This is a genomic window from Pseudomonas sp. NY8896, assembly GCF_039634505.1.
In genome coordinates this window covers 56,509-456,648 of record NZ_CP132351.1, presented here as the reverse complement: position 1 = coordinate 456,648, position 400,140 = coordinate 56,509, and the positions used below count along the sequence as shown (strand labels likewise).

Sequence of the window (400,140 nt, the reverse complement as noted above, 5' to 3'; positions counted from 1 at the left end):
AGCGGCATGCCATTTACTACAACAGGAAGGGGTACAGAATGGTTTCGAAAGTCCAGCAGGTTGCAGCGATTGAAGCTCAGATCCAGGATCTTCAAAAGCAACGAGAAGAGATCATCAACAGCCCTGGATACCAAACCGAGGCCGAGTTCAACGGGAAGCTGAATGAGCTCCTTGGCTCCTACGGAAAAGGCCTGAAGGATGTCATCGCCATCCTTGATCCAGACCGGCGAGCGCCTGAGAATGTCGATCGCAAAGGTGCTCGTCGCGCTCGCACGCTGAAGCGCTTCAAGAATCCTCACACCGGGGAAGTGGTTGAAACCAAAGGTGGTAACCACAAAACCCTGAAGGAGTGGAAGGAGAAGTGGGGCGCCGATACTGTCAAGGGCTGGGCACAGTAAGCTGCCAGTGACCGAGGGGCCAATTGAGGCCCCTTTTTCATTTCCTTTCACGGGGTTGCTCGATCGATCAGCGTCAGCACCCTGAAGGTGCAATCAGATACGCCATCCGGTGCACTTAATGCGAGATCAACCGCTTTTTTGAACTCGACGGCATGGGAGCGCTGTGTGTCCAGCATGCGCGAGATGTCGATGTACTGATCCGCCGTTATCTCGTCCTTAGGAGAGCAAATGTGATAGCCCTCCTCGATGGTGACGTCCGACAGCCTTTTCGCCGCCGTGGTGAGGTCGAACTTGGCGGGGGCCTTCAGAAAATCCTCCTGAATTGAAGCCTTCACGATCTCATCGCTGGACTCTGTGGAGGTGGTAGCCGGCATCGCGCCTGGCGTTGTGTGGCTGTACTGAATCGCACCAATCGTAGCCGCGATAGAGGCTGCGAAACTCACGATGAGTATCAGTCGTTTGTGGGGGCTTACCTGCTTCACATGCTGATCCGGCAAATGATGACTGGCCGAGATTAACCAGTGGGCGGATGAATCCAAGTCAAAATGCAGTGCTGAAATCCGCCCCCTCTCTTCGCTGGTACCAGGACTATTCAGTCGTTAAGGTGATTCATGGATCAACCACCAAAGAAGGTGCCCTATGCTCATCCTGACCCGTACCGTCGGCGAAACCATCAACATCGGTGATGACATCACAGTAACCGTGGTGGCGAACAATCAAGGTCACATTCGCTTGGGAATCAATGCCCCGAAAGATGTGCCAGTCCATCGCGAAGAGATCTATCAGCGTATCCAGGAAGAAAATGTTGCTCCGTAATCCGATGCGTTCTTCTCTCATCATCTGGGCAGTTCTGGTGTCTGGGTGCGCCGCGGGGTGGATTCAGAACCCGAGCTCAACCACACGTAACCTGGTCGAGGACCTCAAATTAGAGGGGTACGTCTGCAAGGCGAAGTGGTCAGCGATAGAGTGCCGCCAGGAAAAGCCATACGAGAAGAAGGCCCCCAAGATATGCACATCGGAAAAAGGGTGTGTAGAGCAGCCAGGTGAGCTGATTACCAACGTCTACTCGATTGAACAAGACGCCTATGGCATCCCAGCGGTAAGGCAGTGGGTGGAATCTGAGCCCGCACCAAATTGAAGAAATACGACAAAAAAGCCCGGCTCACTGCCGGGCTTTTTCCATCATGCAAGACGCCATATCAGCGATACGGGTATCTGAGGAGAGGTGTTCCTCGTGCCACCGGCCATGCTCATCACATACGGCCCGAATGATCGAGAGCCTAAGCGGCGCACCCTCCGGCTGCATCGTGATTGTGAGAGCCCGGGGGCCAATCATCTGATCAGTATCAGGGGCCAGGCGGAAGCTGATTCGCAACGAATCTGCTGTGTCCCCGGCAAGGATGGTTCCGCGGTAGTACCGACCCAGTTGCTTTGACAGGATGTTGAATAAAGGTACCGCGACTGTCGTTTTCCAGTCAGCTGCAGCACGATGCTCTCGATCAAGGTTGTCCCTTCGATGACGAGCAAGGCTTAGCCTGGTTTCCAGCCGACCACCTGAACGACGGGTGGATGATTCCAACCGTCGAATCTGGGTGTCGAGCTGGAGTGCATGTGACTGACGGCGCTCAACGCTATCGTTATAGCGATGAAGGAGTGCAGAGACTTTCAATTTCCCCTCGCAGCCGCGCGGATAGAAGGCGCGGCAGTAAATGTGCGGACCCGTCAAATGATCAAGTACGCATCGATTTTCAGTTGCTATTTGTCGGCAGTATTCACCGCCTTGTTGATGTAGGCGGTCAGCCCTGGCAGGTCCTCCGACATTGCATACACGTCACGGTTAAGCCCCTTCATGTTGAACCGACCGTAGACTTTGCCGCCGGCGGGCATTTTGAGTGGGTTCGTCAGTGTGGCCATAGCCGTCACCTTGACCTTCTGCGGTTCCTTTTCCAGAACACATTCGCCAGCTTTCTCCAGAGCCGTGGCGGAGGCTTGGAAGTAGGACTGGAACGCATTCTGTCCGCCTCCCTTCATCGCAAGCGTGCTCCCTTCGTACAGCAGGAAAAGCGACTCTGGAGATTTGCAGAGAATAGCCTCTACACGCAGTTCCGAAGAAATCGGGTTCTTGAACTCAAGCAGATCCGCCGCGACGGCTGCCATGGGACTAAGAGTCAGAAGTGCGGCAATGGCCGCGCGCATGTTCATAGGAAATCGAATCCGCTGGTGGGTAGAAATGGGACGATGCAACCGCTGTGGCAGCGGTAGACGGTTGGGGAGTGGCCAAGCTGCTTCGCTTGCTCTGCAGCTGAAAACGGGCTGTTGGTAGGCTCTAGATCAAGGAGTTCTACTGAGTTTTCGGTTTGATGCCAGAGCTTGAAGTAGACCGACCCACGCTGATCCCCCTTCGTGCTGCTGTCCATCAGCATGACGAGGGCACACCGAGGGAAGCGCTCGATGGGAGCGGACATATCGTATGCAGCTGAGAAGTTCTGGACTGACTCGATCCACGGGTAGGTGACCTCGCCGAAAGCGATATCGATCAGATCCTGTGCCGTGCATTCCCAAGGTAAGTAGAAGTAGGTGATCTCACAGTCGTCGTGCGGCGTGGCGGACGGTTTGCATGCCATGAACTTGGCACCCACCATCACAGGGAAAACCGGCATGTCGGTGACACCCCTTTCCAGGGGTTTGAACCAAATAATCGAGGATTGATCGCCACGCTCAAGCCTCAGTTCGAGCATGTCCGGTTCAGCCTCTTTCCACTCGGTGACATCGATACCGGCGAAATTGAATAAGACCTTCAGTCCTTGAACCACCTGATACCAGGTGGTGGTTTCCGTGCGACCTTTGGAAATGATCTCAAGCGCAGGCCGAGCGCACAGATTTCTGGTGACGTCTTGAGTCATGGACTCTTAATCCTCATCGTTGGTAAGGGCCCGCATTGCCACTAGAGCAGAGACCGGGTCCTTGGTCGCGCTTTCGATGTCAGCCAGTGCCTTGCGCAGATCCCTGATTCGAGTCTCGTCGAGGTCAGAACGCTGATCACCTGCTGCGGTATGGGCAGCTAGCAGAAGGTCCAGTACCTGCTCCATCGCTAGGGTGTCAGGTAGCTCGTCGGTACCGAGATGGTCCATTGCGAACTGCTTGGGGCTGAACATTCAGTGCTCCTGGAGAAATGCCCATCGATCGATGGGCACTTTAGGTTAGACGCCTTGTGGAACCTCGATACCACCTAGTGCCTCGAAGAGCGCCGGTAGGAACTCGGCGAAAGTCAGCATCATCAAGGTGAAGCTGGCATCAAATTGGGCCAAGGCATCCTCGCCCCCGTCTTGTTCTGCTTGATCCTGCAGGAGATCTTCAAACCGCAGACGCTTGATGGCCAACTTGTCGTCGAGGATGAAAGACAGCTTATCCGACCAGGCCAGCGCCAGCTGGGTGACCAGCTTACCCGCAGACAGGTGAAGTTGAATTTCCTCGCTGGTCAAATCCTGAGCTTTGCATTTGACTGAGCCACCGTCTTCGTTGGTATCACGAAGCTCGCAATCACTCAGGACATAGAAGTCACCGGCGGCCTTCTGTGTTTTGACCCAGTCAGTGAGGGTAGCGCTTGGGGCGACCTTGACGCTGACCGGGCGCACCGGGAGGGACCCCAGGACCTCGCGGAGTGTGGAAAGGAGATCCTCCGCCTTTTTTGCGCTGGAGGTATCAACCAGGATCAGCCCCAGACTTGGAGCAATTGCAGCGAACGTGGTGGAGCGGCGCACAAACGCGCGTGGCAAGAAAGCCTGGATGATCTCGTCTTTCAGCTGATCACGTTCTTTCTTGTAGACCTTCCGGCACTGCGCAGTCTCGATTTCCTCGACCTTTTCTTTGACCGCATCGTTTACCACGCTGCCGGGAAGGATGCGTTCTTCCTTCTTCGCCGCTACTAGGAAAAAGCCCTGACTCGCGTGCACGAGCGGCGCATCAGGCCCTTTTCCCAGAGGGGCAGTAAATCCGTAGGTAGTGAGTTCCTGACTCTCACAGGGGCGAGCAGGCTTGCCTTTCAATGCCTGTTCGAGAACCTCCGCGGTGAGTTGCAGGTCCTGGGTAAGGGAGTACGCAAGCAGATGCTTAAACCACATGGGGTTGCCTCATTATCAGGGGAGGCAGCCAGAGTAACGATGGAACTGATCAGTTCAACTCAACCAACGTGGCTGGAATTCTCATCAGTGTCCCCAAGAAGCCATCGACAGGCTAGATCTTGGCTGCGTCGAGTTTCGCTTCTGCAAGGGAGGGGTGCCGATCGACTCTTCCTGATAAATGCTTCAGGACCCAATGAGGCCGGTTAAGCCCGCCGCCATTTTCATTGAGAGCAGCCTTGTCGACGTAGTAGATGGTGGCTACACACGGGCCATCCTTAGTCACGTGGTAGCTTTTCTTTCCATTGATCACTCGATCAGTCATGAAAGTGATGCGAGCCATGTGGACTCCTGGTCAGGTAAGAAGGGTCAATTCAGCGAGTACACCATTTGCGGCTTGCGGGCCGATGGTCTGTGACAGCCACTGCACCCGCTCGAATACCGTACGATTGCAGATAGTGGCTCCGGTCTGACTGACCAGGTCCAGGATCACATCAGTCAAAAGGCTATCGATGTCGACATCATCATTTCGTGTAGCCAACTGAGTTTTCTGATACTCATCAATGGTGGCCTGGCTCCAGATCAACGACAGAGGTCGATTGTCCTCGAGCATTACCCAAAGAGAGACCTCGCGAATCATCGCTTTGCCGAAACTGCTTACTGCATGATTCGTGGCCATCTCGAGCTCACCGAGAATGTCCAGCGCAGCGTCGGGGCCCCAATGTGTCAGCACCCAACTGATCTGGCTCAACACCCCCTCATTGAGGGAGCTAGTTACCGACCGCTTGAGTTGGGTAAGGATCGTCTCGTCCAGCCGGTCGGCATCGACCTGCAGGCCAAAGAAGGACGGATCACTGCCGTGCTCAGCGCAGCTGAGCAAGGTCTCAGCGACACCCAGTTCCCGGGTACTGACTTCGTTGACCTTGATGGAAGAGTCAGCCAGAAACTGCATCAAGGCATGGTGAATCAGATCACAAGGCACCTTTTGGTTCCCCAGGACCTCAACCGTAAACGTCGAGCTGGTGGTTTTTGCCATTGTCATATCGACGTCCTTCAGTGCACGGTAATGGGGGTTGAGGTAAGTTCGTTGTTGATTTGGATTGCTTCGAAGCGCATGCCGAACTTGGCCTCTGGATCTTCGATCGCCTGGACCAGGTAGCCAGTCATGTGTGTCCGCGCGAAGTCCATCATCGCCACAGCAATATCAGTGCTGGCGTATTGAACGGTTGGGCCATTTGGGGTGCTGAGGGTGATCATGCTCATCAATTCCTATTCGCTGTACCGCTGGCGGAGTGCCTTTGGGTTGTGTTCATTTTGTCGCGATGCGGGCGTGCCAGAAGGGGGCCTGTAACTGCAGAGAAAGGCCTATGAGCGCAATCGGTAACCAGGTGGGGGGAGTTTTGCTCTCCCAGGTTCGGACCGTCCGGACGTGAACACCCAGGTGACATGCCAGCTCGTTCTGCTCGAGGTTCAAGTAACCGCGGGCTGAAATGAGGTCCTCGGCAGTGAGTAACGGTACTGCGTTGCGAAGCACCAGCGTTGTAGGAATCCCCAGGCAGGCCAGGTGCAGCCAGTTGGGTTGGTTCCCTTTCTCCCAGTCAATTACCGTGGTTCGATGAACCCCCAGAATCTCGGCTACCTGTTGCTGGCTCAGCCGAAAAGTCTCACGAAGTGCAGCCAGGTCAATAGGCGTTACTAAGGGGCGACTCGGAGTGCTCATGCTGCAGCCCTCAAGCTCTGGCCAGGGGACTTGCGTAGGTACTCAACCAGGTCTGATGGTCTAGCAGCATCATTCAGCGGCATGAACCAAACCCGCCGTACTCGTATTGCTGGATCGAATAGACCATCCGGCCCGGGAGGCATATCAGCAGAGGGTGGGGCTACCCTGAGCATCACCTTCAGGGTTGGAGATCCCTTGCATTCAAATATTCCGATTGAGAGCCCAACGTCTGGAATGTAAGCGCCGGAACGTGGCTCGTAGTAGTTCTGGACTACAGCCAACCCATCTTGAAAAGCCGAATGGAGACGAAATCCGAAATCAAGGAGTTGACCTGCAACCTCCTCGGCCGCGATCGCGACCAGACCGGCGGTTACTCCGCCATACTTCAGATCTGGGTGACCACTCCCCAAGAGATGCTGGATCACCTGGTGATTGACAGTGGATGTGGTCATTTCGATACCTCGATGTTCTTGAGGATCGATTCCACAGCACGAATGACTGCTTTGCTGATCAGTCGAGCGTCTCCGCCAGCGATACGGCCCTCTCGCTGAATGCGCTTGATCCTTTTGGCGACGAATGCCAGCTGTGCTTCCTCATCGTCGGCCTGCAGTCCTGGTGTTCTCGGCAGATCCATAAGCTTGAACGACCAGGTCGAATCAAGCTTTCGTCCTTCGAAGATCGAGATCTGGAAGGTTGAGCTTTCCAACACCACCTGGGCCTTGAAGGTATCGTCCGCGGCAACCCTCGCCGATGTCAGCTGCAGCTTCTTCTGCTCCAAGTAGGATGCGAGCCGGCCCGTGAGCACGTCTTTCACATACTCCGGCGCGCGTTCCGGCAGCCGGGAAATTGGGGCATACCGGAAACCCGGCCGACGGAGACCTTGTCGTCCATCCTCGCTTTCATAGAGTTCGGTGTGTCCGGTACGGATTGCGAAATCGATCAGACTTCGCCAGGTCGTGATCCCCTGGGAGAGCACGCGGTCGTCAACCACCATGTCACCAAGTTCTGCGCCGGCGCTGCGTTTACTTGGCGCGTGGACCTGGTCGTCCTCTTCAGCGCGAACCAGCGCTGGAGATCGGCTGTTGATGGAAACGTGAGTAGGTAGCTGAAAGCTGAAATCCAGGGCCATCTGTGGGGCCCGGACGATAGAGCGTGTGTTTTTCATGCTGGTGCACTCCTCTGAAGATGGCTCCATTGGAAGTGCAGGTTTCGAGTGGCAGAAGCGGCGTGCCTCAAAAATCTACGAATTCTTGGTACGCCGCCCAGGGAGTGTCATTCGATCAGTGGTGGATTTCGGAGTGGACGGGTGTGATCCGACCACGCGAACGCATATACGGCAGCCAGACCCGCACAATGCCAAGCAGGTTCGTCAAGACGAAGCAAAGGTTGAGTAGGAGAATCCCGTAAGCGCCTACGATTAGGCCGTAGCTGCACAAGGCCAGGCTTGAGATCAAAAACAACCACCATCCCCAAGGGGATAAGCGAACGTTACTAGCGATCAATGCCGCCCCGGTGATTCCGCAAATCGTACCCACCCACTCGAAGATTTCGTTCATGGCTTCATGCTCGTCTGCAGTTGATTGACTCGCGGGACTGAGATCCATAGGAGCCAGCTTGAGTGTCCCGCTCCCGAGTTGTAGGAGCAGGATGTGGTCCTAAGAGGTGTGCCAGAACCTGTTAGTTGGAGGCTGGAACTGGCACAGTTTTGAGCTCTTCGAGGCGCTTCAGGATGGCGATTGCCTCATCAGAGGTAGCGGGATTGGCATATGCGGACATGAAGCTGTCGAGCAAGGAGCGCAGCATCCCGCCGGTGCCCTCATTTCGAATTACGGACATGAGGCAAAACTGCTCCAAAGGGACCGAGTCGACATTGCTGAGGAAGTCTTCACCGACGGTGTTCCCGACGTCATTCATCAGGATGCGGAGGATGTGATCAGGACCCTCTACGTTGCCTTCACTGTCGCCGGGAACATCCACGAATGATAGGAAGCGGCCTGAGGTGTGGCCGTGAGGGGTGTTGCGTAGCGCATTCAGATGCTGATCGATGCGCTCATTGAGGGTCGAGCCTCTGTTGGTCATGGTGTATCTCTCATTCACGATACGCCAAGGCTATCAGCCGAAATGCTGCGGTAGTAGCGAAAGCAGTGGGGCGCGCAGTTGCGAAGCCCAACTACAACCAAAGACGCATTGGATCGATTTCAACGGCCCGAACTGGTAAGGCCTTGAGCTGGTCAAGTCGTTGTTGCCTTGCTGCTTGATCCGCAGCAGCCATCTCTGACTTGAGTTGAATTTTTTCTGCTGGGGCGTCCATAGCGGTACCCACGAGCACGTAACCGCGTGCAAGCCTTTTCTTGCAAGCTGCCTCGAATGCCTCAAGAGCCGCGAAGTAGGAGCTCTGGGACTTTACAACCCGTTGTGTTCCCGCTGTCCCAGCACGGCCATAATGCGAGAGGACCACCCAACCACCCGAGGTGGAATTGAGCATCAAGGTGTAGAACTTATTGGAGCTACCTTGCTGACAAAGGTAGTTGTGGGTCTGATTCAGGCTCATGCGGGCTCCCGTTGCATGGGAGTGATGATCCTTCGTTCAGTGAGGTGCCAGAAGCTCGGCTTGGAATGGTGACTCCCGGCTGAGTAATCCCAGGAGGGCCCTGGTGCACTCAGCCGGAGATGGAGGGGAATTACACCGCTGGGGCCAGATCCGGAGCCGGGTGGCCTTTACGGTGGGCACGGTGGAGATGAGTGGCCCAAGCGACCAGGAGCGCGAAAAGGATGAATGCCATCCAAAGGCTGCCGATGCAGAACCAAGCGATCGGATTGAGGGTAGTGCCCTCACCGAACATGAGCGTGGTGGTGAGAGCGCAGGCCACGACAAACAGGGTCATGGCCATGAATGCAACGCGGAGGAAAGACTCGGTGATCATGTGGTAGCTCCTTAGCTAAACCGACATTTCTGATTTGGGCTTTCGCCGGGCCAACCTGTCCGGCATGAGCAGAGGTATAACCAGGCTGAGTCTTGTTTCAAGGTGCAGCCTGAAAATGCGAACCCCGCCGAAGCGGGGTCACTGTGACTATGGAGTTAGCCGGTCCACGTCGAGTATCGCGTTCAACTGCCCTTGCAGCTGTTTCAAAGCGCCCTCGATGTCACCTTGCTGCAGATTATGGAGTGCACACGATGCCGCAACATGAAGATCCACGTATGCATGCATGAGCGTGTTGTTAGTGGGGTAGGTGGACGCCGGGCCAGGCAGGGTGACCTCGATGTGCTGTGTGTCCTGCTCACTCCAGATGGCCTCACTCTTCAGGCAGGTATCTCCACCTTCAGTCACCAGGACCAACTGGTTGTTGATCTGCAGGAGCTCTTGGCCATTCCAGTTCACTAGGGTTTCGCTACCGTCCTCAAGAGTAATGGTGTCGCCTGTCTTGTGGATTTCACGGGGTACCCAAGCTGGGATCACTTCAAATGTGCCGGCCAGACGATCACCCGAGATCGGGTGGTAGGGATATAGACGCGAGTTGCTCGACATTCCGTTTTGGCTCCGTATTGATGAACAATGGAGCCATTCTTGAATGCGTTAGGGGGTGCCACCAGCTGAGTGGTGTCAAATCGCAGGTTCAAATTGCGGGCAGTGCTTCCTTACCGCGGAGAGCAGATCGTCCTGGGTAAACGGTTTGGTGATGTAGTCGGTTGCGCCGTGTTTTTTGCCCAAGGCGATGTCAAACAGGCCATCCTTCGACGAAAGCATCACCACAGGAACTGACTTGAAACTATCCCGGCTTCGAATCAGCTGGCAGGTCTGGTAACCATTGAGCCGCGGCATGAGGACGTCGATGAAAATGAGGTCTGGTTTAAAGTCCAGAGCTCGACCGAGACATTCGAACCCGTCGACAACGCAAAGCACCTCGCATCCTGCCTTAGCGAGCATGACTTCGCCCGTTTTTCGGATAGTTCGGGAGTCATCGACAAGCATGACTCGCAAGGGGGATAGATTACTCATAGGGGTCCTCGGGATTACGTGCCATCAATGGCAAGACCGACGAATGTTCGCCGGTCTGTTGTTGAGAATCCAGTGAAGTCAGTTTGCTACTTTTCACCGCATCAGAAACGCCGCATTTCCGGGTCGATTTGCTGAGCAAGACGCATGGCGTCACTCATCGATTTGAAGCCCGATTGCCGCGAGCCATCAGAAAGACGTACTTCCCACTGCAGGGCCTGATTATCGGCTTTGGAGGGCGCGGTATGGCTCTAGATCCGCGCTCCTGTCTCGTGCTGATAGATGCCTGGTCGGCTTCGGTACCACCCTTGAACTGCCTTGCTCACGCCTCGCCTCCGGATTTCAGCGGGTTTCCAGTGGCAGCATGCATTAGCACCTTTTGCTTTGCCCCGCGCTCCATGCGGTAAATCTCCACTTGGCCTGCAGATATCGCATCTCGCAGGTCTTGCTCATCATGGGGCGTGGCTTCAACTGTCGAGATCGTGTCGACAACCTTGTGCATCTTTCCGTCGGACAGAATTGTGAACGTCGGGCCTGGACAGATCGTTGCGAAGGTACTGGAACTGGGACTCTGGCCAGCCTGGTGCTTCCAGCCATAGAGCACACCTTCTACGGTGTCCGAAAGTTGAGGGGTGTGATTGCGATTCATCAAATAGCCTCGTCAGCCAGGAAAATTAGGGGCTATTTAAACGTTCCGAGAGCTGTACCAGAACCACTCGGAAAGCAGACCAGCATTTCGAGTTGAATCAGTAACTTTCTTCGATAAAGTCGGGAGTGTCCGTAGCAAAGTGCCTTCAGCATGACTCCTCTCACTCAGATCAAGATCGCACGTGGCTTGTTCAAGGCCCCCGCAACCCTCACCGAGGTGGATCGAAACGCTCTTGCCGTCATCCAGAACCTAGGTGGTGAGATCACGGACGCCGGTAAGTTAGGCACACTGGTTTCGACCAAAGTCGCTTCAGCAAGAAATCAAAGGTTGCTGGGGGGCCGATTAATCAAGCGATTGGAGGGGATGGGGCTGCTGGAACGCCGGCGCAGTGAAGAAAGTGTCTCCATGTTCGCACTTACAGAATCCGGAGCCGAGCAGGCACGGGCTTCGAAGCTCCCAAACACTGCACAAATTCTGGCCTGACGGGGGGAGCCTTTGCATAAGGTGCCCCAGGCGGAGAGCCCCTCTACTGGTTCGAAGAGCTCAGAACATTCGCGATAACTGCCAGGCCAAGTGCAGTGAACTTGACGTCGAAACAACGATCATCAGAGTCGAGCCGGTCCGGCATCTCAGCGACGATGCCCTTCTTCATGCAGGAGAGCGCAACGCGATGCTCTTCTCGATCGCACTCCACTGATTCCGTTTCAGTCAGGTCGTTATCAAAGGACCGCACGAACCACAGCTGTGGCTCAGTGAGCTTTCCCGCAAGTTTGTCAGCGCGAAGCCCGATCAGGTGCGTATGGACCTGGTCTGCAGGGATTTCCAGTTTCGCCCAGGCGGCAAAAGAGGTACGGGTGCTGTTGCTCTCCTGTCCGATGTCGGTGGAGGACTTGGCGTTCAGGCAGCGAAAGCGCAGGCAGTCTTCATCTTCGACGCCGGCGTAGAGCTTGTATTGAGGCCCCTCATCGAGCACTTCCCGTAGTCCAACCTTGCCATCGCTGTAGAACCGACCTTTTCCGATTTCTGCTTTTTTCATCTGCAGATCCTTGTTTGAGTGGATGTGTTGCAGTCGAGACTGCTCGTGGAACAGGGTCATCATCCGCCCATCTGTTCTGTGCCAGCAGCCGGAGTGATTAGCCCTGGTCGACTGCTTCGTTCGTTTCCTGGATGCACTGATCCAGCTTGCCCGGGCTTTTTCGCTCCGAAAGGGTCTTCACTCCGGCCAGCGCGGATAGCTCAGCTGCTGCCTCTGCGTGTCCATGATTTGCGGCTACGGCATACCAGCAATACGCTTCGAACTGGCCATCAATTGAAGGGTACTTTCCGAGGCTTAGCCCCAGGGCAAACCGATACATCGCCTCTATGTCGCCGCTGTACGCCTTCTGCTTGAGGGACTCCGCTCGTACATCCGCGGGGTCTCCCTCCGTACGAGGCTGCACTACCAGGGCAGCTGGCGCGCCCCGCGTGCGCGGTACGCTGAGGCCAGAATTCAACATGTTGAGAGCTCTAGCCGATTCAGAGTCTCCGGCTGCTGCAGCTTGACTCAAGAGATCTTTTGCTCGGGATGGATCGTTGAGGTTGGGTTGGTAAGTGTTATTGAGCAGCAAGGCGAATTCCCGTTTGGCCCTGATGCTGGTCTCTGCAGCTTTCTCCATCAGAGTGGTCCCATATGGGATGTCCTTGGTTACCCCTTTCCCAAGTAGATAGTCCCAGGCCAGCACCCGGGTAGACTCGACATGGCCAAGTCCGGATGCAGTGGTTAGATAAGCCACTGCGAGCTCAGGGTTAGCTGGCACTCCTTCTCCGTTCTGGTAGACCTTGGCCAGCCGGTACAGGGCATCCATGTTCCCCCTGAAGGCGCTTTGCTCCAGCAGTTCGATCATTGCCGGCGTGTCACCGGTGGTAGCTACCTTTTCCGCCTCCGCCAGCGCCTCACGGCCGGAGTCAGGTGCCGGTGTCTCTGCAACTGGAACGTTCGGCGTAGAGGAAATCAGGGTCGGAACTGCACCAGCAGGGTAGACCTGAACGTCGGGTTCGATGTCAGCCGTCTGCCTGATCTGAGCGTCGGGCAAATCGGCAGAGACTTTCCGCGGTGAGGCTTTGAGGATGCGACCAGGTTCCGCGACGGGTGCTTGGAGTGGTTCTCGCGCAAGAGGCTCGTCGAAGGGGTTTCCCTCCCGTGTGACTTGGGAGGTACAGCCAGATGCGATGAGCGTTAACAGGAAGGTGGTGGGGATGTTCAAGCGTCTCATGCAGAAGGTTTCCTAGCCATAGGCTGGCAAGGATTACAGAATCAGCAGAGAGGCCCAACCGAAAGCCAGGCCCGCATTTTCGAAGCAATGAACTGACCCTTCCAGGTCGGGATATTCATCTGGAACGTAGAGAATTTCGAAGTTTCGCTCGAAGTTCAGAAGAAGCATGATGTCTGTCCCCATGGGGATCATCAGCCCGATCGGTAGATGTGCCCGATACGGTTAAGTTAGATTTTACACTTCATCTGGGTCCATAAGACCCTGTGTAACGCGAAGAAAAGTCGTCCTTACGCGAAGGTAGTCAGGGACTGTCTCACATCGCGGGTAGTGCATATCTGCCAGGTGATGGGAACAACCGCAGAAGAGCACAAAGACGTCTACAAGGCGATAGGTCGGACTTGACAGCTCGTCATCCACTACTGACCAACAAGCCTCGAAGTGCGGGAGCAACTTGGCAAAATCGTTCCAGGATATGTGCGTGTATTCTGGGATAGGGGTCCCGTAATCATCAATCTCACAGCCCAAGTGTTCAAATGAGGTCGAGTAATAGAGCCTAGGCTTCTGGCCTTGGCCACGTAGTTCCAGGATATCTGAACGAGCGGTACCGAGGTCGGGGTAACAGTGCTGAATGTCTCCAGCAAGTGTGATGCTGTACGGCATGGCGAGATCCTTAGTCCGGCTCAAAGCCAGGACGGGTAGTAGCTGAAGTTCAGTGGAAGTTAGGCGTTGAGCAATTCGAGGTCAGCTTCGGTGTGCGGGGTGCCACTGAAGTTCAGTCGACGATACAGCTCCTTCAGGACCTTCTCGTCATCGGTGTAGTCCATCTCGATGCAGGGGAAGATTAGGTTGTTGAAGCGGCGGCGCTTGTCACCCAGGCTCAAGTCCTGGAAGAAGATCCCCCCGAAGATGCTGATCTCCCCGTGAAAGAAGCGGGCGATCGCAGTGATTCGCTGTTGACCATCAATCAACCAACCAGACATGGGCTTGTCATGGCCCTGGTCGTCATAGTCGCGCCCATTGATAACGTAGTACCCGGTACCCAGGCCCAAGAAAATCCCCTCAATGAATTGGACCTGTTGGTCGAGGCTCCAGCTGGGCGGACGCTGCCACGGCGGAAGCACCAAGTTCAATAGCTGACGCTCCTGATCAACGTTAGTGCGGGCCGGGGTCCCCTCCCACAGTGCGCTTATTGAATACGAGCGCTGGTTCCCAGCAAGGATTGGAGCAGGTAGGGAGAGAGAGGACATGTCGATCTCCAGTTGTTGAGCGACCAGGAAAAAGTGGATGCGCACATAATCTGGCAGGTAGGGGTGTGCCAGAAGCCCATGCGAGGAACTGTTGTAGATCGTCAGGTCCAGGCCTTAAGCGTCTCGGCCGGAACCTCGGAGCGGAGAGTCAAGATACATTGCTGGTAGGCCACATCGTAAAGAATGACCGCCTCGCCGATTTTCAGCGCCCTCATCACTCGTTCGATCTTCACGGCCTCAGGAGTGTCGTCACCACCATCAGTTCCGTCCCTACTCACGAAATCGGCCATGAGGTTGTGAAGCGTTTCAGGCTGTAGCTGGTCGTAGGGAATGAGCATGGGATCACCTCTAGTTTGCCTTGAAGGGTGAGGTGATCCTCTGCTGTTGAACGGTGTGCCAGAACCCGCAGTATTATCAGTCCCGACTCTGGCAGTGCTGCACAAAACTTCTGATCAGATCCCGTTCGGACCTGGCGTCAATCAGGAAGCCGTAGAAGGAGTCAGAGCCTGTGGGGTGAAAGCCAAATCCAAGTTGTTCAGCGGACTGCATATCCCAAATCATGCTGGAGTCAGGGGTGAAGGTCGCCGTCAGATAATCACCACTGATCTTGGGAGCGGATTGCAGATGAGGGATGGGGAGAAACTGGCTGTTCACCCTCAGGGTGTAATTCCGCGCATTCCGCAAAATCTCTTGGTTGTTGGTGCCTGCATCGTATAGAGCGGAAATCTTGACGCCGTTGTGACTCGCGCAGGTGACGATCAGCTTGCCGGTACCGTTCCAGGTTTCCTGTTCCCCCTTGAGGTACACAGTTCCTTGCTTGCCTTCGATCCCCCACTGGGGCGATAGAATCCCGTTGTTCACCAATGACAGGCCAGAGGCTTCAGAAATTGGTAAAAGCTGCATCTTGCCGCCACCGACCTGGGCCATCTTTTCGAACAGCAAAGGGCTGACCCCCATACGGATCAGGTAGCTGGTGATGGCAGCGCTGACTACCTGCCCGACATCCAGGTCTGACGTCGAGGTGGTCCGGCGATAAAACCTGTGGATGCCAATACGGGCGTTCTGGTCTGCAAACCGGAAGTGGCCTCCACTGAATGTAAGGACGCAAGCGCTGTAGCAGATCCCGGGCAGAGGCTTGCCATAGTTACCACTGCTTTTGCCGATCGAAGTGTTGATGCCTCTGCGCCGGATCGCTTCACCCAGCTCCATTCCTGCGACCAGGTCCCCACCTGCAGAGTCCAGGTAGAGCATCGGCACCTTCCTGCCTATCTGGTCGAGGGCGGCCAGCATCTCCTGTTTGGTCGAGGTGGTTATTTCGCCTGAAAGGTACAGTTCTGCGGGCGCGGCGGTTCCATCAGGATATGTGCTTTGGAGCACTTTGATCGATGCGCCAGCGGTAGCAGGACTGAACATCAGACCGAGGCTAAAGGCTGCGCCAAGAGCCTTCCCGGCCAAGTTTCTGATCTTCATCTGGCGCACTACAGGTCGAACCGTTTGAAGGTCAGCTTTCCTGCCGGAGTGTCTTGGGTCAGGTCTCCATTCTCCAGGATTTCGAAGCGAACGATGCGGTTGCCTTCTTGATCGAGGGCGGTAATTGATCCAGATTCTCTGCTCCAGCTGGACACCTTTACGTCCTGACCATCGGCGCTGATATTCCCTTCTTGGATCACCGCAATACCAACCGTCCTGGCCTGGCCTCCTTCGGATTCCATCGTTGCCTTGTAGGCACCGACAATTGACTTGTCGCAGCCGGCGATCAGTGTGAGGGACATCGCCAAGGCTATTCGTATAAGAGATTGCATGGAGGGCATCTTTGCTTTCCGAGAATAGGGTTTCTACAAAAAGCTAACGGGTTCCCCCGGCCATTCCAGTGAAAATGTATCCCGGAAATTCAGGGCCTACATTTCTGACGCGATCGTGCGGGTAGCGGCTTCGGAATGTCCTGTAGGCCTGCTTTCACCATCCTGCGGTACTGGTCACGTCGGGGAGGGGGAGCAAGGGGTATTTGCTCCGGGGGCGGAATTCCCTCGCGCTGGGCCAGACGAAGCACCGTTTCCTCGTAAGCATCTTGGTAGTTTCGAACGCCAATGCTGACCCTGATTTTAGGGGCGCCGTCGGCGGTTTGATTGGTTGCCCAGTGCGCGCGATAGGGTGGTGACTGGGAAACGATCAAGGAAATACTCGCGATTGGTTTGGAAGAACACGCGGCGCTATGGCTGCCTGGATCGATGCCTAGCTTCTTCTCTGTCAAATCACGCCAATCCATAGCTGCGCGTAGAGCTTCGCTGAGGGAGACCTCGGGGGTGATCTTGAAGGTCTGGTAATAGTCTCGACGATGCTCCTTCGTGCCTTGCTGGATCGTTGGCCTGTATCCAACAATCTCGCCGTCCTGGTTCTTCAGAATCACGATCCGACGCATCTGGAACCGTTTGTCATCTCGCCAGCGGCGTTGTCGCATAAGGCGAGGGGCGGTCAGGCGGAGGGTGTCAGCGGACGTAGAAGGTATAGGGGCAGGGGAGGCAGAGAGGGGCACTGGCAATGTTCCTTATCCATTGGCCCCACCCATATTGGGTAGGGCCATCCGAAGTTCGATATGTTCGCAAACATCGAGGGGGATTCAATGCCATTTGTCGGTCCGGAATTTCGGACACTGAGGCTCACCAAAGGAACGATGGCGGGCAAGCATTCTCCTTAAAGTGGAGCGAGATGCCGAGGCTACACGTCTATCTCAATGGTTTGCGCCTGGATAACGCCAATCAGTTGGTGAAGGCGATTAGCCAGGTCACGACGCGCATCAGAAGTGACAATTCGACCATCGCCGTATAGGCCCTGCATGATGGATTGAAGGCAGCGGAGCTGCTCACCTTCGAGAAAGAACCCCTTCATGCTTTCAAAGCTCGGTGGAAAGAGGTCTCGCCAGTGAGTGATCTGCTCGGTCACATCCCAAGCTGACGAGCAGGTGGTTTTCCATCGGCCGGAGCACTCATCTTCATCTGGGGATACCACCTGACGACTGCCTGGGTTCCATCCTTGAATAGCCCCTGAAGTGCTTCAGATCGGGTCGTGTAGTGATCGGTGTTTGTGGCCGCTGGCGCGATGAGTACGCTGATCCAAGGCATGCTGCCTCTCCCGTGTATTAGGCCCGGCGTTTTGTCGTCGGAGATAGTTGTTCGAGGGCGTTCAGCAATCGCTGCGCATCATTCGTGCGGATCTGAACCACCTCTGCGCCACCGGCAATGCCGGCGCGGAGTTGGCTCGGTACTTTCGCTTTGAGCAGCGTACGGACTACTGCTTTTGCCGCGGCGACAGGGCGATCCTTGCGGGGCTTCCTTTGTCTGTCTTCCTCCTGAGCCGCTACCTGAATCACAGTCATAACGTCCTGGCCTGTGGCCTCAGCAACACGCATTGCCTTGTGTGCTGAGGCAATGGACGCTTTTCGGTTGGCCACCATTTCGACCAGCCCAGTCGGTGCTTTTGAAAACTCAAGTAAGGTTTTCACATGCCGCAATGATCGGCCTGCGATCGCTGCGATCTCGATGTCCATACAACCAGCCTGGCTAAGGTTCATATACACCTGCGCAGCCAGGTGCGGGCGAAGGCCCGCAAGAGCTATCCGGAACGCCTGCACTACTGCTGCAGGAATCGACTCGCCGGAGGTCAGAGAGGTCTTGACCTCTTCATATGGCAGATCTTTCATGCCTCACCCTCCCGCGAAATGATATCGACCTTCGTGCCTGCGCAATCGACTACGTAGGTGTAGTCCTCACTGGTATCGGCGGAGGTATCAAAAGTGCCCTTGAAGTCCTCGTCGCCGTAGCTACGAGAGCGCGGAACGAGCACCGGGTAGTAGTCGGTGGAATGACGGGTATCGCGGACACCGATCATCAGTCGCTGATCCAGGGTGATGAGCTTCTGCCTTTCCTCGTTGACCTTCACGAGCACGGCCTTCAGGTCGGCGGGCAGAATCTCCAGGTCGAACTGTTGGAGAGCTTCCAGTTGATCGAATAGGGCTTGGAGCTGGTTGGTATGGAACATGGGATTCTCCTTCTGGGAACGTGGAGTAATCCTCACGCCTGCGGGGCTGTGCCAGAACCCCCCTTATGGAATGACACAAGATGTTCTTTTTTCTGGAATTCAGGTCGTTAACTTCCTTAAGGCGAACTGTAATCGCGAAGGAGAGATCAGACTTTGAAGTGGACCTTGGTAGTGGTCACCTTTCTACAAGGTGGTTATGGCACTCCAGCAGGAGTGCAGTACCCCATCGTTTCCGTTACCCCGTACCAAAGCCAGGCCGAATGCGTAACGGTCCTCAACGCCATCTTGGATATGTCGGGCTATCAATCTCGGGCGAAGTGCGTCCCGCCGCCGGCAAAGATTCCGGCGAAAGAGGCGGCCGTTAAGTAGATCGGAGTGCGAAAGGGGCCGCCCTTTGGGCGGTCCCTACATTTTCGTGATGTGAGACTGTCTCAGTCTAGTGGAGAGTGGCTGGCGCTCTCAGGATCGGTGCGTAGGGGCTCTCTGCGAGGGGTAGGCGGCGGCGTGTTTTCTTCGCTCTTCTGCTCTCGAGAAGTGCTGGCGTGCGCCGCTGATATTTCTTTGGCGACGATACGAACCATTACGCTATCGGTAATGAGTCCATAGAAGGTGCCGTGCAACTCCAGAGGATGTGCAATTCGATTCAAGAACTGGCTCCGTGTTTCTGATCTCCACAGGGACGAACATACAGCATTGGTGCATGGTCGCCCCTTCAAAAACGGCCACTCAAGGTAGCCCCGTTTCATCATGCTGCTTGGGTTTGGTTCTCAGTGGCACTGCCCTTGACTTTGGCCAGTTTGTCCATGAAACCAGCCAGGGGCATGTCCTGCAGATCGGAAATTCGATCGCGCAGAATCGACCAGCGTTCTTCTTCCTCCATGGCCATGTACTGGCTGCGATAGCGGCATCCATCCAGGATGAGTTCAGTCGCGGTCGCGCGGTCGACTACGAAGACGACCTTGCCATCAAGCTTCAGGTTCTCCCTTGCAAAAACCTCAGAGATGCTGTCTTCCGGGTCTAGCGTGGCGTAGAAGCGGCCGCGGAGAAAGTCACCTTGGAACGTGGTCTGGCCCAGTAGTGGGCGAGCTGCATTCATCAAAATGTGCCCTGAGGGTGTCTCGGTTCCGTGATCCAGGTTGGTAGTAACCGCAACCGGAGCATGGGCCAGGAAGGAAAGCAGGTTGGATTGAGCGTATTGCATGGGGAGGTCCTCTGTCTGGGATAGGCCCAGTATCAGCAGGGAAGGGCTGTGCCAGAACCGCTGTCAGAATTTCACAGGGTCAACTTGACGTGCATCGCTCAAACGCTTCTGTACCTTGGACGCATCACTGGTGACGCCAGATCCTGGCAAAGAGAGGCCCCCTTGATACGTCGACTTGCCGTAATGGCAACCCTTACCATCGCTGCCGGTTGCAGCTCCCACGCTACGTCGGAAACTCCCACGTCCTTGAATGGCCAGGTATCTGCGCAGCCCACCCCCTTGACTGCAAGCCAAGCCCGTTCGTTGGCATTCGATGACTGCAATTACATCGTCGACCACCTGGCTAGCACCCACAAAGATTCCGCACGGGCTCGAGCGTTGAATTACTGCATGGGCGTGGACGTCGCTAAGTTCGGCATGAACTGATCTGGTAGATCAGCCAAGAAAAGAAAACCCCGCACCTGTGAAGGTAGCGGGGTTTTTGTTGGCTCCAACTTTGAAATCCAGCAAACCGAAAGGCCAGCTGGTGACATTCAAGCAGCGGATGCGTACTTGGCGTCGATGTTTTGGAACTGATCCAGCATTTCCCGGTAGCTGATCTCGCCGCAATTGTGCCGCGTGATGAACTCCAGGCGCTCGCACCCTTTCTTCCACTCGACCGTAGATGCAACCCGATCGAGGGTATCTGGAGATGCCACCATACGAAAACCGGCGCAGAAGGCGTCTGATACGACTTCGTCCAGAGTTGTGCAGGTGTGATGGGTAATCCAGCCGTGCAGACCGAAAGCCTGGTAGCGGAATTTACCGGGTTCTGAGGCATCAGGAAGAACCAGCGCCCATTGGTTCCCGGACCAATGTTTGAGGATCAACCCTACGCCAACCCGATCCAGTTCGTTGTACAAGGCGGTCAGGGCTTCGTGCCGCTCCATACTTTCCCGGAGCATTTGGCGGACCGAAGGCGATAGACCAGCTTGATCGGCATGGAGGTCTTCGCCATCCCCGAAGGTTTGGCGGACCGCCCTTGCCTGCTCGATGAAGCGATTTCGAAGGTCTTTATCCATGAGAACTCCAAGGGAGCACTCAAGCCCAGGGCATGATGTGCCCCGGGTAGGGTTAGAGGACGCGCCGGCGGATGCCAGGGCGCTCGAACCACGCTATGCGCGGTGTGCTGCTCCTGGCCAACCAGGTTGTCTTCATCCACAGATTGACTTCACGACATGGCCGGCCGGAAAGGCGCACGTCATCAGGCGAGCAGCTTGAGAGTTGCCCGACAGGTCTCACTTCGAGGATTTGAGTAAGTCGACTGTAGTCGAGTCACTCGGTGTGCACGAATGTGCAGTGGTTGGAGCCAGCGGTGACTCCCCGATTGAAAACTGAAACTCAGGTCTCAGCCGGGGCCAGATGAACACCCTAGAGTTCTAGCGCGTACATCTGGTGCTTAAAGTCCAAGGACTCAAGCAGGAAGCATGTTTTTTGTATCACCACGCCCTACCCATCGCAAGTCAAACTGAGGCCTAATTTCTTACTCTAACGCGGTCGAGCCCGGTTTAGAGGTATGTACTGCGAGTGTTCGTCTCTCAGTACCCGGCCGAGGCTCCATCCTTCCTCAAGCGAAGCCAGGTCATCCCAGGCGATCGGGGTCAGACTGGCATTCCACCCTGCCTTAACGTCGCTGGTGTAATGGAGCGATCCATCGGGATGAAGCCGGACTATCAGTGCGTCTGGCGGTGATTGGATGTTGTGTCGACGAGTGAATCGGAAGCAAGCCGAGCATTCACCGCCGCCGGAGCACACATCGAAATGACTACCCCACTGAGCAATGGCCGTATTCATCGATTCCCGAAGCCCTGCAAATGTCCGCGGCCGGAGTGCGCAGCGGGGTTGAGGGTCAATCGAATCGATGCGTAAGCGATTCCTTCCGTCGCCATCAGGGCCACGCGGATCGCAGCTTGGGCCTTCCAGGTATATTGGCACTGTGGTCTCCTCAGGCAGCTGTGGCAATGGTGCTGGTTGGGCAGGAGCGCTCTGCCAGGCGCAGCTTGCGTGCTAGATCCTTGTCCGCTCGCCAATCGCTTGGCGTGTACGAGGCGAACACCGGAGGGCAGCCTGGCCGGCTGAAACGTAAGTGTGTTCCCCGGGTGATGGAGATTTCCCAGAGAGGATGTGCTTTCTGTAGTTCTCGGAGACGTTTCATGTGATGGGATTCCAGTTTGAGTACGCCCATCGTGATGCTCGAGGATCTGTGCCACCAGCTGATAAAAATCAGGCCCCGAAGGGCCTGACATTCAGAAGTCGATCGGTGATTCTTGGGGGCAGCGCGCCAGATGCAAGCCGAGTTGAATCGAAGCGATCTCGGCCAGGTCCTCTTTCGTTAGGGGGGCGTCGCCAATCGCCAGGCCAGAACGAAGTACGTGTGCACCATTCTTTGCCTGCCAATCGATCGCGACAAAATGAAGCCCTGGAACTTCGTTGAGCGGAGGAGCAAGGCCCCAGGTCTGCGTGGTCCGCGCGAAGCTGGCCAGGCAAGCGATTACCGTATTTCTCTTGCCTAGATCTCGCTGAGATGCCTCCGGAAGGGAGTCGAATTCGGCGACTGTGCCGAGATACTGCTCGAACGGCTTGTGTTTCGGATCTTGTCGAAGCAGTTCCGCGATGATCCCATCACCACTCACTACAGAGCGATAGAGATCCTGGGAAACCATTGCGGCCACTCGAGGACCGCGGTGAATGTTCACAGAGTAAAACCAGCATCGAACTGCAGAAATGGCAGGGGTCTCCGGGTCCATCTCCCAGCCTGATTTCTCCATAGCGGCTGCGACACGCTTCCGCATCGCTTCATTAAGTTGGTGCATCGAGGTACCTATCATCTGCTTGGGAGCACCGATCTTGGCATTATCCAAGTGTGCCACCAGCTCGGGAAAAGCCGCGGTCGTTTTGAGTTGAATGACGAGATGCGCCAGCTATCGTGGGCTCCGACTTTCGGAGTTCATCGGATACAGGCGTTGAAACCATCGACCATTACCCGACGGCAACTGCTTGCAGCATTCCTCGCCGCGCCAGCCGCACTCACACTGGGCCAAGCCCTCGGCAGTGTCCCCTCAGGACGTAAGTACGATTGGCGCGTAGTAGCGCTCAACCGAGATCGTTGGCTTGATCTTGAAAGGCCAGATAGCGGTGAGAAGGCCTCTTTCTGCTACTTCCGCGGAGGGAAAGGCTGGGACGTTGGTGGATACCAGAAAGCCTGCAGCATCCTGCGAGACGTGAAATTCAAATCAACCGTTCGCATGAGCCCGAAGCTACTTGATCTGCTTTACCTCATCCAGGTCTGGTTGAGGATCAACCGACTGCCCTACAAGATCCTTGTGAACAGTGGGTACCGCACCCCACAGCACAACTCCAAATTGGAGGGCGCAGCCAAGCAATCACTTCATATCAAGGCGATGGCCGCGGATATTCGCATACCGGGCTTGTCCGTCGACAACCTGGGAAAGCTGGCCCAGGCTATTGGCGTCGGAGGTGTGGGCTTCTATCCCACGAAGGGATTCATCCATGTCGACGTCGGCAAGGTTCGAACCTGGCGCGTGGCCGAATCGACCGTCCTGGAGCCAGAACACTGGATTGTGGAGCTACTCGATCCTTCGACCGATGCTCAGTGGCTGGCCAACCTTGCGCCTGATTGGCCAGAACTTGAAATGCTCGCTTGACCTTCAGCAGCCGCCCTAGATTGCGCTTATTCGCAACTCCACCCGGCGATTGGCTTGGCGACCGGCGGGTGTTTCATTTCCTGCGACCGGCATCGTATCGGCCACCCCGCGAATTGCAATCCGGTCAGCCTGGATTCCACCTGCGTAAAGGAACTGTCCAACCGCCTGCGCTCGGTTGTAGCTGAGGCGAAGGTTATTTTGGAACGGACCGGTGTTGTCCGTATGGCCGGTGATTTCAATGCGAAGGTTACCTTGGTTCCGCAGCGATTCGGCCAGTCGCGCCAGGGACGGGAAAGACTGACTTTGCAGATCTGCCGATCCAGTGCTGAACGTAATGTCCGCGGGCGCGCTCACCACGAGTGCCTGGGTGGTGTTCGCATCATCCACCTGCTTTTCAACGGTGAGGCCTGTCCCTTTCAGCTTTGCCTCTAGTTCGCCATGCTTACGGTCGAGGATGAGCCCGGTGCCACCGCCGATACCAGCACCAATTGCCGCACCAATGAGGGCTGCACGACTATCGCCGATCGCCGCGCCAATTAGGCCGCCTGCAACACTCCCTACTACGGCCCCGACGGCGGTCCGGTTAATTTCACGCTCACCGGTCATGGGGTTGGTCGCACAGCCGGCCAGGCAAGCGAGCATTACGAGGACGCTGAAGGGTTTGAGCAGTTTGTTCATGCTGGAGCTCCTTGAGATGGAGCTCCATGTTGATGGTAGGCAAGGTGTGCCAGAAGCAGCCCCTTGCAATACCCCTCAGCAGCCGATTCCTTGCGCCAGGCGATTGCAGCGCAATGCCAGCTTGTGCTGGTAGTCGGTCCCGGTGCAGGTACTCTCAAGTCGAATGAGTTGCTCCAGAGTGACGGCCTGGTTACCCGCTTTGTGGACCGCTTCGGTCAGGCTGGTGCACATCCTCACCACGTAGTTTGGCGCGCTGTACTGGGGATGGCGCGAAAAGTCGTCCGCATCGTGGCCTCGTTTGGTCAACGCTTGCTGGATAATGCTCGAGTACGGTTCGTTTACGGATTGAGTGCTCATGGATTGAGAGTCCTGGAATCAGCCAGCAAAGTGAGAGTGGGCCGTAGTATCCACCACACGGTAGGCCACGATTTGAGCGTGTGGGTTGTAACCACTGTGGTTCCAACCGAAGGCCTGTGCACTGCCGGTGTGCCGCTGGCCGTTGCGGAAGATCACTTCGACTTGGCTCGCTTCACTGAGCCCGTGTGGAAGGTGAGGACCTGTGACAGGCGATCCACCCCAGGTTAGGTATCCATCCTGCAGCGCAGCTTGCAGTGCTTGCTCGGCGATTATGTTCTGCACCAGGTCGAACTCGGCGCGTGCTGCTGCATCTCGAGTCTCAAAGATGAAGTCGCCTTCCTTGCCCAAGTCGGTGCGGCGGCGGTCACAGACAATACGCCACTTACCGTCCGGATAGTTGTTGCTGACGCAGCCGCAAGCCCCGCTTGGGTAACGAAGATTGGATACGTACCAGCCTCCATGACGCCACTTCGAATAAAACGGTGTCCAGCTTTGGTCTTGGGTTTGGTCTCGTTGAATCGGTTGCATTATCTACCTCAGATGAAGGCCTTGTTGGATGGAGTAATCCTGAGGGTGACGGTTGTGTGCCAGTATCCTCAGCACAACCAGAGCGTCTATCGGGTTAGCTTAAAGGGCCACCCGCAGTCGAAATTTGTCTCACCCATTGGCTTCGCCTGAGGTGAAAAGAAATCCACCTGCCGTTCTGCATGATCCAGGGCGGCATCAAGTCTGGGCAACGTTTTGGAGAAACGGGTAGCACTGGTGCCATCGAACGAATGCGCGCCCGCGGCTGCGCAGAGGTGGATTCGTTTCGCGCTGTTCACCCGGCCAATGTGGTAGTAGCAGTTCCTTCGTCTAGCCAGGACACCCCATGCGTTGGCCGTTGCCAACTTCCATTAGGGCCCCAGATCGAAGCATACTATTCACAGGGCTTAGTCCTCGTAGGATGGCCCTACGATACAAACGCTCCAGATCATCTTCGGTTGGCTTCGTCGTAGATCAAAGCAGAAGCTACCTAGCTTCGGTGCGATTACGCCGGCTTAGCGGCCGCCGTGGGTTGGAGCCGATCAGTACGGCCCCCTCTGTTTTTGGACCGTAAGCAGCCAATTTGTAAGCCCCTTACCTCGGCGTCCGCCTGGGGTTAAACCGCACGATGAACTCGGCCTTGGAATGCAGGTGGTTGCCCTGCTGATGCTCACGGTACCAGCAGCCTCGCTGACGGTGCCATGGGTGACGGCCACCCAGGCGCTCTCCGGCATCGCCAAGGACCTGAACAAGATGAGCGCCAAGAGCTCCATCAAGCTCTTGGTGCCGGACAGCCAGCAAGGCACCCTCTACAAATGGGTAGCCATCCTGACGGGCTCGAAAAACGCGCTCAAAGGCGTGGGCTTCTTCCTCGGGGGAGCACTGCTTGCGCTGCTCGGTTTTACCCAGGCGGTATTGGCCATGGCGGCGGTGCTGGCCCTGATATGGATCGGCAGTCTGATCCTGCTGAAAAAGGACTTGGGCAAGGCCAAGGCCAAGCCGAAGTTCCGCGACATGCTGTCCAGGGATTTCTGGCTGGTCGGGGGCTTCTTGGCCGCGTGGGTAATCGGCTACGGCATTGTCCAGTCGTTTGCCCCCCATATCACCGGCAAGAAGCGTGGTCATGTACCCGACGGCCGAGCAGCCTTCATCTGGGCAATCGCCCTGGCCGGGCTACCTGCGCTCATCGCCGTGGGCCTGTCGGCAGGCTGGTCAGCTCAAGTAGTGCTGCTGGGTGGGTTGATGCTGTTTGGTGTGCTATTCGCGGTGAACTCATCGCTGCACAGCTACCTGATCGTCAGCTATGCCAAGGAAGATGGGGTCTCGCTGGATGTGGGCTTTTACTACATGTCCAACGCCCTGGGTCGCCTGGTTGGTACGCTGCTCTCGGGCTGGGTATTCCAAGCCTACGGGCTGGGAGCTTGTTTATGGATTTCCTCGGCCTTCGTGCTACTCGCAGCCCTGATCTCTATTGCTTTACCCAAGCACGTTGAGGTGATTGCAACGTCGCAGTAGTAAACAGAAGTAATTGCGTTTTTCTTAAGAAAGGCGCAGTTAATGCTGCGCTAACCAATATCACCTACACTCGCCCCTATGATCCGCATCCTGCGACTGTTCACTATCCTGATGCTCGTACTTTCGCTTCCTCTCAACGGGATGGCGGGAGTCGACTCAGCCATCGAGCCTTGCCCCATGCAAACCATGGGCATGCAGATGATGGCAGGGATGGAGCACGACTGCTGTCAGGACCAGGATCAGGGGAAAACCTCTCAGCACGCCAACAAGGCCTGCAAAATCGGCCAGGAATGCAGTACTGCAAGCACATTGCAGGTCAGCATGCTCGAGCCCGCGCTCACCTTCTCGACTCCCCGCCCCGTCGATACCTATGGCGAAGGCCTTCTGACCAGGGCTCCCCCCGATCATTGGCGTCCTCCCCGCACCTGATTCCTTCGTAAACCTCACACCATCGTTCTGCCTCGGCGGCTGAACGATGACATGCGCCTGTGCGCTGGTTTTTTCGAGGAATCATCTTCATGACTCCCCTATGTTCCCATTCAGGGCGGATGCTTTCTGCCGCCCTGGCACTCCTGCTGCCGGTGCTATCGGCGCAGGCGAATTCGCTCACGCTGGACGATGCGCTGCAACTTGCCGAGCGCAACGCACCTTCGCTTCAAGCACGCCAGGAACAGGCTTCCGCTGCACGTCACTCCGTTGTGCCAGCGGGTGAACTACCCGATCCACGACTGAATCTTGGCGTGCAGAACCTGCCGGTGGACGGCAGCGATCGATGGAGTACCAATCGAGACTTCATGACCATGCAGGTAGTCGGTTTTTCTCAGGAGGTGCCCAATCGCGACAAACGAAAAGCGCGGGTCGAAACCGCTCAGGCCACGGTCGAGCGGGCGGGTGCCGAAGCGCTGTTCGAGCGTCTGAAAGTGCGTGCAGCCACGGCACAAGCTTGGATTACCGCGTACACCCTGCAACGCAAACTGCAGCAGTTCGACAATCTGTTCAACGAAAACCGCCTGCTGGCAGCGGCGGTACGTGCACGCCTGGCCGCAGGGGGCGGCGCTTCCGCCGATGCCCTGGCCCCGGGCCAGGAGGCCGCGCAGCTGGAAGAGCGGAAGGACCAACTACTGACCCAAGCCACCCAGGCCCGCGCCGCACTTAAACGCTGGATCGGACAGGATGCCGACGCATTACAAGCGCCGACGTTTCCGCAGTGGCCGGTACGCGCACCTGACTACCTGCACACCCTGCACGCCCATCCGGAGTTGGCCGCCTATGGGGCCATGACCCGTGAGGCCCAAGCTCAGGTGCAGCAGGCCATCGCCGAGAAAAAGTCGGATTGGGGCTGGCAGGTTGACTACCAACGCCGCGGGCCCGAATTCAGCAACATGGTCAGCGTGCAGGTCAGTTTCCAGCTGCCACTGTTCAGCGGGTCGCGGCAAGACCCGATGATTGCCGCTCGCCAGGCCCAGGTAAGGCAACTGGAGGACGAACAGCAAGCAGCACTGCGTGAGCACACCGCGCAGCTCGAAGCTGACCTGGCGGAGTACCAACGCCTGCAAAGGGCGGTGACGCGCAGCCGCGAAACCTTGCTGCCGCTGGCCGAACAACGCGTCAGCCTGGCCTTGGCCGCCTACCGGGCAGGCAAGTCGGCGCTGGAAGAGGTAGTCACAGCGCGGCGTCAACGCATCGAAGCACGGTTACAGGATATCGACCTGCAAGGGCAGCTGGCGGCGACCGCCGCTCGCCTGCACTTCGTATATGGAGAGGTGCGTGCATGAACAACACGTCTATCGGTTTGATCACAGCACTCGCCCTGGCCATTGGCACCGGGACAGGCTATTGGCTGGGGCATCCTGGGCAACCTGCACAAGCACCCGCAGCAACAGCGGAACAGAAGCCATTGTATTGGTACGACCCGATGTACCCGCAGCAACACTTCCCAGCGCCCGGCAAGTCGCCGTTCATGGACATGCAACTGGAAGCGAAATACGCCGAAGAAGGCACAGATCCCGTGCAGCCTACGGTGCAAATCAGCCAAGGCGTACAACAGAACCTTGGGGTACGCCTGGCGACGGTGAGCCGTGGCCGGCTGCAGCGCAGCCTGCAGGTCAGCGGCGTACTGGCCTTCGATGAGCGGGATTTCAGTGTGCTCCAGGCACGCACCGCAGGCTTCGTTGAGCGCACCTATGGCCGAGCCACGGGGGATGTGGTGGCCAAAGGCGCGCCTCTGGCGGATGTACTGGCTCCGGAATGGGCTGGGCTGCAGGAAGAGTTTCTCGCGCTGCGCCACTTGGGTGATGTGCAGTTGCTAGCTGCAGCACGCCAGCGGCTGCTGCTGGCCGGTATGCCGGGTGAACTGGTCGACCGGGTCGCACGCAGCGGCAAGGTGCAGAACCTGGTAACACTGGTAGCACCGAGCGCCGGGGTCATCCAGGCGCTGGACCTGCGTCCAGGAATGACCGTGGCACCTGGCGCAACCCTGGTCCGCATCAATGGCATAGCGAATGTGTGGCTCGAAGCCGCTGTGCCGGAAGCTCAGGCAAGTGGCCTGCGCGAGGGGCAAGCAGTAGAGGCCCACTTGCCGGCTTATCCCGGCGAGACCGTTCTAGGCAAACTGACAGCTCTGCTCGCGGATGCAGACCTGCAAAGCCGTACCTTGCGCCTGCGCATTGAGCTACCCAACAAAGATGGTCGGCTACGGCCGGGAATGACCGCGCAGGTTGCGCTGCGCTCAGGCGAGAACGCCGATGACCTGCTGCTACCCGCCGAGGCCGTAATCCGCACGGGCAAACGTGATCTGGTGATGGTGGCCGAAGACCAAGGCCGTTTCCGCCCAGTGGAGGTGGTGCTAGGCCAGGAGAACGGCGGCCAGGTTGCCATCTTGAAAGGCCTGCAGGCCGGGCAAAAAGTCGTGGCATCCGGACAGTTCTTGATCGACTCCGAAGCCAGCCTAAAAGGTATCGAGGCGACCACCGCCTCGGACTCATCGGCCGCCTCGCAAATGCCCGAGTTGCATGAAGCAGACGGTCAAATTGTACAAATTGAAGGTAATCAGCTGACCATCGCCCATGGGCCTTTTGTCACCTTGGGAATGCCTGGGATGACCATGACTTTTCCAGTGGCCGACCCCACGCTGATTACCGGGCTCAAGGTGGGTGAGCGTATCCACTTTGGTATTCGGGAGCGCGACGATGGCATGGTCATCGAGCAGATCAATGCGCTGGAGAACCAGCCATGATCGAAAAACTGATTCGTTGGTCAGTGAGCAATCGCATACTGGTTCTGCTCTCCACTTTGTTCCTGGTGGCCTGGGGGATATTTTCGCTACGCAGCCTGCCGATCGATGCCTTGCCCGATCTGTCAGACGCCCAAGTGATCATCCGCACCTCCTACCCAGGACAAGCACCCCAGATCGTCGAAAACCAGGTCACCTACCCGCTGACCACCACCATGCTCTCGGTACCGGGAGCCAAGACCGTGCGCGGTTTTTCCGCCTTCGGCGACAGCTTCGTATACGTGCTGTTCGAGGATGGCACCGATCTGTATTGGGCGCGCTCTCGCGTTTTGGAGTACCTGAGTCAGGTTCAGTCGCGCCTGCCGGCCTCAGCCAAGCCAGCACTTGGGCCTGACGCCACAGGCGTTGGCTGGATCTACCAGTACGCTTTGGTCGACCGCAGTGGCAGGCATGATCTGGCACAGCTGCGCAGCCTGCAGGATTGGTTCCTGCGCTTTGAGCTCAAGACCGTACCGGATGTCGCTGAAGTGGCAAGCATTGGCGGCATGGTCAAGCAGTACCAGGTGGTACTCGACCCGCTGCGTATGGCCAGTCTCGGCATCACCCAGGGCGAGGTCGCAAACGCCATCGGCAAGGCCAATCAGGAAACGGGCGGTGGCGTGCTGGAACAGGGTGAGGCGGAATTCATGGTGCGGGCCTCAGGCTACCTGAAGACGCTGGACGACTTTCGCGCCATCCCCCTGCGCTTGGCTGCCAACAGTGCGCCGGTGACGCTGGGCGACGTTGCCAGAGTACAACTCGGGCCGGAAGCCCGGCGGGGCATTGGGGAGCTGGACGGCGAAGGCGAAGCCGTGGGCGGCGTGGTGATCCTGCGCAGCGGCAAGAATGCCCGGGAAGCCATCACCCGTGTGAAGGAAAAGCTCGAAACACTGAAGAAAAGCCTGCCCGCCGGCGTCGAGCTGGTGACTACCTATGACCGCAGCCAATTGATCGACCGCGCCGTGGACAACCTCAGTCATAAGTTGATCGAGGAGTTCATCGTGGTCGCACTGGTGTGTGCGGCCTTCCTGTGGCACCTGCGCTCGTCGCTGGTTGCGATCGTGTCATTGCCGGTGGGGGTGCTGATCGCGCTGATCATCATGCGGCACCAAGGCATCAACGCCAACATCATGTCTCTGGGCGGCATTGCCATCGCCATTGGCGCAATGGTCGATGCCGCTGTGGTGATGATCGAAAACGCGCACAAACGGGTCGAGGCCTGGCATGCCCGTCATCCGGGGCAGGTGCTGAGAGGAGCCGAGCACTGGCGGGTCATGACAGATGCCGCCGTGGAGGTCGGGCCGGCGCTGTTCTTCAGCCTGATGATCATCACCCTGTCTTTCGTGCCGGTGTTCACCTTGCAGGCCCAAGAGGGACGGCTGTTCGCGCCCCTGGCGTTCACCAAGACCTACGCCATGGCGGCCGCAGCGGGGCTGGCCGTGACATTGGTGCCGGTGCTGATGGGCTACTGGATCCGTGGGCCATTGCCTGCCGAGCAGCGTAATCCACTCAACCGTGGGCTGATTCGCGTGTACCGGCCGGCGCTGGAGGTCGTACTGCGTAGGCCGTGGTTGACGCTGTTGGGCGCGCTGGCGATCTTGCTCAGCAGCCTGTGGCCATTGAGCCACTTGGGTGGAGAATTCCTGCCGCCGCTGGACGAAGGTGACCTGCTGTACATGCCCTCGGCCCTGCCAGGCCTGTCGGCGCAAAAGGCCTCGGAGCTTCTTCAGCGCACCGATAGACTGATCCGCACGGTGCCGGAAGTCGTCAGTGTGTTCGGCAAGGCCGGTCGCGCAGAGTCGGCCACCGACCCTGCACCGTTGGAGATGTTCGAGACCATCGTGCGGCTCAAGCCCAAGGATCAGTGGCGGCCAGGAATGACCAGCGAGAAACTGGTCGAGGAACTCGACCGCACCGTACGCGTACCGGGCCTGACCAATATCTGGATTCCGCCGATCCGCAACCGTATCGACATGCTCGCCACCGGCATCAAGAGTCCGATTGGCGTAAAGGTGGCCGGCAGCGACCTGGCGCAGATCGACCGCACGACCCTGGCCGTCGAACGGGTAGCGAAGACTGTACCTGGCGTGACCTCGGCACTGGCCGAGCGGTTGACCGGCGGACGGTACGTCGATCTCGACATCGATCGCCAGGCTGCTGCCCGTTACGGCCTGAACATCGCCGACGTGCAAGCCATTGTCGCCGGCGCCATTGGTGGCGAAACCATCGGGGAGACGGTGGAAGGCCTGGCGCGTTACCCGATCAGCGTCCGCTACCCCCGCGAATGGCGCGATTCAGTCGAGGCACTGCGTCAGCTACCAATCTACACCGCTCAAGGTGGCCAGATAACCCTCGGCACCTTGGCCCGTGTGCGAATTGCCGAAGGCCCGCCGATGCTCAAGAGCGAGAACGCCCGCCCCTCTGGCTGGGTGTACATCGACGTTCGCGGCCGTGATCTGTCGTCTGTGGTCGCCGACCTGCGTCAGGCAGTTGACCGCGAAGTGAAGCTCGATCCAGGCGTCAGTCTGAGCTATTCAGGCCAGTTCGAGTATCTGGAGCGCGCCAACGCTCGGTTGGCCTGGGTGGTGCCGGCGACATTGGCCATCATCTTCGTCCTGCTGTATCTGACCTTTGGGCGCCTAGGTGAGGCGCTGCTGATCATGGGCACTCTGCCTTTCGCCCTCACCGGCGGTGTGTGGTTGCTGTACCTGATGGGTTTCAACCTGTCGGTAGCCACCGGCGTTGGCTTCATTGCCTTGGCCGGGGTCGCGGCGGAGTTCGGGGTGATCATGCTGATCTACCTGAATAACGCTTGGGCCGAGCGACAGGCCAATGGTGAGCCCACTCAGCCAGCTCTGCTTAAAGCCATTCGCGAGGGCGCGGTACAGCGCATCCGGCCGAAGGCGATGACCGTGGCAGTGATCGTTGCAGGCTTGCTGCCCATTCTCTGGAGCAGCGGGACCGGCAGCGAAGTGATGAGCCGCATCGCCGTACCCATGGTAGGCGGAATGCTGACCGCCCCCTTGCTCTCTCTCTTCGTTATTCCCGCAGCGTATTGGCTGATCCAGCGCCGCGCTCTTGTAGTCACTCACGATTCCACACCAGGAGAAATCCGATGAAGAAGCTCTACCTCAGTGTTGCACTGCTCGTCGCCTTTGCATCAGGCGCACAAGCTCAAGACCCCATGGCCGGGATGAACATGGATGGTATGGATATGAAGGAAGTCCAATCATCACCTGCCGCTCACGCTGAAGGGACGGTAAAGGCCATAAACGCCCAGGGCGGCAAAGTGACCCTAATGCATGGGCCGGTGGCGGCGCTGAAATGGCCAGCCATGACCATGGGCTTCAAGGCCACCGCGCAGCAGCTGGAAAAGTTGAAGGTGGGAGATAAGGTAGCGTTTGACTTCAGGATGGACGGCAGCAGCGCGACGATTGTTGATATCCGTAAGGAGTAAATCGTCTAGCCCATAACTATCAGCGAGAAACCGCCCACAGCACTGATCGCCATAGGCAATTCCCGAGCAATGCTCGGGAGTTGGGCAGCAGATGACCACCTATCCCAACAAAACTCCCAGCTTTCCAGATGATCACATTGGAAAAATGGGGGAGCTCAGGCCTCCACCTTCACCAAAAAACGCTCGATCTCAGCAGCGGTGCTGCGGGCTGTACGGGTCACTCCGATCAAGGTCGCCGAGGCAGAACCAGTCCACTCGCCATAGCCGACCAGCCACAGTCTAGGCTCACTCACAGATTGGGTCCCTTCGACTTCTACACGCCCTTGCTCAGTAACAACCCAAAGGCTGGAGGTGTCCCAAGGCGGGTTTGAACCCGGTGCACCAGATCACCGCATCGACTGCGGTCTCCGAGCCGTCTGCCCAGACCACACCGTCAGGGGTGAAACGAGCGAAGGGTCTCACCGCGTGCAGAACGCCTCGCTCTCGCGCCTCCACTACAGGCGGGACCATCACCACATCGCCCAAACCGCCGACCGGCTGCTCAATAACACGTCCCTCCATCTGCGCTTTCCAGCGCTCCGTAGCCCGCTCGAACAGCACTCGGCCATCCACATCGTCAGGTAGGAAGAGTGGATCGGTGGGTGTTACCCAGGTCGCATCCGCTACTTTTGAAACCTCTGCGAGAATCTGCGCGCCGGAGTTGCCACCGCCGACGACCAGCACGCGTTTACCAGAGAAGGCCTGCGGTTCAACGTAGTCAGCCGAATGCAGCTGTTGGCCACGGAACAGCTCAGCGCCTGGGTAGGAAGGTATGTTCGGATTGCTCCAAGTACCTGTGGCACTGACCACAGCTTTGGCATCCCAATGGCTAGACTCTGAATGGACACGTAACGCGCCGGTAACGCGCTCGATTGAGGTGACGCGCACTGGCCGTTCGATTGGAAACTGATAGCGCGCCTCATACTGGGTCAGGTAGTCGATGACATGCTCGCGAGACGGATAGCCATCCTGGACAGCTGGCATCATCCAACCGGGAATGGAGCTCCACGTGGCCGGCGAGAACAGCCGCAGGGAATTCCAACCGTGTCGCCAAGCCCCGCCGGCCGCCTCCTCGGCATCGAGCACGATGAACGAAAGCTCCGTGCGGCGAAGGAAATAGGCAGTTGCCAAAGCCGCTTGCCCCCGCCAATGATGACTACATCCCACACCCGCTCTCCATAAGCCGTCATTCCAACCCCCTTCGAAACAGTGATGGGGAACATCATTTCAGAAAGCGGAGCTGAATTCTAACCAAAGCCATACCCAGCTCAGGCACACTAAGTGGCACTGTTCGCAACCGACTGATCAAGCCGAATGCAATTGGGTGGTCGAGTCGAATGCAAACAGATGGTCGAATGATCGCAACTACCCTCCGGCCCTCCTCCCGCATGTAGGTGGCCAGCTCGCGGCAAATCGGCAGCGCTCAACGCGCCTTGCCGGCAGGGCAAGATAGTTTGTAGCCTACGGGTTCCCTCAACGGAGAAACCTGATGTCCTCCAGCAACGAAAGCAACACCCCTGACAAAAAAGACGACTCGCTCCCGACGCCTGGGTTGACGGTGATCAACCCCAACTTCTCTTTTGACTCCAAGGAGCGGGATGTCGCGGCGGCCCTCAAACGTCTCCCAAAACTACGCTCCGACCTGCACACTGACCTCGTTCAACTGATCAATGAGGGCAAGTCGGTCGATGAGGCAGTGCGGATCATCAAGCGCAAGATAGATAGCGAACCCAAAGGGCCAGGCGAGGATTGATACACACAGCCCCGCATGACTGCTCCTGCGGGGCTACGCGGAGCCAGCTCGCCTAAAACGGTCCTTGGATTTCTTCCGGGTAGGGCTTCAGAGTCAACATCCACGCATTAATACGCTGGTGGCTGATCAGGAGAACCAAAATTGTTGCGGCCGGACCATCACGCGCTCAAACGAGCGATCATCTATGTCATTGCTAAGCCTGCAAAATCGCTGCATTCGACTTTTTGGGAAAGTGGGAGAGTGGCTTGGGAGTGACTTGCACCCTCCACCCCTGCGATCCAAAAAGCTTCCATCCGCTCAGCATCCGAGATGATCCAGCCATGCTAGCCCATCCATGACACTGCTGGCCGCTTGCATCGCCTGACATAAGGCAAGCAGGTTTTCTAAATCCAGCCCCTCGCATTGGACGCTCAGCCCCTGCTGACTATTGACAATGCCCTCACAGAGAGTGATACAAGCAAAAAGCTAGCAATGGCCATGTGCCACTCGAAATGATAGCTTGACGCTGCTATTAGGCAGGGACGTCTATTGAGGCTGAAGGCGACCGTGCTTTACATCAACCGTGCAGGCAGCGCACATGGAGCAGGAATTGTCAGATGGTCGACTTCAATTCGAAGCTTTTGAATATCTCACAAGAGAGCAAAATTGACCCGCTCGAGCTTTATGAAACGTTGGACAGAGCTAGCGACAAAGGTCCTCTGAGAGAGGCACAGCAAGAAGTTCTTACCGAATGGCACACAAACCATCGCACTCAACGAGACACAATTGTTAAGCTGCATACTGGCCAAGGCAAAACATTAATAGGACTGCTGATGCTGCAGTCTTTGATAAATGAAAAAAAAGGCCCCGCACTCTACATATGCCCTGACAACTTACTTATAAGCCAGACAAAAGAGCAAGCGAAGTTATTCGGCATTAAAGTATGCGATGACTCCGACGACATACCTGACGAATTTACAAGCGGCGAAAAAATTTACGTCACATCTGTCCAAAAGCTTTTCAATGGCGTCACAAAATTCTCACTTGGAGCTAGATCCCTCAAAGTTGAATCCATCTTAATGGATGATGCCCATGCCTGCGCCGACAGAATCCGAAGCGCATGCTCCCTTAAAATACCTCAAGACGAGCACGCTTACAGCGAGTTGTTATCTTTATTCGCTCATCATTTAACAAGACAGGGTGAAGGGACTTTTGCAGACATCGAAAACAAGAGGTACGGCTCATACCTTCCCGTTCCATATTGGGCATGGTTAGACAACATTGAAGAAATCGCAAGAATACTGTCTCGACACCAGGATAAAAAAAGCATTCGATATACTTGGCCACTTATTAAAGACCGACTAAATCAGTGCCAGTGTATAATTTCCGGCTCCAGCATTGAAATTGAGCCATATATAGCACCACTCGAAATGTTTGGATCCTACTGGAAGGCCAACCACCGAATTTTCATGTCGGCTACAGTTACTGATGACGCTTTTCTTGTTAAGGGGCTAAGGCTCACTCCAGGGACAATTACATCACCGCTAACCTATGCCAAAGAAAAATGGTCCGGGGAAAAAATGGTCCTTATCCCGTCCCTCATGGACGAGTCTTTGGATAGAGAGACTCTGGTGAAATATTTTGGCAACGCCTGGCCCAAGACAGACTTTGGCCGAGTTGCATTAGTCAACAGCTTTAATAATAGTAGAGACTGGAGTAGCTACGGGGCATTAATTGCGGATGCGGAAAGCATCCAGTTACGATTGGCTGAGCTCAAAAATAAGAATTATGAGAAAGCCTTGGTGCTAGTCAATAGGTACGATGGAATTGACCTACCAGATAATGACTGTCGGATCTTGATTTTTGATGGGAAGCCGTACTCCCAAAACCTTGTTGATTTGTACGAAGAAGATTGTCGCCCAGATGCTGAGGCCACAATGATGCGAGCGGTACGATCTGTCGAGCAGGGTCTCGGTAGATGCGTACGGGGGGAAAAAGATTACGCTGCCGCAGTCCTAACTGGACCCGAGCTAATACGACTCATCCGAGATAAAAACTCTAGAAAATACCTCTCGTCTCAGGTTGCTACGCAACTAGAAATCGGCATCGAAATTTCGATGATGGCTCGAGAGGATGTCAGCGCTTCAGACCCTCGAAAAGCATTTATCGGAATGCTCAGTCAAAGCTTACAAAGAGATAGCGGCTGGAAAAATTATTACGTTCAACGAATGCAGTCAGTAAAAGAACGAGGCGCAAACCAGCTGCTGCTCAAAATCTATAAAGACGAGCTGGACGCGGAGCTACTCTACCAGCAAGGTAAACATACCGAAGCCGTTGCTGCCATCCAAGCGATCGTTGACTCCAATATTTTGGGACAGGAAGACCGGGGCTGGTATCTCCAGCTCATGGCTCGGTATAGCTATTTGCATCAGCGCGATCAATCGAATAAGTACCAAGTCGTCGCTCACCGTTCAAATCCTTTATTACTTGCACCGATATCTGGAGTCTCATTCAGCAAGCTCACAACGTCAAGCCAAGGCAGGCTGGAGCGCATTAAGTCCTGGACTGCCAACTTTGGCTCCTACGAGCAATTAAACCTACACCTAACAGAAATCTTGGACACATTAAGCTTTGGTAAGAAAGCAGACAAATTCGAAGATGCGCTAGACAAACTCAGCTTTGCATTAGGCTTCAAAGGTGAGCGCCCCGACAAGATTTGGAAAGAAGGTCCCGACAACCTTTGGGCAGTTAACGACACTGATTATTTGCTATGGGAGTGCAAGAACGATGCACTCCCTAACAAAGCGAAAATCGACAAGCGCGAATCAGAACAAATGAACAGATCTTGCGCCTGGTTCACTAAGCATTATAACGGCGGCAAGTCCCTGAATATCATCGTCCACCCAAGCAACAACCTTGAGAGTGCAGGTGCGTTTCTAAATGAAGTGGTAGTCCTGAAAGAAAAACCACTGAATAAACTCAAGATCCAGATCTCTAACTTCTTTAAAACTTTTGAGCACCAGGACTTTAAAGACCTGTCTGAACGGCAAATTAATGAAAACTTAAATGCCTATGGCCTTACCGCCACAAAAATTATTGAAGACTTTACTGTAGCTGTACGGGACCATAAAGACTAAGCAGAGAGCGTCAGCTAGGGCTAAAGCTTAAGTAGCCCTAGCCTCTCGCACAAATTTGTATTTTCGAGTACTGGCAATATGGATATCCATAAGCATTTCAAGACACTGTGGTGGCTAGCTTTGCTAGCGCTAATCGGCTACTACTTATTCAGCCGGCTAGACAAACTCCAATCAGGGACACCCTCATGGTTCGACGCTCTTGCTTTCGTGGTTTGGGTAGCGCTGAGTATCGGGCCGTTTTACTCCGAAATTGAGCTACCAGGAGTAAAACTCAAAAAAGAAGTAACACAATTAAAAGAAAACATGTCAGCAGAGATTGCATCCATTAAATCGTCCATACAACAAAGCAACGATCAACGCCAGATAACCAATATTGGATTCCCTTTGACTCCCGCACCAGATTCTAAGCTACACGATATAGGTGAAGCGGTTAAACGGGCGGTATCTGAATACATGTCAGAATCTGGAGAACCCCCTAAGAAAAATCCAACCGAAAAGCATTCTCGCGACAACGAAGACATCCCCGATGATGCTAAAACCCTGTTCGCTGGCAGATATGCACTGGAAAGTCGAATCAGGGAGATTTACAGACCGTATGCTCAGAACATTACAAATCGCAAAGAACCGATAAACCGAATCATTCGAGAATTGGCCGGACTTGGAATATTGCCCCAAGAGCTCGTATCACCAATTATGGAAATATATGCAATATGTTCCGCAGCCATACACGGCGAGGATACGACACCAGCAAAGGTCAGATTCGTACAAGAAACCATACCTGAACTAACAACCGCTCTAGACGCCATATCTGCCAACTTAGAGCTAAAGCGTTACTGGTCATCCCCTAAAATACGAGCAGGAATTGATGCAACCGCACTAAACTGCACACCTTAGCACTGCACCACCAACATACAAACTTGACAAAATCAAAGCCGTCAACCTGAATTATCAGGTCAATCAGAGCAAGAGCAGGTTAGTAGTGAGATGTTGTTCGAAAACTTCAAGGAGACAGATCGATGATTCTGTATAAATACTACGATGCACGCGGCGGTCGCGAGGCGTTGAAAAGCCGCAGACTGGGATTTCGTACCCCTTCGAACTTCAATGATCCTTTTGAACTAACCGCTCTATCCAACGGCGATGGGCCGCTATCGAAGATGCACACCTTGCGCGATCAGATTGAGCAATTGAAGAACCAGATCGTGATCCTCAGCTTGACCCGTAGCCCGTTTAACCCCCTGATGTGGGCTCACTATGGCAAAGAACATACCGGCGTGGTCATCGCCTATGACGTTAGCGGTCAGTTCCTGAATTCGCAGGAGTACAACCTAATCCCTGCGGATACGGGAGACGTCATTTACACGCACACAAAATCGCCATTCAAAATGACACCCGAAACCATGGATACACTGCAGCGCGTCTACCAGCAAGGCTTTGGAGCACCGGCTACCCAGACCTACGAGCAGCAAGCACTGGCTCGGCGTTTGTTCCTGACAAAGCATGCCAGTTGGGTTTACGAGGAAGAAGTACGCGTCGTAAAGATCGCGGACAACCTGCTCGAAGAAAACGAGGTTTTTCTAGGAGACCCACTTCGTGCTTACGTTTCAGGTGAAGGCTTGCCCCTTGGCTTGCACTTGTATCGGCAAAAAGTTCCCATCAAGGCCGTTTACCTAGGTGCAAAAAATTCGTTAGCCAGCGACCCTGTTGCACGTCTTGAACTCCAAATTCTTAACTGCCCGGTTCATCAGCTCGAAGTCGATGACACCTCATGGGACCTTGCTCCAAAGCAGTTGGTTTTTTGAGGCGTTCGTAATCCTCGAAGCTACTGCGACTAAGTGGTTTGTACGCGTGGAACCAAGGGGTGAAATCAATGCGTAAGCGAATCGCGGAATGGAAGCGAGTTTTTGAGACCGAAGAGAACGCCATCACTAAGGCGTTGAATCAAATGGCGTGGGACATCGCGACGTATTCATGTGTCGTAGAAATGGTGCGCCAGGCCCCCACGGTCTGCGGTGAAAAACAGCTGAACGTTTTGATCATGGACATGCTAGCTAGCGGATTCTGGGCAGGAACTATGCAGGGTATCCGCAGACTCGTAGAGGTCGAGCCTATTCGCGGCCCGAGGAGCGTGTGCTCATTAGGTAGCTTAATCGCCGACATCCGCGCCTCGCGTGGAAAGCTCACGCGCCTGGTATACGTCAGGGATATCGCTGAGCTGAATTACAATTACCGCAGCACACACGCCGCTTATGACAAATTTGCCACTGAGCAACTCCAGCAGGGAAACCCCACCTACAAATGCCCCACAGCACCGTCGATGCTGAGCCCCCATTTCTCGCTGGAGCTCACCACCATGATGCGTCCCGACGCCAAGGTGCAGAAGGTCTACCTCTATCCCAAGCCCGTCGACTTCCGCAAATCCATCAACGGTCTGGCCGCGCTGGTCGAGCTGGACATCAAGGTCGAAGTGTTCAACCCGGTGCTGTTCGTGTTCCTCAGGCTTCGGCACGCAACGTCCTTTGATCTGGATCCTCACTACCGCCGGCCAATTTGGAGGCACCGTCATGTCAGTGAAAGTCGAGCATCTGACCAGCCAGAGTGAAGAGAGCTGGACGGTCCGCTTTGGTATCCGCCGGGTGCAGTTTCGCCACGAGCGTTGCGCCAGGGAGTTCGCGGCCAAACTGAAGGAACGGATTGAGGCGCCGCATAGCTATCCGCGCATGGTGAACACCGGCACGGGTTGGTCCATCAAGTGAGCTGTACGACCAGCCGCAAGATCGACCAGTTGCGTCGACAGATCCCGGCATTCGCCTGCGAGCCCGGCTGCCACGATTGCTGCGGCCCAGTGACCGTGTCGTCCGAGGAAATGTCGCGACTACCCGCAAAAAGTGACGCTGAGCATGACGCAGCTTTAGCGCAATGGAACTGCGTGCATCTCGGTACGCAAGGCTGCGAAGCCTACGAGCAGCGCCCGTTGATCTGTCGCCTATTCGGGACTACCCCGAGCTTGCCCTGCCCACGCGGTCGTGGGCCGGAAACGCCGACGGAGGCGCATGTTGTACGCCAGGTGCATGAACTGATTGCCAGCACCCGCCAAGTACTGGTTTAGCCGGCCAGCGCGAGGAGCCTTGGGTGGTAGAAGCCACTGCACAGACACCTTCAGCATCTCCCGTGGCGAGATCGCTGCGCGACAGAATGTTCACCACGTCTCGCCTGCAAACCAGACTACCTCTCCATCGGCATCGCTTGCACTCCGTGCTGGTGAATCCGCTTTTCGCCAATTAGCTCTATACGCCCAGATCGGCAACGGCAACGGCAGCGGGAACGGCCCGGTCCGGCCCTACAGCCACCTGCGACCCCGCGCTTGATAGGTCATTAAGTCCTTTCCAAACAGGGACGCCAGTGCGCGTTCTTCCGGAATGATCTGGAAGCGATTCATTCCCATCCAATTTGACCCCAGGACAGTTGCTCGTGGGTCTGCATGTCTGACAGCGCGCCGTTGTTAGACAAGAACTGAACGAGCTCTGCTCAGACGGATGGCCTGCTCAGCATTTAACACCTCATCAAGACTACCCACCGAAAGCGAAGTGAATTACTCGCCCTTGCGTGCCTGACTGCGCCATTGTCCCGGCGTCATCCCCATCCTGTCGGTGAACACACGCCGGAATGCCGATACGGATTGGTATCCGACAGACTCGGCCACCGCCTCGGTGGTTATCGCAGGCTTCTTCAGCTCGTTTGCGGCCAGGCTCATTCGGATATCGGTCAACAGTTCGACGGCCGAGCGCCCCAGCGCGTCCTGAAAGTGCCGCATGAAGGTGGCGCGTGACATGCTGCACAAGTCGGCCAGATCAGGCAGATTCCACGCCCGGGCCGGATCGGCGAACATGGCTGAAATGGCCGGGGCCAGCCGTGGATGGCCGGCCAGCGCCAACAAGCCTGCCGAGGCTTGCGCGGATTCGCTCGCCGCGCGCAGTACCAGGGTGAACAGCGCCGAGCTAAGCGCGTTGAGGATGGCGCGTCCGCCTGGTTTGTCGCCTGTGGACTCCATGCGCATCAGCCCGACGAGACTGGCCAGGTGATTCGAAGCGGACACGATGCCCTCTTCACTCTGGCTGTCCATGGCCCGTACCACCAGATTGGTGGGGAGATAATTGCGAATCAGCCGATCATGGGGTGGTCCGATGAAAAATCGCCCACACAACAGGTCCAGATGCTCGCCCTGGCCATCATTCTCGCTGAGTATCCATCCTGCAGAACCTTGGCGATTGCGGGTAAGCCCTGGCGGATGGCCGCTGCCATCGTGCAGTACGTGCGCCGACCCGTGAGGCAACAGCACGATATCTCCGCTCACCAGCTCCCTGGCCGTCTCCCTCTCCGGATGTTCGATAATGGCCCGGCCCTTGAGCACGACGTGGTAGGGAATCTCGTGCGCCGCGGACTGAGCCCACTCCACGCGCCATGGGGCACCGTAGGCACAGCGCACCTCCAGCCGACCGGTGATGGTGATCATTTGCAGGAGATTGCTCAGCCAGTCGATTTGGGACATAAGACCTCGGGGAACTTGAAACGCTAAAGCATCTTATTGCAGTTGCACACCGGTTGTACGCCCCAGGTCCGAGTGCGTGCGCTGATTAGACCAACGGCGCGCGAACTTTGCGGAAACTGGTCGGCGCCGGGTTCTTTCTCGCGGGCGGCGCCGTCATGAAAGTTGCGCGCCAACCTAGCAACTTTCTATTGCGAAATAGCCGGGATCGCAGAGGGTAGCGATGCACCGAACAGATCCTCGGACGGACAGGCATCAACGTGTCAGGCAAATAGTTTTCGGTACTGGATGAAACCCGAGCGAGCAGCGATGCGGTCGTAAAGCTGCATGCCGTTATGGTTGGATTCGTGTGTCAGCCAGTGCACACGGGACGCCCCACGACGTTTCGCATCATCATAGACATGCTCAATTAGCGCCCGGCCGATACCCTTGCCGCGTGCATCGGCAGCAACAAACAGGTCCTGAAGATAGCAATAGTCTTCTGTTGTCCAGGAAGATCGATGGTAGATCGAATGCACCAGCCCCAACGCTTGATCGTCGACCATGGCAAGTGCCGCATGCATCGGTTCGACCGGGTCCAAGAAGCGGGCCCAAGTATTCAATGTCACGAACTCGGGGATATCCACTTCGTAAAATCGCTGATAGCCCTTCCACAGCGGAAGCCAAATATCAAAATCGCTGTTATCAACGGCTTTTATCTCGACTGATTGCATTAAATGCTCCTGAAAATTGGAAAGCTGCCCTCTGCTGTATAGAGACAGTTGAGCGGACATGGCCGAACACCTCCAGCGGGCAATCGAAGCAATCTGCACCGACAATCCGTCCGGCGCCGATTCGTCGGCCGAAAAGAGGGGTGACGCAGCTGCCTCATCGCCCTACTCACCCAGTGCTCACAAGTCTTTCACCGTGCGAGCCCCGCAACCCTTTACTTAGCTGCTACGCGTGGCGGCCGTCGCTGCCACCTAGATTGTGGTAACATCGCCCATTTCCGCATTGATCACTGGCGAGAAAAGAGGGCTCATCGTGACGCCTTGTTAGGCATGGCCGCATTGCCATTGGTGTCGACGACGAAGAGTGCAGTCTGCTGTGCCGGCTCGGTCTTGTGCACGTAACGGGAGATCGAATGGATCGCGTCTAGTTGTTCGGACCAACACTTATTCGCCCCGATAGATACGAGTCTCTGCGTCATTCACCGCGTCTGATGGGGGTCACACCGTACTTGTGGTAGTAGGTGCTCCTGATCTCGTCCTGACTTCGAAGAGGGTGGGCATAGACATGGGCCGGCGAAAGCAATGCCGTAATCGAAGTGGTTTCGATTTTGGCAACGTGATTGACAGGATACTCTACGCCATTTGTCGCACGAACCCAGTCCGCGATCATCAAATACTCGTCATTGCCTGGCGGTAGTATCAACGCACGGCCCCTGAATCGATAACCACGCCTCTGGAAGATGTCGACTACGTTAATTTCTACGGCGGGATTGCGCCTCAAGTTCCGTATCGTCCCGGGCGATGCGATATCGGCGAAGTAGAGAGCGCCGTTCCTGACCGTCAAGGACGCCTTCGGCGAAAGATTAGGCGTTCCGTCCGGGTTGACTGTCGCGACGAACGATAATATTGCCTGTTTGATGATCGACTCTATGTCGGCATTGATCTCGGTCATATACCCTCGCTTGAAAAGAATTTGAGCATGCTCCATGCCTTGCTCACCAGAACTGACTAATTGTTAATCCCAAGGTGAGCTTCTCGATCGACTCGTCTGTCTTCGTGACATCGTGAGTATGCTTGTCGAGCCAATAAACGAAGTTCTTGATCTGTGAGACACGAAGCTAGACTAGCTATACCAGTTATGCAGGCAGCCGCCTGCAGGACATGGCCATTAACTCCGCCAGTTCGGGGCACTTGGTTATATCCAGTCGTTTGGTCCGTATAGGTCTTTCCTTGATAACCATGTGAACCCTTCGCAAAGTTTGCCAAACCCCACAGCAATGCACAAAGCCAATACACCATAGTTCGTCCTCCGATTTGAAGGTTGACCAGACACGATTTCGCGCCTCCTCCAGTGCGCCAGACATCCTGAATTCGCCTCAAGCACCCTGCCCGGCCACCGGAAGTCGCTTCTCGACATATCCCGACGCGAGTGCCTGGAGTCCGAACGGAATGCGCTCTATCTCCGTGCCGGTTGCCGCATCCCGTCTGACCAGCTCGGTCGTATCGAAGTCGTACTCCCAGTGACCTGGCTCGTTCCACTTGTGCAGGAAGTGGGTGTAGAGCGGCACGAACAGGCCCTGGTTCGGTTCCGTGTGTTGCAGACCGAACACGTATTCAGGTTGTTCCTAGATCTTTCCTTGATAACCACGTGAACCTTCGCAAGGTTTGCGTTCTTGACGTTATTTAACCGGTGTGGTCAACGGATTGTCATTGGTGTCGAGGACGAAGACGGCGAGAAGCTTTGCCGGCTTGGTCTTGCTCGCGTTGCGGCTGATCGAATGGATCGCACCCGGCTGTTCGGACCAGGTGTCGCCTGCCCGATAGATGATCGTCTCGCCATCATTCACCTTCGACTCGATCGCCCCCGAGATCACGTATGCGTAGATAAAGGCCGACCTCGCATGGGTGTGGGACGGGGAGGCCGCCCCGGGTGCGTAATCGACTTCCACGGCAATCAGCGACTTGCCCGGGATATTAGGAATGGCCGCTTCGAAGTTCTTCTTGACGGTCTCCGCTTGGTCATCATGGGCCAAAACGGGGACTGCAATCGAAGTGGCGAGGGTCGCACAGGTGGCGGCGATGAAGTTTCGGATCGTCATGGACTGAGTCTCTCTGAGTATCGGTTTGTCTTTGTCCTTCATTGCTTCCAGCTGGCCTTGCTTTAGGCCGCTGTCACTGCCAGTCCGCGCTGCACCGCCGGACGCGCGAGGCCACGGTTAAGCCACGCCTGCACATGACGAAAGCGGTCGAAGCCGACAAGCTCGCGCGCTTCGTAAAAGCCGATCAGGTTACGTACCCAGCCAAGCAGCGAAATATCGGCGATGCTATAGGCAGCGCCCATAATCCAGTCGCGGCCCGCAAGCCGTTCGTCGAGGACACCGAGCAGCCGAACTGACTCGGTTACGTAGCGGTCGAGCGGACGCTTGTCCTCATAGGCTTTGCCTGCGAATTTGTTGAAGAAGCCGACTTGGCCGAACATCGGCCCGACACCGCCCATCTGCCACATCAACCACTGGATCGTTTCGTAGCGCGTGTTGGGATCGAGGGAGAGGAACTGCCCTGTCTTGTCGGCGAGATAGATCAGGATTGCTCCCGATTCGAACAACGCCACCGGCCGTCCGCCCGGACCGGCAGGATCGTAGATCGCTGGAATCTTACCGTTGGGGTTGAGCGCGAGGAACGCCGAATGGTGGTTCTCGTTCGCCATGATGTCGACGCGGTGCGGCTCATAGGCAAGGCCCGTCTCCTCCAGCATGATGCTGACCTTCACTCCGTTGGGCGTCGGTAAGGAAAAGAGCTGGAGCCGATCGGGGTACTGCGCAGGCCAGCGCGTAAAAACTGGATGATGGAGTGTCACTTTCTTCCTCCTAGACCTGTTGGGTCATACGTAAAGCCCGGATGCGTTTCCAAGATTCGCTCCTGGGTGCCTCCGGGCTTTGGTTTTACGCTCGCATGAGATGACACCTTCCACGACTCGCGGAGATGGTCGATGCGAGCGTATAGAGGTCAGATCGCCCCTGCCGGAGTAACGACGGGGAAGTCCTTCTCGGGGTCGAACACGTTATTGAAAAAGTTCGTCAGGGAGTACATGGCAACCAATGCGACGATCTCCATGACATTCGCATCTGTGTAGCCGGCCTCGCGGACTGCTCCGAGATCGGCGTCGGTGACTTTGCCGCGGGCCTCGAGAACTTTGCTCGCAAACTGGATCGCGGCGTCGCGCTTCAGGTCGCGAGCATGGCCCTGACGAGCGAGAATGACTTCATCGGCCGGCATTTTGGCCATGTGCTCGGCCGTAAAGCTGTGAACCCCCAGGCAGTAGTTGCAGCCATTCGCCTCGGATACAGCAAGCCCGATGCTGTCACGGGTCTTCACGTCAAGCGCCTTGCTCAAGGAACCGAGCAGGGTGGCCCACGCGTTGAAGGCGATCGGACTCTTGGCGAAGATCGCCATCATATTTGGGGTGAATCCGATGTTCTTGGTGAACATATCGAGAGTCGCTTTCGAATCAGCCGGAACCTGTTCCGGTTTCAGAGCAGTAGATCTTTGCATCGTTGTCTTCCTTTCAGTTACTGGTTTCACTAATTGAGGAAAGTTCACGTAGGAACTATCCATTGGGTTACTTCGTGCCCAAGTCTTGGGTCGAAGTTGGTTAGGCTTTCAAGTGGAAGTTCCCTTAAGGTTACTTCCCACTTAAAGACCGAATAGTTGTTAGGCGCGATCACGGTCGCCGCGAGTATCTAGATCAGATCCAACACCTCATCCAGCGGACGGCGCGGCTTCTGTGCCCAGTTACCTGGACGCTCGGCGCCTATGGACAACAGCATGACCGGCACTTCGTCCTCGGCCAGGCCGAACTCGCGGTGCACCGCTTCTGCGTCGAAACCGATCAGGGTGGCTGCAGGGTCGTAATACTTGGCGGCGCTGCGGCTTAGGATGCATTCGATGACGGCATTTGACATTGGTGACTCCTTCATCAGGTGATTAGGTGTCTCCACTTTAGGTCTGCCGGATGCTGATATCGAGACGCGATTTGCTCAATAAAATGCTCAAAAGGATCAAGAGAACGTGTCAAGCCATCGCTAAACCGCGGAACTGCAGAGCGTCGTTCACGGCGCGCTTCCCACCGGAATGGTTTTTGGAATGGGCGGCACACCTCGAACAGCTAGTGCGCCGGTGCCTCCCTGGAATTAATGCGAGATTCGCCGTCTCTCAGAAGTCGAAGCCCGCTACCCGCAGCTACGTAAGGCGCAAATCGGGGAATGGATAACACCGATATCAAGCACAGCTATCAAACGATTCAGGATCGAGTCCCCGGAAAAGGACTATCTGAAGATATGGGCGACTAGCGCCTCGTCCGGGCTACACACCGAAAGTGGAGGGAATTACTCGACTTCGTTTACTAGACTGCGCCATTGCCCCGGTGTCATCCCCATCCTGTCGGTGAACACACGCCGGAATGCCGATACGGATTGGTATCCGACAGACTCGGCCACCGCCTCGGTGGTCATCGCAGGCTTCTTCAACTCGTTCGCGGCCAGGCTCATCCGGATATCGGTCAACAGTTCGACGGCCGAGCGCCCCAGCGCGTCCTGAAAGTGCCGCATGAAGGTGGCGCGAGACATGCTGCACAAGTCAGCCAGATCAGGCAGGTTCCATGGTCGCGCCGGATCGGCGAACATGGCCGAAATTGCCGGGGTCAACCGTGGGCGGCTGGTCAGCGCCAAGCCCGTCGAGACTTGCGCGGATTCACTTGCCGCACGCAGTACTAGGGTAAACAGCGCCGAGCTAAGCGCATTGAGGATGGCATATCTACCGGGTTTGTCGCCTGTGGACTCCATGCGCAACAGCCCCAAGAGACTAGCCAGATGATTCGAAGCGGGCTCGATGTCCTCTTCACCATGGCTGTCCATGACCCGTACCACCAGACTCGAGGGTAGAAAATTCCGAATCAGCCGATCATGGGGCGGTCCGATAAAGAATCGTCCACACAACAGGTCCAGATGCTCGCCCTGGCCATCATTCTCGCAGTGCCTCGATCTAGCTGAACCTTGGCGATTGCAGGTAAGCCCTGGCGCATGTCCGCTGCCATCGTGCAGCACGTGCGCCGACCCGCGCGGCAACAGCACGATATCTCCACTCCCCAGCTCCCTGGCCGTCTCCTTTTCCGGAACTTCGATAATGGCCCGGCCCTTGAGCACGACGTGGTAGGGAATCTCGTGCGCCGAGGACTGAGCCCAAACCATTCGCCATGGCGAACCGTAGACACAGCGCACTTCCAACTGACCGGTGATGGTGATCATTTGCAGGAGATGGCTCAACCAGTCGATATGGGGCATAGGACCTCTGGAATTTGAAGTGCTTGCTCACTATGCAGAGCTGCCGTAACTCAAGGCTCTGGAACTAGGTAACGGCCGATCAAAGTCGATCTAATCGCAGCGGCACCGTTCGTATCGACGCAGCGCGACAGCAAGTGGTCAATGTTGTCCGTAGAAATGAAACTCTTGCGGTGCTTCGCAACTATGAAAGTGCGCGCACCATTCTTGATACCCGCCATCAAATTCAGCAGCGCAGGCAAGACCTCTAAAGGAATTCGCGGAAAGCTGCTTACCGCTCGTTTGCCCCTTCGAAGGAAACCTCGGTGGGACAGAAGAGCCATTCAGCATCACGCTTTGCAAAGGAGCAACATGAGCTCATCTGCCGAATTACTGAGTGTAGAGCCTCTGCACAACGAGGCTCTTTTCGTTTATTGGCTTAGAGGTGGATAGCCGTGGGTATAAATCCAGTCAGATGCTTGGGCCGGTACGTGGCAGCCCTGACAGTCCAGCTTGTGGTCCGTTGAGCTAGTATTCTTGGGATCAGTTGCCTCGAACCAAGCCCAACCCCATCCGTCACCCCAAAGTTTGTTATTCGGGTATCGGCCGACGTCGTCTTTCACCATGACGAACCAGCCAGCTAGGGTGCCAGCACTGCTTACTGTTCCGGTTGTCATAGGTTTAGTTGTCGTCTTGAACACCTCCTTCACGAGGACAGTGCCATCGGGAAAGTGCCCAGCCTTACGGTATGCGGCGATGGTTCCAGGAGATGCATAGACCACGTGCATCTCCTTTGAGCCTGGACTACCGTCCGCAGCAACTGCCCAAGTGCCCAATACCTGATAGGTGGTCCGGTAGTTGGAGGGAACTTGCATATTTCCTTTGTCGTCGACTATGGCTGCGGTGCTTTCTCCGTACGGTGAGCGCATATCAGACTGCCCGTAGACATTGACGACAACTATCATGAATAGTCCTGCCAGTACGGCAAGCAAGGGCCTGACGACTCTCATGGTACTGTTCCTCGTGTTGGTGAACTGAAGACGTTTGTTGACGATTTCACTTGTCCAGCAGCGGGTAGAATTGTGTCCAGACGTCGTCTTTTTTGGCGCTCGCCATGTGGCAGGAAGCACATTCAGCCTTAGGCTTCGCCTTGGCTGTTGCAGCCTTCGGTTCATGGTGGTTGAAGTTAAAGTAACCCCAGCCTCCAGTGTCGGCATATCGCTTAGAGTCTTTTACGGTCACGTCGGCGCCATTCAACTTCCCGGGAAAGTAACCCCGCCCGGAGGCCTCGGTGCGTGATCCATCCGGGTTATCACCCGGGATAGTCAACTGCAGCTCTTTGAAAAAAATTGTTCCTTCCGGAAACTCACCGGTCCTCTTGTATATCTCGTATGACCCCGGCTCTATATAGACGTTGTGATACTCTGGAAAATTTGCCTTCCCGCCGTTAAGCCCATTGGGAGTAAGGGGAGAGCCAACAAATATCCATTCATTGAAATTTTTCGGAAGTATCAACTCACCCGACATCGTATATTCGGGGAGGTATCGCTTTCTAGCCTGCATACTCCCGTCCTCAGATGAGGACTGGGAGAGTGCGGCGGTCATGACAAGAGAACTGGAAACCGCGACAGCAATTAGCAAGGGAATACGCATAGGTAACTCCTTCTAGTCGACGAACGGTAGGGGGTGTGACGCTAACCCTACAGACGTGCCGATTGGTCTCGAATAGGTTCCGATTCGTCTTTAACTTCAGATTTTATTCATTTAGTTGCATTAACATTCAAATTGGTCTTAAATTTCGGTCATCCCCTAGCAGCACTAGTATTTACCCAGATGCTCGAATCGTTCTTATCGGCGCACGTGATCCTGGATCATTTGCTAGCAGTACTTGATATCGGTGTTACCCATTTCACCGTTTGCGACATACGCAGCGGCTGGGGAATACGCTTCGATTCCTGTGAGAAAGCAAGTCTGCATTATTGCCTGGAAGGGGCTGGCATATTGGCTGTTCGTGGAGGGCCATCCATTCAACTTGAGCCGCACAGCTTCGTACTCTTGCCACCGGGAGTTGCGTACCATCTTGAAAGCGCGTCACCAAAACCGGTGCAGCTTGAATGGAGGGCGCGCATGCACGGGGTGCCAGTACAGGAATCCGTCCCGACAGTAACCGCCGGAGAAGGTCAGCAGGGTGTCACTACGGCGTGCGGAGAGCTCCGCGTCGGATTGGCTGATGGAGCGGACCTTTTCGCCACTTTGGGAAAGCCACTGGTTGTCCACTTTGGTGATACAGGCGGGTTGCGGGACCAATTTGTGATGCTGTTGGCGGAGTCGGCTCGTCCGGGAGTCGGTTCACGTGTATTGACTGAGGCATTGCTTAAGCAATGTCTAATATTGGCCTTGCGGCGCTGGATCGAAAATGATTCCTCGCCATTACCCTGGTTGGCCGCTATGGCTGATACGCGACTAAGTCGAGCTTTGCTCGCTATTTTTGAGCAGCCCGCCGTCGCATACACGGTAGACAGTCTCGCGCAAATCGCAGGCATGAGCCGTTCGGCTTTTGCTTCCGCATTCCGGACCGCTTTTGGTCAATCGCCGATGAGCTTGGTCAAGTTGGTGCGATTACGTCGCGCCAGTGAACTATTGATCACTACTTCACTTCCAGTAACTGAGATCACGAGGCGAGTTGGTTTCTCCAGTAGGAGTAATTTTTCACAAGCATTTAGCCAACTTTACGGCATGGACCCTAGTCTCTATCGCCGGACGTACTCCGTGAGTAGAAAAGTGTAGCATCTTCTAAAGCAGCACCGAAGAGTGCAATCTTCATTGCTGAATGCAACGGAGTCTACTTGCCAGATGAGAGGACAAACTTCAAAGAAATCATTGCCAGTCGATGCCGTTTGGGATTTCTGAAACTGCCAGTAGGAGGTATTGCAAATGATCCAGTTCTATTATCACCCGACGCCTAATCCGGCCAAGATTGCGCTCTTTCTCGAAGAAGCTGGGTTGGATTACAAGGTCGTGCCGGTGGATACCAGCAAGGGACAGCAGCACGACCCGGAATTTCGCAAGATCAACCCGAACGGCAAGGTCCCAGCGATTGTAGATCCGGATGGTCCAGACGGGCGTCCTGCAACACTCTTCGACTCCACGGCGATCTTGATATACCTCGCCGAGAAGACGGGGTGCTTCCTCGGTCAAGCGCACGATCGCCCACAGCTCCTGTCATGGTTGCTATTTCTAGGAAGTGGCCTAGGTCCGTTCTCGGGACAAGCCGTACATTTCCAGTATGCGGCACCTGCAGGCTTGGACTACGCCGTCAATCGTTATCGTCGCGAGGCTGAACGTCATTACAAGGTCTTGGACGATCATTTGACAGATCGGGAGTTCATAGTCGGCAGTGAATACACTATAGCCGATATGTCTGCCTGGGGCTGGCTAGACAGAGCATCCCGAGTTATGAAAGGCACCGAGAACCCGTTAGCGCCCTACCCGAACATTATACGTTGGTTCCAACAGATTGATGCCAGGCCGGCTGTCAAGCGCGCGCGGATGGTCGCGTCCGGTGTCGAATTTAAGACGGTAAATGATGAGGAGACCCGGCGCGCACTTTTTCCCTCGAACTTCCCATCGGTCCCATAAATGGCCGGCGGCATGAATCATACCTTTCGAGATTCCTGAGGCTGTAATCGAACTCGAAATTACCGAGGCTTTTTCCTCCTATACCGCAAGCTTGGATCAAATTAATCGACGTATCGGTCAGGTGCGTCGCGAGGTTATTTTGCGGATAGCCCTCGAAACTGAAACTAAGCGGTCTCCGCACAGGGCCCGCCATGGCGAGCGCTGCTTGGTAGGGCGCGCGCAATGAATCTCGGGCGGCGAAGTAGCTAGCATTCAAGACAATGCCCCGTCAATCTAATTGTTTAAGAAACTCATTCTTAAATATTGACTTCCTATCTATATATCAGCCCGGCGCTGAAAGACATGGGTCACAATTAGCAATGTCAATGTCATTGATATATAGGCAACTATTGCGTGGATCGCCAATGATGGGCCACCACTGAACATCATTGATTCATTTCCGCCAGGAATCATGCAAGCCGCCAACCCCATAAGCGCACCACCTATTAATCGTTGAGCAATTAACCTGATATCCAGAGCGTACAGTTTTATTTCGCCACTGTATCTTGCCGCCAACAGGGCGCCGAGAAATGTGGCGATTGAATAAATCAGGACTGATGATTGTGGTTTGCTCGAATTTGTTACCAAACCTTCAGCTATTCGAATAAGGATTGCCAGGTAAGTCCATTCTCCATTCAACGCGTGAAGGATCGCGCAGCACGCTCCTACTACTATGATCATGGGTAGAAGGTAATAAGAATCTAGGCGAGTGGGTTTTGTTGTGTCAGTCACCCGATGATTGCGAAAGTACCTCCAAACGTCCAGCAATAAAACGAGCGCATAAACACTGACAATGCTCACGGCCAACGACGTGGGCATCTGCAGAGGCGAAACGTTGGTGGACAACGCCGGCTTATACGTGAACTGGCCGATGAGCGCACCGATAAACATACCAAATAGTGTGCCTACATAGTTTAGATCGCCCTTGGATAAAAATACGATGGTACCCAAGACGCAGGCCCTATTTAACCAAGCTCCAACACCGAAGAGTGCGCCCCCCACTACGGTGACTAGTGTCGCCGCGTACTCGGCGGACATACCGCCGGCGCCTGGAAAGAGCCAGGCAATGGCCACAAGCATGAGCCCAGAACAACACATGCCGGTAATAAACGCTCTTAGATGAAATGCATTACGGTGTACCACCCATTGATGCACCGCTGCCACGGCACAAATATTTCCCCGCTTGATCGCGAAACCCGTTACGAATGCCAGGATAGTGCTCAAGACCAACATGCCCATCAGGAATGCGCTCCGCTAATTAGTTACCAGACGCAACAAATCACACCTGCAAACAGAAATGCTATGCACACCTTCAAACACCACTTGCGAAGCTAACTGCCTTAAGTATTTCCGCCACGCACCATGGATCTTTACAATCTTTCCCACTTAAAACTTGGCTTGACGCTGGTATAGATCCCTATGTTTTTTTGCAGTCTGATCTTCTGAGATATCGCTTAAAAAGCATTGAACAAAAAAGGCCTTCTAGTAAAACTAGAAGGCCTTTTTTAAGCGTTTACCGCTTTCGCCCTAACCGATTTCCTGTTCAAGCGCAGTAATCGAGGTGCCGGCAATAAAAATAGAAGCCGCAAGAAGACCCAAATCCTTCAGCAAGAACTGGCCTGGAACCACTGAAATCGCCGGGAAGCCGAGAGTAGGTTCGAATACACCTGGAGTGGTCAACATGAATGACAGCGTTGTAATGAACAGACCGGCGGACAGGATACCACCCAAAATCGACAACTTGGGTGAGAAGATTCGAGCTGCGATTAGCACGCCGATGGAAATCTCCAGAACGCCGAGAAAGTTCGAGAAGCCCTGAATACTCATGAAGCTGTACATCCAGGAAAGAAGCGGGCTATTGCTGACAAACCCGTGAATGCCGTTCGCTTCATACCCGGAAAATTTCATTCCGCCGAACCACAGGTAAATAATGGTCATGGCAAAATAAACCCCCCCCACTCCGAAGCGGGTTACTTGTGCACCTATACCTTTTTTGAAGGGGCTGAGTGCATTAACGTGGCTGATGGTAGAGGTTGTCATAATGTATCTCCGGAATATTAATGGATGTTTTGCCGATTATTTCGGTGTATCGTGCACCTTTTGCACGACCTTTCCGAAATGTGCCCTTTAGTGCAGCAATGAATCGAACTCATGAGCAAGTGAGTGACAGGAAGTGCCTTATAAAACATCAGCAAAAGCGTGAACCCTGATGTTTTCTTGGCTCCAACTGCTGCATCGTTTGACGTATGAATCGAGCAGCTTTTTCAAAGCGAGTGCAGGATTACGTAACACCGTCGTCCTCCAGTGACGATGCGCATTGCACGTTGAGTACGGTGCCATAATGCAACGGAAAACAATCATTTTGGATGCAGTCAGTCCATGATATGCTGCAGATCGTCCACACTGAGGTGAGCCATGGATCGTTTATCCACGCTATTGACGCTATTCGGTGTCCGCGCCGACCTATTTTACAGCGGTGGGTTTTGTGGGGTGAGCTCGTTCGACGGAGCGAATCGGAGAGGGCACATTCATCTGCTGCAGGAGGGCGAGTTGGGGTTGGCCATTGCGGGGCGGCCGCTTTTGCTTCTGACCGAGCCGAGCCTGATTTTCTTTCCCCGGCCGAGTCAGCACCAGTTGGTTGGCACTGAGTCCGGCGGTGCTCGCTTGCAATGTGCATCTCTGGAGTTCGCAGGCGGCGCGAACAATCCATTGGCAGCGTCGCTGCCTGATCTGATCGTGCAGCCTCTGAGCGAACTTCCGATGCTTTCAGACACGGTTAAATGGTTGTTCGCTGAGGCTGCCGGTGATCATTGCGGTCGCCACGCGACACTGGATCGACTGTTCGAGCTTACAGTCATCCAATTGTTGCGACATCTGCTTGATCATCAGCAGCTCAAAACCGGGATGATGGCGGGCTTGTCGGATGTTCGTCTTGCCCGATCGCTGGTAAGAATTCACGAAGAGCCGCATTATCCATGGTCGATCTCGGAACTGGCCGGCGAGTCGAATATGTCGCGGGCCAGCTATGCAGCGCATTTCAAGGATGTCGTAGGACAGACCCCGGCCGAGTATCTGTTGAGCTGGAGGATCAGTCTTGCTCAGAAGCTGTTGCGAGAAGGCCGCCCTATGGCCTTAATTTCCGAGCAGGTGGGATATGAAAGCCCTTCTGCCTTGGCTCGTGCATTCCGGCGCAGAACTGGCTTGAATCCTCGTGACTGGATGAAGTCCGTCAGAGCGAATGGCGCCTCCCTGAACGAGGGCGCTCGCCGCTGAAGTGCGGAACTTTCGCGGGGGGGGCTGAACGGTTCAATGGGGAAAATGGACAACCTGAGTCACCTCATCAGCTCGCTGGCGCCCCAGGGCAAGCAGCTATTGCCAGCCTTGGGGTAGAACGGTTCGATCAGCATCAACAGCCCGGCCCAAGGCACCACTTACTCCATCTCTGCCAGAAAGCGCTCGCGCCAGGTCTGTTTACGTTTGCCGGCGTACTCGGTATCGGAAAGGCTCATCTGGGTCATGCGGCAGGGCTCGGACTCATCGACGGCACGATTTCGGCAAATCGGGTGGGACTCGTTCGGCGTTTCCTCAGCTCCTCACTCACTTCAAATCAGGTTTGGACGATCAGTCGCATATTAGAGAGCTTCTGCGCTCGATTGATCGATTTCATTGGGTAAATTGGCCCCGTGTCCAAGTCGCGGCACTTTGTTAGCCCGGAGATACTTGATGTCCTGCATCGCTGCCCTTACCCCCCTCCAGACTCCCGCCGCCGCCCTCCCCTTACTCGCGGGCGTGCAGAAAACGGTGGGTTTCGTGCCCAAATTTTTCAAGACCCTCGCCAACGCCCCCGCCGCGCTGGCCGGCTACCTGCGGTTATCCCAGGCCCTGGCAAAAGGCTCCCTGAGCGCCGTAGAGCGTGAGTACATCGCGCTGGCCGTGTCCGAGTCCAACGGCTGCGATTACTGCCCGGCCGCGCATACCTTCTGCGAGAAGACCGGCCTGACGCCCGAAGAGATCCGACGAGCGCGCAAAGGCAGCCTGAATGCCCTGACCGTCCTGGCCCGTCAGCTAGCCCAAGGGCGCGGTCACCTGAACGACGAACAGATCGCCGTTGCGCGCGCCGCCGGTTTTTCCGACACGAAGCTGATTGCCGTGGCGGCCGAAGTTGGCGTCATGACCCAGAGCAACTACGTCAACAACATCGCTGTCACCGACATCGACTTCCCCCCGGCAGCCCGATAACGCAAAACCTGCCGGCAGCTCTACTGCCCGCAGACTCGGAGAACCAACCATGAGCGACGTGATTATTTACAGCACCAGTACCTGCCCCTACTGCGTTCGCGCCAAGGCGTTACTGCGCAGCAAGGGCATCGAGCCGCAAGAGTTCAATGTCGAATCGAGTCCATCACGCTTTGCCGAAATGCTCGCGCGCAGCGGCGGCCGCCGTAGCGTGCCGCAGATTTTCATTGACGGGCGCCACGTGGGCGGCTTCGACGACCTGGCAGCGCTGGATCGCAAGGGGGAATTGCTGCCCCTCCTGAGCGCTGGCTGAACTGGAACGCGACCTTGCCTGCCGGCGTACCCGGCGTCGGTGAAGGTCATCTGCTGCATCGGCCAAACTCGCGCAACGGGAACGGCGTACTTCACTCGACAGTAGGGGTAGTGTAGAACCAGCATCGCGTCTAGATCGTGAGTTGGATGTCGCCCCTTACTCCTCGAGGATTGGGGGCTCTTCCTGCTTCATCCAACGATTGATATGACCTATTAACTTCGCAACCCACACGCTTCGATTCTTCGGGTGTATTAGTTTGGAGATAATGATCGTCCGGCTGACGTCTGCCGAAAGACTCCGATGACGCTTCTTATCCCACTTGTCCGTAATCAGGTTTGGCCAACGTCCCAGATAGCAGGTGAGCTTCAGTAGTTTGTTAATCTCAGTCGAGGTCAATTGCTGATAGTTTCTGTCTCTGATTATCGCCGTGCACTGTCCAGTCTCCTCATCTTTAAGTTCAATCTCTAAGATATAGAAGAGTCTACCACTCCTCACGCTTGAGGAGACCTCAATGCAGGCGAGCTGTCGAGCTCGAACCCCGTCCTTTGATGTTACAAGATTCCACTTTCGCCTCTTATCCATGGGTGGAAAAGAAGTGATCTTCTCCTTGGCGTTACCGGCGTCGCCTTCTTCGTGTGGATCGGATTTTTTGCGCTTAACTTTTATGGGGATTTCGCCATTTATCTCAATAGATGTGGCGATCCATCCTTGAGGCCGGGTTTTGTTCCTAAACTCTTCTATCATCTCAAGAAATTCTAATAACTTAGAAGAGGTCAAAGGTTCTGGGGTTTTAAATTCATCGACGCAGAGAATCCCCTTTGACGACGATTTATAGTCTCCGTCTCCCATGCCCAGGCCATTGCCGGGTGTATCGGTCGGAGACGAAGAGCCGCTCCCAGAGCGCTCCTTGTTGGCGCGGTCATAGTCGATGTTTACTTCGGAGCTTCCAGCGAATGGCGAGGCGCTTTGTGCTAACTCGCGGTGCTGTAATGTCGCGTCCGTATCGGTGTCGTCGATCTCGTCATCTTCATCATCCGGATCATGATCAGACACGACATAGTGCTGGTGGGTATTCTGTGTACCAGCTTCGCCACCCTCAGCCTTCGTGCTGCCAGCTCCATGTACGGTTAGTGATGAAAACTCCAAAGGGAATGTGCAGTGATGTATCTCCATGGCGAAGATTGCTTGATCATTAGCCAGCTGCATGGGCTGACCGGAAACACTTAGATTCGTCACGCCTTTAAATGGAAAATTTACGTCAATGGCCAATGCAGATTGCGGACCACCCAGAGAGTTGGTCGCCCTGATTTTTGTGATTCGCTTGTTTACCGCAAAAATTTCCTCTTTAAAGGCTGAGCTTGCAAGTGCTCGCCCTAGCACTTCAATCTCTAGTCTTTTGAGCTGTTTGATTTCGTATAGATTAATCTTGCCACGATTAGATTGGTTCGCCCCCCGAGCGGCCACTTTAAAAACTCACCCATCTCACCTCTCAAGACGGCTGTTAAAAGTCTTCCTGAGACCCCCATGTAGAATCGTAGAAGCTCAGAAGCTCAGAAGCAGGAACTACCATCCACTTGTAAACGGGGTGGCCAACGATCCGAATCAAGGCGTATAGCGTGGCGTAAAGGTCTTCGTAGTTATCCTTGGGCAGAAAATCGGCCGCCGCTATTCCAGCCTTGGTCCAGGCGTCATTAAGCTTTACTGCTCTTTGATATGGGTAATTGCAGCCCTGTGTTGTTTCAACGGTCAGAAGCTCATTCAGTGGCTCAGGCTTGCTATGGAATTTGCCCGAGTGCCAGACGGACCCAATGGTGAGGATGCAAAGCCATTTGGAATGAAGGGTGAGGGTCTTGGGCGGCGTGCCAAGGCGGGCATCAATTCTATAAGGATCAGCAAAGTCATCTTTCAGGCGAGAAAGCACCATTCTCACCTTTAATCCTTTCTCAGATTCAGCAACCTGTGAAACGCCGTCTACACGCCAGAAACCCTTGAGTTTCTTGAGGGGGCCTGCTTTGTACTGATCCATCCAGTCATAGCTAATTTCCATTTACCAATGGAATATTCCACTTGGCGATGTTTTTCGCAAATTCCTTTAGAGCTGACATTGTAGGTGGGTTTACCTTTGTCTCGCTGCTCAATCACCTGCTTGAGCCTGACTATCTCCTCTTGCGCCAATGCTAATTTCATCTTCACTTCCCCAGACTCAAGCTTCGCATCAGCCAAGGCGCTGTGAAGATCCGCCAGTATCATTTTGAAGTCCGCATCTTCGAGCTTTTTCGAGAGGTCTCGCAGCTTCCCTGACGCTTCAAGCGCCTGCTGAATCAGTACCATCAAATCCATGGAAATACACCGCCTTGCTTAGTGGTATCGGTTAAGCGCATACAGTTGACAGATTGTAGGTGTGAAAGCGAAAAGGGTCGGACTTTTAGCCGCTCAGCCAGTCTGTCCTGGAGGCCTCACCTGATCGCGATCTTGACCACCATCACCGTACCGGCGGAAACTCATCGGCGACTTCAACCTTGGAGCTGATTATGGATGAGCATCGCGACCCGCCTGTACGACTCGACTATTTCCGCTTAGTCAAACGCCTCAACGAACATCTAGCCAGCCTTGGTCAGGAGCGCATAGATGAGGACATGCAGGAAGCATGGGCCGGGTACTTCCAGGAAATGGCCATCACTCAGGACGAAATCGACATTATCGGTCCTTGGTACATTAAGCATTACTCCATAGGTCTCTCGATTCCTTCGCTACGTCAGTACGTGGAGCATCTTCGTAGACACTCCACCTTGCCAGACCAGCGTATCACTGGAGGAACCGAAAGCGATGCGGTCACCATCCTCGAAGCATGCGCAGCACTGGGACTCGATCGATACCGACTTTCCGACGCGCTTTTCCAGGCTGCCGCATTGGTTCATCACGCGGCCTATCGTGTGGATCTTCCAAACATTGATCCAGAAGATATCCGGCAGGAGATAGAGAGCCGCGCACGGCTCGCAGACTACTTCTCTCGTGACATTCTTAATGAGGCCCAGAACGGTGTCGGGGCCGCAGCCAAGCTGGGAAGAACTCTTTTTCCACGTCATTGAGCATCATTCGATGCCCCCATGGTGATGCGCCAAGGCAGGAGGAACAACTTGAGTACCACTCGCGATTTAAGCAAGCCCCTACTAGCGATCGATGGTCCCGACCAGGCGACTGGCGCGCTTGGCCGAAAGACTATTTTGTTTCTGTGACGGTGTGGGATAGCAAACGAGTCAGCGAGCAGCCACCGCCGGTCACTTACCGTCTGCGTCACCATGCCTGCCAAGGTCTGGTGTGGGCCAGTGAAGATGCGCAGGACCTGAGCGATCCGGCTCAATCTTGAGTGCTAGCAATAACCGGAGTGATGCGTAGTCAGAAACGGTAATCGACCCCAAGGCTAGCGCTGCGGGGAGCCCCTGGGAAGTTGGAGTTGTCGCTGCTAGCTTTGGCAGATACGAAGTACTCTCGATTCCACGGGTTGTCGCCGCTCACATCGTAATCCTGACCGCTGTATCCACCTGCCAAAGCGGCTGTCGTATTCGAACCGGTCGATACCTTCGAAACTCGTCGTAGGGAGGCTCGCCTATGGGACCTTCATCTGTCGCCGGAGGCAGTGGGATGCGGCATCCGAGCCAAAACACTCGCGGTTGATCGGAAAAACAAGCATCTTAAGCTGAGTGCCGCATACTGCTATCTGCGCTTTGAAAATCCCTGATGGATTCCAGCCCTCTTTGATGCTGCGGTCTGTAGCCCCTTAGCTGGAGGTGCTTATGAGCACTCCCTTTGCGCGCATCCAATCTAAGTGCGAGCCTGCTACTGCATCGGACACGACTGAGAACAAGGTAGCCTTGATTGCCACCTTGGCGATTGAGGCCAATTCAGACTGTAGTGGTCTAATGAAACCGGACACCCATTTAGGCGAGAATGCTCGCCACAGAGAGGTGTCTGATGACCAAGCAACGTCGTACCTTTACCCCTGAGTTCAAGCGCGAAGCTGCCTGCCTGGTGCTCGACCAAGGCTACAGCCATGCTGAAGCAGCCCGCTCGCTCGGTTTGGTCGAGTCGGCCCTGCGCCGTTGGGTCAACCAGCTTCAGCAGGAGCGTGGCGGCATCACGCCGACCAGCCAAGCGTTGACGCCAGAGCAGCAAAAAATCCAAGAGTTGGAAGCTCGGATCACGCGCCTGGAGCGCGAGAAATCGATACTAAAAAAGGCTACCGCGCTCTTGATGTCGGAAGATCTCGAGCGCATACGCTGATCCGTCAGCTTAGCGCCCATGAACCCGTTGATTTCCTGTGCGAAGTGTTTGAAATCACTCGCTCAACTTATTACGCGCATCGCCACAAAAGGCGGACGCCTGACGTTGAGCGCCTGAAGTTGCGCAGTCGAGTGAATGAGCTATTCACACAAGGTCGAGGTGCACCCGGCAGCCGCAGCATCAAGTTAATGCTGCAAGATGAAGGCGAGAAAATCGGACGATTCAAGGTGCGCAGCCTGATGCGTGAGCTGTCGCTGGTCAGCAAGCAGCCAGGGTCACACGCTTACAAGAAAGCAACGGTGGAGCGGCCGGACATTCCGAATGTGTTGAACCGAGCGTTTGATGTCGACGCGCCAAATCAGGTCTGGTGTGGCGACATCACTTACATTTGGGCGCAGGGTAAATGGCACTATCTGGCGGTTGTCCTCGATCTCTATGCGCGGCGCGTGGTGGGCTGGGCTTTGTCAGAAAGACCGGATGCAGAGTTGGTCATCAGGGCGCTGGACGTGGCGTACGAACAACGTGGAAAGCCCCAAGGGCTGCTGTTTCACTCCGATCAGGGATCGCAATATGGTAGCCGTCAGTTCCGCCAGCGATTGTGGCGCTACCGCATGCGCCAGAGCATGAGCCGCCGAGGCAACTGCTGGGATAATGCGCCGATGGAGCGGGTGTTTCGCAGCTTGAAAACAGAGTGGATACCGGTCACGGGCTACCTGACCGGACAGCAAGCTCAGCGAGACATTAGCCAGTACCTGATGGATCATTACAACTGGATAAGACCCCATCAGTTCAACGATGGGCTGGCTCCGGCCAAAGCTGAGGAAAAACTCAAAACTGTGTCCGGGATTAGTTGACCACTACAGACCGTACGATCGATGCGTACCTCGGCGGGCTGCAGATGTACAACGACCTTTTCGAGTGGAGGCTGAACGTATATCCCAAAAAAGCGCTCGACCTCATTATCGACTGCTTCCTCCCCGCAGAATCGGTACCCCAATCGATTTTGGAGAAAGGCGTTTCTGCAGGCAGAATCCGCTCTAAGCTTTTCCAAACCGGAGACTGGATATCAGCCAAGCAGTGGATTTATCTAGCATCGTCCTCCAACCCTGGCGTCGAGATAGACCCTGATGAGTTGTTGGCCAATGGGAAGATTTTTTCTCTAAGACCGGGTAAGGTTGATTTTTCCCTACATACGGCTTAGACGGTCGCAATGGATACCAACCGATCCACATCCTTTGCGATGTGTTGTCGGTGCTATCTGCCAGGATGAACGCCTGGTCAATCGCAGTAAGGTTCCAGTCCGAAAATATTTCTCTCGGCGGTGTCGCGCCGAAAGTATTGCTGGCGTTCGCACCAGACAAGGTCCTGGCGGCGGCAAAGGGCAAACCTAGACGGAATCGTGTGAGCAGATAATTGTATTCAGATCCCGTGTAAGGGTTTAAGACGTGTCTCGACCCGGTGTCCGTGGCCGACGATGTTTTTGAGGGCGCTCTGCCATATGCGTATGCGACGCTCGGCGCCTGAAGCACCATACAGCTGCCGAATGGCACTTGAAGGAATGTAAGATGAGCAGCAAACAAGCACCTCCGAGGCACCACATTCAACGACCTCTCTTCCGCGATTGCTATTCGACAGTGATCAGGGCAGTTGACGCCCGCTATGACGTACGCGGCTATTTGCTGGCGGAACTTGTGAAGCTATGCTTAAAGAATCGAGCGACAATCCCGCCTGCCAGACGCCGTTACTACGAATGCAATGTTCAGGAGCAAGCTATAACTTATTTGGAGCAATGTACGAGTCGTCTACTATTTGGCCCTAATGGACGATTCTCGCCCGACGAGTACCGATACAGCCAATGTTGATGTTCTTGAGGGTTCCGCTCAAGCGTGATTATTGACCCAATAGCAATTTAACCATCAAAAAAATCACTACCGGAACCGCCGCGTCTGGATTGAGAACATAACACATCCAGTTACCAGTACACGCCATATTCGATTCGTAGTAAAAAATCCACTACTTGTTCGAACCCAGAATGACTAACAAGCAACGTACAAGGTGAACTCCAGCCAAGGCCTAACGCCCGATCAGAGATCCAACGCGTCGCAATGGCTCGCCGTCCGAACACTCGTTGCGCCACAGATAAAATCCAAGCTTTTCGCCATTCGTAATAGCGCTGATCAGCGGCCCAACATCCCAATTGAGCAGCCTCGTTAGGGCCGATGAGGCGAGTCGGTACCATTGTCAAAGCTCCTCTAGGTCAGGCCAAAAAACCATAGGAGCAGCATGTTAACTCAGATAAGTCTGGAGCCAGAAGCCTGGAGCGAATGTCACCTTGAGGGTATTTTTCAAGAGGTCAAGCAGGCGGAGGATTACATCAACCGATCGATTTACCCTGACCAGCTTGCATCCTAGCCGCACAGGTCTGTGGGCAGAAGCGATTGCGGGGTACATCTCAGCTCGGTCGCTATCCGATAGAGCTTCTCAATAGTCAGATTTACCTCCCCTCTCTCTATCCGCCCTATGTAGCTCCGATCCATCTGGCAGGCGAAAGCTAAAGCGTCTTGCGAAATCCCAACCATCACTCTCTGCTCTCGGACTTTGCGTCCTAGAGCCCTCGCCAACTTTTGCATATCCGCCTCGGTGTACATAAGGCGGGACTATCAGCGTTTGCGGGTTGATCGGCGACGGATTATAATCCGCATTTGATGTATTTCTGCTAGCTAGGTGCCTGTATGAAACCGGCTTCATTCGCTCTCGACAGGCACGTCTATGAGCTTCTACAAAGCGGCGAGCTAGACAGCTTCACCTGTCGCGGCCTTCGAGACGCCTATGCCCGGTCATATGGCGTAGCGCGCGAGCATACTTCTGATCTCCGGCGCTATATTTTTAGGCAGATCCTCCGCCTCGAAAGGATCGAATGGGTCGTACGAGACCCAGAAAAGCGCGGCCGCGACCAGCTCTATCACCTCCAGGATCTACCACCTTCAGTCAACCTCCGCTTGATTGACGAGGGGTATCAATTCTTCGCCCCTCGTGCCGAGCTACCTGCGGAGGACACCGAAAAAGGTGCCTCGACCAACGAGCACACAGCTCGACGTCTCCAGGCAATGGTCAAAGAAACCCGATTGGACTTCCTCACCTCAATGGGCGAAGCGGAAAGGTACAAGCAACTGTTGGAAGACCTGCCACACCTCCACTCGAAGCTGGAAAGCGACTACGTGGAAGCGAGAGATCGTAGCTCCCGCCTGCTAGGTCACCTTAAAGCGGTTGAAAAAACCCTAAAAATACTAGGTATTGAATGAGCAGAGTTCTAAGAGAGTGGCAGACCTCATGTATCGAGAAAGCACTACGACACTTTCAGGTAAATAGGCATTTCTTTTGCCAAGCAACGCCAGGAGCAGGCAAGACGAGAATGGCTGGCGAATTGGCAAAAGAGCTGCTCAAAAAAAATGTTATCGATCTTGTGTTGTGCTTCGCGCCGTCCTGCCAAGTAGTCGATGGCTTCAGGGCTACGTTCTCAAAAATACTTGGGCGTCGAATGGACGGATATGTGGGAGCAATTGGTGACGCTTCTACTTACCAAGGCATGGATGCGAAAGGTGAGGAATTTTGGGAGCTATTTGAACAGTATCGGATATTAGCGATATTTGACGAAATTCACCACTGCGCGGGATATGACCTTCAATCCGGCAACACTTGGGGAGCGACAATTATATCCAAAATACAAAATCAAGCGACATTCACTTTGTCTTTATCAGGCACGCCTTGGAGAACAGATGATAAAGCCATTGCACTTGGACGCTACTCAGCGCCTGCTGGAGCGTTGGCCCGTGATTATCACTATGGACTTCAACAGGCTATTGACGACAAGATTTGTAGATCCCCGAGAATAACCTTAGTTGACAACCACAACCTACAGTTAACCCAAAAAAACCAACAGAGCCGACTAACATCTAATTACGACAGCTTCGCCCATTTACTTGAAAGCTCACCGCTTTGCTTTGAAGACATTCTATGGAATGAAGACGTAATAGATCACATTCTCGACCTAGGCTGTCGAAAACTATCTAAAATCAGGAAAGGAAACCCATCTGCTGCTGGACTTATCGTTGCATCTGACACTAATCACGCTAAGTTAATCGAGAGCAAGCTCAAACGCCGCGGCGAAAACTGTCGCGTGGCTACGTCGAAAACTGGTAGCGCTCAAGATAAAATCAACGAGTTTAGATCTGGGATTGGTTGCTGGATTGTTGCGGTAGGCATGATTAGCGAGGGCACTGACATTCCTCGCTTACAAGTATGCTGTTACCTGAGTCGCATTCGCACAGAACTGCACTATCGTCAGGTCTTGGGCAGAATTCTCAGACGAACAGGGGTCAACGATGATCAAGCTTGGTTATTTGTGGTAGCCGAACCTTCACTTATAGAATACTCGCGACGGCTCTCTGATGATCTGCCTCAAGACCTGGCTGTTATCAGCATGCAGACTGTACCGCGACCCCAGGAGAAAGAAGCTTTAACAGGCGGAGAAAACAAAGGTATCGACACCTGGCCGATCCTCACAGCCGATACTGGCCGCCCCTCCAAAGTGGATTACCTTGAATCTGCTCCAAATTCGCACTCATCAACGAGCTACGAATTGAGCGTATCGTCACAGTTTCGAGCCGAGCTGTTAGAAATCTCATAGACTTAGATTAGAGCGAGCCTTAAAACTAGCCAGACTACACAATTGCGCATACCAAGAACTAGTCTAGACTATGAGTGCAGCTCTGCGAACATCGGTTTGCAATAAGCTTTTGAAAACCTAGATACAAACCTGCTTACGATCCTAACGATACTTGTCAGGTAATTGCGATGGCTTACATCATAAAGATTAAAGCACGCTACCAAAACGATCAAACCGGCCGTACCATTAAGCTCCCTGCTTTATGGACCGAAAGCGGCGTATTAGTATCACACCTTCGCTACCTGGCTGACAACAGCAAGAAGAGCTCATCCTGGAAAGAGAAGTCCACACAAGCCGTTAAGCTACTAATAGAGTATATTAATGCCAATGTAGGATTATTTAAGAAAACAACAAAACTTCTCGCATCATTTGCAAGAGCTTTAGAAGAGGGCACCGTAGATCCAAGAACATTAAAAGACCCCTCGCAACTCTTTTGGCTACCAAAATCTAGCGAACACTGCTCAGACCTCCTGTTCCTAATAACAGACTATACCGACTGGATAACCCGTCAAAGTGACTTTAAAATAAAGCTTGCCAATCCTTTCAGACAAGCTACCTCTACGGAGCAGCGGATGAACTGGTGCGCCTTCCACAATAAACGAAACAGAGTCTTTTTGAATCACATTGTGGACCCGGACAAACACGTCGAAGCGTTAAGCACCATTCGCGAAGTAACAGGACCACAGCGCCCCACCGAAAACATTGCACCCGCGAAAAGATTTCCTGAAGACAAAATTGATCTCTTGATGAAAGCAGGATTTATTATTCTGAACACCAAAAAGTCCGACATACCGCGCCCTGACTACAAGGGCCAGGCATTAACGCTGCTCATGCACTACGGAGGCTTGCGCAAATCTGAAGCACTGCACCTTTACTTGTCAGATATCATTCTAGACGAGAAAAAAAACGAGGCCATTGTAAGGGTCTATCATCCGTCTAACGGAAAGTCACCTGACGAGCAATACCCTACCAGAAAGCAATTTTTAGCAATACATTACGGGCTATTGCCCCGAACTGAATACCTGAAAACAGAACGGCTGCATTTAGGGTGGAAAAACCCAGTACTTGACAACAAAGATGGTTACTTTTCAGTTCAGTTCTTCCCACCCCATAAAGCCGCAGAGTTCTTGAGTGTATGGATTAAGTATCTTAAAGAACAGCGCACCGACCCAGATTCATCACACGACCACCCTTATGCATTCACCAATTCAAAGGGAGAGCCTGAAACTCTAAAAAACGCCCAACGCCTACATAAGTCGGCCGTGGAGCGAATTGGCCTACTGCACCGAAAATTAGTTGGCACAAGCGAGCACGGGCATCGGCACAGCTATGGATACAGGCTTCGAGAAAATGGATTCAATCAAATTGAAATCCAAAAGTGCATGCACCATAGAAGCCCCGATTCATGCTTAGTTTATATTCAGCCGACACATGAAGAGATACGACAAAAAATGTCAATAATCGATAAAAGCAGCCTACACTGAATCATTATTTCTGCGGACTCAAGGTGAGGCTCCATGCCAGAAAAAACAAAATACGCAACCTTACTCGAAGTTAAAGCCGCAGTTAGAAAGCTTGGTATAAAAAATAGCAGAGCCTACAGACTTCGCTGGCAAGAAGATCCTAGGCTACCGGCCAACCCTTATATTGATTACGCCAGCGAATGGCTCTCATGGTACGACCTCTGTGGTAGTGAAAGGCCAATTGAGAAATATCTGACGCTCGCAGAGGCACGTGAGGCCGTAGCTCGCCTAGGTATATGGACAGTGGCCCACTATTCAACTGATCACCATAAAGACCCAAAGCTCCCAGGCGACTTGCGCTTTTACCCGAACTTTAAAGGGTGGCCAGAGTTTATTGGCAAAAGCATATATAAAGATTTCTATAAAACACTCAGCGAAGCTAGTAGAGCAGCGCTTGCGCTCGGCATCAATAGCTACTACCAATACACTACGCTAAAAAGATACAAAGCAGACCCAAAACTGCCTGCAAACCCTAGCACCATCTATCCAGACTGGCAGAACTGGAAGCATTTTTTCGGAACAAATCATTTAGTCCCAGTTTATGAAAGTTATGAACTGGCCTCTGCAGCCGCTATATCCTTAGGAATCCAACACTCAAGTGAGTATTTCACTCGCCGAGAGGAAGACCCGAAATTACCTATTCACCCCCAGACCCGCTACAAAGAGCGATGGGAGGGCTGGGTAAATTTCCTCCATCCTGGTAAAACTAGGAAAGTTTACGAGACCTTTGAACAGGCTAGAGCTGCAGCCCGCAACCTGAATTGCAAGTCACGAACAGATTACTACACAAAATTTAAAGAAGACTGGCGTCTGCGCAGAGATCCAACGAGTGTTTATACGGATCAATGGACGTCATGGAAGGACTATTTAGACCTAACAGTACAATATGAAACGCTACATGAAGTGCGCATAGCTGCACAGAGATTAGGCATCAGCACAAAGCGACAGTATGAATTAAATTACCATAACGACCCGCGCCTTCCAAGCAACCCGGAACAATTCAAAAATGAATGGAAGTCGTGGATTCACTTTTTCTTGCCCGTTGCTTACGACTGCCTTGACGACATTAGAATAGCAGTAACTCGGCTCGACATAAAAGACAGTCAGGATTACCGCAACCGCTATAAACTCTACCCTCCATTACCCGCCCACCCTGAACGGGCATTCCGAGACGAATGGAAAAGCTGGTATGATTTATGCTCTATCAGAACGTTTTACACTTTCGATGAAACAGTAAAACTAATTCAGCCTCTTAATCTTAACTCCTTACGAGAATATAGAGAACATGTGAAGTCCTCAGGAGACAATAGATTACCGTACACTCCGGACAAAGTATATTACAGAGACTGGACCACCTCGTATGCGTTCCTCGGAAAGACGGAGCCATTTTCAGAAAGCTCGATAGATGCTGACCATTCGAAGTGGCTGGAGGATTTAAATAGCTTCATGAAAGAAGCTCGTGGCGGACGGGGAAAACAGCTAGCAATCTGCCGTTTTTTGGCAACTTATGTGCAGCCAAACGCATACGGAACCACACCAGGAAAATTCCTCTCAAACAAGTCTATAGAATTACAACATTTCAAAAACTATGTAACCTCCACAACCCCAGAATATCTTAGACGAAGCTTCGTCATGGCCATAAACGAATTCATGCGATTCATTATCCGCGAGCAATTCACGCTTGAGGATGACGAGACTGGTGAATTGATAATCGCAGACGGAATAAGCAACCCATTACGCGGCAGCGAAACAGAATACTCAGGCACGACAAGCAGTAGCGGCCCTGGCGAAACATCTAAACCAGCTTTGGCCTATCAATATGTTGCAGCCCTGCAAAAATGGATAGTTCCAGATACTGCAACCAGCTTCTCTGACTTAACCCACCTCCATAATTTCGACGCTGACTGGGTAGAGATCGATCTAAATAATTTCAAATTGGATAACAGCGATCCTGATCTCATTACACGTTGGATTGGAGGAAAGTTTAAGGCATGGTTTCCAATGTATTGGATGCAGGTACTCACCCTAGTTTCAGTCCCCTCCAGAGGTAGACAAATTGCATACTGCGACTCAGGGGAAGGCGATGAGTACATCCCAATTCATAATGACTGCAAGGTTGTCTGGGCTAAAAATGAAGGCCCGCTTTCAGGCATAACAAAAAATCAAGGCTTCATAAAACGATATCCTGGCGATCAATGCGGAATGTTTGTTACTAGCAACAAGACCAGTATTGGGTATAGCGGTTACAGTGTGCCATGGATACCCCCTCATTTGCTCCCATGGATCATTAAGCTCCGTCAGTGGCAGGCAAAATATAACCCAATAATTCGCCCTATGCCATGGATTGAATGTATTCGCACCAACCTGAATGAAAGCCAGCGTCATGCCAAAGGTGCTAATTGCTTCTTGTTTCGTCTCTTCGGGGCTGAAGAACCTGGATCCCCAACAAATATACTAACCCCTCGACTCGCAGCCGCACTTTATTACTCACAACCTCGGGACTTACCATTAGCCACGCTGACAGGCCCCAGAGAGAAACTAAGTTGCTATTCGTCTATTTATACTCCACACAGTATGAGGGTAAGTCTTATCACGGCATACGTCCATGAGTTCGGGCTACCCATTGAAATCACCATGAAGATTGCTGGACACAGTTCAATCGTGATGAATTTGTACTATGTAAAAATCGGAGGCATTGAATTACAACGTCGATTTTCAGAAGGTGAGAAGCGTGCGCTTCAGAATCAAGTATTTGTTGCACAGAGCATGATCGAACAGGGCAGAATCGATCAAATCCAAGGGCAATTAGTCGCAAACAACCAAGATGCCCTCGAGCTGATATATAGGCAAAAATCTCCAGGCAGCTATTTATTTCGAGACTACGGCTTTTGCCCATATGCAGGTGCTAGGTGTGATGACGGAGGATCGCTCGGTAAAGGTGATATTTGGTTGCCGGTGCCAGGCGGGTATCTAGGCAGTCAGAACTGCATAAGATGTCGCCACTTCGTAACCGGCCCTGCATTCATAGGTGGCCTGCTAGCTCTAGGTAATGAAATATCGTTAGAAGTAAATCTTCAATTTACAAAATACGACGAACTCCAAGCCAAAGCTGAAGAGTTAAGATCCGAAATTGACAGTCGGGATGAGCGAGAGTATGAATTAAGCAAATACGGAAAAGACATTGAAGCCCGAGACCTAAGTCTAGAGGCTAAGCATCGAAAACTGCTAGCCGAAGCTGAGAGTGCAGCTAAAAAACTTGATGTATTGATTTGTGATGTGCAGGCTAGCGCAAGCCTAATAAAGCAAATCGAGCAGGCAACCCTTACAAAATCCAAGTCCGAGCCTCAAGACTCACTCATGCTTATTGTACAAGAGGGTCATGAGCTTAGGCTCGCGCTAGAAGAAACCACTCACTTTCATCAGTTAAGCGAGGTATGTGAAAATGCCGAGATATATGAATGCGCTTCTGCCCACTCTGCCTTGGCCGCAAGATCCCAGCTATTGGACAAAATGCTTGAAGACAATAATTCCCCGCAGCGAATGTTCAGGCTAAATAAGGAGCAGCAGCTTTTAGTTGGCAATCAGATCGCAAGACTCTTGATATCACGACTCAGAAGCTGGGAACGTATCGACTCACTAATTGAAGGGAAATTCAGGCTGGCCGAACTGGTTGGACTTGAGAGCATCTCTCTTAAAGAAATCAGCGATGTCTTTATAAATAACGCAAGAAACTTTCCTCAGGTTTAAAACCATGACGCCATCTGAAACTCTGAGTAAACTAAAGCAAAATTGCAGCTTAAAAAAACAGCATACTCTGGACGCAGTGTACGAGGTATGCAATGAGATGCTATCGAACGGCGAAAAGAACTTTTCATTTTCAGCCATTGCACGCCTAGGCATTGATTGTGGAGTACCAAACGCTCAAAGCATGCGAAATAGTTCGGGCCAAGCATATCGCGTGCTAATACAGGCATTCAAAGAGGCGGCAGGTCCGGCCCACCATGACCGAGCACCGTCAGATTGGATAGACGCGATAAAAGATGGTAAGGCTAAATTTTTGGCGCGAGCCCAAGAGGCTGAGAATCATCGCCTCCGAAGACTGCTGAGAGAAATTACGCCGCCCAATCTCGAAATCCGGGTTGATGATCGCACTCCGTTTTCATCCGAGAATAAATTATCAGAAATAGAACGCAGAGCTCTTTTGTATTTAATGTCAGAAGAGTTCAGGCTACAATGGGGCTGTACACTGGGCAAGCACGGCGATTTGATTGACAAGAAGGGAGCAAAGGTGTTTCGCCCAGGAACCTTTGATGCAATACAGAAGGCTCTCAGAGCATTGTGACCGCTCTTTGAATTAGCAAACAGGCATAAAATGGCTACCAATCTCATTACTGAAGCTGGCTATCAGTCCTTGAAAGATGAACTAGATTGGCTCTGGCGCGAAGAGCGACCGGAGATTACCAGAAAAGTCACTTGGGCTGCGTCTTTGGGTGACAGAAGTGAAAATGCTGACTACCAGTACAATAAAAAGAGGCTAAGGGAAATAGATCGGCGCGTAAGATACCTCCGTAAGCGTATCGAAGACCTTCGGGTAGTCCCTTATTCCCCAACTCAGGAAGGCAAGGTATTTTTTGGGGCTTGGGTAACTATTGCCAACGGGGATGATACAAGCAAGAAATTCCGCATTGTAGGTGCTGATGAAATTTACGATAGGAAAGACTTCATCTCAATTGATTCCCCGATGGCACGCGCATGCATTGGCAAGTGTGCAGGTGATGAGATTGTTGTTCGGACTCCAGCTGGCGATGCCTACTGGGAAGTCACCGAAATTGAGTACAGGGAGGCGGAAGACGCACCCCGGTTCATTAAACCCTGAGGTGCCTCCAAATCGGCCACCACTATGTCAAAACCAGCTACAGTGATGGCCGACAATGAATAGTACGACGCAAAAGTACAGTACTATTCCGAAAAACCAGCAAAATCAATGTATAAGACCAAATAGTACACGAGCTTGGGGTTCTTCCTGATACTCCGTCGACCCACCAAGGAAGATTCCGCATGCCGGGTTGAGATACTCTCGTACATCGTCGGGCTCCATGCCATCTTGCACCGCTAGCAAAGTCAGGGTGGGAATCCCTGAAAGTCGTTCCTTCCATTTGAGGCTGAACTCCAGTGATCTCATCCCACCGGCCACAATGTCAGGCAGGATGAAAAAGTCGCTTCCCTCGCCAAGCAGGTCGATTGCTCGCCCAAATGCGCGCTCATCAAATGGACGTCCTTGCTGAAATGCTGTCCAAGCGCCGTTGTCCAGGCAGTACCGGAAATTTTCCGTCCGTAATACGCCAGTTGGACTCACCAGCAGTCGCCAGCCAGCCTCACGCATGGCGGCAAGATTCTGCTTGGTACCAGTTCTGCTTGCGTAGGAGACCATCTCGCGGCGATGTACGGGTAGCCGCTCCTCACATTCCGGTTCCAGATCAGCACTGCCATCGAGGTTGTAGTAGTCGGCATAGGCCATGACAGCCTGGGAGTACCCGACTCGGCTTCCCTCCTTGTAGGGGGTCATCCAGCTTGGCGGGGTGAAGGCGGCGTCTTGCATGTTGAGCTCCATGAGCAGAATTCATGCAAATGGTGACTTGCCCTGAGTGTGCCACCAGCCGGTTATGATCAGGATTCGTATGGTTTTGAGGCTGCAAATATGCGCTACCCGAATTCCTTCATGACAACCTATTTCAACGGCTGCGCCGGCGGGCAATCTGAGCCATGCGTCGTTATTTTTCGCGACGAAGAGGTGGTAATCGAATACACCCGCAAGGGGCAACCCTCCACATATCGGGGACACCTGAAGGACGGCATCTACTCTTTGCGGTACTGGCCAGAAGCAGATGGATTTGTTGGGGAGGCCACCCTATGCGCACCAGAGGGGAACCTCATGGACGGAGACTGGTGCGAGCAGGAAGGCGGCAGCAAGGATGTGGGCACCTGGGAAATCGAACTCAGAAGGTAGGGCCGCCGATCAGCGGCCCGGGTGGTGCCTCCGGTTCCACTCTTTGATGATTCCTTCCGGAACCTGAGCACACTCAGCAAGATCGTCGATTCCGAGGCGTTGGGCGAATCGTTTGATCCGCCAGGACTCGCTCGGGTAGCTTGCTGCCGTGTACTGGGGTTTGAGCCAGTTCAGGGCCTGGGCGGCATTCTGAAAACAACGCCGCCCGCTATAGCCCAATGCCGGGCCGATCACCACGGCTGTGATGGCCAGTCTGTCACGTGGATTGATCGACTCCAGTAGCGTGATGAGAGGGCTTTCCGGCTTCTTGAACTCAGGTACACGTCCTGTCCGAACATACTGGGCGTGAAGCCTGGGATTCCGTGCCATCAGGTGCAGCGCTTTTCGATCAACCATGATGGTCCCCTTCGATCAGATCCTGGGTCGGCAAAACGGTATTCAGGTTCACCCAGCGCACCATCTGAGCGTCGGGAGATTCCCCACCGTAGACTCGCTTCCTCCAGGCCGGGAAAAGGAAATCGCCGCTCTCCTGATCTTCCTTCTCCTCCGCCTGGAGCCGATCAACCTCTGTGTTGGCGATGTACACGATTGTGTTGCCATCTTTCAGGGGCCGGCCGCGGAGCGCCTCGATACCCTGCTGTGCAATCAGTTCAGCTGCGGAGCCTGGACCTGGGGTCCTCTTAACCATTGAAGTGCCCCTCGACTACATCAAAGCATCCTTCATGGGAGTAAACGTTCACGCTGTTGCCGTTGGGGAATGGCTCGCCCTGGAGGACGATTGCGCATCGCCAGTTTCCCGCGGAGGTGCGCAGAGTGTTCATTACTCGTCCACGAATTGTCGGTTTCAGCATGGACTTGTCGTGAGGTGTGAAGATCACGTGGTCCATAGGCTGGACTGGACATTCAAGTGCTGGAACAACGCCGGAGGATTTCAAATCCCTGGGGAGGGTGAGGCTGATTTGCTGCATGTCATGGCTCCTGTTTGGTCTAGCCATGATCCGATTGATTTGGGAGTGGCAGAAGCGAGGAGTGGTACTCCGCATTCGTGTCCCCGAAGGGAAGTGGGGGCTAACGCCCCACTTACACTTGGCCGCTTACCCTTTCTTGCGCTTGCGCGCGGCCTGATCATCCAAGGCAGACAGTCCTCCGGCGAAGAACGCGCAGATCAGGGCAGCAATGGAGATGCCGACGATAATGTTGGACTCTGCCCAGTGTCCGTACTTCACAACGAAGAATTGGAGGCCGGAAGCGAGCAGGATAAAGGCGATGACAGCGATAGCGCGCAAAATCATGGGGTGTACCTCTGTAGGATTTGACGAAATTCTCAAGCCGCCACCGGTGTGCCAGGAGCACTCTCGTCATCATTTTTCACCGCCTGCCTGACCGTTCCTTCGTAGAAGCGCAAAGCGTCGCCTAGCGCCTGGATTCGAGCAGCCACCCGGGCTTCCCATCCGCCACATCCCTCTGGTTTGGTCTTGAGGAGGTTCAACGTTTGGTCAACGAGTTCGCTGGACGACAAGTGGTCTGAATTTTCATAGGAGAAAATCATCTTGTTGCTGAGCAGCAGCGCATCCATTCGGTCATCGCTCACCTCAAGAGGAACTATCGGACCTCGAAAAGCAGGGTCAGGTCGGTAGAACGAAGCAATCCCGGCTACAGGCACAGCAGGAGTGCTCGTTACGCGCACAGTTGGGAAAATGCTTTCTGCGTAGACCAGCAGCGACTCCGGTGATGCTTTCGGTCCAGAGATATCAGTGCCCAAGCAAACCAGTCCGTTGCCGTCATAGGTTGCGACCTGAAGCACCTCTTGGCCGTAGTCCATCCAAACGAAACCGGAGGTTTTCTGCCGCGCCGCGATAGCGATTACCCGCGCAGGGATCGTGTTGATCTCGACAATTGGCTGGGCATAGGAAGGGCCAACAACGAAGTTTCGACGGAGGGCAAGAGCAGCGCGTTGAATACGGGGGCAGTTCGAGCGGGAGGATGACATGAGGTGGCTCCAGTGAGTGACTGGAGCCATTACCCCATGAGGTCAGGCGTGGCAGAACCTAGGCAGCGGATCGAGCTGGTTGATCGAGCAGTTGAGCTTGGAGTGCTCCTCCTTGGTCTACGATCGCTTCAAGCAATGCGTTCACCTGGCGCGAGACATTCACCCACCACGCCAAGGCTGTGAGCAGCATGCTGTGGACGCTCACCTCATGGGTTTTGGCTTGCTCTGCTATTCGGTCCCGAATGTAAGGGGTGTAGCGCAGCATGGTCGAAATCTTGTCCGAAGCCAGGCCGGGCTCTTCGGTGACGACAGGCAGTTTTGCCAGAAGCACCGCGACGTCCGCTTCATCAAGTTGAGAGATCAGCATCTTGCGGATCAATGCGCAGCGTTTCTGGTGGTCAAGCCAAGAGATCAGGCCCATGACGCATTCTGCATTCATGCTCCTCCCATGCTGTAGGGCGAGGTCGGTGAGGCCTTTATGGCACTGGCTGTTGAGGCGGACCATGACTTTGGGGGCGGTACGGGAGTTGCTGTCCTTGTTCTTCATCGCTTCGTCCATACTCCTACTTCTTTGGTACCACGGCCAAGGGTGGCCGTGGTACGCATTGTGCCGGTCGAGCTGGCGTAGTGCCCGCCAAACATCGGAGCTGTAATCCAGGCTGAACCTAGCTCTGGTCGTAAATGGCGAGTCCTTCCACGGTATCGAACTGCTCGTCCAGGCGCACCCATCCGAGACGTTTGCGCAGCCTCGACCAAGTCGCAGATGGCTTGTCCTTTTGATCGTGCGGACTCCCCGTCATGAAGGTCTATGCACCGCGTGTAGTATTCAAACACCTGGTTGCTGGTGGACATGGAGATGCTCCCTTATTGGTGGGAGACATCTTCAAGCGCGTCAGGGCGTGCCAGAACCCCAGGCGGCTGAGCCGGGGATTCAAAGTTGAGTGATCCTCTGGTTCTCCACCTTAAGCCTTCCGGCGACGTTACCTCGACCGGAAATCCGGATTAGCTCCCAAACTTCGGAATGACTCGAGCTACTGGCATCGTCATCCAGCCTGTCGCAACGACCTAGGTAGAGGTTTCGGCTACCCAGGAACTCGGCGGTAACGGACTCGGCCGTGCGCTGTATGAAATTGCGAACCTGGATGCGTTCGCCGGCGAAGTCCAGGGATGAACCATGCTGTGCCACATAGGTTTCGAGTTGTGTGGAAGGCATTGAAGCTCCGGGTAACAGTACGTACTGGCGGAGGCCAGTGTTCCGATTGTGGAAAGGGATTCAAGTGAAGTGAGGGTGCTGAAATTCAAGGCGGCCCTTATCCCGATGAAAATCAAGGGTGTGATTCAGGAGAGTTGGCCAGGTTTGGTGCAGAACCCGGCCATCAGGGGAGGGGGAAATGCAGGGGCAACAGCAAGCGCTTGCTGCCCAAATGCATGTCAACACGCCAGTGTTAGTCCCAGCCGGCGTGCTCCACAGCCTTGTTGAAAGTATCCGCGACCAGGTGGGCCAGCTCCTCGTGCGTGTCTGCCTTCGGATGCTGCAGTCCGTCGGTAACGATGGCCTTGTGTTGCCAGGCCCAGGCCTTGCCCTTGTCGGCGAAGATGATTGCGCGAGCTTCGGCGATCCAGAATCGGAACTCAGCTCGCACTTGCTTGGGATCGTCATTGTCCGGAACCTTTGGAACCACCCAGGCGGAGAATTGGCGACTCCGGATGGAATCTACCCAGCGGAGATCGTCCTCGATGTCCATTCGGAACAGGTAGGTATCAGGCAGGGCGAGCTTCTGTTCCAAGATCGATTTGATCTTGCCGGCAACATAGCGCCCATGATCCTTGATGTTGCCCTTGAGTGCGTCACGAAGCTCCTGCTTCGAAAAGCGGCCTGCCATGTGCGCAACGCACTGGCCATCCCGCATGACCGTAGTAAACCGACCGTCTTTGTTGAAGACGATGCGCGCTTTCTCATAGCTGTCGTGGAAATGGTCGCCGCAGATTGCTTCTAAGGCTGCGTAGGTGGCCTGCATGCTGGCCAGGCCGATCATGTCTGCTTCCTTCTCGGTGATAGGTGCAGGTACGTTCATTTTCAGGTTCCCCGTGGTGTGTAATTGGAACCATCTTCCCCGCCGGTTGAGTGTGCCAGAAGCACTGTAATGGCCCGATTTTCCAACCCCTGTCCATCGAGGCAGTCGGTTGAAGATTGCACGTGCGCAGAGCGGGGATGTTCTAGTCCCAAATGGGGAAGTGAACGGCAGGTGCTAATTCAGGCCCCCATAGCAGGGACCGGAATGGCACGGGAGCCGCCAGGAAAACATCGCGGAGTCGAGAATGGTTCAACCTCAAACAAGCCGACTCATTGAACCCGCTTGGTCACTTCTGATTGAACTGGTGTAGAAGGGCGCGGAGTTTGGGAGCCGCCTGTTGCTTCAGTGCCGAGAATTTGCATCGAAGGATCTGCAGCGGCAGATCGCCGGTCAGACCGTGAATGAAAGGCAAAATCCAGTAGCGAATGTTGTCACACAGGGTCGGTGGCGGGTCGTTCTAGTGGCTATGGACTTCGGGGACTACAGCAACGGCGTGAGCTGCATTGTAGAGAGCAAGGTGTAGCTTCTTGCAGATTTTCATGGCGGCACCAGTAGTGCGGCCTCAGAGAGGCCGCATAGGACTTAAGCCAGCTTTTGCTCTTGCTCGGAAAGGCTGGCGATGAAGCTAGGGCGGTTGAATATGCGCTGGCAATATTCTGAGATTCCGCGAACCTTGGTCAGGTTTATCCCAAGGGACTTAACCCGCCATAGGAGAGGGGCGAGGGTGCAATCAGCGACCGAAAGTTCGTCGCTCATGAAGTATTTCTTCTGCTCAAAGAGCGGTGCCAGCGCCAGCAGAGTGCTTGCCAGTTCCTTGCGCGAATCGGAACAACCATCTTGGGTTTTGTCCAAGAGCGGATAGAGTTCCCGGTGGATACGGCGAGCCAGCATACGAGTATGGGCGCGGGCAACGGTGGTGCTGGGTAAGAGCGCCGGATGCGGGTAGCGCTCCTCCAGATACTCGACAACCATGTCCACCTCATGAAGTGCGAGGTCGCGCTCAGCCAGCGCGGGTGCCTGCATCGTGGAACCGAACTGAGCCATCAATCGTGCATTGGCCGGTACTGCGACATCTAAGATGCGAGCGTCGATTCCCTTTTCTGCCAGCACCAAGCGAACAATATGGGAGAGGTAGCAGGTGCTGTTGGAGAAGAAGGTTAGGGTGTTCAATTTGCTCATGGCTGTTCCCCGAGGTGTTGTTTGCGATGGGGAAATTTTCAGCTTGGTTGGTGTGTGCCAGAACCATCCGCGAAAAATAATTCAATCAAAGCCGGGCAGCCAGTCGTAACCTTTTCCCTTGGCAGAGCTGAATAAAGCTACCGATCATGGCCGATGCGCCATCCACCTCAACGTCGAATCCCGTCCGAAGATCAGTCCCGGATTTGCCGTACCGGAACCCAACAGTTCTGGCTCGTGAAATTGCGATCAATTGCTCTGCGGAAGGTTCTGTTGTGAATGTCAGGAATCCGTTCCGAAGCTCAGGACTCAATTCGGCCAAGGCTTGGCCAGTCGGAGCCCCATCGACAGTGAGTGTGATGGTATCCATTTCCCGGAGCAGCGAAGGGGAGTACCAGGACTTGAAAAGGGCAGCTAGTTCGACACTGTCATCTTGACCGCAGGCCAAGGCGATCTTACCTGTACCCTGCACCTTCTCCTGAGTCCCCACCAGTACGATGGCTCCCTGGACCTCTTCGAAACCCCACCGCGCCGGCAGTTCACCCGCATTGATCAGGCCCAGGTCATAAGCTTCCTGCGGAGTCAGATATCGCATGCTCTCACTACCAGCCGAGACCATACGGTCCATTAGACTCAGGCTAACTCCCATTGCGCTGAGGTGAGTTGCGATCAGTGTCGACGCGACCTGCGCCAATGACAGGTCGTTTGCTTGCTGCCCGGCAGCCCGATAGAAACGGTGTACGCCCATCTTCGAATCCTCATCCAGGAAGCGAAAGCGCCCCCCAGCGAATGCAAATGGGCAACCGCTCTCACAGCGACCAGGTTGTGGAGTGCCCTCAGAGCCTCGTCGGCCTACTCTTGTTGAAAAGCCTCGTTCTCGAATGAGTTGGCCGAGTTCAATTGCGGCAACCAGGTCCCCGCCGAGCGAGTTGATGTAGACCATTCCCAGGCCTGCCCCATTGAGATTGCCGACGCGCTTGAATGCTTCCACCGTTGGCTGATGGATATAGCCGTCGATGTAGATTTCAGGGAATCCGCCATCCTCAGACGGGTTGAGGAACGTCACTGCTGCAGGCTGAAGGCGCGGATCGTCCGCCGGCACCGGAGCGGGGGAGGCAGCCAAGTTGATGGAGATGCCGGCTAGAAGAATGGCGATGATGCTTTTCATGTTGTGGCCATAGTAATTGATCGCATTCAGCATGAGTGCTTAGGGCCAGTGCCAGAAGCAAAGCGATCCTGCCATTCAATCCCCGGAAGCCCAAACCAAAGCCGCAATCTGGAATCCATGCCCTAGTTACCGTTGCCGACCGACATTCGGGTAGGAGTTGTCGGTGTCTGGAGCCTTGATATGAGCTTGCATTCCCTATGGCTGTGAGATGATCGGTATATGGAGTGGGGACTGGGCGAACTTCCGTTATCCTGGCTCCTAGTTCCGAGGAAACCGCCGAATACTGACCCTCCAAGTCGTTGCCGAGCATGTTCAGCGAAATGCCTGGAGCGAGGCTTCTGGCAGATCGAGGTGGCACACTCTCGGCGATCTCATCACATAGGAAAAAGCCAATGAGAATCGAGCGTGAAGAAGTAGATGGTTTTGAGCTCGCTTACAGCGTACAGGTCGACAACAGTCGGATGCTTGAATTGTTAGTTGACGAGATTGAAACAGGTGATTGCTTCTGGCAGATCACTAATTCCTGCGGACAGGTTCTGGACCGATCCGATCGTTATGAAGATCAGGCGCGCTGCCTGCGTGACGGCCTGAACAAAGCGTTGAATTAAGAAAAGTTCATGAGCAAGCAAATTGCCAAAAGCGGGAACGCACGCGCCGGCCGACGCGGCCAAGGCTGAGCGTACCCCAGGCTCCGCAAGAACTCCCGTGAACGGCAAGGGGCCTGGCCTCAGAACGGCCAGGCGTGTTCTTGTGCATCGATCTGCTGAACAGGAATCAGCAGGCCTGAGGCTTGCTGCTCGAAAGTAGGGGGGATGCCCTTACCCTTCGCCGCGCCCTTGGCCATCAGATCCTGGTACCGGACGATGATGCTTTGTGCATCTCGATAGTTGATGGCCAAGCCAAGTTCATCGGCAACAGTGCATCGCACCTCGGCAAGCAGCTCAGCCTCCCCGTGGGTAGGTACCGCAACAGGCCACCCCTTCACATACAGCAAGTGCTTCGGAAGGCGAGCCTCCGCATTTTGGCGGATGATGGACTTACGCTTTGCATCCTCCAGAGCCAGGCGCATGTCTAGCGTCAAGAGATCAGGCCTCACGTCTCCCAGCCATTTCCCGGATTGGAACGAGAAGGTTGATGCGATTTCGAGCCCGACCATTTCCCGGTAAATGTCGTGGTTCCCTTCATACCCAGTCGACGACTTCAGGTCCCCTGCCGAAGCAAGCACACAAAATGCGCAGCTAATCCTGGTCATGTTGTAGGTGGTGTAGCCGACGTGCCTAGCCAGTCCGTATGAATCGATGAAGTCGATCACCTCGTCCCGCTTCATGTCGATGATCGCGTTCCAGGTCGCCCCCTCCTTACCCCGGGTGACCAGCGTGCTATCTGGTCTGCTTACGGGTTGCTTTGCCCGGTTCGCGCTTTCTTCGCGTCGCACACCTACCACGTTGATTACGTCCTGGCCGGGAAATCGTTTCTTGAGGGCGCTCGCAATCGGTTTTGCTTTCTTTTCGGAAGTGCAAAAACGCATCGAGGCGGTAGACCAGGGCAGGATCATCTGAACGCACTCGAGGTCGATGTAGCGCCTCAGGTTGTTCTCAAAGCGCGTCAACCAGCGATCCATCATGTCTCCGCTGCCGGTGCGCACGACCAGCAGCTCCCATCCCAGGAACTCTGCCATCTCCTGGCACTTCGGAAGGCTCTGATCCCATTCAACACGGCCCAAGTCCGCATGCACGGCAATGCGGGGGCCGGTATGGCCGATCGAATTGAGATGTTCGTGTACGGCCAGTTGGCAAGCCTGACTGTCTTGGCCACCGCTGACGCCGACAGCAACTGCAGCATTCGCTGCCAGCAATCTGTCGATGTCAGGGGTGGTACTGATGAAGCTACGCTGGAAGGACATTTCGTTGATCCGGTGATGAAAGTGATGGTCACAGGATCAAGGGAGTAGAAGTGTGCCAGAAGCAGCCCTGGGTTCAGACTGGTGCTTCTTCCTCGCCAGGTACCGGGATCGCGTCGATGTCCCTCGCAGCAAGAATCTGTCCCGATTCATCCATGAGAATTACTTGCGTGGGGGTCACCACAAGGCTGCCTTGTGGAACGGGCCGGTACCACAGCGTATCGTCGGGCGAAATCTTCATGAACCCGTAATGTCTGGGCTCAACCTTAAAGCGCCCACACTCGCTGAGCGTTGGGTTGCGGATCTCGAAGTCTTCATGTTCGAAGTACAGGTCGCTGACCTCCCCGTAGGGTCTTAGGCGAATGTCGATGAGCTCAGGTTTGTTCAACTGCCGAACAACCCATTCCTCCCCTTCAAAGTCCCATCCCCGGGGATCAAGGCATCCAATCTCGTCAGCGTCGATCAGACCATCTTCATGGAGTGGTGCCGAGTAGACTTCACTCCCCACCATAAAGTTTACCTCTCTGAAGTGAGGGCTTTCTGGGCACTGCAGAATGAGCCCGCGCCCTGGGCGGGCAATCAGAATGGATTCGTTGGCCTTACAGTAGGAGCGGAAATCCATGGAATCAATGGTTAGAGGCGGGGCAGATTGTGTTTCGGAGGAATTGGAGGTTCTGTAGAAGGGCATGGCTTAGACCTTTTGGAAAGAGACCAATAGAATGCCTCGCAGTCGAATGTGCCAGAAGCGGCTAGATCAGTTGCTAGAATGATTGCTTAGATTAAATCCAAGATTAATTCATATGTGCGGAGCGCCTGGTTTGTGGTCTATAATATGATTCCTGCTTAACAGCTTTTATAAGTGTGTGATCATGAAGCATAAGCCATCTAGGTTGGAACTGTTCATTTTTGTGATTCTGTCGCTGCCAATTTTGTCTTTAGTTTTTTTCGTTATTTACGGAGTGGTGGCCTCAGAGGTTAGGTTTTGGAGTGCTATGTAAATCTAGACGCCGCAAGATTTCTCATCTGCCTTGGCCTTGATTGGAGATACCATGGAACACTCAACACCATACCCTACCTTCGAGGAGGTTATAGCTAAAGAAAGACTGGCTAGTCGCAAAACCCGACTAAAAATAATTTTCTTGTCTAGCCATGTGATTATATTTCTCATTGGTGTAGTTATGGGTAGAGCCTTCAACCTCTCTTGATAAAGTAGGTTGAGTGATGTGGGGCGAATGCTTTACACATCCTGCAGCGGATTTTCGCAAAGATGAATAGACGATACCCGTTCTGGGAACAACTCTCGAACCTTTTTGGTAATGCGCACTGCGTCTAGGGCTGTAACACATCCTTGGAACATTTCTATTTCAGTGAGGTGATAAGCCACTCGCTCTATGCGGTCCTTCTTGCTGGGAGCGCAGGTTCGAATCAGATCGGCGTCATATCTTGCGGAAAGGATGTCGTACCAATCCACCAGCTGGAATTCGAAAGCGACATCGACTGCCCTACCGGTGGGTAGTGCCTCATCCCACGCATCTCTCCTGGTGTCCCACTCAGCTTCGCTGATTGTCTCAGGCCTGTCGGTTGAGTTCTGGTAGTGGTAATCAGTGAAACCCGCGTCTTCTATCAGGTGAGCGAACGGCGCATGGTTGCGCCAATACGTCAGCATCAGTACATCACCGTGGAATGGCAACACCGATACCGAACCAATGAAGTCCCAATTCATGGTTTTGATCGCATTGTCCTGATTGCGGTAAGCGTCCTCAATCTGGCCTAACACATGGTTTCGGGACCAACGATTGCGGTCCTCATCGACAAGGCAATAGTTCTCCGCCAGGTCCCGGCCGAATGCGAGCTTTCGAGCAATGACGGTAGCCACCGCCTTGCGAGCCTCCTGGATGAAAGCGGGGCGTATCCGGACAAGCTCGGCAAGAGCTTGCTCCAGGGTTGCGCGGCGTTTGATCCGGCCGTGATTGATCTTGGTACTCATGAGGTGGCTCCTTCAATCGAAGGCCAATGGTGAGGCTGGCCGGTGTGTGCCACCAGCCAAGTGGGGGGCCTAGATTTCGTGGGCCATCGTCGGCTCAGTTCAGCAGGTGCAGCAGCAGCGAGAACGCCGGCACTCCAAGAACGATCATGAGGATCGTGGTGTACATGGAGGTAAGCCTCCAGATACGGCGGCCGTCCATTGTTGCCAACGCATCACTGCGCTTTCGAAGCCGTGGGGATCGAGCATCCAAGGTGTCGGCTCTCACCAACAGAGCCAGCATTAGCAACACCACGTTGTGCATGGCCAACAACACAACACCAAGGATGGGGCTTTGAGCTGCCAGGCCGGCCGCGGCGACGAACGCAAGTAGATGAGGCACGTTGTCGATCAGCTTTGCCAGACCTTTGGCTGGGGTGAATCCGAATCCTCGCTGAGCCGATCGTTCGGTGCATACCCAACAAGCCAGCGATGCAGACGCCATGAAGATGGTCACCATGAGCATTTCCTCTTGTCACACCAGTACCAGGACGCGGCCCTGATCGATCGCGAAGTCAACAATCTTGCTCCCTCGGTTACGAAGGGACATCACACTCCAGGCTTCGGCGTTGGGACGCCCGATGACACGGGCGGGGATGTTCATCGCAATGAACTCCGCGCGTTTGGTTTTGAACGTGGCATACAGACCAAGATCGCCCTCGCGGCGGATGTTTGAAACAGCAAATTCACGCCGGCCAACAGTGAGGTTCTGAGAATCGCCGATCAGCTCTTCGAGCTGGGATTTGGGCGGAATCGTAGAAGTCATTCGAACGTCCTCGTATTTGATCAGGTCTATGCTCGAGAGACCGAGCGCGTGCCGGAAGCCGTGAGCTATTCGGCCAGGGCCAGCACGTTGGCTGGCATGGTCTTGAGCAACGACTGCCCACCCTGGTTCTTGCCGTAGTTACAGCGGACAAAGACGCCTTTTGGGGTATCCCAGAAGCGAATGACCTTTGCCTTGTTCCCAGGAATGCTGTCAGCGAAGAAAATCCGGGTTTGCACGGCCAGCCCCCGGCGCAAACGAGCTACATCAAGAGCGGGGAGGTCGAGCGCTGGGTAGAGCGGGATCATTGCTCAGCACCATTTGCGCCGCAGATGAAGTCCTTCCAGGTTGCCCGGGTCAGGCGCTTGAGGTTTGCCGGATGCCCCTCACGGGAGAAAGGGTAACGACGATCCTCTGTCAGGCGATAACGACTGAGGGTAATCGTGTCTTTACTGGTACTGAGACTGGTGCACCACCACACCTGCAGGTCCTGGAATCGAGGCATCATCAGGTCGGTGTCATCGCCGGGCACCAGCAGTGCGACACCCGGTGCAACCCGATTGTCTTTCAGGACTTCGGAGGTCGATATCGCAACCAGCGGGGCTTTGAAGGGTTTGAAGTCGAAGGCCTTTTCCCACAGCCGGCAAAACGTTCCCCCTGCCAGGCATGCGGTGAAGTAGTTGTGGTCCGAGAAGGGGCGGAAAACGCCGACCGAAGTGGTCATCTGCAGACGATTCATCGGCTCAACGTCATCCAGATCAAAGGCCATCTTGCCCTTGATCGCGATTTCCATCGCTTCATGGAGAAGTTTGGAGCGCTCCCGATCTCCGACCGATTTGCCTATACCGTTGAAAGCAGCACGCATAAAGCCGAGGCCGGCGCTGACGGGTGTGCTGTTCATGTGACTTCCTCAGTTGAGTGGACTGAGGAAATCTTCAGGGGGCTGACGGTGTGCCAGAACCGGCGCGAGAGAGATTGATCACTGATCCTGCAAGAAATCGATTTGCCGGGTGTTGAGGTCAGTCTTGTGGGTGTTAAGCGGGTGCCCGAGCTGGCGCTTGACCTCAGAGAGCCATGCTTTGTAAGGCCTGTTTGCGCGGTTTCCCCAGGGGTATGCCTCGGTGAGAGCCTTGCGCAATGCAGTCATGTCTTTCCGGCCAACGCGGTTGATGACTTCTGCGACTATCGGTGCCGCTCGATCTGCCCAGGACATGCTCTCCTCACAATGCCGTTTTGTCCGCTGGGCTTGCCGCGGACAACTGGATACGGATGTCATCTGCAAGGCTGATGAGACGGTTCCCTTCACCCTCAAGTTTCTGGGCTACTGCCTGGACCTGCTCAGCGGTGGCCACCTCATCCCTGCAGAATCCCTCATCCAGAAGCCACTGCTGGACCTTGGCGAACCCCTCTATTGAGAGGCTCATGCTACTTTTCCGCCGGCGGCGATGATCGCCTCCTTGATCGCATCCAGCTTGTCCTTCGGTGCCTGGACCGACAGGAAAGCCGTGTCTTGTTTCTTCTTCCAGCGCTTGAAGTAGGTTTCGAAGGAAACATCGACAGAGCCGTCATTGGACTGCACCCACCCACCCATGATTCGAACCTGGTCCTCTGGCTTGAGGTCTTCGCCGATGGAGAAGGAGTCATCCATGACCTGGCCGTTAACTTCAAGCTCAAGTTCTTCATGCCAGACATCATCTTCACCATTCGGCTTCCAGAACCCGTCGTCGTTGTAGAAGGCCTTGAGTTCCGAGCCAGTCGTTTTGGTCGGCATTGTGGTTACTCCGTTACGGACTGGATCGCGCCCAGTCGCTTTTCAATGGAAATTGCTTGCTGCTGGAGATCCAGGCCCTCGAGGCCGAGCAGTCCGTTCTTCGCTGAGCCGAGCTTGGTCAGGGCCTCAACCAGCTCTGCAGCCTGGGCCTTGGCTTTCTCTAGGGTCGCCCGGTCCTGGGCGTTCAGCTTGCACATAGTTCACCTCTTGAATGAGCTAGTTGGACTGCGGGCCTTCCAGCTCCAACAGTTCAGATTCGATGTTCGACCTTGCAATCGCTTCCCATGCGGCCGAGATTTCAGGGTGGCCGTACAGCGGGTGACAGCTCAGCAGTCCCCGTAGGACGTCTGCACGTCCGGCACGGAAAAGGTCATCCGGTACCCAGGCAAATTCCTGTTGAACTGCCTGTTGGTAGGATTTGTACGCCTGTGGTGGCTGTGCCAGAACCGCCAAATCAATGTCGAGCACCAGGCCGCAATCATCGGCCTGGGAGCCCGTCTGGTGGTTGGTCGCCATGATCATCGCTTCCACAGCTGGGATGTACTCGGGAACGCCGGCAGCTGTGAGCAGGGTGATGGCGTACTGAGCGCTGCAAGCTTCATTGTCCACTCGGTGAGTGTCGTAGATCACGTCGTGAAGCCACAGCGCCAGTTCAACCAGGTGAGGTTTGTCGGCCAGATGACGCCAAGAGTCGAAGTGTTCAAGGCACGCGGCTATGTGTTCAAGGGTGTGGTAGTGCCGTCCTGGCTCGCTGTATTGCATACGGAGGTAGTTGAAGGCACCTGCAGCAGGTGCTGCGCCAAGCGCGCGCCAGAGCCGATGCCAACGATCTTCTAGCTCGGTGTGATTCAAAGGCATTTCCCTGCTACTCCAGGCGTTGTATTGGCATTGACGGATCATAACCTTGGGCATGGTAGGGATCTTGCCGTACCGCACACTGTGAATTCTCCACGCCATGGCTAGTGACACCAGCCACGAACGAATTTCACAAGCCTACTTTGGCGTGAGCCGCGGGGGCGGTGTTGTTACGGTTGACGTGCCCCTGCGGATGCTTTGAGTTTTAAGGGGCCAATAAGATCGGGCCGCCATTAGGCGGCCCCTTTCGCGTCTGAGATTAGGCAGCCATTCCCAGGGCAGCCATGCGGATAGCGCTTTCGAACTGCTCCTCGATCCGCACCAGGTCGTCCGCGACCGACTTGTCCAATCGCTCTTCGACGAATCGGGGGAGGAAGAGACTGTAGGGTTTGCCTGGCTTCTTCGGACGCATGATCTGGTTGGACCGTACAGTGATGATCATCCCGCGCCACGTATCCCGATTGAGATGGATCTCCTCTCGCTTCTTCTTCTTGAAGCCGCTCACTCCTACCACCAGCTGGCCGCAGGCGCTCTTGCAGAGCAGTGACCCGAAGGTCTTTGCGTTTGCTCCTTTACCAGGAAGGAAATCAACCACTTCAAGCTCGCATGGGGCTTCGAGCTTCAGCTTGATCTGATCCTTGCTGGTACCGTCAAACCAGATAGCCTCCGGCTTTTTGATGATCGTGCCTTCCAGTCCGAGCTCAAGCTGCTCCACATAGTGGTCAATAGCCTCCTGGAAGGAGTACACGATGCGCGTCTCGATCATCGAGATCGCAGAGTGAGCGAGCGCCGTCACGAGAGCGGTCAGCTGACCGAAGCGGTCCTTGTATGGGGTCTCGCAGCGTCCGCCTTTCTTGACCGAGGTCAGCGGGATCAGATCCCACAGTTTGATGATCGGCCGGCAGCCAAGGTCGAACTGGCCGCCCTGAATCACGGAGTTCAGCATGCCGTTGCCGACCTCACGGGGGAGAATCTTGCCGTCGCATTCGACGAGCAGCTCACCATGCGCTTGCCCGTTCGGAAGCCGACGGAGCCCATCAAGCAGTTCTTGGAACGGTGCCGCAGGGAGAAGGGTGCCGGCGCGCGAAGTGAGGCTTACCTCATTGGCTTCGACCGTCACGTTGACGAACATGCCGTCGGCTTTGACCTGCGAGTAGATACCAGCGGCCCAGTTCCACTCCGAAAGATTGGTGTGGTGAGGGAGGCTGCAGCGCATGTAGCTGAACTCAGGAATCAGCCCGGAGCAGACTTTGTTGACGCTGGTTTCGCTGAAGCCGGCGCGCGGGTCCTTGGAAAGGATGCGCCAGAGCAATTCAGAGGACTCTGGGTTCAAGGACGTCAATGCCCGAGTAACCGCCTCTTCAGCGCGGTGTCCGGTGAGCCCTCGGGCGGCCAATTGGTCGAGCATCGACCAGGTTTCCTGGTTGAACTCCTCGGCCCCGAACTGGCTTGCCCGGGCCGGTCGGATGCCATAAGTGATGAATGGGTTGAGCATGTAGATCAGGACGCGCTGGAAGGCTTCGCTGTCGACGTGGGTCTTCAGGAGCGCCAGCTTGTCGTTGGTGCCAGGGGTATTCGCGATCTGCTCGAGGGCATGATAGACGGTGGTGCTCAACACGGGCTGCTTCTCCAGAGTGGTCTGACTTGATTGTCCGGATGCTTGGGTTTCATTCCAGCGAAGTCCGGGGGCTGATGACCATTCTTGAGCCGCAGGGGGTGTGCCAGAAGCGGCCGGAAAAGCCCTCTACGCTGCATCGAAAAGGGAAAGCTGGGCAAAGGACTGCGGGTTAGCAGAACCTGTGTCTGGCTTCCTTGAGGCTTTCATTCGGACCGGTGCAGTTGGTGCTAGCTCTACAGCACGATCGGGCACGGCCGCCAGCGAGGGTTCGCTCAACGCTGGAGCCGGTGGCGGGGTTAGTGCAGGAGGCGCGACTACAGACCTGGACGCTGGATTCCGCTCTGCCTCTGCCGGAGCGGCTGGGATGTCGGCAGGGTCTTGGGTGAAGTCGCACAAGACGATCTCGCAGATCGGACTGACGCCGTGCCATTCGTTCTTGTAGGCGGACGTGTCCAGGCCGCAATTATGGTCGAGCACGATACCGGTCTGACTCATGAACTTCTCACACTCCCGCGTAATCTCGACGCTATAGGAGCGTTGGCCCGAGTACCGGAATGGGGCGGATGTCTGCGGGATGATGAACACGCCGTGGTCAGCGATCTTGGATGCGGCTTCTATCAGCTTGTACTCGAAACTTGCCCCTGTGTAGCGACCGTCGAACGCCTGGCCAGTCTTCACAGATCCAAAGGGTGGATTCGAAATCGCTGTACTGAAACGCCCCATATCCGGGATCGAAAACACATCGCTAACGATCCACTCCGCTTCTGGGAGCACTCGCTTCCCGACTTCAGCGTATTCCGGGTTAATCTCGACACACACGATACGCTTTGCACGCTCGCGACAGGCGAAAGCTAGCCTCCCGATGCCTGCGCAAAGGTCAATCAAGGACTCACACTCCGGGACTTCGATGGAGAAATCGTTGGCCAGTCCCTCTGGCGTGAAGAATGCGCCGGCTAGACCATTCATGTTGGTCGCGGACTCATGGAAATGTTCCAAGATGAAGTAGCGGTCCTCGAGACGCAGGCTCTTGTCCGAGTAAACCAGGTCGAGCGCCTGCTTGTGACGCTTCGCCGCTTCTTTGGATAACTTAGCCATTTCATCTCCTCATCGGCTCAGACGGTATGTGTCTGATTCGGGTGTGTATTTGATGAGGGAATTTTCTGACCAGATAGGTCGTGCCACCATCACCCAGCCAGCAGAAGGTCTCTATTGAGCAAGCTAGAAGCTCGGGTGATGGCGGGTGAGGAGTCAGGGCGCGGTCATGCAGCCACTGACAAGCCAGGGTTCTTCCACTGAACGGCCTTGGGGATCAGGACCTGAAACTCGAAACCAGGATCGACGGAGAATTTGATAGTGTCCCCGCGGTTTGCTGCCACCTGACGTGCGTACTCCAGGGCTTGATCGAACTCCAAAATGGAGAAGTAGGAGGAATCCTTGATGTTGGCGTTCAAGAAGTCCGTGCAATGGAGGGACGTACCGCCGTGGTTGTTTGACAGGCCGAAGGTCATCACCACATACATGGGTTCTCCGACCGGCAGGAACAGTTGGCCATCGATGATGATCCGATCGCGTGCCCACCTCTCCAGATATTCGTCAATCCCGGCCTTTCCCTGATAGGCGCCGATGTAGATTCCCTGTTCCCAATGGCTCAGCGTGACGCTTTCCGTCACCAGAGAGATCTCAGGCTCCGGCATGCGATGGGTCGCGTTCGGGCCTCCTTCCACTTTGTTGTCCCGCGCGCCGGCGAAGAGCTTGCAGTTCGTCCAGAGGCAACCCTCGAAAGTGCGGTATTCCACCGGATCGTGGCCCTGGTCGCTGGTGTTTCGGCTGATGATCGCCACCGGGGCTTGCTCCGGCGGGATTTCCCGAATTTCGACGGTGATCAGTCCGTCGTGCTCGCGGACTGTACGAGGCACCCGGCAGCGAGGGGGCACGATGCTGTGGTTGTAGCTGTAGGTGAAGGTTACGTTCATCACATGGCTCCTTATGAGATGGAGCCATGATCAGGGCTGTGCGGGTGTGCCAGAAGCCAGGCCCCGGTCAGGAATAGTTGTTCCTGCAGGGCTTCAAAATCGGATCTTCGGGGTCGACGCCGTTGGCGATGGCCATTTCTGCATAGCTGTCGAACAGATCGACTCCGCCGTCCGAAACCTGGTTCAGGTCCAGTTCACCATTGATGAGATTTAACCGAACCGAGAGATTGTGATCGGCCCCCCTGAGGAGGAAGCCCGCGCAGGTAGTTGGCTTCTCTTTCCCGGTGGTATGGCAGCCAAAGGTTCGGTCGCTCATGTCATAGGCGGTAGCGGCGGAAAGTCGGAATGCCTCGGCCGGGAAGACTCCGACGGCATCACGCCTCCATGGGCAATCTTTGCAAGGGACCTTGCAGGCATGCTTGCGCCCACTCTTGATGGTGACCACCTGGTGGTTCCAATCAGCCCAGCTAGCATCGAGGACTTCAGGTTTGCTGTTCTTGGTAGTCATTGGAGGTACCGGTTCGGACGGCATGCAGTGATCAGGAGGGCAAGCGCGAACAGTGCCAGGATAGCTGCCACACCTTGAATTTCAGTGGCAAAGGCTACTGGATGAGTGTTGGCCAGCCAAGTCAAGGCCAGCGCTGCGCAGATGAAGGATGCGAAGAGAGCGATTGGTAGAAGCATGGGCGACTCCCTGTTGGAAAGTCGCCAGTCTCAGGGGGACGGCTGCGTGCCAGAATCCGCCCGGACAAAAGTCAGGCAGTAATCTCTGCCTGGCTCTGCTAAGGGAGCTCCCGATCTGCATATTCCTCTTTGATCTTGTTCCTCATGTCCTGGACGTGAGCGTCAACAGTCGCCTGGTCGCCGGCCACGTAATCAGCAGAAATGCTGTCTTTCGGGGCAAACACCATGGCGTCGAGGCCAAACTGGTCCGCAGTGATGTCTACGACGTGGATTCCGCCCTGATATTCGACTTCAACCCAGTAGTGGCCGTGCGGAACCCCATCAATCACCAGGCCCCCATCCTCCTTACCGTCACCACCTCGAATAATCGGGTCCAGCGCGGCGAATTTCCGTAGCAGTGCCTCACAGAGGATGGCGGCGTAGAGGCAGGTGCCGTTCGTACGCTCATGTCCGAGTGAGGAGTGCAGCATCGACTCGTACATTGTTCTGACGCCTTTGAGGATCTGGTCCGGTTGCAGACTGGTCACCCACTTCTCCTGTAATGCTATGTTCACACGGTAAGAGTGGTCGGGGCCGCCTAGGCCCCTTGAGAGTCCTTCCGCTTCGCGAGTTGGTCTTTGAGCTGGCGCGGAATGTTGCGGATGATCAGCATATCGCGATCTTCATCGTACTCAACCGTTGATCCCAAATGATGGGCTTCGAAGGTGATAGCCAGGCCTTCAGCACGTCCGGTAAAGCGCTGGAACTGCTTCAAAGTCCGCTTGTCCGCCGGAATTTCCGGGGCCAGACCATAGTCCTTGTTCCGGATGTAGTCGTAGAAGGCTTTCGGTCGGTCTTCGTCGATCAGGCTCGAAAGTTCGTCCAGGGTTATCGGTTGCCCGAGTCGCGCTTGGGCGTTGGCGTAATCAACCAGCGTGTCGGTTTTCTCCCTGGCAGCTGCTTCTGGCAGGTCTTCGCTTTCAACGAAGTCGGAGAATGCATTCAGCAGAGTTCGCGTCTCGCTTGGGGCATCGTGGCCTTCCTCACAACCGATGAAGTCGCGGAAGTAGTCGAAAGCCTTGCGGCCACCTTTCTTGAGGAAGGAAATGTACTGGCGCGACTTGGGGTTGTTACGCCACTCAGACAGATTGATCCTTGCGGCAAGGTGGAGTTGCCCCACATCGAGATGCTTGATGGCGGCTACCTCGAGGCCTTCGGTCAGCGCGACGCCGTCGCGGTGATGGAGCATTGCGAGCATGAGGTAGTCAGTCATCCCTTGCTGGTAATGCGCCAGCAGGAAATGGCCCCCGACAGTCAGGCTCGATTCTTCCATCAGCCTCACCAAGTGCTCGGCTGCCTGGCGGCTGAAGCTCACGAAATCCTGTCCGCCATCCAGGTACTCGCTCAGCCACCCACTCAGTGGATAGGCCCCCGACTGACCATGGAAAAGCCCCCAACCTTTAGTTGCCTTGGCGTTGTAGGCATCGTTGAGATCGGCAAGCAGGTTATCTGCGGCCTCGTTGTGTTCCAGTTCGGCATCCCGGGAGTGGAGTGCCGCCGGGTTCCCGTCGGGTTTCTTGTCGATAAAATGGACAATGCAATGGCGAATGGGCATGGGACCTCAGGTCAGACTGATAAGCAGAAAGCGGTTGCCGGCGAGATCCTAACGAGTGAGATCCTGCCGGCAACGGAGGAGGGCGATTAAGCGCAAGCGTCGAACCGGAACTCGCAAACTCGCTTGCGAGTGGTGCGTGCGCTGGGTCGATCGGTGACGAAAGATTCCGTTGGGATGCTGAACAGGCGGAGTTGGTCCCGTTGTTCGTGAACGGTACAGATACTGCACTGCTCCAGCAGCACGTTGGTCGGCTCGGAATCCCGGTTGAAAACCAGCATGAGCCCCGAGGAGAGAGTAGGGATGTCCGGCGATAGTGAGCAGATGCCTTCCTCGAGCTCCAGCATCAGGTCATGGATTACAGGGGACCGCAGATCGGGGTGAACGATCAGCTGGGTGAAAAGCGTGAAGGTGCCATTACGGCGTGGCCATCCTTGACTGAAGAGTTCCCCGGCTAGGTAAACGTCCTGGCTGATACTGTCCATCGCGATGACTAGATCCAGGCCTTTGCAGGTCGTGGCGATGAAATAGCCCTCGGCGCAGAGGAGAGCATTGGCAGCAGTCTGTCCGGTATCGGTTACCAGAATTTTGAATGCTACTGCTCGGGCGTCTGCGCCGAACTGGTTGTATCCGACACTGATGTAGGCATGCAGGTCCCGGGTGGTACCAGGATTCAGCTTGATCAGCCTGCGTTCCGCGGAATCGAAGATTGCCTGCGGAGAAAATGCCTCCTTCAACTCCTGAACGGCAGTGTCCACCGTACGATCGCCATCCAGCATGTAGGTGTAACCGTCGAGGAGTTCGGGGGTGAATTTGACCATTTGCCTGATTCCTTTTGGCTGGGGGTGAGAAGAGGTTGCGCGATTTGACGGGTGGCACAAAGCCAAAATGGCACGCTGAAATCCCGACTCGCCAAGCCGATAATCTGCCACCTGCTGGCGTGCCTGAACCCCCTGAATTCAGAGTGTGAACTCCACGATTCCTTGTAGGAGACGTCAAGCTGCGCGGCTATCCAGTCGACGAACATTCAGGACCTGTGCAGGGGAAAAGGCCACTACCTCGTAACTGCCGTCCGGGTAGGTGGCTACAAGTCCGTCATGACCGAGCTGCTCAAGTCTCTGCTGAATCTCAACTCCAAAATAGCCGTCGGTTTCAATAGCCCTGGTTATCAGCTCAATTGCAGTCTCGACCGAGAAAATCTGCTCGATGAGGGGAACGGCCGGACTGTCCAGGTCATAGTCATGCTCAAGGCTGGCCAGGCAGTGGAGAGGGTTGCTCATGTTGAGCTTGACCTCCCAGACAGAGCCGCCAGGTCCTGCGTACTCATCGGCACAGGCTTGATCCCCGAAATACAGGCCGGAACCAAAAGTTCCGCGACTTGCGGGCTGGAAGTTAGTGGTTCGGGCTTTGGTCCCTCGGTAGAAGTTATTTTGCTTCGGGAACATGGTTCTCTCCTGATCGAGTGCTCATGTTCCATGAAGAGGGGAGGTGCCAGAACCGAGGGGAAAATGCCGTCCATCAAAAAATTCGCCGGAAAGCTTCTGGCACATGAAGGACGGCTTGATAGTGACTCCATCGCGGGGCAAGGGGCCCCAGCTACAGGAGCCAGCATCATGCAGAACGCCAACAACATTTCCGCATTCGAACAGCGCTACAACGAAAAGCTCGAGGAGCTCGCAACCGAGCTGGATGTGGCCCTGCCTTCCTATCGTGAGCTGATGACCCAGGTATCAGGCCTGCTGGCAGAAGACGGTCATCCTATTGATGTGATCATCGGATATGACGACTTCGAGGCGTTCTTCACCTGGCTCGACACGCTGACGGCCTACGACCAGATGGATGAGGATGGTTCGCTCGAAGACCATAAGCCTCTCTTGGCAGTCATCTACGAAGCCATCCGCGCAGGCGAGGCCTGACATTCGGGATAAACCCCGACACGCCTCTTTGAGTGTGTGTCGGATTATTGATTTTCAGTCTTTGGCCGGTAGCGGTTCGCTGGGCTGATTGGGCTCCAACCCTTAATCGGCGGCGGGTGATTCTGCCGGCGGGAGCAGCTCCCCGGCCGAGTCGAAGCTCAGTCCATCCGACGTCTCAGAGCTGTTGATCACAGAGTGGTACAGCCCCTCGCCCATCTTCCAACCGGGATATGCAGTCATGCCGCCGACAAAGGCGATTACCAGCGCTGTCAGCACGATTCCGATCCACTCGATTGAGCGCTTGATCACTTTGACGGTGGTCGAGTCAGGCTCATGTCGGTAATTCTCCTTCTGCTTTGCCCTTATCTCCAGAAACACCTCACGAAGGCGTGCTAGGAGCTTGTTGGCTTCTTCCTCGCTGGTGAACCACGCAAGTGTGTTGTAGCCCTCCTTCACCTGCACCAGGGGCTTTTGGGAATCGAAGGGATTGTCCTCTTGAATGGCCGTGAAGGACGTATGGCCTCCGAAACCGCAACGTACAGCTGTGAACTGCCCCAGGGCGCTCAGATGGATGTCGTCCTGCTGGACTTCGATTTGGACTTCGTCCGCGGATTCGAAAACCTTCTTGTCTCGAATGCTGATCATGTTGGCTCCCTGGGTGAGAAAGGCCCTAGTGTCCTGGCCGTGGACGCGCGCGCAAGCGAAATGCCAGGGCTGAAATTCGGCCTAGGCCACACCCAGGAACAGAGAACCCCGCCGAAGCGGGGTTCATAGAGTTGGGATTGAGATCAACTCACTTTCTTGGACAGATCCGAGAAGGTGAAGCCTTTAACCTGTTGGAGCTGGCGCTCCAAGTGACCGATCAACTCAGCTTTCGCCCGGCTGAATTGCTCCACTCGCGTTTCCTGCGGTTTTGACTTAGAAGTGACCATGTAGCCGCCGATGAGGTTTTTGACGTTTTCATGATCATAGCGATTCAGCTTCGAGGGAGCCGCCCCGGTTTGACTTTGCGCCCATTCTTCCTGAGCAGCTACGACCTTGAATGCGTTGTCCGCAGGCACGCATTGCCGGAATACCGAGTTCTTCAGCCAGTTTTCCATCGTGACCCGGTGTTCGTCCAGATCCTCGGCGGCAAGGCCCTGGTAGTCATTCAGGAAGAACCAGTTGACATCACCCCAGCGGCAGTTGTCATGCCAGTCCGGGGTAGAGAAAACCTCGATTCGGCCGGCATACGGGGCTACGAACAGGCACTCGCCTTGGCCCAGATCAGCCATGGTCCCGAGAGGCATCTCTATAAGGATGTCAGCAATCTTGAAGCCGACCTCCTGCATGCGCTGATATGCCAGGCGCTCCGCCTCGTCACTGGAATAGGTGTTGATGGCGCGATTGAGGTCGAGAGCGTTGGGGTTATTGGTGCTCATGGAGTAGATCCTTCGTTGATGAATTCGATGGACCTATGGTGAGGCTGCGCCGGTTGTGCCAGAACCGGTGCAGCAGACCGAACTAGAAATACTCAGGCAGAACCGTGATCCAGTTTTACCAGCGCTTCCGGGAACGCGATGATGTGACCCTCTGCATAGCTTTCGACGCGGATCTTGCCGAAATCAGCTCCCAGAGTCCTCCCAAGCTCGAACACCTCGATGGCGTTGGTCGCCCGAACGCCGATGCAGTAACTGCCGATTCCGTCGAGGCCGGGGGTAGCTCTCTCCCACAGGCCAGCTGCTTCGAGGCGAAGTAGCAGATTTCTCGCAGTTTCATTGCAGGGTTGGAGCACAGTTCAGTCCTCCAGGCTCACTTGCGGTTGGCTAGCCGGTGCGCCAGGCAAATAGTGTTCAGGCCCGAGTTTCTCTGGCGAGATTCGCTGCAACGCCCAGCCGTCTACATACAGCCAGCCATCTTGTTCCTGGAATGAACCCTCAAGGAGGTTTATCCGGTAGCGCTGCGCGTAGGCTTCGACCTCCGCATCAGACGGCACCGCAGGCAGGCCTCTCTCCGCTCGTGTCTGTGCATCCCTTACTGCCCGGTCAAGCCGCATTTGAGCCGCGGCCCTGTTCATTCGCCCTCTTAGGGTATCTTCTGCATCCCTAAGATCGGGGTCGATCCCCATCAGTTTGACCTCATTGCTGAAGGAGGAAACGGCAATTTCGAGGTGCGCCTTCCAATGCTCGGCTTGGTACCGGCACTCTAGATCGAGCTGAGCACTGGTGGTGATGCGGCCAACAGATCGATCATAGTGGGCGATCATGCATGCTTCGGATTGATCAGCGCGGGTTGGTTTATGCCAGTAGCGCCACCGGAACCCGAGATCCAGCCAGCCAAGTTGCGAGACGATCATTTCCGAATTGCTGATCCGTTCGACCACAAGCCAGGGTGTTTGGTCGATCCATACCGCATCGACGAGCGGTTCGTCCTCCGTCAGCGGCTCGTAAGCGACTGGCCCATCTAATGGGGCGAAAACCTTTTCGGACTCCACAACGTCGTACCAGGGGTAAGAATGGGACAAGGGAGGCGGCAGCACCAGTGGCTGCTTGCCGGCGCGGAGCCGATGATAGAGCGAGCTCTTGTCAGGAAGGTGGTTGGGCATTGCGCCGGCCGCGGCAACGACCTCGAGATAGCGCTGCCACACCGGGCAGCTTTCCAACGGCGTGTTCATTGTGATCCTCCAGGAGTTCCTGAGGTTCATGATGGTAACGGCCGACTCAAGCTTGGATACGTCAAAACGTAACGGTGAATTTCCCGGTTATCCTCGTCCATCGGTGCCGATTTTGATTGGCGGCTATTCATTAATTAGAGGCTCAGGAGAAATAGCATGAGCACGACGGATGATGGATTCCCTCCGCGGGTAAAAGAAGATCTACGGCGGGATGTTGGGGGTTACTGTTCAGCCCCATTTTGTGGGATTCAGACCTTTGTCTACGACCGGGCCCGGCGCAAAGACAAGCTGACGGGCGATGCTGCGCATATCTGCGGAGCGCGCCCACACGCGGCCCGATATTACGATCTGCCGATGGATGTGGATCGTCACGGCTATGAAAATGGGATTTGGCTGTGCGCAGTGTGCCATCGCATGATCGATCACAGTGCGTGCCTTTACCCTGTTGACATGCTGCTCCATTGGAAGCACCTGGCAATAGACGCTCACCAAGCCGGAGGACGCCGCCGTCAAGCTCTGATGGTTGGCAGTGATCTCACCCGTGATCATCAAAACGCAGCGCAATTTCTCAGCGACGTATGGCAGGTCAGAGTGAAGTTCCGGGAGGCGAAGTTCTACGTATCGCCCGGGGATCGGTTCAACTTCACTGTAAAGTTCGACACTGAGTTTGCTCGACTGATTCGGAACCGGGCCGGCCTGTACATGGCCAAGCCCTGGAACGCCTACCATCCACACTGGACTTTCACTCCGGAAATTCAGGTTTGGGAAAGCGAGATCGTTCGGATGGCTGGGCGTCTGGCCGAAATACCCGCCCTGGCCTTGATGGGCGAGGGAGTGTTCGATTTCTACCACCAGGTGGACGAGGAGGGGAATTTGTTGTTCCGCGACGAATCAACGAGGTCTCTGCACATCTTTGTGCAGATGCTGGAGCGCTTCGACGAGTTCCTGACGGATTACAAGGGGCCTCAACAGAGCCTCTATGGCTCATCACCCTATGGGTTCTAGCAGGGCGCAACTGTACCAAGTCGATGAGTTGGCCCGGGTCGGTTAGTTGATGGAGGTTGAATGAACGAGAATGATGAAATTGACAATCTCCGCAGGAAATGGCGCGCAGGCGAAGCTTCTGGTGATGAGATCCGTCGATGTCGCGCACTAATGCTCAAGAAGGATCAAGCATTCCATAAGCCTAGCTTGGGGCTCCTTTGTAGCTTGGGAGTGGTCTGCGCCGGAGCCCTGTATTTTCTGGGGTGGATTGTTGCTATAGGCCTAGCCGTGGTGGGTGTTTGTGCCGTAATAGGCTTACTGACAAGCTCCAAGGTCGGTGGTAATTCCGACATCGACGATTGAGGTGTTTGCAAGAGTCTTTCAGCCCGGAATCATGGGCCAGATGACTGGCCCACATGATTTCAACTGATCTCCGCATGCTTTCTCTTCTGTGCTCGAAAGTCGATTGGTTCCAGGGCCTTATATACGACTTCGCCGCCAATGGTCTCGTGCGCCAGCAGTTGCTCGACGATGAAATCCAACTCTGGGCGGTAATTCTCGATCAGTGCCAACGCCTTTTCATACCCAGCGTTCAACAGCGCATCCACCTTTTCCATGATGGTCCGGGCATCGATCTCAATGCCAAGCTCTCGCATGGTCGCCAAGCTGGTGAGGCTTTCGTCACTGGACATCCCGTAACTGGTCACCATCGAGAGGGCTATCCTGGTGGCTTCTTGCAGGTCCCCAGCAGCGCCAGTGGATACTTCCTGAAAGACGTTAGCTTCCGCAGCGCGACCGGCCAGAACCATAGCGAGCTGCGCCTGAATCTCGGACTGCAAATGCAGTCGCTTGTCCTCGAGCGGAAGAATCAGGGTGACGCCTTGCGCAGGCCCGCGGGGGAGAATGGTGACTTTTTCCACCCGTCCGGTGTTGAGAAGCGCGCCAACCAGTGCATGACCAGCTTCATGAACTGCCACTCTACGACGGTCCTCAGGGCTTGCCAGTTTCTGGTTCTCATCCGCTTCACCCATGCGCTGGATCTCGATTGCTTCCAGGATGTGGTGCATTCCAACTTCGGTATCGCTGCTGCGAGCGGCAAGAAGCGCTGCGTTGTTCGCAACGAAGGCGATAGCTGCTGGCGTCAGCCCCATGCAGTTCTTGGCAAGGCGGTCAAAGTTCAGGTCTTCTGCCGGCTTGGTCTTGCCTAGGTACAGCTGCAGTAAGCGTACCCGGTCCTCGAGCGTCGGTAGGGGGACATGAACGGTCCGGTCGAATCGACCTTCCCGGCGAAGAGCTTTGTCCAGGGCATCGACATGGTTGGTTGCGGCGATCAGCATCACCCCAGCATTTTCGCTAAACCCATCCAGCTCGGTGAGGAACTGATTGACGATGCGGTTCCCTTCACCATCGGCAAGGCGCCCTTGGTCGACGCGCCGGCCAATCCCGTCTATTTCGTCGATGAACAGGATGCACGGCGCTTTGCGGCGTGCCTCTCGGAACAGGCCCTTTACCTTCTGGATGCCAACGCCATAGAACATGCTGCTGAAGCTGCTGCCATTCGCTTCGATGAAGTTCACGCCACACTCATTTGCCAGCGCCTTGGCCAAGAGCGTTTTGCCTACGCCTGGGTCGCCGGTGAACAGAACCCCTCTCGGTGGTCGCGCGTTCAGCAGGGCGAAATTCTCTGGGGTCCGCAGCCATGCGGTCATGTCCATCAGGGTTCGCTTTGCCTCATCGCACCCGATCACGTCCTTGAAGGTGACCTTGGATGTCGCTTTTTTCCTACGGATCGTGAGGTAGGGGCTCAACATGGGCCAGAGCATGCACCCGAAGAAGAGGACCATCATCAGTTGAACCGCTACGTCCAGCGAACGGGCTGCGCTGATCTGAGGGCCGATCTTCAGTTCCTGAATGGTGAACAACGGAGTCTTTTCGTTGTAGATCAAGTTGAGCAACTGCCGGGCTACTTGGCCGAACTGGTCGCTCACGACATAGGCCCGTTCGTCCTTGGTCGTGATGTAGATGTCTTCCTTCCCGATGTCAGCTTCGATGACGTTCCCTAGACGGACGTCTTCCATGAGGTTGTCCAGCGTTTTCCTGTTATCGGTCCACCGGGAGGGGTTCTTGCTGATCTGATCCATGATCGTTGCCTGGTGCTGACCAGCAGACGTATCAGGCCCCTGGGGTTGCAGGAATTGGTTGTACGCCCAGTATCCGCCGAACAGCACCAAGGTGAGTGCGCACCCGATCATTGACTGCACATACTTGTTGCGCAGGGACCGGCGGATGCGCGTGAGGAGCGAGTCTTTCATGGAGTTCCCTTTAGGCCGGGCCCAAGGCTGGCCCGCTGGTGATGAAAAGATCATGAGCAGGTGGAGTGTTCAAGCCATCTCCACCTTCTGAAAAGCTGGCGCTTGGTTAAAAGCCCATGCCGAGCTGCTCTGTCAGCTGGGTGGCCGGAGCAGGCTTGGGCGCTGGCGAATGGTTGCCTGCAGGCGCGTCTGCAGGCACGTACACCGGCTCCTTCTGCAGGCCCAGTTCAACTTTGATCTTTTGGACAGCAAGGTAGGCCTCGATGTAGGGACGGGTGTGTTCACCGTGAAGCCCACGAGTGCTCAGGTTGAGCCCTACCTTTCCACTTGCATCAGCCATGAGGTAGCGACGACCATCCTTGATCACCTGAACGAAGCCCTGTGCGTATCCGCTCTCCGCGAAGCGGGTGAGGCGGTCTACTTCAGAGAAACGTGAGCACAGGCTTGTGTGCAGAACCTGCAGGTGATGCTCGGCTTTCTTGAGGTCGTCTTGCTTCGGATCTACGCCGGCCCATTCGAGGATAGTGGCCCAGGTGCCGGATTGAGTGCGCGGCAGCTGGACTCCGGTAACCGCGGTGAACACTGCCTTGCCGACATTGTTCAATCCGTTTGCCAGGAAATTGAGCGCATACGCATCGCGTGCCAGGAGAGCTTCGGCGAAATGCAGGTGATAGTCCCGCACCTGGATTTCTCGACCGGCGCGCCCGCCCAGCTCGTGAGCGTACATGGCTGCTATCCCTTCGACCGTATGGGTCTCAGGTGACGGTTGGAGTTTGCGTACTGCAGTCATCGTGTATCCCCTGGCTGTGTTCAGAATGGACACAGTTTCAGGGCAGACGATGCGTGCCAGAACCGCAGTGAATTGCCCTGCGGCCCTGGTAGAAGGCCTTACAGGCGCTGAACCTTTACCTTCAGCTTGATCTCATCAGCACCTATTCCGTTAGCAATTTCCACCTCGGAATTAGCCATGACGACCATGCTGCTGTTTAGACTTTGGATACGGAAGGATGCAGATTCGAGTTCGGTGTCTCCGAGTTTGAGTTTTTGCTCTTCGAGGACCTGAACGTAGCTACCGTCGACAGAGACGGCAAATTTGTCGTCGGACGCTTCTCGAGCCGTAATATCGGCCATGAACCCAACGGGCACCTTTTCCTTCTCTCGAGTCGGTTTGTCACAGGCGGGTTTGAAGGGATTCAACCAGCGGCTGATGCCTTCCCGGCACGTCACCGTCACGTTGGTATCGATTTCCTTGAAACGCCCATCGTTGAAATGGGCGGTAGCCCCTTTCGAGATTTCCTGGGTACCGCTGCTGAGCACAACGCCGCCCTTGGTGACTTCGGTCTGGATCGTGATGCGATCGCCGGCGGATGCAGGCACCGAAATTACAGCGGCCGCGACTGCGGCAAGAGCAAGCATGGGGAGTTTTGGCATTCGTTCTCCAAAGGGTATTTAAACCCTGGATTGAGGGGTGAAGCACCTTTTCAGGTGCTTCGTTCAATGAGGCGGATCATTGCCTTGGCAGCTTGAGAGAGCCTACTGTTCTTGGTCGACGGCGCTCCGCTGACCGACAGCCATGCAGCCGGCAACGAACATAAGGATGAGAAGGCAAAGGGCACCGGCCCCCATGGTCGTCAGCAGACCGAAGATTCGATCCGGGTCAGCGGTCATGTCCTGGTCGAACAAGGCGTACAGCCAGTCACTCTTGAAGCGGCCGAGATAGTAGGTCAGAGCGAACACCGCAAAAATGATCAAACGAAGCATCATGAGCTCCTACAGGACTGCTTCGAGATAGTCGATTGCGGGGTCAAGTTGCTGGACGGGATTGACCTGGTGGTCATCCATGAAGCCGATCAGCAACTGGACATCGGAACTGAAGGCTCCCGAAGTCAACAGGGCCTGCGCCAGCGAGCTGCCAACTTCGTATTTGGAAGCTGCAGCCTCCCAGTTACCAACTGGACCGACCTTAGCGATTTGCGAAATGCATCGTTGGGCGGTGAACCCGCTGGTGAGTCCACCGCGGATAGACAGGAGGATTGCCAGTTGCGTCTGAGACGAAACCTCGGTGTCCTGGGGCTTGGTAGCGTCAGTGTTCTGGTTCATATGGATAGGAGTCCAATGGTGGAGACTCCTATCCTATGAAGTGGTGGCGACCCGTACGAGCCAAGTTGAGGGGCTGAAATCCGTTATGGACCGGGACGGCGGACTCACTTCTTCGAGATGATCTCCAGTACCCGCACGAACAGGTTGATGATGTCCAGGTAGAGCGATGCCGCGCTGTCCACCGCGTTGTCGACGGTCCGCTCGATCTGGTTGGCCCGCCCCCAATCCACACCTACGTATCCACAAAAAATGGCTGCGACGATCCAGTCCATTACGCCCAGTTTTACGTCGAACACGAAGATCTGCAGCAGCTCAACCACGATCGTGATGCACAACGCCCAGAAAAGCGCAGCCTCGATCCGTTTGAAGAAGGCCGGGAACAGCGTTCCCAGAACCATCATGGATACCGTGAGGAGGGTGGTGACACGGACTGCCGCGATGATGTTTTCCTGCGAGTGGCCGGGAATGAACATGACCAATACCAGGCCGATCGGAACCACGATCATGTTGTAGCCGAAGAAGCTAATGATCGGGTTCTTCGAGCTGAAGATAATGATGCAGCCGACGATCGCACTGGCGAAGTATCCGATGATGAACACCAACGGGTTGATCGCTTTGATGGTTTCGGTCGGGATGGTTGCTACCATCCACCAGTTCAGGGCGAAGCCCCAGAGAAGTACCGCTCCGAGGATCAGGTTGTAAACCGACGCGGATATCTGGTGATAGCTGCCGATGCGGCTGAAGGTATCGTTCTTGAACATGATGGTTCCTTTCGCTCGACGAGCCCCCCATGGACATCGTCAGGTCCTACATTCAATTACCTGGTCGCGTGTGCCACCAGCTGGTTCATAGCAACTTAGAGATGCTCAACTACATCCCCGCTCTGAGAGTAAAAGACGGTTTTGTTGACGACGTTGAACTCTCTATCTTGGTATGCAGCTCGCCACATAGACTCCGGGACGTCGCAGCCCAGTTCACGGACCACCCCCTTGAAATAGCCAAGCTCCTGGGCATGAGAACGTGGGTCGTCGAGGTTGGAGTAAATGATCCGTTCATCGCTGTATTGCTGGCCCGCAGGCGGCTCCGCGAAAACGACTAGGTAGAACTCTGCCATTGGCTTGTCCCACCCAAGTTGAACCCGGACCAAGCCATTGGACTTCGCGCACGGCACGCAAACAATGTGTTGGCTCATCCGAAATCCCTAGAAGTTGATGAATGTTGGCGCATCGGCCAGCTTGAAACGGTACGAAATGATAGGGCCGCGCTTGATTCCTCCCCAAAACGTGATCGCATGCGAGGTCTGATCTGGCACCACCAATGTGCGCGTAAGAAGCGTGAGCTCCTTAGCTTGGTCGAGCAGCCACACTGGCTCATAAATCGGTTCAGGGCGATCGGCACCGATGAATAGCAGATATACCCGCTGAAGCTCGGTGCTGTATGCAACCCCAACATTCTGTTCGTCCATGAAATTCGGATAACAAATCAACTCATAACGATCACTGTCCGCGCCGACACCATCGTTGAGGGCGTGACGATACTCGGCCAACATCCTTTCTGCTTCCGCATATGCGTCAGCAATGGGGGTTTTCCCCTTTCCACTGAATGGTAACGAGTCGCTGAGAGTGAATTTTCCTGTGGGCGTATCAGTCATTTGTCATTTCCTGCATTATCGCCGGCGCAAATACCACGCCTCTTTTACGGTCCAAGCCCCACACTTGGTGGGGCTTGGGATTCAACAGACGGGCTTAACTGATCAGGATGCTTTGGCGAGGTGAGGAGCCTGGGCCACTGGTGTGAGGAGTTCGACCAGCGCGGACTGCTGTTTCACGTCGAGCTTCCTGAAACGGGCAATTAGGCGAAGTTCATCGGCGGACAGGCCTTCGCCGTTCGCTGCAGGAAGGTTTTCATTCCCTTCCTCAGATTCGACCTCGAGGCTCGCTTCGAGCCGGGCAAGGATTTCTGAGTTCATGCTGCGGAAGTTCCCCCGGGCAACGTCCGCGATTTTGTTGCGCATTCCGTCCGGGAAGCGAACCACGAATTTGTCTGCGATTCGTGAGGCATAGAGTGGGAATTGACTGTTGCTCACTTTCTTTCCTTCATTCTGTCCACGTTCATGCGACTGAGGACCTCTCAGGGCAGTCCATGGGGTTGGTAGTCTATCGGCCCGCTGGCGTTATTCGAGCCAAACCGAGGCTCGGGTTTTCAGGCTGTACTTCTGAAGCGCCTGGTCGTCGTCGGCCGGCGCTAGTCTGGGATCGGGTTGGTTTCGTTCTCTTCGCGGATAGCGCGGCACAGGTTCAACAGCGCTTCACGGACTTTCGGGGAGCGGCCGCCGCCGGAGAAGGGCACACAGAACTCCACGTCCGCCATTTCACCCTCGTCGCTGATCACTGCTACGCAAACATCAGAGTCGCCGTCCAGGATCAACCGCAAGCGTCCTTTGCCCATATCCTCCCTGCGTTCGAAGAATTCACCCAGGGGAAGCGGCAGCCCTTGATCATCGGTCTGCTGCTTGAGCAGTGCGCGGGCAGCCTCAATGACCTGACCGCCGAAGAGTGTGTCGCCGAAGCGGCCTCCGTCCTCGGTCAGCGTTTCTGCGGCTTCTTCGATTGCCAGGCTGGTGATCAGGACCATGGTTTCATCCTCGTAGTTCGGGTTTAAAGAAACAGCGCCAGCTGCCCGATTAGGGCATTACGCTTGTCTTCTTCCTTTTTCTGGAACTTTGCTTGCAGGGTTTCGACCAGCGCATGCGGGTCATTGATGATCGGCATCAGACCGTGGAACCACGCCTGGTTGCCCACGCGCATCATCCGATCCCACTCTCCCAGGCTGCCCTTGTAGAGGGTTACAGTTCCGAGACCGACCAGGTAATGGACAACGCCCGAGGGGTTATCCAGCACCGAGATTCGGTTCAGGGCATAGTCGAGGTCGAACTCCCAGAACAATGCCGCACCTTCCTCGTCGATCTCGAACTCGTCACCGACGTTCGCGTTCTGAACGATCTTGCCGTTCGGAAGAACGGTGGTGTCTTCCCAATCCACGGCAGCAGCTTCCACGTTGCGGAATCCACGCCACGCGGCGAAATATTCCTCATCCGCGAAGGGAACCTCTGCACGGAAGGACACGTCCTTCTCGGTGTACTTCGGAATCGAGGCAAGATCGGGAATGTCGTAACGCTTGCCTTGCTCGTAGATCTCTTTCCAGGTGCGCAGGGCCATGAAGCTGCGTTGGTACTGGTACCGGCCCCAGAGGCAGTCCAGAGCGATCAGCTGGCGGTGGTCGAGCAGGTGGAAGCGCGGAGCAATACCCAGCTTGCGTGCAGCGATCTGCTCCCGGACTTGGATCGTCAGAATCAGGCGCAGCAGCTCCAGGGTATATTCCGGGGCGTAGGCGTTGGGAACGATCTTGATGGTCCCGGTTTCTTCGTTGATGGTGCGCGCCAGCCAGCAGCGCGCAGACGGATCGAAGTGTCGCGCCAGCATGTAGTTCCGCAGGTCGAGCAGGGGCTTCATCCAAGCGTGCTTTCCGCCCTCAGCCGAAATCATGTTTTCGGCGCTGGTGTCCTTCGAGATACGTCCGCAGGCCCAGCAACCTGTCCTGGCGGAGCAGGGTGGGCGGTTCTGCTCCCGGCCCGAGATGTACTGGTTGACCATGCAGTCCCCGCCGTTGGCGTCCCGGTAGATATCAACCAACTCTTCGAAGTCGGAGTAGGCCTCTATCTTCTCGGAGCGGACGTGCCCGATGTAGGTGAAGATTTCGAACGCATCCCATTCGGCGATCGGGCTCAACACGAGTTGACCATCTTCCATCGCATCGACAGCTTCCGTAGAACTCTCACCTCGAGCCTTCATCCGTGCAGCGCGCTGCGCGCTTTCCTCGAAGCGTGTGCCGATCAGGCTTACCAGATTTGCGTCTTTCGCTTTGACTCCATCCTTTTCGGCTATCCAGGCACGCACTTGGCGCTTGATTCGGTCCAATGCTGACTTCTTCATCATCTGTTGGCACTTGGTGTTGTTGCCCACCGACATGATCGTGCGGCCGGACAGCAGGCCAACGAGATAGTCGTTGGACAGATTTGGGGAGGCCACCCAAACACGAGTCTCGATACCGGCAGTTTTGGCGTAAGCCTTGATCGCCCTGATCTGGCCTTTGTTGTAGATCTCAATCACTGGATTTTCGAGACCTGTGTTCGAATGGATTACGTGCAGTGCCGGTACACTGTGGCCTTTAGCGATCAGATCGCGCAGGGCGGTAAACGCCAAATTCAGTGTCACGCTGCTGTCCTTGCCTCCCGACCAGGCCACCACTAGGCGACGACCTTCGCGCACCTGCTGCTTGATGGCCTCAACCGCGGCTTTCACCTTCTCGTCGAAGGTCAGGTCCACCACCTGCAGAAGAACCGGGGCAGGCTCTGCGGCGTCGAATAGGCCGGCTTGAATCGACTGGGTCAGTTTGGTTTGCGCGGAGGTCATGGTGCTGGGCTCACTGCGATGAATATCGGAATGAGCCCAGTTTCAGGGGCACCCGGTTGTGCCAGAACCGGCGTAGAGGAAAAGTTTCGAGTTGCTGCTCAGGGGAGATATGGGGGCCGCTGGATGCAACTCAGGGGCAAAGTTCAGTGCCAATAGCTGGAGTTGAACCAGGGATAGGGGGCAGGCGCCCCCTCAGTTTACGGAAGGGCTGATCAGGAGCCGAGAATTCGGTTCAAGCCGGTTGGACCAGCACTTTCGGGACTCGCACTACGGGGCCCATCTCTTTGGCGACGATTGCGCGGCAGGTGGCCACCTTGATGCCCTTGTAGGTTTCAAAGCTGGTGCCGGAGTCGAAGCAATGGGCGCTCCCCCAAAACTCACCTTGGCGGCTCGGGTCTCCCGATTCGTGGTTGCCCAGGACGATGTGGCGCTTCTCAATCAACGGGCCAAGCTGGCTCCAGTTGTTCGAGGGGCTGTACTTGTCACCGATCTTGGCCATCATGCCGCCAGGCGCTTTATCCCAGATCCAGTAGCCACCATTCGCGGTATTTCCGAAGGCCATCGGGTCGTACTGTATCGGCAGGCCTTCAATCGTTGCGATCGCCCAGTCCAGAGCCGCGTCGATCAGCTCGTCAGTTTGTACTTCAACCATATTCATCGTTGTGATCCTTCTTCCAGAGATGCGCCCTTGGGGTGTTGGTTATGCGATGACGCGATTCAAGAGGATCGCCGGGGCGGTGAGCTGGGGAGTTTGCTTGGCCGCTGTGATGGCCAGGATGCCCTTGCTGCAGCTGATCTGCAGAACGGCACCCTGATCGTCACGCGCCAGGATGGACACGCCCATCGACATAGCGACGTCGAAGCGCATGGCTCCAGATGCCACTGTGTAGCCGAGGGCGGTGAGTTGCTGGATTGGGGAGAGATGTTGGTTCATGGCTCATTACTCGCTTGTGCGTGGATGTAGCCATGTTCGGGCGGCTCAGCCTGTGCCACCACCATCGGCTGAGGTTTCTTTCAAGCTCCTCACTCAGTCGATGAACCGGCGGAACTGAGCGCTTTCCGGGTGCTTTGTCATCGGCAGAAGGCGATCCGCTTCTGTGGGTTCCTGCAGCTTTCCTTCCCGCAGCACGCACGTCATGAGGCCATCTACCGCATCGCGCAGTACGTCGTTGAGATTTCGCAGGTGCAGTGCTTCTTCCTCATCACCATGAAAGGCCGCTTGTTCGCAAAGGCCTACGAGAAGCATGGAATTCGCGATGAGGGACAGGGCCTCCAGGGACATCTCCAGATTGCACTGGCAAGCCTGCGATGCGACCACCACACGGTCTGCTTGCGGCAGAACCATGGCAACTGCACCGTTGTTGTACTCGCGGAGCTCCCAGAGACCGCCAGAAAACTTGCCCTCCATCAGCGAATTCATGACCGAATACAGGTTGTTTGCGAAGTTCGAGCTTTGGCGACCGATCTTCAGTTCCAAATGCTGTACAGCATGTGCATTGGGGATTACGCGGTAGGACACGTGGAAGACTCCAGGACGATGAGCCCCGGTCAGCCCGGGGCGAAGGGGTTAGATGGTGCTCGCGACCGGGGTGGCGACCAATTGGGAGGTGATGATGTAGTGCTGACGATGACCTTCAGCAGTGGGGTCCGGGCTAGAGCCCGCCTCTTCGTAGAGGTTGCGGATTGCCACTTCCTGGGCGGTTCCCTCATCCGCACAGCGCACGTGATAGACAGAATCATCATCATCATCTGCGAGTCTGCAGGTCACGGCATACAGGCTGCCATTCGGGTCCACCTCATGAACGACACTGCGCAGAGGGACGAGTACCGAAGTGGAGGGCTGGATCGAATCATTGAGGGCAGTTGCCAGACGCTCGATGTGCTCGCGGCAGCCGCTTGAAAGTACCTCGATCGGTGAGTCCGGGTTGTCGGTGTTTACGCAGAGCTCCCAGGCAATCCCAAGCCAGGTGCTGGCGCTACTGGCAGCGCAATAGAAATTCTGGTGCTCACTTGGAAGGAGGTTGACCTCCTCTTGGTCATAGATGAGGACATGCTCGTCGTCATAGAGCAGGGCAAGCCCGGGAGCCAGGCCCACGTCGTGCTGAATGCTGCTCAGCAGATCTTGGTCCTGGGCAGGATGGATCGACCTGAACAGGATCGGGGTGGCTGGATCATCAGTGTTCTCCAGCTGGCCAACCTGGCGGGTGAATGCGTTCGTAATCTTCATAGGTGGACACCTGTGGCCGTTGTGTTGATGAGGTCATTACACGGTGGTCAGGGGTGTGCCAGAAGCGGTTCGTGAATTGGAGACGGGTACTTTGGTTGGTACCAGCTATACAGGCGGAATAGCCTCATGGATGCAAGGTCGTCGCGCCTTGCCAATCCATAATAGGAGGCCTGAATGGCAAAGCCGGAAATCGACTGGTTGGTTTATGTGAATGGCGTGGAGGTAGGGCAGGTCCCCCACGAGGAAATGGAGCAGATCACCGCGACGGTGAAGCGCGACTGGGTGGTGTATGTCTCCCAGGGTGTGGAAATCCTGAAAACGGCGCTTCGGATGCTGAAGCTCGCAGTGATGTGTGCCCCGGCGGTTGCGTTGCTTCTACTGGTGTTCGACGCTCTTAGCTCGCCAGTTGAATTCGATCGTGACTTCCAGCTGCGATCTCCTCACGAGCTGGTTCTGGCATATGCTGCGTTCGGATACCTGATCGCGGGCGGCACCACGCTGGTCATGCTGGCTATGGGGTGCAGGTTTGGCTTCCAAAACCAGTTTACGGCCCGCGTCGTGCGCTCTACCAGGAGATTCCTGGCGGTACCAGCGGACGGTGAGGTGCAAATAGAAGGGATTCACCGCCATCCACAACCGCCCGTGATGAGTTGGTGGCGGATTCTCCGTGCAGCACTCAAACCGCTGTGCAAGAAAGGGGAGGTGCAACCACCGGCGCAAGGATGATCAAGGCAAAGACACGAAGGCCGGCTTTGCCGGCCTTTTAGATGGGGCTATCTGAGTCGCACCAGGAAGCCTGCGAGGGCGTTATCGATGCAGCTCCTGGCATCTAAGCCGACAGCCATGAACATGCCCGAGAGCCCATCAGGTGCTGCTGCAGCCTCCAGTCGAACACGAAGGAAACCGTCAGAGAACTCAGGTCGATACTTCAGAACCCAATCCAGACGTTCAGTCTCTGACCGTTCGACGCCCAGCGAATGATCAGAACAGCATTTCACCGCGCTCACCTTTTCTTCGGGCTTTCTCTCGAGCCTCTTTCAGCAATTCGTCGGGCCACGGAACCATGCCCGTGACGGTGCATTCTTCTATGGGGGCGATTGCGCCGGCGATACCGGTCAAGGTCACATGCGTTGCCTGCTCGCGAAGGCAGTAACGCATCTTGCCGCCCTGGAAGTCCCTGCAAGAGTCGAAGAGGATCTCGCCAAGGAAGTCGTCACCGAAATCAGGTTTCGATTCCACGCGGCACATGTAGCCGGTTACCCGGTACCGACCTGGTTCCTTGCCGAAACTGTCGGTGCCGTAATTGACAAGAGCCCCTACTTCTGGGGCCAGGATTTCTGCGGGGATAAGGTTCGACATGACAGTAGCTCAATGGTGAATTTGAGCCATGCTCACCCACTCTGCGCGGTGCCACTATCCCCGCCGGCGAGCCCATTCATTAGTCGCTCAAGCGCCTCACGGGTGGCGTCTTCAGCTTGCTCGAGAGCATCCTTGTGGCCCTGCTGATATGCGGTGCGAAGATTCTTTGCACTGAACTCCGGGTCACACCGTAGCTCACGAATGGCTCTACAGAGTTGCTCCACAAAGCCCTGAACATGGTCCAAGGTCACGGCGGGGAGTGCTGGCGTCTGACGGTGATTCTCGCTTTCCATGGCTTGCCTCTTGGGAGCACGGTAGGAAACAGACGTTGATAGGGCCAGTTGCCCTTGCTCCTATTTCATTCCGTGTTTGGGGCCATGAAAAGCGAAAATGGGGTGCGGAAATTCCCAGAATTGGCTGAATCACGCAACTCGGGTCGGGCGGTGTTGGGTAGGGGTGGGCACAGTATTGATGCTCTGGCCTTTTTTCGGCGTCAGCGCTCGGATGGTGTTCGACATTCCGTCAGCCATGTCGATCAGGTAGGTTGTCGAAAAGACACTCACGATCATTCCAACCAATCCCAGATGGCGAGCTACAGCGGAGGGGGCATGGTACCCGATGAACCCCAGCGCGATCACAGTTACGCCCAGCGCAACAGCATACCTGTCGATTTTGGTACGACGTGCGATCAGTTCATCCAGACTCCTGGTGCATGTTTGGGAGCGGGTACGGCCAACAGTATCCATACGGTGGTTCATTTCCTGGTTTGGGGATTGGGGAAATAGTGCCGAACATCTTCCATCGGCGATACGTGCATCACGGACATGTATCCGAACCAAAAGTCATTGAGGTTCAGATTGATCGCCGTCGAGTCGACAGGGGCGATGCGCGTATCGCACATGGCATTGGTGCCCGAAATGGAGAAGTGAAGCCTGCACGCCATGGGCCTGGAGTTGTAGATAGAGCAGGCATTCTGCTTCAGGAAGGGACAGGGTTGTCGGAAGTAACGGTTGGCAAGCTCACCGTCCGGCTCCCCGGAGGCAGACCGGGTGCGCTTCCTGCCAGTCGCCTCGGCGATGATGTCGGCCTCAACTTCATGGATGGCCACCGCAATATGGCAGCAGTGGCTGCAGGTCTTCTGGCAGGCCGAGTGAGGGACGATGGCCTCTGCAATCCGATCGCCAAGCTTCCGAAGGCGCATGTATTTTGCCTTGAGGCTACCCTTCTGGTCACCGATTTCGGCCGCCATCTCGCCTGCATTTACTATCCAGGGGGCGTCCCGCGCGATGCGGAAGGCATTTTCCTGGGCAGCCGCCTCCAGTGCCTCTCGCTTCGGCAAGCTGGTAATGTCGATGGTTGAGATCAGTTCATTCATAGGTTCGGATCGGGGAGTTAGATGGCCGACATCATAACGCCAAAGCCCCGCAATCCGAGGGGCCTGATCAGCTTTCCGCTCGGTACTGCTGCGGTGAGAGCCCTGTCAGCGCGGTGAATTTGGAGTCGATGCTCACGAGTTGGCGACGCCAGTTCGTCAGGGATAGCTCCAGCGCTTGAATTCCGGGAGTGCGCTCTAGGGCTCGTTGGTCGAGGTCAATGTAAGCGAGGATGAGTTCTCTGGCGCGAAAAAGTTTTTCGATTTGAACAGGGTCTTGCATGTGGGTGGTGCGTTCCTTCGTGGGGAAACTCCATTTGATGGAGATGAGTGAGGCATGGAACGGGCCAGCAGTTCATTCCGTACTTGAGGCCCGGGCCATTGAATCGGATGCTCGTCAGGATTGTTGAACGTGGTGCCGTGCGAGATCCCGCTGCGTCCGTACCTGATCGAGCAACTCCGGGCAAACCAAACGCCAGATCGGTGCAACAGCATGACCTGCTGAAAAGACGAGCCCGGTGTCCTCGAATCGGCTGGTGGCCAGGAGCTGCTGGGCCAGGTCTTCGTCGACATCCCAATTGACGCAGAACTCATCCGTCTTCAACAGCGCCTCCGGCACATTCACAGAGAGTGTGCAGTATGGAAGACTTTCCTCATCCCACACCTGCAGTGCGATGCCGAAATTCTTGTAGAGGTGTGCGGTGAAGGTGAACGTTTCCATCAGCCGAACACCTCTTCTGGTTTCCCGTGGATGATGGGAAGGGCGCTGCCTTCCATCCTGACGGCGGACATAGCCTCGTCCTCATAGCCCCAGATATTGGACTTGTCGGACTGTCGCTGGAAACCGAGCCAGAAAAGTGGGATCTGACGGCCGTTACGAATGTAGTCACGCATCGCTTCAACCAGATTCCGCATAGTTCCGCCGTGAGTGAAGCCGTGCCATTCATTGCCGAATGTTGCTGGGTGGGTATACACCCGTGCCTTGGAATAGTGATCGTGAAACCACACCCTGCCGCGGTGATCAAGTTCTAGCCGGGCAGTGGTGTTGGTCCGATCATCGAAGAAAAATCGCCGGCCATGCCTGGCGATGATTTGAATTAGCTGGTTGGCGTGCACCAGACGTTCTTGCTTGCTCATCTGTTTTCCTCCATGGGATAGAGCCACTGGAGCCGTCATCCTCAGGCATAACTGGAGGTGCCAACAGCATCCGGTAAGAGCGAGGCTATACCTGCCATCGAGAGGTTCAAGTCAAGTGGCGGGGTTCAAGTTCACTTAAGGGAGTGGGGCCGGTACCGCCCCACCTAAATAACGGGGTTTTGAGAATTTAGGTGTGACTGTTGCTATTCAGCAGAAGGCATCACAGCATGTCGCGGTGTTCTGCCTTAAGGCGATCCAGGTCGGCGTACATGTGATCGAATGCCCTCAACTCATGCTTCCAGAAGCCAAGCTCATCGCGATCGGGTTGATGGCTTTCAGGTTCCAGCTCAATCAGGCGCTCGAACGCTGCACGCCAGCTTTGTCGGTGACTGAGCAGATTGTCGGGGATTAGCAGGACACCGTTCTTAACTTGGGCCGCAAGGTAGAGAGAATGCCGCCCCTCGGGCAGCACTTGGCGACCATAGTCCGTCAGGTGGCAGAAAGAGGCCACTGGGCCGCGGCCGCACTTTGCAACCGGTTCAACGCCTTGAGCTGCGTCCGTTGCGATCTCGGCCAGCTGGTGTTGGAGCTGACTGAGCGAGCTGCGGAGCTCATCGATGGTCATTTCCATGCCGCCACACTGCAAGCGTAGATCTTGGTTCTCCTGCTCCAACCCCACCCGTACAGCGTCTTCAGGGAGGCAGTACATGGTACGAACCTCCAGGCCCTCTGCGCGCGCTTTCTCAGCGTCTTCAGTAGTGCAATCTTCCCAAAGCGGGTTGTGCCTTTCTCGACACTGGTGAATTGGTGTAGTGGTCGGGGAGCCTAGTAGCGCCAGCAGTTCGGCTTCCCGGAGTTGCCAGGCCGCCCGATCGCTGTCGTAGTTGAAGTCAGCCTGGGCGACCTTGAGTTCCAATGCGCGAACGAGTTGTGCCGCATGTTCATAGCGGATGAAAGCGCCTTCACCAGACAAGCGAGCAGTTTCACTTTGCTCGCAAAACTGGTCGAAGCGTGGGAGTGTGGCCAGATCGTAGGAGGCGTCTTCAGCAACCAGATCCTGGGGGCGCTCTGCGAAAATCATCAGGTGCTCTAGGGCACGATTGAACTCGTGGTCGACGTCGGCTTCCTCGCACTGAGTGGCGGAGTTGAACCATTCCTGGAGCATTTCCTGCATTTCTGCTCGGACCCGAGCAGACCAGGCGCGGGAGTCAGCACCAAGCCGGTTGGGAGTGGTCTGGGAGGGAATGTAGGTGTTCACGCCTTGGTCTCCATGGCCTTATCGATGTCTTCCTGGGTAAGAACATGCTCCTGGACGTTCTCGACAAGGCCGAAGTCGGGACGGCAATGCAGGCGCGCCCAAGCTTTGATCGGTTCAAGCAGTGCCTTCAGCTCGGCTTTCGCTTCATCAGAAGGCTCCGGGTAGTCCTCCACCCATTCGCCGCAGTCACTTCCCTCGGCCTCTTCTTGCATGTGAATGAGGACGTCATCAACCTCGGGGACGTATCCTGCAGGATCGGGGTACTGCATTTCGCCGCGGAAGACGGTGGAACCCACCATCAGGTGGTCGTTTCGCAAGAGGACTTTGGCCAGGCATTCGTTGCGCCAGTCCTCTCCATTGATGCTCCAGATAACTTTCCCATCGCGGGGATCGCAGTAGGACTGGGTGGTTGCCATGAGGGCTTGTTCGGTCATATCCGTTCAACTCCGCAAATTCACAAGGTCTAGCGAGTAAACCATCCGGGCTGCCGGGGATCACTCCAAGTCAGTGCGCTGAAAAATCACCCTGCAGATTGCAGGAACTGGATCTCGTCAGAGGCCAATTCGATGAGGCGATTTTGAAGGGCAGATGCACTGGCATTGCCCAGTTCGTCTTTGTTGAACAGCACTACGGCGTAGCCCTGTTCACGAAGCATGGAGATGGTCTGCTGGGAGGTATGAAGCACCTCGGCGACGCAGATGCTGATCGATTTGCTGTTGACGACGGCCGGAGTGTCCCCGGTCAGGCCACCATTGCCGATCATGGTGTTGATGGAATCGCTGATCTGGCGACCGAGTTCGCTCTCGGTGGCGCTCGGGCTACCTGGTTCGCCGTCGTTCACGCCCACTGTGCCATGGATGGTTGCTACGAAGCGCAGCTGGCGGATGCCTTTCTCGTCAGCCACCAGGCCCTTTGGGGGTTCTACCACCCTGCTGGCGCTGGGCTCGAGCAGGGAGTCATCAAGGAGCGACTGGATCTGGCCATTTACCCAGGACCAGTAGCCGCTGGTGGTGTCGTCTGTTGCGACGGCGTTGCGCCAGTCTTCACGGGTGAACGTCGGGTGTTGGCCGCCGCCGGCGAGACTGTATTTCTCCTCGAGCTGAACGGCGGACAGATGGATGTCTTGGTCGGTGCTGTTGCGCAGTTGCATGATGAAAACCTCATTCGTGGTTGATGAGGCATATCGTCAGCGGGTGAGGGATGTGGCAGAAGCGACGGAGGGTAAGATTTTCGTTACCCCTGTTTCGGATTGAAGCTGGCAGGTGAAGAAAAAATCGGCATACTCGCCAGAACTAAAGATTTTCTTGGCCGAGTGAAAAAAAACTTGGGAACCAGGGTGGAAATGTAAGGAATTCCAGAATGCAGGCAGCAGGATACGCACTTCTTCACGAGCGGCTGGCGCTCTCGGCGGTACCACTACGTCTTCCAGCCATTGTACAGCCTGTGACTCGTCTTGAGCGCATCGGCCAAACCCTGGCGGTACCGCCAGCCATCGCGCCAGCCACAGATGACCTACTGGGGAATGTACTGTTTGCCCTCAAGCATGAGGGCATCAATCTTTCGATTCTCGCGCAAACGCTCCCCCTGATTCCGGTTGAAGAGTTTGAGCGGGCGCTACAGGCCGCACCCAATGGGATCTATATCAGAAAGGCCAGTTTCTTGAGAGAAGCCTTCACTGGGGAGCAACTAGCCCAGCATGCCCCAGTCCGCGGGCCCTTCGTCCACTTGTTCGATCCGGAGCGCTACATCACAAGGCCTGGCAACCGGAACTCGAAGTGGCGAGTTGAATTTAATGGCCTTGGCGATCTCACCTACTGTGCCACCGTGGAGCGGACACCTGCCATAACCGAGCTGCTCGAGCACGATATTCTTGGCCGCGCGAAAGCTTTCATGGAGTCTCTCCCGCCGGGAATGATGGATCGCGCCATCAACTGGGCCTACCTGAGCGAGACGAAGGACAGTTTCGCGATCGAGCGTGAGGCTCCAACGGAAGACAAGTCACGGCGCTTTATCCAACTGCTGCGCCAGGCCCATGAGCGCCAACCGCTGACTGAGGAATACCTGGTTGGGCTCCAAAACGCGACAGTCGCAAATCCTTACGATCTTGCCGCTGCCTTCCGGCATGAACAGAACCACCTCGCTGGCGCTCTTCAAGGTGCTGCAGGGGTGACATATGTGCCGCCGCCACCTGAGCTCTGCAGGGAACTGATGGAGAGCCTGATGGGGTTTGCCAACGAGGCCCCCATGCAGATCGATCCACTTGTTGCCGCGGGAATCATCTCCTTCGGTTTCGTATTCCTGCATCCATTCATGGACGGCAATGGCCGGCTTTCTCGTTTCCTCATCCACCAAGCGCTTTGCCGTGCCGGCGCGCTGGAGAATGGTCTACTGCTGCCTGTGTCCGTGGCCATGAAGCGAGAAGAGCGCATGTACCTGGAAGCGCTACAGACGTTCTCGCGCCCGGTACGAGACTTCTGGGATGTGCAGTGGATCGACTATGGCCAACTAGCCTTCCAGTTCCGCGGGCACCCGGCGGTATACCGCTTCTGGGATGCTACGCCTTGCGTGACCTTCACTATGGTAATGGCCAGACATGCATTGGAGGTTGAGCTAAGGGAGGAAACTGCGTTCTTGGAGTGCTTTGACGCTGTCTATAGGGCCGTAGACGAGCGATTTGATGTTCGCGGCAGTGAGTTGGCACAGCTGGTAATGATGTGCCTGACCAACCAGGGGATCGTTTCGAAAAACCGGCGAAAGCAGTTCCAGTACACGGTGCCTGAGGAGGTGTTCGAGTTCATCGAGCAGGTCGCCCAGCAGGTACTGGGCGACCAACGCAACGAGGGCAACGTTGGGGAAGGCGAGTAGGGTTAACCCTTCCGGAGACCATGCTCCGGGTGCCGGCTGCATTTGCAATTGTCCATGTAGAGCTTCACTGCGTCTTCGTTGGACATTTCGGCTGGCGCTTTCTGCAGGGTCTTGTCCTTCAGGATGCAGAGGCAACCACTTTCGAAGTAGTCGCGCATCTGTGCGTCATTCTCATCCCATGCCGTGATGTAAACGCCAGCCAGCTTCACCAGGTAGGTCAACTGCCGGTTAGCTGATCCTGCACGGCCAGCATGAGCCTCCGCCGGTTCATCTCCACGGCGAGGAGTGATGGTGGCCAGCGAGTATTCGAAGGTGTTGTCGCAGCGGCTCAGGAAGTCGTAAGCCTCTTCCGGAGCGTCTTCACTCACTTTGCGCTTCAATTCGCGCACCTCGCGCAAGGCTTGCTCCATCGCGGAGTGCGCTTGCAGGGCCTCATCGTCGACCAGCGCCAGCCAATCGCCGGCACGGGGTTTGGCCAGTGCCTCCGACAGCACCTTGGCTGCATGCGTGGAAACGGTGCTGACGAGACGGACAACTTCGTGGAATTCCATTTGATGATCCTGATCTAGTAGTTCGGACAAGACATATCGTCAGGCTACCAGAGGTGTGCCAGCATCCCTGCGGCGACGATAGACCTTCTTTTTCGGGTCAGGTATCGACCACCCCCCAGGGATCAGCGCGCGAAGGTCATAGCCCATCATGAAGAGCCCTGCTTCGAAGGCATGGCACCGGTGAGCCAGGGAACTGTCCTCACCTTTGAACAAGGTAGTCCGCTCGAGCACGGCTCGCATGATCCAGCCCAGGATCAGCTGGCGCTGCGCCCAAATGTGAGGGCTTTGGTAGAGGAGCTGGGGAGTCCCGTTGTAACCGCGCCCGAGCATTGCGGGATTGCGGATCTGTCGAATCCTGTCAGATTCTGGATCGTCGAGCCCCGGTCCCCAGCCGAACATCCGGTGCGAAGCCTGGCCGGCGGCCCGAGCCTCTGACGAACCCCTATACAGGTGGTAGAGCATAGCGATCGCCGCCCCGACTCTTCCGTCATAGATGGGGGAACCATCCGTATCCAAAAGCGCATGGACTTTAGTCAGGCCCGAGTTGAATCTGCTGAACCGTTGTTTGGTGAGATCTGAAAGCTTCTGAGTGCCTGCAGGGCTCAAAAGGGGTTGCCGGTCGGTCAGGTACTTGACCAATTGGCCATTCTGGCTGAGTTCCAGGAGAAAGCCCTTCGAAGACGGCACATTCCCCCAATCGAGAATGGCGGCACAGGCGCTGAACGTATCGTCCTGGTCTTCGGCCTGTACTGCCGATCTGAGGTCTTCCCGAAGAGCATCCAGCCGGACTTTGACTGTTGCCCATTTGCCCTTCCATTGGTATTGGCCCTGTACGGCTTCGATGCCTTGAACTTGCACATCTAGCCCCCTGGGAACGAACTGACTGGGAAGGCACTTGAGGTGTACTTGGAGAGTGGGTAGGTGGTTGGTCAGCCAGCGGACAAATTGTTCGACATCTGGCTGGGCGAGGAAGTGTTCCCTTTCCATGATGGCTCCTGAGGGATGGAGCCATCGAGGATACGACCACCACTACCTAACTGCGAGTGGCTAACGTACGCCGGCGGCAATGAAAGATGTCATGGCTGGGTAAGCCTGGCTTCAAGTACATCGGCCGCGACCAACATCGCCGTCTTGGCATCCCCCATATTCCGATGGGCCAAGCTGCCGAGGGCCAGGTGGAGAGGTCTGCCTTTGAAGTCTGCCGGCGGGCGATTCTGGATTGCGTCGGCGGCCAGGACCATGACGGTCTGACAGTCGCCGATGCTTTTCCTGGCCAACCGGCGTAGCTCGTCGGTCAATGGCCGACCGTTGAACTCTTCCATCATGCTCAACTCCTTCCTGCAGTCTGCCGCTACTTGAAATCTCCGCGGTAAGGTTGTTTTTGGGTCGGGAAGGGAAGGCCCTTCTTCTTCAGCCGGGAGCGAACTGCCTGAGCCTTCTTGGTGGCCTTCTCCCGGCTCTCCGCCGGGATCTGGTACACCTCGCTGAATTCGTAGTCAGAATCCTCTGGCCTTCCACCTGTGGTCCAACTTCCAACAGGGAAGCGGGCAACAGTCCAGAGCCTGGTTTCCATGTGAGTCTCCTTGTGATTTTTTGTTTTGACAGCGGATTGGAACGCTGCGCCCATGATCTTGCTGGTCGAACGGTGCCACAACCATCGTTCTTAGTAGAACTCGACCTTCCCGTCAGCGCTCCGGCGCTCTCCAGAATGAGTCTCTCGATGCCAACCTTCGGGCCTGGTCTCGTAGTCATCCCAGTCCTCTAGGGCGCAGAGGGTAGCCATCAGGTCGGAATAGCACCAACGCCTTGAATAGCTCGTTACGGTGACGTCGGCCACGATGGCGTAGGTGAACATGAATTTGATGACGCCGGCGACGCGCCCGCAAGGGAATCTCTTGGTGTCCAGGAAGTAGCCGCTGGCCTTCATGTCGGCCAGTTCGTCATCACTGGGTGGCGGCAGGCTGGTCGGGTGGCTTCCCAGGACAGTTTTCTGTTGAGGACGCATGATGCAGCTGATCCTTTGGTCAAAGCTCGAGGGCGCGGCGCGCATTCTGAAGGCTGCACCCCGTCTCAGCACGGAAAGCCTTGATAGCGTCAATCGCCTTTCCGTTGGCAATAAGCGCCTTGCACTGTTCCATCAGGCTTTTGGGAACGGTGATCCCTGCATAGGTGGTTTCGTTGATCATCGTTAGACCTCTGTTCTGGAAGGTAGCTATGCCGCGGTAGTGTTGTCGAATTTGTACTGCCGGCCAGACTGTGCCACCAGGTGCGAGGATCAGAAGCTCGCCAGTACGCTGCGAGCTCGAGGCTCATCAGCACCTGTGCGGCGCATGTAGGCATGCAGCGCGCGCTCATGGCCTTCCTCTTCAACCAGTCGTTTCGCAAGCCGCCGCGCGAGCGGCTCTGTCGCCGCGGTGCGCAGGTCAGCAAGCCAGGGGCGCTTGTCCCAGCTGGCAGCGTATCCAGAATGCGCATCGATCATGGTCAAGGCTGCAGCTTCGATTGCCTGGCTGTCATCAGCCGCGAACGCTTGGCTTGCAGCCTGAATCCAGCCTTCAGGCAAGGCGGGTACTGTGGCGCGCTGGGTCTCGGCCGTCTTGAGGGCGACCGCCAGGGCCGCTTTGAGATTGAGGTTCGCATCCATGAGTTCAGTTTCCAAAATGAGATCAGAGGGCTTCTGCGTCCGCCACTGCTTTGCACTTACGTGCGGCAGGGGCGAGGACCTTCTCTATGATGCGGCCAGAACCGTCCTGCCAGTCCCTGAAATTCAGGTCTGGGTCGAGACGAGTCAGGATCTTTGCCGCCGCGGCACAAGCCTTTACCACCTTGTCGTAGTCCGAGGCTTTCACACACTCCAGGTCGTCTTGTCCAGGACGGAACACTTTCAGACGCGCAGCACACCGAGAGCTGGTTTCTCCTTCACGCTCCGTGACTACACGGCAGCGTCGAGCAGCATCAGCGAGCGCCCGCTCAATGCTGTATCCGGTGGTGCCTTCCTCCCAATCCTTGAATGCCAGGGTGGGATCAATTCTCTTGAATGCCGCGAGGGTTTCTGCGCAGGCCTTCACGTTGAAATCGAAATTGTCGGCGGGAACACAAACCATTTCTGCCGAGCCTGCACACACCTCGATCCGGCGCGCTTTCTCTATCTTCCGAGCCATCAATTACTCCTCGGTGTCCGTCCATGTGGATGCCAGTTCATCATCCTGGGCATCAAGTGCTTCTTCGTCAGCGTCGATTTCCAGAGGGTTGTCGTCCATCCGGTCAAGCGCCAGATCATCGTCAACGTGCATTGAGGGCCTCTACGCTTTACCGAGCTGACCGGGCAAACTTCAACGCTTCGATTTCAACGAGGCGCTCGGCTTCCTGGTACTCAGAGCCACTACTGGTATATTCCGCGCAGATGCGGGCCAAATCTCTGAACTTGCCGCTCTCAGGGAGGCAGCCAAGCTGTAGCCAGTGCAGCACCTCGCCTGCGAGAACTGCGAGATTGATGTGCGCTACACCCTGTGCGCGCTTCTTCGACTCAGCTTTCAAGGCTGTCTGCAACTCGTCGACGATCGCTTGGTTGTCCAGCAAGGTGAATTGCCGGCCAACGTATGCCTTGACGATGTCCTCGGAACTGGGCATCTGGCCCTTGTTGATGTTCACGTTGCACCGGCCAGCAATCTGGGCGGTACCGTTGAAGAACACGACCTTGGCGATCACGTCGTCGCCCTGGTAGTCCTCTGCCAGGGTTCCATAGGCGAATCGGTGGCCATCCAGGGGTGCCTTTACCGAATGGAAAATGCTGATGTGCATGCTTTGTCTCCGAATGCTGGCTTGGCCCAGGCCGGTTCTAGACCGGTTTACTTTTGGCTGCGCGCCAGCAGGCGCAGCATGACCGCCGGCACATTCGACTTCTTGGCGACATGAGCCGGAGGCACGCTCATCGCACCTTCGCTGTCGCAGGGTTGCCGATCGTTGCGGCGTACAATCATGGCGGGTACGGTCAGCCCTTGTTTTCCGGCGGCAGCGCTCACAACCAGCTTGCCTTCGTTGCTGCTGATCTGCAGGTCATTGCCATTTTCGTCACGGACAATGATCGAGGTGCCCATCGACATCGCGGCCTCAAAGCGCATGGCACCATTGACCAGGTCGTAGCCGAGATTGGCCAGTTGTTCGACAGGGGAAGGCAGGGTGTTCATGGGGCTCTCCTAAGCGCGTATTTGGTTGATGAAGCGATCTTCACAGTGATGAGAGTGTGCCGCCACCCCTTATCCTGAGAAATATCGAGCCTGCCAGGCAACTGCTTATCGCCTTGAATGGCCTGCTCTCCAGGGCAGCGTTTCGACGTGGTCAGAGCTGAGTCACCCGTTATATTGAGGTCGATCCCCAAATTCGGTCAGGAAAGGCAATGGTCAAGATCTTTGTGGACGCCCGGGAAGTCCCTTCACGTATTCCCGATGCCCTGCGCGAGATGGGCGCAGAGGTTGAAATCGTGAACCTGGAGGTTGGGGACTACGTCCTGAGCGCCGATCTAGTGCTGGAGCGGAAAACCGCCATAGACTTCTGCATGAGCGTTACCGATGGCAGATTCATCAACCAATCCAGCAAGATGATGATGAATTTCAAGCGCCGAATCTGGCTGATTGAAGGCGACGTCTATTCCACCAGGGCCCAGATTCATCCTGACGCACTGGATGGAGCACTGAGTTACCTGGCAGTCGTGCTCCAACAGACAGTGCTCTGGTACAAGGCCCCCAGGCGTGCGGCCGGAATGATCTACCGGCTAGCCAAGCACGAGCAGGAAGGACTCGACTACGTGCCTGCCACTCGCAAAGGTAAGGTGCCCGCCGGCGTTGGCCAGTCTTTATTCACCCTGGAGGGTTTGAATGGTTGTGGCCCAGTTGCCGCGCGCAAACTCCTCGAGCACTTCCGTTCCGTACATGCGGTGATCAATGCGTCGGTGGAGCAGCTGTGCGCGGTGAAGGGGATAGGTCCGAAGAAGGCTCAGGCTATCTACGACGGGATTCACTTCCAAGTTTCGGAAGGCATGTCTGTTGAAGAGCAGCCCAGTCTCTTTGCTGATCCGCCGGCATCAGATCCGTTGGTTTGAATCCTAGTAACGGCGAAGAAAGCCCCTGCAAAGCAGGGGCTTTTTGCTGGCGTAGGTCTTTGCAGTTGAGACCAGTGTCCTAGTCTTGCCCGTACTCGAAGTACACCGCATGGAAGGCGTGGTGAGAGGCGGCTTCTGCAGCAATACCAGCAGCGGTGAGAGCTGAAGCCAGGATCTGACTATCAGCCCTGTTGCCCACCTGGATCGACCAGCGACGCCCAGGCTCCTGGGGTTTGATCTGGACAACTTGGACTCCGAGGAAGAAAGCGGCTTGCATCAGCGGGCCGGCCTGGCTGGCATCAAGGGGCGATGTGCGCAGTATCTCCGCTGCTTTCTGAACCTGCAGAGGCTGCACAACCCCGTCAAAGTCCACCGAGGTGTCGAGCGGAACATTGTAGTGCTCCAGAGGGACACAGCCTGCCCATGACGACTCAAATACGTCCGGAACCTCGGGACCGAACTGATTCCAAACGATGGCCAGGCAGTAACCGTGAATAGGGTCTGCGACGCGGAAAGCTTGGGGTTCACCGGCCGGTTGATCAGCAGCCCCGATCGCGGAAGGGGACTGCCCAGGTAAGGATATTGACCAGAGCCCATCATGGTCGCAGTGAGTCGAAAGTCGGAGACGCAGTACCTCTGGCCAAATTGTGGCGATGTCGGTGAGGGGACTGAAATCCTGATCCCGATATCGGATTGTGCCTTCCCAATAGTCGAAGGGTGCCCAGCTGCCAGAGGACTCGTCGAAGCCGCCCATTGCCAGGGCCACGTACAGGTTGAGCAGATTGCCTTGAAGATCCAGCGTTTTCATGTGGTGTGTTCCATGGCAGAAGATGCTGCCATAGTCACGGCCCAGAGGGAGTGCCACTATCCCTGCTCTTGATATTTGGAGTGAAATTGAGGCCTCGGAGCCCTGCTGGCAGTTTCGCATGCGAAATTTGAAAGGGAGCATGGCTTCATAACGCAAAGGCCCCTCAATTTTGAGGGGCCTTTTACTAAGCGGTCGCCACGAATTACTGCTGGCGCTTTGATGTCTCTGCCTTCGCGCATTCGTAGCCGTCGACATAATCTTCGTACTGGGCACTGCCGATGCGCAGTTTGCGGAGTGCGCTCTGCTCAAGCGGTACCCCGCAGTGGTAGGCCTGGCGGCCTGCTTCGAAAGCGATCGACTTCTCTTGCTTGGCGGCCATAGGTCAGTCCTGGATTTCTACTTCGACATTGAACCCGGGCAGATCGGGTTGCGCGTCATCCAAGGCTGCCACTACGTGGTCATGAAACTGTTGCTCAGTCATGTCCATGTCAGCGAGTTCGTCGGCGGTGAGGGATACCTTCACGATCATTTTCTATTCCATCCAATGGTTGAGTTGATGGGGCTATCCTACCGGAGCTGTCGAGTGCCACCAGTAGCTGCCGGAATATGCCTAACTACGATCCCTGGTGGCATGGTCCACCAGAAACTCCAGCCATAGCCCTTCGTTGTTGTCGTCGAGAACAAGCGGGAAGTGCTCCGGGTTTTCCGCGTGGGACTTGCGGTATTCCGAGGCGAAGGACTCCAGGTCCTTCTTCATCTCTTCGATGAATTCGTCGAGGCTTTGTGCCATATATTGGGCCCTGATTGCATGAAATGAACTGTCGCCAGGATGGGGCTGGCTGTAGGGGGAGGATTGGAGAGCAGCCTGCTGACACCTGCCAGCGCTCTCTGCCGCCGCTGCGAGGGCGCATCTTGCGCTATCCCAGCCTCATCCCTGGGGCCGTGTCCGCGGACGGTGCTACTGGGTTCCGGTCAGGCCGCTCTCCAATCCTCCCTATTCCAACCATACCGGTTAGGGCGGGTGCCACAAGGGCATCAATGCAGAGGCAGATTCAACTGCCAGTTTGCATGTGCCTCTTCGAGGATCTGCGCTGCCTCTTCATCATCGGAATCGCAGCCTCGCCCAGCGCCGAGGCCCTCGGCGTTCATTTTCTTCAGCGCCTCCTCGCCAGCATTGCTCCCGCTCATCTCATCGATGATCCGCCAGGGCTTAACGGCATCAGCGTCCAAGTAGCGGTAAGGGTCGAGCACCAGGCCGCAAGAAAAGGTGTTGTCCGCATTCTGGATCAATGCACGGCAGTTCCGATCATCACCAAGCGCGATACCGAGGTCACAGACCTGAGCGATACAGCAAAGGCCGCAACCGTTGCATGGATCGCCCTCGGCTGGCTTGTCCAAGACTACTGCTTCAATTAGCTGCCAGCGCAAGGCGATTACCTCCAGAACTTCAGAGTAAAGACCGACAGAACAGAGGCCATGCCGAAGATGCAGGAGCCAAACATCACCTTGTTGAGAGCTGATCGGATGATCGGCTCCCTGTTGACAGACATCCCGTTGAGCCTGGCCCCACTAAGGAATAGGGCCGAGTAGAGTTTGTGCAGAAAATAGACAACGACCAGATTGAAAACTGCACCGAACACCATCTGGAGCTGGATTCGTTCAACCAATGCCGTATCTCCCTTTTTGAGGGCGAGGAGATAGAACTCTTCGAACAGGTTGGCGCAGATGTACATGCTGCCTGAGGCAAGCGCAGCAATGACGATGCCGGCAACTACAAGCTCGAAGATTGGGTTTGAGAATATGCTGCGCATGATTCGTCTCTAATTATTTGAACTGACGTGGCAGCTTTCAGCAGCTTCCAAGCGCACGGGTCACCGATTTTACCTCATCAGTGGAAGCGCGGATGAACGTCTGTCCGTCGTGCTTCCAGACCTCACCCGTCTCCAGGTCCACGAAGGCCCACTTTCTAGGGCAGGTCGTATGGATGGAGACGTCGATCGGTGCGTCCAGGACAGGAACAACTTCGGAAGTTCGCAGTGCACGGGTTTGACCGCCGGGGCCGTCTACCACCAGTTCCCGTTTCGCAGACCTTCGGAAATAATGCACCCACTGGGAACCGCCGTGCTTACCCTGGCGTTTCTGACCATCGGCGTACTCCCACTCCACGTTGAACCCGGTACCGAGCGGTGGGGAAAGCTTCACGACACGGCGTGCGCCGCCAGGGAATTCGAAGACGCGGCCAACCTGAATAGAGTTAATCGGCACAGCCATGGATCTGCTCCTGAACAGCCTGGTTTAGGTGAGGGGTATTGGAGAGTGGCCGGCTTACGCTGGTTATCGCACTCTCCGATACCCCCGAGGGGGTAGCGGGCCTGCGGCGGGGACCCGGCAGGCGCGGGCGATGGAACAGGTAAGATCAGCTGGCGCTGGCCAGCAGTTCGTTGAGTTTGGCCATTTCCTTTTCGATCGACTTGCCGTTCTTCTTCCGCCAAGCGATCTTCATTTTGTAGAGGTCGATCAGGCCGGCCCTGGTGCAGCGGTAGTAGTCCCCCGAGTCGTCCGAGCCGCATTTTTCCAAATGGCCGGCGGCGAGTCGCTCCTCGACGATTCCGTCTAGGTCACTGAAGCATGCGGCTTCCTTAGGGGATACATGCAGGGGCTTCTCTTGGGCTGCGAGCCACAATACCTTTTCGGCATTGAACAGTTTGCTCATAGGTTCCTTACCGCTTCTCGACCAGTTCACCGCCTTCTGCGATTCGCCAGGTGTATCGCTGGCCGTGGTTCACATGGTCAGGAGGGCAGCTGTAGGTGACGCTGCCATCCTTGTTCAGGCTCCGCGGCTTTGTCAGTCGCTCGCACAGTGGGCACTCCAGTGAGGGATAGTCCCGATGGGTTTCGGTGGTCATGACCGGCTCCTTACTCGGTACCGGCCAGCCAGCCAGGTTCCTTGGCCTCGGCCAGCCATTGACGAAGCGTACCGACAGCGACACCTGGTTTGTCTTCTTCCTGCCATGGTTTGTCGAGCAGATCGCCGACAACCTCGGTGCAACTGTCGACTTCCTCACAGTCAATGCCCGTCAGGTCGGAGTGCAGTCGGAGGGCTTCGGCCTCGTCGGCGGCGGCGTAGTAGTCATGGTCGTCCACTCGGAAACAACGAAGGTTGATTGTCTTTTCGACCGGGTTTCCATCGATAGTCAGCTGTTCCATATCGGGTCTCTCTGGTTGCTCCTGAACAGAGCGGTTCGTTATTCGGCTCCGGCGATGATCGCCTGTGCCCAAGCACGTGCTGCGTGGAATGCGTAGCCTCGGGTCGGCTCATCGGCGCAACCGCCGGAGCGCCAGCCAGTCACGTGGTGGAGTAAGGTCTTTGCTGCATCACTCATGCACATGTCCTCTGATTGGCGCCCGGTACTCAGCTTTCGCCCCGGAGAAGTCCGTCTTCGTCGTAATCCGATGCACCGTCACCACCATTAAACGATCCATCCAGGCGTGCCAGAATCAGTCCGGCGCGTCGGGCATCTGCCTCGGTACGAAGGTCACCGGTTCCTGAACCGCCGAAGATCTCCAAACCCAGGGCTGCAGCCTCGCGGGCATAACGGCTCAGTCCGGCAGCTATCCTGCGGACCTCCTTCGGATCAAGCCCTGCAGCCTCGCATTCGCGCGCGTTGACTTGCATGATCAGGCCAGCCGGGCTTTGAAGCCGAACATCGCAGTTGCGTCCTCGAAACAGTCATCCAGTTCCTGGTACGCCTTGTATTTGGCCTGGGCGTGGTTGGCAGCCCAAACTTGCATGGTTTGCCGTGCAGAATCCCACCAATTCCTCCCCCAGATCAGGACTTCAAACTGGCGGAGGGGGAGGTCACTCGTAACTTCCCCGTACACCATCTCGTCCGTGGGGTGGTAATTCCGAATCCGCTTCTTCGGGTCGCTATCCAAAACCACGCCGATGTAATGGCCGTGGTCCGCCATGATCGTGCCTGGTTCACCGTAAGCGGTAACGCGCCGGCCAACGCATGCTGGGACTTGATAGTGCTGGCGCACGTACTCGAATGCCATAGGGGCTCCATTACGCCCTGCGGGGCGAACTAATTTTCCGGGCTGCATGGGAGAACGAGCTGGTACCGCGATTCAACTCTCTCTCCGATGCCCCCTGGCAGAGCCGTGACGAACTGCCAAGGGTATCGGGCCTGTTTTACCTGGCAGGCTCAGGCGGGGAAGGCGTTAGTCCAGGCACTTCAACTCATATCCGGCCGGGGTATGGGATAGCACCCACCGGCGTTCATCGATGTCCGTCAGGTTGGCATTCCCCCTGGCGCGTGCGAAATACAGCAAGTTCGACGGGGTAGGCTTGTGCAGGTCCGAATACCAGGTCTGCTCGTCGATCCATGCCAGCACTTGGGACTCCGTCATGGCCGTGAGGGGGGCGGTTTCAGGGGTTTGATGCACTGTCGGGGTTCTCCTGGAGTGTTATGACTTCAGCCCATCTTCTATTTGATCAGTGCGTGCCAGAAGCCACCGGTAGGCTTTGTCTAGTCAGCCAAACTGTCGATCAGGGTCTCGATTTCGCTCTGGGCCTCTTCAAGACCTTCGCGGGTGGCCTCGCGACTGCGGCTGGTATCGCCGTAGTAAGCGCGGATCGCGTCAAGCAGTTGAACAAGATCCATGGTGCTTCTCCTGGTGGGGTGTGCTGGACAATAACGCCCAGGATGTGGATTTGGAGGTCGGGGTTACGGTTGCTGGAGACGAAGGAGCCGCTTCAACTCTTCAAAGTCGGCTAGATCGGACATGCCTTCATCGTCGTGTGCAATGCGCTCCAGCAGATCCCGCGGTAGGACCACATGATTCGCAGGAAGGACGTAAAGCTCCTGCACCTCATAATCAGGCCATTCCTTTGGGTTGGCCTTGACCATGTCATGGTGCTCCTTGCTGCATGGCCCCCAGTGCTGGGGAGCGCTCAAGAAGAACGCACGATGACAAACCGGCTTCAGCTTCTCAGGCATGGACGGACTCCGCGCCCTTCAGCACAGCGTTCAGCTCTGCAATGACCTCCGCAGGGGCCGGCACCGCTTCTTCGCTGAACATCCTGCAGTCGCCGAAGCATTGCCAAGCGATGACCTGTCCAAGTCGACGCAGAAGCTGTTCATTACCCGCCCGGGCCTGGCCGCTTTTCACCATGACGCTCTTGTGAGAGCTGGTGCCATCGACGGCCATGGCGGTGATGAAATAGTGGTTTTTCCCACGGTTGTAGACGATTTCTTCGCGGCCGGTTCCCTCGTGAAGTACCAGTTGCGCTGGCGCTTCGATCCCGCTGTCTCCGACCTTAAAGCGAAGCATGTCCCCTTGTTTGACCTGCCCCGGGCCAGTGAGGGCCATCCACTCCGGTGCCAACCCCAGCATGGCGCGGAGAGTGGCAATCTCTTTCCGTGCCGCTGCGAGCGCATTGGCGTTTGCCTGGGATTCGGCGGCTACCTTGTCGAACTCTTCGACGTAGACGACCTCACCCATACCCTGGCCGGTCAGGAAGCCTTGTGGGTGCAGATGCCTTGCATCCACGCTGTAGCGTTGCACCTTATTCATGCTGGTCTCCCTGTGCCTTGGGGCACTTACACGGACCGATTTCCGCGGACCAGGTGCCGGCGAAGCGCGGTTCGACGGTGCAACCGTCGTACAGCCATTTGCCGAGCAGCCTGCCCGCATCCGCTCGCTCAGTGCGATTGATGTCCATCGCACCAATGGCAACGCCGCACTGGCAGGTCGCAACGAACCCAGTTGGACGGCGCTTCATGCCTCGTCCTCCTGGGCGACAACGCCATCACCAACCAGGTCGGAAGCGAGGAGGAACAGTACCGCCTCGGCAATGCCGGATTCACCCGCACGGGAGGCGGCATAGCCGGCACCGTTGTGCAGGTGCTGGACGATGATGCGCTCGCCGGTACGCTCGATCTTCCAGTTTGCCGGGATCACGCGGACTTGAGCCGCCTGGCTGGCCAGTGCAGTGTCCCGTTCAGCTTGGAACGAGTCGGCAAGGGCCTTGTTAGCGACCGCCAGCCGGTCGAAGAGATCCACACGTGCTTGCAGACCAGCGACGTCGCGCTTGTACTGGTCGGCAGTTACCAGCTCGACCACTACATCGTCTTCGGTGGTTACACGTTCGGCCTGGAGCCGCTCGACGACCTTGGAATCAACCTGAATGTCGTTGTCGCCGTACTCCGAGCCGCTGATTCCTCCCAGCAGCAGAGCACCCACAACGTCAGGTTTGAGTTCCGGAATCAGCCAGGCCGGACGTGTCATGTCTACAGTCGGGATGGATTTGTCGAGCAGGACCTCCTGGGATTCCCCCCAGGTGTATTCGATAACACCATCGGCCGTCGTCTTGCACCCGATCATCCCGAAACAAACGATAGGATTCCGAGTGTTCCGACTCAGCGGGATACCGGCAGTAATCAACTGCTGGCGCGTCGGTTCGTGGTAGTTGAGCAGGCTGCTGCAACCGCTGGGTTCGCTGTCGGGATGCTTCAGTCGGACAACGATCTTCTTCGGCCTGCCTTCTTTGGCGACGGACTCCAGTTCGCTCATTCGGGAGAGAATATCGTCGCGGGGTGCCAGGGGCTGTGCTTTGGAAAGTGCGCCGGCCAGCATGTGGATGCATTTCTCGTCATCCGCAATGAGTGCCATTTCTTCGAACAGCTTGCGTGCCAGTTCGATATCGCCAACAGGCACCGGGCTGGTATTGTCGTCCTCGTCCAGGCGCAGATATTCCGCGTACTCCGCGGCATTGCATTTGGGGCACGGAATATCACCGCCGTTGAGCAGCGGCCCCCCTGGCTCATCGCAGCTATCTTCGTCCCAGAGGTAGCCATTCTGGCATTGAGCATCCAGGTACGGCGCTCCGAAATGTTTGCCTCGGTAGTCACACCCAAGCACAGGGCTAGGGGAGGCTTGCCCGGCTTCGACAGGGCGAGTGGCGTACTCCAACATTTTCCCGATGAGGTCAGCATCGAAGGTGCTGCTCTCGCGCAGATACTCAATGACGAACGTTGGATCGAAGCACGACCAATCAGAAGGTCGTTGATCCTGAACTGCCTCATGCGCGCCAGCTTGCTCAACTGCCGTTTTGATCGAGGACAGGACGTGTGAGCCCACTCTTTTTTTGATTGCGGCAAGCAGATAGGACCAAGCAAAACCACGATCTTCCGAAGGGATGAGCCCCAACGCGCGACCGACATCATCCCGGCACTGCTTGTCGAGCGCCAGCAACTGGTCGGAGTGGGCGAGCGGGAGGCTCTTCCCGATTGCGCGCAGTTTGTCACGCAAGTCGTCCAACTTCTCCCACCATTTCTCGCCATAGTGGTGCCGCAGATTCGCGCTGCTGTCGTGCCCGGTGAAAACCTGGATGGCATCTGCAGCCTGTTTCACCAGCTCGAGGGTGTTCGCAATCTTGGTCTCGTAGGTCTCTTCTTGACCACCTCCGGCCAGCACTCCTTCCTGGTGCTCGAGCAGCAGTATTGCCCCTTCCTCAGGGCACTCCTCGTGGTATGCGTATAAGCCTGCCACAGGGAAGTCCTCGTCCTGGTCATGCAGTTCGATCACCAACGTCTGCTCGAGCTGCTCAGTTGTGTTGTCCGGGGCCAGGAACTCGATGGCGTTCAGCAACTGATAGCCGTTCAGCACGAGGCTGGGCACATGTTGGGGTTGATCGTCAGCATCGAGATCGTCCTTGTCGTACGGCGCTATACCCTGGGTGGGCAGGACCTGGGCGGGCTCATGGTCAACCAGGTAGATGGCGATGTCGTCTGGGAGTCTCTCGTGGCGCGCGTAAAGGCCGGACTCAGGACAGCGGATCTCCTGAGCTGCGGAGTGCAGTTCGATCACCAGTCGATGACTCATCTGCTCAGGGGTGCGCTCCGGGGCTAGGAACTCCAGAGCATTTCGGATCTCATAGCCGTTCATCGCAAGGCCCATAGCTTGCGGTGTTACGTCGGCTTCGGTTCGGCCGCCGGATTTCGACGGGGAAGGGATGAAAGACATGTTAGCTCCACGAGATTGGGAATGAAGAGATGCTGGCGCCTCTGTCACTGTGCAGAGAGCGAGGTGTCACCCATGCCGGCGTTCGATTCGGAAGTGATCTTGAGGATCTTCTGCACGTCCTGATTTCGGCGGGCGAGGATCTTGCTGTTCATTTCGTGGGCGGTGTGGTTCTTGCCCTTGAAAACCCACCCGCCAGAAGAAAAGAGGGACTGTTTTTCGTCGTACTTCCATTCCTTCAGGTAGGCGTGATACGAGTCCATCACCTTGGCGATCTTGTCTTCGGCAGTTTGTTTCCGGCTCATCTGGCTAGTCCTCCTGCATTTGCTTGTCGAGGATCAGCCCCGTAGCCTCCTTGAGGCCCCGGGAATAGCCCTGCTCTTCAGCACGGCGAAGCTCGATCTGATGTTGGGTTCGCTGGCGCGCCATTGCTCGGTGGATTTCGGCATCCTCGTCGTTGTAGCTGCGCATACGTGCTTCCATCTCGCGGTACTCCGCCACGTCGATAAGGCAGGCCGGCGATTGCATCTCATGAGTGCCGAAATGAAGGGCGGCAGCGGCCTCGTCGAGGAAGTGCTCGCCACAGTGGAAGCAACGCCAACCTGCCGTCCGATCCGCGCGCAGCGCCTGCAGCTCCGCGCGCATGTTGTCGGTTTCGGCCTGCTCTTTTGTCAGGTGCTGGGACAAAATGCAGGCGAAATCAGCAGCCAGGCGATCGCGGATGTATCGGGTGAAGTCGTAGCGTCCGAGTTTGGTCTGGAAGTAATCCACCAGGTAGCCGCGGCCGCCGGCCGATGTGCTCAGGTTGTGCTGTGTCTCACTCATGGGCGTTCTGCTCCGGTTGGGCCAGGCTGGCGAGCAGGGCCATGGCTTTGTGAGCTGCCCCGCTTGGGTTGTACTTCGCGCAGTTGCTGGTCCTTGAGTCCTGCTTCCCATCCTCGTAGCCGGACACGTAGGTGTTCCAGAAGGCGGTGTAGGTGACCAAACCGACATGCCCTTTCACGTCGGTGGGTGCAGGTATGGGCCGGGGCACCTTGGACAGTGCGTTCCACAGCTGGACGAGGCCGGGCTCGGTGAAGGTCGATACCGAATGCTTGCAGGCCGGGCATGCAGCTTTCCAGAAAGGTCCCAGGGAGTTGCGTTCCAGGGTCACGGCCGGAAGACGTTGATCGCCGCAGCGGCACAGGTTGAAGGTGGGCGTGGCAGTAAGCGTCTTGATCTGCGAGAGAGCCCCGTCATACAACCCTGCGAGCTTCGCATGGGCCTCATTCATCCCAGCAATGGTGACCTTGTTACGCTGCAGCTCGGCTTGAGCCGTAGCCAGGTCCTGCAAAGCTATGTCCAGCTGGGCCGTCAGGGCATCCACACTCTGGTGGTACTGCTCAACCGCCATCAACTGCTTGCACCGCCCTGAAAGCGGCGAGAAGGAAAGGCCGGCGACGTCCTGCTTGTGGTAGTTGAGGTACGCGAGAACCTCCGGCTGCTGGGGGAGGGTCGCCGGCATGGTGCTTTCCGTTTCGTTACTCATCGCTTGCAGTTCCTGAAGAGGTGGAGGAATGGGATTTCACGGAAGCAATCATCGGCGTCCTCGGGGTGTGCCAGAACCAGGCCCCTGCTCAGACAGGCTGGGCTTCGGCCTGCGAAATCGTGGCAAGCAATGCAGTCAGTTCTTCGCTTGAGCGTTCAAGCCGGTTCATGTCCGGGCGGGCCTGGATTCTCCGTACACGCCTTCCCATCCTGGTTCGCTGGGTTTGTGGCGGCAGGCATCCATACGAAGACGGCCATCGGACCCCCTGAACATGAATGCGACAGGTGCCTGATCTTTAAGCCGCTCAAGCTCGGCTTTGAATTGATCGCGCTCCGCTTCAGCGGACTGCATGGCCAGGACGGTACGCTCGTAGTCTTCCGCAAGTACCACTTCTGCGAAGGCCCCGTTCCCGTCGGTGTCGATCGAATAGCGGCGTACTTCAGGTACATGATCCTTGGAATCGAGGATCGTGGTCAGCCGGGCCAGGAGCCCCTGTTGCAGAATCTTGAAGTGGCGGAAGTTCCACGCGCCATCCGTATCTTCTTTCCAATGTTGAAGACAGGAGCGAACCCATTCAAATGCGCCTGTAAAGTCACTGGGCACGGGTTCCGCTGCTTCGACCAGCACCAGCATCTTCTCCAGATCGCTGAGGATGGATACGAGGTCCTTCAGGCTCACCTTGTCTTGACGGGTTTGCAGCGTGAGAGTGATAGCTGCAGCGACCAGGGAGTAATGCGCTACGTTGGCCCAGAAATCGTTTTTGCTTACAGGCTCTGGTGAGACCCCTGCCGGAATGAAGACCTCGAGTAGGCCCTGTCCGTTGTAACGTCCGGTGATCCCTTGCTCATCGAAGCTCAAAGGGGTGCCTCCCTGAGGTCCAGTTTTGGTTTTGCTCATGATTCGGTTCCTATTCGCGGGAGTTACTTGAATTTGATCTTGCCGGAGCCGGCGACACGGTGATCGCGTTGGGCAGGGTTCCCGTACACCAAGATTTCACCCGATCCGGCAACGCTCAGGTCCACTGTTGCCGCAGTAAGTTCATTGAGGTGTGCCACTACCCCAGCAGGAGCTGATCACTCCCGCCACTGTCGCCAGGATCAAGAACACGCCGAGGTGTTTTCGGTGTCGTCTGACCACGGGTTTTCTCTAGAGATGGTCCCCGGATTGTCCCGCGACCGAAATTTGGCTACCAACGAAAGCGACCGGCTGAAATTCGCTTGATGAGAGTTTTGAGGGGGAAAGCGAGTGTCCTAATCCACTCGCTCGAAATGCTTGTCCTGCGGAGTGTTATGGGGGTGAGAGTTAACCCAACCCATTCGATTCAATGAAAGCGATCACCGATTCAGTCGTCGGTTCCGACAGCAAGTGATACGCCACAAAGTGGAAGCAGCTGTCTTCACTCTCAAGCATGGAGAGTTCATCTCGGTTGAATGACCAGCGCTGGCCAGCATGGTCAAACTCTATGTACTTCTCAGGAAGAGGATCGACTGTCACCGGCACGAATTCAGGCTCGGTAATCCATTTGCGTGTCTGGCGGTAATCCTCATCCATCCAGCCCCCAACGCAGGTATTGAACGCGCTGCTATCGAAGTCGTAAGGCTCAGCCTCGTCGATCGTGCTATTGCGGTTCACCGTCAAGCCAATTAGCTCCCCGCTGGCGCTGAGGTAGGCATAATGGCAATCGCCAATTCTCATTGCTATGTCTGGTTTTCCCGTCAGTAGGCGGCGGTACTCATCGAGGCAGCCCTGGAAGGTGTAGACCTCAACCCGAAGCTGACAGTAGAGGTCGATTTTCTGGTCGTGGGTCAGGCCGAGATCACCAGAACCGTACTGTTCCCACCAGGTCATGAACGCTGGTGCGTCGTGAAACTCGTGGATAGACCGGCTCGCGTTGTCGAGACAGCTCAGAACTTCGGTTTTGGCTTCGTCCATGATCGTTGGATTGAGGCTCATGATGGGGCTCCATGGCGTGTTAGCGATGAGACCAGTCTGAGGTCAATCGGAGTGTGTCAGAAGCGGGAGGTCAGCAATCGGAGCTGGCGCTTGATCCGCGCCCACATCGTCTGGTCCTGGGTGTATTGCTGCCAAACGCCTTCATCGCTGATCGATTCCAGGACCACAGGGCTTTCCCCTCGGACTCGGATGAGAAATGCTGTGATGCAACGGCAGGACCGGCACACTCCGTGGCCATCGATCACCACGACATCCGGCAGTACCTGGTTCCAGATCCCCCTAAAGTCTTGCTTTCTGATTTCACTCCCGCACAGCTTGCATTGCGGGACCACCTCAGTGAGCTTAAAGCCCGAGGGGAATGTGAAGGGTAGCCGGGACGCAATCACTTCTCCGGCCTGGTACTGGGCGATCATGGCTTGCAGTTCTTCGGGGCTGACCTTCTTAGGTTGCTTCCGTTGAACCGCCCGCTGTTGATTGGTTGTGGTCATGCGGTGTCTCTCCAGATGTTCGATCAGCTATGCGGCCAGCATGTCCAGCTGGTCCGGCTTCGCATATCGCCCGGGGCCCACTCGGCGCGCAGTCTGCTGGCAGACCTTACGGACCTGCTCCTTCCAGTTCGGGTTTGCCGTCGGCCGGCGTTCAGCAACGTATTCGTAGATTTGGCTCAGGTGGGCCTCACCCTCGAACAGATCGAGGGCCTGCCCGACGACCTCGCGCTAGGTGGCTGGGCCCTGACTCATGGCCTCCTGCACATCTTTCGGCAAGCCCTGCAGGTACGCCAGTTCGTGGTAAAGGCTGAGGCCGATCATCAGGCGCTCTTGGTCTTTGGTGAACGTCACGAAAGTCAGGGGATGCTTCAGCCCGGCGTATAGGTTTCTGGGCAGCATCTCCTGCTGGATGGCCCAGCGTTCGTTGTACCGACACACTCTCGCCGCTGTCTGGAGGAAGTAGCAGGGTAGGACGAATGCCACCTGGCCATTGTCGACCAGCAGGCCGTGTACACGATCCAGCAATCGTTCGATGAATTTGGTTTCGAATGGCGGATTACCGAGGACCAGGGTTGGACGCTCTTCGAGCTCCACCTGGAAGAAGTCGCCGGTAATGACCGGCCTGCCTGTCAGGTCACGTGCTTGCTGAGCGAGATGCGGATCGATCTCTATCCCCAGCGCGGGCACATATTGGGGAACCGCTTGCAGAAAGCGCCCTAGGCCGCACGTTGGCTCAAGGACGAAATCCTTGGCGCTGAGGTGGCTGAAGTTCTTTCGTACGATCGCGGCTGCAGCCCAGGCCGGGGTTGGGTACTGGCCGAGTTCGATCTGTGTGTTTTGTGTGCTCATCGCCTCAAGTGGCTGTTCGTTGATCAATTGAGGCAAGAATCGGGCTGGTCCTCCCGTGCCACCATCTGCGATCCGGAAATGAGCCGTAGCCTTTGAGCATGTACCTCCCCACGAGTGCAGTAGCCTCGGGGAATCAATAGGGGAGATTTCCTATGCCGTGGATTGATCTGAAATCAGCACTGAAAAGCGAGGCCGGATTCCTGGAGTTCATCAGGAGCAGCTATAGGCACGGCACCGTCGTGGCCCTGTGCGCTGGCGCGATTGGAATCCTGAACCGCAGGTTGGAAGCCGCGGTGGCTCGCAAAGACCGTGACGGTCAGCGTTACCTCTATACGCAGATCGAAGTGTTGCGAAGCGAGATGCATGTACGGCTGGAAATCCGAACCGACCAGGCGCTTGCCCGTGGCGTTCTACATCTCGCCGGCGAGGCCGCCCTGGCGCGCGTGCACGACTACCAACGAGAGCGATATCTCTCCGAGTTCTCGAAGCTGTACCCGGAGATCGTGGGCGCTGTGGGAGTGACCCGAGCAAAGTTCTGGGAAGCGGGTGTATATGGTCAAGATTTTCCGCTCTGGGCCCAGCAGAACGGTTTCACCGATACACAACTCCTGCAAGCCATCCAGGTATCGAAACTCAGGGCCTATGACGCCCTGGTCGAACTGAACCGTGAGCTGGAGGAGAACGGGAAAGGCGCCCGGAGTTGGAAACTGAAAACCGAGTGGGACCGCCGGCGGAAGGAGATCAAGTTACTCTCTGATCTGCAATTCAGGTCTGCAATCTACAAGTGCATACGCGATGTGCTTGGCGAAGGCTTTATGCCCGAGCTTGAAAAATGGATGACCCTGAATACTCGGATACCCCACTTTCGGAAGCTTCGAGACCGATCTCGGGACTCGAAACCGAACCTCAAGCTCCAACTGCTCCCGGGCCGGAAATTTCGGCCTGAACGCACTCCTCCTCGAAGCACGGTGAGTTCGGAACCTCGGGCATGAATCCGAGCCTCACTACGGCTAGTGCGTAGCTTCAGGCCCAACCGTAGGGCCCGACCTTCCCTGCAGGAACGAGAAGCCCGCCAAATCGGCGGGCCTTGATCGGGGAGGGTGGGTCAGTTCGGGAACCAACGCTCGGCCAGCTCGCGGAACTTCGGCTCAACGGCCTTGGCCTGCTCGATGCCGGCACAGACATATCCATGGTGCCCGCCGGCCTGCCCTCGCTCCCAGTAACTGCCCGCGGCGGCCACCATCTCATCTACTGAACCGCCTTCAGCTCCAATACTCAAGCAGCGCACCGCGGCACCGACGTGGTCCCCGGCTCCAGGGATGCGGCTATCGCTCAGGGCGGCGCACCAGCCATGTTTTGTAGGCGCATTGGCCGTCGGAAAGTCGGAGTAGAACTCCATGATCGCAGTTGCCAGTACCAGGGGATGGCCCGGGTAAACGGGGTAATTCCCGGTCACGCTCTTGATGAACTGTCTTCCTTCCATCAAAAACCTACCTTCAGTCAGGAGTTGCTGCCTTATGGATTCGCTTGACGTATTCGTGCATGGGTTGGCAATCGCTGTCCTGGTAGCCGAATCGGTTCACGAACGTCGAGAACGAATCCCCACACTCTTCATCCTGTTGCAGCCAGGCTTCGTACTCAGCGGCCACCTTGAGGGCTTTCAAGCGGAATGCCAATGCCGCGGCACGCTGGGCCTTCTCGTCGCGATGCCGACGGATCATTTCTTCTTCTTCGGGGCTCAAAGGGCCTAGGGAATCGGTCATGATTTAGTTACTGGATGCTGGCAGGAGTAAGTGACCTTGACGCCTTCAACAGCTATCTCAGCCTTTTGAACATTTGAACTCTCTTGAATGACCTTCAACAAATCGTGTTTCGTCATTCGATAGTCGTCCTCGTCACTGTAGGGGTATATGACCTCGACAGACTCTCCGGTGAAGCTTGCAGTCCAGGGCGAGCCGTTCGCTGTTTGCTTAGGCGCTCCCCTCTTCATTAGCTCTTCAGAAGTGATTGGGATAGTGGCACAGGGGCCGCGACGGGCCTCAAGCAAAATCAAGGCATTGGGAATTTCATAAGTCAGATGCTTCGCAGCCAGTTTACCCATGCCTTGAGTAGCAGTGGCCATAATATGTTGGCCATAAAACAACATGCCAATCACGGCACATATAATTAATAGCGCAACTGCTAAAGCGTTGGATGCAAAGCATTTGTTTTTTGAATTTTGTTTGTCTTGTTGCATAGCTAACCTTGGATTTGATATCGCTTTATTGCGTGAGCGCAATGAAATAGTTCGTTTTGGCTTGGTTCATTTTACTAGGTTTAATGTGTTTAATCCCAACCATCAGTTCTCTGTCTAGCTTAACGAGGCAGTTGCGTCGATTCTCAGGGGTAATGATCTTCCAGAGTTTTGAGAACTGCTGGCTTGATTGTCCAGCCCGTCGCTCGCTTATACCGCTCGGCGAAGTCTTTGACCGTTCCACCATGGAAGTCCCTGTCGCGATTTCGACGCTCGATGATTCCTGCGCAGTCCTCGCCGACATGTCCAATCTCAACGATGAAGCCTTTTACGATTCGCAAGCCGCAGCAGGCGCAAAGGCGGCGCTCATTCATGGGCGGGCTGATCTTCTTGCCCGAGTGAAAACAGGTTGCTCGATCGTCAAAGCGTTTCATCGTACTTTCCTTCGTGGTGCTGGGTGGAAGAGGTGGATCAGCTGATACCTGCGGTTTCCAGCGTTCCGGCCTCTTGCAGCTCGGCCCAGGTTTGAGCAAAAGCCTGTTCCATGCTCCACTCGTCACGCCAAGCACTACTTGCGCGATCGTAGGTGTCACGGGCCTTGTTGATTGCTTCAGCCTGAGTGCGTGCGCTCACGTTGTAGAGGCGGCCAATTTTTCCTGTCTCGCGGCTGTGCCCGAAGACGGCCCATTTGACAGCCCTGGGCTTGGGCTTGGTTTTCTGCTTTCCGCTGCCGCCGCATTGAAAGCAGACACCACCGAGAACTGCAGTGAACAGCCAGATTTTCCCAGCGCCATCACAGCGGCTGCATTTGTAGAGTTTGTCTGCCATGTCCGTTCCTCGGTCATGCGCCGGCGAACCGGAAGCTTGTTCAGGGGTAGTAGGCCTTCTGGCGTTCAATTTCTGCGCGGATCTCCTTGGCAATCCGCCATTCACCCTGTTGCTCCGCTTCGTGCTCGGTCTCCTCGAGCTCTTCGGCGCACCATTGGCTCAGGTCGTAATACTTGCGTTCGCGCATGCGGCGAATCAGGTCTTCGTGATCATTGACAACAGCCATTGTCTTGCCCTCCTCGGGCATTGTGGTTGCCCAGCGACTTCCGTGGATCGTTCAACTCAGAATGTGCCCAGTCTGTGCCTCATACAGCTTCACACAGTTCGGACACAGCATGCCTTTCTTGCCCTGGGCAAGCTTGGCTGCCTTCCAGCCCTTACGGGTGGCCAGGTCCTGAAGGTACTTGTAGGCCCGGATCAGATCGGCCTGAGTATCGTCAGCAGTTTCGAACACACCCTGCTCGTTCATGCTGTAGCAGTCGTCGGTGCTCGGGTCTTCCTGGTTGATGCACTGCAGTTCCAGGCGAATGCTCATCGTGTATCTCTCTCAAACTGACGGAGCTGATTGCCGGACATGGTCTAGCCTGACCATCACCGCAGAGGCCAGATGCCCCCACTGCGCTGGACTCACATCCAGATATCCAGCATTAAATTGCTGATCGATCTGGTCGATCAGGGTGGTGATGGATGCTTCCGTAATGGCAGACCTCAAAACATCTAGCGCGTCTTCGAAGTCACAGAAAGCAAATGTGGCCATTCCGTTTGTCTCTCCGTAAGTCCCTACCGCCCATAGCCCCCAGTGGGTGGGGGCGGTAGTTGGCAGGGGGCTTGGATTAGCCGACGTTCGCCGCCGGCTCGGTACCGCTCTGGGCAGATTTAACAGCCGCGCGGATGTTGGCCAGCGCCTTGGCCAGGTCCTGCAGGTTCAGGTCGGCACCGCTGAGGGTCAGTTCGACCTTCACACTCTCCGGGGTAGCCATGAAGGGCAGAGCTTTCTCCAGTTGGTCGGCCAGCTGGACCAGCACCGGGGCGGCAACGTCCAGGTCCTTGCGACCGTACAGGGCGGACGGCGCACCAACGGACTTCGCGGTGATCTTCGCGGAACCGTTGCGCTGGGCCTTGGCGAGCTGCTCCTGCATATGCACCACAGTGTCTTCGCCGTTTGCCTTGCACTGCTTGTCTGCGGCCAGGGCAGTAGAGACGGACGCTTGGCCCTTCTCGACCATCTCCTTAACCTCAGGGGCCACGTTTACCAGCGCCAGCATCTTGCGAACGTGGCTGACCTTGCGGTGCACCGCGGCCGCGACACCGGCGACGGTGAACTTGTGGTCGTCGATCAGCTCGCGGTAGGCCTCGGCCAGGTCAAGAGGGGAAACCGGCACCTGCTGGTTGCTCACGCACTGACGCACGATCTCAACGGCGCGGCCACCTTCCACCTGGCTCACCCACACGCGCTTGATGTCGGCGCCTTCGGCGATTGCCAGCATCAGGCCGGCGTGGCGGGTGAAACCGGTCACTACGCGCAATTTGCCGTTTTCGGCGACAACGCCCAGCGGTTCTACGGGCTCGCCGGCCTTGTAGGAATCGGCGAAGCCGCGGATGGCATCCTGGTCGAATTCGCTGCGGATTGCCTCTTCGACATTGCAGACGAGGAGGGCGGTGGGCATTTCGAAGGCGTTCTGGCGCTTCGGATCGAAGTCTAAGCCCAGCTGTTTGCCGGTGATCAGCTTCTTGGCGGTGTCGTGGATGCTGCGCAGGGAGTTGCAGCCAGCCAGAGCAGCTTGAGCGGTTTCGGTGATCAGGTTGGCAGCGATGTTCTTGGTGGTCATGGGTGGTGCTCCTGTGTCGTTGATGGAGCCATCTTCAGGGGAGGTCGTGTGTGCCAGAACCGGCGCCGAGAAAATTTCGAAGTTTTTTCGACCCCCTAGCGCCTGAATTTAAAGCCCGATGTTCGGTCCCTAAAAATGCGCAGAGCCCGCTCTATGGCGGGCCCTGGTGGAGAGTGGAGACTACTGCGATCAGAGCAGGAACAAGCGGCGGGCGTAGCTACGGTTGACCTCGCGGTCGACCTTCTCCAGGAATTCCGGCACTTTCTCGACGATCTGTTCCGAGGTCATGCCGCTGGGGATGTTCAGCCAGGTGGTACTCAGAACGTTGTTGCCCTCACTCTGGTAGTTGCCTACCAGCTGGAAGCCTTCCGATCGCGGCTCGAGGCTGAGCGTGGCGGTCTTGATGCCAACGGCGGTCTCGTAGTCCTGGGAGGCCACCAGGCAGCAGATGTCCATATCGAGCTGGCTGGCGGCGGTCCAGCCATGCGTCACCAGGTTGACGGCGATTACTTGCTTGACTGCCTTGTACTCAGGGGCCTGGATGGCGATGTGTGCTGGAATGTGTTTCATGGCGGAATTCTCTTTGCTCGGTGGCTTGGATTCGATGTGGCTATCTTCCCCCGATCTCATGTGTGCCAGAACCGGGGATTTCATTGATGCCAGAAAGCACGAAGCCCGCACTGTGGCGGGCTCCGGTGTGACTGCTGCCTACTGATCAAGCCCAACTGGCCAACTCCCGCCAGAAGAATGCCCTGACCAGGAAATGCGCCACAAAGTGGGCGGTGAAAACGACCAACACAGCGCCGATGAGGCTGACATCGAAGTCACTGAGCGAGGTAACGTCGAACGCAAGCGCTACATCCCCCTTGAGGCCAGCGGCGACCACGATAAACACCGCAGAAAAGACAATGCCGGAGACGATGGCCATGAAGGACATCAAGGGGGTGCCGTATGCAGCTTTCAGGGTTTTTCGTCCAGAACCGACCAGCATTACCAGGACCAGCGCGAAGCAATTCGACATAGTGCTGCCCACCGGGCCCGAGATCAGCCATGCGGCTAGTAGAGACAGCCCCACCAGAATCGCGGAGTAGGTCAATACGCCAATCACGGCCAAAGATCGGGCCGGAGCGCTGCCAGCTTCAGTAATGGGCATCCTTCAAATCCTATGTCTGTCAGGGAAAGGCCTAGCTTACCGCCCAAGTGCCCTGAAACCTGGCCAAATGCTCCGTCGCACCAGTAACTCGGCCAAGATGCCGAGAGAGATGACGATCAACGCCGCGGCGAAAGGGCGTAGATCGAGGAAGTTGACGTCCTCGGGCAACGGCTGCACCCCGAACACGCTCCAGAGAAGGGTGAAGCCGATCACCAGGCCGGCGACCAGCAACGCGCCAACTCCCCGACCGATGTCCTTGAACTGCCTGCCTTTGGCGATGACAGGCAATGCCAGCAAGCACCAAACAACAGCATGGCAGTGCGTGATGTAGGTGCCGATGTCCCATGGGATGGTCATCCCGGCCACCAGCACTGTGGTGCAGAGGATGAATGCGTAGATGAGGACTGCGAACACGGGCGTGTAGCGCGATCTCTTTTCGGTTGGGCTAGTGTGGCTCATGGATCTCTTCAAGACGCTGGGTTGGTTTCGAGCTGGGAGCCTTATCTGCAAGGTCATGTAGCGTTGCGCAGTTGCCGCAGGAGAGGTAAACCGCCGGGAACAGTTCGCCGTCGATGTCGGTACCCTGCGGCTCAATGCGGTGCGTCCACATATCGGCGCACCCGCAATTTCCGCAGATCAGGTGGAGTCGGGCACGTGCCACTGGTATCTCCTAGGCGTCCTGGTGATGTTTGACTACGGCGCTACGCTCGGGCAGCGCCGGTTTGAGATCCTCGTACGACTGCTTGAGTAGGAGAGCCCGGGCAACACCGTGATCACCAACGGTATCCAGAGTGAGTTGGCTGCGCGCACCGGTGAACGAGTCCTTGACCTCGTTCAGAGCTTTGATCCCCTCCCGGCGCAGCAGTCCTTCGGTTTGGAGACTGCTGAGCTTCGCCAGAGAGTCGTTGACGATGTCCACCTCAATCCACTCGGTCAGATCCGACAGTTGGGTTTCGATTTCGCTGTAGGCGTCCCGGACGCGGATCAGGCGGCTTCCGCCGTTCTTCGCAATGGTGTCCAGGACGAGGATGCACCCGTCCCCTAGGATCTGGTCAGAGTAGGCGGTGATGGTGCGAATGCTGGCCTCGGCGACGGCGATCCTGCCACCTTCGACAACCGGCAGCCGGGCGTCCGAGTCTGCGAGAAGTTCCAGTTCAATCCATTTTTTAGTCATAAGCGTTCCTTGAAGAGGTGATTGGGCCTACCACTCAGCACCAAGTGGAGAAAAGGCAACAATGTCATTAGGGATGGTGTTGGGAATTTGTTTCACTGCCAGGCGATGGACTTACGCTGATCAACCCCAATTCCAGGCTCTCAACTTGAACATCATGCCATAGCTCCTGCTCGATCAAAGCGTAGGTATCTGCAAGCTCCTGGGCGTGCTGGCGCTCGTTCGCGGCGCGCTCCTCCTCGGCCACGATAAAGTCAATCAAGCCGAGCTCGTAAAGGTCGTAGGCACGTTGCCAGCGGCCGGCAATCGCAGGGAAACCCGGTTCTACGCTCAGCAGCGCATGCGCCTCAGATGCGATGGGAGCAAGGTGACTCTGTTCGGCGGGAAGAGCTGGCAGATCAATTGACCGCGCAACCTGTTGGAGGACCTTCTCACCCTCCGAGCACTGGAAACGTAGGAGGAGACTTATCGGCAGGACGCCCCGCGCGAAGGCCAGGCATGCCTGGAGTGCTGACTCTTCTTCCTGTTCGGCTGCCTGAAGCGCCTCCAGCTCTGGAATGACCATGTATCGTCCTCTGGTGAATGTCTGATGAGCACATGGTTCACGCTGGCGCGGTGTGCCACCAGCTCAGGCTGCGAGGATAGGCGCGAGCAGATCCCGGTACAGGCGGGCTTCTTCGACAGACTCCAGAATGTCGTCAAGCGCCCGGTGGCTCTGGCGTTTGACTGGTTCGAATGCTGGGCTGATCGTCTTGAGGAATTCCTTCACCGCGCTGATATCCAAATTGCGGTAGTGAAGGTGTGCATTGAGCGCCGGCATCTGGGCCTCAAGGAACATCCGGTCGAAGTGGATACCACTGCCGCACAACGGTGAGGCCTTGGCTTGCACGCCGTGCTCTACCAGGAACTCGATGATTTGCTGTTCTGCGCTGGCCAAGTCGGTAGAAGAGGCCGACACATCGTCAAAGAGGCCATTGCGAGTGTGCATGCTCCGGACGATGTCGTCGCACAAAGGAAGGACGTCAGCCGGGTCGTGATGGACAACTACGACGTGCTGGGCAAGGACGTTGAATTGGTCATCGGTTACCAGAACCCCGACTTCCAAGATTCGGTGCCGGTACACCATCTGCTTATGCAGTTCAGTGAATCCAGTTGACTCAAGATCAAGCCAGGCCAACCGGCGATCGTTATTCATCATGGGGAGGGCTCCTGTGGTGGCACTACATGGGAATTCTCCATGCCAGGGCATGTGCCACCAGCCCGGACAGAGTGACCTATCCGTTCGCCTCCCCGCGCCCCGCTGCACGTTTTGCTCGGCGTGCTTGAATTCGCCAGCTGATCAGCGGGCCGAGGAGCGTGAGCAGCGCTGTCACCACAACCAAGGCAATGGAGACCGGCTTGCCGCCGCGGATGTGGTAATCATCAGGACTGTAGGAATAAGGTAACGATCCTTCAGGCAGGCGGATGTATATACCACCAGCATCCTTCGGCTGAAGCCACCAGGTCCCGTCGAGGTTCGCCTCCATCCGACCAACCACACGGCAAGTGGTGTCGTAGGGAATCTGCAAGGCTTCGCAGGCCGCCTTGTCGCGCACGATGACCTTGGCAGTATCGATCACCTGGAGAGAGTGACCGACCTGTAACGCGGCCCAGATGACGAGCATTGGCCAGGCGAAGGCCATGAGTAACCTGAACAAGGGATAGATTTCCAAAGTAACGAGGCCAAGGCAGGGTATCCAACAGGCTGGCGCAATGCCATCCAAAGTCAGTCTGCTAATTTCCGGGCCGAGGATCTGATGCGTTGCGCTGCCTTGAACGGGGTATCTGCAACAGTGCTCCAGTCATGATGCCACCAGGCGATGACCATGCTGGCCTCCTTAGCCGTCGGCGCCGATATTACGGCTCGAACTTCAGCCCCTACAGCCTCCCACCAGTCCATGCCCTCTGAATCCCGGGCGTTGGGATCGATTGCCGACCGATACACGGTCTTGATTTGTTCGTGCGTCAGCTCGTTCATTGCCGGGTGTCCAGTTGCGCCTGCAGGTATTTGGCCATCGGTAATTCGTGCTTGCCATACCGATCGTAGTCAGCCAGGCGGGCCGAGATATAGGCCGCCAGCGGCTGCTGCCACTCCGCACTGCTCACCGAGTAAGCGTACTCCTCGTAGAAGCGGACGATATCCCTGCTCATCGAGTGGCGATAGGTCACGGCAATCTCTTGGGCGAGGGCCGGTGCGGTACCGAGGGCAACCAGATCACGCTCCAGATCCTCGGGGAACGTGGTCTGCCGAACCCAAGACAGGGCGTTGAAGAAGTGAGGCCCGAGATTCAGGTGCGGTTGGACTTTGCTGGCGCTGGGAGTGTTCATGGTCATCGTTCAGTTCCTGTTCTCGGATATCAACTAGGCGGATGCTGGGGTGCGGGCTGCCCGGCGCGCCGCAATGCGCTTCTGGATGCGCTCGCGCGCGGCCAATGCTTCTTCGCCTGAGCTGGGGAGCGACAGCTTGATCTGGTTCACCCGGCGCAGTTCGTGTTCGTGCATCCAGTCCATAACCGATTCCGCGGTCCCCACGTCCTGGTAGCTGCGCGGGCCGCCCAAGCCCATTTCAGCCCGGGAGCCGTATTGCTGGCGCTGCTCTGCCACATGGCTGATAGCTCTCATCTCTGCGAGCATCTCGTCGAAGCTGAAGCGAGCGCGCATGTGGTCGCGAATGTCCATGTCGCTGATCTGGAGCATGGGATCATCCAGGGCAACTACTGCGCCCGGTAGGAGGTGTGCCGGGCAGAAGGCTAGAGCAGAGCTTGCTGGGGGCGTTAGCGCCGAAAAGGTCAAGCTGAACTGAGTAGGAGCGTGGGTGTGTTGCATGGGATGGCCTCCTGAAGTGATGAGGCTATCTTCAGGGCAGGCTCACTGTGCCAGAACCGCTGTGCGCACACTTCGCGCACAGGATGGTCACGTCGATTGTTTGAACGATGATTCGGGACCATGCCTGAACAGGGATTGGAAACCGGTATTGTGGCGTGGCGGGAAGCCCCCCTTAGGAACCAAGAGTAAGGTTCCAACCTGGTCCCCCCGCCATCCTGTTGATCAAAAGAGGCCTTGTTGGTGTGAGAGCCTGGCCATGATCCGGGCATCCATCTGCTGGCGCTCCTCTCGCATTGCGGCTTCACGCTGGGCCCCGACGCCGTTGTACTTCTCCACCAGGTAAATCAGGTTGGTGGGAGTCCATGCGTTGCGCCAAATGGTGTTCCAATCGCGGATGACCGAAGCCCTGTCGTCGCTCGGTAGGGCGAAAAACATGCTCCTGGCTTTGCGCCAGACACGCGCTTCCCGAGCTCGCCAGTTGATCAAGGTTGCATCATCCCTTCGCTGGCGAATCTCCTTCTCGGTTTCCCAGTCATGCTGTTCCGCTCGGATCATTTCAGCAAAGAGCGGCAAAGCGTCCGCCTCACGTTGCTGCTTACGCTCGAACAAGGAAGCCTTGCGCGGGTTGAAATCGAGTCGGCGCAAGCGATGAGGAAACGGTTTGAACTTCATTGTTGAACCCCACACGTTGGTATTGGAGAGCCCAGATAGCCTGGGGCCAGGATTGATTAGCAGGCCAGAAGATCCAGTTGCCCGGCCGGTGCGTTGTCGGTGAAGACGTAGCGGGAGAACTTCTCGCTGAGGTTCGCCACGCGGTGCAAGGCGGTGTAGTCGTTGGGTAGTTCGACGTGGATCTCATCGCCATGTTTGGTGTGCGGGGTATTGGACAGCACCCAATCCACCGACTCCTGGTGGCAGCGGTCGGTTACGGCGTTGGTGTCGATGACTAGCTTCGTGCTGCTAGGCATGACCGGGGCATTCTTGATTGCATCACGATAGGCCTTGATCTTACCGCGGTAGGTCAGAGGCTCGGCCAGTTCCTCCTTCCATAGGTTGGTGATGTAAGAATTCATGAAGCTGTGCGAAGCATCGCCACGCCAGTCACCGTTGGCGTCCTGTGTTGCGTGGTGGAAGTGGCCATCGCGAACGCGCATGAAGCGAGGGGTGTTCATGCTCACCACCTTCGACTTGCCCGGGCAATAGCCGAGGCTTGGATTGCGAGGTGCGAGCAATGCGCTGGTTGCGGACTTCATGATTCGACTAGCGCCGAACCGAATGCCGTCGTAGATCGCGCCCAGCAGCTCCGCGTCGTCGTACAGTGAAACGATCAGGTGTTCCCCGCTCTCCAGCTTCACTGCGTCAGCTTCGCGCCCGACGGCCACCATGGCAGCCCTGGCCCATGCGAAGTTCTCGGTCGGGATCGGTGCCATGTAGTTGTTCACTGCATACAGATCGAACTTTCGGTCAGCAATTTCGACCGGGTTCTCCAATTCTTTCATCCAGCCAGCGATGTAACCTTCCGGGGTAATGTCGCGACCTCCAGCACCTTTGAGCATTCCACCTTCACAACTGGCTGCGGCGCGGAAAATATGGCGCATGGCGGAAGGCAGTTCGCCAATCATGTAGCTGCTCCAGCGTGGGGTACGTGGGTAGCAGTTCGATTCGTAGGTTTCCTCGAAGAGGACGTACATGACTTTCCCGCTGGTAGCTTTGAAAGCAGCGGCCAGTTTGCCAGTCGATACAGTAGAACCCATGGTATTTCCCCTTGCCTGGTCGGGCTGAACGCCCTTAGCTTCAATGTGACCTGCACATCATCGGGGCGATGCATGCGTGCCAGAACCCATGCGAACCCACTCCGCGATAAGGTCCTCGCACAGGACAATCACATCGAAGGTGGGGTTGATGAAGCTGGGTATGTTGGCGCTGACCTTGGAGGCCGGCATTTGGGTCTGGCAAGCGCCAGCATCGGGAACCAATAATCGGACTTCAACGTGGTGTTCCCACCATTCGCCGTCGATGTAGAAGGCTGGGTCATCGTGCTCGAACAACCAGGGCGTGCTGTCGAGAGGTGCAACGGAAGGTGCCCCCGTGGCTAGGGTCACTTCGAAGGCGTGCCCCTTGTAGCCCACCCGGACGATATGCGGCTCGTCTGGCCGTTTCATTTGCAGCGCCCGGGCCGCGGCGTTGGTAGTCAGCTGAATCATGGTCACCCCCTCTCTTTGAACAGCCTGCTTTCCGGTAGCAGTGTTGGCGTTAGTCGACCAGGCCCAATTCCACGCACTCTTCGCGCCAGCCAGCCCAGAGGTCTGCCTCGATGGAGGCGTATGTGTCCTGGATGTCTTCCCAGTGCGCCTGGCGCTCTTCCTCCTCCGCTAACTCCCTCTCGTACTCACGTTCGATGTGCGCCTGAACTACGGCCTCCGCAGCCTCGTCTGCATCCATCCCCCGGCTCCAGGCCAGCAATAAGGTCTTGGCTTGCCCCTGGGTAGCCTCAGCTACTTGCGAGTAGGGAATCTCCATCAAGGCCGCTACCTGCTTGTCCACCGCCACCAGCCATTTCGTGTAAGGCTGATCTAGGGGCGAGGCCGGTTTCAGCCACCCAGCCGAGAGCTGACCAATCGAGCCGTTGCGGTAGTTCTCGTAGTACAGCTCCGTGTACAGCTCGTGTGCCAGGTTGTACTGCTCAGCCAACTCAGGCACGTCCAGAAGGAGCAGCGGGGCCCGGGGTCCATAGTGGCGGTGAATCAGTACGTCATCGCTCGCCAGCTGGTGGACGGCGTCATATGCCTCTTGCAACGCCTCCTCGGCCTGGGAATCACACCCTTCGATGCTGGAGAGGACAGCTACGTTGATCCACAGTGAGCGGGCGGCTAGGGCTTGTGCGAATGCGGGGTTCATGAGGGGGCTCCGTGACTGGGGTAGGTCAGATGGAGCCATCTTCGGCCCTGACTGGCTGTGCCAGAACCTCCTGCGGATGTTGGCCGATGCCGGGCAAGGCGATCACACCCGAATCAGTCAGAACCGAAGATTGGTAGCCAATCGGCATACCAGGCAGGCGCGATCTGCGCCGAGGATGAGGAGCAATATGCGGAGCTGCACCGCAAATATGCGCAGGACCGGGCGAAATATTCGGAGCACCTTCGAATGTATGCGGACCTCCTCCGCACATTACGGCCGCCGGCGGAACCTAGAACGGGTTCTCCTTCATCAGCTGCCGGCAGTCCTCGAGCACCAGGTCGTAGTGATCATCGGAAGAAACTAGTCGTTCATGTCGGATAATCGAGAGTGGATCTCTCTCGTTCGGCTCCTCCGTTAGGTTCAGGAAGGTTACGACCATGCGGTGGTACCACCACTCTACGTTTTCCCCCGCGGCGGGCTGCACCAACGCATTGGTTTCCGATGTTTCGGGCTGAACGCATTGCTTCGGGTCTTCGGGGATGAAGGTGACTTTGAAGTCCACCCACCAGCCTTCGCCGCGATGTCGGAGTTCGACAGTATGTTCCTGGTCCTGACGCGGCATGCGCAGCGCCTGGCGTGCGGCCGGGTCGTCGAGGTTCAGCATCGTTCGGAGTCTCCTTCGGGTCAGGTTGCAGGAGCCCCGGCGCTATTCAGCGCCGAGGAATGAGGTTCAATTGCGGCAGGGTATCAGGGGGCAGGAGGGGTTCAAGCGAAGCGCCCACACCCGAATCTCGGGGACGATTGTGGAGGCTGTGGGAGATCAGAAGGGTTGTTCTTTCAGGAGGTCATCACAGAGGCGAACGATGATGTCGTAGGGTTCGGCGAAGCTGGGCAGGCGGCTGTAGCTGTCACAGGTGGCCTTCACATCGTCGATCTCCGAGCCGTCATGGTTGCGGATATGAACCATGATGTGGTGATACCACCACTCTCCGCGCAGCCATCCTTTCGCCTGCTCGTCGGTTACCGGGCGATCGTTGGGGTCGGTGGGTTGGGTGCCATCCTCGTCAGGGAGGAACGTGATGTCGACGATTCGGCCTTGATATCGCACCTGAACTTCCATTTCCTCATCAGGTTGCTGCATGCGCAGGGCCTGACGTGCACCGGCGGTGTTGAGATCGAACATGAAGGCTACAACGGAGTGTAGTGGTTACAGCAAGCCAATCACCTTGTTCTTGAAAGGCCTGCTTTTGCTCTTGAGCCTCGCACTCTCCCAACCCCGCCCTGTGCACCAGCTGTTGTCAGGCTGGCGCTTGGGATGCCAGCTGAGTGCCCGCTACCTGATCGCGATGATGCTCCAACCTCGCCAGCTGCTCGAACTCAGCCAGGGTGACGTGCCCGCCGGCGGCAGCTCTCGCCATCACGCGATGGCCGACCATGCCAGCCAGATCGGTTGAATCCGCCAGTTGGTCGGCGGAGCGCCTGAAAATCGCTTGGGTAAGACGCTGCACCAGGACAACCTTCTGGGCTTCTGGCAGATCCGAAGCCATGAAGTGCTCCATTGCAAGTATGAACTGGCTGCGGGTTTGCACCGCTTCGGGTGGCACGCGAAGATGGGCGCAAAGCTCCCGTATCGCTGCGTCAACCTCAGGCAGACCTAGGATGCGAATACCACAGGTGTCTTGGAAGGGACGGCCCTCAACGATCAGCCGAAGCGTATTGAAATCGCCATCTCCTTTCCCGTCGAAATATTCCATTTGGCCTCCTATGTCGAGCTAACTGTTGATCCCAAAGATGGGGTCCAAGTGTTGGATGGAGACTTAGGGTCTACTTCGAGAGTCAGCAATGACTGCCCAGCCTCTGCGAGTTCAACCTGCGCCTGAGCATGGTCATAGCGGACAACGGCGATCGCGCCGGTAGGGATCATCCTGGCTTTGTTGAAACAGGTGACAGCTACATCGGCATCGGTTAGGAGTGCCTCCACTGCCTCGGTACTGAGGAAGCCGAGCACCTGCAGGTCGCCGGTGGAGTTAGAGCGCGATTCGTCTACCCCATTCCAGGCGGCATAGGCTTCTGCCTCGGAGTCCTTGATTGGGCCGCGCGCTCCACAGCACTGGCACTGGATGAAATGGCCCGCCAGACTCTGATCGGCGAGCAAGTTGATGGTCTTGCAGTACGGGCAACGAGCGTTCTGTTGGCTCATCCGTCGCTCCTTTTGCGAGTTGATTCCGATGTTAGGCGGCAGGTGAAGGTTTCTGGATGGCACTGGCTGCTTGAGCCTTGGCCATCGACAGCTTGATGTGTGGTGCTACGCGCTCAGCCGGCAGATCCATACAGATGACCTCATCGGGAAGGTTCACCAAGTGGTGGATGATGTAACGGCACGGCGTCTTGTGGTTGATCACATCAAAGAGCGATTGCCTGTCCCGGCGCTCTACTCGCTTGAGTAAACGCTTCGCCGTTGCTACGACGGCAGCGTCGGTCCGATGGTAAGTGGCTGCCAACGCGAGGCAGAGAATTACGTCTAATGGGCGCATAGGGTTCCTCACGATAGGAAGGCCGGAGCCCCGGATACTACCGGGGGGCCGGTGTCAGTAAGAGCCAAAGTGGTGGACTGTAATTCACCGCTGGCGCGGGGTTACCCGGTCACGGTGGAGTTACCCACGCTTGCGGTGCTAGCAAAGAACTTCTCGATAGATTCCTTGCACTCGATGTAGAAGGGGCCTTGCCAGTCGCGTACCCACTCAGGTGCGAGCCGAGCGTGGATGAAACCGTCAGACTCGTGAGTGTTGTCCCTGATAGCTAATGCATAGGGCCGGTCCATCGCAAGGACCTCGGGCGTTACGTCAATCTCTGTAGGGCCAGGGTCTATGCCTACTGCGTTTTCGTTCTGCCAGGCCTGGGGATGGAAAGTTGCGTATACCCGGGGCCCATCTTCCGAGGTGTCATCGTTGGCCAGGTATTGTGGGGGCGGAGCAGTTACCGGTGGGAATGAGGGTTGCCTTGCGGGTGGCACAGCCGCGAGCAGGAAAATTACCTCTCGACCTTCAGACGTCCCGTCCCGGCTGTAGCCGGCGCAGATTCCCTCCAGGATCTCCAGTTCGACCGTCTCTGCAAGACGGAGCAACTCCCCGCTGGTGTCGGCGACCAGGGTTTTTGGCACCATGCCCAGATCGCTCAAGGCATCCAGGTACTCTCCTATGCCACCTTCCTGCTCCAGTCGTGGGGATAGGTACTTCAGGTATTCGATCAGCGCTTCTCGTTTGCTGCTGAAGAAGAGCGGCCCCTGGATTGCGTCCATGGCGGGCTCACCCAGTGGATAGTCTGCAAACACCAAGCACCACTGTTCGGGTATCGGATACGTGATGTGGGGCTGTTGCGTCATGATGTACTCCGCGTCTGTGTCGATGGAGTCCATGTTCATGTCTGGCGGAGGGTGCCAGAAGCCGGGCATTGCGAGTATCTGGGCCAGGCGGGTCGCCAATACTGGTCTTCGGTGCCCAACAATCGTATTGGAGGCCCGCCCAGCCCACACTACAGCGTGATCCCCTTCAACTGGTTGTTCAGGACAGCCTCAAGCTGATCGCCGAACCGCGATTGGAGGGCGTGCTCCGTCTTCTCGTTGTACAACGCGAGGATCAGACGGAACGTTCCTTCCTCGTCACCTCGGATGCGGAACAAGGTGTTGGACTTCAAGAGCGGCTTCGCCTTGTTGAACCACTCCACCTCGTCAGCCATTTGCGGTAGAGCCTGCTCCAGGAATTCGTGGGTATCGCTGGCGTCGATCCGAGAAGCAGCCTCGAGGTTGAGCTGATACCCGTGCTCCTTCAACGTCTTTACCATTGCCACTTGCTGGATGGAGTCGATCTCGATCGACAGGGGCTTTTCTTCTCCCGGGTCCTGAACGCTCCCCAACCGCTTCCCCTTGAGGAATACGATGCAGGACCAAGCCAGATTTTCGCCCTCACCATCTTCGTGAGTGTGCAGGTCCTTCAGCCGTATGCGGGCAGCAGAGATGGCTTTGAGGTTGTTGATGGTTGTTTCCATGTGAGATGCCTTTGTGGTTTATGGCATCTACATCCTCAATGGCGTCTCTGCGTGCCAGAATCACCCTCTGTGTAGATCCATCTCCCCCCACAACCTAGGGAACCATGCACCCGTGCTGGAGCAAGAAATCAACTCATGGCCGGCAGTCAGCCGTCACCCGCGAGTCAGTTCTACTGTCTTGGTCATCGGCAGCAGAAATGCGCCGGAGTGTGAGGTCGCAAAGGTCTTCGTGACCTGTACTGAAGTGATCACCCCGCACGAGGCAGGTTTCCGAATCGAGTACACAGCCTCAGGCAGCAGCCATGCCTTGACTGGTAAGGGGAGCCTGGCTGCAGGTGTGAACAGGAGCATGAACACGGTGTCGATCGGAGCCAGCGACGGTTTCAACCGTGGGTTCATCACGGTAACGCCTGATGCCCTCCAAGGGCACCGTTTGGGGACCTATCTCATGTGGCGAGTGGTGCAGTTCCTGCACCAATTTCCAGATGCACAGGTTAACCCCATCAGGTTGAGCGATGCCCAAGCATACGAGTCCAATCACGTGCGCAGAAACCGGTTCTACGAGCAGATCGGTCTCCAGTTCGATTATTACGATGGGAAGCATGAGAACGGTAGATCGCGACCGGTGCGCGCCGGTGACCTCATCCTTGTCGAGACCTGGAAACAGAACATTCAAGAACTGGGAATGGCCGACTATCTCAAGCACCAAGACAGCCACGTACGTGGTCTGTGCCACGAGATCAGCACGCTGGCGAATCGCTGCAGTAGCCTTCAAAACGCTCTTGATGATGCGCGTCGACGTCCCATCCGGTGGGGAGTTGTCACCTTCATCGCTAAGCATCTGCACATCATCGGGCCGGCGGTCCTTGTCATGATGGCGGCTTTGGCCGCCTATAGGGCCCTTAACGGCGATTCCAGCTGAGACGATTGGTTCGACCTGAAAACGTCTCCTAGGCCCCGCGGCGGGCCTTCCTGGGCCATCTCCTCCCTCATTCGCTCGACTTGGGCAAATGCGCTGTGTTCGCCTAGGTGATACGAGTCCCAGCACGGTTCCGCCCGTTCGAGGGCCTGGTCCAGGGCCAAAACGAAGTTCACCAACTCGAAACCATCAAGCAGCTGGTGCCTCGCACCGACCTCATGAAGGTCACCGAGATCAATTACCAAGATTCCCTGCCCACGTTTCGCCCTGAATCTCCAATCCACCGACTGGAGACGCCGGGTAATAGTCGCCTGGTGATAAGACTGAAGGCCCTCCAGAACCGAAGCCAGGGTGCGAATTTGTGCGAATCGCTTTCTCCAAGACTCACGGACGTGGTCGGTATGTTCCTGGTCTCGTCTCGCGATCCTGTCCAGATATTCGGTAACGGTAAGATTCCCAACCTGGACCTGCCAAAGCCATCCTTGTTGCTCCCTGGGGAGGTAGCTGGGGCTGGTAGCAACCAGAATCGGTATCAGGAGGTGGACGCACCTAGCCCGGTTCAGGTGCTCAACAAGGGCGCCCACGTCCACGGATTCAGCCAAGACCCAATCCGGCTCAAGACCTTGCATTTCGTCTTGAATCCGCAAGCACACCCTCTGGGTATCCTCAAGGCATGAAACCAGAAGTTCGGGGCCGAATGCGCCGGCCTCGAAGCTTAGCGGTAGTCGCGCGACCCGATGGGGGAGGGCAAGTGCCTGGGTGAGGGGAGAAGTAAGCTTCCGTCCACCTGAAAACAGACGTTCAAATCTGGAACCGAGGCGGGCCCGCAACCTTTCGTCAAACTCCCCAGCCTCATGTTGGATCTGCTTCACCCAGGGGGCCGCGGCGAAGCACTTATCAAAGGCCTCAAACTGCCGTTTGGTGTAGTTACCCTCACGGCCAGATGGGATCAGAAACCAGCCAGCCTCTAGGGCACGTACTACGTCATTGGTCGCTTCGTCAGAATCCTTCCACATCCCTTTGAGGCGCAGCCGGGCGGTACGAAGGTGCGTCGGGCAGACCAGTGCATCACGGTTGATTGGGTACATGCTGTTGTCTCCTATGTAACCTCCATATTCCAGGGGCGGGCGCTGTGCCAGAACCTGTCTCTGACCTTGAACAGCCATCAGGACGGATTCCGACCTGCGACGCCGGGATGGTGTAGGGATTCGTCTGCAGAGGAAATTCCTTCCCACGTGAATTCGCGGGCAGCGGAAAAGGGGCACCAAAAGGACACTATTAGGGTGAGGAGATCCTCCCCAATGATCAGTTCCGTAAACCACGCTTTGCAAACAACCTGGTGGCTACAGGTGCGGCCGATGCCAAGCCTGCGTCACCGCGATGCGTTTATCCAGCTCCTAGCTTCCGCAACCCACATTCTGAGAGATGTCGATGGCAGCTATGTCATTGGAGTACAAGACGTCCTCACCGCAATCCGTAAGGCGTCCTCGTTGACTGAGGCCGTATTTTCAGAGGTCGATCGCATGATGGAAGAGCTTCAATCCGCAAGCCGGCGAGTGAATGACGCAGCCGCTGACACGTCAGGGCCTGTGGCGCTATTCGTCCCTGGCTTTGGGGTCAGGGCGCAAGAATTAGCCCGTGGCCTCCAAGGTATGGGGGCGAAGGTCATCACGCTCTGCCACCAGATCCCTTTCAACCCCGAAGATGAGGCCGGAATTCGCCGCTCCAGTATGCTCATCGTCGGTGACGGAGTGCTCAACGATCCAGAGGCCATCCCCTTCATCTCCAAGGTCGTGATGACCTCTGAGTCTGAGGCCCTGGTCGTGCTTGTCGTGGAGTCATGCCCCCTGACATTCGAACAACGTCGGACAGCCACGGAGCTCGGCCAAGTTCGTATCCTGGGACTCGATGATGACATCCGCAGCTTGCGCTCCCTATTCCGGAGCCGAAATCGTGACATCGAGATCGAAGGGTATCGAGTGCTGCTTCTAGATGACTCAAGGACCGATGCCTACCTAGCCCGGAAATTCCTCACCGAGGAAGGCCTGATCGTTGAGCACATCCAGCATCCAAGCCAAGTGCTGGAAGCTCTATCCCGGTTCCGCCCTGATGTTTTGGTGACTGACTTCCACATGCCGGAGGCGAACGGGGACATCGTTGCCTCGATCATCAGGCAGGACAGGGACGCCACCATCCCTATTATATTCCTGAGCCGGGAGTCCAACGCTGAGAAGCAACTGCTCGCCTTGTCCCGAGGGGCGGACGGCTTCGTCCAGAAACCTCTGAAGCGAGGAGCCTTCATCAAGGCATTGAAGTCGATAATCAGCAGGTCCAAGGGATTGGAGTCCAGGATGAGAAGAGACCCCCTGACGAACCTCCTGAATCACGGACAATTTATGGCGTCCGCCGCGACTGTTCTTGTCGAAGGGCCGCCAAGTTCGTTGGTTCTTATCGACATCGATCATTTCAAGTCGGTCAACGATACCTTTGGCCATCCAGTGGGGGATAGGGTGCTGGTTGGCCTGGCCGAGGTGCTCACTGATTCGCTGCGGACGGATGACTATGTCGGGCGGCTTGGGGGAGAGGAGTTCGGCATTGTCATGGTAGGTGCCAATCCAAGCCAGGCGAAGATGGTTGTGGATCGGCTGCGGTCCATCTTTACCGCGATTCAGTTCCAGTCCGAAGATGGGGCCTCGTTCAGTTGCTCGTTCAGTGCCGGTGTTGCGATTCTGAATGTAAGCGTCAAGGAAGCGCACCGTGCCGCGGATGAAGCGCTCTACAGTGCGAAACGGAGTGGGCGAGATCGTGTTGAGATTGCCCTGCTTGGGTAACTGATCCGCAAAATGAAAGCCCCGCGGTCTGCGGGGCTTTTGGTTTCCAGTCTTCAGGCCTGGAGTGTGGTGTTGCGCGGCTGAAACTCCCGCACATTGTCCGGCCGGGTGCTTGGCGGTTGTTCATCCAGGGACGATGTTTGGGAGTGATCATCCTCTTCCACAGGTTCGGCTTCATGGACGAGCCCGAGCAGCGCGCGCTCCATCATCTCGTCGGTATCGAACTCCGCTATGGGGAAATCAAGCGGCATCTCGACCTTCTCAAGCAGGTGTTTGATGTCTCCATGGGTGAGGCAAGGCTGAATACGCATCAGGCGTACGAGTTGGATAATGGCCTCTTTGTTCATCTCAACGGCAGCCATGCAACGCGACCATACGTTCTTGCGGATCATCGCCAGGCGTGAAGCCTTCAGCGTTGCTTCGGCATCATTTGCTGGCCTGTAGAACGCATGGCGGCCGTCGCCCAACATCAAGAACTTCGAAGCAAGGTCGTCGAACGACTGCAGGTCATCGAAGGCTGCTTCGCTTGCGGTGCCGCGGATGACCTGTTCTGCTGCGCTACCAATCAGAAGCATGTGCATGCGCCAATTGATGAATTGGCCAGTAGCAATCAGGTTCATGTCCGAGAAGATCTTGGCGGTACGGGCATTGAGATCGAGGTCTGCGTAGAAACTGCCATCGATCAGGCAATTGCTGCCTTTGTAAGCGATGATCCGTGCGGCTTGGTGTATGGTCAAGCGTGTTGTATCAGCCATTGTCACCTGAAAGGCCGGCCGTTGGGCTGGCGTCTGCGCGAACGTTTCAGGGAGAGCAAGTGCTTTAGACATCCCGGAAATCGGGTCCGTGGTTTCTGGCTTGGTCTCTTTCTTGGAGGACGTAGCCCAATAGGCGCCTCCCAGCAGAGCAGCAACCAGGAGGGCAGAGATGCTGAAACCCAGGTTGTCTGTCACCGCTCTGTAAATGCCAGCTGCGCCTACGTAGGTTGCCAGGCCTGCGGATGCTGTTGCCCAAACGAAGTGAAGGCCGCGAGCGAAACCATCGCTCATCGACTTCCCCAGCTTCCCGGGATCGGCTTTAACAATCGCCGACACCAGGAAAGCGAAAGCAATCACGATGGAGAGGACGATGGCAGCCGTCGTTGCCGTCTCTACGAGATCACTCGGTCTGTCCTTGTAAGTGAACACGGCCAGTACATATAGACCAACTACCAGGCACGACAAAAAGAACGGAGGTACCCAGCCCGGCAGTAGCCGGGTTGCCTCCTTTAAATTGCTGAGACTGCTCATCATCCCTCCTTTCTATGCCTGGGCTTCAGCGGCTGCTTTCGGTGCCGGAGTAGCGTCCTTCACCGCTGGCGCAGTAGGTTTTTGAGGCTTGGAAGCCGCGCCCGCTGGCTGTTGAGGTTTGCTATTGGTTTTTTGGCCGGCATTCTGCGGTTGCTGACCCTGAGGTTTGGCGCTGCTGGTTTGCTTCTGCTGACCGGTTTGAGTTGCCTTGGCGGTGCCCTGGGCTTGAGCCTGTTGCTCTCCGCCCTTTTTCGCTTTCTGCAGAACAGGTTTAGGGGCTTGCTTCGATCGGCCAGGCTGTTGCGCGGATCGAGCGGACTGCCCGCCGCCGTTCCGGTTGAGGTTCAGGTCTTTGTTCACCTCGCGCATTTCAGCATCGAATGCGTTCAAGGCGCGCTCGAATCGGTCTGCAGCTTCATTTGCTCGGCGGCGAGTCTCAGGTGAGCCGGCCATTTTCATCTGGAGGATCGTGGTATCAACGCGGGAGGCTTGGATTGCCATGCCCACCAGGGTTGCAGATCGTTCGCCAGTGATCCGAACCTCTTTGGTCGGGTGTAGAGCTTCATTGCTGCGTTCATCAGCCATTGTTGTCACCTTGGTTGCTTGGGCCAAAAGACCGGAGCCAGGTCCAGTGCGCAGTGCGCTGGACGCAGGAGTTGAAGAATTCCTCAAGGTCGCGTGAGTGCTTGAGATATGAAGCGGTGTCGTCAGGCACCAAAGCGCCCCACACATCAACCCAGAAGAGATGGGCAGCTTTGTGGGGCAGGTAGCAGACCTCGACGTGTCGATACTCAGGGGTGCGGAGATAGATCTTGCCGATGTAAAGAGCCAGCGTGACCGAGAGGATCAACGTGAGGATTTGACGAACAGGGCTGCTTGCTTTTCCTTCAGCCATTGACGGTTTCCTGTGTGAGCGTGATGCGGAAGCCTGTGCGCTTGAGGACCAAGGCAAGAGCCTCGTCGAGATCAAAGCCACCATCGACCAGTGAGGAGAGGAGGCGCACCGAGGCGACGTCCTTAGGTTCACTGACTCCTAAGGTTTGGCTCCAGTCCTTCCAGTGCTTTGTTGAAACTGGGGTAAGCATGGGAACGATCGCGTGGATCTTTCGAATGCCGGAAATGTTCGGGGGAGACTCCGATGCATAGGTGTGGCACATGCGAGCCAGGAACTCGCCTGCGTTCATCCTGGACGCAATGAGCTTCTCGAACTCGGCGGTGCGTCCAGCTTTTCGGAGTGCATCAGGGTCATCCATGCCTTGGCCCAGCGGGACGATGGCCGTGACGATGCCTGCAGGTTCGCAGTTTCTGATCGAGACGATTCCGCCTTCATACCCCGCGATGTCGCCGTCCACCATATGTGCCACCTCGGTGACACCTTCACCTGCGAGGAAGGCCGCCTGCCCAGCATTGATGGAAGCCTGCCCAATAGCGGTACCCCAGAACCCCATGAACTGGATCGACCAGCCATCGAAAGTACCCTCAACAGCAATTAGGGGGCCGGGCTTTCTCATGCTGAATAGATACGGGGTGTCCTTCTTGAGCGAGTCGGCGAACATATACTTCTTGTTCCATCGATCGCCTTTACCGAAAGGCAGGCGTCCCCATAGCCGAACGTCCCCATCAGGATGCGGCCAGTAACCGATGACACGATTGTTCATCGTCCGCCGGTACTTCGAAGGGTTGTTCTCCTCGACCAAGATGTATCCTTTGGCGATGGCTACTTCCCGGGAGATACCGCGTTCCTCGAGTAAAGCCAGAACCTCTTCGGGGGACGAATAGACGCCAAGTCGCATCGTCGCCATCTGCTCATTGTTGTAACCACGATCCGTCTGCAGCTGCTGAAGAAGGTCCGGGTACTTGCGGGCCAGGATTTGGGTCGCTTGGATAATGGCGCGCCCTGGGGAGAGGGGGGCAGGGGAGCCATTGATACGACCTTCAGGATTTTTGTTCGAAGGGGGGGCAACTCGGGCAAGCTCGCATAGGCGCTCTACGATCTCCTTCCTCGAGTAGCCCGATTTCTCCATAACGTCCCACAGCGACGTCGATTCGCCACAGTTCTTCTTACGCGGACAATGGATCAAGTGGGTTCCAGGATGATGGAAGGCCTCATGCATTCCGCAGGCCGGGCATAGCATCCGGTATGTCCCTGAGGTCTGAAGCTTCGTCGGCTTCAGGTGGTCGAGCAAGCCTGCCGAGACTGCATCTATTTCGGGATACACCTTTTCATGGAGGAATTCGGTTATTGACTGGCGCTGCATTCGGCTGCTCCTGTCGAAACCGCTCGAATGAATTCCTTCGAGGCGCCGGCCTCACTGGCAATCTCAGCCAGCTTCCGCTTCAGGCCGCGACGTACCTTCCATGTCTGCTTTCTTGAGATCTTCAGTATCTCAGCAATCGCGCCGGACTCCTGATTCTCAATAACAGCCAGCCTCAGGATGTGGTGCTCACGGGCAGAAAGAAGGTGGCGGATCTGTTCGATGTATTGGTGGCAGGTTTGGCCGGTCTCGTCCGGTAGAAGGACCCCATCAGCCAGGAACTGAGGTGCGTATTCCAACGCCTCAGAAAACTGTGCAGACGCGAGCATGTAATCGGACTGAAGCGAATGTGAGCGAGGACCAAGTTCGGTTACCAGGTCACCCATATTGATAGCCGAGCTGCCAGGAACTTCAGCAAGCACATCCCCGCGTCCGTCCCAACGAATGTAGTTGAGAGCCGCGCCGATGATATGGGCAGCACGTTGATGAGGCTCGACATCTTGATAAAGCTCGATCGCGGAAGCGACGGCCTTGTAGAGCCCGATCTGAAGGATGGACAGGATCTCGTCGTCCGTCAGGCTGACACGCAGCTTTGAACGAACCTCAGCGATCCACTGTGGTCTTGACTCGGGATGGCAGACGACTTCCCACGGATTGAGCTGCGCGAACTCCTCGCGTGACAATCCCGTCAGCCAATTATTGCGCTGTGAGCGCATGGCCCCTCCTCCGGCAAGAACAGCCGGTCCTAAGCGTCGCGGTGTCGGAAGCCGACACCGCAACAATCTCCAATCGGCTGATTGCCAATTGGCCCCCCCCTCAAACAGTGAGTGCAGCTTTTTCAGCTGTCACTGCACCAACTCCATTGGCCATCCGCAGATTGTCCGCTGGTAGTTCGCGGCGATTTTATGGGGCAAGAAAAGGACAGGCAACCCAAAAAAGGTGGCTGAAATCCCGCGAAATAGGCGGGTCCGAGGCGGATTTGGTGACATCCGCGCCTAGTTTGTGTGGGCTGGGTCAAAGCCTTGGTATGGCGCAACGCCAGTATCTATCAGGGTTTTGGCGCCTGGAAAGCGTCAGTGCGTGACACGTTGGTTTTATCTGGTTGCTGGAAATTGCACCGATCGTCGTTAAGGTCGGGAATGTGTAAATGGGAGTACAAAACTGATGATCGGTGTACACAGCGATGCAATGAAGGCTGTAGCGGGGCATCACGCCTTCGGCGCGCAGAGAGTGAGGGGTTGGTTGGTGGAAAGCGTGGAAGGTGTCCCGTCAATAATCGCTCTGGTCTATCAGGACAATGGCGACGTGTGCGCAGAGGTGGTCTGGATGGACCACACCCATGCAGCAGATCTCGACCTCATTGTTGCCTATCTGAATGAAAGAGCTGGCGGGGGAGAGCACCTAGTTGGTGCCCTTCGCAACATTTACTGCGGTGCGCGGCCAATTGATGCTGGTACGAAACTGGGCTTTAACGGCAGCACTAAGCACTGAGTGAGCCCTTGGTCTGCTTCCTATCGAGGGGAGCTTGGGCGCTACCCTGATGACAGCGCCAAGTCGATAAGAACGTCCCCCTTAACAGGCTGACCAGCAGGGCAGGCAGCAATCCTTCTGCGCCGGTTAACCGAACAAGCCATCGTGCCTGTGATCGCCATGGCATCAAGACCTCGGCCATCATCAATGGGCTACACGAAGTAGCCCACTGCGTGCGCCCGTAAGCGGCATCAGGCCTTCCCTTGCAGTACGACGGCAATCCCGAGGTCGTAACACAGATCAGTGACCACCGCGGCGGCGGGAGTCAGCACCCGCTGAAATGGGAGGACCACCGCGGCTGGTTTAACCCTCTGGATCTCATTGAGGACCTCGATCAACTGCTCTGTCCTGGTTCCAGATGCGGGCCGGTACTCCCTTAAGTGGACGTCTTTCAATAGCGCCATGGTTGTCACGTCACCGCCAAGTCCAATCCCGTCAACAACGCACGTGATGTACAGGGCAATGGCTTTCTGCGTATCCAAGCCAGCTCGGTAGTTATCGAGTGTGCTTCGGTACCAATAGGGCCTGCCACTGCCTGACACCTCGTCTGGAGGGAGAACGGTGTTGCGCAGTTTCCGCATGGTGGGCCGAGAAATGTGGAGGTGGTTAGCAGCCTGGACGGTGGAGAGTCGTTCCATATTGGGGAAATTGGGCAAGTGCCTTGAAGAAGCAAAATCCTAAGAAATCCGTACTATTATATTAGACGGGGTTTTAACCAAAAACAGGGGAACGCAGTCTGGCCGCGTCCTGCCGTTTCGATGGTGAATTGCTTGCCTAATTTACCCAAAAAACCTACTGAAGAGGTCATTTTGCGAAAATCTGGCTCTCGAAGGGGTTCGTGTTGGGCCATAAGTGTCGTAATGGGGCGGGATAAGGGATTTAAGGGCCGGTGTTTGCCTAGAGATGCCTAGAAAGGACGGCTAAGGGCATTTATGGGTGATTTTCAGACTCATTGCGGCAACGGAGTTTAGATCGGATTCCGGGCGTGAAAGGGCGTGAAATGGGCCTTACGGGGCGATATGGGGGAGTTCTAGGACGGGAAAAGGATGGTTGCGCCGGTTAAGGCCGATTAGAGGCGAATAAGGGGAGAAGAAAATGCCCAGAATTTCCGAAAATTACAGAAAACATTCAGTAGGGTGACTTTTGAAGAAGGAAATCCGTGATGCCCTGGCTAAAGGGTATGTTGATGAGTACGAGCACTCGGTAAGGCGCCGGTCAGAGACATTTCTGGCGCTCCTCAATTCCCTGCGTACCGCAGCCCGGTCTGCTACCGAAAAGCTCATGCAGCTTGAAATCGCTCTTTCACGTTTTCCAATTGAGCAAGACGGGAGAACCATCTCCACATTCTGGAAATGGAGAGCCTCCCGAAAATCGTCTGGCTCTCTCCGGCTCTACCTTAAGTGCAACGAGCGGATTGAGGGGCGGCTGCAGAGCTACCGAAAGGCTATCCTTCCTGATGCCGAGCCTGACGTAATCGATCTGCTAACTTCGCTCCTGGGGAAACGGCTTACCACTGAATTTCTCAACGACCTGGGTGACCTTCTCCACTTTTCAGAACGTGTGAGTCGATGGGCGCATACGTTGGGAATGCCTCTAGACATCGACGTCGTTCGCTTTGGCTCGGTGATCAGCGCTTGGGTTGGTGCGATTGAACGGCTGGGGGGCAGCGCTCCAATGAAGCTTGAAACCTTGATTGGCCGTTTCGAGTTGGTCGACTCAGAACTTCAGGAGGCCTTAATCGAGTTCAACCAGGCCAGGCAGCCTGTACGATATAGGTCGATCATCTGCCGCCAGGATGTCGATCAAAGTGATCCGCTGGGCCCATCGCAGCCGATCTTCAGGGTGGTCAGAATTTTTAATCGGGTCACTGGGGCCCGGAAAACTGAGCCGATCGAAGAGTTCAAGCGGAGCATGCTCCGCGCGGAGATGAAAGCGAGCTTGGCTAAAGAGTTGGGTCGAAACCCGACACCTGGTGAGGTAGCTGAAGCAATAGGGCGTCAGAAGAGGAGGCCGCCAACGCAGTGGATCACGAGTGATGTCATCTCTCACTGCTACCTGGGTAAGCATTCAGGCAGCATCCTTAGGCAACAAAAAACTATCGCAGCGTCTATGGATGAATGGCTCGCACTACGCGGCCTTTTTCAAGCGTTGCTTTGACCATGAGGGGATTTAATGTCTATGAAGCTTGAGCAATTGGTTGCCATAGATCTGGGCAACGGCTCGACGAGCTACAAGGCCGGTAACGGTGCCAGCGGGGAATATCCATCCTTGGTTGCACCCTATGCCGGCAGCAGTCTTGGTGGAGCCCTCAGTCGGGAAGTCTTCACCACGAAGAACGGTCGTCGCTACCTGGTGGGTGATGATTGCAGGGAAGAGGGTGCGCGCTCTCGTAGCACAGACTCGAGCTTCTACAAATCCGACGAGATTCGAGTGCTCTTTCTGAAGGTGCTGAAGGATGCGAATATCAAGAACCCGGTCATCGCTACAGGATTGCCAACCGAATTCTTCGCCACCCACGCGGCTGAGTTCGAGGCCGATCTGAAAAAGTGGGCACGAGAAGACGGCTACCATCCAGAGCTGGTCAAGATCCTTCCCCAGTTCGCTGGCCCATGGTTCGATCCAGAGCTCGAGGACGAAGAGGGTAACCCGCTTGATCCCAACGAAATGGTCAAAGGTAAGTACGGCATCATCGATATCGGCTACGGCACGATCGACGGTGGGCAGTTCAATAATGGTCGTGTCAGTGATATCCGATACGGTGAATCCAGTGGCGTCTCTGACATCCACAAAGCGATCTACACCTCTCTGAGTAACCCTGAGCAGTTGAACGAGCTCATCACGAAGAAGGGAGCGAAGCTTCCGAAAAACTTCGCATTAGACAACCAGATCAACGAGTACACGATGGATGTCTGGCTGAGGGAAGGCCACTTCATCTGGCGTGGAACCAAGATCGATATGGAACCGATCAGCTTTCCCGCGCGCCAGGCTTTCACCGATCAGACCATTCCTCGCTTCATCAAGCAGTTGTGGGGCTCAACTGATTTCCTGAAAGGGATGGTAGCCGCCGGCGGTGGAACTACCGTTCTTGGCCGCCCTCTCTTGAAGCGCCACATCACCTGCCCGATCTACAGCGCAAAAGACCCTGACAAGTCGATTGTCCGCGGGTACTACCGCTTCATGGTCAGTCAGTTTTTCAAAGAGCATGCTTTGATCCGCCAGGGGTAACGCACAGATGAGCAAAGTCGTGATCCGAGCGGAGCTCATCCCTGGCCACCACGATGCGTTGATCGAAGCCCTGGGCCAACATGGGCCCAGAGCCGGAAATCAGATGGTGTTCAGCATTTCAGCTGCCTGCCAGAAACAGTGGCCTGTCACGTTGAGTGACTTCACCCCGCCGGCGCATTCTGACGAGCGCGCAGTCGAGGTGAAGATGACTCTGAGAGAGGATTACTACCCCGAACTCTTCCGCCTCTACAAAGGCTTGGGGCATGGCAATCGACAAACTGTCTTCCTCAACATGCTCAACCGCCACGTGTCGTTGAGCTTTGGTGCTCCAGAAGCGGTGATGCAGGCAATGACAGATTATGCTCTTGCCAGATCGTGCCCCGAATCTACACGGACGGTGCTGAGTCAAGATGCTGCCGCTGGGGTGGCTGAGCCGTCCGGGAATCCCAGGCCTGACGAGCCAGTAGGGCATGCGAACTCAGTCGCCAGCGCGATCTCGGCTGCTCCACAAGACGTGACGCCTGAACCTCCGACTCCTTTATTCGTGCCTGACCCCATGGCATCAGTGGACATAGGCCTCTGAGAAGGGCAATAAAAAAGGCTATCTGGAGCTTCCGATAGCCTTTTTTGATCTGAAATTACCCGGGCAGGTGAACCCAGAAAAGGCCGTCAGCTCGAGCAGAGAGCTTGATCTTCGGACGCTCTTTTGCAAACCAGCGAAGGGCGTACTTAAAGAAGCCAGCGTTGTCCGCGGAGATCGGGGGATTCGTGCCGGCGATCGAGGTGATGGCAACGTCGACGAGCAGGGTGTCCCTATCACGAAGGTGAACCTCGTATGTGACAGTCTCACGCGGTCGAGCGACGGCCGTAGAGCCAACCAGGTCCATGAAGTCCTGCAGGCGTAGAGCTTCGAAATACGCACCCTGGCCCAAAGTGTTGGCCAGGCGTTTAACAAACGCATTCTTGGTCGTAGGCCATTCCGAGAGCATTTCGTTCACAGAAAATGCATCGTCTTGCTGAAGGTAGCTGGTGTCCGTATCGAAATCGAAGTCGTTGTTCATCTGAATGCTGCGCATTGGATTCACCAAAAAAATTCAGGTGTTGGGCTGGTGGCACACGTTCGGACCTGTAACCTAAGCAGAACGAACCAGTGCTTTCCGGTACACCTTCATGTTTGAAAACCAGCCATCTGCGACCTTCACGACCTCCCCAACGCAAATCTCGCCGGCGCGGGCCTGATGAAGATTCTCGTTGTAGTTACCTCTCACAGGGATTGGGTGGATACCGTGGATCGCAAGAGTCTCTCTTACCGCCTTGGCCGACTCTTCATCCAACCCAGGCAGCATGTCGATAGCCTGAATTATCGATTCATCAGACTCATCCGTTTCTACCTGAGGTGCGAACGGCATGAGGATCTGTTCAACCGAATTTCGTGGGTACGCAAGGCCGACCTCAGGCAACAGAGGAGCAACCTTCGTGACACGGGACATTACCGTTTCAGGCGTGATCGACCAGGGGCGTGGGGCAATCACTTCAGCCGCCGGAGTCACCAACTCAATGGCGTAGGGGATCAGCGTAAGTGGAGAACCTACGGCCGCGCGGCGAATCAGGTTCCCAGCCATGTCAAGGACATAGCAGGGAACCGACTCTTCGTTGATTTGAAAGTGAAGCGATCCAATCATCCCGAAATGTCCTCAAGGATCTTGGCGATATCCTGGATCGCTTTGTCTTCCATGCTGGTGCCAAAGTAGGCATGGTTGGGGAAGGTGGTGTACTGGGCTGGGCGAGCCCCGGTCAATGAGACTGTCCTCGGGTCCACGTCCATTTCCTCCACTACAGCGCGAAGAATGGTATGTGGGGTTGCGGCGTTACCGGTTTGTGGAAGCCAAGCACGTACGACTTCATTGTCGGGGTTGACCAGAAAGACCATCGTTGGCCACCAGTCGTAGAACGCCGACGATTCGTCTGCACCAAATCCCTGTGCCAGCATCGTACGTTGATTCATCTGGCCCCACTCGTTGTCAGGGAAGTAGCTGTAAGGAGCGAGCCACTCTTTGAACGATACCTTACCGCGCTCTTTCAGCCGTAGGGCCGGCGAGTAGTAGTAGTGGTCGACACACTCCCGGAATCCAGTACCACATTCGTCTCCGAAGAATGTCATCCCAACGCCATGGTCACGTTGAGCTGTTCGTACAGTGGACATAGGCATCTGGCCATAAGACAGGTAATTGATGGACACCGGAAGCCCTGCATTTTTTAGGAGCAGCTTCAGATCCCACATAGCCCGTCCTTCACGGCGAGCTCGTACATGGCTTTGCTCGGCTTGGCCGGCATTATTGAGCTGTGCCTTTGCATCGGAGTAGGTGTTGGAAGCAACCCAAACTGTCCACCCTTCCGATTCCCAGTCCTTGGTACGTTTGGCACGGAATTCATAGCCATACGTAGCCTTTTTGTTTGGACTGTTCACTATCTCGTAGACGATTGAGTTAGGCATTTTCCAGTCTGGGTGCCCATCCACCTGGCCTGTGGAGGCAACCCCGGCCGCATTGTTCTCGACTTCCCCATTCCCGCATGCGCTTACCAGAAGGCATGCCAGCAACATCATTTTTCCCTTCATCGTTCATTCTCCATCTTCGGATGGCGATCGTTATACCGCCCGGTGTTCGGATTTCAAGCAAAAAAAAGGGCCCAATATGGGCCCTGAGCAGGATTAGGTCTATCAGATGAGATCATCCAGGCTCGATCGTTGGCCTTTGGAAGACTGAGAAGCCTGCGGAGTTGGAATTTTCACTCCCAAACGTACGTTGGCACCCGATGAACCTGGGCCAGCGCCATTTTGGCCACCTCCACCCGGCCCCCCGGCGAATCCACCCGCAACCTGGGCTGCCATTTGTACTTTCTGCTGCGCTGGTCCACCCCCGCCCCCACCGCCCCCACCACCAGGTGATGGATTACCTCCAGAAGGGGCACCTGCAGCACTGGCGCCGCCACTGGCGAGAGCCCCAGCCGCACCTGCCATTCCGGTAGCGGCCCCCGCAAGTCGAATGGCTGCTCCTACTACGGCCATACCGGTTGCCGCCAATCCGGTAGTGGCTCCGGCAGGGTTGAAGCCTCCAAGACTCTTAACATCGTCCCAGAGCAAAAGTTTAGCGAAGATGATTTCAATTACGGTCAGCGCCACAAAGATAATGTACTGACCAGTTCCGGCCGATATTAACAGAGTGGAATTTTGAGCATAGTTGCCCATGTTGTAGCCTTGCATGGTCTCAGCATTAACTGCAAGCATTGTGGAGGCCATCGTTAAGCAAAGATCATTCACAAATGCAACAATAAAACAAAAAGCAATAATCTTAACAGAGGTGAAAATTACTCTCGTCGACCAGAATATGCCGAAAACTGCAAAGATGGGGAATGTAATTCCCATTAGTGCGGCGAGCATGGCAGCGCCGTTTATCATCATAGGAATTTTTACAGTAAGCATCCATTCGCGGAAGGTTTTGCCTATGTCCATGAACTTTGTTGTTCCGCTTTCGAACAGCATGGTCATAGGGTCGCGGACGTCGGAATCTTGGTAGTACATACCACCATAGGTGAGTAGCTCCGACTGTCCCTTTTTCCGCTGGGCGGCTTCATTTCGTATGTGATTGAGCATTATTGCCGCCGCATCATCACCATCCCGCCTGAATGAGTTTTCCTGATAAGCAGGAGCATGTTTTTGCACGGCAGAGTTAAAGTTTCTCTGAGCCATATCGATCATCAAGAACATGTCTTTGCAGGTCTTGGGATAGAAATTCTGCTTTCCGCCAGTAGTTGGTGCTTCCTTGAAGCCAGAGTTCAAGTATTTTTTGTACTTCGAGTCGTTAGCATCAAGAGACAATGCTTGGTCAGCAACTTCCCCAGCTTTTTCAGGAAAGAGCTTCTGGACCCAATAAGCTTCGGTTGGGATCTCGAAGCCTTGGGGCGGGTTCGTGCCGTCATAAGGATTGCTATCACCCTCGATCTTGTCGAGCATAGCCATACCCTTCTTTGTACCTTCTACTACTGCATTGCCACCATCACGCTTCAGCCAGGTGGAGTTGGTAGGGTTATCATAATTGGCCTCGCCATTGCCCGTGATTTTGTCCAGAAAGCCTCTGCTGTCTTCGAACTCAATCTCGTTTGCACCGATTCCGGTAGACCCGAAGAATCCAACATATCGTCCTGCACTTAACGCTTCGGGGGACTTCCCATTAGCAGCGATGAATGCAGGCTCGCACTTATTTAAATAATCCGAATAAAGTGGATACACAGGGCTGTCAGCAAAACGTTTTAGTGTGTTTTGGTTAGTTACGTGGTAGGCCCTGCTGAATGCATCTTCCGTAATCTTTCCTTCATTGACCTTGTCAAGTGCAGACTTAAAGATTGCGTAGATGTTACCGACTATAGTCAGCGACCATCCCCCCCCTCGCGCCATTTGAACAGAGCTACCTGTGCCGGGGAATGTGAATGTAGAGACTGAAAGAAGCAAAAACATTAGGCAGGTGCCCGTGAGGCCGGTGAAAACCGACCTCAGTTTATCCTCAGGGCTCCTCATCATAAGGATGGAGGTCCAGGCAAGACCTAGACCCCCGATAATAACTCCGGCGGAGTTAACCAGAAGAGTGTGGTAGTCCTGCCAAAGACCAAGGTAGTAACCGACCAAGTCAGCAAAGTTAGAATCTACGAGCTTGAGGAAGTCGTAGTCCTTTACGGAGTTATCGACATCAACATCAGCCATTTATTACCGCCTTAGCTGTTTGCTCGATTAGTTTGTTTCGCTCCATGTCATGCTTAATCTTGTTTTGGAGCATTTCATATTCTTTGCGAAGCGAGGACAGTGCATTTGAATACCGAGCCTGATCATTGGAGCTTATTGCTTGGTCATCAACTTGGTTCGCCAGCCCGGTCATTACCCCCACTTCAAGCTTAGAAATTACCTCGTCTAGCTCTTTCATCATGGCCAGCGTGGCGAGATTTTGTTGGGCTTTGGCAAACAGTGCGGGATTTGTAGTGCCCAGTTTGCGCATGAATTTAAATTCAGTTTCGGTGATGACGATCCCGCCGCGATTCACCAACTCCTTATAAGCGTCACTTTGTTCGAAGGTTGCTGGGTCTGCTTGATATACGTTCGCGTAGAGGCTTTGATACTCCTGAGTCAGCTTCTTCGATTCATCTTCGAGCGAAATGGTCCGAGGAGTGACCGTATGCGCGTCCTCTTCGGTGCTGTAATTTGGCAGCAGGCCCGAATATTTCTTGATGTCTTCACAGCCGAGCTCAGATGCAGCCAGCACAAGGGAGGTTTTGCCATCCTCTGGCTTGGCACCGCAATTCTTCGTGGGCAGCGGAGGAGAGCCCGCACCAGAGCCTGTGCCATTTCCAGCGCTCCCGCCACTTGATCCCGACGCCCCCCCATTTGAAGAACCTCCCCCTTTGACACCAACCAGGCCACCAGTCATCCCCGACACGCCATTCATCAAGGATGAGGCTCGGCTGCTAATCGTGTTTTTGGTGTCTTTCATGCGGGTAATGAGACTGCTGGTGATTCCGTCTCCAGACATGCATTTCGCAGATTTGTAACCTTCTTCGACAGTACAGTCGGCTTCAGCCATCACCTGCATGTTTTCTTCGTATGCCTTGTCGGCTCGCTGGCGTACACCACTGCAGGTGAGGTTCGAAAGATCAAGGCCAAACTGGCCTACCCCGTTCAACTCATCGATCACCGATTTCACGGTTGGCTGGCTGTAAGCTAGGTACATGATTGCGAGCGCCGGCGCGTTCTGGATGAACTGCTCGACCATGTCGCCGTACTGACCAATCTGGCCGTCAAGCACTGTCCCCAAATTCAGACCATCACAACCTACTCCGACTTGGGTAGCTCCGTACGCCCCTACGATGAATTGTTGCTTATCTTGAAATGGAGTAAAGGTGTCAAAGCTTCCGCTTCCGCCTCGCCCGGCCTTGTTTACGGCACTTCCAGAGAGTTTGGCGCCGAACAGACCGGTTACATCGTCCATCCGCCGGGACCAGGGAGAATCTGAACCATCGGTGTTCGCCGATTCATCGGCGGCATTAGCGGTGGTGAAAGCTGCGGCCAGGGAAAGACCGAGAAAGAAGGTGGTGAGTTTGTTGAGTTTCATTTGGAGTCCTTCTTCGCAACGGTGTTATTTTTCACGTAGGTCATAGCCATCAGCCGGCCCTCCAGCTGGTTCATGGTTCTGTTGCCAACCAAAGTTTCTCTTCGGCTCACTTTCATGTTGTCGATCCAGGTGATGGGCCAGGCTGTGATGCCCATCTTCGTGACGTTGTCTCTTTCAGCCTGGCTGAGCATCCGCCCGGTCAAGCCACGCGCGGTCACTTTCTCTGCGAAGACCTTTGCATCGCGATCGAGTTGGAAGACTCGCACCTTCAGCTTCGGATATTTCTGAACCAGCCTGCCGAGAGTGGCTAACTGACGGTCGCAGACAGGGCAAGTGGATTCAGTGAATACCGAAATGCTCAACGAGTCAGTGTCGATGGGCTTCTTCGCTGCAGACTCTTCCATGGCCGCGTCAAGCCCCTTGATGTGTTGGAGGTCGCCGCGTTGCCACATCGCCATCTGGTAGAGATTCGCTGCTTGCTTGTACTGGCCCCAAGTCTGGTCCATGTAACTGACCAGCTCGTTGGCAGCTTCGGGGGACTGCTCGAGCTGTAGGCGAATGACTGCACTTGGAGTTCCCGGTTGAAAGTTGAATTCGAGCCCTTTGTTGTTGGTAATTCGCAAAGGCGCGTTCGGGTTTTTCTTCGCGTTTCTATTGAGTTCTGTGCAGTTTTTCATCCACTGCATGTTTTGGCAGTCGAGGATGTTCGGGAGTTTGTCGAGCTCTTCATTCTCACGATCCCGAGCCGTCCGATTCACCTTATCCAGCGCCGAAGACAAGGCATCCGCCAGGACATCCTGGCCGTTGGGCACATTGGACATGACAGTGCCTGCGTTGGAAATCAGTGCGCCGGCGACGAAGGCGAGCCCGATTTTGAGCTTGTGGTTCATAGGGTGACCTCAGTTCAGGAACGATGTGAGATCGGCAACCAATGAGGCAGGGTTGTTGACCACCCTGGGTTGTCCGTTCTTGGGAATGAGGACCAGTGCCGGCGTGCTTCGCACACCGTACTGGCTGGCAATCCGCCCACCCATGTCAGGGGTGAAACCCAACATTGGCAGTTGGCCGGATTGCTGATTAAAAACTCGCTTGGGGTCCCATGTGGCCTGATCGATTACTACGTAGAACTGGGCGTCTACTCGATCACCAAAACGGGCCCGGACTTCGTCGATCGTAGAGCGAATCTTTTCGACCGCATCCGAGTTGTCGGACACGAACGACATGATCGTCACTTCTGCAGCGGCTTCACGTAGCGGGTCTATGAAACGGCCAACCTGTTGCCTCATGCGTTCTGCTTGCCGTTTAGCTCCTTCCAGATCTGCCGGTACCGGGAGGCCGCTTTTCCCGGCAATCGAGGGGAGGGTGCCTGGCGTGGCTGCAGCTAAGGATTTCTGTACCTGCAGGAGCATTGCCTCACTGCCCTTATGGCCACGCTTGGCAGCTGCCTCGAAGAAGGTCTTTGCCCTCTGCAAATGATCCGGGGTATTTGTTGCCCGCATCATCATCATCCCGAGGTGGTACATCGCCGTTACGTTGCCTGCTTTGGCTTCGGGGAAAAGAAGGTCCCAGGCCTTCTGATTTTCCCCTTTGAGCATGAGTACCAGGCCTTCGCCGACGCGCTGATCCTCTGAAGGACCTTTCTCCGCTGCGTTCAGTGAGGTACTGATCAGCAGGCTACTTAGCAGCAATAGAAATACCCGCACGGGCTCTCTCCTCGTGATAGATCGGCATGAACTCTTTCATGTAAATGTCGCGGTACTTTTTGGTCTTGGAGTGGTAGTAGCCGACCGCCTGAAGATCTGATCCGTACCGCTTTTTCAGGTCCGTGAGATGGCGGGCTGCGTAGTCAAGATTGAAAGCAGGATCGAGCCACTGCTGGACAGAGGCCTTGCCCTTGCCGTGAAAGCGGTAGTTGATTTGCGCGATTCCGAGATCGGTATTGAGTAGCCAGACTTTGCGCACGCGCAGCTGCCCATCGAGGACTTCTTTCGCGTCATCCATTCGTTGAAGGAGAGCGGGGAAGCCCTGGGCCTGTCTGCTGCGCTGATAGCTATTGGCGAAACTCATTGCAGCTCGTTCAGATGGGAAGAACCGCCGTATTGCTTTGGAGTTTTTGTCCGGGATGATCTTTACAAGCCAGGGTGCGGAGGTGAGCGCCCACAGGGCATTGACGGCCTGGTCTTTGGTTTGGAACCAAAAACCTTCGCCGTCTACGTTGAATACCCACGGCTGTTTTCTGGATTCCTTCTGCACCATTGCCCGGAACACGAGTCGATCATTTCCGTATCTGGCTGCCGTAGCGTCGATGAGGTAGTCATAGTCCTGAGCCGAGACAGTGGCCGAGGTGATCATCAGGAGTGCAATCAAAATCCATCTCATCGGGACGAATCCTCGATCGTTGTGAAATGGTTCTTGCGCAACCACTGCAAAGCGCGTGAACGATCACGTGCGCAGGCATCAAGACGTCGAAAAGCTTCCGGGTGAGGGTCTGTAGAGGAGGTACCAAGGAACTTGTGAACCATCTCGTGATGGATGATGTACCGGATGACGAAAATCGGTGCTCCATTGCCGGCCGATCTTGAGAGGATCGGATGAACCAGAAGCGACTCCTCGCCGCTGACCATTTCGATGCTGCCCGGGGCGACGTAGATCGTGTCGTCGCAAACTCTGTTCACCGATTTGGCCACATCCGGCCAGGTTGGATCTTTCAGCAGGGTGAGCACTCGTACGTACAGCAGTGCTGCGTCTCTTGGGCCGTTAGGTGAAAACTGCTCCAGGAGTCTTTTGGCTTGTTGAAGATCTTTTTTGTGGTAGGCCTCAACACCCGCCTGCAAATCCTTCAGCTCCTGTGGAGAGAGATGATTGATCTCAGTCTTAGGCTCTGGGGACTCGCAGGCGCTGGGGATGCCCCAGCGCGGGCGAATGTTGATGGAATTTCCGAAGTAGCTGCGATTCACCTCGTCGGCCAGGCGCTCCAGATTGAGTTGCTCATCCGGTGAGACCTGACGGAGGACGTTAGATCGCGCTACAGCCATTTGGTGAACTCCAGAACTTGTGGGCCACTTGACCGTTTTTGTCTTGCAGGTCCAAGCGATCGCCCACGATTGAAACGCGGTACCCATCAAGGAAATCGCCTTGGCCAACCATGTCCTCTGCTCCCGCGTGCACGATGAAGGCGTGTGCAACACAGGTGCTGCAGTTCCTGGCCGCCTCTGCTACTGCTTTCACACAAATCCGCGGACGAGCCTTGCTTATCGCGACTGGCGACGACTTCGCCACTGGGGTTCTTGTCGGCGCTTTGGTGATGCGTTGCTGAACAGCCGGTTTGGTTTGCTTGGCCTTTTCAGCTTTGAGTTGGGCTTCCATCTTGCTGAGCTTCTGCTCGAGGGCTGAGATCTTTTCAGCCTGAGCGGCAATGTCAGCGTTAGCCTTTGTCAAAGCCTCATTGCTTTTCGGCGCTTCCTTTACGGGAGCACTATCCGGGTTGACGCTGGGGGTTCCAGCGAAAACGGGGGGCTGCTTTTCCGCGCCAATCGAAGAGGTAATTGCGGCCCCAGATTGGCTTGCTATTGGTGCTTGAGCACCGAAAGGATTTGCCGGCGAATCCTCATGCGGCGAGAAAGGCTCCGCGGCAGGAGCAAGAGCAGGAGCAGGAGCAGGAGCAGGAGCAGGGACACCCAGGTCAGGGGATGCGGTGGTGTGGGGTGCCGCCTCGCTCAATGGCTGGTCCAGCCCACCGAATGCTGGAGGAGCCGAACTGATTTCATTTGGTTTTTGGAATGGCTCTGGTTCCGAACTGAGACTGCTCGAAGTTTGACCGGGACCATCAATAGGCAGAGACAGATCATCCTGGGCGCCAGGTTCTGCTTGGGTGTGATCGGCGGGTTCTGTGCCAAAGGCCATTCCTTCCTCGCTGGAGGTAGGGGCCTCCTGGGCTGCTTCATTCTCAGAAGGCGTTTGGCTTGTACTGGAACCCTCCATCTGACCTTTGGCGAAGAGGACAAGCCCCACGACCAGGATCGCTGCAATCAGCTTTTGCCCCATCGTGAGTTGGGAAAGCTTGTTGGTCTTCTTGGGTTTCTGATCATCATTTTCCGCAATGATCGGTTCCAAGGGCTCCAGTTCGTCGCCGTGTGCGTCGGCTTGAGGCGACTCTTTCGCGGCCGCCGAACCAAGGTCAATGGTGGGCTCTGTGCTTTGGCTGGCGCTGTCCTGTCCTGGCTTTTTACGTGCGAGGTTGCCAACCCCCGAGCTGATCTTATTGACGAGGTCCTTCAGGGAAGGTTTTTCTTCGTTGTTGCTCATGGCTTAATTTCCCAATACCGGCAGATAGGTTGGTGCTTCTTCGGTCCAGCGACCTGGAGCGATCTGGACGCATTCCTTGTGGCCCGGGACCAGCATTCCGTTTTGCACCCGTGCAGGAATGTCAACACCGCACTGAATGATCGGCGGGTCCCAGGTGAACCGATCGCGTGCACGCATCTTTCCCTTCAGATCTGTGAGAACCTGTGTGACGCCTTCCTCGTACGCGCGGCGCTCGAGTTCGGTTTTGGGGGCGTAGAGGGGCTTAATAGGCTTGGCCTGCTCCTCGATGATCGTTTCGCGCGGTTCGTACTTCGACGAACAAGCTGCGAGCGAGGCGAGTGCGGCTACCGCCGCGAGGGTTTTAAGCAGCTTGATTGACATGGTATCGAGCACCATACGGGTGAGATTTTGCGAGCTCGGAGATTGCCTTCTGGCGAGCTTTTGATTCGGAGATGGAGTGCTTCTGCACAAGCTCCTGGGTCTTGCGCTCGCGCATTTGGTAGTCGTCCGGATGGGACGAGGCGATCCAAAGCGCCATGGGGCTGGCGAAGAGCCGGAAGACACCGCTGTAGTATTCGGATTTGGTTGTCCGCATCCGGTAGAAGACTTCGCTGTACAGCGGGGGCAGAGATGCAAGCGATCGCCAAAGCTCAATCTCCTCGGCAGTAAATGCGAGGAATTCCTTCGCGATGTCGTAGTCCGACTGCGAGCAGGCCAGGAAGAAGTAATGGCTTGTGTTCTCGAGGATGCCGTCCTGTGACTCGCCATTCCCACCGGACTCAGCACGGATCAGGTTGACGAAGTCCTTCACGGTCTGAGAAATCAGCAAGCAGCCGGCACCATAGCGGCGGAGTTCTCGATAGAAGCTGGAGAGCGCCGATGCGGCAGTCGGGTCAGAAAGGGTTGCCCACGCTTCGTCGACAGCCACGATCTTCTTGCGGCTACGTTCAAGCTTGAACTTGCAGTACAAGTCGATCTGGCGGAACAGGGCCAGAGTGACTACGGGTAGGGCTGGAGACTTTGCCATCCGCTGGGTTTCGAGAACGGTAAAGTCGTTCTCCCATTGGACCTGCAGGAAACCGTCAAAGAGAGCTGCAAATGGCCCGGCCCCGTAATAGAGGGTGAGCGCCTGGACGAGCGATCTGCCCGACTGTTCAGTGAACTCAGTTTTGTCGAGGTAAGGGATGAAGTCCCTGAAACGAGGTTCGTCCTTCGGCTTGGTAGCTACCCAGTCGGTATAGAACTCGTTGAGTGCCTGATACAGCAGAGGCACTGTCACTGGGGTAATGACCGATGTTTTGGACTGCTCTGCAGCGCTGGAGGTGATCATCATCACCAGCATGCGAGCAATGAAGAACATGTCTTCCAACGTCGGCATTTCGTTGTTGCCGTCGTCGTTTTTACCGATCCAGAACGGGTTGATACAGATGGGGTTGATGGTCCGCCCGGTGATCGGCTCTTTGAACGGCTCGGTCGCAAGGCGAATGTAGTTGCCATCGAGAACCAGGCAGAGGCTCTCGTAGGAGTCGCCCTTGTCGATGATCCAGACTTTCGGTCGGTACTTCACCCTCAAGGCCATCAACAGGTTGTTGAAGGTGAACGACTTACCGGTACCGGTACTACCGCAAATCAGGCTATGCGCGGTGTTCGTCATCTGGCCCCACAGGTCCAGATAGATCGGCTGTCCCGCCCTGTTGTTCATCAGGATTGCAGGGTCGGAACAGCCTTGGTATTCAACAAAGAACGGACACAGATGGGACAAGCTTTCCGTGAGGTGAGGGGTGTCACGACGGAAGAGCTTCATGCTGCTCTTGCGGAAGTTCAACGGCATGCTGTTCCTGACAGCAGCGTCGCCGCGAAGGGATTCTTTGTGCCCCACACGCCAAAGCATGTTCTCCAACTGCATGGCTTGATCATCGACCTGGGACTCGACGAACCCCATCAGGTTGATGTGAAGCGACACGTCAAAAAACTGCTCGCGGTTGTTGGCGTTTTCCGCACTGATCTTGGATTTAACCTTCTCCAGGTCATTGCGCTGCTGAGCCAGCAGATCCTTGTCGCCAATTTTCATGGCTTCTTTCCCGGATTGCATGCGCCCACGAGTCCATAGGCGGCTCATCATCGCTATTGGGGAGGGCACGCTCCAGTTGATGGTGATCAGCGATTCGCTCTCGATGCCCGACATGGCCACCTGCAGCATGCCCGGGAAGCTCGAGGTTGGTTTACCCAATACCGAGACTGGGCGGATGAAGTAGGGGACGCCGGAATCGTGAATGGTCCAGCCTTTCTCCTCGGTTTCGACAGAGGCGAACATCGGGGCATTGTTGAGAGTTTCCCGGTACGCGACTTGGCTCGGGTTCTTCAAGCAATCCAGGATGGGCAAGTCAGGCCGGTACTTGGGCGGGTCGACCTTGAAGCAGCGAACGGGGTTGAAAAGCTGGTACTGAAGGTTGATGAGGCCTTGGCCGTTAAGCGAGCCCGGCTGGAACCCGAACGTGGCCAGAGCCTGGCCGATCTCATGACAGAGTTGGCCAAAGCGTCTTGCGTGCTTCGTGTATTCCTTATGAGCCAGCTTGTTGGCGTCGATAAGCCCCATCGAAGCCAGTGCGTTCTTCGCTGTGTTGTCGATGAATTTGCCGAAGAGATAATCCGGACTCCAGAGCAAGACCAGGTAGAAGTCCGTTACAAAGGGATAGCGACCTTGGCTTACTTCGCGCTCAATCTGCTCGGTGACATTGGCCCGGACGTCATCCTCTCCCTCTTCCGCCCAGGGGTCACCGCCCATGAGAAGAGTCCGAACATTATTTCGAAGCTTCTCATCCTCGATCTCGGCCAGAGAGTCCTCACGCATGCGCTCAAGGACCTCGGTGGAGAGCTTTGTGAAGAAACCTTCAGGCGAGCTTGCCGCAACGATCTGTCGTTCGACGATCGAGTTCGCGATTTCGAGAGCGAACTCATCTTCTCCGCCTTCAATACCTGCACGGTAGATCCCAAGAACTTCGCGAATATCTCGATGGGTGTGACGAATGAATTGACCGGCCGATCCAGATGGATACTTGTTCAGTACATCACCAAGACCTTTACTGAGGGACCACAGGTCATCGTTGTTCAGGAGCGAGGCATCCATACCTCGTAGCTTCCAGATTTTGGCGAAGCGACCATCGATGGTGTGGAAATAGCTGCCATGCTTCTCGTACAGGAATGCATCGGAAAGCAACTGGATGGGCATGCCGCCCTGATACCCGCGGCGAGCCAGGCCAGCCAACTCAGTGTCGTAGAGATGCAGGTCGTCAATTTTTACCTTGGCCATCAACCCTGCCCCTTGAGTGTTGCTGTAACCACGCGCCCTTCCGGGTAAACGGTCACACGAGCGCCACTGACTCGGGTGAGGTATTCCGCAAGGTCGCGCAGCGAGTTGGGATGCGAGTTGAGCTTGATCACTTGGTCTTGGTTGACTTGCGGATCGAAGCGAGAGTCGTAGCCGGACGCTGCGGCCGAGAGTCGGACGATTTCACCAAGGGTGAGGTCTTGGTTCTTGAAGAGTTGTGCCCACGGGATTTCGTCTGCCTGAATCAGCTCGCGGTGATCGGTTGTGTTTTCCTTTTGGAAAATTTTCCGATAGAGAACGACGTCAGGTTGAAGAACAGTCAGGTCTTGGCCTGATCCCAGGATCATCTTTGTGTGGTGTTCGCGAATGGCATCCTTGTACATCTGGGGAACACCCTCAGCCAAAGCCGTGGATGCCGCTGCCAGGAGACAGAAGCCGATGGTCAGTTTGCCCAATCTGCTTCCTCCACGATGATGTAATCCCAGCGGCCGCCATGCTTCACGCCGGTTTTAGCGTCGGCGTATGGCACCACCCATACCGGCGCTACAACGTCCGGGTTTCGGATCGGAAAGTACGGTTCTGATGAGCCAAGCTCTGGCCGCGCGCGCAGGCCTTGGCGCAGGAGCGAGACCGTGTCTCTGCTGGCGCTGCCATGGACCGCATCGTAGATCTGGTCCATCGAAGCACTGTTTTTGAAAGGCTCCTCACTGGCACAACCGCTGAGAAGCAATGCGGTGGACAAGGCCAAGAATGGGCGGATGTTCATGGCTGGTTCCTAGATCAGGGTGTCGTACATGCCGGGGTCAATGTCGAACGCCTCAGCTGGTTTCAAAACACGGAAGGTTTGGTCTGTTACGAAGCGCAGCTTGATGCCCGGCTCGACGATGACGGTGTCTACCGCAGCGTTTGCTTCTCGCTCGAATCGCTCCGAGATCTTCTTGAACATCCCGGCGATGCCCTCGTTGACCGCCGCCTTCGTGGCGTTCCCGGTTAACTGGCTGGTGGTTGAGCTGGTTCCGTTTTCCATCGCGCTATTCGTAGTGAACTCGGCCTGGCTCAGGGTGGAGGCATAGGCCGCTGCGGCTGCTGCAGCTGACTGGAGTGCGAGGGTGCGGCCTGAGGCCTTGTCCAGGCGGCCGTAGACGTCTTGCTCGTTGTCTCGCGTATCGACGATGTACCCGGTTGCAGGGACCGTCTGGGCACCACCGGTCTCGTCCCAGTAGGAGAGTTGCTCGATGCGAATGGTCGCGCGGCCCGTATTCGAGCTGGAGTTGCGGTTGCCAGAGCAGAGGCCCATCAGGTGGATAGTGCCGAGATCTCGTTCGGCGCCGTTGGGACCCTTGAAGATGCCGCGCACCGGAAGGACTACCGGTCGAGCGGGAATTTTCCCTTCTTCGGATGCCCCAGGAGCGTTGGCGCCGATCGGGCACGCAACCCCGTGAAGCGTGGTGACTTCCACAAAAGAGAAGGCGGGTACTTCATACGTTTCGCGCGGACTCTGGGTTGGCAGGGAGGCGTTGAGAGACTGGGCTGCCGGCATCGGGTCCGGGTTCGGCTGGCGGCCGTTCAGCTTTGCCAGGGTCGCGTCGGCCTCGTTGTAGGTATTCACGCCAGCGCGCTGAATGCCATTCGACTCAGGAGCTGACATGTTGGCAAACAGCTGTTGCTCGGTCTCAGCAGTTGAGCCCGCGCCGCCTCCGCTTTTTCCGTTGAATTGCTGACCGCCCGCGTCCCCGCCATTGAGCAGGAAATAGTTCGGACCGTAACGGTTGGAGTTCGATGGGTTTGCAGAAACTGCCGGCATTGGCGGCTCGAGTGAAAAGTCCTCGAGGTTTAGTCCTTCAGAAGAGGAGGGTGGCAATGGCATGCTGGAGCCTTTGTCCAGCTTGTTGATACCACCGTAAACACCGTCAACCTGATCTTTTCGTAGTTGTGCAACTTCTTCACTGAGAGCTCGAATCTCAGTGTTCGATTTCTGCTCTGCTTTGCGTTGGTCCTCAAGCATCTTCGCCTTGAGAGCCTCGCGATCCTCCTCGCCTCGCTTGATTTTGTCCTCAAGGGTTTCGATCTTCTTGGCGAACTGAGTCAGTGCAGCATCTTTATCCTGGATGGTGATCGAGTTGACTTTGTCACTGCCAACTTCAACTGCCTTGGGTGCGTCAACCGAAGTCGCACCTGTGGTTTCGCTGTTGCCGCCCATGAAGTTCATGGCAACACCAAGCGCACCAACTGCAGCGACGATATATAGGCCGCGTTGCTTCGTTATTACGTTCTTCTTCTGATCGTTATCGGCGCTCACTGTACTTTCTCCGATACGATGAATAGCAACCCGCGATGTGACTCTCCGTAGACCTCGGTAATGTATTCGGGGGAGGGGCCTAGTATCCGAGAGGAAGGGAGCATGGAAACTTGTCTGGCAATTCCAAGGGACTCGCGTACGGCCTTGTTGCCATAGTCGATTTGATCAATGGCGACTTTTGTTGAAGTGCGACCGTTGTTGATGACTTCGTAAGTAGTGCCGATGTACTTCGGACCCACAACTTGGGAGCGAAGTTTGAATTCCAGCGAGCCCTGCCGAAACACAACACGATCAGTCTCTGAAAGTCGGGAAAAATCCTGTTCGCGATATCCCGAAGGCAGTTTCCCATCGTAGAGATAGTTCATCAGACCTTTAATTCTTCCGCGGGAGTCTCGCGCCATGGCGGACCTATCAGCGATCGGCTGGCCCGAAATAGTGACTTGGCTGTCTGCGCAACCAGGCCGGGTTATAAGTTTGAGAATGTACGTTTGCTTGGACGGCGCATCGACATAAACAAGGCCCGTATACAGCGGATCTGTCGCTTGAAATGCGAGCTTGTTTTTGATAGGGGACGGGTAGAAGTCCATGCCCTGAGTTACCTCTACATAAATACCGTCGAGGTATGGCTCGGGGAACAAAACCTCTGCACGCTGGGTGTCGTTTGAAATGTAAATGTCAACTGGCGAGTTGTTGTAAACAACAGTGCGCGGATTCCGGTTGCACTCGTCGCTCGCAAATATCGTGGTTGACATGGCTGCGCAAAGGCCGGCAGCTATCAGTCGCTTCTTCAACCCTAAATCTCCTGGATGTCGAAGTCATCAGCCACAACCGCCCACTCGTAGAACTTCGAAGGCTTGACTGGCTTGATTAGAATTTTCACATTGTACTTAGCCTTGTTGAAAACCCTATTCAAAGTGGCCCTGTGGCGTTCAGCAGTGAAGGACACCACATAACCCTGTGGGGTAACTTCGACTTGATATGGAGAAGATTTTGTGAATACCTGTGTGATCTGCTGCTCAACCGACTGGTTTGCAACGATCTTCAAACTATCTTCCTTCAGCGCGCGGAGACGTGGCGACATCATTCTCAATGCTTCTTCGGCATTGGTTCGAGCAGACAGAGGAGTGAAGTTGTAGTAGTTGTCAAGGAAGACAGCCACGAATGCAATGATGTGTCTCTGTGGAATCTGCCGCTCGCTGATAAAGATCCCCTCAGAGTTTGGGAATCCATACATGATTCGCTCGCTTTGCAATCTCCGGTTTGTTTCCTGCAGTTCCCTATTCATGCCAACCAGCACGGCGATAACGACTGCAAAAACCGCTGAGATGGCGATCAGCGTAATGATGGCTCTGCCCGCACGAAGATCACTTGCGCCGAGCAAATTGAAATACTTCAACGGTGCGCCGTATTGCTCACTCATGTCAGGGCTCGTATCGGTTGCAGTAAGACGGTGAGGGAATCAGCCCGATCTCGAGCCAGATCCGCGCAGTGAAGCGACCGAACTTCCCGACTGCCTTTTGAAGGGCAGGGAACTCGCTCGTCATTACGTAGAGGTCGCCTACGAAAGTTGAGGCCATCAGGGCTAGGAAGCCCTGAGGTTTATTTCTCGTGGAACGCTTGAAGAGCCACAGGCAGAAAAATGCAACGGCAAAGGCCCAAAGGTTTTCGCCTGTGGTTTTGCTGACGATCACCAAGGGAACGATGAAGAACAGAAGGTCCTCTTGGGTGAGGCCTCCGAAGTTCACCGGGCTCGTCGCGAAGGCATAAGTCGGTGCTTCAGTTGTGACTCTCAAGCGCATGGTTACTTGGTCCCCGAAGAACTGGAACCAGTACCACCGGCCATGTTGAAGCCGGCCAGGTTACCGGCCTTGACCACTACGGTTTCACCGAAGAGGGAAATCAGAACCACGAGCACGAATACCCACCAGCCGCGTGCGCCTGCGAAAAGCACCGACAGCAGCAGAAGTGCCAACCCGGCCCAGAGACCGTAACTGGCAATCAGACGCCACCAGTAGAGGAAGCTGTTGTTGGAGTTCTTCGCGATCGTCTCGTCCGGCGCGAAATCGCCGTCAAACGCAGCCATTGCGATATCGGGCATGGCGACGATGAAGATGGTCACCGCCAGTGCGAGAATCCCCAACGCAAAGCGTTTGAGGTCCTCCGTTTTCAGTTGCGGCGCGAGGCCAGTCATTTGCATGGGTCAATCTCCGACTCGAGTTGGGGTGAAAAACAGGCCATCGGGGGTAACGGTCTGGTAACGGAGCCGCTTTTGCTCCGGTTGCAGAACTACGTTGATGGTCTCTTCCACGGGCCGGACCTGTGCGAGCATCCTTACGAGATCCAGCCCTGGAAGTGGGGCGCTGGCTTCGGCCTTCTTGAGTTCGTCCTGAGCCATGCGAAGGTTTTGAGCAGCGAGAGACAGGTGCTCAATGGCACGCTGATACCGGGGATCGCGCTGATCGATTACGTACGGGTCGGATTCAGCAAATGCTGGCTGAACGGCAATGGCCGCCAGATATCCGATCCCTAAAGCCCATGCGTGAAAGTTCATAAAGGGCCCTCCTTTCCCAAATAGTGGAAAGTGAGTGCCCCTTTTTTGAGGGTCGGTAGTGACAGGCCGGCTTTGGGCCGGCCCGAGGGGAGGGGAGCAGAGAGTTAAGAGGTTTTTTTCTCGTCGAACAGCTGGCCAACCCAGCGCCTGGTTCGATGGAATTGTGCAAGCAGCACCTTGCCCAGGAATCCAAACAACTGCACGGTTACCAACGACAGCACGATCTGCACGTAGGTGAAAATCATGCGGACGAAGGCGTTAATCAGCAGAGAGGTCAGGCCGCGAGTAGGCTGGAAAGCAAGCCCGAGGCAGATGATCACGGCAGCGATGGCCAAGTAAGCGGGCCAACCGATTCGCTGCACATGGAACTGGGTAATATCGAGAAACCAGTCCCATACAACCCCGAAGTCCCAATCCCACTGCCGCAGTTTGTCTTGCCAATTCATGGTGTCTCCTCAATGCTCGAGTTTCGCATGCTAAATTCAGCCCTGAGTCAGCTTTTCCAGCATTGCCTTGTTCTTCTCGTGGAATCGTTGCCAGGCGTTGACGCCCGAGCGCGCTCGACGTGGCCTGCGGACCAGTCGCATGTCCTTGAAGTGGACATTCGGGAAGCTGTTCCTCACCAACGGCATGCGGACACGATAGGTTCCCGACTTCGCGACAATGATCCCGTCGCCTTGGTCGAGCGACGCAAAGTCTTCGGGTTGCAGGATGTCCTCCCGCGTCGCCTTGTATCCGGTACTTGAGCTGGCGCCTTCCGAGTCGTTTGTGTAGAGACCTGATTGCTCGGATGCGTAACTCTGTCCCGTGCTGCTGCCAGAGGACTCTTGGACGAACCTTTTGATCATCGTCCCCGCAAGCTTGACGGCGAACTCCCGCGTCTGGGCATCCCGGATGTCGCAGTACAGGTGTGTCCAGCAGTTGCCCAGCACCATCTCGACGAAGGCAGGGGAAATGTTCTGGAGGAAGCCAACGCCCTGGAAAGCAATGATGATGGGCACATTCGCCGATCGCGCCAGCTGGAACAGGGATACCTGGCTCTCGTCCATGAATGATGGGTACTCGTCGAAAATGGCCGGGCACATCATCAGCGGTTTGGCTTTCGAGAGCTGGATTTCGCCGATCGCTCGAGCAAGATCAGAGATGAACAATTTGCCGAATAGCTCCACACCGTCTTTGTCGGCAAGCGACGACATGGACAACACAACAACCTTGTTCTGGAGGATCGCCTCTTTGAGGTCGACATCCGGGCTGTAGGTATTGACGATGCTGGAGTATTCGGAGTGGGCGAACGCCGAAAGTTTTGACACAAGTCCTTGGAGCAACTGCTTGTACCCGCGCAGGTTCCACACCTGTTTTTCTTCGTCGAACCAGAAGCGAAGGTATGAGTGCAGCCACTCGACACCATCGCTGTGATAGATGGAGTCGGATACCCGTATGTTGCGGATAAAGCTCAGCAGCAGGTCGAAGTCGGACAGCACTGCAATGATGTCCTTGATGTGGAACACTGGCTCCCCGGGCTGCAGCTTCAGCGACAGCACCGCGGCAGTCAGGGAGTAGCGAGCAATGTCCGTCCAGAACTCCTCTTTGGAGTTGGCTTGGAGCTTCATTGCAGTGGAAATGGTTGCGCGGACCCCGCCCGAGAAGAACGGATTGTAGGTATGCGACATTTCCGGGAACTCGAAGTTGATGATCAGCAGCTCATCGAGCCGGCCGGCCGCTTCCATCATTCCGTAAATCGAGCCGGAGAAATCAGAGTCTGACTTCGCTTCGATTAGCAGAAGGCCGGCCCCTTTTTTTATCTGTTGTTGGATGATTGCCAGAAGCAGTTCGGTCTTGCCGGTCCCGGTTGCAGCGAGCAGCGCTACATGGCGAGTCATGATGTCGTCGGACAGCATGAATGGGATCATTGATGGATAGGTGTCGATCAACTCCCGGCGGATATCGTCAGCGGTGGCGATGCCCTTCGTACTCGTGATCGCGTCAACGCGATCCTTCCACTCTGTCCAAGGAATGGCCTTGCCCAGAAAAGTGGAGCGGCGGAAGTCGCAATCCGGAATCGGGGCTTCGATGTAACCGGCGTCCCAGATATCCGTGGTAGACGCTTCAGCTTCTTTCCGATCAAGCAGCAGGGACCATATAGCACAGCCTGCAGCGATGGCCACCGTCAAGGGGAGCGGCACAAATGGAATTGCTGCCCCTACCAACGGAAGGCTGATTGCGATATTTCGCTGTCGCTGAATTTCCGCATGCTCGGCGGCAAGCGCCTCAAGGCGCGCTGATTTGATCGACATCTGGATTTATCCGTTTAGGGAGAAGAGACCGGGCAACAGTCGGTTCGCGCAGGGAATATCCCGTCAGCAATCCGTCGAGTGCGCCAACCACCAGCAAGGTGGTCTTCGCACTGTTCAGGAGAGTCGAGATGAGGGTGGTGTTGATGAGGTCCTGCTGGCCCTCGCCGACCACCAAGACGACAACGTCGTAGACTCGCCCCCGGATGAGCTTCGGCGTCATGACAGCGCCCTGGAACACATCGAGGCGCTCTGCCAGGCTGAGCAAGTAATTGTTACCAGCTCGGTCTACAGCGTTCAGGCGCTCTGGATTGATTTCAGCGGCGGTGAACACGGAAAAGGGTGGATGGTTTGTGCTGGCGACGGATTGCCTAACTACGAAAGGCAATCCTTTGAACAGCCCTTTTCCATGGAACTCAACCAGGTGCTCCTCGCCAGTGAACTCCCGAGCGATCGCTGCAGACAGCGGGCCCACCATGTCCTCACCTCGAGGCCCCTTGGCGGCTGGGACTACAACCCTAATATCGAGCAGCGGGTCTACCTGTAGCTGCTGGGCGAACTCCCTAACCACAACAGGTAAGGTCTCGATGAGCAGCTCGGATGGCACCGACAGCCAAGATATCGCTTGGGTTGGGTCGAAGGTTTCGTCGTTCGCTTTGAGCGTCCCGCTCCAGATACGCCGCGATGCTTCGCGTTGCGGTGATCTGGGTGGCAACCAAAAGCTCGCCTGGAAAACTCGCGCCGGCCCGCCTTGGGTGAGCTCCGCGAACGGTTGGCCAATGGAGTGAGCTGGTAGGTCCTTTGCTGCCCCAAGCAGGAAAACCCTGCTCGAATCTGGTACGGCGCGCAGGACGTTCACCATTTCCTCTATCCCAAGCGAGTCCGCCCCGGCAAGAATCAACACATCCGCGTTGATCGGTCTTTTGCCATGCTGTGAAGGCACCCCTGTCTTTGGATCAATGCCTATCAAGGCCGAGTACGTGACGACGACACTGTCGTCATCGAGCAGTCGGTTGACCTCGTCAGCCATCTCGTTTGTATAAGCGGAATAGATGGCGTCTGCGCCGAAGGCTTTCAGGAAGAGTTGAAGGCCCTTGATAACCAGCATTTGGTCTGAGAGGGTTTCGCACTGGATCAGCGCAAAACGTTCTCCCAAGAGCGAGCGGAGTCCTGCTGAGAACGTCTTCGCAGTCCCGTTTTCAAGGCCCAGTGGCTTCAAGAGCTTGGTGGCCATCTTTTCGGTGGGCACCAGGTCCTCGGCGTCTTTGCAGTCCAGTGCTGCCCATTTCCGCACGAGGCCGGCCAGTTTGTTTTCTGCTTCGTGCAGGCTCAGGAGTTGTAGCTGTCCGCCGCTGGCATGGACAACCTTGGCCATGGCGAGGTCGGTTACGGCCTGAGCAATGAGGGGCTTGATCTCATCTTTGGTGAGTCGAAGCATCTTCATGACCGACTCGATGAGCGGCCTCCCTTCAACGTAGCTGTGCCCGAGCCAAGCCTCCCGGCGGAGCACGCCGACCACCGCGCCTTTAACTGCAGAGACTGTGTTGTTGGTCACTCCAAACCTTTTCGCGAGGTTCAGCGCGGAAGTGAAGAGAATGTCCTCGAAATGGACGTAGAGCAGATAAGGGTCTTCTTTCAGAACCTCACTGAGGTTCGCGGCATAGCCTAAGCGACGTTGCAGGGTTGCCAGCTTCGCCGGCGGAATACCCTCGACGTCGATCTGTGCGAGTGCGAGTTGCTCACTTCGTTGATCAGCCCAAACCTGGCCTAAGACCTGGGCTTCTTGCGGGGAGATTCCAGCTTCCACGAGTCTATCTGGTGATTGGTCCAGAATTGGAATCAGACTTTCGCCGAAGTGCTGGACTGCCTTGCTCGTAACGCTGCGTGGGACGCCAGTGAGGACGCTGAGATATCCAACCAGTGACTCAACCTTCGCTGGTGGCATCGAGGTGAACTGGCTGACATCGAAATCAGCGCCGTCGATATCCGGTACGCGCTTGCCGTACAGGATGTAGTCCTCATAGAGGATTGCGTTGCCGAAATTGCCGGTACCGGTGAAGGAGGTGTTGTCTTCCCGCCGGAAGGTACAAACCGACCAAGGACCGGCGGGATCACGGAAAACAATATCGACTAGGGTACCGCGTTCGCGGGTGAGGGCTTCAGCCCCGTCAGGAATTCGATCAGTCATGCTCATCCGCTTGGGTGCGCGCGGCCGCTATTCACGTTCCGTACGCTCTTGTGGACGCCGTTGTAGCTACGGGCAATCTGGTTGGCGAGTTCGGCTCTCACGGCCGCAGCATCGTTCACCAAGGCCGGATACAGACGGGTCAGCCCAACGAAAATGTCGAAGTCCTCAAGCAGATCAACAGCCACCAGGACCTGGTCTGCGACGATCAGCGACTTATCGTATGCAGCAACCGGCTCCATGCCGTTGAACAGCCCTGTCGGGTCGACAAACAGGAATGGGCGGAGCTGGCGTAGTACCAGACTGCGCGCATGCTCAATTTTGGGTAGAACTTGACCTTCAGCCAGGCGGATCTCCTGGCTGCTCTTGCCGCCAAAGAGCATGCCGGATGCCTTGGCGAGGAAATGGGGGAGCGAAGTGTTTATGGTGGCCGGCCAAGTGCTGCCGTCGACCAGGAATGCCTTCGCTTCAGGAGTGTAGATGTATTTCATGTCTTGAAATCCTTGTTCAATCCAATAATGGAAAGGGAGTGCCCCTTTTTTGGGGGATATCAAAAAAAACCCCGCCGAAGGGCGGGGTTGTCTTGCGATGGAGCGATCAGTTGATCGCGTCCTTGAGCGCCTTGCCCGGCTTGAAGCCAGGAATCTTCGCAGCAGCAATCTGGACAGGATTCCCGGTTTGAGGATTGCGACCCTCGCGCGCAGCGCGCTCCTTTACCAAAAATGAGCCAAAGCCCACCAGCGTCACAGTGTCACCGGCCTTCAGCGCGGAAGTCACGGACTCGATCACCGCATCCAGTGCTTTCCCAGCGACAGCCTTGGTGATGTCCGCGGACTCGGCGATTTGGTTGATAAGTTCTTGTTTATTCACGCATTTCTCCATGTAAATCAGGGGGTGAAGTAAGCAGTATAACGGCGGCCTGGTGGCCTCCAAGTGAATCTGGTCTTCTGCAGCGATTGGATTCCATGGACGCGCCGCACAAAAAGAAAACGGCTCGGCAATGCCGAGCCTAAGGGGAAATCAGATCAAGCTTGCGCCCAGCGCGCCGGCCAAGAAGCCTGCTCCAATAAGGGGGAGCATTCCGGCAAGGGCCTTAGAGCCGGCTCTGTGGCACAGGAAACCGCCCACACTGGTGATTGGTACGATCAGGTAGGCAGCGATCATCTGCACTGACAGCATGCGTGTGCCCAAGGTGGCATCGCTCGTGGGGTGACTCCCGAGCATCGATGCCAACGCCAGCGCTCCGATGGCCAGGCAAAGCAAGGTAGCTAGGAAGGCTCGTTCGGTATAGCGGAATGGGCCGACTTCGATTTCTGCAGCGCTTTTGACGGTGGTTTGCATAGCGCGTTCCTCTTGACTCTCACGACAAGGGTAGCAGCCTCTTTCAGCGCTAAACAGCGGAAATCAACTCCTGAATTTGCCCCTCTGCCGCTGTTAGCAAACAGAGCACCTCATCGGAGCAACCATGCGCGCTCAGAGCTTCCATCGCTCTGGAGAAAGCTCTGGCATGCGCGGCACAGAGATCCACTTTGTCGAATGCCTCCTGGATAGCCGTGTCAGTAGCCACTGGCGCCATTGCTACCAGGCCGTTCTCATAGATACGGCTTTCCCAATGGCTCGGCTCGATGCCGGTTGAGCGAAAGTAAATGAAACCGAGCTGATCGCCCAGGGAATAGGCTGCCGCCCCGTAGTGCTCATCGAATGTGGAACGGCCAGTGCCCAACGCTTTGAATTCCATGAATGTCCTCCTGCTGGTGTGGACGGTGACCATAACGGTGCAGTCCTGTGGTTCAAGACTGCGTAGCCGGGGATTTAGCGGAGGCATTTGAGTTGAAGAGGGGAGAGGCCTCGTTAAGCTCGGGCCATCCACCTCTTCACAAGGAATCGCCTATGTCCACCTTACTCACTCAGCAGCAACTGCTTTCCGCGCCGGAGTCGGATTACATGTCCGACCAGCAACTGGCTTTCTTCAAGGAACTTCTTCTCAATCGAAAACTGCACCTACAGGGCCTGCTCGCTCAACGAGCAGAGGCGTTCCGCGATGACTCCGAGGCGCGTCTCCCGGATGCGGCGGATACTGCCTCCGCGGAAGAGCAGCGCGCGATGGAAATGCGGATGCTGAAGCGGGACCAGGCAGAGTTGCTGGACGTGGAGGCTGCACTGAAAAGGATCGAAGAAGGAGATTATGGCTACTGCGCTGAGTTTGGGCAGCCGATTGGGCTCAAGCGCCTTTTGGTCGCGCCGACTGCAAGCCTTTGCATCGATGCTCAAGAGATTCAGGAACGTCGTGCGCAGCGCCAGCGTGTAGCATGACCTCCAGCGAGGGGGCATGCCCCCTCGACTCTCCTTTCGATCTTCCTACTTCCTCACTCCTCAGGTTCTATGATCAGTCAAAATGCAGGCTGAACATCTCTTACCTAGGAGCTGCATCATGGAAGTCGGTCCCCGCATGTACTTTCTCGTTTCAGGGTTGCTTTACCCGGCAGCGCTGGGAGCCGCTCTTGTCTGGACGGTTAGTGCCTTGCATTCCAGGGTATTTCTCGAGAGCGCGTCCCCAAACGGCTGGTCTCTGTGTATGGCTGCCTGGTTCATTGGCTACCACTGCCTGCAATTCAGCAGGCTGATGGTCAGGCACTATGATCTTGGGAAGGGCTACACCAGGCGCGCCTTCGTCTCTGACCTGGTGGACTGCTTGACGCTGCTACTGGGTTTCGCTGGTCTTCGCTTCTTAAACGAGCCGATCCCTTCGGAGCAGGTCTGGGTTGTCTATTTGGCACTGCTTGGAGTTCCCCTCTCTGCTGTTATTGCCCATCCACTTCGCATGATGAAGGGGCCCAGGGGGCTATTGGTCCTTGGCATGCTATTGGTATGCCTTCTTGGAATCGACTACTTCAAACTGGGTTTCCTCTTGCCATTGTTCAAGCCAGAGGTAACCCACTGGGTATTGCTGGTCGCGATGTTTTCCATGCTTTGGGCCTTCTACCACCGCGTATACCGCTTCGAACCTTGACAGCAGGGGTGCCGACCATGCGAGGGCTATCGATCGTACTGGGATTGAGTTTGCTGGTCGGCTGTACTCATGAGCCGCTTTCAGAAGGGTTACCGGTTCAGAATCACCATTGGGGCGATGAGCCGAAGATTCAGTTTCTTGGCGTAGGTGGCTGGCTCATACATTGGCGTGGGGAGGGGCTATTGCTGGCGCCTTCGTACACCAACCCGGCCAGCCTCGGCATTCCTGGGATACCCCCGGCCCGAGTGGTAGCCGACAACGAGAAGGTCGACAGACACATGCCGCCTGCAGCAGACGTGACGATGCTTCTGGTGGGTCATGCGCACTACGATCATCTTCTCGATGTGCCGCGGGTCGTAGATAAGCACTCTCCGAAAGCGGTCGTATACGGGTCTGAAACGGTTAAGCACATTCTTCATGCAGCAAAGAACAGCTCAGGACAGCGGATCTTTGGCGCTGGCGCGGTGGTGGTGCCAAGTCAGCAGCAGATAACCGACCATCGTGATCCCTCCCGACCTGGTACATGGTTTTACTCCGACGGGAAGGTCATCACTGATGGGGACGTAAACGGAGCAAATTCCGTGGGTTCGATCCGTGTGATGCCTATTAGAAGCATGCATGCCGGGCACCTCTTCGGCCATAACTTCATCCCAGGTGAGTACGACTGGGAACTCGACGATTTGCCGACTGGTCTGCTGGACTGGAGACTTGGTGAAGTAACTCTGGCCTGGATGATTGACCTCCTCGGGGAGGATGGTCGGCCGGTTTACCGCATTCACTATCAAGACAGCGCCGCTGAACCTCCATGGGGCTTTCCACCCATAATCTCTGACTCAAAGCGCGTCGACGTCGAGATCCTTTGCGGGGGAGGGTGGAATCAAGTCAGTTACTACCCCACAGGGCTCCTCAGGGTGACCAAACCGCGTCTTGTGCTGTTGGGGCACTGGGAAAACTTCTTTGGCAACGACCTTGGTGAACCTGCTCGAACCATTCCGTTGCTCGGCTACAAAGGGCTCCTCGAACAGCTGAAACCCTACAATGTGGTGGTGCCTGAGCCCTTCTCTGACATCCTGCTCCCCCCGCCGATGGAGTGATTCTGCCCCAGCGGAGGCCTTCAGTTTCATGCGGACTCCTGCAGAGCAGACAGCAAGGGACAAAGCCCCATCGTAGGCCGTGTAAGCAAGGGCACTTTGCACGAAATGTGGGATTTCGCCCTGGTGCCGGCCCTATTTTCCGCCTTCCGCAAGGCGTTGCATCAATGCGCGTGCTTCGCTGTACCCATAAGCCCGCAGGAACCCGTCATAAGTATCAGGAAATGACATGACGCGCCCGGCGTAATACTCCAAGGGCACAGCAATGTCGGCTTCGTGCAGGTAGTCCTGATCAAGGAAGTGCTCGAGCACCAGCATGTGATCGAAGAAGGCCTCAAAGCAGTCACGAATGAACTCCTGCTGCTTGCTGAACCCCATCCCCTTCTCATGCACGACAAGGGCTGGTTTGAGGTCCCTCCAGTGAACGACGTAGGTCTGGCCTTCATGGGTGAAGGTCCGGCCTGACCAGTCCATCATTCGCATCGCAGAGCGGGCGAGTGGATCTGTGAAAATCTCCTTCATCATGTCCCGTGCAGCGGCAAGCTGCTTCTGACGGTGTTCCTTTCGCTTCTCTTGGATCGCATTTCGGGCTGACCTCAAGCCGCTCCAGATACCCCAAATCGCCAGGGCCATGGTGATCAGGGTGCTGATGACTGATACCCAGTCCTTGAGTGTGGTTGGTGAGAATGGGTCGCCCTGGGTAGGGTTCTCTGCCGCCATTGCAGCGGTAGTCATCAGCATCCAAGCCGTAGAGATCAACCAGGCAGCGCTGTGCCTCTTCCTTGTGGCTGTCATCTGGAGGTCCTCTGAGGGATGGTTAACCTCAAAGTAGCTTGATCCGTTTCTACCCGCACGTGACCACTCGGGGAATTCGCCTTTGAATTTGCCCGGCGGTCGTTAGACTGCCTGTTCCCCAAACAGCCGCGACACGAGAGGTAGCTTTTGACCGGCAAGCTTTCCAGTGATCAGTTGCAGCGGATCTACAAACTGCTGACGGAGAAGCGCCCCCGGCTTGATGATCGGATGGGATTAACTCCGGCTGAGCGTGCACTGTTGGAGTGTGGCGGTATTTCGAGATCCGACTTTGATGATTTGATTATCGCGACTGAGTACCGCGGGTTTGCCGCGGCCGGCCGATACGCAGAGGCACTGGCTGCCTACTTCAGAATCCCTAAAGTCAGCTTGTGCCGGAAGCCCAGGCGCCTCGACGACGATGTGTTGTGGTTGGATGGCTATGCCGTTGCCGATGCCGTTGCTCTGCTGATCTTCATGGAACGCCTGGGCTTCGCTGTCTCACCTGGTCAGCTGGTGCAGGCGATAAAGGGCAACCTGGCAGGCAAGCCCATGCTGACGGAATCGGAGTACCTCATTCTCACCTATGAGGTTTCCCGCGGCTGTACTACGACAGTCCTCCGATCAGATGTGGAGCGCCAGCCGGCATTTCCAACGACCAAGCGCCACCGGGATGAGTTAGGAAACCGCTTCACATTGGTGCTCCAAGGGGAGGATGTGTTGTCGCTGGAAGTAGCCGGGCCCCGATATCGTGACGTCAACTCGGCACTTAAAACCTGTGCCTACTGCGGTACGACCTACCTGCCCAGCAGTCGTAATGAGCGTGAAGCACATCGTCAGGTTCATAGAGAAACACAGCGGTTACTGGACCCGGGCCCGAACAAGCGGTTTGCGGCCAGACTAAAGTGTGTCGCTGGCGCCGATCGGGTAGACGCATCTGTGCCCATGTGGATGCATCAGGAGGTATTGAAGCGCGCCCAGCGTTTCCGCGCGGATTTTGGCTACGACTTTGTCCAGTGGACTGGAACGATGTCGACTAAAGCAACGGTTGACTGGCACGGCTACCTGATTCCAGCTGGTGCTGACGGCACGATTGCAGGCGCTTGTGCATTCCTTTACGAGACTGAAACGAACCCATCAGGCAGCCCCTGGACTTTATCCTGGATCTGGCTGGCGCCTAAATACAGGCGCGGCGGGCTGTTGCGAGAACGGTGGGGGAGATTCCTTGAGGCCTATGGAGACTTCAGGATCGAGAGTCCGCTGTCTCCTGAAATGGAGGCCTTTGTACGAATTCACGGCACGGACTGGCAGAAGAGCTGCTTGTCGAATCATGGCGAGTGAGCAGAGTGCTCACCGCCTCTAGGAGTTTTTGTGATCAAGACCAATACATCTGCCCCCCAGCTGGACAAGCCGATGATCTTCCCTGCGGAGGACTATGCTCGTGCGTGGGTCGGGTGTCTGGCCGGATTCCTTCCAGGCCTGAAAGATCGAAGTCGTGAAGTGTTCCTGAGGCTGTCAGGGTGGCATCACTGGAACGCAATGGTCGAGGCCTGCAACCCAGAACAGAACTGCGTGTTCATGACTGAGGATTTGAGTCCGGAACTTCGGCTTTCGACTCTTGCAGAACATCGCTCAATCCTGATCCATGAGTTCGGTGTGAAGCCGGCCACCGCCAATTTCTTCCTATGGGCAAATCCCCTGGGCTCATTTGAACTCGTGCCGCTTCGCGCGGCCGTCAAAGAGGCCCTTTATCAGGAGGGTGAGTCGCCTTCCTCGAGGTTGGACAAAATCCTCATCGCTCTGGATCAAGAAAATCGAGCGCTTGTTCCTGGTACTGAAGAAAACTTCCGCCGCGGCTGCCACTTCACCAATGAGCGGGTGTACATGGCGATGTTCCAGCATCTCGGCTGGAACCTGGAGCTCAGCGACGGGCGTGACTACGACGTACCATTTGGACTACCTGTCGCACGGTTGGGCTATTTCAGCGACTCCGAACTCGGCTCGGTCCCTGTGTTCATGACTGGCTTGGCGCCTGACCCTGAGCTGAACCCTGATCAGACCAGCTGTGCGATTTATGAATGGATCACTTCACCGCAGGGAGCGAAGGCACAAACGGCAGTGGTCTTTTTCAGGGAGCCACAGCTTCGAGTGCTCGATGACGTCGAGACCTCGATCTTCGGCAGCTTCCTTGAAGGGCAGAGCGCATGGCATCTCACCTTGTCGTCTAACTCCAAATCGTTGGGGAGTGTAGTGGTCGACATTGTCTCGGGCCAGACTCTTCCTGTGCCCGAGCAGCGCGACAATGGCTTCGAGTTGGCCATGCGATTTGCCCGTGCAATGGAGCGCTACTGCGACTTTCCTGAATTGCACCTTCCCAACATTGACCGGCCAGTGGTCCTCGCCGGCGGCAGTGGGTGGGGAGTAGTGAAGCTGCCCCAGGCTTGAGGCTCTGCAGAACGAGTGCCTCCCATCAGGTCAGAATGGGAGTCATGCACCATAAACGTCACATGACAGCTGGTGCTAAGGGGAAGCTCTGCTCGACCTGCAACCATTCGCCTTTCGGTTGAAATGCCTCAAAGATGGTGCAGAGGGTGTCCATTGGCGGTTGAATGAACCCCGGCCATTCTCGGTGCGGATCGAAGACTGCGATTTCAAACTCGGGGTGTCGAAACGCCACCGCCCAGTGCCATCGTTCCCTTTCTCCGGGACGTATGTCGCGCAATTTGACTATCGCCAGGCCGTGAAGATCGGCCCATCCCCGCCACCGGCGAGTCACTGTCAGAAGTCCTGCCGTGGCCACCGCCATCCTCATCTCGCCCGAACTCGTAGAGAAGGGCGGTCGGCCATGCCTCCTTTTGCCAAGCCCCTGGCTTACGAAATGCTCCCGAGCTCGTTGATATGTCCAGCCGGTAACCATCGCTAAACACGCTACCCCGCAACCATAACGGTCGGTTTGCACGATCTTCTGTACACCGCATCGGGCTTGCCAGTCGTCTTCAGTCGCTGCCGGCGGATGATGTATGTCTAGGTGATCCATGGATTCAGTCCTCATCCAGTTCAGGACTGATCGTACTGTGAAAGGGCGCTGGCCCAGGCTGGTTTCGCGGTCCGCTTTCCAGCCTCTCCTTCACCAAGGTGGGAAGGATTATCAATAGGTTAAGTTGCAAACCCTACCTGGGGCGCAGGGGGCGGCAGCCATGAAGCTCTACCTTGCCTCTAGCTCGCTGTAGAAGCTCTCTGACCTGGTCTTCCGTCGCTGAGCGGTCATCGTCTAGCCACCAGCCATCTTCATCCCTTGATCCAAATATCACCGACCATCCAGGTACAGGCCCCAAGTATTCAGAAAGACTGCACCACACGAAGTCTGCATGCAGTCCGGAAAGTCGATCATCCATAGGCGCTTCGCTGGAAATGTACTGGAGTTGGGTTAGTATCGCTGTGGAGCGCTGGCCAGCGCTCGCACGCCCACCTTGGGCGAAGGCCGGATTAGGCCATGGCTTCAAGACTTCACTTCATCCAAGCATTGCCCCTCGGCAATGTGTCTAGTGGGCGTGACACAAGATTGCCGCCAAGGAGCATGCTTTGACCATTTCTGACCGTTTCCCCTCTGGAGCATCCCTCGATCAGGTGAAGAAGGATGCCAAAAAGCTGGCCAAGTCTGGGGGGCTCAGTCTCCATGAAGCTCTGGACCAAGCTGCCGCCGCGCATGGCGCTCAGGTCCCCTGGCATCGCATCCAGGAGTTCCTCGCCGGCGATGATGACGAGACTTTGCTGGCCAGGTTTGCTCTCCCGCTGTTCGCCGGCGGCGTCTTCACTGTTTCTCTAACAGAGACACGCCCCATGATATCGGTAACGGGGCGACCTGGAGCAGGAAAGTCGACCACAGCATTGCTGATTGCTGAGCGATACCTGGCCGCCTGCCGCGGCCGGGTTCACCTGGTGAGCCCTCTTCACGTTCAACCGACAGCAATTGCCGAAGAGGTCTCGGAGGGGTGTTGGATGGATGTCTGGGACCGGATTTCGTTGAAGTATCCTGGGCGTTGCGTCCGTGTCGTTTGCCCTGAGCGTACGGCGGAAATGTATATGGTAGGGCCTCTTGATTTGAGTCCTTCGCAACCTGAAAGGGGAGACCTAGTCGTGCTTGATGAGCGCTACCACTGCGCTAAAGGGCAAAGTCTGATCGACGTGGCAGAGATTGCCCGCATGTGGCGAGTTGGCCTGATCCTATGTAAACAGCCGAGGCCATGGGAACACGAAACCATTCCCGATGAACCAGTTGGCGATCCATTCTCCCTGCACATCAAATGCAGCCGCGATCTGCGTTTGGAGAAGTGCCGGCTCCAGCTGGAAGAAATGGAGAGTGGACGTTGGGGCCAATGCCTGATCGTGCCAAGCGCTCCCTACGGATCTTCGAAACGGAATTTCAGGTTCCAACGAAGTGCGCTGGGAGCCCTCAAGAGCCATTTTGCTCGTAAGTGAGGGTGTCTAATACGCAAACCCGACATCCACCCTCATTTGGTTGTCGGGTTTGATCTGCAGGCCGAAGGCGGCGGCGACTACAACGGCGCGAAAGCTTGGGTCGCGGTTGACCCTGACCCACAGTAGGAAACCCGCTCAGTTGCACCTCATGCCCTGGCCAGTTGCCGGGGCGGGCCGAGGACGTAGAGGACACCGCGTTGGAGTTCACATCATCGAAAATAGGGATAGGTAACATGATTCCAGTAAGCGTAATCAGCGGTCTGCGATTTACCCAGGAACATCCATTCGTGACTGGCGTTGTCATCGCTGTACTTCTTGCCCTGGCCACTCTCGCAGCCAGCCGTAGCCGGCGTAGCCCACAGCGGAAGAAAGCCCTGCGTGCGGTGTCGGTTGCTTTGGTGATCGGCGCCGTAGGGTTCTACTCGTGGGCCTACAACACTCGTACCCCAGGCTTGGCCGATCAAGTGGCGAAACTTGCCAAGCATGCAGCTGCTGAGCAGGCAGCAAAATCGGATACGGTTGAAGCCAAGTAGCGCAGGGAAAACGATATGAAGAACACCATCACGGCCCTGCTTGCGGTGTCCATCCTTGCTGGTTGCGATGCCGTGGCTGAGAAGGCTCCTACTCAACAGGCTGCGAAGTCGGACGAGGCTCACAACTGCACAACTACCGGGCCTAACTCGCCAATCGTCACCGGGGAAAACAGCGCGGTAGTCATCAATGGCAAGACCTACGCACCAGGGCAAAGCACTGGCTGCGCTCCGTCGTCTACCAATGTCTCAACGCATGGTGTCGGAAGCCCGATTGTCACGGGGGCGGGTGCGAAAGTCGTTATCCATACGGATCGATAGGAAAACACGAATAGGATACCAGGTGGTCACCTGGTGCTGTAGTTGCACCACATCACGATGGCTGTATTGGCCGGCGCACTAGGACTCACTCATAGATTTCTGTTTGCCTCGGCCGCGAATCCACATCCGTGCCATTGCCGTTGTCTCTGTAATAGATCACGCCGAGAGGACGTCCGTATTGGACGAATACAGGAGCTACGCTGACCACAGTCGCCACACCCTTGCCCAGGACCTCGTCAATAAAGTCTTGGGACGATACGGCAGGTAGGGTTCCGTCCTTATACTGACAATCCCCTTTGACTATCGTGTTCTTCGAACGTAACCAGGATGCTGCTTTAACGAACCCGACTGAAGCCGGGCAGTACACCATTTTGCCCCCGGAATAGCCCACCCCGTCCACGAACAAGTACCCGGTTGCTCCGTATGAATTACCGGCATTTGGGAGGCCTGAGTCGGAAGCGGCGGCCGCCGCAGCTGTGGTCACTGTAACAGCCGCAGCGCCGCCAGCCTGGGCCAGTAGCGGCAGGGTCAGAATCGCGGCAGTGAAAGCGGCGCGGAACGTTTGAAAGTGGGGCATGCAGCTTGAACCTCCTGACTGTGTATGCCTGGCCACGGGATTCTAACGGAAGGGCTTGCCGATACCAGCAGATTGCACTCTGCGGAATACGCTCCTTACGAATGGAGAAGGCGTCGAGAGTTAATCCGACCAGGACTGGAGCCGATTCAGCTCCTGATCGAGCTTGAGTCTGACCTGAGCCATCGATTGCAGAAGATCCACGGTGGCCAGCACATCTCCAATTGCGGAGTGTGCTTGACCACGCCAGGTTACGCCGGCCAACGACATTGCTGCCGCAAGAGAGATGGTCCCATATCTGTTGGCTGCCCCATACATGGCCACCGCCAGGCCCATAGCGCAATGCACCTGACACGTCGCAAGCCAGCTAAGGTCATCCTGGAATGCGTTCGCGGTTTGAATCAGCAGTCGCCGATCGAACGCTGAATTGAAGGTCACAATGGGACGACCGGTAAGGAGCGCCTTGACTCTGCCGACAACCTCGAGCCAGGTCGGAGAATGCTGGAGCTCTTCAGCTCGGATTCGGTGTACATCGGCAGCACCTGGTTCGATTGGAACAGTGGGCCGAATCCTGGAGTTGAAAAGCAAATTCCCGTCGACGTCGGCGATCGCCAGTTCGATAATCTGGGCCTCGGTACCAAGCCCTGTGGTTTCGGCATCCAGCACGAGAGGTGCATTGGCAAGCCATTGCACCGCGACATGAGAGGCCCTGGCCACCTTGCTTTGCATCCGGCCCTTTAGCGCAAGTATGGCCGCCGCCCGAACTTGCTTCGGGGAGGGGGCAGCAGCCTTGCGGTCCTGCATTGGGAGGCAGTCCGCGATCCGGTACACGCCGAAGGTCCCACCATAACCATTCTTGTAATGCGCCACCGGCGTCGCATCAGGTTTCGGCTTCATCCGGAACTCGTCCCGAAGCCGACCTTTCGAAAAGGACCTGTCGGCCGCTATTGCTTGTGCTCTGAGTACCTCGAGCTGGACTTGATCCATGGCCTCACCTCGTCGGATCTGGGTTACCGACCACGCACATCCGACTCGAGTAAGTCTCTCAGGCCAGTGCGCTCTAGCGTCGAATCATTCACCAGGTCCTCATGGTAACCGGCGAGGACAACGGTTTCTCGTACCTGGTAGAGGTGGACTATGGAATAGGGTTGCTGGGCGGTTACCTTCTCGTAGCCTTAAAGCGCCGATAGCGCCTCAGCTACTCCTCGGGTGCTCACGGCCCAGATAGGGAAGGTCATGGCCATCTGCAGGTGCCTACGACCGCCCCCCACGGTTCCGTCGATGAAGCCTCACCAGGTAGCGGGGTTACCGTAACCAACGGGCTTCCGCGCCGCCTCTATAACAACATAACGCGCAACGCTACGACCGCCACCCTGAACCTCCTCTGTAAAACCTCACCCTTTAAGGCGGCTTCCCTCGATAGAAAGCCGCTACCTGATCGCCTGCTATAACAACATAACCTAGGAGGTTCCGACCATTTCTGCGTTCCTCCTGCACCATTTCCTCCCGCCTGGATCTCCGCATCCCATAACCCACCCCCATACCTGTCTAACCCTTTCCCTTTTTACTTCCTTTCTTTTCTTTCCTTTTCCCCATTTCTTTCCACCCGCGGCGCAGGCAACCCGGCACCGGCAGGTGGGCCCTTGAAAGGGTTGGACAGGGTAAGGGGTATCAGAAGGGGCGCCGCCCTCAGGCACACCGCAGGTTATGTTGTTATAGATGTCTCCGGATTCGGGCGACCTGCCAAGGGCGAGGGTAGTAGGCCAGGTTGGGCTTTTGCAGAGGTGCGCCGGCATGGAAGGAAAAGGGAGCACCGCCGGGCCGGAGAGCGCCGACGGCTATGTTGTTATAAGTTGGCCTCAATGCGGCCAGCTTAGCGCTCACTTCCCGCCAACATAGGGCGAGGAGGGCGGTGCGACCGGCTTACGGCCGGGGAGCAGGAGCAGGATGGCCAGGATTGCTAGGCCAACGAAGGGAATGAACCACAGCAGAAGCACCCAAGGGGTGACGCCGGCGTCTTTCAGGCGCTGAATGGCATTTCCGGCGATGACCAGAAGCGCGAGGAGGATCAGAAGTCTGCCGAGCAACCCGAAGGGGCTCAAAGCGACCAAAACGGAGACCAGGAATACGTCGGCAAGCAGGCAGAGCCAGAAGAAAGTCCGACCCTGTCGGTTCTTGAACTTGAAGGCGCCGGTGAAATGCCGGCAGTAGTGGGAGAGAAGATTCACGCGGGCTCCTTTGGACATGTCGAGCAGCTTCTCTGCAACTCGGACACTCATCCTATCTCAGAGTCCGCATGCTCCCCCGGCAAAACACAGGATGTAACGCCAGGCACCATCTACCAGGGTTTCTGCCACCACCTTTGGGATGAGCAGATGCCCTAGCATGATGAGGCTGAAGAACAGGGTGAATTTCAAGAACAGTTGGCGTAGGAACACCTGGTCGACCTCGATGTGCTGAGACGTGGGAGTATACCGTCCCGATCGCGCCCACCTAGAAAGTCGACCTCGATCTTTGAGTTACCTGTGATCCGCCGGCCGATCAGCTTCGCGCCATGCGGCGATAGTCGCCAGCATGCTCTCAACCATACCCAGAAGGAGCAGGCTCTGGTTCCATGAGTGCCCCTGGATGAGGTTCTCTAACCAGTAGTTGATGGCGGCCAGGCCCGGGGCTCCAACATCGATTTCGCCCAGCGTCTGATGCAGGCATTCAGCCAAGCCTGGCGTGTCTGCCGGCGATCCTCGGGGTATGGCCAAGAGGTTCAGCCAGACATCATCGTCCAGGGCGAAGACGCGAAACGATCCGTGGTACGGTCCACCGACCAGCTCAGCACAGCAGCGCTCATCACCCCCCCACCAAGCAGGTTCAGCGAATCACAGAACGCATCCTCGCTTTCCGGAAAAAGCACCAAACCCTTTCGCTCCAAGCTGCGCTCCAGCAAGGATTCCAGTCGATCCGCGGTCGCGCCATTGATGGCCAGGCGTCTGTTCAGAAAAGGGGGCCATTTCCCTAGCTCCAGAACAGAGCCAAACAGTTCTTGAGGCGGGAAGGGCAACCCCCGGACCAGTGATCTGAACCAGAGGAGATCGTCTACGTCGTAGAGCCCTGCAGGCTCACGGTTACCGGTCATCATCACGGTGCGAACTGCCTTACGGAGCATCACAGTTGGAAAGGGTTTCTTGGTCACGGAAACCATCCATCCCGTCTGGTATATAATTTTGAGCTCCTCATGAGGGGCCATCGGTGGTACCGATCGCGCCTGGCGCTTCATCCAATCGGCAATATCCAGCCCCACCAGGTGGTGCGGCCAGTGCGGAAGGTGCACCGGTCTCAGGCGGTGGTTCTGGAAAGTATCCTCTGCATGTCCAGGCCTCGGCGAGTTTTCCCAGACCCGGTGATAACCCTCCAAGCCCTGGTTCAGTCGAGCCAATACCGCCTCTTGGCTTTCCAGCCGATGCTCCGTCAACTCCTCCAGGGAAACGATACTGTGCTTGACCAGGTTCTGTGATTGCCTCCTGGTTGATCCAAATGGGTGCCCATGGCCGATGGCCACTTTCTTGATGACTTTCTCCTTATCCATCTGCCCCAGGACCCGCCGCAACGGGTAATCGTCCAGCAATTCCGATTCCACAAGAAGGTGGCCAGGCATGCCCCCGAGGGTGTGGAACTCTGTCCATGCCAAGTACAAAAAAGACTCGAGTGGGATGGGTTCATCACCGAAGTACAAGCGCTGCCAGTAAATTCCAAGCCCCTCAACGCTGAGCGTTGCGACCACAAGCGGACGTAGTTCGTGCCGCTCCAGATCTTGCGGATTCAATCCATCGGTGCACCGGTACGCCATGCAGTCCTTGCCGATGAATAAATACTTGCTCTGCGCAACTGTTAAGTGTTGGGTAAGCATCGCGATGCTTCGGGCAGTTTTTCGAAAGTGTAGGCCTGTTCCTGGCATGTCGCGGCAATCCGACATCAACAAGGAATCCGCGCCATCAACTTGACTGGGATTTGCCATTTTCGCTCGATACCGTTGGCCTCGATCGCTCCCCATAGACCCGAGGTAACAATGGTCAAACGCTCATTTGCCACTCTCACTGCCCTGGCGGCCGCACTGACGCTGGCCGGCTGCTCTTCCACCTGCTTCAAAGAAACGCCCGCCCAACAGGTGGCCACGTTCGAGTTCGTGATCAAGGAAATCGATGCCAACAAGCATGAGCGCGTGCTGCAGCGGCCCCGTATTGCCGCGCAGATCGATTCTCAAGCGGAATGGCGTCAGCTGCATATCGTGAAAGAGGGCGCGCTCGAAAAATCACGCTCGGGATACATCGTGGCCATCCACCCCTATGCCGTCCCAGGGAAGCGGCAGTCCGAAAAGGCGGTGACCTTCGACCTGGTCGTCGACCAGTTCATTCCTGAAATCGGCGCAACTCAAGTAGCCACTTCGGGTACTGGGGCGGCCGTAAACGGCGGCGAGTCGACGATCTTCTGGACTGCGGCCGGGAAGAAGTACACCGTCGAAACGCGGCTGGTCAGCCTGGACTAGCAGGCGAACCGCCGGCCCGGTCACAGAGTCGCCAAAATGCAAAAAAACGGGTTTCAAGCCCGGTTTCTGCATTTCTTTTGGTTCAAAGTCCGCCAGCGTTTGAGAGTCACAGACCTCGCAGTTACCACCTGGCTCAATCGCGAAGTTTGATCCCGTCGCTCCGATGCAGACTATGGCGCCTACGGCGCTCACCCTGCATCTTTTTGGCCATCTTAGGATCGGCCTGGCCGCCCGGCTTAGCACCGGCGTTGACCATCCTGTCGCGCTCCTTGTTGAAGCGGTATCGGTCGATCAGGCGCTGTATCACTGCGCTCTGCTGACGCATGCCGGCGACGGCGCCGTCCAGACTCACCAGACTCATTGCCGCACCTTGGGGCCAGAGGTTGTCGATGAAATCGTCAACCGATCGGCACTTATAGGCGACATGATAGGAGTTATAGCCCAAGGCGCGCGCCACCATGCCTTGTACCTCAGTCAGCCTGATCTCAGCCCCATTCCTTCGTGCGAGCTTCAGCAAGCGCGTACTGTACCGCTTGAACTGCCCGATATAGAGGCCGGTTACCTGGGTCAACAGCAAAAGCTGATCGGCCAGACGGTCGTCCCGCAAGACATACTCCTCCTCAGCTTTCCACCCCTGCAGGTTGTTCGCAGCCAGGAAGGCTTCAAGGTGCTGCCCAAGACTTCGGGTAACATGCCTAGCGGTGATCTGCTTCGGGAGCTCCTCGGGAGGAAGTTCCTGGATTTCTGGCATGCTTGTCTCGCTGAACCTGGTCAATAGTTTGAACATGATACCGCCCTCGCGACACATGATCAGTGTCGGCCTCGGCACGACCAGCGAGATGGGGTGGCAGTCACCACCAGGTTGCCCGGATTATCTTCAGAGGTTAAAACGCAAACCCGGCTTGCTGTGGTGTGTTGAGGAAGCGCTCGAGGTCGCCGTTGAATATTTCACTGGCTTCGCGGCTGCGGGCTACGATCTGGCCGCGCACCTTCAGGTGCTCGATGTGGACTCGGCCACAGGGGATACGTTATCTATAACGGCGCCGAATACTCAATCGGTAAATTAAGGCAGAGCACATGCTTTGGTAAGAATTGCACGAGCAGCCGCGCTGACGAGGTCTGTAGCGTGCCCTGATGACGGCAGAACCGCCGGCAGGAGTCACTGACAGTCCTGTCGGTGGACTTGAACGGATGTGATCAGCCGGCCATCCCTTCCAACGTAGTTGTATCGATAGATTCCCCCCATATCCATAAATGGGCTCACCATGCTTGGTGTCGAGCACACTTTCGAGATAACCCCAGGTGCAAGCGCCTTCTTGACCTGGGCCGGGTCCAGGTCTTTCGAGGAGTAACTCCGAAATCTGTACCAGTATCCCCATTCTCTACCGCTTCCAGTGACGTCATATAACTGCGTCTCCGGGTCAATCATTTTGGGGAGACCCTGCTTGGCGCGAGGAATACCCCGGGTGAACAGCATGCGGAAGAAGTCATCCTCTGTCATGCCCTTGGCTGCAAGGGCTTGTCGGGTTGCCTCAGCGCTTACACCTCCAACCGCAGCGCCTCCGACGCTGCCAGCAGCAGAGCCCAGTGCCTGTCCTAGCTTCCCAGCAATGGCGGCTTCCGGCACGAGGACCGCCACGCCCGCCATGAGTATGAAACCCATCCAGCCTGCTCCGAAGATTCCATTTCTTTCGCCCATCATGCCCACGCTCCCTGTCCAACAGATAATGAGGTTTGCTCCACGTTTCGCAGCAATCGATGCACGCTGACTCGAACTGACCGGCGGTTCCCGCAGTCGCGCCTGGGACATTTAACGGCCGTATACTGCACGGTAGAGCCCATGGATAGCCCCCCTTCAGCAAAATCCTCCCCACTGACAGTGACATGTCCTGTGCACGCACCTTGACGCCAACCCTGGGCTGCCCAATACTGTACACATATACAGTTATGAGACGACCGCCCAGATGGACTGCTTTACGTCTCCCGGCCGGCGGCTGTCCAGTCTCGCCCTGGCGCAGCAGCGCCTGAAGATCACTGGTTTCCAGAGCCCGGCTGAGGATCACTCGCTATTTGGGGCGAATAGAGAAAACGGAAAAAATCGTACGCTAAGGTTTTCCGGGCAGCCTTAGCGGCCGAAACTTCCCGTCCTCCAGCCTGCGGCTCTGCCGCCAGACATAATCGCCGGTCAGATTGATGTGCTCCCACCCCAGCGGCGACAGGTATTGCAGCAGCTCACCATCCACCGACTTCCCCGCATCGCCCATCGCCTGGGTGGCGCGCTCCAAGTACACCGTGTTCCACAACACGATGGCGGCCGTCACCAGGTTGAGGCCACTGGCCCGGTAGCGCTGCTGCTCGAAGCTCCGATCCCTGATCTCGCCGAGGCGGTTGAAGAACACCGCCCTGGCCAGGGAGTTGCGGGCTTCGCCCTTGTTCAGTCCAGCATGCACGCGCCGGCGCAGCTCGACGCTTTGCAACCAATCGAGGATGAAAAGCGTGCGCTCGATCCGGCCCAGCTCGCGCAGGGCCACGGCCAGGCCGTTCTGGCGCGGATAGCTGCCGAGCTTGCGCAGCATCAGCGAGGCGGTGACCGTGCCCTGCTTGATCGAGCTGGCCAGGCGCAGGATGTCGTCCCAATGGGCGCGGACGTGCTTGATGTTCAGGGTGCCGCCAACCATTGGGCGCAATGTCGGGTAGTCCTGGACGCTATTCGGAACATACAGCTTGGTTTCTCCGAGGTCGCGGATGCGCGGTGCGAAGCGGAAGCCCAGCAGGTGCATCAGGGCGAAGACATGATCGGTGAAGCCAGCCGTGTCAGTGTAGTGCTCCTCGATCCGCAAGTCGGACTCGTGGTACAGCAGACCGTCGAGCACATAGGTAGAGTCGCGCACGCCGACATTCACCACGCGGGTGCTGAACGGTGCGTACTGGTCGGAGATGTGGGTGTAGAACAGCCGCCCCGGCTCGCTGCCGTACTTCGGGTTGACGTGGCCGGTGCTTTCGCCTCGACCACCCGCCCGGAAGCGCTGGCCATCGGAAGAAGAGGTCGTGCCGTCGCCCCAGTGAGCGGCGAAGGTATGACGGTACTGGTGGTTGACCAGCTCGGCCAGGGCCGCCGAGTAGGTTTCGTCTCGGATGTGCCAGGCTTGCAGCCAGGACAGCTTGGCGTAGGTCAGGCCGGGGCTCGACTCGGCCATCTTGGTCAGCCCGAGGTTGATTGCATCGCCCAGGATCGCTGACAGCAGCAATGTCCGGTCTTTGGCCTCGGCACCGTCCTTCAGGTGTGTGAAGTGGCGGCTGAAGCCCGTCCAGTCGTCCACGTCCATCAGCAGTTCGGTGATCTTGATGCGCGGCAGCAAATGGCTGGTCTGGTCGATCAGCGCCTGCGCGGTATTGGGCACCGCGGAATCCAGCGGGGTGATCTTCAGCCCGGACTCGGTGAGGATGGCATCGGGCAGCTCGTTGTCCTTGGCCAGGCGGGTGACGGTGGCCAGCTGCTCGTCCAGCAGCTGCAAGCGCTCTTCCAGGTACTGGTTGCTGTTCGGGTTGATCGCCAGGGGCAGAGCCTGCGCATGCTTGAGCGCGGCGAACCTCTCTGCCGGCAGCAGGTAGTCGTCGAAGTCGCGGAACTGCCGCGAGCCCTTGACCCAGATGTCACCGGAGCGCAGCGCGTTCTTCAGCTCGGACAGGGCGCAGATTTCGTAGAAGCGCCGGTCGAGGCCTTCCGGGGTTATCACTAGCGGCTTCCAGCGCGGCTTGATGAAGGCGGTGGGCGCATCGGCCGGCACCTTGCGCAGGTTGTAGGCGTTCATCTCGCTCAGGGTCTGCACGGCTGCCAGCACGCCTTGCGCAGCCGGGGCAGCGCGCAGTTCCAGCACCTCCAGCAAGGCCGGCGTGTAACGGCGCAGAGTGGCGAAGTTCTCGCCGACCAGGTGCAGATGGTCGAAGCCTTCCGGCCGGGCCAGCAGCTCGGCCTCGCTGACGCTCTCGGTGAACTCGTCCCAGGGAATCACCGCCTCAATGGCGGCATAGGGATCGCTACCGCTTTCCTTGGCTTCCAGCAGAGCCTGGCCGATCTTCGAGTACAGGCGCACCTTGTCGTTGATCGCCTTGCCCTGCTTCTGGAACTGCTGCTGATGCTTGTGCTTCGCGCTGCTGAACAGCTTGACCAGGATACGGTCGTGCAGATCGACCAACTCATCAATCACCGTCGCGGTGCTCTCCAGCACCACGGCGGCCAGGGTCGCGTAGCGTCGCTGCGGCTCGAACTTGCCGAGGTCTTTGGGCGTCATCTGCCCACCCTCGCGGGCCAGCTTGAGCAGGCGGTTCTGGTGGATGTGTCGGCCCAGGCCTTCGGGCAAGTCCACCAGCTGAAATGTCTTCAGCCGCTCGATGTGTTCGAGCATGTGGCGGGAGTTCGGTTTCAGCGGTGCCTGTCGCAGCCAGGTCAACCAGGTGATGCTGCTGCCGGCCTTGAGCTTCAACAGCTCGTCCAGCTTGGCCCGATGCGAGTCCGTGAGTGGTTCGACCAGGGCGCGGTAGACTCGGCGATTGGCCCGCGCAATGGCCTCCGAACAAGCTCGATCAATTACGCTCAACGCCGGCAGAATGCGCCGCTTCTGTCGCAGGCTCTCCAGGGCCTGACCGGCCAGCAGTAAGCCCTTGTCGGTCTGCTGGGCCAACTCGGTCAGCTCGCGCACCAGGGCGCGGAAGTCGGACAGGCCGAACGGGGCCAGTTGTAGGTAGGTGCGCAGTTCCTGGGCGTGCTCGCGGCGAGTCACGTCGCGTTCGCCGTACTTCAACCAACTCGCCGGGTCGTCCTGAACTTGCTTGGCCACCCACTGGATGACCGGCTCGGGCGGCTCGCTGTCGGTGCCCAACGCATAGCCGGGGTAGCGCAGCAGGCTGAGCTGCACCGCGAAGCCCAGGCGGTTGGCGTCGCCGCGCCGCTGGCGGATCAGCGACAGGTCGGAGTCGTTGAAGGTGTAGTAGCGGATCAGGTCATCCTGGCTTTCCGGCAACGCAAGCAAGGTGTCGCGCTCCGTAGCCGAGAGAATCGAGCGACGCGGCATGGTTCAGTCGTCCTTGCGAAGGTACTGATAGAGGGTTTCTCGGCTGATGCCGAACTCGCGGGCGAGCTGCGCCTTCGGCTCGCCCGCAGCGGCCCGCTGCCGCAGCGTGATGGCTTGCTCGTCGGAGAGGGCTTTCTTGCGGCCCCGGTAGGCACCGCGCTGCTTGGCCAGGGCGATGCCCTCGCGCTGCCGCTCGCGAATCAGGGCGCGCTCAAACTCGGCAAAGGCCCCCATGACCGACAACATGAGGTTGGCCATCGGCGAGTCCTCGCCGGTGAACACCAGGCCTTCCTTCAAGAACTCGATGCGCACACCGCGCTTGGTCAGCTTCTGCACCAGGCGGCGCAAATCATCGAGGTTTCGTGCCAGGCGATCCATGCTGTGCACCACCACGGTATCGCCTTCGCGGACGAAACCGAGCATGGCCTCCAGCTGTGGACGCTGGGTGTCCTTGCCCGAGGCTTTGTCGGTGAACAGCTTGCCGATCTCGACCTGCTCAAGTTGGCGTTCCGGGTTCTGGTCGTAACTGCTGACCCGGACGTAACCGATGCGTTGTCCCTGCAAGATGCCTCCATGGGCTGGATGGGCGGCAGGGCTTACGTTGGTTTTTGGTTCCATTGCGCCCTAAGCCTTGAATTTGTCAGGCTGAAATCTGTGACCTTGGCAAGCAGGTGTCAAAGAATATGAAAGTAGACTCTATTCTGACGGTGCGGCGCGGCCTTTGTCGTTTTCAGAAGACGGCTGCACTGAACGTCAGAAGCCGACTGCACTATAGCAGCGGAGGGGTTGGATCCATCAGGCAACGACGGGCTGCTGCCGGCCATCAGCGGACGCAGGGAGGACTTTCCGCAACCGGCCGTTCGATGCGGCACCGATGGCCTTCGCGCAGGGGTAGTGAATCCGCCAGGATTGACTTGCGCTGCCCTACCTCTCACTAGTGAGGGGCGGCAGCGCATCAAGCGGTGAGCGCACTCCGGCACCGCCAACTTTCAGCACATGCGTGTAAATCATCGTCGTAGAGACGTCGGAATGGCCGAGCAGATCCTGCACGGTTCGAATGTCGTAACCGCTGCGGAGCAAGGCCGTCGCGAACGAGTGGCGGAGGGTGTGCGGTGTGGCGGGCTTCGTGATGCCTGCTTGTTCTACGGCACGTTTGAAGGCGCGCTGAAAGGTCTGGTCATACATGTGATGGCGACGCACGACACCGCTCCGTGGATCGGTCGAATGCGTGTGCTGCGCAAAAACCCAGAACCACGGCCAGGAATGCCCGGCGCGCGGATACTTCCGCTCAAGGGCGTCGGGAAGCGCAACGCCGCTGCGGCCCTCGGCCTGGTCCTTCAGCCACCATGCCCGTGCACGCGACAGCTGCTCGCGCAGGCTGGGTGCCAAGCTCTCGGGTAACATCAAGGCCCGATCCTTGGAGCCCTTGCCCTCCCGCACGATGATCGTGCCGTGATCGAAATCCAGATCCTTGACCCGCAGTTGCAAACCCTCACTGATCCGCATGCCCGTTCCATACAGAAGCTGGGCGAACAAACGATGCTCGCCTTCCAGAAAACCGAGGATGCGAACCACTTCATCCGGGGTCAGCACCACCGGCAAGCGCCGCGACGGCCGAGGTCTTCCGATCTCCTGAAGCCAGGGCAGATCCGTGCACAGCACCTTGCCGTAGAAGAACAGCAAGGCCGCCAATGCCTGACGATGCGTGGAGACCGAAACCTTGCGCTCGTTCGCCAGCCAGGACAGAAATGCCTCGACTTCGCTGCTGCCCAAGGTTGCCGGGTGACGCACACCGTGGAAACGGATGAAGGCACGAACCCAGTGGACATAAGCCTGTTCGGTTCGTAAACTGTAATGCAAGTAGCGTATGCGCTCACGCAACTGGTCCAGAACCTTGACCGAACGCAGCGGTGGTAACGGCGCAGTGGCGGTTTTCATGGCTTGTTATGACTGTTTTTTTGTACAGTCTATGCCTCGGGCATCCAAGCAGCAAGCGCGTTACGCCGTGGGTCGATGTTTGATGTTATGGAGCAGCAACGATGTTACGCAGCAGGGCAGTCGCCCTAAAACAAAGTTATGTGCTTTCTCTAAAACTCACCAGGTTCACCAAAACTTTTTTCTAGCTGGCCGCATCGCTTATTTTGAATTAGCACCCTTTAAAATGCCATTTTGATGCCTTATCTTGGCTAAAACGGGGTGTTTTAAGTGTCTGTTTTTATTGGTTTTGTTTTTGTTGAGAACTTTCAGGTAAAATGGTAGTCTTCAAATCAAATGTTTTTTGGAGCTACAGCATGGAAAAATCAAAGCAATTATATAATCAAGTGAACTTCTCACATCAGGACTTGCAAGAACATATCTTTAGCAATTGTACTTTTATACATTGTAATTTTAAGCGCTCAAACCTTCGAGATACACAGTTCATTAACTGTACTTTCATAGAGCAGGGGGCACTGGAAGGGTGCGATTTTTCTTATGCTGATCTTCGAGATGCTTCATTTAAAGATTGTCAGCTTTCAATGTCCCATTTTAAGGGGGCAAATTGCTTTGGTATTGAACTGAGAGATTGTGATCTTAAAGGGGCAAATTTTAGCCAAGTTAGTTTTGTAAATCAGGTTTCGAATAAAATGTACTTTTGCTCTGCATACATAACAGGTTGTAACTTATCCTATGCCAATTTTGAGCAGCAGCTTATTGAAAAATGTGACCTGTTCGAAAATAGATGGATTGGTGCAAATCTTCGAGGCGCTTCATTTAAAGAATCAGATTTAAGTCGTGGCGTTTTTTCAGAAGACTGCTGGGAACAGTTTAGAGTACAAGGCTGTGATTTAAGTCATTCAGAGCTTTATGGTTTAGATCCTCGAAAGATTGATCTTACAGGTGTAAAAATATGCTCGTGGCAACAGGAGCAGTTACTGGAGCAATTAGGGGTAATCATTGTTCCTGACTAAGCGCAAGATTCGGCTACGCACATAACAAAGCGTTTAAGACAGATTCGCAACGCTGGGCATTTTCGGTTTGCTTTGAATTTAGTGTTTACGGCACAATGGTTTAGGTTGGGTGGCATGTTGCTCACTACTTAACGCGGCGTTAGGCAGCACAGAGCGACCATTTCATGTCCGCGAGCACCCCCCCCATAACTCTTCGCCTCATGACCGAGCGCGACCTGCCGATGCTCCATGATTGGCTCAACCGGCCGCACATCGTTGAGTGGTGGGGTGGTGACGAAGAGCGACCGACTCTTGATGAAGTGCTGGAACACTACCTGCCCAGAGCGATGGCGGAAGAGTCCGTAACACCGTACATCGCAATGCTGGGCGAGGAACCGATCGGCTATGCTCAGTCGTACGTCGCGCTCGGAAGCGGTGATGGCTGGTGGGAAGATGAAACTGATCCAGGAGTGCGAGGAATAGACCAGTCTCTGGCTGACCCGACACAGTTGAACAAAGGCCTAGGAACAAGGCTTGTCCGCGCTCTCGTTGAACTACTGTTCTCGGACCCCACCGTGACGAAGATTCAGACCGACCCGACTCCGAACAACCATCGAGCCATACGCTGCTATGAGAAGGCAGGATTCGTGCGGGAGAAGATCATCACCACGCCTGACGGGCCGGCGGTTTACATGGTTCAAACACGACAAGCCTTCGAGAGAAAGCGCGGTGTTGCCTAACAACTCATATATGGACTCTCCCCACAAGTAGTGAGCAAAGCTTTTCTTTTGCACTTGTCGTCAGCGCGGTTGCATTCGTATATCCGGCCTGTTTTGGGCTCTACCGCCCTGGCCATTCTGTAGTTCGCGCAGCGGGGGCCAAGCGTTCAATCGATCACGAAGATCATGATTGTTATCGGCCTTATTCCGCTGCAGGACTCGCCTGTTCCGACAGTGCTGCTACTCACCACAACCACAAGAAAACCATCACGCCTTCTTGATTACCTCCGCCGTCAGGCGGGCTTTACGCTTTGCCAGTCACCACTAAATCGCCGCTCATGACACCACACCGCCCAGCAAATCCTAACCAGCTTGTTGGCCAAGGCCACGGCCGCTTTGTTGTGGCCAACACGTGCCGCCGTCTCGACGGCCCAGCGCTGTAACTGGGTCAGTTTCTCGGGTGTCCGGGCCTGACAGCGCTGCGCTGCCAACAAGGCCGCGCGCGAGCCGTGGATCAACAGGGTGCGCACGTATACATTGCCTTGCCGGCTAATGTGGCCCAGTTTGCGCCGCTCACCACTGCTGAACTCTCGCGGCGTCATGCCCAGCCAAGCGCTGAGCTGGCGACCATTGGCAAAGCGCTCGGGCTTGCCGACTGCGGTTTTCAGGGCGCTGGCGGTCAACAGGCCAATACCGCTGACTTCATCGAGTTTGCGCACGACTTCATCGTCGGCATGCCAGCGTTTGAGTTGCTGCTCGCACTCGACCATGCACTGTTCGTGCAGGTTTATTTCCGCCAGGACGATATGCAGTTGATGGCTCAAGGGCGCGATTTCTGGGCGCTCAACTAACTCATGGGCGGCACGGATAAAAGCGGCGGTAGAGGCTGGAGCTTCGATGCCCGCTTCGCGCAGGATGCCGCGCAGTAGGTTGATCCGCTGAGTACGGCTTTTCTTCCAGGTTTCGCGCAGCCCATGCAGTTGCTGCACCTGTTGCTGCTCATGGGTTTTCACAGGCACGGGATGGATATCCTTGCAGCGCGCGGCTTCTAGCATCGCATCGCAGTCGTTGCGGTCGGTCTTGTTGCGGCGGCGATACGGGCGCACATAGCGCGGGTGGATCAGCTTTACCGAATGGCCCAGTGCCTGCGCCACGCGCCCCCAGTAATGGGCCGTACCGCAGGCCTCCATCACCCACTCGACCGGCTCGGCTTGCTCCTGTATATATCGCCTAAACGCCTCTCGGTTCAGCCGCTTGCGCTGCACCACTTGGCCGGAACGGACACTCTCGGCAACTTGGTAAACGGACTTGGCCAGATCAACCGCAATTCGCTTCATCACAACACTCCCAATTTCAGCCACCACCGTTCTCGGTATAGAACTGTGGCGCAGGGAGAGTCCATTACAGCATTCAAGCCGACGCCGCTTCGCGGCGCGGCTTAATTCAGGTGTTAGGCAACGGTGTTGTTGCAGATTTTTGGTGCGGAATTATATGAAGAACTATTTTGAGAGCCCGTTTAAGGGAAAACCTCTCGTCGAACAGGTAAAGAACCCAAATATCAAGGTAGGCCGTTATAGCTATTATTCAGGCTATTACCACGGGCATTCATTTGATGATTGCGCTCGCTACCTCCTGCCTGATCGTGATGACGTTGATAAATTGATAATTGGAAGCTTTTGCTCCATAGGGACGGGTGCATCTTTTATCATGGCTGGAAATCAAGGTCACCGATATGATTGGGTTACATCATTCCCTTTTTTCTATATGAATGAGGAACCGGCATTTTCGGAATCAGTTGATGCTTTCCAGGCGGCAGGTGATACCGTCATAGGAAGCGACGTGTGGATTGGCTCTGAAGCAATGATTATGCCTGGAGTAAAGGTTGGCCATGGAGCGGTAATTGGCAGCCGGGCTTTGGTTACCAAAGATATAGAGCCATACACAATAGTTGGTGGCAACCCTGCAAAAGAGATAAAGAAGCGCTTTTCAGAACAGGAAATTTCAATGTTGCTAGATATGAAGTGGTGGGATTGGCCGTTGGAGCAAATTAAAGAAGCAATGCCTCTTTTGTGCTCGTCTGATATTGCAGGCTTGTACCATTTTTGGCAGCGTTCAAGTGCCTAACAAACGGCTGTTGTCGCCCCTTCGGGGCTGGGACGGCCTTTCCGCCGCTTTGCGGCTACAAGTCCGCCCCAAAGCCGGGCGTTAGCAGGTTTTCGGGTTTTAACGGTTTTAGTCAGTAGCTTTTTTCGGCATTGCTCGCGTTTGGTTTTCCTAGCGGCAGCGCCAAAAGGTTTAGTTCGCCAGTTTGTGGGTTTGCTGCAAACGGTTGTGGCGGTAGCGTTGTTCTTCTTGGCTTCGCTTAACAGTTTTACAGGTTCCGGTCGGCTCGCCGTATCGCAGTTAACCGGTTTAGTTTTAAATTAAAAGCAGCTTGCCGTTGTTCGGGTTTGCCAGTGCGGCAAGCCGCGAAAGTTAGGTGCAGGCTGCTAACAAGGCCAGTCAAGCGACGCCAAACAGCGTCGCGCTTGCTGGCAGCGTTATGTTTTAAAAAGGTTTAACTATGGAATTTAGTGACAAAGAACTGGCAGTGATAGCCGGTGCTAGGAAAAAGATTAAAGCTGCAACATTCTTCAGAGTTTTGCTCATTGTTGTCATGCTATGCGGTATTACCTTGATGGCAACAGGCGTGGTTGTTGCTGAGTTTATCGTTTATTTAGCATTCGGCGCTGTTGTTCTGGCTATCGGATTACCTCAGTTTGGTTCTGGGCCTAAGTACGAAGAGTTATTAAATATTTTAGATAGTAAAGCTAATGCGCAGCGTTCAAAAACATAACAAGGCGCATCACTCGTGGCCTGCGGCCACTGGGACGTCAAACGCTAACGCGTTTTTCCGCCCGTGTGCTTTGCGTTAACCTCTGAGGAAGAATTGTGAAACTATCACTAATGGTAGCTATATCGAAGAATGGAGTTATCGGGAATGGCCCTGATATTCCATGGAGTGCCAAAGGTGAACAGCTCCTGTTTAAAGCTATTACCTATAACCAATGGCTGTTGGTTGGACGCAAGACTTTTGAATCAATGGGAGCATTACCCAACCGAAAGTATGCGGTCGTAACACGTTCAAGTTTTACATCTGACAATGAGAACGTATTGATCTTTCCATCAATTAAAGATGCTTTAACCAACCTAAAGAAAATAACGGATCATGTCATTGTTTCAGGTGGTGGGGAGATATACAAAAGCCTGATCGATCAAGTAGATACACTACATATATCTACAATAGACATCGAGCCGGAAGGTGATGTTTACTTTCCTGAAATCCCCAGCAATTTTAGGCCAGTTTTTACTCAAGACTTCGCCTCTAACATAAATTATAGGTACCAAATCTGGCAAAAGGGTTAACAAGTGGCAGCAACGGATTCGCAAACCTGTCACGCCTTTTGTACCAAAAGCCGCGCCAGGTTTGCGATCCGCTGTGCCAGGCGTTAGCTGCCAAGAAACGGAGTAGTTATGGCAAGAGGATTTTATAAAAAGCGTCACAACGTAGGCCAGAGTATCCCTTCGAATCAGCTTCGTGTCGGAATGCTTATCCATTTGAGTTATACGAATTTTGGTTGCGTTTGGCGAATTTCATCCATAGAGCCAGTGAACTCGAAAGGCGAAATATGGCTCAATCTTGTAGCTCCCGAGTCAGGAAAAACAAAGCGCACAAATGCGAGATATGCTGTATACATACGAAGAGATCAGCGGTAAGCATGCAGCTAACAAGTTGCTCAAATACGTTCCGGGCCTACGGCCCTCCACCGGACAGCCAAAGCTGCGCTTTGCCTGCCGTTTAGCAAGGCGTTAGATGCACTAAGCACATAATTGCTCACAGCCAAACTATCAGGTCAAGTCTGCTTTTATTATTTTTAAGCGTGCATAATAAGCCCTACACAAATTGGGAGATATATCATGAAAGGCTGGCTTTTTCTTGTTATCGCAATAGTTGGCGAAGTAATCGCAACATCCGCATTAAAATCTAGCGAGGGCTTTACTAAGCTTGCCCCTTCCGCCGTTGTCATAATCGGTTATGGCATCGCATTTTATTTTCTTTCTCTGGTTCTGAAATCCATCCCTGTCGGTGTTGCTTATGCAGTCTGGTCGGGACTCGGCGTCGTCATAATTACAGCCATTGCCTGGTTGCTTCATGGGCAAAAGCTTGATGCGTGGGGCTTTGTAGGTATGGGGCTCATAATTGCTGCCTTTTTGCTCGCCCGATCCCCATCGTGGAAGTCGCTGCGGAGGCCGACGCCATGGTGACGGTGTTCGGCATTCTGAATCTCACCGAGGACTCCTTCTTCGATGAGAGCCGGCGGCTAGACCCCGCCGGCGCTGTCACCGCGGCGATCGAAATGCTGCGAGTCGGATCAGACGTCGTGGATGTCGGACCGGCCGCCAGCCATCCGGACGCGAGGCCTGTATCGCCGGCCGATGAGATCAGACGTATTGCGCCGCTCTTAGACGCCCTGTCCGATCAGATGCACCGTGTTTCAATCGACAGCTTCCAACCGGAAACCCAGCGCTATGCGCTCAAGCGCGGCGTGGGCTACCTGAACGATATCCAAGGATTTCCTGACCCTGCGCTCTATCCCGATATTGCTGAGGCGGACTGCAGGCTGGTGGTTATGCACTCAGCGCAGCGGGATGGCATCGCCACCCGCACCGGTCACCTTCGACCCGAAGACGCGCTCGACGAGATTGTGCGGTTCTTCGAGGCGCGGGTTTCCGCCTTGCGACGGAGCGGGGTCGCTGCCGACCGGCTCATCCTCGATCCGGGGATGGGATTTTTCTTGAGCCCCGCACCGGAAACATCGCTGCACGTGCTGTCGAACCTTCAAAAGCTGAAGTCGGCGTTGGGGCTTCCGCTATTGGTCTCGGTGTCGCGGAAATCCTTCTTGGGCGCCACCGTTGGCCTTCCTGTAAAGGATCTGGGTCCAGCGAGCCTTGCGGCGGAACTTCACGCGATCGGCAATGGCGCTGACTACGTCCGCACCCACGCGCCTGGAGATCTGCGAAGCGCAATCACCTTCTCGGAAACCCTCGCGAAATTTCGCAGTCGCGACGCCAGAGACCGAGGGTTAGATCATGCCTAGCATTCACCTTCCGGCCGCCCGCTAAATATCTCCTTTTGGGTTGTTAATAAAACATCCAATAAGTTGACTGTGCGTGAAAAAGAAAGTTTTGTGTGATGGCGTTGAAGATCGCACCGTTAAGCTCTTATGTGGGATGGTGCAGAGCTCGACGACTACCGATAAAACGCAACCGCCGCAAACAGACAAGAAAAAGCCCCAACTGATAACAGTTGGGGCTTCAGTATTGTGATTGGTGGAGCAATAGCACCCTGAACCCAAAACCTTCTCGCTCAACCGGTAGTGGCTGATAACAACTCGTGAGGGCTATTGCGGGTTAAGCATTTAGCGATGTCTAGGGCCAGACTGGACGTCTGAACGCAAGCCGCTGATACTGTACATAACCACAGTATCAGCGGAGGATACCCATGTCGCTGGCAAGGAACGCCACGGCGAGTCAATCGCCCACTCAAACAAACGGTTACGAACGCCACCAACCCGACCAGACGCTGCTCTACCAGCTGGTTGAGCAGCACTACCCAGCCTTCAAAGCCTCACTCGAAGCCCAAGGTCAACACCTGCCTCGCTACATCCAACAAGAATTCAACGACCTCCTCCAATGTGGCCGTCTGGAGTATGGTTTCATGCGGGTTCGCTGCGAGGATTGTCATCACGAGCGTCTGGTCGCCTTCAGCTGTAAACGACGCGGCTTTTGCCCTAGCTGCGGTGCCCGCCGGATGGCCGAGAGTGCGGCGCTGCTGATAGACGAAGTCTTCCCCAAGGAGCCCATTCGCCAGTGGGTGCTCAGCTTTCCTTTCCAGCTACGCTTTTTGCTGGCTCGCCATCCCCAGCTGATGGGCCAGGTCTTGAGTATCGTCTATCGTACACTCTCAACTCATCTGATCAAAAAAGCCGGTTACACCAAAGCCTCTGCACAAACTGGCTCAGTGACTCTTATCCAACGCTTTGGCTCCGCGCTAAATCTCAATGTCCACTACCACATGCTGTTTCTCGATGGTGTCTATGCCGAAGATGACTATGGCAAGCAACGCTTCCATCGTGTCAAGGCACCCACTTACGATGAGCTGAATACGCTCGCTCACACCCTCAGCCATCGCATCGCTCGCTGCATGGAAAAGCGTGGGATTTTGGAGCGTGATGCCGAGAATACGTGGTTGACACTGGAAGAGGGCGAAGACGATACGCTGACTCAATTACATGGTGCTTCGGTTACGTATCGCATTGCCGTCGGCCCCCAGCAAGGGCGCAAAGTCTTCACCCTGCAAACCTTGCCAGGGCGTGAGGATAAAGCCGACTCAAGCAGTCGAGTAGCCAACCATGCTGGTTTCTCGCTACACGCCGGTGTGATGGCCGAAGCGCATCAGCGGGATAAGCTTGAGCGCTTGTGTCGCTACATTAGTCGGCCAGCGGTTTCAGAAAAACGTCTGGCATTAACCGCCAATGGGCAGGTGCGTTACGAGCTCAAAACTCCGTACCGCAATGGCACCACCCATGTGATCTTCGAGCCGCTGGACTTCATCGCCAAACTCGCTGCGTTGGTACCTAAGCCGCGAGTCAACCTCACACGCTTCCACGGCGTCTTTGCACCGAACAGCAAACACCGAGTTCAAGTAACACCCGCCAAGCGGGGCAAGAAGCCCGACAAATCGGAAGGTCTCGATACTAACTGGCGTGACAAGAGTCCTGCAGAGCGCCACCGCGCCATGACCTGGATGCAACGCCTCAAGCGAGTCTTCAATATTGATATTGAAGTCTGCGAACACTGCGGCGGTCACGTCAAAGTGATTGCCAGCATCGAAGATCCGAAGGTCATTGAGCAGATTCTCAAGCATCTGAAACAGAAAACAGCCAAGGCGAATGCCGCCAAGCAGCGTGAGCTGCCACCAGAACGAGCGCCGCCACTGACTCCCAGCCTGTTCGATCCATCACAGAGTCGTCTCTTTGACTGACGACCCCAAATCCAACACTGCTCAACACTGCCAACTTTTAAACGGGGCGGTGGGGCAGTTTGTATCTCTCGAGCTATCAGGCTAGAGATTTTACCGCCAAATCGAACCTTATTAGAGCGGTTTAGGCTGGACCGGCAGTTAAAATTGGGGCTTGAGCGGTAAACGAGTGAGGGAATTTCAGGTAAGATACTTCGGATGAGGAGCAAAAAGGTGGTTTATACTTCCTATACCCGACACCGTGAAGACAATGCCGACCGCGACAACCCACATCGGCAGGATGAAGCTGAAAAATGACGGCGATCCGAAAAGTTGGCCGATCCCCAACAGGATCGCGCCGGAAACGAGCAACGCCATCCCGCGCGCTACGCATCCCGCGATACCCCATTTGGCAACGAAGGACTTTGCGAAGCGGGTTGTCGTGACCATGACCAGCGCGACAGTCGCGAAGGCCAAGCTAAATCCGATCTCGGAATAGCCGGCTTGGCCTATGAGAACACGGGGGGCTGTCGAGAAGAAAACGAAGAATGTGCCCATGCCGGCACTAAATCCGACCGTGTAAACCCAAAAGGCCGGACTCGCGAAGATCGGCAAAACAGATCGTTGCGTTCTGGCCTGATCCAACGGTCGGGTTTCATGCCACCTGAAACTGGCGTTTAAGAGTGCGAGCGAAGCCAGTGCAGCCAGTGTGATGAAGATCGCCTGCCATCCCCAAAACTCGCCGATCAGCGCACCGGCTATAGGGCCGAGCGCAGGCACGAACGCCAGCATCGAACTGAAAAGGCCGTAGATGACGGCACCTTCGGGACGATTGGCATATACGTCGCGCACGGTCGCGAAGGTGGCCACCAGCATGGCCGATGCTCCAACAGCCTGAACCAGACGAAACGCAACAAAGGCTAATGCAGTTGAAGAACAAGCCGCTCCCAGAGACGCAGCAACGAAAGCCGTTGCGCCTACAAGCAGGATCGGCCGTCGCCCGACGCGATCGGAGAGTGGCCCAAAGATCACTTGGCCCACACCGAGCATCACCATGTAGAGGCTCAACGTGAGTTGGATTATGGATGGAGTCGTGTTCAGGACGCCCGGCATCGCCGGAACGACTGGAAGATAAATATCCATCGCCAGCGAGGCGAGGATGTCGAAGGGAGCCATAAGCAGCAAGGCTGCCGGCAGCGTATAGGCCCACGCGGGGCGTGTGGTGGTCATGACGAATCAACCGCTCGATTAAGGATACCGGGCAGCGTCTGCTCGTCAGCAATCAGATGGGATTGGTCTTACAGAGCGCCGCAACAACAATTCTGATGTTGCGGCTTACTTGTCTGCTGACTTGGAATTTCCCATGCTGATGGCTCCACGATTACGAAATTGAATAGCAGCTCTTATCGAATTAGTTGTTGCGTTGCAATGCGGTATCGTTGGCTCCTATAGCCCCAACCCCCGCTGCCGCCCTAACTGCCACGACACCGAACCGCCCTGCATGATACCCGCGACCTCGCGGCCGAGCTGGCGGTCGATGATCGGCCGCCACGGGACAAGGGTGAACTCGTGGCTCTTTTCCACGATGGCGAACTTGCCGCTCGTTAGCTGGACAGTCCCGGTGAACTTGCCGCTGACACTCTCACCATCCTTGGCGGCGCGGAACGGCAGCGCCTTGCCCTCGGCCATCTCCGCACCGGCGCGCGCAACTTCCCGCTCGCGCAGGGTGGCGAGAAGATTGCGCCGGTAGAAGATTCGGCCGTCCCTGTTGCGCGTGGCGTCGCGCTGTTCGATATGATGCTCGCGGCGCTGGTCCATGGCTTCGCGGACCTGTTGCCCGAAGCCGGTCGGCGCAAGGTCGGCCGTTTCGCCATGGACCAATCGCCGGTCCATCCCCGGATCGAGGATGAGCCGGTCGGCAGCGACCCCGCTCCGTCGCAAGGCGGAAACCCGCGCCTCGAAGAACCGCACAATCTCGTCGAGCGCGTCTTCGGGTCGAAGGTGACCGGTGCGGGTGGCGATGCCATCCCGCTGCGCTGAGTGCATAACCACCAGCCTGCAGTCCGCCTCAGCAATATCGGGATAGAGCGCAGGGTCAGGAAATCCTTGGATATCGTTCAGGTAGCCCACGCCGCGCTTGAGCGCATAGCGCTGGGTTTCCGGTTGGAAGCTGTCGATTGAAACACGGTGCATCTGATCGGACAGGGCGTCTAAGAGCGGCGCAATACGTCTGATCTCATCGGCCGGCGATACAGGCCTCGCGTCCGGATGGCTGGCGGCCGGTCCGACATCCACGACGTCTGATCCGACTCGCAGCATTTCGATCGCCGCGGTGACAGCGCCGGCGGGGTCTAGCCGCCGGCTCTCATCGAAGAAGGAGTCCTCGGTGAGATTCAGAATGCCGAACACCGTCACCATGGCGTCGGCCTCCGCAGCGACTTCCACGATGGGGATCGGGCGAGCAAAAAGGCAGCAATTATGAGCCCCATACCTACAAAGCCCCACGCATCAAGCTTTTGCCCATGAAGCAACCAGGCAATGGCTGTAATTATGACGACGCCGAGTCCCGACCAGACTGCATAAGCAACACCGACAGGGATGGATTTCAGAACCAGAGAAAGAAAATAAAATGCGATGCCATAACCGATTATGACAACGGCGGAAGGGGCAAGCTTAGTAAAGCCCTCGCTAGATTTTAATGCGGATGTTGCGATTACTTCGCCAACTATTGCGATAACAAGAAAAAGCCAGCCTTTCATGATATATCTCCCAATTTGTGTAGGGCTTATTATGCACGCTTAAAAATAATAAAAGCAGACTTGACCTGATAGTTTGGCTGTGAGCAATTATGTGCTTAGTGCATCTAACGTTTGGTTAAGGGGCCGGCTTTAGCCGGTCCCGAGTGAGCGAAGCGAGCGACTTGAACCAATTGTTATGTGGCATCACGCGATTTAGATTCGCGATGTGCAACACACGCTCCAAGGTATGTAATTAGAAGCCCAAAAATAACCGTGAACCAAATGTTAAATAATCCGGCTAGCTCAACTTTTTTGTGCGCCTCTGGTGGGATTTTTTTTACGAGTTCGTAAATTCGGTTGTCTGGCACTGCGGGTGTTAGTGGTCCTTGTTTTATTATATTTTCGTAATCTTCAAGAAGCTGGCCCTCGAAGTGGGTATTCTTGACGTATTCTTTGTATGCTTTTGAGGTTAGGTCGCTGACGACTGAAAAAACAAAACCAATACTTATAAAAAGTACTGTGGTGGAAATTTTTCTTCTGGTTGGCCTTAGGAGGTGCATAGATATTATTCTGCTACATAACGCCCGGCTTTGGGGCGGACTTGTAGCCGCAAAGCGGCGGAAAGGCCGTCCCAGCCCCGAAGGGGCGACAACAGCCGTTTGTTAGGCACTTGAACGCTGCCAAAAATGGTACAAGCCTGCAATATCAGACGAGCACAAAAGAGGCATTGCTTCTTTAATTTGCTCCAACGGCCAATCCCACCACTTCATATCTAGCAACATTGAAATTTCCTGTTCTGAAAAGCGCTTCTTTATCTCTTTTGCAGGGTTGCCACCAACTATTGTGTATGGCTCTATATCTTTGGTAACCAAAGCCCGGCTGCCAATTACCGCTCCATGGCCAACCTTTACTCCAGGCATAATCATTGCTTCAGAGCCAATCCACACGTCGCTTCCTATGACGGTATCACCTGCCGCCTGGAAAGCATCAACTGATTCCGAAAATGCCGGTTCCTCATTCATATAGAAAAAAGGGAATGATGTAACCCAATCATATCGGTGACCTTGATTTCCAGCCATGATAAAAGATGCACCCGTCCCTATGGAGCAAAAGCTTCCAATTATCAATTTATCAACGTCATCACGATCAGGCAGGAGGTAGCGAGCGCAATCATCAAATGAATGCCCGTGGTAATAGCCTGAATAATAGCTATAACGGCCTACCTTGATATTTGGGTTCTTTACCTGTTCGACGAGAGGTTTTCCCTTAAACGGGCTCTCAAAATAGTTCTTCATATAATTCCGCACCAAAAATCTGCAACAACACCGTTGCCTAACACCTGAATTAAGCCGCGCCGCGAAGCGGCGTCGGCTTGAATGCTGTAATGGACTCTCCCCGCGCCACGGTTCTATACCTAGAACTGCGGTGGCTTATCATTGGGAGAGACGTTATGAAGCGAATTGCGGTTGATCTGGCCAAGTCCGTTTACCAAGTTGCCGAGAGTGTCCGTTCCGGCCAGGTGGTGCAGCGCAAGCGGCTGAACCGAGAGGCGTTTAGGCGATATATACAGGAGCAAGCCGAGCCGGTCGAGTGGGTGATGGAAGCCTGTGGCACGGCTCACTACTGGGGGCGTGTCGCGCAAGCGCTGGGCCACCGGGTAAAACTGATCCATCCTCGCTATGTACGGCCCTATCGTCGTCGCAACAAAACCGACCGTAACGACTGCGATGCCATGCTAGAAGCCTCGCGTTGCAACGATATTCATCCAGTCCCGGTGAAAACCCAGGAGCAACAGCTGTTACAGCAACTTCACGGTATGCGCGAAACCTGGAAGAAGAGCCGTACCCAGCGCATCAACCTGCTGCGCGGTATTTTGCGCGAGGCGGGTATCGAAGCCCCAACCGCCACTGCCGCGTTTATCCGTGCCGCCCATGAATTAGTTGATCGCCCAGAGATCGCGCCCTTGAGTCATCAACTGCATATCGTCCTGGCGGAAATCAACCTGCACGAACAGTGCATGGTCGAGTGCGAACAGCAACTCAAGCGCTGGCATGCCGACGATGAAGTGGTACGTAAACTCGATGAGGTCAGCGGTATTGGTCTGCTGACCGCCAGCGCCCTGAAAACCGCAGTAGGCAAGCCCGAGCGTTTTACTAATGGCCGCCAACTCAGCGCTTGGTTGGGCATGACACCGCGTGAATTCAGCAGCGGCGACCGACGTAAACTGGGCCACATCAGCCGACAGGGCAACGTCTATGTGCGCACCTTATTGATCCACGGTTCGCGAGCGGCCTTGCTGGCGGCACAGCGATGTCAGGCCCGCACGCCGGAGAAACTGACCCAGTTACAACGCTGGGCCGTCGAGACAGCGGCACGTATCGGCCACAACAAAGCAGCTGTGGCGCTGGCCAATAAATTGGTAAGGATTTGCTGGGCTGTGTGGTGCAACGAGCGGCGTTTCAGTGGTGACTGGCAAAGCGTAAAGCCCGCCTGACGGCGGAGCAATCAGCAAGATGTGATGATTTTCTTGTGGTTGTGGTGAGCAGCAACACTGTCGAAACAGGCGAGTCCTGCAACGGAATAAGGCCGATAACAATCATGATCTTCGTGATCGATTGAACGCTTGGCCCCCGCTGCGCGAACTACAGAGTGGCCAGGGCAGTAAAGCCCAAAATAGGCCGGATATACGAATGCAACCGCGCTGACGACAGGGTTAGGAAAGCTTTGCTCACTACTTGTGGGGAGAGTCCATATATGAGTTGTTAGGCAACACCGCGCTTTCTCTCGAAGGCTTGTCGTGTTTGAACCATGTAAACCGCCGGCCCGTCAGGCGTGGTGATGATCTTCTCCCGCACGAATCCTGCCTTCTCATAGCAGCGTATGGCTCGATGGTTGTTCGGAGTCGGGTCGGTCTGAATCTTCGTCACGGTGGGGTCCGAGAACAGTAGTTCAACGAGAGCGCGGACAAGCCTTGTTCCTAGGCCTTTGTTCAACTGTGTCGGGTCAGCCAGAGACTGGTCTATTCCTCGCACTCCTGGATCAGTTTCATCTTCCCACCAGCCATCACCGCTTCCGAGCGCGACGTACGACTGAGCATAGCCGATCGGTTCCTCGCCCAGCATTGCGATGTACGGTGTTACGGACTCTTCCGCCATCGCTCTGGGCAGGTAGTGTTCCAGCACTTCATCAAGAGTCGGTCGCTCTTCGTCACCACCCCACCACTCAACGATGTGCGGCCGGTTGAGCCAATCATGGAGCATCGGCAGGTCGCGCTCGGTCATGAGGCGAAGAGTTATGGGGGGGGTGCTCGCGGACATGAAATGGTCGCTCTGTGCTGCCTAACTTTGTTTTAGGGCGACTGCCCTGCTGCGTAACATCGTTGCTGCTCCATAACATCAAACATCGACCCACGGCGTAACGCGCTTGCTGCTTGGATGCCCGAGGCATAGACTGTACAAAAAAACAGTCATAACAAGCCATGAAAACCGCCACTGCGCCGTTACCACCGCTGCGTTCGGTCAAGGTTCTGGACCAGTTGCGTGAGCGCATACGCTACTTGCATTACAGTTTACGAACCGAACAGGCTTATGTCCACTGGGTTCGTGCCTTCATCCGTTTCCACGGTGTGCGTCACCCGGCAACCTTGGGCAGCAGCGAAGTCGAGGCATTTCTGTCCTGGCTGGCGAACGAGCGCAAGGTTTCGGTCTCCACGCATCGTCAGGCATTGGCGGCCTTGCTGTTCTTCTACGGCAAGGTGCTGTGCACGGATCTGCCCTGGCTTCAGGAGATCGGAAGACCTCGGCCGTCGCGGCGCTTGCCGGTGGTGCTGACCCCGGATGAAGTGGTTCGCATCCTCGGTTTTCTGGAAGGCGAGCATCGTTTGTTCGCCCAGCTTCTGTATGGAACGGGCATGCGGATCAGTGAGGGTTTGCAACTGCGGGTCAAGGATCTGGATTTCGATCACGGCACGATCATCGTGCGGGAGGGCAAGGGCTCCAAGGATCGGGCCTTGATGTTACCCGAGAGCTTGGCACCCAGCCTGCGCGAGCAGCTGTCGCGTGCACGGGCATGGTGGCTGAAGGACCAGGCCGAGGGCCGCAGCGGCGTTGCGCTTCCCGACGCCCTTGAGCGGAAGTATCCGCGCGCCGGGCATTCCTGGCCGTGGTTCTGGGTTTTTGCGCAGCACACGCATTCGACCGATCCACGGAGCGGTGTCGTGCGTCGCCATCACATGTATGACCAGACCTTTCAGCGCGCCTTCAAACGTGCCGTAGAAGGCACTGTTGCAAAGTTAGCGATGAGGCAGCCTTTTGTCTTATTCAAAGGCCTTACATTTCAAAAACTCTGCTTACCAGGCGCATTTCGCCCAGGGGATCACCATAATAAAATGCTGAGGCCTGGCCTTTGCGTAGTGCACGCATCACCTCAATACCTTTGATGGTGGCGTAAGCCGTCTTCATGGATTTAAATCCCAGCGTGGCGCCGATTATCCGTTTCAGTTTGCCATGATCGCATTCAATCACGTTGTTCCGGTACTTAATCTGTCGGTGTTCAACGTCAGACGGGCACCGGCCTTCGCGTTTGAGCAGAGCAAGCGCGCGACCATAGGCGGGCGCTTTATCCGTGTTGATGAATCGCGGGATCTGCCACTTCTTCACGTTGTTGAGGATTTTACCCAGAAACCGGTATGCAGCTTTGCTGTTACGACGGGAGGAGAGATAAAAATCGACAGTGCGGCCCCGGCTGTCGACGGCCCGGTACAGATACGCCCAGCGGCCATTGACCTTCACGTAGGTTTCATCCATGTGCCACGGGCAAAGATCGGAAGGGTTACGCCAGTACCAGCGCAGCCGTTTTTCCATTTCAGGCGCATAACGCTGAACCCAGCGGTAAATCGTGGAGTGATCGACATTCACTCCGCGTTCAGCCAGCATCTCCTGCAGCTCACGGTAACTGATGCCGTATTTGCAGTACCAGCGTACGGCCCACAGAATGATGTCACGCTGAAAATGCCGGCCTTTGAATGGGTTCATGTGCAGCTCCATCAGCAAAAGGGGATGATAAGTTTATCACCACCGACTATTTGCAACAGTGCCCTCGTGTGCGCTTGCCGACTACTTTGCTCCATGACTGTAACAGCGGATTGCGCTCGCTCTTGTAGAGCGCTGATCATGCTTTGAATATCCGTTGTCGATTGCTGTGTGCGAGCAGCAAGACTGCGAACCTCATCGGCGACAACAGCAAAACCACGCCCCTGCTCACCAGCACGCGCGGCCTCAATTGCTGCGTTGAGTGCCAACAAATTCGTTTGCTCGGCGATCCCTCGTATAACGTCAGAACTTTTGATATCTCGTTACTTTGACCTTCAAGCTCATGAATAACCTGAGTGGCTTGCCTAATTTCACCTTCAAGGGCAGTGATTGACTGGCTTGTGTGGGCTACCAGACGCTGGCCAGATGCCGTCTCAGTGTCTGCTCTTCCGGCCGCATCTGCAGCATGCTGTGCATTGCTCGCAACCTCTTGAATGCTTGCCACCATTTGGTTTACTGCCGTTGCTATTTGATCTGTCTCTGCCTGCTGCTCAACTGTAAGTACATTGCTTGACTCAATATCCTTTAGTAGGCCTCGGGTGTGTTCGCTAAGCCGATTTGATGCATCACCTATGCGACCTACTATGGCGCCTGTTTCAGCTTGCATCATTCGTAAAGCAAACTCTATTTGGCCAAACTCATCGGTGCGCCCAGTGTAGAGGGATTGACTTAATGGGTTATTGGAAATATTCCTGGCTCTTTCAACCAGTCTTCCAAGAGGAGAGAGAATAGCCAAAACACTAACAGAGCTTAAGCTTCCTGACATTAAAGTGGCTAACAATAAGCTGCTTATTGATGTATCAGTAAGCATGCCGGCAGCCATTGCGCTTGATATAATACTACCCCATATGAGCAAGAGTATTTTCACGGAAAAGCTAGCAGCCAATTTCGGCCTCGCGGCCTTCCCGCTTCTCAATTGAGCATATAATTTTTCCGCAGCCAAAACCTGCTCAGGTTCAGGCTTGGTCCTTACAGACTGGTATTCAACAATCGAACCATTCTTAGCTATTGGCGTTACATAAGCACTTACCCAATAGTGGTCGCCATTTTTACAGCGATTTTTTACTAGCCCCATCCATGAGCGGCCAGATTTTAATGTACTCCACATATGCTCAAATGCAGCAGGCGGCATATCTGGGTGTCTTACGATGTTGTGAGGCTGGCCTAATAGTTCTTCCTCAGTGAAACCACTGATTTTAATGAAGTCAGGATTAACGTACGTGATATGGCTTTGAGGGGAGGTAGTCGAAAGAATATTGGCATCTTTTGGGAGTTCTAAGTTTCGACCCGTCACTGGTAAATTCTGGCGCATAAGAACCTCAAGGGTTGGCTGTTTTATTTTATTGTTTTCGGCATTAAGCCCAATTTCTTGAGCGTTACGATAAAGCTAGCATGGAAACGATAGGTGCAAGCAAGTTAAGGGTTGCATCGCGCATGTCAATCTAGGCTATGCCTCAACCTGGCGTCAGACCGGACGACCGAAGTACGTCAAGATAGGGGCTATTTCGGCTTTTCCTGACGTTTCCCTACAAACCTCTATGACTTCAACCTGACAGGCCACGGCTTCAGGCTGCTTGGTTGTCATTGGGTTTATCAAAACTTGAAGAAGTGGCGGGCTGCCGCTATTAGTTAAGATTCACTCAACACAAGGACGCGACGATGATTCAGAGATTTGTTGTTGTTCCTGCGATCCCCATCGAAACAGGATCGATTCGTAATGGAACTCGCTTTCACTCCACTACAGTTCCTGGCGGGTTTGATATTTATGACAATCAAGATAAGCAGCGATTGCAGTTCACCTACCCGACACAGATAGAAGCAGATGCTGAATGCGAAAGACTGAACATGGAGCACTATCAAACCTCTATGACAACACCTACCGGCATCAGCTCACCATGATCTAGTCGTTCTCTGCTCAACGGTGTGGACTGAAAACAAAAGCCCCGGCATCTTGACGGGGCTTTTGTTGAGGGGATCTGATCCTTCAGCTCCCACGATTGTAGTCAAGAAATGAAAGGCAAACCGAGCAAGTGCAAACACTCTGACAGAGACATGCCCGAACTTTGCGGGTCACAGGGCCTATCGTACGATTTTTTCCGTTTTCTCTATGCACCCCTACTACGCCAAGGAAACACCCGGCGAGTGGCAAGGCGAAGGTGCCGAACGGCTCGGCCTGGTCGGCCCCGTCGATCAGCTGCAACTGGCCAAACTGCTTGATGGCAAGTTGCCGAACGGCGAGCGGATCCACACCACGTTCAATGCCGAAACCAACAAGCGGCGCATGGGCTTGGACATGACATTCTCGGCGCCGAAATCGGTGTCGATGCAAGCACTCGTCGCCGGCGACAAAAATGTCACCCTGGCTCACGACCGGGCGGTGGCCAAGGCCATGCACCACGTCGAAAAGCTCGCCCAGGCACGGCGCAAGGTACAGGGCAAGTTCCTGCGCGAACGCACGGGGAACATGGTCATTGGCAAGTTTCGCCACGAAATGAGTCGCGGCAAGGATCCCCAACTGCACACCCATGCGGTGATCATGAACATGACGCAGCGCGCCGATGGTAAATGGCGTGCCTTGTTCAACGACGATATTTTCAAGGTTCAGCATGAAGTTGACGCCATGTACAAGGGCCAACTGGCCTTGGAGCTGCGCGAGCTGGGCTACGAGATCCGCGTACTCGATGGCAAAGGCAACTTCGAGCTGAATCACATTTCACGGGAACAGATCGAAGCATTCTCCAGCCGCAGCAAAGTCATTGAAGAAGCGTTGGCCAAGGACGGGAAAACCCGGGCCGACGCGACCACTCTGGAAAAACAAGTTATCTCAATGGCCACCAGGCCGCACAAAGACGAGCGCGACCACGATCTGGTGAAACAGTATTGGGTGACGAAAAGCCGCGAGTTAGGGATCGACTACGGCCCACAAAGCCGATTGGATGGCCGCGAGTATGGTGAATCAGGCCCAGCGTCAGGCGCTGGCCGCGTTCCATCTGATCCCAATCTACCCGCAGGGCTGACACCGGCCCAAGCCGTTGTGCAATACGCAATCAATCACCTGACCGAGCGTGAACAGGTTGTTACCCAGTTGGACCTGTTGACCGTGGCGCTCCAGCGTTCGGTAGGGTTGGCCGGGCCTGACCAGGTACGGGCCGAAATAGCCCGGCTGGTACAACAAGGTACGCTCATAGAGTCAGCACCGGCCTACTCAATGGCACAGCCCACGGAAAACGCGCCCGTGTTGTCGCCTGCAGGTTGGCAAGCTCACCTGCAGGAGTTGAAAGGCTGGACGGACAAGCAGGCAAAACAGTACGTGGCCACCGCCATCGAGCGCGGTTCATTGGTGCCAACCGAGAAGCGCTACACCACACAGAAAGGCTTGAAGCGCGAGAAAGCCATCCTTGCCATTGAGCGCACTGGCCGGGGCCAGGTGACGCCGCTCATGTCCCAGGAGCAGGTCGCTAAAGCACTTGAAGGATCAACCCTCACCGCTGGCCAACGGCAAGCCGTCGAGACCATCGTCAGCACGGAGAATCGGTTTGTCGGCATTCAGGGTGATGCTGGTACGGGCAAAACCTACTCCGTTGAGCGGGCCGTGCAACTGCTCACATCCGTCAACGAGGCAATGAGTTACGGCAAGACAGAGGATCAACTCGGCTATCGAATCCTCGCATTGGCGCCGTATGGGAACCAAGTTGCCGCACTCAAAAACGAGGGGATGGACGCTCATACCCTGGCCAGCTTTTTCAACACCAAAGACAAGACCCTGGACGAAAGTGTCGTTTTCAGAAGACGACCGCACCATCTGACTGGATGTAACGCCTGGTGTGCATACGGCTCCTGACAGCCCAATATCAGGAGTCGTCTGCACCAATCTCGACTATGCTCAATACTCGTGTGCACCAAAGCGAGGTTTGGGCATGACATCAGACACTCCACCGATTGCCGCGCAAGGCGTGGCCACCCTGCCCGACGAGGCATGGGCGCAAGCCCGGCACCGGACGGAAATCATCGGGCCACTGGCAGCGCTTGAGGTGGTCGGGCATGAAGCCGCCGATGAGGCAGCCCAAGCGCTGGGCCTGTCCCGGCGACAGGTATATGTCCTGATCCGTCGCGCCCGGCAGGGTACTGGCCTGGTAACAGACCTGACGCCCGGCCGATCCGGCGGCGGCAAAGGCAAGGGGCGCTTGCCGGAACCGGTCGAGCGCATCATCCGCGAGCTGCTGCAAAAGCGCTTCCTGACCAAGCAGAAACGCAGCCTGGCGGCGTTCCACCGCGAAGTCGCGCAGGCGTGCAAAACCCAGAAGCTGCCGGTGCCGGCGCGCAACACCGTGGCCCAGCGGATTGCCGGACTACACCCGGCGAAAATAGCCCGCAGCCGGGGCGGGCAGGACGCTGCCCGTCCCTTGCAAGGCGCGGGTGGCATTCCGCCCGAAGTCACCATGCCGCTGGAACAGGTGCAGATCGACCACACCGTCATCGACCTGATCGTGGTCGACGAGCGCGACCGGCAACCGATTGGCCGCCCATATTTGACCCTCGCCATCGACGTGTTCACGCGCTGCGTACTCGGCATGGTGGTCACGCTGGAAGCGCCGTCCGCCGTCTCGGTCGGCCTATGCCTCGCGCATGCCGCCTGCGACAAGCGGCCCTGGCTGGAAGGGCTGAATGTGGAAATGGACTGGCCGATGAGCGGCAAGCCCAGGCTGCTCTATCTGGACAACGCGGCCGAGTTCAAAAGCGAAGCGCTGCGCCGTGGCTGCGAACAGCATGGCATCCGGCTGGACTATCGCCCACCAGGCCAGCCGCACTACGGCGGCATCGTGGAACGGATCATCGGCACGGCGATGCAGATGATCCACGACGAATTACCGGGGACGACCTTCTCCAATCCCGGCCAGCGCGGCGAGTACGATTCCGAGAAGATGGCCACCCTGACGCTGCGCGAGCTGGAGCGCTGGCTCGCGTTGGCGGTAGGCACCTATCACGGCTCCGTGCACAACGGCCTGCTCCAGCCGCCGGCCGCGCGCTGGGCCGAGGCCGTGGAGCGCGTTGGCGTCCCGGCCGTCGTTACCCGCCCCACCGCGTTTTTGGTCGATTTCCTGCCGGTGATCCGCCGCACCCTGACCCGCACCGGCTTTGTCATCGACCACATCCACTACTACGCCGACGCCCTCAAGCCGTGGATTGCCCGGCGCGAGCGCTTGCCCGCCTTCCTGATCCGGCGCGATCCGCGCGACATCAGCCGCATCTGGGTACTGGAACCGGAAGGTCAGCACTATCTGGAGATCCACTACCGCACCTTGTCCCATCCGGCCGTCACCCTCTGGGAACAACGCCAGGCGCTGGCCAAATTGCGTCAGCTCGGGCGCGAGCAGGTGGACGAGTCGGCGCTGTTCCGCATGATCGGGCAGATGCGCGAGATCGTGACCACCGCCCAGAAGGCCACGCGCAAGGCGCGGCGCGACGCTGATCGCCGCCAGCACCTCAAGACGTCGGAGCCACCGGCCAAGCCCATACCGCCGGATGTGGACATGGCTGACCCGCAGGCAGACAACCTGCCGCCGGCCAAACCGTTCGATCAGATCGAGGAGTGGTAGCCGTGGACGAATATCCCGTCATTGACCTGTCCCACCTGCTGCCAGCGGCACAGGGTTTGGCCAGGCTGCCGGCAGACGAGCGCATCCAGCGCATTCGCGCCGACCGCTGGATCGGCTACCCGCGCGCGGTCGAGGCGCTGAACCGGCTGGAAACTCTGTATGCGTGGCCGAACAAGCAACGCATGCCAAACCTGCTGCTGGTCGGCCCCACCAACAACGGCAAGTCGATGATCGTCGAGAAATTCCGGCGGGCGCACCCGGTCGGCACCGACGCTGACCAAGAACATATCCCGGTGCTGGTCGTGCAGATGCCGTCAGAGCCATCGGTGATCCGCTTCTATGTCGCGCTGCTGGCTGCGATGGGCGCGCCGCTGCGCCCGCGCCCACGGCTGCCGGAAATGGAGCAACTGGCGCTGGCCCTGCTGCGCAAGGTCGGCGTGCGCATGCTGGTGATCGACGAACTGCACAATGTACTGGCTGGCAACAGCGTTAACCGGCGCGAGTTCCTCAACCTGCTGCGCTTCCTCGGCAACGAGCTGCGTATCCCCCTGGTCGGGGTCGGCACGCGCGAGGCGTACCTGGCCATCCGTTCGGACGATCAGTTGGAAAACCGCTTCGAGCCGATGCTGCTGCCGCCGTGGGAGGCCAATGAGGACTGCTGCTCGCTGCTGGCCAGCTTCGCGGCGTCACTCCCGCTACGGCGGCCATCCCCGATTGCCACGCTGGACATGGCCCGCTACCTGCTCACCCGGAGCGAAGGCACCATCGGCGAGCTTGCACATCTGCTGGTGGCGGCGGCCGTCGCCGCCGTGGAGAGTGGCGAGGAAGCGATCAACCACCGCACGCTCAGCATGGCCGACTACATCGGCCCCAGTGAGCGGCGGCGACAGTTCGAGCGGGAACTGATGTGAAGTCCGCGCCGCGCTGGCCGCTGCATCCGGCACCCAAGGAAGGCGAAGCCCTGTCCTCATGGCTCAACCGGGTCGCCGCCTGCTACCAGATGGACGTGCACGAGCTGCTGGCCCACGATCTTGGTCACAGCCAACTTGATGACCTGGATACCGCACCATCCTTGTCGTTGCTGACGGCGCTCTGCCAGCGCAGTGGCGTCGAGCTGGAGCGGTTGCGCAGCATGAGTCTTGCAGGCTGGGTGCCGTGGCTGCTCGACAGTCTCGACGATTCGGTACCAGCAGCCTTGGAAACCTATACATTCCAATGCGCGGTGCTCCTGCCCAAGCGCACCCGCAAGGTGCGGTCCATCACTCGCTGGCGTGCCTGGCTACCGAGCCAGACGATTCGCCGGGCGTGTCCGCAGTGTCTGAACGATCCAACGAATCAAGCTGTGCTACTCGTCTGGCAGCTCCCCTTGATGCTGAGCTGCCCGCAGCATGGCTGCTGGCTGGAGTCCTACTGGGGCATGCCCGGCCGGTATCTTCAGTGGGAAATCGCCGATGCTGCGCCGCGCCCTGCCGATGACGCAATCGCCTGCATGGACCGGCGCACCTGGCAGGCGCTGACGACGGGTTTTGTGGAGCTGCCGCGTCGGCGTGTCCACGCCGGCTTGTGGTTCCGGCTGCTGCGCACCCTGCTTGATGAGCTGAACACGCCGCTCTCGCACTGCGGCAGTTGCTCGGCGAGCATCCGCCATGTCTGGGAGCGCTGCGGCCATCCGCTGCGCGCCGGGCAGAGTCTGTGGCGTCCCTACGAGATTCTGGCCCCGGCGGTGCAGTGGCAGATGCTGGAGGCGGCGGCCACCGCCATCACGCTGATCGAGTCAAAGGCGCTGATCCCGCGCGGGGAACAGGCCGCGCTGTTTCAGACGGAGCCGCACACTGGTTTCACCAACGGCCTGCCGGCGAAGGTGCCGAAGCCGGAACCCATCAACCACTGGCAACGAGCAGCCCAGGCCATCGATGAGGCCATCATTGAAGCGCGACACAACCCGGAGACGGCCCGCTTGCTGTTCACACTGGCGTCCTACGGGCGACGCGACCCCGAATCCCTGGAACGTTTGCGCACCACGTTCACCAAGGAGGGCATCCCGCCGGAGTTTTTGTCACATTACGAGCCTGAATGGCCGTTTGCAGGTCTTAGACTAAATGACGGGTTAAGTGACAGTTTTTGACGGCGAGAACTTTCTGGCTCACACTGTCACATAATCGAACGTTTGTGATACATGCTGATCGGATATGCCCGCGTCTCCAAAGCCGATGGCTCGCAGTCTCTCGACCTGCAGCACGACGCCTTGCGCGCCGCAGGTGTCGAACGGGACAATATCTATGATGATCTTGCTTCCGGCGGTCGTGATGATCGCCCTGGCTTGACTGCCTGCCTCAAGTCATTGCGTGACGGCGATGTGCTGGTGGTCTGGAAGCTCGATCGCCTCGGACGATCGCTTGCCCATCTGGTCAACACGGTGAAGGAGCTGTCAGACCGCAAGATCGGCCTGCGGGTTCTGACTGGAAAGGGCGCTCAGATCGACACCACGACTGCGTCCGGTCGCATGGTGTTCGGAATCTTCGCCACCTTGGCCGAGTTCGAGCGGGATCTGATCCGAGAGCGCACCATGGCGGGTCTCGCCTCCGCGAGAGCGCGCGGTCGCAAGGGCGGACGAAAATTCGCGCTCACCAAAGCTCAGGTGCGTCTCGCGCAAGCCGCCATGGCCCAGCGCGATACTTCAGTTTCCGATCTCTGCAAGGAACTCGGCATCGAGCGCGTCACTCTCTACCGATATGTCGGTCCCAAAGGCGAGCTCAGAGACCATGGAAAGCATGTTCTCGGACTTACGTAGCAACTCGTTTCTTTTCGCAGGTTGAGCCACCTCCGCGCTTCATCAGAAAACTGAAGGAACCTCCATTGAATCGAACTAATATTTTTTTTGGTGAATCGCATTCTGACTGGTTGCCTGTCAGAGGCGGAGAATCTGGTGATTTTGTTTTTCGACGTGGTGACGGGCATGCCTTCGCGAAAATCGCACCTGCTTCCCGCCGCGGTGAGCTCGCTGGAGAGCGTGACCGCCTCATTTGGCTCAAAGGTCGAGGTGTGGCTTGCCCCGAGGTGATCAACTGGCAGGAGGAACAGGAGGGTGCATGCTTGGTGATAACGGCAATTCCGGGAGTACCGGCGGCTGATCTGTCTGGAGCGGATTTGCTCAAAGCGTGGCCGTCAATGGGGCAGCAACTTGGCGCTGTTCACAGCCTATCGGTTGATCAATGTCCGTTTGAGCGCAGGCTGTCGCGAATGTTCGGACGCGCCGTTGATGTGGTGTCCCGCAATGCCGTCAATCCCGACTTCTTACCGGACGAGGACAAGAGTACGCCGCAGCTCGATCTTTTGGCTCGTGTCGAACGAGAGCTACCGGTGCGGCTCGACCAAGAGCGCACCGATATGGTTGTTTGCCATGGTGATCCCTGCATGCCGAACTTCATGGTGGACCCTAAAACTCTTCAATGCACGGGTCTGATCGACCTTGGGCGGCTCGGAACAGCAGATCGCTATGCCGATTTGGCACTCATGATTGCTAACGCCGAAGAGAACTGGGCAGCGCCAGATGAAGCAGAGCGCGCCTTCGCTGTCCTATTCAATGTATTGGGGATCGAAGCCCCCGACCGCGAACGCCTTGCCTTCTATCTGCGATTGGACCCTCTGACTTGGGGTTGATGTTCATGCCGCCTGTTTTTCCTGCTCATTGGCACGTTTCGCAACCTGTTCTCATTGCGGACACCTTTTCCAGCCTCGTTTGGAAAGTTTCATTGCCAGACGGGACTCCTGCAATCGTCAAGGGATTGAAACCTATAGAAGACATTGCTGATGAACTGCGCGGGGCCGACTATCTGGTATGGCGCAATGGGAGGGGAGCAGTCCGGTTGCTCGGTCGTGAGAACAATCTGATGTTGCTCGAATATGCCGGGGAGCGAATGCTCTCTCACATCGTTGCCGAGCACGGCGACTACCAGGCGACCGAAATTGCAGCGGAACTAATGGCGAAGCTGTATGCCGCATCTGAGGAACCCCTGCCTTCTGCCCTTCTCCCGATCCGGGATCGCTTTGCAGCTTTGTTTCAGCGGGCGCGCGATGATCAAAACGCAGGTTGTCAAACTGACTACGTCCACGCGGCGATTATAGCCGATCAAATGATGAGCAATGCCTCGGAACTGCGTGGGCTACATGGCGATCTGCATCATGAAAACATCATGTTCTCCAGTCGCGGCTGGCTGGTGATAGATCCCGTCGGTCTGGTCGGTGAAGTGGGCTTTGGCGCCGCCAATATGTTCTACGATCCGGCTGACAGAGACGACCTTTGTCTCGATCCTAGACGCATTGCACAGATGGCGGACGCATTCTCTCGTGCGCTGGACGTCGATCCGCGTCGCCTGCTCGACCAGGCGTACGCTTATGGGTGCCTTTCCGCAGCTTGGAACGCGGATGGAGAAGAGGAGCAACGCGATCTAGCTATCGCGGCCGCGATCAAGCAGGTGCGACAGACGTCATACTAGATATCAAGCGACTTCTCCTATCCCCTGGGAACACATCAATCTTACCGGAGAATATCGTTGGCCAAAGCCTTAGCGTAGGATTTCGCCCTCTCCCGCAAACGACCCCCAAAAGCTCAACCAGCAGTGCTCAACGAAGCGTCAAAAAAGAAAAGCTGGCCGCTTAGGTTAGTTTGGAAGCTCGACCGCTTTAGCAGCGAGTAGTTCACCAGGTGCGGCTCAGTCCGGCGTCCAGTCCTGCGGGTCGAACAAATCTGGTTCTTGCATTGGCGGCTGGCTCATGAGGTCGTGGTATTCGCTGGGGCGCATGTCGTGCTCACCCTCAAGGAACGGCAGTTCCTTGGGACGACTTACCAGCACAAGCCCGCTGCTGGTCTGGTCGATGGCCCATCCCATACCGCCTTGCAGTCCGCGTGTGCGGTCTGAGATTTCGTCTAAAGCATCGCGTAGTTGACCCCGCCTGACTGATCGAACCTTCGTTGATGCTTCTTCCCACGCCGCCTTGCCCCATACGTGGGGCGCTAGCGTGTCGATGTGCGCCCCGTTGCCATTGCCAAGCGAACGGCCAAGCCGGATGTTTGAGCACAGCCAACAGTGCAGCAGCTTGGCGGCTTCACTCTCCAGCTCGTTGCGCTCGAAAAGCGAAACCTTGACGTGTTGCTCTCGAAAAACCGCCCCGGTCAGGCGCGGATTGACGGCAACAAAGATTTCCCCAGTCTTGTGATTGAACCGACTCGAAAGGAGATTGCAGCGGTAATCCCAGCCGGTAGCGTGATTGATTTCCCGTATCTGCGCGTTACCCATTCGGTTCAGGCTTTCCTTGATTCTGGCAAGTGCCGCCCCGCTTTCTGGGTCGTCATATCCAGCATCAATCAGCAGGCTGCGCAAACTGGTTTTCTTGGTTTTCAGCGGCCTTCCATCATCGTTGTCAAAGTCCAAAGCAAGGCGCAATTGCTGGCCTATTTCGCCGGGTGGTTTTGCCTCGATCATCAAGCCGTCAATGCCAAGCTGGGCGCTTACTGCAAGCAAGATTGATTGGTCATCAGCTCCAAGCTGCTCGAACCCTTGAAAGCTGATTTCACTATCGCCGAAGCGGCGCGGCGGCACATACAGTCGCCCGCGCTTCTTCCCCTTCGTGGGGACGAAAAGCCCGTCAAACACATGAGCGGGATCGAATTTGGCATAGGCCGGTTTAATACGCTGCTGAGTCATAGCCCTTGCCCCCCTTGTTGCCGCTCTCACGCTTGATCTCCTGTAGCTCTACCGGCAGCAACACCCCGCCGGTGTGTCGCTGATACCAGCGGTCTAGCGGGGTCGCGTCGTAGTTCTGCTTACTCACGCCAAAGCGGACAAAAAGGCCGCGCCGCTCGTTGCCGATGGGCGCACGATCAAAGCCCCGGTCGCTCAGGCGCTCGGCTTCCTGCTCCGTCATCTTGGCGACATAGCCGCACCATCTGGCGTTGTCGATCAGGGCAGACGCGCCCCGCGCTGCCTGCTGCTGGTCGGTCTGGCCGTCGCGGGCGCTGCCCTTGTTGACGTGGTGCAGGTACAGGACAGCCGCCCCGGTGGTTGCCGCGATGTGTTCCAACACGGAAACAAGGTGGGCCATGTCGCCGTTGCTGTTCTCGTCGAGGCTGTGAATGCGGCTCAATGTGTCCAGCACAATCAGCCGCGCCCCTGCGCTGTAGTCGATGACGCGGCGCAAGTGCGCCTCGTCCATCACGTTCAACCGCTTGCCCATGATCGGCTCAAGCATCAGGTTCTCAGCGATGGCTTCGCGGGCCGACTGGTTGAGGTGCTGGCCGATGGCGTGGACACGCCGCACAAGGGCGGGCTGTGGATCTTCGCCAGCGAGATAGACCACGCGCCCGGTGTGCGCCGGGGCCAGTCCTACAAGGTCGCCGCCTGCCACACTGCAAGCGATTGACATGGCCGCTTCAAGAGCAAAAAAGCTCTTGCCAGTTGCGCCAGGTGCAACAAGTGCGCCCACGGTTCCGGCCAAGAATCCGGGCCAGATGAAATCAAGTTCTGGCGGCTCATTGGTGAAGGCCGCCATAATGTCTAAAGCCATGCTGTTCTCCTGTGTAGAACGGTTATGGTTAGGCGCTGCCGGGTGTTCCCGCACCCTGCCGCGCCGCTTCTGCCTTCGCCTTGGCGGCATAGCCCGCTTCCAGACTGGCGGCATCGGTCGGCGTGTCGCCGTCGATGGGCAGGCCAGAAGCGAACATGAGCGCATCACGTAGGGCAATCTCTGCTTGCCCGTACTGGCGTCCCTGAAAGGCGCTGTGGCCTTCCGTGCCGGTGTCCCGCACGGTGCGCCCGCCGTCGATGATGCGCCACTCGTACCAAGCGTTTTCCGGCTCGCCGTAGACCTCGATCATCGCGCCCAAGGAATCCGGGGCGGGAATGGTGTAGATCGTTTTCATTTCGCAATCCCCAAGAACACGGCCAAGCAACGCTCAACCTCAAGCAGTGCGTCCGCGTCGATGCGCCCGAAAGCTGGCCCTACCTTGCTGCGCAGCACCGTCATCGCCTTGTCGACCATCACCTGCGATGGCTTCTGCAAACCGTTCTCTGCGCTCGGCTGAACCGTGACGCGCAGCAACGGCGCGGCATTAAGTGTGCTGGTGACAGGCAGCACGGTAACGCTGCCGTGCTCGCTGAACTGGTTGGCCTGAACCACAAGCGCAGGCCGTGGCTTGCCAAAGTCGCCCTGCATGGCGATGGTCACAAGGTCGCCGCGCATCATTCCGTCCAGCCGTCCACGTCTGCCAAGGCTTCATCCATGAACTGCTGCATGGCGGTGTCGGCGCTGTCGGCCTGAGCCACAAGCAGGCATTGGCGGCGGCACTCCTCCGCGAAGTCGGGGCGGCGCGTATCCGGCACCCAGATTTGAACCGGACGAAGCCCCGCCATGCGTAATGCATCGCGATGCTTCTGAACCCGCTGATTAACGTGTGCTGTTGCCATTTCCAAGCCTCCAATTAAGTTACATGCAACATTGTACGCACCTCGCAAGTTACATGCAACAGGTATTTAAAGACTCATCCCCGGCGAGTTATCGCGCTCGATCTTCTGCGCCTTGGCCTGCTCCTGCTGGCGTACAGGCTCGCGCCCTTCCAGCTTCTCCCACTGCTGGCGGTACTTCCCAAGCTCGGCGGCTTGGCGGTCGCCTGCGGCGCTGTAGGCATAGCGGGCGGTGCGCTGCGCGTAGTCGTTCCAGTCGCGGCCCTCGTCCTTCTGCCGGGTGGCCGGGGCGCACTGGCGGATAGCGCCCTCGATGGCGGCTTGATCGTGGCCGGTGACGCGCATACGCACGGCAATCATGGAATCCAAGCGGGACAAGTCCACCTCGCCGCCACGCTGCCGCTTGAGCACGTCGCGATAATGCCGCTGGTAGGCGTCGATCGCGCTGCCGCTGGCCGCTGCAAGCTCCAAGGCGGGCTTGGCTTTGCTGCGCTCGGGCTGCTGCGCCTTCAAGGCCGCTTGCCGCTGATACTCGGCGTCGATCTGGCTGGACAAGGCCAGCGCCTTGATGCACTCCCGGCGCTCGGCCTTGAGGGGGAGCCCGCAGAATTCGGAAAAAATCGTACGCTAAGGTTTTCCGGGCATTCGTAGCGGGCGGAACTTACCGTCTTCCAGCCTGCGGCTCTGCCGCCAGACGTAATCGCCAGTCAGGTTGATGTGCTCCCAGCCCAGCGGCGACAGGTATTGCAGCAGCTCGCCGTCTACCGGCTTGCCCGTGTCGCCCATCGCCTGGGTGGCGCGCTCCAGGTACACCGTGTTCCACAGCACGATGGCCGCCGTCACCAGGTTGAGGCCGCTGGCCCGATAGCGCTGCTGCTCGAAGCTCCGATCCCTGATCTCACCGAGGCGGTTGAAGAACACCGCCCTGGCCAGGGAGTTGCGCGCTTCCCCCTTGTTCAATCCGGCATGCACGCGGCGGCGCAGCTCGACGCTCTGCAACCAGTCGAGGATGAACAGCGTGCGCTCGATCCGGCCCAGCTCGCGCAGGGCCACGGCCAGGCCGTTCTGGCGCGGATAGCTGCCGAGCTTGCGCAGCATCAGCGAGGCGGTGACCGTGCCCTGCTTGATCGAGCTGGCCAGGCGCAGGATGTCGTCCCAATGGGCGCGGACGTGCTTGATGTTCAGGGTGCCGCCGATCAGCGGGCGCAGCGTCGGGTAGGCCTGCACGACCTGCGGCACGTACAGTTTGGTTTCGCCGAGGTCGCGGATGCGTGGCGCGAAGCGGAAGCCCAGCAGGTGCATCAGGGCAAAGACGTGATCGGTGAAGCCGGCCGTGTCGGTGTAGTGCTCCTCGATCCGTAGATCGGACTCGTGGTACAGCAAGCCGTCGAGCACATAGGTGGAATCGCGCACGCCGACATTCACCACGCGGGTGCTGAACGGCGCGTACTGGTCGGAGATGTGGGTGTAGAACAGCCGTCCCGGCTCGCTGCCGTACTTCGGGTTGACGTGCCCGGTGCTTTCGCCCCGGCCGCCTGCGCGGAAGCGCTGGCCATCGGAGGATGAGGTGGTGCCGTCGCCCCAGTGGGCGGCGAAGGCATGGTGGTACTGGTGGTTGACCAGCTCGGCCAGGGCCGCCGAGTAGGTTTCGTCGCGGATGTGCCAGGCTTGCAGCCAGGACAGCTTGGCGTAGGTCAGGCCGGGGCTCGACTCGGCCATCTTGGTCAGCCCGAGGTTGATCGCATCACCGAGGATTGCGGACAGCAGCAACGTCCGGTCTTTGGTCTCGGCACCGTCCTTCAGGTGGGTGAAGTGGCGGCTGAAGCCCGTCCAGTCGTCCACGTCCATCAGCAGTTCGGTGATCTTGATGCGCGGCAGCAACTGGCTGGTCTGGTCGATCAGCGCCTGCGCCCGATCCGGCACCGCAGAATCCAGTGGGGTGATCTTCAGCCCGGACTCGGTGAGGATGGCATCGGGCAACTCGTTGTCCTTGGCCAGGCGGGTGACGATGGCCAACTGCTCGTCCAGCAGCTGTAAACGCTCTTCCAGGTACTGGTCGCTGTTCGGGTTGATCGCCAGGGGCAGGGCCTGCTCGTGCTTGAGCGCGGCGAACTTCTCTGCCGGCAGCAGATAGTCGTCGAAGTCGCGGAACTGCCGCGAGCCTTTGACCCAGATGTCGCCGGAGCGCAGGGCATTTTTCAGTTCGGACAGGGCGCAGATTTCGTAGAAGCGCCGGTCGAGGCCTTCCGGGGTGATCACCAGCGGCTTCCAGCGCGGCTTGATGAAGTCTGTGAGCGCATCGGCCGGCACCTTGCGCAAGTTGTCGGCGTTCATCTCGCGCAGGGTCTGCACGGCTGCCAGCACGCCTTGCGCGGCCGGTGCGGCGCGCAGTTCCAGTACCTCCAGCAGGGCCGGCGTGTAGCGGCGCAGGGTGGCGAAGTTCTCGCCGACCAGGTGCAGATGATCGAAGCCCTCCGGCCGGGCCAGCAGCTCGGCCTCGCTGACGCTCTCGGTGAACTCATCCCAGGGAATCACCGCCTCGATGGCCGCGTAGGGATCGCTGCCGCTTTCCTTGGCTTCCAGCAGAGCCTGGCCGATTTTTGAGTACAGGCGCACCTTGTCGTTGATCGCCTTGCCCTGCTTCTGGAACTGCTGCTGATGCTTGTGCTTCGCGCTGCTGAACAGCTTGACCAGGATACGGTCATGCAAATCGACCAGTTCATCAATCACGGTCGCGGTGCTCTCCAGCACCACGGCGGCCAGGGTCGCGTAACGTCGCTGCGGCTCGAACTTGCCGAGGTCTTTGGGCGTCATCTGCCCACCCTCGCGGGCCAGCTTGAGCAGGCGGTTCTGGTGGATGTGCCGGCCCAGGCCTTCGGGCAAGTCCACCAGCTGAAATGTCTTCAGCCGCTCGATGTGTTCAAGCATGTGCCGGGAGTTGGGTTTCAGCGGTGCCTGTCGCAGCCAGGTCAACCAGGTGATGCTGCTGCCGGCCTTGAGCTTCAACAGCTCGTCCAGCTTGGCCCGATGCGAGTCCGTGAGTGGTTCGACCAGGGCGCGGTAGACCCGCCGATTGGCCCGCGCAATGGCCTCCGAGCAGGCCCGGTCGATCACGCTCAGCGCCGGCAGGATGCGCCGCTTCTGCCGCAGGCTCTCCAGCGCCTGACCGGCCAGCAGCAAGCTCTTGTCGGTTTGCTGGGCCAGCTCGGTCAATTCGCGCACCAGGACGCGGAAGTCCGACAGGCCGAATGGAGCCAGTTGCAGGTAGGTGCGCAGTTCCTGGGCGTGCTCGCGGCGAGTCACGTCCCGCTCGCCGTACTTCGCCCAGCTCGCCGGCTCGGCCTGAACCTGCTTGGCCACCCACAGGATGACCGGCTCGGGCAGCTCGCTGTCGGTGCCCAGCGCATAGCCGGGGTAGCGCAGCAGGCAGAGCTGCACCGCGAAGCCCAGGCGGTTGGCGTCGCCGCGCCGCTGACGGATCAGCGACAGGTCGGAATCGTTGAAGGTGTAGTAGCGGATCAGGTCATCCTGGCTTTCCGGCAACGCAAGCAGGGTGTCCCGCTCCGTGGCCGAGAGGATCAAGCGACGCGGCATGTATCAGTCGTCCGTGCGGAGGTACTGGTAGAGGGTTTCCCGGCTGATGTTGAACTCGCGGGCAAGCTGCGCCTTGGGCTCGCCGGCAGCCGCCCGCTGCCGCAGGGTAGCAGCCTGCTCGTCGGACAGGGCCTTCTTGCGGCCCCGGTACGCGCCGCGCTGCTTGGCCAGGGCGATGCCTTCGCGCTGCCGCTCACGGATCAGGGCGCGCTCGAACTCGGCGAAGGCCCCCATGACCGACAACATGAGGTTGGCCATCGGCGAGTCCTCGCCGGTGAACACCAGGCCTTCCTTCAAGAACTCGATGCGCACACCGCGCTTGGTCAGCTTCTGCACCAGGCGGCGCAAATCATCGAGGTTTCGTGCCAGGCGATCCATGCTGTGCACCACCACGGTATCGCCTTCGCGGACGAAACCGAGCATGGCCTCCAGCTGTGGACGCTGGGTGTCCTTGCCCGAGGCTTTGTCGGTGAACAGCTTGCCGATCTCGACCTGCTCAAGTTGGCGTTCCGGGTTCTGGTCGTAACTGCTGACCCGGACGTAACCGATGCGTTGTCCCTGCAAGATGCCTCCATGGGCTGGATGGGCGGCAGGGCTTACGTTGGTTTTTGGTTCCATTGCGCCCTAAGCCTTGAATTTGTCAGGCTGAAATCTGTGACCTTGGCAAGCAGGTGTCAAAGAATATGAAAGTAGACTCTATTCTGACGGTGCGGCGCGGCCTTTGTCGTTTTCAGAAGACGGCTGCACTGAACGTCAGAAGCCGACTGCACTATAGCAGCGGAGGGGTTGGATCCATCAGGCAACGACGGGCTGCTGCCGGCCATCAGCGGACGCAGGGAGGACTTTCCGCAACCGGCCGTTCGATGCGGCACCGATGGCCTTCGCGCAGGGGTAGTGAATCCGCCAGGATTGACTTGCGCTGCCCTACCTCTCACTAGTGAGGGGCGGCAGCGCATCAAGCGGTGAGCGCACTCCGGCACCGCCAACTTTCAGCACATGCGTGTAAATCATCGTCGTAGAGACGTCGGAATGGCCGAGCAGATCCTGCACGGTTCGAATGTCGTAACCGCTGCGGAGCAAGGCCGTCGCGAACGAGTGGCGGAGGGTGTGCGGTGTGGCGGGCTTCGTGATGCCTGCTTGTTCTACGGCACGTTTGAAGGCGCGCTGAAAGGTCTGGTCATACATGTGATGGCGACGCACGACACCGCTCCGTGGATCGGTCGAATGCGTGTGCTGCGCAAAAACCCAGAACCACGGCCAGGAATGCCCGGCGCGCGGATACTTCCGCTCAAGGGCGTCGGGAAGCGCAACGCCGCTGCGGCCCTCGGCCTGGTCCTTCAGCCACCATGCCCGTGCACGCGACAGCTGCTCGCGCAGGCTGGGTGCCAAGCTCTCGGGTAACATCAAGGCCCGATCCTTGGAGCCCTTGCCCTCCCGCACGATGATCGTGCCGTGATCGAAATCCAGATCCTTGACCCGCAGTTGCAAACCCTCACTGATCCGCATGCCCGTTCCATACAGAAGCTGGGCGAACAAACGATGCTCGCCTTCCAGAAAACCGAGGATGCGAACCACTTCATCCGGGGTCAGCACCACCGGCAAGCGCCGCGACGGCCGAGGTCTTCCGATCTCCTGAAGCCAGGGCAGATCCGTGCACAGCACCTTGCCGTAGAAGAACAGCAAGGCCGCCAATGCCTGACGATGCGTGGAGACCGAAACCTTGCGCTCGTTCGCCAGCCAGGACAGAAATGCCTCGACTTCGCTGCTGCCCAAGGTTGCCGGGTGACGCACACCGTGGAAACGGATGAAGGCACGAACCCAGTGGACATAAGCCTGTTCGGTTCGTAAACTGTAATGCAAGTAGCGTATGCGCTCACGCAACTGGTCCAGAACCTTGACCGAACGCAGCGGTGGTAACGGCGCAGTGGCGGTTTTCATGGCTTGTTATGACTGTTTTTTTGTACAGTCTATGCCTCGGGCATCCAAGCAGCAAGCGCGTTACGCCGTGGGTCGATGTTTGATGTTATGGAGCAGCAACGATGTTACGCAGCAGGGCAGTCGCCCTAAAACAAAGTTAGAGGGAAAAATCGAATGAGAACACATTTTACAGCGTTATTACTTCTATTCAGCTTGTCTTCGCTTGCTAACGACGAGGTACCTGAGCTAAGAATCGAGAAAGTAAAAGAGAACATCTTTTTGCACACATCATACAGTCGTGTGAATGGGTTTGGTTTGGTCAGTTCAAACGGCCTTGTTGTCATAGATAAGGGTAATGCTTTCATTGTTGATACACCTTGGTCAGACCGAGATACAGAAACGCTCGTACATTGGATTCGTAAAAATGGTTATGAGCTACTGGGGAGTGTTTCTACTCATTGGCATGAGGATAGAACCGCAGGAATTAAATGGCTTAATGACCAATCAATTTCTACGTATGCCACGACTTTAACCAACCATCTCTTGAAAGAAAATAAAAAAGAGCCAGCGAAATACACCTTGAAAGGAAATGAGTCCACATTGGTTGACGGCCTTATCGAAGTATTTTATCCAGGAGGTGGTCATACAATAGACAACGTAGTGGTGTGGTTGCCAAAGTCGAAAATCTTATTTGGCGGCTGTTTTGTGCGTAGCCTTGATTCCGAGGGGTTAGGCTACACTGGTGAAGCCCATATTGATCAATGGTCCCGATCAGCTCAGAATGCTCTGTCTAGGTACCCAGAAGCCCAGATAGTAATTCCTGGCCATGGGAAAATCGGGGATATAGCGCTGTTAAAACACACCAAAAGTCTGGCTGAGACAGCCTCTAACAAATCAATCCAGCCGAACGCTAACGCGTCGGCTGATTGAGGCGTTAGGCCTCACAGGAGACCACGGTGACAGTCCACCGACTGAAGACCAAAGCCGGAGACCTCGCTGGCTAACGTGTTGCGAAGAGGATCAAGCCAAGTCAACGCGGGGCGATCAAGCTCGCCCGGGCATTCACAAGAAAGGTTAGGTATGGATCAAAGTAGCAATGAAGTCAGCACTCCAGTTGCTGGCCAGTTTGCGCTCCCATTGCGCGCCACGTTTGGCCTGGGAGATCGCGTACGCAAGAAATCTGGCGCCGCTTGGCAAGGTCAAGTTGTCGGCTGGTACTGCACAAAACTGACCCCTGAAGGCTATGCAGTCGAGTCCGAGTCTCACCCAGGCTCAGTACAGATTTATCCTGTGGCTGCGCTTGAACGCGTGGCCTAACCCCTCAATCGAGAGGACGTCGCCCGACTGTCAGGGTCGATGTCGGGCCAGGCAAGGTCACTCGCTTTCAGCTGCTGTGCAAAGAGGTAGAGCGTGCTGCGCTATCACCCGACATCACGCCCAAGCTCAGCATCGTGTGGGTGTATCCGAGTCGCGACGCGTTAGGCCTAACCCTTCCATCGAGGGGATGCCCAAAAGGCTGCGCCTTTTAGTCACCCCTCATGTCAACCGTTAGGCATCACAAAGTACAGCATCGTGACCAACAGCACCGATTCCGTCACACTGCGCCTCATGACTGAGCATGACCTTGCGATGCTCTATGAGTGGCTAAATCGATCTCATATCGTCGAGTGGTGGGGCGGAGAAGAAGCACGCCCGACACTTGCTGACGTACAGGAACAGTACTTGCCAAGCGTTTTAGCGCAAGAGTCCGTCACTCCATACATTGCAATGCTGAATGGAGAGCCGATTGGGTATGCCCAGTCGTACGTTGCTCTTGGAAGCGGGGACGGATGGTGGGAAGAAGAAACCGATCCAGGAGTACGCGGAATAGACCAGTCACTGGCGAATGCATCACAACTGGGCAAAGGCTTGGGAACCAAGCTGGTTCGAGCTCTGGTTGAGTTGCTGTTCAATGATCCCGAGGTCACCAAGATCCAAACGGACCCGTCGCCGAGCAACTTGCGAGCGATCCGATGCTACGAGAAAGCGGGGTTTGAGAGGCAAGGTACCGTAACCACCCCAGATGGTCCAGCCGTGTACATGGTTCAAACACGCCAGGCATTCGAGCGAACACGCAGTGATGCCTAACCCTTCCATCGAGGGGGACGTCCAAGGGCTGGCGCCCTTGGCCGCCCCTCATGTCAAACGTTGGGCGAACCCGGAGCCTCATTAATTGTTAGCCGTTAAAATTAAGCCCTTTACCAAACCAATACTTATTATGAAAAACACAATACATATCAACTTCGCTATTTTTTTAATAATTGCAAATATTATCTACAGCAGCGCCAGTGCATCAACAGATATCTCTACTGTTGCATCTCCATTATTTGAAGGAACTGAAGGTTGTTTTTTACTTTACGATGTATCCACAAACGCTGAAATTGCTCAATTCAATAAAGCAAAGTGTGCAACGCAAATGGCACCAGATTCAACTTTCAAGATCGCATTATCACTTATGGCATTTGATGCGGAAATAATAGATCAGAAAACCATATTCAAATGGGATAAAACCCCCAAAGGAATGGAGATCTGGAACAGCAATCATACACCAAAGACGTGGATGCAATTTTCTGTTGTTTGGGTTTCGCAAGAAATAACCCAAAAAATTGGATTAAATAAAATCAAGAATTATCTCAAAGATTTTGATTATGGAAATCAAGACTTCTCTGGAGATAAAGAAAGAAACAACGGATTAACAGAAGCATGGCTCGAAAGTAGCTTAAAAATTTCACCAGAAGAACAAATTCAATTCCTGCGTAAAATTATTAATCACAATCTCCCAGTTAAAAACTCAGCCATAGAAAACACCATAGAGAACATGTATCTACAAGATCTGGAGAATAGTACAAAACTGTATGGGAAAACTGGTGCAGGATTCACAGCAAATAGAACCTTACAAAACGGATGGTTTGAAGGGTTTATTATAAGCAAATCAGGACATAAATATGTTTTTGTGTCCGCACTTACAGGAAACTTGGGGTCGAATTTAACATCAAGCATAAAAGCCAAGAAAAATGCGATCACCATTCTAAACACACTAAATTTATAAAAAATCTAATGGCAAAATCGCCCAACCCTTCAATCAAGTCGGGACGGCCAAAAGCAAGCTTTTGGCTCCCCTCGCTGGCGCTCGGCGCCCCTTATTTCAAACGTTAAACATCATGAGGGAAGCGGTGATCGCCGAAGTATCGACTCAACTATCAGAGGTAGTTGGCGTCATCGAGCGCCATCTCGAACCGACGTTGCTGGCCGTACATTTGTACGGCTCCGCAGTGGATGGCGGCCTGAAGCCACACAGTGATATTGATTTGCTGGTTACGGTGACCGTAAGGCTTGATGAAACAACGCGGCGAGCTTTGATCAACGACCTTTTGGAAACTTCGGCTTCCCCTGGAGAGAGCGAGATTCTCCGCGCTGTAGAAGTCACCATTGTTGTGCACGACGACATCATTCCGTGGCGTTATCCAGCTAAGCGCGAACTGCAATTTGGAGAATGGCAGCGCAATGACATTCTTGCAGGTATCTTCGAGCCAGCCACGATCGACATTGATCTGGCTATCTTGCTGACAAAAGCAAGAGAACATAGCGTTGCCTTGGTAGGTCCAGCGGCGGAGGAACTCTTTGATCCGGTTCCTGAACAGGATCTATTTGAGGCGCTAAATGAAACCTTAACGCTATGGAACTCGCCGCCCGACTGGGCTGGCGATGAGCGAAATGTAGTGCTTACGTTGTCCCGCATTTGGTACAGCGCAGTAACCGGCAAAATCGCGCCGAAGGATGTCGCTGCCGACTGGGCAATGGAGCGCCTGCCGGCCCAGTATCAGCCCGTCATACTTGAAGCTAGACAGGCTTATCTTGGACAAGAAGAAGATCGCTTGGCCTCCCGCGCAGATCAGTTGGAAGAATTTGTTCACTACGTGAAAGGCGAGATCACCAAGGTAGTCGGCAAATAATGTCTAAGCGTTAGATGCACTAAGCACATAATTGCTCACAGCCAAACTATCAGGTCAAGTCTGCTTTTATTATTTTTAAGCGTGGGCGGCGGCAAAAACTGAGTGCAACACCTGACCTTTCCGGTACGGTGCTGCCCCTATGTCTTATTCCGAACTCAGCGTTGAAGAACGCGCCACCATTCAAATCGGCCGTGCCCAAGGGTTCAGCCTGCGCAAGATTGCTTGCTTGATCACCCGATCCCCTTCGACCATCAGCCGGGAGCTGCGCCGCAATCGAGATGTCTGTGGCGGCTACTCGGCCCGCATGGCCCAGCAGCAGATGCAGGCCCGCCGCCAACGCTGTCGACCGAAACGAAAGCTCTTGCCGAGTAGTGAGCGCTTCCAGTTGGTGGCCCATATGCTGCGCGAGCGTTTGTCTCCCGAGCAGATTGCCGGCAAGCTGCGCAGCATGAACATTCCCAGCCTCAGAGAAGCCTACGTCTGTCGCGAGACGATCTATAACGCCATCTACGCCTTGCCGGTCGGCGAGCTGCGTAAAGAGCTGATCATCTGCCTGCGCCAAAGTAAGACGACGCGACGGCCGCGCTCTGGCGGCGTGGATCGACGCGGCCAGATCCCCGAGATGGTCAGCATCCATGTGCGCCCACCGGAGATCGAAGACCGGCTGATGCCAGGGCATTGGGAAGGCGATCTGATCAAGGGCAAGGCCAACGCCTCGTCTGTAGGCACGCTGGTGGAACGTACCAGTGGCTACCTGATGCTGGTAAAGATGAACGACGCGACGGCGACCTCGGCGATGGAAGGCTTCAGTGCAGCGCTCAATGGCATGCCGCTGGCGATGCGCAAGAGCATGACCTACGACCAGGGCCGAGAAATGGCGCGGCATGCTGAAATCACCCAGCAGACCGGGGTGGCAATTTACTTCTGCGACCCGCATAGCCCTTGGCAACGCGGCAGCAACGAAAACATAAATGGCCTGATCCGCCAGTATCTGCCCAAGGGCACGGACTTGTCGGTACACAGCCAAGAAGAACTCGACGCTATTGCACTGCAACTGAACATGCGACCGCGTAAGCGCTTCGACTTCAAGTGCCCCATCGAAGTTATGGGTGAGGTGATGCAGAAGGCCATGACTATGCGGCATGATGCTCCAGCTTCAATTCAATGACCGTGTTGCACTCAGCTCCTGCAACCGCCTACGAAACTTTGGGTAGGCAGCTGCAACAGCTGACGAGCAACCGATTCGTCAGCCCCCACGGCGAGAAGCGAAAATCTGAGATTGTCCGCCTAATCTCAGCCTCTGATGCTAAGAAAGCGATCAATCTGGCTAAGAAGGGGACGGTCACTCATCGACCGATTTTGCTGGGCATCTGCACGAGCCGTACCCCCTGTCCCTATGGGGGCATCGACAATATCGCTCGCTGCGGAGGGGGCGACTCCCCCGGAGAAACCAAACCATGTGCGGACGTTCTCTATGACCCCGAGCAACTCGACGAAGTCGAAGTGTTGGAGGCGGTATTGGATGAGCGCCTGGCCGCTGCCGAGGTAGACAGTCCGCTAAGGACTTCGTTGGAAGCCCAGAAACGTAGTGTGGAGAATTATCGCCATGTCATCCGGCAAACATGAATCCGCTGACCCGGCTAAGCGAATGAGTGCCGGCGAGCAGTATCGCGCAGCGTTCGAGCGGCTGAAGAGCAACAAGCCCGAACGACTGCCGAAGGGGACGCCCGTAAGTCAGAACAACGTTGCCAAGGAGGCCGGCAGCGACCCCTCTGCACTGAAAAAAGCTCGTTTCCCCCTACTGATCGCTGAGATCCAAAAGTACGTGGAAGGACACGCTGAGCAACGTCCGCCATCAGTGCGCCAAGTCAGCTTATTAGCCCGCAGAAAAAATCGTGGACTTCGAGAACGGATCGAGGAAATCACGCAGCAGCGTGACCACCTAGCCAGCCTACTCAGTGAGGCCGACGCCACCATTCTTGAGCTGTACGACCGTATTGCGGACTTGGAGCGCCAACTGCCGGCCTCCAATGTGCTTCCTCTTGATCCGCGAGGCCACAAAAAACTTTGAAACGGAGAGCTCGCAATATTCGAAAGAAACACAGCCATGCCCGACCAGCCCGGCATGAAACGTCGGGCTAGCCGCCGAAGAGCTTCTTGCGTTGCGCGGTCCGCTCCCGGCGTAGATTCTCGTAGGCAGTTCGGCGTTTAGTCGCGTTTTTGATTAATTCCAGGACCTGGGCGATATCGCCGAGCAACTCCTCACGCGCGGGAAGCGGTAGTTGGCGCTCGCCTGGGGTGTCGTGGGCCTCGGTAGCTTCGCAGGCCCGCGCATACACTGCCAGCAACTGCTCCCACTCCTCTGCGGGGTGGCCAATGACAGCACCAAATGCTTCTACGCTCACCACATCGCTGAACGGCTGGACGGTATTGTTCAAAAAAACCTCGCGTATGGCGCGCTCGACAGTGCCTCGGAGGCTTGAGTATCCCGATGCGATTTGCCGCTCAAGCTCATCATCCGGGTCGCTGCCGACCGGAACGTTCAGCGCTTTCGCACGACTTTCGAGATCGGCCAGGCGGGCCTTGGTGTCCATCGTCGTCCACGTCAGCCCCTCGCTCACTAGTCCCGGCGACTCGTCCCAACCGATGGTCTTGTAGCTGGCCGAGCGATCAGCGCGCTGAAGCGCCATCGCGAGCTCGGTCAGGAACACCGCATCATGGGTGAACACCAGCACTTGGCGGGTCTCAGCCAGCGCTACCAAACGCCGAGCTATGGCCCGACGATATACGTGATCCAGCGACGTAGACGGATCGTCGAAAATAACGGTCGAAGTATGTGGCAGGGATTCGAGCTCGGCGAGGAACATAGCCATCCCCAACGCGCGCTGCTCGCCCTCTGACAGCACCTTGGAGGCTTTCGCCGTGATTTCCTGCAGGCGCAGCGTGACCTTGGTCACCCCCAGCTCTGTGCGCCCGCTCAGGTCGGGTTGCACCCGTCGCTTATAGCCCAGGGCTTTCAACTCAGCATTCATAGAAGCGGCCAGAGCCTCGGTCACATGCGTCGCCGCCAGGGACGTCAGTTTGCGTGACACTGCCGCTGGGTTGAGGGCGGCATGGCAGCGGCTCAATGTGGCATGGACCTGACTGTCCTGAACAAAGCGCTCCACCGCGCCAAGCTGGTTGGCGAGGCGTTGTCGGGCTTCTAGCTCTGCCAGTTCTTGGGTCAGCGCCAAGCGTAGAGCGGGATCGGCAGAGGTCCGCAGGGTATTGGCGTCGACTCGGAGCGAAGCAGCTTTGGCGGCGAAGAGACTATCGAGGTTTGCTTCGATAGGAAGCGGTTCTGACTCGGGGGACCAGTTTCCAGTTTGCAGGGCTTGGCTAACCCAAGTATGCCGGGCGGTCCAGACCGATGCCGCTGCGGTGATGGCAGCGTGTAGGTCGGGCAGTCGCTCCTCCACGTCAGCCCGTGTTGGCACATCCAGAACGTTTAGATCGACAGCCTGCACCTTCCCTAGAGCGTTCATGCGCGCAAGCGTGGCGGCTTGCGCATCCGCCGTGGCGCTGTCGGCGACAAATGCCGCGAAACGCCGCATGCGCTCCGAGGCATCCGTTGAATAAGGTTGCTGGCAGAGTACGCAGTAAGCGTCCGGTTCCAGGTGCGGGAAGGGATGTTCAGGGTATGCCGTCTGCTGAGAGAAAGCCTCAGCGGCTCGGTACATCGTTTGCCAGAGTTCAGCTCCTGTGCCTTCCAGCAGCGTGGCGGTGGGTGAGGACGTTACCGGCAACTCCATGGCGTTCAGTGTGTCTCGATCCTGAAGACGCGCTTGCGCCAGTTGCATGGCGAGATGCGCGGTTTTTTCCGTTGTAATCAGTTCCTTTGCCCGTGCTATGGCACGATCATTCACCCAGCGCTGGACTTCCTCGGCTCGACGCTGCGCCTGGTCCAAGCGTGTCGCCAAACGTTCCAAGGCCAGCGCCTGCGGCACAGGATCGCTTTCCAGTAATGTCCGCTTCAGAAACTCCAGTCGCCGGAGTTCATCGTCACCGACCGTCCCTAATCGAGCAAGCACGGCGCGGTCCGAGTCCCCACCTAATTTGGCGATGTAGCGGCCGACTTCGGTGTCACCCTTCAGCGGTTCGAATTGCCGGGTATCCAGAGCCAAGGCATTGCGTTCGGTCCCAATCCGTGCCTGTAAATCACGCTGAAGTAGGACCAGGCGCGTCAGATGAGTGAGTCCGTAGGGCTGAAATGCAGGGGTCCCTTCCGCGTCGATGTAGTCATTGGCACAGGCCGCGTCGTAGACCGAGACCGAACTCAAATGCAAATGGGCCGGCCCGTTCTGGACCCAACGTGCGGTTTCCGGAGTGCCATCCACCAAAATGGCGAAATCTGCTGATGGCAGTCTAGCTGGGGTTGCCGCCCCAAAAGCGTCGGGCAGGACCTCCACCCGATGCCGAGCGTTGCAGGCATTCTTGAAGACGCGGGCGTAGCCGGATTTGCCGGCGCCGTTATGACCAAAGAAAATGGTCATGCCCTCCGGTGCGAGGTCAAAGGCACGACCGGACGGGAAGCCGTTTACCTGGTCTAGCCCCGAGACACCCACCAACCGCACGGTTGCGCCACTTCCGGCGCCTGGTACGTCGTCCAGCGTGAATGGCCGTGCTCCCCCCGTGGTTGCGTCTTCCCGTTCTTGCTCGCGAACCATTCGCAGAATGGTCTCGATGTCATCTTGGGTTAGTTCGGCCCGGGCAAATATCCGGCGCAGTGCTTCCTGCTGCCAGGGTCTGAGTCCGCCGGCCCACCCAATAATCTCGTCCAACAATGGCATATCCGTCTCCTTTCCAGATCCGCCGATTAAAGGCCGCGCCCAGTTGGATGGCAAGTGGCCAGCGCCTTCGAGGTGCTTCGCCGTGTTCCGTTTGCCTGCCTTCCTGACCGCCACCCTAGTGGCTTGTCCGGTCGTGACGCTACACGGGCAGAATTTCTGCATGCTGGCCAGTATCAAGCCGCTCTAAAGTCCGCTACCGGAAAGCGCTGTTTAGCGGTGAGAGACGGGGAAAGTGCGGAAGCTACTACCGACGCAAGCGATGTGGTGAGCAGTCCTCAGGTATGTGCGAAATTGCACTCCTCTTGACCACCAATTTGGGTTGGCGTTGACCACGGATTGCGTTCAACTTGACCAGGGCGTGTCACTGTCACGACCGTCAGAGAACGGCCAAAAACGGACACCGCCAACCCGTTGGAAAAAAACTGAGCGTTGCTTTCCGTTAAGTTTGGTAGTTGCAAGCCCCGTTCAGGAAGAATTGCTCGATCAACGCCGCCATACCTGCGCGTGCGATACGGCCGCGGCGCTCGGCGTCTACCAGGCCGAAGATCAAGGAGGAGAAGATTTCGGTAAGCGCCGGGGCACCGATATCGATACGGAATACGCCCAGTTTTTGCCCGCGTAGAAAGAACTCGTCCAGCGTTTCTGAGTAAGGCAGCCATCGGCAGCCGCCTGCATCTAAATCAAACGTGTCCGGGCGCCACTGAAATGAGAGGAAAACCAACAACTCCCTGTGAGTCAAATGGCCTTCGATCAGGCGATGCAATGCGTCCAAGGGCGCCGACTCAAGATCGGCATCGGCAATGACCCGATAAATAACCACCGAACCATGATCCAGAAGCATCTCGATCAGGTTGTCGCGGGTGCCGCAAAACCTGTTTAGCGTCGCCTTGCTGACTCCCGCTGCCTGGGCTATTTCTTTGAACGTGGCTCGCGGGTGGTCAACGATGGCGATCGCCAGGGCCTTCAGCAATTTCTCATCGGCAGCAGTTAAATCCATCGGTCACTCTTTATCTATCGCAGGCAGATGCGGGTATTTTGCCTAGAACACTCATTTTTCTCAAAGAGGATACTAGCTTTGTTCACATCAAAATCAAATGAGTCAATATTGACTCATTTGATTTTGGTGTGCATTATGCGCGGCTTCGACTACGTACTGGCTTCGTGCTTGGGTGAGATATGAACAAATTTCGCGAGTGGATCACTTTTTCCGTGATCTCCTGTTTGGTCGCCGTGACCCTGGTTGGCTGCGACAAGCCCGAAGAGCAAGGGGAGGAGGCGCCGGCGCGTGAAGTCGATGTGCTCAGCGTGCAGACCGAGCCCTTCACCGTGGTTGCCGAGCTACCAGGACGCATCGAGCCGGTGCGTGTCGCCGAGGTGCGCGCGCGGGTGGCGGGGATCGTGCTCAAGCGCACCTTTGAGGAAGGGGCCGACGTGAAGGCCGGCGACGTGCTGTTCCAGATCGACCCTGCGCCGTTCAAAGCGGCCCTGTCGCGGGCGCAGGGTGAACTGGCCCGCGCCGAGGCGCAGTTGTTCCAGGCTCAGGCGATGGTTCGCCGTTACGAACCACTGGTGAAGATCGACGCCGTCAGCCAGCAGGATTTCGACAACGCCATGGCCGCTCTGCAGAGCGCCCAGGCCGACAAGCGCTCGGCCCAGGCCAATGTCGAAACTGCCCGCCTGGACCTGGGTTATGCCGAGGTTCGCGCCCCCATCGCCGGGCGTATCGGTCGCGCCCAGGTCACCGAAGGGGCTCTGGTAGGCCAGGGCGAAGCCACGCTGCTGGCACGTATCCAGCAACTCGATCCGGTGTACGCCGACTTCACCCAGCCTGCTGCCGATGCCCTGCGCCTGCGCGCGGCAATCGCCGAGGGCAAGGTTGCCGGTGCGAGCGACCAGCCGCTGTCGCTGCGTGTCGACGGTACCGATATCGAGCGCAAGGGCACGCTGCTGTTCACCGATATCTCGGTGGATCGCAGCACCGGGCAGATCGCCCTGCGAGGCCAGTTCGACAACCCCGAGGGCGTGCTGCTGCCGGGTATGTACGTGCGTGTGCGCACACCGCAAGGGCTCGACCAGAACGCCATCCTGGTGCCGCAACGTGCCGTGCAGCGTTCGGCTGACGGCCAGGCCAGCGTGATGCTGCTGGGGGAGGGCGATACCGTCGAGGCGCGCCAGGTCACCACCGGTGCCATGCAGGGCTCGCGCTGGCAAATCAGCGAGGGCCTGCAGGTCGGCGACAAGGTGATCACCAGCTCGCTGGCGGCTATCCGTCCGGGCGCCAAGGTCATCCCCCGCGAGCAAGATGCCGCCGAAGCCGCTCCACAGTCCCAGGTGCAGTAAGCCGGAGAACCTCTCATGTCCCTGTTTTTCATCCGGCGCCCCAATTTCGCCTGGGTAGTCGCCCTGTTCATCTCGCTGGGTGGCCTGCTGGCCATCCCGTTCCTGCCGGTGGCGCAGTACCCCAACGTGGCGCCGCCGCAGATCACCGTGACCGCCACCTATCCCGGCGCTTCGGCGCAGGTGCTCACCGACTCGGTGACCAGCGTCATCGAGGAAGAACTCAACGGCGCCAAGAACCTGCTGTACTTCGAGTCCACCAGCAACGCCAACGGCATCGCCGAGATCACCGTCACCTTCCAGCCAGGGACCGACCCCGAACTGGCCCAGGTTGACGTGCAGAACCGTCTGAAGAAGGCCGAGGCACGCATGCCGCAGGCCGTGCTGACGCTCGGCATCCAGACCGAGCAGGCCACCGCCGGCTTCCTGCTGATCTATGCGCTGAGCTACACCGATGGCGACAAGGACGCCAACGTCACGGCGCTGGCCGATTACGCCGCGCGCAACATCAACAACGAAATCCGTCGCGTGAACGGCGTCGGCAAGCTGCAGTTCTTCGCCTCCGAGGCGGCCATGCGCGTGTGGATCGATCCGCAGAAGCTGGTCGGCTACGGCCTATCCATCGATGACGTGAACAACGCCATCCGCGCGCAGAACGTGCAGGTGCCGGCCGGTGCCTTCGGCAGCACGCCGGGTTCCAGCGAGCAGGAGCTGACGGCGACCCTGGCGGTCAAGGGTACCCTGGACAACCCGCAGGAATTCGCCGCCATCGTGCTGCGTGCCAACCAGGACGGCTCGCGCCTGACCCTGGGCGACGTGGCGCGCATCGAGGTCGGCAGCCAGGACTACAACTTCGGCTCGCGCCAGGACGGCAAGCCCGCCGTTGCCGCCGCCGTGCAGCTGTCGCCCGGTGCCAACGCGATCCAGACCGCCGAGGCGGTCAAGCAGCGTCTGACCGAGCTGTCGGCCAACTTCCCGGACAACGTCGAGTTCTCCGTGCCGTACGACACCTCGCGCTTCGTCGACGTGGCGATCGACAAGGTCATCATGACCCTCATCGAGGCCATGGTGCTGGTGTTCCTGGTGATGTTCCTGTTCCTGCAGAACGTGCGCTACACCCTGATCCCGTCCATCGTCGTGCCGGTGTGTCTGCTCGGTACGCTGACCTTCATGTACCTGCTTGGCTTCTCGGTGAACATGATGACCATGTTCGGCATGGTGCTGGCCATCGGCATCCTGGTGGACGACGCCATCGTGGTGGTGGAGAACGTCGAGCGGATCATGGCCGAGGAAGGCCTGGCGCCGGTGCCGGCGACCATCAAGGCGATGGGGCAGGTGTCCGGGGCGATCATCGGTATCACCCTGGTGCTGTCGGCGGTGTTCCTGCCGCTGGCCTTCATGGCCGGCTCGGTGGGGGTGATCTACCAGCAGTTCTCGCTGTCGCTGGCGGTGTCGATCCTGTTCTCGGGCTTCCTCGCGCTGACCTTCACCCCGGCGCTGTGCGCCACGCTGCTCAAACCGATCCCCGAAGGCCATCACGAGAAGACCGGTTTCTTCGGCTGGTTCAACCGCAAGTTCACCGCCCTGACCGGCCGCTACACCAAACTCAACGGCAAGCTGGTGCCGCGCGCCGGGCGGGTGATGTTCATCTACCTGGGCGTGGTGGTGCTGATGGGTTTCTTCTACCTGCGCCTGCCGGAATCCTTCGTGCCGGTGGAAGACCAGGGCTACATGATCGTCGACATCCAGTTGCCGCCAGGCGCCACCCGTGAGCGCACCTCGGCCACGGGTGAGGAGCTGGAAGAGTTTCTGATGGCCCGCGAGGCCGTGCAGACGTCCTTCCTGGTCCTCGGCTTCAGCTTCTCCGGCATGGGTGAGAACGCGGCCATTGCCTTCCCGCTGCTCAAGGACTGGTCCGAGCGAGATTCTTCGCAGTCGCCGGAAGCCGAGTCGGCTGCGGTCAACCAGCACTTCGCCAACCTCGATGACGGCGCGATCATGGCGGTGCCGCCACCGCCGGTCGAAGGCCTGGGCAACTCGGGTGGTTTCGCCCTGCGCCTGCAGGACCGCGCCGGCCTTGGCCGCGATGCCCTGTTGGCAGCGCGCGATGAAGTGCTGGGCAAGGTCAACGGCAATCCGAAGTTCCTCTACGCCATGATGGAAGGTCTGGCCGAGGCGCCGCAGCTGCGCCTGGTGATCGACCGTGAGCAGGCGCGCACGCTGGGAGTCAGCTTCGAAGCGATCAGCAGCGCGCTGTCCACTGCGTTCGGCTCGTCGGTGATCAACGACTTCGCCAACGCCGGCCGCCAGCAGCGCGTGGTGGTACAGGCCGAACAGGCCGAGCGCATGACACCGGAAAGCGTCCTGCGCCTGCATGTGCCCAACGACAGCGGCAGCCTGGTACCGCTGAGTGCTTTCGTCACCACGAGCTGGGAAGAAGGCCCGGTGCAGGTCGCGCGTTACAACGGTTACCCGTCGATCCGCATTGCCGGTGACGCCGCGCCCGGCGTGAGCACTGGCGAGGCGATGCTCGAACTGGAGCGCATCGCTGCCGAGCTGCCCGAAGGTATCGGTTACGAGTGGACCGGGCTGTCGTATCAGGAGCGGGTCGCCAGCGGGCAGGCGACGATGCTGTTCGCCCTGGCCATCACCGTGGTGTTCCTGCTGCTGGTGGCGCTCTACGAGAGCTGGGCGATCCCGCTGACGGTGATGCTGATCGTGCCGGTCGGCGCACTCGGCGCGGTACTGGCGGTGACTGCTATCGGCCTGCCCAACGACGTGTACTTCAAGGTCGGCCTGATCACCGTGATCGGCCTGGCGGCGAAGAACGCCATTCTCATCGTCGAGTTCGCCAAGGACCTGTGGGAAGACGGCTACTCGCTGCGCGATGCTGCTGTCGAAGCCGCGCGCCTGCGTTTCCGCCCGATCATCATGACCTCCATGGCGTTCATGCTCGGCGTGGTGCCGCTGGCCATCGCCACTGGCGCCGGCGCTGCGAGCCAGCGCGCACTGGGCACCGGGGTGCTGGGCGGGATGCTCAGCGCGACCATGCTCGGGGTGATCTTCGTGCCGATCTTCTTCGTCTGGGTGCTGTCGCTGCTGCGCACCAAACCTCAGCAAACCGACAACCATCCCCTGCATAAAGCGGAGTAATGCGATGACCTCTCACTTCATGCTCCGTCGCGCTCTGCTGCCCCTGGCCATCGCCGCCCTGGCGGGTTGTTCGCTGGCCCCGACCTACGAGCGCCCGCAGGCACCGGTCGCGTCGCACTGGCAAGCCGCCGACGCGGAGGGCACCCGTGCCCAGGCGCTGGACTGGCAGACCTTCATCGTCGATGCCGACTTGCGCCGCGCGGTGGATACGGCGCTGAGCAACAACCGCAGCCTGCGCCAGGCGCTGCTGGATATCGAAGCTGCGCGTGCCCAGTACCGCATCCAGCGTGCTGATCGCCTGCCTTCGATCAACGCCAATGCCAGCGGCAACCGCCAGCGCCTGCCTGCCGATCCGTCGCAGACCGGGCGCTCGGAAGTGACCAGCAACTATCAGGTCGGCCTCGGCCTCGCGGAGTACGAAGTCGACCTGTTCGGCCGCGTGCGCAACCTCTCCGAGGCCGCGCTGGAGACCTACCTGGCGACCGAGGAGGCGACCCGTGCCACGCAGATCAGCCTGGTTGCCGAGGTCATCCAGGCCTACCTGACCCGCGATGGTGCGCTACGCCGCATGGCCCTGGTCGAACAAACCCTGGACAGCCGCATGGCCTCGCTGGAGCTGGTCAGCCAGCGCCGTGCAGCGGGGGCCGCCACCGCCCTGGATTACCAGGAAGCGGTCGGCCTTGCCGAACAGGCTAGGGCCGAGCGCGAGAGCACCGAACGCCAGTTACGCCAGGCGGACAACGCCCTGGTCCTGTTGCTCGGCACGCCAGATGCCGCTCGCCTGCTGCCCGCGACGCCCCGCGACGACCTGATGGTGCTGCAGGACATCGCCCCCGGCACCAGCTCGGAACTGATCGAACGGCGCCCGGACATTCTCGCCAGCGAGCACCGCCTCAAGGCGCGCAATGCCGATATCGGTGCAGCTCGCGCCGCGTTCTTTCCCCGGATCAGCCTGACCGGTTCGGTGGGCAGCTCCAGTGCCGAGTTGTCCGGATTGTTCGATGGCGGCTCGCGGGCCTGGAGCTTTGCCCCGACGCTGTCGCTGCCGATCTTCGCCGGTGGCCGCAACCGCGCCAACCTGGACCTCGCCGAAGTGCGCCAGGACGCGGCGGTGGCCGACTACGAAGGCACCATCCAGACCGCCTTCCGCGAAGTGGCCGATGCCCTGGCCGCCACCGACACCCTGCGCCGCGAGGAGGCTGCCCGCCAGGCTCTGGCCGGTTCCAGCGAGGCTGCGATGGCCCTGGCTAAGGCGCGTTACGAGGGCGGCGTGGACGACTACCTGCGTTATCTTGACGCCCAGCGCAGCACCTTTAGCAACCAGACCACACTAATTCAAATCAGCACGGAACGGCAGATTGCGCTGGTTGACCTGTTCAGGTCTCTGGGCGGTGGCTGGGGCCAAACTGAACCGATGGCCGGGATCGGCGCTGAGTGAGCAAAGCCAGGAGTCCTGCATCCGAAGACCGGACTCTGGCTCCATCACCGGTGAGCTACTGGTCATCGACGGGGCAATCGTCTGATCGAGAATAAGACTGTCTGACGACTGGCAGGCCTATGGATTATTGGTGGCAGCAGCTAACGGCTCTATAAAGAGCTGCAAAAAATCACTGTAACGCATGATTGACTGACTGCTTCTGGCCGGTTTCTGCCTGTTGCGTCTCTGCTGCCCACTGGCCAAGTCGGATGCACGCGGTGGTCAGTACCAATGCAATTGACTGGTCAAATGGGTGCAATTGCGCAGGTATGGACTTCAAGCCCCAATTTCCTGGAAAAGAGGTTCTTTCTATGGACATCCGACATCAGAGATTGAGTAGCGGAATGTCTGAGCTGAAGTCATGTCCATGGCTGTTCTTCTTTCCTTTACATCGACGAATGTTGGTGTGATCTTACTGGCATGCCCGACGACCTGGAGCAATTGGGCAGGGATATACAGGCAAGAGTTCGACAGTGGGTGAATATCCCAGTTGGTGTGGGAATCGGGCCGACAAAGACGTTGGCCAAGCTCGCACAGTGGGCAGGGAAGAACTGGCCAGCAACCGGCGGCGTGGTGAACCTGATGGACCGTCAGCGCCAGCAGAAGCTCTTGAGACTCACGCCGGTAGGGGAGGTCTGGGGTGTTGGCCGCAAACTCTCCAGTCAACTCGAAACTCTAGGGATCAAGACCGCATTCGACCTGGCCAGCGCGGACCCGAGGCGAATAGGAGGGATGTTCTCCAAGGTTCTGGAACGAACCGCTCGTGAACTCCGCGGCGAGCAGTGGCTGAAAATTCACGATGATCCAGATCCGAAGAAGGAGATCGTGTCTTCTAAAATGTTCGGTCGGCGCGTATACCGACTTGAGGAACTACGCCAGGCAGCAGCCGCATACACCACTCGCGCAGCGGAGAAACTTAGGGGACAAGGCTCCGTCTGCAGCGAGTTGCTTGTCTCGGTTCAAACCGGACAGTTTGCTGATCCAGCAGACCGTTACTGGAACGGGGCCAGGATGCCTCTACCAACACCAACCGCAGACACCCGCGAACTGATCATGGCCGCAAGCCAAGGCCTTCTGGAAATCTATAGGCCCGGCTTCGCTTACTCCAAATGCACCATCCAACTGTGTAGGCTAAGCCAGATGGAGGGGCTAACGGGCGATATGTTTGCACCGCAGCCCCGCAGAAATGCCGATCAGCTGATGGCGACTATGGATATGATCAATGAAAGGTTTGGACGAGGCGCGCTTCGTGTGGCGACAATTCCGTCTGCGCCAGGTTGGATGATGCGCAGGGAGCTGCTTTCGCCTTCATACACTACTCGTTGGCAAGATTTGCCCCGTGCAAGATGAGGCAAGGGGTCGTCACTGCCCAAGCGCGGCATCATGATTCAGATCATCCAATCAGCAAGAAAAATGTAGAAGATTCTCCCGAACGGACTGGTTAAGACCTTTGCTCAGTCCTGAAACGGCTGGAAAAAATAGGAATGTTGCTGCGAAAAATCCGTCCGAAGGTTTAACAGAGGGGGGAAAATCCGATGGCAATCCGATAGTATCCGGGATGAAAAATGCTCAAAAGCCGCTCCCTACGATGTGGCGCGGCTTTATGCTGCCTGACGAAAACCATAGTGAAGGGCACAAGGACGGTATGCCCCAGCAGACGCCAAAGCCAATGATCGATCGCTCTCAAGTTGAGCAAAATCGCTACCTCGACTACTGCCTGAAGCACAAGGTAGAGATTTCCATCATTCTCATTTCAGGAACCCATTTTATAGGCTTTGTACTGCAGCATGATCGCAAGGGCTTGCTGCTTGGAGGGAAGCGAGAGGATAAGCCCGTACGCTTCATTTCAAAAGGGTACATCGCTCTCGTGCGACCGAACAAGGACCAAGATCTCGAGCTATTTTTGGAATATCGCGGGATGGGCACGTTCCTGCAACGGAAACGACAAAAACAGGCCTTGAGGAAGCTGGAGAAAAAAAAAGCTGATAAGCCTCTCCCCCCTTCAGGGCCTGCTAGGAAAAAAATGACCCTCCGGCCGGCCGTCGATTGATCGCCGGCCAGATGTGTCAATTCGTACTCGCGATATCCAGGTGCTCGCCTGCATAAGCGATGACGATCTTCGACTCGATGATTTGGAAGTAAATTCGCATACAAACCTGGTTACCGATGCCAGAACCAACCCGCAGATGCCGCTCGAAATACGTACGCTGCCCCCGGTAGCTGAACTCACGCTGAGCACGTAGCTTTCCACAATTGCTCGTCGCATCAGACTCCTTAGCGACATAGGACCCGCCAAGGAGTTCGCGTGCGACCGAATCAGGTTTACCCGCGGCCAGGGAGTCGAAGTAGGGGTTCACCAAAATATCCAGCAGATCCAACATGCGTTCGGAGTAGGCAAACTTGTCCGAAGCCTTCGCCGATTTCCATGCTGACTCCAAAATCTCCACACGATCACCCGAAACCACCTGCAGGTATGCGAGGACGTCAACCGGAGTGATGCCTTTGCGAGTGGCAATACGGCGCAGGAGAGATGGGTCAATCACCGGGGCGAACTGTTGAACTGGAAGCGGGCGAGCATCCGCAACCTGGCGAAGGCGATGTGCCTCGCTCTTCGCATCCCTCAGTTCTTGCTCGAGATGCTGGTTACGGTGCTCTGCATCCGCGAGCTCGCTACGCAACCCCTTTACTACCTGCGATTCGGGAGGCAGCTCCGCTACCTCAACAGGCAACTCCTTCACCTTAGGCTTAGCCTTCTCCTTGAGTTGCTCCCCAGGAGCCGCCAGACGCTGCCAATCCTCAAAAAAACCGCGCCAATGCTGGACCTCGGCCGCGTAGGTCTTGATCTCCGCTTCAAACCACTCTCGACTTGCCAGAATTTGAACGCGGCCCTGCTCTGCAAGATCTGCCAGTTTGAGCATGTTCGCCGCGGTCAGGTTGTCACCCAGATCTTTGATCTGCGACTGAACCTTCTGGACAGCGTCCATCTGCTTCTCTGCACGCCGTCGGAACGCTAGAGGCTCTTCCTGCAGAACACTGGTACAGATGGCCTTGCGTAAGATTTGTACGGCCTCCAGGGTTGGAGACGGCATATTTTGAATAGGCCTGCTAAACAGATCACGGGCAAAAACTCTTGCGTCCAACGGGACCTCGGTCGTGGCCGAGTAGAGTTCAAGAGAGTCGAGCAAGGCGTCCCAGTTGGGCGAGCCGGTATTACTGACAAAGTTGGAGTAGAGCTCGTGTAGCACCTGGGAGTCCGGGCGCACCGCCAATAGCGTTCGCTCCAGTTCGAAAGCTCTCAGCTCCGAAGGTGAACCGCGAGTGAGGCCTGACTCAATAGTGGGTGCCCGCCGTTTGACCTCATCGACACAGGATTTGAAGGTTTCGTAACCTACCGCCTGCCAATATTCAACAACACTGGCGTCATCCGCCACTTCCACTCCCGCCAGGCCCGCGAATCCAATCTGCCGAACCCGTGAGGAAGAAGTGGCGATTAGGCGATCCAGAGGGTTAGGGAGGAGCGACAGAAGTGTCGTAACGGACATATCAATGCGGAAAGCGTCCGTGGACGTGAGATTAGGCCAATGAAGTCCCTTCAGCAGTGCCCCAATAGTTAGCAGGGTAACGCAATTGTGCCGAGAAAAGCCGCCATGGTCATGGAGCCGGGATATCCAAGGCCAGATCGACTCTACGGCCCGGGCCACCTCTGCGGCCGTACCTAAATTACAAAGTGATCGAATCTCTCCCACCTCAGCACCGAGCAGGTGCTTGAGGTTCGCCTCCAAGCGGCTAACGGGGAGTAAATTAATGGCTTCGTCAGGCGGGAATGCGTTCACTATCGCGGAGTAGCATTGCGGAGATATCAACCACGAGGTCAGAACCGCGTGGGGCGGTACACGCATCAGCATCCGCGTATCGCCGAGAGCGGAGATCTTCGCTTTGCAGATTTGCTCAGTTACGCTGGCCACCGTTTTTGCTGACCCATACCAGGCTGTCCAGGCTGCGCTCTGGGTCCGCTGATTCACAAATGACGCCGGCAATGGAAGGTTACTCAATGGCGGCTCACCCTTCGCGTTTGGAGAGGCCATGAGGGCGGGCGCTGATGTCTCTTGAGGCTCATCGACCAGACTTTGAGGGATTGCAAGGATGTTCAAGTCGGTTTCACTCCGGGATGCTGGAGCTTGCGGACTATAACGATCGGACTCTGACTTCCCAGCCTCCCCCTGGTCCAGAACGGCGTCGACGTGCGATTCAGTGGCTACCGCAATCTGGCTCGATTCGGGATTGGCGGCAGTTAAAACAATCGTGTGACTGATAGCCTGCTCGGCGTTTGGGGCCTCTTTACTATCAGTGGGCTCGTCCTCACAGATTTCGGTCGCGCGAGGCATAGGACGAGACAGGAACTGAATCAACTGGGGGCTTGGCGGCTCTTCGGCGATGAAGACAGGGGACAGCGCCTCATTAACCGGCCGTGCTTTAGAACCCACGTACTCAATGTCGTGTTCGTAGGAAAAGTTCTTGAGGAACCGAAGACTGACACCTACCCGTTTGCTGACCTCTTTCATGGTCAAGGTCTTTGCCAGTTCCTGGACGCGCTCCAAAAATTTGTTTTGGCGCTCCCAGTGCGCTTTCTTGGAAAGCAGGTCGAGTTGCGGTGGTAGCTGGAGTTCGTCAGCCTTGAGCAACGGCTTACGTGGTTCAACGCGCTTGGGTTCCTTGGACAAGCGGATCTCCTCGTATTGCCTGAAGATCGACTTGCTCTCCTCTTTGGTTCGAAGATCAGGATTTGAGAACTCGATGCTATTCCGGGCCGCATAATTGCGTAAGAACCCAGCGCTAACCCCTAAAAGTCGACTGGCTTCCTTCAGAGCGAACCTGTAATCGTTAGCGTACGATAGAACCTTGTTTCGAAACTCCTGCTTTGCAGCCTCGTCCGCAGCCAGCGCCCTGGCTTGAAGATCATCGACAGAAATCGTCGCACTCGACAGCATGGTACCCCCTCCAATGGATCAGGGGGGAATACCCAAGATGGTGCGCTCTACAAAAGCAGAGACCTACCGCTCGCACCAGGCGAACGGAGTCGAAGGAACCAGACACAAGGCTGGCACCGGCTTTGGTAGAGGGCACTGCTCCCCCCCTCATTTCAACGGACTCCTCGGTTGCGTAATCGCATACTCGCGGAGCTTTATGTGTCTGCGATGAGACATCGGCGGTGATATTACTAGGCCATGCCATCTGTGAAAAGGTTCACAACCAAATATCGGTCGCCAAATTACCGGCGGAAAACCCTCGGCAAGGACCTGAAATACCGATAAGCCACTGATTTTTCTTGATCAAACCAGCAGGTTCGTTCCCGAATATGGGGGATGAATGTGATTGCAAAATGACGTCAAAAAAAGCGCGGATTTGCTTGAATCCATTGCTCGCCTCGTTATGCTGGCAATTCACCTCCACTGCCCCAATGCCCGAAGTAGAGACTTCAACAGGCGCAAGGAGGCTGAAACCATCAGACAAGGAATGAAGTACCTGTGAACAAGAGCACCCTGCGCAAGACTCTGCTGGCGGCATCGATCGCAGCAAGCACTCACGTATACGCTGTCTCGGGCGTTACCGACCTGACACGGGATGTCAGCGGTGATTCCGAAGTTGCCCTGTCGCTCACCGAGCACGGCAACGTCACCCTGACTGGCAATGCTCAACGCATTGAAGGCCAGGATGGAGTCGGCTTTGAAGGCGTGAAAATCAACGGAAACCTGGTCAACAATGCCAACATCTCAGCTCACGGTGCCGCTGTCGATGGGCTGGACTTGGACATCAGTGACGACCAGAACGCTACTCGGACCGAAATCACCGGCGACATCATCAACAACGGCAACATCGACCTGACCGGCGCCGGCGCGGTCGGAATCGTAATGGACGGCGTCCGTGCCAAAAGCCTGATCAACAACGGCAATATCGCCGTGCTGGATGACCCAAACGGCGTAGAGACCGACAAAGCCCGTGGTATCGAGATCGGCAACACCAAACTGGCAGGCGATGTCATCAACAGCGGCAACATCGTCGCCACCGGCGAAAGCGCTAAGGGCATCACCGCCTTCTCCAACGGAGCCGACCTGAACAACCAAACCCAAATCGGGGCCGACGTTGAAAACAAGGGCAACATCTCGGTGTCCGGCGATAATTCCATCGGCATCGAACTCGATGATGTTCAGTTTGGTCATGACATCGTGAACCGAGGCGGCATTACTGCCACCGGCACCAATGCCAGCGGCATTACTGTCGATGACACCAACTACAACGCCATCGTCAACAACGGCCTCATCATCGCTCGCGGGGCCGATTCGCGTGGCATCCTGGTGATGGACTCTACCGGCCCCAACTCCGACCTGGGCAACAACGGCATCGTGAACAGTGGCAACATCGTTGCGGACGGCATCGCTATCCAGATCGGCAATCGGCCGGGCAATGGCAGTGGTACCGACCACTTCATCATCACCCAAAACGGTGGCCTGATTCAGGGGGGCGAAAAGTCCATCGACGGCAACATGCAGACTGTCCTGCGCTTCAACGGCGGCACCATCGCCGGCGACATCGAAGGTCTGGACTCCATGCAGGTCAATGGCAACGCCAACTTCATCGGTGGCGAAATCGAGGCCGATGATGTTCAGATCAAGGGCGGCCAACTGAACCTGTCGAACCTGCACACCGACCTGACCGGCAACCTGAGCATCGCCTCCGGCGCAGCTCTGCAGGTCCGCCTGAGCGACAGCACCAACGTGAACACTCCGGTGGTCAGTGTCGACGGCACCGCCAGTTTCGCTGCCGGCAGCAAGCTGAATGTCACCGCCAACCCTGGCGACTTCACCGGTACCCGCCAGGGCACTGCCTACACCCTGGTATCTGCGGACGACATTCAAAACGCCGGGCTCGAAGTAAAAAGCAGCTCCGCTCTGCTACAGGTCAAGTCCTACGAAATCGGCGAGCAGCTGGTCACCGCCGTGGTTACCGGCAAAACCGGTGACGCCGCCCAGGACATCCTGAAAGGCCATGGCTCCAGCCGTAACGCGCTGAACGCCATCACTCCTTTCGTGGACTCGGTCATGGGCAACATGAGCAGCGACGACCAGGTCTTCCAGGCCTTCGCCAACGCCTCCGAGGCTGAGCTCGCCAAACTGGCCGAGCAGCTGGCTCCCCAAGTGAACGGCGGCGCTACCCAAGCTGCGATGGGTACCCAATCACTGGTTTCCAACGCCATCAACTCCCGTCTGGGCTCCTCATCTGGCATGTCCTCCGGCGACGTTCTTCAAGAAACCGGTGTGTGGATCAAGGCCCTTCATAGCGACGCCGACCAGAACCGTCGCAATCAGATCGAGGGCTTCAACGCCGATACGGATGGCATCATCATCGGTGCCGACGGCAAACTGAACGAGCAGACCACCCTGGGTCTGGCCTACAGCTACGCCACCAGCGATGTCGACTCCGACGACGGCAACAGCACCGATGTGAAGAGCCAGGCTCTGATCGCCTACGGCAGCTGGAAACAAGGTCCGGTCTTCGTCGACGCCAGCCTGACCTTCGGTAAGAACGACAACGAATCCAAGCGTCACATCGCTGGCACCACCGCGAAGGGCGACTACGACTCCGATCTGTTCGGCCTGAACGTCCTGGGCGGCTACGGCTTCAACGTGGGTGACGGCTACATCGTCGAACCTCGTGCAGCCCTGCGCTACAGCAATCTGAAGATCGACGGCTACACCGAGAAGGGCTCCTCCGCAGCACTGTCGGTAGATGGCCAGCGCATCGAAATTGCCGAGCTGGGCGCTGGTGTGCGCTTCGCCAAGGACTTCAACGTCGGCAACGGCACTCTGAAGCCGGAAGTCACCTTGATGACCTACCACGACTTCGCCGCCGACCAGGCTGACACCTCCAGCGCATTCGTACTGGGTGGCAACGCCTTCGTCAGCAACGCCGCCAAGCCGACTCGCAACAGCTACGAGGCTGGCGTAGGCGCGGAGTACAGCGTCGGTGCCATGACCTTCGGTGCCTCGTACAACTACCTGCGCAAAGCCGATTTCAACGCCGACACCTTCTCGCTGAAAGCTCGCTACGACTTCTAAGCGATACCAGGACGTCGTTCCGCAAATCACAATGGCCCGCCTCGTGCGGGCCATTGTCCATATGACCGAGGAAAGCCGATGTACAGCGCCCTTAACCGCATTATCCTCGCCGCCAGCGCGCTCCTATCCCTCTCAGGCTGCGCCAACAACGTCAACCTCAAGGAAATCTCGAGCGGGTCCAGTCTGCACCCTGAGGTATTGCTTTCATCCCCCTACAATATCCAGGCCTTAGTGCCCGCCGGTACCAGATACCGCACACTTCGGGTGTACATCGAGGGCGATGGCCATGCCTGGGCCACACGAACACAACCGAGCACAGATCCTACACCTCACACATCTCTGATGGCTCAATTCGCGGCTGAAGATCCCACGCCAGCAGCTTACTTGGCCCGGCCTTGCCAGTTCGTCGTCACTGGTGCATGCAAACCAGCGCTCTGGACGTCCGAACGCTTTGGGCGGGCGTCTGTTGATGCCATGAACTCCGCCTTGAACAACCTGAAATCCCGGTACCGGACTCAGTCTTTTGAACTGGTTGGATATTCCGGCGGCGCTGCCATAGCTTTGATCCTCGCCGGCGAGCGTGATGACGTTGGACAAGTACAAACCATCGCAGGGAATGTCGATCCTGTGACCTGGACGAAGCTCAAGAACATCACCCCTCTGCTCGGATCACTCTCGCCACTGGAATACTCGGCTCGCCTCGCCGGCATCCCCCAGCGGCATTTGATCGGTCAAAACGATGAGCTGGTGCCTGCTGAAGTCGTACGAGCGTATAGCCTGCAGGTCCAGGCCAAATGCCTGTCCACCGTCGTGGTGCCAAATGCGTCTCACGACCGCGGCTACGCCGACGCATGGCGTGCGGTAAGGGATCAGCCTTTCAACTGCGACATGAGCGGCAGCCCCCAATCATCCCAGGCTGAATAGCCCTAATTTCAAGGACGCGGTCATGCAACAGCAGATCATCATCCAGCCAGAAGGCAGCGAACTGATCTACGAGGTTCTCGTCAGCCATGACGGCGGTACCGTCTGGGTCAACTGTTCGGACGGCAACAGCGTTGGTCGCTTTTCCAAGCATGCCGGCATTGACCTTCATCGGACGATCGCAGAGCAGATGACGGGGGAGGGCCAATGCCTGGACTGCACTCACGAACCGGCCGGGCCCGAAGAATGGGAGCGATTCTGTGGTGGGTTGGCACAACACTTCAACGTCACCCTTCCGTCGGATCTCATTCGATTCCCATAACTCCATCGCTCTCAGAAAGGACACTACTGATGTTGAAGAAACTAAAGGATCAAATCGCCGCCCAGTGGGGGCAGTTCACCGATTGGCTCGACGTACTCGAGCGCCGTTGGAAATCGTACTGGTTGAAGAGGGTCGCATCCGCAACAACATTCGCAATGGTCGCTGGCTTCACCTTGCTGGCCCTATACGGCCCGGCTGTATCCGTGAGCTACCTGGTGACTGCGGCCGGCCTATTACTGGTAGCGCTAAGCCTGCTCGTGCGGTTCAAATTCTTGCAGGACCTGGCGACGTTGTCAGGCGTTGCCTTAGCCGCCTGGTGGTATATTCACTCCCTGCCTGGCGTCTTCAACCCGGTCCAGCACGTGAGGTTCGACGCAGAACCTCAGACGTCTGGTTTTTTCGTCTTGCCGAAGACCAGGCCGCTAGGAAGGTCGCAAATTGATGACTGTGATTTCGACTCAGCAAGCTCGACGCTTACATGCTCGGTGAGGGTTGTGCCAGTTCCACCTGAGAAGGCGGTGGAAGCTACGGATGACAGGTTGTCGCTGCAACCGTGAAAGAGAAAACCGCCACAGGGCGGTTTTTTTTCGCAACCTGATCTTCAAGCCAAGGATTACCAGTTTCCAACCAACGATCATCACATCAGCCATCCGCCGGGCGCGGGCCATGGCGCCTTTCTCTCCAGGTCAGATGGGGACCGCCGAGCGGAACAGATCCAGGTGATCTTCGCCGGCAGTAGTGGCTTGATTAGCTGAGTTCATCTGAAGTGCTTGGAATATCTTGGTTGAAGCGAGGTGTAGCAATTTATCGCGACGTTACTCGTCGCCTTCCAAACGCTCCACGATGCCTGGAAAGACCTCACCATGGCCAGGTTCCCAGCGCGGCGCGCTGAGCGAGGCCGGCTGTCCGATGGCGAGCTTGCCAAAATTGAACTTGGGCTGAACGTACCCTTGGGCATTCTGCACACTCTTCCAGCCAACGTACCTCATCATGCTGATGAGGTCCCAGCCCTCGTCGATCGCCCAATTGGCAAAGCCATGTCGGAAGGAGTGGCTGGTGTAGCGCTGCTCTACGCCGGCGGCTTCAGCAACTCGCCGCAAGATGGGACCGATAGCGGAACTCGACAGCCCCTCATCCGCCATCCGCCCCCAGCGAGTGATAGGTCGGAAGACGGGCCCATAGTGGATACCAGAGTCTTCGAGCCAATGCGTGTATGCCCTGACGGGGCAAAGCTCGATTAGGGCCGGCACGATGAATTCCTGGCCAAGTGCATCACGGTCATGCTTGGTCTTTCTGAGGAAAATCCGCATATCCCGGTCTGGAATCACCGTGATGTTGTGTGCCTCGATCCGACTCAATTCGTCGCTCCGGAAGGCACGCCAGAAGCCGATAAGCACCAGCGCCCGATTGCGTGAAGCGGCCAGTTGCTTGGCGAAATCGCCGGCAGAAATTGCGGCGCGCTCAGCCGTGTCCAGGTAGTCGATCATCTTGCGCAGATTCTCGATCGCGATGGGGAGGGCCTTCTTGGGCGCTTTATTGAACAACGCCCGGATGCCCTTCATGGTCCGCTTCACCTTACCCTTGGTTGGGTCAGGAAAGCCGAACTCTTGATGCCACTTTGCGATGGCTGCAACTCGCAACTGCAGGGTGTTAACAGAGAGCTCTCCAGCGAAAGTTCGGACGTAGCGATCCACCATCTCCTCAGTGGCAGGAAGCAGCCCCCCATTGCTTTTGAAATGCTCACGAGCCTGCCGGTAGGCCTTGTCGGTGTTCGGGCTACCTGCGGCGCTATCGATGAGGGCTGACTTCAACTCGAAGTCCATGGCCATCATCTTGGTGCCGGCATAGTCGCTGTCGGGTCGCTTACTCATAGTCAAAGTCGCTGGAAGGGTCTAAGCATCCTAACGCAGACCTGCCCATTTTGAACGCTGCCAGTGGTCCTGGCAGCGCCCTCGCGTGACGAATGTGATTATTGCTTGCTCTGGCCCCACATCCGCTCAACTACATCGTCTTCGAGCTTATAGCGCCCCTTCGGACACTCAACGATCCATGGCGACTTTCTGGCCCGGGAGTTGAAACCCACCAGCTTGCAGGGGCCCAGGCTGGTATGCGGTTTAGTTTGGGACACGTCGTACCCGTAGAGGTTGGCTGCTTGTTCGAGTTCAGTTTGGGCTTTGGACTTTGCGCCCTTGACCATGGCCTCGACCTTGATCGTGCAGGTCCCCTGCGGGTCGTAGGTGATTTTTCCAGCCTCAAGGCTGATTTCGGGATGGAGGTTGGCCAGTGCGTTGTTGATCAAGCCACGAAGAACCTTGAGGTTGGTGGTGTTGAAGCCGGAGGTGAAGCCAGTCATTTGGAGCTCCTTCTGAGGTGCTATTGAACGGTGACGACCATTCTCCGGCCCCCTCACCGTGCCAGAAGCCAAACCTGGAAGAATCCCAACATCAGTCCACGCACTCCTGTAGGAGATCACCCAGGCCGCCATTTCCCCGAGAAATCTTCACGTCGGCCGTTATCATCACCGGCACCACCAATACTGAGTTCGACTATGAAACCTTCCATCGTTTTGTCACTCGTACTTGCATCGGTAGCCGGCTGTGATGCCGTAACCGAAAAGGCTGCCAATGTCAGCCAGGCGTTTATCGCCCAGTACCCGGACCTGCAAAAGCCGATCAGCCTAGTGTTCTTTCCGGGTTACAAAGTCATGATCGACGGCAAGGCCACACCGATCATCGGCGAAGACGCTTGCCCACCGCAGGACGGCGTTATGGCCAAGTTATTCGGTCCCACTCCCGATGAGGACCGCAAGGAATGCGTTGAGGTTTCGCCGACAGCGACCGAGGTGCACGTAAAGTTTCCCGACGTAGCTGCAGGCGGGAGCCTGAAGAAGGAGGAATGGAGCGTCCTGCGCGATGGGAGTCGTGTGGCGCTTCGCCGGCCGAATGGTGACTTTGTGCTTCCGGAGAAGCCCTGAAGTGCGGCATGGTGACAAGCTGAAAAGCTTCAAGACCGAGGTGGTGATTCCGCTGTTGATCCTTGGCTTGATCGCCATCTGGAACATGGACCGGCTTGCGGCAATGTTCTTCGAAGCTGAAAACGCCACAGTCAGATTGAGAAACTGCGCCAGCGCCGAGTGCGAGTTGCACGGCACTCTCCGAATTGAGCCAATGTCCGGTGACTACCTCCTGACCAGCGCTGAGGGAAGGGTCACCCGCTTCCCTCAGTCCTCCCTGGCCAGCGCTCGCTGGCCGGCCCAGATCGTCGCCGAGTAGTCCCGCCTACTGATTCACAACGACAGGCTGGAGCACTGTAGGCAGGACGACTGGATCGATCACCTGGGTCAGCAGGTGATCATGCCCCTCCACGTGCCAATTGGCCCAGATTCGTCCCTTCCCATCAGGCTCCAGGCTGAGCCAGTTCCGTTCCGGTACCAAGTAATGGCCTTTGAAGCCGATCGGCAGCATGCGGGCCTTCACTCCGTACTCGATGACCTCTTCACCTGCCCCGAACTTCTCCATGAAGTACACGGCCACCGCTGGAGGCGGGGTGTGCACGATCCCGGTAGATACCAGTTGGAAGATAGCTCCTGCACCATTCCCATGTTGCGGAAGGCTCGACTCGATTACGGCAGCCGCAGCGACATGGACGTCACCGCTCACAATGGTCACCCGAGTGCCTTTGGCCGAGAAATTCAGCAAGCGCTTGATCAATCGCTGCCTTTCGTCACGGTGTGGTTTGCTCCGCCAATGATCACGAAGATCATCCTCAAGCTCCCATTGCCCGGGCAAGGCATTGAGTGCTACCTCGGCGGCATTCAAGTCCAGGTAGGCAACAGGCAAGCTGGAGTAAACGATCAAGTGCTTGTGCTGGGAGGTATCGAGCTGATCCAGCCAAGCGAAGATGGCGTCCCAAGTGTACTCCGAAGCGATTTGCGTCGGGCTGAAGCCGCTAGCTATCTGTAGATCCGGGTGGCGTTCACTGCGCAGATCTGGAACCAAGAATGCGACCTCGCCGAGACCAGAGTAGGCAAGGCTGAATCCTTTTGCCTGTGGACTCTGGTTGGGTACCGCAGAGGGATGGATCTCGTCCTCTGCCAGCTGCTGCTGAAAGAGTCTGTAGTACCGCGTCGCCAGCCGGAAGAGGTTCTGGTAGACGTCGCACTCATGCAGGTCCTGAGGATATGAGCCCCACCCATCGGTGATGTCGTGGTCGTCCCACATGGCCACGTAGGGGATCGACTGCAGCATCTCGCGCGGGCCGGCCTGATTCCAGCGCTGGACATAAAGTTGGGTGAAGTATTCGTCGACCTGCTTTTCCAGCTTTCGTGACCATTTCGCAGCTACCTGCTTGCTATGCCACAGATCAGCCCAGTCCTTCATCTCTCCGGGTATAACCATCAAGTCATCGGTGTAAACCTGGTCTCCACCCATGACCAGGATATGGAATTCTTTACCCTTGATCTTGTGACGTGCAGCCATGTCGAACCAGCGTTCGTTCTGCCTGTCCTTCACCTTCTTGCGGTACTTATCAGCAGAGAATCCGTTGCACGAGCCATAGGCAACCCTCGGAGACTCCCCAAGGGCAGGAACGAAGAAGCTCGCCCTGCCTCCTGACACACTGCAGGAGCACTGCTGAGACCTGGCAGCTTTCTGAGACGTTGATAGGTCTACCCTCCAGACATCCTGGGTTGGACTTCCGAATGGGATCGAAGCGATACGGGTGACCTTATCGACCGCGCAGTTTGTGGGCTCAGGCTTTGGTTTGGGGTCACCTTTGTCCAGGACAACGAGAGCAGAGACTTGGTACAGATCGTTGTGGATGCCGCGGAAATGAAGGATGGGACCGAGTAACAGGCTCATGCGCTGTCCTCCTTGACGTAAAGGTATGAGCCCCGTCCTCGCTGACTTTCAGTCACCCCACAGCGCCGGCCGCGGCTTTCTCGATGGTTGCAATGTGATACTAGCCGGTGCCAGAGAAAATGCTCGATCGCCCGAAGTCTCTATGTGGCGAGGACGTCAAACCCGAGAAACCGCAGCGACTTGGCCATGCGTCCGTTGATTGGGGGCACCTGTTCTGGCTTCAGCGTTCCGACCAACTCCAATGCACAGAATCGGCCGAAGGAAGCGAGTTTGTACTTCGGATCGTAAAGTACGGAGCCAATGCGTGCGGCAAACTCCTCGTGGCCATGAATCAGGTAAATCAGGGTGTCATGAACACGACCGAGGTCCTCCCGGTTCCCTTCCCAAAACTTGGCCGGCAGAGCTTCAGCGCCACCCAATGTGAAACGGAGCTGCTCGGAGAATGCGTGGACACACATCAGCGCTGCAGCGATCTGCTCCTTGCTGCTGGCACGGATCGACTCCGGGCTCTCCATCACAGCGTGGAGCGTTTCAAGCATTTCGAAGTAATCCTCTGGAATCCGAGGTGTAGCGGTTGAAAACCATTCCAGGGCCAAGGTTTGGATTTGGGGCTTTCGATCTTGCGGCCGGCGGATCGGTGCATCCTGCCACGCGGCATCTCCTGGGGCGTGCTCGAGTCGCACCCAGTTCAAGAAGCGGTTCACCTCCGGTCCCCATGCAAGGGCGTTGAATTCAGGTCGGCGAGTGCCTTGCTCACGAAGGATTGCGGCGACCTCCTCAAACGCCGGCAGGTATTGCTCATAGATAGTCTTCCTCAGATCACTGAGGTAATGCTGCTGAGCGGTCTTATGTCCGCTGCCGGCAAGGACAGTTGGAGGCTCTACATCAGCGAGGCTTTGGAAAGGGGCGTCCCGACTGTCCATCCGACTGGCCTTCTCCCAGGCATCCTTGAATTTCAGATAAACCTGCCTGGTTAAAACCTCGGCACTGTCCCAAAGCACAGCGAACAGCGCCTCGAGGTCTCTGATCCGCTCTTCATCGCCAGGCTGGTCGAGCAGAACGACTGCTTCTCGGTTGCTGACCAGGCCGCCATCCGTGAGGTTTGCTGAGCCCAACATGGCCACGCCATCGAAAAGGAAGATCTTGGCGTGAAAGCCATCCGTGAAGTACCGGATGGAGCAGTTGTCGGCTTCGAGTGCTTGGCGCAGGGCGGCGGGATTCGTCGCTGGATTGAGCCCCACCAGGAGATCGATCTTCGCGCCACGTTCCGCAGCCTCCAATATCTCGCCCGGACGAGTGAAGTAGGGCGCTGCAAGCCGGATATGCGACGCTGTAGAGATGAGCCGCTGGAAAGGCCTGAGGACTTGGTCCTGGCCGGGGCTGTTGGTGAAGATGCTGCTGTCCGCCATGCTGACAACCTGTTCCGTGATCTTCAGGACAGGCTGGCAGCAAGGAGCGGGGACTTCAACTGAGCCGGCGTGCGATTGAGAAGAGGGCGGCCCGTTCCGCATCGAGGTCGGGGCGGTGGAGGAAGGGGAGCCACTCAGCCGCCAGGTCCTCCTCGAGCGCGTTACGGGGGACGCCTGGCCAAAGGTTACCAGGGGGGCTAACCACTGGCACAACAGATCTTCCTTTTGCGTACAGCAAGCCCCAACGGACAGGAAGGTCTTCCGGCCGTATCAACCCCTCCGGGCAAAGGTAGAAACGGTAATTGCCCAAGCCTCCGGAAACCCGCTCCGGCTTCAAGCGATCGGCCCGGAAGTCACTGAGGCTGACCTTAACCTCAATCACTCCGGAACACATGGAACGGAATCCCAGAACATCGGGCCGCTCACGGCTCCCTGCTGCCCATATTTCGGTAGTAACCACAGGGAACCCGTTCTTCTTGAACCACTTGGCCCCCATGGCTGTCAGCTTGTCATGCTCAGGACTCGGCATATGCCCCCTCTCTTTTTTTGATCTGATCAATGGGTTCAGGCGTCAACGTCTTGGGTCTTTGGCGGCGGCACGGGGAAGGTTAGGATTTGCGCGAGGTCATAGACGTACACCTCGATGCTGACCAGCTTGGAAGCGTGGTCGCCTTCACGGCTGACGAATTGGGCGATCTTGTGCGTCCCCGGGAAGCGCTCAGAAAACAGCGCCCGAAGTGCATCGCGGGATTCCGGGCAGTCGTTCGCGCCTCAGTGTCGACGCCGAGCGAACGGCCTAGAGTGGCCAGCTCAAATTCGGTTGTTTCCATCGCCATCCGCGCCTGGGCACGGTGCTCTGTTCAAGAAGGAACGGCAAAATGGCGAGACTCTGCTGCGCCTTCATGACTGTGGCCTTGATGGCGACCCGCTGGTCCTCCCTCAGATCCAGAGGCACCTGTTCGGCGGGGTCGTCAGTATGTTGGGTAAGGCGGTGCACCGGTCGAAACTCCTTCTGCCGCAGCGGTGGCCGAACTGGGCTTAGGCTGTACCGCGATCATTTCCCAAGACTTTCGGGGGTGAAGAGCACTTTTCTGTTCTTGTAGAGGCTCTGGTACACGTCGGTGGGAAGGGAGGCTATTTCCGGGATTGCCTTGACGTCCTGGATTGCTTTGACCGCGGAGGTGTCAAAGGCCTTATTGCCGCTCGACTGATGAACACGGACTTGCTTGATCACGCCCTTCCGGTTCATTTCGATTTCGATGGTGACCTGCATGCCATCCTTTGCACTAGCCGGACGGTGCCAGTTGCTGCTAATTCGCTCCACCAGCAGGCTATCGACTTTGTCAGGAGTGACCGGCCCATCGACTTTCTGTTCATTGCCTAACAGCTCGGCCAGAGCCTTGGTCTTGCGGCCGCTGACTCCGGTACCGACGCCTGGGGTAATAGTCGATCCTGGATCAGACTTGGCCTCGCCAGTTGTAGCTCCCAGCGGGCTGGCGTGATCAGCCGAGGAAGGCTTTCCGTTACCATCTTTGCCGGCTGCCGCAGGGCTGCGAGCAAACTCGACTACTTCCTTCACCAGACTAACCACACCCTTGATCTTGGCATCAGCCTCGCCGGCACGCCCCTGTAGATCTGCAATCTCTTGCTTCAGCTGTTCGACTTCTCTTACGTACTGGTCGGCCGATTTCTTCGCGTCCAGAGCAATGAAAAAGCCGCCCGCGGCAAACGCGAGCACCACGGCAGCAACTGCAACTGCCATCAGCGCATTCTGTTTCTCGTTCACACCGATCCCCCTGGGTTTACATCAAAGAAGGGAGGATAACGGGCGCTTCCGATGCTCCAAAGTCAAAGGGTCACGCGGAAATACCCATCCGTTGGGTGACGCTGAACAAGAGAGCTGATCAGCCGATCGCCATGGCCATCCTCCGCTCATGCAGAAAGTCGGCGTCCTCTTGACCAGATTGATTGTCAAGCAACTCCCGCCCCCTTGCACTATCCAAGCTGAACCCCCGGCGCAGTTTGATACCAAAGAGTCCCATAGCGTGGGCCAGGGTGTACCAACTGCTGTGCTGCTTGAGGGTCAACGTGTCTCCGTGCACCACCACAGCCGGAATATGCAAAAGACTCAGTTGCAGATACGCCATGTGGACGGCCCTGCAGTCGATATCGACCAGGGTGGCGTGCAGGTGCTGCTGGTAGTTGATGCCCATTTCTCGCAGGCGAAGTGCAAACGCGATGACCATCGCACCAGCCCCACAAGAGGGTTCCGAAAGGGTGATGAACCCTCGCTCCTCGATAAGATTAAGAACATGCCCTGTATCAGCAAGCGTCAGGTCCGTAAGGACCTGGCTGATCGATTCTGGGGTGAAAAACTGTCCACTCCGAGAATTCGAGCCGCCTACCTCCATGAACAGCCTTCCCAAGATATCGCTGGGTTTTTTTTCCAGGGCCTGCTGTAACTCATCGAGCATTGCACGGAATAGGTGTTGATCCTTCGGCTTGTACTTTTGGATCAGCCGCATGTACTGGGCTTCCCGTGCATCCCGGTGGAGCACGTCTACTGCGTTTGAGACCGCCAAGGCTGCCATCTCGCAGAAGTCTTGAAAGACCTCGCGGGGTGGGTGATAGCCCACCGAATGAATAAGTTTGGCCAGGTTGTCGGTGTGCTGCTTTGCGGGTGACATACTGCGCTCCATCAGTTTCTAGATGGGCGCAGTATTCGGTGGGATAGGTTGTGCCAGAACCGGTGCCGCTTGGTATGGTTGGTCAGCTCTTACGGCGGGGCAAAGCCCGAACCTCCGGGCCAATTACGAAATCGTGACCAGGTGGGGCCTGGACATAGTCCGCATCCGGTTGGATAAGCAAGGGGGCAATGTCGCAGCCCAGCTGCTCGACGTTTCCGAGCTTCTCTAGCTCTTCCTTCAACCAAAGAACCTTCGCATCTATCTCGTGATAGGCGACTTCCCACTGCAGGCCGATGTAGCCATTACGTCGCTCCTGCAGTCCTTCCGCGATCCGGTTCAATTGCTTATCGCTCGGCTGCAGCCAGTGAAGGGCCAGAGGGTTGGTCAGAAAAATGGTCCCCGGCCTCACATCTAGCGTCAGGTACTGATTGTCGGGCCCAACCTGGGAGAACATGTGATCAGCCTGAATCGCCAGGTTGATGAAATACAGCCCCTCCCAGTCTGGATCGGCATGAGGCCATGACTCACAGCATGCTACCCAAAGCGTGGCGGTGGACAGAGGGTAGGGAAGGTCGTTGAGGCCAGCGGTGTGAATCTCGATGATGGGGCTCAATGAGGAGGTGACAACCTGCTCGGGGATGGCAACCGCAAATAGGGACTCTGCATCTACGGCGAAGGTACTCATGCGTCTTCTCGAGCTTGAGGCCGGTAAGGCGAAGTCGGCCAGGTAGAGTTAGGATCAATGGGCCAGGTGCGGTCGGTATACGCCATCGCAGCTTCACGGGAGCGGAATCGACGGCGCATCACCTTCAAGGGATGACCAATATCTGACTTGTCACCGGTAATGTACGGCGGCCACGCCAGCCAATAGTCGGCTTCTGGCTGATCGTTTTCATCATGCGGCTGGGCCGCACCCGCCATATCCCGGCGCGTCCAGCTGCTCGGCCTGAACTCTCTCCAAGTCGGGGTCTGGCTATCCATAGGTTACTCAGCAGGCTCCATCTGCCGGCGAGCAGAGGCAATGCGCGGGAGACGTACTGGCCTGGCAGATAGTTCCTGGAGGTGCGCTCCCAGATCGAAGTGGCCCGCCGCGCGCATCAAGGGAACTATCCTCATTGCCCTTGCATCCCCTCGAGGGAGAAATACCGCCCGTCCGTCGAGGTGGCGAGGCAACGGTGTCCAAAGGAAACCGGCCCGGTAATCCCTCATTGCATCGAAGAATCGTTGGAAAGCCTCTGAATCATCACTCAGGGCAAACACCTCATACTCGCCAGCCAGCCGAGACACCGCGGCCTGAGAAAGGCGGTGGACGCGCAGAAGGCCTTTCAGAGGAACGGGAACTCCCAACCGGGCAGCCAGGTAGCGGCCAGCCACGAAATGATGGGAACCCCCAGAGTTCATCAAGAAAACCCGGCCGTCCCACTGGTGACATGCAAAGAAGTCGTCGGTGGAGTCGCGATGAAGGATGCGGATCTCGTACCACCCCAGGCTCTTTTCGAGATTCGCGTGAGTGATTTCCCCTACGAGATACTGCGTCCTGGCCACAGCCATAGCATCAAGGCTCTCGAAATCTCGAAGCTCCGACTTGGAGGCACAAAGCCCCTGGATATCCTGGATCTCACACTCCCAGGACTCGACGATTTCTGTGTAGCCAACGTTGGCCAGCGCATCGATGGTGTGGTGGTAGCTGCAGAATTCGGTTCCAACAGCCTTCCAACCTAGCAGTTCGCCCGGCGCTCGCCAATTTCCGGTCATGTAGCTCCCCTTGCCCCAATCCTGCCAGCGGACGACCTCAGATGAGGCAACCGAATATGGCTGTCCAGGTATATCGAACCTCAGATCGAGGTTTTGCTCCAGCATATGGCTGAGGGAGGCTGGTTGCCCAAGGCAGTCCAACCCGAGGCGAAGGATCTTTGCCCATGTGTCATGCATAACGCCTTTCTCCGTTGTGTTGAATCCCAGTCATTGTCGGGACTTAGGAGGCTGCATAGCTGTCAATTCGCCCCAGTTGGAGGGCCAGCCCCACGGCACGCCATCACTGGTGAGGATAACGGGAAGGGGGGGTAGTCGTCGTACCTTCGTGTGATTCAGCGGCCAAAAGCAGCAGCGATCTGTGGATTGAGCCAGAACCCTGGCCGTCCACGGAACAATTCAGCACCAGTGCGGATGTGCTGCAGCATCAGTTCGCCCGACATCCAGGTGCGTCCGAGCAACTCGGCTGCCAGGGAGGTCATGTTGCGACCAGCCCAAGCGTCCACTACAAGATCGCCTTCCTCAGTCAAAAACTGGATCAGGAACTCTGGGATTGAGAACGGCATCGGGGCACCGTGGGTCGGCAGGCCAAGGGCCTCTGCGGCTTTGCGGTGTTGAGTGCCGTAGGCGCAACGGTGTCCACGGGTGATCACGTTTTTCGGAATTGATCCGGCTGTCACGTTGCTGAAGCTGCCCGGGCGTAGGCGATATGCGCCATCACCGTAGTTCGTGTGGCGTTTCTCGCCACCATTCTGGATCAACCGCAGATGCCGTTCGGAATGCGGCTGGAGGACACGATTGTTGTTCGATTTGCATTTCAGCGGGTTCTTTGCGAACCAGAGTACAGGCTCATACCCAACATTGAGTTGCTGACGGGATTTCGAAGCCCACTGTACCGGCCCCGGAGCCTTCGCGGGGTTTTCCCAGATGAGCCGGTCCATCAGGTAGAGTCCAAATCGATCACAGACTTCCAGCACCAGACGCTCCACATAGGTCGAGCGCGCCGGTAGTCCTGGGAGGAAGCAGTCCTGCGATACGTTCAAGACGAGACTGCCTTCTTCTGCCAGCGCCTCGACAACAGGCTCGAGCGTGGCGCAGATGAAGTCGACGATTTCCCGCTCATCAGGGTTGCCGTAAGCCCTTTCCTTCCTCAACGGGTACGGCGGAGATTGGAGCGCAAGCACGACCGGTACAGTGAGCCTTTTGAAGATATCCGCGCTTGGCCCCCAGATCGCAAGGCCCAGGTCAGTACGAAAGCCGAGCACCTTCACACCAGACTTCGCTGGATTAAGGTCGCGTTTGGCATCTTCGGTCAAGCGCCACACGCCGCGCTCTCCGTTGACGCGCTCGATAATACCCATCTGTTTCAGAGATTGCTGAGTCCACCGGATAGCGCGGCGAACCAGGCTGTGTTTCTGCCCACTCTCCCCAACAGGCGCAAGCTCGTTCAAGGCTTCCGTAGAAACGCCTAGGTGGCTGGTGACGATCTCGTACAGCGCGGTGTTCGTCAGGGGCTTATCGGGGTTGGCCTTGTAGATGCCCGCAATTTGGTCGACAGCGAACAGTTCGCCCTGGCCCGGAGCGCTGACTTTGTGTTTGAGTCGGGTGGTACGCATCGTTTCATTCTCACTCGCGGCCGCAGACTTATCGCGGCGGTTCGATGGAGCTGGCCAACTGGCCAATTGATCACCCGGAGATGATCAGGGCGCTCCGGCTGTGCCAGAACCCGTGCGAATGTGATTCAGGTTCGATGATGTCCTTGAATGGCCTTCATTCGTTCGTAGGTGCGCAGGGCACTGTTCCCCTTACTCCAGTCGATCCCCACCTCATCGTCCATCAGCTGATGGAGTTCCTCCCAGTGCGAAACGAGATCAGCCCATTCGCGTCCGTGGATGGCCATCTCCGAGATTCGCGCCTTCCACTCGGGTACCAGTTCCAGCAGGCGCAGGCATCGACCCAGGTCAGAAGGATCGGACGGTGTGCAGAAGCCATCCTCGGGCTTGACTCCCATCATGCTCGACCAAATCGCAATCGCTGAAAGCCCCGTATCTTCTCCTACGATCCACTGAGAAACGCGCTTGAGATAATCGTTGTTCATTGCAGCTCCAAGACAAAAAGAACAGAGCTGCAGATTACTTGGTGGGGAGGTCTGTCTCTGCTGAAAGGGGGGTGATGAAATTCAAGTCGGGGGATGCAAAGCCGATCTTGTGAAGACATCCATACGAGAAGCGGTCAGGGCAAAATAGGGGCGAATTCCGTTTATAAGCGGAAGACGACTATAGTCGGAATCCCGAAAAATCCAGCTTTTCGAGTGTCGAGCTGGGACAGCCTTATCCATTTTCGTAATCACAACGTGGCTTTTGGCCGCGCACTTAGAAACCTGCGAAAAACTGCCAAACTCACTCAAGAGCACCTTGGGTTCGAAGCTGGTCTAGATCGCACCTACATTTCGGTCCTCGAGCGCGGGGAGCGCTCGCCCACGCTCGACACTATGGTTTCCCTTAGCGAAGTGTTCGGCTTGAGCATTTCAGAGCTTGCCAGTCACATCCAGAGCCAGTTGGACGAAATGCGTGACAATCAAGATTCTTCTGGAGCCCTCGATCAGTAAGGTTTTGTTGCGAGGAGATGCCCCCACAGAAAAAGCCACTGCCTTGCGACTACTGACCTGCTTCGAAGTTCTGTAAGCGCCTCCAGGCCTGATGATATTTCGACACACGACGCAGATCCGGCTCCCCGAGGCTAGCCAGCCTCAGCACGTTTAGATTGTCTTCGATATCAGCCAGCTTGATCTTACGCGCCAGCGGGTGCGGGCAGATTCGCTCGATGAATACCTCGTAGCTCTCCCCACGGCGCCGGCTCAGGAGGACCACGGCCTCGACTACATTCTCCGGGAAGCCTTCGTTGAGTAGATCCTCCGCGGTGGTGTCACTGTCTTCAATCACATCGTGGAGAAGTGAAACCGCTTGCTCGAACGGGTCAGTGAATCTGGCCATCAAACGCAGTGGGTGCAATATATAAGGCATGCCAGCTTTATCGACCTTGCCCATATATGCGCTCAGCGCACGCTGGAGCGCCATCTCAATCAAAACCATCTTAGTCCTCTCCCTTCCTACCTAGGGCAAGCCTGAGGGCTAGGCCGCCCGCCCGCCCGCCAGACGTCTGTAGATGATGATTCTACTGGCTGACATCAACTTCATTCATGCTCGCCAGGGCCTGCTGGATCACGGGCTCAAATCCCCAAGACTTGGTGTAATCAACGACCATCCTTGAAGGCGATTCGCCCAAATCCAGGTGAATCAGCGCAGTGTTGCTACCGTTCTGCAACAGCCGAATCACCGGTGGGTCGCAGCAAAGAATCTTTTCTTGGACCTTCGTTACGTCGGGGGTGTACAGCCACTCGCTTCCTCGCAGGACCTCATGCGGAAGCCAGCCAAATTCCGCCAAATGCTTGAGGAGCACAGTCAACGCGGAGGTGTTCTGCAGGGATGCGGACATACCCATGAAACTGTCAGCTACCATCTTTCATTCCTAAGGTCTCTCGTCTGGTGGCCATCATTCACGCGGTCAACCTGTGCCACTAGGGGGATTCACTTAGTCAGGAGCTTCTTGTCGAGCGCATCGCGGGTGTAGGCGAAGGCACCATTTAGGGTTTGAAAGCATCCAGCGGAGCGGTTCCGACTGAGAATGCTCATGCCCTAGCTTCGGCTTGGAGTCGGTCAGCAGGGTACTGCCGCATGAAATCCATACTTCGCTCCGCCGGCGCGCGCAGCCAATCCTGGATCAGCCCGTTTGGCAGGATGACGACCATGCGTTTTTCTGAACCTGGCTTATGAAAATTTTGCATTAGTGCGTGGTCGTCCGCATTGACCGTCAGCATCGTGTAGGAGTGCAGCTCGCCATCAGGCGTCTTCCACCGTTCCCATAACCCGGCGATCGACATGATTCCGCCATCCGTTCTACTGATGCGTGTAGGGACCGATTTCCCTGTTCGCCAATCAGGTTCATAAATCGCCGCGGCCGGGATGATGCAATGCTTCGCCTCTCGCCAAGCAATTCGATAGGTAGGCTTGGTCGCCACAGTCTCGGTGCGAGCGTTGTAGGTGTTACGCCCTAACGATCGTGCTTTGGCCCAAAAGGGTAAGAGTCCAAATTGGCCGACTACCGCCTCCAATTCAGGCACTTCCTCCTCAGCAGATTCATCGTTACGCAGGCGAATAAATGGGCCTTCGTAGCAGGGCCAGAGATTGATCTTGAATTGCCCCTCTGGGGCCACACCATAACCAGCGATCAACCGCTCAGTTTCCGGCGCCTCATAGTGACTGCACATGCTTGAGTTCCTTCGGGTCGGACTGAAAGCATAGCTTTTGACCCGCCGGAATAGGCACCTATTCGAAAACTGTAAAGGGTAAAGGCTCAGTCAAGAGATCGAGCAAACCCTTCAGATTGGAGAATGTTTATGTACGAAGACCACCAACTCATATGCCGAAAATGCAGCGAACCTTTCACCATCCGTGAATTCTGTCCCAATGCGCTGGGTGACCTGGACCGCTGGCCGCTTGAATGTCCGCACTGCGGGGAAACCACCGTGGAGAAATCGGCGGGCTACCTCGAGGTGATCCAAGAGCAATAAGCGAAAGGCGGGCCTCATGCCCGCCTATTACTCACGCTCAGTCTCTAGATTGCGACGACGGAGCCTCAAAGGAATCCTGCAGGAGGCGCCGGTATGCAGCAGGAAAGTTGTTAGAAAATTCGGCAAGTGCTGCCAGGCAGTAGTAGGCCTCGTCATACTCGCCCCTGGCCATTTGCTCACGGGTTGCTTCGACCTCTACCCACTCGGAACCATCCAAGCATCGCACATCGAGGAAGCCATCTGGGAACTCGCTGTGTTTCACGGAAGCCATGAAGTGAAGCAGGACCGTATCACCACAGGTAGCGCATGAACTGGAAACGCAGTTCATGCCCTCAATGGTGCTGTTGGGCGTCTCTCGGTACCCACACCAGTAGGAGTTATCATTCTGAACCCTGATGTAGGGCATGACCATCGCCGCAGGCAACACTCCAGCAACCGGAATCCGGTGAGCGTTCCACCAGTCGGAAAGCAACTGTAGAGCAGGGTGCGATTCCAATTGCCCAAGGCAATCCTCGGAACTTCCAGGGGTCGCGGAAGGTACCTCGGGGCGCTTGTATGGAACCTTTGCTGCAAGTGTTGGCGCTGATGGAAAATTGACCCACCCTGCCGATTGAAATTTGACCCAGGGCGGATTGCTGATTTTGTTACCAGCAACTGTGGATAAGTCTACCAGCGCAGCTGCTGTTGCCCCCACTCCTTCGTTAGCCCAGTTCAGTTGTTTAAGACCTGCCACATGCAGCCATGTAGCAGGCCGTCGTCGCCATGAAATCAGAACGGCTCATCGTCCTCCGGTTCTTGGCCGCCCTTACGCTTTCGCTCCCGTGATTTGATCTTGGCCTGGGCCGCCAAGCTACTGTGTTGCAGTCGATAGGACTCGTTACCGGTTTCGACGATGTGGCAGTGGTGGGTCAGCCGATCCAGCAGGGCGGTGGTCATCTTGGCGTCGCCGAACACGCTCGACCATTCGGCGAAGCTCAGGTTGGTGGTGATCACCACGCTGGTGTGTTCGTACAGCTTGGACAGCAGGTGAAACAGCAACGCACCGCCAGCCTGGCTGAAGGGCAGATAACCCAGTTCGTCGAGGATGACCAGATCCATGCGCAGCAGAGCTTGGGCGATCCGCCCGGCTTTGCCGTCGTGCTTTTCGCGCTCCAGCAGATTGACCAGATCGACCGTGGAGTAGAAGCGCACGCGCTTGCCGTGCCGGGTGATGCCGGACACGGCCAGCGCAGTGGCCAGGTGGGTTTTACCGGTGCCAGGCCCACCGATCAGCACCACGTTCTGCGCGGTGTCGGTAAAGGCCAGACTGGCCAGTTCGCTGATCAAACGAGCGTCTGCGCTGGAGGCGCTGAAGTCGAAGCCGGCCAGGTCGCGGTGCATCGGCAGCTTGGCCATGTTCATCTGGTGGCTCACCGAGCGCATGGCGCGATCTGTGTGCTCTTGTTCCAGCAGGTGTTCGAGCAGCCACTTGGACGAGGCTGTGTTCGACTCACCCTGCGCAGTCAACTCCGCCCAGGCCGTGGCCATGCCGTGCAGGCGCAGCTCCTTGAGTTCCGCCATCAAATCACGCATGACCGATCTCCTCGGTCTGGCCACGCAGGCGGTCGTAGCGCGCCGTGTTAGCGACGGGGGCTTCCTTGAGCGACAAGTGGGTTTCGACGCTGGGTGGTGGTTCGGTCGCGGCCAGGCGCGCCACGACATTGAGGATGTGTTCGGCGCTCAGGCTGCCGCTTTCCAGTACCAGCTCAACAGCCACCAGCACCGCATCGAGCCCGGCGACCGGTACGGCAGCCAGAACTTGCGCCATGATCCGGTCACCGCCGGCATGACGCCCCAGACCGTGCTTAAGCTGACGCAGCGGCGCCGGCAGATCAGCAAAGGGCGCGCCGTTGCGCAGCGCACCGGGCTTGCGTTCGATCAGCGGGAGGTAGTGCTGCCAGTCATAGCTGACCTGGTCGCGATCCAGCAAGCGGACATGGCTGGCGATCAGCGCGTCGTCAGCCACCACCTCGATTCGCGTCGGATACAAACGGCTGCTGACCCACTTACCCGCATACTCACACGGCACCGAGTAGCGGTTGCGCCCGACGCTGACCAGGCAGGTGCTGGAGACCCGCGCAGGCCGCTCGACGTAACCGTCGAATGGCGCTGGCACAGGCATCAGTTCAGCGCGCTCCAACTCCAGCACTTCGGCCACACTCAGCCCGCTGTATTGAGGGTGCGTCAGCTCGTTCCAAAGCGCGCGGCAGCGCTGGCCCAGCCAGGCATTGAGTTCCTCGAAGGAGTGAAACTGACAGTCCTGGGCGTCTAGCCAGATACGCCTGCGGCTGTCTTGCACGTTCTTTTCAACGATGCCCTTTTCCCAACCAGCGGCGACGTTGCAGAAGTCCGGATCGAACAGGTAATGCGCGCACATCACCGCAAAGCGCGCATTCACCGCCCGGCCTTTGCCCTTATTGACCTTGTCGACGGCGGTCTTCATGTTGTCGTAGATGCCCCGGCGCGGCACGCCGCCCAAGGAGCCGAACGAGCGTGTATGGGCGTCAAATAACATCTCATGGCCCTGGCTCGGATACGCCACAAGCCAGAACGCACGGCTGGCACACAGCTTCAGATGTGCCACCTGCATACGCCGGTAAATGCCGCCGACCAGCAAGCCTTCCTCGCTCCAGTCAAACTGAAACGCCTCGCCAAGAGCAAAGGTCAGCGGCACAAAGGCCTGCGACGCCTTGCCCTGTCCCCCTCGCCAGGCACGGATAAACGCGGTGAGCTGGCTGTAGCCACCGTCATAACCTTCGGCTTTGATTTGCGCCAACAGCGCCTTGGCACTGCGCCGCTGTTGCTTGGGCCGCAGCGAATCGGCTTTTAGCGCCTGCTCCAGCGTGGCGTGAAAAGGGCTGAGTTTGTTGAAGATCGCGCGGCGTTGGTAGACCGGCGGCTTGGCCTCAGGTGCTCTGACCCACTTGCGAATCGTGTTGCGCGCCAACCCGGTGCGCTTGGCTATCTCATGCAGCGACAGCTTGTCGCGGAAATACATCCGGCGGATTTTGCCCATCATTTCCATACTGATCACCCTGTGTTCTCCTGCTCAAAAATTGAGCAGAAGCAGTTGAACACCTGGGTCAGTTTTCAGTCGGCAGAACAGCCTCTACTGGGTCAGTTTTCGGTCAGCGGCAACACTGCAAGAGAGATCGCATCCAGAAGCACCCTTGCTGGTATCTCCAGAGCACCATTTGCTTTGTGCTCATCATTCAGCACCGAGAAGTCCGTCAGTTGGACCACTTCATGAAGCTGCTGTTTCTGGTAAAGGTGAATGCTGGTTGCCTGTTCGTAGGGGATTGGGGGAATCCGCATCTCCTCCCGGAAAGTCACGCCGAGCATGCCATCACGTAAGACGCCGACATTCAGCGTCGGCCTTCCTTTTCTGTGCTGCTCCAGCACCTGGGAAGACTTCAAAAATGCCGTGGCATAGCGGTACATGTTCGGGACCGAGGCACGGCCATTTGGCCAGTTGGACACCGCCATGGTGTACGTCCGAAATGGGCCTTGCTCCAGCTCCAGTTGGATGAAATGACGAACCACCCAATCACTTCCGTCACTGAGCAGTGACACGAAGGTCCAGCGGAACTCTACTTTGAAGCGCTCAGGGAGATTGGCCGCCGGTACGCACCAACCATTGCGATTACGCACCGAGCCACCGACCAGGTAGGAGGAATTGGGGTACGGCTGCCGGATCACCACGCCTTCGGCCGGGAGCAAACCGTCGACGTCGGAGATGACCTCCAGCACCACTCGGTCCAGGGATACGGCCTCAGTTAGAGGGTCATCCAAAAGCAGCTTGGGAAGTAGATGTAGCAGCTTCTGGTCACTGTCGGTTGTACCAACCTCAGTGCCATCAGATCGCAGCTGGACCGTTGATCCATCAGGACGGGTCGCGTGGACAATTTCCATTGAGGCCTCCCGGGCTTGTTGTTGATCGGGAGGATAACGGTGAGTTGGCAATGGTACGAATGAAGAAGGCGGGCTGAAAGCTTGCCCGCCGTGCTCATTATTGGAGTTCACCGTGAAATGGCCCACCTAAATGGGGCGGGCCTTGAAGGAGGAACTCGGTCAGTTCTTGGAGCCCAGTACCAGCGTATGTTCAAATTTGCTGAGGCAGATGGCCCATGCCTTGAGGTTGAGGTCGATTTGACCTGCGCTCAACCTACACCTGGTACTTAGTCCCGAAAGAGCGATCCCATCGATGAGCAGTCACGCCACCAACTACCTGGCCCTTGAAGCTTTCGCTGCAGCGAATGCGAGATCTATGGGGGCTAGATCTCGCTTCCAGTTTGGCGACCTGATGGTCTATGCCCGGATCGCGGCACGCTGGATTGACGGGGAAGGCCGCTGGACGCTTGACTTGGCTGATCTTGAAATCACGAATGAAGGCGAGCGAGGGAAGGGGCAATTCACACTCTTCCTTAGCAATGCAGAACGTATTGCGGACAGCAATGGGTTGATCGTGTACGTGCAATCGATCGTCAATCAGCGACTGTTGAACAGCCTCGTATCCAAAGGCTATTTCCTGCAGGGATACGATGCCTACCGCTTGCGCCAGGCCTAATCATCAGTCGATGGATTCTCAACTCCAAGCAACAATGCCCAGGTCCGAATTTCAGCTTCAAGCTCTGTTGCAGTACGACGCACATCAGCGTTGTCCTCCGCTCTTTGGAGGAAGTGCTTCGGAAAAAGGCCAAGACAATCAATCCCCAGCGCATGCGCACTAACCAAACCTGCAACGTCAGCTCCTGTCTGGCCGCCAGATCGGATGAACTCGATTGGCCAGTGCTGGTGGACCTTGCCAATGACTTGGTACACCCAGGCATTGATGCTCTCCTGCGTCCAGCCATGCTTATACAGTGTGTAGATACCGTTCCCGGCGACATTCAAGGTGCGCGCATTTGCAGCTGACATCGCCTTATAGAGGCGCCGGGCTGCGGCGACTGGCTCGATTGAAACGGGGATGGCCACATAGGCTTCACCAGCCGCCCGCAGTGTCAATTGCTCACCCCGGGTTGTGAAATCCGAGGCAAAGGCAACGGTAATATCAGCGCTCTTGGCATTCTCCCAAGTCCGAGAGGCGTAGCGGCCTGAGTCATGCTGTTCGATCCGAAGCAAGGGCTGCTTCGGTGTGGGAAGGCTGAACTCGGCATGGTGAACGTACCGGATTTCTGCGAGCGGGGAATTCTGACAGGCCCATTCGAACAGTGCGATGAGCCACCCCAAGCTGACATCGGGTGAGCGATCTTCAGTGTTTGGCTGACCAGCAGGTTGCTGGCCGCGCTGGCTCCGTTGTCGTTTCAACAGATTACCTAGGGGGACCATTGCATCTTTGCCAAGCACCGGTGCCCCGTCTCCTCCTACAAGCAGCAAATGACAACCTTCATCAACACCAGCCTGGAGCAGCTCCATAGAGACCGCGTGACTGAAAACGCATCGGCCCTTTTCCCAGAGCTCGACTGTCGCGACCGGCCCTTTCATTCCGTTTCCTGTGAGTTCAGTTAGAGCAAGGACGACAGAATACACTCGCGCTCGGCTCACCACCTCATCGCGTATTGGAAGGCTGTATGTCTTCCTGCATTCCCAGCTTGCGGCCGCCTCTCAGTAACAGCTCCGACGATTAGTAGCTAAATCAGCCCCGCATCCAAATTCATCCGTACGCGCAAAGTACGCCCTATACCCCACATGAAACCGTCAGAAATCACGTACAGGGCCATTTTTAGGCTATGACCAAGGATTACAGTTTTTATCTGATGTGATTTTTAAACAAATTCTCCCGCGACTGACCTATACTATTACCGTAATTACTTGTTACGTAATACGGGTAACAAAAGTTCGCCGGTAAAATGGCGCCAAATCATAGTTTTCGGGTACTGTCAATAGATACGGAGGGCAGCCATGAGCCGCGTTGGGATCACGAAAGAGGAGGTTCGCCAGGCGATTGCGCAACTCCGGAACCAGGGTTCCCCGGTTACAGTGCGTTCCATACAGGCCATCACAGGCGGCTCCTACTCGACGGTGCAGAGGTTCTGGAAGGATCTTCGCGACGAGGAAATCGAAATGCTGGGCGATGGCGGGCGTATCCAGACCGAGCTGCAGGCCCTGGTACACGCGCTTCACGACAAGATGAAAGAGAACTCCGAGCGGATCGTTCGTGAGGGCGAGCAGCGCTGCGAGACGCAAATCAAGGAAATGGAGGAGGTCCTTGATGGCGAGCGAGTGGTGCACCAAGCCACCGTCGATCAGCTTGCGAAGACTGAGGGCACCCTTGCCGATCGCGAACGGCTGCTGGGCGAACTGACTGAGCGCTTGAACTCGGCCAACATTGAGTTGGGCCGCATGGCTCAGGAGCTGACTGACACGCAACGTAACCTGGAGGTGGAGAAGCGCTCGACCAGCAAGCTAACCCACGACCTACAAGCAGAGCGGGATGCTCATGAGCACTATCTCGCAGCCCTGAACGAGCAACGTCGGCAGGAGCAGGCGACTTTCGATAACGCGCTGACCGCTCTGCGCGAGGACAACCGCACCCTCTCGGCGGACAACATTCAACTGAGAGGGGAAATCCTGAGCCTGAATAAGCAACTGTCTGGCATGACCTCCCAGTTGACCGACCTGCAAGCCCAGAACAGGAAGTTGACGCTTGAGGCTGACAGCGCGAAGGACAAGCTGCAGGTCACAGAGCAGTCACTCATGAACTTGAGGATCGAACTCGCCACAGTAAAAACTCAGCATTCGGAGGCCGAAAGGCAGCTTGAAAGCGCCATCAAGGAGAGACGAGAGACCGAGGAGAGGCTGGTGGAAGCAAAAACCTCTGCTCGAACTCAGAACAGCGAGGTGAGACGCCTTTCCGCCCAGTTGGAGGGCATGAAAGCAGAGCTTTCCTCCCGCGCCAAATCCGCGGAAGAACGTGGTGCGGAAGGAAACACCTGAGGGCCTGGCAGATAGCCATCAGTAGGACTGACTGGCATCATTCGGCTCGGGCGTTATGGTCAACGGGGGCTCATAAACCGCCGTGGGCCGCCGATAACGCAGACAGGCGATCAACAAGTAAAGGATGATCTTGATGCAACTTCGTGCAGCAGCCTCCGGTCTGCTTCTGGCCCTCCTGGCCGGCCAAACTGCGGCAGCAAGCTTTGACTGCTCCAAGGCCAGCAGCTTCCCCGAAAAAGAAATCTGCCGTGATGGCTACCTTTCCGGGTTGGACGATTGGTTAGCCAAATCCTATAAGGCCGCCCTGGAGGTAAATCCTGCCCAGCATGAGGCGGTCCGTCAGTCGCAGCGTGAATGGCTCGCGACAAGGGATGCGTGTACTGACCAGAAGTGCCTCGACAAGACCATTGGCGCCCGCATCCAGGCGCTTGATCAATATGCGACGGCAGAGAAGGGGAAAGCGGCATCGGCTTTAGCCCAGGCCCAGCTGATCAAGCTCCAGGAAGAGGAGGCTATGAGGCAGCGACAAACTGCGGAGCGCCTGGCGGCTGAAGAAGCAGCTCGACAGTCGCAGATCGAGTATCAGCGCCAGCAGGCGATCATCGAACTCCAGCAGCGCACTCAGGCCGCACAAGCGGTCGAAACTCAACGTGCTATCGCGCACCAGCAAGCACCAGCCCAAATCCCGCAGTACCAACCACCTCAACAGGTTGAGCAAGCTTCAGGCGCAACCTCGTCCTCGCCGTCATACCGCGCGCCCGAGAAATCTCTGTGGCAGCAGTTCAAATCAAGCCCGGCCTGGAAGTACATGCTTCTGGCGGGTGCACTTCTGACAGCTTGGGCGATGTGGAGGCACCATCAGGGGCAGGCAACCATCTACAACGACTACACGGATGCCGCTATTACGAACCTCTTGCCAGCTGCAGGCGTGGTATTGGCCTTCTTGATGAACTGGCTCGAGCTTCCCCGTCAACTCGCAATGGTCGCAGGCCTAACGGGTTTCATGCTTGCATTGATGTTCGCCGTGTATGCGTCAGTGCGAACCAATCAGGGATGGCTGAGCATCAGCCTGTCGCTCATTGCCAAAATGACACTGGTATCAGTGTTCTATGCGGTGATCGGCGCACTGGTGGCATCGCTATTCGTAAGCACCAAGTACAAAGGGGAGTCCCAGGCGAGAGCGAATGCAAGGAATCGAAGGGCGAAGAAAGAAACGATGGCCATGATCGCCGCGCTCACTACAGCCTACACCTTCCTTTCTGCTTGGCTGTGCCGGCGGCAAGAGTTCATCCCAGTTTCTGAATGCCTAGCTTTTGACTCGACCGCAAGCGTTGCTTAAGTCATCCCCCATGAGGCGCGGTCACCGCGCCTCATGCTGATTCAGCCTCGGCGACATCAATGTCTTCCGCATCTTCTAAGTCATCCCCTACAGCCGTAAGGATTTCCAGCTCAGAACGGATGCGCACCTTCGCTCCGATCTTCAACCCTCGGACTATTTCGTCCCCGTCATCGTTCCTGGAGATGTCCCAACCAGGTTCAATCCAGGCCTTCGCCTGCCAGTCTTCGAATCGCTTTTTGAGATCCGACTTCACCCGCCGCTTGACCTTCTGATACTCGGATTTTGAACCACTGAACTCGTGGTACTTCTCAAGCCCGATAGGCCATACCCCATCTCTATGAGATGCGATGAAGGGCAAAAGCTTGGTCCCAAATCGATCCAATTGATCCATGATCTCAAAGGGCACCAGGGTGGTATTCACACCATCGAAGAAAATTGCAGCGATCGGGTCAAGGTTAAGCAGAAGTCGCCCTGTCTTGTGGTTCTTTGCCTGGTTGGTCAAGAACCGCATGCTGATATCGACCACCGTATCATCTGACTCAATTGCCGCCGCAATTTCCTTGATCTGGTCGCCGTACCGATTCTTGATGTACTCGAGAAAGAAGTCCCTATCAGGCAGCCCGAGCGGCGGCCGCGTGAGCAGGTTGTAGAGTCTCTTCAGAGCAGGCTTGCTTGATATCCGCAGTTCGCCGCCGGCAAGGTCATCAAGAATCCTTCGGGCCTTTTTGAAGTTCGCACCGGAGTCGTCGAGCTTGAGCCAACGACAGACATCAGCCTGTTTGACTTTGACGGACTGTGTCAGTGACCTGCCGCGGGCCAGCACCATGATTCGGGCCAGGACGAGTTCGTGATCTGTAGACAGCGCCGGACCGCGGTACCAGATTGAGCCCGATCCCAAGGAGAAGATCTCTGTCCATTCCTGGAAGAAGAGGCCTTTGGGAATCTTGCCCGCTGAGAAGAGGGCTGAACGGACGATGGGGTTGCTTTGCTCAAAGAAACGCTCATTCGTGAAAGGGAGAACGCCCTGACCTGATTCCAGATCGAACTTTGTTTGCAGCTTGAATCGCCTGTCATCTACAGCAACCTGCCGTACTTCTTCAGGTGTCAGCTTCAACTCGGTCATGGCCTATCTCTCTTACTTTTCGCGTTTCGTCCGTCTCGACAAACCTGATGCAAAGCATATATTCCCTCATCTTGATTTTTTAGTCCAAATCAAGACCGTTTTCGCATAAGCCGTTCTGAGATCCGCTTTGGCGGTTCGGATCGCCGGAATCCTGTGAGCGCTCAGAGCATTCCGGCTCGAAGAAGATCACCCCACCTGTACGGCATCTCTCATACCGTACACAGGATTCCGGTCGCTAAAACCGAGCAAGGCTTTTCTGTATCCCATGAAAAAAGGGGCGCTCACAAGAATCCGGTTACCGTGGCAATAGGTTCGGAGCTTGAGCGCTCACAAGATTCCGGCCGGGAGAATTAGCGCTCTTTGACGCACCGCTCAGGAAATTCCGGTCCATTCTACGGAGTGTCGATCACCGACCATGCCTCCAGGGCAGGAAATACGGGCCGCTCACCAAATTCCGGCCGGAATATCGGTCCTGGTCTTCCACTGAAAGCCCTGCCCCGTACATCCGCGGAACGCGCTGATGTGGTCTTCCCCGGCTGGATCGATGCCCCACGAGGAGAAGACCAGGCGGGCAGTCCGTACACAGAATTCCGGTCACCCTCTGCCTCTCTAGCCGGCGCGCTGCCGGGCGCTCACCAGAATCCGGTGTTGAACGGTGTAGCGTCCAGCGGGACGCTGCGCTCATGAAATTCCGGTGTTCAGACCTCTAACTCTCAATCGCACTCCAGCTCTTGCCCCTATGCTTTACACAGCTGCAAAGCCCCGGGGGAGTAGGTGTACACCGGATTCCGGTTCACCCTCGAGCAGTCATTGAGCCTTGCGCTCACGATATTCCGGCCTATCCGCCGCGAAGTTTGGCATGCGCTGGGAACCGCTCACGAGAATCCGGTCTTGCTGAAGGGTAACCACCGTCAAGCCAGTTTCCGCTCAAAGGAATCCGGTACCAGAAAAGCAAGCCCTGGAGACAGACGTCATCTCAAGGCCGCCCCTCTGCGCGTTTCCCTGCTCACGGAATTCCGGCAAATCCAGCATACGGGCCTGGTCGTGATCGTAATCGCTTCTTCCTGGTCACCGGCGGCCATGATGGGGCTGGGCTATTGCGCCAGCCGCGCGCCCCATGATTCTGGCGTCGACGCTGGAGAATGTGGCATCAAGTAGCAGTTGCGGCGAAGGGGTGTGGGCAAGGCCCATCCGCTGTTGCTAGCCCCCGTACCACTCAAGACGCTGCCAAGCTTGGCCGGCTCGAGCAGCCCCGAGACCGATCCAATCTTGTGCGAGTGCCTAGTTGTGACCGCTCACCAAAATCCGGTCGATCTGCGCATCGCCAAGTCCGACTGGCAGAGCCTGCGTCTGACTTGGCGTACACGAAATTCCGGTTGGTCTCGATGAGCATTTTGCCGCAGGCCGGCTAGATTCCCGGGCGCACGCAAGATTCCGGTCCCCGTTCCACCCTCATTGCCTCCCTTGGCGCTCAGGAGATTCCGGTTCGAGGTGCCAAGAGCCGCGGGTAGGGGTGCTTGAGGGAAGCGCTCAGAGAAATCCGGTCTCGTATTAGCCGCATTCCAGACCTGAACGCGCTGCCGCTCAACAAATTCCGGTTCAGAAGGGGCTTTACCCGTACGCTCACAGCATTCCGGTCGTTAGCCAGGCGGGACGCAAGCTGTCAGCAAAAGGTAACCGCATGCATTTGTAAGCCACTGTATTTAAAGCCGATTTACTGATGCTCCGGTAAAGTAAAGCTGTTCAATGCACAGGTTGCACACAGCTTAAGCACAGGTTATCCAGTAATTTAAAGGCAGTTATCAACAGGAGACCGGATTCCGGTGTACGCCACCGGAATCCCCTGAGCGCGACCGGAATCTTGCGTGCATCAACCGGAGTCCTCTGAGCGCTGACCGGAGCCTCGTGTACGGCTACCGGATCAGGCTGTACGGGTCCCGGAATCCGGTGTACAGCGTCAAAGCAGCCTACGATAGACAGGGCTTGGGGTGCAGCCATCTGTCCACACCCTATAACCCCAATCGGTAACCCCAAGAAAGATAACCCTGTTCTCTAACCCGGAAGGTAAGCCGATCGCAGGCTAATCCCTATTGTTGCTTGCGCTAACCCGCCCGCTGGATCAGCGCTTGACCGTCAGGCCTTCAACTTCAGCCGCACGCTGATCGTCCAGCGAGTTGTAGTAGATGTCCTGAGTCGTGCTCATCGACTTGTGCCGGAGATCGGCCTGAAGGTTTTTTGCATCACGATGAGGAGCATCAAAGGTCGCCCCTGTGTGACGAAGCCAATGCAGGGTGGCAACCCGGAGGTCGTCAACTTCACAATCCGATCGTCCCTCCTCGTGCATTCGCTTCAGAGCCCGATCAAAGACCTCCTGGACAATGTTCCGCACCTGGCGATCACTCAATCCTGGGGCACCATTCAACTTTGTGAGGAGAGGGGCCTGCTCTCCCTTCAGTGGCAGGGGCGTGAGATTACGGCTCTGACGGTACCGCTTCAGGTACTTGAGGTAGTCAGGCTTCACTGCAATGCGCGCTTCTACGTTCCCTTTACCAACCACCTCGTACCACCAAGTTTCATCCTCCTTGACGAACGAACCCATCGTTGGAGTCCAGAGCTGATTACCTACCAGGTCCGAGACTCGTAGGTACATAGAGAACAGAGAAGAGACAATGAACAACGTGCGCTCATGAGATTCCGGTGCTTCGTTAGCCATGAGCTCCGCGGTCTCGATCACAAAGTCCCACTGCAGCTGGGTAAGGGATTTCCCACCACTTCGTTTGGCTGTGGTCCTAATCCAACGACTTTTGCCCTTGATCGCCTTGAAGGGGTTTCCTTGAGCCAGGTCCTCCTGGGTCAAAAATTCGAAGAACGAACTACAGATGGAAAAGACCTGCCGGATACTGCCCTGAGCCATTTTGTAACCAGACACCCCCAACTCCTCGCCGGCTTCCTTGGCTCTCTTTCGATCGCTTTTCGAAATTTTGATGCCGAAGGGGCGCCAGCCAGGGTTCGGTTCGTAGACGCCTCCCCTTGGAAGGAACCTCTGGCGCACAGCATCTCCAATCCAGCTCGCAGGCGGAGCCACGTTGAAATCCATGAATCTCTCAGCGTCAGACCGGCGCAAGTCCAGAATCGATTTCCCTGCGATGATCCAGGACCACAACAGGATGCGCTCTACCTGCGTGCGATAGGCCTTAAACGTGGTTGCTTGGCCGCTATAGGACTTCAAAAACGCCCGAGCATGGGCGAGGTCGTTTGCTGCCGGAATATGGGGAGCGAAAACCTTTAGGAACTCCTCAATCGCTGGCCGCTCTGCAACGTACTCAGCAGCCGACGACGAGAGAAAGGTTTCGTAGGTATCAAACAGTGGGGAAGGGCGGACGCCTCTGTTCGGTGTTTTTGCTGGAGCTGGCAAGCGGACCTCGGAGCAATAGAAAACGAATACCCCAAGGTTAACCGCGTTGCCTCGTAGCACAAGCCAAGATTACCCTTGAAGCGCCCAGCTCATGCGGCGCTCAGGAAATTCCGGTCCCGGTTTTCAGCGTTTACCGGTACAGAAGCCAGTGATTGATTTCACTGCCGAAGACTAGGGAGATCACCCCTCCCACGATCAGACCAGGGCCAAACGGCAGATAGCGGTCCTTTCGGACGAGTCTGATCGCCATACCGACAGCAGCAGTGGTCAAGCTGGCGATCAGCAAAGTCGCGGGCAGCACTTGCCATCCTCCCCAGGCACCAAATAGTGCAAACAGCTTGCAATCACCCTGGCCCAGGCCCTCGACACCACGGACGATGTGGAAGAGCTTTCCTATCGCCCAGAATGTCATATATCCCACCACCACCCCTGCAACCGCGTCGTGCAAGGACGCGAGGACTCCGAAATAGTTGGCGGCAAGACCGATCCAAAGGGCGGGAAGTGTAATCGCGTCAGGGAGCAGCATGACCTTCAGGTCGATCAGGCAAAGGGCTATGAGCATCCACAGCAGCACTATTGCGGCACAAGCAGCAGGAGTTACACCGTAGTGCCAGGCAAGCGACGCGGAGAGGAGGGCGGTCGCCAACTCAACGGCAGGATAAGTGATGCTGATCTTGGTGCCACAGCCTGAGCATTTGCCGCATAACGCGATGTAGCTCACCACTGGGAGGTTTTCCCAGGGGCGGATCTTGTGCCCGCAATAGGGACAAGCAGAGGAGGGCGACGACAGGGAGAACCGGCCAACTGGTTCGCTTGTGGGTAGGCCCAGGCATTCCTGAGCCTCAATTGTCCAGGCGCGTTCCAGCATGATCGGCAGCCGGTAGGCCACGACGTTGAGGAAACTCCCAACCATGAGGCTCACAAGCGCAACGATGCCAATGAAGAGTTCTTGGTCTGCTTGGAGTATTTCAATCACGCTATGACAGACTCCCAGCCTTTGGGGATGAAGCCAGGGACATAGCGGCGAAGGGACTCCCGCATGTTGTCGAGAGTTGCCGGCTTGACGATGTAGCCGGCCGCGCCAGCTTCGACTGCCAGACGCTTATCTTCCTCAGCGGCCTTGCTCGAGAGAACGATGATCGGCGTGATACTTAGTTCGCCATGGCCCGAGCGGAGCTCACGAATATGGGAAAGGCCGTTGTGCCATTCGCCCAGGTACAAATCCATGAAAATGACGTCGGGATTGAACGACGGCACCACCTGCAGGAGCTCCTGCAAGGTGCCCACCACTTTGACTTCATCGAACAGCTGATCGGCGCATTTCCGGGATACGTAGGCGTCGGTGCGAGAGTCGTCGACAATCAGGGCCTTGGACATAGTGACCTTCCGTTTGTTGTGAATGCTGGAAACCCATATCGAGCACGATCCAGCGGGCAACGTCAGCCTATCGACGTCCTTGGCCAGGTCAAACCAAAACAGGGGGCCGGAATACGCCGGCCGGGGTAGGCGGCAATGTGCACCAGCAGTCAAACCAGAATTACGCTTCCAGTTGCTGGCGGGTTAGCTGCAAGCAACAGCGGGGTGCAATGCTCGGTTTAAGTCTTGGGGTTAGAAGTAATGGGGTTATTTAACGTGGGATTATCAACTGGGGTTATAGGGTGTGGATAGATGGCTACAACACGCATCGAGCTTGTGTTTGCAGTGCACCTTGACGCGCACAGCTTTCCGGTGTGCGTACACATTATTCCGGTGGCCGCTCATGGATTTCCGGTGGCCGTACATGCTAATCCGGCCACCGCGCATAGAAATCCGGTAGGCGCTCAATAAATTCCGGTCCCGCACATCGAATTCCGGTAGCCTGTTGATAACAAGGCCATTTTCTGTTTGCAACCTGTCTATAAGATGTACTTAACTCCGCATTTCCGCTTAACTTATTAAGCGGAAATGCTGTGGTTCACACATCTTATGCAGAGCGAGGAGGTATGAGTCGCTATCTAATTAAGGACAGTCTTGATGAACTTCTCAGGTATCTCGTAAGCCCTTATAGCAACCGATTTACAAGCTTCGTAGTCAGCGTCTTCATGGGCAAGGGATACATCATCGTATTCATAAACGCGTGTACATTCTACTGCATATGGACTCAGGTCCGGGCCTAGTTGAACCATGACCTTCATGCTTCTTTCAGCTTTTTTCAGAATATCCCTGATTTGAATTACTTTATCATACCCTTCAGGCTCTTTGCGGTTGTAATATTCTGCATCGTCAAGCGCCTTAGCAGATAAATACTGCAAACCATTCACCTGTATTTCATACGCCCTAATATATACCACGTCGGTGCCATCAGAAGTATTGGGCTCCTTTCCGACCCGGATTGATTGAATTCCCACACAATACGGTTTCAAATCACTCCCAAGTTCAACGAATATGTAAGATTCTGGATTGAGTTTCTGAAGTATTTCTATTATTTCGTCTACAATCATTACTGCCTATCCCATAAGATCGATGAGGTCGGGAGCACGCTAGAGTAACGAGTCCCCTACATATTTCAAGATTAATTGGGGGGGTGAAATGATTGAATCCGGTTCAGCTGGCCTTGATCCGAGCCAGGAAGGCTAGCGACTCCACGCAACTCCTACACGCGCAGCCAAGATAGGATTCCTTCTGAGGCGACCAATCGACTCCGCTTGGCTTCCACCGTGAGATTGTGAAACTCTAGCCGTTCAATACAGGAGAACATCTCGGCCGCGGTTGTGGCCATGCTTTGGTAGGTTCTAAACGAGCTATAAATGCCTATTCCTAGCATTTCCGATTATAACAATAATCGGAAATGGCAGGCCCGTGGACACTATTAATGGAGGCCTTCGACATCCGCCCTAACCCCGGAACGACATGAGTTTCAGTTGTCCTGATGGATTTTAGGCCTATGACTTGGCTCGCACTGCGTCTGAAATCTCTTCATATTTCAGACTCCCTAAAAACGGAGTGCTCAAAATGGAGCGATCTAAATTGCGGTTCAAAAAATCCCTGGCATTTGTTGCCGGCATTGCGTGCGGAGGCGTTGTCGTTGCGCTGCCAGTGTTGGCTGTGAAAGCTTCCTCGCTCGATCCGAGCCTGCACGCAAGCGTGGCCACTGTCGCGTCTGGAGTGATGATGGTCGGACTGTATCTGCTCATTCGCAAAGCCCAGTCCCGTGTTCTCTGCACCTGCTCCCGCACGGCTGGTTAAAGGCCATTTGGAAGCCTGCGCTGCATGGGATCAGGCGCCCGTTTGATCCCATGTACTCCTCACATTTGGCTGGTTCACTCTTTGGCTGGATTCCACCTTCGTTGTCGTTACACTCACTTCCAGAATCTAGTTCAAGTACGTCCCGGGTGATCTACGCGCTGGGTGCTGTGTGCTTAAGGTGCCCAAGGTATGCCACGAACACGTTTGTTCCTCCCTCTCTCCCGTCCTCAGGCGAATGCCTTGGAAGATCGCGACTGCTCATCCGCAGCGCTGCTTGCGCAGTGGTCTATCCCATCCTTGGCCGCCGTGATCGCTATCCAGTCCTTACCTACGCTGGCCCAGACAACAGATCCCAGTGCTCGGCTGGAGCGCGCTTTAGCCGGCCTTATTGATGCCGGCTTTGACCTGGAAACCGCTGGCCAGGGTGATTCCTTCTCCTCTCTGGTGTTCAGCCGCTTCAACCCTCAGTTGTTCAGCGCCGGGCTAAATCAGCTGCGGTCACTGTCTGTCCGTCTTCTCGAACCCGAAGATCTGGATGCAGAGGGTTACCTCACAGAAGACCGAAAATGGGATTTCGAATTCACCTCACGCCATGCAGAGGCCTTGAATCCATTTACCGAGAGGTTTGTTGACGCAGCTGGAAAGTCCTTCACCCTCGCCCCCCAACAGGCCCGGGCATTCCGCGTCTTTAAGTCGGAACTGGATGAGGACTTTCACCTTCAGGCTCTCGCCGGAACGGGAAAGACGTTCATGATCGAGCGTCTCATCGATTGCCTCACCTCTTACCGCCCTCTCGTCCTGGCCATGACCAAGGTGCAACTTGATGCCCTGCAGCAGAGGGTCGGGACTGGCCGGGTAACTGGTATGACTTTCTCGGAGCTTGCAGTCCGCTCGCTTCAACTGGATGTAGGACGGCATGGTTCTAGATCCTTCCGCTTATCGATGAGACGAGCACGTGTAGAGATGAGCCAGATTGCCAACCACTTGGAATTCAAGCCCGTTGGTAACCTCACTCCCAGTCAAGTCGCCTCAGTGGCCAACAGGACTGTCTTCCGGTACTGCACAAGCCGTGACGCTGAGATTGGAGTTCATCATCTTCCATCATTGGGCGGGTCGTACTCGGTGCCCCAGAAAGAGCTTCTGGTTCAATGCGCAAATCGACTCTGGCAAGAGACCATTTTCCCGTCGTCTTCATCACTGGAGCTACCTGTCCGTGGCTACCACAGGATCAAAGAGGTTTCGCTCAGCAGTACAGCGGCCGTCGAGCCAGGCTTCACTCACGTGATCGTCGATGAGGCCCATGACCTCCCTGCCCCAATGGCTCAATTCCTGGATAGGTGCTCTATCCCGGTGATCACCTTGGGGGATTCCTGCCAGCGCCTGGACGGGGCCGCTGTGGAGCGTGCACCACACGTTCGCCGGCGTGAAATATTTCACTCTCTCCGTTCAGGCCGAGAGATGGAAGCTGCGGTGAACACCCTGATTGAGCAGAACCCAGTGGTCGACGTGCACCCGCTCGAGGGGAACCGCGAACAAGACACAAGGGTCGTGTTCTATAGCCGTCCCTTCATTCCCGAGCAGCCTACTACCATCTTGGTGTGGTCTGAGTGGGGAATGTTTGAGTGGTTCCAGCGCCTGGCCAACGCGAAGGCACAGTTCAGCCTTCTGCCAGGGTGCGAGGGAGGTTTCAGGTGGTTTGTCCTCGACTGCATAGGGCTCTACCGCGAAGGAATCAGACCGACACACGGCGCCCTGTTCAAGTACACCTCCTGGGACGCGCTGCGAAAGGATGTCTCGAAGCGGGAGAGCGCCTTTGATCGTATAGACCGGATGCTTGAAAAGGGATATTCCACAATGGACTTCGAGCGCAGCCTCATGAAGTTGGACCAGGCTGGCAAGGCGCCCTACAAACTGGGAACGGTCGTTGCGGCCAAGAACTCGGAAGTCAATTCGGTGATGCTGGCCCCTGAGCTATTGGATAGCAGCGGTTCCGATCGTCTGGATGCTGCCCGGGCTTTTGCTGCGGTCTACACAGGAGGTACCCGCGCCCGTCATCAGCTTTATGTCCCTGGGCATCTACAGGATTGGGCTTCCGACACTGCGGCCAGGGCGAGGTGCTCCTAGCCCGCGAGGTGGCCCCCTCCTCCGCTTGCTGGCGGCTAGTCCGCGGACAAAGGCCGGCGGCCAAGACCCAAGTCGTCGCGTATCCTGAAACTCAAGTCTGACGTTTGATCTTTGTTTTTGAAATCATGGTGTTAGCCTCTCTTCGTCAGACGCTACGCCCAATTACCAATGATGAAGTCAGCCGCGCTCCCTAAATACCGGCAACCACAGCTCGACGAGAACCGCACCTCGCCGAGCTAGCAGCCTCCTACCCTTCATCCATTCGTTCAACAGCCCTGCCCAACGAAAAGGCAAGGTCCTACCGCTCACGTCTCCTCTGGACAAAGCCCAGCCTGGGTTCTGGGAGGCTGTGCCTGGTCGAAATGTAGAAACGTTTCTTGCCTTGTTCTGCGCGGTGGCCCTAGGCGTTGCAATGGGCATCCCAATAGGAGCGTGGATTTTCGTCAGCGGTTACCGGTTGTGGTGAGTTTGCTCAACCGGGGAAGGCTTGGTTCTGGGGGCCGAGCGTCGCGGCAGCTTGAAAGATGCGCATATTGTGCGAGAATTGTGCATAGTAAGTGCAATCCTAAAGGAGGCAACCCATGGCCAGCAAAGCTGTATTAGAGCTTCGCCCCACCAACTTCGCGGGATTGATGGACGCTCTCAAAGAGGTGAACCGTGTGATGTTCTCTCCTGAGCGCTTCCTCAAGGTTTTTTCGATGGACCAGCAGACCTTGGCGCTCCGGGCCCATGTCCATCGCAACACTGTGCGCAATGCGCCTGAATCGGAAAAGGTCCAGGCCTACATTCGTGATTCAGTGAAGGTTCTGCGCGCAGTGACCGACATGGGCACGGACGTGACGAATGCCATCTTCTGGTTTAAGAACGAGCCTCTTTCCACGTTCGGCTATAAAACCGCGGAGGAAGTGGTCAGCGAAGGAAAAACCGAGCAGCTGATCGCTTTCCTTCAATCCTGGGAAGCTGGTGCCCAAGGATGAAAATCATCGGAGTGCAGGACCTCCCCTGCTACCGAATGCACACTCCCAAGTGGTCCGTTGCGCCTACATCTGGAGCTGGAGCTGCAACTCAGGGTGGCCGGGTTAACCGAAAGGGGCTAGAGGCTCTATACCTCTCGCTTGAGTCGGCAACGGCCATTGCTGAGTTTCAGCAAGCAAGTGCATTCCTTCCACCTGGTCTGCTGGTCAGCTATTCCCTCAGTATGGATCGAGTGATCGACTTCACCGGCGGCTATAACGATACCTGGGCCCCGATCTGGCAAGACTTTTTCTGCGACTGGAGAAAGATTCGCTTCAACGACGGCGTTGAACCGCCAAGCTGGATTATCGGGGATCTGGCTATCGAGGCTGACTGCGCTGGGATTCTGTTCGAGTCCGTTGCGAACCCTGGAGGTCGGAACCTGGTGCTTTTCACCGATCAGTTGCCGGTGCATGGGAAACTTGTGGTCAACGATCCTCGCGGGGATCTCCCTACCGACCAGTCATCTTGGACGCGCCCGTAGTGCAAGCCCGGTACCAGGCTCACGCCTGGCTACCGGGGTAGCGCCTTACACGTACTGTTTGCTTCCTTTCCGCTCGAGCGGACGGCCTTTGAACACGTGCGGGCCGTCCATCGTCAGTTCGACTTTGTCTCCCTTGCGGGTCAGCCAGGGAGTGGCTTCAGAACCGGTTTTGGAGGTCACTCCGCTGGGGCTGATCCGAATTTCATCGCCGTCGATTTCGATCGTCCCCAAGACGTAGGTGTAAATCAGACTGCTGAAGAACCCGCTTTTAAATTCGAAGGCACACTCTACTACCTGGTCCCCATACTCCATCCGCATTCTCGGCTTGAGGGAGGCAACTGAAACGGCGCCATTGTCTACCGCGGAATAGACACTGCAGACCAGCGCAACCTTGCCACCCATGCGATGGGAGATGGCCGGGTTGATCTCGACGGTTTCGATCCCTGGAGCGGAGGCGCTGGCACTCACTACGTCACCGGCATGGAACACAAAAGGATCAGAATCGAAGGAGCCTCGCTTGTCAGGCGCCTGGATTATGGACATTCGACCGTCTGGGCGAAGGATGCCGATGCGCAGGTCTAGGTCATCGTTGTCCCGACCGTCGCCGTTGTCCACCCAGGTAGCGCTGACCTTGATCGCCTTCGGCGCGGCCGCACCTTTCTCCAGCGAGACTTTGTGTGAGGTACCTGGCTTGTCCAAGGTGACAACTGACTTGGTGATGTTCACCGACTTTGCAGGAGGCGCGGCCGGGGTTGGAGCAGCTGCCGGCGCTTCGTCGACCTCTACACCGTACATGCCACAGAGCCCGGCCAAGCCAGAGGCGAAACCCTGCCAGACTGATCGCGCCTTTGCCTGGCCATTTCGAATGTAGAGTTCGAGCACGATGATCCCCGTCTCCCGGTCGAAGGCCCCGGGCGCAAGATCCAGTACCTGTGCGCCAGCGATGACTCGAGCAGTGAGGTTGGGCACTTCGGCGAAGCCTCCACCGCTGCCGTCCTGGGTCAAGGTGATGGCGATCTTCGAAATTGTGGGTGGAAGACGGCTCAGGTCAAAGCTGATGCTGTGGCTGACCGTTCCGGCTTGGTTGATGGGAGGAGAGAATGCGGCTGCGCCGGAGGCATGCTCTGGTGCATTGAAGAAGACCATTCCGCTGTCATCGATCACTTTGCCTGTGTCAGTGACGAGGAAGGCCGTCAGGTTCACGTCGAGATTTGCGCCGGCGGAATGCGCTACCAGGACCTGGCCTTTGGGCTGGTTGATCGTTGTGTTCTCGCCGGGTTTCAGGGATTGACTCAATTTGGGTCGCCTATTCCTTGGTTGATGTGCAGGCGATCTCGCCTGGATTGCATTACTTGAGATCAGCACTCACCCACTCAGGGCCAAATCTCATTGTTGAAGTGTAACGGGCCCAGCCAAAGGTAGGAGTCCATAAGCCACTGACTGCCGTAGCGATTTGGCTTCCTTCGTGTGCGTCGGTACACATCGATACACCTCAGTACACCTCGCAACAGTACACATCGTGGTCAGAGTATCCGCTGCCGTAGCCGTTATAGTTCAAGCCTGTGGCTACCATATTTGCAGGGCAAATCTTTGTCGCAAACGGTGCGTCAATGGGATTTGACCGATTATGTCCACCAGAGGCTTCTGGCACACTCCAACGGTTGTTACGGTGGATGCTCAAATCCTGAAGGAGGATCAGCCTGATGTCTGTCGCACTTTCTAATCCAAACCCCCGTAAGCAGCGAATCATTGAGATAGCCTCGGAGATCGTGGATACGAAGGTTGAGCGCGGTGAACTCGACCCCAATGATGAGGGTGCAATGGACGCCGCTTGCAGGGAAGCCGTCCTCGATGCAAAGACGCTCTACGATGCTGCCGTTGAATACGTCAGCTGAGGCAGGGGACCAGAGCCGCGTGAGGGCCGCCTCGGCGACCGAACATGTCATTCGAGCAGGCCTTCGCTTGGCTATGAAGGAGACCTATTTCCCATGAGAGAACCAATCATTCCCCCTGAAGACAACGCCCGATACGCGCTGCTTTTGGCCGACTATGTTCAGCCGATAAATGCGTCCAGAGGCGAGCCGGTGCCCACGTGCCACTTCACGGCGATGGAGTTCCACGAGTGCGACTCTGACCCCAGTGGCCGCAATGATGGGTATCAATGCCGGCATTGCGGCCACACTGAGTCAAGCTTCGAAGCCTGGGCGAAAGTCGAGGCGCGCAACCAAGGGCAGACCACCTTGGGGCCAGGCCCTATTTAGGCCTTGCCCCTCCTGCCCGCTACCATCCCAATTCGCGGCTTCCACACCAGAATTAGGCCTTGGGACTGAGGAGGGGTCCATCAGGACACCCCTACTCTGGCTACCTTCCACAGTTGCACCACGTCCGCAGCTCGATGACGTAGCAGCATCGCTGCGTCAGCGCACGCGGACTCCAGAGTCATTGGGCCAGGAGTGATGGAGAAGGCTGCAACAATTCCAATGTTGCGCAGCCGCTGATACCCGGCTCCCAACGTGCCGGCGATCGCTACAGTCGGAACTCCTGCAGCAGCTGCGATAGCAGCTACCCCAGCAGGGGTTTTCCCATATAGCGTTTGCTCGTCCAGTTTGCCTTCGCCCGTGATCACCAAGTCAGCTCCTTGAACTGCCAGGCTCAGCCCAGACAGATCTGCGATCAGCTGAACGCCGGGCCTGAATTCTGCCTGGAGAAATGCCTTTGCAGCGAAGCCTATACCTCCAGCAGCGCCAGCCCCGGGGAAGTCACGAACGTCTTCCTGGAGCTGCTCTGCCACGATGTCGGCATACGCGGCCAATGCTTCATCCAGAGCCAGGACCTGATCAGGTGATGCACCTTTCTGTGGGCCGAAAACGTGAGAGGCCCCTTTCGGCCCGGTGAGTGGGTTGTCGACATCACAGGCAACATCTATCCGGACTTTATGTAGCCTTTCATCCAAGCTACTGAGGTCGATCCGCCGAAGGGCATTGAGCGCCAGTCCACCCTCCTCGAGCTCATCGCCGGCTGAGTCCAGAAACTTGGCTCCAAGCGCTCGCAACATTCCGGTACCGCCATCATTGGTCGCGCTACCTCCGAACCCCATGATGATCCGTTGCGCGCCGGCGTTCAGAGCCTGCAGGACCAGTTGACCTGTGCCGAAGGTGGATGCGAGCGTCACGTCGCGGGCGGCGGGCGCGACCAGGTGGATGCCACTGGCAGCCGCCATTTCGATCACCGCCGTGCGGGATTCGCTCAACCACCCCCAGGCTGCCTGGACCTCTGCCCCAAGTGGTCCACGGACGCGGCTGAACCGGCGTTCACCCCTGGTGGCAGCCAGGACCGCGTCGACGGTGCCCTCCCCTCCGTCTGCCATCGGCACGCATACGATTTCAGCGTCAGGAGCCGAATCTCGTACTCCCAGGGCAATGGCTTCCGCCACGAGCTCTGCTGACAGGCTTTCTTTAAACGAATCCGGTGCGATCACGACTTTCATGCAGTTCCCCTCGGGCCAAGCTGTTGTTTGAGGGGATTGTTCCTGCTTCAGGTGCGCGGCAGGTAGGTGGGAATCACAGACTTTATGACGGTCTTTTGTGCAATTTCACAAGGCCCACGAAGCCCTACTCCGCAGCCAGGATCATGGCCAGATAGAGTTCAGTGATGCCCTTGGGGGATGCGAGGTCGAATCCGGTGATATCGGCGATTCTCTCCAGTCTGTAACGTAGGCTGTTCCGATGGATATTCAGTGCCTCTGCACAGGCTTGGCCATCACTTCCGTGCTCCACCCAGCACTTCAATGTCTTACGTAGCTGGCCATTACCATCCTCTTGCTGCAGGGAGAGGTAAGGCTCAGCCAGCTGCCGAAATCCATCCTCGGAACGATGCCGCCACACTGCGACCGGAATTCTGTGAGCGGCCAGATCAAGCCACTGGATATCTGGGATCTTCGCTTGGGCGTAGGCCATCAAGTCAGATAGCTGCTCAACCTCAGAGCGCAGAGATCCGGTTTCGATGTTTGGGGTGCCGATCGCCACCCTGCTGAGTGAAATGCCGGCGCGAGTTACCCGCTCACGAAAATCCGGTGGAACAGTGCGAGGTGGGCACCAGACCAGGCCTGATGCATGCAACGGAACGCACCAGGCGTCGGCTACCTGGTGCTGAATCCATCTGGTGACCTGCTCAATGTCGGATGGGTTGGCCAGCTCGAGGAGGATTGCCGTCCGACGAAGATCAGGTTTCAGACCCAATCGCTGGGCCTCAACGATGGCACGTTGAGCAGACTGGCCGGAAAGGAGGATGGCAGACAGAACATCTTCAGTCCGTTTCTGGAGCCAAATCTGGTGCTGCTGGTCGTTGCGCTGGGCCACCAACATTTCAGCGGTCATTCGTACCATCTCAGCGAACGTGCGGACCTCCTCGGGCTCCCCGGACACGCCGATGACGCCGATCAGCTGGCCATCCAGGCACAGTGGAAGGTTCACCCCTTCCTGAACGCCTCTGAGAGCGCTAGCAGCTGCGCTGTCGATTTCCACAGCCCTATTGTTGGCGAGGACCAGTTGGGCCCCTTCGTGGCGGGTATAGAGGCGCTCAGCCTCCCCTGTCCCAATGATCAAGCCCTGGCTGTCCATCACATTCACGTTGCGCGGAAGGATGGCCATCGCTCGGTCGGCGATTTCCTGGGCGAGGGAGTGGTCAAGATCGAACATTGCCGGAGGCCTGTGTTTTATTTCTGGCCAGTGTACCGAGGCCGGCGGTTGCCACCAGCTTTTCGGAAAATCATTGCTCGGGGCCCAGAGTCCCTGAGGAAGTCGCAATACTTCCACCGCGGCTGATGGGAGCGCTCATGCTTTTCCGTGAACACCTCGCCGGGCCTGCTGATATGCTGATCAGGAGGCCCGCTTCCCACTCTCTCAGGATCGACCTCGATCCCCAGCCAATCCTGACAGAGAGTCCCGCATGGCCACCGGCCGAGCTGCATCCTTTCGCCCTGGTCAATTCCGTCATCTGATCCGCGTTACATCCGTCACCGGGCGCATGCCCGAGCGGCTGCAAGCTGCTGGAGTGTGGGAAAATGTCGGAACTGAGTTGGGATTTCTACTATGGCCGTTATCCTATGAACATATTTCGCTGAGCCACCTGGTGGCACGCTGATTTAGGCCAGATCATGGCCTTGCGTTTCCTGCTACCCGTGAGACTTTGACCCCATAACGAGTACCGAGGAATACGCCAATGACCAACAAGCTCAGTGAACCGATGCAGGACGTGTTGCGGAAGCTCGGCAAGGGTTGGGGTTGGGATGACTTTGGCGTACATGGCCCGTTGTCCCACGCCGCACGGGTTCGCACGTGTGAGGCGCTGTTGAAGCGCGGGCTAGTGGCTTACGCGTGCGGTGATTACGACCTGACCCAGGCCGGTGAGGCCCTGGCAAAACAGCTCAACGACCAGGCCGCAGCTGCCAGCCTGGCTACTTAGGAAATAACGACAGGCTACTTCACTACTAAAAAGCTTGGACGTGGGTAGGAAAAATGCGGCTGATCTGCCGCCCAGGTGCACCCCAAGCCCAGCCGTCAAACGTTGGGCCGAGGTCGTAGGAAGGGACGCTCCTTCGCGTCCGAGCAATCAAAGAGGTGCGTGTCATGGTTCAGTGGATCGCAGGGGTTGCTTTCACTTGTCTGGTTGTTTTCAGTGGGGCGAGCGCTAATTTTGGTGATCCGATTGGCGAGTCATTGATAAATGACCCAGGGCTTGCCGCTGTCTGCGGCTCATCTGACAAATCTTGGAAGAAGGATAAAAGCTGGCGATTTAGATGCCAGCAGTGGTCCGAGGCGATGAATGCAGCGCACTTGAACAGTGTTTATGAGACAGCCCATGAATCGAGGATTTGAGATGAGGTTTCGTCCCCAACACTGTCATTTGACGGTGGCAGTCTGCGCAATGCTTGGCGCCGTGAAAGCCCTTTTTATCGCTGAGTATTTTCTCTCTTTTATTCTGCTGTCCGGTGGAGTTGTCGCATTGATTCACTGGAAGGCAATCAAGTCCGGTCTGATTGACCTCTGAAATATCACGTTTTAATCACGGAAAACGCCCATGAACACTGACCTTACGAGCATTGCTCAAATCGCCGCGAATCGCTGGAACGCTGAGGCTGATGAGTTCAATCAGTGGGATGCTTTGGGCCAGGATGAAAAAGATGAACTTATCGCTGCTGAGCAAGAGCTCTTGGTCGGGCCCTCGCTGGCAGTAAAGCCACCATTTGCAGCGACTGAATAGCAGGCCAACCTCATCGAAGGGCAGTTCGACACGCTGAAGGACCGGTTGCTTCCTGCCCGATGGCGCGTCGCAGTGCACCCAGTTCTTTTGGTGCAATCAGGCGGTACTTTGCGACCAGGCCACGAAGCTGGTTGGCCTTTGCAGGGCGTTGCTAAATCAACCCTATTCGAATGCGATGTGCCATGCGCGGAGGGATGGCCATCGCTTGGTCGGCGAATTCCTGGGCTAGGGAGTGGGCAAGATCGAACATTGCCGGAGGCCTGTGTTTTATTTCAGGCCAGTGTACCGAGGCCGGCGGTTGTCACCAGTTCCACTGCGGCTGATGGGAGCGCTCATGAAATTCCGGTCCACTCTCTTAAACCGTCTGCCCCCCTCGGCCGCTCCTCTGCCCTGTTTCCAGGATGCTTAATAAAATCGCGTCGGCCGGAGATCACCAACAGTCATCCAATGCGTTGGGGCGTAGCCTTGGGATATCGTCATTCGCCGGGCCTCGCGCGGGGTCACAGCGTTATCGAGGTCGACATGCTCGATCCCTGCTTCCACCTTGATCCTGAGGAAGAAGGCTTTGCCGGGATGCCTTTTCGCTTAGTCCTTGTCCATCATGATGACTTGTTCCGGGAAGTCGTCCGGAGGTGTAGCGTCTATTGCGTTCATACGGTGACCTGATTAGAGGTGGTTGGTCAGCGCGCCAGCACCCAAGGCAAACGCGGAAAGCGCTAAAGCTGCCCAGAGGAGCTTCATGAGGGCCGGGGCCAAGCTGATTGTCAAACTTCTTTGCAGCTGGGTGTCAGATTCCGCCCGGGCCTCCAACGAATCCCCGACGGAGTGCCGTGCAGGGTTCAGGGTTGTAACCCGATCTTCGATCTGGCTGTGCATCTTCTGGATTTCTTCAATCTGCCTACGCAGGCCTTGAGTTTCTTCTGCCTGCTTCTCCAGTAACTCGCGAATGAACGCTGCGTGTTGTTCTTCTTGCGAACTCACCGTTCCTTCCAGTTGCTCAATCTTAGATTCGAGAGATGCGACCTCTTCAGCATGCGCGTTTTGAAGTTCGGAGGCATGCAGGTGGGCGCCTTCAACAATGCGCTGTGCCGCCTCGACGGCTTTCTCAGACTGGTTTTTCTCTCGTTGCCACCTCGCGGCCAACTCCACGAAACTGGGGAAGGACAAGAAACTGACTTTCTGTTGGTTCCACCAAGGGCGGAGGTCTTGGGCACGCCGCACCCCAATCACCTTCTGTCCAGCAGCTGGTGAGACGTAGAACCCAACCCGAGTCAGGAATGTCTCGATCCGCGCGTCGTTAGCCCGTGCATCCTCTGGTTTGACCTTGCTCTGTGCCCCGATGGGAAGGTGTACCGCCTGGACCTGGTAGTTGCCACGCATCTCCGACTGCTGGATTAGGCGGATGAGTTGCGCCATGAGGTAGGAGCCAATGCCCAGCCCCGGCTGTCTGATCTCAATGCCTTCGGTGGGGCCAAATACGATCTGGCAGTCTTTGTGGTCGATGACACACCACACGGTGTTCTGATCGAGGTGGTACTGGCAGTCCGGATCTGAATCATCCCCTACGAATCGAAACGAAACGCGGAAGAATTCTGCCCCTCTGTGCAGTGATCCTTGCTGCTTGGAGGTTACAAGCTGGATCAATGCTAAGCGTTCTGTCCCATCGCTCTGGCGAACAAGACAGGCGCGGTCCTGTCCGGTTTGAGGGGAGGCATGGAGTTGCTTACCTACCGAGATGAGAGTGGTCCTGCTCCGAGTTTCCGTAGTCATGGCATCGATCATTTGATGAATTACAGGGGCACAGCATAACAGCACCTTGACTTATCCCAGCTTCAGGCAAGCTGAAGGGAATGACAGGGCTGTGCTTTGCCAGTGGCAGTTCGGCGATGATGCCGGCGGGGTGATTGTGCCGTAAGCACGTCGAGAGAAGAGATCGCAGCCCGGTTCCTCCGGGCTGCTTGCAGGAGGATCAGTTGGCGTCGAGTTCGTAGGACCGGCCCACGAAGAGAGAGGCGTAGAGGGGCTTTCCTTCGCTGAACTTGTAGTGCTCTTCGAACTTACCTTCTTCGACTAGCTTGCGTGCGATTGCGCATTCGCTGTCGCTGTGTTCTCTCGCTTTGGCCCCGAAGTCACTTTGCCAAGTCGATAGGCCAGCTGCTTGGCAGAACGCATCGAACTGCGATTTGCCGGCGTTTGCCTGGTAGGAATCAAAGGCGTCCTTGATCGAAGAGAAGCCCTTAAAGGTCACCGAGTAGTCTTCGACCTTGGTATGGAGCGCAAACTTGCTGACTGCGTCCAACAGGACGGACTGACCGGTCAAAGAGCTGTAGGCCCCAATGATGAAGCTGCTCAGGGTATTCCTGAGCAAAGTCTGCACCTCGTCGAGCTCAGGAAGGAAAGCAAACTCCGCCTCACGAACGATCTGCCCAACCTCGCTGCCGTCATTGCGGTGGGTCACCACGAACCTCATGGAGCCCGCCCCATCGTCGCTACGCTGGATGTAGAAGTCGAGGTCGACCTTGGTGCCAAAGTCTCCGGTTGCACCAACGATGAAGGCACCTGTGACCGGGCTACGCACTGCCATGTTGGTGCCCCAGGAATAAGGCAACTTGACTTCGCTGCTGGCAGTCTCTGCAGGTGCCCATTCGTTGTCGGCAGCCAGGTCGCTCACCAGAACGACTTCGGCCCCTCTGCGGGAGATGAAGGGGTTTGCCATTTCCATTCCCAGCAATTGGACGTGAATCTCACCGTCCTTGCTGTCGCCGGAGTGGTTGATCTTCAGCGCATCCGCCTTTAGGTAGACGCCCGCGGCGTTGCGGCCGGTAGTGGACAGCATCTGGTACTTGGTCCACCCCATCAGGCCTTCTTCGCTCGACCGGCCAATCGCCGTTTCAAAAAGGCCGCGCAAGCCCTGAAGGAACTGCTCAGCACCGTTGGTTTGGACCGCTGCGAGGCGGACTTCTGGATTTTTAACGGTCAAGTTGCCGGAGAAGACGGAGTATGAAATCTCGCCTTCGGAAAGGACGTCCTGCAGGTAGTAACGCTCTTTGAAGCTGTCGTAGTAGCTAAGTGCCGTCTTCTTCCCTGAACTGGAGAGGATGGCAGTAACACCACCGACAGCCACCACTGCAGCTGCGATGGAAGCCATGAGAAGGTGCTTCTTCTTGATCGATTTCATCATGGTGGTCCCTTATTGGAGCTGGGCGGAAGCGTTTTTCCAGGTGTTTACGTACTGCTGTGAAACGTCTGGAGTCCAGTTGAAGTCGATCCCTGAGTCAGGACCATATTCACGTGCCAGGACTGCGCCGAACGAGACCTTGTCGGCGCAATGGTCCTGCTTACAGGCTTCAGGTGCGGCCGGCAGGTTGCCGCGGAACGTGGGAAGAGCCCGTCCGTCAACCAGCGGCATGAAAGGAGTGAGGTTTGCCACTGGCACCACATACCACTCCTTCTCGAAGGTTTGGTTCGATAGCAGCCGCCCTTTGGCTGGGAAGTCGATGTCATAGCTGCCGTCTGTCTTTCCAACGACGTGGATCATCATCAAGCCCACACTCTTGGAAGAATTTGGGTCCTGCAGCGCCAGCGGTGATCCGAAGCGGACCTGGATGCCTGCCATTTGAGCAAGCGCCTCGACCTCTCTGCCTTCGTAGTCCTTCATGCCCGCCTTCAGCTGCTCATAGCGATCAAGCACCCGAGAGTGGAGTTCTGCCATGTGCTGCTGCACGCGCCGCTCTTCGAGCAAGCGTTGCTGTTCGCGCTGAAGGGCCCAGTTGGAGCCATCCTTCACGTCAAAGTAGAACTGGCCGCGGCTCTCCCCGATGCGGTTACGTATGATTTTCTGCGCGTCATCTCCCCAACCTGATTTAGGGAAAAGAGCGGCGAAACTTTTCGCCACGTAGAAGTTCTGTACCGAGACGGTTGAAGGGGAGCTGTTCCTGATCAGCTGAAATACCTCTTTGCCCGCCCTCTTGTAGTCGACCGGATCAAGCGCGAACGACTCATCGGGTGTGATCGCAACGTAATAGGGATCGCTATTGAACGGCCCCAGTACCCGGTAGTTGCCTCTCTGGAATGCCAGATAGACCTTCATTTGCCTGCTAGGAATCTCGCCCAGGAGGAATAGCGCTTGATCGGCATCCGGACTCAGGTAGGAGAGCTCTTTGCCCTTAACCACACTCTCCAGGTCCTTGTTGAACATCAAACCGCTGGCGTGGACAAACACTCGGCTCCAGTTGTCTCCACGGTAGGTGTTCGGAACTGTCCAAGACAGCTTCTCGAATGAGCCCTGAGCAAATCCTGTGGAGGGACATGGCATCGCTGGCGTCGAACTGAAAGCAAGACTGCCATCGCCATCGTTGAAGACAGATTTGCTCATCACCCATTTACAACCACCTGAGTCCGTGATTTGGGTGAGTTTGCTATGTTCAAGCACCAGTGCCCTGCCAAAGTCAGACGCCGGCGTGACTGTAATAGCCGCAGGTACGGATGAGCGTTGAGGGTCGGAATGAATCTGCTCGATTTGGGCTGAGGGGGCTGCGGCGATCGTCGTTTGGGGAGGCAGCTGCTGGACGGTTTGATCCTGCTGCTCAGGCAGCTGATCATGCGCCTGCACCGTGTTTGTCACGGGAGCCACAACGTTTGTTGGTGGAGCCGTCTGGTCGACCAATGCAGATGCTTCGACAGACGAGTTGCTGGGGAGAACCGCTGGCGAAGATATCTTCTTGGCGGAAGCCAGCGTGACAATGCCTAAATTGGCCGCTGTACCAGATCCGCTGGCGTATAGGTTGCCGCTTGCATCGACAGCCCTCCAGGTCACCCTCGCGGCTGGGCAATCATTGGCGAGTACAGTTGGTAGTTTGCCGACCAGGCCAGTCAGGAGCGCTTGGTTGTCCCAAACTGGCCGTCGAATGGTCAGCTCAATTTCGGGTTTGCACCAGTTTGAGGCTTCGCCTGGGACATCTACCTTGATGTGATCTTTTTTCGAGACGGCCAGCTCGTGAGCGAATGCTTGCGGCAGTAGGCCGCAAGCTCCAACCACTGCCAGCGCGAGCGCGCGCTTCTTCATGGTCATCCTCAGATCAGTTCCCAGGTACCGTTGGCCTGTTTGCAGAAGGTGTTTTGCTGCTGCTCCGCCTGCCCACTGGCCGATTTGAGACTCACAGTCACCGGCCGGCAGGCAGTTTCGGCCACGACTTGCTCGGTGGGGAGGGACGGGATGGAATCGAGGTCGAACGCCTGGGTTTCTTTGCTGGCGGAGACATTCATTTCATCGAGGTTCACGGCAGGTGCAGCAGTCTTGGCAACGGCCTGTGCCTTCGGCTCGACGTAGTCCTTGTGAACATAGCCAACCGTAACACCCTTGCGGCCCACCAAGATCCAGTCACCGGTGGAGCCTACGGCGGTAAATTCAGTGTTGGTTGGCAGTCCACCGACTTTGTCTGCCTTCAGGTTCGGAGCTGCTCGGACATTCAGGCTGGACTTGGTCACATACGCTTCGTTGATCAGCTTCATCGAAGGGACTGCCTGGATCTTCGGCGCGCGCTTGACCTCAACTGTCTTGGTCTTGCTGTACTCCTGCCCCTGGGTGATTTGGGCAGTTGCACCGGAGTGATCTGAGGTCCAGGTGACCGGCTGGGTAGCAACGGTAGGCTGACTCAGGACCTCTTGGGTTCGCAGGGCCAGCGCCTGTTGGTCTTTCTCGTCGAGCATGTGTCCGATTCGGTTGCCAAGGTACCCGCCAATGCCTGCCGCGATGATCGTTGCGGCAATTTTGCCGTTTCCTTTGCCCATGGTCGCCCCGATTGCTGCGCCAGCGAGGCCGCCGAGGACGGTACCGGCCTGTTCTTTACTGATGCCCATTTCTGCACAACCGGAGGTTGCTGCAATCGCTACTGCCAGGATCGACGCGACGAACTTCTTACGCACAGTGTTTCTCTCCCTTTTGTTGATACTCACTCTGCTTTCAGCAGAGGTTTGGTGAGGTCGTAGAGCATCGCTTCTGCCGACATTGCCCAGTGGAAAATGCCGGCCATGATGGTTGGCCCCTTCTCGATGCTCCGAAATGCGGTTCGGTACCCAGCTGACTGGATGATGGAGTTCCCATAGATCAGCGGGACGATGATGATCACGACGACTGCCCCAAGCCGAACCAAACGTCTCCGGCCCTGAATAAGCCCGCGCTGTTCCACGGCCGAGAGCACCAGTCCTACGAGATTGAGGGCGCCCATGAAGAGGCCGCTGATCAATGTCCAAGGGACGAACCACATATTCTTCAGGACGTTCAGGCCCTGCTCACCGTGGATGTCGGTGTGAGCCACATCGAACGCCATATTCTTGGCTATCCCTGGCAGGTACTTGTCGAACTGCTGTCGGCTGGCCAGAACATCCATGCCATTGACGTAGAGCGGGCCCATTTCTTCCCTGGCGAAATAACGGACCTCGGCGCTGTTCAAGATGGACTGGCGAGATCGCAGGCCAGGTTTGATGGACCGGGCAAAGTCATCGAGGGTAGGCTCGTAACCGAGCTCTTCCCCTGCCTTTGGCCAGGCAATGGGTTTCCACTCATTGCCTGGAAGCCCCGCCGCGCGGAATGCCTCGAGCTTGGCGTATGTCCTGGCGATATCCTCTATCTGAGGAACGACCTCATCTTGGATGCGTCCATATAGCCAATCGCCGTTTCGCCTTGTGTAGCCGGTGAAAACTGCTGCTGCGAACCCGAAGAAGTTTTGGTCGATCTTTTCTACGTAGGAGCCCTGCACGCTCATCAACACCCCAAGATTCGCAATGAATGCCTTGCCATCGCCCGTATCGCGATGCTCTTGGTAAGGGACGCCTGGGATCTGGAGTGAGTCGTAGAGCAACCCTTTCTTCGTCACGTAGGCATAGAGGCTGTATACGCGCAGGTTGGCCGGAAACTTCTCGGCGATCAGGTCCGGGGCTTCACCCTGAATCCACCAGGTTGCTGGAGCTGCAACTATGGTACTGAGCGCAATGCTGAGACCGATGTATTGACCTCCTCCCCATCGGCGGTGAGCCCAAATGCACATCCGCCAGGCGAACAGGCACACGCTGGCCGATGCCAAAATTTGACTGTAGATCTCGAGGGTTTGGAGCTGCTTGAGGGGAATGTCTGCCCCTGCCATGTTCAGCAACTCGGCGTTGAAGAGCAGGCCGCTGATCAAGCAGACGGCATTCAGCACAACGAGTGCGATGAGAAGCATCCAACGGGTCCTTGTCAGAGAACGGAACCAGCGGCCACAGAGCCTGTTATCTGAGAGGCGGCCGTTGGGATGGATGGCATTTTGCCATCCGCTTCGGAGGCAGGCTACCAATTTGACGCCAGAAAAACGTACCCCGGGGGCCGCACCAGCTGGATTTGAATCTAACGGGGTTGCTGTTCGGTTCAAGCCAAAGCGTGCCGCTACGAGCACGGTTGAGGGAACACCGGAGAGATAGGGGCTTGGTTGTTCAATCTTCGGCGTTATGGTCTTACAGGTGCAAAAGCATACGGCTGCACATCCAAGCCACTCGCGTTCCCGGGCGAGGCACTATCCCGTCCAACACCTGGTGCACTTTAGACCTTTCAAGGAAGCACTCAATGCAGATCAGCCAAGGGCAACGAATCCAGTTGTCTAACCTCATTCAGGGACGGACCCTTTCCGTCGCGATCCAGATCAAATCATCCCCTACAGTCGACCTTGCCTGTTTCGCACTGGATGCTTTCGGGAAGCTGTCAGACGCTCGCAACTTGATCTTCTACAACCAACGCATCTCACCTTGCGGCAGCTTGAGACAGGTTGGTGCACAGTTCAGCCTGAAACTTTCAGGATTACCGTCATCCATAGAACGGTTGGTATTCACCGCTTCAATCGACGGTGAAGGCGCCATGGGCAATATTCGTCCCTCCACCTTTGTAATCAAGGACCGGACGGGTGAAGTCGTTGCCACATGCCCTTTTGCCGGCAATATCTTCGGGGCGGAGAAATCCATCATGGTCGCGGATCTCTACCGCGAGGATGGCCACTGGCATTTGGCGTCGAATCTTCAAGGTTTCAACGAAGACCTCACCGCCTTGGTGAGGCATTACGGTGGGCGGTGTTGAAGAGGTATCACCGGCAATTACCCTGTGTCAGCCCAGTTCAACCACCCTGGCTAGCTAGGGGCTTGGTTGTTCAATCTCCGGCGTTATCGTTCGGCATGCGCAGTAACTCAAGGCTGCACATTCGAGCCACTCGCGCTCCCTGGGCGCGGTACTATCCCTCCAGCACCTGGTGCACGTTAGAACTCTCAAGGAAGCACTAAATGCAGATCAGCCAAGGGCAACGTATCCCTCTATCGAACCTCATTCAGGGCCAGTCTCTATCCCTCGCGATCCAGATCAACTCCCCCCATACAGTCGACCTCGCCTGTTTCGGCCTGGATGCTGCGGGGAAGCTTTCGGACGATCGCTACATGATCTTCTTCAACCAGCCGATCTCCCCTTGCGGCAGCTTGAAGCAAGCTGGAGCAGAGTTCAGTCTGAGCCTGGCTGGACTTCCCCCCTCCATCGATCGCTTGGTGTTTACCGCGGCAATCGACGGGGCCGGTGCCATGCGCGATATCCAGTCCTCATCTTTTGTAATCAAGGACCCGGCCGGTCAAGTTGTTGCCACCTGCCCCTTCGCTGGCAACACCTTCGCCGCGGAGAAGGCCATCATGGTAGCAGACGTCTACCGCAAGGATGGCCAGTGGCGTTTGGCGTCGAATCTCCAAGGCTTCAACGAAGGGCTCAGCGCCCTGGTAAAGCATTTCGGGGGCGAGGTTGCTGATGATGCACCTCCCGCAAGTTCCCCTGCGCCAGCCCCCGTTCAAGCCACCATTTCGCTGGAAAAGAAGGTGGCGGCCGCGGCTCCGCAACTGATCAGCCTGGCCAAAAAGGCCCAGGTAAGCCTCGAGAAAGCGAAGCTGACTCATGTGAAGGCGCGTGTTGCGCTGGTTCTCGATGCGTCGGGCTCCATGAACTCCCAGTATTCCAAGGGGCGTGTCCAAGAGGTGGTCAACAGACTGCTGCCCCTGGCCGTCCACTTTGATGATGATGGCTCAATTGACTGCTGGGCCTTTGCAGCAAAGCCGCAAAAGCTCTCCGAGATCACCCTGAGCAACTACCAAGACTTCATCAACACCGACAATTACGGTTGGCGTGACTGGAACGTTGGTAGCCGGATCAACGACGAGCCCAGGGTGATGGAGCAGGTGATCAGCTATTACCTCAACGACGGTGACCGGTCGCCCGTTTATGTTCTCTTCATCAGCGACGGTGGGGTACACGAGAACAGGAAGATCACCAAGCTCATGACCGAGGCTGCGAAGCTGCCCCTCTACTGGCAGTTCGTTGGCCTTGGGGGGCAGGGCTATGGCATCCTGGAAAAGCTTGATGACATGAAGGGGCGAGTGGTCGACAACTGCGGATTCTTCGCTCTGGATGACCTACACCAGGTAAGCGAGGAGCAGCTCTACGACCAGCTCATGGAGGAATTCCCGAGCTGGATCAAGGAAGCTTCTGCGAAGGGGATCATCGCCTAGCGCGCCCCAGAACCCACCGGTGTCTTAGCTGGGACGCCACTTCAAAAAAAAACCCGCCTAGATGGCGGGTTTTCTGTTTTAGGAGCGATGACCTCGGACACATGGTTCAGCCTAGGGTGGCTAAATCCATTGGGCTGATTTCACGGAACCGCGATGCTCTGTCGAGGCTCACCACTGCCCCGAATGCCGTCAATGTCGCACATGGATCGATCGCTTCCAGCCGGTTGAAGTCCAAGGTTTCCCATTGATCACGAGAGATCAGCGCCGAGATTACGTATTGATCCTCGATACGCCCCGTAGCCGGATTTGTGCGCTGAATGTACCCGGAAGCAAGGCACTGTTGGATGCCTGGGAGCAAGGCAAATACCTCCCCAACCACACGAAAAACGGTGCCGTAACAGAGGGAGACGAAGTCCTTTCGAGTCTGAGCTTCGGACCTGGTCTTGAAGCTGAGCTTGCCATTGCCTTTGGCTTCAGCGGTTCTGTTTGGCACATCACCTTCTTCGGGCAGGTCGATGTCCAGGGCTATTCCAGTAACGTCGTGGGAGAACTCGTACTCGAGGAGTGTTTCTTTCGGCCAGGCGATGCCGGAAAGCACATAGTCCAGCGCGCGCTCCATTTGAGCGCTATATCCCTTTGCAGCCAGCCGGATGGCCTTCTCGATTTCGGCACGTGCCTTCTCGTGGGCGTCGCGGGCGGAGTTCCACTCAGCCAGATCCTGTTGGTACTGGGCCTCCAGTGCCTGAGTCTCCCTTTCCATCCTGGCACTTCGCAAGAGCATCTTGTCGAGTAGCCCGGGCGCGTCAATGGATGGTCGGCGCGGTTCTTCAAGGTTGAACGCAGGAGGAAGCGCCGGCAGAGAACCTGGCCTGGGAGTCATCATGTGCACCGAAAGGCACTCTTCGAGCCCTTCGTTGATTTTTGCTGCAGCTTTTTCGAGAAGCGCCTGGATCTCCTCACACTTCTCCACCTTAACGCGCTTAACGATCTCGGGCGGAAGCAGGTTGTCTTCCAGATCTGTGATGATCAACGAGCCATCATCGTCGACTTTGACCTTTATGGGCCCGGAATAGGCCGCTGTCTCTCCAGATGGACCAGGTGCGCGCCTCTGGCCAGATCGATCCAGCCGTTCACGATAGGAAAGGCCAGTCCCTGGCAGGCCCGCGTTAATGTAGGTGCCACGTTTGCCCATGGTTAGGCTCAATCCGCGTGGACCAACAGAGGTACTGATTCCCGAACCGCTGATGTTGAGCCGAACGCCGGGAACGATCGTAATACGTTTGCTGAAGCGGAACCCCATATCTTCCTCCGAGATTCACTGGGGACGCCGGCCTGCCCACTTGCAGGTCGATGTCGATGCCAAGCTATGTCCGGCCGGCGAGGTAGTCGTCAATGTGTGAAAACTGCCGGTTACGGCACATCCAGGCGGTAAAGAAGGCAAACAATGCGCTTGCAGCAATTGCCCATCCACGCCGCCGGCGACGGTCCGCCTTTGTTGTCCCGCCAAGCAGCAAAAGGCCCATTAGGAGCAGGTAGAGCGTGAACAGGACAACCTTCGCGTAGAGCGAGAGCAGGAAATACAGGGATGGGCCGTTGCTGCGGTAGGTCTGAATGAGGATCTGGACACTCATCAACGCCAGCAAAAGCAAGGCTGACCAAGCGGCGATCTCTGAGGAGAACTCCAGCCACTTCACGAGGAAATAAGCCCCTACACCGAGGATTGGGGTCATCGTTGTCCAGAGGGCGTCGGTATAGTCCTGGTAGATGGTCATCGAGCCCCTGGAGTGCAGCCAAATGCAGATGAGCAATACCAGTACCATGGCCACCACCCCAATCTTAAAAGCCTGCGAGCTCGTAGTGAGCTCAGGCTTGGCGGTTGGCGTAGTCGATTGGGAATGCACAGTGGTTGCTTCTCGGTGCACCAGCTTCTGTGGCAAAACAGCCTGGTGGTCTCCCCCGATGCCAGTCTTTTGAGACTGGGCTGTGAGCTTTGGAGAGATTCCCGTTACATTCGGCACTGTTCCCCAGAGTGCCAGTGCTCGGATCTGGTCTGTAATGGCTACTGAAACACAGCTGGGTGTTTGGCAAGAATCCCTGCGCTTAAGCCACTCTCTCTGTGCCTGACGCACCTGACCCTTGGTCATTTCCGTCACCCGCCCGAGAGTCTTCACATACTCAGAATTCAGGTCCTCATCCAAACGCTGAAGAGGCTCAGATGAGCAGATTGTCGCTTCCGCAAAGGTCTTTGCTTTTGCACAGTCAAAGCTCGTTGCCTGGGCCGATCCTAGCCCGGCTGCAGTCAGAGTGGCGTACAGGACGATACTCTTTAGGATGCTTCGCATTGCCTACTTCCATGAGTCCAAGGTAACGATGAGCAGGGCCAGGATTTGTCCTGGCCCAATGGAGGTTCAGCCAGCGCTCTGGCTAGCGGCGGTCAATTCAGCGAAGGCTGTTCCGGTCCACTTGTACCTAACGACGCTTTCGAGGCTCGGGCAGCACATTGGATCGTCGTCGCCGTGGGTCAAGACCTTCAAACCGAAAATGTTCTGGCCCAGGACCTGGATGTCTGTTGCGCCACCTACGACAAGCTTCTGCTTGAGGGCCCAGCCGTCCGGCTCCTTGTAAAGGGCAGCCAGGGTTTGGTACGAGCCGTTCCCACCGCCCTGCCCTTCGATGGTGAAAAGGACAACAGCATCCTCTGCACCGTCGCCATTCAGATCCACTTGAACAACCTTGCGACCTTCTTCGTACTCACTTCCGCCGTCAGAGGAAACTTCGGCAGCGACAAGGCTATCGATGGCTGCCGGCAAGGTCAGTGCATGTCCGCCGGCGGGAAGTCCATGCGATTGAAGCTGCGATTGCTGCGACACTTCACTTACCGGTCGAACAGAGTGCTCTGCGGAGCCCAGGGTAGCTGGAGCTTCTTGCTGTTGAGGGGGCTGTTTCTCATCGTTGTATTTCGCAGCTGCTTCAGCATTAGGTTTCAGCCCTGCTGCCTTCAGCTTGCTGACAAACACTGCCTTGGCACGATCCTGGAACGGCTTCAGGTCACTCGGCGCAAGCTCCATTACCCCTTTCTCATCGAATGGCTGGGCGTCACCCAGGAACCATCGGGAGAAGAAACCAGGGCGTCTTGATTCGAGGATCTCGATCACCTGGTCCTTCACTTCTTCCTCGGACTCCTCCCAGAGATCCCACCCTTCGTCTCCGAACATCGCAATGATGCCCTTCTTGTCTTCCGGCCCAGAAAGGGGCACTGACTCAAGCACTTTGATATTGAAGTCGATGGTTTTGCTCACGCAGGTGTTCGTAAAGCTACCGAAGCATTCCTCGCGCAATTCCCGCTGCGCCATACCCAGCTTGAAATCAGTGACAGCATCACAGCCCACTAGCCCCAGCACGCCACCTACAGCCAAAAGCAACCTGAGTTTCATCTCGCGATTTTCCTTGTCCAGACACACAGCTTGTACGGCGCAGCAACTGGAGATTTGCCGGTCGTGACATTCGTTCCCTTCCTACAGATGTGAAAAAGCCCCGGCCATGCCGGGGCTTTTTCCTGCCTTTCTGCTTAGCCGATGCTCACGCCGTGAGCTTCAGCCAGAGGCTTCAGGCCGCCGGCGAAACCTTGGCCGATCGCCTTGAACTTGAACTCGTCGTTGTGACGGTACAGCTCGCCGAAGATCATGGCGGTCTCGGTGGAGGCGTCTTCGGACAGGTCGTAGCGAGCGATTTCCTTGCCGTCGGCCTTGTTCAGGACGCGGATGTAGGCGTTGCCCACTTGACCGAAGGACTGCTTGCGAGCTTCGGCGTCATGGATGGTGACGGCGAAAACCAGCTTCTTCACGTCCGCGCCCAGGCCGGTCAGCTTGACGTTGACTTGCTCGTCGTCGCCTTCGCCCTGGCCGGAGCGGTTGTCGCCCAGGTGCTCGACGGAGCCATCGGTGGACTTCTTGTTGTTGTAGAAGATGAAGCTGGAGTCGTTCAGAACTTTGCCGTTTTCACCGGTGATGAAGATCGAGGCGTCCAGGTCGAACTCGGTGCCATCGGTAACGCGCGGGTCCCAGCCCAGGCCTACGACGACTTCGCTCAGGCCAGGTGCTTCTTTGGACAGGCTGACGTTGCCACCCTTCGAGAGAGATACTGCCATGGTGTGATTCCTTGATTCAGTTGGGGTGAGGGATCAGTTGACGGTCAGACCGTAACCGTTGGCCAGGGCCTTCAGGCCACCAGCGTAGCCTTGGCCGACAGCGCGGAACTTCCATTCGCTGTTGTGACGGTACAGCTCGGCGAAGATCATCGCGGTTTCGGTCGAAGCGTCTTCGGCCAGATCGTAGCGAACGATCTCGGAGCCGTTGGCCTCGTTGACGATGCGGATGAAGGAGTTGCTGACCTGGCCGAAGTTCTGGCGACGGTTTTCGGCGTCGTGGATGGTCACGGTGAAGGCGATCTTGTCGACGTCGGCCGGAACACGGCTCAGGTCGACCTTGATAGCTTCGTCGTCACCGTCGCCGGCGCCGTCGCGGTTGTCACCGGTGTGCTCTACGGAACCGTCCGGGCTCTTCAACTGGTTGTAGAAGATGAAGTCGGCATCGCCGCGGACTTTGCCGGTGGCGTTCAGCAGGAAAGCGCTGGCGTCGAGGTCGAACTGGGTGCCATCGGTGGAGCGCGGGTCCCAGCCCAGACCGACCAGGATCTTGGTCAGCCCAGGTGCTTCTTTGGACAGGGAGAGGTTGCCACCTTTTTGAAGAGACAGTGCCATGTATACAGCTCCTTGTGGTTGCTACTGATTACTGGTTTTCGGCTTGCGCTTCTTCCTTTTCGGGGAAGATCACGCTTGCCAGGATGCCGACTGCCAGAACTGCCAGGACGATAAGCAGGCTGGTGTTCGGATCGATGCTGATGCCGTGGTGGAACAGGTGGTCGGTGGCGTTCAGGCCGAGCTTGGCGGCGATGAAGAACAGCAGCACGACGACCGCTTTCTCGAGGTGCACCAGGTAACGCTTCAGCGCTTCGAGGACGAAGTAGAGGGTACGCAGGCCCAGGATTGCGAACAACATTGCCGAGTAGACGATCAGGGGCTCACGGCTCACCGCGATTACCGCCGGTACCGAGTCGAAGGCGAACAGTACGTCAGACACCTCGACTACGACCAGGCAGAGGAACAGCGGGGTGGCGAACAAACCGCCCTTCGCAGCCAGGCTCATGCCTTTGTTCTCGGTCTTCTGGACTTCGACTTCGAGCTTTTTCCGGCTCACGAAGAAGTTGTGGCCGTATAGTTTCGGCCATACAGGGAAGAGCTTTTTGGCGAAACGGTAGGCGAGATGTTGGGAGTAATCTTCCTCAGCATCATCATCGTCTCCGCCTTTGAGCATCATCACCGCCGTCCAAGCCACGATCAGCGCGAAGACGATCTCAACCCAGGGACCGAAGGCCAGCAAGCCGGTACCGATCGCCACGAACACGCCACGGAAAACGATTGCACCGATGATGCCCCAGTACAAAACGCGGTGGCGCAGACCATCCGGCACCTTGAACCAGGCGAAGATGGCCATGAAGACGAACAGGTTGTCGACCGACAGCACTTTCTCCAGGGCGTAACCGGTAACGAACAGGCTTGCGACTTCAGCGCCGTGTTGCACGTAGAGGAAACCTGCGAACGCGAGGGAAATCGCCACCCAGAACACGGACCAGATAGAGGCGCGCGCCAGAGTGATCGGCTTGTCATCGCGGTGTGTGACCATGTCCAGCAGCAGGGCGGCAAGCGCCAGGCCGACAAATACCGCCATGGTCAGCGGTGGGAAGCCAATGTGAGATGTTTCCACGTTTCAGTTCCTTACAGTTCGAAGTCTGCGGGGTTCAAGCCCAGCTCTAGGCAGATCAGGCGAGCAACTGCCTTTTCCTTGTTATCAAAGTCGCCATCCGAGGCGCCGACGGCGCACACCACACGGACCAGCAAGCGCGACTGCCCCTCATTGCTCTTGATCTTGCTGATCACTTTCAGAGCTTCCGCTTGGCCGATCTGGAAATCGAATTCGAACTTGCCGCAGGCGTCGTTGAAGACACCGATGACGTCATTCAGATTGAAGACTTTCAGCTCCGGCGAGTTATTGATGAAGCCGGTCATCTTCATCTTTTCTTCGGATTTAATCTCGCCGTCCGCGGCGGACATCAATGCACAGCCGTTAGCGATGGCGGCCATGAAGTCCCGGTTCTTATATTTACCTACCTCGGTAGTCAGCGTTTCGCGGGCTTTGGCCGCGTTGGTTTTCAGCCATTCGAGCATGTGTTCCCCCTCAATGAGCGGGGCACTAGGTCCCCGCCGGATAAGTTTTACTTGGAGCCCGCTTTCCAGCGCATCCCCCAGCCGTAGGCTCGATCCATCTCTTCGTGCCCGGGATGGAAGTCGACTCGGCGAGAGACCTTAACGGCCCCATTCACGTTTTCAAGAAGAGCAATCGCACACATGCCGTGGCGACCTCCCTCCTCGTTCATGCGTACCTCGATCTCCGGTTGCCCGGGAACGAAGATGGTCACCACCCCGTCGGTTGCTTTCCAATTGGGAGCGCCGTCATAGATGAAGGCGAACACCAGAATCCGTTTAACCTCGCTCCAGTGTTGCCCGTTGATGTGAAGCCATTCACCACCAGCGACAGAGCCAGTACGGTCATCCCCCATCAGTTGGATGTACGGCTCTCCGCGCAGATCACCGAACCGCTTACCGAGCGCCTGTACAGCACCTTTGTAGCCGTCCTGCATTTCGAACAGGCAACCCAGGTCCAGATCGATGGCGTTGCGTTTTCCCAGAAGGCCGCCAAGCAGGCCAGTGCCGCCCTGGTTCCAGTTCAGGTTGACCTTTATCTCACCGAAGCCAGCAGACGTTTTTTCCAGGCTGATGCTAGAGCGAGACTTGTCGAGGGTCACCTTGCTGAGGCTGATCGTCGATTTCGGCGCGGACGGCGGTACCGGCGCAGGAGCGGGTGTCGGCTGCGCCGTGTTCTGGGCCGGATTCCCCGATGGCGCGGCAATATCGACACCGAAATGCTTAGCCAGCGGCTCCAGTCCACCCGCGAAGCCCTGTGCGACACAGCGGAACTTCCACGCTCCCTGGCGCAGGTAGAACTCGCCAAGAATGAGCGCCGTTTCGTTCATCCCGCGTGTTGGGATCTGAGCTTCAATCCCTCCAGTAAGGGCCAGCGCCAGCGTCGAAACGCGATCGAAGGTCGCCTTGTTCTCATAAATGGTCGCGGTGAGCGCAACTTTCTCCACGGCAGGATCAACACGACTGAGATCGACTGTGAATTCAGCGCGACCGGCCGAGCTGGCCGTCAGCTGGACTGCGCCGCTCAGAATGCTGGTTTGGCCGTAGAAGCACATGTCACCATCGCCGCGGACTTTCCCCGTGTTTGTCAGGGCGAACGCGGAGATATCAAGGTCTGCGCCTGGGATCGGCGTATAGCTGATGTCCACGCGCAGTTGGCCGGTGGCAACCGGCGCATTACCGCCAGGTACCAGTGTTGTCATGCGCGTACCGCCTGAATGGCCAGGTTGACGAGGTCATCCGCAGTGCGGCCGTTGGTGGATTGGCCGATCGCCTTGAAGTCCCAGTCGTTACCCTTGCGGCTGAGGCTGGCCATCACCACACCGGTATGCTGGCCTTTCTCCGCGAGATTGAAGCGCGCCAGCTCCTGGTTCTTGGAGTTGTTCACGATGCGGCAGTAGGCGTTTTCTACTTGGTCGAATTTTTGCCCGCGGAAACTGTTAACAGTGAATACCAGGTGCTGGACGGAGGCCGGCAGGCGCTGCAGATCGACGTTGATGGTTTCATCGTCGCCATCACCTTCACCGGTGAGGTTATCGCCGGAGTGCTTGATGGAGCCGTCCTTCGAGCTGAGCTGACGGAACCAAACCAGGTCCACCGGCTTCATGTTACCGTCCAGCAGAATGCAGGAGGCGTCGAGGTCGATCGAGTCGTTGCCGCCCCCGAGGAGTTTGGAGAGGAATCCACCGGACTTCACCGGGTCCCAACCCAGTCCCAGGCTGACCGAGGTGAGACTGCTGCCGGCAGTTTTCTCCAGCGAGATGCTCTGATTTTTGCTCAGGGTGAGTGCCATGTTTACGCTCCTTGTTGATCTTCAGAGTTCGAGTGGGAGGCTCGCGGAGGAACACTCCCCGGGCTCCCTGCTTTGCTAAACCGCAGGCGGGAACGCCGCCATACGGGGTGAAAATGACGCCAATGCGCATCTTGCGCGGCAGCCAGTAATTCATGATCGCCGCGGGTATCGCCCCAGGCCCTCAACCGGTATTGGGTCAGCGGACCATAGATGGCTTCCAGGCGGAGCACCTTGTTCTCGCAACGACAATTGTTTCCGCTGATCCTACCGGTCAGGCGGCCATCGACCACTTCCAATTCTGTCCCGATGAGCTTGATCCCGAGCCGGTCGGCGAATGGACGCAAAACCAGGGCCGGCGAGGCCGAGCAAAGTGTCACTTCTGCTCCGGACGCCATTTCGGCCGCGACGGATCGTAACCCTGATGGGCGCATGAGCTTGGGCCAAACCGACTGGCAGAAATCTTCTGCTTTCTGGCCTACCCATTTGGCTTCCACGCCGGCGAGAAATGTGCTCACCAACTGGGCCTTTAGCTCATCTCGTGACATGCCCCGCGAGAGGTACTTCAGGCTGGGCAGCACCAGCCTGAGGATACGAAGGGTGAACTCACGAGTGCCGAAGGCAAACCGAAGGAACGGCACGAAACTGTCGTGCCGGGTGAGGGTTCCATCGAAGTCAAACACCGAGAGCACTTTCGCTCCTTTCGGCCCTGCCTCCAGCATTTCGATGCTCATCAGTTAGCCTCGGCCAGGCGGACACTGAGTTCGCCATTACCCATTTCGGCGGGCTTCACTCCGTGCCACTTGGCGCGCTCGAGGATGTTTACTGCCCACTTGTAATGAGTAGCCGGCTCGCACATTGCGTCGTTGTGCTTGAAGACGGCGGGGGCCACATCGTTGACGATCAGCTTGGCGCAGTTGAGGTCCTCCAGGCTCACGCGGAGCGTGTCCTGAATGATGCTGATCTGGCTTGGATGAATTGCCGTCTTGCCTACCAGGCCATGCGCGATATCGAGCTTCAACTCCTCCCGAAGAAGATGGGGGGTGGCCAGCTGTTCGAATACAGGGGCCGTCAGGGCAAAGCCCTGTGCTCCCATTACGCCGGCGAGCATGGGAATCACGTAGCTCATCGGTGTGTTGTAGAGCGTGGTGGCAGGGTTCCGGCGCAGGCCGAGGCAGCCCATTAGGTCGTTCCCGCCAATCCGGAGGGCGATGATGCGTTGGTTCAGGTTGGCTTTCAGAGCCTGACCGAGCTCCACCATGGCACCCGGATCGTAAACATCGCTCGTTTCCAGAGTTGGCATGAGATAGAGATTAGGGTTGCTGACCGCGGCCTCCCAGAAAGCGAGAGACTTCAGCGTTAGCTTGGGAACGACGAATCCGTTGACGTGCTTCATCAGCGGCCATTCGTTCAACACTGCTGCCATCTCTGCATCGCGAGGACGGACGAATAGCAACGGCCCCTGTTCCGGGCGGCCGCCACGGGCGTCGATGCCCATGAGGAGCGCCTGCAGATTTGCGAGCGCACTTTCGACGTCGATCGCCGCCACTGCGTCTTCCAGGCATACCACCAGTGAGCGAAGCTCAGGAATCCTCATCCCGAACACCACATCCAGGATGTCATCGCGAGTTGCCGGCATGTACAGAGTCGCCCCGAGAGCGAATGGAGAAATCGCCTTCATCAGTTCGTACTCCGGATGATGGTTACCGCACGGTACGGCCCCAGTGCCTCGCCGGCCTCCTCCACCGTTACCCCAGCGCGCTCAGTGAGATGCAGCAGGAGTTGCACGTCGCCGTCGTTACGATCCCGGACCAGCACGTGATCGGGTACTCGGCGCAGGACTGCTCGGGTTGCCTCGGCAATACCCGGTTTGACGCGGTTCAGGTTGCTGATGCCGAAGCGGGTAGCGAGGGAGGTGACCACGTTTTCAGCTGCGGCCTGGAGCTTCAGGCGCTGCTCGTGCGTCCAGGGCGATGCAGTTTGAACACTGTTCAGCGCTTGGCGCTCAGCCTCGATCTTGTCGATGAACTCACGTGTAACGTCGTGTTCATGCAGGTGGTCGTAAACCACGCAACCATGAAGCCCACCTTGAGTCGGCCAGATGGATCGAGATACCAAGCCTGAAACGGTTGCGCCCAGGATTCCGGACGGGATTACCCAGTCCTCTGCGGAGGCTGCGAGCCATGCGCGGCCGCAGGGGTCGGCAAGTACAACGAGACGTGGTTCTTCCGGGAAACGCTTGTCGGCTCCCAGCGTCCGCTTGAGCTCGCCAGAAATTGCTCCCTTGCCGGTCCAGCCATCCACGAAGACGATGTTCTCCGCACCGTGCAACTGGATGATTGCTTGGAGGGCCACCGTATCGATCCCGCGATCACGGATAATGCTTACGCCATAATGGTGGGCGTCACGGCCCATCTCGACCAGTGCCCGACGGAGCAGGACGCCAAGTGGAAGACCGGCGCGCACGAAGGAAACCAGGGCGATACTGGAGCCGGTGTAGGCGGCATTCAACGCCAAAGCCAGAGATTGAACATCTTCAGCCATGCGCGCCCCGTTCTGCACAAGCGCACGGGCGTACAGGGACTTGTGCACGTCGGTAGGCGCGTGTTCTTGGCTGATCATCTCCGAATAGTGCTTCTGATTGCTTTGAATCAGGCGCTCCTTCTCCTCGACATCGGTGACATTCATTTCCACCGACTGCAGAAGGAAATGGACGTCTTCCGGCGCGTAGCTACCGCTGCCGACGGTGTTCAGGGTGGCGAGGAGATTACTCATTGATCATCTCCTCCACGGCCTTGGCCAATTGGCTGCGAGCGGGTGTAGCCCACATGTGGCAAAGGTCCATGAATCCCAGGTCAGTGATGCTGTCGCCGAAGCCGAGGACCGGGCGTTCGCCGTTGATTTTGGCGTCACGGCGCAGCCATTCTTGAACGGCCAGGCGCTTAGCCAGCCCCTTGGGCAGGAACGCGAGGTTGTTGCCGTTGGCATGGATGTGCATGCCTTCCAGCATGCCTCGAGCCTGAACCTCGTTCAGGACCTTGGAGAGGACAGCGTCATCGGATTCATTGTGTTTGGTCACCACGTAGTGGCGCAGGCCCTCTTCTTCCACAACCCAACCGCGGAGCGAATAACCCATGTCCTTCCCGATCTGCAGGGTTGCTTCGCTCAACGCCGGCAGTCGATCCTGGAAGGTCCAAAGGGACTCGGCCATCTGTCCATGCCAGTCCTGATCCAGTGTGCCATCAGGCCGGAGCATCACCCCCCCATGCGAGCAAATAGCCCCCTCGGTGAAGGGGAGCTTGACGCGGCTGTAAGCCTCTACGCTGCGCGCGGTGACAGGCACTACATCGGCCGAAGCCAGCAGCCAGTTGACGAAGGAGTGCTGGACCGGGTTCATGTACCCATTGGGTTGGCCGTGTACATCCAGCGTCGCGGTAGTGCGCGGCGCACCTTCGACCATCTTGCGAGCGGTCTGGAACAAGGTGTCGTCGAGGTCGACAAATACCAGGGGACGATTACTGCTCATCGAAAATCACCTCTGCATTCAGGGCCGCAACCAGCTCTGCAGGGACTGCCTGCGCGGGGGTTTCGGTGCAGATCAGGACTCGGTCAAACTGCCCCGGCTTCACGTTGTAGAGGAAGTTCGGGATGCCAAGACCGTAGTTGTCAGAGAACGACAGGGCATGCTCAATGGAGTGGCCCAAGGCGATTGGAGAGCGACTGGTGGAACTGAAGTGAACATCAGCGCCTGCACGTTCCAGACGCTCGGCCAGCAGGAAGGGACGCCAGACGAACTCACTGGTGCCCAACACGATGATCTTTTCGCCGGGTTGGACCTGGATCTCGGGAGCAAGCGTGTCTTCCACATGACGGACGCCCAGGCGGCCCCAGTCTTTATCTGCCGAAAGTGGCCACTCTCCGATGGATACGGCCCCTACGTCTGGCATTTCGGGCAGCGGCGCTGCCTGGTCTTCATGGAACTGATAGGAGCCCTGCATCAGCGACACCGCTGTCGCCTGCTCGCCGATGGCATGGCGTACAGCGCCAGCAGACCAGTCCGTGAGGACACACGTGACGACACGCTCGATCTTGCTCAGGCCTGCATCTACCAGGGCGCGATGCAAGTTGACGAAGGTCTTCCCGGTGGAAGCCTCATCGTCCACCAGTACCAGCGATCGAGCCTGTAGCATCATTTCCCGGACCTCTGGGTCGACGGGCATGTGGATCAGGTGAGCGCTGGCGTGGCTGTGTTCTTCCTCGAAACGAGCGAAGAGCTCGGTGCCGAGGGGGTGGCGAGTGCTGATGAGGTATACGCTGTCAGGGCGAGTTGCGCTGAAGGCGCGGTGCACGCCGGCACCGAGGCCTACGGCAGTTTCGGCCATGCCAATGACCAGCACTGGTCCAGGGAGATCAGGCGGGATTTCAGCAGCCAGGCTCTCGAAGCTGGCAGCCATGACCGATGGGCGCACTGGTATATGGCGGCCCAGCACTTTGGAAACGAATAGGAATGCCCGCTTGGGATTCCGGCGCTCTGCAAAACCGAACAGGTTTGCGGGAGGGAGGACGGCGTCGTCGACTTTGACCTCAAGAAGCCCCCGCTTGAGTTGGGCGCGTAGGGACGTTGGTACTACGTTGTTTTCCATGATTGCTTCCTTGATTGGCGCGAGGGGTGACCCTAACGCCTTGTCCCTTGCTTTCAACCCGAATAGGGCTTACGGATTCCGCGCCTCGATTTTCCAAAGCGATTGTTGGGCTTCACGGGCCATCTGGGATGTCGTGAAGGTCATTCCTGTCGGGGCACGATTGGGCTCTACACCACAGGCGTCGAGAAACGCCAGGGCAAGTCCAGCCTTGACTGCGAAGTTCATGTTCTGCGCATCAGGAACAGTGGAGGTCACCATCCCCACAACCGATCCAGAACCATCGAACAGAGGGCTTCCGCTTGATCCCGGCTGAATCGGAGCAGTGAACTGGAGCAGGCTGGCGTCATTGTGTAGGCCAAAGAGTGCAGATACGCCCCCCTGAGTAACGTGTATTCCTCCACCGGCCAACCCAGCGAGTGGGTATCCGAGGGCAACTACTGTTTCCCCCAGGTCACAGCCAATCCCATCGCGGAAAGCCACTGGTTTGAAGGCAGGTGCGCCTTGCACCCGGAGGAGCGCCAGATCATTCCGCTGGTCAACAACTACGGCCTCGGCACGATGCCGACCCTCGAACGAAGCAATGTGGATCTCTTGCATGCCCTCGATCACATGCGCACACGTGAGAATATGAGTGGATGTCACAGCAAAGCCGGTACCGGTCGCGCCGGCTGCCGATCGGTTCTGATCTGAGGAACCGAAGCGGCGATGAGGATGGGCATCGTCGATATTCAGCCCGATCCGACGTCCAAGCGCTGTGAGACCGTATGCCGACCCTTCAGCGAGAGCGCGGAATTTCCACTGTTGATTGCGGCAGTAGAACTCGCCGACGATGATGGCTGATTCGCCATTGTCGGACAGGTCCAAGCTGACTTCGATCTGAGAGTCGACTTGCAGGCGAAGGGACCGGAGTTCGCTGACTGGTCCCATTGCCGAGAAGGTGTAAACCACCAGGAGCAGACGGTCGGCGCCGGTCGGCAGTTGGGCGAGATTCAAGCTGCAGCTGACTTTCTCCTGCGCGCCACTCCACTGCATCCAGGGCTGGGTGACCTGGAACAGTGCTGCCTCCCCTTGGGGGTGACGTTTATCGTCTAGTGGAAGCAGAGCAACAGCTGCGTATTCCCCGAATGCCGAGGAATTTCCGCACTCCAGCGTCCAGGAGCATTGCGCAGCTCCCAAAGCGGTGTTTGCGCCAGGCGCCAGCACCATCATCCCTGCTTCGCTCCTTGAGTCCCGTACCTTATAAAAAGCGGCAAAATAGTATCAAACTTGAGGCTTGATTACATATCAGGTCGCCACTGGCACCGCAACGGTAATGGCTTTCACCCTGATATTTGGTATCCACTGACTCACCGGCTCGGGCAGTCCGAGCCTTCTGGTGGCGAAGATACCTGGCAGGTTGATTCCCGTATGCCGGGTGTAACCGATGCCGCCCGAGTACCGCGGATTGATCTCGAGGAGATGCGGGACACCATCTGCATCATCCCGCGTCTGGACGTTGACCAGTCCATCGCACTGAAAGTGAGCAGCGGCTTTCAGTGCGAGTTCAACCGCTGGCGAATCGTTCTCGAATGTCTGGTGAAGGCCCTGCTTCCGGCGTCCAACGTATGCCACCGGACGGCCGGACTCGCAAACCATGTCGATCGAGCACTCGCTCCCCGCCATGTACGGCATCACCAGCATGGCGGGACGCTCCCCGCCGGCGCGATAGGCTTGCAGGTAAGTTTCGAACTGGACTTCCCGAGAGTCGGGGTTGGCGAAGCAACGGAACGGGTCCGCTTCAGACTTGAATCGCCAGAATCCTTGGCCGTAAATGCCCACAGCCGGCTTCACACAAACGTCTCCGTGAGCGCGAAGGGTTTCGTAGGCGTCGATGAGTTCCTCGGCGTTGGTTGCCGTAATCGCGGGGACACAGGCAAGTCCAGCGCGCTCTGCTTCAGCAGTGAACTTGCTTTTGTCGTCTACCAGCTCGAACGTGCTCATGGTCGAACCACCGGTAACCAGCACCAGCCCTGCAGCCTCGAATCGGCGACGCTGGGCCTCGAAAACACTCCCCACTCGGCCGGCCAGGATAACTTTGATCTTATGGGTCAAGGCTGTCTCGATTACCCAGTCGATTCGTTCTTGGTTGTCCTTCGGCTCAATGAAGCTCACGTCGGCGTGACCGGTGATTTCAGGCCTTTCTTGGCGATGGGAGGCAAAAATCTTTACCTCCGGTGGTAGGGCCTCACGCGCTCCTAGAAGAATGTCGCGCTGGCTGGATTGTCCCTCAAGAAACCAGATCAAGATGTGTGTCCTCATGGAGGCCGCGCCCGTGCAGAACGAGCGGTCAGCTGTGTTTATGGTGGAAGGGACGATAACGGGGGCTCGGCGCGTATCAACCGGGCGGGGGCATTCTACTGGAGGGTATCGGCAAGAGCTGGCCAAAAGACAAGTCACTTTGCCACTAGATATGGCAAACGCTGGCTACACTCTGGGCAAGTCCACCGTAAAGGTCGCTCTGAAATGGATGCAGAACGGATGACTCAGGTCGTGGCGGTCCTCGAGAAACAGGAATCTCGGTACCGTTGTTCAGCTATACGATGGAAGATCGGATACAGACTGCTGCTGATCCTTTCAGCAGTCCTATCCGCATCCGCTGCCATCGTTGCAAAGCTGTCATTCGTCCCTGAGGGGCTAGGATCTGACTTATCAGCCATTCTTGCGGGTGGAGCAGCCATAATGACTACGGTCATGGCTGCCCTGGATTTTGAGACCAATTTCCGCTTGAACAGGCGCTCTCGGCATCAGATGCAGATATTGGTAATCGAAGCGATGAAGGAAGGGGCTGATCCTGAAGCCCTCCTCTCCTCCGCCCAGAAAGTCATTGATGAACGTACCAAGGAGTTGGACAAGCTGGACTAGCTACTCACCTGGCCCACGGAAAAGGCCCAGCGGCGCTTAAAGTCCTCCAGCTTCCGCAGGTTTTCCTCTTCACTCCACTGCGTCGACCAGACGATCTCCTTACCCAATTCTTCGCGCTCCGGCTGAGGGTAGATCGTGTGCCCGTCACTCTGCCGCTCATAGCGCCAGCCATCTGGAATGTAGCTGTAGTGATCCCGATAGTCCGCAGGTTTCGTCCTGTTGTGCTCCTTGTTCTCATTCGACTCGTGCACAGGTATCAGGAAAACGGTAGTGACCAGCTGGATATCCAGGGTGCTTTGCTGATCAACGCTGAAGTGATCTGCAAGGTTCAGAGCGCCAAGCTCTTGCGGATTGAGAGAGGTGAGGTACCCGTAGTAGTCGTTGTGACACGGCCCCTTAGTGAGGATCTTGCCTCCGTGAACGTACAGGAGCTGCGTCTCAGACTCCTGAAGCCAGATAACCTCCCGCTGAAATTCAACTCTCTGACGCTCGCCGCCAATGTTGACGTGGTCAACGAAGGTCTCGGTTGTTCTCTTCGCTATTGGGGAGCAAGTGCGGATCGGGCTCATAGACACCTCTCGAATTGTTCTGCGCCAGCTTACCGGTAGCTGTTTAGGGTTCAAGTCGAAGGATAAGTCGGCCTTTACGGGCCAATCGCGCTTATAGGCCTGCCCCAATCGCCTGGCGTTTTAGCCATAAATGATCCGGCGATCTGGGTTGGGTTTTGATGAATGAACCTTTTCTACCTGCTGGGCACTCCACAGTTAAAGACTCTGGAGAGGCTCAATGCGATGGCGTCCAAGAAGGGGGCGACTCCCCGCCGCATTCAACCGCAATTGGTCACCCTGGTAGGTAGGCCTCCATCGGGTGATTGGTTATTCGAGACGAAATTTGACGGATACAGACTGATGGCACGCCTCGATGCTGGTGTGACCTTGATTACCAAGAATGGCTATGACTGGACCAATCGTATGCCCAGTTTGGCCCAGGAACTTTCAGGCCTCCCGGTACGCGGTGTCTGGCTCGATGGCGAGATCGTAGCCCTTGACGTAGAGGGTCGCCCCGCTTTCCAACCCCTGCAATTGGCATTCAGCCAGAGACAGACAGATGATCTGATCTACTTCGCCTTTGATTTGCTCTACATGGACGGTACCGATCTGCGGCCCTGGCCGGTTGAACAACGCCGCGAGCTGCTGCAGATTCTGCTACAACAGTGCGACCTGGAGCATGTGCGCTTCTCGCCAACGCTAGAGGCCGATCCGGCCTCATTGTTGGCCAGCGCATGCCAGCTGGGCCTGGAGGGGCTAGTGGGCAAGCGTCGAGGCAGCGCCTATAGCGGCCAGCGCAACGGCGATTGGGTCAAGCTCAAATGCAACAACCGCCAGGAGTTCGTGGTGCTAGGCTACACCCGTGCCGGCGCGGGGATTGGCTCGTTATTGATCGGGCTACATGATGACGATGGCCAACTGCAGTACGCGGGCCGAGTCCACTCAGGTTTTGGCGGTCGCCAAGCCGATCAGCTGCATGCCCGGCTGCGCCACCTGCAGCGAGACGGCGCACCGGTAACGGCTCCGCCGTCACTCAAAGGCGCTTCGGTGGTGTGGGTGACTCCGGAACTGGTGGCCGAGGTGAAATTTCTGGAAATCACCCCCAGCGGCAAGGTCCGGCACGCAGTGTTCCTGGGACTTCGAGAGGACAAGCCGGCAGCGGGCATCAGCCTTGAAAGTAATACGGATCTGTAATGAGCAGACCGGGAGGACATCGTGTATGAGGTCGCGATCGAGGCGGAAGCCTGCGTGCTTCAATGCGAAATCAACGACCTGGTGATCGAGCAGCCGCGGCCAGTCCTATGGACCAGCGATTGGGATGCCAAGGGTTACTGCGAGTTAGAGTTTCGCGTTGTCTCGGGCACGGTCTATGACGAGCAGGGGCGTGCCGAAGATTTAGGCCGCAACGGCTGCGCGATCCTGGCAGAACGATATAGCGAGTACATAGAAGAGCAGATTTTACGGCAATACCAGGAAACGCAGGCAGAGGTGCCGCTGTAAGCGGCGGGAACTCTAGCCGCCAGCTGACCACCAAACCTGTATTAACTCATGTTCAAGGAGATCCCGATGGACAACTATCACGTGGTGGCCGAGGGTTCCGGCTGGAAACTGCATCTTCAAGGCGATAGCCGGGCGCTGCTGCATACATCAACCAAGGCCCAGCTGCTAGAGCAGTTGCCAGCGTACATGGAGGGCCGCACAGGCTCGGTGAAGATCCATACGGCCAATGGGCAGATCGAGGAAGAGCGCACTTATCCCCGCAGCGCTGATCCGCGCATTAGCAAAGGGTAGGACTCTGCCATCAGCCATCTATCAATAGTCGCCCTCCCGCCAGTCCGGCGGGGCGTTTTTCTTGCGCTACCACCGCTTGAGTGCGACCGCGGCCAAGAACGCTAATATGAGCACTCCAGCAGCTTTTAAAACATTAAGGTATTAGTCATCATCGTAGTCACTTGCGCACGCCCTGATTCTGTCTGGTATCCCCAAATGCATTCATTAAAAATAGTCTTTACCGAAGAAGACAAAGGCTTCGGTCAGGTGGGTGGCAGCGTCTGCATGGACGACCCAGGCATGTGGCCTCTGGCGCCCGACACCCAAGAGCCGATGACGCCTCTGTGTACAGTCACGGAAAACTTCCTGCCGGCTAAAGTCTTTCCGTCCGGCATGGCTGCCACGGTATTCATCACCGCTCGAAAGCAGCGCGCCGGCGGCTTCAAGCACTCTGTTGTCAACCGCTACTCACTTCATGAGCAAGCGGAGCTACCCGGTATCCAGAATGGTTACGCACGGTTCATTCTCCACCGGCTGTGTGAGGAGGAGTTACCCGCCCCGCCTGGAACGCTCCTGCTGGAGCGTCGTTATATCGGCTTCGAGCCAATGACCGAAGAGGAATTCGCCGAAGAGCACGCTGACGAAGACTCCGGACTGAGCATTAGCAAGCAACTCGGGCGAGCGGCCTGGATGCAAGATCCCATCTATGTTCCAGACCGGTACTTACTCCTTTTGCAACTGACCGACTATGAAATCAGCCGCTGGGCTACCGAGCAGGAAGGGATCTTTCTGGATGGCAACGGTTACATCTATCTGGACAAGCAAGCCCGGCGGAAAAACCAAGGCGACGAAGCCGGGTTCTTTTTCGTTCAGTACGCCTGAACGTCCTGCCAGGATCAGCAACCAGCTATGAACATCTACCACTTGGACAATCTGCAAGCACCTTGGGGAGACTGGGGCACGGTACTGCTCCAGGGCTTGATCGCCTGGGATGAAGATACCGATGTAGACAGTATCAAGCGCGCCGGCCCGTACACCCCGCCTGCCTATATACGCTCGGGCTCACTCGTGCTTACCCAGCCTGTCAAGGAAGCCCTGGAAAAAAGCGGCCTGAAAGGGATCGGTTGTTATGAGCATCTGGAGAAAACCCATGTCGTGCATATTGACTGGCTGCACTGGGATACCAGCAAGCCCATTACCGAATACCTCGATCTGGACGGCGGGCCGACCTCGATCATCGATTCCCTTCCGCATGACCCTGGGCTTGCCAAACGTATGCCGGAATACTGGCAAGCGTTCGTCGTGGGCAAGCTCAACCTGCTCAAGGACCCACAGCATGAACCCTCTGACCTCGGCCAATACCTCAAGGTACTCAAGGCCGACGAGCAGGCCGATTTCTTCAAAGGCGATGTTTATCGCGGGTACTTCCTGAGCGAAAGAGCCAAGGCTTGGCTGGAAGTAAAATGTCCTGGGTGTTTCACCTTCACCCTGCTTTCCAGCGCGCCATGAAGAAAATCGTGTTGTACCGACACGACCGCGGCTTCGGCCAGATCGGCGGTGCGCCTTTGCTCAAGGAGCTTTCCTTGTGGCCGGTCAACCCGCAAACCGGTGGGCTGATGACGCCCATCCTGACCCTGACCGAACAGTTCCGACCCGCCCGGTTCGTCCCACCAGGCATGGCTATCACGGTTTTTCTCGCCGTCGAGCAACAAAAGGACGGCGGCTTCAGCCGCCCGCTCCAGCGTCGCTATACAGTCAATCAGCAGTCGGAACTGCAGAACGTCATCAGCGCTGGCTTTACCCGGGTTATCCTGCATGAACTTGCCAACCAGCCACTGGAGCCCAGGAATCCCCCCTTACTGCTGGGGCAAGCGTTCATCGATTTCGAAGAAATGACCAACGAAGAGCATGACGAGGAGCATGAGGACGAGGACAGCGGGATCGGCCTGAGCAAGCCCAGCGGCCGGCCCTGCTGGCTGCAGGACCCGATCTACGAACCACCGCGCTACATGTTCATGCTGCAGCTGGTGGACGCCGACGTGGCCGAAGCCAGCCCGCAGCATGCTGGGCTGTTCGGCGAAGGCATCGGCTATCTGTTCGTGGACATGCAGGCACGCCGTGGGAAGGAAGGCGAAGACGCCGGTTTCTTCTTCATTCAGTTCACCTGAGCCATGAAGATCATAAGCTGGTTTGAGCCTACCTCGTCGAACAGCAGGGTTAGTTAGCCAGGATCGCTGTGCTGGCTCCAAAGGCCGCTGACTTAATAGCAAACTGTGGGACGCTACCCCCTTGAGAGTTTGGTCGAGCCTACCTTTCGAGAAAAATCGCTCAAGGCTAGCGTTTATCGACCATGGCGTTGCTCAGTGCAGGCATTACTCCAACCGCGGATTGTGGAGCGCATGAGTCAACCTGGGGGAGCAGCCAGAAGCAGCGGGTCCGTGCTCTGGAGATACCTATGTGGATCAAACGCTGAATCTCTTGATCCAATAGTGTGTCGTAGTGGTTCGTTCCGCTTTCGGCCCACCTCCCCGCCAGGTTGAATAGTTGATTGCGAAAGTCGGATCGAGGTCGAGTGGTGAAGTTACCCGCGAGGATGACCGTTTCTGCCACCGCAGGCCGAGCACGTTGGAAAGGTCGGATCTTGATCTTGCCCTTATGTCTCGCTCCATCGATCTGGCCCACCAGGTAGGCCACTGCGGCTTCTGCCATCTGGTACGACGCAATCGAGTCCACCAAGACCAACACATCCCCTCCTCCTTCTACGGCCTCCTGCAGTAGCCGGCTCAGGACATGAGAGTCGAAGCTATGAATTTCCACAGGTGACTGTTTGGTTGGGGCGATGAGGGCAGTTGACTGCCTTCCGACGTCCACCTGATTCCGCACCACGCTGAACGCTGCATCGATGAGGTGCTGGTGCCCTCTGAAGCCATCCTGGAGGATGACGCGCGTAGGGTTTGAAACCCTGAATTCAGTGTCGAAATGGCGAAGCCCTTGGCTTGAACTCCCCTGGGTTGCGAATGATGCCTGGACGGGATCGCCGGCGAGAGTGAATGTTGAGGGCAGAAGATTGGAATCTCTGTGCGAGATCGATCGACGTTTGAACTCCGAAAGGATGCCCCGTAGGAAGTCTGCAGTGGGGGCGCTCGTATCCTGTGCATCGTCAAGCAGGAGATGTCGGAATCGGTTCAGCGCGGCCGCAGGAAGCCGCTTCAAGTTCGCCCCGTGCCGCTCAGAGAAAAGGTCCAGGAGTCGATTGATTGTCATTAGGGGCGGGTCGTTCGCGAGCAGGTCGCCTTCAAAACCCAACCAGAAGTGCCCAAGACCTTCGAAGAACAGCGCATCCGGGTCGTTCTGAAGGAAGTTGAGTTTACCTACGGCCTGGGGGACACCCATCCCGAGGTTCTCCACCAGCGTTGCTATTTGGTAGAACGCTTCCACCAGTGGAACATGTGCTGGTTCGCCGCGGAGTCTGTATCCGAAGTCGGGAGCAGTAGTGGGCAAGGCTTTTAGCGTCGCAACCATCTGCTTGGCGTCCTGATAGCTGTCCAGATGGATCACGGGCTTGTCGAGGTAGGCCTGGAGTAGTGTTTTCTTGATCTCACACTCCTTGTATACCTCGAGCTTGATTCCCTGCCCACGGGTCAGATAACGATCCTCGGTGCGATCGAAACCAAGCAGAACAAAAGCATCTAGCCGCGGGACGAAGCCATGAAGATTGAATTCGCAGCCGCGTACCACCACCTTGTGACGACCGGGCTTTATCCCGTCCAAGGGCCAAGCACCAGCTTCCTTCCATAACGTCTCGACTTTCTCGCAAAGGTCTTGATCGTGCTGGCTCAACTTCCACCCTATCGCTGCACGCTTAACCACGTCGGGGTGATCAACTTCCAACGGCTCCAAGAGCATGGACTGGCGAAACAACCCCACAACCAGTTCGGCGTATCGGGGATTACTGCGATAGAGCTTGCTATGCGTGGCCCGAAGGAGAGACGTCTGGGCCGATGACAGCCTAGTGTCGAATGGCCTGATTTCGAAGACATCGGAATTTACCCTCACTTCGAATGGCCGTACGTTCTCCCAACCTACAAGGGAGTTCACAAGTTCCAGGGCTGCAGCTGCTGGAGTAGTGATGCATCCCTGAATATCTGCTTCCGAGCATTCGATGCTCCATCGCCGAAACAGCCAATGGAGTCGTTTAGCGAATTCCTCTTTCACCTCTTTGCAATCCACAACAACCCTGATCGAGGAAAGTGGCTGCATCAGGTACTTGTGCAGATAGAGCGCCCGCATCGCCAAGGTGAACGATTTCCCGGTACCGCCCTGGCCGGACACCAACAGAGCTCGAGAACTGGTAGCGATGGCTTTCCACTGCCCGGGTGTCGGCTGCAGATCCGCCGGCAGGAGGGATGCAGCATCTCGCTGCATTGTCTCCAAAAGGCCTGTGGAAACGACCAGCCTGTCGTCATCTATGAGTACCTGGTCAATTCGCGGAGCAGTAATGGAACGCTCTCTTAGGTCGCGAATCTCAAGCGGTCCGGTAGTAGTGCTTACAGCGTGGGATTGGCTTCGGGATTTGGCTTTCTGTTCACTGCCATACGCTTCACCTGCACGATAGCCCTCATCCCAAGAGGAGTCGTGCCGAGCGTTGAGGAGGTCCATGCCAAGAGCCAGCACCCCACCCAGTGTCTTTTTCCATCCGGGCAATGCGTCGACCGGTGTGAGATCGTCTGTGTTGTGTGAATACTGGGACGGCAAGGGATCATCCTCGAAGCTGTAGTGCTAATCGCCCAATAGGCGGGTCGAGAAAATGGTGCCGTTCCAACTTGATGGACTCCACTCAAACCGACCTGGTGAAATCCTGAATATGAGGCCGGAATTACAGAGGACCGTCTTGGCTAACGCTTCCCATTGAAGGGCTCTATCGTGTGTGTCTGATTGAGCCAACGGAGACGGACATGTTGTCCACCCCCTCGTCCCTGAACAGCCATGCTCGACTCTTTGTGTCGAAGTCGGAGTCTCGAAGCTTCAAGGCTAAGTCCTATATCCTCCAACCCGGCCACCCCGAAGCGGGTTCTCACCTTTTGGTCAAAGGCAGTGCGCAATTGGTGATCGAGAACGATGGTCGCGAGATGATTTTGGGGCTACTCAAACCAGGCGACTACTTTGGTGACCTGCCTTTCCCGGTTGTAGTTGATGGCCATCTAGTGACCGTCCAGGCGCGCTCTCAATGCCAGGTCGCCTTCATGCCCAGCTCCGATTTCCAGCAGCTGGTCCTCACTACACCTGAGATGCTGATGGACGTTTGTGGTCAGCTGAATGAGAGGCTGAGCGCGGCAACACGAAAAGTGGGGGATCTTGCTTTCCTCGATATAACCGGCCGCATCGTCAGCGTGATCCAAGACCTGGTGCATGCGAGCTTTGCAGTAAAGGCCAGCGAGGGGACTGTGATTCCAATCACCCGACAGGATCTCGGTCGGTTGGCGAGCTGCTCTCGTGAAACGGCGGGGCGAGTGCTGAAGCTGCTCGAGGAACAGGGCCTGATCATCTGCTCAGGCCGCAATATCACTGTGCTGAAGGCATAAGCCCATACCTGTGGATGAGAGCAGGATTACCTTCGATGCGTTGATCAGGTGATACGGCCCGACTGGATGGCGGAGAAGAGATCATTGCGATATTGGTCCGTCTCGATCACTTCATCTTGGCCAGTCCGGCGCAACTCCCACTGGCCCCGCTCCTGAACCCAATTAAGGGTAAACCGGTGCTGATCGTTGAAGCGAACCTGAATGCTTCCATCAGGTTGCTCGTGGTCACTCCAAGGGGCAAGCATGGGCATGTTTTGGCTCCTGTTTCGGAAAAGGGCAGCTTCCGCTGCCCAAGTCATTATGATGTTCCTGGCTACCACCCCTTGGATTCGCTTGAGGCACCATGCCCATTCGCGAACTGCCGGGCACATCAATGGCAGTTCCCAGCCAACCGGTAACCTGCGGCTTCTGCTTCCTGGGCACCACTGAACTCGACTCGGTTTTTAGGCGACACTTTGTCGTAGCTTGGGCAGCCAGGCAGGTGGAAGATGTGGGAATTTGCATTCCCTCGGACAGCGCCGGCACCAGCGCTGACGTTGGAGGCGATAGTTGCAGATCCCTTCTGAGATTGGGCTGCGAATATCTGCTTCGTTGCATCCCCCGCCACTCGGTTCCTAGCAGCATCCGGCCGCACCATCACAACTCCCTGGGGAAGCTTCTCGTTGCCGAGTGTGACGAATACAGGAGCGTGATCGCTCACGTGCTTTCGGCTTTTCTCATTGCTCCAACCGATCATCCGGGGATAGTCCATGATCCCTGCAGCTGTCAGCTTCAGGTGGAGCTTCCTGGAAACCCAGATATTGTCGTACAAGTTGGCGTAGAGCCCATCGCGTGCGGAAAGCGTCGTTGCCCCCTTTGTGATTAGGGGGGCTGCATGCTGCGATAGCCCGGAGAATGCTGCATCGTTGGGAGGCGTATTGAAATCACCTACCAGCATCACAGGTGTGTCTGGATAGATGCTTTCCAGCCAGGTCCAGTAGCTCTCGAGCTCCCGAATCTCCGGCTCACGGTCTTGTGGGCCTTTCCCGTAGAGCACATGGATGCTGGCGACGGCAAAAATAGTCCCGTCTCTTTTCGACTTGAATCGGGCAGAAAATGGCTCCCGAATGAATCGATCTTTGCGATCCATGTAGACCACCGCGCCGTCTTCATAGGCCACCGCACTGTCTCGCATCAGGAAACCGTACAGTTCTTTGTATGATCGAGAGCCAACCGCATGGCTGGCCAGCGACGACCACTGCTCCCCAGTTCGTTTCTCGAGTTCGGCCTCCAATCTCGAAAGCCCCTCCTCGTTCATGACCTCTTGTACGGCTACCAGGTCTGCCTTTCCTGCTACCTCGGCGAGAGCCGGGAAGCTCTTTTCTCCACCTTGTCCCAACCTCATGGAGTTCCAGGACATGAGCGTCAGATCAGCTGCCGAGGTCAGCGAGCTGGCCAGAACCGCGGCGGCCACAAGCGCGCCTCTGAAAAATCCTTTCAACCGTTTACTCCTTCTGTAGGGCCGTCAACGTACACGGAGGTCAAGGAGTGCCCCCTGAGTCGCGCCATGGTTTGTTTGCTGATCGAGTTGGGAGTCGTACTCCCCGAGTTTCTTGATGAGCGCCTGTCCGGCCTGGCTCACGACAACGCTTAACCTTTCGCACGGCAGTTCCGTGCGTACTCCGCTCAACCGTGAAAGGAGTGTCTGGGCCGTACGCTTTCCATTTGCGGCATGAAGTAACTCGTGAGCGCGAAGCGCGATGTAGAACCTGTTCCACTCTCGAATTACGCCCGGCGAACGCGGAACATCGTCTCGTAATGCGGGGAGGGAAATCGTGATATTGACGGTGACACGGGGGTTGGAGATCGCACACCCACCGCTGGCGAGCGGGACGTAGTCATAGCTCGAGTCCAAGTTCCAAACCGTAGCCCCAGCGTAGAAAGTGTCACCATTTCTGGTTGGGGCGTTCTCACTGATGGACGCCTGGATTTCCTGGACACTCCTCCCCGTCACCCAGTAGTGCTCGACTTTAAAGTTGACCACGGGTTCGCCGGTGGGGTCAGCCAGTACGGTTGCAGGGGCTAGGCCTACCGCCATTACCAATAGCATGGCTGAGGGGCCCCTGCGGAAACTATCAAACTCCGCCATAGGTGAGGGTGACACCCACCTTCTTGGCTTGGTTCTCGATGTCCCGGAGTTCCTGTTTTAGCTTGTGGCGGTTTCCCAGCTTCTGCCCTTGCATGAAGGTCGCCAGGTTGAACGCGAAATTGAGTGCTTCCTTGTGACCGATCTGCCATGCCTGACGGAGGTATTCGAGAGAGGGCTGTAGCCTTTCTGCCTTCAGTTCCCGTTCGGCCAGATACACATTTGCGTCCGGATCGCCAAGCTGTGCAGCTTGAGCAAGCAAGGCCCAGGGGTCGATCCCTTGGATGTTCATCTGCTGGACGAACACGGCAAGGTCCGACATTGCCAGCGGATAACCGGCTTCGGCGGCCGCGCCAAAGCAACGCAAGGCCGTAGCTTGTTCCCCGGAGGACACCGCACCGTGCGCAAGAGCATATGCGCTCAAGGGATGCGCGGTATCGATACGTCGATACAGCTGAAGAGCTTTTTCTCGGCTCTCCTCATGCCCCGTTGCTTCGTATCCTCGTGCCAACGCAATCCCTGCATCCAATGCACCCTGATCGAAGGCGTGCTCAAGAGCAGATATGGCAGATTTACGCTTTTCAGTTTCTTTCGGGAGCGCCTGGCCGAATGAGAGCTTCACCCCTGCCGCCCAGATGAGAAGTTCTTCTCCTCCAGAAGGCATGGCTTTTCGCTTTTCGTTCCAGAGGTGGCCGAGAATTGCCAGACGATTGGATTCGTCATCATGCGCCAGCAGATGACCAGTTGTTGGCTCAACCGCCATATTGCCGAGGAGCCCTATGGGGATGATCCGGTTGAAGGCCACGCCGTTGATTCGCTGGCCGAGTGCCCATGAACTGGCAATGCCGCCCTCAAGGCGAAGTAGCGACAGAGCTGCCTTGACCAGGGCAACCTCGTTGTCAGCGCGCCGCACCTCGGAATCAGTCAGGTGACAGAGAACTGCTCCCCACCCTCCTTCCAGGCCCACGTTTCGGCTTGAAATGCCAAAGCGGTTGATCGCTTTGCTCCCCCTCTTCAGACCCTCCCCGAGCGGGACGAGATGGAGGCCTGAGCTGCTCAAGATAATGTTCTGTCCATGAAGGTCAGTCTCATTGAACACGCAGGCAGCGACGGGCACTGCTTTCTTCTGAAGATGCACTGCGATTTGGAGATAGTTCTGCTCATCGGGAGAATCGACTTCTGCGGCGGGGTGTACCCAGATCGCCAGATCAATCTCCGGTCGATCCGCAGCGAGGATTTCCTCATTGAGCATTACGCCGCAGTGCGGAAGCCGTAGGGCCTGAGCCACGGGATACATACTGGTAATGGCTTGCTCAGCCTGGGTTAGGAAAATTTCGACCTCTCCGGGGCGCCCGAGCATCTCGCCGGCAAGGCTCGCCCAGACCGAATGGTCCAGTCGAATCATGGGATCACGTCCAATGAGAAGAACACGCAAAGGCGTTTTCTCATCCGCAAGCCCGGTCTTCAGAATAACTTCCGCCACCAGAGCGGCAGGAGCGACGAGAGAGGCGGTATCTCCGACAGTAAGCTTCACCGTGGAAACCACGTTTTCAGCCTTAGTGCGGGCGGTTATCTCTCGTATCCATGCTTGGGTGAGGTCGCCCAGGTTCTTACTGGACTGCAACGCTTTTTGAAGAACCACCGAGGAGAGCTCCATTCATCGAATAGAGAGCATGGTAACGACTTCGGTGACGGTTCCAACTGAAAGGACGGTGCGGAGATCCCCCGGGGGACAGCGATGGCTAATCCTTACTCGGCCAGGGCTCCAACGTCGAAGTTGTTCGCCGCGTAAGTCATGTTGCAAGACCAGACCTTCTTGCCCTCGTGATAGAAATAAGCCGTATCGCCTTTGATGACCATTCTGGCCTCTGGCCAGATGATGGAATGCCCGTTCGAAGCTGCGGCCAATAGGCTCGACTCGCGACACCGCGCCAAGTACACCCCGTCTTTCAAGGTCTTGAACGTATTCCTCTTTGCCATTCCTTGTCTCCGTGGCGTGCCGATTGATCAACTATCCCTCGTTATGAAACGGGCCAGCAGCCCCAGGACTCCTGTCTTTCGGCTCGACAGCTACGTTGATCGCAAACACTTCCACATGATGCGGGCCAAAGTGGCGGTGGATGATTGTTTCCCTTTGGACCCCTTTCCAAGGCAGTGTCAGCCGGTTCTCGGTATCACCCCGTTTAGGATATCCCCGCGCCAGCTCGATACAGTCGTAGGAGCGCCCTACCAGCCGCTTTTCCCAGTATGGGGTGACCAGTCTGTATTCCTTGGGCTTGCGGCCAGCCTTGATTTCATCGAAATACTCCCCTTTCAGGTGGAGGATCAGCTTTCGCATGGACGTATTCCTAGCTCTAGTGCCTGCGGGATGATGGTTTTCTTCATTCCCCTCAAAATAACGCTTGGTCCTCAATTTCCCACCTGGTTCCCGCAAGCTTTGATACTACAGAGATAGCCACGATGCCTTCACTTCCCTTTCTCGGCCGTTAAAGTGTCGATATCAAACTAAACGGTGTATGCGAATGAGCTTCCCCCGGACCATCGAAGAAGAATGCAGGGAGCTGATACCAACCCTGGACAAGTCACTCAAGGAACTGGCCTTCTTGCTGGAGAAATCGAAAGCACATATCCGGATCGACGCCCTTTTCCAGGTGCCTCTCAGGAAGTCTCCTACGGTTGACAAGAATGCTGGGATCGAAATCGCCACGCCAGATGGCGAGACGGGCATTTCCCTTGCCATTGAAACCCTGACAACCATTTGGCTGGGTGAGGGGCAAAGTGCCAAGGAAACTCTTCGCTCTCCTGGTGCCATAGGTCTGCCCGCATTGGCTTTGGATCGAATCCGCGAAACCAATAGGCTTCGAATGCATCTGTTCGACCTGATCGAGAAGGCCAAGCCTGCTGAGCGGAAGCGGATCTGGAAAGCGAAAGATCACTACGGCATATCCAGCCTGCAGGCTATGCGGGTAACCCCGATTCTGCATGACCCCCAGCTGATTCGCTTCTACTGGGATACGGGCTCGATAACGAAGCGATGGTTGGTGCGAGACCTGATCAAGGTCTGTGAAGACGAGCTTCATGCCACCTTTGGCCACCGGCCATCTCGCGACGAGGTAGTTCAAGGCTCGGTGGAAAGCAGCGTGCTGCTTTCGCTTGAACAGCTTGAGGAATTGCCTCTTGATGAACAGGTAGCGGTTCATCGACTAGGTACTCCCCATGTACGGGCAAGGGTGACCGATGGAGACATTGAGCCGTACATCTGCTCTGCACCGGTGCCGTTCGTTTATGACGTTTCCTGTGCCCGGCCGCTCATAAAGCCTTTAAAGAACTACTGCCCAATGGAAGAAAAAAAGAAGCGCTCGATCCGAGCGCTTTTGGAACCAGAGCCTCGCGTACCGGGAATGAACGTTCACCAGTACGACGTGAAGCACAGGGCTTTTGGGGCGTTTGAATCACGTAGCCGTGGGCGCAACAAGCGAGCAGCGCAAGAATGATAGGGAACACGAATTTGAGCCGTGCAGTAGACACCAAGAGCCGAGAAACCCTCCTGCGGCTTGCCAGCCTCACCAGAGATCTCTCATCCAATGATGATCGCTGCCGAGGGAATGCGTACCGCGACTTGCTGGAGCTTGCCGAGGAGGGAAGCAGCGATGCGATGTTCCAGGTTGCCCGGTGCTTGAATCAGGGGATTGGCGTGGAAGTCGATCAGGTCAAGAGCGATCACTGGCTCAGATTGGCGTGTGTGACCAATCCCCCCTCGAAGGTCGCCCTCTACTCATTCGGCATGCAGAACCTTCTTCGTAAACGACCCGATGCGGACCCCATGCTCGGTCTCAATCTCATCGAACGTGCTGCCACTGCGGGATACGTGACGGCGATCCTCGAGCTGGTAAAGCTCCTGGAGAACGGTACAGCTGACATCGTTCCTGATCTCCGCAGGGCATACCGCCTGCTAGCAGGCGCGATTACTGACCATTCCGATATGAAGCTGCACGAAGCCTATCTCAGCTTTGTCGAGCGCAACCAACCACTCTCTACGCTTTTGGACTCCTGATTCATGTACCAAATTCAGTGCAAACGCCTTGTCGACCAACTGGCCTTCGGCCTGTCGTTGTCCCAGGCTGAAGCCATAGTCGCCCGGGCCTATGGACGCGAGAGTTACAGCAGCACCTCTGACACCTTCGGTCCAGAAATCCCTGGGCTCCAGGCGATTCGCACTCCCGCGGAGATTCTTCAGCTTGAACGACCTCAACAAATGGTCGAGTTCATGCGCATGGTCTTGAACCTCACCCTGCCTGGCCCTGAGCCCGTTCACCAGCAGATCCCGCCGAAGAACTTGGTGGCAACCATGTACAACTTTGGCAACTTCGACGCCCTGGTGACGTATGTGAAGAACGATCCGATCGATCCAAACGATGACAAGCCCGAAACTCTTCTGAAGTTCAAGAACCGTTATGGCTACATGGCGAACTCTCAGGTGATCATGGGTCGGGGATATCATGGGCATACCTTGGTAGCCCAACCCGATGCCAAGTTGGCCAGCCGCTACATCGATCAAGAGGCGATCCTGAACAAGCTGAATGGGCTGCAGGTGATCATCGTTCGAGATCGGGTGGACGGTGACAGCTACATCAATCACTACAGCCGCAACCACCTGGTGATGCGACACGCTGCATCTGAAGACCTGAGTTCGCTGATACTCGGCTCTCGTGCAAAGGATGCCTGTCTCACTGTCTCGATCGTTCCTGCAGAACGGTATTCGCTTGAAGCGATCATTGCGCCTCATGTCGCAGCGTTGACGAAGAATTCACCGGCCGGCCGCTCTATTATCCTGGACGGCTTGAATATCGATGAGGATTCAGCGAGCTTCCAGGCAGGCCTGCGTTTAGCAAGCAGCCAGGGCATCAACGTTGTGCTCATGGCCCCGGTCCTCAAGGCATCGCAGTGGGACCATTTCGAAACCCGACTGATCTTCGGGTTCGATCTGCAAATGGCTCAGACTGCGAATGCTGAGATGAACCGGGCTATCGTCCAGGCGGCGCCTTACGTAGGGCTCAAAGGGGACAGAATGCAGTTCCTCTACTACTCGGCTGCATCCGGGGCGCGCTATGGGGCTATCCCGCTGATTCCCGAAGAGGAGAAGCGGGCCCCGCTTCTCAAGCGAATCTTCGGCAGTCCAGCCCGAGCTTAGCCCCTAACGCCCTCCCTGAGGGCGTTTTCAGTTTCGCATGCGAAACTCGGCTCATGGAACTTTTTCAGGCCACGACGGTCGTAGGTCATGCCCGGGCAGAGTGAATCGCCGACGAAATGGTGTGTTTAGTCGGTTGCGTCTGATGTCATCTGTTGATCTCGAATGCTCAGTCTGAGACAGAACCTCAATTTCTGCTAAATTGATTCTGAAATGAAGGCTATTGGCCTTCTCACAGGCTTCCGCTTCGGTGAAAATGTGGGCACAGGGGCAAATGTGTCGCTTAACGCTACGCCTTGTCCCTTCTGCCATGGCAGAGGTACTGAATTTTGCTTTTTGGGGAAACGCATTAGGTCCCTATCCTAAGACACCCCCCCCCTCAACATCGTCTGTGGTGCGCGCGTTTCCCCGACTTATAAATGCCCGACTCCATGAGTCGGGCATTTTATTCATCTAGGCCACTGGTCGGTACCGATCCTGCAGCTGCAGCAGGAACCCTTTTTCGCGACGGTCCGCCTCGGGCTCACTTAGGGCTACCCCAACTCGGAACTGGTGGGTGATCGGGTCCTTAGAGCAGTTGGCAACGGTGCCTTCGAAATCCATCACCCCGCCATCCTTTTCGGTCAGGCGCAACAGCACCTGATCACCGATCCCGATTTTCTTGTCCGTCAGAACCAGCGCGCCGGCGTAGGAGATGTCGCGCACCCGGCAATCTCCCCACCCCGCAAGGAAACCGAGCACCCCCTTGGTCTTGATCTGTTGTTTTTGCAGTGAGTTCTCTGGAATCGCGTACCGCGTATAACGACGATTGGCTGCCGTCATTCAAACGTCCTCATTTCGTACTTCTTGGGTGCATCAGCGACCGAAAATCCCGAGGGCAATTTGGCTGGTAGCTGTACAGGAACTCCATAGTATCAATGGCTTCCAACGTTTCGAGCCAAAAGCTATGCCCGCGATTTCCTCTTTCCTCACTTGGCCCAGGACCTGGTCTACCCGCTCTCACATCATCCCTTGGCAGCTCCATGCCCCACTATTCCTGGTCGTGTTTGCTCTTGTTTCGGCGCTGAACTCGATTCCCAGTGATGGGAGCTGGCGTGACCTGACGCTGAATCAGGTGCTGGAAGACTTTGGGGTTTTCATCTTCTTCACGGCGTTGTGGTGTGGGATCTACTGTCATTTCCGCAGGACTGTCGACTTGACTTGGCTGCTGATCATTTTCGTGCTTGCGATCTGTCAAGAGGAGTTCAACCTTTGGAACAAGCTGTGGCAACAGATCTGCCTTCTATTTGGGCATGAGATTTCTTCCAGCGAGCGCCAGCGCGGAGACGTGTTCATGATGGCTCTCGTGTTCGGATCATTGTTGGTCAGGTTTGTATTAGGGGGATTCAAGTCCTTCTTTCGTATCCACATCACCTTTTTCATCTGCGTTTTCGTCACATTTCAGGGGTGGATTCATTTCATCTTCCCCTACTACATCCAGCAGCACTTGCTGAACGAACGGTTGACTTACCAGAAGGAACTCACTGCTACCTACGAAGGCCGTTTCCGCTTTCAGTGCGATCATCTCCCCATCACTTGTTTCGAGTGGGTGGGTGATGCGGTTCCGGTCAGCTCGATCGCCAAACACGTTTCGACTGAGTCCATCACCCAAGTGCTGCAGTCGGTGGGCAATGCAACAACGAGTCTGACCGGCTGGCTGAGTGTGGTTGACCGAGGTGACGTAGAGGTTTTCCGAGGAGTTGACGCCAACCAGAAAGTGCTGGTTACGTTGTACAAGAATCACGAGCTCTACCGCGTTGTCGTCGACGACGAATACCCAACAGAGGCCCACAATGTGATCAGCTCAGCCTTACTCTCTTTCGCAACGCCTTTTGCGCTGGTCTGGTTTTTCGGCGGACTGGGGGTGGTTTTCATGCACCAGGCCCGGGTGTACCGGATAAAGTACGGCAAGCAATTCAGAGCAATGGAGAATCACCAGTGAAGCTGTTGGAGTCCTGGAAAAAGGCTGCGATCGAAACGGCGCTCGACCGGCACAAGAAAACCCTCACCGCTGTGCTCGAACTGGATGATCGAGCTCTACTCGATAGCTATGACCTGGTGTTGGGGATGCTGGCTGGGCCCAAAAGCATCCAGGTCAGGCGAAACCCGCGGGTACTGGATGTGCTGCGCATCCGTGGAAGCCAACGCTCCTTTGAAAAAGCCGTCTATCACGCGCGCAAGGCGCTGACCTACCAACAATAATTTTCACGAAACCCTGAAATAGGGGCAGTCAGTTTCCACTATTAGGGAAACTGACTGCCTCGAGGGGCTCGTTGAATGCTTGTGGAAGCAAAAACCCATGTTGCTTGGGACCTGGCCTCGCCCCGAGCGAAGCGAAGCCAATTTCGCGCCGACAGCTTCTACGTCGTTATCGACGGCTTGCACATCCAGACCGTTCGACAAGCTGCAACTCTGATCAAGAATGCCCTCCTCTCCATTGAGGGCGTACAGGTCAGGGGACCCCTGGCGCTGAAAACTGAGCGCCGGCGCTATGTCTTCCTTCGAGAAATGGTGAGTAAGGGCCAGAAGGGGCTCCGCATTCCTGAAGCGAAGCGACTCAGAAATGTCCTTCTGGTAATGAACCCCACGTCCATCGCTGTAGCGTCTCTGATCGCCTTACCCGTTCCATCAGGGGTGAACCTGCGGATAGAGACGTACCAAGCGCAATACGAACTGAAGGACCCTGCCAAATGCCAAACAGCACAGCCAAGCGACAAGTGACTGTGTCGGTACTCTCCACGCCAGAACCCAGCTGGTTCAAGAGTTCCTCGCTGACCGCGGGTAGCTGGGCTAGCTGGTTAATGATGGCGCACCAATACGGCCGAGTGGTCGACCACCCAGCCGGCATTGAAATCGACGCAAATCACGGTGACTTCTACATCCTCCTCAACGGGACGATGGTTGTTTCGACCGTCCCGCCGGACCCGAACTTGAAACCGCTATTCATTGACACACTGCGGCGCGGCGACATCATCGTTCCTTCCCGACATACCGACCTGAAATTCACCTATGTGGTCCGAGGGAGCGCTTCGCTCCTGAAAGTATCGAAGGACAAGTTCAACGCCTTCATGAACGACATGAAGAACAGTGAGGTCGTGCTGATGGCGGCCGAGCTGAACCTTCTGACCAAGCACGCAACCGCTGCTTCGACGGTGCAAATGAAGGACCAGGACAAGATCTGGCGTGTAGTCGTGAATCTGGCTTCCCACCCCGATGTCGCGCACCGGCCGGGTGGTGTAGAGGTGAAGGCCACGAGGGAAGAAATCCGCCGCCTCGCGGGCGTGGAACGCCGCTCAGCTTCTCGTGCCTTCCACCTGTTCCAGGAAAAGGGACTGGTTGTCTTCAGCGGCTACAAACGTTTCTTCTTTGCACATGGCAAGGAGGGCCTCAATGCCGACTGAAGCCAATATTGCGGTAAGCAAAATCGCTGCATACGCTGAGTCACCGGACGATTACATCAGGGCTGGCGGTAAAGCCTACAACGCAAAAGCTACCCGCTACGGTAATCGCGCTCATGAGACTATCGGCAAGGCACCGAGCAAACTCGCCTTCCTCATAGGTGCCGGCCTGCTCATCGCTGCTCTGATCTACTTCGAGGTTCTACCTCAATGAACCTAATCATAGTCATTTCTGTACTGTTAGCCGCATTTTTCCTCTACCTCGCCGTCAAAGGAAAATCCAAGGACGATATTTTCCGGGCTTTCGGTCTTGATCCGGCAGCTTACGAGTTAATCAGCTCCGATCTTGGGAAAGGGCATGCAAGGAAGAGAATTCGCTGGCGTGGTGTCGGTGGGGAGCCTGACGCAATCTTCCGCCATAAGCGTAGCGGTAGGATCATCGTCGGCGAGTTCAAGAGTCGGCGATGGGCCAGGCGTGTCCGGCCGAGGGAGTATTTTCAGATCGTGCTCTACATCGGTATCGCCCGGGCCGAATTCACCTCCAACAATGTGCTTGGAATCCTCGCTTTCAAGGACAAGATTCTGGAGATCGAGCACCACCCCGAGTTGTTCTCCAACCTGATTCAACTCCGAGCTGAGGTTCTTGCCTCGATGAAAAAGAAGAAGGCGCTTAATTCGCGCCCTCTCCTTTCCAGATTCCGGTTCTCGCTACCATTCAAACTGGAGCGCTTCTGACCTCAGGTCTCAGGCCACCTCAACCAGGCGGTCTACTGCCGGCAGGAAGAGCGCCAGCTTCACTGGCAGGGTGACCCCGGCATCCTGGACCGCCTGCTTGTATTCCCGCATTTTGGGCGCATAGCGATTCACTTCCCGGCTGAGGAACTGCTCAACAGGCATTCCTTCCGGGCAGTCCGGTGTTTTCCAGTCAATGATCCAGTACACCCCATCATCAACGAAGGGACGGTCCAGGTATCGATGCACCCACCGCGAGTTTCGGTAGGAGCTGACCTGGACTTCTTGGCCACCACTCTCCCGCTTTTTGAGAATCCACCGACCATGGGTGCTGCTGATAGTCCGCTCCACCAGGTGGTGGATTCGCGCAACACCAGCAGGGACTTCAGCGGCGGGATAACCTTCACGACGCAGAAGTGCGGCGATCGCCTGTTTCTTGGTTTGCAACCGCTCGATGCTCCAGGCCTCGATCCCTTCTTTGGAAATCAACTCGACGACTCGGTGATAAACAACCCCGATGGTCTTCGCTCGGTAGTCATTACCCTCCTCTTCCCTCAACTCGTCTGCCAGTTCGTTCTCGGTCGGGATCTGATCGTTACTCGCCGCAGGGATGAAGATGCCGCGCGGTAGTTCGACGGTGAACGATGCGCTCAGTCGCGCCTTCGAGGGAACCTCTACTGACACGTCAGCAGTAATGGGTACACCCGGTTCAGCCTCGTAGAAGTCCTCCTCAAGCTCAGGCCAGAGGCAGCTCAGCAGCGAACCGGAAGCTACTCGGATCGGCTTGTCCTCGTCGAATTTGTCGACAGCCGCCAGCAGGTAGCAATCGCATTTGGCGCGGGTAGTACCCACGTACGCCAGGCGCGACACCTCATCCAAGATGTCCTTCTTGACTTGTCGACCGATGAACTTGAAAAGCCGGCTCTCTGGAGAGGATTCGTCTTGGTCACCAACATTCGGGGCCAGGGCAAAGGTGCCGGCCAGGTTGCGCCAGTAGAACAGCGGTGTGTCGTCGGTTGCACCGGTGCGATTAAGGCCTGGCAGGATGACGCTATCGTATTCGAGGCCCTTGGCATTGTGGATTGTCATGACCTGGACAACCCCTGCTTTGGGGGATGCGTAGAGGTTATCCAGGGCACGGAAGAACGCTTGCGGGTCCTGCAGGGCCCCGTTGCTCGTGTGCTGAGCGAGCACGCGGAAGACGGTCTCCACATCAGCCATTTCGACGGAATCAACGGTAGCAGGGCCGCCCAGGGCAACCCAGGCGGCTTTCGCGGCCCAAACCAACTCAGTGCCGCGCGCGGAGCGTTCGATACGCTCCATTACCTTGTTCAGGCGCTCAACACGCACTTGGCCATCTGGGCTCAGAGTGGCAATCAGCTGATCATCTTTCAGGGCACCACGGATCACCTTGCCGCCCTGAGCAATGATCCGGCAATCGTCCCACGAAAGGCCTACGAACGCCGAACGGAGCATTGCCAACCACGAGGTACGATCAGCTGCGTGCCAGAGGGCGCGGATCAACGCGATTACTTCAGACACAGGGGCAGATTCGGCGATCGGATCGATATTCTGGCCAGCCGTAGGAATTCCGGCTTCCTTCAGGGCTGGCAGGATGTGCTTCAGGTGAGACCGGCCACGTACCAGGATAGCAATGGTCTGCTCCGGGTTCTTGGCCAGGGCCTCCTTGATGATATTCACCACCTCCTGAGCTTCACCAATGGGGCCAGTGGTGATGGGCCGAATATGCACGCCCCCGTCCACGGTTCGAAACGGAATCGACGGCACGAAAGGAAAGTCCGACTTGGCGAACACTTTTCCGTAGGCTCGGTTATTCCACTCCACCACACCCGGCGCAGAGCGGAAATTGACAGTGAGGCGGTGAATCTCCAGAGACTTCGGGCCGAACACCTTGCTCATCACCATGTTGATGAACAGCTCCACGGTTGCTGCTCGGAACAGGTAGATGGATTGGAAACCATCACCACAGAAAAATACCGATCGCGAGTCATCGTCTTCCCAGTGTGCGACCAGGCGCTGCAGGAGCTCGAACTGAGAGGGCGAAGTATCCTGAAACTCGTCCACCATCAGGTGGTTGATACGGTCCTCGTCCAACAGAGCGTCGCCGACTTCGTCACCGAAGCCCAAGGACTGAATTGCGCGCTGAGCGACTTCCTGGAAGTCGATCGTGGCGGTGCCATCGAAGGTGAGGGTTAGGTTCGCGAGCAGGTAGCGCAGAATCACTGTGAAGTGCTGACACATCGCGGCGCTGCCCTGGGGGTACTGCAGGTCTGGGAGAGTCTTGAGGGTGACCAAGGCTTCGCTGTAGAGCTCCACCTTTGGATCGTCCTTCAGCCCCTTGAGCAGGGCGTTCATGTCCTTGGTGAGCGGCTCGCCTGCGGGGAAGCCATTCTTCACGTTGACGGACTTGCGAAGAGTGTTTTCGCTTGTAAGAGCAAACCCGGCAAACCCGCGCAGATAGTCCAGGGAGGTCTGGTTGATGGCCAAAACGGGACGCTGGGCTGCCCACGCGAAACCATCGTATACCCCGGAAGCGTGCTGCAGGATGTCCATCGCCTGAGTCAACGGAGAGCCGCCCAGTACCGTGATGGCCTCGGCGGCATGCTTGGCAACCATTTCAGCGATCGCCAGCTCCATGCCTGGGATGTCCAAGGTCATGATCTCGCCGGCCCACTGATCGCGCTTGGAGAGCAGCGCCGAGAACATCGGCACCAGCAGTTCGAAACGGTTGCGGGCAAAGGTGAGCACTGCTTCCAGCGCTTCACGGAGCTCTTCAGGGATGTCATCCGAGTTCACGCTGCCAAGGGTGTCAAGAATCGCGCTGCGGTAGATCAACGCAGGGTCCTCGACGGTTTTACCGCCACCCAGTCCACTCATGATCGGAGTTTTGCCGGCCAGGTAGGCGCAGAAGGCATCGAACGTCATGATGCGCAGGCGAGACGGGTTCAGGATCAGGTTCCAGCCCAGCAGCCGATCACGTTCGAGAACCAGGCGGCCGAGCTGGTACAACGGCTTATCGTGAGCTTGGACCGGTTCCACTCCTGCGGCAGCCAGGGCCAGGGCACTGGTCACGCGCTCCAGAATCTCGCCGGCAGCCTTCGTAGTGAACGTAATAGCCAGAATCTCTTCCGGGCGCTCTACTACCGTGAGGCAGGCCAGCATGCGGAAGAGGAGCTGAGTGGTTTTTCCTGATCCTGCGGGGGCGAGGAGTGCCAGCGAGCGACGGGGGTCGATGGAGTCCGCCCGGGCTTGGCCGTCATGAGGATTAGCAGCTGCAATGGCTGCAAAGATCGGCTCAAGGTGCGGGATCGCAGGTAGGGATTGGAAAGCGGTCATCAGTGTGGCTCCGTTCGATTGATGGAGCCAGATTAACGACCGCTTTGTGTGCCACCACCCCTTACGGCTGAAGCCAAAAAGCGAGCTCAGGATACTGCGGTAGCGCTCTATACGGAGTCTTACGCCGTACACAGAAGCCACCATGGGAAAGGCCGTTGATGCCTATGTAGGAGTTGGCCTGTAACAGAATCCTGATGTTCCGACCTGAACCGTCGTACTCGTCGTCCTGGATTATTACCTCTGGCGGGATTCCCAGGAATCGCCCTGCCGCCCAGGCCCAGGCTGTAACCTCAGGGTCAGTTGCCTGGATCACTGCACGGTAGAGAGGGCTGTCCGGCTCCTGCGCCAGAAACTCAGGATCTTTGAGCATTCGGTTGAAGCTTGCATAGAGGTTCCCAGACATCCAGTGGCGGTAGCGTTTTGGGACCACCGCCAAGTGCCCAGCCTCATGTAGGAGCCCAGATGCAGGGCAGCGCGGATCTATCTGGAGGCCGCCATCCTTGATCCTGACGTGATCGATAAACCCGGCAGCCCCAGGGACGACTTCCACTGAAAGGCCAATGTCGCGAAGAAAGGAAAGAGCCATCTCCGCAAACTGACAGAGCATTTCTGGTGATGAGGTTTGTTCCACGATTTGGTTCTCAAGGGAGGTTCCCCTGGTCCTATGGACCAGGGGACGGGATTAGCGGGTCAGGATACCGAGATACTCATATCCCATGGGAAGCGGTGCTCCATTCTGCAGCCAGGCTTCCCCGTCGGTGAAGCCCTGACTCATTTCATCCAACGCATTCGTCCACGCCTCGCACTGGCCATCCCATGCGCCCTCGGTATCCACACCACTATGCTTGCCGGTCCTTGGTGCCAGCTCACCCGTGAAATTGGATCGGGTATGGAACCCCAGGCTCTTGCTGTTGACCTGTGCCAGCGCGATACCGTCGATGCGCTTTCCGCCATTCTGTTGGAAGTCAATCTTGGTCGCGTAGATGGGCAGTTGAGGCTCCGTAAGAGTGTCAGCGTTCAGGCTGGTCATCCTCATCGAAGCTCCAGACTTGTAGTCAATCACCACGTCCCTGAACTCAGTTTCATCCTCGGTCAGGAAAATCCGGTCACGCCGGTCGACCTTGACGGTAATGTTTACCAGCCCAACTGCAATGTCATGTGGTTCCTCGAAGCCGAGGACCTCGAAGTCGTGGGTGCGCTTCGACTCCAGATAGAGCCAGTCATTGATCAGTGATTCCAGGCGCAGTCGCTCAAGCGCGATAACACGCTTTCCGTAGCGCCAGACCAGTTTGTTTAGCAACTGCTCCGATGCTTTCGCAACCGTATCGCGTATCTTGTCCAGCAGTTGGTCGTGACTCATCGCCTTCAACGCTTTCGAGGTCCGAACGTCAGTCCAGAACAATTCGAGCACCAGGTGCACCATGGTTCCCTGAATGCGTGGGTCGAGACCGATAACAGGCTCCGGGAACATTTCGGCGCGCAGTCGATTTCGAGCGAAGGACAGGAAGGGGGCTTCTGCATAGTCCTTGAAGATTCTCACCCCGCCTTTGATCCAGGCGAGCTCATCAGCGGATACGGGGGCGACCGTTTCAGGGACCACCTGGCTGCGATCGAGGATTCCCAACAGCTGGTCGACAAACAGCCCATGAGTGTGGACGGAAGGGGCTGCTGCTGGCCAGGAGCCGAACAGTTCGCTACAAGACACCGAGGCGCCTTTGTCGTTATGACTGGGGCAGGAAACTGTTACATCAGCACTCGTGCTCAGCAGTGCTGCGACCACCTTCTCTGCCCGAGCCAAGGCGCCCTCACTGGAGGCGCCTGGAATCCCAGCCGCCACCTGGAGCTCCAGCGGCAGGAAGGGGGAAGGCTCCACTCTGGCGGGCAACACAGTGCTCGATGCCCCCAGTACCCACACTGCGTCGAAGTGCAAGCCGATTGCATCCTCATACCCCAGGATCGAAACCGGGGCCACGTGCGAGATACGCGGTTGGAACTGTCGGGTATCGATGATTTCCCGCAGCCACATGTACGCCCGTGGATATTCCACACGACCAAGCTGTGTGTCGAGGGTGCGGAACAGGGTCAGTGCCTCGTCCCAGGCCTTCAGTGTCTGGAAGTTGGCTGAGTCCAGTTCTTTGCTTCCCGGCCAGCCCATCCCTACCAACGCCTGGCTGAACTGCTCCGCCCATTCCGACGGATAACGCTTCGTCTCTCCATTGACCTGGCCAGCCAGATAGCCTGCGAAGCGTTCCCGGAAGTCAGGTACTGCATCACCTTTGTATACGCCGATTGCTCGGAGGAAGTCCTCACCCCCCATGGAAAGGCCCATGTTGTCGCGCAGCCAGATATCCAGCAATGCACGCGCGCGGCCTTCAGAAGCTTCACCGCCGATCCACGGCGAGCGCAGAACACGACTGAAGGCCTCGGAGTCCGCCTCTTGAGGAGTGATGGACAGAAGGTCCATAGCGGCACGGACCAGAGGGCGACTGCCCAAGGTCGCGCCACTGGAGATATCCCATGGAGTCCGCATATCAGAATCGGACTCGCCAGGAATCAGCGTTGCCGGGCTGCAGTGCAGTGAAAGTGCCTCAATCAGCGGCGCTTGGAAGTTCCGGATATCCGGTACCAGGATCGCAAGTTGGGGCGCAGCGAGCGGAGTGTCAACGTAAGGTGAGAGGTGATTATTCACCCATTCTGCAACGAGCGTGAACTCATCGCCCTGGTTCGTTGCACGGATCAGTCGGGGTGTGGAGCGGTCACCGGCGACATCCACTTCTTCCACTTCGACACCACGAGCAGCAATTGCCTGGAAGAGCACTTTCTCTGCAGGGTTCATGTCGAGGATACCGACAATGACAATTTTGTTTGGAAGCTCAACCAGCCCTTCTTGAACCGCATTCAGCAGCAAGCCTGGGAGCTGAGCTCGGAAGACAACGCCCTGGGAGGAACACTCCCGACGAAGCATTTCTTGCAGTTGCCAGAAGACTTCCAGCTCGCGCTTGAACCGGAACCGCTCTTGATCCATCGGGATCTGGTATTTGAGGGCTTCGGAGTACGCGCTACCAATACGGCGAGAGGTCGCAGTAGAGGAAATCAGAGTTGCTGGCATCAGGCCGGAGCTATCTGCGAGGCCCTTCACCACTGCCAGTTCCTGTACCGGATACAGTAGTTGCTCTGCCGGCATCAGTTCGAGCCACGCATTTTCAATCCAGGACGTGACGGTTTGAATTCGCCCTTTGTTGAACCAGGCTTTTTTGCCGGACATGGACTGCAGCAATGCCGACTGTAGCCTCAGGTGACGGGCAACCCGCTCGGTAGATGTCAGCACCAGGGTGCCTTCGTTCAGGTCGCTCAACTCTTTCAGGAATTTCATCTGTTCTGGTCTCCACAGTGGATGGAGCCAGATTAACGACCGTCTGCTGTGCCACCAGCCGTCGGGCGAACCAGTTTCGCATGCAGATTTTCACGCCCGACCACCGGATTTGGGGCAGTCGATTTCCACTATTGGGGAAAGAGCCAAAGCGATTCCCCTATCATGATGATCAGCCGTCCCCGAAGTATTGCTGTAGAAGCTTGTGCAGGGCCTGACTTGGAGCTCGCTCTGGTTGTCCAACCAGTTATGCACCTCGGCAACCGCCATCCCTCAGCTATTGCCTATGAGTGTTTGCTCCGTGTGGTCGAAGGGACTCAGTTAGCTGCCCCCGCGCGTCTGATTGCAAGCGCGGAGGCTGATGGCTCGATTGTCGACCTGGATAGGTGGGTGGTCTCTCATGCAGCTCGGATCGCTGGAGCGTTTCCGAATGTGCATCTCTGGGTGAACGCCTCGCAGATCTCCGTCAGCGATATCCGATTCATTGAGCACGCAATATCGGAGTTTGACCGACACGAAGTCACATCTCGAATGACGTTCGAAATCACTGAATCCGCGGATGGAGATGCCTACAAAATCGTTAAAGGTTTGGAGCGTCTCAACCTCAAGGCGATGCCTGTGATGCTGGATGACATGAGGGATGGATTCGCAAAGAGGCAACTCTTGATGAACCGCGCTGTGACCGGTTGCAAGCTGTCACGTCGGACCACACGAGAAATCGCTGAGAGCCCTGTAGTCCGGGGTGAGGTAGAGAAGCTTGTGCGTGACTGCAGGGCGGCTGGGAAACGTGTGGTACTCGAGGGGATTGAGGACGCAGCTGAGCTTGAAATTGCTAAGGCCCTGGAGATCGATTTATGCCAAGGCTTCTACTTTGGCCGCCCTGGACTTCCAGAGTGCCTCCTCAGGTAGCTGGCCAGGAAAACACCGAAGTGATACAGGTCATCGATATGGTTTGTATGCCAGTAAGCTAGGCGTCCCTGCCTTGTAGCTATGAGTTAGAGCTCATTGATTCGTCCACGACGATCTGTGAATTCGCGTACTTCTTCTCGCGACACCTTATTGGCTGTCACCCATGCCATGGCGGTTTCCGCCATGTTCCGCCGCCCCTGGCGCTTCATCTCGTTCGCCAGCATAGGCAGCTTCTCCGGACCACCCTGCAGAATCTGACGCACAGCCCCAGTCACCTCGATCGACTCATAGATGGGGAGTGGAGCACGCTGCCCGTCCGAGAAGCGCAACATGTGCTGCCAGAAGATTCCGCGCAGTGTCTGTGGGACAAGTCTTTCATACCGGGGATCAACCAGCGCCAGCATCCGGGTGTACGCATCGGGTGCGCTATCAGCGTGAATAGTCGCGAAAACCGAGTGACCGGTCGATGCAGCTAGCAGCGCGGCATTGGCCGTTTCAGGATCTCGAATCTCGCTGACCATGATGGTTTTTCGGTTCTGCCGGACACAGTCCCGGATGGCCTGCTCAAAGCTTTCTACGTGCTCTCCGACTTCACGCTGAATGACGCCACCGCCTTCGAAGATGTACTCGATGGGGTCTTCACAGGTACCGAGTAGACCTCTTTCGAGAGGGTCCATATTCTCCAGAGCTGAGAACATGGTTGTGGATTTACCCGAACCCATCACACCTGCGAATAGCGTCAAGCCCGCACCTTTCATGAGGGACTTTACGACGTTGTAATCGAGTTTCAGGTCCTTTTGGAAGTTCAGCTTTCCTTGGAGCAGGCGGCGCATCGCGATTACCCAACCATCCATTGAATTGGCCAGGTTGCAGCGGTAACGGTAACCATTAAAGGGGATCGTGAAGTCAGCAGATTTGCGCTTATTCCCCTTCCCTTTTTCCGCTAGCATTTTTTCATAGAAATCCTTCCAGATCGGCAGGATCTCCGGACTATGGACCTGGCCAAAGTTGTCGACCATCTCCATGGTGCGCTCGCTGAGTGTGATGTTCGTCGCTTCCTTGGCAAACGCTTCGGCGTCGAACTCCTTGGGTTTAAGTAGCATGGAATCTCCTAATACAGCGTGACGGGACCGCTCAACAGCGGCTCGATACCGTTGCGAGCAATAGCGTGCGCAACGAAGCGCTTCGCACCGAAGCATTCATCGTTGGGCTTATTGGGTTTGGCGAACTCCAACAGGCATGCGTTCCTGTACTCGCAGTGCCGGCATTCGGGATTGTTGTTCCGCGTGCTCTGTCGGCGCATGTACAAGATCCTCTCCCGAGAGCAGAGGATGTCTCGGAACGTTGTCTCCGGCTTCAGGATGTTGCCGAAGGAGTGCATGTACTCCTTCCATCCATCCCGATAGTTGGGCAGTACAAACTCTCCGTCAGGGAGTAGAAACAGGGTCTGACCTGCCATGTTGCTAAGGTCGCCGCCGCCGGCGCGATCGACTGCAAAATGAGCCTCACCAATGCTTGGCATCTTCAACCCCTGGACCTTGCCCCTGTACCAGTGGTTGAGCATCTCGATCATGAAGTCGTTGAAGGCAGTCATGGTTGGGGCGAAGCGATCGTATTGGCCCGGCCTATCGTTCTGCTCGTTCAGCATGAAGGGCAACCAACCAGTCTCCTCGACTCCAAGTTCGGCAAGCAAATCCAGTGTCCGGGATGCGCCTTGTTCCAGCAGGGCAGAGTTGACCACGCTGATCGTGGCCACTTTCAAGCCGCGGCCGACTGCTTCACGTACCTTGGCCTCCCACTTACGTACGTAGTTGCTGGAGCGCATGTCTCCGTCGTAGGAGGTCTGAACATAGCCATTACAGTGCTCTTGCCAGATTGGCGCCCAAACATCGAGGTCCACACCAAGCATCGAGGTGAGCATCACATGGCGGACTTCATAGCCGACCGATGCCGGCAGCTCCTCATCCATGATTCTTGAGTAGGCGAGGAAGTATTCAGGGCCCGCTGCGGTGGGCTCACCGCCGTAGTTGTAGGCGATGATCGTCCGGCGGGGCGGCTGCTGCTCCTCGAAGTAGATGTGAATCTTCCTGCAAACCATCCTGAAGTCGTCGAGCGACATCAGAGTCTTGTCGCTGCGCTGTTCCTTGCTCAGGTAGCAATGCTTGCAGTTGTAAGGGCAGTACAACGACGGCATCAAGGTGAAAACGAAATACCCGTTCTCAATTGTGTCCGTGAGACCTTCAAATGGCTCACTTTGGGTTACGGGCAGCACGGATGGCCTCCTCGTTTACTACCAGGCGGTCACCGGCAGATTGCTCAAGCAGTTGTGCAATGCTTGGTGTCGGTTTGTGGCCAGGTTCCATGTTGATCTGCAACTGATGTGGGTTACGTTCCAGCGCCTGGTCCAGGGCTATCTCCTCAGGAGTGCGCTCACCTGAACCCACTCCCGTTTTCTTTTCCAGGCTCACGAGTGTGTCAACGCTCAGCAAACGCTTCCCATACGAGAACAGCAGCTTTGCGAGAATCGGAAAGATCGAGAGAAAACTGGGCCCTTTGTCAGTGGTCATGGTCAGCCCACCGCAATGAGGTTCTGAGGCAGCTGGTTTGCGCCCTGTAATACGGACTTCGGTCGCACTCCCTTTTCCTCTACCAGGAAGCGAACCCTCTTGATGAAGGTCTTGAAGCCCGGGCACTCGTCCTGCTGATTCCACTGCTCGTGAAGAACGCCGCAGTTAGCCTGGCAAAGCATCCTCTCATCGCAAGCCCGGCAGGCAGCGGGAAGTCGCCTAGCATTGGCCACTTCTTTCAGGTAGCTCGGCGAGGTGAGGACGTCATGAATGGTATTGACGAATTCCACGGCCTTGGAACCGTCACCTTGAATCACCTCGCGCGTTTCAAAGATGTTCCCATGGCTGGTGTAATCGTTCGTACCGCCTTTCTCGATGCAGCTGATAGTCCGCCCATCGGAGTCGATATCAAGTGCCCCATGGACAATCGGGCAAACCACATCATCTAAGCTCTCGCCGCGGTAGACAGCCTCCAACCAGGACTCACATGGGTTGATCCAGAGGTCGGTTATGGTTTCGCGATGCTTTAGGTACCAGTCAAGCGCCTCGATATAGAACTGAGCGGTCTCACGGTGCTTTGGTTGGATGAGTTTCGCATTGAGGTCGCCGTCACCTGACGGGATGAAGAACCCGAAGTGCATCTTGGTGAACCCAAGGTCGACCAGCTCCTCGATCATCGAAGCTGCTCCGGCTTGAACGACCGGCCGTACAAGTGCCGTGGTGACAGAGAAATCTTTCGGCCCCGAAACCCCAGGCATCTTGGCTTCCGCCATCAGGGTAACCACGTTGCGCCGCCAGATTTCTTCCTGTTTACGCTTGTTGAATCTCGTTGACCGTTCGTAGCTGGTGGACACCTTATCGAACAGACGGGCCACCTCAAGGGCTTCTTGAGTCACCAAGTTGGTGACAATGGAAAAGTCGACGGCCTGGGGGATGCCTCGCAGCAGAGCCTTGGCTTTCGGGAGCGCGGATTCGAAGAACCGAACCCCTAGCATTGAAGGCTCCCCGCCAATCACATGGATGTCCACGTGGTTGTAGCGCTGGGAGAAGTTGTGATCGGCTTGCATGTGCTCGACGATCCCCCTCACAACATGCAGGAATTCTTCTTCCGTCATGTCGGGGCTCTTGTCCTTTTTGTCCGAAAGGATGTAGCAGTGGGAGCAGCGAAGCTGGCAACGTCGAGTCACGTTTATCTGAAATAGAAAACTGTTTCGCCCGGTTGCCCCGGACGATGAAATGCCTGGCTGCATTAGGTAATCCTCAGGGCGAGCGCTGTCCGTAGATCGTTGTGGCGGCCCTTCTCGGAAACGTCTGTAACGCTGACTCGAGCCTGCCCAACTCTTGAACAAGTTGATGCTTCTGGATGTAGAAACCGGGATGGGTGTGAGGTAAGGACCACTAGCCCAGTGCTTACGAATTCAAGCTCCCGATGATTGAATTGAATCGAGGGCAGACGAGTGGTGATGACCTTCCAGAATGGGTGAAGGCCGGCCTGCTGCCTGATCTCTGGTCTTAAAGGGAAGAGCAGATGCTTGCCTGGGGCGCCGCGGCAAAATCCACGGTCACTCTGCAGTGCCGTGTCCTTGATGATTGAGACTCTACCCGTCTGCTTGCAGCCCTCGCAGAGCGCGCCGATTGCTGATGCAATGCTTCCAACCTCGAAGTCCTTGCCGAAGCGAGATCCGAGTACCTCCGCCATTTCACCAGTCCAGGTGCTGAAGATGGCCAGGTTGTTTGCAGAGTAGTGAGGATTAGGCCACGATTCGATGTCGAGATTATCGGGGCTTATCAGCACCTCAAAACCGCATTCGGCCAGATGTAATGCCAGGGCTAGGCTGACCAGAACATCGTTCCCGACCACCAGGACCTCTGGGTGCAATGAGCCGTAGATGCCATCGAAACAGGCATCAATTACTCGCAGCAATCTCCCGCGCCAACTCAACTCCACAGGCGAAGTGATCAGGGCATCGTGGAATCTGAAACGGCGGAGTGATAGCTGATTTCTGCTCATCGGAGAGCTTCTCCGTAGCGTTTCCGTACAGTGCTCCGCATAACGTTCTCGCGATATCCGAACTGCCCAATGAGGGTGTACCTGGGCTTATCGGTGTTGATTGCGGTGACCTGGTGAACCCACCGGGGATTGGTGTTGATGCACCAAACAAGCGTCCCGTGATTCGGGGAAACCGAGGAGTGAACATGGATGTCCTTGGTGATGAACCCCATGTCGTCGATATCGCCTTCACCGAGTTGAAGCAGGCCCCCGTCCTCGGGGGTCCACAGCTCGTCGCTGAGATAGACCATGCAGATCAAATGCATGGGGTCGTATGCGTCGTGATGCCATCCCATAGAGTCACCACGTCGTCCACGCTGCAACATGACATTCACTCTGCTCCAATCCCCCATGTGTGCCCGGAAGTGCTCAAGGTCTGGGCTGCTGCCGAGATTCTCCATGAACGAGAGATACTCTGGCGGCACGTTCAAATTCTTCGAGGGGTCGTCGGACTCCCACTCTGCAATGTCAGGACTTCCAGGTTTGTCAGGAAGGAAAGTGTCCTGCTTGACCAAGCGAAGCAGCGCATCAGCTTGGTCCTTGGGAATCGAGCCTACACAGTGTCCAGTGCGGAACAAGTCATTCAGTACCACGGAAATTCCTCGGCTATGCAGAGGCCAGACTTGCCTTGAATAGGCCGTCTAGCTTGTGGTTGTGATGTCGGGTTTCGATGCGGTGGAGCCAGCCTCTAACCTCCTCCAGTCCGTGTTCCTGAATGCCGGCATCGATGCGTCTGAAAAGCGCCTTCCAACTCGCACAGTGCGCAGAGCGGCCATACATGCCGCTCCCTTGTTGGATCGATTCGAACATGCAGCCGCCCTGGCACTCCTTAACAAATGGGCAGGCCTGGCAGTCGGCAGATAGCCGCCCTGAACGGGCCGCCAGAGCTTCTAACAGTCCCGTATCGATCACACCGTCCAATGCATTGCCCACCCGAGATAACCCCGCGTCCGCCATTTCTTGGCACACGTGTAGGTCGCCATTCGGCTCCAGGCTGAGAGACCGCTGAGTGCAGTCCGCTTGGAATGCGCAGGCATGTGGCATATGGTGGTTACCACCGGCTAAGGACGCCACGCGCGCGGTGGTGAGGTGGAAAAAGGGCTCCACGATAATCGGGTAGCGCATAAACCAGTCGTCGAAGGTCTCTAGGAGTGCCTTCATCGTCCGTTCTGCCCCTTGAAGGGCTTGGCCAGGCGTTCCTCCCTGAAACAGCGGACGAAGTGTCAGCATACGGCCTTCTCGTGCGGCGAGCCGAGTCTGTTGCCTAGCAGAGTTCAAGCCTGACTGATCCAGGACGAAGACCGCGCCCGGGGTGCTCCGCTGGTTTCGAAGGTAATGGTCTGCCTCTTTCCAGATCAGCCGGTAGTTGTCCGCCGAGCCTTTCACTGTGCGCGCCTGGCTGAAATCGTCGACCGAGGTGCCAAGGCGGCCTTCGAACAGGTCGTATAGTCGACTGATTTTCTCCGGAGTGCCGATCAGGTTGCTCTGTGCACCATCCTGCATCTCTATTCCGTGCTGGGCGCACACTTTTCGCAAATACCGAACGCACTCCTTCAGCTCTTGGAAAGGAACGGTGAGAATTTCGCCACCTATGTACTGGGCCGATAGGAACGTCGGCGCAGCCCCGAGCTGGGGGAGTGCTCGGTTGAAGATGAAGTCGATTGACTTCATGAAAGCGGCCGGCGACATCCGCGACGAGACATTCTCCATCCAGCTGCTGCAGTAGCTGCAGTCCGCGTTACATGACTTCGTCATCCGGATGTGCAAGGTGAAGGGCTGATGAATCATGCGGCGAGCTCCATGGCAGCCATTGCCTCCCGGCACATCAGCACCACTTCATCGAGATGCGCGCCCCCCAACAGCGCCCGAACTTGGTTCCCTGCGGCCAGGTCGGCGATGATATTTTCAACCAGGTGCGCGAGCTTCCATTGCTGCCGGTACCGGATTTCGCTGATCACGCGCACTGGATCGAAAGTCAGGTACTGGTAATTGCCAAACAGGATGTGACGGAAAAGCTCCTCACCACCCTCCTCTGCAGCGTCTGCATACCAATTTTTCGGTGTGTCGATCTGCGCGCCGATCGCATCATAGAAGAACAAGCGTTCGGCCCAAGACTTCCCGAACAGGGCGCCTGGCATCATTTCTACGAGCCGGGGTCGGTCGAACTCATTGAAGAAGCTGTCGTAGGCGCCGGCGAAAGAATCCTCGATCAGGGGGACTTCCCGGCCGCGTTCAATGTTCGCGGTCGCAACCCGGAGTCGAAGCGCCCCTTCCCGCTTCCTGGCTTCCATCACTGCCAGGTACTTGGAACGGTCGGTTTCAGCGCCAGCATTGGCCTTGGCCTGCAGCCATACCCGCTTTAGGCCAGGACAGTCTCCGTCGGCGATGATGCTGCGCAGGTTATGGTGAAGGTTCTTGTGCCACGCCCATCCACCGGAGCACACGACGGCAAACTCACATGTGCCACACTCCTCGTTGGGCATGCTGTGGCGCACCAGCATCTCTGGGGCATTGTTGAAGATTGCCTTTTCCGCGAACCGCAGGTCCTGCACTGAGAGTGGTTCAGTTGGCTGTATCGCCTCGTCACCAGTGTAGCTGGAGTTGAAGGTCACCTCGCCGTTCTGTTCTACCTCGAGGTCGTAGCTGTCATTACCCGGGTAGTGGAAATGGGTCGCGGTAACACACGCCGTCTCCATCTCCACCAACGGGCTGATGGTCACCCCGTCGGGCACCAACTCGCTCAGAGCAAGGATGTAGTCGGACACTTCGCCGTAGGTACAAGTCTTGAGAAAGTAACTCTTGCCGCTGCCTGCCGGGTAGAGCATGTCGCAGGTGATATCGGTGATTCCGCGGCTGACGAACTCTTCGACGATGAACATAGGCCCGCGCTCAATTACGGCCTTGCTCATGGTGATGCAGAGGGTTTTGCGCTTGATGCCGGTGATGGCCTCTAGCGTTTTGAAGTATCTGGGGAGAAGCTTGTCGTCCTTCAGGAACCGATTGGTGTCAGGCTCCCATGGAACAAACACATCCAACCCGTAGCCATATCGGTGGCCCATCTCGTTGAGAAGGCTGATGTACCCTGGGTCCTTGAAAATCAGGTTGGTACACCAAATGAGGGCGGCCTCGGCGTTGTAGTCGCGCTCCCATCCGGCCATGACCTCCAGGGTCCAGGGCAGATTTCTTTCCCAGTAGGCCAGCGGCATCATAGTCAGCTCGCCGCCGAGCAATTCGATGTTGATCTTGGTGACTTTCCGGTCTGCCTTGAACAGAGCTTCGATGCTATCGAAGGTCTTCCGGTAGAGGCCCTCATCCATCATGGCCTTATCCCGGAGCAGCTCTGGCTTCACGTAGCAGTGGGTACAGCCGAGGTTGCAGAGGCGAGTTGGTGCAATACAGACGTTGAGCATGTCCAGGGCGTTATGCACGGCACACCTCTCCAGAGGCGGAAATGAACACCAGTGCCGAGTCCTTTTGATCCCCAATGTCGGCGCCGACCACGTGCGGCACTCGAAGACGCCTGGCGTGCTGCATGAGATGAGACAGCGCAGAACCTTCGCGAACGACAAGCGCGCCTGCGCGCGCTATCAGCGGGAGATAGCTCATTTCCGCTCGGTCAATCAGCAGTGCGTCCCCTGGTTGGAACTCATCTTTGCTGGCCAGCCGCAGGCAGATGCCTTTAGCTGGTATTCCCCATACGAAAGCGTTTAGCCCTAGATCTCGGTCATGGCCTGCCAGTAGGTTAGCCAGCGGGAGAGGCCTGCTTTGCATTGCTACTGTTTCTAGCGCTGCCGCCCTGGAGTCAGTATCGGTACCAACTGAAACGTCTAGGGCTGACATGAGGGAGTTGACTGCCCCACGTTGCTCGATCTCGGCGAGCAATGGGCGCAAGCGCTTCAGTTCGTACATGACCTGCACCGCACATTCATCCTTCAGCCAAGCCATTGGAGAGTCGGTAGCCTGTATAACGCCGCCGAGAAGATCGTCTCCGTCCAGACTCGACTTACCCTGGATAGCGAAGCCATTCAGCGAAAGGCATCCCATGCGCTCAAGCAGATCGGCCCGGGCGTCCGCCTCTGCCTCTTCCAATGCCGCGCCAAGTACAGTCGACGATAGTGGCCGCGAAAAACCCTTGATGCGGGCCTTGATACGGAGTTCAGCTGCCAGAGTCGCCAACCGGTTGAATCGCCCGTACACGTCCCGAATTCGACCAAGGTCGTGGATGACCGCTGCAATCAGCTGTTCGGTCTCGGCAGAGAGGTCGGGGAGCCATAAAGTGCGCTGCGCCAGTCGTTCCCGATGCTCTGTTTCGAAAGCTTCAATGATCGCCGCGGAGGGAAATGCAATGGTCGGGGACATCCGGGTGTAGTCAACTGCCGAGGAAATGTCCTGATAGAGCGACAACAATCCGCCAATGAAAGACTTGGCTTGAACCAGCCGGTACCTGCCTACGGTCAGTTGCTCCCCCTTGATTGCGCAAGCGGCGAGTACGGCAGCTTCCAGCTTGCCGGTGTGTGCTACTGGAGCAACGACGAAGCGGCGATTGTTTTTGGAGATACGGTGCTTGAGGCCTATTCTTCCGAGTTGGTCAGTGCTGACCTGCAGGATGGTCAGCTTCCCCGATAACGAGCGGGCCCACTCAATACTCGTGGCCCCCATAACTCGCTGCAGGCGCAGCAGCACCCGGCAGACAGCCCGGTCTCTTGGGTCGAGCCTGTTTACATCCCATATCGGTACTGCAAAACGCGACGTTGCCGCGGTGCCTGCCGTAACCTGGTCAGCATGGCCTCCTTCGCAAATGATCATGTGGTCATCGGCTTCGGTACCGAACATAGCCACCCCGAATGTTTGGCCTTGAATCCGGGGCTGAACGAAACACATACCCTCCTCTCCAGAGCGCTCTATCTCGGCAATGACCTGAGCGGCCGAGGCCCAGACCTGGTGCTCGCCGTCGGCGTATAGGGAGTCGTAGATTCCAATAGTCGTCGCCTCACAGCTCTCCGACCGTGCAGCAGAGCGAACAATAGTTGGCTTCATGCGCGCCCAGCGTGGGAGATGTCTACCCGTCGAATTGACCAGGGCAGGGGTGATGACGACGCCAGGCAGGACGTGGAAGCCATGCTCCGCAGCTTTGGCCAGTAAGCGAATCTTCTCTGGTAGGTCGGTAGGATGTACGCCCATTGGGACAGTGAACCGTCTTTTCCGATAGCGCCGGTGCGCCGTCCAGCAGAGAGCACTTAGAAGACCTGCCGTCAGCTGCACAGCGATAACCCAGTCCGTAGGCACGTCGGCTCGTACCCACTCTTCAAGGGTCCAGCTAGAAACCTGGAAGACGCCGAGTGCTGCAACCGCAACCAGCCCCTTAGCGGCCACCGTTGGAGTTGCGCAGAAGGCGATGGTCAACACTAGGGCCAGTAAGGCGCTGAACAGGAGATAGCCCTTTATGCCATCTCCCAGAAGGGAAACGGCCTTGAAGCCCGCCTCGCCAAGTTCATTGCGGGCCTTGGCCGAGAATTCGCGCCAACCGTCGTAGAGGTCGGGATTCGACAGTCGCTCTCGGCTAAATAGCTCCGGCTCAGTGTTGATGCCCAGCCAGCCGGCCCCCTTTTCCGACAGGTATTCGCCGGCCAACAGTGAGTGGTAACTGCTGCGCCGGTCATAGCCCAGTCCGGCGTAAGTGGCAGTAGGGTCCAGCTTGGCCAACTCCTCGGTCATCTGGCCTCTGGCGACCTTTTCCATGTCGATGTGGACTGTCCCGCGAATGCGTTCGCGGGTAGTTGCCCAGTCTGCAGCAGGCTGGAAGTCCAGAAACACGACACGAGGCTTGCGTTCTAAGTAGGAATACGTTTCCGAGTTGCCGAATAGTCGTTCGTCATTCTTGAAATGCCGGTAGTACGGTGGCTTTACCAGAAGCTCATCCTCAGTCGGAAGGATGAACTGAGGATCGAGGCCTCGGGACCTGAGGAGAGTTAGGATTACCCAGGTATTACCGGTGAAGTAACCTTCCGCCGCAGAGATCAGGATAGGCCGATCGCCGATGGTGGCGACGATGTTATCCAGACCGGCGAGGAAGGTTGGAAGATCCGAAATCATGTCGCCATGAAGCCAGCCGTCATGTTCAAACTGGTCCCGGGTTGTGTCACTTATGATCTGCAAGCCAGGTGTTGCGGCAATCACCTTTGGGAATTGGCTTGGCAGGATGGCCCGAGGGTCTTCCTCATTTGCAAGGTGCTTCCAGCCGTATGGATGCAGAGATTTAGTGCCACCGACCAGAAATCGAACCTCAATACCGAGTCGGGCATTCAGAGCCTCTGAGATAGCAGCGGCCGAGCTTCCATACTGGTCGATAAGCACCACTGGCACCGACGATTCACGAATCAGCGCCAGCAATTTAGCTGGGCTTTTGCCGAGCTCTTTCGCTGACACTCCATTTCCGAAATCCTGGAAGAACGGTTCAGGCATTGGGTCAATTCGAACCGCGCGGATGGTGCGCTTGGCCAAACTGTCGATGAACTCTGCCGGGTCCATAGCCGTTGGCATCTGCGCCTGCTCATCCAGAGCAACTTCCCGAAACGGAATCTCGGTTATGCGTTCAGCCGGCGAGCCTGAGTCGATGAAATTCGCATCCAACTGACTCGCCCGCTGATCATTGAGCACCAGCGCCAGCACGGCCAACCCAGCGGCGAATCCCAACGCCAGGCTTTTCACCTTGCCATGCTTGCCCGAACAGAATCGGAGGTACCCAAAGACGCCAGCGGCGATCAGTAGTGCAATTACCGTTGACGGTCCGCCGAGGAGCATTGCGCCACCGGCGATAACGACGGGGAAGGCTTGCGCGTTGCAGGACAGTACCAGGGCAAATGCGCCCAGAATCCAAGTCAGACGCATGTCATCCTCTCTTTTGTGATCTGCCAGTCCCTTATTGCCGCGTGCGCCTTTCGCGAAAAAGACACGGCCTGCAGGTGGATGCGTGACAGGTACTCGTAAGCATCCGGGGTCAGGAAATGGTCACGGCGCTGGTCCAAAGAGTCGGCAATGTCTGCAGGCACGGCGCAAGTCATCCCCCACATGATCAGGTCCTCGAACTTGAAGGACACTTCAAGCCCGCTGTTCCACCGTGGGAAACCGCCTACAACTTCAATTGGTAGGTCCATCCACCTGGCCAACTGCACGGCATCCAGGATGAAGCCAGACAGGTGGTGATCGGGCCGACGGCGAACAAAGTCCCAGATGAGGGCATCATCGATCCCAAGGGAGTGATAATTGCCGGCCAGCGAATGCGCGATGATGGAAGCTTCCTCGCCGAAGCGACTTAGTCCACCCTCGAAGAGGACTTGTTTGCCCAGGCGATCGTAGAACCACAGCCGCTGCCGGACGGTGCAGCCGAAGAGCATTTCGGGTATCACCCGCACCACGACGGCAGATCTCACTGCATCAAAGTAGCCCTCGTAGTCGTCGACATAATTGGTTTCGAAGAAGGCTGGGGCCTCGCCGGCAGCCGCCCGTGCGATAGCTCTGATCCTTCTCTCGCGGCGGGCATTGCCGTATCGCGTCACACCCACTTGATCGAAGCTGGTCTGAGCCTGCTTTTCCCATAGCTGGAAGAATCCTGGGCAACTGAACTCCCCTTCCGGAGCAGCCATGTACTTTCCGAGCACTTCAGGTGAGAGCTGCTTGTGAGGGTACCAACCGGAGTTGCAGGCCTGCAGGTAGGCACACCCTCGACAGAAGTCATGCTCGTAGGACAGTTTTGCATCGAGCTCGCTGTTGTTCCCCCAAACCACCTTCAGCGCGGCATTCCGATCCCAAACATTCAGGTTGATGTATGGGCGCACCGCTTCAGTACCGGTTTGGTTCGGGTTCAGCGATAGCTCCCCGCGGTGATCCCAGTGGTACTCGTAGGCGTCGTTGAGTGTGTTCTGAGAACGGGAAAGTGTGCGGAGAGATTTCCTCATGTCGTCCAGATGGTCGACAGTCAGGCCGTAGGGAGCGCCAAGTTCAGTCAAATCCTCAATGAAACGGGCCACGTCACGGTAGTGCGGCTGCGCTCGATCAAAGTAGGACCGGCCTGATCCCCACGGGAAGATCATGTCGCAGGTCACGTCGCTGATCCCGCGCTTCACGAAGGTGTCGATGATGTACTGCGGACCAAGGTCAATGAGGCCCTGCCCCATCACCAACACCAGGTTGAGCATGTTGCACTCGCCCAGCGCTTCGATTCGTTCAAGGTATTTGGGGAAGATGGCCATGTTTTTGCCGAACCGGCCACTCTCTGGTCCCTCGAAGGGGATCGCAATGTCCATTGCGGGATGCCCCTTGAACTGCCTAAGCAAATCCAGGTAGCGGTCATCCTTCCACATGAGATTCGAGCAGAAGGTGAACTCGGTAGGCGTGCCGGCAGCATTCAGGTCGGAAATACGGTCCAGAACCCAAGGTAAGTTCCGCTCCCAGAATTCGAAGGGCATCAGCGTCGCCTCACCCCCCAGCACGTCTAAATGCAGATAGGTGACGGACTGGTCGAGATGGAATGCCTCGACGATAACCTCCACTTCGCGACGGAAGGTTGCCTCGTCTATGTATTCCTTGCGCCTGAGCAGGTCTGGTTGGATATAGCAGTGCTTGCAGGCCAGGTTGCAATTGAGATTGGTCGAGATGGTGGTACTCATCATCTCGATCGACCGATTGCGTGGAAGGGCGTAGGGCAGAATGTTCATGCCCTAATAGTGGAAACCGAGTGCCCCTAATTTGGAAAAAGGGATGCTAAATCGGGTTCCGCATTTTGGTGGATCTCAGCGAGGCCTCGCGCCGGAGTTGCATCGATACGAATTTGATCTCTGGCTCAGGGTGCTCTCCGGAAGCCCCCCCCGCCGGCGAGGGATGGGAGAGCACCCAGCGCAGCAGTTGAGTATTGTGGCCGGCCAGAATGAGGTCCTTGTCCTTCACTTGCAGGCCCTGGGCAAGTAGAGAGGTTTCCTCCACGATTGTGGCCAACTGGTCATCTGGCGAGGTTCTCACCCACTCCCAGACCATCGCGGGGTCCAGCTGCAGAGCCGGGGTGTCCCCGTATACCAGGTGCTCAATCACCAGGCGTTTCAGATCGTTGGAAAGAATTCCAAAATCGTCACAGCTTAGGTTTATCGTTGCTCCTACAGCCTGGTACGCCCAGATTCGCTCCATGAGCGGTCTGCCGATTTGGGCTCCAGGGTTCAGAGCAACCCGACCATTCTCCACCTGCTTTAGCCAGGCGTAAAAAGGCATGCCTTGGCCGGCCTTCTCGTCATGGACTTGTTTGGATGTGACGCTATCCGGCGGTGACTGGAGGATGGCACGCATGGCCTCATGATGAGTGTTCATCCGTGTATCGAACTCCCCGAATCGATCCTTCACTTTCGACCAGAGGCGCTTGTAGCCAGGACACTCAGCTGAGTCCCATGCTCGTACATCCTCCGGTTCGGCAATTCGATAGTGGTACCAGCCACCAGCGCAGTAGGAGTGGAACTCACATTGGAAGCAGTAGTCGTGGTAGCGGGAGAGTTTGTTATCCAACTCCGAGGTGTTATCCGCCAGAACCTTGAACGCCCAATCCGGATCGTCAATGTAGATCCTGGTGTCCCCGAGGGCGGCCTCCGAAGTGGTCTGTGAGGCATTGAAGCTGGTGAGTCCGTCTGGCTCAACCGCCAGGTCATAGCGGAAGTTGCCGATGCACTGATAGCTGGTGCCCCGGAACATGGCGCTCGTCATCTCGTCGGCCGGCGTGAAGGTGATGCCTTTAGGCGCTATCTCGAAAAGCCTGCACAGGTAGTCACTCATTTCGGCGAAGCTGATCATGTTCGGCTGCCAGAACGCCTTGCCTGAGCCGTAGGGGCTGATCATCTTGATGCTGAAGTCGGTGACACCCAGCGGTAGGAACTGTTCCAACAGATAGTCCGGCCCCAATTCGACCGTGGTCTTTGTGAGGATGACGTCGAGGATCTTTTGCCGCACCTTCAGGGCGCTGACTGTCTCGCGCCAGGCGGGCATCAGCTTATCCCGCTTACCGAAGCGGTTGGTTTCCGGCTCCCACGAGGTGTAAACGCACATTTCCGGCCAATCGCCGTACTGGTTGAACAGGTCGATGTAGTCGGCTCGCCTGCGCTGGTCAGAGAAAATGAGGTTGGAGAGGACGTTGACCGAGCCCGGTGTCTTGAGTTGTGCGTTGAAGTCCCGGCATTGCTCTAGGGCGAACGGCAAATTTCGACGCCAGAACTCGACTGGCATCTTGGTGATCTCGCCGCCGATGATTTCCCACTCGACCTCCTCCAAACCGCGGTCCAGGGCTACGAGGTCTCGGACACGGTCGAATACCCCCCGGAAAACCCCTTCCTCCATCTCAACGGGATTGGCCAACTCCAACGGATCGATGTAGCAGTGAGTGCACCGCCGATTGCACCATCGGGTAGCGGTGATGCTGATGTTGGCCTGATTCAACCGGGATTGTTTATGCACAGCGCATCTTCTCCAGTAGCAGGTCCCACATTCCCTTCCCACCCGCGCACTCCCCAGAGCCATCGGTGACTGGCACATGGGCAGGTCCGCCGGAGCAGTAGCTGAAATGAGGGCAGGACCTGCAAGGCAGGAGACGGCGCCGTTCGGCAATAACGCGGGCCAGGCGCCGGGGTGATGAGAGCAATTCGTCAAGAGGTGCGTCTTGGAGGTTTCCAAGGAACGTCCCTTCGAGATCGGAATAGAGGGGGTTTGTCGTTACAGATCCGTCCGGGTTCAGGGTCAGAAATCGATCTTCTGACAGGACGTTAAATTGGTTGTTGGCCTCGCCGGCTACCTGTTCCAGTGCGCCGATGGTAATCCCGGCGTCCCTAAGCTGCCGGCCATGGGTGGCTTCCAGCGTGTGAAGGAAGGTCCAAACGGCTGCATAGCTTGCGGTGAGCGGGAGCTCCGGCGCCGAGGATGCTTGGTAGATTGGCTCTGCCAGGAAGGTCCGGAAGTCAACAGAGATGTCGAACTCCCAGACCTTAGCCTTCGTAGAGAGCATAAGCTCCGCCAACGCGGTCGGGCCGCGCTTGATGGTCTCGGAATTGAGTTCGACGTTGACGGTACACACCACACCCGCATCCCAGAAGCGGTTCAGGCCAGTGAGGAAACGCCGGGTATACAGATCTTCTGAGCCCGATAGGCTGAACTTGTGCCCTAGGGCGAACGTTGTCTCAACCTGGCCGTTGAAAGCCGAATGAGAGAGATCAATGAGCCAATTGGGGACAGAAAAGCAGTTGGTCACCATGGTCTGGGAAGCGTGTGGGAGTAGGCCTCGGGCCTGGTCCACGTACAACTGCATGCGACTAGGGCCCACGATTGTTGGCTCTCCACCTTCCCAGATCAGGGTCACCGGGCGGTCAGCCCAGAAATCGGATGTCAGGAAGGCTTTAAGCGTGTAGGTGGGGAGTCGCTCACCGGCGGCCCGGTTGGCCTCGGTTAAATAGCAGCGCTTACAGTCGACGTTGCACTGGCGCGTTACGTTGATGAACCCAACAGCTTCAGACCTTGCCATCACTCCCCCTATCCCCCCATCCCATTGAGATGAGGGACCGATCAGCCGACAGCGATGAGTCCGCTGGCGGGTGCAGGTACTGGTTTGGGTGATGAAGGCGGAGGCGGGCTCACATGGTTTCCAGCCTCAAGAACTGCTCGAATCATGGAAAGGAACTCACCAGTGGCCAGCGCTGCAATCTTCGGCTCAACATCCATCGCCACGGCTATGCGCGACGCAACGGAACCAGGTTGAACAGTTCCGTGATCGAGGTTGATGCGTTCTTGCACCTGCAGGGTGGACTCAACGCCTGCCCATGCCTCGTCCATCTCATCGATACCGAATGCTGCAGCAAATGCAGCACCTAAAGCATTGGCGAGTTTGGCCTGGCGGGTATTCACCGGAGGGGTAGCCTGCCCTTCAACCGCGGGCTCATCCGGTGGTAGATACTTATCCAATACCGTGTGGACGCCGTGCTTCAGCTCGTACAGCATGCCGGCTGCGTTGGAAAGGCTAAGCCCCGTGGACTTGCTCACCATCCGAATGAGATTGGGCAGAGGAGTTCGTAGGTCGAGTTCCTCCTCCAGGATGCGCGCTCGGGAGTCACGGAACTGCGCTTGCTTGAGGTGAATTGCCTTGGCCACCTTTTCGAGGATCTCATTGAAAGCATCCTCAGTCCCAAAGTGCTCCATGATGACGTCGTGAATTACGACTTTCACGTGCTCCATAACCACTTCAGGCATGCCATCGGTGAATAAGGTATTCATCATCTCGTCGGTCGAGATGGATGCCGGAATGTGCCCTGCCGCCACACCGAAAAGGTATTCGAGGTAGCCATCGATTGGCGCGACACGGATATTCGATTGAGGCGAGGAAAGCCACATCCTTCCGTAGGTACGGAGTACCTCGCAGTAGCGTTCCACTTTCTCGTCGACGACGGTGGTGTGCCCTGGCGGGAGCAGGTTGATGTTGAAACCCGAGGATTCAGCGTGCATCAGCAATTCGTCGGGCGATACGGAGCAATCGTAAGGGATGTCGATCGACACCGAATTGAGACTGCCGGCAGCCAAGATCAAGCTGAACGTGAAGTCGTCGCTGGGAAGGTCCGGTGAGTCTGGGTGACTCTGCGCGCGCAAGCCCAAGTGACAGGCATCGCGAGGGATGCGCTTGAGCGTCGTGTCGCACTCTATGTTGAAGTACGAAACGTCCCGCTTGATCTCGTGCTCGGGCGAAGTCTGAAGATGGCTGGACTGTGCAAGGAAGATCCCTTCAAGGTCCGAAACTCTCATTCCAACTTGAACTGTCATGGAACCCCCAATCAGCGCCAGCCACGCGAGCCATGGCACGCGCCGTGGCAGGCACCATGACAAGCGTTATGGCAATAACCCCAGTCGCCGATCCGGGTGGAGTCCATATCTTTTGCTGTGGCTGTGGCCGCCAGCAGCATGTTGTCGATGCCGCCCACCATGTTGCCCACCACGATCTCGCTCAACACCTTCTGGTGTTGTTCAACCATAGGCTTGATCGGGTTCATCTCCAGGATGGCGCGCAGACGGGCGATTTCCTTGTCTGCAGCGAGATCTTCAGTCGACTGCTCCACAGTGAATGACTTGTGAGTTTCGGCGTAAGCGCTGGCGGTCAAGGCGCTGACCGCGATTGCGACCATGACTCGATTGCCGGTGAACTGCTTCATCTTCCCCTCCATTTCTACTTGCCCAAAGGGCAGATTCTTACCCAGCGATTGCTATCAATCCGGGGTTGTCTCTGGTTGCGATGTGGTCATTCAGAAGCCTGAACGTCATGTATCCCCCTGCACACTCCTGGCTCTCGTCCATTCGGGGCGTGGCCATACAACCTGAGCTACAAATAGGCTTGAACTGGCAGGTAGTGCAGTCCATTTGACGCTCCACTCGGGCAGCCTCAAGCTGGGTGTGCTCCACCACTGCCACTCCAACCGCATTCCGGTTATCCCGCTCCGAGGTCAACGCAGTACAGGCGGAGTAATAGCCGTTCTGGTCGAACGTATGGAATCGAGTATCACAAGCGCCGGAGAGACACCCGTAACCTCCTCTCTCACCGCGGCGCAGTCGTTCCACGCTGGCGATAAGCCCATCCAGCGGAGAGATGTTCAGTTCCTGCCGACCTTCCCGCTGCTGAGACATGAAGCGGCTGTAGGCCATGGCAAAGCGTCCAGTCCACATGCTGTAGTCGCGGTTCGTGACTCCGAGCCAATCCCAGTTGGTTATCGCATATCCAGTTCTGGTCAGCCTCTCAAAGTGGGCCAGTGAAATTCCGCGCTCGAGAAGGAAGTCAATGAGGTCAGTTGGGTTCCTGAACCTGTTGATCAGTGGTTTGGTCACCGTGATGACCATGTACGGTGTCAGCTGAAGGCTTTGGAGTGCGTGGATGTTGGCCCAGAACTTATTTTCGAACTGCTCGTTCGATTCGGGACGTCCAGCCCTTAGAAGGCGGATCTCCGGGTCCCAGGACACCCCGACAATGCCATCAAAGAACTCGTGATAGAGCTCAGCCCAACGTAGGTCGAAGGTCATCAAGTTCGTCTGAAGCGAGAAACGCACGTCGAACTCGGACAGTTCAGTCTTCAAAAACACAACTGTTTTGCGCATGAACTCCTGACCAACCAGCGTTGGCTCCCCCCCGTGGAGCTGGAACAGCAGGACCTGGCCTGGTCGAGCAAAAGAGCGGACCTTCGTCGGAATCTGCTCGATATTTTTCCAGTCCATCCGCTTCGGATTGTTGGGGATGAAACAGTGTTGGCAGTGGAGATTGCATGCCTCGATGAGCCGCACATAGATCATGTGATCGAAATCGGGTGCCCCCTTGCTCATGCGATGCGCTCCAGCCCGATGGTGTACGGGTCAAAGGGCAGCGCGCCTGCCGCGGACAGGTAGCCGGTAGCAAATCGGCGCCCCTCCTCGTTGGCAACAAACTCTTTGACTTTCGCTAGGTGTGATCGATAGCCGGCACACTCCCCTGCACCGGTATGAACCTGGTGATCGGTGATTGGGCAGCCGCTCTTGCACCACGACCGGAACTCGCACTTACGGCAGTGATTCTCGATGTGGTCGATGTGTTGAACCTTGATCCAGCCCAGTCGTTCAGGGCTGGATTGGAAGGCATCGATGCCGTCCTGGACCTTTGGCCAAAGGTCCGTCTCGTACTCCATCCGATCCGGGCAGGTGTTGAGCGCCCCGTCGGGATTAATCACTAGAAAGTCGCGCTGGCAGGTTCCGCCCCAGCGCTCGCCGGGTTGGTTGTGCAATACCCCACCAATGGCTGCTGCCACGGCATTGTTTGTTACGCAGGAACCGGTCCGTCGTAAGTCTTCTATCGACACATCGAACAGGTCGCTCAGAAAATCGCTGTGTTCCTTGTTGCTTGGACGGTCTGCGTCGGCCCCGTAGGGGTTGTACCGCTCGATGTTGAAATGGGTGAACCCGTGTTCCTTGAACCACCCATAGATCTCCGCTACTCGAGCAAGCTCATTGCGCGTCGGCACCATGATTGGGCCCACGTGAAGACTATGGGAGCGGGCCAGGTGGACCTTCTCGAGCCACAGATCGATGTACTTGCTATTGGAGCCCTGTATGGTGCGGCCGCTGAAGTCGATAGAGGAGCCGACGAAGCCATCACACCGCTCCTGCAAAAATGGGATGTGTGAACGACGCAGTGGAATGAGCGAGGTCTGGATGGCTTCCTGAATTTCAATTCCGGAGAGGCCGCGCCGCACCTTGTCCGAGAGATCCATGAGTACCCCGGCACTCATACTTAGCGGCTCGCCTCCGTGGTACAGGATGGAGACTCGGTCGTGCCCCTCCCGCTCGGCCAGGTTGCGGATCAGATCCAAGCTGTCCTGGAGGGTAGCCTCCGACATACGGGACTTATTGGCCCGCACATCCTCTGGGAGGTAGCAGAAGTCGCAACCTACGTTGCAGAAGTTTGTTGGCTTGAGATAGACCTGAAGCATTAGTTCACCCACCCGTATGCGGAGAGTCGCGCGCGGGCGCTATCGGGAGTGATGCCGAGCTTGTAGAGAATGCGGTCAGCCTCACCAGTCACAACCGACTGCTTGAGACGATTGAAAACCATCTTCCAGCTCTGGCAATAGCCGAACTTGCCCCCCATCCCTTTTTCGAAGAGCACCGCATCGCGGGCACAGCCGCCCTCGCATTCGGTGAAGTGCGGGCACGTCTTGCAGTCTGGTGGAAGGTTGACTGCTCGCCCCATGATTTCTCGGGAGGCAGGTGATGCGGTCAGCGCGGGGGCGATGTCGGCACCCGAGTAGAACTTAACCTCAACCGGTTTCGCTTCCTGCACCTCACCGGTAAGGATGTTGCCGAAGCGAAAGCGCTTGTCGCCGAAATCGCTGAATTCGCTGCAGTTGTACACCGAGCCGTCAGGGTCGATGGTCAGGAACCGACCTCCACAGGACTTGGTCCAGGGGCAGAGCATGCTCTTGTAGCCAGCCACCTTCTGCAGCATCAAGTCCAGCGGCGTGATGCGGAAAACCGGTACTTCATCGATCCAGCGGTCGTAGAGATCGACAAGCATCTGCCCATAGGTCGCAGGGTCAATGAGCATGCCCGCCTCCCTGGCACGACCAGCGGGGTAGGCGTAGTTGAACCGGATGTCGAATCCAGCCGAGCCATATGAGAGGGCTCGCTCATACATGTCCATTGCGGCCGTGGCCGCCCCTTCGTCGTAAACGCCGATTACGAGCGGTCGAAAGTCGTCGGCGATTACCTGGTCCATTGCTCGCCAGAACAGACGGTCATACGTCTCAGCGGAGCCTTTAACCGTTCGGTATTTCTTGTAAGGGTCGAAACTTGTAGAGACCCGGCCCTCAAAGATTTCCGAGAACACTCGCTTCCAACGATCGGACTTGTACCCCAGAAGGTTGGTTTGGATTGCAAAATGAACGCCACCATGCTGAGCCAATGCGTACTCAGCGCACGCTTCGAAGAAATCGGGGCCCATGAGCATTGGCTCGCCGCCGTGCCAGATCCAGTCGATATTTGGTGTGAACGATGGCTGCAGGCGATCAAACATCCGCTTGAAATCATCAAGCGACCAGCTGCCCTCGCCGTCAGGGGGCGCAGAGCAGTAGGTGCAGTCCGCGTTGCAGTTTTTGGTTGGCTTAGCGATAACGACTGAATATGGCATTAGGGGTAATAGCAGTAGACGTCGACAAGCGACTGAAGGTTGTTCCGCTCTACCTCAGAGCCAATGATGTTCGTCGAAACGATCCAGTAGCTACCGTAGTCGAGGAGTTTGTACTCGTAGCCGAAGGCCCCGTGGTTTACCTCTCCCTCCTGCCAGCCACCACGCATTGTTCCTGGGCGCAGAGATGCTCTTGCAGATCCTCCGCCCGGGCACGCAGGCTTTATAACTCCGTCGCTGTGTCGGACAAGGTAGGTTCCCTTCTGCACGAAATTCGGCAGCAGATCGATGAGGTTGGCGTTCCCCCGTTGACGAAGGGTTACGTTTTCAACCGAAAGGTTGGTCCCATTCTCGATGGCCACCTCGCCGCCATAGGGAGTGCTGAGGATCAAGCGCCCAGCATCCGTTTTTACTCGAGCATCCGCACCACCGTTGTTCAGATACATGTTCGAAACTTCGTTGATCGAATTGCTCCCAAGCAACAACGGGGTGCTCATCCGATTCATCTCAGGGTCACCGGTGTAGACTCGAGACAGCTTAGAGTTTAGTGCGGGCTCACTGCCTGGAATCCCGATCGTTGAGCGAATGGTGTACGTCGCTGCATTGCTGATCACTGTCCCAGGCAGGTTGTTCGCAACTACACCATCCCAGTCTTGAGCAATGCTTTGGGTGATCGAGAAAGTGTTTGCATTGCAAGCTGGGGTAACTGCCTGGTTGTACTTGTTGGTTGCGCTGATGCCGGCAAGTGTTGGTGGAGAGGTGCTCTCAAGCACGCTTTTGGCATTTGCACAGTTGCTTGCTTGGCCTGGCCACGAGCCATTCTGCATGCGGTATGAGCGTGCAGCGTCCAGAAAAGACTGAGTTTCTTGCGCAGTCAGGATTGCACGCTTCTGGTTGAGCTGCTCCATGTACCTGGGTGTGGCATAGACAGCAATCATAGCCATCACGGCCAGCACTATCGCCAATTCAATCAGCGTGAAGCCTCTCATCGAGGCCTGGGAATTAGCGCGTCGTTTCTTCATGGAGGATTCGCTTCTGATAAGACACCCAGGCGGAAGAGGAGCTCTGCGTCGGCCTGGTTGTGATGATAATCCGGGTGTTTGTCCCGACGTTCTCTGTGATGTAACCACCGTAGTTGTTTTCCTTGAAGGGCAGATCTACGGCTATGTAGCAGCGCTGCGAGTCGAACTTAACGAGGATGTTTGAGCCAAGAGGGTTGGTAGCTGGCAGGCGGTAATCGGCACTCAGCAGGTTCTGAAGATCCGCTGTTTTCGACCAGTTGGTCAGTGATCCATATGTATGGGTGACCTTAAGGTTCGCCCCGACGGTGGAGGACACTGCTTTTGTCCGCGCAATCTCGCACACAGGAATCAGGTTCTTGGCCTGCTCAATCGAGGAATTGATTTTTCCCTGCTGATACTTCTCCATCGCGCCTGGAAGGAGCGCGACCGTCATGACTGCGACGATTGCCAAGCAGACTGCCAGCTCGATGAGGGTGAAGCCGCGGGAACGAACCATAGCCACAGTCATCGCATGGCCGACGCGAGGTTAATGATGGGCAGATAAAAGCCGATCGCGAACATCATGATGGTCAGGAGCATCATTGAGAAACCGATGACCGATGACATCTGGGCTACCTTCTCCGAATGCCGTAGGTAGTACGCCTTAAGAGCATCAGCCATATTGCTCAGCACGTTGTCTCGGCCAGCTGGTGACTGGTTGTCGAAACCCTGGAGGTTCTGAGTAATCAGGGGTGGCCACTCGGGGTTGTCGAAAACATCAGATAGCTCACGGCCCTCGACGAGGCGTGCGTGAGCTTCTTGATAGAGAGCATGTGCGCGGCCCCGCGAGCGTTGCATCATGAACTTGAAACTTTGGGGGTTAGTAAAGCCACTGCTGAGCAGTAGCTGATAAGTCTGAACAAACTCCAGGCCCATCCGCACCTTGTTTCTCTCATTGAGAAACGAGAAACCTGGCAGGTTCCTCACCATTTCCCATACCCGAGCACGGAACACATAGATCCCGGCAGCGATTCCAAGCAGGACGTAGAGATACTGGGTATAGACAGTGTGCAGAAGCAAGATCAGCTGGCTCAGGGAGTTGAGCTGCAGGTCGAGGCGCTGTACATGGATGAAGTCGTGGATAGTTCCACCTGCCCATAGCGGAATGCCGATGATGAAGCCAAGACCAAAGCATGCGTTGATCATGGCTTTCTTCATCAGAGCAGAGAACTCTTTCTTCGCTGCCAGACGTTCTGCGATTGCTTTGGATGCCCTGTTCAGAGCATCAGGCAATCGCCCTGTCTTGTCCCCGGCCTCAGCCAGAAGGACCGCGGTCTCGTCGAATCGAAGAAGCGACAAGTATTCTTTTGGGGTTTGACAGGAGTCGATTTGAGCAAATGTGATCTTCAGTGCTTTGTAGTCCACTGACTCCTGGACCGCCTTACCGAAGGTCTTGCCTGAAGAAATTTTTGAAGCAATGGCTGACAACATGAGGACCTGCTCGACAAGGGGAAACTTCTTGTCGAACAAGGCCGATTTGATACCCCCGAGGTGGTCAACAGCAACGCTATGGATGACCGACTCGGGGATGCCGGACATGGCAATGGCCTGCTCTTTTGTTTCCGCCTCAACACCGACGGAAACCACACCACCCGATTCACCTAGATACTTCAGTTGGTAGTAGGCCATGGCCAATCCCTTAGTTGCAGCGGTACGCCACGGTCACTTTGGTGTTACCGGTCGCGGTTGCGGAGTTCTTCACGATGTTGTTGCTCTGGTTCAAAGCGGATGCCAGGTCGGCAGCGGCGCTGGTGTCGGTGCTGTCGATGGTGTAGCTGATGGTCACCTGGTTGCTGGTGACAGCATCAACGCTCCAGGCTGTGTTCCAGACTGTCAGGTCGGGCAAGCCGCGTTCCTTCAGCTTGGCTGCAGTGATGGTGGTCGTGCTGCAAGTGTTGGTGCGGCTCACCTGCCGGGCGATTGCACCGGGGAAGTCTTTCTGCAGCTGAGTGATCGCAGTGCTCAGCTTGGAGTCTTCACGCGCCTTGAGCATGCCCGGCAGGAAGAAGGCAGTCAGGATTGCGATGACCCCCAGCACAATGGCCAGTTCGATCAGGGTAAAACCCTTCTGGCGATTACCTTTGGTACTACGTTCGATCATGGATCGTTCCTTTTGTGTGAGTTTCAAGCTTGCTGTTGTGCAACCAAGACCACGTGCTGACTTGTCAAGCAGCAGTCAGGCTCGACCACTTAGTTGCAGCGGTATGCCACTGTGACTTTGGTGTTGCCCGTCGCTGTTGCGGAGTTCTTCACGATGTTGTTGCTTTGGTTCAATGCTGTTGCGAGGTCAGCAGCAGCATTGGTGTCAGTGCTGTCTATGGTGTAGCTGATGGTCACCTGGTTGCTGGTGACAGCATCAACGGTCCAGGCTGTGTTCCAGACAGTCAGATCGGGCAAGCCGCGTTCCTTCAGCTTGGCTGCAGTGATGGTGGTTGTGCTGCAAGTGTTGGTGCGGCTCACCTGCCGGGCGATTGCACCGGGGAAGTCTTTCTGCAGCTGAGTGATCGCAGTGCTCAGCTTGGAGTCTTCACGCGCCTTGAGCATGCCCGGCAGGAAGAAAGCAGTCAGGATCGCGATGACCCCCAGCACGATGGCCAGCTCGATCAGGGTGAAGCCCTTCTGGCGAACATGCTTGGTACTACGTTCGATCATTGATCTATTCCTTTTCTCTGTGTTTTTCCTGGGATTGGATCTGGCGGTTACAGCTGTGGTACCAACGATGAAGTGCTCGCTTCGCGGGTGGGGCGAATACCCGCTTTCTCCTGTAGATTCTTCGGTGCGCCAACTCGATCAGAGAGGTAGGGGCGTAGCTCTTTTTCGAGCTGCTCGAACCCGATCACACCTTCGAACACCAGGCGTAAACCATCGTCCCAGAGGTCCTTGAAGGTCCCTTCTGCGATTTGGGAGCGTCTCAGCAAGCTGGGGGAGATTCCATTCAAAATGGCCTCCTGAATTTCCGGCGTAAGCTCGAGTACCTCGATGACACCGCGCCGTCCTTTCAATCCGCCAGATTGGTGCGATCCGTTGTTACACACCTGACAGCCTTTGGGGTTTGCTCGATAGAGCTTGAGATCGCCGTTGCTGCCGAACACCGGGTTCGAGCCATACAAGGCGAATCGCTTCTCATCAGACCGGAAGAGGTATTCGACTTTGCAGCTCTTGCAGAGGCTGCGGACCAAACGCTGGGCCATGATGGCTTGCGTGTTGGTTGCGATAATGTCTGTCGGAATATCCATCCTGCCGAGGCGATCCAGCGACTCGTGGGCATTGTTTGTGTGCAAGGTGGTCAAGACCAGGTGACCAGTTTGGCCGGCTTTGAAAGCGTACTCGGCGGTCTCGTTGTCGCGGATCTCTCCAAGTAAGATCACGTCGGGGTCTTGTCGCAGCAATGCACGGAGCGCGGTAGCAAACGACAAGTGCTTACCGCATTCGGTATGCGACATGCCCTCATGCTGGATCTCCACCGGCTCTTCGATAGTGTGGTAGTTCCGGTTCGGGTCCTGGCCATAGATGTCCAGGAGCATCGCATTGAGAGTTGTGGTCTTACCTGAGCCAGTAGGGCCTGTAACGATGATCAAGCCATTGGGGGCCTCACCCAATCGCCGGAGCAGCGCCTTGTTTTCGGCAGACATGCCCAGTCTGTCCAGGTTGGCCAAGCTCGTGTCGTTGCCCAATAGACGAACCACAACCTTGGGGGTGCTCTCCGAGCCCTTGGTGACAGGAAGCGTGCTAACCCGCAGGTTGATTTTCTTGTGGGTCGAGACCGCGAAATCAAACTTCCCATCCTGGGCTGCGTTCAACTCCAGGGTAAGGCCGCAGTTGTTCTCGATAATCACTCGGCAAATAGCCTCGTGAATTTTGGATGTGTAGAGCTTGCGAGTCAGAAGTTCGCCGTCGATTCGCAACCGGACTTGAACCTGATCACCTTGTGTAGGCTGAAGGTGGATATCCGAGGCATTGAGCTTTGCCGCCTCGCGCACCAGGTCTTCCACACGCTGTGTTGCTCGGGCCTTAAGCTGCTCGCTGTCATGGACTGCGCTATCATCATCTTCAGTTTCGATGGCCTTGATCGCTTCCAAGCGGGTCAGGCTCACCACACCAACCTTTGGCTGGTGAATGTTGTGGGTCCTGGCGAACCCTGTGGCACGCTCGTGCATCCGTTTGTGGAACGGATTGGCCATGAAGATGGTGTTGCCGTAAATGAACCATGGCTCCCCTTCAGGGCCCTGAGTAATCGAGAGCCCTTCCTCCAGCTCGAAGAACACTTCACGGCCGAGCGCCTTGCCGATCGCTTGGGCAACTGCTTCGTCGTCCTTGCAGACGCGGAGGATGTCGGGAACAACCTGCTCGATGACTTCGGATACTGGTTGCGTATCAGCTTGCTGTTGCGTGATTTTCCCCGCCTCAACCAGATTCCGCAGGATCTTTCGTTGAATCCCCTGGATGTTATTGCTCATGGTCAGTCGTCCGCATAGCGTTTGGATTTGGTCCAATCGATTACCAGTTCCCGAGTGCCGTCAGGACCTTTGAAAACAGCCTTGTCGAGCCCAAATCGCTGCAGTGTGTAGTCGTTGACCTTTTCGCCATTGCGCACGATTCGGCGCCCTTGGCTGGTCATTACTACGATCGAGTCAGCCCGAACCTCGAGGAGCGCCAGAAAGTGTTTGGCCTTGTCTTCATCGTCGTCGGGGACGTTTTTCTGAGAGGAGCCAGGCTGGCCTGGACCGCCTGGAGCACTCTGGCCATTTGGTCCGCTCATCCCCATCGTAGGCTGGTCGAGCATGAACGGTGCGGCATTGGGGATGACTGGATTTTGACCGAACGGGAGGTCAGCCTTATCGGGCTTACTGCCTGCCTTGCGCACCTCTTTACCCAGAGTTGCGATATCTGTTACTCCCAGTGGAGAGCCACTTTCGTCCACAATGAAGCCGGCATCCGACATTTTCTTATAGGAGTCTGCCATTTCAGCTTGAAGTTTCAGCTGATCGCGCTTGTACTCCATGTCTCCAATCTTCCGACTGCGGTCACGATGAGTGTCTGCATCGTCCGCATCTGCAAGAGCATAGATAGGGAGCGAAAATTGAGCTGCCATAAGAGTGCCGATGACAAGATTTTTCATAATCAGGTACCCACGACTACAAAGTTAAGTTTCATCACTCCGTTCGCAATGGAGTAATCGTAGAGATAAAGGGGGATCTCCTTTTGAAGCGACCGCACACTTGATAACACCACCTGCGGATCGCCTATCACTTGGCCCGGCCAGCCTTTCAGCGGGCCTGAATAAGTATTCCCCATCTCCGAAGAATTATTCGCGTCGAAGGTTTCGAGCTTGAGCCCATCGAGTTCAAATGATGCAGTAACCTTTTTCCAAGAGGTCACGAGTTTCGGAAGCTTTTCTAGCTCCGTATACCGCTGAACGTCTTGTCTTGAAGTTTCAATTACTGCATCGATCTGATCGAAGTCTCTAGGGAGAGTGCGGCTCTCCCCCATGGTCATGCTGAATCGAACGGCACCAACTGCCACGGCTGCAATGACAATCAACATCAGATTCGAAAAGCCGAAGGTTGAAATTGACAGTTTTGAGCGCTTGATAATCATTGGTTGTCGCCCCCGCCAATTTCCGAAGGGTCAATTCGAATGACGTAATTCTGGTGGGGAGTGAACTCCGAAACTATGCCTCGGACTTTATCCGCCGGATCGAATGGCAAGTATCTGCTCGATACGAATCGGTGCAACGTCGTGAACCCGACATGAGTTTCACCATCAGGTGAAGTTTCAAGACTGCTATCGTAAGCAACTAGCTCACTGATTTTTCCGAGCTCAGCGGAGTTGTCCGGCCACTTATCCAATCGCTCACGCAGCAGCTCGCCGATCTTGGTGTCTAACTCGTCCCTTTGAATTTGCTTGGTTTTATAGACCGCCATATCAGCGTTATACAGCGTGTACATCCCGTAGTTATATACAAGTGTAGCGATCAGCATCAGGCCGCATATGCTTGCGACCATATACCAGCGTTTGGTTTGATCGTGCCTTTGCTTTTCGAATAGTTCTTGTCGGGTATATGCCGGGCTGGCGGGCAATACCAGGTCAAGATTGTCAAGATTAATGCGAGAAGCATTTGTGAGGTCGTAGTCCATCCACTCAGGGATGAAATTATCTACAAACTCAGAGGAGCTCAGAATGCTCGAAGGCTTATTGAGATCCGTACTAGAATCCACCCGCAGATAAAGCCCGCGGTCAGGACCCATTGGGAAAATAATAACCTCGTTCCCCAGAGGTACGAGGTTGTTGGCGAATAGGAGCTGCCAGAGTCCATACACGTTAATGCCCGGGTACGACTCCCGCATCGACTTTAGTTCAGCTTCGTCGATGTAGATCGCTGGCCGGCCGTCTTCGCGTGGCCCCTCAATTATGGTATACACCTCCGACTCGCGGGAGCTGCTGAGCGCCTGCGAGCCGATGGAGTCACGGCAGATGATGACCTCTTCGCCACCAATCTGGATTGGTACGCCAAGAAGCAACTGATTCATTAGAGAGCCCCCTCCACCAATGTGGGGGTGACAACCAGGACCAACTCACGTCTGTCGAGCTGATTGTTGATGTCCTGGGTGAGAGGGTTCAGCACTGCTTTAGTGACCAGATTCTGCCAAGGCAAATGACGTAGAGCCTGGTTCATTTTTTTGGTAATCAGACCGCCCAGATGGACCGCTCGACCAGAACTGGTTATCAGTTGGGTGCTGAACTCCTTCAGGTTCACGCGGGGGGTTTGGAACTCATAGTCACCAATTGCAATGGTGTCATTACCACTAAGGTTGGATATTACCGGCCAGATATCGACCATTATTTGGTCGTTGTCTAGAACCCGAACAGTAACGCTAAGCGTCACACCTACTTTCAGCCGGCCGAGCTTAGGGGTCACTGTGACATTGCCGGATTCGTCTTGGCTTTGTTCGACGTCGACGATATAGGTAAGTTCTTCACCTGCGTAAATTTGGGCTGGAACCCCATTTCGAACGGTAATATTTGGCTGATCAGTAAGCTCTACCCGCCCAAAATTTTCAAGGAATCGAATGAGAACATCTGCTTTAACATGGTCAGACTCATAGGTCCCTTGCACATTCCAGAAAGGGTCCGTGTTTTCAGTTTTTGTATTGAAGAAGTTCAGGCCAAGTGGGTTGCCATTCAGCGTGCCTTGAACCAGCAGATTCCAGTCAACACCTTTCTGCTTGTCGTTATTGAGAATTACATCATACGCCTCAACCTGAACGTTTACGACCTTAGTTGCTTCGCCAATAGCTCGTTTGAAGTAGCGATCAAGAACCTTCATTTTAGAAGGCTTGCCACCTGCAGTGATAATTCCTACCGACCGAATACCTTCTATGTAAGGCTCAATCTCATCGTTCGATGTCAACAAACCGAAGTCAGCTGGTGATGGAGCATCAAAGTTCAGGCCACTCGTCATGCCGTTGTTCGAGTTGTTACCCCCACCTACATTAGCGCTTGAAGCTCCCGAGGAGTTCTGTGTACGCCCACGACTGCCTCGGTCGGACTCTTTCTCTGCTCCGATGATCGTACGGGCACCTTCCATAACTTTCTGCCACTCATCTTCCGAGAGTTGAAGTCCAATGGTCGTGCCAGTCGCGACGTTCGAGTCCTGCTGATTATTGGAGTCGTCATCGCCCGCTTTAGCACCACGAGTCTGCGTGGATGCGATGACGTTGTTGACATTTCGGGTCGATGCGAAAGTGGCAAGGTTCCACTCGCGGGTTTCGAAATCGCTAACAATTACTCGCTTTCCTACGATCTCGATGTTCAGGTCCCGGGTCCCTTCGATGTATTCGATGAAATCTGCAAGAGTCATCCCAGCAGCAGCTACATCGATTGGATCGTTGAGGTTGACTTTGCCCTTCGGAATGATCGCGTACCCAGGCAGCGTGTCTTGCAGCACGCTTCGAAGCGGCTTGCTCTGAGCAGTTAGGAAAATCGGCCGAGCTTTCGCGATATCTTCAGTCCTGATCTCGCGTACGAAAGTGTTACCCCGGGCAGCCTGAAGAGCATCTTTCGCTTCGGGGCGCAGGGGGGCATTTTTCGCTTCTTCGGAAATGTCGAAGCTGCTGGTACATCCCAACAGGCCGGTGGCAACCAGCAGAGCTAGGGCAATGGATTTCATCTTCATGGGTGTGGCTGCCTTAGTTCGGGCGGTCGGTGATCAGGATCATGGGAGAGGGATTTCCCTGTTCGTCAGTCAGGTCCCAGAAATACTGGTAGCGAACACGGGCGTCCCGGACGGAAGCCGTGAGCTTGCGCAGGGCAATGTCACGGGCGTCAGTGGAAATGAACTCGTAGCGGCGGGTCTCAAGCTCAGGCTTGTTGTAGAAGGCTGTTTTCACACGCCAACCGACCGGCATGATCCCTTCCACAATCTCCTTCAGAGTTGCCCCTTGGTATTCGGCTTCAACCGGTTCGTTGATCACCACGGTCGGGTCTACCCGCTCCAGGGTCACTCGTTTGCGAGCAGCCGTTTCGATCATCTCCGCGTTGTTCTCGGCCAGCATGAGAAGCTGTTTGCTTTCTGTGCGGATCTGTTCGATGTCCGTGAGCTGTGCGACCTGTACCTGATCAGCCTTCGACTGCGCCGCTCGGTTCAGCTCCAGGGCTTTACGAATCTCGGCCTCTTGCGCCAGCAGATCCTGCTTTCGCTTTGCAGCAGCCTCGATCGCCGTCTTCTGCGCAGCGATGAGGTTGCGTTCTGCTTCGCTACGTGCGGCAGTCAGGGCTTGGCGGTTTCGTTCCAGGTCTTCGAGAGTTTTCCTGTATTGCCGTTCGGTCTCTGTTTCTTCTACCGAGGCAACGGGGTTATCAATCGACAGGTCGATCATTGCCGCAGGTGCTGAAGGAGTTTGCGTGGACCGCTTGTAGTCGATGGGCTGCATCACCTGCTGCGCCCTGCCGGCTTCATAAGTGCGATCGAACGGTGAGAGAGTTTCGCTCCGCGCGAGGTGAGAATCATCAAAGGCGGAAGCGTAGGCGCCCTGGCTCAGGAGGCTGACGCCCAGGATGAGGATCGTTTTTTTCACTGCGGAGTCCCATAGAAGCTTCTGTTACCTCAATAGTGGGAAGGCAGTGCTCCAAATCCGGGGTTTGGTTGGAAAATCTTTTTCAAAACCTGCATCGTGATCTTGTGTTCACCACGTTGAGATAGTCATGTCCGCTTCTACACCGAAGGTCAAAGCCTCATCTGGGGTTGTTGCCCTGATCGTCATGATTGCAGTTGTCATCCTGGGCTATGCGGCTTACTTAGAATCCACGCATAAGGCATTGGACTTCCAGGCTGAAGCCCTGTCGCCCCACTTCTACATGTTCAAGCCTCATGCAGTGGTTCAGCTCATCGCATCTGGTGGTTACGTGGGGACGCTGGTTGCAGTCCTGGTAGAAGTGCTGCACTGCATCTTCGCGGCCGCTATGGTCTACACCATTGCCAGGGTTGCAGCTTCCAGGTATTTCCGACCGCGGAACACTTCGACTGAAGCCACTGTCGTGAGCGACGATCCCTTCGAGTACGAATGCTCTATTCCAGGATCGACCATGATGATCCTGCTCAGGAACAACAAGGACCCGCGAACCGGAGAGGAAATTGGAGGGGTAACAGACCTCAACCCCTACAACCAACGCTTCTTCCGATGCAACCGAAAACAGGTAGCTCTGAGCCGGGAGCCGTCGACGCCCATTGAACACCTCGAACTGGCAGTGCATGAGTTACTAGCTGCTCATCCCACAGTCCCAGCCAGTGTCGGCGCTCACCATGCCGATGCCACGTTACGCGAGCATTCCCTCGCCATCGCCAAGGAGGTCTTGTCCTATCTGAAGCGCCAGAATGTGCAGGAACCTCTCGCTTATCTCGCTGGGCTGTCTCATGACCTGGATAAGTTATTGGCATATGCCGAGAAGGCGCCTGGCCAGTGGGTTAAGAACAAAGACGCAACACACCACAACACCTACAGCGCTTACATCGTGCGTCAGATGCCTGAGTTCGCGAAACTCCAGCCGGAGGATCAGAACGTACTCACCCTTGCGCTGCGTTACTACCACCATCCTGCAATGCTTCCTGTTTCTTCTGGCCCGCGCGTTGAGAAGTTGGTCCAAGCGCTGAGACACGCTGACGGTTTCGTGATCCGTGCAGAGAAGCAAGATGGTATTCGCGCAGCCAAGGAAAGCTCCCAGACTGAGGAACTGATCAGGGAGGCCATCCTGAAATTTGTCGGCGAAGCCAACATCAACAAGTTCCGGGCGACTGGAGAAGCAGAGGGCTGGACGAAGGACGCCATGGAGTTCGTCATCATTCCGATGTCACGAATCCTTGAGTCGATCGGCTCACATTTGCCGCTGGAGTTGAGCCGTCAGCTTCAGATGGGAGTTGATACTCGTACCTTCAGCCACCCTGCTATTCCGGTGATGCTGGAGACCCTCGAGGGTATGGGGCTTTTGCTCCATAGCTACAATCATCATGACAGCCCATCGGGCCTGTTTGATGTGAAGATTGGGGTGATCAACTTCAATGCTTGCGTATTGCTAGACAAGGAAACCCTGCAAGAGCTTCTACCCGGGGTTGTCGACCGTTGGGGTATGGCGAACTACAAAATTCAAGTTCGTCGCCCCACTCGAGATGGTGGCGCAGAAGAGGAATCGGGCGGTGATTGACCGCCCGATTTAGCATGCGAAACTCAAATCACTTGATGCTGCTCATTCGGTCCCGAGAATGCGAAGGGCAGCCTCAGTGCGAATAGTCCTCTCCGCTCTGTCTTCATGGCCGAGGTTGTTCCAGCAGGCATACGCATCCGGATAATGCGCCTGCCGTTCCGAGAGTCGGCACATAGTGACCTTGTACTCGTCTCCCGAAAGGTATTCTTTTGCGAACTGAGCCAGCGTCTGGTCCCTCCCGGTTTCCCAGAGGAGAGAAATCACAGTGTCGATTGCTATTTTCCTGCTCTCTCCGTTGAGCCCCCAGAACTGGATTTTCAGATCGCCATTGTCCGTTCTATAGACGTACTTGGAGAGGAGCTGCTCTGCCTCCTGGTACTGCCCTCGTTGAACAGCCTGCTGAGCCCCGAGTATAAGGCTGCGGTCCTGAATGTCCGCCGCGGTGACCGGGAGTATGGTTTTGCCACCAGTGCACCCAGTCAGGGTTAGGCAAAGAAGCAGAGCATATTTCTTCATCCCTACTACTCCTTAAAGTGGGTTACTAGAGTGAAGGCGTCCCCTGCGCTGAAGAGTACGTTCTGCCGGTTCTGCAGCTGCTTCAGAAGCGAAGGCTTAACCCCGAACATCCGACTTACTTCACCGTAAGTCGTCTCGGGTGTCTTGAGAAGGAAGTAGGTTGAGACGTTTTTCAGGAGGTCCGGAGTGACCTGGTCTGGCTGCTGAACCCCAGCCCAAACACCCACACCGTAACCGCGTCCCTCGGTCGCAATTCGGTTCACTGGACTCAGCGGCGAGGACGAAATTTGTTTGACGTGCTTCCCTTCGTCCGCGATCAGGATGTGGCTGGGGTACTCGGGATTGAAGAGACCAGACCTTCGAGTATCCATCACTCCCATTGCAAAGACACGACTTGCCACAATACGCATGATGATCTGCTGGTGTTCAGACGAGATATCGGTCAGGACGTATCGGTTGATTTTGCCCGCCTGTGATTTTGAAGGGTTACCAGTGAATAGACGGGATTTCACCATGCCCTGGATGATGCTGCGCAAGCCAAAAAGGGAATCTTTGGACCAGAACTCCCAGAACGTTCCGTTGCCAGTGGACTTGTTCTGCAGCGCCTGGAAATCCAGATGCTTTTTGGCGTAGCCATGCAGGACTCCTTCCAAGTCATCAAGGATCTCGTTGACCTTGTCCTCGATCTCTAATGGATCTTTGCCATCCGCCTTCATCTTGACGATGGTCTTCTCTGCCTTCGACTTGGCCTGGCCATAGGCTTTCATGATGTCGGATACCGACCCCGAATCCATGCTGGCAGAGATGGAGTTGAACACGAGATCGATCTCATCAAGGACCTGATCTAAGGTCGGGGAAGGTCTGATCCAGGACTCAATGTCGTCCTGGGAAATTCCGGCTTTGCGGTAAACCTCGTTCAGAATCTCTTCGAGGTAGTCCAATTGCCGCTTGCCGGTATTCGGTGCAAAAACCTTCACCAACTGCTTCATACCTTCGACTGTCATCAGTACCCCACCCCCCTCTTTCGTCCTCGGGACTTGGAGTGGGTTGAGGGAGCTGCCGCCCTCGAAGTAGTTGAAGGTGATGTCGTTGAAATCTTCCGGCCGAACCAGGTGGCTGAGACCAGCCTTTTCGAAACTCTCGTAGGAGAAGTCGCCTTTGATGTCCAGGACGTGGAATGTCATGCCACGGCTATAGACACGCGCAAGTAGATTTTGAATCGTATGGGATTTGCCTGCGCCGCTTGCCCCTTCGAAGAGGACGTTAAAGTTGCTGGA

Annotated in this window: 443 protein-coding genes and 11 pseudogenes (1 of these 454 only partly in view); 127 read left to right on the top strand and 327 right to left on the bottom strand. The window is 56.5% G+C overall.

Features of this window, described 5'->3' with window-relative positions:
* Nucleotides 1-38 precede the first annotated feature (38 nt).
* Nucleotides 39-398: a histone-like nucleoid-structuring protein, MvaT/MvaU family gene (locus Q9451_RS34095; protein WP_123085153.1), complete on the top strand. Its 360-nt coding sequence runs from the start codon at nt 39-41 to the stop codon at nt 396-398.
* A gap of 47 nt (nt 399-445) precedes the next feature.
* Here the strand turns inward: Q9451_RS34095 and Q9451_RS34090 are convergent, their stop codons facing one another.
* Nucleotides 446-937: a hypothetical protein gene (locus tag Q9451_RS34090; protein ID WP_183596683.1), complete on the bottom strand. Its 492-nt coding sequence runs from the start codon at nt 935-937 to the stop codon at nt 446-448.
* Between the two features lie 100 nt (nt 938-1,037).
* On the opposite strand from Q9451_RS34090, the gene csrA reads away from it, so the two are divergent.
* Complete coding sequence (gene csrA / locus Q9451_RS34085; RefSeq protein ID WP_010794235.1) at nt 1,038-1,214, top strand: carbon storage regulator CsrA; 177 nt, start codon at nt 1,038-1,040, stop codon at nt 1,212-1,214.
* A 939-nt stretch (nt 1,215-2,153) separates the two neighbouring features.
* Here the strand turns inward: csrA and Q9451_RS34080 are convergent.
* The 14 genes from Q9451_RS34080 to Q9451_RS34015 all read right to left on the bottom strand — a co-directional run bounded on the left by Q9451_RS34080 (nt 2,154) and on the right by Q9451_RS34015 (nt 10,880).
* A complete protein-coding gene (locus Q9451_RS34080) occupies nt 2,154-2,600 on the bottom strand; it encodes a hypothetical protein (RefSeq protein ID WP_021263417.1) in 447 nt (148 codons plus the stop codon).
* A complete protein-coding gene (locus tag Q9451_RS34075) occupies nt 2,597-3,301 on the bottom strand; it encodes a hypothetical protein (RefSeq protein WP_172688664.1) in 705 nt (234 codons plus the stop codon). Before Q9451_RS34075 ends, Q9451_RS34080 begins: the two co-directional genes overlap by 4 nt.
* A gap of 6 nt (nt 3,302-3,307) precedes the next feature.
* Complete coding sequence (locus Q9451_RS34070) at nt 3,308-3,553, bottom strand: hypothetical protein (protein ID WP_172688663.1); 246 nt, start codon at nt 3,551-3,553, stop codon at nt 3,308-3,310.
* Between the two features lie 45 nt (nt 3,554-3,598).
* Entirely contained in the window at nt 3,599-4,519 is a 921-nt protein-coding gene (gene rdgC / locus Q9451_RS34065) for a recombination-associated protein RdgC (RefSeq protein WP_172688662.1), read from the bottom strand.
* Between the two features lie 112 nt (nt 4,520-4,631).
* Complete coding sequence (locus Q9451_RS34060; protein ID WP_172688661.1) at nt 4,632-4,859, bottom strand: hypothetical protein; 228 nt, start codon at nt 4,857-4,859, stop codon at nt 4,632-4,634.
* Between the two features lie 12 nt (nt 4,860-4,871).
* Nucleotides 4,872-5,558 carry a hypothetical protein gene (locus Q9451_RS34055; protein ID WP_172688660.1) on the bottom strand — a complete coding sequence of 229 codons (687 nt, stop codon included), beginning with the start codon at nt 5,556-5,558 and terminating at the stop codon, nt 4,872-4,874.
* Nucleotides 5,559-5,569: 11 nt separating this feature from the next.
* On the bottom strand, nt 5,570-5,773 hold the full coding sequence (locus tag Q9451_RS34050; RefSeq protein WP_123085420.1) for a hypothetical protein: 204 nt from the start codon (nt 5,771-5,773) through the stop codon (nt 5,570-5,572).
* A 911-nt stretch (nt 5,774-6,684) separates the two neighbouring features.
* Complete coding sequence (locus Q9451_RS34045; protein ID WP_088192155.1) at nt 6,685-7,401, bottom strand: hypothetical protein; 717 nt, start codon at nt 7,399-7,401, stop codon at nt 6,685-6,687.
* 512 nt (nt 7,402-7,913) lie between these two features.
* Nucleotides 7,914-8,315: a hypothetical protein gene (locus Q9451_RS34040; RefSeq protein ID WP_010792702.1), complete on the bottom strand. Its 402-nt coding sequence runs from the start codon at nt 8,313-8,315 to the stop codon at nt 7,914-7,916.
* Nucleotides 8,316-8,406: 91 nt separating this feature from the next.
* Complete coding sequence (locus Q9451_RS34035; RefSeq protein ID WP_172688656.1) at nt 8,407-8,787, bottom strand: WGR domain-containing protein; 381 nt, start codon at nt 8,785-8,787, stop codon at nt 8,407-8,409.
* Nucleotides 8,788-8,917: 130 nt separating this feature from the next.
* Nucleotides 8,918-9,160, bottom strand: a complete 243-nt coding sequence (locus tag Q9451_RS34030; RefSeq protein WP_123085426.1) for a hypothetical protein — start codon at nt 9,158-9,160, stop codon at nt 8,918-8,920.
* Nucleotides 9,161-9,307: 147 nt separating this feature from the next.
* Nucleotides 9,308-9,763: a hypothetical protein gene (locus tag Q9451_RS34025; RefSeq protein ID WP_123085427.1), complete on the bottom strand. Its 456-nt coding sequence runs from the start codon at nt 9,761-9,763 to the stop codon at nt 9,308-9,310.
* A 75-nt stretch (nt 9,764-9,838) separates the two neighbouring features.
* On the bottom strand, nt 9,839-10,234 hold the full coding sequence (locus tag Q9451_RS34020) for a response regulator (protein ID WP_010794247.1): 396 nt from the start codon (nt 10,232-10,234) through the stop codon (nt 9,839-9,841).
* Between the two features lie 319 nt (nt 10,235-10,553).
* Nucleotides 10,554-10,880, bottom strand: coding sequence for a hypothetical protein (locus Q9451_RS34015; protein ID WP_172688655.1), 327 nt, complete (start codon nt 10,878-10,880; stop codon nt 10,554-10,556).
* 150 nt (nt 10,881-11,030) lie between these two features.
* On the opposite strand from Q9451_RS34015, the gene Q9451_RS34010 reads away from it, so the two are divergent.
* Complete coding sequence (locus Q9451_RS34010; protein WP_172688654.1) at nt 11,031-11,363, top strand: hypothetical protein; 333 nt, start codon at nt 11,031-11,033, stop codon at nt 11,361-11,363.
* A gap of 43 nt (nt 11,364-11,406) precedes the next feature.
* Here the strand turns inward: Q9451_RS34010 and Q9451_RS34005 are convergent, their stop codons facing one another.
* The 13 genes from Q9451_RS34005 to Q9451_RS33945 all read right to left on the bottom strand — a co-directional run bounded on the left by Q9451_RS34005 (nt 11,407) and on the right by Q9451_RS33945 (nt 22,515).
* The gene (locus Q9451_RS34005; protein ID WP_189761523.1) at nt 11,407-11,979 is read right to left on the bottom strand and encodes a hypothetical protein; all 573 of its coding nucleotides are present in this window, start codon (nt 11,977-11,979) and stop codon (nt 11,407-11,409) included.
* 34 nt (nt 11,980-12,013) lie between these two features.
* Nucleotides 12,014-13,132 carry a tetratricopeptide repeat protein gene (locus Q9451_RS34000; protein WP_172688652.1) on the bottom strand — a complete coding sequence of 373 codons (1,119 nt, stop codon included), beginning with the start codon at nt 13,130-13,132 and terminating at the stop codon, nt 12,014-12,016.
* A 719-nt stretch (nt 13,133-13,851) separates the two neighbouring features.
* On the bottom strand, nt 13,852-14,253 hold the full coding sequence (locus Q9451_RS33995; protein ID WP_235375671.1) for a DUF262 domain-containing protein: 402 nt from the start codon (nt 14,251-14,253) through the stop codon (nt 13,852-13,854).
* 227 nt (nt 14,254-14,480) lie between these two features.
* Nucleotides 14,481-14,717, bottom strand: a complete 237-nt coding sequence (locus Q9451_RS33990; RefSeq protein WP_010792710.1) for a YheU family protein — start codon at nt 14,715-14,717, stop codon at nt 14,481-14,483.
* A 76-nt stretch (nt 14,718-14,793) separates the two neighbouring features.
* Nucleotides 14,794-15,849, bottom strand: coding sequence for a hypothetical protein (locus Q9451_RS33985; RefSeq protein WP_021018446.1), 1,056 nt, complete (start codon nt 15,847-15,849; stop codon nt 14,794-14,796).
* Nucleotides 15,850-15,857: 8 nt separating this feature from the next.
* The gene (locus Q9451_RS33980; protein WP_172688651.1) at nt 15,858-16,181 is read right to left on the bottom strand and encodes a hypothetical protein; all 324 of its coding nucleotides are present in this window, start codon (nt 16,179-16,181) and stop codon (nt 15,858-15,860) included.
* An 89-nt stretch (nt 16,182-16,270) separates the two neighbouring features.
* Nucleotides 16,271-16,786 (bottom strand): hypothetical protein, encoded by a 516-nt coding sequence (locus Q9451_RS33975; protein WP_171886844.1) that lies wholly within the window; start codon nt 16,784-16,786, stop codon nt 16,271-16,273.
* 308 nt (nt 16,787-17,094) lie between these two features.
* A complete protein-coding gene (locus tag Q9451_RS33970) occupies nt 17,095-17,319 on the bottom strand; it encodes a hypothetical protein (RefSeq protein ID WP_223290560.1) in 225 nt (74 codons plus the stop codon).
* A gap of 196 nt (nt 17,320-17,515) precedes the next feature.
* Entirely contained in the window at nt 17,516-18,076 is a 561-nt protein-coding gene (locus Q9451_RS33965) for a hypothetical protein (RefSeq protein ID WP_021263426.1), read from the bottom strand.
* Nucleotides 18,073-18,414 (bottom strand): hypothetical protein, encoded by a 342-nt coding sequence (locus tag Q9451_RS33960; protein WP_010792715.1) that lies wholly within the window; start codon nt 18,412-18,414, stop codon nt 18,073-18,075. Before Q9451_RS33960 ends, Q9451_RS33965 begins: the two co-directional genes overlap by 4 nt.
* Before the next feature lie 745 nt (nt 18,415-19,159).
* On the bottom strand, nt 19,160-19,615 hold the full coding sequence (locus Q9451_RS33955; protein WP_010792716.1) for a hypothetical protein: 456 nt from the start codon (nt 19,613-19,615) through the stop codon (nt 19,160-19,162).
* Nucleotides 19,616-20,148: 533 nt separating this feature from the next.
* A complete protein-coding gene (locus Q9451_RS33950) occupies nt 20,149-20,676 on the bottom strand; it encodes a hypothetical protein (protein ID WP_010792717.1) in 528 nt (175 codons plus the stop codon).
* Between the two features lie 1,224 nt (nt 20,677-21,900).
* Entirely contained in the window at nt 21,901-22,515 is a 615-nt protein-coding gene (locus tag Q9451_RS33945) for a hypothetical protein (protein WP_172688649.1), read from the bottom strand.
* A 102-nt stretch (nt 22,516-22,617) separates the two neighbouring features.
* Between Q9451_RS33945 and Q9451_RS33940 the strand changes: the two genes are divergently transcribed.
* Nucleotides 22,618-23,319 carry a DUF882 domain-containing protein gene (locus tag Q9451_RS33940; protein WP_224396990.1) on the top strand — a complete coding sequence of 234 codons (702 nt, stop codon included), beginning with the start codon at nt 22,618-22,620 and terminating at the stop codon, nt 23,317-23,319.
* Nucleotides 23,320-23,334: 15 nt separating this feature from the next.
* Here Q9451_RS33940 and Q9451_RS33935 read toward each other — a convergent pair whose 3' ends face one another.
* The 4 genes and pseudogenes from Q9451_RS33935 to Q9451_RS33920 all read right to left on the bottom strand — a co-directional run.
* Nucleotides 23,335-23,997, bottom strand: coding sequence for an OmpA family protein (locus Q9451_RS33935; protein ID WP_172688648.1), 663 nt, complete (start codon nt 23,995-23,997; stop codon nt 23,335-23,337).
* A gap of 75 nt (nt 23,998-24,072) precedes the next feature.
* Nucleotides 24,073-24,354: a hypothetical protein gene (locus Q9451_RS33930; protein ID WP_010792720.1), complete on the bottom strand. Its 282-nt coding sequence runs from the start codon at nt 24,352-24,354 to the stop codon at nt 24,073-24,075.
* An 18-nt stretch (nt 24,355-24,372) separates the two neighbouring features.
* A complete protein-coding gene (locus Q9451_RS33925; protein ID WP_201265726.1) occupies nt 24,373-24,882 on the bottom strand; it encodes a hypothetical protein in 510 nt (169 codons plus the stop codon).
* An 86-nt stretch (nt 24,883-24,968) separates the two neighbouring features.
* Nucleotides 24,969-25,250, bottom strand: a pseudogene (locus Q9451_RS33920) (hypothetical protein); the annotation flags it as partial.
* Nucleotides 25,251-25,474: 224 nt separating this feature from the next.
* On the opposite strand from Q9451_RS33920, the pseudogene Q9451_RS33915 reads away from it, so the two are divergent.
* The 6 genes and pseudogenes from Q9451_RS33915 to Q9451_RS33890 form a co-directional block, all read left to right on the top strand.
* Nucleotides 25,475-26,394 (top strand): annotated as a pseudogene (locus Q9451_RS33915) (MFS transporter); the annotation flags it as partial.
* Between the two features lie 78 nt (nt 26,395-26,472).
* Entirely contained in the window at nt 26,473-26,823 is a 351-nt protein-coding gene (locus Q9451_RS33910; RefSeq protein ID WP_311165541.1) for a hypothetical protein, read from the top strand.
* 89 nt (nt 26,824-26,912) lie between these two features.
* Entirely contained in the window at nt 26,913-28,169 is a 1,257-nt protein-coding gene (locus Q9451_RS33905) for a TolC family protein (protein WP_311165539.1), read from the top strand.
* Nucleotides 28,166-29,629: an efflux RND transporter periplasmic adaptor subunit gene (locus Q9451_RS33900; RefSeq protein ID WP_311165538.1), complete on the top strand. Its 1,464-nt coding sequence runs from the start codon at nt 28,166-28,168 to the stop codon at nt 29,627-29,629. Before Q9451_RS33905 ends, Q9451_RS33900 begins: the two co-directional genes overlap by 4 nt.
* Nucleotides 29,626-32,784, top strand: coding sequence for an efflux RND transporter permease subunit (locus tag Q9451_RS33895; RefSeq protein WP_345960719.1), 3,159 nt, complete (start codon nt 29,626-29,628; stop codon nt 32,782-32,784). The genes Q9451_RS33900 and Q9451_RS33895 overlap by 4 nt, the downstream gene beginning before the upstream one ends.
* Nucleotides 32,781-33,122: a copper-binding protein gene (locus Q9451_RS33890; protein WP_311165536.1), complete on the top strand. Its 342-nt coding sequence runs from the start codon at nt 32,781-32,783 to the stop codon at nt 33,120-33,122. Before Q9451_RS33895 ends, Q9451_RS33890 begins: the two co-directional genes overlap by 4 nt.
* A gap of 155 nt (nt 33,123-33,277) precedes the next feature.
* On the opposite strand, the pseudogene Q9451_RS33885 reads toward Q9451_RS33890, so the two are convergent.
* Nucleotides 33,278-34,351: pseudogene (locus Q9451_RS33885) on the bottom strand (ArsO family NAD(P)H-dependent flavin-containing monooxygenase).
* 299 nt (nt 34,352-34,650) lie between these two features.
* On the opposite strand from Q9451_RS33885, the gene Q9451_RS33880 reads away from it, so the two are divergent.
* The 7 genes from Q9451_RS33880 to Q9451_RS33850 all read left to right on the top strand — a co-directional run bounded on the left by Q9451_RS33880 (nt 34,651) and on the right by Q9451_RS33850 (nt 41,139).
* Nucleotides 34,651-34,914 (top strand): hypothetical protein, encoded by a 264-nt coding sequence (locus Q9451_RS33880; protein ID WP_210172144.1) that lies wholly within the window; start codon nt 34,651-34,653, stop codon nt 34,912-34,914.
* Between the two features lie 596 nt (nt 34,915-35,510).
* Complete coding sequence (locus Q9451_RS33875) at nt 35,511-38,030, top strand: DEAD/DEAH box helicase family protein (RefSeq protein ID WP_311165535.1); 2,520 nt, start codon at nt 35,511-35,513, stop codon at nt 38,028-38,030.
* Between the two features lie 78 nt (nt 38,031-38,108).
* Nucleotides 38,109-38,924, top strand: coding sequence for a hypothetical protein (locus Q9451_RS33870; RefSeq protein WP_311165534.1), 816 nt, complete (start codon nt 38,109-38,111; stop codon nt 38,922-38,924).
* 122 nt (nt 38,925-39,046) lie between these two features.
* Nucleotides 39,047-39,832, top strand: coding sequence for a DUF2971 domain-containing protein (locus tag Q9451_RS33865; RefSeq protein WP_311165533.1), 786 nt, complete (start codon nt 39,047-39,049; stop codon nt 39,830-39,832).
* A 68-nt stretch (nt 39,833-39,900) separates the two neighbouring features.
* Nucleotides 39,901-40,632, top strand: a complete 732-nt coding sequence (gene tnpB, locus Q9451_RS33860) for an IS66 family insertion sequence element accessory protein TnpB (protein ID WP_311165532.1) — start codon at nt 39,901-39,903, stop codon at nt 40,630-40,632.
* The gene (locus Q9451_RS33855) at nt 40,595-40,786 is read left to right on the top strand and encodes a hypothetical protein (protein ID WP_311165531.1); all 192 of its coding nucleotides are present in this window, start codon (nt 40,595-40,597) and stop codon (nt 40,784-40,786) included. Before tnpB ends, Q9451_RS33855 begins: the two co-directional genes overlap by 38 nt.
* Nucleotides 40,783-41,139, top strand: a complete 357-nt coding sequence (locus tag Q9451_RS33850) for a YkgJ family cysteine cluster protein (protein WP_311165530.1) — start codon at nt 40,783-40,785, stop codon at nt 41,137-41,139. Before Q9451_RS33855 ends, Q9451_RS33850 begins: the two co-directional genes overlap by 4 nt.
* Nucleotides 41,140-41,370: 231 nt before the next feature.
* On the opposite strand, the pseudogene Q9451_RS33845 reads toward Q9451_RS33850, so the two are convergent.
* The 12 genes and pseudogenes from Q9451_RS33845 to Q9451_RS33790 all read right to left on the bottom strand — a co-directional run.
* A pseudogene (locus tag Q9451_RS33845) lies at nt 41,371-41,475 on the bottom strand (isoprenylcysteine carboxylmethyltransferase family protein); the annotation flags it as partial.
* Nucleotides 41,476-41,622: 147 nt separating this feature from the next.
* The gene (locus tag Q9451_RS33840) at nt 41,623-42,579 is read right to left on the bottom strand and encodes an AraC family transcriptional regulator (protein ID WP_311165529.1); all 957 of its coding nucleotides are present in this window, start codon (nt 42,577-42,579) and stop codon (nt 41,623-41,625) included.
* 260 nt (nt 42,580-42,839) lie between these two features.
* Nucleotides 42,840-43,289, bottom strand: coding sequence for a GNAT family N-acetyltransferase (locus Q9451_RS33835; RefSeq protein WP_311165571.1), 450 nt, complete (start codon nt 43,287-43,289; stop codon nt 42,840-42,842).
* 472 nt (nt 43,290-43,761) lie between these two features.
* A complete protein-coding gene (locus Q9451_RS33830; RefSeq protein WP_311165528.1) occupies nt 43,762-44,238 on the bottom strand; it encodes a pyridoxamine 5'-phosphate oxidase family protein in 477 nt (158 codons plus the stop codon).
* 424 nt (nt 44,239-44,662) lie between these two features.
* Nucleotides 44,663-44,896 carry a hypothetical protein gene (locus Q9451_RS33825; protein ID WP_311165527.1) on the bottom strand — a complete coding sequence of 78 codons (234 nt, stop codon included), beginning with the start codon at nt 44,894-44,896 and terminating at the stop codon, nt 44,663-44,665.
* Nucleotides 44,897-44,965: 69 nt separating this feature from the next.
* Nucleotides 44,966-45,385, bottom strand: coding sequence for a cupin domain-containing protein (locus Q9451_RS33820; RefSeq protein WP_345960972.1), 420 nt, complete (start codon nt 45,383-45,385; stop codon nt 44,966-44,968).
* 62 nt (nt 45,386-45,447) lie between these two features.
* Nucleotides 45,448-46,143 carry a glutathione S-transferase N-terminal domain-containing protein gene (locus Q9451_RS33815; RefSeq protein ID WP_311165525.1) on the bottom strand — a complete coding sequence of 232 codons (696 nt, stop codon included), beginning with the start codon at nt 46,141-46,143 and terminating at the stop codon, nt 45,448-45,450.
* 149 nt (nt 46,144-46,292) lie between these two features.
* Nucleotides 46,293-46,838 (bottom strand): carboxymuconolactone decarboxylase family protein, encoded by a 546-nt coding sequence (locus Q9451_RS33810; protein WP_311165524.1) that lies wholly within the window; start codon nt 46,836-46,838, stop codon nt 46,293-46,295.
* Between the two features lie 188 nt (nt 46,839-47,026).
* Nucleotides 47,027-47,179, bottom strand: a pseudogene (locus Q9451_RS33805) (nitroreductase family protein); the annotation flags it as partial.
* A 492-nt stretch (nt 47,180-47,671) separates the two neighbouring features.
* On the bottom strand, nt 47,672-48,625 hold the full coding sequence (locus tag Q9451_RS33800; RefSeq protein ID WP_311165522.1) for an AraC family transcriptional regulator: 954 nt from the start codon (nt 48,623-48,625) through the stop codon (nt 47,672-47,674).
* A 407-nt stretch (nt 48,626-49,032) separates the two neighbouring features.
* A complete protein-coding gene (locus Q9451_RS33795) occupies nt 49,033-49,566 on the bottom strand; it encodes a cytochrome P460 family protein (protein WP_345960720.1) in 534 nt (177 codons plus the stop codon).
* Between the two features lie 91 nt (nt 49,567-49,657).
* A complete protein-coding gene (locus tag Q9451_RS33790) occupies nt 49,658-50,254 on the bottom strand; it encodes a cytochrome P460 family protein (RefSeq protein WP_311165520.1) in 597 nt (198 codons plus the stop codon).
* Between the two features lie 180 nt (nt 50,255-50,434).
* Here Q9451_RS33790 and Q9451_RS33785 point away from each other — a divergent pair, with 180 nt between their 5' ends.
* Together Q9451_RS33785 and Q9451_RS33780 are read left to right on the top strand one after the other, a co-directional pair.
* A complete protein-coding gene (locus tag Q9451_RS33785; RefSeq protein ID WP_311165519.1) occupies nt 50,435-51,388 on the top strand; it encodes an AraC family transcriptional regulator in 954 nt (317 codons plus the stop codon).
* A gap of 147 nt (nt 51,389-51,535) precedes the next feature.
* Nucleotides 51,536-52,240, top strand: a complete 705-nt coding sequence (locus Q9451_RS33780) for a glutathione S-transferase C-terminal domain-containing protein (protein ID WP_311165517.1) — start codon at nt 51,536-51,538, stop codon at nt 52,238-52,240.
* Between the two features lie 315 nt (nt 52,241-52,555).
* Here Q9451_RS33780 and Q9451_RS33775 read toward each other — a convergent pair whose 3' ends face one another.
* Nucleotides 52,556-53,518, bottom strand: coding sequence for a YeeE/YedE thiosulfate transporter family protein (locus Q9451_RS33775; protein ID WP_345960721.1), 963 nt, complete (start codon nt 53,516-53,518; stop codon nt 52,556-52,558).
* Between the two features lie 288 nt (nt 53,519-53,806).
* Nucleotides 53,807-54,319, bottom strand: coding sequence for a DUF417 family protein (locus Q9451_RS33770; RefSeq protein WP_311165515.1), 513 nt, complete (start codon nt 54,317-54,319; stop codon nt 53,807-53,809).
* A gap of 375 nt (nt 54,320-54,694) precedes the next feature.
* Here Q9451_RS33770 and Q9451_RS33765 point away from each other — a divergent pair, with 375 nt between their 5' ends.
* From Q9451_RS33765 to grxC, 3 genes are all read left to right on the top strand, one after another.
* Entirely contained in the window at nt 54,695-55,552 is an 858-nt protein-coding gene (locus tag Q9451_RS33765) for an AraC family transcriptional regulator (protein ID WP_311165513.1), read from the top strand.
* Nucleotides 55,553-56,002: 450 nt separating this feature from the next.
* Nucleotides 56,003-56,518, top strand: a complete 516-nt coding sequence (locus tag Q9451_RS33760; RefSeq protein ID WP_311165512.1) for a carboxymuconolactone decarboxylase family protein — start codon at nt 56,003-56,005, stop codon at nt 56,516-56,518.
* Nucleotides 56,519-56,567: 49 nt separating this feature from the next.
* Nucleotides 56,568-56,828, top strand: coding sequence for a glutaredoxin 3 (grxC, locus tag Q9451_RS33755; protein WP_280290913.1), 261 nt, complete (start codon nt 56,568-56,570; stop codon nt 56,826-56,828).
* A gap of 156 nt (nt 56,829-56,984) precedes the next feature.
* Here grxC and Q9451_RS33750 read toward each other — a convergent pair whose 3' ends face one another.
* From Q9451_RS33750 to Q9451_RS33740, 3 genes are read right to left on the bottom strand one after another with little or no spacing between them, the layout of a single operon-like run.
* Entirely contained in the window at nt 56,985-58,292 is a 1,308-nt protein-coding gene (locus Q9451_RS33750) for a hypothetical protein (protein WP_345960722.1), read from the bottom strand.
* Between the two features lie 37 nt (nt 58,293-58,329).
* Nucleotides 58,330-58,875 carry a hypothetical protein gene (locus tag Q9451_RS33745; RefSeq protein WP_311165510.1) on the bottom strand — a complete coding sequence of 182 codons (546 nt, stop codon included), beginning with the start codon at nt 58,873-58,875 and terminating at the stop codon, nt 58,330-58,332.
* Nucleotides 58,800-59,168: a hypothetical protein gene (locus Q9451_RS33740; protein ID WP_311165509.1), complete on the bottom strand. Its 369-nt coding sequence runs from the start codon at nt 59,166-59,168 to the stop codon at nt 58,800-58,802. The genes Q9451_RS33745 and Q9451_RS33740 overlap by 76 nt, the downstream gene beginning before the upstream one ends.
* Before the next feature lie 191 nt (nt 59,169-59,359).
* Between Q9451_RS33740 and Q9451_RS33735 the strand changes: the two genes are divergently transcribed.
* Nucleotides 59,360-59,917, top strand: a complete 558-nt coding sequence (locus tag Q9451_RS33735) for a hypothetical protein (protein ID WP_210172150.1) — start codon at nt 59,360-59,362, stop codon at nt 59,915-59,917.
* An 883-nt stretch (nt 59,918-60,800) separates the two neighbouring features.
* A protein-coding gene (locus Q9451_RS33730) for an IS3 family transposase (protein WP_176704564.1) occupies nt 60,801-61,963 on the top strand; the annotation gives its coding sequence in 2 pieces (ribosomal slippage) (nt 60,801-61,056 and nt 61,056-61,963; 1,164 coding nt in all).
* Between the two features lie 1,554 nt (nt 61,964-63,517).
* Here Q9451_RS33730 and Q9451_RS33725 read toward each other — a convergent pair.
* The gene (locus Q9451_RS33725; RefSeq protein WP_110994395.1) at nt 63,518-63,739 is read right to left on the bottom strand and encodes a helix-turn-helix transcriptional regulator; all 222 of its coding nucleotides are present in this window, start codon (nt 63,737-63,739) and stop codon (nt 63,518-63,520) included.
* A 102-nt stretch (nt 63,740-63,841) separates the two neighbouring features.
* Between Q9451_RS33725 and Q9451_RS33720 the strand changes: the two genes are divergently transcribed.
* The 6 genes from Q9451_RS33720 (at nt 63,842) to greB (ending at nt 72,234) form a co-directional block, all read left to right on the top strand.
* Entirely contained in the window at nt 63,842-64,411 is a 570-nt protein-coding gene (locus tag Q9451_RS33720) for a hypothetical protein (protein ID WP_311165505.1), read from the top strand.
* On the top strand, nt 64,408-65,796 hold the full coding sequence (locus Q9451_RS33715) for a DEAD/DEAH box helicase family protein (RefSeq protein WP_311165504.1): 1,389 nt from the start codon (nt 64,408-64,410) through the stop codon (nt 65,794-65,796). The genes Q9451_RS33720 and Q9451_RS33715 overlap by 4 nt, the downstream gene beginning before the upstream one ends.
* Nucleotides 65,797-65,963: 167 nt before the next feature.
* The gene (gmtY, locus tag Q9451_RS33710; protein ID WP_311165503.1) at nt 65,964-67,319 is read left to right on the top strand and encodes a gamma-mobile-trio recombinase GmtY; all 1,356 of its coding nucleotides are present in this window, start codon (nt 65,964-65,966) and stop codon (nt 67,317-67,319) included.
* Between the two features lie 33 nt (nt 67,320-67,352).
* Nucleotides 67,353-71,105: a VPA1269 family protein gene (locus tag Q9451_RS33705; protein WP_311165501.1), complete on the top strand. Its 3,753-nt coding sequence runs from the start codon at nt 67,353-67,355 to the stop codon at nt 71,103-71,105.
* Nucleotides 71,106-71,109: 4 nt separating this feature from the next.
* Nucleotides 71,110-71,700: a gamma-mobile-trio protein GmtX gene (gmtX, locus tag Q9451_RS33700; RefSeq protein ID WP_311165500.1), complete on the top strand. Its 591-nt coding sequence runs from the start codon at nt 71,110-71,112 to the stop codon at nt 71,698-71,700.
* Between the two features lie 30 nt (nt 71,701-71,730).
* Complete coding sequence (gene greB / locus Q9451_RS33695; RefSeq protein WP_311165499.1) at nt 71,731-72,234, top strand: transcription elongation factor GreB; 504 nt, start codon at nt 71,731-71,733, stop codon at nt 72,232-72,234.
* A gap of 147 nt (nt 72,235-72,381) precedes the next feature.
* Here the strand turns inward: greB and Q9451_RS33690 are convergent.
* Nucleotides 72,382-72,969, bottom strand: a pseudogene (locus tag Q9451_RS33690) (hypothetical protein); the annotation flags it as partial.
* A gap of 108 nt (nt 72,970-73,077) precedes the next feature.
* Here Q9451_RS33690 and Q9451_RS33685 point away from each other — a divergent pair.
* A complete protein-coding gene (locus Q9451_RS33685) occupies nt 73,078-73,365 on the top strand; it encodes a hypothetical protein (protein ID WP_170831735.1) in 288 nt (95 codons plus the stop codon).
* 9 nt (nt 73,366-73,374) lie between these two features.
* Here the strand turns inward: Q9451_RS33685 and Q9451_RS33680 are convergent, their stop codons facing one another.
* From Q9451_RS33680 to Q9451_RS33640, 9 genes are all read right to left on the bottom strand, one after another.
* Nucleotides 73,375-73,761 (bottom strand): hypothetical protein, encoded by a 387-nt coding sequence (locus Q9451_RS33680; protein WP_010792724.1) that lies wholly within the window; start codon nt 73,759-73,761, stop codon nt 73,375-73,377.
* On the bottom strand, nt 73,754-73,951 hold the full coding sequence (locus tag Q9451_RS33675) for a hypothetical protein (protein WP_283879783.1): 198 nt from the start codon (nt 73,949-73,951) through the stop codon (nt 73,754-73,756). The genes Q9451_RS33680 and Q9451_RS33675 overlap by 8 nt, the downstream gene beginning before the upstream one ends.
* A gap of 94 nt (nt 73,952-74,045) precedes the next feature.
* A complete protein-coding gene (locus Q9451_RS33670; protein ID WP_172688645.1) occupies nt 74,046-74,333 on the bottom strand; it encodes a hypothetical protein in 288 nt (95 codons plus the stop codon).
* A 126-nt stretch (nt 74,334-74,459) separates the two neighbouring features.
* The gene (locus Q9451_RS33665; RefSeq protein WP_172688644.1) at nt 74,460-74,657 is read right to left on the bottom strand and encodes a hypothetical protein; all 198 of its coding nucleotides are present in this window, start codon (nt 74,655-74,657) and stop codon (nt 74,460-74,462) included.
* A 32-nt stretch (nt 74,658-74,689) separates the two neighbouring features.
* Nucleotides 74,690-75,355 carry a hypothetical protein gene (locus tag Q9451_RS33660; RefSeq protein ID WP_172688643.1) on the bottom strand — a complete coding sequence of 222 codons (666 nt, stop codon included), beginning with the start codon at nt 75,353-75,355 and terminating at the stop codon, nt 74,690-74,692.
* Between the two features lie 58 nt (nt 75,356-75,413).
* Entirely contained in the window at nt 75,414-75,914 is a 501-nt protein-coding gene (locus Q9451_RS33655) for a hypothetical protein (RefSeq protein WP_172688642.1), read from the bottom strand.
* Nucleotides 75,915-76,800: 886 nt separating this feature from the next.
* Nucleotides 76,801-77,430 carry a hypothetical protein gene (locus Q9451_RS33650; protein ID WP_172688641.1) on the bottom strand — a complete coding sequence of 210 codons (630 nt, stop codon included), beginning with the start codon at nt 77,428-77,430 and terminating at the stop codon, nt 76,801-76,803.
* 582 nt (nt 77,431-78,012) lie between these two features.
* Entirely contained in the window at nt 78,013-78,609 is a 597-nt protein-coding gene (locus Q9451_RS33645) for a glutathione binding-like protein (RefSeq protein ID WP_172688640.1), read from the bottom strand.
* A gap of 85 nt (nt 78,610-78,694) precedes the next feature.
* The gene (locus Q9451_RS33640) at nt 78,695-79,807 is read right to left on the bottom strand and encodes a hypothetical protein (RefSeq protein WP_172688639.1); all 1,113 of its coding nucleotides are present in this window, start codon (nt 79,805-79,807) and stop codon (nt 78,695-78,697) included.
* Nucleotides 79,808-80,166: 359 nt separating this feature from the next.
* Between Q9451_RS33640 and Q9451_RS33635 the strand changes: the two genes are divergently transcribed.
* Complete coding sequence (locus Q9451_RS33635) at nt 80,167-80,382, top strand: hypothetical protein (RefSeq protein ID WP_223290556.1); 216 nt, start codon at nt 80,167-80,169, stop codon at nt 80,380-80,382.
* A 119-nt stretch (nt 80,383-80,501) separates the two neighbouring features.
* Here Q9451_RS33635 and Q9451_RS33630 read toward each other — a convergent pair whose 3' ends face one another.
* From Q9451_RS33630 to Q9451_RS33535, 20 genes are all read right to left on the bottom strand, one after another.
* Nucleotides 80,502-81,677, bottom strand: a complete 1,176-nt coding sequence (locus Q9451_RS33630; RefSeq protein WP_172688637.1) for a phosphoadenosine phosphosulfate reductase family protein — start codon at nt 81,675-81,677, stop codon at nt 80,502-80,504.
* A gap of 73 nt (nt 81,678-81,750) precedes the next feature.
* A complete protein-coding gene (locus Q9451_RS33625; RefSeq protein WP_223290555.1) occupies nt 81,751-82,362 on the bottom strand; it encodes a hypothetical protein in 612 nt (203 codons plus the stop codon).
* 549 nt (nt 82,363-82,911) lie between these two features.
* The gene (locus Q9451_RS33620; RefSeq protein WP_172688636.1) at nt 82,912-83,661 is read right to left on the bottom strand and encodes a hypothetical protein; all 750 of its coding nucleotides are present in this window, start codon (nt 83,659-83,661) and stop codon (nt 82,912-82,914) included.
* A 94-nt stretch (nt 83,662-83,755) separates the two neighbouring features.
* Nucleotides 83,756-84,157: a hypothetical protein gene (locus tag Q9451_RS33615; RefSeq protein WP_057382943.1), complete on the bottom strand. Its 402-nt coding sequence runs from the start codon at nt 84,155-84,157 to the stop codon at nt 83,756-83,758.
* Nucleotides 84,158-84,172: 15 nt separating this feature from the next.
* On the bottom strand, nt 84,173-84,463 hold the full coding sequence (locus tag Q9451_RS33610) for a hypothetical protein (protein WP_172688634.1): 291 nt from the start codon (nt 84,461-84,463) through the stop codon (nt 84,173-84,175).
* Nucleotides 84,464-84,528: 65 nt separating this feature from the next.
* The gene (locus Q9451_RS33605) at nt 84,529-84,768 is read right to left on the bottom strand and encodes a hypothetical protein (RefSeq protein ID WP_010794417.1); all 240 of its coding nucleotides are present in this window, start codon (nt 84,766-84,768) and stop codon (nt 84,529-84,531) included.
* Complete coding sequence (locus Q9451_RS33600) at nt 84,765-85,361, bottom strand: hypothetical protein (RefSeq protein ID WP_172688633.1); 597 nt, start codon at nt 85,359-85,361, stop codon at nt 84,765-84,767. The genes Q9451_RS33605 and Q9451_RS33600 overlap by 4 nt, the downstream gene beginning before the upstream one ends.
* A 319-nt stretch (nt 85,362-85,680) precedes the next feature.
* A complete protein-coding gene (locus Q9451_RS33595) occupies nt 85,681-85,884 on the bottom strand; it encodes a hypothetical protein (RefSeq protein ID WP_010794420.1) in 204 nt (67 codons plus the stop codon).
* Nucleotides 85,881-86,231: a hypothetical protein gene (locus Q9451_RS33590; RefSeq protein WP_010794421.1), complete on the bottom strand. Its 351-nt coding sequence runs from the start codon at nt 86,229-86,231 to the stop codon at nt 85,881-85,883. The genes Q9451_RS33595 and Q9451_RS33590 overlap by 4 nt, the downstream gene beginning before the upstream one ends.
* A 5-nt stretch (nt 86,232-86,236) precedes the next feature.
* Nucleotides 86,237-86,428 carry a hypothetical protein gene (locus Q9451_RS33585; protein ID WP_010792751.1) on the bottom strand — a complete coding sequence of 64 codons (192 nt, stop codon included), beginning with the start codon at nt 86,426-86,428 and terminating at the stop codon, nt 86,237-86,239.
* A gap of 19 nt (nt 86,429-86,447) precedes the next feature.
* On the bottom strand, nt 86,448-87,143 hold the full coding sequence (locus Q9451_RS33580; protein ID WP_223290554.1) for a hypothetical protein: 696 nt from the start codon (nt 87,141-87,143) through the stop codon (nt 86,448-86,450).
* Between the two features lie 202 nt (nt 87,144-87,345).
* Nucleotides 87,346-88,704, bottom strand: coding sequence for a hypothetical protein (locus tag Q9451_RS33575; protein WP_010794423.1), 1,359 nt, complete (start codon nt 88,702-88,704; stop codon nt 87,346-87,348).
* Nucleotides 88,705-88,830: 126 nt separating this feature from the next.
* A complete protein-coding gene (locus Q9451_RS33570) occupies nt 88,831-89,799 on the bottom strand; it encodes a methyltransferase (protein WP_021263454.1) in 969 nt (322 codons plus the stop codon).
* A gap of 164 nt (nt 89,800-89,963) precedes the next feature.
* Complete coding sequence (locus tag Q9451_RS33565) at nt 89,964-90,677, bottom strand: hypothetical protein (RefSeq protein WP_172688631.1); 714 nt, start codon at nt 90,675-90,677, stop codon at nt 89,964-89,966.
* 67 nt (nt 90,678-90,744) lie between these two features.
* A complete protein-coding gene (locus Q9451_RS33560) occupies nt 90,745-91,185 on the bottom strand; it encodes a DUF6283 family protein (RefSeq protein ID WP_172688630.1) in 441 nt (146 codons plus the stop codon).
* Nucleotides 91,182-91,361 (bottom strand): hypothetical protein, encoded by a 180-nt coding sequence (locus Q9451_RS33555; protein ID WP_172688629.1) that lies wholly within the window; start codon nt 91,359-91,361, stop codon nt 91,182-91,184. The genes Q9451_RS33560 and Q9451_RS33555 overlap by 4 nt, the downstream gene beginning before the upstream one ends.
* A 98-nt stretch (nt 91,362-91,459) precedes the next feature.
* A complete protein-coding gene (locus tag Q9451_RS33550; RefSeq protein ID WP_128689236.1) occupies nt 91,460-91,888 on the bottom strand; it encodes a hypothetical protein in 429 nt (142 codons plus the stop codon).
* Nucleotides 91,889-91,938: 50 nt separating this feature from the next.
* Complete coding sequence (yejK, locus tag Q9451_RS33545; RefSeq protein WP_172688628.1) at nt 91,939-92,955, bottom strand: nucleoid-associated protein YejK; 1,017 nt, start codon at nt 92,953-92,955, stop codon at nt 91,939-91,941.
* Nucleotides 92,956-93,041: 86 nt separating this feature from the next.
* Entirely contained in the window at nt 93,042-93,773 is a 732-nt protein-coding gene (locus Q9451_RS33540; RefSeq protein WP_172688627.1) for a hypothetical protein, read from the bottom strand.
* A 174-nt stretch (nt 93,774-93,947) separates the two neighbouring features.
* On the bottom strand, nt 93,948-94,397 hold the full coding sequence (locus Q9451_RS33535) for a hypothetical protein (RefSeq protein WP_019484826.1): 450 nt from the start codon (nt 94,395-94,397) through the stop codon (nt 93,948-93,950).
* A gap of 168 nt (nt 94,398-94,565) precedes the next feature.
* Between Q9451_RS33535 and Q9451_RS33530 the strand changes: the two genes are divergently transcribed.
* Nucleotides 94,566-94,868, top strand: a complete 303-nt coding sequence (locus Q9451_RS33530) for a hypothetical protein (protein WP_019484825.1) — start codon at nt 94,566-94,568, stop codon at nt 94,866-94,868.
* A gap of 102 nt (nt 94,869-94,970) precedes the next feature.
* Here Q9451_RS33530 and Q9451_RS33525 read toward each other — a convergent pair whose 3' ends face one another.
* The 4 genes from Q9451_RS33525 to Q9451_RS33510 all read right to left on the bottom strand — a co-directional run bounded on the left by Q9451_RS33525 (nt 94,971) and on the right by Q9451_RS33510 (nt 97,521).
* Nucleotides 94,971-95,513 carry a hypothetical protein gene (locus tag Q9451_RS33525; protein WP_019484824.1) on the bottom strand — a complete coding sequence of 181 codons (543 nt, stop codon included), beginning with the start codon at nt 95,511-95,513 and terminating at the stop codon, nt 94,971-94,973.
* Nucleotides 95,514-95,656: 143 nt separating this feature from the next.
* On the bottom strand, nt 95,657-96,289 hold the full coding sequence (locus Q9451_RS33520; RefSeq protein WP_172688625.1) for a hypothetical protein: 633 nt from the start codon (nt 96,287-96,289) through the stop codon (nt 95,657-95,659).
* Between the two features lie 92 nt (nt 96,290-96,381).
* Nucleotides 96,382-96,642 (bottom strand): hypothetical protein, encoded by a 261-nt coding sequence (locus tag Q9451_RS33515; protein ID WP_172688624.1) that lies wholly within the window; start codon nt 96,640-96,642, stop codon nt 96,382-96,384.
* A 3-nt stretch (nt 96,643-96,645) separates the two neighbouring features.
* On the bottom strand, nt 96,646-97,521 hold the full coding sequence (locus Q9451_RS33510) for a hypothetical protein (protein ID WP_172688623.1): 876 nt from the start codon (nt 97,519-97,521) through the stop codon (nt 96,646-96,648).
* 156 nt (nt 97,522-97,677) lie between these two features.
* On the opposite strand from Q9451_RS33510, the gene Q9451_RS33505 reads away from it, so the two are divergent.
* Both Q9451_RS33505 and Q9451_RS33500 read left to right on the top strand, forming a co-directional pair.
* Complete coding sequence (locus Q9451_RS33505) at nt 97,678-98,526, top strand: hypothetical protein (protein ID WP_172688622.1); 849 nt, start codon at nt 97,678-97,680, stop codon at nt 98,524-98,526.
* A 60-nt stretch (nt 98,527-98,586) separates the two neighbouring features.
* Nucleotides 98,587-98,868, top strand: a complete 282-nt coding sequence (locus Q9451_RS33500) for a hypothetical protein (protein ID WP_189671906.1) — start codon at nt 98,587-98,589, stop codon at nt 98,866-98,868.
* 59 nt (nt 98,869-98,927) lie between these two features.
* Here the strand turns inward: Q9451_RS33500 and Q9451_RS33495 are convergent, their stop codons facing one another.
* From Q9451_RS33495 to Q9451_RS33425, 15 genes are all read right to left on the bottom strand, one after another.
* Nucleotides 98,928-100,817, bottom strand: a complete 1,890-nt coding sequence (locus Q9451_RS33495; protein WP_172688620.1) for an AAA family ATPase — start codon at nt 100,815-100,817, stop codon at nt 98,928-98,930.
* Between the two features lie 106 nt (nt 100,818-100,923).
* Nucleotides 100,924-101,607, bottom strand: a complete 684-nt coding sequence (locus Q9451_RS33490) for a hypothetical protein (RefSeq protein ID WP_021018525.1) — start codon at nt 101,605-101,607, stop codon at nt 100,924-100,926.
* 98 nt (nt 101,608-101,705) lie between these two features.
* The gene (locus tag Q9451_RS33485; protein WP_010792785.1) at nt 101,706-102,248 is read right to left on the bottom strand and encodes a hypothetical protein; all 543 of its coding nucleotides are present in this window, start codon (nt 102,246-102,248) and stop codon (nt 101,706-101,708) included.
* Nucleotides 102,249-102,350: 102 nt separating this feature from the next.
* Entirely contained in the window at nt 102,351-102,578 is a 228-nt protein-coding gene (locus Q9451_RS33480) for a hypothetical protein (protein ID WP_010792786.1), read from the bottom strand.
* 9 nt (nt 102,579-102,587) lie between these two features.
* Nucleotides 102,588-102,917, bottom strand: a complete 330-nt coding sequence (locus Q9451_RS33475; protein WP_172688619.1) for a hypothetical protein — start codon at nt 102,915-102,917, stop codon at nt 102,588-102,590.
* A gap of 104 nt (nt 102,918-103,021) precedes the next feature.
* Nucleotides 103,022-103,678, bottom strand: coding sequence for a Bax inhibitor-1 family protein (locus Q9451_RS33470; protein ID WP_010792788.1), 657 nt, complete (start codon nt 103,676-103,678; stop codon nt 103,022-103,024).
* A gap of 95 nt (nt 103,679-103,773) precedes the next feature.
* Nucleotides 103,774-104,109, bottom strand: coding sequence for a hypothetical protein (locus Q9451_RS33465; RefSeq protein WP_019437741.1), 336 nt, complete (start codon nt 104,107-104,109; stop codon nt 103,774-103,776).
* Nucleotides 104,110-104,118: 9 nt separating this feature from the next.
* Nucleotides 104,119-104,568 carry a hypothetical protein gene (locus Q9451_RS33460; protein WP_172688618.1) on the bottom strand — a complete coding sequence of 150 codons (450 nt, stop codon included), beginning with the start codon at nt 104,566-104,568 and terminating at the stop codon, nt 104,119-104,121.
* Between the two features lie 102 nt (nt 104,569-104,670).
* Complete coding sequence (locus tag Q9451_RS33455; protein WP_172688617.1) at nt 104,671-105,003, bottom strand: Arc family DNA-binding protein; 333 nt, start codon at nt 105,001-105,003, stop codon at nt 104,671-104,673.
* Between the two features lie 158 nt (nt 105,004-105,161).
* The gene (locus Q9451_RS33450) at nt 105,162-105,551 is read right to left on the bottom strand and encodes a hypothetical protein (RefSeq protein WP_010794398.1); all 390 of its coding nucleotides are present in this window, start codon (nt 105,549-105,551) and stop codon (nt 105,162-105,164) included.
* Between the two features lie 23 nt (nt 105,552-105,574).
* Nucleotides 105,575-107,389, bottom strand: a complete 1,815-nt coding sequence (locus Q9451_RS33445) for a phosphoadenosine phosphosulfate reductase family protein (RefSeq protein ID WP_189671905.1) — start codon at nt 107,387-107,389, stop codon at nt 105,575-105,577.
* A 232-nt stretch (nt 107,390-107,621) separates the two neighbouring features.
* Nucleotides 107,622-108,047, bottom strand: coding sequence for a phage protein NinX family protein (locus tag Q9451_RS33440; RefSeq protein WP_172688616.1), 426 nt, complete (start codon nt 108,045-108,047; stop codon nt 107,622-107,624).
* 42 nt (nt 108,048-108,089) lie between these two features.
* Nucleotides 108,090-108,323, bottom strand: coding sequence for a hypothetical protein (locus tag Q9451_RS33435; RefSeq protein WP_172688615.1), 234 nt, complete (start codon nt 108,321-108,323; stop codon nt 108,090-108,092).
* A 93-nt stretch (nt 108,324-108,416) separates the two neighbouring features.
* The gene (locus Q9451_RS33430) at nt 108,417-108,908 is read right to left on the bottom strand and encodes an antirestriction protein (protein ID WP_235375641.1); all 492 of its coding nucleotides are present in this window, start codon (nt 108,906-108,908) and stop codon (nt 108,417-108,419) included.
* Nucleotides 108,909-108,956: 48 nt separating this feature from the next.
* Complete coding sequence (locus tag Q9451_RS33425) at nt 108,957-109,616, bottom strand: hypothetical protein (RefSeq protein WP_172688613.1); 660 nt, start codon at nt 109,614-109,616, stop codon at nt 108,957-108,959.
* Nucleotides 109,617-109,790: 174 nt separating this feature from the next.
* Between Q9451_RS33425 and Q9451_RS33420 the strand changes: the two genes are divergently transcribed.
* Nucleotides 109,791-110,342: a hypothetical protein gene (locus tag Q9451_RS33420; protein ID WP_172688612.1), complete on the top strand. Its 552-nt coding sequence runs from the start codon at nt 109,791-109,793 to the stop codon at nt 110,340-110,342.
* A 255-nt stretch (nt 110,343-110,597) separates the two neighbouring features.
* Here Q9451_RS33420 and Q9451_RS33415 read toward each other — a convergent pair whose 3' ends face one another.
* The 9 genes from Q9451_RS33415 to Q9451_RS33375 form a co-directional block, all read right to left on the bottom strand.
* Nucleotides 110,598-110,975, bottom strand: coding sequence for a hypothetical protein (locus tag Q9451_RS33415; RefSeq protein WP_023111044.1), 378 nt, complete (start codon nt 110,973-110,975; stop codon nt 110,598-110,600).
* A 422-nt stretch (nt 110,976-111,397) separates the two neighbouring features.
* Nucleotides 111,398-111,721 carry a hypothetical protein gene (locus tag Q9451_RS33410; protein WP_172688674.1) on the bottom strand — a complete coding sequence of 108 codons (324 nt, stop codon included), beginning with the start codon at nt 111,719-111,721 and terminating at the stop codon, nt 111,398-111,400.
* An 8-nt stretch (nt 111,722-111,729) separates the two neighbouring features.
* On the bottom strand, nt 111,730-112,350 hold the full coding sequence (locus tag Q9451_RS33405; RefSeq protein ID WP_172688610.1) for a YkgJ family cysteine cluster protein: 621 nt from the start codon (nt 112,348-112,350) through the stop codon (nt 111,730-111,732).
* Nucleotides 112,351-112,417: 67 nt separating this feature from the next.
* Nucleotides 112,418-112,630, bottom strand: a complete 213-nt coding sequence (locus tag Q9451_RS33400) for a hypothetical protein (protein WP_172688609.1) — start codon at nt 112,628-112,630, stop codon at nt 112,418-112,420.
* A 114-nt stretch (nt 112,631-112,744) separates the two neighbouring features.
* On the bottom strand, nt 112,745-113,068 hold the full coding sequence (locus Q9451_RS33395; protein WP_172688608.1) for a hypothetical protein: 324 nt from the start codon (nt 113,066-113,068) through the stop codon (nt 112,745-112,747).
* Nucleotides 113,068-113,484: a hypothetical protein gene (locus tag Q9451_RS33390; RefSeq protein WP_010794388.1), complete on the bottom strand. Its 417-nt coding sequence runs from the start codon at nt 113,482-113,484 to the stop codon at nt 113,068-113,070. Before Q9451_RS33390 ends, Q9451_RS33395 begins: the two co-directional genes overlap by 1 nt.
* Before the next feature lie 220 nt (nt 113,485-113,704).
* Nucleotides 113,705-114,742 carry a hypothetical protein gene (locus tag Q9451_RS33385; RefSeq protein ID WP_223290551.1) on the bottom strand — a complete coding sequence of 346 codons (1,038 nt, stop codon included), beginning with the start codon at nt 114,740-114,742 and terminating at the stop codon, nt 113,705-113,707.
* Nucleotides 114,739-115,176, bottom strand: coding sequence for a hypothetical protein (locus Q9451_RS33380; RefSeq protein WP_172688607.1), 438 nt, complete (start codon nt 115,174-115,176; stop codon nt 114,739-114,741). The genes Q9451_RS33385 and Q9451_RS33380 overlap by 4 nt, the downstream gene beginning before the upstream one ends.
* Nucleotides 115,177-115,262: 86 nt before the next feature.
* Nucleotides 115,263-115,892, bottom strand: coding sequence for a hypothetical protein (locus Q9451_RS33375; protein WP_172688606.1), 630 nt, complete (start codon nt 115,890-115,892; stop codon nt 115,263-115,265).
* A gap of 209 nt (nt 115,893-116,101) precedes the next feature.
* On the opposite strand from Q9451_RS33375, the gene Q9451_RS33370 reads away from it, so the two are divergent.
* Complete coding sequence (locus tag Q9451_RS33370) at nt 116,102-117,607, top strand: Fic family protein (protein WP_019437707.1); 1,506 nt, start codon at nt 116,102-116,104, stop codon at nt 117,605-117,607.
* 2 nt (nt 117,608-117,609) lie between these two features.
* On the opposite strand, the gene Q9451_RS33365 is transcribed toward Q9451_RS33370, so the two are convergent.
* The 11 genes from Q9451_RS33365 to Q9451_RS33315 all read right to left on the bottom strand — a co-directional run bounded on the left by Q9451_RS33365 (nt 117,610) and on the right by Q9451_RS33315 (nt 122,345).
* Nucleotides 117,610-118,158, bottom strand: a complete 549-nt coding sequence (locus Q9451_RS33365) for a hypothetical protein (RefSeq protein WP_044060658.1) — start codon at nt 118,156-118,158, stop codon at nt 117,610-117,612.
* Nucleotides 118,159-118,197: 39 nt separating this feature from the next.
* A complete protein-coding gene (locus Q9451_RS33360; protein ID WP_044060659.1) occupies nt 118,198-119,145 on the bottom strand; it encodes a hypothetical protein in 948 nt (315 codons plus the stop codon).
* A gap of 89 nt (nt 119,146-119,234) precedes the next feature.
* On the bottom strand, nt 119,235-119,483 hold the full coding sequence (locus tag Q9451_RS33355) for a hypothetical protein (protein WP_172688605.1): 249 nt from the start codon (nt 119,481-119,483) through the stop codon (nt 119,235-119,237).
* A 26-nt stretch (nt 119,484-119,509) separates the two neighbouring features.
* On the bottom strand, nt 119,510-119,731 hold the full coding sequence (locus Q9451_RS33350; RefSeq protein ID WP_172688460.1) for a hypothetical protein: 222 nt from the start codon (nt 119,729-119,731) through the stop codon (nt 119,510-119,512).
* Between the two features lie 90 nt (nt 119,732-119,821).
* Nucleotides 119,822-120,163 (bottom strand): hypothetical protein, encoded by a 342-nt coding sequence (locus Q9451_RS33345; RefSeq protein ID WP_010792816.1) that lies wholly within the window; start codon nt 120,161-120,163, stop codon nt 119,822-119,824.
* Nucleotides 120,164-120,182: 19 nt separating this feature from the next.
* The gene (locus Q9451_RS33340; protein WP_166729443.1) at nt 120,183-120,344 is read right to left on the bottom strand and encodes a hypothetical protein; all 162 of its coding nucleotides are present in this window, start codon (nt 120,342-120,344) and stop codon (nt 120,183-120,185) included.
* Nucleotides 120,345-120,433: 89 nt separating this feature from the next.
* The gene (locus Q9451_RS33335; RefSeq protein ID WP_065285165.1) at nt 120,434-120,802 is read right to left on the bottom strand and encodes a hypothetical protein; all 369 of its coding nucleotides are present in this window, start codon (nt 120,800-120,802) and stop codon (nt 120,434-120,436) included.
* Between the two features lie 22 nt (nt 120,803-120,824).
* Nucleotides 120,825-121,319: a hypothetical protein gene (locus Q9451_RS33330; RefSeq protein WP_172688604.1), complete on the bottom strand. Its 495-nt coding sequence runs from the start codon at nt 121,317-121,319 to the stop codon at nt 120,825-120,827.
* 3 nt (nt 121,320-121,322) lie between these two features.
* Nucleotides 121,323-121,451, bottom strand: a complete 129-nt coding sequence (locus Q9451_RS33325) for a hypothetical protein (RefSeq protein WP_255752582.1) — start codon at nt 121,449-121,451, stop codon at nt 121,323-121,325.
* 16 nt (nt 121,452-121,467) lie between these two features.
* Nucleotides 121,468-121,959 (bottom strand): hypothetical protein, encoded by a 492-nt coding sequence (locus Q9451_RS33320; protein ID WP_172688603.1) that lies wholly within the window; start codon nt 121,957-121,959, stop codon nt 121,468-121,470.
* Nucleotides 121,960-122,006: 47 nt separating this feature from the next.
* Nucleotides 122,007-122,345, bottom strand: a complete 339-nt coding sequence (locus tag Q9451_RS33315) for a hypothetical protein (protein ID WP_065285168.1) — start codon at nt 122,343-122,345, stop codon at nt 122,007-122,009.
* 209 nt (nt 122,346-122,554) lie between these two features.
* Between Q9451_RS33315 and Q9451_RS33310 the strand changes: the two genes are divergently transcribed.
* Nucleotides 122,555-123,256 (top strand): ERCC4 domain-containing protein, encoded by a 702-nt coding sequence (locus Q9451_RS33310; RefSeq protein ID WP_010792823.1) that lies wholly within the window; start codon nt 122,555-122,557, stop codon nt 123,254-123,256.
* Nucleotides 123,257-123,335: 79 nt separating this feature from the next.
* Here Q9451_RS33310 and Q9451_RS33305 read toward each other — a convergent pair whose 3' ends face one another.
* From Q9451_RS33305 to Q9451_RS33185, 25 genes are all read right to left on the bottom strand, one after another.
* Nucleotides 123,336-124,064: a hypothetical protein gene (locus Q9451_RS33305; RefSeq protein ID WP_172688602.1), complete on the bottom strand. Its 729-nt coding sequence runs from the start codon at nt 124,062-124,064 to the stop codon at nt 123,336-123,338.
* Between the two features lie 202 nt (nt 124,065-124,266).
* On the bottom strand, nt 124,267-124,443 hold the full coding sequence (locus tag Q9451_RS33300) for a hypothetical protein (protein WP_010794375.1): 177 nt from the start codon (nt 124,441-124,443) through the stop codon (nt 124,267-124,269).
* Nucleotides 124,444-124,446: 3 nt separating this feature from the next.
* Nucleotides 124,447-124,593, bottom strand: a complete 147-nt coding sequence (locus Q9451_RS33295) for a hypothetical protein (RefSeq protein WP_010792826.1) — start codon at nt 124,591-124,593, stop codon at nt 124,447-124,449.
* An 81-nt stretch (nt 124,594-124,674) separates the two neighbouring features.
* Nucleotides 124,675-124,854, bottom strand: coding sequence for a hypothetical protein (locus Q9451_RS33290; protein ID WP_010794374.1), 180 nt, complete (start codon nt 124,852-124,854; stop codon nt 124,675-124,677).
* A 245-nt stretch (nt 124,855-125,099) separates the two neighbouring features.
* The gene (locus tag Q9451_RS33285) at nt 125,100-125,462 is read right to left on the bottom strand and encodes a hypothetical protein (protein ID WP_225877066.1); all 363 of its coding nucleotides are present in this window, start codon (nt 125,460-125,462) and stop codon (nt 125,100-125,102) included.
* A 35-nt stretch (nt 125,463-125,497) separates the two neighbouring features.
* Entirely contained in the window at nt 125,498-125,875 is a 378-nt protein-coding gene (locus tag Q9451_RS33280; protein ID WP_021018541.1) for a hypothetical protein, read from the bottom strand.
* Between the two features lie 37 nt (nt 125,876-125,912).
* The gene (locus Q9451_RS33275) at nt 125,913-126,335 is read right to left on the bottom strand and encodes a hypothetical protein (RefSeq protein WP_021018542.1); all 423 of its coding nucleotides are present in this window, start codon (nt 126,333-126,335) and stop codon (nt 125,913-125,915) included.
* Nucleotides 126,336-126,480: 145 nt separating this feature from the next.
* Nucleotides 126,481-126,777, bottom strand: a complete 297-nt coding sequence (locus Q9451_RS33270; protein WP_010792831.1) for a hypothetical protein — start codon at nt 126,775-126,777, stop codon at nt 126,481-126,483.
* A gap of 7 nt (nt 126,778-126,784) precedes the next feature.
* Nucleotides 126,785-126,970 (bottom strand): hypothetical protein, encoded by a 186-nt coding sequence (locus Q9451_RS33265; RefSeq protein WP_021018543.1) that lies wholly within the window; start codon nt 126,968-126,970, stop codon nt 126,785-126,787.
* A 10-nt stretch (nt 126,971-126,980) separates the two neighbouring features.
* Entirely contained in the window at nt 126,981-127,271 is a 291-nt protein-coding gene (locus tag Q9451_RS33260) for a hypothetical protein (RefSeq protein WP_021018544.1), read from the bottom strand.
* A gap of 205 nt (nt 127,272-127,476) precedes the next feature.
* Nucleotides 127,477-127,740: a hypothetical protein gene (locus Q9451_RS33255; protein ID WP_060476988.1), complete on the bottom strand. Its 264-nt coding sequence runs from the start codon at nt 127,738-127,740 to the stop codon at nt 127,477-127,479.
* Nucleotides 127,741-127,742: 2 nt separating this feature from the next.
* The gene (locus tag Q9451_RS33250; protein ID WP_010794365.1) at nt 127,743-128,120 is read right to left on the bottom strand and encodes a hypothetical protein; all 378 of its coding nucleotides are present in this window, start codon (nt 128,118-128,120) and stop codon (nt 127,743-127,745) included.
* Between the two features lie 165 nt (nt 128,121-128,285).
* Nucleotides 128,286-128,510, bottom strand: a complete 225-nt coding sequence (locus Q9451_RS33245; RefSeq protein ID WP_021018546.1) for a hypothetical protein — start codon at nt 128,508-128,510, stop codon at nt 128,286-128,288.
* Nucleotides 128,511-128,593: 83 nt separating this feature from the next.
* Nucleotides 128,594-128,728 carry a hypothetical protein gene (locus tag Q9451_RS33240; RefSeq protein WP_010794363.1) on the bottom strand — a complete coding sequence of 45 codons (135 nt, stop codon included), beginning with the start codon at nt 128,726-128,728 and terminating at the stop codon, nt 128,594-128,596.
* Nucleotides 128,729-128,791: 63 nt separating this feature from the next.
* Complete coding sequence (locus Q9451_RS33235; protein WP_021018547.1) at nt 128,792-129,064, bottom strand: hypothetical protein; 273 nt, start codon at nt 129,062-129,064, stop codon at nt 128,792-128,794.
* A complete protein-coding gene (locus Q9451_RS33230; protein WP_021018548.1) occupies nt 129,057-129,641 on the bottom strand; it encodes a hypothetical protein in 585 nt (194 codons plus the stop codon). Before Q9451_RS33230 ends, Q9451_RS33235 begins: the two co-directional genes overlap by 8 nt.
* The gene (locus Q9451_RS33225; RefSeq protein WP_010794360.1) at nt 129,634-129,849 is read right to left on the bottom strand and encodes a hypothetical protein; all 216 of its coding nucleotides are present in this window, start codon (nt 129,847-129,849) and stop codon (nt 129,634-129,636) included. Before Q9451_RS33225 ends, Q9451_RS33230 begins: the two co-directional genes overlap by 8 nt.
* A complete protein-coding gene (locus Q9451_RS33220) occupies nt 129,846-132,092 on the bottom strand; it encodes a hypothetical protein (RefSeq protein ID WP_172688459.1) in 2,247 nt (748 codons plus the stop codon). Before Q9451_RS33220 ends, Q9451_RS33225 begins: the two co-directional genes overlap by 4 nt.
* A gap of 44 nt (nt 132,093-132,136) precedes the next feature.
* Nucleotides 132,137-132,394, bottom strand: a complete 258-nt coding sequence (locus Q9451_RS33215; protein WP_172688599.1) for a hypothetical protein — start codon at nt 132,392-132,394, stop codon at nt 132,137-132,139.
* 4 nt (nt 132,395-132,398) lie between these two features.
* On the bottom strand, nt 132,399-132,914 hold the full coding sequence (locus Q9451_RS33210; RefSeq protein WP_021018551.1) for a hypothetical protein: 516 nt from the start codon (nt 132,912-132,914) through the stop codon (nt 132,399-132,401).
* Nucleotides 132,907-133,617 (bottom strand): hypothetical protein, encoded by a 711-nt coding sequence (locus Q9451_RS33205; RefSeq protein WP_172688598.1) that lies wholly within the window; start codon nt 133,615-133,617, stop codon nt 132,907-132,909. The genes Q9451_RS33210 and Q9451_RS33205 overlap by 8 nt, the downstream gene beginning before the upstream one ends.
* 165 nt (nt 133,618-133,782) lie before the next feature.
* The gene (locus Q9451_RS33200) at nt 133,783-134,514 is read right to left on the bottom strand and encodes a hypothetical protein (protein WP_010792847.1); all 732 of its coding nucleotides are present in this window, start codon (nt 134,512-134,514) and stop codon (nt 133,783-133,785) included.
* A gap of 405 nt (nt 134,515-134,919) precedes the next feature.
* Nucleotides 134,920-135,570, bottom strand: a complete 651-nt coding sequence (locus Q9451_RS33195) for a hypothetical protein (protein WP_021018553.1) — start codon at nt 135,568-135,570, stop codon at nt 134,920-134,922.
* Between the two features lie 56 nt (nt 135,571-135,626).
* Nucleotides 135,627-136,058 carry a hypothetical protein gene (locus Q9451_RS33190; protein ID WP_043313020.1) on the bottom strand — a complete coding sequence of 144 codons (432 nt, stop codon included), beginning with the start codon at nt 136,056-136,058 and terminating at the stop codon, nt 135,627-135,629.
* A 228-nt stretch (nt 136,059-136,286) separates the two neighbouring features.
* Entirely contained in the window at nt 136,287-136,943 is a 657-nt protein-coding gene (locus Q9451_RS33185; protein ID WP_283879779.1) for a class I SAM-dependent methyltransferase, read from the bottom strand.
* Nucleotides 136,944-137,059: 116 nt separating this feature from the next.
* Between Q9451_RS33185 and Q9451_RS33180 the strand changes: the two genes are divergently transcribed.
* Nucleotides 137,060-137,899 carry a hypothetical protein gene (locus tag Q9451_RS33180; RefSeq protein ID WP_021018556.1) on the top strand — a complete coding sequence of 280 codons (840 nt, stop codon included), beginning with the start codon at nt 137,060-137,062 and terminating at the stop codon, nt 137,897-137,899.
* Between the two features lie 113 nt (nt 137,900-138,012).
* Here Q9451_RS33180 and Q9451_RS33175 read toward each other — a convergent pair whose 3' ends face one another.
* From Q9451_RS33175 to Q9451_RS33030, 30 genes are all read right to left on the bottom strand, one after another.
* Nucleotides 138,013-138,390, bottom strand: a complete 378-nt coding sequence (locus tag Q9451_RS33175) for a hypothetical protein (RefSeq protein WP_043313016.1) — start codon at nt 138,388-138,390, stop codon at nt 138,013-138,015.
* Nucleotides 138,391-138,403: 13 nt separating this feature from the next.
* The gene (locus Q9451_RS33170) at nt 138,404-138,670 is read right to left on the bottom strand and encodes a hypothetical protein (RefSeq protein ID WP_010792853.1); all 267 of its coding nucleotides are present in this window, start codon (nt 138,668-138,670) and stop codon (nt 138,404-138,406) included.
* Nucleotides 138,667-139,143, bottom strand: a complete 477-nt coding sequence (locus Q9451_RS33165) for a hypothetical protein (protein ID WP_172688597.1) — start codon at nt 139,141-139,143, stop codon at nt 138,667-138,669. The genes Q9451_RS33170 and Q9451_RS33165 overlap by 4 nt, the downstream gene beginning before the upstream one ends.
* Nucleotides 139,144-139,286: 143 nt before the next feature.
* Complete coding sequence (locus Q9451_RS33160; protein ID WP_283879778.1) at nt 139,287-139,574, bottom strand: hypothetical protein; 288 nt, start codon at nt 139,572-139,574, stop codon at nt 139,287-139,289.
* Between the two features lie 37 nt (nt 139,575-139,611).
* Nucleotides 139,612-139,968: a hypothetical protein gene (locus Q9451_RS33155; RefSeq protein ID WP_172688595.1), complete on the bottom strand. Its 357-nt coding sequence runs from the start codon at nt 139,966-139,968 to the stop codon at nt 139,612-139,614.
* Between the two features lie 40 nt (nt 139,969-140,008).
* On the bottom strand, nt 140,009-140,194 hold the full coding sequence (locus Q9451_RS33150; RefSeq protein WP_172688594.1) for a hypothetical protein: 186 nt from the start codon (nt 140,192-140,194) through the stop codon (nt 140,009-140,011).
* A 51-nt stretch (nt 140,195-140,245) separates the two neighbouring features.
* A complete protein-coding gene (locus tag Q9451_RS33145; protein ID WP_010794346.1) occupies nt 140,246-140,503 on the bottom strand; it encodes a hypothetical protein in 258 nt (85 codons plus the stop codon).
* Nucleotides 140,504-140,515: 12 nt separating this feature from the next.
* Nucleotides 140,516-140,725 (bottom strand): hypothetical protein, encoded by a 210-nt coding sequence (locus Q9451_RS33140; protein ID WP_172688593.1) that lies wholly within the window; start codon nt 140,723-140,725, stop codon nt 140,516-140,518.
* 76 nt (nt 140,726-140,801) lie between these two features.
* Nucleotides 140,802-141,797 (bottom strand): ParB/RepB/Spo0J family partition protein, encoded by a 996-nt coding sequence (locus Q9451_RS33135; RefSeq protein WP_172688592.1) that lies wholly within the window; start codon nt 141,795-141,797, stop codon nt 140,802-140,804.
* A 189-nt stretch (nt 141,798-141,986) separates the two neighbouring features.
* Nucleotides 141,987-142,367, bottom strand: a complete 381-nt coding sequence (locus Q9451_RS33130; RefSeq protein ID WP_172688591.1) for a hypothetical protein — start codon at nt 142,365-142,367, stop codon at nt 141,987-141,989.
* A gap of 145 nt (nt 142,368-142,512) precedes the next feature.
* Entirely contained in the window at nt 142,513-142,950 is a 438-nt protein-coding gene (locus Q9451_RS33125; RefSeq protein WP_172688590.1) for a hypothetical protein, read from the bottom strand.
* A gap of 36 nt (nt 142,951-142,986) precedes the next feature.
* Complete coding sequence (locus Q9451_RS33120) at nt 142,987-143,409, bottom strand: hypothetical protein (RefSeq protein ID WP_172688589.1); 423 nt, start codon at nt 143,407-143,409, stop codon at nt 142,987-142,989.
* Nucleotides 143,410-143,620: 211 nt separating this feature from the next.
* Complete coding sequence (locus Q9451_RS33115) at nt 143,621-144,124, bottom strand: hypothetical protein (protein WP_172688588.1); 504 nt, start codon at nt 144,122-144,124, stop codon at nt 143,621-143,623.
* A gap of 67 nt (nt 144,125-144,191) precedes the next feature.
* Nucleotides 144,192-144,686: a hypothetical protein gene (locus Q9451_RS33110; RefSeq protein ID WP_172688587.1), complete on the bottom strand. Its 495-nt coding sequence runs from the start codon at nt 144,684-144,686 to the stop codon at nt 144,192-144,194.
* Between the two features lie 63 nt (nt 144,687-144,749).
* Complete coding sequence (orn, locus tag Q9451_RS33105; RefSeq protein WP_172688586.1) at nt 144,750-145,319, bottom strand: oligoribonuclease; 570 nt, start codon at nt 145,317-145,319, stop codon at nt 144,750-144,752.
* 76 nt (nt 145,320-145,395) lie between these two features.
* Entirely contained in the window at nt 145,396-145,803 is a 408-nt protein-coding gene (locus Q9451_RS33100; RefSeq protein WP_235375691.1) for a hypothetical protein, read from the bottom strand.
* Between the two features lie 83 nt (nt 145,804-145,886).
* Nucleotides 145,887-146,138, bottom strand: a complete 252-nt coding sequence (locus Q9451_RS33095) for a hypothetical protein (RefSeq protein ID WP_172688584.1) — start codon at nt 146,136-146,138, stop codon at nt 145,887-145,889.
* On the bottom strand, nt 146,135-146,494 hold the full coding sequence (locus Q9451_RS33090; protein ID WP_042857300.1) for a hypothetical protein: 360 nt from the start codon (nt 146,492-146,494) through the stop codon (nt 146,135-146,137). The genes Q9451_RS33095 and Q9451_RS33090 overlap by 4 nt, the downstream gene beginning before the upstream one ends.
* Nucleotides 146,495-146,521: 27 nt before the next feature.
* Nucleotides 146,522-146,857, bottom strand: a complete 336-nt coding sequence (locus tag Q9451_RS33085) for a hypothetical protein (RefSeq protein WP_235375689.1) — start codon at nt 146,855-146,857, stop codon at nt 146,522-146,524.
* 351 nt (nt 146,858-147,208) lie between these two features.
* Nucleotides 147,209-147,658: a hypothetical protein gene (locus Q9451_RS33080; RefSeq protein WP_172688582.1), complete on the bottom strand. Its 450-nt coding sequence runs from the start codon at nt 147,656-147,658 to the stop codon at nt 147,209-147,211.
* A 56-nt stretch (nt 147,659-147,714) separates the two neighbouring features.
* Nucleotides 147,715-148,740, bottom strand: a complete 1,026-nt coding sequence (locus Q9451_RS33075; protein WP_172688581.1) for a hypothetical protein — start codon at nt 148,738-148,740, stop codon at nt 147,715-147,717.
* A 57-nt stretch (nt 148,741-148,797) separates the two neighbouring features.
* Nucleotides 148,798-149,190, bottom strand: a complete 393-nt coding sequence (locus Q9451_RS33070) for a hypothetical protein (protein WP_172688580.1) — start codon at nt 149,188-149,190, stop codon at nt 148,798-148,800.
* 49 nt (nt 149,191-149,239) lie between these two features.
* Nucleotides 149,240-149,884 carry a hypothetical protein gene (locus Q9451_RS33065; RefSeq protein ID WP_172688579.1) on the bottom strand — a complete coding sequence of 215 codons (645 nt, stop codon included), beginning with the start codon at nt 149,882-149,884 and terminating at the stop codon, nt 149,240-149,242.
* A gap of 289 nt (nt 149,885-150,173) precedes the next feature.
* Nucleotides 150,174-150,548 (bottom strand): hypothetical protein, encoded by a 375-nt coding sequence (locus tag Q9451_RS33060; protein WP_172688578.1) that lies wholly within the window; start codon nt 150,546-150,548, stop codon nt 150,174-150,176.
* 156 nt (nt 150,549-150,704) lie between these two features.
* Entirely contained in the window at nt 150,705-151,067 is a 363-nt protein-coding gene (locus tag Q9451_RS33055) for a hypothetical protein (RefSeq protein ID WP_172688577.1), read from the bottom strand.
* A 115-nt stretch (nt 151,068-151,182) separates the two neighbouring features.
* Nucleotides 151,183-151,638, bottom strand: coding sequence for a hypothetical protein (locus Q9451_RS33050; protein WP_172688576.1), 456 nt, complete (start codon nt 151,636-151,638; stop codon nt 151,183-151,185).
* Between the two features lie 8 nt (nt 151,639-151,646).
* Entirely contained in the window at nt 151,647-152,084 is a 438-nt protein-coding gene (locus Q9451_RS33045; RefSeq protein WP_172688575.1) for a Lar family restriction alleviation protein, read from the bottom strand.
* Nucleotides 152,085-152,115: 31 nt separating this feature from the next.
* Nucleotides 152,116-152,418, bottom strand: a complete 303-nt coding sequence (locus Q9451_RS33040) for a hypothetical protein (RefSeq protein ID WP_010792875.1) — start codon at nt 152,416-152,418, stop codon at nt 152,116-152,118.
* Between the two features lie 101 nt (nt 152,419-152,519).
* Nucleotides 152,520-153,299 (bottom strand): hypothetical protein, encoded by a 780-nt coding sequence (locus Q9451_RS33035; RefSeq protein WP_283879777.1) that lies wholly within the window; start codon nt 153,297-153,299, stop codon nt 152,520-152,522.
* Between the two features lie 116 nt (nt 153,300-153,415).
* Nucleotides 153,416-153,928, bottom strand: a complete 513-nt coding sequence (locus Q9451_RS33030) for a hypothetical protein (protein ID WP_010792877.1) — start codon at nt 153,926-153,928, stop codon at nt 153,416-153,418.
* A gap of 112 nt (nt 153,929-154,040) precedes the next feature.
* Here Q9451_RS33030 and Q9451_RS33025 point away from each other — a divergent pair, with 112 nt between their 5' ends.
* Nucleotides 154,041-154,850, top strand: a complete 810-nt coding sequence (locus Q9451_RS33025) for a hypothetical protein (RefSeq protein WP_019438440.1) — start codon at nt 154,041-154,043, stop codon at nt 154,848-154,850.
* Here Q9451_RS33025 and Q9451_RS33020 read toward each other — a convergent pair.
* Entirely contained in the window at nt 154,820-155,935 is a 1,116-nt protein-coding gene (locus tag Q9451_RS33020; RefSeq protein WP_254500588.1) for a hypothetical protein, read from the bottom strand. The genes Q9451_RS33025 and Q9451_RS33020 overlap by 31 nt on opposite strands.
* 213 nt (nt 155,936-156,148) lie before the next feature.
* Between Q9451_RS33020 and Q9451_RS33015 the strand changes: the two genes are divergently transcribed.
* Complete coding sequence (locus Q9451_RS33015; protein ID WP_172688572.1) at nt 156,149-157,678, top strand: diguanylate cyclase; 1,530 nt, start codon at nt 156,149-156,151, stop codon at nt 157,676-157,678.
* A gap of 53 nt (nt 157,679-157,731) precedes the next feature.
* Here Q9451_RS33015 and Q9451_RS33010 read toward each other — a convergent pair whose 3' ends face one another.
* From Q9451_RS33010 to Q9451_RS32990, 5 genes are read right to left on the bottom strand one after another with little or no spacing between them, the layout of a single operon-like run.
* Entirely contained in the window at nt 157,732-158,964 is a 1,233-nt protein-coding gene (locus Q9451_RS33010) for a hypothetical protein (protein WP_172688570.1), read from the bottom strand.
* 12 nt (nt 158,965-158,976) lie between these two features.
* Complete coding sequence (locus Q9451_RS33005) at nt 158,977-159,549, bottom strand: hypothetical protein (RefSeq protein ID WP_172688569.1); 573 nt, start codon at nt 159,547-159,549, stop codon at nt 158,977-158,979.
* Nucleotides 159,542-159,859 carry a hypothetical protein gene (locus Q9451_RS33000; RefSeq protein ID WP_172688568.1) on the bottom strand — a complete coding sequence of 106 codons (318 nt, stop codon included), beginning with the start codon at nt 159,857-159,859 and terminating at the stop codon, nt 159,542-159,544. Before Q9451_RS33000 ends, Q9451_RS33005 begins: the two co-directional genes overlap by 8 nt.
* Nucleotides 159,852-161,222: a hypothetical protein gene (locus Q9451_RS32995; RefSeq protein ID WP_189671903.1), complete on the bottom strand. Its 1,371-nt coding sequence runs from the start codon at nt 161,220-161,222 to the stop codon at nt 159,852-159,854. The genes Q9451_RS33000 and Q9451_RS32995 overlap by 8 nt, the downstream gene beginning before the upstream one ends.
* Nucleotides 161,204-161,935, bottom strand: a complete 732-nt coding sequence (locus tag Q9451_RS32990) for a hypothetical protein (protein WP_172688566.1) — start codon at nt 161,933-161,935, stop codon at nt 161,204-161,206. The genes Q9451_RS32995 and Q9451_RS32990 overlap by 19 nt, the downstream gene beginning before the upstream one ends.
* A 448-nt stretch (nt 161,936-162,383) precedes the next feature.
* On the opposite strand from Q9451_RS32990, the gene Q9451_RS32985 reads away from it, so the two are divergent.
* The gene (locus Q9451_RS32985; protein WP_172688565.1) at nt 162,384-162,710 is read left to right on the top strand and encodes a hypothetical protein; all 327 of its coding nucleotides are present in this window, start codon (nt 162,384-162,386) and stop codon (nt 162,708-162,710) included.
* Between the two features lie 230 nt (nt 162,711-162,940).
* Here the strand turns inward: Q9451_RS32985 and Q9451_RS32980 are convergent, their stop codons facing one another.
* Nucleotides 162,941-163,231, bottom strand: coding sequence for a hypothetical protein (locus Q9451_RS32980; protein ID WP_189761520.1), 291 nt, complete (start codon nt 163,229-163,231; stop codon nt 162,941-162,943).
* 661 nt (nt 163,232-163,892) lie between these two features.
* Here Q9451_RS32980 and Q9451_RS32975 point away from each other — a divergent pair.
* Genes Q9451_RS32975 through Q9451_RS32965 form a run of 3 tightly spaced genes read left to right on the top strand, consistent with a single transcriptional unit; the run spans nt 163,893 to nt 166,557 of the window.
* A complete protein-coding gene (locus tag Q9451_RS32975; RefSeq protein ID WP_010794288.1) occupies nt 163,893-164,906 on the top strand; it encodes a hypothetical protein in 1,014 nt (337 codons plus the stop codon).
* Between the two features lie 15 nt (nt 164,907-164,921).
* Complete coding sequence (locus tag Q9451_RS32970) at nt 164,922-165,974, top strand: ParM/StbA family protein (RefSeq protein ID WP_172688563.1); 1,053 nt, start codon at nt 164,922-164,924, stop codon at nt 165,972-165,974.
* Nucleotides 165,975-165,981: 7 nt separating this feature from the next.
* Nucleotides 165,982-166,557, top strand: a complete 576-nt coding sequence (locus Q9451_RS32965; protein ID WP_172688562.1) for a hypothetical protein — start codon at nt 165,982-165,984, stop codon at nt 166,555-166,557.
* 55 nt (nt 166,558-166,612) lie between these two features.
* Here the strand turns inward: Q9451_RS32965 and Q9451_RS32960 are convergent, their stop codons facing one another.
* From Q9451_RS32960 to Q9451_RS32830, 27 genes are all read right to left on the bottom strand, one after another.
* On the bottom strand, nt 166,613-167,050 hold the full coding sequence (locus Q9451_RS32960; protein ID WP_172688561.1) for a hypothetical protein: 438 nt from the start codon (nt 167,048-167,050) through the stop codon (nt 166,613-166,615).
* 57 nt (nt 167,051-167,107) lie between these two features.
* Nucleotides 167,108-167,656, bottom strand: coding sequence for a hypothetical protein (locus Q9451_RS32955; protein WP_172688560.1), 549 nt, complete (start codon nt 167,654-167,656; stop codon nt 167,108-167,110).
* Nucleotides 167,653-168,591 carry a hypothetical protein gene (locus Q9451_RS32950; protein WP_172688559.1) on the bottom strand — a complete coding sequence of 313 codons (939 nt, stop codon included), beginning with the start codon at nt 168,589-168,591 and terminating at the stop codon, nt 167,653-167,655. The genes Q9451_RS32955 and Q9451_RS32950 overlap by 4 nt, the downstream gene beginning before the upstream one ends.
* Nucleotides 168,592-168,693: 102 nt before the next feature.
* Entirely contained in the window at nt 168,694-170,730 is a 2,037-nt protein-coding gene (locus tag Q9451_RS32945) for a hypothetical protein (protein ID WP_189671901.1), read from the bottom strand.
* Nucleotides 170,723-172,129 (bottom strand): hypothetical protein, encoded by a 1,407-nt coding sequence (locus Q9451_RS32940; protein ID WP_057382871.1) that lies wholly within the window; start codon nt 172,127-172,129, stop codon nt 170,723-170,725. Before Q9451_RS32940 ends, Q9451_RS32945 begins: the two co-directional genes overlap by 8 nt.
* Nucleotides 172,126-173,019: a hypothetical protein gene (locus Q9451_RS32935; protein ID WP_012805999.1), complete on the bottom strand. Its 894-nt coding sequence runs from the start codon at nt 173,017-173,019 to the stop codon at nt 172,126-172,128. The genes Q9451_RS32940 and Q9451_RS32935 overlap by 4 nt, the downstream gene beginning before the upstream one ends.
* A gap of 9 nt (nt 173,020-173,028) precedes the next feature.
* Complete coding sequence (locus Q9451_RS32930) at nt 173,029-173,832, bottom strand: sel1 repeat family protein (protein WP_172684664.1); 804 nt, start codon at nt 173,830-173,832, stop codon at nt 173,029-173,031.
* Nucleotides 173,804-174,508, bottom strand: a complete 705-nt coding sequence (locus Q9451_RS32925; protein ID WP_057382867.1) for a transglycosylase SLT domain-containing protein — start codon at nt 174,506-174,508, stop codon at nt 173,804-173,806. The genes Q9451_RS32930 and Q9451_RS32925 overlap by 29 nt, the downstream gene beginning before the upstream one ends.
* Nucleotides 174,505-175,164 carry a hypothetical protein gene (locus Q9451_RS32920; protein ID WP_010794278.1) on the bottom strand — a complete coding sequence of 220 codons (660 nt, stop codon included), beginning with the start codon at nt 175,162-175,164 and terminating at the stop codon, nt 174,505-174,507. The genes Q9451_RS32925 and Q9451_RS32920 overlap by 4 nt, the downstream gene beginning before the upstream one ends.
* Entirely contained in the window at nt 175,145-176,434 is a 1,290-nt protein-coding gene (locus tag Q9451_RS32915; protein ID WP_172688557.1) for a hypothetical protein, read from the bottom strand. The genes Q9451_RS32920 and Q9451_RS32915 overlap by 20 nt, the downstream gene beginning before the upstream one ends.
* A gap of 3 nt (nt 176,435-176,437) precedes the next feature.
* Nucleotides 176,438-176,815: a hypothetical protein gene (locus tag Q9451_RS32910; RefSeq protein ID WP_019438451.1), complete on the bottom strand. Its 378-nt coding sequence runs from the start codon at nt 176,813-176,815 to the stop codon at nt 176,438-176,440.
* Nucleotides 176,796-179,744 carry an FtsK/SpoIIIE domain-containing protein gene (locus Q9451_RS32905; protein WP_010794276.1) on the bottom strand — a complete coding sequence of 983 codons (2,949 nt, stop codon included), beginning with the start codon at nt 179,742-179,744 and terminating at the stop codon, nt 176,796-176,798. The genes Q9451_RS32910 and Q9451_RS32905 overlap by 20 nt, the downstream gene beginning before the upstream one ends.
* On the bottom strand, nt 179,744-180,217 hold the full coding sequence (locus Q9451_RS32900; protein ID WP_010792900.1) for a hypothetical protein: 474 nt from the start codon (nt 180,215-180,217) through the stop codon (nt 179,744-179,746). The genes Q9451_RS32905 and Q9451_RS32900 overlap by 1 nt, the downstream gene beginning before the upstream one ends.
* Nucleotides 180,205-180,528 carry a TraV family lipoprotein gene (locus Q9451_RS32895; RefSeq protein ID WP_010792901.1) on the bottom strand — a complete coding sequence of 108 codons (324 nt, stop codon included), beginning with the start codon at nt 180,526-180,528 and terminating at the stop codon, nt 180,205-180,207. Before Q9451_RS32895 ends, Q9451_RS32900 begins: the two co-directional genes overlap by 13 nt.
* A 9-nt stretch (nt 180,529-180,537) precedes the next feature.
* The gene (locus tag Q9451_RS32890; protein WP_172688555.1) at nt 180,538-182,061 is read right to left on the bottom strand and encodes a conjugal transfer protein TraB; all 1,524 of its coding nucleotides are present in this window, start codon (nt 182,059-182,061) and stop codon (nt 180,538-180,540) included.
* A complete protein-coding gene (locus Q9451_RS32885) occupies nt 182,058-182,852 on the bottom strand; it encodes a hypothetical protein (protein ID WP_010792903.1) in 795 nt (264 codons plus the stop codon). Before Q9451_RS32885 ends, Q9451_RS32890 begins: the two co-directional genes overlap by 4 nt.
* Before the next feature lie 2 nt (nt 182,853-182,854).
* Nucleotides 182,855-183,481 (bottom strand): hypothetical protein, encoded by a 627-nt coding sequence (locus tag Q9451_RS32880; protein ID WP_010792904.1) that lies wholly within the window; start codon nt 183,479-183,481, stop codon nt 182,855-182,857.
* Nucleotide 183,482: 1 nt separating this feature from the next.
* Nucleotides 183,483-183,860, bottom strand: coding sequence for a hypothetical protein (locus Q9451_RS32875; protein ID WP_010792905.1), 378 nt, complete (start codon nt 183,858-183,860; stop codon nt 183,483-183,485).
* Nucleotides 183,861-183,862: 2 nt separating this feature from the next.
* On the bottom strand, nt 183,863-184,258 hold the full coding sequence (locus tag Q9451_RS32870) for a hypothetical protein (protein WP_010792906.1): 396 nt from the start codon (nt 184,256-184,258) through the stop codon (nt 183,863-183,865).
* Between the two features lie 3 nt (nt 184,259-184,261).
* The gene (locus Q9451_RS32865) at nt 184,262-184,612 is read right to left on the bottom strand and encodes a hypothetical protein (protein ID WP_010792907.1); all 351 of its coding nucleotides are present in this window, start codon (nt 184,610-184,612) and stop codon (nt 184,262-184,264) included.
* Between the two features lie 104 nt (nt 184,613-184,716).
* Entirely contained in the window at nt 184,717-185,058 is a 342-nt protein-coding gene (locus tag Q9451_RS32860) for a hypothetical protein (protein WP_010792908.1), read from the bottom strand.
* A gap of 36 nt (nt 185,059-185,094) precedes the next feature.
* On the bottom strand, nt 185,095-186,906 hold the full coding sequence (locus Q9451_RS32855) for a TraM recognition domain-containing protein (RefSeq protein ID WP_010792909.1): 1,812 nt from the start codon (nt 186,904-186,906) through the stop codon (nt 185,095-185,097).
* Complete coding sequence (locus Q9451_RS32850) at nt 186,881-189,091, bottom strand: helix-hairpin-helix domain-containing protein (RefSeq protein ID WP_234285039.1); 2,211 nt, start codon at nt 189,089-189,091, stop codon at nt 186,881-186,883. Before Q9451_RS32850 ends, Q9451_RS32855 begins: the two co-directional genes overlap by 26 nt.
* A gap of 2 nt (nt 189,092-189,093) precedes the next feature.
* Nucleotides 189,094-189,579, bottom strand: coding sequence for a hypothetical protein (locus Q9451_RS32845; RefSeq protein WP_172688553.1), 486 nt, complete (start codon nt 189,577-189,579; stop codon nt 189,094-189,096).
* 106 nt (nt 189,580-189,685) lie between these two features.
* On the bottom strand, nt 189,686-189,976 hold the full coding sequence (locus tag Q9451_RS32840; RefSeq protein WP_255251287.1) for an HU family DNA-binding protein: 291 nt from the start codon (nt 189,974-189,976) through the stop codon (nt 189,686-189,688).
* A 132-nt stretch (nt 189,977-190,108) separates the two neighbouring features.
* Nucleotides 190,109-190,429: a hypothetical protein gene (locus Q9451_RS32835; protein WP_010792913.1), complete on the bottom strand. Its 321-nt coding sequence runs from the start codon at nt 190,427-190,429 to the stop codon at nt 190,109-190,111.
* Nucleotides 190,430-190,478: 49 nt separating this feature from the next.
* Nucleotides 190,479-190,826, bottom strand: coding sequence for a hypothetical protein (locus Q9451_RS32830; protein WP_010792914.1), 348 nt, complete (start codon nt 190,824-190,826; stop codon nt 190,479-190,481).
* A 152-nt stretch (nt 190,827-190,978) separates the two neighbouring features.
* Between Q9451_RS32830 and Q9451_RS32825 the strand changes: the two genes are divergently transcribed.
* The 3 genes from Q9451_RS32825 to Q9451_RS32815 all read left to right on the top strand — a co-directional run bounded on the left by Q9451_RS32825 (nt 190,979) and on the right by Q9451_RS32815 (nt 193,192).
* Nucleotides 190,979-191,401 (top strand): TraR/DksA family transcriptional regulator, encoded by a 423-nt coding sequence (locus Q9451_RS32825; RefSeq protein WP_010792915.1) that lies wholly within the window; start codon nt 190,979-190,981, stop codon nt 191,399-191,401.
* 118 nt (nt 191,402-191,519) lie between these two features.
* Nucleotides 191,520-192,098 carry a hypothetical protein gene (locus Q9451_RS32820; protein ID WP_172688552.1) on the top strand — a complete coding sequence of 193 codons (579 nt, stop codon included), beginning with the start codon at nt 191,520-191,522 and terminating at the stop codon, nt 192,096-192,098.
* A gap of 17 nt (nt 192,099-192,115) precedes the next feature.
* Nucleotides 192,116-193,192 carry a hypothetical protein gene (locus tag Q9451_RS32815; RefSeq protein WP_010792917.1) on the top strand — a complete coding sequence of 359 codons (1,077 nt, stop codon included), beginning with the start codon at nt 192,116-192,118 and terminating at the stop codon, nt 193,190-193,192.
* Nucleotides 193,193-193,324: 132 nt separating this feature from the next.
* On the opposite strand, the gene Q9451_RS32810 is transcribed toward Q9451_RS32815, so the two are convergent.
* Entirely contained in the window at nt 193,325-193,924 is a 600-nt protein-coding gene (locus Q9451_RS32810; protein WP_223271182.1) for a hypothetical protein, read from the bottom strand.
* A gap of 207 nt (nt 193,925-194,131) precedes the next feature.
* Here Q9451_RS32810 and Q9451_RS32805 point away from each other — a divergent pair, with 207 nt between their 5' ends.
* From Q9451_RS32805 to Q9451_RS32780, 6 genes and pseudogenes are all read left to right on the top strand, one after another.
* Entirely contained in the window at nt 194,132-195,322 is a 1,191-nt protein-coding gene (locus Q9451_RS32805) for a hypothetical protein (protein WP_019436916.1), read from the top strand.
* Nucleotides 195,323-195,352: 30 nt separating this feature from the next.
* Nucleotides 195,353-196,426 (top strand): hypothetical protein, encoded by a 1,074-nt coding sequence (locus tag Q9451_RS32800; RefSeq protein ID WP_126152488.1) that lies wholly within the window; start codon nt 195,353-195,355, stop codon nt 196,424-196,426.
* Nucleotides 196,427-197,563: 1,137 nt separating this feature from the next.
* A complete protein-coding gene (locus Q9451_RS32795; protein ID WP_172688550.1) occupies nt 197,564-198,460 on the top strand; it encodes a hypothetical protein in 897 nt (298 codons plus the stop codon).
* 43 nt (nt 198,461-198,503) lie between these two features.
* A pseudogene (locus Q9451_RS32790) lies at nt 198,504-198,586 on the top strand (antirestriction protein ArdR); the annotation flags it as partial.
* Between the two features lie 107 nt (nt 198,587-198,693).
* On the top strand, nt 198,694-198,993 hold the full coding sequence (locus Q9451_RS32785) for a hypothetical protein (RefSeq protein WP_172688549.1): 300 nt from the start codon (nt 198,694-198,696) through the stop codon (nt 198,991-198,993).
* A 15-nt stretch (nt 198,994-199,008) separates the two neighbouring features.
* Nucleotides 199,009-199,311 carry a hypothetical protein gene (locus Q9451_RS32780; protein WP_172688548.1) on the top strand — a complete coding sequence of 101 codons (303 nt, stop codon included), beginning with the start codon at nt 199,009-199,011 and terminating at the stop codon, nt 199,309-199,311.
* An 85-nt stretch (nt 199,312-199,396) separates the two neighbouring features.
* Here Q9451_RS32780 and Q9451_RS32775 read toward each other — a convergent pair whose 3' ends face one another.
* The 4 genes from Q9451_RS32775 to Q9451_RS32760 form a co-directional block, all read right to left on the bottom strand.
* Nucleotides 199,397-199,888 carry a hypothetical protein gene (locus Q9451_RS32775; protein ID WP_172688547.1) on the bottom strand — a complete coding sequence of 164 codons (492 nt, stop codon included), beginning with the start codon at nt 199,886-199,888 and terminating at the stop codon, nt 199,397-199,399.
* A gap of 120 nt (nt 199,889-200,008) precedes the next feature.
* Nucleotides 200,009-200,872, bottom strand: coding sequence for a 3'-5' exonuclease (locus tag Q9451_RS32770; RefSeq protein WP_172688546.1), 864 nt, complete (start codon nt 200,870-200,872; stop codon nt 200,009-200,011).
* Nucleotides 200,873-201,765: 893 nt separating this feature from the next.
* The gene (locus Q9451_RS32765) at nt 201,766-202,113 is read right to left on the bottom strand and encodes a DUF805 domain-containing protein (RefSeq protein ID WP_199866726.1); all 348 of its coding nucleotides are present in this window, start codon (nt 202,111-202,113) and stop codon (nt 201,766-201,768) included.
* A gap of 533 nt (nt 202,114-202,646) precedes the next feature.
* Nucleotides 202,647-203,894 carry a hypothetical protein gene (locus tag Q9451_RS32760; protein WP_234285038.1) on the bottom strand — a complete coding sequence of 416 codons (1,248 nt, stop codon included), beginning with the start codon at nt 203,892-203,894 and terminating at the stop codon, nt 202,647-202,649.
* Between the two features lie 51 nt (nt 203,895-203,945).
* Between Q9451_RS32760 and Q9451_RS32755 the strand changes: the two genes are divergently transcribed.
* Entirely contained in the window at nt 203,946-204,422 is a 477-nt protein-coding gene (locus Q9451_RS32755) for a hypothetical protein (RefSeq protein WP_172688543.1), read from the top strand.
* A gap of 133 nt (nt 204,423-204,555) precedes the next feature.
* On the opposite strand, the gene Q9451_RS32750 is transcribed toward Q9451_RS32755, so the two are convergent.
* Complete coding sequence (locus Q9451_RS32750; RefSeq protein ID WP_042854877.1) at nt 204,556-205,173, bottom strand: hypothetical protein; 618 nt, start codon at nt 205,171-205,173, stop codon at nt 204,556-204,558.
* On the opposite strand from Q9451_RS32750, the gene Q9451_RS32745 reads away from it, so the two are divergent.
* Nucleotides 205,172-205,489, top strand: a complete 318-nt coding sequence (locus Q9451_RS32745; RefSeq protein ID WP_172688542.1) for a hypothetical protein — start codon at nt 205,172-205,174, stop codon at nt 205,487-205,489. The two genes, Q9451_RS32750 and Q9451_RS32745, sit on opposite strands and share 2 nt — an antisense overlap.
* Nucleotides 205,490-205,581: 92 nt before the next feature.
* Here Q9451_RS32745 and Q9451_RS32740 read toward each other — a convergent pair whose 3' ends face one another.
* From Q9451_RS32740 to intI1 (Q9451_RS32725), 4 genes are all read right to left on the bottom strand, one after another.
* The gene (locus Q9451_RS32740; protein ID WP_172688541.1) at nt 205,582-206,124 is read right to left on the bottom strand and encodes a hypothetical protein; all 543 of its coding nucleotides are present in this window, start codon (nt 206,122-206,124) and stop codon (nt 205,582-205,584) included.
* A 403-nt stretch (nt 206,125-206,527) separates the two neighbouring features.
* On the bottom strand, nt 206,528-209,494 hold the full coding sequence (locus tag Q9451_RS32735) for a Tn3 family transposase (protein ID WP_172688540.1): 2,967 nt from the start codon (nt 209,492-209,494) through the stop codon (nt 206,528-206,530).
* 3 nt (nt 209,495-209,497) lie between these two features.
* Complete coding sequence (locus Q9451_RS32730; protein ID WP_256159608.1) at nt 209,498-210,058, bottom strand: recombinase family protein; 561 nt, start codon at nt 210,056-210,058, stop codon at nt 209,498-209,500.
* A 360-nt stretch (nt 210,059-210,418) separates the two neighbouring features.
* On the bottom strand, nt 210,419-211,432 hold the full coding sequence (gene intI1 / locus Q9451_RS32725) for a class 1 integron integrase IntI1 (protein ID WP_000845048.1): 1,014 nt from the start codon (nt 211,430-211,432) through the stop codon (nt 210,419-210,421).
* Nucleotides 211,433-211,785: 353 nt separating this feature from the next.
* On the opposite strand from intI1 (Q9451_RS32725), the gene Q9451_RS32720 reads away from it, so the two are divergent.
* On the top strand, nt 211,786-212,442 hold the full coding sequence (locus Q9451_RS32720; RefSeq protein WP_032495607.1) for a quinolone resistance pentapeptide repeat protein QnrVC6: 657 nt from the start codon (nt 211,786-211,788) through the stop codon (nt 212,440-212,442).
* Between the two features lie 164 nt (nt 212,443-212,606).
* A complete protein-coding gene (locus Q9451_RS32715; RefSeq protein ID WP_023622803.1) occupies nt 212,607-213,161 on the top strand; it encodes an aminoglycoside N-acetyltransferase AAC(6')-IIa in 555 nt (184 codons plus the stop codon).
* A 272-nt stretch (nt 213,162-213,433) separates the two neighbouring features.
* Here Q9451_RS32715 and Q9451_RS32710 read toward each other — a convergent pair whose 3' ends face one another.
* Nucleotides 213,434-214,477, bottom strand: a complete 1,044-nt coding sequence (locus Q9451_RS32710) for an IS110-like element ISPpu24 family transposase (protein WP_076611547.1) — start codon at nt 214,475-214,477, stop codon at nt 213,434-213,436.
* 154 nt (nt 214,478-214,631) lie between these two features.
* On the opposite strand from Q9451_RS32710, the gene catB (Q9451_RS32705) reads away from it, so the two are divergent.
* From catB (Q9451_RS32705) to Q9451_RS32680, 6 genes are all read left to right on the top strand, one after another.
* Nucleotides 214,632-215,264: a type B chloramphenicol O-acetyltransferase gene (catB, locus tag Q9451_RS32705; RefSeq protein WP_023622804.1), complete on the top strand. Its 633-nt coding sequence runs from the start codon at nt 214,632-214,634 to the stop codon at nt 215,262-215,264.
* Nucleotides 215,265-215,703: 439 nt separating this feature from the next.
* On the top strand, nt 215,704-215,976 hold the full coding sequence (locus Q9451_RS32700) for a hypothetical protein (protein WP_023622806.1): 273 nt from the start codon (nt 215,704-215,706) through the stop codon (nt 215,974-215,976).
* 95 nt (nt 215,977-216,071) lie between these two features.
* Entirely contained in the window at nt 216,072-216,545 is a 474-nt protein-coding gene (dfrA1, locus tag Q9451_RS32695) for a trimethoprim-resistant dihydrofolate reductase DfrA1 (protein ID WP_023622807.1), read from the top strand.
* 552 nt (nt 216,546-217,097) lie between these two features.
* A complete protein-coding gene (locus Q9451_RS32690) occupies nt 217,098-217,445 on the top strand; it encodes a quaternary ammonium compound efflux SMR transporter QacE delta 1 (RefSeq protein WP_000679427.1) in 348 nt (115 codons plus the stop codon).
* Nucleotides 217,439-218,278 carry a sulfonamide-resistant dihydropteroate synthase Sul1 gene (sul1, locus tag Q9451_RS32685; RefSeq protein WP_000259031.1) on the top strand — a complete coding sequence of 280 codons (840 nt, stop codon included), beginning with the start codon at nt 217,439-217,441 and terminating at the stop codon, nt 218,276-218,278. The genes Q9451_RS32690 and sul1 overlap by 7 nt, the downstream gene beginning before the upstream one ends.
* Before the next feature lie 404 nt (nt 218,279-218,682).
* Complete coding sequence (locus Q9451_RS32680; RefSeq protein ID WP_000050481.1) at nt 218,683-220,224, top strand: IS91-like element ISCR1 family transposase; 1,542 nt, start codon at nt 218,683-218,685, stop codon at nt 220,222-220,224.
* 231 nt (nt 220,225-220,455) lie between these two features.
* On the opposite strand, the pseudogene cml reads toward Q9451_RS32680, so the two are convergent.
* From cml to catB (Q9451_RS32660), 4 genes and pseudogenes are all read right to left on the bottom strand, one after another.
* Nucleotides 220,456-221,430, bottom strand: a pseudogene (gene cml / locus Q9451_RS32675) (CmlA/FloR family chloramphenicol efflux MFS transporter); the annotation flags it as partial.
* 216 nt (nt 221,431-221,646) lie between these two features.
* Complete coding sequence (gene folP, locus Q9451_RS32670; RefSeq protein WP_000259026.1) at nt 221,647-222,618, bottom strand: dihydropteroate synthase; 972 nt, start codon at nt 222,616-222,618, stop codon at nt 221,647-221,649.
* Nucleotides 222,612-222,959 (bottom strand): quaternary ammonium compound efflux SMR transporter QacE delta 1, encoded by a 348-nt coding sequence (locus Q9451_RS32665; RefSeq protein WP_000679427.1) that lies wholly within the window; start codon nt 222,957-222,959, stop codon nt 222,612-222,614. Before Q9451_RS32665 ends, folP begins: the two co-directional genes overlap by 7 nt.
* Nucleotides 222,960-223,600: 641 nt before the next feature.
* Complete coding sequence (gene catB / locus Q9451_RS32660; RefSeq protein ID WP_023622804.1) at nt 223,601-224,233, bottom strand: type B chloramphenicol O-acetyltransferase; 633 nt, start codon at nt 224,231-224,233, stop codon at nt 223,601-223,603.
* Nucleotides 224,234-224,388: 155 nt separating this feature from the next.
* Between catB (Q9451_RS32660) and Q9451_RS32655 the strand changes: the two genes are divergently transcribed.
* A complete protein-coding gene (locus Q9451_RS32655; RefSeq protein ID WP_076611546.1) occupies nt 224,389-225,432 on the top strand; it encodes an IS110-like element ISPpu25 family transposase in 1,044 nt (347 codons plus the stop codon).
* Between the two features lie 268 nt (nt 225,433-225,700).
* Here the strand turns inward: Q9451_RS32655 and Q9451_RS32650 are convergent, their stop codons facing one another.
* A complete protein-coding gene (locus Q9451_RS32650; protein ID WP_023622803.1) occupies nt 225,701-226,255 on the bottom strand; it encodes an aminoglycoside N-acetyltransferase AAC(6')-IIa in 555 nt (184 codons plus the stop codon).
* A 161-nt stretch (nt 226,256-226,416) separates the two neighbouring features.
* On the opposite strand from Q9451_RS32650, the pseudogene intI1 (Q9451_RS32645) reads away from it, so the two are divergent.
* Nucleotides 226,417-227,214 (top strand): annotated as a pseudogene (intI1, locus tag Q9451_RS32645) (class 1 integron integrase IntI1); the annotation flags it as partial.
* A gap of 52 nt (nt 227,215-227,266) precedes the next feature.
* On the opposite strand, the gene Q9451_RS32640 reads toward intI1 (Q9451_RS32645), so the two are convergent.
* Nucleotides 227,267-227,971 carry an IS6-like element IS26 family transposase gene (locus Q9451_RS32640; RefSeq protein ID WP_001067855.1) on the bottom strand — a complete coding sequence of 235 codons (705 nt, stop codon included), beginning with the start codon at nt 227,969-227,971 and terminating at the stop codon, nt 227,267-227,269.
* A gap of 65 nt (nt 227,972-228,036) precedes the next feature.
* Nucleotides 228,037-229,340 (bottom strand): annotated as a pseudogene (locus tag Q9451_RS32635) (PAS domain-containing methyl-accepting chemotaxis protein); the annotation flags it as partial.
* Nucleotides 229,341-229,687: 347 nt separating this feature from the next.
* On the opposite strand from Q9451_RS32635, the gene Q9451_RS32630 reads away from it, so the two are divergent.
* The 8 genes and pseudogenes from Q9451_RS32630 to Q9451_RS32595 all read left to right on the top strand — a co-directional run bounded on the left by Q9451_RS32630 (nt 229,688) and on the right by Q9451_RS32595 (nt 238,121).
* Entirely contained in the window at nt 229,688-229,927 is a 240-nt protein-coding gene (locus tag Q9451_RS32630; RefSeq protein ID WP_081791613.1) for a hypothetical protein, read from the top strand.
* Between the two features lie 217 nt (nt 229,928-230,144).
* Nucleotides 230,145-231,797: pseudogene (mobF, locus tag Q9451_RS32625) on the top strand (MobF family relaxase); the annotation flags it as partial.
* Nucleotides 231,798-231,945: 148 nt separating this feature from the next.
* Nucleotides 231,946-233,625 (top strand): DDE-type integrase/transposase/recombinase, encoded by a 1,680-nt coding sequence (locus Q9451_RS32620; protein WP_003465068.1) that lies wholly within the window; start codon nt 231,946-231,948, stop codon nt 233,623-233,625.
* A 2-nt stretch (nt 233,626-233,627) separates the two neighbouring features.
* Nucleotides 233,628-234,536: a TniB family NTP-binding protein gene (locus Q9451_RS32615; protein WP_003465065.1), complete on the top strand. Its 909-nt coding sequence runs from the start codon at nt 233,628-233,630 to the stop codon at nt 234,534-234,536.
* Nucleotides 234,533-235,750, top strand: a complete 1,218-nt coding sequence (locus tag Q9451_RS32610; RefSeq protein WP_014754502.1) for a TniQ family protein — start codon at nt 234,533-234,535, stop codon at nt 235,748-235,750. The genes Q9451_RS32615 and Q9451_RS32610 overlap by 4 nt, the downstream gene beginning before the upstream one ends.
* A gap of 51 nt (nt 235,751-235,801) precedes the next feature.
* Complete coding sequence (locus Q9451_RS32605; protein ID WP_000904906.1) at nt 235,802-236,416, top strand: recombinase family protein; 615 nt, start codon at nt 235,802-235,804, stop codon at nt 236,414-236,416.
* A gap of 65 nt (nt 236,417-236,481) precedes the next feature.
* Nucleotides 236,482-237,285, top strand: a complete 804-nt coding sequence (aph(3'')-Ib, locus tag Q9451_RS32600; protein WP_001082319.1) for an aminoglycoside O-phosphotransferase APH(3'')-Ib — start codon at nt 236,482-236,484, stop codon at nt 237,283-237,285.
* A complete protein-coding gene (locus Q9451_RS32595; protein WP_000480968.1) occupies nt 237,285-238,121 on the top strand; it encodes an aminoglycoside O-phosphotransferase APH(6)-Id in 837 nt (278 codons plus the stop codon). The genes aph(3'')-Ib and Q9451_RS32595 overlap by 1 nt, the downstream gene beginning before the upstream one ends.
* Before the next feature lie 216 nt (nt 238,122-238,337).
* On the opposite strand, the gene repC is transcribed toward Q9451_RS32595, so the two are convergent.
* The 9 genes from repC to intI1 (Q9451_RS32550) all read right to left on the bottom strand — a co-directional run bounded on the left by repC (nt 238,338) and on the right by intI1 (Q9451_RS32550) (nt 246,617).
* Nucleotides 238,338-239,330, bottom strand: a complete 993-nt coding sequence (gene repC, locus Q9451_RS32590) for a replication protein C, IncQ-type (RefSeq protein WP_009873351.1) — start codon at nt 239,328-239,330, stop codon at nt 238,338-238,340.
* Nucleotides 239,311-240,189, bottom strand: coding sequence for a helicase RepA family protein (locus tag Q9451_RS32585; RefSeq protein ID WP_009873352.1), 879 nt, complete (start codon nt 240,187-240,189; stop codon nt 239,311-239,313). The genes repC and Q9451_RS32585 overlap by 20 nt, the downstream gene beginning before the upstream one ends.
* A gap of 28 nt (nt 240,190-240,217) precedes the next feature.
* A complete protein-coding gene (locus Q9451_RS32580; protein ID WP_009873353.1) occupies nt 240,218-240,544 on the bottom strand; it encodes a hypothetical protein in 327 nt (108 codons plus the stop codon).
* Nucleotides 240,541-240,867, bottom strand: coding sequence for a type II toxin-antitoxin system PemK/MazF family toxin (locus Q9451_RS32575; RefSeq protein WP_009873354.1), 327 nt, complete (start codon nt 240,865-240,867; stop codon nt 240,541-240,543). Before Q9451_RS32575 ends, Q9451_RS32580 begins: the two co-directional genes overlap by 4 nt.
* The gene (locus tag Q9451_RS32570; protein WP_043149934.1) at nt 240,864-241,088 is read right to left on the bottom strand and encodes an antitoxin MazE family protein; all 225 of its coding nucleotides are present in this window, start codon (nt 241,086-241,088) and stop codon (nt 240,864-240,866) included. Before Q9451_RS32570 ends, Q9451_RS32575 begins: the two co-directional genes overlap by 4 nt.
* Before the next feature lie 66 nt (nt 241,089-241,154).
* A complete protein-coding gene (locus tag Q9451_RS32565; protein ID WP_234285037.1) occupies nt 241,155-241,640 on the bottom strand; it encodes a hypothetical protein in 486 nt (161 codons plus the stop codon).
* A gap of 72 nt (nt 241,641-241,712) precedes the next feature.
* The gene (locus Q9451_RS32560; RefSeq protein WP_027590725.1) at nt 241,713-244,679 is read right to left on the bottom strand and encodes a Tn3-like element TnAs1 family transposase; all 2,967 of its coding nucleotides are present in this window, start codon (nt 244,677-244,679) and stop codon (nt 241,713-241,715) included.
* Nucleotides 244,680-244,682: 3 nt separating this feature from the next.
* Nucleotides 244,683-245,243 carry a recombinase family protein gene (locus Q9451_RS32555; RefSeq protein WP_015648284.1) on the bottom strand — a complete coding sequence of 187 codons (561 nt, stop codon included), beginning with the start codon at nt 245,241-245,243 and terminating at the stop codon, nt 244,683-244,685.
* 360 nt (nt 245,244-245,603) lie between these two features.
* Nucleotides 245,604-246,617, bottom strand: a complete 1,014-nt coding sequence (gene intI1 / locus Q9451_RS32550; protein WP_000845048.1) for a class 1 integron integrase IntI1 — start codon at nt 246,615-246,617, stop codon at nt 245,604-245,606.
* 153 nt (nt 246,618-246,770) lie between these two features.
* On the opposite strand from intI1 (Q9451_RS32550), the gene blaDIM reads away from it, so the two are divergent.
* The 8 genes from blaDIM to Q9451_RS32510 all read left to right on the top strand — a co-directional run bounded on the left by blaDIM (nt 246,771) and on the right by Q9451_RS32510 (nt 252,659).
* Nucleotides 246,771-247,526, top strand: coding sequence for a DIM family subclass B1 metallo-beta-lactamase (gene blaDIM / locus Q9451_RS32545; RefSeq protein WP_172688538.1), 756 nt, complete (start codon nt 246,771-246,773; stop codon nt 247,524-247,526).
* Nucleotides 247,527-247,676: 150 nt separating this feature from the next.
* Nucleotides 247,677-247,913: a trimethoprim-resistant dihydrofolate reductase DfrB10 gene (locus Q9451_RS32540; protein ID WP_172688537.1), complete on the top strand. Its 237-nt coding sequence runs from the start codon at nt 247,677-247,679 to the stop codon at nt 247,911-247,913.
* 255 nt (nt 247,914-248,168) lie between these two features.
* Nucleotides 248,169-248,723 (top strand): AAC(6')-Ib family aminoglycoside 6'-N-acetyltransferase, encoded by a 555-nt coding sequence (gene aac(6')-Ib / locus Q9451_RS32535; RefSeq protein WP_012695458.1) that lies wholly within the window; start codon nt 248,169-248,171, stop codon nt 248,721-248,723.
* Nucleotides 248,724-248,853: 130 nt separating this feature from the next.
* Nucleotides 248,854-249,684, top strand: coding sequence for an OXA-1 family oxacillin-hydrolyzing class D beta-lactamase OXA-4 (locus tag Q9451_RS32530; RefSeq protein ID WP_032491311.1), 831 nt, complete (start codon nt 248,854-248,856; stop codon nt 249,682-249,684).
* A 112-nt stretch (nt 249,685-249,796) separates the two neighbouring features.
* On the top strand, nt 249,797-250,588 hold the full coding sequence (aadA1, locus tag Q9451_RS32525; protein ID WP_001206316.1) for an ANT(3'')-Ia family aminoglycoside nucleotidyltransferase AadA1: 792 nt from the start codon (nt 249,797-249,799) through the stop codon (nt 250,586-250,588).
* Between the two features lie 139 nt (nt 250,589-250,727).
* Nucleotides 250,728-251,756 (top strand): IS30-like element ISPa59 family transposase, encoded by a 1,029-nt coding sequence (locus Q9451_RS32520; RefSeq protein WP_058159172.1) that lies wholly within the window; start codon nt 250,728-250,730, stop codon nt 251,754-251,756.
* Entirely contained in the window at nt 251,753-252,214 is a 462-nt protein-coding gene (locus Q9451_RS32515) for a hypothetical protein (protein WP_223290574.1), read from the top strand. The genes Q9451_RS32520 and Q9451_RS32515 overlap by 4 nt, the downstream gene beginning before the upstream one ends.
* Complete coding sequence (locus Q9451_RS32510; protein WP_023443007.1) at nt 252,195-252,659, top strand: hypothetical protein; 465 nt, start codon at nt 252,195-252,197, stop codon at nt 252,657-252,659. The genes Q9451_RS32515 and Q9451_RS32510 overlap by 20 nt, the downstream gene beginning before the upstream one ends.
* A gap of 67 nt (nt 252,660-252,726) precedes the next feature.
* Here the strand turns inward: Q9451_RS32510 and Q9451_RS32505 are convergent, their stop codons facing one another.
* Both Q9451_RS32505 and Q9451_RS32500 read right to left on the bottom strand, forming a co-directional pair.
* Nucleotides 252,727-255,417 (bottom strand): AAA family ATPase, encoded by a 2,691-nt coding sequence (locus tag Q9451_RS32505; RefSeq protein ID WP_058131653.1) that lies wholly within the window; start codon nt 255,415-255,417, stop codon nt 252,727-252,729.
* A gap of 439 nt (nt 255,418-255,856) precedes the next feature.
* Nucleotides 255,857-256,414, bottom strand: a complete 558-nt coding sequence (locus Q9451_RS32500; RefSeq protein ID WP_003152690.1) for a TetR/AcrR family transcriptional regulator — start codon at nt 256,412-256,414, stop codon at nt 255,857-255,859.
* 179 nt (nt 256,415-256,593) lie between these two features.
* Between Q9451_RS32500 and tmexC the strand changes: the two genes are divergently transcribed.
* From tmexC to Q9451_RS32475, 5 genes are all read left to right on the top strand, one after another.
* Nucleotides 256,594-257,757 (top strand): multidrug efflux RND transporter periplasmic adaptor subunit TMexC, encoded by a 1,164-nt coding sequence (tmexC, locus tag Q9451_RS32495; protein ID WP_137163836.1) that lies wholly within the window; start codon nt 256,594-256,596, stop codon nt 257,755-257,757.
* A 15-nt stretch (nt 257,758-257,772) separates the two neighbouring features.
* Nucleotides 257,773-260,907 (top strand): multidrug efflux RND transporter permease subunit TMexD2, encoded by a 3,135-nt coding sequence (locus Q9451_RS32490; protein WP_027591160.1) that lies wholly within the window; start codon nt 257,773-257,775, stop codon nt 260,905-260,907.
* Nucleotides 260,908-260,911: 4 nt separating this feature from the next.
* Nucleotides 260,912-262,345: a multidrug efflux transporter outer membrane subunit TOprJ gene (gene toprJ / locus Q9451_RS32485; RefSeq protein ID WP_223290573.1), complete on the top strand. Its 1,434-nt coding sequence runs from the start codon at nt 260,912-260,914 to the stop codon at nt 262,343-262,345.
* 429 nt (nt 262,346-262,774) lie between these two features.
* Complete coding sequence (locus Q9451_RS32480; RefSeq protein ID WP_172688672.1) at nt 262,775-263,734, top strand: DUF4113 domain-containing protein; 960 nt, start codon at nt 262,775-262,777, stop codon at nt 263,732-263,734.
* A gap of 100 nt (nt 263,735-263,834) precedes the next feature.
* A complete protein-coding gene (locus Q9451_RS32475) occupies nt 263,835-264,434 on the top strand; it encodes a hypothetical protein (RefSeq protein WP_189671915.1) in 600 nt (199 codons plus the stop codon).
* Nucleotides 264,435-264,450: 16 nt separating this feature from the next.
* Here the strand turns inward: Q9451_RS32475 and Q9451_RS32470 are convergent, their stop codons facing one another.
* Together Q9451_RS32470 and Q9451_RS32465 are read right to left on the bottom strand one after the other, a co-directional pair.
* A complete protein-coding gene (locus Q9451_RS32470; RefSeq protein WP_172688536.1) occupies nt 264,451-267,372 on the bottom strand; it encodes a hypothetical protein in 2,922 nt (973 codons plus the stop codon).
* A gap of 256 nt (nt 267,373-267,628) precedes the next feature.
* Nucleotides 267,629-267,895, bottom strand: a complete 267-nt coding sequence (locus Q9451_RS32465) for a hypothetical protein (protein WP_172688535.1) — start codon at nt 267,893-267,895, stop codon at nt 267,629-267,631.
* A 14-nt stretch (nt 267,896-267,909) separates the two neighbouring features.
* Here Q9451_RS32465 and Q9451_RS32460 point away from each other — a divergent pair, with 14 nt between their 5' ends.
* The 4 genes from Q9451_RS32460 to Q9451_RS32445 all read left to right on the top strand — a co-directional run bounded on the left by Q9451_RS32460 (nt 267,910) and on the right by Q9451_RS32445 (nt 272,298).
* Nucleotides 267,910-270,498: an autotransporter outer membrane beta-barrel domain-containing protein gene (locus Q9451_RS32460; protein ID WP_172688534.1), complete on the top strand. Its 2,589-nt coding sequence runs from the start codon at nt 267,910-267,912 to the stop codon at nt 270,496-270,498.
* A 78-nt stretch (nt 270,499-270,576) separates the two neighbouring features.
* Nucleotides 270,577-271,422 (top strand): alpha/beta hydrolase, encoded by an 846-nt coding sequence (locus Q9451_RS32455; RefSeq protein WP_172688533.1) that lies wholly within the window; start codon nt 270,577-270,579, stop codon nt 271,420-271,422.
* 22 nt (nt 271,423-271,444) lie between these two features.
* Nucleotides 271,445-271,741, top strand: coding sequence for a hypothetical protein (locus Q9451_RS32450; RefSeq protein WP_172688532.1), 297 nt, complete (start codon nt 271,445-271,447; stop codon nt 271,739-271,741).
* A 29-nt stretch (nt 271,742-271,770) separates the two neighbouring features.
* Nucleotides 271,771-272,298: a hypothetical protein gene (locus Q9451_RS32445; protein WP_172688531.1), complete on the top strand. Its 528-nt coding sequence runs from the start codon at nt 271,771-271,773 to the stop codon at nt 272,296-272,298.
* A 258-nt stretch (nt 272,299-272,556) separates the two neighbouring features.
* On the opposite strand, the gene Q9451_RS32440 is transcribed toward Q9451_RS32445, so the two are convergent.
* Both Q9451_RS32440 and Q9451_RS32435 read right to left on the bottom strand, forming a co-directional pair.
* Nucleotides 272,557-273,612 (bottom strand): site-specific integrase, encoded by a 1,056-nt coding sequence (locus tag Q9451_RS32440; protein WP_172688530.1) that lies wholly within the window; start codon nt 273,610-273,612, stop codon nt 272,557-272,559.
* Between the two features lie 98 nt (nt 273,613-273,710).
* Nucleotides 273,711-274,094 (bottom strand): hypothetical protein, encoded by a 384-nt coding sequence (locus Q9451_RS32435; RefSeq protein WP_172688529.1) that lies wholly within the window; start codon nt 274,092-274,094, stop codon nt 273,711-273,713.
* A gap of 195 nt (nt 274,095-274,289) precedes the next feature.
* On the opposite strand from Q9451_RS32435, the gene Q9451_RS32430 reads away from it, so the two are divergent.
* Both Q9451_RS32430 and Q9451_RS32425 read left to right on the top strand, forming a co-directional pair.
* Nucleotides 274,290-274,715 carry a hypothetical protein gene (locus tag Q9451_RS32430; RefSeq protein ID WP_172688528.1) on the top strand — a complete coding sequence of 142 codons (426 nt, stop codon included), beginning with the start codon at nt 274,290-274,292 and terminating at the stop codon, nt 274,713-274,715.
* A 1-nt stretch (nt 274,716) separates the two neighbouring features.
* Nucleotides 274,717-275,013 carry a hypothetical protein gene (locus tag Q9451_RS32425; RefSeq protein ID WP_042933865.1) on the top strand — a complete coding sequence of 99 codons (297 nt, stop codon included), beginning with the start codon at nt 274,717-274,719 and terminating at the stop codon, nt 275,011-275,013.
* A 6-nt stretch (nt 275,014-275,019) separates the two neighbouring features.
* Here Q9451_RS32425 and Q9451_RS32420 read toward each other — a convergent pair whose 3' ends face one another.
* The 8 genes from Q9451_RS32420 to Q9451_RS32385 form a co-directional block, all read right to left on the bottom strand.
* Nucleotides 275,020-276,600, bottom strand: coding sequence for an alkaline phosphatase D family protein (locus Q9451_RS32420; RefSeq protein ID WP_172688527.1), 1,581 nt, complete (start codon nt 276,598-276,600; stop codon nt 275,020-275,022).
* Between the two features lie 140 nt (nt 276,601-276,740).
* The gene (locus tag Q9451_RS32415) at nt 276,741-278,009 is read right to left on the bottom strand and encodes a phospholipase D-like domain-containing protein (protein WP_172688526.1); all 1,269 of its coding nucleotides are present in this window, start codon (nt 278,007-278,009) and stop codon (nt 276,741-276,743) included.
* A gap of 1,054 nt (nt 278,010-279,063) precedes the next feature.
* Nucleotides 279,064-279,795 carry a cell envelope integrity protein TolA gene (locus Q9451_RS32410; RefSeq protein WP_223290572.1) on the bottom strand — a complete coding sequence of 244 codons (732 nt, stop codon included), beginning with the start codon at nt 279,793-279,795 and terminating at the stop codon, nt 279,064-279,066.
* A gap of 118 nt (nt 279,796-279,913) precedes the next feature.
* Entirely contained in the window at nt 279,914-280,696 is a 783-nt protein-coding gene (locus tag Q9451_RS32405; protein ID WP_172688524.1) for an N-6 DNA methylase, read from the bottom strand.
* Between the two features lie 82 nt (nt 280,697-280,778).
* The gene (locus Q9451_RS32400) at nt 280,779-281,381 is read right to left on the bottom strand and encodes a hypothetical protein (RefSeq protein ID WP_172688523.1); all 603 of its coding nucleotides are present in this window, start codon (nt 281,379-281,381) and stop codon (nt 280,779-280,781) included.
* Nucleotides 281,382-281,680: 299 nt separating this feature from the next.
* Nucleotides 281,681-282,628 (bottom strand): DUF6685 family protein, encoded by a 948-nt coding sequence (locus Q9451_RS32395; RefSeq protein WP_172688522.1) that lies wholly within the window; start codon nt 282,626-282,628, stop codon nt 281,681-281,683.
* A 155-nt stretch (nt 282,629-282,783) separates the two neighbouring features.
* Nucleotides 282,784-284,064: a site-specific DNA-methyltransferase gene (locus tag Q9451_RS32390; protein ID WP_172688521.1), complete on the bottom strand. Its 1,281-nt coding sequence runs from the start codon at nt 284,062-284,064 to the stop codon at nt 282,784-282,786.
* Nucleotides 284,065-284,189: 125 nt separating this feature from the next.
* Nucleotides 284,190-284,546, bottom strand: a complete 357-nt coding sequence (locus tag Q9451_RS32385; RefSeq protein WP_172688520.1) for a hypothetical protein — start codon at nt 284,544-284,546, stop codon at nt 284,190-284,192.
* Nucleotides 284,547-284,639: 93 nt separating this feature from the next.
* Here Q9451_RS32385 and Q9451_RS32380 point away from each other — a divergent pair, with 93 nt between their 5' ends.
* Nucleotides 284,640-285,056, top strand: coding sequence for a helix-turn-helix transcriptional regulator (locus Q9451_RS32380; RefSeq protein ID WP_079993529.1), 417 nt, complete (start codon nt 284,640-284,642; stop codon nt 285,054-285,056).
* A 49-nt stretch (nt 285,057-285,105) separates the two neighbouring features.
* Here the strand turns inward: Q9451_RS32380 and Q9451_RS32375 are convergent, their stop codons facing one another.
* From Q9451_RS32375 to Q9451_RS32365, 3 genes are all read right to left on the bottom strand, one after another.
* Nucleotides 285,106-285,540: a hypothetical protein gene (locus Q9451_RS32375; RefSeq protein ID WP_021263721.1), complete on the bottom strand. Its 435-nt coding sequence runs from the start codon at nt 285,538-285,540 to the stop codon at nt 285,106-285,108.
* Nucleotides 285,541-285,622: 82 nt separating this feature from the next.
* Entirely contained in the window at nt 285,623-285,967 is a 345-nt protein-coding gene (locus tag Q9451_RS32370) for a hypothetical protein (RefSeq protein ID WP_172688519.1), read from the bottom strand.
* Between the two features lie 169 nt (nt 285,968-286,136).
* The gene (locus tag Q9451_RS32365; RefSeq protein WP_172688518.1) at nt 286,137-286,775 is read right to left on the bottom strand and encodes an SOS response-associated peptidase family protein; all 639 of its coding nucleotides are present in this window, start codon (nt 286,773-286,775) and stop codon (nt 286,137-286,139) included.
* Nucleotides 286,776-286,904: 129 nt separating this feature from the next.
* Here Q9451_RS32365 and Q9451_RS32360 point away from each other — a divergent pair, with 129 nt between their 5' ends.
* The gene (locus Q9451_RS32360) at nt 286,905-287,078 is read left to right on the top strand and encodes a hypothetical protein (RefSeq protein ID WP_172688517.1); all 174 of its coding nucleotides are present in this window, start codon (nt 286,905-286,907) and stop codon (nt 287,076-287,078) included.
* A gap of 768 nt (nt 287,079-287,846) precedes the next feature.
* Here Q9451_RS32360 and istB read toward each other — a convergent pair.
* From istB to Q9451_RS32345, 3 genes are all read right to left on the bottom strand, one after another.
* Entirely contained in the window at nt 287,847-288,650 is an 804-nt protein-coding gene (gene istB / locus Q9451_RS32355; protein ID WP_010454871.1) for an IS21-like element ISPst3 family helper ATPase IstB, read from the bottom strand.
* On the bottom strand, nt 288,643-290,142 hold the full coding sequence (gene istA / locus Q9451_RS32350) for an IS21-like element ISPst3 family transposase (protein WP_024012635.1): 1,500 nt from the start codon (nt 290,140-290,142) through the stop codon (nt 288,643-288,645). The genes istB and istA overlap by 8 nt, the downstream gene beginning before the upstream one ends.
* Before the next feature lie 92 nt (nt 290,143-290,234).
* Nucleotides 290,235-291,029, bottom strand: coding sequence for a hypothetical protein (locus Q9451_RS32345; protein WP_345960971.1), 795 nt, complete (start codon nt 291,027-291,029; stop codon nt 290,235-290,237).
* A gap of 292 nt (nt 291,030-291,321) precedes the next feature.
* Between Q9451_RS32345 and Q9451_RS32340 the strand changes: the two genes are divergently transcribed.
* Complete coding sequence (locus tag Q9451_RS32340) at nt 291,322-291,684, top strand: hypothetical protein (RefSeq protein WP_172688515.1); 363 nt, start codon at nt 291,322-291,324, stop codon at nt 291,682-291,684.
* Here Q9451_RS32340 and Q9451_RS32335 read toward each other — a convergent pair.
* Nucleotides 291,681-292,601 carry a hypothetical protein gene (locus Q9451_RS32335; RefSeq protein WP_172688514.1) on the bottom strand — a complete coding sequence of 307 codons (921 nt, stop codon included), beginning with the start codon at nt 292,599-292,601 and terminating at the stop codon, nt 291,681-291,683. The two genes, Q9451_RS32340 and Q9451_RS32335, sit on opposite strands and share 4 nt — an antisense overlap.
* Before the next feature lie 417 nt (nt 292,602-293,018).
* Here Q9451_RS32335 and Q9451_RS32330 point away from each other — a divergent pair, with 417 nt between their 5' ends.
* Nucleotides 293,019-294,053, top strand: coding sequence for a DNA-binding protein (locus tag Q9451_RS32330; RefSeq protein WP_172688513.1), 1,035 nt, complete (start codon nt 293,019-293,021; stop codon nt 294,051-294,053).
* Between the two features lie 133 nt (nt 294,054-294,186).
* Complete coding sequence (locus Q9451_RS32325) at nt 294,187-295,392, top strand: hypothetical protein (RefSeq protein WP_172688512.1); 1,206 nt, start codon at nt 294,187-294,189, stop codon at nt 295,390-295,392.
* Nucleotides 295,393-295,423: 31 nt separating this feature from the next.
* Here the strand turns inward: Q9451_RS32325 and Q9451_RS32320 are convergent, their stop codons facing one another.
* Nucleotides 295,424-296,515 carry a hypothetical protein gene (locus Q9451_RS32320; RefSeq protein WP_023111107.1) on the bottom strand — a complete coding sequence of 364 codons (1,092 nt, stop codon included), beginning with the start codon at nt 296,513-296,515 and terminating at the stop codon, nt 295,424-295,426.
* A gap of 774 nt (nt 296,516-297,289) precedes the next feature.
* On the opposite strand from Q9451_RS32320, the gene Q9451_RS32315 reads away from it, so the two are divergent.
* Entirely contained in the window at nt 297,290-297,673 is a 384-nt protein-coding gene (locus Q9451_RS32315; protein WP_172688511.1) for a hypothetical protein, read from the top strand.
* Nucleotides 297,674-298,634: 961 nt separating this feature from the next.
* Here Q9451_RS32315 and Q9451_RS32310 read toward each other — a convergent pair.
* The 4 genes from Q9451_RS32310 to Q9451_RS32295 all read right to left on the bottom strand — a co-directional run bounded on the left by Q9451_RS32310 (nt 298,635) and on the right by Q9451_RS32295 (nt 302,410).
* Nucleotides 298,635-299,930, bottom strand: coding sequence for a tyrosine-type recombinase/integrase (locus Q9451_RS32310; RefSeq protein WP_010794450.1), 1,296 nt, complete (start codon nt 299,928-299,930; stop codon nt 298,635-298,637).
* Nucleotides 299,931-300,060: 130 nt separating this feature from the next.
* Entirely contained in the window at nt 300,061-300,906 is an 846-nt protein-coding gene (locus Q9451_RS32305) for an A24 family peptidase (RefSeq protein ID WP_172688510.1), read from the bottom strand.
* A complete protein-coding gene (locus tag Q9451_RS32300) occupies nt 300,903-301,307 on the bottom strand; it encodes a response regulator (RefSeq protein ID WP_010794448.1) in 405 nt (134 codons plus the stop codon). The genes Q9451_RS32305 and Q9451_RS32300 overlap by 4 nt, the downstream gene beginning before the upstream one ends.
* Nucleotides 301,308-301,924: 617 nt before the next feature.
* Complete coding sequence (locus Q9451_RS32295) at nt 301,925-302,410, bottom strand: hypothetical protein (RefSeq protein WP_172688509.1); 486 nt, start codon at nt 302,408-302,410, stop codon at nt 301,925-301,927.
* Between the two features lie 985 nt (nt 302,411-303,395).
* Here Q9451_RS32295 and Q9451_RS32290 point away from each other — a divergent pair.
* From Q9451_RS32290 to Q9451_RS32280, 3 genes are all read left to right on the top strand, one after another.
* The gene (locus Q9451_RS32290) at nt 303,396-305,279 is read left to right on the top strand and encodes a helicase (protein ID WP_235375613.1); all 1,884 of its coding nucleotides are present in this window, start codon (nt 303,396-303,398) and stop codon (nt 305,277-305,279) included.
* Nucleotides 305,280-305,860: 581 nt separating this feature from the next.
* The gene (locus Q9451_RS32285; RefSeq protein WP_019437782.1) at nt 305,861-306,256 is read left to right on the top strand and encodes a hypothetical protein; all 396 of its coding nucleotides are present in this window, start codon (nt 305,861-305,863) and stop codon (nt 306,254-306,256) included.
* The gene (locus Q9451_RS32280; RefSeq protein WP_172688507.1) at nt 306,253-306,777 is read left to right on the top strand and encodes an RES family NAD+ phosphorylase; all 525 of its coding nucleotides are present in this window, start codon (nt 306,253-306,255) and stop codon (nt 306,775-306,777) included. The genes Q9451_RS32285 and Q9451_RS32280 overlap by 4 nt, the downstream gene beginning before the upstream one ends.
* A gap of 45 nt (nt 306,778-306,822) precedes the next feature.
* Here Q9451_RS32280 and Q9451_RS32275 read toward each other — a convergent pair whose 3' ends face one another.
* A complete protein-coding gene (locus Q9451_RS32275; RefSeq protein ID WP_172688506.1) occupies nt 306,823-308,073 on the bottom strand; it encodes a TerD family protein in 1,251 nt (416 codons plus the stop codon).
* A gap of 407 nt (nt 308,074-308,480) precedes the next feature.
* Here Q9451_RS32275 and Q9451_RS32270 point away from each other — a divergent pair, with 407 nt between their 5' ends.
* Nucleotides 308,481-308,672: a hypothetical protein gene (locus Q9451_RS32270; protein ID WP_172688505.1), complete on the top strand. Its 192-nt coding sequence runs from the start codon at nt 308,481-308,483 to the stop codon at nt 308,670-308,672.
* Between the two features lie 446 nt (nt 308,673-309,118).
* Here Q9451_RS32270 and Q9451_RS32265 read toward each other — a convergent pair whose 3' ends face one another.
* Complete coding sequence (locus Q9451_RS32265; RefSeq protein ID WP_172688503.1) at nt 309,119-310,264, bottom strand: glycerate kinase; 1,146 nt, start codon at nt 310,262-310,264, stop codon at nt 309,119-309,121.
* 124 nt (nt 310,265-310,388) lie between these two features.
* Complete coding sequence (locus Q9451_RS32260; protein ID WP_172688502.1) at nt 310,389-311,474, bottom strand: sugar diacid recognition domain-containing protein; 1,086 nt, start codon at nt 311,472-311,474, stop codon at nt 310,389-310,391.
* A 523-nt stretch (nt 311,475-311,997) separates the two neighbouring features.
* Between Q9451_RS32260 and Q9451_RS32255 the strand changes: the two genes are divergently transcribed.
* The 3 genes from Q9451_RS32255 to Q9451_RS32245 all read left to right on the top strand — a co-directional run bounded on the left by Q9451_RS32255 (nt 311,998) and on the right by Q9451_RS32245 (nt 313,038).
* Nucleotides 311,998-312,240, top strand: coding sequence for a hypothetical protein (locus Q9451_RS32255; RefSeq protein WP_172688458.1), 243 nt, complete (start codon nt 311,998-312,000; stop codon nt 312,238-312,240).
* Nucleotides 312,241-312,404: 164 nt separating this feature from the next.
* Nucleotides 312,405-312,653, top strand: a complete 249-nt coding sequence (locus Q9451_RS32250; protein ID WP_235375612.1) for a hypothetical protein — start codon at nt 312,405-312,407, stop codon at nt 312,651-312,653.
* Nucleotides 312,654-312,855: 202 nt separating this feature from the next.
* On the top strand, nt 312,856-313,038 hold the full coding sequence (locus Q9451_RS32245; protein ID WP_065760313.1) for a hypothetical protein: 183 nt from the start codon (nt 312,856-312,858) through the stop codon (nt 313,036-313,038).
* Nucleotides 313,039-313,704: 666 nt separating this feature from the next.
* Here the strand turns inward: Q9451_RS32245 and Q9451_RS32240 are convergent.
* The 5 genes from Q9451_RS32240 to Q9451_RS32220 all read right to left on the bottom strand — a co-directional run bounded on the left by Q9451_RS32240 (nt 313,705) and on the right by Q9451_RS32220 (nt 320,258).
* Entirely contained in the window at nt 313,705-314,808 is a 1,104-nt protein-coding gene (locus tag Q9451_RS32240) for a hypothetical protein (protein ID WP_345956212.1), read from the bottom strand.
* Nucleotides 314,809-315,007: 199 nt separating this feature from the next.
* A complete protein-coding gene (locus tag Q9451_RS32235) occupies nt 315,008-316,219 on the bottom strand; it encodes a hypothetical protein (RefSeq protein ID WP_172688500.1) in 1,212 nt (403 codons plus the stop codon).
* Between the two features lie 9 nt (nt 316,220-316,228).
* The gene (locus Q9451_RS32230; protein WP_172688499.1) at nt 316,229-318,103 is read right to left on the bottom strand and encodes a hypothetical protein; all 1,875 of its coding nucleotides are present in this window, start codon (nt 318,101-318,103) and stop codon (nt 316,229-316,231) included.
* 8 nt (nt 318,104-318,111) lie between these two features.
* Nucleotides 318,112-318,963: an SH3 domain-containing protein gene (locus Q9451_RS32225; RefSeq protein ID WP_019437793.1), complete on the bottom strand. Its 852-nt coding sequence runs from the start codon at nt 318,961-318,963 to the stop codon at nt 318,112-318,114.
* A 26-nt stretch (nt 318,964-318,989) separates the two neighbouring features.
* Nucleotides 318,990-320,258, bottom strand: a complete 1,269-nt coding sequence (locus Q9451_RS32220) for a hypothetical protein (protein WP_172688498.1) — start codon at nt 320,256-320,258, stop codon at nt 318,990-318,992.
* Between the two features lie 377 nt (nt 320,259-320,635).
* On the opposite strand from Q9451_RS32220, the gene Q9451_RS32215 reads away from it, so the two are divergent.
* Nucleotides 320,636-321,139: a TerD family protein gene (locus tag Q9451_RS32215; RefSeq protein WP_172688497.1), complete on the top strand. Its 504-nt coding sequence runs from the start codon at nt 320,636-320,638 to the stop codon at nt 321,137-321,139.
* Nucleotides 321,140-321,339: 200 nt separating this feature from the next.
* Nucleotides 321,340-322,599, top strand: a complete 1,260-nt coding sequence (locus Q9451_RS32210) for a VWA domain-containing protein (RefSeq protein WP_172688496.1) — start codon at nt 321,340-321,342, stop codon at nt 322,597-322,599.
* A 106-nt stretch (nt 322,600-322,705) separates the two neighbouring features.
* On the opposite strand, the gene Q9451_RS32205 is transcribed toward Q9451_RS32210, so the two are convergent.
* From Q9451_RS32205 to Q9451_RS32130, 16 genes are all read right to left on the bottom strand, one after another.
* Entirely contained in the window at nt 322,706-323,899 is a 1,194-nt protein-coding gene (locus tag Q9451_RS32205) for a DUF4236 domain-containing protein (RefSeq protein ID WP_172688495.1), read from the bottom strand.
* 64 nt (nt 323,900-323,963) lie between these two features.
* Nucleotides 323,964-324,941, bottom strand: a complete 978-nt coding sequence (locus Q9451_RS32200; protein WP_172688494.1) for a lysozyme inhibitor LprI family protein — start codon at nt 324,939-324,941, stop codon at nt 323,964-323,966.
* 66 nt (nt 324,942-325,007) lie between these two features.
* A complete protein-coding gene (locus Q9451_RS32195) occupies nt 325,008-326,033 on the bottom strand; it encodes a hypothetical protein (RefSeq protein ID WP_172688493.1) in 1,026 nt (341 codons plus the stop codon).
* A 134-nt stretch (nt 326,034-326,167) separates the two neighbouring features.
* Nucleotides 326,168-326,746: a TerD family protein gene (locus Q9451_RS32190; protein WP_033997894.1), complete on the bottom strand. Its 579-nt coding sequence runs from the start codon at nt 326,744-326,746 to the stop codon at nt 326,168-326,170.
* A gap of 33 nt (nt 326,747-326,779) precedes the next feature.
* Nucleotides 326,780-327,358 carry a TerD family protein gene (locus Q9451_RS32185; protein WP_010792502.1) on the bottom strand — a complete coding sequence of 193 codons (579 nt, stop codon included), beginning with the start codon at nt 327,356-327,358 and terminating at the stop codon, nt 326,780-326,782.
* Nucleotides 327,359-327,386: 28 nt separating this feature from the next.
* Nucleotides 327,387-328,421 (bottom strand): TerC/Alx family metal homeostasis membrane protein, encoded by a 1,035-nt coding sequence (locus Q9451_RS32180; RefSeq protein ID WP_057391295.1) that lies wholly within the window; start codon nt 328,419-328,421, stop codon nt 327,387-327,389.
* An 11-nt stretch (nt 328,422-328,432) separates the two neighbouring features.
* Nucleotides 328,433-328,882 (bottom strand): tellurite resistance TerB family protein, encoded by a 450-nt coding sequence (locus tag Q9451_RS32175; protein ID WP_010794506.1) that lies wholly within the window; start codon nt 328,880-328,882, stop codon nt 328,433-328,435.
* 47 nt (nt 328,883-328,929) lie between these two features.
* Nucleotides 328,930-330,120, bottom strand: coding sequence for a TerD family protein (locus tag Q9451_RS32170; protein WP_189671913.1), 1,191 nt, complete (start codon nt 330,118-330,120; stop codon nt 328,930-328,932).
* Nucleotides 330,117-330,710 carry a TerD family protein gene (locus tag Q9451_RS32165; protein WP_057391293.1) on the bottom strand — a complete coding sequence of 198 codons (594 nt, stop codon included), beginning with the start codon at nt 330,708-330,710 and terminating at the stop codon, nt 330,117-330,119. The genes Q9451_RS32170 and Q9451_RS32165 overlap by 4 nt, the downstream gene beginning before the upstream one ends.
* Before the next feature lie 2 nt (nt 330,711-330,712).
* Nucleotides 330,713-331,441 carry an HAD family hydrolase gene (locus Q9451_RS32160; protein ID WP_057391292.1) on the bottom strand — a complete coding sequence of 243 codons (729 nt, stop codon included), beginning with the start codon at nt 331,439-331,441 and terminating at the stop codon, nt 330,713-330,715.
* Nucleotides 331,441-332,388 (bottom strand): HpcH/HpaI aldolase/citrate lyase family protein, encoded by a 948-nt coding sequence (locus Q9451_RS32155; protein WP_172688490.1) that lies wholly within the window; start codon nt 332,386-332,388, stop codon nt 331,441-331,443. The genes Q9451_RS32160 and Q9451_RS32155 overlap by 1 nt, the downstream gene beginning before the upstream one ends.
* Nucleotides 332,388-333,482 carry a cysteine protease StiP family protein gene (locus tag Q9451_RS32150; protein WP_010792509.1) on the bottom strand — a complete coding sequence of 365 codons (1,095 nt, stop codon included), beginning with the start codon at nt 333,480-333,482 and terminating at the stop codon, nt 332,388-332,390. The genes Q9451_RS32155 and Q9451_RS32150 overlap by 1 nt, the downstream gene beginning before the upstream one ends.
* The gene (locus tag Q9451_RS32145) at nt 333,475-334,233 is read right to left on the bottom strand and encodes a trehalose phosphatase (RefSeq protein WP_065760597.1); all 759 of its coding nucleotides are present in this window, start codon (nt 334,231-334,233) and stop codon (nt 333,475-333,477) included. Before Q9451_RS32145 ends, Q9451_RS32150 begins: the two co-directional genes overlap by 8 nt.
* Nucleotides 334,223-335,350, bottom strand: coding sequence for a phosphoribosyltransferase domain-containing protein (locus tag Q9451_RS32140; protein WP_065760598.1), 1,128 nt, complete (start codon nt 335,348-335,350; stop codon nt 334,223-334,225). Before Q9451_RS32140 ends, Q9451_RS32145 begins: the two co-directional genes overlap by 11 nt.
* A gap of 69 nt (nt 335,351-335,419) precedes the next feature.
* Nucleotides 335,420-336,559, bottom strand: coding sequence for a trypsin-like peptidase domain-containing protein (locus Q9451_RS32135; protein WP_172688489.1), 1,140 nt, complete (start codon nt 336,557-336,559; stop codon nt 335,420-335,422).
* Between the two features lie 75 nt (nt 336,560-336,634).
* Entirely contained in the window at nt 336,635-337,633 is a 999-nt protein-coding gene (locus Q9451_RS32130) for an ATP-grasp domain-containing protein (protein WP_021018409.1), read from the bottom strand.
* 219 nt (nt 337,634-337,852) lie between these two features.
* Between Q9451_RS32130 and Q9451_RS32125 the strand changes: the two genes are divergently transcribed.
* Nucleotides 337,853-338,251 carry a DUF4231 domain-containing protein gene (locus Q9451_RS32125; RefSeq protein WP_172688488.1) on the top strand — a complete coding sequence of 133 codons (399 nt, stop codon included), beginning with the start codon at nt 337,853-337,855 and terminating at the stop codon, nt 338,249-338,251.
* Here Q9451_RS32125 and Q9451_RS32120 read toward each other — a convergent pair.
* A complete protein-coding gene (locus tag Q9451_RS32120) occupies nt 338,248-338,820 on the bottom strand; it encodes a hypothetical protein (protein ID WP_010792515.1) in 573 nt (190 codons plus the stop codon). The two genes, Q9451_RS32125 and Q9451_RS32120, sit on opposite strands and share 4 nt — an antisense overlap.
* Nucleotides 338,821-338,982: 162 nt before the next feature.
* On the opposite strand from Q9451_RS32120, the gene ligD reads away from it, so the two are divergent.
* The 6 genes from ligD to Q9451_RS32090 all read left to right on the top strand — a co-directional run bounded on the left by ligD (nt 338,983) and on the right by Q9451_RS32090 (nt 342,737).
* A complete protein-coding gene (ligD, locus tag Q9451_RS32115; RefSeq protein WP_021263401.1) occupies nt 338,983-339,993 on the top strand; it encodes a non-homologous end-joining DNA ligase in 1,011 nt (336 codons plus the stop codon).
* Between the two features lie 21 nt (nt 339,994-340,014).
* Nucleotides 340,015-340,299, top strand: coding sequence for a hypothetical protein (locus Q9451_RS32110; protein WP_010794519.1), 285 nt, complete (start codon nt 340,015-340,017; stop codon nt 340,297-340,299).
* A gap of 66 nt (nt 340,300-340,365) precedes the next feature.
* The gene (locus tag Q9451_RS32105) at nt 340,366-340,590 is read left to right on the top strand and encodes a DUF2188 domain-containing protein (protein WP_010794520.1); all 225 of its coding nucleotides are present in this window, start codon (nt 340,366-340,368) and stop codon (nt 340,588-340,590) included.
* Nucleotides 340,591-340,785: 195 nt separating this feature from the next.
* Entirely contained in the window at nt 340,786-341,451 is a 666-nt protein-coding gene (locus Q9451_RS32100) for a hypothetical protein (RefSeq protein WP_010794521.1), read from the top strand.
* A gap of 27 nt (nt 341,452-341,478) precedes the next feature.
* Entirely contained in the window at nt 341,479-342,078 is a 600-nt protein-coding gene (locus tag Q9451_RS32095) for a hypothetical protein (protein ID WP_172688487.1), read from the top strand.
* Complete coding sequence (locus Q9451_RS32090; protein WP_223290568.1) at nt 342,033-342,737, top strand: hypothetical protein; 705 nt, start codon at nt 342,033-342,035, stop codon at nt 342,735-342,737. Before Q9451_RS32095 ends, Q9451_RS32090 begins: the two co-directional genes overlap by 46 nt.
* A 166-nt stretch (nt 342,738-342,903) precedes the next feature.
* On the opposite strand, the gene Q9451_RS32085 is transcribed toward Q9451_RS32090, so the two are convergent.
* A complete protein-coding gene (locus Q9451_RS32085; protein WP_223290567.1) occupies nt 342,904-345,324 on the bottom strand; it encodes a hypothetical protein in 2,421 nt (806 codons plus the stop codon).
* Between the two features lie 200 nt (nt 345,325-345,524).
* On the opposite strand from Q9451_RS32085, the gene Q9451_RS32080 reads away from it, so the two are divergent.
* A complete protein-coding gene (locus tag Q9451_RS32080; RefSeq protein WP_052150494.1) occupies nt 345,525-346,151 on the top strand; it encodes a cyclic nucleotide-binding domain-containing protein in 627 nt (208 codons plus the stop codon).
* A gap of 44 nt (nt 346,152-346,195) precedes the next feature.
* Here Q9451_RS32080 and Q9451_RS32075 read toward each other — a convergent pair whose 3' ends face one another.
* The 5 genes from Q9451_RS32075 to Q9451_RS32055 all read right to left on the bottom strand — a co-directional run bounded on the left by Q9451_RS32075 (nt 346,196) and on the right by Q9451_RS32055 (nt 350,614).
* Nucleotides 346,196-346,402 carry a hypothetical protein gene (locus Q9451_RS32075; RefSeq protein WP_010792520.1) on the bottom strand — a complete coding sequence of 69 codons (207 nt, stop codon included), beginning with the start codon at nt 346,400-346,402 and terminating at the stop codon, nt 346,196-346,198.
* Between the two features lie 119 nt (nt 346,403-346,521).
* Nucleotides 346,522-347,631, bottom strand: coding sequence for an endonuclease/exonuclease/phosphatase family protein (locus Q9451_RS32070; protein ID WP_057391283.1), 1,110 nt, complete (start codon nt 347,629-347,631; stop codon nt 346,522-346,524).
* A 634-nt stretch (nt 347,632-348,265) separates the two neighbouring features.
* Nucleotides 348,266-349,918 carry a sel1 repeat family protein gene (locus Q9451_RS32065; RefSeq protein WP_025991906.1) on the bottom strand — a complete coding sequence of 551 codons (1,653 nt, stop codon included), beginning with the start codon at nt 349,916-349,918 and terminating at the stop codon, nt 348,266-348,268.
* 107 nt (nt 349,919-350,025) lie between these two features.
* Nucleotides 350,026-350,256, bottom strand: coding sequence for a hypothetical protein (locus tag Q9451_RS32060; RefSeq protein ID WP_019486682.1), 231 nt, complete (start codon nt 350,254-350,256; stop codon nt 350,026-350,028).
* Between the two features lie 31 nt (nt 350,257-350,287).
* Entirely contained in the window at nt 350,288-350,614 is a 327-nt protein-coding gene (locus tag Q9451_RS32055) for a hypothetical protein (protein WP_019486681.1), read from the bottom strand.
* 184 nt (nt 350,615-350,798) lie between these two features.
* Between Q9451_RS32055 and Q9451_RS32050 the strand changes: the two genes are divergently transcribed.
* From Q9451_RS32050 to Q9451_RS32040, 3 genes are read left to right on the top strand one after another with little or no spacing between them, the layout of a single operon-like run.
* Complete coding sequence (locus Q9451_RS32050) at nt 350,799-351,770, top strand: DNA replication terminus site-binding protein (protein ID WP_031628695.1); 972 nt, start codon at nt 350,799-350,801, stop codon at nt 351,768-351,770.
* A gap of 14 nt (nt 351,771-351,784) precedes the next feature.
* Nucleotides 351,785-352,330 (top strand): sel1 repeat family protein, encoded by a 546-nt coding sequence (locus Q9451_RS32045; RefSeq protein WP_170831727.1) that lies wholly within the window; start codon nt 351,785-351,787, stop codon nt 352,328-352,330.
* A 3-nt stretch (nt 352,331-352,333) separates the two neighbouring features.
* On the top strand, nt 352,334-353,467 hold the full coding sequence (locus tag Q9451_RS32040) for a hypothetical protein (protein ID WP_010794319.1): 1,134 nt from the start codon (nt 352,334-352,336) through the stop codon (nt 353,465-353,467).
* 450 nt (nt 353,468-353,917) lie between these two features.
* On the opposite strand, the gene Q9451_RS32035 is transcribed toward Q9451_RS32040, so the two are convergent.
* A complete protein-coding gene (locus Q9451_RS32035) occupies nt 353,918-354,286 on the bottom strand; it encodes a PilZ domain-containing protein (protein ID WP_010794320.1) in 369 nt (122 codons plus the stop codon).
* 124 nt (nt 354,287-354,410) lie between these two features.
* Between Q9451_RS32035 and Q9451_RS32030 the strand changes: the two genes are divergently transcribed.
* The 6 genes from Q9451_RS32030 (at nt 354,411) to Q9451_RS32005 (ending at nt 357,636) form a co-directional block, all read left to right on the top strand.
* Nucleotides 354,411-355,445 carry a hypothetical protein gene (locus Q9451_RS32030; RefSeq protein ID WP_010794321.1) on the top strand — a complete coding sequence of 345 codons (1,035 nt, stop codon included), beginning with the start codon at nt 354,411-354,413 and terminating at the stop codon, nt 355,443-355,445.
* Entirely contained in the window at nt 355,442-355,705 is a 264-nt protein-coding gene (locus tag Q9451_RS32025) for a hypothetical protein (protein WP_010794322.1), read from the top strand. The genes Q9451_RS32030 and Q9451_RS32025 overlap by 4 nt, the downstream gene beginning before the upstream one ends.
* A gap of 75 nt (nt 355,706-355,780) precedes the next feature.
* Entirely contained in the window at nt 355,781-356,224 is a 444-nt protein-coding gene (locus tag Q9451_RS32020; RefSeq protein WP_010792534.1) for a hypothetical protein, read from the top strand.
* Nucleotides 356,194-356,904 carry a Crp/Fnr family transcriptional regulator gene (locus tag Q9451_RS32015; protein ID WP_010792535.1) on the top strand — a complete coding sequence of 237 codons (711 nt, stop codon included), beginning with the start codon at nt 356,194-356,196 and terminating at the stop codon, nt 356,902-356,904. Before Q9451_RS32020 ends, Q9451_RS32015 begins: the two co-directional genes overlap by 31 nt.
* Nucleotides 356,894-357,115: a hypothetical protein gene (locus tag Q9451_RS32010; RefSeq protein ID WP_010792536.1), complete on the top strand. Its 222-nt coding sequence runs from the start codon at nt 356,894-356,896 to the stop codon at nt 357,113-357,115. Before Q9451_RS32015 ends, Q9451_RS32010 begins: the two co-directional genes overlap by 11 nt.
* Entirely contained in the window at nt 357,112-357,636 is a 525-nt protein-coding gene (locus Q9451_RS32005) for a hypothetical protein (protein ID WP_010794323.1), read from the top strand. The genes Q9451_RS32010 and Q9451_RS32005 overlap by 4 nt, the downstream gene beginning before the upstream one ends.
* A gap of 9 nt (nt 357,637-357,645) precedes the next feature.
* Here the strand turns inward: Q9451_RS32005 and Q9451_RS32000 are convergent, their stop codons facing one another.
* The 3 genes from Q9451_RS32000 to Q9451_RS31990 all read right to left on the bottom strand — a co-directional run bounded on the left by Q9451_RS32000 (nt 357,646) and on the right by Q9451_RS31990 (nt 364,363).
* Nucleotides 357,646-360,990 (bottom strand): UvrD-helicase domain-containing protein, encoded by a 3,345-nt coding sequence (locus Q9451_RS32000; protein WP_010794324.1) that lies wholly within the window; start codon nt 360,988-360,990, stop codon nt 357,646-357,648.
* A gap of 61 nt (nt 360,991-361,051) precedes the next feature.
* Nucleotides 361,052-361,621, bottom strand: coding sequence for a hypothetical protein (locus Q9451_RS31995; protein ID WP_228757885.1), 570 nt, complete (start codon nt 361,619-361,621; stop codon nt 361,052-361,054).
* Nucleotides 361,622-361,672: 51 nt separating this feature from the next.
* A complete protein-coding gene (locus Q9451_RS31990; protein WP_057391281.1) occupies nt 361,673-364,363 on the bottom strand; it encodes a PD-(D/E)XK nuclease family protein in 2,691 nt (896 codons plus the stop codon).
* A gap of 162 nt (nt 364,364-364,525) precedes the next feature.
* Here Q9451_RS31990 and Q9451_RS31985 point away from each other — a divergent pair, with 162 nt between their 5' ends.
* Nucleotides 364,526-365,269, top strand: coding sequence for an EAL domain-containing protein (locus tag Q9451_RS31985; RefSeq protein WP_010794326.1), 744 nt, complete (start codon nt 364,526-364,528; stop codon nt 365,267-365,269).
* A gap of 86 nt (nt 365,270-365,355) precedes the next feature.
* On the opposite strand, the gene Q9451_RS31980 is transcribed toward Q9451_RS31985, so the two are convergent.
* The 28 genes from Q9451_RS31980 to Q9451_RS31845 all read right to left on the bottom strand — a co-directional run bounded on the left by Q9451_RS31980 (nt 365,356) and on the right by Q9451_RS31845 (nt 396,726).
* The gene (locus Q9451_RS31980; protein ID WP_010792542.1) at nt 365,356-366,372 is read right to left on the bottom strand and encodes an ATPase, T2SS/T4P/T4SS family; all 1,017 of its coding nucleotides are present in this window, start codon (nt 366,370-366,372) and stop codon (nt 365,356-365,358) included.
* Between the two features lie 8 nt (nt 366,373-366,380).
* Nucleotides 366,381-367,541: a hypothetical protein gene (locus Q9451_RS31975; RefSeq protein ID WP_010794327.1), complete on the bottom strand. Its 1,161-nt coding sequence runs from the start codon at nt 367,539-367,541 to the stop codon at nt 366,381-366,383.
* Entirely contained in the window at nt 367,519-367,836 is a 318-nt protein-coding gene (locus Q9451_RS31970) for a hypothetical protein (RefSeq protein ID WP_010794328.1), read from the bottom strand. The genes Q9451_RS31975 and Q9451_RS31970 overlap by 23 nt, the downstream gene beginning before the upstream one ends.
* 2 nt (nt 367,837-367,838) lie before the next feature.
* Entirely contained in the window at nt 367,839-368,951 is a 1,113-nt protein-coding gene (locus Q9451_RS31965; protein WP_010794329.1) for a hypothetical protein, read from the bottom strand.
* Nucleotides 368,952-369,085: 134 nt separating this feature from the next.
* Complete coding sequence (locus Q9451_RS31960; RefSeq protein ID WP_010794330.1) at nt 369,086-369,847, bottom strand: hypothetical protein; 762 nt, start codon at nt 369,845-369,847, stop codon at nt 369,086-369,088.
* The gene (locus Q9451_RS31955) at nt 369,844-370,479 is read right to left on the bottom strand and encodes a 2OG-Fe(II) oxygenase (protein WP_010792547.1); all 636 of its coding nucleotides are present in this window, start codon (nt 370,477-370,479) and stop codon (nt 369,844-369,846) included. Before Q9451_RS31955 ends, Q9451_RS31960 begins: the two co-directional genes overlap by 4 nt.
* A gap of 13 nt (nt 370,480-370,492) precedes the next feature.
* Nucleotides 370,493-371,674 carry an SPASM domain-containing protein gene (locus Q9451_RS31950; RefSeq protein WP_010794331.1) on the bottom strand — a complete coding sequence of 394 codons (1,182 nt, stop codon included), beginning with the start codon at nt 371,672-371,674 and terminating at the stop codon, nt 370,493-370,495.
* Nucleotides 371,671-373,314 (bottom strand): radical SAM protein, encoded by a 1,644-nt coding sequence (locus tag Q9451_RS31945; protein WP_010794332.1) that lies wholly within the window; start codon nt 373,312-373,314, stop codon nt 371,671-371,673. Before Q9451_RS31945 ends, Q9451_RS31950 begins: the two co-directional genes overlap by 4 nt.
* Complete coding sequence (locus Q9451_RS31940; RefSeq protein WP_010794333.1) at nt 373,307-376,774, bottom strand: PEP-utilizing enzyme; 3,468 nt, start codon at nt 376,772-376,774, stop codon at nt 373,307-373,309. The genes Q9451_RS31945 and Q9451_RS31940 overlap by 8 nt, the downstream gene beginning before the upstream one ends.
* Entirely contained in the window at nt 376,765-378,600 is a 1,836-nt protein-coding gene (locus Q9451_RS31935) for a radical SAM protein (protein ID WP_010794334.1), read from the bottom strand. The genes Q9451_RS31940 and Q9451_RS31935 overlap by 10 nt, the downstream gene beginning before the upstream one ends.
* Nucleotides 378,601-378,646: 46 nt before the next feature.
* Entirely contained in the window at nt 378,647-380,371 is a 1,725-nt protein-coding gene (locus tag Q9451_RS31930) for a hypothetical protein (RefSeq protein ID WP_010794335.1), read from the bottom strand.
* Complete coding sequence (locus Q9451_RS31925; protein ID WP_010794336.1) at nt 380,364-381,428, bottom strand: radical SAM/SPASM domain-containing protein; 1,065 nt, start codon at nt 381,426-381,428, stop codon at nt 380,364-380,366. The genes Q9451_RS31930 and Q9451_RS31925 overlap by 8 nt, the downstream gene beginning before the upstream one ends.
* Before the next feature lie 41 nt (nt 381,429-381,469).
* Nucleotides 381,470-382,714: a hypothetical protein gene (locus tag Q9451_RS31920; RefSeq protein WP_010794337.1), complete on the bottom strand. Its 1,245-nt coding sequence runs from the start codon at nt 382,712-382,714 to the stop codon at nt 381,470-381,472.
* A gap of 11 nt (nt 382,715-382,725) precedes the next feature.
* Complete coding sequence (locus Q9451_RS31915; protein WP_010792555.1) at nt 382,726-383,100, bottom strand: hypothetical protein; 375 nt, start codon at nt 383,098-383,100, stop codon at nt 382,726-382,728.
* Nucleotides 383,101-383,137: 37 nt separating this feature from the next.
* A complete protein-coding gene (locus tag Q9451_RS31910) occupies nt 383,138-384,256 on the bottom strand; it encodes a radical SAM protein (RefSeq protein WP_010794338.1) in 1,119 nt (372 codons plus the stop codon).
* Entirely contained in the window at nt 384,253-385,395 is a 1,143-nt protein-coding gene (locus Q9451_RS31905) for an SPASM domain-containing protein (protein ID WP_010794339.1), read from the bottom strand. The genes Q9451_RS31910 and Q9451_RS31905 overlap by 4 nt, the downstream gene beginning before the upstream one ends.
* Nucleotides 385,395-386,477 carry an SPASM domain-containing protein gene (locus Q9451_RS31900; protein WP_031628701.1) on the bottom strand — a complete coding sequence of 361 codons (1,083 nt, stop codon included), beginning with the start codon at nt 386,475-386,477 and terminating at the stop codon, nt 385,395-385,397. The genes Q9451_RS31905 and Q9451_RS31900 overlap by 1 nt, the downstream gene beginning before the upstream one ends.
* Before the next feature lie 113 nt (nt 386,478-386,590).
* Nucleotides 386,591-387,610 carry a type II secretion system protein gene (locus Q9451_RS31895; protein ID WP_223290565.1) on the bottom strand — a complete coding sequence of 340 codons (1,020 nt, stop codon included), beginning with the start codon at nt 387,608-387,610 and terminating at the stop codon, nt 386,591-386,593.
* Nucleotides 387,591-388,106 carry a type II secretion system protein gene (locus tag Q9451_RS31890; protein WP_021263643.1) on the bottom strand — a complete coding sequence of 172 codons (516 nt, stop codon included), beginning with the start codon at nt 388,104-388,106 and terminating at the stop codon, nt 387,591-387,593. Before Q9451_RS31890 ends, Q9451_RS31895 begins: the two co-directional genes overlap by 20 nt.
* 8 nt (nt 388,107-388,114) lie before the next feature.
* Nucleotides 388,115-389,278 carry a type II secretion system F family protein gene (locus Q9451_RS31885; RefSeq protein ID WP_010794343.1) on the bottom strand — a complete coding sequence of 388 codons (1,164 nt, stop codon included), beginning with the start codon at nt 389,276-389,278 and terminating at the stop codon, nt 388,115-388,117.
* Nucleotides 389,279-389,288: 10 nt separating this feature from the next.
* Entirely contained in the window at nt 389,289-389,750 is a 462-nt protein-coding gene (locus Q9451_RS31880; RefSeq protein ID WP_021263644.1) for a type II secretion system protein, read from the bottom strand.
* An 89-nt stretch (nt 389,751-389,839) separates the two neighbouring features.
* Nucleotides 389,840-390,301: a type II secretion system protein gene (locus Q9451_RS31875; RefSeq protein ID WP_057391478.1), complete on the bottom strand. Its 462-nt coding sequence runs from the start codon at nt 390,299-390,301 to the stop codon at nt 389,840-389,842.
* Nucleotides 390,302-390,348: 47 nt separating this feature from the next.
* Entirely contained in the window at nt 390,349-392,106 is a 1,758-nt protein-coding gene (locus Q9451_RS31870) for an ATPase, T2SS/T4P/T4SS family (protein WP_010794186.1), read from the bottom strand.
* 2 nt (nt 392,107-392,108) lie between these two features.
* A complete protein-coding gene (locus tag Q9451_RS31865) occupies nt 392,109-392,768 on the bottom strand; it encodes a hypothetical protein (protein WP_021263691.1) in 660 nt (219 codons plus the stop codon).
* A 2-nt stretch (nt 392,769-392,770) separates the two neighbouring features.
* Nucleotides 392,771-393,247: a hypothetical protein gene (locus Q9451_RS31860; RefSeq protein WP_021263692.1), complete on the bottom strand. Its 477-nt coding sequence runs from the start codon at nt 393,245-393,247 to the stop codon at nt 392,771-392,773.
* The gene (locus Q9451_RS31855) at nt 393,244-394,179 is read right to left on the bottom strand and encodes a hypothetical protein (RefSeq protein WP_010794188.1); all 936 of its coding nucleotides are present in this window, start codon (nt 394,177-394,179) and stop codon (nt 393,244-393,246) included. The genes Q9451_RS31860 and Q9451_RS31855 overlap by 4 nt, the downstream gene beginning before the upstream one ends.
* Nucleotides 394,179-395,825 (bottom strand): hypothetical protein, encoded by a 1,647-nt coding sequence (locus tag Q9451_RS31850; protein WP_010794189.1) that lies wholly within the window; start codon nt 395,823-395,825, stop codon nt 394,179-394,181. Before Q9451_RS31850 ends, Q9451_RS31855 begins: the two co-directional genes overlap by 1 nt.
* Before the next feature lie 13 nt (nt 395,826-395,838).
* Nucleotides 395,839-396,726 carry a hypothetical protein gene (locus tag Q9451_RS31845; protein ID WP_019484906.1) on the bottom strand — a complete coding sequence of 296 codons (888 nt, stop codon included), beginning with the start codon at nt 396,724-396,726 and terminating at the stop codon, nt 395,839-395,841.
* 127 nt (nt 396,727-396,853) lie between these two features.
* On the opposite strand from Q9451_RS31845, the gene Q9451_RS31840 reads away from it, so the two are divergent.
* Nucleotides 396,854-398,347, top strand: a complete 1,494-nt coding sequence (locus Q9451_RS31840) for an HD domain-containing protein (protein WP_031628640.1) — start codon at nt 396,854-396,856, stop codon at nt 398,345-398,347.
* Between the two features lie 42 nt (nt 398,348-398,389).
* Here Q9451_RS31840 and Q9451_RS31835 read toward each other — a convergent pair whose 3' ends face one another.
* Entirely contained in the window at nt 398,390-398,863 is a 474-nt protein-coding gene (locus Q9451_RS31835) for a hypothetical protein (RefSeq protein ID WP_010794191.1), read from the bottom strand.
* A gap of 5 nt (nt 398,864-398,868) precedes the next feature.
* A protein-coding gene (locus Q9451_RS31830; protein ID WP_010794192.1) for a DUF87 domain-containing protein crosses the window boundary here: on the bottom strand, nt 398,869-400,140 show its 3' portion. It continues 126 nt past the right edge of the window; the window shows 1,272 of its 1,398 coding nt (coding positions 127-1,398); the start codon falls outside the window, past its right edge; its stop codon occupies nt 398,869-398,871.

Excerpts from the sequence above, each read along its gene's own strand:
- Q9451_RS32580 (WP_009873353.1), bottom strand. The coding sequence starts at position 240,544 with ATGAAAACGATCTACACCATTCCCGCCCCGGATTCCTTGGGCGCGATG.
- Q9451_RS31950 (WP_010794331.1), bottom strand. The coding sequence starts at position 371,674 with ATGATTCATCAGCCCTTCACCTTGCACATCCGGATGACGAAGTCATGT.
- Q9451_RS34020 (WP_010794247.1), bottom strand. The coding sequence starts at position 10,234 with ATGAGTAATCTATCCCCCTTGCGAGTCATGCTTGTCGATGACTCCCGA.
- Q9451_RS33930 (WP_010792720.1), bottom strand. The coding sequence starts at position 24,354 with ATGAGCACTCAATCCGTAAACGAACCGTACTCGAGCATTATCCAGCAA.
- orn (WP_172688586.1), bottom strand. The coding sequence starts at position 145,319 with ATGATGAATAACGATCGCCGGTTGGCCTGGCTTGATCTTGAGTCAACT.
- Q9451_RS33340 (WP_166729443.1), bottom strand. The coding sequence starts at position 120,344 with ATGATCAACGAAACCACCTATGCAGGGATCACCGTTCCCAAAAGCCTG.
- Q9451_RS33145 (WP_010794346.1), bottom strand. The coding sequence starts at position 140,503 with ATGAGCATTCGCCTGGAACTGCAGTGCATCAACCAGGAAGACCCGAGC.
- Q9451_RS33195 (WP_021018553.1), bottom strand. The coding sequence starts at position 135,570 with ATGAGCCTCAATCCAACGATCATGGACGAAGCCAAAACCGAAGTTCTG.
- Q9451_RS32830 (WP_010792914.1), bottom strand. The coding sequence starts at position 190,826 with ATGGAATTCAAAGCGTTGGGCACTGGCCGTTCCACATTCGATGAGCAC.
- Q9451_RS31855 (WP_010794188.1), bottom strand. The coding sequence starts at position 394,179 with ATGAATCAGTTGCTTCTTGGCGTACCAATCCAGATTGGTGGCGAAGAG.
- Q9451_RS33270 (WP_010792831.1), bottom strand. The coding sequence starts at position 126,777 with ATGAGCAAACTGTTCAATGCCGAAAAGGTATTGTGGCTCGCAGCCCAA.
- Q9451_RS32745 (WP_172688542.1), top strand. The coding sequence starts at position 205,172 with ATGCTTGTCTCGCTGAACCTGGTCAATAGTTTGAACATGATACCGCCC.
- Q9451_RS32445 (WP_172688531.1), top strand. The coding sequence starts at position 271,771 with ATGTTGAAGAAACTAAAGGATCAAATCGCCGCCCAGTGGGGGCAGTTC.
- Q9451_RS33405 (WP_172688610.1), bottom strand. The coding sequence starts at position 112,350 with ATGAATGAACTGATCTCAACCATCGACATTACCAGCTTGCCGAAGCGA.
- Q9451_RS33325 (WP_255752582.1), bottom strand. The coding sequence starts at position 121,451 with ATGCACGTTGACGATGATCTGGCGCTTGACCGGATGGACGACAACCCT.
- Q9451_RS33395 (WP_172688608.1), bottom strand. The coding sequence starts at position 113,068 with ATGGAAACGTTCACCTTCACCGCACACCTCTACAAGAATTTCGGCATC.
- Q9451_RS32735 (WP_172688540.1), bottom strand. The coding sequence starts at position 209,494 with ATGCCGCGTCGCTCGATTCTCTCGGCTACGGAGCGCGACACCTTGCTT.
- Q9451_RS33160 (WP_283879778.1), bottom strand. The coding sequence starts at position 139,574 with ATGAAACGCTTTGACGATCGAGCAACCTGTTTTCACTCGGGCAAGAAG.
- Q9451_RS33560 (WP_172688630.1), bottom strand. The coding sequence starts at position 91,185 with ATGACTACCAAGAACAGCAAACCTGAAGTCCTCGATGCTAGCTGGGCT.
- Q9451_RS33835 (WP_311165571.1), bottom strand. The coding sequence starts at position 43,289 with ATGCAATCAGTCGAGATAAAAGCCGTTGATAACAGCGATTTTGATATT.
- Q9451_RS32245 (WP_065760313.1), top strand. The coding sequence starts at position 312,856 with ATGAACACTGACCTTACGAGCATTGCTCAAATCGCCGCGAATCGCTGG.
- Q9451_RS33910 (WP_311165541.1), top strand. The coding sequence starts at position 26,473 with ATGATCCGCATCCTGCGACTGTTCACTATCCTGATGCTCGTACTTTCG.
- Q9451_RS33470 (WP_010792788.1), bottom strand. The coding sequence starts at position 103,678 with ATGTTCAAGAACGATACCTTCAGCCGCATCGGCAGCTATCACCAGATA.
- Q9451_RS33765 (WP_311165513.1), top strand. The coding sequence starts at position 54,695 with ATGGATCGTTTATCCACGCTATTGACGCTATTCGGTGTCCGCGCCGAC.
- Q9451_RS31985 (WP_010794326.1), top strand. The coding sequence starts at position 364,526 with ATGATGATCAGCCGTCCCCGAAGTATTGCTGTAGAAGCTTGTGCAGGG.
- Q9451_RS32060 (WP_019486682.1), bottom strand. The coding sequence starts at position 350,256 with ATGGCAAAGAGGAATACGTTCAAGACCTTGAAAGACGGGGTGTACTTG.
- Q9451_RS33365 (WP_044060658.1), bottom strand. The coding sequence starts at position 118,158 with ATGGAATTCCACGAAGTTGTCCGTCTCGTCAGCACCGTTTCCACGCAT.
- Q9451_RS33635 (WP_223290556.1), top strand. The coding sequence starts at position 80,167 with ATGAGAATCGAGCGTGAAGAAGTAGATGGTTTTGAGCTCGCTTACAGC.
- Q9451_RS33125 (WP_172688590.1), bottom strand. The coding sequence starts at position 142,950 with ATGCCCATTACTGAAGCTGGCAGCGCTCCGGCCCGATCTTTGGCCGTG.
- Q9451_RS33680 (WP_010792724.1), bottom strand. The coding sequence starts at position 73,761 with ATGGTTGATCGAAAAGCGCTGCACCTGATGGCACGGAATCCCAGGCTT.
- Q9451_RS32650 (WP_023622803.1), bottom strand. The coding sequence starts at position 226,255 with ATGTCCGCGAGCACCCCCCCCATAACTCTTCGCCTCATGACCGAGCGC.
- Q9451_RS31900 (WP_031628701.1), bottom strand. The coding sequence starts at position 386,477 with ATGTTTGATCGCCTGCAGCCATCGTTCACACCAAATATCGACTGGATC.
- Q9451_RS32140 (WP_065760598.1), bottom strand. The coding sequence starts at position 335,350 with ATGGAAAACAACGTAGTACCAACGTCCCTACGCGCCCAACTCAAGCGG.
- Q9451_RS33875 (WP_311165535.1), top strand. The coding sequence starts at position 35,511 with ATGGTCGACTTCAATTCGAAGCTTTTGAATATCTCACAAGAGAGCAAA.
- Q9451_RS33060 (WP_172688578.1), bottom strand. The coding sequence starts at position 150,548 with ATGCTGAACCTCGACGACCCGGCCGCACGCCAGGCGCTGCGCATGCCG.
- Q9451_RS32325 (WP_172688512.1), top strand. The coding sequence starts at position 294,187 with ATGCAACTTCGTGCAGCAGCCTCCGGTCTGCTTCTGGCCCTCCTGGCC.
- Q9451_RS33720 (WP_311165505.1), top strand. The coding sequence starts at position 63,842 with ATGAAACCGGCTTCATTCGCTCTCGACAGGCACGTCTATGAGCTTCTA.
- Q9451_RS32925 (WP_057382867.1), bottom strand. The coding sequence starts at position 174,508 with ATGAGATGGATTTTGATTGCACTCCTGATGATCACCTCGGCCACTGTC.
- Q9451_RS32845 (WP_172688553.1), bottom strand. The coding sequence starts at position 189,579 with ATGAAATACATCTACACTCCTGAAGCGAAGGCATTCCTGGTCGACGGC.
- Q9451_RS32365 (WP_172688518.1), bottom strand. The coding sequence starts at position 286,775 with ATGTGCAGTCACTATGAGGCGCCGGAAACTGAGCGGTTGATCGCTGGT.
- Q9451_RS32875 (WP_010792905.1), bottom strand. The coding sequence starts at position 183,860 with ATGCGCTTGAGAGTCACAACTGAAGCACCGACTTATGCCTTCGCGACG.
- Q9451_RS32210 (WP_172688496.1), top strand. The coding sequence starts at position 321,340 with ATGCAGATCAGCCAAGGGCAACGTATCCCTCTATCGAACCTCATTCAG.
- Q9451_RS32860 (WP_010792908.1), bottom strand. The coding sequence starts at position 185,058 with ATGAATTGGCAAGACAAACTGCGGCAGTGGGATTGGGACTTCGGGGTT.
- Q9451_RS33220 (WP_172688459.1), bottom strand. The coding sequence starts at position 132,092 with ATGTCTTTCATCCCTTCCCCGTCGAAATCCGGCGGCCGAACCGAAGCC.
- Q9451_RS33090 (WP_042857300.1), bottom strand. The coding sequence starts at position 146,494 with ATGACCATGAACACTCCCAGCGCCAGCAAAGTCCAACCGCACCTGAAT.
- Q9451_RS33435 (WP_172688615.1), bottom strand. The coding sequence starts at position 108,323 with ATGAACCAACATCTCTCCCCAATCCAGCAACTCACCGCCCTCGGCTAC.
- Q9451_RS33415 (WP_023111044.1), bottom strand. The coding sequence starts at position 110,975 with ATGTCGAACCTTATCCCCGCAGAAATCCTGGCCCCAGAAGTAGGGGCT.
- Q9451_RS32570 (WP_043149934.1), bottom strand. The coding sequence starts at position 241,088 with ATGGCAACAGCACACGTTAATCAGCGGGTTCAGAAGCATCGCGATGCA.
- Q9451_RS33020 (WP_254500588.1), bottom strand. The coding sequence starts at position 155,935 with ATGTACCCAATCAACCGTGATGCACTGGTCTGCCCGACGCACCTTCGT.
- Q9451_RS32880 (WP_010792904.1), bottom strand. The coding sequence starts at position 183,481 with ATGAGTGAGCAATACGGCGCACCGTTGAAGTATTTCAATTTGCTCGGC.
- Q9451_RS32995 (WP_189671903.1), bottom strand. The coding sequence starts at position 161,222 with ATGCAGCGCCAGTCAATAACCGAATTCCTCCATGAAAAGGTGTATCCC.
- istA (WP_024012635.1), bottom strand. The coding sequence starts at position 290,142 with ATGGAAATGATGGGCAAAATCCGCCGGATGTATTTCCGCGACAAGCTG.
- rdgC (WP_172688662.1), bottom strand. The coding sequence starts at position 4,519 with ATGTGGTTTAAGCATCTGCTTGCGTACTCCCTTACCCAGGACCTGCAA.
- Q9451_RS33130 (WP_172688591.1), bottom strand. The coding sequence starts at position 142,367 with ATGAAACACATTCCAGCACACATCGCCATCCAGGCCCCTGAGTACAAG.
- Q9451_RS33070 (WP_172688580.1), bottom strand. The coding sequence starts at position 149,190 with ATGATTCAGCTGACTACCAACGCCGCGGCCCGGGCGCTGCAAATGAAA.
- Q9451_RS32505 (WP_058131653.1), bottom strand. The coding sequence starts at position 255,417 with ATGCCATTGTTGGACGAGATTATTGGGTGGGCCGGCGGACTCAGACCC.
- Q9451_RS33510 (WP_172688623.1), bottom strand. The coding sequence starts at position 97,521 with ATGAACACGCCGTTGGAAAGCTGCCCGGTGTGGCAGCGCTATCTCGAG.
- Q9451_RS32470 (WP_172688536.1), bottom strand. The coding sequence starts at position 267,372 with ATGCTGTCGAGTGCGACGATTTCTGTCGATGATCTTCAAGCCAGGGCG.
- Q9451_RS32920 (WP_010794278.1), bottom strand. The coding sequence starts at position 175,164 with ATGGCTGTAGCGCGATCTAACGTCCTCCGTCAGGTCTCACCGGATGAG.
- Q9451_RS32300 (WP_010794448.1), bottom strand. The coding sequence starts at position 301,307 with ATGTCCAAGGCCCTGATTGTCGACGACTCTCGCACCGACGCCTACGTA.
- Q9451_RS33870 (WP_311165534.1), top strand. The coding sequence starts at position 38,109 with ATGGATATCCATAAGCATTTCAAGACACTGTGGTGGCTAGCTTTGCTA.
- Q9451_RS33000 (WP_172688568.1), bottom strand. The coding sequence starts at position 159,859 with ATGGCTGAAGGAAAAGCAAGCAGCCCTGTTCGTCAAATCCTCACGTTG.
- Q9451_RS31960 (WP_010794330.1), bottom strand. The coding sequence starts at position 369,847 with ATGAGCAGAAATCAGCTATCACTCCGCCGTTTCAGATTCCACGATGCC.
- catB (WP_023622804.1), bottom strand. The coding sequence starts at position 224,233 with ATGAAGAACTATTTTGAGAGCCCGTTTAAGGGAAAACCTCTCGTCGAA.
- Q9451_RS33880 (WP_210172144.1), top strand. The coding sequence starts at position 34,651 with ATGTCCTCCAGCAACGAAAGCAACACCCCTGACAAAAAAGACGACTCG.
- Q9451_RS33215 (WP_172688599.1), bottom strand. The coding sequence starts at position 132,394 with ATGAGCCGGAAACAAACTGCCGAAGACAAGATCGCCAAGGTGATGGAC.
- Q9451_RS32520 (WP_058159172.1), top strand. The coding sequence starts at position 250,728 with ATGTCTTATTCCGAACTCAGCGTTGAAGAACGCGCCACCATTCAAATC.
- Q9451_RS32500 (WP_003152690.1), bottom strand. The coding sequence starts at position 256,414 with ATGGATTTAACTGCTGCCGATGAGAAATTGCTGAAGGCCCTGGCGATC.
- Q9451_RS34055 (WP_172688660.1), bottom strand. The coding sequence starts at position 5,558 with ATGACAATGGCAAAAACCACCAGCTCGACGTTTACGGTTGAGGTCCTG.
- Q9451_RS33740 (WP_311165509.1), bottom strand. The coding sequence starts at position 59,168 with ATGGATTTGATGGTACTGATTCAGCAGGCGCTTGAAGCGTCAGGGAAG.
- Q9451_RS33065 (WP_172688579.1), bottom strand. The coding sequence starts at position 149,884 with ATGAACCCCGCATTCGCACAAGCCCTAGCCGCCCGCTCACTGTGGATC.
- Q9451_RS32835 (WP_010792913.1), bottom strand. The coding sequence starts at position 190,429 with ATGCAAACCACCGTCAAAAGCGCTGCAGAAATCGAAGTCGGCCCATTC.
- Q9451_RS32075 (WP_010792520.1), bottom strand. The coding sequence starts at position 346,402 with ATGCCCATGCTTGCCCCTTGGAGTGACCACGAGCAACCTGATGGAAGC.
- Q9451_RS32855 (WP_010792909.1), bottom strand. The coding sequence starts at position 186,906 with ATGTCGATCAAATCAGCGCGCCTTGAGGCGCTTGCCGCCGAGCATGCG.
- Q9451_RS33140 (WP_172688593.1), bottom strand. The coding sequence starts at position 140,725 with ATGGCCACATTTGCTTTCTGTGACTTCGAAGACGCGCTAGATGTTTTG.
- Q9451_RS33425 (WP_172688613.1), bottom strand. The coding sequence starts at position 109,616 with ATGAAGATTACGAACGCATTCACCCGCCAGGTTGGCCAGCTGGAGAAC.
- Q9451_RS32335 (WP_172688514.1), bottom strand. The coding sequence starts at position 292,601 with ATGAAAGGGCCGGTCGCGACAGTCGAGCTCTGGGAAAAGGGCCGATGC.
- Q9451_RS32965 (WP_172688562.1), top strand. The coding sequence starts at position 165,982 with ATGAGCAAAGTCGTGATCCGAGCGGAGCTCATCCCTGGCCACCACGAT.
- Q9451_RS33135 (WP_172688592.1), bottom strand. The coding sequence starts at position 141,797 with ATGACCACCAAGAACATCGCTGCCAACCTGATCACCGAAACCGCTCAA.
- Q9451_RS32515 (WP_223290574.1), top strand. The coding sequence starts at position 251,753 with ATGACCGTGTTGCACTCAGCTCCTGCAACCGCCTACGAAACTTTGGGT.
- Q9451_RS33150 (WP_172688594.1), bottom strand. The coding sequence starts at position 140,194 with ATGGCTGTTGTCAATGATCACGAAGACCTGATTCGCCGCATGCGCGAA.
- Q9451_RS33660 (WP_172688643.1), bottom strand. The coding sequence starts at position 75,355 with ATGTCATCCTCCCGCTCGAACTGCCCCCGTATTCAACGCGCTGCTCTT.
- Q9451_RS33985 (WP_021018446.1), bottom strand. The coding sequence starts at position 15,849 with ATGAAGATCAGAAACTTGGCCGGGAAGGCTCTTGGCGCAGCCTTTAGC.
- Q9451_RS34075 (WP_172688664.1), bottom strand. The coding sequence starts at position 3,301 with ATGACTCAAGACGTCACCAGAAATCTGTGCGCTCGGCCTGCGCTTGAG.
- Q9451_RS33480 (WP_010792786.1), bottom strand. The coding sequence starts at position 102,578 with ATGCTTCGTTTGATCATTTTTGCGGTGTTCGCTCTGACCTACTATCTC.
- Q9451_RS33770 (WP_311165515.1), bottom strand. The coding sequence starts at position 54,319 with ATGACAACCTCTACCATCAGCCACGTTAATGCACTCAGCCCCTTCAAA.
- Q9451_RS32910 (WP_019438451.1), bottom strand. The coding sequence starts at position 176,815 with ATGTCAATCAAGCTGCTTAAAACCCTCGCGGCGGTAGCCGCACTCGCC.
- Q9451_RS32250 (WP_235375612.1), top strand. The coding sequence starts at position 312,405 with ATGGTTCAGTGGATCGCAGGGGTTGCTTTCACTTGTCTGGTTGTTTTC.
- Q9451_RS33035 (WP_283879777.1), bottom strand. The coding sequence starts at position 153,299 with ATGGACTCCATCGACACAGACGCGGAGTACATCATGACGCAACAGCCC.
- Q9451_RS33725 (WP_110994395.1), bottom strand. The coding sequence starts at position 63,739 with ATGCAAAAGTTGGCGAGGGCTCTAGGACGCAAAGTCCGAGAGCAGAGA.
- Q9451_RS32620 (WP_003465068.1), top strand. The coding sequence starts at position 231,946 with ATGACATCAGACACTCCACCGATTGCCGCGCAAGGCGTGGCCACCCTG.
- Q9451_RS33795 (WP_345960720.1), bottom strand. The coding sequence starts at position 49,566 with ATGATAGTTGTCGTCAATGTCTACGGGCAGTCTGATATGCGCTCACCG.
- Q9451_RS33110 (WP_172688587.1), bottom strand. The coding sequence starts at position 144,686 with ATGGTCATTCCAGAGCTGGAGGCGCTTCAGGCAGCCGAACAGGAAGAA.
- Q9451_RS31915 (WP_010792555.1), bottom strand. The coding sequence starts at position 383,100 with ATGAAGCAGTTCACCGGCAATCGAGTCATGGTCGCAATCGCGGTCAGC.
- Q9451_RS32510 (WP_023443007.1), top strand. The coding sequence starts at position 252,195 with ATGTCATCCGGCAAACATGAATCCGCTGACCCGGCTAAGCGAATGAGT.
- Q9451_RS32380 (WP_079993529.1), top strand. The coding sequence starts at position 284,640 with ATGCAAAGCCGATCTTGTGAAGACATCCATACGAGAAGCGGTCAGGGC.
- Q9451_RS33780 (WP_311165517.1), top strand. The coding sequence starts at position 51,536 with ATGATCCAGTTCTATTATCACCCGACGCCTAATCCGGCCAAGATTGCG.
- Q9451_RS33355 (WP_172688605.1), bottom strand. The coding sequence starts at position 119,483 with ATGATGGAAGAGTTCAACGGTCGGCCATTGACCGACGAGCTACGCCGG.
- Q9451_RS32540 (WP_172688537.1), top strand. The coding sequence starts at position 247,677 with ATGGATCAAAGTAGCAATGAAGTCAGCACTCCAGTTGCTGGCCAGTTT.
- Q9451_RS32155 (WP_172688490.1), bottom strand. The coding sequence starts at position 332,388 with ATGAAGGCGATTTCTCCATTCGCTCTCGGGGCGACTCTGTACATGCCG.
- Q9451_RS33705 (WP_311165501.1), top strand. The coding sequence starts at position 67,353 with ATGCCAGAAAAAACAAAATACGCAACCTTACTCGAAGTTAAAGCCGCA.
- Q9451_RS33120 (WP_172688589.1), bottom strand. The coding sequence starts at position 143,409 with ATGAGCCACACTAGCCCAACCGAAAAGAGATCGCGCTACACGCCCGTG.
- Q9451_RS31940 (WP_010794333.1), bottom strand. The coding sequence starts at position 376,774 with ATGCGTCTGACTTGGATTCTGGGCGCATTTGCCCTGGTACTGTCCTGC.
- Q9451_RS32235 (WP_172688500.1), bottom strand. The coding sequence starts at position 316,219 with ATGATGAAATCGATCAAGAAGAAGCACCTTCTCATGGCTTCCATCGCA.
- Q9451_RS32205 (WP_172688495.1), bottom strand. The coding sequence starts at position 323,899 with ATGGGGTTCCGCTTCAGCAAACGTATTACGATCGTTCCCGGCGTTCGG.
- Q9451_RS33530 (WP_019484825.1), top strand. The coding sequence starts at position 94,566 with ATGCAGAACGCCAACAACATTTCCGCATTCGAACAGCGCTACAACGAA.
- Q9451_RS33080 (WP_172688582.1), bottom strand. The coding sequence starts at position 147,658 with ATGAAGTTCAAACCGTTTCCTCATCGCTTGCGCCGACTCGATTTCAAC.
- Q9451_RS33800 (WP_311165522.1), bottom strand. The coding sequence starts at position 48,625 with ATGCCCCATATCGACTGGTTGAGCCATCTCCTGCAAATGATCACCATC.
- Q9451_RS33540 (WP_172688627.1), bottom strand. The coding sequence starts at position 93,773 with ATGGTCAAATTCACCCCCGAACTCCTCGACGGTTACACCTACATGCTG.
- Q9451_RS34080 (WP_021263417.1), bottom strand. The coding sequence starts at position 2,600 with ATGAACATGCGCGCGGCCATTGCCGCACTTCTGACTCTTAGTCCCATG.
- Q9451_RS32575 (WP_009873354.1), bottom strand. The coding sequence starts at position 240,867 with ATGATGCGCGGCGACCTTGTGACCATCGCCATGCAGGGCGACTTTGGC.
- Q9451_RS31860 (WP_021263692.1), bottom strand. The coding sequence starts at position 393,247 with ATGATTATCAAGCGCTCAAAACTGTCAATTTCAACCTTCGGCTTTTCG.
- Q9451_RS32255 (WP_172688458.1), top strand. The coding sequence starts at position 311,998 with ATGACCAACAAGCTCAGTGAACCGATGCAGGACGTGTTGCGGAAGCTC.
- Q9451_RS32450 (WP_172688532.1), top strand. The coding sequence starts at position 271,445 with ATGCAACAGCAGATCATCATCCAGCCAGAAGGCAGCGAACTGATCTAC.
- Q9451_RS32825 (WP_010792915.1), top strand. The coding sequence starts at position 190,979 with ATGTCCACCTTACTCACTCAGCAGCAACTGCTTTCCGCGCCGGAGTCG.
- Q9451_RS32095 (WP_172688487.1), top strand. The coding sequence starts at position 341,479 with ATGAACATCTACCACTTGGACAATCTGCAAGCACCTTGGGGAGACTGG.
- Q9451_RS32055 (WP_019486681.1), bottom strand. The coding sequence starts at position 350,614 with ATGCGAAAGCTGATCCTCCACCTGAAAGGGGAGTATTTCGATGAAATC.
- Q9451_RS31990 (WP_057391281.1), bottom strand. The coding sequence starts at position 364,363 with ATGAAATTCCTGAAAGAGTTGAGCGACCTGAACGAAGGCACCCTGGTG.
- Q9451_RS33055 (WP_172688577.1), bottom strand. The coding sequence starts at position 151,067 with ATGTTCGATCTCAACACCGCCGGTGCACGTCAGGCCCTGCGCATGCAG.
- Q9451_RS32415 (WP_172688526.1), bottom strand. The coding sequence starts at position 278,009 with ATGGCGGACAGCAGCATCTTCACCAACAGCCCCGGCCAGGACCAAGTC.
- Q9451_RS33505 (WP_172688622.1), top strand. The coding sequence starts at position 97,678 with ATGAGCACGACGGATGATGGATTCCCTCCGCGGGTAAAAGAAGATCTA.
- Q9451_RS31885 (WP_010794343.1), bottom strand. The coding sequence starts at position 389,278 with ATGGCCTACTACCAACTGAAGTATCTAGGTGAATCGGGTGGTGTGGTT.
- Q9451_RS34095 (WP_123085153.1), top strand. The coding sequence starts at position 39 with ATGGTTTCGAAAGTCCAGCAGGTTGCAGCGATTGAAGCTCAGATCCAG.
- Q9451_RS32090 (WP_223290568.1), top strand. The coding sequence starts at position 342,033 with ATGTCCTGGGTGTTTCACCTTCACCCTGCTTTCCAGCGCGCCATGAAG.
- Q9451_RS31865 (WP_021263691.1), bottom strand. The coding sequence starts at position 392,768 with ATGAAAAATCTTGTCATCGGCACTCTTATGGCAGCTCAATTTTCGCTC.
- Q9451_RS32265 (WP_172688503.1), bottom strand. The coding sequence starts at position 310,264 with ATGAAAGTCGTGATCGCACCGGATTCGTTTAAAGAAAGCCTGTCAGCA.
- Q9451_RS32715 (WP_023622803.1), top strand. The coding sequence starts at position 212,607 with ATGTCCGCGAGCACCCCCCCCATAACTCTTCGCCTCATGACCGAGCGC.
- Q9451_RS32345 (WP_345960971.1), bottom strand. The coding sequence starts at position 291,029 with ATGGAAATTGTCCACGCGACCCGTCCTGATGGATCAACGGTCCAGCTG.
- Q9451_RS33965 (WP_021263426.1), bottom strand. The coding sequence starts at position 18,076 with ATGAAAGATCTGCCATATGAAGAGGTCAAGACCTCTCTGACCTCCGGC.
- Q9451_RS33290 (WP_010794374.1), bottom strand. The coding sequence starts at position 124,854 with ATGGCACAAAGCCTCGACGAATTCATCGAAGAGATGAAGAAGGACCTG.
- Q9451_RS32820 (WP_172688552.1), top strand. The coding sequence starts at position 191,520 with ATGGAAGTCGGTCCCCGCATGTACTTTCTCGTTTCAGGGTTGCTTTAC.
- Q9451_RS33335 (WP_065285165.1), bottom strand. The coding sequence starts at position 120,802 with ATGGATGCGAACCTCAATCTCAAAGCGGCCCTGGCGGTCGCCCTCAAG.
- Q9451_RS33580 (WP_223290554.1), bottom strand. The coding sequence starts at position 87,143 with ATGCCCAAGGTTATGATCCGTCAATGCCAATACAACGCCTGGAGTAGC.
- tnpB (WP_311165532.1), top strand. The coding sequence starts at position 39,901 with ATGCGTAAGCGAATCGCGGAATGGAAGCGAGTTTTTGAGACCGAAGAG.
- Q9451_RS32530 (WP_032491311.1), top strand. The coding sequence starts at position 248,854 with ATGAAAAACACAATACATATCAACTTCGCTATTTTTTTAATAATTGCA.
- Q9451_RS33600 (WP_172688633.1), bottom strand. The coding sequence starts at position 85,361 with ATGAACAGCACACCCGTCAGCGCCGGCCTCGGCTTTATGCGTGCTGCT.
- Q9451_RS33955 (WP_010792716.1), bottom strand. The coding sequence starts at position 19,615 with ATGCAATACGCTCAATCCAACCTGCTTTCCTTCCTGGCCCATGCTCCG.
- Q9451_RS32125 (WP_172688488.1), top strand. The coding sequence starts at position 337,853 with ATGGATGCAGAACGGATGACTCAGGTCGTGGCGGTCCTCGAGAAACAG.
- Q9451_RS33925 (WP_201265726.1), bottom strand. The coding sequence starts at position 24,882 with ATGCAACCGATTCAACGAGACCAAACCCAAGACCAAAGCTGGACACCG.
- Q9451_RS32630 (WP_081791613.1), top strand. The coding sequence starts at position 229,688 with ATGATTCAGAGATTTGTTGTTGTTCCTGCGATCCCCATCGAAACAGGA.
- Q9451_RS33095 (WP_172688584.1), bottom strand. The coding sequence starts at position 146,138 with ATGAACGAGCTGACGCACGAACAAATCAAGACCGTGTATCGGTCGGCA.
- Q9451_RS32815 (WP_010792917.1), top strand. The coding sequence starts at position 192,116 with ATGCGAGGGCTATCGATCGTACTGGGATTGAGTTTGCTGGTCGGCTGT.
- Q9451_RS33785 (WP_311165519.1), top strand. The coding sequence starts at position 50,435 with ATGCTCGAATCGTTCTTATCGGCGCACGTGATCCTGGATCATTTGCTA.
- Q9451_RS32200 (WP_172688494.1), bottom strand. The coding sequence starts at position 324,941 with ATGCGAAGCATCCTAAAGAGTATCGTCCTGTACGCCACTCTGACTGCA.
- Q9451_RS33200 (WP_010792847.1), bottom strand. The coding sequence starts at position 134,514 with ATGAGCAAAACCAAAACTGGACCTCAGGGAGGCACCCCTTTGAGCTTC.
- intI1 (WP_000845048.1), bottom strand. The coding sequence starts at position 211,432 with ATGAAAACCGCCACTGCGCCGTTACCACCGCTGCGTTCGGTCAAGGTT.
- greB (WP_311165499.1), top strand. The coding sequence starts at position 71,731 with ATGGCTACCAATCTCATTACTGAAGCTGGCTATCAGTCCTTGAAAGAT.
- folP (WP_000259026.1), bottom strand. The coding sequence starts at position 222,618 with ATGGTGACGGTGTTCGGCATTCTGAATCTCACCGAGGACTCCTTCTTC.
- Q9451_RS32390 (WP_172688521.1), bottom strand. The coding sequence starts at position 284,064 with ATGCGTACCACCCGACTCAAACACAAAGTCAGCGCTCCGGGCCAGGGC.
- Q9451_RS33015 (WP_172688572.1), top strand. The coding sequence starts at position 156,149 with ATGATCAGTTCCGTAAACCACGCTTTGCAAACAACCTGGTGGCTACAG.
- Q9451_RS33535 (WP_019484826.1), bottom strand. The coding sequence starts at position 94,397 with ATGTTCCCGAAGCAAAATAACTTCTACCGAGGGACCAAAGCCCGAACC.
- Q9451_RS32375 (WP_021263721.1), bottom strand. The coding sequence starts at position 285,540 with ATGGTTTTGATTGAGATGGCGCTCCAGCGTGCGCTGAGCGCATATATG.
- Q9451_RS33450 (WP_010794398.1), bottom strand. The coding sequence starts at position 105,551 with ATGGTCCTGATCACCAGCCTGGCAATCGAAGAAGCCGCAGAAACGCTG.
- Q9451_RS32020 (WP_010792534.1), top strand. The coding sequence starts at position 355,781 with ATGCTTGTGGAAGCAAAAACCCATGTTGCTTGGGACCTGGCCTCGCCC.
- yejK (WP_172688628.1), bottom strand. The coding sequence starts at position 92,955 with ATGCCCATTCGCCATTGCATTGTCCATTTTATCGACAAGAAACCCGAC.
- Q9451_RS32435 (WP_172688529.1), bottom strand. The coding sequence starts at position 274,094 with ATGACTGGCTTCACCTCCGGCTTCAACACCACCAACCTCAAGGTTCTT.
- Q9451_RS32940 (WP_057382871.1), bottom strand. The coding sequence starts at position 172,129 with ATGAAACTCAACAAACTCACCACCTTCTTTCTCGGTCTTTCCCTGGCC.
- Q9451_RS32175 (WP_010794506.1), bottom strand. The coding sequence starts at position 328,882 with ATGCTCGAATGGCTGAAAACCAACGCGGCCAAAGCCCGCGAAACGCTG.
- Q9451_RS32185 (WP_010792502.1), bottom strand. The coding sequence starts at position 327,358 with ATGGCACTGTCTCTTCAAAAAGGTGGCAACCTCTCCCTGTCCAAAGAA.
- Q9451_RS32780 (WP_172688548.1), top strand. The coding sequence starts at position 199,009 with ATGAAGAACACCATCACGGCCCTGCTTGCGGTGTCCATCCTTGCTGGT.
- Q9451_RS32370 (WP_172688519.1), bottom strand. The coding sequence starts at position 285,967 with ATGGTAGCTGACAGTTTCATGGGTATGTCCGCATCCCTGCAGAACACC.
- Q9451_RS33375 (WP_172688606.1), bottom strand. The coding sequence starts at position 115,892 with ATGCAACTGCGCAACAGCACCGACCAAGACATCCATCTGTCCGCCGTT.
- Q9451_RS32420 (WP_172688527.1), bottom strand. The coding sequence starts at position 276,600 with ATGAGCCTGTTACTCGGTCCCATCCTTCATTTCCGCGGCATCCACAAC.
- aadA1 (WP_001206316.1), top strand. The coding sequence starts at position 249,797 with ATGAGGGAAGCGGTGATCGCCGAAGTATCGACTCAACTATCAGAGGTA.
- Q9451_RS32810 (WP_223271182.1), bottom strand. The coding sequence starts at position 193,924 with ATGACTACCGCTGCAATGGCGGCAGAGAACCCTACCCAGGGCGACCCA.
- istB (WP_010454871.1), bottom strand. The coding sequence starts at position 288,650 with ATGCGTGATTTGATGGCGGAACTCAAGGAGCTGCGCCTGCACGGCATG.
- Q9451_RS33900 (WP_311165538.1), top strand. The coding sequence starts at position 28,166 with ATGAACAACACGTCTATCGGTTTGATCACAGCACTCGCCCTGGCCATT.
- Q9451_RS32785 (WP_172688549.1), top strand. The coding sequence starts at position 198,694 with ATGATTCCAGTAAGCGTAATCAGCGGTCTGCGATTTACCCAGGAACAT.
- Q9451_RS32945 (WP_189671901.1), bottom strand. The coding sequence starts at position 170,730 with ATGGCTGATGTTGATGTCGATAACTCCGTAAAGGACTACGACTTCCTC.
- Q9451_RS32775 (WP_172688547.1), bottom strand. The coding sequence starts at position 199,888 with ATGCCCCACTTTCAAACGTTCCGCGCCGCTTTCACTGCCGCGATTCTG.
- Q9451_RS33960 (WP_010792715.1), bottom strand. The coding sequence starts at position 18,414 with ATGTTCCATACCAACCAGCTCCAAGCCCTATTCGATCAACTGGAAGCT.
- Q9451_RS34070 (WP_172688663.1), bottom strand. The coding sequence starts at position 3,553 with ATGTTCAGCCCCAAGCAGTTCGCAATGGACCATCTCGGTACCGACGAG.
- Q9451_RS33615 (WP_057382943.1), bottom strand. The coding sequence starts at position 84,157 with ATGGTGACCATCTTCATGGCGTCTGCATCGCTGGCTTGTTGGGTATGC.
- Q9451_RS33620 (WP_172688636.1), bottom strand. The coding sequence starts at position 83,661 with ATGAGTACCAAGATCAATCACGGCCGGATCAAACGCCGCGCAACCCTG.
- Q9451_RS32160 (WP_057391292.1), bottom strand. The coding sequence starts at position 331,441 with ATGAGCATCGAAATGCTGGAGGCAGGGCCGAAAGGAGCGAAAGTGCTC.
- Q9451_RS34035 (WP_172688656.1), bottom strand. The coding sequence starts at position 8,787 with ATGAGCCTGAATCAGACCCACAACTACCTTTGTCAGCAAGGTAGCTCC.
- Q9451_RS33170 (WP_010792853.1), bottom strand. The coding sequence starts at position 138,670 with ATGACCGATTCCCTAGGCCCTTTGAGCCCCGAAGAAGAAGAAATGATC.
- Q9451_RS33565 (WP_172688631.1), bottom strand. The coding sequence starts at position 90,677 with ATGAACGTAACCTTCACCTACAGCTACAACCACAGCATCGTGCCCCCT.
- repC (WP_009873351.1), bottom strand. The coding sequence starts at position 239,330 with ATGACTCAGCAGCGTATTAAACCGGCCTATGCCAAATTCGATCCCGCT.
- Q9451_RS34000 (WP_172688652.1), bottom strand. The coding sequence starts at position 13,132 with ATGAGACGCTTGAACATCCCCACCACCTTCCTGTTAACGCTCATCGCA.
- Q9451_RS32760 (WP_234285038.1), bottom strand. The coding sequence starts at position 203,894 with ATGGCAAATCCCAGTCAAGTTGATGGCGCGGATTCCTTGTTGATGTCG.
- Q9451_RS33585 (WP_010792751.1), bottom strand. The coding sequence starts at position 86,428 with ATGTGCAAGCTGAACGCCCAGGACCGGGCGACCCTAGAGAAAGCCAAG.
- Q9451_RS33100 (WP_235375691.1), bottom strand. The coding sequence starts at position 145,803 with ATGGCCTTCGCCTGGCCAATGCTCGTCATCTGGGCCGCGTTACAGGTC.
- Q9451_RS32870 (WP_010792906.1), bottom strand. The coding sequence starts at position 184,258 with ATGCAAATGACTGGCCTCGCGCCGCAACTGAAAACGGAGGACCTCAAA.
- Q9451_RS33210 (WP_021018551.1), bottom strand. The coding sequence starts at position 132,914 with ATGAGTGAGACACAGCACAACCTGAGCACATCGGCCGGCGGCCGCGGC.
- Q9451_RS33295 (WP_010792826.1), bottom strand. The coding sequence starts at position 124,593 with ATGATCGTGAAGGTATCCCTCACCGCCGACGAACTCGCTGACATGGAC.
- Q9451_RS32260 (WP_172688502.1), bottom strand. The coding sequence starts at position 311,474 with ATGTTCGATCTTGACCACTCCCTCGCCCAGGAAATCGCCGACCGAGCG.
- Q9451_RS32935 (WP_012805999.1), bottom strand. The coding sequence starts at position 173,019 with ATGAACCACAAGCTCAAAATCGGGCTCGCCTTCGTCGCCGGCGCACTG.
- Q9451_RS33640 (WP_172688639.1), bottom strand. The coding sequence starts at position 79,807 with ATGCTGAATGCGATCAATTACTATGGCCACAACATGAAAAGCATCATC.
- Q9451_RS32040 (WP_010794319.1), top strand. The coding sequence starts at position 352,334 with ATGTACCAAATTCAGTGCAAACGCCTTGTCGACCAACTGGCCTTCGGC.
- Q9451_RS34005 (WP_189761523.1), bottom strand. The coding sequence starts at position 11,979 with ATGATGACCCTGTTCCACGAGCAGTCTCGACTGCAACACATCCACTCA.
- Q9451_RS32100 (WP_010794521.1), top strand. The coding sequence starts at position 340,786 with ATGCATTCATTAAAAATAGTCTTTACCGAAGAAGACAAAGGCTTCGGT.
- Q9451_RS32190 (WP_033997894.1), bottom strand. The coding sequence starts at position 326,746 with ATGGCAGTATCTCTCTCGAAGGGTGGCAACGTCAGCCTGTCCAAAGAA.
- Q9451_RS33525 (WP_019484824.1), bottom strand. The coding sequence starts at position 95,513 with ATGATCAGCATTCGAGACAAGAAGGTTTTCGAATCCGCGGACGAAGTC.
- Q9451_RS32985 (WP_172688565.1), top strand. The coding sequence starts at position 162,384 with ATGATCGGTGTACACAGCGATGCAATGAAGGCTGTAGCGGGGCATCAC.
- Q9451_RS33300 (WP_010794375.1), bottom strand. The coding sequence starts at position 124,443 with ATGGCCGCCAAGCAAGAGAAGTCGATCGCTTTCGAAGCAGGCCGCCAG.
- Q9451_RS33040 (WP_010792875.1), bottom strand. The coding sequence starts at position 152,418 with ATGCGCCCATTAGACGTAATTCTCTGCCTCGCGTTGGCAGCCACTTAC.
- Q9451_RS31910 (WP_010794338.1), bottom strand. The coding sequence starts at position 384,256 with ATGAGCAAGGGGGCACCCGATTTCGATCACATGATCTATGTGCGGCTC.
- Q9451_RS33305 (WP_172688602.1), bottom strand. The coding sequence starts at position 124,064 with ATGAAAACGCTGGATCTTCAAGGCAATCTGCTCAACCTGTACGTGGCC.
- Q9451_RS33595 (WP_010794420.1), bottom strand. The coding sequence starts at position 85,884 with ATGAGCCTCTCAATAGAGGGGTTCGCCAAGGTCCAGCAGTGGCTTCTG.
- Q9451_RS32195 (WP_172688493.1), bottom strand. The coding sequence starts at position 326,033 with ATGAAACTCAGGTTGCTTTTGGCTGTAGGTGGCGTGCTGGGGCTAGTG.
- Q9451_RS33420 (WP_172688612.1), top strand. The coding sequence starts at position 109,791 with ATGGCAAAGCCGGAAATCGACTGGTTGGTTTATGTGAATGGCGTGGAG.
- Q9451_RS32405 (WP_172688524.1), bottom strand. The coding sequence starts at position 280,696 with ATGTCACCCGCAAAGCAGCACACCGACAACCTGGCCAAACTTATTCAT.
- Q9451_RS33235 (WP_021018547.1), bottom strand. The coding sequence starts at position 129,064 with ATGCCTGAGAAGCTGAAGCCGGTTTGTCATCGTGCGTTCTTCTTGAGC.
- gmtX (WP_311165500.1), top strand. The coding sequence starts at position 71,110 with ATGACGCCATCTGAAACTCTGAGTAAACTAAAGCAAAATTGCAGCTTA.
- Q9451_RS32710 (WP_076611547.1), bottom strand. The coding sequence starts at position 214,477 with ATGAAGCGAATTGCGGTTGATCTGGCCAAGTCCGTTTACCAAGTTGCC.
- Q9451_RS33410 (WP_172688674.1), bottom strand. The coding sequence starts at position 111,721 with ATGGATACTGTTGGCCGTACCCGCTCCCAAACATGCACCAGGAGTCTG.
- Q9451_RS32960 (WP_172688561.1), bottom strand. The coding sequence starts at position 167,050 with ATGCGCAGCATTCAGATGAACAACGACTTCGATTTCGATACGGACACC.
- Q9451_RS32905 (WP_010794276.1), bottom strand. The coding sequence starts at position 179,744 with ATGGCCAAGGTAAAAATTGACGACCTGCATCTCTACGACACTGAGTTG.
- Q9451_RS33590 (WP_010794421.1), bottom strand. The coding sequence starts at position 86,231 with ATGCCGACCAAAACGACTGGCTCGGAACTCAAGGCCTTCTACAACGAC.
- tmexC (WP_137163836.1), top strand. The coding sequence starts at position 256,594 with ATGAACAAATTTCGCGAGTGGATCACTTTTTCCGTGATCTCCTGTTTG.
- Q9451_RS33360 (WP_044060659.1), bottom strand. The coding sequence starts at position 119,145 with ATGGAAAGGGAACACTTCCTCGCCCAGCCAGATGTCGAACAATTTGTC.
- Q9451_RS32170 (WP_189671913.1), bottom strand. The coding sequence starts at position 330,120 with ATGACAACACTGGTACCTGGCGGTAATGCGCCGGTTGCCACCGGCCAA.
- Q9451_RS33225 (WP_010794360.1), bottom strand. The coding sequence starts at position 129,849 with ATGAAGCGCCGTCCAACTGGGTTCGTTGCGACCTGCCAGTGCGGCGTT.
- Q9451_RS33490 (WP_021018525.1), bottom strand. The coding sequence starts at position 101,607 with ATGACTGCAGTACGCAAACTCCAACCGTCACCTGAGACCCATACGGTC.
- Q9451_RS32035 (WP_010794320.1), bottom strand. The coding sequence starts at position 354,286 with ATGACGGCAGCCAATCGTCGTTATACGCGGTACGCGATTCCAGAGAAC.
- Q9451_RS34050 (WP_123085420.1), bottom strand. The coding sequence starts at position 5,773 with ATGATCACCCTCAGCACCCCAAATGGCCCAACCGTTCAATACGCCAGC.
- Q9451_RS33370 (WP_019437707.1), top strand. The coding sequence starts at position 116,102 with ATGCAGGCAGCAGGATACGCACTTCTTCACGAGCGGCTGGCGCTCTCG.
- Q9451_RS33030 (WP_010792877.1), bottom strand. The coding sequence starts at position 153,928 with ATGGAAACAACCATCAACAACCTCAAAGCCATCTCTGCTGCCCGCATA.
- Q9451_RS33165 (WP_172688597.1), bottom strand. The coding sequence starts at position 139,143 with ATGCAACAAGACAAACAAAATTCAAAAAACAAATGCTTTGCATCCAAC.
- Q9451_RS33840 (WP_311165529.1), bottom strand. The coding sequence starts at position 42,579 with ATGTCCCAAATCGACTGGCTGAGCAATCTCCTGCAAATGATCACCATC.
- Q9451_RS32955 (WP_172688560.1), bottom strand. The coding sequence starts at position 167,656 with ATGATTGGATCGCTTCACTTTCAAATCAACGAAGAGTCGGTTCCCTGC.
- Q9451_RS33950 (WP_010792717.1), bottom strand. The coding sequence starts at position 20,676 with ATGGATAAAGACCTTCGAAATCGCTTCATCGAGCAGGCAAGGGCGGTC.
- Q9451_RS32230 (WP_172688499.1), bottom strand. The coding sequence starts at position 318,103 with ATGAAGAAGCGCGCGCTCGCGCTGGCAGTGGTTGGAGCTTGCGGCCTA.
- Q9451_RS33400 (WP_172688609.1), bottom strand. The coding sequence starts at position 112,630 with ATGCAAGACCCTGTTCAAATCGAAAAACTTTTTCGCGCCAGAGAACTC.
- Q9451_RS33205 (WP_172688598.1), bottom strand. The coding sequence starts at position 133,617 with ATGAGTAACGAAACGGAAAGCACCATGCCGGCGACCCTCCCCCAGCAG.
- Q9451_RS32320 (WP_023111107.1), bottom strand. The coding sequence starts at position 296,515 with ATGACCGAGTTGAAGCTGACACCTGAAGAAGTACGGCAGGTTGCTGTA.
- Q9451_RS33115 (WP_172688588.1), bottom strand. The coding sequence starts at position 144,124 with ATGACTAAAAAATGGATTGAACTGGAACTTCTCGCAGACTCGGACGCC.
- Q9451_RS31935 (WP_010794334.1), bottom strand. The coding sequence starts at position 378,600 with ATGAACATTCTGCCCTACGCCCTTCCACGCAATCGGTCGATCGAGATG.
- Q9451_RS33440 (WP_172688616.1), bottom strand. The coding sequence starts at position 108,047 with ATGAATATGGTTGAAGTACAAACTGACGAGCTGATCGACGCGGCTCTG.
- Q9451_RS33010 (WP_172688570.1), bottom strand. The coding sequence starts at position 158,964 with ATGAGCAGTCTCAGCAATTTAAAGGAGGCAACCCGGCTACTGCCGGGC.
- Q9451_RS33630 (WP_172688637.1), bottom strand. The coding sequence starts at position 81,677 with ATGTCCTTCCAGCGTAGCTTCATCAGTACCACCCCTGACATCGACAGA.
- Q9451_RS32970 (WP_172688563.1), top strand. The coding sequence starts at position 164,922 with ATGTCTATGAAGCTTGAGCAATTGGTTGCCATAGATCTGGGCAACGGC.
- Q9451_RS32865 (WP_010792907.1), bottom strand. The coding sequence starts at position 184,612 with ATGAACTTTCACGCATGGGCTTTAGGGATCGGATATCTGGCGGCCATT.
- Q9451_RS31970 (WP_010794328.1), bottom strand. The coding sequence starts at position 367,836 with ATGACCACTGACAAAGGGCCCAGTTTTCTCTCGATCTTTCCGATTCTC.
- Q9451_RS33005 (WP_172688569.1), bottom strand. The coding sequence starts at position 159,549 with ATGGCTGATGAACGCAGCAATGAAGCTCTACACCCGACCAAAGAGGTT.
- Q9451_RS33345 (WP_010792816.1), bottom strand. The coding sequence starts at position 120,163 with ATGCGTCCTCAACAGAAAACTGTCCTGGGAAGCCACCCGACCAGCCTG.
- Q9451_RS34015 (WP_172688655.1), bottom strand. The coding sequence starts at position 10,880 with ATGAATCGCAATCACACCCCTCAACTTTCGGACACCGTAGAAGGTGTG.
- Q9451_RS32165 (WP_057391293.1), bottom strand. The coding sequence starts at position 330,710 with ATGGCACTCACCCTGAGCAAAAATCAGAGCATCTCGCTGGAGAAAACT.
- Q9451_RS32220 (WP_172688498.1), bottom strand. The coding sequence starts at position 320,258 with ATGCTTCTCATCGCACTCGTTGTGCTGAATGCCGTCTGCTTGATCAGC.
- Q9451_RS32080 (WP_052150494.1), top strand. The coding sequence starts at position 345,525 with ATGTTGTCCACCCCCTCGTCCCTGAACAGCCATGCTCGACTCTTTGTG.
- Q9451_RS32990 (WP_172688566.1), bottom strand. The coding sequence starts at position 161,935 with ATGCGCTCACAGCGCAATAATTGGCTGACGGGATTGTCACGCGAGGAG.
- Q9451_RS33830 (WP_311165528.1), bottom strand. The coding sequence starts at position 44,238 with ATGACCGAGATCAATGCCGACATAGAGTCGATCATCAAACAGGCAATA.
- Q9451_RS32395 (WP_172688522.1), bottom strand. The coding sequence starts at position 282,628 with ATGCATGACACATGGGCAAAGATCCTTCGCCTCGGGTTGGACTGCCTT.
- Q9451_RS33610 (WP_172688634.1), bottom strand. The coding sequence starts at position 84,463 with ATGACTTCTACGATTCCGCCCAAATCCCAGCTCGAAGAGCTGATCGGC.
- Q9451_RS32285 (WP_019437782.1), top strand. The coding sequence starts at position 305,861 with ATGGCCAGCAAAGCTGTATTAGAGCTTCGCCCCACCAACTTCGCGGGA.
- Q9451_RS33250 (WP_010794365.1), bottom strand. The coding sequence starts at position 128,120 with ATGGCATTCGAGTACGTGCGCCAGCACTATCAAGTCCCAGCATGCGTT.
- Q9451_RS34010 (WP_172688654.1), top strand. The coding sequence starts at position 11,031 with ATGACTCCTCTCACTCAGATCAAGATCGCACGTGGCTTGTTCAAGGCC.
- Q9451_RS33790 (WP_311165520.1), bottom strand. The coding sequence starts at position 50,254 with ATGCGTATTCCCTTGCTAATTGCTGTCGCGGTTTCCAGTTCTCTTGTC.
- Q9451_RS31920 (WP_010794337.1), bottom strand. The coding sequence starts at position 382,714 with ATGACAGTTCAAGTTGGAATGAGAGTTTCGGACCTTGAAGGGATCTTC.
- Q9451_RS33240 (WP_010794363.1), bottom strand. The coding sequence starts at position 128,728 with ATGGATCTTGTTCAACTGCTTGACGCGATCCGCGCTTACTACGGCGAT.
- Q9451_RS33935 (WP_172688648.1), bottom strand. The coding sequence starts at position 23,997 with ATGAACAAACTGCTCAAACCCTTCAGCGTCCTCGTAATGCTCGCTTGC.
- Q9451_RS32665 (WP_000679427.1), bottom strand. The coding sequence starts at position 222,959 with ATGAAAGGCTGGCTTTTTCTTGTTATCGCAATAGTTGGCGAAGTAATC.
- Q9451_RS33855 (WP_311165531.1), top strand. The coding sequence starts at position 40,595 with ATGTCAGTGAAAGTCGAGCATCTGACCAGCCAGAGTGAAGAGAGCTGG.
- Q9451_RS31850 (WP_010794189.1), bottom strand. The coding sequence starts at position 395,825 with ATGAAGATGAAATCCATTGCCCTAGCTCTGCTGGTTGCCACCGGCCTG.
- Q9451_RS33665 (WP_172688644.1), bottom strand. The coding sequence starts at position 74,657 with ATGATTTTGCGCGCTATCGCTGTCATCGCCTTTATCCTGCTCGCTTCC.
- Q9451_RS32690 (WP_000679427.1), top strand. The coding sequence starts at position 217,098 with ATGAAAGGCTGGCTTTTTCTTGTTATCGCAATAGTTGGCGAAGTAATC.
- Q9451_RS33230 (WP_021018548.1), bottom strand. The coding sequence starts at position 129,641 with ATGAATAAGGTGCAACGCTACAGCGTGGATGCAAGGCATCTGCACCCA.
- Q9451_RS32740 (WP_172688541.1), bottom strand. The coding sequence starts at position 206,124 with ATGATGGGCGAAAGAAATGGAATCTTCGGAGCAGGCTGGATGGGTTTC.
- Q9451_RS33265 (WP_021018543.1), bottom strand. The coding sequence starts at position 126,970 with ATGACCACCGAAACCCATCGGGACTATCCCTCACTGGAGTGCCCACTG.
- Q9451_RS32750 (WP_042854877.1), bottom strand. The coding sequence starts at position 205,173 with ATGCCAGAAATCCAGGAACTTCCTCCCGAGGAGCTCCCGAAGCAGATC.
- Q9451_RS32720 (WP_032495607.1), top strand. The coding sequence starts at position 211,786 with ATGGAAAAATCAAAGCAATTATATAATCAAGTGAACTTCTCACATCAG.
- Q9451_RS33180 (WP_021018556.1), top strand. The coding sequence starts at position 137,060 with ATGCCGTGGATTGATCTGAAATCAGCACTGAAAAGCGAGGCCGGATTC.
- Q9451_RS31875 (WP_057391478.1), bottom strand. The coding sequence starts at position 390,301 with ATGATCGAACGTAGTACCAAGCATGTTCGCCAGAAGGGCTTCACCCTG.
- Q9451_RS32010 (WP_010792536.1), top strand. The coding sequence starts at position 356,894 with ATGCCGACTGAAGCCAATATTGCGGTAAGCAAAATCGCTGCATACGCT.
- Q9451_RS32850 (WP_234285039.1), bottom strand. The coding sequence starts at position 189,091 with ATGACTGATCGAATTCCTGACGGGGCTGAAGCCCTCACCCGCGAACGC.
- Q9451_RS32560 (WP_027590725.1), bottom strand. The coding sequence starts at position 244,679 with ATGCCGCGTCGCTTGATCCTCTCGGCCACGGAGCGGGACACCCTGCTT.
- Q9451_RS33045 (WP_172688575.1), bottom strand. The coding sequence starts at position 152,084 with ATGAGCCAACAGAACGCTCGTTGCCCGTACTGCAAGACCATCAACTTG.
- Q9451_RS33820 (WP_345960972.1), bottom strand. The coding sequence starts at position 45,385 with ATGACGATCCGAAACTTCATCGCCGCCACCTGTGCGACCCTCGCCACT.
- Q9451_RS33350 (WP_172688460.1), bottom strand. The coding sequence starts at position 119,731 with ATGGAAACCAGGCTCTGGACTGTTGCCCGCTTCCCTGTTGGAAGTTGG.
- Q9451_RS33905 (WP_311165539.1), top strand. The coding sequence starts at position 26,913 with ATGACTCCCCTATGTTCCCATTCAGGGCGGATGCTTTCTGCCGCCCTG.
- Q9451_RS33990 (WP_010792710.1), bottom strand. The coding sequence starts at position 14,717 with ATGCTCATTCCCTACGACCAGCTACAGCCTGAAACGCTTCACAACCTC.
- Q9451_RS32440 (WP_172688530.1), bottom strand. The coding sequence starts at position 273,612 with ATGAGTAAGCGACCCGACAGCGACTATGCCGGCACCAAGATGATGGCC.
- Q9451_RS32655 (WP_076611546.1), top strand. The coding sequence starts at position 224,389 with ATGAAGCGAATTGCGGTTGATCTGGCCAAGTCCGTTTACCAAGTTGCC.
- Q9451_RS33865 (WP_311165533.1), top strand. The coding sequence starts at position 39,047 with ATGATTCTGTATAAATACTACGATGCACGCGGCGGTCGCGAGGCGTTG.
- Q9451_RS32640 (WP_001067855.1), bottom strand. The coding sequence starts at position 227,971 with ATGAACCCATTCAAAGGCCGGCATTTTCAGCGTGACATCATTCTGTGG.
- Q9451_RS31980 (WP_010792542.1), bottom strand. The coding sequence starts at position 366,372 with ATGCTACTTAAACCCAAGGAGTTCGACGCCGAAGCGTTTGCCAAGGAA.
- Q9451_RS33650 (WP_172688641.1), bottom strand. The coding sequence starts at position 77,430 with ATGAACGTACCTGCACCTATCACCGAGAAGGAAGCAGACATGATCGGC.
- Q9451_RS33735 (WP_210172150.1), top strand. The coding sequence starts at position 59,360 with ATGGATGAGCATCGCGACCCGCCTGTACGACTCGACTATTTCCGCTTA.
- Q9451_RS33310 (WP_010792823.1), top strand. The coding sequence starts at position 122,555 with ATGGTCAAGATCTTTGTGGACGCCCGGGAAGTCCCTTCACGTATTCCC.
- Q9451_RS31880 (WP_021263644.1), bottom strand. The coding sequence starts at position 389,750 with ATGATCGAACGTAGTACCAAAGGTAATCGCCAGAAGGGTTTTACCCTG.
- gmtY (WP_311165503.1), top strand. The coding sequence starts at position 65,964 with ATGGCTTACATCATAAAGATTAAAGCACGCTACCAAAACGATCAAACC.
- grxC (WP_280290913.1), top strand. The coding sequence starts at position 56,568 with ATGAGCGACGTGATTATTTACAGCACCAGTACCTGCCCCTACTGCGTT.
- Q9451_RS34025 (WP_123085427.1), bottom strand. The coding sequence starts at position 9,763 with ATGTCGAGCAACTCGCGTCTATATCCCTACCACCCGATCTCGGGTGAT.
- Q9451_RS31905 (WP_010794339.1), bottom strand. The coding sequence starts at position 385,395 with ATGCTTCAGGTCTATCTCAAGCCAACAAACTTCTGCAACGTAGGTTGC.
- Q9451_RS32215 (WP_172688497.1), top strand. The coding sequence starts at position 320,636 with ATGCAGATCAGCCAAGGGCAACGAATCCAGTTGTCTAACCTCATTCAG.
- Q9451_RS32240 (WP_345956212.1), bottom strand. The coding sequence starts at position 314,808 with ATGACTACGGAAACTCGGAGCAGGACCACTCTCATCTCGGTAGGTAAG.
- Q9451_RS31890 (WP_021263643.1), bottom strand. The coding sequence starts at position 388,106 with ATGGTTCGTTCCCGCGGCTTCACCCTCATCGAGCTGGCAGTCTGCTTG.
- Q9451_RS33175 (WP_043313016.1), bottom strand. The coding sequence starts at position 138,390 with ATGGAAGGAAGACAGTTCATCAAGAGCGTGACCGGGAATTACCCCGTT.
- csrA (WP_010794235.1), top strand. The coding sequence starts at position 1,038 with ATGCTCATCCTGACCCGTACCGTCGGCGAAACCATCAACATCGGTGAT.
- Q9451_RS33760 (WP_311165512.1), top strand. The coding sequence starts at position 56,003 with ATGTCCTGCATCGCTGCCCTTACCCCCCTCCAGACTCCCGCCGCCGCC.
- Q9451_RS32385 (WP_172688520.1), bottom strand. The coding sequence starts at position 284,546 with ATGAACAACGATTATCTCAAGCGCGTTTCTCAGTGGATCGTAGGAGAA.
- Q9451_RS32360 (WP_172688517.1), top strand. The coding sequence starts at position 286,905 with ATGTACGAAGACCACCAACTCATATGCCGAAAATGCAGCGAACCTTTC.
- Q9451_RS32330 (WP_172688513.1), top strand. The coding sequence starts at position 293,019 with ATGAGCCGCGTTGGGATCACGAAAGAGGAGGTTCGCCAGGCGATTGCG.
- Q9451_RS32770 (WP_172688546.1), bottom strand. The coding sequence starts at position 200,872 with ATGGATCAAGTCCAGCTCGAGGTACTCAGAGCACAAGCAATAGCGGCC.
- Q9451_RS33320 (WP_172688603.1), bottom strand. The coding sequence starts at position 121,959 with ATGCACATCAGCATTTTCCATTCGGTAAAGGCACCCCTGGATGGCCAC.
- Q9451_RS32005 (WP_010794323.1), top strand. The coding sequence starts at position 357,112 with ATGAACCTAATCATAGTCATTTCTGTACTGTTAGCCGCATTTTTCCTC.
- Q9451_RS34045 (WP_088192155.1), bottom strand. The coding sequence starts at position 7,401 with ATGAAAAACACACGCTCTATCGTCCGGGCCCCACAGATGGCCCTGGAT.
- Q9451_RS32595 (WP_000480968.1), top strand. The coding sequence starts at position 237,285 with ATGTTCATGCCGCCTGTTTTTCCTGCTCATTGGCACGTTTCGCAACCT.
- Q9451_RS32700 (WP_023622806.1), top strand. The coding sequence starts at position 215,704 with ATGGAATTTAGTGACAAAGAACTGGCAGTGATAGCCGGTGCTAGGAAA.
- Q9451_RS32755 (WP_172688543.1), top strand. The coding sequence starts at position 203,946 with ATGGTCAAACGCTCATTTGCCACTCTCACTGCCCTGGCGGCCGCACTG.
- Q9451_RS33445 (WP_189671905.1), bottom strand. The coding sequence starts at position 107,389 with ATGACCTCCGCGCAAACCAAACTGACCCAGTCGATTCAAGCCGGCCTA.
- Q9451_RS33775 (WP_345960721.1), bottom strand. The coding sequence starts at position 53,518 with ATGGGCATGTTGGTCTTGAGCACTATCCTGGCATTCGTAACGGGTTTC.
- Q9451_RS32015 (WP_010792535.1), top strand. The coding sequence starts at position 356,194 with ATGCCAAACAGCACAGCCAAGCGACAAGTGACTGTGTCGGTACTCTCC.
- Q9451_RS32295 (WP_172688509.1), bottom strand. The coding sequence starts at position 302,410 with ATGATTGTAGACGAAATAATAGAAATACTTCAGAAACTCAATCCAGAA.
- catB (WP_023622804.1), top strand. The coding sequence starts at position 214,632 with ATGAAGAACTATTTTGAGAGCCCGTTTAAGGGAAAACCTCTCGTCGAA.
- Q9451_RS32585 (WP_009873352.1), bottom strand. The coding sequence starts at position 240,189 with ATGGCTTTAGACATTATGGCGGCCTTCACCAATGAGCCGCCAGAACTT.
- toprJ (WP_223290573.1), top strand. The coding sequence starts at position 260,912 with ATGACCTCTCACTTCATGCTCCGTCGCGCTCTGCTGCCCCTGGCCATC.
- Q9451_RS32050 (WP_031628695.1), top strand. The coding sequence starts at position 350,799 with ATGAGCTTCCCCCGGACCATCGAAGAAGAATGCAGGGAGCTGATACCA.
- Q9451_RS33085 (WP_235375689.1), bottom strand. The coding sequence starts at position 146,857 with ATGCTCCAGATCAGCGACATGGACATTCGCGACCACATGCGCGCTCGC.
- Q9451_RS32950 (WP_172688559.1), bottom strand. The coding sequence starts at position 168,591 with ATGAAGGGAAAAATGATGTTGCTGGCATGCCTTCTGGTAAGCGCATGC.
- Q9451_RS32270 (WP_172688505.1), top strand. The coding sequence starts at position 308,481 with ATGTCTGTCGCACTTTCTAATCCAAACCCCCGTAAGCAGCGAATCATT.
- Q9451_RS33280 (WP_021018541.1), bottom strand. The coding sequence starts at position 125,875 with ATGCGCAGCATATTCTCAAACCCAATCTTCGAGCTTGTAGTTGCCGGC.
- Q9451_RS33655 (WP_172688642.1), bottom strand. The coding sequence starts at position 75,914 with ATGGACGAAGCGATGAAGAACAAGGACAGCAACTCCCGTACCGCCCCC.
- Q9451_RS32280 (WP_172688507.1), top strand. The coding sequence starts at position 306,253 with ATGAAAATCATCGGAGTGCAGGACCTCCCCTGCTACCGAATGCACACT.
- Q9451_RS33980 (WP_172688651.1), bottom strand. The coding sequence starts at position 16,181 with ATGCAATCTCTTATACGAATAGCCTTGGCGATGTCCCTCACACTGATC.
- Q9451_RS32605 (WP_000904906.1), top strand. The coding sequence starts at position 235,802 with ATGCTGATCGGATATGCCCGCGTCTCCAAAGCCGATGGCTCGCAGTCT.
- Q9451_RS33715 (WP_311165504.1), top strand. The coding sequence starts at position 64,408 with ATGAGCAGAGTTCTAAGAGAGTGGCAGACCTCATGTATCGAGAAAGCA.
- Q9451_RS33570 (WP_021263454.1), bottom strand. The coding sequence starts at position 89,799 with ATGGCTAAGTTATCCAAAGAAGCGGCGAAGCGTCACAAGCAGGCGCTC.
- Q9451_RS33050 (WP_172688576.1), bottom strand. The coding sequence starts at position 151,638 with ATGGAATATTTCGACGGGAAAGGAGATGGCGATTTCAATACGCTTCGG.
- Q9451_RS31965 (WP_010794329.1), bottom strand. The coding sequence starts at position 368,951 with ATGACGGAAGAAGAATTCCTGCATGTTGTGAGGGGGATCGTCGAGCAC.
- Q9451_RS31870 (WP_010794186.1), bottom strand. The coding sequence starts at position 392,106 with ATGAGCAATAACATCCAGGGGATTCAACGAAAGATCCTGCGGAATCTG.
- Q9451_RS32030 (WP_010794321.1), top strand. The coding sequence starts at position 354,411 with ATGCCCGCGATTTCCTCTTTCCTCACTTGGCCCAGGACCTGGTCTACC.
- Q9451_RS33520 (WP_172688625.1), bottom strand. The coding sequence starts at position 96,289 with ATGAGCACCAATAACCCCAACGCTCTCGACCTCAATCGCGCCATCAAC.
- Q9451_RS33890 (WP_311165536.1), top strand. The coding sequence starts at position 32,781 with ATGAAGAAGCTCTACCTCAGTGTTGCACTGCTCGTCGCCTTTGCATCA.
- Q9451_RS32340 (WP_172688515.1), top strand. The coding sequence starts at position 291,322 with ATGAGCAGTCACGCCACCAACTACCTGGCCCTTGAAGCTTTCGCTGCA.
- Q9451_RS31840 (WP_031628640.1), top strand. The coding sequence starts at position 396,854 with ATGTCCGCTTCTACACCGAAGGTCAAAGCCTCATCTGGGGTTGTTGCC.
- Q9451_RS32400 (WP_172688523.1), bottom strand. The coding sequence starts at position 281,381 with ATGAGTACCTTCGCCGTAGATGCAGAGTCCCTATTTGCGGTTGCCATC.
- Q9451_RS33190 (WP_043313020.1), bottom strand. The coding sequence starts at position 136,058 with ATGACCACAACCAATCAACAGCGGGCGGTTCAACGGAAGCAACCTAAG.
- Q9451_RS32150 (WP_010792509.1), bottom strand. The coding sequence starts at position 333,482 with ATGAGTAATCTCCTCGCCACCCTGAACACCGTCGGCAGCGGTAGCTAC.
- Q9451_RS33465 (WP_019437741.1), bottom strand. The coding sequence starts at position 104,109 with ATGAGCCAACACATTGTTTGCGTGCCGTGCGCGAAGTCCAATGGCTTG.
- Q9451_RS33255 (WP_060476988.1), bottom strand. The coding sequence starts at position 127,740 with ATGCAAGTCAACGCGCGCGAATGCGAGGCTGCAGGGCTTGATCCGAAG.
- Q9451_RS32895 (WP_010792901.1), bottom strand. The coding sequence starts at position 180,528 with ATGAACATCCGCCCATTCTTGGCCTTGTCCACCGCATTGCTTCTCAGC.
- Q9451_RS33380 (WP_172688607.1), bottom strand. The coding sequence starts at position 115,176 with ATGACCGAACAAGCCCTCATGGCAACCACCCAGTCCTACTGCGATCCC.
- Q9451_RS32430 (WP_172688528.1), top strand. The coding sequence starts at position 274,290 with ATGAAACCTTCCATCGTTTTGTCACTCGTACTTGCATCGGTAGCCGGC.
- sul1 (WP_000259031.1), top strand. The coding sequence starts at position 217,439 with ATGGTGACGGTGTTCGGCATTCTGAATCTCACCGAGGACTCCTTCTTC.
- Q9451_RS33745 (WP_311165510.1), bottom strand. The coding sequence starts at position 58,875 with ATGGAAATTAGCTATGACTGGATGGATCAGTACAAAGCAGGCCCCCTC.
- blaDIM (WP_172688538.1), top strand. The coding sequence starts at position 246,771 with ATGAGAACACATTTTACAGCGTTATTACTTCTATTCAGCTTGTCTTCG.
- Q9451_RS33625 (WP_223290555.1), bottom strand. The coding sequence starts at position 82,362 with ATGCCCTTCTACAGAACCTCCAATTCCTCCGAAACACAATCTGCCCCG.
- Q9451_RS33555 (WP_172688629.1), bottom strand. The coding sequence starts at position 91,361 with ATGCTTCTACCAATCGCTCTCTTCGCATCCTTCATCTGCGCAGCGCTG.
- Q9451_RS33605 (WP_010794417.1), bottom strand. The coding sequence starts at position 84,768 with ATGATCCCGCTCTACCCAGCGCTCGACCTCCCCGCTCTTGATGTAGCT.
- Q9451_RS32000 (WP_010794324.1), bottom strand. The coding sequence starts at position 360,990 with ATGACCGCTTTCCAATCCCTACCTGCGATCCCGCACCTTGAGCCGATC.
- Q9451_RS32135 (WP_172688489.1), bottom strand. The coding sequence starts at position 336,559 with ATGATGGTGCTGGCGCCTGGCGCAAACACCGCTTTGGGAGCTGCGCAA.
- Q9451_RS34060 (WP_172688661.1), bottom strand. The coding sequence starts at position 4,859 with ATGGCTCGCATCACTTTCATGACTGATCGAGTGATCAATGGAAAGAAA.
- Q9451_RS31925 (WP_010794336.1), bottom strand. The coding sequence starts at position 381,428 with ATGGCAAGGTCTGAAGCTGTTGGGTTCATCAACGTAACGCGCCAGTGC.
- Q9451_RS33500 (WP_189671906.1), top strand. The coding sequence starts at position 98,587 with ATGAACGAGAATGATGAAATTGACAATCTCCGCAGGAAATGGCGCGCA.
- Q9451_RS34030 (WP_123085426.1), bottom strand. The coding sequence starts at position 9,160 with ATGATCACCGAGTCTTTCCTCCGCGTTGCATTCATGGCCATGACCCTG.
- Q9451_RS33260 (WP_021018544.1), bottom strand. The coding sequence starts at position 127,271 with ATGGAACAGCTGACTATCGATGGAAACCCGGTCGAAAAGACAATCAAC.
- Q9451_RS31895 (WP_223290565.1), bottom strand. The coding sequence starts at position 387,610 with ATGAAGAAACGACGCGCTAATTCCCAGGCCTCGATGAGAGGCTTCACG.
- Q9451_RS33495 (WP_172688620.1), bottom strand. The coding sequence starts at position 100,817 with ATGAAAGACTCGCTCCTCACGCGCATCCGCCGGTCCCTGCGCAACAAG.
- Q9451_RS33460 (WP_172688618.1), bottom strand. The coding sequence starts at position 104,568 with ATGACTGATACGCCCACAGGAAAATTCACTCTCAGCGACTCGTTACCA.
- ligD (WP_021263401.1), top strand. The coding sequence starts at position 338,983 with ATGAACCTTTTCTACCTGCTGGGCACTCCACAGTTAAAGACTCTGGAG.
- Q9451_RS33485 (WP_010792785.1), bottom strand. The coding sequence starts at position 102,248 with ATGCCAAAACTCCCCATGCTTGCTCTTGCCGCAGTCGCGGCCGCTGTA.
- Q9451_RS33275 (WP_021018542.1), bottom strand. The coding sequence starts at position 126,335 with ATGGCTGTGCCGATTAACTCTATTCAGGTTGGCCGCGTCTTCGAATTC.
- Q9451_RS33670 (WP_172688645.1), bottom strand. The coding sequence starts at position 74,333 with ATGCAGCAAATCAGCCTCACCCTCCCCAGGGATTTGAAATCCTCCGGC.
- Q9451_RS32145 (WP_065760597.1), bottom strand. The coding sequence starts at position 334,233 with ATGAGCAGTAATCGTCCCCTGGTATTTGTCGACCTCGACGACACCTTG.
- Q9451_RS33390 (WP_010794388.1), bottom strand. The coding sequence starts at position 113,484 with ATGAGCAAGCAAGAACGTCTGGTGCACGCCAACCAGCTAATTCAAATC.
- Q9451_RS32120 (WP_010792515.1), bottom strand. The coding sequence starts at position 338,820 with ATGAGCCCGATCCGCACTTGCTCCCCAATAGCGAAGAGAACAACCGAG.
- Q9451_RS33685 (WP_170831735.1), top strand. The coding sequence starts at position 73,078 with ATGACAACCTATTTCAACGGCTGCGCCGGCGGGCAATCTGAGCCATGC.
- Q9451_RS33810 (WP_311165524.1), bottom strand. The coding sequence starts at position 46,838 with ATGCAAAGATCTACTGCTCTGAAACCGGAACAGGTTCCGGCTGATTCG.
- Q9451_RS33075 (WP_172688581.1), bottom strand. The coding sequence starts at position 148,740 with ATGGGTTCTACTGTATCGACTGGCAAACTGGCCGCTGCTTTCAAAGCT.
- Q9451_RS33315 (WP_065285168.1), bottom strand. The coding sequence starts at position 122,345 with ATGAACACCCTGCCTTCCCCTGTCGAACAACTGGCCAATCTCGGCTAC.
- Q9451_RS33330 (WP_172688604.1), bottom strand. The coding sequence starts at position 121,319 with ATGGCTCGGAAGATAGAGAAAGCGCGCCGGATCGAGGTGTGTGCAGGC.
- Q9451_RS32455 (WP_172688533.1), top strand. The coding sequence starts at position 270,577 with ATGTACAGCGCCCTTAACCGCATTATCCTCGCCGCCAGCGCGCTCCTA.
- Q9451_RS32490 (WP_027591160.1), top strand. The coding sequence starts at position 257,773 with ATGTCCCTGTTTTTCATCCGGCGCCCCAATTTCGCCTGGGTAGTCGCC.
- Q9451_RS32105 (WP_010794520.1), top strand. The coding sequence starts at position 340,366 with ATGGACAACTATCACGTGGTGGCCGAGGGTTCCGGCTGGAAACTGCAT.
- Q9451_RS33645 (WP_172688640.1), bottom strand. The coding sequence starts at position 78,609 with ATGAGCAAATTGAACACCCTAACCTTCTTCTCCAACAGCACCTGCTAC.
- intI1 (WP_000845048.1), bottom strand. The coding sequence starts at position 246,617 with ATGAAAACCGCCACTGCGCCGTTACCACCGCTGCGTTCGGTCAAGGTT.
- Q9451_RS33475 (WP_172688619.1), bottom strand. The coding sequence starts at position 102,917 with ATGAACCAGAACACTGACGCTACCAAGCCCCAGGACACCGAGGTTTCG.
- Q9451_RS32680 (WP_000050481.1), top strand. The coding sequence starts at position 218,683 with ATGTCGCTGGCAAGGAACGCCACGGCGAGTCAATCGCCCACTCAAACA.
- Q9451_RS33155 (WP_172688595.1), bottom strand. The coding sequence starts at position 139,968 with ATGGCAGACAAACTCTACAAATGCAGCCGCTGTGATGGCGCTGGGAAA.
- Q9451_RS34040 (WP_010792702.1), bottom strand. The coding sequence starts at position 8,315 with ATGACCAACAGAGGCTCGACCCTCAATGAGCGCATCGATCAGCATCTG.
- Q9451_RS32915 (WP_172688557.1), bottom strand. The coding sequence starts at position 176,434 with ATGAGCAACAACGAAGAAAAACCTTCCCTGAAGGACCTCGTCAATAAG.
- Q9451_RS31835 (WP_010794191.1), bottom strand. The coding sequence starts at position 398,863 with ATGAAGAAATATGCTCTGCTTCTTTGCCTAACCCTGACTGGGTGCACT.
- Q9451_RS33895 (WP_345960719.1), top strand. The coding sequence starts at position 29,626 with ATGATCGAAAAACTGATTCGTTGGTCAGTGAGCAATCGCATACTGGTT.